This window comes from Pseudomonas sp. PDM19, assembly GCF_014852215.1.
Classification (GTDB): domain Bacteria; phylum Pseudomonadota; class Gammaproteobacteria; order Pseudomonadales; family Pseudomonadaceae; genus Pseudomonas.
This window is the reverse complement of sequence record NZ_JACVBG010000002.1, coordinates 1,121,741-1,578,503: the sequence shown is the minus strand read 5'-3', so window position 1 is coordinate 1,578,503 and position 456,763 is coordinate 1,121,741. Positions and strand designations below refer to the sequence as shown.

411 protein-coding genes, 5 tRNA genes, 1 other RNA gene and 7 pseudogenes (2 of these 424 cut by a window edge) are annotated in these 456,763 nt (G+C 65.3%); 201 read left to right on the top strand and 223 right to left on the bottom strand.

Annotated elements, in window-relative coordinates; all coding sequences use genetic code 11:
* Both mhpT and IB273_RS15700 read left to right on the top strand, forming a co-directional pair.
* Positions 1–719, top strand: the 3' portion of a protein-coding gene (gene mhpT / locus IB273_RS15705; protein ID WP_225610166.1) for a 3-(3-hydroxy-phenyl)propionate transporter MhpT. The gene continues 496 nt to the left of window position 1, outside the view; 719 of the gene's 1,215 nt are visible here — the last part of the coding sequence; the start codon falls outside the window, past its left edge; the stop codon is at positions 717–719.
* Positions 720–781: 62 nt separating this feature from the next.
* Positions 782–2,035 carry a thiolase family protein gene (locus IB273_RS15700; protein ID WP_192224466.1) on the top strand — a complete coding sequence of 418 codons (1,254 nt, stop codon included), beginning with the start codon at positions 782–784 and terminating at the stop codon, positions 2,033–2,035.
* A 103-nt stretch (positions 2,036–2,138) separates the two neighbouring features.
* On the opposite strand, the gene IB273_RS15695 is transcribed toward IB273_RS15700, so the two are convergent.
* The 5 genes from IB273_RS15695 to IB273_RS15675 all read right to left on the bottom strand — a co-directional run bounded on the left by IB273_RS15695 (position 2,139) and on the right by IB273_RS15675 (position 7,629).
* Positions 2,139–3,995: a feruloyl-CoA synthase gene (locus tag IB273_RS15695; RefSeq protein ID WP_192224465.1), complete on the bottom strand. Its 1,857-nt coding sequence runs from the start codon at positions 3,993–3,995 to the stop codon at positions 2,139–2,141.
* Between the two features lie 116 nt (positions 3,996–4,111).
* Positions 4,112–5,563, bottom strand: coding sequence for an aldehyde dehydrogenase (locus IB273_RS15690; protein WP_081518401.1), 1,452 nt, complete (start codon positions 5,561–5,563; stop codon positions 4,112–4,114).
* A 56-nt stretch (positions 5,564–5,619) separates the two neighbouring features.
* Complete coding sequence (locus IB273_RS15685) at positions 5,620–6,450, bottom strand: p-hydroxycinnamoyl CoA hydratase/lyase (protein WP_081518402.1); 831 nt, start codon at positions 6,448–6,450, stop codon at positions 5,620–5,622.
* A gap of 66 nt (positions 6,451–6,516) precedes the next feature.
* A complete protein-coding gene (locus tag IB273_RS15680) occupies positions 6,517–6,948 on the bottom strand; it encodes an acyl-CoA thioesterase (RefSeq protein ID WP_192224464.1) in 432 nt (143 codons plus the stop codon).
* Between the two features lie 78 nt (positions 6,949–7,026).
* Positions 7,027–7,629 (bottom strand): TetR/AcrR family transcriptional regulator, encoded by a 603-nt coding sequence (locus IB273_RS15675; protein WP_192224463.1) that lies wholly within the window; start codon positions 7,627–7,629, stop codon positions 7,027–7,029.
* 153 nt (positions 7,630–7,782) lie between these two features.
* On the opposite strand from IB273_RS15675, the gene IB273_RS15670 reads away from it, so the two are divergent.
* The 9 genes from IB273_RS15670 (at position 7,783) to IB273_RS15630 (ending at position 18,434) form a co-directional block, all read left to right on the top strand.
* Positions 7,783–9,015: a serine hydrolase domain-containing protein gene (locus IB273_RS15670; protein WP_081518405.1), complete on the top strand. Its 1,233-nt coding sequence runs from the start codon at positions 7,783–7,785 to the stop codon at positions 9,013–9,015.
* A gap of 11 nt (positions 9,016–9,026) precedes the next feature.
* Positions 9,027–10,175 carry an extracellular solute-binding protein gene (locus tag IB273_RS15665; RefSeq protein ID WP_192224462.1) on the top strand — a complete coding sequence of 383 codons (1,149 nt, stop codon included), beginning with the start codon at positions 9,027–9,029 and terminating at the stop codon, positions 10,173–10,175.
* Positions 10,168–10,644, top strand: coding sequence for a DUF3237 domain-containing protein (locus IB273_RS15660; protein WP_081518407.1), 477 nt, complete (start codon positions 10,168–10,170; stop codon positions 10,642–10,644). Before IB273_RS15665 ends, IB273_RS15660 begins: the two co-directional genes overlap by 8 nt.
* A 242-nt stretch (positions 10,645–10,886) precedes the next feature.
* Entirely contained in the window at positions 10,887–11,711 is an 825-nt protein-coding gene (locus IB273_RS15655; protein WP_081518408.1) for a TorF family putative porin, read from the top strand.
* Positions 11,712–11,772: 61 nt separating this feature from the next.
* Entirely contained in the window at positions 11,773–13,644 is a 1,872-nt protein-coding gene (locus IB273_RS15650; RefSeq protein WP_192224461.1) for a CocE/NonD family hydrolase, read from the top strand.
* Between the two features lie 58 nt (positions 13,645–13,702).
* Positions 13,703–14,284 carry a DUF3237 domain-containing protein gene (locus IB273_RS15645; protein WP_081518410.1) on the top strand — a complete coding sequence of 194 codons (582 nt, stop codon included), beginning with the start codon at positions 13,703–13,705 and terminating at the stop codon, positions 14,282–14,284.
* A gap of 257 nt (positions 14,285–14,541) precedes the next feature.
* Positions 14,542–15,054 carry an RNA polymerase sigma factor gene (locus IB273_RS15640; RefSeq protein ID WP_081518411.1) on the top strand — a complete coding sequence of 171 codons (513 nt, stop codon included), beginning with the start codon at positions 14,542–14,544 and terminating at the stop codon, positions 15,052–15,054.
* Positions 15,051–15,965 (top strand): FecR family protein, encoded by a 915-nt coding sequence (locus tag IB273_RS15635; RefSeq protein ID WP_081518412.1) that lies wholly within the window; start codon positions 15,051–15,053, stop codon positions 15,963–15,965. The genes IB273_RS15640 and IB273_RS15635 overlap by 4 nt, the downstream gene beginning before the upstream one ends.
* A gap of 75 nt (positions 15,966–16,040) precedes the next feature.
* Positions 16,041–18,434 carry a TonB-dependent siderophore receptor gene (locus IB273_RS15630; RefSeq protein WP_192224460.1) on the top strand — a complete coding sequence of 798 codons (2,394 nt, stop codon included), beginning with the start codon at positions 16,041–16,043 and terminating at the stop codon, positions 18,432–18,434.
* Here the strand turns inward: IB273_RS15630 and IB273_RS15625 are convergent.
* The 3 genes from IB273_RS15625 to IB273_RS15615 form a co-directional block, all read right to left on the bottom strand.
* Positions 18,428–19,561: a M14 family metallopeptidase gene (locus IB273_RS15625; RefSeq protein WP_192224459.1), complete on the bottom strand. Its 1,134-nt coding sequence runs from the start codon at positions 19,559–19,561 to the stop codon at positions 18,428–18,430. The genes IB273_RS15630 and IB273_RS15625 overlap by 7 nt on opposite strands.
* Positions 19,562–19,659: 98 nt before the next feature.
* Positions 19,660–20,553: a LysR family transcriptional regulator gene (locus IB273_RS15620; RefSeq protein ID WP_081518415.1), complete on the bottom strand. Its 894-nt coding sequence runs from the start codon at positions 20,551–20,553 to the stop codon at positions 19,660–19,662.
* Positions 20,554–20,651: 98 nt separating this feature from the next.
* Positions 20,652–22,031 (bottom strand): APC family permease, encoded by a 1,380-nt coding sequence (locus tag IB273_RS15615; RefSeq protein WP_192224458.1) that lies wholly within the window; start codon positions 22,029–22,031, stop codon positions 20,652–20,654.
* Positions 22,032–22,751: 720 nt separating this feature from the next.
* Between IB273_RS15615 and IB273_RS15610 the strand changes: the two genes are divergently transcribed.
* Positions 22,752–23,729: an alpha/beta fold hydrolase gene (locus tag IB273_RS15610; protein WP_192224457.1), complete on the top strand. Its 978-nt coding sequence runs from the start codon at positions 22,752–22,754 to the stop codon at positions 23,727–23,729.
* Between the two features lie 51 nt (positions 23,730–23,780).
* On the opposite strand, the gene IB273_RS15605 is transcribed toward IB273_RS15610, so the two are convergent.
* The 4 genes from IB273_RS15605 to IB273_RS15590 form a co-directional block, all read right to left on the bottom strand.
* The gene (locus tag IB273_RS15605; protein WP_192224456.1) at positions 23,781–24,530 is read right to left on the bottom strand and encodes an SDR family NAD(P)-dependent oxidoreductase; all 750 of its coding nucleotides are present in this window, start codon (positions 24,528–24,530) and stop codon (positions 23,781–23,783) included.
* Positions 24,530–24,952, bottom strand: a complete 423-nt coding sequence (locus tag IB273_RS15600; RefSeq protein ID WP_081518419.1) for a MerR family transcriptional regulator — start codon at positions 24,950–24,952, stop codon at positions 24,530–24,532. The genes IB273_RS15605 and IB273_RS15600 overlap by 1 nt, the downstream gene beginning before the upstream one ends.
* Positions 24,953–25,021: 69 nt before the next feature.
* Entirely contained in the window at positions 25,022–30,517 is a 5,496-nt protein-coding gene (locus tag IB273_RS15595) for an AAA family ATPase (RefSeq protein WP_192224455.1), read from the bottom strand.
* A gap of 69 nt (positions 30,518–30,586) precedes the next feature.
* Positions 30,587–31,249, bottom strand: a complete 663-nt coding sequence (locus tag IB273_RS15590; RefSeq protein WP_151187517.1) for a response regulator transcription factor — start codon at positions 31,247–31,249, stop codon at positions 30,587–30,589.
* A 272-nt stretch (positions 31,250–31,521) separates the two neighbouring features.
* Between IB273_RS15590 and IB273_RS15585 the strand changes: the two genes are divergently transcribed.
* Complete coding sequence (locus IB273_RS15585; protein ID WP_192224454.1) at positions 31,522–32,535, top strand: GlxA family transcriptional regulator; 1,014 nt, start codon at positions 31,522–31,524, stop codon at positions 32,533–32,535.
* Positions 32,536–32,542: 7 nt separating this feature from the next.
* Here IB273_RS15585 and IB273_RS15580 read toward each other — a convergent pair whose 3' ends face one another.
* On the bottom strand, positions 32,543–33,478 hold the full coding sequence (locus tag IB273_RS15580) for a LysR family transcriptional regulator (RefSeq protein WP_192224453.1): 936 nt from the start codon (positions 33,476–33,478) through the stop codon (positions 32,543–32,545).
* 326 nt (positions 33,479–33,804) lie between these two features.
* Between IB273_RS15580 and IB273_RS15575 the strand changes: the two genes are divergently transcribed.
* The 4 genes from IB273_RS15575 (at position 33,805) to IB273_RS15560 (ending at position 37,571) form a co-directional block, all read left to right on the top strand.
* Positions 33,805–34,194, top strand: coding sequence for a response regulator transcription factor (locus IB273_RS15575; RefSeq protein WP_167523207.1), 390 nt, complete (start codon positions 33,805–33,807; stop codon positions 34,192–34,194).
* A 287-nt stretch (positions 34,195–34,481) separates the two neighbouring features.
* Complete coding sequence (locus IB273_RS15570; protein ID WP_151187519.1) at positions 34,482–35,684, top strand: NAD(P)/FAD-dependent oxidoreductase; 1,203 nt, start codon at positions 34,482–34,484, stop codon at positions 35,682–35,684.
* 84 nt (positions 35,685–35,768) lie between these two features.
* Positions 35,769–36,692: an MBL fold metallo-hydrolase gene (locus tag IB273_RS15565; RefSeq protein ID WP_151187520.1), complete on the top strand. Its 924-nt coding sequence runs from the start codon at positions 35,769–35,771 to the stop codon at positions 36,690–36,692.
* 135 nt (positions 36,693–36,827) lie between these two features.
* Positions 36,828–37,571 carry a class I SAM-dependent DNA methyltransferase gene (locus tag IB273_RS15560; RefSeq protein WP_192224452.1) on the top strand — a complete coding sequence of 248 codons (744 nt, stop codon included), beginning with the start codon at positions 36,828–36,830 and terminating at the stop codon, positions 37,569–37,571.
* Here the strand turns inward: IB273_RS15560 and IB273_RS15555 are convergent.
* Positions 37,516–38,649 (bottom strand): DUF2235 domain-containing protein, encoded by a 1,134-nt coding sequence (locus tag IB273_RS15555; RefSeq protein WP_225610165.1) that lies wholly within the window; start codon positions 38,647–38,649, stop codon positions 37,516–37,518. The genes IB273_RS15560 and IB273_RS15555 overlap by 56 nt on opposite strands.
* Positions 38,650–38,949: 300 nt before the next feature.
* Here IB273_RS15555 and IB273_RS15550 point away from each other — a divergent pair, with 300 nt between their 5' ends.
* Positions 38,950–40,110: a GGDEF domain-containing protein gene (locus tag IB273_RS15550; protein ID WP_192224451.1), complete on the top strand. Its 1,161-nt coding sequence runs from the start codon at positions 38,950–38,952 to the stop codon at positions 40,108–40,110.
* 12 nt (positions 40,111–40,122) lie between these two features.
* On the opposite strand, the gene IB273_RS15545 is transcribed toward IB273_RS15550, so the two are convergent.
* The 7 genes from IB273_RS15545 to IB273_RS15515 all read right to left on the bottom strand — a co-directional run bounded on the left by IB273_RS15545 (position 40,123) and on the right by IB273_RS15515 (position 48,406).
* Positions 40,123–40,608 carry a DUF2165 family protein gene (locus tag IB273_RS15545; protein WP_192224450.1) on the bottom strand — a complete coding sequence of 162 codons (486 nt, stop codon included), beginning with the start codon at positions 40,606–40,608 and terminating at the stop codon, positions 40,123–40,125.
* Between the two features lie 139 nt (positions 40,609–40,747).
* The gene (locus IB273_RS15540) at positions 40,748–43,246 is read right to left on the bottom strand and encodes a TonB-dependent siderophore receptor (protein WP_192224449.1); all 2,499 of its coding nucleotides are present in this window, start codon (positions 43,244–43,246) and stop codon (positions 40,748–40,750) included.
* 134 nt (positions 43,247–43,380) lie between these two features.
* Positions 43,381–44,376, bottom strand: a complete 996-nt coding sequence (locus tag IB273_RS15535; protein WP_192211265.1) for a FecR domain-containing protein — start codon at positions 44,374–44,376, stop codon at positions 43,381–43,383.
* On the bottom strand, positions 44,373–44,882 hold the full coding sequence (locus IB273_RS15530) for a sigma-70 family RNA polymerase sigma factor (RefSeq protein ID WP_192224448.1): 510 nt from the start codon (positions 44,880–44,882) through the stop codon (positions 44,373–44,375). The genes IB273_RS15535 and IB273_RS15530 overlap by 4 nt, the downstream gene beginning before the upstream one ends.
* Before the next feature lie 126 nt (positions 44,883–45,008).
* Positions 45,009–46,103 (bottom strand): NAD(P)-dependent alcohol dehydrogenase, encoded by a 1,095-nt coding sequence (locus IB273_RS15525; protein ID WP_081518434.1) that lies wholly within the window; start codon positions 46,101–46,103, stop codon positions 45,009–45,011.
* Between the two features lie 243 nt (positions 46,104–46,346).
* Positions 46,347–47,015: a response regulator gene (locus IB273_RS15520; protein WP_081518435.1), complete on the bottom strand. Its 669-nt coding sequence runs from the start codon at positions 47,013–47,015 to the stop codon at positions 46,347–46,349.
* The gene (locus IB273_RS15515; protein ID WP_192224447.1) at positions 47,012–48,406 is read right to left on the bottom strand and encodes an ATP-binding protein; all 1,395 of its coding nucleotides are present in this window, start codon (positions 48,404–48,406) and stop codon (positions 47,012–47,014) included. The genes IB273_RS15520 and IB273_RS15515 overlap by 4 nt, the downstream gene beginning before the upstream one ends.
* A 154-nt stretch (positions 48,407–48,560) precedes the next feature.
* Here IB273_RS15515 and IB273_RS15510 point away from each other — a divergent pair, with 154 nt between their 5' ends.
* The 8 genes from IB273_RS15510 (at position 48,561) to IB273_RS15475 (ending at position 59,945) form a co-directional block, all read left to right on the top strand.
* On the top strand, positions 48,561–49,757 hold the full coding sequence (locus IB273_RS15510; protein ID WP_192224446.1) for an efflux RND transporter periplasmic adaptor subunit: 1,197 nt from the start codon (positions 48,561–48,563) through the stop codon (positions 49,755–49,757).
* 10 nt (positions 49,758–49,767) lie between these two features.
* Entirely contained in the window at positions 49,768–52,902 is a 3,135-nt protein-coding gene (locus tag IB273_RS15505) for an efflux RND transporter permease subunit (protein ID WP_192224445.1), read from the top strand.
* Positions 52,902–54,281 carry an efflux transporter outer membrane subunit gene (locus tag IB273_RS15500; protein ID WP_192224444.1) on the top strand — a complete coding sequence of 460 codons (1,380 nt, stop codon included), beginning with the start codon at positions 52,902–52,904 and terminating at the stop codon, positions 54,279–54,281. The genes IB273_RS15505 and IB273_RS15500 overlap by 1 nt, the downstream gene beginning before the upstream one ends.
* A 77-nt stretch (positions 54,282–54,358) precedes the next feature.
* Positions 54,359–55,048, top strand: coding sequence for a GNAT family N-acetyltransferase (locus IB273_RS15495; RefSeq protein WP_192224443.1), 690 nt, complete (start codon positions 54,359–54,361; stop codon positions 55,046–55,048).
* A gap of 105 nt (positions 55,049–55,153) precedes the next feature.
* Complete coding sequence (locus IB273_RS15490; RefSeq protein WP_192224442.1) at positions 55,154–55,534, top strand: GFA family protein; 381 nt, start codon at positions 55,154–55,156, stop codon at positions 55,532–55,534.
* A 322-nt stretch (positions 55,535–55,856) separates the two neighbouring features.
* A complete protein-coding gene (locus tag IB273_RS15485) occupies positions 55,857–57,194 on the top strand; it encodes an MFS transporter (RefSeq protein WP_151187531.1) in 1,338 nt (445 codons plus the stop codon).
* 22 nt (positions 57,195–57,216) lie between these two features.
* On the top strand, positions 57,217–58,479 hold the full coding sequence (locus IB273_RS15480; protein WP_151187532.1) for a gallate dioxygenase: 1,263 nt from the start codon (positions 57,217–57,219) through the stop codon (positions 58,477–58,479).
* A 218-nt stretch (positions 58,480–58,697) separates the two neighbouring features.
* A complete protein-coding gene (locus tag IB273_RS15475; protein WP_151187533.1) occupies positions 58,698–59,945 on the top strand; it encodes an OprD family porin in 1,248 nt (415 codons plus the stop codon).
* A gap of 68 nt (positions 59,946–60,013) precedes the next feature.
* Here IB273_RS15475 and IB273_RS15470 read toward each other — a convergent pair whose 3' ends face one another.
* Complete coding sequence (locus IB273_RS15470; protein ID WP_151187534.1) at positions 60,014–61,210, bottom strand: LysR family transcriptional regulator; 1,197 nt, start codon at positions 61,208–61,210, stop codon at positions 60,014–60,016.
* A gap of 166 nt (positions 61,211–61,376) precedes the next feature.
* On the opposite strand from IB273_RS15470, the gene galB reads away from it, so the two are divergent.
* The 3 genes from galB to IB273_RS15455 are packed head-to-tail and all read left to right on the top strand — an operon-like array spanning position 61,377 to position 63,909.
* Positions 61,377–62,111, top strand: coding sequence for a 4-oxalmesaconate hydratase (gene galB / locus IB273_RS15465; protein WP_192224441.1), 735 nt, complete (start codon positions 61,377–61,379; stop codon positions 62,109–62,111).
* A complete protein-coding gene (locus IB273_RS15460) occupies positions 62,108–62,824 on the top strand; it encodes a 4-carboxy-4-hydroxy-2-oxoadipate aldolase/oxaloacetate decarboxylase (protein WP_192224440.1) in 717 nt (238 codons plus the stop codon). Before galB ends, IB273_RS15460 begins: the two co-directional genes overlap by 4 nt.
* A gap of 2 nt (positions 62,825–62,826) precedes the next feature.
* Positions 62,827–63,909 (top strand): 4-oxalomesaconate tautomerase, encoded by a 1,083-nt coding sequence (locus IB273_RS15455; RefSeq protein WP_192224439.1) that lies wholly within the window; start codon positions 62,827–62,829, stop codon positions 63,907–63,909.
* 291 nt (positions 63,910–64,200) lie between these two features.
* Here IB273_RS15455 and IB273_RS15450 read toward each other — a convergent pair whose 3' ends face one another.
* The gene (locus tag IB273_RS15450) at positions 64,201–65,082 is read right to left on the bottom strand and encodes a LysR family transcriptional regulator (protein ID WP_192224438.1); all 882 of its coding nucleotides are present in this window, start codon (positions 65,080–65,082) and stop codon (positions 64,201–64,203) included.
* A 101-nt stretch (positions 65,083–65,183) separates the two neighbouring features.
* Between IB273_RS15450 and IB273_RS15445 the strand changes: the two genes are divergently transcribed.
* The 3 genes from IB273_RS15445 to IB273_RS15435 all read left to right on the top strand — a co-directional run bounded on the left by IB273_RS15445 (position 65,184) and on the right by IB273_RS15435 (position 67,765).
* Positions 65,184–66,248: an alkene reductase gene (locus IB273_RS15445; RefSeq protein ID WP_192224437.1), complete on the top strand. Its 1,065-nt coding sequence runs from the start codon at positions 65,184–65,186 to the stop codon at positions 66,246–66,248.
* 11 nt (positions 66,249–66,259) lie between these two features.
* The gene (locus IB273_RS15440; protein ID WP_192224436.1) at positions 66,260–67,096 is read left to right on the top strand and encodes a pirin family protein; all 837 of its coding nucleotides are present in this window, start codon (positions 66,260–66,262) and stop codon (positions 67,094–67,096) included.
* Between the two features lie 63 nt (positions 67,097–67,159).
* Positions 67,160–67,765, top strand: coding sequence for an isochorismatase family protein (locus IB273_RS15435; protein ID WP_192224435.1), 606 nt, complete (start codon positions 67,160–67,162; stop codon positions 67,763–67,765).
* A 133-nt stretch (positions 67,766–67,898) separates the two neighbouring features.
* On the opposite strand, the gene IB273_RS15430 is transcribed toward IB273_RS15435, so the two are convergent.
* The 10 genes from IB273_RS15430 to IB273_RS15385 form a co-directional block, all read right to left on the bottom strand.
* Positions 67,899–70,409, bottom strand: a complete 2,511-nt coding sequence (locus IB273_RS15430) for a fused MFS/spermidine synthase (RefSeq protein ID WP_192224434.1) — start codon at positions 70,407–70,409, stop codon at positions 67,899–67,901.
* A gap of 124 nt (positions 70,410–70,533) precedes the next feature.
* Positions 70,534–72,108, bottom strand: a complete 1,575-nt coding sequence (locus tag IB273_RS15425; RefSeq protein ID WP_081518446.1) for an arylsulfatase — start codon at positions 72,106–72,108, stop codon at positions 70,534–70,536.
* 108 nt (positions 72,109–72,216) lie between these two features.
* Entirely contained in the window at positions 72,217–73,215 is a 999-nt protein-coding gene (locus IB273_RS15420; protein ID WP_151187572.1) for an HAD family hydrolase, read from the bottom strand.
* Positions 73,216–73,229: 14 nt separating this feature from the next.
* The gene (locus tag IB273_RS15415) at positions 73,230–74,552 is read right to left on the bottom strand and encodes a BatD family protein (RefSeq protein ID WP_151187573.1); all 1,323 of its coding nucleotides are present in this window, start codon (positions 74,550–74,552) and stop codon (positions 73,230–73,232) included.
* Entirely contained in the window at positions 74,549–76,123 is a 1,575-nt protein-coding gene (locus IB273_RS15410; RefSeq protein ID WP_192224433.1) for a VWA domain-containing protein, read from the bottom strand. Before IB273_RS15410 ends, IB273_RS15415 begins: the two co-directional genes overlap by 4 nt.
* On the bottom strand, positions 76,123–77,130 hold the full coding sequence (locus tag IB273_RS15405) for a VWA domain-containing protein (RefSeq protein WP_081518450.1): 1,008 nt from the start codon (positions 77,128–77,130) through the stop codon (positions 76,123–76,125). Before IB273_RS15405 ends, IB273_RS15410 begins: the two co-directional genes overlap by 1 nt.
* Entirely contained in the window at positions 77,117–77,614 is a 498-nt protein-coding gene (locus IB273_RS15400; RefSeq protein WP_081518451.1) for a DUF4381 domain-containing protein, read from the bottom strand. The genes IB273_RS15405 and IB273_RS15400 overlap by 14 nt, the downstream gene beginning before the upstream one ends.
* Positions 77,611–78,552: a DUF58 domain-containing protein gene (locus IB273_RS15395; RefSeq protein ID WP_081518452.1), complete on the bottom strand. Its 942-nt coding sequence runs from the start codon at positions 78,550–78,552 to the stop codon at positions 77,611–77,613. Before IB273_RS15395 ends, IB273_RS15400 begins: the two co-directional genes overlap by 4 nt.
* Positions 78,553–78,563: 11 nt before the next feature.
* A complete protein-coding gene (locus IB273_RS15390) occupies positions 78,564–79,544 on the bottom strand; it encodes an AAA family ATPase (RefSeq protein WP_192224432.1) in 981 nt (326 codons plus the stop codon).
* Positions 79,545–79,769: 225 nt separating this feature from the next.
* Entirely contained in the window at positions 79,770–80,717 is a 948-nt protein-coding gene (locus IB273_RS15385; RefSeq protein WP_192224431.1) for an AraC family transcriptional regulator ligand-binding domain-containing protein, read from the bottom strand.
* 112 nt (positions 80,718–80,829) lie between these two features.
* Between IB273_RS15385 and IB273_RS15380 the strand changes: the two genes are divergently transcribed.
* Together IB273_RS15380 and IB273_RS15375 are read left to right on the top strand one after the other, a co-directional pair.
* On the top strand, positions 80,830–81,684 hold the full coding sequence (locus tag IB273_RS15380; RefSeq protein ID WP_151187579.1) for a sterol desaturase family protein: 855 nt from the start codon (positions 80,830–80,832) through the stop codon (positions 81,682–81,684).
* Complete coding sequence (locus IB273_RS15375; protein WP_081518456.1) at positions 81,681–82,277, top strand: NADPH-dependent FMN reductase; 597 nt, start codon at positions 81,681–81,683, stop codon at positions 82,275–82,277. Before IB273_RS15380 ends, IB273_RS15375 begins: the two co-directional genes overlap by 4 nt.
* 136 nt (positions 82,278–82,413) lie before the next feature.
* Here IB273_RS15375 and IB273_RS15370 read toward each other — a convergent pair.
* Positions 82,414–83,072, bottom strand: a pseudogene (locus IB273_RS15370) (acyl-CoA dehydrogenase); the annotation flags it as partial.
* A 110-nt stretch (positions 83,073–83,182) separates the two neighbouring features.
* Here IB273_RS15370 and IB273_RS15365 point away from each other — a divergent pair.
* The 10 genes from IB273_RS15365 (at position 83,183) to IB273_RS15320 (ending at position 94,764) form a co-directional block, all read left to right on the top strand.
* Positions 83,183–83,581, top strand: coding sequence for a DUF302 domain-containing protein (locus tag IB273_RS15365; RefSeq protein ID WP_192224430.1), 399 nt, complete (start codon positions 83,183–83,185; stop codon positions 83,579–83,581).
* A gap of 90 nt (positions 83,582–83,671) precedes the next feature.
* Positions 83,672–84,025 carry an SH3-like domain-containing protein gene (locus IB273_RS15360; protein WP_081518459.1) on the top strand — a complete coding sequence of 118 codons (354 nt, stop codon included), beginning with the start codon at positions 83,672–83,674 and terminating at the stop codon, positions 84,023–84,025.
* Positions 84,022–84,681, top strand: a complete 660-nt coding sequence (nthA, locus tag IB273_RS15355) for a nitrile hydratase subunit alpha (RefSeq protein ID WP_081518460.1) — start codon at positions 84,022–84,024, stop codon at positions 84,679–84,681. Before IB273_RS15360 ends, nthA begins: the two co-directional genes overlap by 4 nt.
* A complete protein-coding gene (locus IB273_RS15350; RefSeq protein WP_081518461.1) occupies positions 84,678–85,016 on the top strand; it encodes an SH3-like domain-containing protein in 339 nt (112 codons plus the stop codon). Before nthA ends, IB273_RS15350 begins: the two co-directional genes overlap by 4 nt.
* Before the next feature lie 122 nt (positions 85,017–85,138).
* Positions 85,139–85,393: a heavy-metal-associated domain-containing protein gene (locus IB273_RS15345; protein WP_192224429.1), complete on the top strand. Its 255-nt coding sequence runs from the start codon at positions 85,139–85,141 to the stop codon at positions 85,391–85,393.
* Between the two features lie 322 nt (positions 85,394–85,715).
* Entirely contained in the window at positions 85,716–86,750 is a 1,035-nt protein-coding gene (locus tag IB273_RS15340; protein ID WP_192224428.1) for a beta-propeller fold lactonase family protein, read from the top strand.
* 1,262 nt (positions 86,751–88,012) lie between these two features.
* On the top strand, positions 88,013–90,499 hold the full coding sequence (locus IB273_RS31760) for an autotransporter outer membrane beta-barrel domain-containing protein (protein WP_318652481.1): 2,487 nt from the start codon (positions 88,013–88,015) through the stop codon (positions 90,497–90,499).
* A gap of 209 nt (positions 90,500–90,708) precedes the next feature.
* Entirely contained in the window at positions 90,709–91,218 is a 510-nt protein-coding gene (locus tag IB273_RS15330; protein WP_151187586.1) for a sigma-70 family RNA polymerase sigma factor, read from the top strand.
* On the top strand, positions 91,215–92,171 hold the full coding sequence (locus IB273_RS15325) for a FecR domain-containing protein (RefSeq protein WP_318652480.1): 957 nt from the start codon (positions 91,215–91,217) through the stop codon (positions 92,169–92,171). Before IB273_RS15330 ends, IB273_RS15325 begins: the two co-directional genes overlap by 4 nt.
* Positions 92,172–92,283: 112 nt before the next feature.
* Positions 92,284–94,764: a TonB-dependent siderophore receptor gene (locus IB273_RS15320; RefSeq protein ID WP_192224427.1), complete on the top strand. Its 2,481-nt coding sequence runs from the start codon at positions 92,284–92,286 to the stop codon at positions 94,762–94,764.
* 58 nt (positions 94,765–94,822) lie between these two features.
* Here IB273_RS15320 and IB273_RS15315 read toward each other — a convergent pair whose 3' ends face one another.
* Positions 94,823–95,467 (bottom strand): DUF998 domain-containing protein, encoded by a 645-nt coding sequence (locus IB273_RS15315; protein ID WP_192224527.1) that lies wholly within the window; start codon positions 95,465–95,467, stop codon positions 94,823–94,825.
* Positions 95,468–95,546: 79 nt separating this feature from the next.
* On the bottom strand, positions 95,547–96,200 hold the full coding sequence (locus IB273_RS15310; RefSeq protein WP_192224426.1) for an NADPH-dependent F420 reductase: 654 nt from the start codon (positions 96,198–96,200) through the stop codon (positions 95,547–95,549).
* 139 nt (positions 96,201–96,339) lie between these two features.
* On the opposite strand from IB273_RS15310, the gene IB273_RS15305 reads away from it, so the two are divergent.
* Positions 96,340–97,239, top strand: coding sequence for a LysR family transcriptional regulator (locus IB273_RS15305; protein ID WP_081518469.1), 900 nt, complete (start codon positions 96,340–96,342; stop codon positions 97,237–97,239).
* 151 nt (positions 97,240–97,390) lie between these two features.
* Positions 97,391–98,041, top strand: coding sequence for an HAD family hydrolase (locus IB273_RS15300; protein ID WP_174824597.1), 651 nt, complete (start codon positions 97,391–97,393; stop codon positions 98,039–98,041).
* 80 nt (positions 98,042–98,121) lie between these two features.
* Here the strand turns inward: IB273_RS15300 and IB273_RS15295 are convergent, their stop codons facing one another.
* From IB273_RS15295 to IB273_RS15210, 18 genes are all read right to left on the bottom strand, one after another.
* A complete protein-coding gene (locus IB273_RS15295) occupies positions 98,122–98,784 on the bottom strand; it encodes a VIT1/CCC1 transporter family protein (RefSeq protein WP_081518470.1) in 663 nt (220 codons plus the stop codon).
* Between the two features lie 99 nt (positions 98,785–98,883).
* Positions 98,884–99,228 carry a cupin domain-containing protein gene (locus IB273_RS15290; RefSeq protein ID WP_192224425.1) on the bottom strand — a complete coding sequence of 115 codons (345 nt, stop codon included), beginning with the start codon at positions 99,226–99,228 and terminating at the stop codon, positions 98,884–98,886.
* An 85-nt stretch (positions 99,229–99,313) separates the two neighbouring features.
* Positions 99,314–100,114, bottom strand: coding sequence for a cyclase family protein (locus tag IB273_RS15285; RefSeq protein WP_081518472.1), 801 nt, complete (start codon positions 100,112–100,114; stop codon positions 99,314–99,316).
* Positions 100,111–101,094, bottom strand: coding sequence for an NAD-dependent epimerase/dehydratase family protein (locus tag IB273_RS15280; protein ID WP_192224424.1), 984 nt, complete (start codon positions 101,092–101,094; stop codon positions 100,111–100,113). Before IB273_RS15280 ends, IB273_RS15285 begins: the two co-directional genes overlap by 4 nt.
* On the bottom strand, positions 101,085–102,077 hold the full coding sequence (locus tag IB273_RS15275) for a fumarylacetoacetate hydrolase family protein (RefSeq protein WP_192224423.1): 993 nt from the start codon (positions 102,075–102,077) through the stop codon (positions 101,085–101,087). Before IB273_RS15275 ends, IB273_RS15280 begins: the two co-directional genes overlap by 10 nt.
* Positions 102,074–102,646, bottom strand: coding sequence for a cupin domain-containing protein (locus IB273_RS15270; RefSeq protein WP_192224422.1), 573 nt, complete (start codon positions 102,644–102,646; stop codon positions 102,074–102,076). The genes IB273_RS15275 and IB273_RS15270 overlap by 4 nt, the downstream gene beginning before the upstream one ends.
* Positions 102,647–102,657: 11 nt before the next feature.
* On the bottom strand, positions 102,658–103,431 hold the full coding sequence (locus tag IB273_RS15265) for an SDR family NAD(P)-dependent oxidoreductase (protein WP_192224421.1): 774 nt from the start codon (positions 103,429–103,431) through the stop codon (positions 102,658–102,660).
* Positions 103,428–104,492 carry an aromatic ring-hydroxylating dioxygenase subunit alpha gene (locus tag IB273_RS15260; protein ID WP_192224420.1) on the bottom strand — a complete coding sequence of 355 codons (1,065 nt, stop codon included), beginning with the start codon at positions 104,490–104,492 and terminating at the stop codon, positions 103,428–103,430. Before IB273_RS15260 ends, IB273_RS15265 begins: the two co-directional genes overlap by 4 nt.
* 10 nt (positions 104,493–104,502) lie before the next feature.
* Positions 104,503–105,456 (bottom strand): PDR/VanB family oxidoreductase, encoded by a 954-nt coding sequence (locus IB273_RS15255; RefSeq protein ID WP_192224419.1) that lies wholly within the window; start codon positions 105,454–105,456, stop codon positions 104,503–104,505.
* On the bottom strand, positions 105,449–106,513 hold the full coding sequence (locus IB273_RS15250; RefSeq protein ID WP_151187596.1) for an aromatic ring-hydroxylating dioxygenase subunit alpha: 1,065 nt from the start codon (positions 106,511–106,513) through the stop codon (positions 105,449–105,451). Before IB273_RS15250 ends, IB273_RS15255 begins: the two co-directional genes overlap by 8 nt.
* A gap of 28 nt (positions 106,514–106,541) precedes the next feature.
* Positions 106,542–107,726 (bottom strand): MFS transporter, encoded by a 1,185-nt coding sequence (locus IB273_RS15245; protein ID WP_151187597.1) that lies wholly within the window; start codon positions 107,724–107,726, stop codon positions 106,542–106,544.
* Between the two features lie 119 nt (positions 107,727–107,845).
* Entirely contained in the window at positions 107,846–110,332 is a 2,487-nt protein-coding gene (locus IB273_RS15240) for an efflux RND transporter permease subunit (protein WP_192224418.1), read from the bottom strand.
* A 3-nt stretch (positions 110,333–110,335) separates the two neighbouring features.
* A complete protein-coding gene (locus IB273_RS15235) occupies positions 110,336–111,397 on the bottom strand; it encodes a WD40/YVTN/BNR-like repeat-containing protein (RefSeq protein ID WP_192224417.1) in 1,062 nt (353 codons plus the stop codon).
* Between the two features lie 158 nt (positions 111,398–111,555).
* Entirely contained in the window at positions 111,556–112,923 is a 1,368-nt protein-coding gene (locus tag IB273_RS15230; protein WP_192224416.1) for a DUF1329 domain-containing protein, read from the bottom strand.
* A 14-nt stretch (positions 112,924–112,937) separates the two neighbouring features.
* Complete coding sequence (locus IB273_RS15225) at positions 112,938–114,608, bottom strand: DUF1302 domain-containing protein (protein ID WP_081518483.1); 1,671 nt, start codon at positions 114,606–114,608, stop codon at positions 112,938–112,940.
* A 99-nt stretch (positions 114,609–114,707) separates the two neighbouring features.
* Positions 114,708–115,832 carry an FAD-dependent oxidoreductase gene (locus IB273_RS15220; RefSeq protein ID WP_192224415.1) on the bottom strand — a complete coding sequence of 375 codons (1,125 nt, stop codon included), beginning with the start codon at positions 115,830–115,832 and terminating at the stop codon, positions 114,708–114,710.
* Between the two features lie 140 nt (positions 115,833–115,972).
* Positions 115,973–116,320 (bottom strand): Rieske (2Fe-2S) protein, encoded by a 348-nt coding sequence (locus tag IB273_RS15215; RefSeq protein ID WP_081518485.1) that lies wholly within the window; start codon positions 116,318–116,320, stop codon positions 115,973–115,975.
* Between the two features lie 3 nt (positions 116,321–116,323).
* Positions 116,324–117,265: a VOC family protein gene (locus IB273_RS15210; RefSeq protein WP_081518486.1), complete on the bottom strand. Its 942-nt coding sequence runs from the start codon at positions 117,263–117,265 to the stop codon at positions 116,324–116,326.
* Between the two features lie 267 nt (positions 117,266–117,532).
* On the opposite strand from IB273_RS15210, the gene IB273_RS15205 reads away from it, so the two are divergent.
* Both IB273_RS15205 and IB273_RS15200 read left to right on the top strand, forming a co-directional pair.
* A complete protein-coding gene (locus tag IB273_RS15205) occupies positions 117,533–118,471 on the top strand; it encodes a LysR family transcriptional regulator (protein ID WP_081518487.1) in 939 nt (312 codons plus the stop codon).
* 181 nt (positions 118,472–118,652) lie between these two features.
* Complete coding sequence (locus IB273_RS15200; RefSeq protein WP_138214670.1) at positions 118,653–119,810, top strand: alpha/beta hydrolase family protein; 1,158 nt, start codon at positions 118,653–118,655, stop codon at positions 119,808–119,810.
* A 156-nt stretch (positions 119,811–119,966) separates the two neighbouring features.
* Here IB273_RS15200 and IB273_RS15195 read toward each other — a convergent pair whose 3' ends face one another.
* Positions 119,967–120,347, bottom strand: a complete 381-nt coding sequence (locus IB273_RS15195) for a nuclear transport factor 2 family protein (RefSeq protein ID WP_192224414.1) — start codon at positions 120,345–120,347, stop codon at positions 119,967–119,969.
* Between the two features lie 262 nt (positions 120,348–120,609).
* Between IB273_RS15195 and IB273_RS15190 the strand changes: the two genes are divergently transcribed.
* The gene (locus tag IB273_RS15190; protein WP_192224413.1) at positions 120,610–121,953 is read left to right on the top strand and encodes a metal-dependent hydrolase family protein; all 1,344 of its coding nucleotides are present in this window, start codon (positions 120,610–120,612) and stop codon (positions 121,951–121,953) included.
* Positions 121,954–121,955: 2 nt separating this feature from the next.
* Positions 121,956–122,399 (top strand): GlcG/HbpS family heme-binding protein, encoded by a 444-nt coding sequence (locus IB273_RS15185; RefSeq protein ID WP_192224412.1) that lies wholly within the window; start codon positions 121,956–121,958, stop codon positions 122,397–122,399.
* On the opposite strand, the gene IB273_RS15180 is transcribed toward IB273_RS15185, so the two are convergent.
* The gene (locus IB273_RS15180) at positions 122,390–123,316 is read right to left on the bottom strand and encodes a LysR family transcriptional regulator (RefSeq protein ID WP_081518492.1); all 927 of its coding nucleotides are present in this window, start codon (positions 123,314–123,316) and stop codon (positions 122,390–122,392) included. The genes IB273_RS15185 and IB273_RS15180 overlap by 10 nt on opposite strands.
* Before the next feature lie 88 nt (positions 123,317–123,404).
* A complete protein-coding gene (locus IB273_RS15175; protein WP_151187606.1) occupies positions 123,405–125,333 on the bottom strand; it encodes an LTA synthase family protein in 1,929 nt (642 codons plus the stop codon).
* A gap of 276 nt (positions 125,334–125,609) precedes the next feature.
* On the opposite strand from IB273_RS15175, the gene IB273_RS15170 reads away from it, so the two are divergent.
* From IB273_RS15170 to IB273_RS15150, 5 genes are all read left to right on the top strand, one after another.
* Positions 125,610–126,269, top strand: coding sequence for a hypothetical protein (locus IB273_RS15170; protein ID WP_192224411.1), 660 nt, complete (start codon positions 125,610–125,612; stop codon positions 126,267–126,269).
* 93 nt (positions 126,270–126,362) lie between these two features.
* The gene (locus IB273_RS15165; RefSeq protein ID WP_081518495.1) at positions 126,363–126,773 is read left to right on the top strand and encodes a hypothetical protein; all 411 of its coding nucleotides are present in this window, start codon (positions 126,363–126,365) and stop codon (positions 126,771–126,773) included.
* Positions 126,774–126,818: 45 nt separating this feature from the next.
* Complete coding sequence (locus IB273_RS15160) at positions 126,819–127,163, top strand: VOC family protein (RefSeq protein WP_192224410.1); 345 nt, start codon at positions 126,819–126,821, stop codon at positions 127,161–127,163.
* A 114-nt stretch (positions 127,164–127,277) separates the two neighbouring features.
* Complete coding sequence (locus IB273_RS15155) at positions 127,278–128,252, top strand: quinone oxidoreductase family protein (protein ID WP_192224409.1); 975 nt, start codon at positions 127,278–127,280, stop codon at positions 128,250–128,252.
* Positions 128,253–128,300: 48 nt separating this feature from the next.
* Positions 128,301–129,230, top strand: coding sequence for a LysR family transcriptional regulator (locus IB273_RS15150; RefSeq protein WP_192224408.1), 930 nt, complete (start codon positions 128,301–128,303; stop codon positions 129,228–129,230).
* A gap of 66 nt (positions 129,231–129,296) precedes the next feature.
* On the opposite strand, the gene IB273_RS15145 is transcribed toward IB273_RS15150, so the two are convergent.
* Positions 129,297–130,286, bottom strand: coding sequence for a zinc-dependent alcohol dehydrogenase family protein (locus tag IB273_RS15145; RefSeq protein ID WP_192224407.1), 990 nt, complete (start codon positions 130,284–130,286; stop codon positions 129,297–129,299).
* A 169-nt stretch (positions 130,287–130,455) separates the two neighbouring features.
* On the opposite strand from IB273_RS15145, the gene IB273_RS15140 reads away from it, so the two are divergent.
* Together IB273_RS15140 and IB273_RS15135 are read left to right on the top strand one after the other, a co-directional pair.
* Positions 130,456–131,346, top strand: coding sequence for a LysR family transcriptional regulator (locus IB273_RS15140; RefSeq protein WP_192224406.1), 891 nt, complete (start codon positions 130,456–130,458; stop codon positions 131,344–131,346).
* Positions 131,343–132,026 (top strand): helix-turn-helix transcriptional regulator, encoded by a 684-nt coding sequence (locus IB273_RS15135; RefSeq protein WP_192224405.1) that lies wholly within the window; start codon positions 131,343–131,345, stop codon positions 132,024–132,026. Before IB273_RS15140 ends, IB273_RS15135 begins: the two co-directional genes overlap by 4 nt.
* On the opposite strand, the gene IB273_RS15130 is transcribed toward IB273_RS15135, so the two are convergent.
* The 4 genes from IB273_RS15130 to IB273_RS15115 form a co-directional block, all read right to left on the bottom strand.
* Entirely contained in the window at positions 132,015–132,902 is an 888-nt protein-coding gene (locus IB273_RS15130; RefSeq protein ID WP_192224404.1) for a sterol desaturase family protein, read from the bottom strand. The genes IB273_RS15135 and IB273_RS15130 overlap by 12 nt on opposite strands.
* A 119-nt stretch (positions 132,903–133,021) precedes the next feature.
* Entirely contained in the window at positions 133,022–133,399 is a 378-nt protein-coding gene (locus IB273_RS15125; protein ID WP_192224403.1) for a c-type cytochrome, read from the bottom strand.
* Between the two features lie 39 nt (positions 133,400–133,438).
* Positions 133,439–134,566: an MFS transporter gene (locus IB273_RS15120; RefSeq protein WP_192224402.1), complete on the bottom strand. Its 1,128-nt coding sequence runs from the start codon at positions 134,564–134,566 to the stop codon at positions 133,439–133,441.
* A gap of 86 nt (positions 134,567–134,652) precedes the next feature.
* Positions 134,653–135,510, bottom strand: a complete 858-nt coding sequence (locus tag IB273_RS15115; RefSeq protein WP_192224401.1) for a LysR substrate-binding domain-containing protein — start codon at positions 135,508–135,510, stop codon at positions 134,653–134,655.
* A 111-nt stretch (positions 135,511–135,621) separates the two neighbouring features.
* Between IB273_RS15115 and phnD the strand changes: the two genes are divergently transcribed.
* The 7 genes and pseudogenes from phnD to phnX all read left to right on the top strand — a co-directional run bounded on the left by phnD (position 135,622) and on the right by phnX (position 142,663).
* Positions 135,622–136,494 (top strand): phosphonate ABC transporter substrate-binding protein, encoded by an 873-nt coding sequence (phnD, locus tag IB273_RS15110; RefSeq protein ID WP_192224400.1) that lies wholly within the window; start codon positions 135,622–135,624, stop codon positions 136,492–136,494.
* The gene (gene phnC / locus IB273_RS15105) at positions 136,491–137,291 is read left to right on the top strand and encodes a phosphonate ABC transporter ATP-binding protein (RefSeq protein ID WP_192224399.1); all 801 of its coding nucleotides are present in this window, start codon (positions 136,491–136,493) and stop codon (positions 137,289–137,291) included. Before phnD ends, phnC begins: the two co-directional genes overlap by 4 nt.
* Positions 137,288–138,106, top strand: a complete 819-nt coding sequence (gene phnE, locus IB273_RS15100) for a phosphonate ABC transporter, permease protein PhnE (protein WP_151187624.1) — start codon at positions 137,288–137,290, stop codon at positions 138,104–138,106. The genes phnC and phnE overlap by 4 nt, the downstream gene beginning before the upstream one ends.
* A 225-nt stretch (positions 138,107–138,331) precedes the next feature.
* Positions 138,332–139,420, top strand: a complete 1,089-nt coding sequence (gene psrA / locus IB273_RS15095) for an iron-containing alcohol dehydrogenase PsrA (RefSeq protein ID WP_192224398.1) — start codon at positions 138,332–138,334, stop codon at positions 139,418–139,420.
* Positions 139,421–139,530: 110 nt separating this feature from the next.
* Positions 139,531–140,816: pseudogene (locus IB273_RS15090) on the top strand (MFS transporter).
* Between the two features lie 56 nt (positions 140,817–140,872).
* On the top strand, positions 140,873–141,733 hold the full coding sequence (locus tag IB273_RS15085) for a LysR substrate-binding domain-containing protein (RefSeq protein WP_151187626.1): 861 nt from the start codon (positions 140,873–140,875) through the stop codon (positions 141,731–141,733).
* Positions 141,734–141,835: 102 nt separating this feature from the next.
* Positions 141,836–142,663 (top strand): phosphonoacetaldehyde hydrolase, encoded by an 828-nt coding sequence (gene phnX, locus IB273_RS15080; RefSeq protein ID WP_192224397.1) that lies wholly within the window; start codon positions 141,836–141,838, stop codon positions 142,661–142,663.
* 480 nt (positions 142,664–143,143) lie between these two features.
* Here the strand turns inward: phnX and IB273_RS15075 are convergent, their stop codons facing one another.
* Complete coding sequence (locus IB273_RS15075) at positions 143,144–143,434, bottom strand: DUF6021 family protein (protein WP_192224396.1); 291 nt, start codon at positions 143,432–143,434, stop codon at positions 143,144–143,146.
* 194 nt (positions 143,435–143,628) lie between these two features.
* On the opposite strand from IB273_RS15075, the gene IB273_RS15070 reads away from it, so the two are divergent.
* Positions 143,629–144,915, top strand: coding sequence for an OprD family porin (locus IB273_RS15070; RefSeq protein ID WP_192224395.1), 1,287 nt, complete (start codon positions 143,629–143,631; stop codon positions 144,913–144,915).
* A gap of 38 nt (positions 144,916–144,953) precedes the next feature.
* Here the strand turns inward: IB273_RS15070 and IB273_RS15065 are convergent, their stop codons facing one another.
* Positions 144,954–145,535 carry a hypothetical protein gene (locus IB273_RS15065; RefSeq protein ID WP_081518513.1) on the bottom strand — a complete coding sequence of 194 codons (582 nt, stop codon included), beginning with the start codon at positions 145,533–145,535 and terminating at the stop codon, positions 144,954–144,956.
* 673 nt (positions 145,536–146,208) lie between these two features.
* On the opposite strand from IB273_RS15065, the gene IB273_RS15060 reads away from it, so the two are divergent.
* Positions 146,209–146,490, top strand: a complete 282-nt coding sequence (locus IB273_RS15060) for a hypothetical protein (protein WP_081518514.1) — start codon at positions 146,209–146,211, stop codon at positions 146,488–146,490.
* Between the two features lie 47 nt (positions 146,491–146,537).
* Here the strand turns inward: IB273_RS15060 and ycaC are convergent, their stop codons facing one another.
* From ycaC to IB273_RS15045, 3 genes are all read right to left on the bottom strand, one after another.
* Positions 146,538–147,164 carry an isochorismate family cysteine hydrolase YcaC gene (gene ycaC / locus IB273_RS15055; protein ID WP_081518515.1) on the bottom strand — a complete coding sequence of 209 codons (627 nt, stop codon included), beginning with the start codon at positions 147,162–147,164 and terminating at the stop codon, positions 146,538–146,540.
* Between the two features lie 51 nt (positions 147,165–147,215).
* Positions 147,216–147,902, bottom strand: coding sequence for a hydrolase (locus IB273_RS15050; RefSeq protein WP_081518516.1), 687 nt, complete (start codon positions 147,900–147,902; stop codon positions 147,216–147,218).
* A 97-nt stretch (positions 147,903–147,999) separates the two neighbouring features.
* Complete coding sequence (locus IB273_RS15045) at positions 148,000–148,866, bottom strand: pirin family protein (RefSeq protein ID WP_192224394.1); 867 nt, start codon at positions 148,864–148,866, stop codon at positions 148,000–148,002.
* A 100-nt stretch (positions 148,867–148,966) separates the two neighbouring features.
* Between IB273_RS15045 and IB273_RS15040 the strand changes: the two genes are divergently transcribed.
* From IB273_RS15040 to IB273_RS15030, 3 genes are all read left to right on the top strand, one after another.
* Positions 148,967–149,872 (top strand): LysR family transcriptional regulator, encoded by a 906-nt coding sequence (locus tag IB273_RS15040; RefSeq protein ID WP_081518518.1) that lies wholly within the window; start codon positions 148,967–148,969, stop codon positions 149,870–149,872.
* 239 nt (positions 149,873–150,111) lie between these two features.
* Entirely contained in the window at positions 150,112–150,486 is a 375-nt protein-coding gene (locus IB273_RS15035; RefSeq protein WP_081518519.1) for an NUDIX hydrolase, read from the top strand.
* 73 nt (positions 150,487–150,559) lie between these two features.
* Positions 150,560–151,132, top strand: a complete 573-nt coding sequence (locus IB273_RS15030) for a hypothetical protein (RefSeq protein WP_081518520.1) — start codon at positions 150,560–150,562, stop codon at positions 151,130–151,132.
* Here IB273_RS15030 and IB273_RS15025 read toward each other — a convergent pair.
* Positions 151,119–151,715 (bottom strand): histidine phosphatase family protein, encoded by a 597-nt coding sequence (locus tag IB273_RS15025; RefSeq protein WP_225605925.1) that lies wholly within the window; start codon positions 151,713–151,715, stop codon positions 151,119–151,121. The two genes, IB273_RS15030 and IB273_RS15025, sit on opposite strands and share 14 nt — an antisense overlap.
* 340 nt (positions 151,716–152,055) lie before the next feature.
* On the opposite strand from IB273_RS15025, the gene IB273_RS15020 reads away from it, so the two are divergent.
* The 4 genes from IB273_RS15020 (at position 152,056) to IB273_RS15005 (ending at position 161,664) form a co-directional block, all read left to right on the top strand.
* Positions 152,056–153,027, top strand: a complete 972-nt coding sequence (locus IB273_RS15020; RefSeq protein WP_081518521.1) for a sensor domain-containing diguanylate cyclase — start codon at positions 152,056–152,058, stop codon at positions 153,025–153,027.
* A 196-nt stretch (positions 153,028–153,223) separates the two neighbouring features.
* On the top strand, positions 153,224–155,872 hold the full coding sequence (gene aceE / locus IB273_RS15015) for a pyruvate dehydrogenase (acetyl-transferring), homodimeric type (RefSeq protein WP_192224393.1): 2,649 nt from the start codon (positions 153,224–153,226) through the stop codon (positions 155,870–155,872).
* A gap of 11 nt (positions 155,873–155,883) precedes the next feature.
* Positions 155,884–157,812 carry a dihydrolipoyllysine-residue acetyltransferase gene (gene aceF, locus IB273_RS15010; protein ID WP_192224392.1) on the top strand — a complete coding sequence of 643 codons (1,929 nt, stop codon included), beginning with the start codon at positions 155,884–155,886 and terminating at the stop codon, positions 157,810–157,812.
* 681 nt (positions 157,813–158,493) lie between these two features.
* The gene (locus tag IB273_RS15005; protein WP_225610200.1) at positions 158,494–161,664 is read left to right on the top strand and encodes an autotransporter domain-containing protein; all 3,171 of its coding nucleotides are present in this window, start codon (positions 158,494–158,496) and stop codon (positions 161,662–161,664) included.
* A 70-nt stretch (positions 161,665–161,734) separates the two neighbouring features.
* Here the strand turns inward: IB273_RS15005 and IB273_RS15000 are convergent, their stop codons facing one another.
* From IB273_RS15000 to IB273_RS14980, 5 genes are all read right to left on the bottom strand, one after another.
* On the bottom strand, positions 161,735–162,598 hold the full coding sequence (locus IB273_RS15000) for an MBL fold metallo-hydrolase (protein ID WP_192224390.1): 864 nt from the start codon (positions 162,596–162,598) through the stop codon (positions 161,735–161,737).
* A complete protein-coding gene (locus IB273_RS14995; RefSeq protein ID WP_081518526.1) occupies positions 162,595–163,020 on the bottom strand; it encodes a DUF6691 family protein in 426 nt (141 codons plus the stop codon). Before IB273_RS14995 ends, IB273_RS15000 begins: the two co-directional genes overlap by 4 nt.
* Positions 163,017–163,451: a YeeE/YedE family protein gene (locus IB273_RS14990; RefSeq protein WP_192211032.1), complete on the bottom strand. Its 435-nt coding sequence runs from the start codon at positions 163,449–163,451 to the stop codon at positions 163,017–163,019. Before IB273_RS14990 ends, IB273_RS14995 begins: the two co-directional genes overlap by 4 nt.
* Positions 163,448–163,777 (bottom strand): ArsR/SmtB family transcription factor, encoded by a 330-nt coding sequence (locus tag IB273_RS14985; protein ID WP_081518528.1) that lies wholly within the window; start codon positions 163,775–163,777, stop codon positions 163,448–163,450. The genes IB273_RS14990 and IB273_RS14985 overlap by 4 nt, the downstream gene beginning before the upstream one ends.
* 75 nt (positions 163,778–163,852) lie before the next feature.
* The gene (locus tag IB273_RS14980) at positions 163,853–164,302 is read right to left on the bottom strand and encodes a GNAT family N-acetyltransferase (protein ID WP_081518529.1); all 450 of its coding nucleotides are present in this window, start codon (positions 164,300–164,302) and stop codon (positions 163,853–163,855) included.
* A 180-nt stretch (positions 164,303–164,482) separates the two neighbouring features.
* On the opposite strand from IB273_RS14980, the pseudogene IB273_RS14975 reads away from it, so the two are divergent.
* Both IB273_RS14975 and IB273_RS14970 read left to right on the top strand, forming a co-directional pair.
* Positions 164,483–165,976 (top strand): annotated as a pseudogene (locus IB273_RS14975) (RimK family protein); the annotation flags it as partial.
* A gap of 20 nt (positions 165,977–165,996) precedes the next feature.
* Complete coding sequence (locus IB273_RS14970) at positions 165,997–166,140, top strand: hypothetical protein (RefSeq protein WP_167523213.1); 144 nt, start codon at positions 165,997–165,999, stop codon at positions 166,138–166,140.
* On the opposite strand, the gene IB273_RS14965 is transcribed toward IB273_RS14970, so the two are convergent.
* Together IB273_RS14965 and IB273_RS14960 are read right to left on the bottom strand one after the other, a co-directional pair.
* Positions 166,119–167,222, bottom strand: coding sequence for a WD40/YVTN/BNR-like repeat-containing protein (locus IB273_RS14965; protein WP_192224388.1), 1,104 nt, complete (start codon positions 167,220–167,222; stop codon positions 166,119–166,121). The two genes, IB273_RS14970 and IB273_RS14965, sit on opposite strands and share 22 nt — an antisense overlap.
* 28 nt (positions 167,223–167,250) lie before the next feature.
* Positions 167,251–167,520 (bottom strand): MoaD/ThiS family protein, encoded by a 270-nt coding sequence (locus tag IB273_RS14960; protein WP_081518532.1) that lies wholly within the window; start codon positions 167,518–167,520, stop codon positions 167,251–167,253.
* Positions 167,521–167,752: 232 nt separating this feature from the next.
* On the opposite strand from IB273_RS14960, the gene IB273_RS14955 reads away from it, so the two are divergent.
* From IB273_RS14955 to IB273_RS14920, 8 genes are all read left to right on the top strand, one after another.
* Positions 167,753–167,941: a hypothetical protein gene (locus IB273_RS14955; protein ID WP_192224387.1), complete on the top strand. Its 189-nt coding sequence runs from the start codon at positions 167,753–167,755 to the stop codon at positions 167,939–167,941.
* A gap of 190 nt (positions 167,942–168,131) precedes the next feature.
* A complete protein-coding gene (locus IB273_RS14950; RefSeq protein WP_192224386.1) occupies positions 168,132–169,496 on the top strand; it encodes a glutamine synthetase family protein in 1,365 nt (454 codons plus the stop codon).
* A gap of 76 nt (positions 169,497–169,572) precedes the next feature.
* Entirely contained in the window at positions 169,573–170,886 is a 1,314-nt protein-coding gene (locus tag IB273_RS14945) for an NAD(P)/FAD-dependent oxidoreductase (RefSeq protein ID WP_192224385.1), read from the top strand.
* Between the two features lie 371 nt (positions 170,887–171,257).
* Positions 171,258–172,181, top strand: a complete 924-nt coding sequence (locus tag IB273_RS14940) for a LysR substrate-binding domain-containing protein (RefSeq protein ID WP_081518536.1) — start codon at positions 171,258–171,260, stop codon at positions 172,179–172,181.
* Between the two features lie 140 nt (positions 172,182–172,321).
* On the top strand, positions 172,322–173,407 hold the full coding sequence (locus IB273_RS14935; protein WP_081518537.1) for an ABC transporter ATP-binding protein: 1,086 nt from the start codon (positions 172,322–172,324) through the stop codon (positions 173,405–173,407).
* Between the two features lie 56 nt (positions 173,408–173,463).
* Positions 173,464–174,579 (top strand): ABC transporter substrate-binding protein, encoded by a 1,116-nt coding sequence (locus IB273_RS14930; protein WP_081518538.1) that lies wholly within the window; start codon positions 173,464–173,466, stop codon positions 174,577–174,579.
* A 15-nt stretch (positions 174,580–174,594) separates the two neighbouring features.
* Positions 174,595–175,431, top strand: a complete 837-nt coding sequence (locus IB273_RS14925; protein ID WP_081518539.1) for an ABC transporter permease — start codon at positions 174,595–174,597, stop codon at positions 175,429–175,431.
* 10 nt (positions 175,432–175,441) lie between these two features.
* Positions 175,442–176,257, top strand: a complete 816-nt coding sequence (locus IB273_RS14920) for an ABC transporter permease (RefSeq protein WP_192224384.1) — start codon at positions 175,442–175,444, stop codon at positions 176,255–176,257.
* Positions 176,258–176,450: 193 nt separating this feature from the next.
* Here the strand turns inward: IB273_RS14920 and tusA are convergent, their stop codons facing one another.
* Positions 176,451–176,690, bottom strand: a complete 240-nt coding sequence (tusA, locus tag IB273_RS14915; RefSeq protein ID WP_015477744.1) for a sulfurtransferase TusA — start codon at positions 176,688–176,690, stop codon at positions 176,451–176,453.
* A 159-nt stretch (positions 176,691–176,849) separates the two neighbouring features.
* Between tusA and IB273_RS14910 the strand changes: the two genes are divergently transcribed.
* Positions 176,850–178,406 carry an alpha/beta hydrolase gene (locus IB273_RS14910; protein ID WP_192224383.1) on the top strand — a complete coding sequence of 519 codons (1,557 nt, stop codon included), beginning with the start codon at positions 176,850–176,852 and terminating at the stop codon, positions 178,404–178,406.
* A 56-nt stretch (positions 178,407–178,462) separates the two neighbouring features.
* On the opposite strand, the gene IB273_RS14905 is transcribed toward IB273_RS14910, so the two are convergent.
* On the bottom strand, positions 178,463–179,341 hold the full coding sequence (locus IB273_RS14905) for a MaoC family dehydratase (RefSeq protein WP_081518542.1): 879 nt from the start codon (positions 179,339–179,341) through the stop codon (positions 178,463–178,465).
* Positions 179,342–179,441: 100 nt separating this feature from the next.
* Positions 179,442–180,509, bottom strand: coding sequence for a 23S rRNA (cytidine(2498)-2'-O)-methyltransferase RlmM (gene rlmM, locus IB273_RS14900; protein WP_192224382.1), 1,068 nt, complete (start codon positions 180,507–180,509; stop codon positions 179,442–179,444).
* Between the two features lie 355 nt (positions 180,510–180,864).
* On the opposite strand from rlmM, the gene acnA reads away from it, so the two are divergent.
* The gene (acnA, locus tag IB273_RS14895) at positions 180,865–183,597 is read left to right on the top strand and encodes an aconitate hydratase AcnA (protein WP_151187647.1); all 2,733 of its coding nucleotides are present in this window, start codon (positions 180,865–180,867) and stop codon (positions 183,595–183,597) included.
* A gap of 195 nt (positions 183,598–183,792) precedes the next feature.
* Entirely contained in the window at positions 183,793–185,358 is a 1,566-nt protein-coding gene (locus IB273_RS14890) for a methyl-accepting chemotaxis protein (RefSeq protein ID WP_081518545.1), read from the top strand.
* An 85-nt stretch (positions 185,359–185,443) separates the two neighbouring features.
* On the opposite strand, the gene cprA is transcribed toward IB273_RS14890, so the two are convergent.
* Both cprA and IB273_RS14880 read right to left on the bottom strand, forming a co-directional pair.
* Positions 185,444–186,616 carry a cationic peptide resistance protein CprA gene (cprA, locus tag IB273_RS14885; RefSeq protein ID WP_225595023.1) on the bottom strand — a complete coding sequence of 391 codons (1,173 nt, stop codon included), beginning with the start codon at positions 186,614–186,616 and terminating at the stop codon, positions 185,444–185,446.
* An 89-nt stretch (positions 186,617–186,705) separates the two neighbouring features.
* Positions 186,706–187,404: an alpha/beta family hydrolase gene (locus IB273_RS14880; protein ID WP_225610163.1), complete on the bottom strand. Its 699-nt coding sequence runs from the start codon at positions 187,402–187,404 to the stop codon at positions 186,706–186,708.
* 121 nt (positions 187,405–187,525) lie between these two features.
* Between IB273_RS14880 and ccoN (IB273_RS14875) the strand changes: the two genes are divergently transcribed.
* The 17 genes from ccoN (IB273_RS14875) (at position 187,526) to IB273_RS14795 (ending at position 204,168) form a co-directional block, all read left to right on the top strand.
* Positions 187,526–188,950, top strand: a complete 1,425-nt coding sequence (ccoN, locus tag IB273_RS14875; RefSeq protein WP_138214734.1) for a cytochrome-c oxidase, cbb3-type subunit I — start codon at positions 187,526–187,528, stop codon at positions 188,948–188,950.
* Between the two features lie 10 nt (positions 188,951–188,960).
* Positions 188,961–189,569, top strand: a complete 609-nt coding sequence (gene ccoO / locus IB273_RS14870; protein WP_017516306.1) for a cytochrome-c oxidase, cbb3-type subunit II — start codon at positions 188,961–188,963, stop codon at positions 189,567–189,569.
* A 4-nt stretch (positions 189,570–189,573) separates the two neighbouring features.
* A complete protein-coding gene (locus IB273_RS14865) occupies positions 189,574–189,765 on the top strand; it encodes a CcoQ/FixQ family Cbb3-type cytochrome c oxidase assembly chaperone (protein ID WP_017516305.1) in 192 nt (63 codons plus the stop codon).
* Complete coding sequence (gene ccoP / locus IB273_RS14860; protein ID WP_138214736.1) at positions 189,762–190,685, top strand: cytochrome-c oxidase, cbb3-type subunit III; 924 nt, start codon at positions 189,762–189,764, stop codon at positions 190,683–190,685. Before IB273_RS14865 ends, ccoP (IB273_RS14860) begins: the two co-directional genes overlap by 4 nt.
* Before the next feature lie 341 nt (positions 190,686–191,026).
* Positions 191,027–192,469 (top strand): cytochrome-c oxidase, cbb3-type subunit I, encoded by a 1,443-nt coding sequence (ccoN, locus tag IB273_RS14855; protein ID WP_081518548.1) that lies wholly within the window; start codon positions 191,027–191,029, stop codon positions 192,467–192,469.
* The gene (gene ccoO / locus IB273_RS14850) at positions 192,469–193,077 is read left to right on the top strand and encodes a cytochrome-c oxidase, cbb3-type subunit II (RefSeq protein ID WP_017516817.1); all 609 of its coding nucleotides are present in this window, start codon (positions 192,469–192,471) and stop codon (positions 193,075–193,077) included. Before ccoN (IB273_RS14855) ends, ccoO (IB273_RS14850) begins: the two co-directional genes overlap by 1 nt.
* Positions 193,078–193,082: 5 nt before the next feature.
* Positions 193,083–193,274, top strand: coding sequence for a cbb3-type cytochrome oxidase subunit 3 (locus IB273_RS14845; protein ID WP_024763940.1), 192 nt, complete (start codon positions 193,083–193,085; stop codon positions 193,272–193,274).
* On the top strand, positions 193,271–194,236 hold the full coding sequence (gene ccoP, locus IB273_RS14840; RefSeq protein ID WP_081518549.1) for a cytochrome-c oxidase, cbb3-type subunit III: 966 nt from the start codon (positions 193,271–193,273) through the stop codon (positions 194,234–194,236). Before IB273_RS14845 ends, ccoP (IB273_RS14840) begins: the two co-directional genes overlap by 4 nt.
* Before the next feature lie 210 nt (positions 194,237–194,446).
* Entirely contained in the window at positions 194,447–195,862 is a 1,416-nt protein-coding gene (gene ccoG / locus IB273_RS14835) for a cytochrome c oxidase accessory protein CcoG (RefSeq protein WP_192224381.1), read from the top strand.
* A gap of 129 nt (positions 195,863–195,991) precedes the next feature.
* A complete protein-coding gene (locus IB273_RS14830) occupies positions 195,992–196,537 on the top strand; it encodes a FixH family protein (protein WP_192224380.1) in 546 nt (181 codons plus the stop codon).
* Entirely contained in the window at positions 196,534–199,011 is a 2,478-nt protein-coding gene (locus tag IB273_RS14825) for a heavy metal translocating P-type ATPase (RefSeq protein ID WP_192224379.1), read from the top strand. Before IB273_RS14830 ends, IB273_RS14825 begins: the two co-directional genes overlap by 4 nt.
* A gap of 1 nt (position 199,012) precedes the next feature.
* On the top strand, positions 199,013–199,234 hold the full coding sequence (gene ccoS, locus IB273_RS14820) for a cbb3-type cytochrome oxidase assembly protein CcoS (RefSeq protein WP_081518553.1): 222 nt from the start codon (positions 199,013–199,015) through the stop codon (positions 199,232–199,234).
* Entirely contained in the window at positions 199,227–199,952 is a 726-nt protein-coding gene (locus tag IB273_RS14815) for a sulfite exporter TauE/SafE family protein (protein ID WP_192224378.1), read from the top strand. The genes ccoS and IB273_RS14815 overlap by 8 nt, the downstream gene beginning before the upstream one ends.
* 72 nt (positions 199,953–200,024) lie before the next feature.
* Positions 200,025–201,407, top strand: a complete 1,383-nt coding sequence (hemN, locus tag IB273_RS14810) for an oxygen-independent coproporphyrinogen III oxidase (RefSeq protein ID WP_151187650.1) — start codon at positions 200,025–200,027, stop codon at positions 201,405–201,407.
* Between the two features lie 258 nt (positions 201,408–201,665).
* Positions 201,666–202,400, top strand: coding sequence for a transcriptional regulator Anr (gene anr, locus IB273_RS14805; RefSeq protein ID WP_024763934.1), 735 nt, complete (start codon positions 201,666–201,668; stop codon positions 202,398–202,400).
* 115 nt (positions 202,401–202,515) lie between these two features.
* Entirely contained in the window at positions 202,516–203,064 is a 549-nt protein-coding gene (locus tag IB273_RS14800; protein WP_045209111.1) for an adenine phosphoribosyltransferase, read from the top strand.
* 273 nt (positions 203,065–203,337) lie between these two features.
* Positions 203,338–204,168 carry a metal-dependent hydrolase gene (locus tag IB273_RS14795; protein WP_081518556.1) on the top strand — a complete coding sequence of 277 codons (831 nt, stop codon included), beginning with the start codon at positions 203,338–203,340 and terminating at the stop codon, positions 204,166–204,168.
* 69 nt (positions 204,169–204,237) lie between these two features.
* Here the strand turns inward: IB273_RS14795 and IB273_RS14790 are convergent, their stop codons facing one another.
* Entirely contained in the window at positions 204,238–204,633 is a 396-nt protein-coding gene (locus IB273_RS14790) for a GFA family protein (protein WP_081518557.1), read from the bottom strand.
* Between the two features lie 30 nt (positions 204,634–204,663).
* Complete coding sequence (locus tag IB273_RS14785) at positions 204,664–205,359, bottom strand: TetR family transcriptional regulator (RefSeq protein WP_192224377.1); 696 nt, start codon at positions 205,357–205,359, stop codon at positions 204,664–204,666.
* 76 nt (positions 205,360–205,435) lie between these two features.
* Here IB273_RS14785 and IB273_RS14780 point away from each other — a divergent pair.
* Positions 205,436–207,027 (top strand): annotated as a pseudogene (locus tag IB273_RS14780) (flavin-containing monooxygenase).
* Positions 207,024–207,914, top strand: coding sequence for an SDR family NAD(P)-dependent oxidoreductase (locus IB273_RS14775; RefSeq protein WP_192224376.1), 891 nt, complete (start codon positions 207,024–207,026; stop codon positions 207,912–207,914). Before IB273_RS14780 ends, IB273_RS14775 begins: the two are co-directional and overlap by 4 nt.
* Before the next feature lie 102 nt (positions 207,915–208,016).
* Here the strand turns inward: IB273_RS14775 and IB273_RS14770 are convergent, their stop codons facing one another.
* Together IB273_RS14770 and IB273_RS14765 are read right to left on the bottom strand one after the other, a co-directional pair.
* The gene (locus tag IB273_RS14770) at positions 208,017–208,829 is read right to left on the bottom strand and encodes a class I SAM-dependent methyltransferase (RefSeq protein ID WP_192224375.1); all 813 of its coding nucleotides are present in this window, start codon (positions 208,827–208,829) and stop codon (positions 208,017–208,019) included.
* Between the two features lie 29 nt (positions 208,830–208,858).
* The gene (locus tag IB273_RS14765; protein WP_081518561.1) at positions 208,859–209,131 is read right to left on the bottom strand and encodes a DUF4242 domain-containing protein; all 273 of its coding nucleotides are present in this window, start codon (positions 209,129–209,131) and stop codon (positions 208,859–208,861) included.
* A 183-nt stretch (positions 209,132–209,314) separates the two neighbouring features.
* On the opposite strand from IB273_RS14765, the gene IB273_RS14760 reads away from it, so the two are divergent.
* Together IB273_RS14760 and IB273_RS14755 are read left to right on the top strand one after the other, a co-directional pair.
* Complete coding sequence (locus IB273_RS14760; protein WP_192224374.1) at positions 209,315–209,857, top strand: OsmC family protein; 543 nt, start codon at positions 209,315–209,317, stop codon at positions 209,855–209,857.
* Positions 209,857–210,830 (top strand): annotated as a pseudogene (locus IB273_RS14755) (AraC family transcriptional regulator). The gene IB273_RS14760 and the pseudogene IB273_RS14755 overlap by 1 nt, the downstream one beginning before the upstream one ends.
* Positions 210,831–210,836: 6 nt before the next feature.
* Here the strand turns inward: IB273_RS14755 and IB273_RS14750 are convergent.
* The gene (locus IB273_RS14750; RefSeq protein WP_151187657.1) at positions 210,837–211,985 is read right to left on the bottom strand and encodes an acyl-CoA dehydrogenase family protein; all 1,149 of its coding nucleotides are present in this window, start codon (positions 211,983–211,985) and stop codon (positions 210,837–210,839) included.
* Positions 211,986–212,060: 75 nt separating this feature from the next.
* Entirely contained in the window at positions 212,061–213,029 is a 969-nt protein-coding gene (gene ftrA / locus IB273_RS14745) for a transcriptional regulator FtrA (protein ID WP_192224373.1), read from the bottom strand.
* Between the two features lie 93 nt (positions 213,030–213,122).
* On the opposite strand from ftrA, the gene IB273_RS14740 reads away from it, so the two are divergent.
* Positions 213,123–213,566, top strand: coding sequence for a rhodanese-like domain-containing protein (locus IB273_RS14740; RefSeq protein WP_192224372.1), 444 nt, complete (start codon positions 213,123–213,125; stop codon positions 213,564–213,566).
* A gap of 65 nt (positions 213,567–213,631) precedes the next feature.
* On the opposite strand, the gene recR is transcribed toward IB273_RS14740, so the two are convergent.
* The 3 genes from recR to dnaX form a co-directional block, all read right to left on the bottom strand.
* A complete protein-coding gene (gene recR / locus IB273_RS14735; RefSeq protein ID WP_081518567.1) occupies positions 213,632–214,231 on the bottom strand; it encodes a recombination mediator RecR in 600 nt (199 codons plus the stop codon).
* Between the two features lie 137 nt (positions 214,232–214,368).
* The gene (locus tag IB273_RS14730; protein ID WP_045209089.1) at positions 214,369–214,695 is read right to left on the bottom strand and encodes a YbaB/EbfC family nucleoid-associated protein; all 327 of its coding nucleotides are present in this window, start codon (positions 214,693–214,695) and stop codon (positions 214,369–214,371) included.
* 37 nt (positions 214,696–214,732) lie between these two features.
* Positions 214,733–216,916 (bottom strand): DNA polymerase III subunit gamma/tau, encoded by a 2,184-nt coding sequence (gene dnaX, locus IB273_RS14725; protein WP_192224371.1) that lies wholly within the window; start codon positions 216,914–216,916, stop codon positions 214,733–214,735.
* A 152-nt stretch (positions 216,917–217,068) separates the two neighbouring features.
* Between dnaX and IB273_RS14720 the strand changes: the two genes are divergently transcribed.
* The 4 genes from IB273_RS14720 (at position 217,069) to IB273_RS14705 (ending at position 221,524) form a co-directional block, all read left to right on the top strand.
* On the top strand, positions 217,069–217,791 hold the full coding sequence (locus tag IB273_RS14720) for a substrate-binding periplasmic protein (protein WP_192224370.1): 723 nt from the start codon (positions 217,069–217,071) through the stop codon (positions 217,789–217,791).
* Between the two features lie 261 nt (positions 217,792–218,052).
* Positions 218,053–219,393, top strand: a complete 1,341-nt coding sequence (locus IB273_RS14715) for a site-specific integrase (protein WP_192224369.1) — start codon at positions 218,053–218,055, stop codon at positions 219,391–219,393.
* A gap of 353 nt (positions 219,394–219,746) precedes the next feature.
* Positions 219,747–220,499, top strand: coding sequence for a KilA-N domain-containing protein (locus IB273_RS14710; protein WP_192224368.1), 753 nt, complete (start codon positions 219,747–219,749; stop codon positions 220,497–220,499).
* Between the two features lie 2 nt (positions 220,500–220,501).
* Positions 220,502–221,524, top strand: a complete 1,023-nt coding sequence (locus tag IB273_RS14705) for a hypothetical protein (protein ID WP_192224367.1) — start codon at positions 220,502–220,504, stop codon at positions 221,522–221,524.
* A gap of 547 nt (positions 221,525–222,071) precedes the next feature.
* On the opposite strand, the gene IB273_RS14700 is transcribed toward IB273_RS14705, so the two are convergent.
* The gene (locus tag IB273_RS14700; RefSeq protein WP_192224366.1) at positions 222,072–222,734 is read right to left on the bottom strand and encodes a hypothetical protein; all 663 of its coding nucleotides are present in this window, start codon (positions 222,732–222,734) and stop codon (positions 222,072–222,074) included.
* Positions 222,735–222,767: 33 nt separating this feature from the next.
* The gene (locus tag IB273_RS14695; RefSeq protein WP_192224365.1) at positions 222,768–223,172 is read right to left on the bottom strand and encodes a hypothetical protein; all 405 of its coding nucleotides are present in this window, start codon (positions 223,170–223,172) and stop codon (positions 222,768–222,770) included.
* Between the two features lie 176 nt (positions 223,173–223,348).
* Between IB273_RS14695 and IB273_RS14690 the strand changes: the two genes are divergently transcribed.
* Both IB273_RS14690 and IB273_RS14685 read left to right on the top strand, forming a co-directional pair.
* On the top strand, positions 223,349–223,570 hold the full coding sequence (locus IB273_RS14690; protein WP_192224364.1) for a helix-turn-helix domain-containing protein: 222 nt from the start codon (positions 223,349–223,351) through the stop codon (positions 223,568–223,570).
* Between the two features lie 381 nt (positions 223,571–223,951).
* The gene (locus IB273_RS14685) at positions 223,952–224,515 is read left to right on the top strand and encodes a recombinase family protein (protein ID WP_192224363.1); all 564 of its coding nucleotides are present in this window, start codon (positions 223,952–223,954) and stop codon (positions 224,513–224,515) included.
* Between the two features lie 253 nt (positions 224,516–224,768).
* On the opposite strand, the gene IB273_RS14680 is transcribed toward IB273_RS14685, so the two are convergent.
* From IB273_RS14680 to IB273_RS14670, 3 genes are all read right to left on the bottom strand, one after another.
* Positions 224,769–225,395: a hypothetical protein gene (locus IB273_RS14680; RefSeq protein WP_192224362.1), complete on the bottom strand. Its 627-nt coding sequence runs from the start codon at positions 225,393–225,395 to the stop codon at positions 224,769–224,771.
* A gap of 85 nt (positions 225,396–225,480) precedes the next feature.
* On the bottom strand, positions 225,481–226,314 hold the full coding sequence (locus tag IB273_RS14675) for a DUF2971 domain-containing protein (RefSeq protein WP_192224361.1): 834 nt from the start codon (positions 226,312–226,314) through the stop codon (positions 225,481–225,483).
* Between the two features lie 9 nt (positions 226,315–226,323).
* Positions 226,324–226,890: a hypothetical protein gene (locus IB273_RS14670; RefSeq protein WP_192224360.1), complete on the bottom strand. Its 567-nt coding sequence runs from the start codon at positions 226,888–226,890 to the stop codon at positions 226,324–226,326.
* A 488-nt stretch (positions 226,891–227,378) separates the two neighbouring features.
* Here IB273_RS14670 and IB273_RS14665 point away from each other — a divergent pair, with 488 nt between their 5' ends.
* Together IB273_RS14665 and mauJ are read left to right on the top strand one after the other, a co-directional pair.
* Positions 227,379–228,599 carry a hypothetical protein gene (locus IB273_RS14665; protein WP_192224359.1) on the top strand — a complete coding sequence of 407 codons (1,221 nt, stop codon included), beginning with the start codon at positions 227,379–227,381 and terminating at the stop codon, positions 228,597–228,599.
* 454 nt (positions 228,600–229,053) lie between these two features.
* Positions 229,054–230,376, top strand: coding sequence for a methylamine utilization protein MauJ (gene mauJ, locus IB273_RS14660; protein WP_192224358.1), 1,323 nt, complete (start codon positions 229,054–229,056; stop codon positions 230,374–230,376).
* Positions 230,377–230,677: 301 nt separating this feature from the next.
* On the opposite strand, the gene IB273_RS14655 is transcribed toward mauJ, so the two are convergent.
* Together IB273_RS14655 and ffs are read right to left on the bottom strand one after the other, a co-directional pair.
* Positions 230,678–231,760 (bottom strand): type I restriction endonuclease, encoded by a 1,083-nt coding sequence (locus IB273_RS14655; RefSeq protein ID WP_192224357.1) that lies wholly within the window; start codon positions 231,758–231,760, stop codon positions 230,678–230,680.
* A gap of 293 nt (positions 231,761–232,053) precedes the next feature.
* An RNA gene (gene ffs, locus IB273_RS14650) (signal recognition particle sRNA small type) lies at positions 232,054–232,150 on the bottom strand.
* A gap of 243 nt (positions 232,151–232,393) precedes the next feature.
* On the opposite strand from ffs, the gene IB273_RS14645 reads away from it, so the two are divergent.
* The gene (locus IB273_RS14645; RefSeq protein WP_192224356.1) at positions 232,394–232,762 is read left to right on the top strand and encodes a hypothetical protein; all 369 of its coding nucleotides are present in this window, start codon (positions 232,394–232,396) and stop codon (positions 232,760–232,762) included.
* Between the two features lie 6 nt (positions 232,763–232,768).
* Here IB273_RS14645 and IB273_RS14640 read toward each other — a convergent pair whose 3' ends face one another.
* From IB273_RS14640 to IB273_RS14615, 6 genes are all read right to left on the bottom strand, one after another.
* Entirely contained in the window at positions 232,769–233,146 is a 378-nt protein-coding gene (locus tag IB273_RS14640) for a hypothetical protein (RefSeq protein ID WP_192224355.1), read from the bottom strand.
* 70 nt (positions 233,147–233,216) lie between these two features.
* Positions 233,217–233,519: an HU family DNA-binding protein gene (locus IB273_RS14635; protein ID WP_226046604.1), complete on the bottom strand. Its 303-nt coding sequence runs from the start codon at positions 233,517–233,519 to the stop codon at positions 233,217–233,219.
* 15 nt (positions 233,520–233,534) lie between these two features.
* Entirely contained in the window at positions 233,535–235,928 is a 2,394-nt protein-coding gene (ligA, locus tag IB273_RS14630; RefSeq protein ID WP_192224354.1) for an NAD-dependent DNA ligase LigA, read from the bottom strand.
* A gap of 87 nt (positions 235,929–236,015) precedes the next feature.
* Positions 236,016–236,906 carry a cell division protein ZipA gene (zipA, locus tag IB273_RS14625; RefSeq protein WP_081518573.1) on the bottom strand — a complete coding sequence of 297 codons (891 nt, stop codon included), beginning with the start codon at positions 236,904–236,906 and terminating at the stop codon, positions 236,016–236,018.
* Positions 236,907–237,205: 299 nt separating this feature from the next.
* Complete coding sequence (gene smc / locus IB273_RS14620) at positions 237,206–240,694, bottom strand: chromosome segregation protein SMC (RefSeq protein ID WP_192224353.1); 3,489 nt, start codon at positions 240,692–240,694, stop codon at positions 237,206–237,208.
* Positions 240,695–240,719: 25 nt separating this feature from the next.
* Positions 240,720–241,379, bottom strand: coding sequence for a GntR family transcriptional regulator (locus tag IB273_RS14615; RefSeq protein WP_081518575.1), 660 nt, complete (start codon positions 241,377–241,379; stop codon positions 240,720–240,722).
* A 183-nt stretch (positions 241,380–241,562) separates the two neighbouring features.
* On the opposite strand from IB273_RS14615, the gene IB273_RS14610 reads away from it, so the two are divergent.
* The 5 genes from IB273_RS14610 to guaD all read left to right on the top strand — a co-directional run bounded on the left by IB273_RS14610 (position 241,563) and on the right by guaD (position 249,427).
* On the top strand, positions 241,563–242,699 hold the full coding sequence (locus IB273_RS14610) for an alkane 1-monooxygenase (RefSeq protein ID WP_192224352.1): 1,137 nt from the start codon (positions 241,563–241,565) through the stop codon (positions 242,697–242,699).
* A gap of 416 nt (positions 242,700–243,115) precedes the next feature.
* Positions 243,116–244,579, top strand: coding sequence for a xanthine dehydrogenase small subunit (gene xdhA, locus IB273_RS14605; protein WP_192224351.1), 1,464 nt, complete (start codon positions 243,116–243,118; stop codon positions 244,577–244,579).
* Positions 244,572–246,962 (top strand): xanthine dehydrogenase molybdopterin binding subunit, encoded by a 2,391-nt coding sequence (xdhB, locus tag IB273_RS14600; protein ID WP_192224350.1) that lies wholly within the window; start codon positions 244,572–244,574, stop codon positions 246,960–246,962. Before xdhA ends, xdhB begins: the two co-directional genes overlap by 8 nt.
* A gap of 225 nt (positions 246,963–247,187) precedes the next feature.
* Positions 247,188–248,039, top strand: coding sequence for a xanthine dehydrogenase accessory protein XdhC (xdhC, locus tag IB273_RS14595; protein WP_192224349.1), 852 nt, complete (start codon positions 247,188–247,190; stop codon positions 248,037–248,039).
* An 83-nt stretch (positions 248,040–248,122) separates the two neighbouring features.
* Entirely contained in the window at positions 248,123–249,427 is a 1,305-nt protein-coding gene (gene guaD, locus IB273_RS14590) for a guanine deaminase (protein WP_192224348.1), read from the top strand.
* A 209-nt stretch (positions 249,428–249,636) separates the two neighbouring features.
* Here the strand turns inward: guaD and IB273_RS14585 are convergent, their stop codons facing one another.
* Positions 249,637–250,059, bottom strand: coding sequence for a universal stress protein (locus tag IB273_RS14585; protein WP_192224347.1), 423 nt, complete (start codon positions 250,057–250,059; stop codon positions 249,637–249,639).
* A 164-nt stretch (positions 250,060–250,223) separates the two neighbouring features.
* On the opposite strand from IB273_RS14585, the gene IB273_RS14580 reads away from it, so the two are divergent.
* The 4 genes from IB273_RS14580 to IB273_RS14565 all read left to right on the top strand — a co-directional run bounded on the left by IB273_RS14580 (position 250,224) and on the right by IB273_RS14565 (position 255,424).
* A complete protein-coding gene (locus IB273_RS14580) occupies positions 250,224–251,147 on the top strand; it encodes a LysR family transcriptional regulator (protein WP_151187667.1) in 924 nt (307 codons plus the stop codon).
* Positions 251,148–251,310: 163 nt separating this feature from the next.
* Entirely contained in the window at positions 251,311–252,891 is a 1,581-nt protein-coding gene (locus IB273_RS14575; protein WP_192224346.1) for an MFS transporter, read from the top strand.
* 11 nt (positions 252,892–252,902) lie between these two features.
* A complete protein-coding gene (locus tag IB273_RS14570; RefSeq protein WP_192224345.1) occupies positions 252,903–253,970 on the top strand; it encodes an HlyD family secretion protein in 1,068 nt (355 codons plus the stop codon).
* 5 nt (positions 253,971–253,975) lie between these two features.
* Positions 253,976–255,424, top strand: a complete 1,449-nt coding sequence (locus IB273_RS14565) for an efflux transporter outer membrane subunit (protein WP_192224525.1) — start codon at positions 253,976–253,978, stop codon at positions 255,422–255,424.
* A 101-nt stretch (positions 255,425–255,525) separates the two neighbouring features.
* Here the strand turns inward: IB273_RS14565 and IB273_RS14560 are convergent, their stop codons facing one another.
* Positions 255,526–256,302, bottom strand: coding sequence for a GntR family transcriptional regulator (locus tag IB273_RS14560; protein ID WP_017517526.1), 777 nt, complete (start codon positions 256,300–256,302; stop codon positions 255,526–255,528).
* Between the two features lie 395 nt (positions 256,303–256,697).
* Here IB273_RS14560 and IB273_RS14555 point away from each other — a divergent pair, with 395 nt between their 5' ends.
* Positions 256,698–258,044 carry an NCS2 family permease gene (locus IB273_RS14555; protein WP_151187671.1) on the top strand — a complete coding sequence of 449 codons (1,347 nt, stop codon included), beginning with the start codon at positions 256,698–256,700 and terminating at the stop codon, positions 258,042–258,044.
* Between the two features lie 106 nt (positions 258,045–258,150).
* Here the strand turns inward: IB273_RS14555 and IB273_RS14550 are convergent, their stop codons facing one another.
* A complete protein-coding gene (locus IB273_RS14550) occupies positions 258,151–259,947 on the bottom strand; it encodes an ATP-binding protein (RefSeq protein ID WP_151187672.1) in 1,797 nt (598 codons plus the stop codon).
* Between the two features lie 167 nt (positions 259,948–260,114).
* Positions 260,115–260,468: a hydroxyisourate hydrolase gene (gene uraH / locus IB273_RS14545; protein ID WP_081518587.1), complete on the bottom strand. Its 354-nt coding sequence runs from the start codon at positions 260,466–260,468 to the stop codon at positions 260,115–260,117.
* A 409-nt stretch (positions 260,469–260,877) separates the two neighbouring features.
* Between uraH and puuE the strand changes: the two genes are divergently transcribed.
* The 5 genes from puuE to IB273_RS14520 all read left to right on the top strand — a co-directional run bounded on the left by puuE (position 260,878) and on the right by IB273_RS14520 (position 266,046).
* On the top strand, positions 260,878–261,813 hold the full coding sequence (puuE, locus tag IB273_RS14540; RefSeq protein WP_081518588.1) for an allantoinase PuuE: 936 nt from the start codon (positions 260,878–260,880) through the stop codon (positions 261,811–261,813).
* Complete coding sequence (gene uraD / locus IB273_RS14535) at positions 261,810–262,325, top strand: 2-oxo-4-hydroxy-4-carboxy-5-ureidoimidazoline decarboxylase (RefSeq protein ID WP_192224344.1); 516 nt, start codon at positions 261,810–261,812, stop codon at positions 262,323–262,325. The genes puuE and uraD overlap by 4 nt, the downstream gene beginning before the upstream one ends.
* Positions 262,326–262,406: 81 nt before the next feature.
* The gene (locus IB273_RS14530; RefSeq protein WP_017517520.1) at positions 262,407–262,913 is read left to right on the top strand and encodes an ureidoglycolate lyase; all 507 of its coding nucleotides are present in this window, start codon (positions 262,407–262,409) and stop codon (positions 262,911–262,913) included.
* Positions 262,914–262,966: 53 nt separating this feature from the next.
* The gene (locus tag IB273_RS14525) at positions 262,967–264,301 is read left to right on the top strand and encodes a urate hydroxylase PuuD (RefSeq protein ID WP_081518590.1); all 1,335 of its coding nucleotides are present in this window, start codon (positions 262,967–262,969) and stop codon (positions 264,299–264,301) included.
* 398 nt (positions 264,302–264,699) lie between these two features.
* Entirely contained in the window at positions 264,700–266,046 is a 1,347-nt protein-coding gene (locus tag IB273_RS14520; protein ID WP_081518591.1) for a nucleobase:cation symporter-2 family protein, read from the top strand.
* Between the two features lie 90 nt (positions 266,047–266,136).
* On the opposite strand, the gene IB273_RS14515 is transcribed toward IB273_RS14520, so the two are convergent.
* Both IB273_RS14515 and IB273_RS14510 read right to left on the bottom strand, forming a co-directional pair.
* Positions 266,137–267,354: a methyl-accepting chemotaxis protein gene (locus IB273_RS14515; RefSeq protein WP_412548082.1), complete on the bottom strand. Its 1,218-nt coding sequence runs from the start codon at positions 267,352–267,354 to the stop codon at positions 266,137–266,139.
* Between the two features lie 490 nt (positions 267,355–267,844).
* Positions 267,845–268,186, bottom strand: a complete 342-nt coding sequence (locus IB273_RS14510; RefSeq protein WP_151187677.1) for a hypothetical protein — start codon at positions 268,184–268,186, stop codon at positions 267,845–267,847.
* 191 nt (positions 268,187–268,377) lie between these two features.
* On the opposite strand from IB273_RS14510, the gene dusA reads away from it, so the two are divergent.
* Positions 268,378–269,382 carry a tRNA dihydrouridine(20/20a) synthase DusA gene (gene dusA / locus IB273_RS14505; RefSeq protein WP_192224342.1) on the top strand — a complete coding sequence of 335 codons (1,005 nt, stop codon included), beginning with the start codon at positions 268,378–268,380 and terminating at the stop codon, positions 269,380–269,382.
* A 62-nt stretch (positions 269,383–269,444) separates the two neighbouring features.
* On the top strand, positions 269,445–270,365 hold the full coding sequence (tal, locus tag IB273_RS14500; RefSeq protein ID WP_192224341.1) for a transaldolase: 921 nt from the start codon (positions 269,445–269,447) through the stop codon (positions 270,363–270,365).
* A 74-nt stretch (positions 270,366–270,439) separates the two neighbouring features.
* Here the strand turns inward: tal and rssC are convergent, their stop codons facing one another.
* The 4 genes from rssC to IB273_RS14480 form a co-directional block, all read right to left on the bottom strand.
* On the bottom strand, positions 270,440–270,922 hold the full coding sequence (gene rssC / locus IB273_RS14495; RefSeq protein ID WP_017517513.1) for an anti-sigma factor antagonist RssC: 483 nt from the start codon (positions 270,920–270,922) through the stop codon (positions 270,440–270,442).
* Entirely contained in the window at positions 270,919–272,103 is a 1,185-nt protein-coding gene (rssB, locus tag IB273_RS14490; protein ID WP_081518596.1) for a two-component system response regulator RssB, read from the bottom strand. Before rssB ends, rssC begins: the two co-directional genes overlap by 4 nt.
* 181 nt (positions 272,104–272,284) lie before the next feature.
* Entirely contained in the window at positions 272,285–272,989 is a 705-nt protein-coding gene (locus tag IB273_RS14485) for a VacJ family lipoprotein (RefSeq protein ID WP_081518597.1), read from the bottom strand.
* Positions 272,990–273,158: 169 nt separating this feature from the next.
* Positions 273,159–273,875, bottom strand: coding sequence for a UTRA domain-containing protein (locus IB273_RS14480; protein WP_192224340.1), 717 nt, complete (start codon positions 273,873–273,875; stop codon positions 273,159–273,161).
* A gap of 112 nt (positions 273,876–273,987) precedes the next feature.
* On the opposite strand from IB273_RS14480, the gene IB273_RS14475 reads away from it, so the two are divergent.
* The 3 genes from IB273_RS14475 (at position 273,988) to IB273_RS14465 (ending at position 275,651) form a co-directional block, all read left to right on the top strand.
* Positions 273,988–274,731: a phosphatase gene (locus IB273_RS14475; RefSeq protein ID WP_081518599.1), complete on the top strand. Its 744-nt coding sequence runs from the start codon at positions 273,988–273,990 to the stop codon at positions 274,729–274,731.
* On the top strand, positions 274,728–275,309 hold the full coding sequence (locus tag IB273_RS14470) for a phosphonate degradation HD-domain oxygenase (RefSeq protein WP_081518600.1): 582 nt from the start codon (positions 274,728–274,730) through the stop codon (positions 275,307–275,309). The genes IB273_RS14475 and IB273_RS14470 overlap by 4 nt, the downstream gene beginning before the upstream one ends.
* A 78-nt stretch (positions 275,310–275,387) precedes the next feature.
* Positions 275,388–275,651 carry a DUF4404 family protein gene (locus IB273_RS14465; protein WP_081518601.1) on the top strand — a complete coding sequence of 88 codons (264 nt, stop codon included), beginning with the start codon at positions 275,388–275,390 and terminating at the stop codon, positions 275,649–275,651.
* 83 nt (positions 275,652–275,734) lie between these two features.
* Here the strand turns inward: IB273_RS14465 and queF are convergent, their stop codons facing one another.
* The 5 genes from queF to IB273_RS31620 form a co-directional block, all read right to left on the bottom strand.
* Positions 275,735–276,565 carry an NADPH-dependent 7-cyano-7-deazaguanine reductase QueF gene (gene queF / locus IB273_RS14460; protein WP_081518602.1) on the bottom strand — a complete coding sequence of 277 codons (831 nt, stop codon included), beginning with the start codon at positions 276,563–276,565 and terminating at the stop codon, positions 275,735–275,737.
* 145 nt (positions 276,566–276,710) lie between these two features.
* Complete coding sequence (locus IB273_RS14455; RefSeq protein ID WP_081518603.1) at positions 276,711–277,418, bottom strand: copper resistance protein B; 708 nt, start codon at positions 277,416–277,418, stop codon at positions 276,711–276,713.
* Positions 277,419–277,427: 9 nt separating this feature from the next.
* On the bottom strand, positions 277,428–279,101 hold the full coding sequence (locus tag IB273_RS14450; RefSeq protein WP_192224339.1) for a copper resistance system multicopper oxidase: 1,674 nt from the start codon (positions 279,099–279,101) through the stop codon (positions 277,428–277,430).
* A 14-nt stretch (positions 279,102–279,115) separates the two neighbouring features.
* Positions 279,116–279,667, bottom strand: a complete 552-nt coding sequence (locus tag IB273_RS14445) for a plastocyanin/azurin family copper-binding protein (RefSeq protein WP_192224338.1) — start codon at positions 279,665–279,667, stop codon at positions 279,116–279,118.
* Between the two features lie 171 nt (positions 279,668–279,838).
* On the bottom strand, positions 279,839–279,970 hold the full coding sequence (locus IB273_RS31620) for a co-regulatory protein PtrA N-terminal domain-containing protein (protein WP_263866059.1): 132 nt from the start codon (positions 279,968–279,970) through the stop codon (positions 279,839–279,841).
* A gap of 126 nt (positions 279,971–280,096) precedes the next feature.
* On the opposite strand from IB273_RS31620, the gene IB273_RS14440 reads away from it, so the two are divergent.
* Complete coding sequence (locus IB273_RS14440) at positions 280,097–280,777, top strand: heavy metal response regulator transcription factor (RefSeq protein WP_081518606.1); 681 nt, start codon at positions 280,097–280,099, stop codon at positions 280,775–280,777.
* Complete coding sequence (locus IB273_RS14435; protein ID WP_192224337.1) at positions 280,774–282,102, top strand: heavy metal sensor histidine kinase; 1,329 nt, start codon at positions 280,774–280,776, stop codon at positions 282,100–282,102. The genes IB273_RS14440 and IB273_RS14435 overlap by 4 nt, the downstream gene beginning before the upstream one ends.
* A gap of 124 nt (positions 282,103–282,226) precedes the next feature.
* Here the strand turns inward: IB273_RS14435 and IB273_RS14430 are convergent, their stop codons facing one another.
* The 4 genes from IB273_RS14430 to IB273_RS14415 all read right to left on the bottom strand — a co-directional run bounded on the left by IB273_RS14430 (position 282,227) and on the right by IB273_RS14415 (position 285,479).
* A complete protein-coding gene (locus tag IB273_RS14430; protein WP_081518608.1) occupies positions 282,227–283,006 on the bottom strand; it encodes an ABC transporter permease in 780 nt (259 codons plus the stop codon).
* Positions 283,003–283,935 carry an ABC transporter ATP-binding protein gene (locus tag IB273_RS14425; protein ID WP_045208997.1) on the bottom strand — a complete coding sequence of 311 codons (933 nt, stop codon included), beginning with the start codon at positions 283,933–283,935 and terminating at the stop codon, positions 283,003–283,005. Before IB273_RS14425 ends, IB273_RS14430 begins: the two co-directional genes overlap by 4 nt.
* A 107-nt stretch (positions 283,936–284,042) precedes the next feature.
* Positions 284,043–284,660: a glutathione S-transferase gene (locus tag IB273_RS14420; protein WP_192224336.1), complete on the bottom strand. Its 618-nt coding sequence runs from the start codon at positions 284,658–284,660 to the stop codon at positions 284,043–284,045.
* Between the two features lie 159 nt (positions 284,661–284,819).
* Entirely contained in the window at positions 284,820–285,479 is a 660-nt protein-coding gene (locus tag IB273_RS14415) for a transglutaminase-like domain-containing protein (RefSeq protein ID WP_192224335.1), read from the bottom strand.
* Between the two features lie 246 nt (positions 285,480–285,725).
* Here IB273_RS14415 and IB273_RS14410 point away from each other — a divergent pair, with 246 nt between their 5' ends.
* The 4 genes from IB273_RS14410 (at position 285,726) to IB273_RS14395 (ending at position 295,830) form a co-directional block, all read left to right on the top strand.
* Positions 285,726–288,161, top strand: coding sequence for an acyl-CoA dehydrogenase (locus tag IB273_RS14410; RefSeq protein ID WP_192224334.1), 2,436 nt, complete (start codon positions 285,726–285,728; stop codon positions 288,159–288,161).
* Between the two features lie 116 nt (positions 288,162–288,277).
* Positions 288,278–288,691, top strand: a complete 414-nt coding sequence (locus tag IB273_RS14405; protein WP_081518612.1) for a PA2816 family glutamine-rich protein — start codon at positions 288,278–288,280, stop codon at positions 288,689–288,691.
* A 72-nt stretch (positions 288,692–288,763) separates the two neighbouring features.
* Entirely contained in the window at positions 288,764–289,174 is a 411-nt protein-coding gene (locus IB273_RS14400) for a PA2817 family protein (protein WP_045208986.1), read from the top strand.
* Between the two features lie 296 nt (positions 289,175–289,470).
* Positions 289,471–295,830: a DUF5801 repeats-in-toxin domain-containing protein gene (locus IB273_RS14395; protein ID WP_225610162.1), complete on the top strand. Its 6,360-nt coding sequence runs from the start codon at positions 289,471–289,473 to the stop codon at positions 295,828–295,830.
* 102 nt (positions 295,831–295,932) lie between these two features.
* Here the strand turns inward: IB273_RS14395 and IB273_RS14390 are convergent, their stop codons facing one another.
* The 10 genes from IB273_RS14390 to IB273_RS14345 form a co-directional block, all read right to left on the bottom strand.
* Positions 295,933–296,691: a LuxR C-terminal-related transcriptional regulator gene (locus tag IB273_RS14390; RefSeq protein ID WP_081518613.1), complete on the bottom strand. Its 759-nt coding sequence runs from the start codon at positions 296,689–296,691 to the stop codon at positions 295,933–295,935.
* A 634-nt stretch (positions 296,692–297,325) separates the two neighbouring features.
* Positions 297,326–298,705, bottom strand: coding sequence for a TolC family protein (locus IB273_RS14385; protein ID WP_192224333.1), 1,380 nt, complete (start codon positions 298,703–298,705; stop codon positions 297,326–297,328).
* Positions 298,706–298,707: 2 nt separating this feature from the next.
* Positions 298,708–300,021 carry an HlyD family type I secretion periplasmic adaptor subunit gene (locus tag IB273_RS14380; protein ID WP_192224332.1) on the bottom strand — a complete coding sequence of 438 codons (1,314 nt, stop codon included), beginning with the start codon at positions 300,019–300,021 and terminating at the stop codon, positions 298,708–298,710.
* A complete protein-coding gene (locus tag IB273_RS14375; protein ID WP_192224331.1) occupies positions 300,002–301,777 on the bottom strand; it encodes a type I secretion system permease/ATPase in 1,776 nt (591 codons plus the stop codon). Before IB273_RS14375 ends, IB273_RS14380 begins: the two co-directional genes overlap by 20 nt.
* 299 nt (positions 301,778–302,076) lie before the next feature.
* Complete coding sequence (locus IB273_RS14370; RefSeq protein ID WP_081518617.1) at positions 302,077–303,117, bottom strand: TerC/Alx family metal homeostasis membrane protein; 1,041 nt, start codon at positions 303,115–303,117, stop codon at positions 302,077–302,079.
* 34 nt (positions 303,118–303,151) lie between these two features.
* Complete coding sequence (locus IB273_RS14365) at positions 303,152–303,841, bottom strand: HAD-IB family phosphatase (protein ID WP_192224330.1); 690 nt, start codon at positions 303,839–303,841, stop codon at positions 303,152–303,154.
* 354 nt (positions 303,842–304,195) lie between these two features.
* Positions 304,196–304,271 (bottom strand) — tRNA-Gly (locus IB273_RS14360).
* Positions 304,272–304,345: 74 nt separating this feature from the next.
* Positions 304,346–304,421: transfer RNA gene (locus IB273_RS14355), tRNA-Gly, on the bottom strand.
* Between the two features lie 84 nt (positions 304,422–304,505).
* Positions 304,506–304,581, bottom strand: a tRNA-Gly gene (locus IB273_RS14350).
* A gap of 2 nt (positions 304,582–304,583) precedes the next feature.
* Positions 304,584–304,659, bottom strand: a tRNA-Glu gene (locus IB273_RS14345).
* A 215-nt stretch (positions 304,660–304,874) separates the two neighbouring features.
* Between IB273_RS14345 and IB273_RS14340 the strand changes: the two genes are divergently transcribed.
* Together IB273_RS14340 and IB273_RS14335 are read left to right on the top strand one after the other, a co-directional pair.
* Positions 304,875–305,645 (top strand): hypothetical protein, encoded by a 771-nt coding sequence (locus IB273_RS14340; RefSeq protein ID WP_081518619.1) that lies wholly within the window; start codon positions 304,875–304,877, stop codon positions 305,643–305,645.
* A gap of 48 nt (positions 305,646–305,693) precedes the next feature.
* A complete protein-coding gene (locus IB273_RS14335; protein WP_081518620.1) occupies positions 305,694–306,356 on the top strand; it encodes a glutathione S-transferase family protein in 663 nt (220 codons plus the stop codon).
* A 59-nt stretch (positions 306,357–306,415) separates the two neighbouring features.
* On the opposite strand, the gene IB273_RS14330 is transcribed toward IB273_RS14335, so the two are convergent.
* A complete protein-coding gene (locus tag IB273_RS14330; RefSeq protein WP_192224329.1) occupies positions 306,416–306,898 on the bottom strand; it encodes a GAF domain-containing protein in 483 nt (160 codons plus the stop codon).
* A complete protein-coding gene (locus tag IB273_RS14325) occupies positions 306,895–307,791 on the bottom strand; it encodes an ATP-binding protein (RefSeq protein ID WP_081518622.1) in 897 nt (298 codons plus the stop codon). Before IB273_RS14325 ends, IB273_RS14330 begins: the two co-directional genes overlap by 4 nt.
* Before the next feature lie 94 nt (positions 307,792–307,885).
* Here IB273_RS14325 and IB273_RS14320 point away from each other — a divergent pair, with 94 nt between their 5' ends.
* The gene (locus IB273_RS14320; protein WP_412548076.1) at positions 307,886–310,267 is read left to right on the top strand and encodes an ATP-binding protein; all 2,382 of its coding nucleotides are present in this window, start codon (positions 307,886–307,888) and stop codon (positions 310,265–310,267) included.
* A 1-nt stretch (position 310,268) separates the two neighbouring features.
* Here IB273_RS14320 and IB273_RS14315 read toward each other — a convergent pair whose 3' ends face one another.
* The 3 genes from IB273_RS14315 to msrB all read right to left on the bottom strand — a co-directional run bounded on the left by IB273_RS14315 (position 310,269) and on the right by msrB (position 311,778).
* A complete protein-coding gene (locus tag IB273_RS14315) occupies positions 310,269–310,739 on the bottom strand; it encodes a MarR family winged helix-turn-helix transcriptional regulator (protein ID WP_151187692.1) in 471 nt (156 codons plus the stop codon).
* The gene (locus IB273_RS14310) at positions 310,739–311,221 is read right to left on the bottom strand and encodes a glutathione peroxidase (protein ID WP_081518625.1); all 483 of its coding nucleotides are present in this window, start codon (positions 311,219–311,221) and stop codon (positions 310,739–310,741) included. Before IB273_RS14310 ends, IB273_RS14315 begins: the two co-directional genes overlap by 1 nt.
* A 161-nt stretch (positions 311,222–311,382) precedes the next feature.
* Positions 311,383–311,778 (bottom strand): peptide-methionine (R)-S-oxide reductase MsrB, encoded by a 396-nt coding sequence (msrB, locus tag IB273_RS14305; RefSeq protein WP_081518626.1) that lies wholly within the window; start codon positions 311,776–311,778, stop codon positions 311,383–311,385.
* A 291-nt stretch (positions 311,779–312,069) separates the two neighbouring features.
* Here msrB and IB273_RS14300 point away from each other — a divergent pair, with 291 nt between their 5' ends.
* From IB273_RS14300 to htpX, 3 genes are all read left to right on the top strand, one after another.
* Positions 312,070–313,281, top strand: a complete 1,212-nt coding sequence (locus tag IB273_RS14300) for a pyridoxal phosphate-dependent aminotransferase (protein WP_192224327.1) — start codon at positions 312,070–312,072, stop codon at positions 313,279–313,281.
* Positions 313,282–313,309: 28 nt separating this feature from the next.
* Positions 313,310–313,750, top strand: a complete 441-nt coding sequence (locus tag IB273_RS14295) for a hypothetical protein (RefSeq protein ID WP_081518628.1) — start codon at positions 313,310–313,312, stop codon at positions 313,748–313,750.
* A gap of 172 nt (positions 313,751–313,922) precedes the next feature.
* Positions 313,923–314,798 (top strand): protease HtpX, encoded by an 876-nt coding sequence (gene htpX / locus IB273_RS14290; RefSeq protein WP_081518629.1) that lies wholly within the window; start codon positions 313,923–313,925, stop codon positions 314,796–314,798.
* Between the two features lie 54 nt (positions 314,799–314,852).
* Here htpX and IB273_RS14285 read toward each other — a convergent pair whose 3' ends face one another.
* Together IB273_RS14285 and IB273_RS14280 are read right to left on the bottom strand one after the other, a co-directional pair.
* Positions 314,853–315,509, bottom strand: coding sequence for a thiopurine S-methyltransferase (locus tag IB273_RS14285; RefSeq protein ID WP_192224326.1), 657 nt, complete (start codon positions 315,507–315,509; stop codon positions 314,853–314,855).
* A gap of 11 nt (positions 315,510–315,520) precedes the next feature.
* Positions 315,521–315,715, bottom strand: a complete 195-nt coding sequence (locus IB273_RS14280) for a hypothetical protein (RefSeq protein WP_081518631.1) — start codon at positions 315,713–315,715, stop codon at positions 315,521–315,523.
* Between the two features lie 253 nt (positions 315,716–315,968).
* Between IB273_RS14280 and IB273_RS14275 the strand changes: the two genes are divergently transcribed.
* Positions 315,969–316,739, top strand: coding sequence for a DODA-type extradiol aromatic ring-opening family dioxygenase (locus IB273_RS14275; RefSeq protein ID WP_192224325.1), 771 nt, complete (start codon positions 315,969–315,971; stop codon positions 316,737–316,739).
* A 91-nt stretch (positions 316,740–316,830) separates the two neighbouring features.
* On the opposite strand, the pseudogene IB273_RS14270 reads toward IB273_RS14275, so the two are convergent.
* Positions 316,831–318,563 (bottom strand): annotated as a pseudogene (locus tag IB273_RS14270) (DEAD/DEAH box helicase).
* Between the two features lie 302 nt (positions 318,564–318,865).
* Between IB273_RS14270 and IB273_RS14265 the strand changes: the two are divergent.
* From IB273_RS14265 to IB273_RS14255, 3 genes are all read left to right on the top strand, one after another.
* Entirely contained in the window at positions 318,866–319,657 is a 792-nt protein-coding gene (locus tag IB273_RS14265; protein WP_081518634.1) for a crotonase/enoyl-CoA hydratase family protein, read from the top strand.
* Positions 319,658–319,917: 260 nt separating this feature from the next.
* Entirely contained in the window at positions 319,918–321,567 is a 1,650-nt protein-coding gene (locus IB273_RS14260; RefSeq protein ID WP_192224324.1) for a collagen-like triple helix repeat-containing protein, read from the top strand.
* 84 nt (positions 321,568–321,651) lie between these two features.
* A complete protein-coding gene (locus IB273_RS14255; RefSeq protein ID WP_192224323.1) occupies positions 321,652–323,319 on the top strand; it encodes a ShlB/FhaC/HecB family hemolysin secretion/activation protein in 1,668 nt (555 codons plus the stop codon).
* A gap of 13 nt (positions 323,320–323,332) precedes the next feature.
* Here IB273_RS14255 and IB273_RS14250 read toward each other — a convergent pair whose 3' ends face one another.
* Entirely contained in the window at positions 323,333–324,094 is a 762-nt protein-coding gene (locus IB273_RS14250) for a spermidine synthase (protein WP_192224322.1), read from the bottom strand.
* Between the two features lie 417 nt (positions 324,095–324,511).
* Here IB273_RS14250 and IB273_RS14245 point away from each other — a divergent pair, with 417 nt between their 5' ends.
* Positions 324,512–325,858 carry a class II 3-deoxy-7-phosphoheptulonate synthase gene (locus IB273_RS14245; protein WP_081518638.1) on the top strand — a complete coding sequence of 449 codons (1,347 nt, stop codon included), beginning with the start codon at positions 324,512–324,514 and terminating at the stop codon, positions 325,856–325,858.
* Positions 325,859–325,987: 129 nt separating this feature from the next.
* Positions 325,988–326,749 (top strand): M48 family metalloprotease, encoded by a 762-nt coding sequence (locus tag IB273_RS14240; protein WP_192224321.1) that lies wholly within the window; start codon positions 325,988–325,990, stop codon positions 326,747–326,749.
* Between the two features lie 34 nt (positions 326,750–326,783).
* Here the strand turns inward: IB273_RS14240 and IB273_RS14235 are convergent, their stop codons facing one another.
* The 3 genes from IB273_RS14235 to IB273_RS14225 all read right to left on the bottom strand — a co-directional run bounded on the left by IB273_RS14235 (position 326,784) and on the right by IB273_RS14225 (position 328,856).
* Positions 326,784–328,004, bottom strand: a complete 1,221-nt coding sequence (locus IB273_RS14235; protein ID WP_192224320.1) for a winged helix-turn-helix domain-containing protein — start codon at positions 328,002–328,004, stop codon at positions 326,784–326,786.
* Between the two features lie 60 nt (positions 328,005–328,064).
* A complete protein-coding gene (locus IB273_RS14230; RefSeq protein ID WP_081518716.1) occupies positions 328,065–328,535 on the bottom strand; it encodes a DUF3291 domain-containing protein in 471 nt (156 codons plus the stop codon).
* An 87-nt stretch (positions 328,536–328,622) separates the two neighbouring features.
* Positions 328,623–328,856 carry a DUF1127 domain-containing protein gene (locus IB273_RS14225; protein WP_412548075.1) on the bottom strand — a complete coding sequence of 78 codons (234 nt, stop codon included), beginning with the start codon at positions 328,854–328,856 and terminating at the stop codon, positions 328,623–328,625.
* A gap of 94 nt (positions 328,857–328,950) precedes the next feature.
* Between IB273_RS14225 and IB273_RS14220 the strand changes: the two genes are divergently transcribed.
* Positions 328,951–329,802 (top strand): LysR family transcriptional regulator, encoded by an 852-nt coding sequence (locus IB273_RS14220; RefSeq protein ID WP_081518641.1) that lies wholly within the window; start codon positions 328,951–328,953, stop codon positions 329,800–329,802.
* 6 nt (positions 329,803–329,808) lie between these two features.
* Here IB273_RS14220 and IB273_RS14215 read toward each other — a convergent pair whose 3' ends face one another.
* The gene (locus tag IB273_RS14215) at positions 329,809–330,555 is read right to left on the bottom strand and encodes a sulfite exporter TauE/SafE family protein (RefSeq protein ID WP_151187700.1); all 747 of its coding nucleotides are present in this window, start codon (positions 330,553–330,555) and stop codon (positions 329,809–329,811) included.
* A gap of 105 nt (positions 330,556–330,660) precedes the next feature.
* Here IB273_RS14215 and IB273_RS14210 point away from each other — a divergent pair, with 105 nt between their 5' ends.
* From IB273_RS14210 to IB273_RS14200, 3 genes are all read left to right on the top strand, one after another.
* Positions 330,661–331,617, top strand: coding sequence for a LysR family transcriptional regulator (locus IB273_RS14210; protein ID WP_192224319.1), 957 nt, complete (start codon positions 330,661–330,663; stop codon positions 331,615–331,617).
* 63 nt (positions 331,618–331,680) lie between these two features.
* On the top strand, positions 331,681–332,130 hold the full coding sequence (locus tag IB273_RS14205; RefSeq protein ID WP_138521870.1) for a MarR family winged helix-turn-helix transcriptional regulator: 450 nt from the start codon (positions 331,681–331,683) through the stop codon (positions 332,128–332,130).
* A 172-nt stretch (positions 332,131–332,302) separates the two neighbouring features.
* A complete protein-coding gene (locus IB273_RS14200; RefSeq protein WP_081518645.1) occupies positions 332,303–332,731 on the top strand; it encodes an organic hydroperoxide resistance protein in 429 nt (142 codons plus the stop codon).
* Between the two features lie 65 nt (positions 332,732–332,796).
* Here IB273_RS14200 and efp read toward each other — a convergent pair whose 3' ends face one another.
* Entirely contained in the window at positions 332,797–333,363 is a 567-nt protein-coding gene (efp, locus tag IB273_RS14195; protein ID WP_045211459.1) for an elongation factor P, read from the bottom strand.
* A gap of 42 nt (positions 333,364–333,405) precedes the next feature.
* Positions 333,406–334,533, bottom strand: coding sequence for an elongation factor P maturation arginine rhamnosyltransferase EarP (earP, locus tag IB273_RS14190; RefSeq protein ID WP_192224318.1), 1,128 nt, complete (start codon positions 334,531–334,533; stop codon positions 333,406–333,408).
* Positions 334,534–334,706: 173 nt separating this feature from the next.
* On the opposite strand from earP, the gene IB273_RS14185 reads away from it, so the two are divergent.
* A tRNA-Ser gene (locus IB273_RS14185) sits at positions 334,707–334,796 on the top strand.
* A 413-nt stretch (positions 334,797–335,209) separates the two neighbouring features.
* A complete protein-coding gene (gene oprI, locus IB273_RS14180) occupies positions 335,210–335,461 on the top strand; it encodes an outer membrane lipoprotei OprI (protein ID WP_017517003.1) in 252 nt (83 codons plus the stop codon).
* Between the two features lie 146 nt (positions 335,462–335,607).
* Here oprI and IB273_RS14175 read toward each other — a convergent pair whose 3' ends face one another.
* The 3 genes from IB273_RS14175 to IB273_RS14165 form a co-directional block, all read right to left on the bottom strand.
* Positions 335,608–336,591 carry a L,D-transpeptidase family protein gene (locus tag IB273_RS14175; protein ID WP_045211466.1) on the bottom strand — a complete coding sequence of 328 codons (984 nt, stop codon included), beginning with the start codon at positions 336,589–336,591 and terminating at the stop codon, positions 335,608–335,610.
* Positions 336,592–336,664: 73 nt separating this feature from the next.
* Positions 336,665–336,943: a hypothetical protein gene (locus IB273_RS14170; protein WP_081518646.1), complete on the bottom strand. Its 279-nt coding sequence runs from the start codon at positions 336,941–336,943 to the stop codon at positions 336,665–336,667.
* An 87-nt stretch (positions 336,944–337,030) separates the two neighbouring features.
* Positions 337,031–337,636: an arylesterase gene (locus tag IB273_RS14165; RefSeq protein ID WP_081518647.1), complete on the bottom strand. Its 606-nt coding sequence runs from the start codon at positions 337,634–337,636 to the stop codon at positions 337,031–337,033.
* A 10-nt stretch (positions 337,637–337,646) separates the two neighbouring features.
* On the opposite strand from IB273_RS14165, the gene IB273_RS14160 reads away from it, so the two are divergent.
* The 3 genes from IB273_RS14160 to greB are packed head-to-tail and all read left to right on the top strand — an operon-like array spanning position 337,647 to position 341,384.
* Positions 337,647–338,330: an ABC transporter ATP-binding protein gene (locus IB273_RS14160; RefSeq protein ID WP_151187702.1), complete on the top strand. Its 684-nt coding sequence runs from the start codon at positions 337,647–337,649 to the stop codon at positions 338,328–338,330.
* Positions 338,331–338,343: 13 nt separating this feature from the next.
* A complete protein-coding gene (locus IB273_RS14155) occupies positions 338,344–340,845 on the top strand; it encodes an ABC transporter permease (RefSeq protein WP_192224317.1) in 2,502 nt (833 codons plus the stop codon).
* Between the two features lie 41 nt (positions 340,846–340,886).
* Entirely contained in the window at positions 340,887–341,384 is a 498-nt protein-coding gene (gene greB / locus IB273_RS14150; protein WP_081518650.1) for a transcription elongation factor GreB, read from the top strand.
* A 108-nt stretch (positions 341,385–341,492) separates the two neighbouring features.
* Here the strand turns inward: greB and IB273_RS14145 are convergent, their stop codons facing one another.
* Positions 341,493–341,813, bottom strand: coding sequence for a hypothetical protein (locus IB273_RS14145; protein ID WP_081518651.1), 321 nt, complete (start codon positions 341,811–341,813; stop codon positions 341,493–341,495).
* Positions 341,814–341,995: 182 nt separating this feature from the next.
* Here IB273_RS14145 and thpR point away from each other — a divergent pair, with 182 nt between their 5' ends.
* Complete coding sequence (gene thpR, locus IB273_RS14140; protein WP_168190517.1) at positions 341,996–342,514, top strand: RNA 2',3'-cyclic phosphodiesterase; 519 nt, start codon at positions 341,996–341,998, stop codon at positions 342,512–342,514.
* On the opposite strand, the gene IB273_RS14135 is transcribed toward thpR, so the two are convergent.
* Positions 342,500–343,399, bottom strand: coding sequence for a LysR family transcriptional regulator (locus IB273_RS14135; RefSeq protein ID WP_192224316.1), 900 nt, complete (start codon positions 343,397–343,399; stop codon positions 342,500–342,502). The genes thpR and IB273_RS14135 overlap by 15 nt on opposite strands.
* Positions 343,400–343,492: 93 nt before the next feature.
* Between IB273_RS14135 and IB273_RS14130 the strand changes: the two genes are divergently transcribed.
* Positions 343,493–344,521, top strand: coding sequence for a YeiH family protein (locus IB273_RS14130; protein ID WP_192224315.1), 1,029 nt, complete (start codon positions 343,493–343,495; stop codon positions 344,519–344,521).
* Positions 344,522–344,614: 93 nt separating this feature from the next.
* Here the strand turns inward: IB273_RS14130 and IB273_RS14125 are convergent, their stop codons facing one another.
* Both IB273_RS14125 and IB273_RS14120 read right to left on the bottom strand, forming a co-directional pair.
* The gene (locus tag IB273_RS14125) at positions 344,615–345,049 is read right to left on the bottom strand and encodes a DoxX family protein (RefSeq protein WP_017517576.1); all 435 of its coding nucleotides are present in this window, start codon (positions 345,047–345,049) and stop codon (positions 344,615–344,617) included.
* 142 nt (positions 345,050–345,191) lie between these two features.
* Positions 345,192–346,616, bottom strand: a complete 1,425-nt coding sequence (locus tag IB273_RS14120) for a transglycosylase SLT domain-containing protein (protein ID WP_081518655.1) — start codon at positions 346,614–346,616, stop codon at positions 345,192–345,194.
* 224 nt (positions 346,617–346,840) lie between these two features.
* Between IB273_RS14120 and IB273_RS14115 the strand changes: the two genes are divergently transcribed.
* From IB273_RS14115 to IB273_RS14095, 5 genes are all read left to right on the top strand, one after another.
* Positions 346,841–347,641: a TatD family hydrolase gene (locus IB273_RS14115; protein WP_192224314.1), complete on the top strand. Its 801-nt coding sequence runs from the start codon at positions 346,841–346,843 to the stop codon at positions 347,639–347,641.
* Positions 347,642–347,778: 137 nt separating this feature from the next.
* Complete coding sequence (locus IB273_RS14110; protein ID WP_081518657.1) at positions 347,779–349,257, top strand: methyl-accepting chemotaxis protein; 1,479 nt, start codon at positions 347,779–347,781, stop codon at positions 349,255–349,257.
* 115 nt (positions 349,258–349,372) lie between these two features.
* Positions 349,373–349,732 carry an Mpo1-like protein gene (locus IB273_RS14105; protein ID WP_138214842.1) on the top strand — a complete coding sequence of 120 codons (360 nt, stop codon included), beginning with the start codon at positions 349,373–349,375 and terminating at the stop codon, positions 349,730–349,732.
* 145 nt (positions 349,733–349,877) lie between these two features.
* The gene (locus IB273_RS14100; protein ID WP_081518719.1) at positions 349,878–350,324 is read left to right on the top strand and encodes an oxidoreductase; all 447 of its coding nucleotides are present in this window, start codon (positions 349,878–349,880) and stop codon (positions 350,322–350,324) included.
* Entirely contained in the window at positions 350,324–351,901 is a 1,578-nt protein-coding gene (locus IB273_RS14095; protein ID WP_412548081.1) for a diguanylate cyclase, read from the top strand. The genes IB273_RS14100 and IB273_RS14095 overlap by 1 nt, the downstream gene beginning before the upstream one ends.
* Before the next feature lie 11 nt (positions 351,902–351,912).
* On the opposite strand, the gene IB273_RS14090 is transcribed toward IB273_RS14095, so the two are convergent.
* The 6 genes from IB273_RS14090 to IB273_RS14065 all read right to left on the bottom strand — a co-directional run bounded on the left by IB273_RS14090 (position 351,913) and on the right by IB273_RS14065 (position 358,531).
* Positions 351,913–352,713: an acyl-CoA thioesterase gene (locus IB273_RS14090; protein ID WP_192224312.1), complete on the bottom strand. Its 801-nt coding sequence runs from the start codon at positions 352,711–352,713 to the stop codon at positions 351,913–351,915.
* A 112-nt stretch (positions 352,714–352,825) separates the two neighbouring features.
* Positions 352,826–353,596 (bottom strand): CHAD domain-containing protein, encoded by a 771-nt coding sequence (locus IB273_RS14085; RefSeq protein ID WP_192224311.1) that lies wholly within the window; start codon positions 353,594–353,596, stop codon positions 352,826–352,828.
* Between the two features lie 68 nt (positions 353,597–353,664).
* Entirely contained in the window at positions 353,665–355,680 is a 2,016-nt protein-coding gene (locus IB273_RS14080; RefSeq protein ID WP_192224310.1) for a DUF3488 and DUF4129 domain-containing transglutaminase family protein, read from the bottom strand.
* Entirely contained in the window at positions 355,677–356,630 is a 954-nt protein-coding gene (locus IB273_RS14075) for a DUF58 domain-containing protein (protein WP_192224309.1), read from the bottom strand. The genes IB273_RS14080 and IB273_RS14075 overlap by 4 nt, the downstream gene beginning before the upstream one ends.
* Before the next feature lie 10 nt (positions 356,631–356,640).
* Positions 356,641–357,558 carry an AAA family ATPase gene (locus IB273_RS14070; RefSeq protein ID WP_081518664.1) on the bottom strand — a complete coding sequence of 306 codons (918 nt, stop codon included), beginning with the start codon at positions 357,556–357,558 and terminating at the stop codon, positions 356,641–356,643.
* A 112-nt stretch (positions 357,559–357,670) separates the two neighbouring features.
* The gene (locus IB273_RS14065; RefSeq protein ID WP_081518720.1) at positions 357,671–358,531 is read right to left on the bottom strand and encodes a LysR family transcriptional regulator; all 861 of its coding nucleotides are present in this window, start codon (positions 358,529–358,531) and stop codon (positions 357,671–357,673) included.
* A 132-nt stretch (positions 358,532–358,663) separates the two neighbouring features.
* On the opposite strand from IB273_RS14065, the gene IB273_RS14060 reads away from it, so the two are divergent.
* Positions 358,664–359,113, top strand: coding sequence for a multidrug/biocide efflux PACE transporter (locus IB273_RS14060; RefSeq protein WP_081518665.1), 450 nt, complete (start codon positions 358,664–358,666; stop codon positions 359,111–359,113).
* Positions 359,114–359,174: 61 nt separating this feature from the next.
* Here the strand turns inward: IB273_RS14060 and pyrF are convergent, their stop codons facing one another.
* The 3 genes from pyrF to IB273_RS14045 all read right to left on the bottom strand — a co-directional run bounded on the left by pyrF (position 359,175) and on the right by IB273_RS14045 (position 362,201).
* Positions 359,175–359,873: an orotidine-5'-phosphate decarboxylase gene (gene pyrF / locus IB273_RS14055; protein ID WP_024764511.1), complete on the bottom strand. Its 699-nt coding sequence runs from the start codon at positions 359,871–359,873 to the stop codon at positions 359,175–359,177.
* Between the two features lie 100 nt (positions 359,874–359,973).
* Positions 359,974–360,897, bottom strand: coding sequence for a response regulator (locus tag IB273_RS14050; RefSeq protein ID WP_151187710.1), 924 nt, complete (start codon positions 360,895–360,897; stop codon positions 359,974–359,976).
* A 2-nt stretch (positions 360,898–360,899) separates the two neighbouring features.
* Positions 360,900–362,201: a sensor histidine kinase gene (locus IB273_RS14045; RefSeq protein ID WP_192224308.1), complete on the bottom strand. Its 1,302-nt coding sequence runs from the start codon at positions 362,199–362,201 to the stop codon at positions 360,900–360,902.
* Positions 362,202–362,502: 301 nt separating this feature from the next.
* Between IB273_RS14045 and eat the strand changes: the two genes are divergently transcribed.
* The 5 genes from eat (at position 362,503) to IB273_RS14020 (ending at position 367,170) form a co-directional block, all read left to right on the top strand.
* Positions 362,503–363,867 carry an ethanolamine permease gene (gene eat / locus IB273_RS14040; RefSeq protein ID WP_138214853.1) on the top strand — a complete coding sequence of 455 codons (1,365 nt, stop codon included), beginning with the start codon at positions 362,503–362,505 and terminating at the stop codon, positions 363,865–363,867.
* 57 nt (positions 363,868–363,924) lie between these two features.
* Positions 363,925–365,298: an ethanolamine ammonia-lyase subunit EutB gene (locus IB273_RS14035; protein WP_192224307.1), complete on the top strand. Its 1,374-nt coding sequence runs from the start codon at positions 363,925–363,927 to the stop codon at positions 365,296–365,298.
* Positions 365,299–365,310: 12 nt separating this feature from the next.
* Positions 365,311–366,087: an ethanolamine ammonia-lyase subunit EutC gene (eutC, locus tag IB273_RS14030; protein ID WP_192224306.1), complete on the top strand. Its 777-nt coding sequence runs from the start codon at positions 365,311–365,313 to the stop codon at positions 366,085–366,087.
* 47 nt (positions 366,088–366,134) lie between these two features.
* Entirely contained in the window at positions 366,135–366,305 is a 171-nt protein-coding gene (locus IB273_RS14025; RefSeq protein WP_081518671.1) for a DUF2897 family protein, read from the top strand.
* Positions 366,306–366,405: 100 nt separating this feature from the next.
* Positions 366,406–367,170: a CPBP family intramembrane glutamic endopeptidase gene (locus IB273_RS14020; protein WP_081518672.1), complete on the top strand. Its 765-nt coding sequence runs from the start codon at positions 366,406–366,408 to the stop codon at positions 367,168–367,170.
* 84 nt (positions 367,171–367,254) lie between these two features.
* Here the strand turns inward: IB273_RS14020 and IB273_RS14015 are convergent, their stop codons facing one another.
* On the bottom strand, positions 367,255–367,875 hold the full coding sequence (locus IB273_RS14015) for a TetR/AcrR family transcriptional regulator (RefSeq protein WP_192224305.1): 621 nt from the start codon (positions 367,873–367,875) through the stop codon (positions 367,255–367,257).
* A 219-nt stretch (positions 367,876–368,094) separates the two neighbouring features.
* Here IB273_RS14015 and IB273_RS14010 point away from each other — a divergent pair, with 219 nt between their 5' ends.
* The 8 genes from IB273_RS14010 to IB273_RS13975 all read left to right on the top strand — a co-directional run bounded on the left by IB273_RS14010 (position 368,095) and on the right by IB273_RS13975 (position 379,835).
* Complete coding sequence (locus tag IB273_RS14010; protein WP_192224304.1) at positions 368,095–369,885, top strand: acyclic terpene utilization AtuA family protein; 1,791 nt, start codon at positions 368,095–368,097, stop codon at positions 369,883–369,885.
* A 185-nt stretch (positions 369,886–370,070) separates the two neighbouring features.
* The gene (locus tag IB273_RS14005; RefSeq protein WP_081518674.1) at positions 370,071–370,946 is read left to right on the top strand and encodes an SDR family oxidoreductase; all 876 of its coding nucleotides are present in this window, start codon (positions 370,071–370,073) and stop codon (positions 370,944–370,946) included.
* A 3-nt stretch (positions 370,947–370,949) separates the two neighbouring features.
* Positions 370,950–372,566 carry a geranyl-CoA carboxylase subunit beta gene (atuC, locus tag IB273_RS14000; protein WP_081518675.1) on the top strand — a complete coding sequence of 539 codons (1,617 nt, stop codon included), beginning with the start codon at positions 370,950–370,952 and terminating at the stop codon, positions 372,564–372,566.
* A 104-nt stretch (positions 372,567–372,670) separates the two neighbouring features.
* Entirely contained in the window at positions 372,671–373,831 is a 1,161-nt protein-coding gene (atuD, locus tag IB273_RS13995; RefSeq protein WP_192224303.1) for a citronellyl-CoA dehydrogenase, read from the top strand.
* A gap of 100 nt (positions 373,832–373,931) precedes the next feature.
* The gene (gene atuE, locus IB273_RS13990) at positions 373,932–374,729 is read left to right on the top strand and encodes an isohexenylglutaconyl-CoA hydratase (protein ID WP_192224302.1); all 798 of its coding nucleotides are present in this window, start codon (positions 373,932–373,934) and stop codon (positions 374,727–374,729) included.
* 16 nt (positions 374,730–374,745) lie between these two features.
* Complete coding sequence (atuF, locus tag IB273_RS13985; protein ID WP_192224301.1) at positions 374,746–376,734, top strand: geranyl-CoA carboxylase subunit apha; 1,989 nt, start codon at positions 374,746–374,748, stop codon at positions 376,732–376,734.
* 118 nt (positions 376,735–376,852) lie between these two features.
* On the top strand, positions 376,853–377,674 hold the full coding sequence (locus tag IB273_RS13980; RefSeq protein ID WP_192224300.1) for an SDR family oxidoreductase: 822 nt from the start codon (positions 376,853–376,855) through the stop codon (positions 377,672–377,674).
* 343 nt (positions 377,675–378,017) lie between these two features.
* On the top strand, positions 378,018–379,835 hold the full coding sequence (locus tag IB273_RS13975) for a long-chain-acyl-CoA synthetase (protein WP_192224299.1): 1,818 nt from the start codon (positions 378,018–378,020) through the stop codon (positions 379,833–379,835).
* Between the two features lie 60 nt (positions 379,836–379,895).
* Here the strand turns inward: IB273_RS13975 and IB273_RS13970 are convergent, their stop codons facing one another.
* The 8 genes from IB273_RS13970 to IB273_RS13935 all read right to left on the bottom strand — a co-directional run bounded on the left by IB273_RS13970 (position 379,896) and on the right by IB273_RS13935 (position 386,527).
* A complete protein-coding gene (locus IB273_RS13970) occupies positions 379,896–380,456 on the bottom strand; it encodes a hypothetical protein (RefSeq protein ID WP_192224298.1) in 561 nt (186 codons plus the stop codon).
* Positions 380,457–380,582: 126 nt separating this feature from the next.
* On the bottom strand, positions 380,583–381,302 hold the full coding sequence (locus IB273_RS13965; protein ID WP_192224297.1) for a hypothetical protein: 720 nt from the start codon (positions 381,300–381,302) through the stop codon (positions 380,583–380,585).
* Positions 381,299–381,892: an RNA polymerase sigma factor gene (locus IB273_RS13960; protein ID WP_151187723.1), complete on the bottom strand. Its 594-nt coding sequence runs from the start codon at positions 381,890–381,892 to the stop codon at positions 381,299–381,301. The genes IB273_RS13965 and IB273_RS13960 overlap by 4 nt, the downstream gene beginning before the upstream one ends.
* Positions 381,893–382,168: 276 nt before the next feature.
* On the bottom strand, positions 382,169–383,608 hold the full coding sequence (locus IB273_RS13955; protein WP_045212506.1) for a PLP-dependent aminotransferase family protein: 1,440 nt from the start codon (positions 383,606–383,608) through the stop codon (positions 382,169–382,171).
* A 106-nt stretch (positions 383,609–383,714) separates the two neighbouring features.
* Entirely contained in the window at positions 383,715–384,350 is a 636-nt protein-coding gene (locus IB273_RS13950) for a response regulator transcription factor (RefSeq protein WP_081518684.1), read from the bottom strand.
* 152 nt (positions 384,351–384,502) lie between these two features.
* Positions 384,503–385,330: an OmpA family protein gene (locus IB273_RS13945; RefSeq protein WP_081518685.1), complete on the bottom strand. Its 828-nt coding sequence runs from the start codon at positions 385,328–385,330 to the stop codon at positions 384,503–384,505.
* Positions 385,327–385,671, bottom strand: a complete 345-nt coding sequence (locus tag IB273_RS13940; RefSeq protein WP_192224522.1) for a DUF4398 domain-containing protein — start codon at positions 385,669–385,671, stop codon at positions 385,327–385,329. The genes IB273_RS13945 and IB273_RS13940 overlap by 4 nt, the downstream gene beginning before the upstream one ends.
* A gap of 28 nt (positions 385,672–385,699) precedes the next feature.
* Positions 385,700–386,527, bottom strand: coding sequence for a substrate-binding periplasmic protein (locus tag IB273_RS13935; RefSeq protein WP_151187724.1), 828 nt, complete (start codon positions 386,525–386,527; stop codon positions 385,700–385,702).
* A 97-nt stretch (positions 386,528–386,624) separates the two neighbouring features.
* Between IB273_RS13935 and IB273_RS13930 the strand changes: the two genes are divergently transcribed.
* Complete coding sequence (locus IB273_RS13930; RefSeq protein WP_192224296.1) at positions 386,625–387,572, top strand: alpha/beta fold hydrolase; 948 nt, start codon at positions 386,625–386,627, stop codon at positions 387,570–387,572.
* Between the two features lie 55 nt (positions 387,573–387,627).
* On the opposite strand, the gene fabV is transcribed toward IB273_RS13930, so the two are convergent.
* The 3 genes from fabV to IB273_RS13915 all read right to left on the bottom strand — a co-directional run bounded on the left by fabV (position 387,628) and on the right by IB273_RS13915 (position 390,718).
* Complete coding sequence (gene fabV, locus IB273_RS13925) at positions 387,628–388,824, bottom strand: enoyl-ACP reductase FabV (RefSeq protein ID WP_017517613.1); 1,197 nt, start codon at positions 388,822–388,824, stop codon at positions 387,628–387,630.
* Positions 388,825–389,039: 215 nt separating this feature from the next.
* Entirely contained in the window at positions 389,040–389,969 is a 930-nt protein-coding gene (locus tag IB273_RS13920; protein WP_045211570.1) for an electron transfer flavoprotein subunit alpha/FixB family protein, read from the bottom strand.
* Positions 389,969–390,718 (bottom strand): electron transfer flavoprotein subunit beta/FixA family protein, encoded by a 750-nt coding sequence (locus IB273_RS13915; protein WP_026078867.1) that lies wholly within the window; start codon positions 390,716–390,718, stop codon positions 389,969–389,971. Before IB273_RS13915 ends, IB273_RS13920 begins: the two co-directional genes overlap by 1 nt.
* Positions 390,719–390,977: 259 nt before the next feature.
* Between IB273_RS13915 and IB273_RS13910 the strand changes: the two genes are divergently transcribed.
* On the top strand, positions 390,978–392,717 hold the full coding sequence (locus IB273_RS13910; protein WP_225594632.1) for an electron transfer flavoprotein-ubiquinone oxidoreductase: 1,740 nt from the start codon (positions 390,978–390,980) through the stop codon (positions 392,715–392,717).
* A 107-nt stretch (positions 392,718–392,824) separates the two neighbouring features.
* Here the strand turns inward: IB273_RS13910 and IB273_RS13905 are convergent, their stop codons facing one another.
* The 5 genes from IB273_RS13905 to IB273_RS13885 form a co-directional block, all read right to left on the bottom strand.
* Positions 392,825–393,403: a DUF1285 domain-containing protein gene (locus tag IB273_RS13905; protein ID WP_192224295.1), complete on the bottom strand. Its 579-nt coding sequence runs from the start codon at positions 393,401–393,403 to the stop codon at positions 392,825–392,827.
* Positions 393,400–394,011, bottom strand: coding sequence for a DUF4823 domain-containing protein (locus IB273_RS13900; protein ID WP_138214907.1), 612 nt, complete (start codon positions 394,009–394,011; stop codon positions 393,400–393,402). The genes IB273_RS13905 and IB273_RS13900 overlap by 4 nt, the downstream gene beginning before the upstream one ends.
* A 64-nt stretch (positions 394,012–394,075) precedes the next feature.
* Positions 394,076–394,969 carry a radical SAM protein gene (locus IB273_RS13895; protein ID WP_192224294.1) on the bottom strand — a complete coding sequence of 298 codons (894 nt, stop codon included), beginning with the start codon at positions 394,967–394,969 and terminating at the stop codon, positions 394,076–394,078.
* A 25-nt stretch (positions 394,970–394,994) separates the two neighbouring features.
* Positions 394,995–395,963 carry a GTP 3',8-cyclase MoaA gene (locus IB273_RS13890; RefSeq protein ID WP_192224293.1) on the bottom strand — a complete coding sequence of 323 codons (969 nt, stop codon included), beginning with the start codon at positions 395,961–395,963 and terminating at the stop codon, positions 394,995–394,997.
* A 94-nt stretch (positions 395,964–396,057) separates the two neighbouring features.
* Positions 396,058–396,696 carry a TetR/AcrR family transcriptional regulator gene (locus tag IB273_RS13885; RefSeq protein WP_045211585.1) on the bottom strand — a complete coding sequence of 213 codons (639 nt, stop codon included), beginning with the start codon at positions 396,694–396,696 and terminating at the stop codon, positions 396,058–396,060.
* 84 nt (positions 396,697–396,780) lie between these two features.
* On the opposite strand from IB273_RS13885, the gene IB273_RS13880 reads away from it, so the two are divergent.
* A complete protein-coding gene (locus tag IB273_RS13880) occupies positions 396,781–397,914 on the top strand; it encodes an aminotransferase class V-fold PLP-dependent enzyme (RefSeq protein WP_192224292.1) in 1,134 nt (377 codons plus the stop codon).
* Positions 397,915–398,194: 280 nt separating this feature from the next.
* Here the strand turns inward: IB273_RS13880 and IB273_RS13875 are convergent, their stop codons facing one another.
* The 13 genes from IB273_RS13875 to IB273_RS13815 all read right to left on the bottom strand — a co-directional run bounded on the left by IB273_RS13875 (position 398,195) and on the right by IB273_RS13815 (position 408,322).
* Entirely contained in the window at positions 398,195–398,971 is a 777-nt protein-coding gene (locus tag IB273_RS13875; protein ID WP_151187730.1) for a TatD family hydrolase, read from the bottom strand.
* Between the two features lie 74 nt (positions 398,972–399,045).
* Positions 399,046–399,402, bottom strand: coding sequence for a PilZ domain-containing protein (locus tag IB273_RS13870; protein ID WP_009621447.1), 357 nt, complete (start codon positions 399,400–399,402; stop codon positions 399,046–399,048).
* A gap of 36 nt (positions 399,403–399,438) precedes the next feature.
* Positions 399,439–400,425, bottom strand: coding sequence for a DNA polymerase III subunit delta' (locus tag IB273_RS13865; protein WP_151187731.1), 987 nt, complete (start codon positions 400,423–400,425; stop codon positions 399,439–399,441).
* Complete coding sequence (tmk, locus tag IB273_RS13860; RefSeq protein WP_192224291.1) at positions 400,418–401,050, bottom strand: dTMP kinase; 633 nt, start codon at positions 401,048–401,050, stop codon at positions 400,418–400,420. The genes IB273_RS13865 and tmk overlap by 8 nt, the downstream gene beginning before the upstream one ends.
* A 25-nt stretch (positions 401,051–401,075) precedes the next feature.
* Positions 401,076–402,170, bottom strand: a complete 1,095-nt coding sequence (gene mltG, locus IB273_RS13855) for an endolytic transglycosylase MltG (RefSeq protein ID WP_192224521.1) — start codon at positions 402,168–402,170, stop codon at positions 401,076–401,078.
* Between the two features lie 6 nt (positions 402,171–402,176).
* Entirely contained in the window at positions 402,177–402,992 is an 816-nt protein-coding gene (gene pabC, locus IB273_RS13850) for an aminodeoxychorismate lyase (protein WP_192224290.1), read from the bottom strand.
* Positions 402,992–404,236, bottom strand: a complete 1,245-nt coding sequence (gene fabF, locus IB273_RS13845; protein WP_192224289.1) for a beta-ketoacyl-ACP synthase II — start codon at positions 404,234–404,236, stop codon at positions 402,992–402,994. The genes pabC and fabF overlap by 1 nt, the downstream gene beginning before the upstream one ends.
* A gap of 118 nt (positions 404,237–404,354) precedes the next feature.
* The gene (gene acpP / locus IB273_RS13840; protein ID WP_015477931.1) at positions 404,355–404,591 is read right to left on the bottom strand and encodes an acyl carrier protein; all 237 of its coding nucleotides are present in this window, start codon (positions 404,589–404,591) and stop codon (positions 404,355–404,357) included.
* 192 nt (positions 404,592–404,783) lie between these two features.
* Complete coding sequence (gene fabG, locus IB273_RS13835; RefSeq protein ID WP_037014455.1) at positions 404,784–405,527, bottom strand: 3-oxoacyl-ACP reductase FabG; 744 nt, start codon at positions 405,525–405,527, stop codon at positions 404,784–404,786.
* Between the two features lie 14 nt (positions 405,528–405,541).
* Entirely contained in the window at positions 405,542–406,480 is a 939-nt protein-coding gene (fabD, locus tag IB273_RS13830; protein WP_192224288.1) for an ACP S-malonyltransferase, read from the bottom strand.
* 104 nt (positions 406,481–406,584) lie between these two features.
* Positions 406,585–407,592, bottom strand: a complete 1,008-nt coding sequence (gene plsX / locus IB273_RS13825; protein ID WP_192224287.1) for a phosphate acyltransferase PlsX — start codon at positions 407,590–407,592, stop codon at positions 406,585–406,587.
* Between the two features lie 3 nt (positions 407,593–407,595).
* Complete coding sequence (rpmF, locus tag IB273_RS13820; RefSeq protein ID WP_009621425.1) at positions 407,596–407,778, bottom strand: 50S ribosomal protein L32; 183 nt, start codon at positions 407,776–407,778, stop codon at positions 407,596–407,598.
* A gap of 13 nt (positions 407,779–407,791) precedes the next feature.
* On the bottom strand, positions 407,792–408,322 hold the full coding sequence (locus IB273_RS13815) for a YceD family protein (protein ID WP_045211618.1): 531 nt from the start codon (positions 408,320–408,322) through the stop codon (positions 407,792–407,794).
* A gap of 112 nt (positions 408,323–408,434) precedes the next feature.
* Here IB273_RS13815 and IB273_RS13810 point away from each other — a divergent pair, with 112 nt between their 5' ends.
* Positions 408,435–409,013, top strand: coding sequence for a Maf family protein (locus IB273_RS13810; RefSeq protein ID WP_192224286.1), 579 nt, complete (start codon positions 408,435–408,437; stop codon positions 409,011–409,013).
* A gap of 70 nt (positions 409,014–409,083) precedes the next feature.
* Here the strand turns inward: IB273_RS13810 and sppA are convergent, their stop codons facing one another.
* From sppA to rluC, 3 genes are read right to left on the bottom strand one after another with little or no spacing between them, the layout of a single operon-like run.
* Complete coding sequence (gene sppA / locus IB273_RS13805; protein ID WP_192224285.1) at positions 409,084–410,079, bottom strand: signal peptide peptidase SppA; 996 nt, start codon at positions 410,077–410,079, stop codon at positions 409,084–409,086.
* Positions 410,079–410,765, bottom strand: coding sequence for an HAD-IA family hydrolase (locus tag IB273_RS13800; protein ID WP_192224284.1), 687 nt, complete (start codon positions 410,763–410,765; stop codon positions 410,079–410,081). The genes sppA and IB273_RS13800 overlap by 1 nt, the downstream gene beginning before the upstream one ends.
* Positions 410,758–411,714 (bottom strand): 23S rRNA pseudouridine(955/2504/2580) synthase RluC, encoded by a 957-nt coding sequence (gene rluC / locus IB273_RS13795; RefSeq protein WP_081519470.1) that lies wholly within the window; start codon positions 411,712–411,714, stop codon positions 410,758–410,760. Before rluC ends, IB273_RS13800 begins: the two co-directional genes overlap by 8 nt.
* Positions 411,715–412,304: 590 nt before the next feature.
* On the opposite strand from rluC, the gene rne reads away from it, so the two are divergent.
* Complete coding sequence (rne, locus tag IB273_RS13790; RefSeq protein ID WP_192224283.1) at positions 412,305–415,502, top strand: ribonuclease E; 3,198 nt, start codon at positions 412,305–412,307, stop codon at positions 415,500–415,502.
* Between the two features lie 155 nt (positions 415,503–415,657).
* On the opposite strand, the gene murB is transcribed toward rne, so the two are convergent.
* The 8 genes from murB to IB273_RS13750 form a co-directional block, all read right to left on the bottom strand.
* The gene (murB, locus tag IB273_RS13785; RefSeq protein WP_192224282.1) at positions 415,658–416,677 is read right to left on the bottom strand and encodes a UDP-N-acetylmuramate dehydrogenase; all 1,020 of its coding nucleotides are present in this window, start codon (positions 416,675–416,677) and stop codon (positions 415,658–415,660) included.
* Entirely contained in the window at positions 416,674–417,138 is a 465-nt protein-coding gene (locus IB273_RS13780) for a low molecular weight protein-tyrosine-phosphatase (protein ID WP_081519467.1), read from the bottom strand. Before IB273_RS13780 ends, murB begins: the two co-directional genes overlap by 4 nt.
* Entirely contained in the window at positions 417,138–417,902 is a 765-nt protein-coding gene (gene kdsB / locus IB273_RS13775) for a 3-deoxy-manno-octulosonate cytidylyltransferase (RefSeq protein WP_138214925.1), read from the bottom strand. Before kdsB ends, IB273_RS13780 begins: the two co-directional genes overlap by 1 nt.
* 4 nt (positions 417,903–417,906) lie before the next feature.
* Entirely contained in the window at positions 417,907–418,092 is a 186-nt protein-coding gene (locus tag IB273_RS13770; RefSeq protein WP_081519465.1) for a Trm112 family protein, read from the bottom strand.
* 66 nt (positions 418,093–418,158) lie between these two features.
* Positions 418,159–419,157 carry a tetraacyldisaccharide 4'-kinase gene (lpxK, locus tag IB273_RS13765; RefSeq protein ID WP_192224281.1) on the bottom strand — a complete coding sequence of 333 codons (999 nt, stop codon included), beginning with the start codon at positions 419,155–419,157 and terminating at the stop codon, positions 418,159–418,161.
* Entirely contained in the window at positions 419,157–419,606 is a 450-nt protein-coding gene (locus tag IB273_RS13760) for an ExbD/TolR family protein (RefSeq protein ID WP_045211644.1), read from the bottom strand. Before IB273_RS13760 ends, lpxK begins: the two co-directional genes overlap by 1 nt.
* Positions 419,603–420,238: a MotA/TolQ/ExbB proton channel family protein gene (locus IB273_RS13755; RefSeq protein ID WP_017519262.1), complete on the bottom strand. Its 636-nt coding sequence runs from the start codon at positions 420,236–420,238 to the stop codon at positions 419,603–419,605. Before IB273_RS13755 ends, IB273_RS13760 begins: the two co-directional genes overlap by 4 nt.
* A 71-nt stretch (positions 420,239–420,309) precedes the next feature.
* Complete coding sequence (locus tag IB273_RS13750; protein WP_192224520.1) at positions 420,310–422,520, bottom strand: DNA internalization-related competence protein ComEC/Rec2; 2,211 nt, start codon at positions 422,518–422,520, stop codon at positions 420,310–420,312.
* A gap of 152 nt (positions 422,521–422,672) precedes the next feature.
* On the opposite strand from IB273_RS13750, the gene IB273_RS13745 reads away from it, so the two are divergent.
* On the top strand, positions 422,673–423,203 hold the full coding sequence (locus IB273_RS13745) for a DUF2062 domain-containing protein (protein ID WP_192224280.1): 531 nt from the start codon (positions 422,673–422,675) through the stop codon (positions 423,201–423,203).
* A 103-nt stretch (positions 423,204–423,306) separates the two neighbouring features.
* On the opposite strand, the gene IB273_RS13740 is transcribed toward IB273_RS13745, so the two are convergent.
* The 3 genes from IB273_RS13740 to IB273_RS13730 are packed head-to-tail and all read right to left on the bottom strand — an operon-like array spanning position 423,307 to position 426,510.
* A complete protein-coding gene (locus IB273_RS13740) occupies positions 423,307–424,554 on the bottom strand; it encodes a lipoprotein-releasing ABC transporter permease subunit (protein WP_081519461.1) in 1,248 nt (415 codons plus the stop codon).
* An 11-nt stretch (positions 424,555–424,565) separates the two neighbouring features.
* Positions 424,566–425,264 (bottom strand): lipoprotein-releasing ABC transporter ATP-binding protein LolD, encoded by a 699-nt coding sequence (gene lolD / locus IB273_RS13735; protein WP_017519266.1) that lies wholly within the window; start codon positions 425,262–425,264, stop codon positions 424,566–424,568.
* Positions 425,257–426,510: a lipoprotein-releasing ABC transporter permease subunit gene (locus IB273_RS13730; RefSeq protein ID WP_151187741.1), complete on the bottom strand. Its 1,254-nt coding sequence runs from the start codon at positions 426,508–426,510 to the stop codon at positions 425,257–425,259. The genes lolD and IB273_RS13730 overlap by 8 nt, the downstream gene beginning before the upstream one ends.
* Positions 426,511–426,634: 124 nt before the next feature.
* Here IB273_RS13730 and IB273_RS13725 point away from each other — a divergent pair, with 124 nt between their 5' ends.
* From IB273_RS13725 to IB273_RS13715, 3 genes are read left to right on the top strand one after another with little or no spacing between them, the layout of a single operon-like run.
* Complete coding sequence (locus IB273_RS13725) at positions 426,635–427,210, top strand: PilZ domain-containing protein (protein WP_192224279.1); 576 nt, start codon at positions 426,635–426,637, stop codon at positions 427,208–427,210.
* A gap of 14 nt (positions 427,211–427,224) precedes the next feature.
* Positions 427,225–427,539, top strand: a complete 315-nt coding sequence (locus tag IB273_RS13720) for a phosphodiesterase (protein ID WP_192224278.1) — start codon at positions 427,225–427,227, stop codon at positions 427,537–427,539.
* On the top strand, positions 427,536–428,258 hold the full coding sequence (locus tag IB273_RS13715; protein ID WP_192224277.1) for a glycerophosphodiester phosphodiesterase: 723 nt from the start codon (positions 427,536–427,538) through the stop codon (positions 428,256–428,258). Before IB273_RS13720 ends, IB273_RS13715 begins: the two co-directional genes overlap by 4 nt.
* Before the next feature lie 42 nt (positions 428,259–428,300).
* On the opposite strand, the gene sthA is transcribed toward IB273_RS13715, so the two are convergent.
* The 4 genes and pseudogenes from sthA to IB273_RS13695 form a co-directional block, all read right to left on the bottom strand.
* Positions 428,301–429,695 carry a Si-specific NAD(P)(+) transhydrogenase gene (sthA, locus tag IB273_RS13710; RefSeq protein ID WP_045211662.1) on the bottom strand — a complete coding sequence of 465 codons (1,395 nt, stop codon included), beginning with the start codon at positions 429,693–429,695 and terminating at the stop codon, positions 428,301–428,303.
* 210 nt (positions 429,696–429,905) lie between these two features.
* The gene (locus IB273_RS13705; RefSeq protein ID WP_412548080.1) at positions 429,906–430,934 is read right to left on the bottom strand and encodes an FAD:protein FMN transferase; all 1,029 of its coding nucleotides are present in this window, start codon (positions 430,932–430,934) and stop codon (positions 429,906–429,908) included.
* Between the two features lie 144 nt (positions 430,935–431,078).
* Positions 431,079–432,446: pseudogene (locus IB273_RS13700) on the bottom strand (amino acid permease); the annotation flags it as partial.
* 108 nt (positions 432,447–432,554) lie between these two features.
* A complete protein-coding gene (locus IB273_RS13695) occupies positions 432,555–434,021 on the bottom strand; it encodes a glyceraldehyde-3-phosphate dehydrogenase (protein ID WP_081519453.1) in 1,467 nt (488 codons plus the stop codon).
* Positions 434,022–434,161: 140 nt separating this feature from the next.
* Between IB273_RS13695 and mfd the strand changes: the two genes are divergently transcribed.
* Complete coding sequence (gene mfd / locus IB273_RS13690) at positions 434,162–437,626, top strand: transcription-repair coupling factor (RefSeq protein ID WP_192224275.1); 3,465 nt, start codon at positions 434,162–434,164, stop codon at positions 437,624–437,626.
* An 11-nt stretch (positions 437,627–437,637) separates the two neighbouring features.
* Positions 437,638–438,300 carry a CsiV family protein gene (locus tag IB273_RS13685; RefSeq protein ID WP_081519451.1) on the top strand — a complete coding sequence of 221 codons (663 nt, stop codon included), beginning with the start codon at positions 437,638–437,640 and terminating at the stop codon, positions 438,298–438,300.
* Positions 438,301–438,419: 119 nt separating this feature from the next.
* On the opposite strand, the gene IB273_RS13680 is transcribed toward IB273_RS13685, so the two are convergent.
* The 4 genes from IB273_RS13680 to IB273_RS13665 are packed head-to-tail and all read right to left on the bottom strand — an operon-like array spanning position 438,420 to position 441,474.
* On the bottom strand, positions 438,420–439,157 hold the full coding sequence (locus IB273_RS13680; protein ID WP_151187744.1) for an S-methyl-5'-thioinosine phosphorylase: 738 nt from the start codon (positions 439,155–439,157) through the stop codon (positions 438,420–438,422).
* 9 nt (positions 439,158–439,166) lie between these two features.
* The gene (nagZ, locus tag IB273_RS13675; RefSeq protein WP_192224274.1) at positions 439,167–440,165 is read right to left on the bottom strand and encodes a beta-N-acetylhexosaminidase; all 999 of its coding nucleotides are present in this window, start codon (positions 440,163–440,165) and stop codon (positions 439,167–439,169) included.
* A gap of 11 nt (positions 440,166–440,176) precedes the next feature.
* Positions 440,177–440,701, bottom strand: a complete 525-nt coding sequence (locus tag IB273_RS13670) for a L,D-transpeptidase (RefSeq protein ID WP_192224273.1) — start codon at positions 440,699–440,701, stop codon at positions 440,177–440,179.
* A gap of 56 nt (positions 440,702–440,757) precedes the next feature.
* The gene (locus IB273_RS13665; protein WP_017519280.1) at positions 440,758–441,474 is read right to left on the bottom strand and encodes a TetR/AcrR family transcriptional regulator; all 717 of its coding nucleotides are present in this window, start codon (positions 441,472–441,474) and stop codon (positions 440,758–440,760) included.
* A gap of 262 nt (positions 441,475–441,736) precedes the next feature.
* On the opposite strand from IB273_RS13665, the gene lexA reads away from it, so the two are divergent.
* Both lexA and sulA read left to right on the top strand, forming a co-directional pair.
* Positions 441,737–442,351: a transcriptional repressor LexA gene (gene lexA / locus IB273_RS13660; RefSeq protein ID WP_026079098.1), complete on the top strand. Its 615-nt coding sequence runs from the start codon at positions 441,737–441,739 to the stop codon at positions 442,349–442,351.
* 13 nt (positions 442,352–442,364) lie between these two features.
* Entirely contained in the window at positions 442,365–442,838 is a 474-nt protein-coding gene (gene sulA / locus IB273_RS13655; RefSeq protein WP_192224272.1) for an SOS-induced cell division inhibitor SulA, read from the top strand.
* Positions 442,839–442,882: 44 nt separating this feature from the next.
* Here the strand turns inward: sulA and IB273_RS13650 are convergent, their stop codons facing one another.
* From IB273_RS13650 to fadB, 6 genes are all read right to left on the bottom strand, one after another.
* Positions 442,883–443,122: a hypothetical protein gene (locus IB273_RS13650; RefSeq protein WP_045211682.1), complete on the bottom strand. Its 240-nt coding sequence runs from the start codon at positions 443,120–443,122 to the stop codon at positions 442,883–442,885.
* 107 nt (positions 443,123–443,229) lie between these two features.
* Positions 443,230–443,751 (bottom strand): DUF6586 family protein, encoded by a 522-nt coding sequence (locus IB273_RS13645; protein ID WP_192224271.1) that lies wholly within the window; start codon positions 443,749–443,751, stop codon positions 443,230–443,232.
* Positions 443,752–443,818: 67 nt separating this feature from the next.
* Entirely contained in the window at positions 443,819–446,425 is a 2,607-nt protein-coding gene (gene topA / locus IB273_RS13640; RefSeq protein ID WP_081519445.1) for a type I DNA topoisomerase, read from the bottom strand.
* Between the two features lie 92 nt (positions 446,426–446,517).
* Positions 446,518–446,781, bottom strand: coding sequence for a DUF1653 domain-containing protein (locus tag IB273_RS13635; RefSeq protein WP_045211689.1), 264 nt, complete (start codon positions 446,779–446,781; stop codon positions 446,518–446,520).
* A 123-nt stretch (positions 446,782–446,904) separates the two neighbouring features.
* On the bottom strand, positions 446,905–448,080 hold the full coding sequence (gene fadA, locus IB273_RS13630) for an acetyl-CoA C-acyltransferase FadA (protein WP_081519444.1): 1,176 nt from the start codon (positions 448,078–448,080) through the stop codon (positions 446,905–446,907).
* 30 nt (positions 448,081–448,110) lie between these two features.
* Positions 448,111–450,258, bottom strand: coding sequence for a fatty acid oxidation complex subunit alpha FadB (gene fadB / locus IB273_RS13625; RefSeq protein WP_081519443.1), 2,148 nt, complete (start codon positions 450,256–450,258; stop codon positions 448,111–448,113).
* Positions 450,259–450,732: 474 nt separating this feature from the next.
* Between fadB and IB273_RS13620 the strand changes: the two genes are divergently transcribed.
* Entirely contained in the window at positions 450,733–451,539 is an 807-nt protein-coding gene (locus tag IB273_RS13620) for a hypothetical protein (RefSeq protein WP_081519442.1), read from the top strand.
* 5 nt (positions 451,540–451,544) lie between these two features.
* Here the strand turns inward: IB273_RS13620 and IB273_RS13615 are convergent, their stop codons facing one another.
* Positions 451,545–451,979, bottom strand: a complete 435-nt coding sequence (locus IB273_RS13615) for a hypothetical protein (RefSeq protein WP_081519441.1) — start codon at positions 451,977–451,979, stop codon at positions 451,545–451,547.
* A gap of 81 nt (positions 451,980–452,060) precedes the next feature.
* On the opposite strand from IB273_RS13615, the gene IB273_RS13610 reads away from it, so the two are divergent.
* The gene (locus tag IB273_RS13610) at positions 452,061–452,501 is read left to right on the top strand and encodes a universal stress protein (RefSeq protein WP_024766849.1); all 441 of its coding nucleotides are present in this window, start codon (positions 452,061–452,063) and stop codon (positions 452,499–452,501) included.
* A 43-nt stretch (positions 452,502–452,544) separates the two neighbouring features.
* Here IB273_RS13610 and IB273_RS13605 read toward each other — a convergent pair whose 3' ends face one another.
* Positions 452,545–453,231: a DUF6901 family protein gene (locus tag IB273_RS13605; RefSeq protein ID WP_081519440.1), complete on the bottom strand. Its 687-nt coding sequence runs from the start codon at positions 453,229–453,231 to the stop codon at positions 452,545–452,547.
* A gap of 62 nt (positions 453,232–453,293) precedes the next feature.
* Complete coding sequence (locus IB273_RS13600) at positions 453,294–455,207, bottom strand: ATP-binding cassette domain-containing protein (RefSeq protein WP_081519439.1); 1,914 nt, start codon at positions 455,205–455,207, stop codon at positions 453,294–453,296.
* 210 nt (positions 455,208–455,417) lie between these two features.
* Here IB273_RS13600 and IB273_RS13595 point away from each other — a divergent pair, with 210 nt between their 5' ends.
* Positions 455,418–456,763 carry the 5' portion of a transglycosylase SLT domain-containing protein gene (locus IB273_RS13595; RefSeq protein ID WP_151187752.1) on the top strand. 580 nt of this gene lie beyond the right edge of the window, so the window shows 1,346 of its 1,926 coding nt (coding positions 1–1,346); the start codon lies at positions 455,418–455,420; its stop codon lies beyond the right edge, outside the window.

Below are 456,763 nucleotides of genomic sequence, written 5' to 3'. Positions count from 1 at the left end.
CGCCGGAACGCTGGCAACTGGTGTTCCACCTCGGTGGCTGGGCGCCCCTGCTGGTAGCGCCGCTGCTCTACCTGCGCCTGCCGGAATCGGCGGCCTACCAGCGCCAGGCCGATGAGGGGAAGCGCACAGGCGTGGCGCAGGGCCTGTTCGGTCATGGGCAGGCAGTGCCGACACTGCTGCTGTGGCTGAGCTGCTTCTTCACCCTGATGGTGGTCTATCTGCTGCTCAACTGGCTGCCGTCGCTGCTGATCGGCCGGGGCTTCAGCCGCCCCCAGGCCGGCAGCGTGCAGCTGCTGCTGAACCTGGGCATGGCGCTGGGTTCGGTGCTGGCCGGCGTACTGCTGGACCGCTGGCGGCCCACCCTGCTGGTGGCGCTGATCTATGGCGGCATCCTGCTGACCCTGGCCGCGCTGGGCTCCTTCGAAGGCTTCGCCGGCATGCTGCTGGCAGGCTTCGCCGCCGGTTTCTTCGTGCTGGCCGCGCAGCTGGTGCTCTACGCCCTGGCGCCGCAGTTCTACCCTGCCGGGATCCGCGCCACCGGCGTCGGCTCGGCCGTTGCCGTCGGCCGCCTGGGCTCCATCGGCGGCCCGTTGCTGGCCGGGCAGATGCTCGCCAGCGGCAGCGGCACCGCCGGCCTGATGGGCTTCGCCGCACCCGGCGTCCTGATCGCCGCAGCGAGCATCATCCTGCTGCTGCGGCACCGGCCAACCACCGAATAACCCCCAAGCTCCTCCCCACGCCCGTGGGCTCACCCACGGGCCACTTCGCCCAAGGAAACCCCATGAGCCTGCCCGGACTTTTCAGCGCCTTCGACGATGCCCTGCTCGTCGAAGCCGTACGCACTCCCTGGATCGACTATCGCGGCGCCCTCGCCGCCGTTTCGCCCACCGACCTGGGCATCTTCGCCGGGCGCAGCCTGTTGCGCCGCAGCGGGGTGGACCCGGCCGGCATCGACAGCGTGCTGGCTGGCAACATGGCCCAGGCCAGCTTCGACGCCTACATGCTGCCGCGTCACATCGGCCTGTACTGCGGCGTGCCGCAGCAGGTGCCGGCGCTGGGTGTGCAGCGCATCTGCGGTACCGGGCTCGAACTGCTGCGCCAGGGCGCCGAGCAGATCCAGCGCGGCCAGGCCGCCAGTGTGCTCTGCGTGGCCAGCGAATCCATGTCGCGCAACCCCATCGCCAGTTACAGCCATCGCGGCGGTTTCACTCTCGGCCAGCCGGTGGAGTTCAAGGACTTCCTCTGGGAAGCCCTGTTCGACCCGGCCGTCAGCCTGAGCATGATGCAGACCGCCGAGAACCTCGCTCGCCGCCATGGCCTGCGCCGCGAGGAGGTGGACGCCTACGCCCTGCGCAGCTTCCAGCGCGCCCTGCAGGCGCAGGCGGACGGCTGGTTCGCCGGGGAGATCGAGGAGGTGCGCGAGCAGACCTTCGAGCAGGCGGGCCTGGCGCCGCGCTACTTGAAGCTGTCCGGACGCAACGCTGAAGCCGCCCAGGACAGTCATATCCGCGAAACCTCCGCCGAGGCCCTGGCGCGCCTGGGCGCGATCTATTCCGAAGGCGTGCAGACCGCCGGCAACAGCTGCGCAGTGGTCGATGGTGCGGCGGCCGCATTGCTGATGTCGACCTGCGCCGCAGCGGGCCGCCCCGTGCTGGCACACCTGCGCGCGGCAGCGGTGATCGGTGTCGACCCGGCGGTGATGGGCATCGGCCCGGCCCCGGCGATTCGCCTCCTGCTGCAGGGCAGCGGGCTGCGCCTGGATCAGATCGGCCACATCGAGATAAACGAGGCCCAGGCCGCCCAGGTGCTCGCCGTGCAGCGCGAACTGGAACTGGACGACGAGCGCCTGAACCGGCACGGCGGCGCCATTGCCCTGGGCCATCCGCTGGCCGCTACCGGCCTGCGCCTGGCACACACCGTGGCCCGCCAGATGGCCGCCAGCGGCCAGCGCTACGGCATCGCCTCGGCCTGCATCGGCGGTGGCCAGGGTATGGCCGTGCTGCTGGAAAACCCGCGCCCCGCCGCGTTCAACTGACCCGCAACCCCAACCGTCGGGCCCCATGGCGCGGCGGTTTTCTCCCCGAAACGACAACGGGCCACCCTGCTTGCACAGGGTGGCCCGTTCGATTGTCGCCGGCTCAGGAAGCGCTGATCGCCCTCGGGTCTTCGCCGCGGTACAGATGCTCGATCAGCTCCGCACGCGAAGCGAGGATCGCGCGCTGGTTGAGCGAGCCCTTGTCGGTGATTTCACCCTTGTCGATCGAGGGCGCCTCGTCCAGCAGCACCACCCAGCCGAAGTAGTTGGCGTTGCCGGTGGCCTGCAGGTTGAGCTGCGCCAGCCAGTCGGCGAACCAGGCACGCACCCGCGCGCTGCCCAGCACCTCGGCATCGCTGGCCTCCCGACCCAGACCGGACAGCGAACGACACTCGGCCAGACGCGGAAACACCAGCAGCGCCAGGCCCGGTCGGTCCGGCGCCAGCACCACCACGTCCTGAACATAGCGCGACCCGGCCAGCACAGCGCGGGTACGCAGCGGCCCGACATTGACGAACACCCCGGAAGACAGCTTGAAGTCCTCGGCCAGGCGGCCGTCGAACATCAGCCCCAGCTGCGGGTTGCTCTCATCCGCCAGACGCAGCGCATCGCCGGAGCAGTAGTAGCCCTCCTGGTCGAAGGCATCGGCATTCTGCTCGGGGTTGCGCCAGTAACCGCGCATCAGGTTCGGCCCGCGATAGCGCGCTTCCAGCTTGCCCTCCACCGGCACCAGCTTGACTTCGCAACCGGGCGCCGGCAGGCCGACATAACCGGCCACCGACAGCGGCCCCGTGGTGAAGGTGCAGGACGGCGCGGCCTCGGTCATGCCCAGGCCGGCCATCATGCGGATGCGCTCGCCACAGTGGGCTTCGGCCAGTCGATCGAGGCGATCCCAGATGTCCTGGGACAGTCCGGCAGCGGCGAAGAAGAACAGCCGGATATCAGCGAAGAAGCGCTGGCGCAGTTCCGCATCCCGCTCCAGCGCACTGGCCAGTTCCTCCCAGCCGCGCGGCACGGTGAGGTAAGCCGTCGGCGAGATGTCCTTGAGGTTGCGCAAGGTCTCGGCAAAGCCCTGCGGCGTTGGCCGGCCGCCATCGATGTAGAAGCTGCCACCGTTGTACAGCGCAATGCCCAGGTTGTGGCTGCCGCCGAAGGTGTGGTTCCACGGCAGCCAGTCCACCAGCACCGGCGGCTGATGGGCGAACTCGGGGAAGGTCTGCAGCAGCATCTGCTGGTTGGCGCAGAGCATGCGCTGGGTGGTCGGCACCGCCTTGGGCAGCTTGGTCGAACCGGAGGTGAAGAGGAACTTGGCAATCGTCTCGCCATCGGTGGCGGCGAAGGCGGCATCCGCTGAGCTGCAATCGGGCGCGTCCAGAAGCTCGGCGAAGAGACGGCAGCGTCTGCCCGAGATTTCGCCATGGCCGAACAGCAACGGCAGCTCCGCACCCAGCACCGATTCGATGGCGCGGGCGAAGGGTCCGGCATCGGCGGCGAACACCAGCCCCGGCTGCAGCAACTGGACGATGTGGTGCAGCTTGGCAAAATCCTGGGAGACCAGCGAGTAGGCCGGCGACACCGGGCAATAGGGAATCCCGGCGTACATCGCGGCGAAGGCCAATTGCAAGTGTTCCAGGTCGTTGCCCGAAAGGATCAGCAGCGGCCGCTCAGGGCTCAGCCCATAAGCCAGCAGGCTCTGGGCGATGCGCCGGGTGCTGTCGAGCATCTGCGCATAGCTGATTCGGCGCCACTGGCCCGAGTCGTCGCGGGCGGCGACAAATGTCTGTTGCGGGCGCTCGTCAGCCCAGTGCTGCAAACGCTCCAGCAGGCGTTCAGGCAGCGGCGCGAGGGCCTCTCGGGCGCGTAGATAGAGGGTGCCATCGGCCTCGCGGCGGACTTCAACCTGCGGATGGCCGATGGCGACCCGCCGATAGCCCGGAGGGGAATTGGATGCGACATTCATGGGAGCGTCTTCCGTAAAGGCACGCCACCGCGCCCAGCGGCGCGATGGCGGGAATATTGTTCTTGTTCTGCCCGGCGTCCTGCCGGGCATTGGTATCCGCAGCCCGAATCAGCCGGTCAGATGGGATAGTGGCGCGGCGCGGTCTGCAGGGTGATCCAGCGCAACTGGGTGAAGTGGTCGATGGCGGCACGGGAGCCGAAGCTGCCGTAGCCGCTGGCCTTGACCCCGCCGAACGGAATCTGCGCCTCGTCGTGCACGGTCGGCCCGTTGATGTGGCAGATGCCCGACTCGACGCGCCGCGCCAGGTTCAGCGCACGCGCCTGGTCACGGCTGAAGATCGCCGCCGACAGGCCATACTCGCTGTCGTTGGCCACCCGCAGGGCCTCTTCGTCGCCGTCCACACGAATTACCGAGAGCACCGGGCCGAAGGATTCCTCGGCATACAGGCGCATCTGCGCGGTCACGCCATCGAGCAGGGCCGGTTGCATCACCGCGCCTTCGAAGTCGCCACCGCAGAGCAGGCGTGCGCCCTTCTCCACGGCATCGTCGATCAGCCCGCGAATGCGCAACGCGGATGCGCCGTCCACCAGGCTGCCGAGCACCGAAGCCGGGTCGGCGGGATGGCCGGCGCGCAGGCTGGCGGCCTTCTTCGCCAGGCGCGCGACGAAGTCGTCGGCGACGCTCCGGTCGACGATCAGCCGCTCGGTGGACATGCAGATCTGCCCCTGGTTGAAGTAGCCGCCGAATGCCGCTGCCTCGACGGCTGCGTCCAGGTCGGCGTCGTCCAGCACCAGCAGCGGCGCCTTGCCGCCCAGCTCCAGCAGCGCCGGCTTGAGATGGCGCGCACACAGCTCGCCGATGACTCGGCCGACGCGGGTCGAGCCGGTGAAGTTGACGCGCTTCACCGCCGGGTTGGCGATCAGTCTTTCCACCAGCACGGCGGCGTCTGCCGGGGCGTTGCTCAGGACGTTGACCACGCCGTCGCCCAGTCCCGCGTCGTGCAGCACCTGGCCTATCAGCCGGTGAACCGCAGGGCACTGCTCTGAAGCCTTGAGCACCACGGTGTTGCCACAGGCCAGCGCCATTGCCAGGGCACGCGTGGCAAGGATCACCGGGGCGTTCCAGGGGGCGATGCCGAGCACCACGCCGGCCGGTTGGCGCATGGCCATGGACAGCGAGCCGGGCACATCGGAGGGGATCACCTCGCCGAGAATCTGCGTGGTCATGCCAGCGGCCTCGCGCAGGATGCCAGCCGCCAGGTGCACATTGAAGCCATACCAGTTGGCCATGGCGCCGGTCTCCCGTGCGCCCGCGGCGATGAACTCGGCGCTGCGCGACTCCATCAGCCGCGCGGCTTCCAGTAGGCGCGTGCGGCGCTCGCCGGGGCCGAGCGCCGACCAGGCGGGGAAGGCCGCAGCGGCGGCCGCCACGGCGGCATCGGCGTCTTCGACGGTGGCAGCGGCAGCGACGCTGGCGGGAGTGCCGCTAAGCGGGTCGAGCCGGGTGAAGGTGCGACCATCGCTGGCCGGCAAGGCGCGGCCGCCGATCAACAGCGAGACTTGGTTCATGCAGCGTTCCTCTTGTCGTTGTTCTGGCCGCGGGGCACGGGCCCCGCGGCGGCTGCTCAGCGGCGGTAGGCTTGCAGGCCCGGCTTGATGCTCTTGTCATCGAGGAACTGCTTGAGCCCCTGCTCGCGGCCATGCTCCGGATCACGCAGCTGGGCCTGGTCGAGCTTGGCGTAAAGGTAGTCCTCGCTCTGCTCCCAGGTCAGCTCACGGCAACGCTTGAAGCCGTTCTTCGCCGCGCGCAGCACCACCGGGTTCTTGTCCAGCAGGTCGGCGGCCAATTCCAGCACCGCGTCGCGCAATTCAGCCAGCGGCACGCTGCGGTTGACCAGGCCCATCTGCGCTGCCTTGCGGCCGTCGAAGGTCTTGCCGGTCATGATGTAGTACAGCGACTCGCGGTGGCCCACGGTGTCGGCCATGGCCTTGCTCACCAGGTTGCCCGGCGGGATGCCCCAGTTGATTTCCGACAGGCCGAACACCGCCTCGTCCGCGGCGATGGCCAGGTCGCACGCCACCAGCGGGCTGAAGCCACCGCCGAAGCACCAGCCGTTGACCATGGCGATGGTCGGCTTGGAATACAGGCGCAGCAGCTTCCACTGCCATTCGGAGGCGTCGCGACGAATGCGTTCCTGGAGGATTTCCGGGCCGGCGTCCACTTCGCGGAAGTACTCCTTGAGGTCCATCCCCGCAGTCCACGCGCTGCCGGCACCGGTCAGCACCAGCACACGGGCATCGGCGTCCTGCTCGACGGTCTCCAGTACGTCGCGCATCTCGCGGTTGAGCGTGGGGCTCATGGCGTTGCGCTTCTCCGGACGGTTCAGGGTGACCCAGGCGATGCCGGCATCCACTTCAACGGTGACGGTCTGCCAGCGGCCTTCGTACTTGTTCATGTCTCACCTTTTGCTCTTGTTGTGCTTGGTGGAAAACAAGCTATGCGGGAAATATAGTTATGTCAATTAACTATTTTCGCAAACCGTCAACACCGCCATGAGCCGTTCGCGGACGGCGGGAGCAATCGGTTCAGCGCGCAGAACGCCCGCGTCGTCCCGCGCCCAGACACGCTCGTCATGCCCTTCCACACGCAGTTCGCCATCGGCGCCGCGCAGCCGGTGGCGCAACGCGAAACTGCTGCGCCCGAGGCGCACCAGGTCGGTCTCGATGGACAGAATATCAGCGAATCTACTGGGCTTCAGGAACTTTGAGCGAATTTCCAGCATCGGCCAACCGAGAATACCGTGGCGCTTCATGGCTTCGCCCAGGGGCACGCCGAGGCCGCCGAAGAAGGCATCGGTGGCACGGTTGAAGTAGGCGAAATAGTTTGGATAGAAGACGATGCCCGCCGGGTCGCAATCGCCCCAGCTGACTTCGAGGTGGATGACGCTGGCCATATGTTCAGTCTCGTTCCGCGTGAAAGTTGATTAACATGATTAACGATATGGACGAGTCACGGCAGCGTCAACGTCGAATCAGGGTGCCAGGCCGTCGAACAGGGCCTGGGTCAGCTGGCGCACCCGTGCGCTGTGGGCGGCGAGGTCGGGCTTCTCGTCCTGCACCAGGCGCATGAACAGCATCGAGGAGTAGTCGTTGAGGAACCAGGCGACGAACTCCACGTCCACCTTCGCACTGAGCAGGCCGCGCGCCTGCAAGTCACGCAGCAGCACGGCGATCTCGCCGGCGAGATGGGCATTGAGCGTAGCCACCGCCTCCGGCCGCGTGGCCATCAGCCCCAGCGGCGGCAATTCGCGCCAGATGGAGATCGGCAGCACCTGCAGCTCGTGGCGGACGATCAGCGACTCCAGGTGGCACATGGCGTCCACTGCATTGTCGAAGGCCGGCATCTGCAGCCGGGCCTCGGTCACCGCCTGGCGGTCGGCGCGCTCGACAACGGCCAGGAGGATGTCCTGCTTGCTGCCGAAGTAGTTGAACACCGTAGGCGTCGACACCCCGGCCTGACCGGCGATCTGCTCCACGGTAGTGGCCGCGAATCCCTGTGCCTCGAACAGCGCCAGCGCCGCTGCGGTGATCGCATCGCGCCGCTGTTCCTTCTGCCTTTCCCGCAATCCGCTCAACTGCCCTCCTCCCTCTGTCGGTGACCGTCACGCTGCAAGTGGCTGATTCTAGGATATTTTCAATTCCGATCAAATATTTTATTTGACTATAAGTTTTTACATAGATAAAAACTTGTACCACCACACCGCACCACGACAACAAGAGATCAGTCCATGACCGCCGAACTCGACCAGGCACTGGCCAGCGCCTACGCCGCCGCCGATCCTGCGCAACCCACGCTGATGCAGGGCTTTCCGCCGGCGCCGGAGCAACTCGTCACCTGGCACAACTTCATGCGCCCGCCGTACAACCGCTGGGCCTTCCACAACCTGGGGCGCATCCGCCCGAGCGTCAGTGTGGAGCGCGGGGATCAGGCACCCTCTGCGTTGCAGCGCGGCGCGGTACGCCTCGATGACTTCCACTTCGAAGGCGCCAGCGGCCGCCGTGTGAGCCTGGAGGAACATCTGCAGGCCACCTGCACCGATGGCTGGCTGGTGATGAAGGACGGCGAGGTCGTGCAGGAGCGCTATTTCAACGGCCACGAAGCGCACAAACGACACATCATGTTCTCGGTCACCAAGTCGCTGGTCGGCCTGCTGGCCCAGGAGTTGGTGGAAGACGGCCGCCTCGACGATCGTCGCCTGGCGCTGGACTACGTGCCCGAACTGCGCGGCAGCGCCTTCGGCGACGCGACCGTGCGCCAACTGCTCGACATGGCCGTGGCCATCGATTACCAGGAGGTTTACGACGACCCCGCATCCGGCAGCTCGCAGTTCGGCTACGCCTGCGGCCTGACCCCGCCGCCGCTCGGCGTGCAGGCTTTCGGTTCGCTCTACGAATACCTCCCCGCCACCCGCAAGAGCGGCGAGCACGGCGGCTTCTTCCACTATGTGACCGCCACCACCGAGGCGCTGGCCTGGGTGATGGAGCGGGCCAGCGGGAGCAGTTGCGCCGAGCAGTTGCGCGATGTCTGGCAGGGCCTGGGCTGCGAACGCGACGGTTTCTTCGTCGCCGACCCCTGGGGCCGCAACGTTGCCGGCGCTGGCTTCAACGCGACCCTGCGCGACATGGCGCGCTACGGCGAGATGGTGCTGCGCGGCGGCCGCGCCAACGGCCGCCAGCTGCTCTCCGGGAAGGCCATCGAGGCCGTGCTGGCCGGTGGCGACCCGGCCATCTACGCCGCCAACGAGGTGTTCTCGCAGTGGAGCCCCGGCGCCACCTACAAGAGCCAGTGGTACGTGTATCCGGGCGAAGCGCTGCTGGCGGTAGGCATCCACGGCCAGTCCCTGTATATCGACTTCGAGCGCCAGGTGGTAATCGTCAAGCAGTCCTCGCTTCCCGAAGCAGAGAGCGTGCTGGACCTCGACAGCCTGCGCCTGATCCGCGCCCTCGCCGCTGCTCTCTGAGGCCCGACGCCATGCGCCCAACCCAGCTCACACAGAAGACCACCATGCACCGCCTGCTGAAGAACTGCGCCGCCGCCCTGCTGCTCGGCAGCCTCGCCGCCGGGACCCAGGCCCAGGAGACAGCCGAAAAACTGGGCGGCCAGCTACGCATCTACAACTGGATCGAATACCTGCCCAAGGACGTGCTTCAGCAGTTCAGGGACGAGACCGGCGTGGAGATCCTCTACGACGTCTTCGACAGCCCGCAGACCCTTGAGGCGCGCCTGCTCACCGGCACCGCCGGCTACGACCTGGCCTTCCCCAGCAGCAGCCAGGTGCCGCAGCTGATCGCCGCCGGCGCCCTGGAGCCGCTCAAGCGTCAGAGCCTGCCGCACTTTTCCGGCCTCGACGCCAGCTTCATGCAACAGCGCGAACCCCTGGACCCGGGCAGCCGCTATTCGGTGCCCTATCTCTGGGGCACAACCCTGATCGGCTTCAACAAGGCCAAGGTGGACGCCGCCCTGGGCACCGACAGCGACATGCGCGACTACGACCTGCTGTTCAAGCCGGAGAACATCGCCAGGCTGTCCAAATGCGGCGTGGCCTTCCTCGATAGCGCCAACGAGGTCATCCCCATCGTCCTGCACTACCTGGGCCTGGACCCGAACAGCAGCAACCCCGAGGACTACGCCAGGGCCGAGAAGGTGCTGCAGTCGATCCGCCCCTACGTGCGCTACTTCAACTCCGCCAAGTACCCGCAGGACCTCGCCAACGGCGACATCTGCGTGGCCCTGGGCTGGTCCGGCGGCATGCTCGCGGCGCGCAACATGGCCCACGCGGCGGACAACGGCAACGACATCCGCCTGGCCCTGCCGCGCCAGGGCACGCTGATGTGGTCCGACGACATGGTGATCCCCAAGGGGGCGAAGAACGTTGCCCAGGCCCACGCCTTCATCGACTTCCTGCTGCGCCCGGAGGTGATCGCCCGGGTCACCAACCAGATCGGCTACCCCAACCCGACGCCAGCCAGCCTGCCGCTGGTGGACCCGAAGCTGCTCGGTGACCACGACCTGTTCGTGCCCGATGACCAGCGCCACCTGCTGTTCCAGGCCGAGCCGCCGCACAAGCAGGCGCTGCGCCAGCTGACGCGGATCTGGAACCGGATTCGCTCCAGTGTCTGAACCAGGACTGCACCCGACGCTGCATCTGGACGTGGAGATCGGCGACGAGCTGCTGCGCGGTGCGACCGCGCAGGGCCGGCGCATCGACTATCCGATACTGGGCGGCCGCTTCACCGGCAGCAATCCGGATGGCAAAGGCTTCGCCGGATGCATCCCGCCCGGCGGCGCCGATTACTACCTGGAGCGCCACGACGGCTGCGGCGAACTGGACGCCCGCTACAGCCTGCTGTGCAACGACGGCACGCTCATCGAGGTGCACAACACCGGCCTGCTGGTGCTGAGCGAAGCCGGCGTGCAACTGGCCGCGCAACACTGGCCGATCGACCCGCAGCACTACCGCTGTCATTGCGCGCCGCGCTTTCACAGCAAGGATGCGCGCTACGCCTGGATGAGTCGCCACCTGTTTGTCGGGCAGGTCAGCTACCCGGCGGCCAACCGCGTACAGATCGAGTGTTTCCGTATCCACTGACCCATTCCACACAAGGCACCCGAACAGGAGAACCGAAAACCCGAGCGTGACCCCGTAAAAAAGCGACGCCGAGTCACCCCCTCCCCAACCACGACGCTCCCGGGCCGAACCGTATCGTTCGCGCCAGCGGCTTCGTGCGGCCCGGAGAAAGCGCCACCGCGCGGGTGCTCCCCACAAGAACAACAAAGCAGAGCACCGCTTACTTCTGCCATTTCAATCACAACAACGGAGCAGAACCAGCCATGAACCACCCCGTCGTATCGGGCCTGTCCGGCATCGCCTTGCTGGCCCTGGCCCTGCAGGCCCAGGCGATCGACCTGACCCCGGAAACCTTCCTCGACGTCAACGTCGGCCTGGCCAGCGACTACCGCGTCGGCGGCCTGTCCCTGGATCAGGACGAAGGCCCCGTCCTGCTGACCTCCGCGACCCTGGTGCACAAGATCAGCGGCCTGTATGCCGGCGTCTTCACCACCAACGTCGAGATGGGCACCCAGAGCAACCGCGAGTGGGACTACTACGTCGGCATCGCCCGGCCGATCACTGAGAACACGCGTTTCTCGCTTACCTGGGTGAATTACGAATACCCCGGCGACAGCTGGATCAACTTCAGCGAGTGGATCGGCACCCTGGGTTACCGCAACGCCACCATCGGCATCAAATACGCCGACGACCTGCAGAACCCACCCGCCCGCGCCGCCGCAGCGAAGCAGGTGGACCAGCTGATCGACTGGGGCGTGCTGCCCAGGACCGCAGCCATCACCACGCGGCCGAAGGAGCGCACCATCGGCTGGGCCGAGTACGACTTCTACCTGCCCTGGCAGACCAAGCTCAACGTACGCTACGGCCACACCTGGACGTCGGACGAACAGGCCTGGCGCTCGGGCAGCGGCGACTACCGCAGTGGCTACAGCGACTGGGGCGTGGCGCTGATCAAACGCGCCTACGGCCTGGAGTGGAAGGCCGCCTACATCGACACCGATCTCTCCGAAGCCGAGTGCAAGAACAACTTCGGCAAGGGCGGCGACTGCCAGGCCACCGTAGTCTTCTCCGCCAGCAAGCGCTTCTGAACCCGACTGAACCCGGCGTGCCACGGCACGCCCCGACGCGAACCACGATCCGAGGTTAGACATGTACAAGAAAGCCCTCGTACGCCCCCTGAGCCTGGGCGTCCTGAGCCTGGCCCTGCTGGTGGCCGGCTGCAGCACCCAGCCGCCCATGGGCGACGGCCCGCCACCGCCGGACCGCAGTTTCCAGCCCTTCTGGGGCAAACGCCTGACCGGCTACATCAAGACCGCCGACGGCACCGAACTGCGCTACTCCGTGCTGCTGCCCAAGGGCGACGGCAAGTTCCCGGTGCTGGTCCGCTACAGCGGCTACGACTCCGGCAGCATCGGCGGCTCGGCCTACCTGGCCGACAACGAGACCTTCTCGGTCGCCATGGACAAGGACCTGGTCGAGCGCGGCTACGCCGTGATGGGCGTACAGGCCCGCGGCACCGGATGCTCCCAGGGCACCTTCGATTTCCTCGGCCCGGAATACGGCACCGACGGCCGCAGCGCCGTGGAATTCGCCGCGCAGCAGAACTGGTCCAACGGCAGCGTCGGCATGTTCGGCTGGTCCTGGGCGGGCATGTCGCAACTGATGACCGCCTCGGAGCGCCCGCAGGGCCTCAAGGCCATTGCCCCCGGCATGATCCTGGGCGACGCCTACACCGACAGCTGGTCCCTCGGCGGCGTCCCCAACCAGGGCTTCACCACGTCGTGGCACTGGTTCGTCGACATGCGCTGGGACGCGGTAAAGGCCAGCGCGCAGAGCGAAGGCGACCAGCGCTGCCTGGCGCAGGTCGAGGAGAACAGGGCCAAGGTGGTCAAGTCCTCGCTGATGTACAACCTGATCCGCCACCCCCAGCATGACGAGTGGATGAAGCAGCGCGCACCGCGCGACCGTGCGCAGCTGGTGCAGGTCCCGGTGCTGTCCATGCAGGCCTGGCAGGACGAGGCCGTACTGGCGCGCGAAGGCTTCTACCAGGAACGCCTGGACCCGAAGCAGCTGTGGATGCTGCAGACCAGCGGCGGGCACAACCTGTATGAGTCCGAACGCTTCCGTAAGGAGAAGCTCTACCCCTTCCTCGACCATTTCGTGAAGGGCGAGCAGAACGGCTTCGAACAGAGCAAACACCTGGAAATCTGGCAGGAAACCGTCGCCGACGACCGCGAAGGTCGTCACCAGCCCAACGAGACCGCGCGTCCGGGCTGGAGCATCGCCCGCGACCACTACCCGCTGCCGGTGAAACCGGTGAGCTTTGCCCTGAGCGAAGACGGCAAGCTGATCGAGGGTGGCAAAGGAACCGGTGCGCCGGATGCCTACCTCTACCCGATCCCCGGCCCGGAGGTGAACACCTACCTCAAGGACCACGCGTGGGGCTGGCAGCACCCGCTGTGGAAGCAAGGCAGCGTTGCCTATACCAGCGACGAGTTCGAACGCGATTTCCTCAGCTACGGCAGCGCCAGCGCGGACATCTGGCTGTCCACCTTCCTCGCCCCGGATACCGACCTGCAGGTGACCATCACCGAGGTCCGCCCGGACGAACAGGAAGTCTTCGTCCAGCGCGGCTGGCTGCGCATGTCCAACCGCCAGCTGGACGAGAGCAAGTCCAGCGAACTGCGCCCGCAGCAACTCAACGACCCGGACGGCATCCAGCCGATGCTGCCCAACGTGCCGGCGTTGGGCCGGGTGGAGATCCCGCCATTCTCCCACCCGTTCCGCAAGGGCTCGAAGCTGCGCATCTGGATCGACGCCCCGTCCAACACCGGCGGCTACGGCTTCGTCTACTACTCGCTGGCCAGCCGCAACAGCGTCTACCACGACGCCCAGCATCCCTCGCGCCTGGTCCTGGGCGAGCTGAGCGGCGTGAAGATCCCGGAAGACCTGCCCCAGTGCGGCACGCTGCTCAAGCAGCCCTGCCGACATGACCCGCTGTCGTCCTTCCCGCCCTTCTGATTGACACGCCGCCCCTGCCCGGCGGGGGCGGCACCACTCACGTAAAGGATTCGATTCGATGACCATTCGACACGCCGCTTCACGTCTGCAGAAAGCCCTCTTCCTGGCGGTGCTGACCGTCGCCCTGCCCCTCGCCCAGGCCGCCGAGCTCAAGGAAAAGATCCCCAATCGACTGACCCACGAACTGGTCATGCAGATCGACGTCCAGCTCGGCCCGCGCGAGGACATGGGAAAGGGTCCGGACGGCCAGCGCATCAACTACCCGATCATCGGCGGCACCTTCAACGGCCAGGGTATGCAGGGCAGCGTGGTGCCCGGCGGCGCCGACATGTCGGTGACCCGCGAGGACGGCGTAACGCTGATCAACGCGCTGTACCGCCTGAAGACCGACGACGGCCAGATCATCATCATCGACAACGGCGGCATCTGGCGCCTCAACGAATCGGGACTGGCGAAAAAGGCCAAGGGCCTGGAGTTGCGCGATATGAAGGAAAGCGACTTCTACTGCCGCACCTCGCCCAGGTTCAGGACCCAGCCCGGCGCCCACGCCTGGCTCAACGACTACGTGTTCGTCGGCACCATCGACGGCGTCAGCGAACATGAAGTGCTGATCAGCGTTTACAAGGTCGGCGGCGCCTGATGCCGCCAGGGCGCAAGCGTTCCCCAGCTCCTTTGGCTTGCGCCCGATTTTCCATCCCGACCTGCGCCAGGGGCGGGGTCGCTGTCACTGCGGACGCAGCCAACTCAGCCCTGCGCCTGCCAGAAGTAACCGGGTGCGAGACACAGACCGCCCGCCGCGATCACATCAAATGCTAATCAATTGCATTTACAGCCTCAGGATGAATCAGTAGACTCCGCCGCCAGACACTGGAAGCCACGGTTGATGAGGCCTGCAGCATGGAATGGAACGGAATCAATCTGCGCTGGGCCTATACCGACCTCCTGCTGGGCCTGAGCCGCAAGACCCAATGCATGCAGCTCGCCTATGACGTGCTGCACGACGCCTTCATCCGTTTCGTCCTTGCCAGCCAACGCACCGCCATCGACCAGCCCAATGCCTACCTGCGGCGAGTCGCACATTCCGTCCTGATCGATCACTACCGTGACGCCTCGCGCTTCTACCCCCTGCCGGAGGGGGACCTCGAGCCCTGGATGGATACCCGTGAGGATGCCGAGTTCGCGCCTTCCGCCGAACACCTGGCCGATCTGCAGCAGCGTCTGGTAGCCATCCAGCGCATTCTCGAGTGCCTGCCGTCGCGCTGCCGGGAAGTCTTCTGGCTGGTGCGGATCGAAGGTCACCGCCAGGTGGAAGTCGCCCGCATGCTGGGCATCAATATTTCCATGGTGGAGCGCCACCTCGTTCGTGCCTTGCTGAATCTGCGCGATGCCCGCGAGCAACTGGCCTCATGACCAGCAGCCGACACCAGGCTGCGCGCTGGTTCACCCGTCTGCTGGACCTGCCCGGCGACCATCCCGAGCGCCAGGCCTTCACCCGCTGGCTTGCCGCCGACCCGCAGAACGCCCGTGAGTACCAGGCCTTCAGCGAGCTCTGGGGCAACTTCTCGAGCACCCCGCAAACCCAGGCGCTGGCCGGCGCCATGGAGAACCTGAGCCGCCGGCGCTTCGTGCGCAACGGTGCAATGGGCGGCCTGCTGCTGGCCGTCGCCGCCGGTTGGCTGGTGTCGATGCGCAGCCGCCAGGGTGAACAGATGCTGATGACCGGCATCGGCGAGCAACGCCACATCACGCTGGAGGATGGCAGCGACGTCTTCCTCGACGCCGACACCCGGCTACATGTCCTGTTCAGCGAATCGACCCGCCAGGTTTTCCTGCTGCGAGGCCGCGCGATATTCAGCGTGCAGCATGCCCCCTCGCGCCCCTTCGTGGTCGATGCCGGCGCCGCCCAGGTACGCGTACTCGGCACGCGATTCGTCGTCGAGCGGCTGGAGCCGCAGGTGCGCGTCAGCGTCGCCGAGGGACGGGTCGAGTTCTCCAGTGCCGGCCAGCGCATGGTGCTCGAGCGTGACCAGGTGGGTGAGCTCGATGCTGGGGGAAAACTGCATCCCCTGCAGCGTTCGGCCATCAGTGCCTTCAGCTTCGCCAAAGGCAATCTGCAGTTCGAGCGAGCCAGCCTGGGCGAGATCGCCATCACGCTGTCGCGCTACCGGGAAACACCGGTGAAGGCACTGCAGCCGGCCACGCAATCGATCACTGCGGTGGTCCAGTTGGCCGATGTGGAGAGCTTCCTCGCATTGCTGCCCGAGCTGGCCGATATCCGCATCGAGCAAAGCGGCGGCGCCACGCTGCTACTTCCTCGCTGATTTTCATCCGCACCAGGTAGGGGTTTCTTCGCGCAGCTCCGTCATTGGTTATCCCAGTCCCTGACGAGCTTTTCCATGAAGCCCATTTCCCTCAAGTCCCTGGCGGTCTCCAGCGCCCTGGCAATCTCCCTCAATGCGTTCGCCGCGCCGGTAGCGCTGGACCTTCCCCGGCAGTCCCTGGCGACGTCGCTCAAGCAACTGGCGAACCTCGCCGGCGTGACCCTGGCGATGGATGACCAGTTGGTGGCGGAGCGCACCGCCCCCGCCATCAAAGGCGACTACGAATTCAGCAGCGCACTGGACGAATTGCTCGCTGGCTCAGGCCTGGGCGTCCGTCAGCAGGGCGGTGCATGGCTGATCGTCCGCCGCGGTTCCTCCGACGTACTGGACCTCTCCTCCACTACCGTCAGCGGTCGCAGCCTGGGCTCAACCACCGAAGGCTCGCACTCCTATGCCACCCGGGCCATCACCATCGGAAAGGGCGAGCAGTCGCTGCTGGAAACCCCGCAGTCGGTCACCGTCATCACGCGCCAGCGCATGGATGACCAGAACATGAACAACCTGCAGGACGCGATGCGTCAGGTCACCGGCGCCACGGTGAAGACCTACAACACCGGCTCCAGCCTCAACGACGTGTACATGCGCGGCTTCCTGGTCGATCAGGTGCAGGTCGACGGGGTGTCGCAGATCACCGGCCAGGGCGACATGGCAACCAGCTTCGACCTGGCCATGTACGACCGCGTCGAAGTGCTGCGTGGTCCGGGTGGCCTGTACGCCGGGTCCGGCGAGCCGGCCGGCACCATCAACCTGGTGCGCAAGCGCGCGCTGGGAACGTTCGGCCTGAGCGGGGAAATGGCCGCCGGCTCCTGGGACCGCTACCGCAGCATGGTCGACGTCACCGGTCCGCTGAACGACGAAGGCACGATCCGTGGTCGCTCGGTCATGGCCTATGAGCACAACAAGTCCTTCGTCGACTACGTGCAGAACGAACGCCCGATGTTCTACGGGCGCCTGGAAATGGACCTGGACCCAAGCACCACCCTGTCGCTGGGCGGTGCCTACCAGAAGAACAATTCCACTCCGGCCTTCGGCCTGCCGGCCTATGCCGACGGCACCCTGCTCGACGTGCCGCGCTCCACCTACGTCGATGCGAAGTGGAACCGCATGAAGGAAGAGACCTGGGAGGCCTTCTCCGAGCTCGACCACACCCTTGACAACGGTGGCCAGTGGAAGACCTCACTGACCTATCGCGACGCACGCCTGCCCCAGCGCGAATTCAGCTGGACCACCTGGGTGGTCAATCCCGATACCCAGACCGCCGACGCGGCACGTTATTCGTACTACGAGCGGATCAAGACGCTGGGCCTGGACAGCTTCGTCACCACGCCCTTCAGCCTGGCCGGCCGCACCCACGAACTCACCCTCGGCGGCGAGTACCAGCACCTGGACAAGGCCTTCACCTATGGCTCGGTGGACCTGGACAACGATGGCTATGCCGACGAGGTACCGATCGGCATCGACGGCGCCAACGACCTACCGCGCCTGGACATGCCGCACACCAACTTCAACTACACCAAGAGCCGCCAATACGGCCTCTACGGCCGCACCAAGCTCAGCGTGACCGACGAGCTGGACGTGATCCTCGGCGCCCGCGTGACCTGGTACGACGCCGATGCGAAGAACGCCAACACCTTCTTCAACAACTTCGGTTCGCCCTCGACCCAGACCAACGCCAAGGTCATTCCCTACGGCGCGCTGATCTACAAGCTCACCCCGACCCTGGCCGCCTACGCCAGCTACACCAGCGTGTTCAAGCCACAGAGCGAGACGGACGCCAGCGGCGAGAAGATGATCGCGCCGCACAAGGGCAAGCAGTACGAAGTCGGCCTGAAACAGGAGCTGATGGACGGCCGCCTGAATGCCTCGGTCGCCCTGTTCCGCATCTACGACGAGAACCGCGCCCAGTGGTCCGGCAGCCCGGTGAACGCCTACGAGGCGCAGGGCAAGGTGCGCAGCCAGGGCTGGGAAGCCGAGCTGACCGGCAACCTGACCGACAACTGGAGCATCGTCACCGGCTATGCCTTCACCATGACCCGCCTGCTGGACGACGATCCGAACAACGGCCTGAGCTCCGGCGACACCTTCAGCACCATCACGCCGAAGCACAACTTCAACCTGTGGTCGAAGTACGAATTCCTCGACGGCACGCTGAAGGGCTTCCATGTGGCCGGCGGCACCCGCGTGGTCAGCGAGACGCTCTACACCCGCAACGACACCGACTTCGTGCAGCCCGGCTATGCGGTCTCCACCGCCCAGCTCGGTTACCGGTTCAACGAGCACCTGAGCTCTACGCTCACCGCCAACAACCTCTTCGACCGCAAGTACTACGAGCGAGTAGACAGTGCCTGGGGTTCGAACTTCTACGGCGAGCCGCGCAACCTGATGCTGACCCTGCGCGGCACCTATTGAGCGCTGGCGTTCCCACCTGCAGGGTGGGAACGCAACTCCGCCGGAATTTCACTGCGCAACCCTTCCACCGCGCGCCAGGCCGTGTCCCGAGCGCGCCTCAGCACCGCGCTCTTCCATTGGTCCGTGTCGATATAGAAGGCATCGCGCAGCTGCTGCTTGATCCGCCGCACCTTGGCCGCCGGCGCATCGGGCGTGCGGTGCAGCCACTGGTCCGCGCGCAGCGCTTCGAGGACCTGCGGGCCGGGCACGGTGCCGAACTCCAGGCTCATGGAAATCAGCAGCGCCTGCGGGCATTCCTCGAACGCCGCATGCACCAGCTTGCCGCTGAGCTTCACCGAGACGCTGTTGCCCTCCTCCGTCGAGCGTACTTCATCGCCCCACCAAGCGCGAGCGCGGACCAGCGCTTCCGGGCGCGGGTCGCCCGAGTAGATGTACTCGCCGTAGCCGCTCGGGCCGAGGCCGGTGTGCACATCGATCCAGGCCATTTCGCGGCATTGCCGGCCATGCTGGCGCAGCACTTCACGCACGGTGCGGTTGCTCCAGGTCGGCTGCGAGCCGGAGAAGAACAGCCCATCGGGATGGCTGGCCTGGCCCGACGAGATGGCCTTCTGCAACTCCCAGCGACCATGGCGCAGCGCGTAGCCGAGCAGACGCAGGCGCCCCAGCGGGCTGGGCCAGCGACGGGGCGCGAGCACCGGGTCCAGCTGCGCGTAGCCGGGGTTCTGCGGCGCGGCCTGGGTGAAGTCACGGAAGTTGCGGTTGAGGTCGACGTTCTCCTGGGTCCAGCGGCGCCACCAGGAAAACCCGTAGGGGTTGGCGGCATGCAGGTAGAGCACCGCGCAGTCGTTGCGGCGCGCGTGCTCGCGCCATGCCGGGTCAGCGAGCAGGGCGCTCTGCACGCCCGAGCCGCAGAAGCCTTCGACGCCGTGGCAACCGCTGCTGATGATCAGCAGGCGCTTGGCATCCAGCGGTCCTTCACGGGCGACGTCCACCGCCAGTGTCTCGCCGTCGCGCCCGGTGAGCGGGTGGACGTGGGACTCCACCAGCAGGCCGGCGGCCGCGCAGGCGTCGAGGAACCTGCTGCGCGCCTGGGCGTAGCTCTGGGAGAAATACGACGATGCATTCATGGGGACTCCGGCCGTTTCCTGGGGCAGATGGCGGCCGGCAGGATGCATCAGCGCGAAAGCGCGGAGTAATGATCTCTGCACATGAGCATTGAGGCTGGTTATGCCTGCTCCGCACGGAAAGCGGCGACCATTTCCTCGGCCAGCAACAGGGCTTCGCGGGTCATCAGCTCCTGCGGCCGGGTAACCAGAGAGATGCTCGCCACTGGCGTGGCCTCGGCGATCTGCAAGGGCTCCAGCACCTGGGCCACCATCGGCAGGCCGAGCATGCGCTGCGACCAGAAGCTCACCGCATCGGTGCTGGCCGCCAGCTCCAGGTAGAGCAGCGACGAGGAGCATTCGGTGATGCGCTTGGGTGGCGCTACCTCGCGCTCACGGAAGAACTGCCCGGCCAGGGCCACTTCCAGCGGGTCGGAAAGCAGCCATTCGAGGTCCAGCAGCTCGTGCAGCGATTGCGCCCCCGCCAGCGGATGCCCCTTGCGCACGGCCAGTGCCGAGGGCTGCGGTGCCAACTCGCGCCAGACCTGCCCGTCGCCAGCTTCCGCCTCCGGCTGGGTGGTCAGCACCAGGTCCAGCCGGCCTTCCTTCAGCCCTTCGAACAGCTGCACCGAACGCAGCTCGAAGATCTGCAGCTGCACGTTGGGGTACAGCTCGCGGTAGCGCCGGAAGCAGTTGGCGAAGGCGCGATTGGGCGTCACCGGTGACACGCCGATGGCCACGCGGCCGGCCATCTCGCCCTTCAGGGTATCGATCTCGTCCCGCGCGCGGCGCACTTCTTCGGTGACCAGCCGGGCCATGCTCACCAGCCGCTCGCCATAAGGCGTGACCGTCACCCCACGATTGGAGCGGACCAGCAGCGGCACGCCCAGCTCACCTTCCAGCTCTTTCACCGCCTTGGACAACGACGGCTGGGTGACGTCAAGCAGCCGCGAGGCTTCCTGGATGCTGCCGCTCTCGGCGATGGTGCGCAGGGCGCGCAATTGATGCAGTTTCATGGCGAGCTCCGGACGATTCCTCGAAGTCGCGCCACCTTAACCAGTATCGGGCTGGCTTGAAAGAAGCCGGGCAAACCCGGCTTCGCGCAGGCCAGCGGTCACTCCGCCATGTTCAGGTCCGGCAGCGGCTGCTGGAACATCCGCGTGGCGCTGGCCAGGCAGACGAGGCCCAGGCACATCCAGGCGAAGCCGATCATGAAGGACATGCCCGACAGGCTCGACCAGAGCCAGATGGTGCTGAGGAAGCCCACCGCCGGCAGCGCGCCGTAGCGCAGGTAGTTGCCCTTGCCGGTGAGGCGCTGGTCGACCAGATAGTGCTTGATCACGGCCAGGTTCACCGCGGAGAAGGCGAACAGCGCGCCGAAGCTGATCATGTTGGCGACCGTATCCAGGGTGACGAACAGGGCGATCAGCGACAGCAGGCTGATCAGCAGGATCGCCGTGGCCGGCACGCGCTTCTTCGTCACCAGCTTGCCGAACACGCGGGGCAGCGCACCGTCCCGGCCCATGGCGAACAGCACGCGGGAAACGCTGGCCTGGGACACCATCGCCGAGGCAAAGCAGCCGGCCACATAGGTAGCGGTGAAGAAGGTCACCAGCCATTCGCCGCCGATGCGGCGCAGCACGTCCAGCGAAGCCGAGTCGGCATCGGTGAGCGCTTGCCACTCGGGGAATACCAGCTGGCCGAAGTAGGCCATGACGATGAACAGCACGCCGCCGATCAGGGTCACCAGCATGATCGCCGCGGGAATCTGCCGGCGCGGTTCGGGGGTCTCCTCGGCCATGGTCGACACGGCGTCGAAGCCGAGGAACGACAGGCACAGCACCGCCGCGCCGGACATCACCAGCGGCAGGCTGAAGTGCTCGTCATAGAAGGGCTGGACCAGCGGCACGGGCTCTGCCTGAGCCCCCAGGTGGCTCAGCGACAACGCGATGAAGACCACCACGAAGACCATCTGCGCGACGATCAGCACCCAGTTGACGCGGGTGATGGATTCGATGCCGACGAGGTTGAGCAGGGTCACCAGGACGATGGACCCGAGAATCCATACCGACAGCGGCACCGAGGGGAAATAGTCGGTCATGTAGATGCCGATCAGCAGATAGCTCAAGAGCGGCAGGAAGATGTAGTCCAGCAGCAGCGTCCACCCGGCGAGAAAGCCGAATGCCGCGCCGAAGGTCTTGCGCGTGTAGCTGTAGACCGAGCCCGAATAAGGGTGCGCCTGCACCATGCGCCCGTAGCTGTAGGCGGTCAGCAGCATCGCGGCGAGCGTGAAGAGATAGGCCGTCGGCAGGTGGCCCTGGCTCATGCGGGTGACCAGGCCATAGGTGGTGAACACCGCCAGCGGCACCATGTAGGCCAGGCCGAAGAGCACCAGCGCCGGGATGCCCAGCGATTTGCGGAAGGACCGTGCAGACGGCTCGTGAGGTTGATGGGCAGGCAAGGAAGTAGCGGACGTGCTTGTTGTTTTTTTCATGGCTGACTCATGGACGGCGAGCGACGGGCGCTCGTTGGACTGGAACGGCGTGATGCCGGTCGAGGCTTCCTGGGCAGCGGACGGGCGCCCGGCGATTCAGCCGGAGCGAAGCTTCGGGCAGCCGCTGCGGGAGGAATTCAGCGGAGGTCGTTCGGGGCGACCCGGCAGGTTTGCGGGGCCGGGAAAACCGGGAGCCGTTGCGCCGAACGCGCACCCTCCCGCGCGGCATGCCCGGAGTCGCCGTTCACTGCGTCGTCGATGAAAGTCTGCGCTGCAAAACACTGCCGCCACTCGTTGAACGCTTGCACCTGGGCACTCCTGCTGGCCGCCTCGAAGGACGTTGTTGTTCGAATGGGGGCGCATGGTGCTTGAGCTCGTCGCCGAGGAAAATTAGTAAAAATATCTTCGAGCCCAATGAAAAAAATGGCCGTGCGGAACGCACCCGACGACCCGGTCGGCTGTCGCGCGCGATTGCCTCAACCCCTATCGCCACCTCTCGAAACAGGCGCTCGGATCGGCTCCGACACACTCCGGTGCAGTCCCGCGAAACCTAAGTATGGTGGTGCGATACCCATGGACGATGGTGAGAGTCCCCGGCCAGCGAATAGGGTTTGTCTACCGGCAATCCGGTCTTCGAAACGACCGCCAGGTCGCTTCGAGCGCCGCATCGGACCGGTCCCCATTCGCCGCGCTAGCGGTCCCCTGACGAGAGCTTTCACCATGACCGACGAGACCCAAGGAACCACCCGCCGCGCCCTGATGAGCGCCGGTGTAGCCGCCGCCACCCTGGCTGTGGCCGTCCCCCTGCTGGCGGGCCAGGCGAGCGCTGCCCAGGCCCCGGCCGCAACGGGTGCGCGCCGCAAGGAGCAAGGGTCGGGCTATCTCACCCTGCGCGACGGCACCGAGCTGTTCTACAAGGATTGGGGCAGCGGGCAGCCCATCGTGTTCCACCACGGCTGGCCGCTCTCGGGAGATGACTGGGACAACCAGATGCTGTTCTTCCTCGCCAAAGGCTACCGCGTGATTGCCCATGACCGCCGTGGCCACGGTCGCTCCACGCAGACGGCCGAAGGCAATGACATGGACACCTACGCCGCGGACCTGGCGGAGCTGGCGGCGCACCTGGACCTGAAGAACGCCGTGCACATCGGCCACTCCACCGGCGGTGGCGAGGTTGCCCGCTACGTCGCGCGCCATGGTGCCGGCCGTGTCGCCAAGGCGGTGCTGATCGGCGCGGTGCCGCCGCTCATGCTGCAAACCGCGAAGAACCCCGGCGGCCTGCCGCTGAAAGTCTTCGACGGCTTCCGCGAGGCACTCGCCGCCAGCCGTTCGAACTTCTACCGCGACGTCGCGGCGGGCCCCTTCTACGGTTTCAACCGGCCGGGCGCCAAGGTCTCCGAAGCGGTGATCGACAACTGGTGGCGCCAGGGCATGAATGGCGGCGCCAAGGCCCATTACGACTGCATCAAGGCCTTCTCGGAAACCGACTTCACCGAGGACCTCAAGCAGATCGCCGTGCCGACCCTGGTGCTGCATGGTGAAGACGACCAGATCGTCCCCATCGACGACTCCGCGCGCCTTTCGATCAAGCTGCTGCGCCACGGCACCCTGAAGACCTATCCCGGCCTGCCCCACGGCATGTGCACCACCCACGCCGACACCATCAACGCAGACCTGCTGGCCTTCATCAAGGGCTGACGCCGCTGCAAGGAAAAGCCCCGGGGCACAGAGCCCCGGGGCTTTTTCCATTCAGAGCTGCGACAGCCCGCCATCGACGCACAGGTCGACGCCGGTGATGAAGCTGCTGTCGTCCGAAGCGAGGAACAGCGCAGCGTTTGCCAGCTCTTCCGGGCGACCGAGCCGACCCAGCGGAATCAACCCCGCCAGCTGCTGTTCGAATGCACCGAATTGCGCCTCGCCGATACCCATCTTGCCGATGATCGGGGTCAGCACCGGGCCGGGGCTCAGGCAGTTGACGCGGATGTTGCGGCCCTTGAGTTCCGCCGCCCAGCTGCGGGCAAAGGAGCGCACCGCCGCCTTGGTCGCCGCGTAGACCACGTGGGCCTCCAGCGCCTTCAGGTGGGCGATGGACGACACCAGCACGATGGAGCCTCCGTCACGCAGCAGCGGCAGCGCTTTCTGGATGGTGTAGAAGACGCCCTTGACGTTGATATCGAACTGCTCGTCGAACTGTTCTTCATCGACCTGATCGCCCGGTGCCGGACGGATGACGCCGGCATTGGCGACCAGCACATCGAGGCGGCCGAAGCGTTCGCCGATCTGCCGGTACAGGGCGTCCAGGTCCTCCAGCCGGCTGGCGTCGGCGCAGATGCCCACGGCGTTTTCACCGATGAGCCCGACCGCCTCCTCCACCACTTGCCGACGGCGCCCGGTGATGACCACCTCGGCGCCTTCCAGGGCGAATCGTTGCGCGGTGGCCAGGCCGATACCGCTGTTGCCGCCCGTGACCAGGGCGACCTTGTTGCTTAGCTTTCCCATCATCTCTCCAACGTGGCTTGTGAATCGGCTCGTTCAGGAGGTCGCAGATCGGGAGCGCGCAGCAGGCCGTCCTGCAGCGGCAGATAGCGTTCGATCTTCTCTGCCAGACGTTCGCGGCGCTCGGCCAGCTGAGCCTGGAGTGCATCCAGGGCCACCAGCTTTTCCAGGTGCTGCTGCAGGCAGGCGAGGAAGCCTTCGCTGTCCTCTTCCTCCTCCAGGTACTGCAGCAGGCCGTGGATCTGCCGGGTGCTGAAGCCGCACTCGAGCAGCTCGCGAACCCAGAGCACGCGTTGCACCATGGACGCGGCGTAGTCGCGATAGCCATTGTCCAGCCGCGACGACTCGATCAGCTGCTTCGACTCGTAATGGCGAAGCGCGCGTGTACTGACGCCGGCGCGCAAGGCCAGCTCTCCGATTTGCATGTCGACCTCCGATGGGGAGCACTCTGGGGGCTTGACGCTAGTGTCAAGGTCAAGCCCCCTTTCGCTTTTTCAGGCGTCCGTTGCGGGATGCGCCGGCAAGGTGAACTGCACCACCGCGCCGCGAGGCTGGTTGGCGCTGGCCCAGAGACGGCCGCCATGGCTGTCGATGATCGAGCGGCAGATCGACAGGCCCATGCCCATGCCGGTGGCCTTGGTGGTGTAGAACGGCGCGAAGATCAGGTCCGCGTTGTTCTCGGCGAACCCCGGTCCGTTGTCGCAGACTCTGACCCGCACGCCACCCTCGTCGTACTCGGAGCTGACCAGCAGGTGGCGCTCGCCGGCGGGCACACTGCCCATGGCTTCCAGGGCATTGACGATCAGGTTGAGCATCACCTGCTGCAACTCGACCCGGTCGCCCTCCACTTCCGGCAGGCCGTCGGCGAGTCTGACGCGCACCACGGCGTCGCACTTGGCCGCCTCGCCACGGGTGAACTCGACCATCTCGCGCAGTGCCGCACTGACGTCCACCGGCTGCTTCTGCGGCGGGGTCTTGCGGATCAGCTGGCGGATGCGCCCCAGCACCTCGGCGGCGCGGTTGGCGTCCTTGATGATGCGTCCCAGCACCTGGCTGACCTCGCCCAGCTCCGGCGGCTGCGCACCCAGCCAGCGCAAGGCGGCATTGGCATTGGTCACCGTGGCGGCAATCGGCTGGTTCACCTCGTGGGCGATGGACGCCGCCAGTTGGCCCATGGTCGCCACACGGTTGGCGTGGGCCAGTTCCGTCTGCACCTCGCGATAGCGTCGTTCGCCCTCGCGCACGCGCTCCTCGGCCTGCTTGCGCTCGGTGAGGTCGAGCACGAAGGCCACGCCCTCCTGCAGGCTGGCCTCGAAGGCCGCCAGGCCGACGATCACCGGCACGCGGCTGCCGTCCTTGCGGATGTACTCCTTCTCGAAGGGCTGCGCATGCCCGGTCCGAATGGCCGTGGCAAGGTGCGCCTGGCTCAGTGCCAGGGATTCGGGCGGGGTCATGTCGTGCCAGCGCACGCGGCCGGAAAGCAGGTCGTCACGCTCGTAGCCGACCATGCGCAGGAAGGCGTCGTTGGCTTCGGCTATCTCGCCCCCGGCGCTCCAGACGATGATGCCGATGATGTTGGCGTCCACCAGCCGGCGAATCTTCGCCTCGCGCTCGGCGGCATCGCGATACAGGCGCGCATTCTCCAGTGAGATCGCCGCCTGCGAGGCCAGCAGTCGCAGCACGGCGATCCGCGCCGGGCTGAACACGCCGGCCGAGAGGTTGTTCTCCAGGTACAGCGCACCGGTGAGCTTGGCCTGGTTCATCAGCGGCATGCAGAGGATCGAACGCGCGCCGTGCTGGCGGACATAGGGATCGGTGGTGAATCCCGGATCGACCGCGGCGTCTTCCAGGCACAGGCTCTCGCCGGTGCGCAGCACCTGGTAGAGCACCGTTTCCGCCAGCGCGGCGGCGCTGATCGGTTCGTTGCACAACAGCATCGCGCCGTCACCGACAGTCGCCAGCGCCGCTATGCGCGGCTCGCCCGCTTCGGCGAGGACCAGCACACCGCGCTCGGCGCCGGCCTGCTCGATGGCCGTGCGCATCACCATGCCGATCAGCTTCTCGAGGACGATCTCCCCCGAGGCGGCCTGGGAAACCTTGAGCACCGTGGCCAGATCCAGGTGTTCCACCGGGGTGGCGATGGTCGCGGTCGGGCCGGGCGCGGGCTCCTCGTTGCGCAGGTAGCGATGGCGCCCCTCCAGTTGCCGCACCTTGCCGTCGGCGCCCCAGCGCAGGTAGCCGTAACGCGCGTCCTGCAGGTAGACGCGGGCGATCTTGGCCAGGCCGCGTGCACCGTAGAAGCGCCCCGCCAGCTCGTTGGCCAGCGCCTCGATCTGCACGAAGCCGTTGTCCTGCGCCTGGCGGATGGCCTCTTCGTAAAGCAGCTCGGCATCGACCAGCCGCCCTTCGACCCGTGCGATTTCCGCGCCCACCAGCGCCACCCGACAGGCGAAGGATTCGCCGCACTGCCGGGCCCACTCCTGCAACTGCGCGTGATGCACGACCAGTTCTCGCAGGCGCTCAGGTTGCTCATCGACAGCCAGGGAATCGAAAGTGGCAGCCAGCGTCAGCGCCGCGTGGAAGTGGTACTCGGACTCCTCGGTAAAGGTCTCCACCACCCACAGCAGCGCCTTCGCCCGCGCCACGCAGTGCATGGCCGCCGCGTGATCGCCGGCCATGCAGCGCGCCTGCAGCTTGCGTATCCAGTACTTGGCCGCTGCCAGAGCCAGGCCCGGCGTGCTGTCCAGGTGCGCTTCGAAACGCGCCTCGTCGAACAGCTCATCGTCGAAACTGCCGAAGGTCGGGGTCTGCCCGCGCAGTGTGCGGATCAGCGCCAGCTGCGTGCTGATGAAATCCACCACCAGGCCGAAGCGCACCTTCTGCGCATAGGCCAGGCCCTGCCCGGCCTCCTCATGCACCTGCGCCAGCGGCTCGCCGAGGAACAGCACATCAGCGATATGGCCGTTGCCGGCGTAGGCGGCGTAGGCCAGGTCGCCGACGCGATTGGCCGCGACGAACGCCCGGCGCAGCAGCTCCCGGCACTCGCGCACCGGGCGCATCCAGCGCGCCACGAACATCGAGAAGCACAGGTAGGTGCGCGCCTCATGGCGATTCAGCCCGCGCCGGTCAACCAGGTCGCAGCCCAGGCGGCCGAAGCGGTAGCCGGCTTCGTAGTCACCAAAGCGGCGGCCGGCGACGCGCCCGACATTCGCATAGAGCATGCAGGAGGCGTCGCAGTTGCCCCGTTCCAGGCTCAGGCTGACGGCCTTGCAGATGGTCAGGCTGGCCAGGTTGGCGTCGCTCTGCAGCGCCGGGGCGAACAGTTTGCCGAGGGCATCGAGGGTCGCCAGGGAGGCGGCGTCCTCCATCAGCGGCAGGTCGATCAGCTGCTCGATGCTGCGCTCGCCCAGCTGCGTCCAGATCTGCTGGTATTCCTCACGCACCTGCTCGTCGTCCGGGTGCGCCGACCAGTGGATGCCGACCGCCTCCAGGTAGGCCAGGCACACGGCGACCGCCCTGTCGCTGCGGTCCTGCAACAGGCACACGTCCATCTGCAGGCAGGCCACCGCCGCCTGCTCCACCGTGGTGGCTGCGCGTGGCGTCAGCGCGGTGAGGCGCTCGTCGGCCTGCACCAGCTGGCCGGTGAGGAATTCGCACTCGGCGCGGTTGAGTTCCAGGGCGAAGCACAGGTCGTGGCGGCGTTGCCAGCAATCGCCGTCGAGCAGTTCGATGCCGGCGCGCAGATAGGCCAGCGCCGAGCTGTAGGCGCTGGAAGCCTTGGCGCGCTGCCCGGCCAGCAGGTTGTACTCGGCCAGCTGTTCGCGCTCGGCGCGGGCTTCGATCAGCCGGGCGCCGCGGTTGAGCTGGCCGACGATCTCGAAGATCGCTTCTTCGCGCCGCTCCGCCGGTGTCTGCTCGGCCAGCAGTCGGCCGATGCGCAGGTGCGCCTCGGCACGGGCCGTTTCGGCAATCAGCGAGTACGCTGCCTCGTGGATGCGGTCGTGGGCGAACGCGCAGGCGTCTTCCAGGCGCTCCACCAGTTCCTGGCGCACTGCCGACCAGAGTATCGAATGGACCTTCGCCGGCGGCAGGTCGAGGACGGTCGCCAGGGTATCGATCTGCGCCACGTTGCCCAGACAGGCGAGCTGCTGCAGGGCCTGGCGGGTTTCCAGCGGCAGCCGCGCGAGCTTGCCGACCATCAGGTCTACGACGTTGTCGGTGAAGCCCTTGGCGTGGATGCGCTCCGGTTCCCAGCGCCAGCGCCGCGCCTCGTGGTCGTAGGTCAGCAGCTCTTCCTCGGCCAGCGCCTGGAGGAACTGGATGACGAAGAACGGGTTGCCGGCGGTCTTGTCCTGCACCAGCCGGGCCAGCGCGACGATGCTCGGCGGCGGGCAGCGCAGGGCCTCGGCGATCAGTTGTTCGATGTGCGCGCGGGCCAGCGGCGCCAGGCGAATCTCGTCGATGCGCACACCGGCCTGGCGGATGGCCTGCAGCTTGCGCGTCAGCGGATGGCTGGCATCCACCTCATTGTCGCGGTAGGCGCCCACCAGCATCAGGTGGCGCAGTTCCGAATGGGTGAGCAGGTCTTCCAGCAGGTCGAGGGTCGCTGCATCCAGCCATTGCAGGTCGTCGAGGAACAGCGCCAACGGGTGATCGGCGCGGGCGAACACGCCGATGAAGCGGCGGAACACCAGCAGGAAGCGGCGCTGCGCCTGTTGCGGCTCCAGCTCGGGCACCGGCGGCGGGTCGCCGATGATCAGCCGCAGCTCGGGAATCAGGTCAGTAATCAGCCGGGCATTGGGCTCCAGCGCTTCCAGCAGCGCGCCGCGCCAGCCCTCCAGCACGTCGCCGCTCTTGCCCAGCAGCGTGCGCACCAGCCCCTGGAAGGCCTGCACCAGCGTCGAGTAGGGAATGTCGCGCTTGTACTGGTCGAACTTGCCGGAAGCGAACAACCCGCGCGGCGGCACCAGCACCTTGTGCAGCTCGTTGACCACCGAGGACTTGCCGATCCCGGAATAGCCCGACACCAGCACCAGCTCCGGCGTGCTGCTGGCGACGATGCGCGCGAAGGCCTCGACCAGCACCTCCACCTCACGCTCGCGGCCATAGAGCTTCTCGGGCACCAGCAGGCGATCCGGCGTGCCCTGCTCGTCCAGGCTGAAGGCTTCGATGCGCCCGCTCCGCTGCCAGTCGTCCAGGCAGCGACGCAGGTCGTGCTCGACGCCGGCGGCGCTCTGGTAACGCTCCTCGGCGGTCTTGGCGAGCAGCTTGAGGACGATCTGCGAGAGCATCGGTGGCACGCCGGCAACCCGTTCGCCGGGCGGCAGCGGCTTGCGCGCGATGTGGCAGTGCACCCATTCCATCGGGTCGCTGGCGGTGAACGGCAGCGTGCCGGTGAGCATCTGGTAGAGCACCACGCCAAAGGCATAGAGGTCGCTGCGCGAGTCGATGGAGCGGTTCATCCGCCCGGTCTGTTCCGGCGCCATGTAGGCCAGGGTGCCGGCGATGGTCTCCGGCGGTTCGGGCGCCTGGCGCTCGCGCGGCAGCCGCGAGGCCAGGCCGAAGCCGGTCAGGCGCGCCTGGCCATCGGTGCAGTTGACCTGGATGTGATTGGGCTTGAGGTCCTTGTGCACCAGGCCGCGCTGGTGCAGGTGGCGCAGCGCCACGGCGATGTCGACGGCCAGGCGCAGACAGGTGCCGGTTTCCAGCGGTTGGCGCAGCAGGCGCGACAGCGGCTCGCCGCCGGGGTCATCGAGCAGCAGGCGGGTCTTGCCGCCTTCGCGGTGCAGCGCCTGCGGGCGCAGTGCCCAGGCGCTGTGCAGTTCATCGCGCAGGCTGTACTCGTGGGCCAGCCGCTCCAGCGTGGCGGGCAACGGATGTTCGGCGGCCGGGCGCACCAGCAGCACGCTGGCGCCTTCGTCGCCGGATGGGCGAGCGCGGCAGAACACCCGCTCACCGTCGTCCCACAGGATCTTCTGTTTGCTGGCCATCGGCTCGGCAACCTCTCAGGGATTCTGCTGCCCCCGAGTGGCGGTCAGCGACTGTATTGCAGACGGCCGTCAGGTCGTCCGCTGCAACGGCTCGACGCCCAACGCCTCGGCCATGCGCACCAGATCGGCGACCGAGCGCGCGGCCAGCTTCTTCATCACCTGGCCACGGTGAACCTTCACGGTCACTTCGCTGAGGTTGAGCTCGGCGGCGATCTGCTTGTTCATCAACCCCGCGACGACGAAACGCAGCACTTCGCGCTCGCGCAGGGTCAGCGCCTCGAACGCCTGGCGCAGCGCCGCGCCGGACTGCTCGGCCTGCAACCGCTCGCCATCGCGGGCCAGGGCGCTGGCCACTGCGTCGAGCATGTCCTGGTCGCGGAAGGGCTTGGCGAGGAAGTCCACGGCGCCGGCCTTCATGGCCTTGACCGTCATGGCGATATCGCCGTGGCCGGTCATGAACACGATGGGCATGCGCACCCCGCTCTTCTCCATCTGCTCCTGGAACGCCAGGCCGCTCTCGCCGCGCAGGCGCACGTCGAGAACCAGGCAGCTGGGAACGTCACGCCGGGCAAAGGACAGAAAGGCCTGGGTGGAATCGAAGGTCTGCACCTGCAGGCCGATGGAGCGCAGCAGGCCATCGAGGGCGAGGCGCATGGACTCGTCGTCATCGACCACATAGACCACCGGTTCCTTCGGGCCTTGCGGCGGATTGGAATGCGCCGACGAGCTCATCTTGCCTCCTTGGGGGACCGCGACACTCGCGGTGTGCAGGTCAAAAAATCTAGTCCATGATGGGGCCCGCGGCAAAATGCCAGCCCAATGGTCATGGGGCCGGAACAGTACCTTCGGGATATTGGCCATAACGCGCACCATGGCGCACGCCATGACGCTGCTGCGAGCAAGGCTAGCCTGGCCAAGCGAAGCGCCGCCAGGCCAGAAACCCCTGAATATCGGCCACACCTGCGCAACGCTGAAACCCGGCCACTCGAACAGGCAGAACCCCGATGGCAAGTGCCTCCACTCCTCCTTACCCGCTCCCCGCAACGACGCCGATCACCGTCGCCTTCGTCGCCTACCCGCAGATGGGCCTGCTCGACCTGAGCGGCGCCCAGACCGTGTTCTGGGCCGCCAGCAAGGCATTGGCCCAGCGCGGCCTGCCCGGCTATCACTTGCTGACGGCAAGCCTGCGCGGCGGGCTGGTGAGCACCGTCGAGGGACTGTCGGTGGACACCAGCGCGCTGGCTGAACTCGACCTCGCCGAGGTCGACACCCTGGTCGTCCCGGGCGCCCCGGAGATCGGCGAAACCCTCGACAGCCACGGTGAACTGGCCGCCTGGCTGAGCCACGCGGGGCCCAAAGTGCGGCGGGTGGCCTCCGTGTGCAGCGGCGCCTTCCTGCTGGCCAAGGCCGGGCTGCTCGACGGCTGCCGTGCGGCGACCCACTGGGCCCTGTGCGACACCCTGCAACAGCGCTTCCCGGCCCTGGAGGTGGACGCCGACGCAATCTTCATCCAGCAGGGCGCAGTCTGGACTTCCGCAGGGGTCACCGCCGGCATCGACCTCGCACTGGCGCTGGTGGAAGCCGACTGCGGCCGCGAGGTCAGCATGCAGGCGGCGCGCGAGCTGGTGGTCTACCTCAAGCGCCCCGGCGGGCAGGCGCAGTACAGCACCCTGCTGCAATTGCAGACCCAGGACAGCCCGGCCTTCGACGAGCTGCACCTGTGGCTGGCGGAGAATCTGGGGGATCCGGAGCTGACCGTGGAACGCCTCGCCGAGCAGGCGAAGATGAGCCTGCGCAACTTCTCCCGCGTGTACAAGGAACGCACCGGGCGCACACCGGCCAAGGCCATCGAACTGTTCCGCCTGGAAGCGGCGAAACGCCTGCTGGAAAACTCCTCGCGCAACATCGGGCAGATCGCCCGCGCCTGCGGTTTCGCCGACGAGGAACGGCTGCGCAGCACCTTCCAGCGCCACCTGTCGATCTCCCCGCGCGACTACCGCGGCCGCTTCAGCCGCTGAGCCTCGCTCAGGCCACGGCCAGCGCCAGCGAACGCTCCGGCTGCAGCTCCAGGTGGCGGGCGAAGCAGCCACGCAGCCAGCGTTCGCGCGGGTCGGCATGGCTGGTGCCGCGCCAGGCCATGGAAAGGTCCGGGCTCGACAGCGGCAGCGGCGCGTACTCGGCACGCAGGCCTTCCACCCGCGCCATCGCCTGGGCCACGTAGTCGGGCACAATCGCGAGCATGTCGCTACCGGCCAGCAGCGCCGGCAAGGCGCTGAACTGCGGCACTGCCAGCACCACCCGGCGCTGCCGGTCATGGCGCGCCAGCGCGCGGTCGACGTCGTCGGTCACCTTGCCCAGCGCGGACACCGCCACATGGGGCAGGCGGCAGAACTCGTCGAGACTCACCGGCCCGGCCGCCGAATCCGCGCGCAGCAGCATCGGCTGCACCGGGCGCAGGCTGCGGCAATGGGCGCTGGCCGGCAGCTCCTGGGCCTGGCCGATGCCCAGGGAGATGTCCCCGGCGACGAGCAGTTGCGGCAGCTGCCAGGAGTCCACCCGGCGCACCACCAGAGTGATGTTCGGCGCTTCGGCGCGCAGTTGCTGCATCAGCCGGGGCAACAACGCGTACTCGACTTCATCGCACAGCCCGACGTGGAAGGTTTCTTCGCTGGTGCGCGGGTCGAACTCCCGCGCGCAGCTCAGGGCCAGCGCGATACCTTCCAGGGCAGGCCCCAGGCGCACGTGGATTTCCTCGGCCCGCGCGGTGGGCTCCATCGCCCGCCCGCTGCGGATGAACAGCGGGTCGTCGAACATCGTCCGCAAGCGGTTCAGCGCACTGCTGACGGTGGTCTGGCAGAGGAACAGGCGTTCACCCGCCCGGGTCACGTTGCGCTCGCGCATCATGGTTTCGAAGACAACCAGCAAGTTGATATCGGCATGCCGCAGGTCATTTCTGTTCATGGGTTAGCCCGCCTGGTGAAGTTGCTCTCGAACAGCCTTTCGCTGGGCCCGTTCACTTCTCCAGGCTTGCGATGTGATTGCAGATTATTCAGGCGTAACCGCTGAGTCAGTTGTACATGGGTGCACTATCACCATCCGTTGGTTATCCGGACCGATACCTGGGTATTGCTCCGACAAACTTGTCGACGCAAATATCATCGAGATCAGACTGCCAGCCGGAATATCCATACCCAGGTGTTGCCCGACTATACCTAGGTATACTTCTCCACCTTGTCCGAGGGCGTATCTTGCAAGTACGGCAGGCGCCGCCACGAGCGCCCCAGAGGATGCAAAAGACGCAAATGCGCAACAAGGCTGTCATTGCAGTAGTCGACGACGATGAATCCCTTCGCACCGCGCTGGAAGGCCTGCTGCGCGCCACCGGCTACCTGGCGCGCACCTATGGCGGAGCCCGCGAGTTCCTGGGCTCCGACGGCCCGGAACTGGCCAGCTGCCTGATCTCCGATATCCAGATGCCGGGCATGTGCGGCGTGGAACTCTATGAAGCGCTGCGCAGCCGTGGCCTGGACCTTCCGGTGATCTTCATGACCGCCTACCCCGGCGAGCGGCCGCGCATCAGCACGGACATGCCCGGCGTGATCGCCTGCCTGCCCAAGCCGTTCGAAGCCGAACAATTGCTGGACTGCATCGAGACTGCCCTGCTGCTGAAATCCTGAACGCGCAACTCCCCCGCCAAGTTACTGCCCACCCCCTGTTTACTGCCCTGCAAAGTACTTCGCGCGGCTCCCCCTCGATACCTTCGTATAGTTCTCTTCCACACATGCGTAATTCCCGCACACCGATGTAGAAGTGCGCCCGGAAGTTCTCCTCCCTAGCATGGATTCACAGCGGACGACTGCAGACGGAACAACGCAAACCGAAGTTTGCAACTACCCGTCAGCGTCACGCCGAACTTGAAGCAGTGACTTCAAGGCAATTCATCCATTCGAGTCAGGAGCACATGATGAAACAGCAACTTCTGGTTATTGGCGCGGGCTTCGGTGGACTGTGGAGCGCTCTGAGCGCCGCCCGCCTGCTGGACATGCACGGCAACAACGATGTGGAGATCACCCTGCTCGCGCCGCAGGCCGAACTGCGCATCCGCCCGCGCTTCTACGAGCCCGATGTGCACAGCATGTTCGCTCCGCTGACCGAGCTGTTCGAGGCCGTGGGCGTGCGCTTCGTCAAGGGCACCGCCGAGAGCATCGACGAGCAGTCCCGCAAGGTCGGCTACCGCGACGAAACCGGCCGCACTGGCGAGCTGAGCTACGACCGCCTGGTACTGGCCAGCGGCAGCCAGCTGTCCCGCCCGCCGGTGCCGGGCCTGAAGGAACATGCCTTCGACGTCGACCAGATCGAATCGGCGGCGCACCTGGAAAGCCACCTGATGTCGCTGCGCAACCAGCCGGCCAGCCGCGCACGCAACACCGTGGTGATCGCCGGCGGCGGCTTCACCGGTATCGAGACCGGTACCGAAATGCCGGCCCGCCTGCGTGCGGTACTGGGTGAGGACCAGGACGTCCGCGTGGTCATCGTCGATCGCGGCGAGCGCATCGGCGCGGTGATGGGCGAAGGCATCCGCCCATCGATCATCGAGGCCTCCGACAGCCTGGGCATCGAATGGATCACCGGCGCCACGGTCGCCGCCGTGGACGCCAACGGCGTCACCCTCGCCGACGGCCGCCACATCGAGAGCCACACGGTGATCTGGACTGTGGGTTTCCGCGCCAGCCCGCTGACCGAACAGCTGACTGCCCAACGTGATGGTCAGGGCCGCCTGCACGTGGACGGCAACCTCAAGGTGCGCGGACTGCAGAACGTCTTCGCCGCCGGCGACGTCGCCTACGCCGCCACCGACGACATCGGCAACTTCGCCGCGATGTCCTGCCAGCACGCCATCAGCCTCGGGCGCCACGCCGGCAACAACGCCGCCGCCGACCTGCTGGGCGTCGCCCCGACCCAGTACCGCCAGCCCAAGTACGTCACCTGCCTCGACCTCGGCGCCTGGGGCGCCGTGTACACCGAAGGCTGGGACCGCCAGCTGAAGCTGGTGAAGGCCGAGGCCAAGGAACTCAAGACGCAGATCAACACCGTCTGGATCTACCCGCCGGCCGCCGACCGCCGCGCCGCCCTGGCCGCCGCCGACCCGCTGATCCCGGTGGCCTGATCGCTGCTCTGCCCGCACTCCCTCGCTCCGAGGGAGTGCCACTCGCCTGATGGACTCGACCTAACAAGCAACAGGAGAACCACCATGACCATGCACCTGAATACCTTCGCCCAGCCCGATGCCACCACCCCGGCCCAGGAACTGGTGCCTTCGCGTTACGCCCTGCGCGTGGGCGAGATCGACGTGCTGGTGGTCAGCGACGGCGTGCTGCCGCTGCCGACCGAAACCATGTCGACCAACGCCACCCCGGAAGAGCGCGCGGCGTGGTTCAAGGAAATGTACCTGGGCCCGGACATGTTCGACTGGGCACTGAACGTGCTGGTGGTGCGCAGCGGTGAGCAGACCATCCTGGTCGACGCCGGCCTGGGCAACCAGTTCCCCGGTTTCCCCCGCGCCGGGCAGTTCCCCAAGCGCCTGAAGGATGCCGGCATCGAGCTGTCGTCGATTACCGATATCGTGATCACCCACATGCACATGGACCACATCGGCGGGCTGCTCACCGACACCGTGAAGAACGGCCTGAGCCCCGAGGTGCGTATCCACGTCACGGCCACCGAAGTCGACTTCTGGAAGATCCCCGACTTCAGCCTGACCGAGATGCCGCAGCCGGTGCCGGACGTCCTGCGGCGCACCGCCAACGAGTTCATGGCCCACTACGAGAGCCGCCTGCACATCTTCGAGGACGAGCTCCAGGTAGCGCCGGGCGTGGTGGCGAAGCTCACCGGCGGCCACACCCCCGGCCACTGCATCGTCTACGTCGATTCTGCCGGCGAGCGCCTGACCTTTGCCGGTGATGCACTGTTCCCGGTGGCCTTCGACCATCCGGAATGGCACAACGGCTTCGAACACGACCCGGAAGAGTCTGTCCACGTGCGGGTGCGCCTGCTGCGCGAGGCGGCGGCCAGTGGCGAACTGTTCGTCGCCACCCACCTGCCCTTCCCCTCGGTGGGGCGCGTGGCCATCGACGGTGAAGCCTTCCGCTGGATCGCCGGCTTCTGGGATTACTGACAGCCAGCGCCGGACAGCCCCGCCCTGCTCACGCGGGACGGGGCTTTTGCGCCAGTCCGATTTCAGCGGAGAAAGCCTGCGGCTGATGTACCATGCCGCGCCGAAACCTCCGGCGAACCCTCTGCCTGGCTGCCTATGTCCTCCAACGCGCTGTACACCGACCTGTCCTCCTACTACGACCTGATGTGCGCCGACATCGACTACCAGGCGCAGAGCCACTGCGTGCGCCGCCTGCACCAGTTGTTCGGCAACCAGGGGCGCCGGCACCTGGACCTCGCCTGCGGGACCGGGCCGCACGTGCGCCACTTCCTCGACTTCGGCTACCAGAGCGCCGGACTGGACATCAACCAGCCGATGCTGGACATCGCCCAGCAGCGCTGCCCCGAGGCAAGCTTCAGCTGTCACGACATGGCGAGCTTCCGCGTCGACGAGCCGCTGGACCTGATCACCTGCTTCCTCTACTCGATCCACTACAACCCCGGCGTGGCAGAGCTGCAGGCATGCCTGGCGAGCGTGCACGAGGCGCTCGGGGACGGCGGCGTGTTCTGCTTCAACAGCGTGGACAAGGCGCTGATCGACAACAGCTCCTTCGTTCGCCACTCGGTCGAGCACGAGGGTAGCCAGTTCACCTTCGGCTCGGGCTGGTACTACGGCGGTGCGGGCGAGCGCCAGGCGCTGCGCCTGAGCATCGAGAGGACCAGCGCCGGCGAGACCCAGGCCTGGCAGGACGAACACGCCATGGTCGCCCTGACTTTCGCCGAGCTGCAGCGCCTGCTGCAGCCGCTCTTCGAGGTGCAGGTCTTCGAGCACGACTACGAGCGCATCACGCCCTGGGAGGGCACCTCGGGCAACGCATTGTTCGTCTGCGTAAAGCGCTGAGGCGACCTTCCCGGTACGCCCTCTCCCTCAGCGAATCTTGCCCACCGGCGTGAAATTGCCGGTGAGATGTCCACCCACGGTGTTCTTCGGCTTGTACTGGGCGTCGTGCTTGAGGCGTTCCTCCACGCTCGGGTCGATCGCCTCCTGGCCGAACGAGGTGTTGCCGATATCCCGGTAATGCGGCTGGGTGAACTGGCTGTAGGCGCCGCCGAGGAACTCCTTGTAGGAGTTGGTGATGGAGGGTCGTGGTGGGCAGGCTCGGGGTCTTGCCGGTGTCCACCGCCAGCCCGCACTCGATGGCCTTGTTGATCATCCACACCAGCGCGATATCCGACAGGCTGTTGTCCGCATAGCCGCCGCCGACGTTGGCATGGGCTCCGGAGAACCACACCTGTTCCACCCGCTGGTTGGGCTTGCTCTTGGGGTCCCACAGCGTGCACTGGTAATTCTTGCGCCACTCGTCGATGGCCAATGCGTGGAAGGCGTTGTGCACGATCGAGCTGAGCTCGGTGTCATGGAATTCGTAGTAGGCCTTGTTGAACCAGTCGAACGACTCCAGCGGCACGCCCAGCGCGCCCACGGTGTCCCAGATGCCGAGCATGTGGATGGTGATCTCCCGCGAGAAGCTGCCCCTGAACAGCCTGGCGCGCTCGGAGTCGGCGCCCTCGTCGCGGGTGCGGTAGAGCCCGTAGGCCTCGTTCGTCAGGTTGATGTGCTCGGGCTTGAGCAGCCCGGCGTTGCGGATCAGCCCCACCAGGCTGCGGGCGGTATAGGCCCCGCGACTGAAGCCGAACACATAGACCTGATCGCCCGCCTCGTAGGTACTGACCAGTTGCCGGTAGCCGTCGAGGATATTCTCTGAAAGCCCCACGCCGAATGCCCCGCCGGCCAGGCGGTCGTACCACGCGGTGCCGACGCCCTTGTCGTACCACTTGGCCTGCTGGGTGCCGTTGCTGTCCGCGGGAAGGATGGAAGCATGCAGCTTCCAGACGTTGGTACTTTTACTGCCCTTGATCTCGGACTTCGCGTCCGGGGTATTCCAGGTCCCGTCAAAGGAAATGATGATTTTCTTGGGCATGCCCTTTCTCCAGGGTCAGTGGCTCTGACTGCTCGGAACGTCCCGGTTCCTGGCCCATCCCCGGGTATCGCCCTCGACAGTGAACTGTAGCCCCCGGTCCGGACTGTCGACAGACTCGTGAGAACCACCTCAATTGGCATACCGTGCTGGCGGATTGCCTTCCCGCTACACATATGGTTAGGTGCCCTGGCCCCGAACGACTCCGCCGAGTACGCCAGAGGCGGCCTGGAGTGCCGGGTCCGCGCCCGCCACAGCTCCGCTGCCCGGCTCCCTTTGCTACGCCTTCACTGACGCGAACCCATGGTCACCACTGTCATCCTCAGCATGCTCTGCGTGCACCTGCTTTGTTTCAGCGTCATGTTCCTGCTGATCAGCACCCGGCTGAACGGCAAGAAAATGGGCATGGAAGTCTTCGCCCTGGGCAATTTCCTGCTGGGGCTCGCCTACATCCTGCAGCTGCTCGGCGGCCCGGCGCACTGGGGGGCGATGAGTGTCGTCAACCACACGATGACCCTCTGCGCCCCTGTCGCCTACGTCCTTGGCGCCCTGCGCTTCTTCGATCGACCGACCGCCGTGTGGCGGCCATTGCTCACGCTGGCTGTCCTCTACACGGCGCTGCAGCTCACGGTGCAATCCACCCTCGGAAGCGAAGCGCGGCACGCGCTGCTGGCGGGCTCGTGCGCCCTGCTGTTCCTGGGCATGGCCGTGGCAGTGCTCTATGCCCGGCAGAACGTCGCCCGGGACCTGCGCGTCGAGATGATCGTGTTCGCCGTACTGATTGGCGGCATCTGTGCGCTGAACGCCGCGAAGTTCGCGATGATCCTCCAGGGCGGGCTGGCAGCGCTGGACATGAACAGCGGCTTCCAGAAAGTCTTCTACCTCTACATGTCATTCCTCGGCACCGTGCTGCCGCCCTGCGCCGTCTGGCTGGTGCTGCGGCGCCTGACGGATGAGCTGCGCACCATGGCCGCCCATGACCCGCTGACGCAATTACTGAACCGCCGCGGGCTGGTCGAGGGGCTGGAAGCGCACTTCCGCTCCCGCAACGCCGGGCCTGCCTACCTGCTGATCGTGGACATCGATCACTTCAAGCAGATCAACGACAACCACGGCCACAAGGTCGGCGATCTCGTGCTGTCTCATGTGGCCCAGGTGCTCAAGGCCACCGCTCGCAAAGGCGACCTGACGTGCCGGCTGGGCGGCGAGGAGTTCGTCCTCGTCGGCCTGGACATGGACAGGACAGGCGCCCTGCAACTGGCCGAACGCGCCCGCGCGGCCATCGAAAAAAGCGAAGTACCGGGCGCGACGCCGGACCAGCCGATCCGCTGCACCGCCACCATCGGCGTCTCGGAAGCCTTCACCGGCACGCAGGCGCTCGACGAGTACCTGCAGCAGGCTGACCGCGCGCTCTACCGTGGCAAGACTGCCGGGCGCAATCGCGTCGAGGGGGCTTTCGCGTAGCAGCCGTCCCGGCTAGTTCCAGCGAAGGTTGAGGACGAGAAAGTTCAGCAGCACCCAGACGACCAGCACCAGGTGCGTCAGCTGCAGCCCCTCCTGGCGGATCCAGTAGCCGAACCAGAGCCCGCCCAGCAGCATGGCGAAGAGGAAGGCCAGCGCCGCACTGAGGCCGAGGTTCAGCCAGGGCCTGGCGGCGACGAGGCCGTCGCCCAGCAGCAGCTCGTAGCAGCCAGCCCAGGCGGGCAGCACCGCGACCGCCTGCAGCAGGACGACGACGATCAGCGCCAGGCGATGCAGCGCCGGCGAGGCCAGTGCGCGCGCGAGCAAGGGGAAGTCGATGGCGGGAGGCTGGCGCAGCGGCGCCATCGCCATGGTCGCGCCGACCGCTGCGACCGAGCTGGAGAAGGCGTGCAGGTTGTTGATCAGTGCGATGCTCAGCCAGAGACTGAAACCCAGGAAGCAGGTGGCCTGGAAAATCATCAGTGAAGTGTGGGTGTCCATACCGGGTCCTTGTGCGGTCATGTGCCGAATGCGCCAGCCCGCCGCCCGAAACAGCGGCGGCAGGCAGGCCCGGACGGACTCTAGGACCTCAACCTAGGTTGAGGTCAACACAGCGCATGACCCGGGTTCGGCCCCCGCGTCAGAAAGCCCCCTGCAGCGTGACCATGAAGTTGCGCGGCTCGCCGTAGAAGTTGCCCCAGGAAACGGCCCCCACGCTCTGGTAGTACTTCTTGTCGAACAGGTTGTTGCCGTTGAGCGCGACGGTCCAGTGGTCGTCGATGCGATAGCCCAGGCGGCCATTCCAGATGGCGTAGTCCGACTGCACCGACGTGACGTTCCCACTGCGCACGGAGACGTCGCTCTGGGCCGTCACACCCGCGCCCACGTTCCAGCGATCCAGTTCTCCGGCCAGTTGGTAGTCAGCCCAGGCGCGGAACAGGTGGCGCGGGAAATAGGTGGTGGTGAAGGTCGGTTCCTGCGGGTTCTCCTCAGCGCTGTTGAGGTACTTGGTCTGGGTATAGGTGTAGCCGGCCAGCAGTTGCAGCCGGTCGATGACCTCGCCACTGACTTCCGCCTCGAAGCCCTGGGCCCGGACCTTGCCTACGTCGGTGTAGCAGTAGCCGTCGGAGGAGCCGAGGCAGGTGGTGTCGTAGTTGGCTTCCGCGCGATGCTCCTCGACCGTGCGGAAGAGGTTGAATGCCGTGTTGACGCGGCCGTCCAGCAACTCCCCCTTGATGCCAAGTTCGTAGCTGGCCCCGGTCTTGGGTTGCAGCGGGCTGCCGGACTCGTCGGTGTAGGTGCTCTGCGGCTGGAAGATATCCGCGTAGCTGGTGTAGACGGACCACTGGTCGTTGAGGTCGTAGATCAGCGCCGCAAACGGCGTGACCTGGCCGTTTTCCTGGCTGCGGTCGTGCTGCCAGTAGTCCCAGGCCTGGGTGTAGGAATCGCGGCTGTTGCGATACCAGCTGACACGCGAGCCAAGGACGAAGGTCAGCGGCTCGGCGAGCTTCAGGCGCAGGGTGGCGTAGGTGCCGAACTGCCTCGTGTCCGACTCGGTGGGAATCGGGCCGCCACGGTAGGAGTTGGGGGCATAGAAATCATCCGCCGGCTCGGGAATGTGCGGGTTGGGGTGGAACGGGTCCTGGGTAGCGCCCAAGAGGCTCGACATGTTGATCAATGCCCAGCGGTCATGGGTCTTGGCGCGGCTGGCGTTGGCGCCGACTGTCAGTTCGTGCTGCAGGCCGAAGGCATCGAATTTGCCATCCAGGTAGGCATCGAAGCCATAGTCGGTCTGGTCGTAGTCGAACAGCCCGGAATACACCGAGGAAGGCGCCGAGGTCGCGCCCGGCGCAACGCCGCCTGAGGTCTCGGACAGCGCGTATTTCATGTTCTGGTCGTTGTGCGTCCAGACGCCAGCGAACTTGAAGGCCCAGTCCTCATTCAGCTGCTGGGACAGATCGGCGAACAGCGTGGTGCGCTCGCTCTCCCAGTTGTTCCAGGATGCGCCCAGGCAGGTCGAGCGACTGAGCTTCAGGTCCTTGCCATTGCTGTAGCGCGGCAGGCCGTGCCAGCAGGGCGTCGCGTCGAGCTTTTCGTAGGCGACGCCCAGGCCCAGCGTCGTGTCGGGGCTGACGTCGTAATCCAGCGCGCCATAGAGAATCTGGTCATTGCGCTTGCCAACATCGTAGAAATACTGGCGATCCTGCAACGCCACCACGGTGCGACCGCGCAGCGTACCGGACTCGTTGAGCGGCCCACCGACATCCACCTGGCCACGATAGTTGTCCCACGAGCCGGCCGAGAGCGACAGCCTGGTTTGCGGCACACCCTGGCCACGCTTGCGGACGAAGTTCACCCCGCCGGTGGAGCTTCCCGAACCCTTCATCATGCCCGCCGCGCCCTTGAGTACTTCAACGCGATCGTAGAAGGCCATGTCCCCGGAAAAGCTGTTGGCCTGCACGTACTCGCCACCGACATCCAGCGGCACGCCGTCGTACTGGTACTGCCCCTGCATCATGAAGCCACGGGAATAGAAATACTTGCCGCCCATGGGCGACTCGTACACGGCGATTCCCGGCGTCTTCTCCATCGCCTGATCGATGGTGGTGATGTTCTGGTCATCCATGTAGCGGCGGGTCAGGACGGTGACCGACTGCGGCGTCTCGCGCAGGCTGTGCGCGCCCTTGCCGATGCTCACCGCGCGGGCGCTGTAGGAGTTGGTGCCCTCGGTGGTCGGGTCCAGCAGTTGGCTGGAGACGGTGGTGGCATCCATCTCCAGCACCGCGTCCGACGGCGCCGGCACCAGGCCGTAGCCACCGTTGTCCAGGCGCCGCACCGTCAGCTTCGTCCCCGACAGGATGCGGGCGAAGCCGTCCTCGACGCCGTACTCTCCGTTCAACCCGCCACTGCGCTTGCCTTCGGTCAGGCCCGCGTTCACCGAGATCGGGATGCCGGCGCGGCGCCCGAACTCGCCGAGCACCTGGTCCAGCGGGCCGGCGGGGATGGCGTACTGCTGGGTGCGGGTAGCGGTGGATTCGGCCTGCACCGGCATGGCCGGCAGCAGGGTGAGCGTGGAGCAGGACAGCAGGGCCAGGCCAAGCGACTGGCGCAGGGCGCGGGTGATGGGGTGAAGCGTCATGGGCAGAGGGTCCGTTTCTCGTTGTTGGCCCGCAGGTGCGAGCAGGGATTTCTCCCTAGGCCAAGCGAGAAACAAAAACCTGCCGACTTTTCGAGAATTATTTTCATTGGCGCGATCTGGCGGTCTTCGCCGCTTTAACGCGGGCCCACCGTCACCCAGTAACGCGTGCGGCGCTGGATGCGCACCGGCAGGCTGTCCTGCAGCATCGCCAGCACCTGGTCGGTGTCGCCCAGCGGGTAGGAGCCGCTCAGGCGAATGCCCGCAACGGCGGGGTCGCAGCGCAGCAGGCCGGGGCGATAGCGATCCAGCTCGGCGAGAAAGTCCGCCAGGCGCATGCGCTCGGCCACCAGGTAGCCGTCGACCCAGGCGCCGTCGTTCACGTCCAGCGCCTGCGGAGCGCTGACGCCGGCCGCGCCAATGCGGGCCTGCGAGCCAGCCTCGATCACCCTCGCCTCGCCGCCGGCCAGGGAACTGGCGGCGACACGGCCCTGGGTCACCGCCAGCAGAGTGCCGCGCCCGTCGTTCTCGCGACGGACGCGAAAGCGCGTGCCCAGCGGTTGCAGCACGGCGTCGCCGCTGACGACCCGCAACGGCCGCCCGGCGCTGTCGCGGGCGGTGAGAATCTCGATCTCGCCGTAACGCAGGCGCAGCTCACGAACGCGGTCGGTGTAATGCAGATCGACCGCCGTGGCCGTGTTGAGCCACAGCTGCGTACCATCGGGCAGCGTGCGCTGCGTACGTTCGCCGGTTGCGGTGTGGTAATCCGCCATGGCGCCCTGCACCCAGGGCGTATCGCGCCCCTGCCAGGCCAGGCCACCGAGCAGGCCGAAGCCGACCAGCACCTTGAGCGCCTTGCGCCGGTCCATTTCGTCGTAGTGCCGGCGCCCGGCCAGTTGCCGCAGCAGCGGGTCGGCCAGCCGCCCGGCGTGGCGCTGCAGGCCCAGCGGGATGCTGCTCAGACGCTGCCAGGCACGCTCGTGCTCGCTGTCGGCCTCACGCCAGAGCAGCAACTGGCGCTGCTCAGCCTCGCTCATGCAGCCCGACTGGGCCAGGGTGAACCAGGCAATCGCCTGGTCGCGGATGACATCGGAAATCGGCCGGGAATCGCCGTCGCGGGACATGGCGCTCATTCGAACCAGCACGCGTAGCAGGCGGTGAAGGCCTTGCTCATCGCCTTCTGCACCTGGTTGACGCTCAGCTCCAGGCGCAGGGCGATCTGCGGGTAGGTCAGGCCGTCCAGCTGCGACATCAGGAAGATTTCCCGCACTTGCGGCGCGAGGCCGTGCAGGAGTTCGTCGATTTCCACCAGCGCTTCGATCAGCAGCAGGCGCTCTTCCTCCGAAGGGGCTACCGCCTCAGGCCGCGCAGCCAGCGCTTCCAGATAGGCACGCTCGACCGCCTGGCGGCGCCAGCGGTTGATCAGCAGGCTGTTGGCGATGGTGGCGAGGTAGGCCAGCGGCTGGCGCAGGTCGGCGATGGCGCTGCGCGAACGCATCACGCGCACAAAGGTGTCCTGGGCCAGGTCCTCGGCATCGGCTTGCTCGCCCAGGCGGCGACGCAGCCAGCCTTTCAGCCAGCCATGATGGGCAATGTAAAGCCGCTCAACATCCCTTTCGAATGCCCGCTCGCTGTCCATGAACGTCCAGTTTTGTTAAACATGATAATCGTTCTCAACAATACTGGATTTGCCCTGCCCTGCGCAATTCGGGCTGAACGCCGAGGGGATGACCTCTGCGTGCAGAAGTTCATCCCCCTGCCCCCTTCAGGGCTTGATGGCGATCTTCAGCACGCCGTCGCGCTGGTGGGCGAACAGGTCGTAGGCCTCGACGATGTTGTCGAGCGCGTAGTGGTGCGTCACCAGCGAGCCGAAGTCGGCGCGGTTCGACTCGATGATGCTCATCAGCCGGCGCATGCGCTCCTTGCCGCCGGGACACAGCGCGGTGTTGATGCGGTGGTCGCCCAGGCCGGCGGCGAAGGCGGACAGCGGAATCTGCACGTCCTTGGAATAAACGCCCAGGCTCGACAGGGTCCCGCCCGGCTTGAGCACTTTCATCGCCTGTTCGAAGGTACTCGGCAGGCCCAGGCACTCGATGGATGAATCCGCGCCGCGGCCGCCGGTGAGCTTCATCACCTCTTCCACTACGTCGCACTGCGTGAAGTCCAGAGTGACGTCGGCGCCCATGTTGCGGGAGATATCCAGCCGGTGTGCGTTGCCATCCACCGCGATGATGGTCGAGGCCCCCAGCAGGCGTGCGCCAGCCGTCGCGCACAGGCCGATCGGCCCCTGGGCGAAGATGACCACGGTGTCACCGATGCGGATGTTGGCGTTCTCGGCCCCCTTGAAGCCGGTCGACATGATGTCGGGGCACATCAGTACCTGTTCGTCGGTGAGGCTGTCCGGGATCGGCGCGAGGTTGCCTTCGGCATCCGGCACCAGCACGTACTCGGCCTGGGTACCATCGATCAGGTTGCCGAAGCGCCAGCCGGCGGTGGCCTTGTAGCCGTGGCAGGCGCAGCGGCCGCTCTCGATCAGGTAGCTGCCGTCCTGCGAGGGCACGCCGTCCTGTGCGGCATAGGAGTTGAAGTTCGGGCAGATCGCGCCGGCGATGACCCGCTGGCCTTCGCGGTAGCCTTTGACGGCGCTGCCGAGCTTCTCGATGATGCCGACCGGTTCGTGGCCGACGGTCAGCCCCTTCGCCACCGGGTATTCACCCTTGAGGATGTGCACGTCGGTGCCGCAGATGGTGGTCGTGGTGATGCGGATCAGCGCGTCGTTGGGGCCGATTTCCGGGATGGGCTTGTCCGCCAGTTCGATTCGCCCGGGTTCCACGAAGATCGCCGCTTTCATCATTGCCATCGCTCTTTCTCCTTGCTCGGAATGCGCCATGGGTGCACATGGCCGGAGACGGCGCGGACCGCTGGATCGCGGCAACCGGCCGACCCGACCAGTGTGCTCGGCCGGGGCGAAGTCCGGTTGATGCATATCAAGCGCGGGGAAGCTCGCCCTTCGGCCTGCCTGCCGCCAGGCGATTGGCCGCTGGCGACCCGATGGAGCATTGACCCGGATGGCCGGAAAACAAGTCGCGATCTGCCCGCCGGTCTACTCGCACTCCAGGCTGTAGCCGACGCCGTAAACCGAGCGGATCGGATCGACCGCCGGGGTGATGGCGGTCAGCTTGCGCCGCAGGTTCTTCACGTGGCTGTCCACGGTGCGGTCGGCGACCACCCGGTGGTCCTGGTAGATGTGGTTCATCAGCTGGTCGCGCGACAGCACCTGCCCCGGCCGCGCCGCCAGCGCGGCAAGCATGCGAAACTCCACCGGCGTGAGGTCCAGCGCGATGCCCTGGTAGCGCGCGTGGAAGGTGCGCGCATCCAGCTCCAGCCCGAAGCTCGACGCCTGGGTGCCGGTGCGCCGCAGCACGGCCTTGACCCGCGCTACCAGCTCGCGCGGCGAGAAGGGTTTGCAGATGTAGTCGTCGGCGCCCAGCTCCAGGCCGAGCAGACGGTCGATCTCGTCGACACGCGCGGTCATCATGATGATCGGCAGGCGGCTGAAGCCGCGCAGCTCGCGGCAGATGTCGAGGCCGTCGCGGCCCGGCAGCATCAGGTCGAGCAGCATCAGGTCGTAGTGCTTGCCACGGACCGCCGGGACCACCTCCTGACCGTCGGCGATATGTTCCACCTCGAAGCTCGCGGCACGCAGGTAGTCGCCCACCAGCGCGGCCAGCTTGGGTTCGTCTTCCACCAGCAGGATCTGTCCCTGGCTCACGCTTCACCTCCGGCGACCGGGAGTTCCAGTGTCAGCAGCAAACCGCCCAGCGCCGAGGCCCTGGCGCTCAGTTTGCCGCCATGCACCTCGGCGATGCCCCGGCAGATCGCCAGCCCGAGCCCGGTGCCACCGCTGGCGCGGTTGCGCGACCGTTCGGCACGGTAGAAGCGCTCGAACAGGCGCTCCAGCGAAGCCGCGTCCACACCCGGCGCGCTGTCCTCGCACTGCACCAGCACCCGCTCGCCGTCGCGCAGCGCGCGCAGCACCGTCTGGCCGCCGCTGTCAGTGTAGCGGCGGCTGTTTTCCAGCAGGTTGTGCAGCAGCTGACCAAGGCGAGATTCGTCGCCCAGCACCCACAACGGCTGCTCCGGCAGTTCCACGCGCAACGTCAGGCCGCGCTCGGCGAAGCTCGCCTGGAAGGCCTCGGCCACCACCGGCAGCAGCACGCGCAGGTCGATGCGCTCGCGGCGGTAGGTCGGCCCGCCGACCTCGGCCAGGGACAGGTCGAACAGGTCATCCACCAGCTTGGTCAGCGCGCCCACCTCGCCCTGCAGCGAGCGCAACGCGGTGGCGTCCAGCGGGCGGATGCCGTCCTCCATCGCCTCCAGTTCGGCGCGCATCACCGCCAGCGGCGTGCGCAGTTCGTGGGAGATGTCGGCCATGAAATCGCGGCGCATGCGCTCGTTGCCGGCCAGGGTCGTGGCCATGCGGTTGAAGTCGCCGGCCAGTTGCCCGGCTTCGTCCTGCGAACGCACCGGCACCTGGATCGCATAGTCGCCGGCCGCCAGCTCATGGGTAGCGCGCGCCACCTCGCGGATTGGCCGCAACAGCGCGCGGCTCAGCCACCAGGCGATCACTGCGGTGCCCAGCAGGCAGGCCAGGCCGACCAGCAGGCTGGAGCGCAGCTGGTTGAGCTGGAAGCGCCGGTCACCGACGCTGGTCACCGATTGCAGCGGTGCCAGGGCCATCCAGCCGACCACGCGCCCTTCAAAGTTGATCGGCCGCAGCAGCATGTCGCCGGCGGCGGCGCGGTAGCCGATGATCGGTTTGCGCTGCTCGTCCAGCAGGGCGAAGCGGACGAAGGCACCGGTGAGGTCGGAGACGGTGAGCAGGCTGGGGTCGAAGGTCTTGTCGTCCTTGATGTCGTCCGGGCGCAGCAGTTCGAACCACTGGTCCTGGTCGCGGCGGATGAAGTCCCAGCTGCCGTTCTGCGCGTAGGCCTGCTCGATGCGCGGGACGATACGCTCCATGCGTTCCTCGGCCTGCTGGTTGAGGTAGCCGAGGAAACCGTACTTCAGGCTCAGGTAGGCGGCGAACACCATGCCCAGCACGGCGAAGGCGCACACCGCGAGCATGGCCAGGAAGAACTTGCTGGAAAGACTGACTTTCATGGCACCGCCGGGGCAATCGAAACTGCCGTCATTGAAGCGCGGCCCCCCGCATGGGGCAAGGCAGCACGGGCAATCTCCCACTTTTCTGCACAATGGCTGCACATTTGCCGAGCAGCCTGGATCGTGAAAATCATTCCGGTCCGGAGTCCCACGGATGTCCTCCTTCTTCCCCTCGTTTTCCCCCTTGTCGCGTGCCCTGTTGCTGGGCACCGGCCTGTTCGTCCTCGGCGGTTGCCGCGATGAGAGCGCCGCCCCCACCCTGCCCGTGCAGGAAGTCGCGGTGTACCACGTCGCCAGCGCGCCCCAGGCCCTGAGCACCACCCTGCCCGGCCGCGCCAGCGCGCACCTGGTCGCCGAGATTCGCCCGCAGGTGGGCGGAATCCTGCTCAAGCGCCTGTTCGAGGAAGGCGCGACGGTGAAGGCCGGCCAGGCGCTCTACCAGATCGACCCGCAGACCTACGAGGCCGCCCTCGCCCAGGCCGAGGCCAGCGTCACTTCGGCACGCGCCACGCTCAAGGCGGCCGAGCTGAAAGCCAAGCGCGACGCGCAGCTGGTGAAGATCGACGCCATCAGCGCCGAGGACAACGAAAGCGCCCAGGCCTCGCTGCTCGAAGCCCGCGCCAGCCTGCAATCGGCGCAAGCCGCGCTGCGCACCGCGCGGATCAACCTCGGCTACACGAAGATCAATGCGCCCATCGCCGGTCGCACGTCCACCTCGTCGGTCACCGCCGGTGCGCTGGTCACCGCCGAGCAGACCACCGCGCTGACCACCGTGCAGCAGCTCGACCCGATCTACGTCGACTTCACCCAGCCCAGCACCACCCTGCTGCGCCTCAAGCGCGAGCTGGCCGAAGGCAAGCTTACGCGCGCCGAGGAGAAAGACGCCGCGCGCATCAGCCTGCAGCTGGAGGACGGCAGCACCTATGCCCACGACGGCACCCTCACCTTCAACGGCGTGAGCGTGGATGAGAGCACCGGCAGCGTGACCCTGCGCGCCCTGGTGCCCAACCCCGACGGCCTGCTGCTTCCGGGCATGTACATCAAGGCGACGTTGCAGGAGGGCGTGCAACCGGACGCTATCCTGGTGCCGCAGCAGGGCGTCAGTCGCGACGAGCGCGGCGGTGCCACCGCGCTGGTGGTGGTGGACGGCAAGGTCGAGCAGCGCGAGCTGACTCTGGACCGCGCCGTGGGCAATCGCTGGTGGGTGAGCAAGGGGCTGGAGGATGGCGATCAGTTGATCGTCCAGGGTCTGCAGAAGGTCCGCGTCGGCCAGCCGGTGCAGGCCATCGACTGGAAGAGCGGCAACGCCGGCGACACCAGCCTGACCGCCCGCAACGACAGCACCGACTGAGGCCCAAGCCATGGCACGCTTCTTCATCGACCGGCCGATCTTCGCCTGGGTCATCGCCATCCTGGTGATGCTCGGCGGTATCCTCGCCATCTACCAGCTGCCGCTGGCGCAGTACCCCAACATCGCGCCGCCGCAGATCAGCCTCAACGCCACCTACACCGGCGCCTCGGCTAAGACCATGGAAGACTCGGTGACCCAGGTCATCGAGCAGCAGATGACCGGGCTCAACGGCCTGACCTACATGTCATCCAGCAGCAGCTCGGCGGGCAGCGCCACCATCACCCTGACCTTCGAGGCCGGCACCGACGTCAACACCGCGCAGATGCTGGTGCAGACCAAGCTGGAGCAGGCCAAGGCGCGCCTGCCGGAAACCGTGCAGCAACAAGGCATCGAGATTCGCAACTCGGCCAGCGACTTCCTGATCATCGTCTCGCTGGTCTCGGACAACCCCGAGGTCAGCGCCACCGACATCAGCGACTTCATCTCCAGCACGCTGTACGACCAGATCAGCCGGGTCAACGGCGTGGGTGAAGTCACCACCCTGGGCTCCAGCTACGCCATGCGCATCTGGCTCGACCCGGACAAGCTCAAGCAGTACTCGCTGATGCCCTCGGACGTCAGCAGCGCGCTCACCGCGCAGAACGTCGACACCTCCGCCGGCCAGCTCGGCGCCCTGCCCGCCCGCCCCGGCCAGCAGCTCAACGCGACCATCAGCGCGCGCAGCAAACTGCAGACCGCCGCGCAGTTCCGCGACCTGGTGCTCAAGTACTCCAGCAATGGCGCGGTGGTGACCCTGGCGGACGTGGCGCGCGTGGAGCTGGGCAGCGAAAGCTACGACGTGGTCGCCGAACACAACGGCCGGCCCTCGGGCGGCCTGGCAGTGAGCCTGGCCACCGGCGCCAACGCGCTGGACGTCTCCGAAGCCGTGCAGGCCAAGCTCGAGGAGCTTGCGAAATTCTTCCCCAGCAAGCTGCAACTGCGCAGCGAAGTGGCTTACAACACCGCGCCCTTCGTGAAGATTTCCATCGAGGAAGTGGTCAAGACGCTGTTCGAGGCCATCGCCCTCGTCGTGCTCATCATGTACCTGTTCCTGCAGAACATCCGCGCCACCCTGATCCCGGCCATCGCCGTGCCGGTGGTGCTGCTGGGCACCTTCGGCGTGCTCGCGCTGATGGGCTACTCGATCAACACACTGACCATGTTCGGCATGGTCCTGGCCATCGGCTTGCTGGTGGACGACGCCATCGTGGTGGTGGAGAACGTGGAGCGGATCATCGCCGAGAAAGGTCTGTCGCCCCGCGAAGCGACTCGCCAGTCCATGGGCGAGATCAGCGGCGCGCTGATCGGCATCGCCGTGGTGCTCTCGGCGGTGTTCGTGCCGATGGCCTTTTTCGGCGGCTCCACCGGCGTGATCTACCGGCAGTTCTCGGTGACCATGGTCGCCGCCATGGCGCTCTCGGTGCTGGTCGCCATGACCCTCACCCCAGCGCTGTGCGCCACCCTGCTCAAGCCCGATGCGAAGCACGGCGAACCACGCCGTGGCTTCTTCGGCTGGTTCAACCGCACCTTCGAGCGCGGCTCGCGTGACTACCAGCGCGGCGTCGGCGCCGTGCTGGCGCGGCCGCTGCGCGCGCTGGTGATCTATGCGCTGGTGCTGGGCGGCGTGGGTGTGATGTTCCACAAGCTGCCCACCGCGTTCCTCCCCGACGAGGACCAGGGCATGCTCATGATGATGATGACCCTGCCGGTGGGCGGCACCGACGAGCGCCTGCAGGACGTCACCCGCGAGGTGCAGCAGTACATGCTGCAGCAGCCGGAAGTCGCCTCGGTGCTCACCGTGCGCGGCCTGGGCAACGGCGGCAACGCGCAGAACTCCGGGCGCGGCTTCATCAAGCTCAAGGACTGGAGCGAGCGCCAGGGCGACGAGCACAGCGCCGCTGCCGTGGCCCGCCGAGCCAACATGGCGCTGTCGAAGATCCTCGACGCCAACGTCTTCGTCATCTCGCCGCCGGCGATCCAGGGCCTGGGCGAAAGCTCCGGCTTCGACATCCAGCTGCAGGACCTCGCCGGCCTCGGCCACGCCGAGCTGCTCAAGGCCCGAGATACCTTCCTGCAACTGGCGGCCAAGGACCCGCGCCTGGCCAACGTGCGCGCCCAGGGCCTGGAGGACACCCCGCAGCTCAACGTCGACATCGACGACCGCAAGGCCGGCGCCATGGGCGTGGCCTCAGGTGACATCAACGACACCCTGAGCGCAGCCATGGGCGGCAGCTACGTCAACGACTTCCTCGATGCCGGCCGGGTGAAGAAGGTCTACCTCCAGGGCGATGCCGACAAGCGCATGCAGGCCGAGGACATCGGCGACTGGTACGTGCGCAACTCCAGCAGTGCCATGGTGCCGCTGTCGGCCTTCACCAGCACCCGCTGGAGCACCGCCTCGCCGCTGCTGGAGCGCTACAACGGCTTTGGCTCCTACGAGCTGGTGGGCGAACCGGCAGCCGGCGTCAGCTCCGGCGACGCCATGGCAGCGGTCGAGCAGATCATGGCCCAGCTGCCCGAGGGCATCGGCTACGCCTGGACCGGCCAGTCCTACCAGGAGCGCCTCGCCGGCAACCAGGCGCCGCTGCTCTACGCCATCTCCATCCTCTTCGTGTTCCTCTGCCTGGCCGCGCTGTACGAGAGCTGGTCGGTACCCTTCGCGGTGATGCTAGTGGTGCCGCTGGGCATCCTCGGTGCGCTGCTGCTGACCGGCTTGCGCGGGCTGTCCAACGATGTCTACTTCCAGGTCGGCCTGCTGACCACCGTGGGCCTGGCGGCGAAGAACGCCATCCTCATCGTCGAGTTCGCCAAGGAGAACCACGAGCGCGGCCAGGACCTGCTGGCGGCCACACTGGAGGCGGTGCGGGTGCGCCTGCGCCCGGTGCTGATGACCTCCCTGGCCTTCATCCTCGGCGTGTTGCCGCTGGCTCTCTCCAGCGGTGCCGGTGCCGGCGGACGCCAGGCCATCGGCACCGGCGTGCTCGGCGGGATGCTCGCCGCCACCCTGCTCGGCCTGTTCTTCATCCCCCTGTTCTATGTGCTGGTGCAGCGCGTGGCCTCGCGCCGCAATGCCACCCGCGACGTCACCGCTGCAGGAGAAGCCTGATGAGTCTTTCCCCGATTCCCCTGGTCCTGGCGATGTTGCTCGGCGGCTGCGTGAACCTCGCGCCCGACTATCAACGCCCGGACGCCCCGGTGGCCAGCCAGTGGTCCACCGCTACCCCGGCCGGCCAGGCCAGCGCCGATATCGCCTGGCGCGAGCTGTTCGTCGATGCCCGCCTGCGCGACACCGTCGCCCGCGCCCTGGCCAACAACCGCGACCTGCGCGTCGCAGCGCTGAACGTCGAGTACCAGCAGGCGCAGTACCGCATCCAGCGTTCGGCGCTGTTCCCGGCGGTCTCCGCCACCGCCGACGGCACCCGCCAGCGCTCGGTGTCCGATGGCAGCAACGCGGTCAGCAGCCAGTACAGCGTCGGCCTCGGCGTGAGCAGCTACGAGCTGGACCTGTTCGGTCGCCTGGGCAACCTGAAGGACGCCGCGCTGGAGGACTACCTGTCCCTGGAGCAGACCCGGCGCAGCACGCAGATCAGCCTGGTGGCCGAAGTCGCCAGCGCCTGGATGACCCTGGCCGCCGACCAGCAACTGCTGAGCCTGGCGAAAGAAACCTACGCCAGCCAGCAGAAGACCTACGAGCTGACACAGCAGAGCCACGGCCTGGGCGGCCAGTCCGGACTGAGCCTGGCGCAGTCGCTGAGCACAGTGGAGTCGGCGCGCGCCGACGTGGCCAACTACGCGAGCCAGGTCGAGCAGGACCGCAACGCACTGGAGCTGCTGGTGGGCGAGCGCCTCGACGACAGCCTGCTGCCGGGCGATGCGAAACTCGACGCCGCGCTGCTGGTCAATGTTCCCTCCGGCCTGCCCTCGACATTGCTGCAACGCCGCCCCGACGTACTGGCCGCCGAGCACACGCTCAAGGCCGCCAACGCCGACATCGGCGCCGCGCGTGCGGCGTTCTTCCCCAGCGTGACCCTGACCGCCAGCGGCGGCAGTGCCAGCAGCGAGCTGTCCGGGCTGTTCAAGTCCGGCAGCCGCGCCTGGAGCTTCGCCCCGTCGATCAACCTGCCGATCTTCAACGCCGGCAGCAACCGCGCCAGCCTCGACGCGGCAAAGATCACCCGCGACATCGACGTGGCCAAGTACGAGAAGACCCTGCAGACCGCCTTCAGCGAAGTCGCCGACGCCCTCTCGGTACGCGGCCACATCAGCGAACGCCTCGACGCCCAGCGCAGCCTGACCCAGGCCACCAGGAAGAGCTACGACCTGTCGCTGGCGCTGTACAAGCAGGGCTCGCAGAGCTTCCTCGAGGTGCTCGATGCACAACGCTCGCTGTACTCGGCGCAGCAGACGCAGATCACCCTGGAGCTGTCCGAGCAGGTCAACCGGGTGACCCTGTACAAGACCCTCGGTGGCGGCTGGCAGGGCTGAATGCCGGGCGGATGAATCGGTCGGCGCCTGCGGAGGTTACAATGGCGCCCACACCGATTTCCCGGAGCCCGCTGCAGATGTTCACCCTCGCCATCCTCGACACCTCTCCTCCCGAATCCCTGAAGAGCCAGGTGCTGCAGATGGTGGTGGACTATTTCAGCGACATCAGTCCGGTGCCGCTGACGCCGAGCAACCCGCTGTTCCAGCTGTACCAGTATGTGATCGGCTTCGAGGTACACCTGTACCTGCAGGCCATGGACGGTTCCCCGGAAAGTCCCGCACGCCTGATCCTCGCCCTCGACGACGAAGACCCGTCGCAGGTGCTCGGCTTCGCCCTCTACCTGCCGAGCCAGGACGACGCCGAGGCCTGCACCCTGGCCTACCTCGCTGTCCAGGCCAGCCACCGCCGTCGGGGCATGGCCCGCGCCATGCTGCAGAAGATGACCGCACACCGCCCCCACGCCGAACTGGCCTGCGCGGCGGGCAAGGTGCCGGTCTTCGAGGCGATGGGCTTCCAGGTCCTCGCCGCCCAGGGGCCGCATGTGCTGATGAACACCCGCGACCACCGCTCCGACGGCATGGTCGCCGTGCAGGACCTTGCGCCGATCTACCAGTCCAAGGAAGTGCGGCAGATCCACACCTACCTGGTAAAGCAGAACGGCAGCAAGGCCATGCGCGAGGCCGAGAAGAAACGCGACCGCCTGCTCGACCAGATGACCTGGCAGGCGCAGGAGCTGGTGAAGGTGCGCTTCCCCACCCTCCACTGAGTGCCCTCTGCTGCCCGTATGGCCGCCCCTCGACAGACCGGCATTCCATCTGTTGCACCCATGGCGCAGTCCAGCTGCCGCCTTCATCAAGGAACGACGAACAACATGGATGAAACTTTCCAGGGGAGCTGCCTGTGCGGCTCGGTCAGGTATGCAGCGACCACGGCACCCAAGGCTGTCAGCCATTGCAGCCAATGCCGAAAAAGCCACGGAGCGGCCTTTGCCAGCTACGGCAGCGTGCCGCGCGGGGATCTGCGAATTCTGGCTGGTGCGGAGGGCATCCGATCCTATTCGTCGTCGGTCGGTACGCTGCGTCAGTTCTGTTCCAACTGTGGTTCTTCGCTGTTCTGGTCAACGAGCCAAGGGGAATTTTCCGATTGGATTTCCATAGCCCTTGGCACGCTGGACAGCGCCTTCGAACCGGCCAGACAGAAGCATGTCCATGTCAGTAACCGAGCTTCATGGCTGCGCTTTCAAGAGTCCTGATCTGACAATACATAGCCGGTTCAGCGGGCAGATAACGGCCAGAAACGGACGTTCACCCGTCTCGTCCTCGCCCGCCTAAGATCAGCGCGTCGCGTCCTAGGGGCTCTCTCTAGCCTCAACCCAAGCACCTCAAAAGACCATCGCCAGCTTATCTACATAAGCAAAACAGATACCTTCTTAAAAAATACCCAGAGGCGACTAGCAGTGGGCAAGGCTTACAGTCGCCCCACGCCGAAAAACGGCGAGGTGATTCCTGCCGGTCATCATCGATTTCGAACCCTGCCGGAATTTTCACCATTACAAGAACAAAAGGTGAACACGAATGCTCAAGCAAACTGTCGACGTCAAAGACTGGATCGACAACCGACCGGTATCGCCCTACCAGTGGCTGATCCTCTGCCTGTGTTTCCTCATCGTCCTGTTCGACGGCTTCGATGTCGCCGTGATGGGATTCATCGCCCCCTCGCTTATGCAGGACTGGGGGCTGTCGCGCGCCGCCTTCGGCCCGGTGATGAGCGCCGGCATGGTCGGTCTGGCCATCGGCGCCCTGACCGCCGGCCCCTACGCCGACCGCCTCGGCCGCAAGAAGGTGCTGCTGTTTGCCGTAACCGGCTTCAGCGTACTCAGCCTGGCCTGCGCCTTTGCCCGCAACCCTTATGAGCTGGCGGTCCTGCGCCTGCTCACCGGCATCGCCCTGGGCGCCGCCATGCCCAACAGCACCACGCTGCTCGCCGAGTACCTGCCCGAGCGCCGCCGTTCGCTGCTGATCACCGTGATGTTCACCGGCTTCAACATGGGCTCGGGCCTGGGCGGTTTCGTCGCAGCCTGGCTAATCCCGCACTATGGCTGGCAGTCGGTGCTGCTGGCCGGCGGCGTGCTACCACTAGCACTGCTCCCGCTGCTCTGGCTGTTCCTGCCCGAATCTGCACGTTTCCTGGCGGCCCGCAAGGCGCCCGCCGAACAGGTTGCTGCCGCGCTGGCCAAACTGGGTGGGCGCTTTGCCGAAGGCACTGTCTTTACCGTCGCCGAGCCGCCGGTGCAGCACAAGGCTCCCGTTCGCCAGCTGTTCGTCGAACGCTATCGTCTGGGCACCCTCGCGCTGTGGGCTACCTATTTCATGGGCCTGCTGGTGATCTACCTGACCATGGGCTGGCTGCCGACCCTGCTGCGTGACGGTGGCCTGTCCATCGAACGCGCCGCGACCATCACCGGCCTGTTCCAGATCGGCGGCACCGTGGGCGCCATCGTGGTCGGCTGGATCATGGACCGCCGCAACCCCAACCGGGTGATCGCCGTGGCCTACGCCCTGGGCGGGCTGTGCATCGTCTCGCTCGGCGCACTGAGCCTGGAGTCCAGCTTGCTGGTGATCGGCGTGGCCGCCGCCGGGTTCTGCATGAGCGGCGCGCAGACCGGACTGAATGCCTTCGCACCGGGCTACTATCCCACCGACTTCCGGGCCACCGGGGTCAGCTGGATGCTGGGCATCGGCCGCTTCGGCGCGATCTTCGGCTCGCTGATCGGCGGCGCGGTGCTCAGCCTTGGCCTGGGCCTGCCGTTGCTCTTCACTTTCCTTGGCCTGCCGGCATTCGTCGCGGCCGTGGCGATCCTGGCCAACGGCCACGCCCGGCGCCGTGCGAACCAGCCCCTGGCCACGCCGTAATCCAACCTTCGAGGACCCCGTCATGGCACGCATCATTGGTGGCCTAGCCGTCTCCCACACTCCGACCATTGGTTTCGCCGTCGACCACGACAAGCGCGAAGAGGCCGCCTGGGCACCAATCTTCCAGAGCTTCGAGCCGATCCGCCGCTGGCTCGAGGAACAGCGCCCTGACGTGCTCTTCTACATCTTCAACGACCACATCACCTCGTTCTTCTTCGACCACTACAGCGCCTTCACCCTCGGCGTCGACGACCAGTACGGCGTCGCCGACGAGGGTGGCGAGCCCCGCGCGCTGCCGCCGGTGGGTGGCCACGCGGCGCTGTCGCGGCACATCGGCCAGAGCCTGATGGCCGACGAGTTCGACATGAGCTTCTTCCGCGACAAGCCGCTGGACCACGGCTTCTTCTCGCCGATGTCGGCGCTGCTACCCTGCGCCGACGGCTGGCCGCTGCAGATCGTGCCGCTGCAGGTCGGCGTGCTGCAGCTGCCGATCCCCAGCGCGCGGCGCTGCTACAAGCTGGGCCAGGCCCTGCGCCGGGCCATCGAGAGCTACCCGGAGGACCTCAAGGTCGCCATCGTCGCCACCGGCGGCGTGTCGCACCAGGTCCACGGCGAACGCTGCGGCTTCAACAATCCTGAGTGGGACGCACAGTTCCTCGACCTGCTGGTCAACGACCCCGAGCGCCTCACCGAGATGACCGTCGCCGAATACGCCACCCTGGGCGGCATGGAGGGTGCCGAGGTGATCACCTGGCTGATCATGCGCGGCGCGCTCTCGGCACGGGTCAACAAGCTGCACCAGGACTACTACCTGCCGTCCATGACCGGCATCGCCACGCTGTTGCTGGAGAACCTCGACCAGGGCCTCCCGGCCCCGCTCAACGAGCGCCATCGCCAGCACATCGGCCACCAGTTGGCCGGTGCGGAGAAACTCGAAGGCACCTACCCCTATACCCTGGAACGCAGCGCCAAGGGCTACCGCCTGAACAAGTTCCTCCACCGCATGATTGAGCCGCAGTGGCGCCGCAGATTCCTCGAAGAGCCCGAAGCGCTGTACGCCGAAGCCGGTCTCAGCGAGGAGGAGCGCGACCTGCTGCGCCGCCGCGACTGGCGCGGACTGATCCACTACGGAGTGATCTTCTTCGTGCTCGAGAAGCTCGGCGCGGTGCTCGGCGTGTCCAACCTGGACATCTATGCCGCCATGCGCGGACAGAGCCTGGAAGACTTCATGAAGACCCGCAACCAGCAGGTGCTCTACTCGGTCGCCGGCAAGGCCGCCAAGTGACACTCCCGGCGCTCCGGCCATGGGGCGCCACCACCCAGCCGAATTCCACCACAACGCCAGGAAACGGAATCCGCCTTATGCCTCGATACGCCCCACCGCCACGCTAGCGACGCCCTCCCCCGATCCCGATCCAAGCCGCCACACCAGCGCCTCGCGCCGCCGGACGGCAACGCTTTGCCCATGGTTTTGCCCGTTAAGAAGACTGGAGAACAACAACAATGATCAGCCATTCCAAGCACCGCATCGTCTGCACACTGGCCCTGGCCTCGGCCCTGCCACTGGAGGCGCTCGCCGACGGGTTCCTCGAGGACTCCAAGGCCAGCGTGCTGCTGCGCAACTTCTACATGAACCGCGACTACACTGGCACCGCCAGCCAGGGCAAGGCCGAGGAGTGGACGCAGAGCTTCATCCTCGACTATAAGTCCGGCTTCACCCAGGGCACCGTCGGCCTAGGCCTGGATGTTCTCGGCCTCTATAGCCTGAAGCTCGATGGCGGCAAGGGAACCGCCGGCACCCAGCTGCTGCCGACCCATGACGACGGCCGCCCGGCCGACGACTTCGGCCGCCTGGCGGTGGCCGGCAAGGCACGTATCTCGAAGACTGAACTGAAGGCCGGCGAGTGGTCGCCGGTGCTGCCGATCCTGCGCTCCGACGATGGCCGTTCGTTGCCGCAGACCTTCCAGGGCGCGCAGCTCACCTCGAAGGAAGTCGCGGGCCTGACCCTGTATGGCGGTCAGTTCCGTCAGAACAGCCCGCGCAACGACGCGAGCATGGAGGACATGAGCCTGTTCACGCGCACAGCGTACAAGTCCGACCGCTTCAACTTCGCCGGCGGCGAGTACCGCTTCAACGGCGACCACACCCTGGTCGGCCTGTGGAACGCCGAGCTGAAGGACATCTACCAGCAGCAGTACCTGCAACTGCAACACAGCCAGCCGCTGGGCGACTGGGTGCTGGGCGCCAACCTCGGCTACTTCTGGGGCCAGGATAACGGCAGCGCCAAGGCCGGCGAACTGGACAACCACACCGCCTCGGGGATGTTCTCGGCCAAGGTCGGCGGCAGCACCTTCTACCTCGGCCTGCAGAAGGTCATGGGCGATGACGAGTGGTTCCGCGTCAACGGCGCCAGCGGAGGCACCCTGGCCAACGACGCCTTCGGCTCCAGCTTCGAGAGCGCCAAGGAACGCTCCTGGCAGCTGCGCCACGACTACGACTTCGCAGCTTTCGGCGTGCCCGGCCTGACCCTGATGAACCGCTATATCCACGGCGACAACGTGCACAACGCCGCCACCGACGACGGCACCGAATGGGCCCGCGAGAGCGAGCTGGCCTATACCTTCCAGTCCGGCGCGCTGAAGACGCTGAACATCAAGTGGCGCAACTCCAACATGCGCCGCGACTGGGGTAGCACCAACAGCTTCGACGAGAACCGCCTGATCGTCAGCTATCCGCTCAACCTGTTGTAACGCCCCGCCCTTCCCGCACTCCGCGCAGCCAGCGTACTGCTCCCGCCGGCTGCCCGGAGCGCGGGCGTTTATCCCGCCTGCTCGCGGATCACCTCGCGGATGCTCTGCATCAGCGCCGCCGACACCGGCGAATGCAGGCAGCCATTGCGGAAGGTCAGGCCGATGGCGCGGGTAGTCTGCTCCAGCTGCACCGGCAGCGGGCACAGCTCGCCCGAGGCGATCTCGTGCTCCAGCTGGTGAGCCGACACCGCCGCCAGCATGTCCGAGTGCAGCAGCAGGCCACGGATGATCGCCAGGTCGCCGCTTTCCACCACGGCATGAGGCGCGACCATGCCGGCGGCGGCGAAGCGCGTCTCCAGCAAGTGTCGCGCTGGCGATCCGGCACGCGGCAGTACCCAGCGCGCCCGTTGCAGCTCGCCGAGGGTGCGCTGCCCCTGCAACAGAGGATGCCCCTGCCGGGCCAGCAGTACGACCTCCTCGGTGAGCAGTGCCTCTCCGGTCAGGTCGCTGGCGTACTGCGCCGATCGCAGGGCACCGAAAACAAAGTCCACATCGCCCGCGCGCAGCTCGGTAGCCAGCAAGTCGAACGGACTTTCATTGGTGATCACCTGCACCCCCGGATGCCTGGCTGTGAGCCGCACGATGGCCTCGGGCAGGATGCGCGTGCGTCCCAGCGGCAGTGCGCCGACGTGCACCACGCCGCTCAGGCTGCCGCGCATGGCACTCAGGTCGGTATCGATATGGCGCAACTCGTTAAGCGCGCGCCGAATCGCAAAGAGGATCTCGTGGCTTGCGCGGGTCGGTTGCAGACCGCGGGGCGTGCGTTCGAACAGCGGCTGGCCGCAACCGCCCTCGAGCACCTTGAGCGCCGAGCTGACCGCCGGCTGGCTGAGGCCGAAGTGACTGGCCACGGTCTGCATGTGGCGCGTCTCGCAGAGCTTCACGAAGACCTCCAGGCGCCGCCCCTGGTACAGGTACAGCGGCTCCACCGGCGGCATGCCGAGCAGCCGCGGCACGCTTTCCAGCTCTGCCAGCACACGTCGCGCACGAGGCAGGACGCAGTTGCCGGAGTTGGTCAGGCGCATGCCGTTGGCGTGGCGCTCGAACAGTGGCGCGGCTAGCCGCAGCTCCAGCTCGGAGATGGCACGGGTGACCACCGATTGTGCGCGGAACAGCGCTTCGGAAGCCCGCGAAACGCTGCCCAAGTCCGCCACCCGGACGAACGCACGAACCTGCATCAGATTCGCCAGTTCGAAGTCACTCATTTCCCCTCCCGGCACACAACCCTCGTGGTACGGGACTATGACGAGCCGATTGCGCGAGCGCAATAAGTAAAAAGCATACCTCCCACAACTGAACGCATTAGTCCGCCCTGGCCCCCGGTGACATCCTCGAAGCATCAGAACAAAGCCTCCACAGGAGCCACCGAACATGTCTGCCGTAGCAAGAACCGCCCTGGTCGTCAGCGCCCACTCCGCCGATTTCGTCTGGCGCGCCGGCGGCGCCATCGCCCTGCACGCCGAACAGGGCTGCCAGGTGCACATCGTCTGCCTGTCCTTCGGCGAGCGCGGCGAATCCGCCAAGCTCTGGCGCAAGGGTGAAATGACCGAGGCCAAGGTCAAGGCCGCGCGCCGCGAAGAAGCCCAGGCCGCCGCCGACATCCTCGGCGCCAGCGTCGAGTTCTTCGACATCGGCGACTACCCGATGCGCGCCGACACCGAAACGCTGCTGCGCCTGGCCGACGTGTTCCGCCGCGTGCAACCCGAATTCGTCCTCAGTCACTCACTGAAAGACCCCTACAACTACGACCACCCGCTGGCCATGAACCTTGCCCAGGAAGCACGCATCATCGCCCAGGCCGAGGGCTACAAGCCGGGCGAGAAAATCGTCGGCGCACCGCCGGTGTATGCCTTCGAACCGCACCAGCCGGAGCAATGCGAGTGGCGCCCGGACACCTTCCTCGACATTACCCCGGTGTGGGACAGGAAGTACGCCGCCATCCAGTGCATGGCTGGCCAGGAGCACCTGTGGGAGTACTACACCCGCGTCGCCCTGCAGCGCGGCGTGCAGGCCAAGCGCAACGTCGGCATCACCAGCGCGCGCAATATCGTCTACGCCGAAGGCTTCCAGAGCGTGTTTCCGCGCGTGACGGAGAGCCTGGCATGAGCGCATTGATCGGCAAGACAGGCATCGTTGTGCGCAACATCCCGCGCCTCCCTGCCGGCCTGGCAGAGGAGCTGGGCCGCCTGGGCGTCGCGACGGTACACGAGGCACAGGGTCGCAAGGGCCTGCTGAACAGCAGCATCCGCCCGATCCAGCAGGGTATTGCGGTGGCCGGTAGCGCAGTGACGGTGCTGGTCGCCCCCGGCGACAACTGGATGTTCCACGTCGCCGTCGAACAGTGTCACGCCGGCGATATGCTGGTGGTCGCGCCCAGCTCATCCTGCAGCGACGGCTACTTCGGCGATTTGCTCGCCACTTCGCTACAGGCCCGAGGCGTCGCTGCACTGGTGATCGACGCCGGTATCCGCGACAGCCAAACCCTGCGCCAGATGGGCTTCCCGGTGTGGTCGAAGGCGATCAGCGCCCAGGGCACCGTGAAGGAAGTGCTCGGCTCGGTGAACCTGCCACTGCTGTGTGCCGGCCAGCTGGTGAACCCCGGCGACATTCTCGTCGCCGACGACGACGGCGCCGTGGTGGTACGCCACGAAGAGGCAGTGCAGGTGCTCGAAGCCGCGCGCCAACGCGCCGACCTGGAAGAACAGAAGCGCCTGCGCCTGGCCGCCGGCGAACTGGGCCTGGACCTCTACAACATGCGTCCGCGCCTGGCCGAGAAAGGCCTGCGCTACGTCGACAGCCTGGACCAGGTGGAAGGCTGAGCATGAGCCAGACCCGCATTCCCTGCCTGCTGATGCGCGGCGGCACCTCCAAGGGCGCCTACTTCCTCGCTGCCGACCTGCCCGCCGACACGGCCCTGCGCGACCGGGTCCTGCTCGCGGTGATGGGCTCGCCGGACGCCAGGCAGATCGATGGCATCGGTGGCGCCGACTCGCTGACCAGCAAGGTCGCCGTCATCAGCTCCTCCTCCCGCGAGGACGCCGACGTCGACTACCTGTTCGCCCAGGTCGTGGTCGATGAGGCGCGCGTGGATTATGGGCAGAACTGCGGCAACATCCTCGCCGGTGTCGGCCCCTTCGCCATCGAGCGCAAGCTGGTGATGGCATCCGGTGACGTGACGCCGGTGCGCATCTACATGGTGAACACCGGGCAGGTCGCCGTGGCCCACGTCCCCACATCCGGCGGTGAGGTGGAGTATGCCGGCGACGCTCGCATCGACGGCGTGCCCGGCAGCGCCGCGGCACTGGTGGTGGAATTCGCCGACGTAGCCGGCTCCAGCTGCGGCGCCCTGCTCCCCACCGGCAACACCCGCGACCGTTTTGACGACATCGAGGTCACCTGCATCGACAACGGCATGCCAGTGGTGCTGCTGCGAGCCGAGGACCTGGGTTGCAGTGGCGACGAAAGCCCGGCGCAACTGGACGCCGACACCGCGCTCAAGGCGCGTCTGGAATCCATCCGCCTGCAGGCCGGGCCATTGATGAACCTGGGCGACGTGCGCCAGCGCAACGTGCCAAAGATGTGCCTGGTCTCGCCCCCGCGCCAGGGCGGCGCGCTCACTACCCGCTCGTTCATCCCGCACCGTTGCCATGCATCCATCGGCGTGTTCGGCGCGGTGAGCGCAGCGACCGCCTGTCTCGTCGAAGGCTCCGTGGCGCAGACCATCGCGCAGGCAGGCGCAGGCGAGCTACGCCAGCTTTCGGTGGAGCATCCCAGCGGGGAATTCAGCGTGGAGATTCGCCTGCGCGATGGACAGATCGTCAGTACCGGCCTGGTGCGCACCGCGCGCCTGCTGTTCGACGGGCAGGTGTGCATTCCTTCCGCGCTCTGGTCCCCGATCGGCTGACAGGAGCGTCGGCTTGCCACGAGATCGGCTTCGGAGAAGCCGGCTCCATTCTCGCCCAGGAACGCCGCCGGCTGTCCCGTGCGGCTTCTGGATACTCGGCCCCCTCGAGACGCTGCGTCAGAAAGCCCAACGCAGAGGCGTCGACTCGTTGATCGTTTACTCCATTAGACGAACTGTACTTTTCTCACGAACGTCCGCTATGGGTCGGTAGCTGCCCACGTCGCAGGCAGAAATCGGCCAGAAGCAGACGCTCGCATTTGCAGAGATCACGCCTGATCGAGTCGGCGAGCACTATGCACTGTCGAGGTGTTCGCGCAAGAACTCGATGAATCGCTGGGTTTTCGCGGGCAGCAGCCGTGTTTCGGTCAGCGCGTAGACCGAGATGGGCCGGCCTTCCCATGCAGGTAAGATTCGGCAAAGTTTGCCGCTGATGACGTCCTCCGCCGCGACCCCCTCAGGGAGCAAGGCGATTCCCAATCCCAGCGTCGTAAGTCGGCGCAGCATGCCCACGCTGTTCAACTGAAAACGCCCGTCTACTGTGACCTCGACTCTTTCTTCGTGATTGAAAAGCGTCCACTGATCAACCTTGGGTGCACTGAGTCGCAGGCAATCCCGGCCTACTAGTTCGAGCGGATGATTCGGCTCGCCAAAATTCCGGAGATACTCCGGCGACGCATACAGGCAACGTCGCAGGCTGCAAAGCTTGCGCGCAATCAAGCTTGAGTCCGGCGGCTCTCCCATGCGGATTACAACGTCCACGGGCTCGCTGATCAGATCAACTTGGCGGGGTGTGAGATCGAATTCAAAGCGGATTTCTGGGTAGCGCCTGGCGAACTCGGCGATCAGCGGCGCCAGGAAGATGTTGGCGAAATCAACAGGTAACGATGCCCGTAGCAATCCGTTGGGCTGCGCCACCATCTCTCCCAATTCTTCATGGGCAAGCCTCGCCTCCTCGACGATGCGCTTACAACGATCAAAGTAGAGTTGGCCTGCTTCAGTCAGCTCAATCTTGCGCGTCGTGCGGTGAAGTAAACGCAAGCCGATCGCCTTTTCCAATCCGCTGATTCGCCGTGACAAGGTTGAGTTCGGCATCCCCAGCGCCTCTGCCGCCCGGCGAAAGCTGCGCACTTTGACGACTTCGACGAATAGCGCCATGTCGTTGAGCAGTTCCAAGGTATTGCTCCATGAGTGGATCAGTCATTTCAATTTTAGCGGATTTATCCCGAATTCGGATTGATCAATGATGACCCCACCACTCACCCAGGAGCAATTCAATGAGTTCCCTCTTCAACCCGGCCCAGGTTGGCCCCTACACCCTATCCAATAGCCTCGTCATGGCCCCCATGACGCGTTCGCGCGCCGATGATGCCGGCGTCCCGAGCGACCTGGTGGCGACCTATTACAGCCAGCGTGCCAGTGCGGGGCTGATCATCACCGAAGGTGTGTTTCCGGTAGCGCTGGGCAAGGGCTATGTACGCACTCCTGGTATCGAAACGGCAGAGCAAGTCTCTGCCTGGCGTAAAGTCAGTGATGCGGTACACGCTCGTGGTGGCCGAATCTTCATGCAGTTGATGCACTGCGGGCGCATCTCGCACCCTTCGCTGCTGCCTGAAGGTGCCCAGCCCGTCGCCCCCTCCGCTATCAAGCCTGCCGGTCAAACCTGGACTGCCCAGGGGCTGCAGGACTTCGTAACTCCGCACGAACTGAGCGTTGTGGAGGTTGCTGAAACTATTGAGGGTTATCGGCAAGCCGCGAGACTGGCCATCGAGGCCGGCTTCGATGGCGTGGAACTGCATGCGGCGTCGGGTTATCTGCCAGAGCAGTTCCTCTCTTCGGGCAGCAACCAGCGCACGGACGAGTACGGCGGCTCGGTAGCCAATCGAGCTCGCTTCGTCCTTGAGGTGCTTGCAGCAATGGCAACCGAAATCGGCGGAGAACGTGTCGGGATCAAAATCTCGCCCGAAATGAACTTCAACGACATCGTCGATGACAACCCGCGGAAAACCTACACCTATCTGGTTGAGCAGCTTCGCGGCCTGAATCTCGCCTACCTGCATGTCGCGCTGTTCGGCGCAAAAGTGGACTACCACGCCATTCTCAAGCCGCTATTCAGCGGCAGCTACCTGATCGGTGGTGGACTCAACCAACAATCCGCAGAAGCACTGCTGGCAGAAGGGCGTGCTGATGCAGCGGTATTCGGTAGCGCCTTCCTCGCCAACCCTGATTTGCCGGAGCGCTTCCGCCAGCATGCCGTGCTCAATGCACCAGATAAGGACAGCTTCTACAGCCCAGGGCCGCAGGGTTACATCGACTACCCGACCCTGAGCGAGGGCGCCTGAGGTAACCCATCATGACCAGCACCGTACAGTTGCAGCGCATGAGCCATGGTGAGCAGTTCCGCGCCTTTACCTTGCGCGGAGGCACTTTCGCAGAGCCGATTGATCCGTTTCTCGCGGTCGACCATGCCTGGATCAGTGGCCCTACCTTCCCACCTCATCCACATGCCGGCTTCTCGGCCGTGTCCTACCTGTTCGATGACTCTGAAACCGCCATCGACAACGAAGACTCGCTGGGGAACCGCAATCTGATCCAGCCGGGTGGGCTGCACTGGACGGCTGCTGGCAGCGGTGTAGTGCATGAAGAAGTGCCAGCTGAGGTAGGCCGCACTGTTCACATGCTGCAAATCTTCATCAACCTGCCGCAAGCCAAGCAGGGCAATGCCCCTTTTGCACTCAGCCTGGCCCCTGAAGATGTCCCAGTGGTTCGCGTGCCCGGTGCGGTGGTGAGAGTGCCTCTGGGGAGCTTCGCTGACGCCAACTCACCACTGACCCCGCCGACCAACGTTCGCATGCTGGATATCAGTCTTGAAGCCGGCACCGAACTCAGCATTCCACTGAGTGACCGCGAAAGTGCTTTCGTCATGCCGATCAGTGGGGAAATCCGAGTGGACGGCCTGGTCTTCGACCTCGAGCAGGCAACAGTCCCTGTAATAGCGCCTGACCGAGCCCAGAGACACATTGCCCTGCAAGCCGGGCCTGATGGTGCTCGCGTGGTGGTTTTCAGCGGAGTTCCGCTTCACCAATCGGTGTACTGGAAGGGGCCGTTTGCCTTGGCTTCAATGGATGCTTTGGCCCATGCCGTAGCGTCCTACCAGAAAGGTCTGTTTGGGAAGCTGCAGCCCAGATAGCTGGCCCAGACAGGTCTCACTACAGGGTCACTGCACCCTGATTCCCACTGACAGGAGATAAACATGAACAACGTACGCTTCAATGCCGACAACTCTGCGCTGCTGCTGATCGACCATCAGGTCGGGACCATGCAACTGATCAAGAATATTGACACCCAACTGGCCGCTAAGCAGTCGATCGCCCTGGCAAAAATGGCAAAGATCCTGAACATGCCGACCGTGATTACCTCCAGCCAGGAAGATCACGCCCAAGGTCCGATCCTCCCGGAAATAGCTCAGATCCTGCCTGAAGCCCATGCGGCCCGTATTAAGCGTCCTGGTGTGGTCAACGCTTGGGCCTATGCCGAATTCCGTGATGCAGTGCTGGCCACCGGTCGCAAGAATCTGATCATGGCGGGCGTGACCACGGACGTGTGCCTGATCTTCCCGGCTATCGATGCTGCCCTCGAAGGCTTCGCTGTGCAGGCTGTAATGGATGCATCAGGGTCGCCCAGTGATCTGTCCGAGGAGTTCTCCCGCCAACGCATGCACGACGCAGGTGTCGTTCTCACAGCAACCAACACGCTGATGGCAGAGATTGCGCAAGACTGGTCTACGCCCCAGGGTCAGCAACTGATCGGCCTGTTGTTCAGCGATGTATTCCCGGCCTTAGGTGCCAGCATCTCCTGAACCCCCTCCCGCGACTGGCATGGCGAAGACCACGTGCCTTCGCATGCCAGCCTGCCTGATGCTCGGCTCTAGCGTCCGCTATGGGTCGAATGCTGCCAGTAGCAACGAACCGCAATCTGCCAGCCACGCCCCCTCAAGGGGCGCCGAGGAACCAGCGGTAATAGGGGTTGTCGCCATCATCCAGCGCCACCTGCCGGGCGTCCCGCGCCCAGCCCTGGCGGTCGCCGCGGTAGGCGCTCAGGCTCAGGTCGTAGAAGCGTCGCAGCCGCAACCAGTTGTCGTTGACCGAAGCCTGGACCGACGGCAGGGCGTTCTCCAGCGGGGGCGCCGTGCGCAGGGCGAGCAGGGTTGGCAGCACGCGGGCGATCTCCTTCGGGCGAACCCAGGGCGCGTACTCGATGCGCGGGTGATCGTCGGTCACCGGCAATGCATCGCCGGCGTAACGTTCCAGTCCGGCGCGGTCGGTGACCCAGGTGGCCAGCAGGGCTTCGACCGAGTCGACCCCGACCTCCCCCAGCGCGGCGGCGACTTCCGGCTGCTCGAAGCGCTGGCGGATGTTCGTCACGTCCAGGTGCAGCGGCTGCAGCGAGCCCACCAGCAACATCTCGTGGAACTCGGTGGTCCACAGCGTGGCGTAAGGGAATACGTCGATGAAGCTGCGCACCAGCGAGCGGCTTTCCTCGTCGTTCTGCGTCGGCAGCGGCAGCCACTGGGCGACCACGCCGCCCTCCTCCAGGCTCGAGGCGGCCAGCTGGTAGAAGTCGCGGGAGTACAGGTTGACCACACCAGCCGCAGACGGCGGCGGCGGCTCCAGGGTGATCATGTCGTAGCGCTCGGCGCTGCGCAGCAGCTCGCGGCGGCCGTCACGCAGGCGGATGTCCAGGCGCGGGTCGTGGATGGCGTCGAAATTGCCCTTGAAGCTCGGCGCGGCGGCCAGCACTTCCGGCAGCAGCTCGGCCACCACCGGATGTTGCAGGTCGCGGTAGCGCAGCATGGCGCCGGCGGTGATGCCGGTGCCGAAGCCGATCACCAGCGCCGAACGCGGCTCGCCGTTATGGATCAGCAGGGGCAGCAGCGCCTGCAGGCGCATGTAGCGCAGCGACGGCATGGCATCGCCGGTATTGGAGACGCCCTGGATGTAGAGGCGGTTGAAGCGGTTTTCGCCACGGCCCTGCTCCACCACCGCCACGGTGCCGCCACGGCCTTCGGCGTAGTAGCCGATGCGGCCGTTGCGCGCACCCGGCATCAGCTCGGCCAGCAGCTGCGGCGGTGTCGTGGCGCCGATGCCCACCGCCAGTACCGCCACGCCGGCAACGCCCAGGCGCAGCTTCCTGCTCACGCCCTCGCCGCGCCACACGGCCAGCAGGCCGATGACGGCGGCCAGCGCGCCCAGCACGGCCAGGGTGCGTACCAGCCCCAGGCCGGGAACAAGCACGAAGCCTGTCAGCATCACCCCGGCAATACCGCCCAGGGTATTGAGTGCCACCACCACGCCGACATCGCGGCCAACGTGGTCGCGGTCCACCGACAGGCGCAGGGCGATGGGGAACGCCGCACCCAGCAGGGTCGTCGGCAGGAACACCACGCACAGCGCCGCCACCGCGAAGCGCGCGCACATGCCCGCCAGCTCGCTGCCGCCAGCCTGCATCACCAGCCATTCGACGCGGGTCTGCAGGCCGATCAGCCAGGTGCCGAGACCGGCGATCTGCGCAATGGCCAGCAGCCCCGCCGCAGCGATTAGCAGGCCGAACAGGCCCCAGGGATCGCGGATGCGGTCGGCGCGCCGGGCATACAGGGCGCTGCCCAGCACCAGGCCGCAGAGGTAGGTGGCCAGGACCACGGCGAAAGCGAAGGTGCGAGTGCTCATGAACTGGACGATGGATTGCGTCCAGACCACCTCGTACCCCAACGCAACCCCACCGGCAACGCAGTAAAGCGCTATGGCCAGGCGTGCCGCGCTGCTGCGCGGGCCGGCTGCCGGTGCATCCTGCACCTGGGTCCGTGCCGCCTGCTGGCGAATCAGCAATGCCCCGCCAGCAGCGAACAGGTTGAACACAGCCGCCGCGCAGGCGCTGCCCAGCACACCCAGCCAGGGCAACAGCACGAAGGCAGCCAGCAGTGTGCCGGCGATCGCGCCTGCGGTGTTGGCCGCATACAGGCCACCGCCGGCGCGGCCCATCTGGCCTTCGGCGGGTTCCAGCGCGCGCACCAGCACCGGTAGCGTGCCGCCCATGAAGAACGCCGGCACGCCGACCAGCACGAACGGCAGGGCCCAGGCCAGGGCGCCGAAGGCGTCTTCCAGGAAGGCAAAGGCGCTGGCGGCATTGGCCAGCGCGACGGTGGCGGCTACCGCCAGCAGCGCCACCAGGAATTCCAGACCGGCGTACAGCCGCAATGGTCGCTCCAGGCGATCCGCGAGACGGCCGAAAGCCAACCCGCCCAGGGCCAGCCCGGCGAAAAAGGCACTGATTGCGGTGGTGACGGCATACACCTCCACCCCCACCACCAGGGACAGCTGCTTGACCCACAACACCTGGAACACCAGCGCCGCTCCGCCCGAGGCGAACAGCAGCAATGCCGGCACCCAGGCCGCGAGCCCAGGTTTCGATTGGAGCTGCGTCGGGGTGGCGCGACGGGTGTTCATCGGGGACGAGCTGACCGCTGGAGGCATCGAATCAACCTTGTCTGACAGAAAAGCCCCCGCGATAGCCAGGCTATCGCGGGGGATGGGTCGGGCGCCCCGATTCGGGCGCCCCGGTTGTCGCTCACTACTTGGCGCCCTGCTTCATCTTCGCTTCGATCTTCGCATCAACTTCCTTGCGCACCGATTCGATGCTGAAGCTGGCCGGTTTCTGGCTCGGCGGGTACTCGACGAAGGTCTGCAGGAAGGCGGCCGCCTTGCGTTCGCCCTGGAACAGCAGGTAGTCGTTCTTCGCCAGCCAGTCGTAGTACTGGTCGGAGACCGTGTCCGCGCGCTCGTACGGGTCCATCCGCAGGTTGAACAGCTTGGGCACCCGCAGGCAGGTGAAGGGCTCGCTCCAGACCTTGAAGCCGCCCGGCGCGCGCTGCTCGCAGAACACCAGCTTCCAGTTGCCAAAGCGCATACCCACCAGGTCGCCGTCATCGCTGAAGTAGTAGAACTCGTCACGGGCGCCCTTGTCGGTCTTGCCAGTCAGGTAATCCAGCTGGTTGAAGCCGTCCAGGTGCACCTTGAAGTTCTTGCCGCCGACATCGGCGCCCTTGAGCAGGCGCTCCTTGATGTCGGTGTCGCCCACCGCGGCCAGCAAGGTCGGGAACCAGTCCAGCCCCGAGAACATCTGGGTGGAGACGGTGCCCGGCTTCACATGGTTCGGCCAGCGGATCATCGCCGGCACCCGGTAGGCGCCCTCCCAGTTGGAGTTCTTCTCGTTGCGGAACGGCGTGGTCGCGGCATCCGGCCAGGACCACTGGTTCGGACCGTTGTCGGTGGTGTAGATGACGATGGTGTTGTCGGTAATCTTCAGGTCATCCACCGCCTTGAGCAGCTTGCCGACATCACCGTCGTGCTCGAGCATGCCGTCGGCGTACTCGTTGCCCGGCATACCGCTCTGCCCCTGCATGGCCTCGCGCACGTGGGTGAAGGCGTGCATGCGCGTGGTGTTCATCCAGACGAAGAAGGGCTTGTCCGCCTTCACCTGCTTGTCCATGAAGTTGATCGCGGCCTGGGTGGTGTCGTCGTCGATGGTCTCCATGCGCTTCTTGTTCAGCGGGCCGGTGTCCTCGATCTTGCCGTCGGCGGTCGCCTTCAGCACACCGCGGGGCGAGGCGGCCTTGGTGAAGGCCTCGTCGTCCTTGGGCCAGTACGGACGCTCTGGCTCCTCCTCGGCGTTGAGGTGGTACAGGTTGCCGAAGAACTCGTCGAAGCCGTGCTTGGTCGGCAGGTATTCGTCGCGGTCGCCCAGGTGGTTCTTGCCGAACTGGCCGGTGGCGTAGCCGTGGGCCTTGAGCGCCTGGGCGATGGTGACATCGCGGTCCTGCAGGCCCACCGGCACGCCGGGCATGCCGACCTTGGACAGGCCGGTACGCAGCGCCGCCTGGCCGGTGATGAAGGTGGAGCGGCCGGCAGTGCAGCTGTTCTCCGCGTAGTAGTCGGTGAACATCATGCCTTCCTTGGCGATGCGGTCGATGTTCGGCGTCTGGTAGCCGACCACGCCGAAGGCGTAGGCGCTGATGTTGGTCTGGCCGATATCGTCGCCGAATATCACCAGGATGTTCGGCTTGTCCGCCGCACTGGCGACCGAGCACCCCACTATCGCCGTCGCCGCGAGGGCGAACCGCGATATCCATCTTCCCGTGCGCTTCATTGGTGTTTCTCCCTTCCAGTTACTCATCGTTTGCCACGACTGCGTCACTGGAGATGCCGACTACCTGGCTGGAAATCCCCGTGTCCCTGCGGTTCGCCTGTTGGCTTGCTATTGATCGAACGGATAGATCCGCTTCCACTCCCTTGCCATGTCCACTACTACCCAGTCCTTGCTCTTGGCCATGTCGAGCGCCTTGTCCAGGCGCCCGACCTTGCTCTGCCGATCGTAGGCCCACTCGCGTTTTTCATCGGTGTGGTGCACCAGGCCGGCAAAGCGCAGCCCTTTGCCCGCGGTGGTCCATTGCAGCATCTGCAGGTCGCCGTCGGAGTTGCCGAAGGCCAGGATCGGCCGACGGCCAATGATGCTGTCGATGCTCTCCGGCTTGCCGGGGCCGTCGTCGTTGTGCACCAGCTTGGGCAGGCGCTGGATCGACAGTTGGCCGTTGCGGTCCTCGAAGCGGCTGCCCAGGGTGGTGCCGATCACCTGTTCGGGCGGGATGCCGTAGACCTCCTCGGCGAAGGCACGCATGAACGCCACTTCGCCGCCGGAAACGATGTAGGTCCTGAAGCCGTTGGCGCGCAGATAATCCAGCAACTCCAGCATCGGCTGGAACACCATCTCGGTGTAAGGCTTGTGGCTGCGCGGATGGCGGGCGCTGGCCAGCCAGCTGCGGGCGTTGGCGATGAACTCGTCGGTGCTCACGCCCGCATGGGTGGCGGCGACTATCTCCAGGATGCCCTGCATGCCGCTGTCGGCCAGGGCCTTGTGGTCGCCTTCGAGCACCGCCTTGAACGGCTGCTTCTCTTTCCATTCCGGGTGCTGCGGCGCCTGCCGTTTCACTTCGTCCAGGGCGAAGAGCACCTGGAAGTACATCGGCTGCTCGCTCCACAGGGTGCCATCGTTGTCGAACACGGCGATGCGCTCGGCCGGCGGCACGAAGTCCTTGCCGCCCTGCTGGGTCACCGCCTCGACGAAGGCGACGATGGCCTGCCGCGAGGGGCCGTCGTTCCATGAGGGCAATGCGTCTGCCGCGCGGACCAGGAACGGCATGCCCAGGAGCAGCAGGAGCAGCCAGCGGGCCATCGGTGGAGCGAGTTTCGAATGCATGTCACATCCCTGGATCACGGATTCAAGGGTTTGAGAGCGTGGGCCGGCAAGTCCGTCGGCTTGCCCTGGCCCAGTTCCCGGCGGATATCCGGCAAAGCCTGGATCAGTGGTTGCGGCCCCGCGCCGGGCTGCGCGCCCGGACGCCCGTAGCGGGCCCTTAGGAACGCTAGCAAAGGATTGACGGCTTTGATGGTGCGATTGGGAATTGCAGCACTCATTTCACGACAACCGTTCGTCCGACGAAGCCAGAGATAAAGCGCCCCCACTTGCGGCGGCTCGCCTTCGAGTTGCTGGCGGACCTGTCGCCAGGCATAGGCTGGCGAGTCCCGCCAGGCCTGACGGCGGTGCTCGATAGCAGCCCGGGCAGCCACGCGCAGCGGCCCGCCCCAGGCGCGTACGGCATAGGCAACAGCTGCCAGCAGCGCCAACCCGGCGGCCAGCGCCAGCCAGTGACTGGCGATACGCACCTGCGCCCGGCGGCCCAGTTCACGCAGATCGTCACTGATCGAGAATGGCGCCTGGTAGACAGCCGCACCGCTGGCCGACAGTTTCAATGCGGGAAGCGAGACCGATTGCTCCTCGCCAGTGTCCGCCGCCCACCAGTGCAACTCGATGGCCGGCAGCTGGAAGTCACCCGGCCGGCTGACCACATAGGTCGCCGCGTCCATGCGCTCGCCACCCAGCACATCGCCACGGCCGTCGCTGAGGGGCTGCACGGTTGGCGATTGCAGGTAGCGACGCAGCCCTTCCGGTTCGGCGAAATCCGCTGCGGGAATCAGCATGGCCTGGGCGCCCTCGGCGCGGACATGCACCTTGCGCGTCACGCTGTCGCCCACCCGCAGCGGCTCATGGGACTTCGTGAGTTCCTGGCTGATGGTCACCCGGCGCGCCACCAGGCGCTGCGCCGATTCGCTACCTGCGCCGGCGGGTTGGCGTGCCGTGAAGTGCAGCGCTTCGCTGTGCACCTGGATCGCACCACTGCCCTGCCCCGGCTGGACCTGAATGTCCAGCGGCGGGATGTCGAAGCCACGTGCCGTTTGCGGGGTGATCTGGTAGTGGAAGCGCAGGCCGAAGAAGGTCTTGCCATCGATCTTCTCGGTGAGGTGCGTGGCCTCGCTGGCCGGTTCGGAGACCAGTGCGCCGGCCAGTTTCAGCGGCGGCAGTTGCGGCGGCTGGCTGAACCAGGTGTCCACCAGCAGATCGACCTGCAGGCTGAGCGTGCCGCCGACCATCGCCGAATCCCCCGGCAACAACTGGGTGCGGACCCTCACCTCGGGCTCGGCGGCCAGCCCGAGCAGCGGCAGGCACAAGAGCAGAGCGGCGAGCACGTGCTTCATGATCCCGCCCCTTTTGCCGCGTCCTGCAGCATGAACTTGCGGCGCAGGAACTGCGCCGGCGACGTGCTCAGGTTGTTCAGCCATTGCTCGTCCGACTCGGCCGCGCCTTTCTTGAGCACCACGTTCTTGCCCTTGTCGGCCGTATTGTCGAAGACTTCCTGATCGGGCTTCTCGCCCGGCGGGCCGGCCTCCTGCTGGTCCTCGCGATCCTTCTCCAGCGCCTGGGCCAGCGCCAGGTTGGCCGTGGCCTGCGGGAAGTCGGCCTGGCGCTTCAGCGCCTGGCGATAGGCGCCGATGGCCTGGTCGAACTTCGACAGGCGCACGTAGGTGTTGCCCAGATAGAAGTAGGCCTGCGCCGTATCCAGCCGGGCGAAGCTGGCCAGGGCCAGCGGGTAGTCCGCCGCGTGATAGGCAGCCACCCCCTTCCAGAACGGATCGCGGAACTGCGCGGCCGCCTGCGGATAGTGCCCGTGCTCGAATGCCCAGCGCCCCTGCTGATCCGCGGTGAAGAAGGCATCGGCGAGCACTCCCGCGCGCGCCGGCTCAGGCAGGCCGCCCAGGCTGGCGGCGAGCAGCAGCGCGCTCAGCCAGTGCACCTTCCAGCCTTTGCGCACGCTCAGCAGCACGAGCAGCAGCAGGGGCCAGCAGAGCCAGTAGCCAGCATCCTTCCAGTGCAGTTGCTGATCATCGCCCTGGGCGGCCTGGAAGTGCTGCTGGGCGTGCAACTCGATCCAGTCCAGGTCATCGTCGTTGAGGGTCAGGCTGCCCAGGGGCGCATCGGCGGCGTCCGCCAGGCCCTTGAGGCCTTCCGCATCGAAGGTAGCGAGCAAGGGGCGCCCCTCGGAGTCCCGCTGCCCACCGGCGAGCAGGCCGCCGTCCTGGCTGCCGACCGCCAGCACCAGCACCTGCAGGTCGCTGCCACGCAGCGCCTTGTCGATGGCATCGAACTGCCCCTTGTCGGCGCCATCGGTGAGCAATACCAGTGTGCCCGGCGAATGCTCGGCGGCCAGCAGCTGCACGGCTTTCTCGATGGCACCCAGCGCATCCTTGCCTTCGCTCTGGATCAGGCCGGGCGAAAGCGCCTGCAGGAAGCTGTCGAGCAGCGCCGCGTCCTGGGTTGCGGGCAGCACCAGGTGCGCGCTGCCGGCGTAGGCGATCAGTGCCGTGGAACTGCCCGGCCGGCGAGCGATGAGGTCGTGCAACTTGTGCTTGGCCGCCTCGATGCGTGAAGGCGGGACATCATTGGCGGCCATCGAGGGCGACAGGTCCAGCGCCAGGATCAGCGGCGCGCGGTTCTCCATGAAGGCCGGGCGATCCTGCTCCCAGGTCGGACCGGAAGCGGCCACGCCGCCAACCACCAGCAGCGCACCCAGCAGCTGCACCGGTCGCACGCGGTGCTGGTCGACCGGCGTGATCACCAGGTGCTGCAGCAGGTGGGGCGCGATGATCCCGTCGAGGCGACGCGCCAGGTCGTGGCGGCGACTCCAGAGCAGCGGCAGCAGGATGCCCGGCAGCAGAAGCAACAGCCATACCGGGCGGAGGAAATGGAAGGCGCTGAGATCGATATCCATCAGCCCTCCGTTTCCTGGCCGACCTGCGCCGCACGCGGAACGGCCAGCCGCCCGGCAATGGCCGCCAGCACATGCGCCACCAGCAGCAACAGCAAGGCAGCGCCCAGCGGCAGCCAGAACAGGTCGCGCTTGGGTTGGTGGCTGAGGGTTTTCACCTGGTGCGGGGTGATCTGGTCCAGCGTCGCGTAGACCTCCTGCAACGCCTCGCGGTCGCCCGCGCGGAAGAACCGTCCGCCGGTGGTATGGGCGATATCGCGCAGGGTCTGCAGGTCCACCTTCGACTCGCCGCTGGCCTCGGGGTCGCCGATGCCGATGGTGTGCACCACCACACCGCGCTCATGGGCCATGGCCGCGGCGTGGCTCGGCGTGATGGCACTGCCGGTGTCATTGCCGTCGGTGAGCAGGATCAGCACCTTCTGCTGCTCCGGCGCCTTTTCCAGCAGCTTCAGGGTCAGCCCGATGGCATCGCCCAGGGCGGTGTTGGGCCCGGCCATGCCGATGCCCACTTCGTCCAGCAGCATCAGCAGGCTGGCGTGGTCCTGGGTCGGCGGCGATTGCGCGAAGGCACCGGTGCCGAAGACGATCAAGCCGATGCGGTCATCCTTGCGCTGGCCGATGAAGTCGCGCACCACGCCCTTGACGATGCTCAGACGATCCACGCGATTGCCTGCGGCATCCCGGTAGTCGCTGGTTTCCATGGATTGCGAGATGTCGATGGCCAGCATCAGGTCGCGGATCGGCTGCACGCGCTGGATGGGCTTCTCCACCAGCACCGGGCGCGCACAGGCGAGCAGCACCAGTGCCCAGACCAGCAGGTTGAGCGGCAACTGCCAGCGCCCGCCAGCGGTGCCGCCACGGCTTGGCTCCTGGCCCGCAGCGTGGCTCATGGCGGCGAAGAACGGCACCCGCAGGGCGCTGCGCGACTCGCGGTAGGCCGGCAGGTAGCGCCAGGCGAGCCAGGGCAAGGGCAGCAGGAGCAGCAACCAGGGGTACTCAAGCTGCCACATGGTGCACCTCGACCCATTGCCGGCAGGCCGACAGCAGCGCCTGTACCTCCTGCTCGTCCATATTCGCGACCCTGGAGTCAGGTGCGTACGCCAGCAGCGTCAGTTGCCGCTGCAGATCGGCCGGCAGCGCCGCCGGGGTGCGTGCCTGCAAAAAGGCCTGCCAGTCAGCACCGCCCAGGGGCGCCGAAGCAGCACCATCGGGCATCGACAGCGCGACACGCTTGACCAGAATCGGCAACTGGCGCAGCGCGGCCAATCGATGGGAAGGCTCTCTGATGGCCGCACCGAGTTCATCGAGCAAGGCCAGCGCCTCGCGCCGGTAGCGATCACGCTGCCATTTCCGGTAGCGCCAGAAGCCCCATGTCGCCAGGAGCAGCAGCAACACGATGGCGAGCCAGACCCAGGCCCAGGTCTGCGGCCAGTAGCTGACCAGCGGAGCCGGCGGCGCCAGTTCCTGGAGTTGATCGATGCTGGGAATGCTCATCGCGCCAGGCGCCCGAGTTCGCCGCGCAGCTGCTCCAGGGCGTCGCGGCCGCTGCTGAACATCATCAGCGGCACCTGGCTGCGGCGCAGCAGCGTCGCGACATCCTTGAGCCGCCCGGAAAGAAACTCACCCAGCGGCCGGTGGACCTGGCGCCGGCCCACTTCCAGCTCGACCTGCAGCTCGCCCTGGGTGACCGTCACCCGTCCCTTGTCGGGCAGCTGCAGGGCGATGGGGTCGAAGACCTGAAGGGCCAGCACGTCGTTGTGCGCACTCAGCTGTCGCAGCAGTTGCAACGTCTGCTCGGTGACGCCGGCAAAGTCGCTGATGATCACCACCAGGCTGTCGTGTCCGGCCACGCCCAGGCACTGGCGCAGCACACGGTCCAGCTGCCCCGGTGAGTCCTCGTCGCTGTGCGTGGCGTGCAGCGCGTGGTTGTAGCGGACGATGGCCGCGCACAGCGCCTCTACCCGCGCCCGGCTGCGCAGGGGGCGGATGTACTCGATGTGTCGGTCGCCGAACACCAGGCCGCCGACCCGGTCACCGGCCTGCAGCGCCATCCAGCCGCCGAGCGCTGCAAGCTCGGCGGCGAGCACCGACTTGAAGCTGCGTCGGGAGCCGAAGTACATGCTCATGCGCTGGTCCACCAGCAACAGGGTCGGCCGGTCGCGCTCCTCGGTGTAACTGCGCACGAAGGGCTTGCCGTAGCGCAGCGAGGCGCGCCAGTCGAGGTGGCGCAGGTCATCGCCGGGGTTGTACTGGCGCAGTTCGTCGAAGCTCAGGCCGCGCCCGCGCAGGCGCGCGGCGTGGCTGCCGGAGAGCACGCTGGAAAGCGGTTGCCGCGACACAAAGCTCAGCCCGCGCACGCGGTGCTCCAGCAGCATCAGCTGCGGCAGCGACGCATAGACAAAACCATCGGCAACCGGCTGCGATTCGGCCATGGAAACCCTCCTCAGGCCGGGATCGCCACTTTGTCCAGCAGACGGTCGATCACCTGATCGGCCGCCACGCCATCGGCAACGGCGTCATAGGACAGCAGCAGGCGATGGCGCAGCACGGGGTGCACCACGGCACGTACATCGTCGGGCGTCACGTAGTCGTTACCCGCCATCCAGGCGTGGGCGCGGGAAACCCGGTCCAGGCTGATGCCGCCGCGCGGGCTGGCGCCCACCTTCAGCCAACGGGCCAGGTCGGCGTCGTAGTCGGCCGGACGGCGCGTGGCGTTGATCAGGTCGATGAGGTAGCGGTCGATGGCCTCGGAAACATGCACGTCGCCGACTTCCTTGCGGGCCTCGAACACGGCCTCCTGCGCGAGCGGCGTGATCGCCTCGGGCGGCGTGCCGGACTGCTGGCTGCGCTCCTCGGCGCGCACCAGCTGCAGCACGCGGGATTCGTCCTCGACCCGTGGGTAGTCGATCAGCAGCTTCATCAGGAAGCGGTCCATCTGCGCCTCGGGCAGCGGATAGGTGCCTTCCTGCTCGATCGGGTTCTGCGTGGCGAGCACCATGAACAGCCCGGGCATGCGGTGGGTCTGCCCGGCCACGGTGATCTGCCGCTCTTCCATGGCTTCGAGCAGTGCCGCCTGGACCTTGGCCGGGGCGCGGTTGATCTCGTCGGCGAGGATTACGTTGCCGAACAGTGGCCCGGGCTGGAATTTCAGCTGGTTGCCCTGCTCGGTCTGCTGAAGGATTTCCGCACCGGTGATGTCCGAGGGCAACAGGTCGGGGGTGAACTGGACCCGGCTCATCCGCGCATCGAGGTGCTGCGACAGGGTCTTTACGGTACGGGTCTTGGCCAGGCCCGGGAGACTTTCCAGAAGGACATGACCATTGGCCAGAAGGCCCAGCAGGATGTGCCGGACGGTTTCTTCCTGGCCCAGCACCTGCGCCGAAACGGCGGCCTCCAGGGCTGCAATCTGTTCACGCATGGACACGGGTTTGTTCCTTGTTCCGTCGATTCGGATTCCCTGCCGATGGCGTGCTGGAGCTGCGCTCCAGACACACTGCCGTGCCACCGCCTGCCCGTTACTCTAGCAACTGCTTTCCGCCGCGCCATGCTGGCACCTGTCGTGAAATGAGCAAGCCAGCACAATGGCCGCCTGGGCTGCGCTCGTAGAAGCAGGGACTGTGCCCGCGCTGGCCAACGGGTCCGGCACCGATTATTCGGCCTCGCGCCACCGCCGGCGGGCGTGCTGGTAGGCGTCCTGGTCACCGTAGCCCAGGCGTGTAGCGATCTCGCCGGCAGTCAGCCCCTGCAACTCGAAGTGCTGCTCCAGCTCGCCACGAACCAGGTCCAGCAACTGGCGGAAGCTCAGCCCCTGCTCTTCCAGGCGTCGGCGCAAGGTCCGCGCGCTCTGGTGCAGGGCCACAGCCTGCTCCTCCAGGCCGGGCACCCGCCCTTCAGCGAGGGCCCGGCGCATGTTCCGCGCCAGCTTCCCGGCCCAGCCACTGAGCTGCCGCTGGCGGCCCAGGCGACGCTCCAGCTCCTGGCAGATGATCTCCAGCATGCCGGCGTGGCGGCTTGCCAGCGCTCTGGTCAGGTCCTCTTTCGCGTAGTACAGGCGATTGCCGCGACCGGAAAACGTCACCGGCACGCCGAACGCCTCAGCGTACCGGGCGTGATAGGCCGGGCGCGGGTGGCTGAACTCCACGCGCAAAGGTGTGATCGGGCAGCCGGTGGCCTCACGCATCACGGTGAGGCTCATGACGAAGTAGTGCTCGACGGTGAAACGCGCGAGATCGGCCGGGGCATCGATCATCACTTCCACCCCGGCGCCATTCTCGTCCTCGACGTAGTCAATGGTGTCCATGTCCGACGCCAGTCGCCCGTATCGCGCCCAGAGCTGCAGGGCCTCGCCGATGCTGGCGCAGTAGCCGGCGGAGATCGCCAGGATGTGGCGGTCCTGTGCCGTGAACTGGCCGAACAGGTGCAGACCGATGGCAGGGTCGTGCTGCTGGGCCTCGGCCAGCAGCTCCTCCAGGGCGACCATGCTGTAGTCGCCCTCGCGATGCCGGCGCATGCCCAGCAGGTAACGCTCCAGCACCAGCCCCAGTGAACCACGGTGGTAACGCTGCGGATTGGCCACTTCTCGGGGATTTCTGTCCATTTCACGCCTGACGTGGGCCGAGCCCTTGTTTTCTTATTGTGCTTGCCGCGCCCCGAAGGGCAACCAAGAAGCCAACAAGAAGCCAACAAGAAGCCAACAAGAAGAGAGTGCCATGAACTCTGAACTGCTCGCCAATAATCCGACCCCCGTGGTGGTCGCGATCTTCATTGCCTTCATACTGCTGGAAATGGCCTGCGCGTGTTTCCGCCAGCCCGCTTCCCGGCGCCGCGACGCCCTGGTGGAAATCTTCGGCTCGGGCATCCTGCTGCTGGTCACCTTCCCGCTGATCCTGTTCACCACCAACCACCTGCTGGGCCACTTCGCCCCGCAATTGCAGGGTCGCCTGGCCGACCTGCCGTGGTACGCCGCCCTCGGCCTGTTCCTGGTGCTCGACGACATGACGCAGTACTGGTGGCACCGCCTGACCCACCGCGTTCCCTTCCTCTATGCCCTGCACCGCGCCCACCATTCGGCGCCGTACATGAGCATCCGCATCGTCTATCGCAACAACAGCTTCTACTACCTGCTGATGCCGGGCATCTGGCTGACCAGCGCACTGGTCTACCTGGGGCTGGCCAACTTCTACTACGGCTACCTGATCGTGAAGATGCTGGTGATCTTCGGCGCACACAGCAGCGTCGCCTGGGACGACAAGCTCTACAACATCCGCGTACTGCGCCCGCTGATGTGGCTGCTGGAGCGGACCATCTCGACGCCTGCCACCCACTCCGCGCACCACGGCCTGAACGCCGAGGACGGCGTGACGAACTACAAGGGCAACTTCGGCAACCTGCTGTTCTTCTGGGACGTGCTGTTCGGCACCGCGAAGATCACCCGCCGCCGCCCTCCGGCCTATGGCATCGAGGACATGCATCCGGTGAGCTGGCAGCAGGAAGTGTTCTGGCCGCTGGTGCGTGATGCACAACCACAGACACAGTCCCAGGATGCAACGGAGATCGCCCGATGAACCTGAACGTCACCCTGATCGCCGGCTCCAGCCAGCAATCGAGCCAGTCCGCCAAGGTCGCCCGCTATCTGGCCGAGCGCCTGCAGGCGCTGGAAATCTGCAGCAGCGCCAGCGTCGTCGACCTCGGCCGCACCCCGCTGCCACTCTGGCCGGCGCCGATCGAGGACCACGCCTGGGTAGAGCAGACCGGGCAACTGCAGCGTGCCGACGCCCTGGTGGTGATCTCGCCCGAGTGGCACGGCATGGCCTGCCCGGCGCTGAAGAACCTGTTCCTCTACGCCGGCTATGCCGAGCTGGCGCACAAGCCGGCGCTGCTGGTGGGCGTGTCGGCGGGCCTGGGCGGCTCCTACCCGCTCTCCGAACTGCGCGCCTCCAGCTACAAGAACTCGCGCATCTGCTACCTGCCCGAGCAGTTGGTCATCCGCCAGGTCGACCAGGTGTTGAACACCGTCGAACCCGCCGGGGAAGACGACCTGCGCATCCGCCGCCGGTCCGACTGGGCCCTGCGCGTGCTCAGCGAATACGCCCACAGCATGAAGGGCCTGAAGGAGCGCATCCAGCTCGAGCACCGCGACTTCCACAACGGGATGTAGCGGCCACGGAGAGAGTCTCCGCGCTGGTGCGCTAGCTGACTGTCGCAAAGCTCTGCAAATCAGCCAGCAGCATCAGACGCTCGGAGAGGCCGCAGCACCGGGTGCTCGGCGGCCCGGTCGACGAGTTCCGCGCAGATCAGGCAGGCGACATCAGGTCATTGAAGACCTGCAGATGGTGGTCATCGTCACCCAGCTGGCGGGCCACCATCAGCAGGTGCTTGGCATGGTGCGAGAGCTGGTATTCCCAGGTCAGGCCGATGCCGCCGTGGAGCTGCACACTCTCGTCGGCGATCAGGCGGGCTGCCCAGCTGACGATGTACTTGGCCGCCGCCAGGGCACGGCTGCGCTCGATGCTATCGGGTTCATCGGCCAGGCACGCGGCGAGCAGCGCCATGGAGCTGGCCTGGTCCAGTTCGATACGCAGGTCGACCATGCGGTGCTGCAGCGCCTGGAACTTGCCGATGACGTTGCCGAACTGCTGGCGTGTTTTCAGGTAGTCGAGGGTCAGCGCACAGGCCGCTTGCTGCCGACCGCCTCGGCGCACTGCGCGGCGATGGCCCTTCCCTGCTGGCAGCGCAGCGCGGCCAGCGCGCCGCCTTCCGCGCCCAGCAGGGCGGCGGTGGGCATGCGCCCGTCCAGCGTCGGGTAGTCCCGGCGGCGCACGCCGGGGCTGTCGGGGTCGACCAGGAACAGGCTGATCTCCGCCTCGTCCAGCGGCTCGCCCTAGGTGCGTGCCAATACCAGGATCAGCCCGGCTCTCTGTCCGCCGAAGACCACTCGCTTGCGTCCGCCCAGCCCTCTCCAGGGTGGGCGGACATATACCGACAAAGGTTAATAGAGCAGTCTTTCAGATACGGTCTATCGTCTTCGTGGCTCCTTCCAACCGTGACCACAGAGACCTATAGATGGCGCATCCATCCCGTACACAGACACTCACCAGTCGCTTCGATTTTGCCACCACGCTGGCGCGCCTCCACGAGGCGCTGGACTCGCACGGGGTGACCGTGTTTGCGGATATCGATCAAAGAGCGGCTGCTCTGCAGGCCGGGACCTCGCTGCGCCCGACGCAACTGATTCTGTTCGGCAATCCCAAAGGCGGCACTCCGGCCATGCAGGCCAACGCCCATGCGGCGGTGGAGCTGCCACTGCGCGCGGTGGTCTGGGAAGACGAGCAGGGTGCGGCGCATATCGATTACCAGGATGCCGCCAGCGTCCTTGCTACGGAGTACGGTTTGCCGCCGGAAATCGCAGCACCGCTGGCTGTGGTGGGGCCGCTGTTGCGCGGCGTGGCTGGCTTGGACTGACACAGACCGGTCTGTTCCGACAGCGCAGTTCTTGTCCGGCCTGAGTACCTGCGACAGGTTCGCGATGACTGCAAACGAGGAGACAATTCCATGACTGTTCGCCCGTGGGACGTTTCTGCTCCCGCCCCCGATGTCGTCTTCGCTCTGGCAGAGCAGCCTGCTTTCCGTCCGGGCGAGCGGGTACGCGTCGCCACTCGCTCGCCGGTGGGGCATTACCGAGTACCGATCTATATCCGCGGCAAGGTGGGCACGGTCGAGGCCGTTGTCGAACCGTCTGCCGTAGACAACGAGCAGGAAGGCTTTGGCCGTAACGCGGGTGCAAAGCGTCACTACTACCGTATGGCATTCCCCATGACCGAGATCTGGCCGCAGTACGCGGGCTCGGCCCAGGATGGGCTGAGGATCGAGGTCTTCGAAACCTGGCTGGAGAGAGTCGATCAATGAGCGAAAAGGGACACGACCACGATCATGACCATGACCATACCCACGACGAAATTGCAGAGTCCGGCGGGCCGGGCTACTACGAGATCATGGAGACGGCCGTCCGCGAATTGCTGGTGGCCAAGGGGCTCATAGGCGCCGACGAGATTCGCCGGCAGATCGAAGTGCTGGATTCGCGGACGCCCGCACTGGGGTCCAGAGTCGTTGCGCGGGCATGGACCGACCCGGCATTCAAGGCGCGCCTGCTTGCCAACGGTCGTTCGGCCTGTGAAGAGCTGGGCATCAGCTTCTATGACGATACGCAGCTGATAGCCCTGGAGAACACCGAGAAGGTCCACAACCTTATCGTCTGCACGCTCTGTTCCTGCTACCCGAGACCGCTCCTGGGGCTTCCGCCGGACTGGTACAAGCTCAAGCCTTACCGGGCGCGTGCGGTCAGCGAGCCGCGTGCGGTGCTGGCCGAGTTCGGCACACAGATCCCCGATGATGTGGAGATCCGCGTCAGCGACTCCACGGCGATGGTGCGCTTCCTGGTGGTGCCGAAACGCCCCGAGGGAACCGACGGTTACAACGAGGAACAACTGGCCGCTCTGGTGACCCGTGACTCGATGATCGGTGTCATTCCCGCCACCGCCCCGGACGCAAGGAGCGCCCCATGACTCAGAGTGAACAACTGGTCCGCCGCCTTCCCAACGATATCGGCGGCGACGAGGCCGGCCCGATCGACCGGACCGAACATGTGCTGGAGCCCTGGGAAAAGCGCTGCCATGCCCTGGCGGATGTCCTCGACTTCCACAAGATCATCAATACCGAGGAAAAACGCCGCGGCGTCGAAGCACTGGGTGCGCAGATGATCTCGGCGCTGAGCTACTACGAGCGGTGGATCGTGGCGTTCGCCAACCTCTGCTTCGAGAAGCAGATTCTCACTCCCGAGGAATTGGCGAGAAAGATGGACGAAATACAGCGGCGCCATGCCGCCACGGAGGCGGGCTAAGGTCCCGCGGCTTTCACGACCGTTCGTCCGGCAGGTTGAAAAGGCATTTGATGCGCATTGACCTTGACATGATGTCAAGGTTGAAAGTGGCTCCATCCACCAAGCAACAGGAGTCGCGAGAGATGATCAGCATTGAAGTCAAAGACATGACCTGCGGCCACTGCGAAGCCACTCTGCGCAAGGTCATTGCGGCAGTGGACGCCAGTGCCGCTGTGAAGGTCGACCTGTCGGCGCGTCGGCTGCAGATCGAGTCCGACGAGGACCCGATGCAGTTTCTCGACGCCGTGCGCGCCGCCGGGTACAGCCCGGCAGCAGTGGGGACGGTGACCGCCAACGCCGGTGAAGCCAAGGAAAAGCGCGGCTGCTGCTGCCGGTAACTGCAACAAGGCGTCGACTCGCCGTCGGCGCCCGACTTCCCCGGAAGGTGGACATGGATAAGCCACACAGAAAGCGTTCGGATGAACGCGCACAGACCCCATGCACAGCCCCTGCCCCCGCACAGGGGTCGGATGCCTCGACCAACCATCACTTTCGCTCATCGCCGGCAGCTCCCTGCTGCGCGACGACTATCGCCGCGCCATGGCGCTGGGATGAGCAGACGGGCTGAGCCCGCCAGGTGATGCCCCATGACAGATGACCACGCTGGCTCGCTAGAGAGCCTGGCGCGGACGAGTACGCTTTTTCAACGAGGAGATCGACATGCAAAGCATCAAGAACAAGCTTCTGGCCGCCGTGCAGATCGGCCTGCTGGCCTTTGCAGGCAGCGCCTTTGCCGCCGACAAGGTCTATACCGCCAACGAGGGCGCGGCGGTGGTCGACGTGCTCGACGCCGCTTCCCTGAAACCCCTGTCCAGCATCCATGTCGGCATGAAGCCGCACAACGTGCAGGTATCGCCCGACGGCAAGTTCGTCTGGGTGACCAACATGGGAGAGCCCGGCAAGATGGCCGCTGACGGAGCGAAGCAGGAGAGCGAGGGTGGGCACCATGACAAGCCCGGTGCAGTCTGGGTCATCGATGCCGGCACCGAGGCGGTGGTCGCCAAAGTGCCAGTGGGCAAGCACCCCGCGCATGTGGTGGTGTCCCCCGACGGCAGCCTGGCTTACGTCAGCAACAGCGCCGACAACACCATCAGCGTGATCGATGCCGCGACCCGCAGCCCGCTGGCGACCATCCCGGTCGGCAAGTTCCCCCATGGCTTGCGCATCAGTCCGGATGGCAAGGAGATCTATATCGCAGACATGAAGGGCGGCACCGTATCGGTCGTCGACACCGCCAGCCGCAAAGAAGTGGCGCAGATCCCTGTCGGCAAGATGCCCGCACAGGTCGGCTTCACCCCGGACGGTCGCCTGGTTGCCGTTTCCCTGGCCGGTGAAAACGCAGTCGCCGTGATCGACACCGCCACACGCAAGGTGGCGCACAAGGTGAGCGTCGGCAACATGCCCATTCAGCTGTTCGTGACCCCGGACTCGCGCACCCTGGTGGTCGCCAACCAGGGCTCACATGAAAAGCCCGGCAACTCGGTCAGCGTGGTCGACCTGGAAAGCTTCAAGGTCGCCAGTACCGTGGAAACCGGAGCTGGTGCCCATGGTGTGGTGATCGACCGTGAAGGACGTTATGCCTACGTCACCAACTCCTTCGCCGACTCTGTGTCGAAGGTAGACATCAAGGAAGGCAAGGTGGTCAAGACTGTGGCGGTGTCGAAGAACCCCAATGGCATCAACATGACGCCGTAACGCAACGCCGATCTGCCTATGTCACTGGCCAGCGCCCGATGCACAACATCGGGCGCTTTGTTTCTTGCGGTGATGAGGGGCGGTTGGGGATTCAAGGCCCAAGTTGGTGTATCAATCGCCTGCAGGCCTTGCCATTACGGCATTTCAGCCTGACGACAAACAACAACCAACTCAGGAAGCACTCGAAAATTGTGGGAAACCGGGGCTCAGAATCACCCGGAGCGCGTTCAGATCTTCTAAGGGCCTTGCTTTCTGCTGGTGACAGCAACCGACTCAAACCGGACGGCCAATCGCTGTCAGTGAAGACAATCGGCCGCCTACCTAGACGGAATGTTCGTCATGCAGCCGATCCCGCCGAAAGAGATTTACGGTTGTGCAGTGTCCTGCCGGGTCACGTGGGTTGTTTGCCCAAAGGCCCTATACGTACTACGGTCAATCGCATTGACAGGGATGGTCGCGCTTTCATACCGAGCTGCTTGGATTCTGCGTTCCATTCCGCCGCCCTTTGGCCGTTGGACCCAGCATGGAGCGCTTATGAAACCCCCAGGCCTGGCAAGCGCAGTAAAGGAAGACCTACCCAGCCAGCACGTCCCGCTGTCCCTTCCGTGTCTGCGCCGAGGCGAGACAGCCCCCAGCAGGCACCGGCCCGGTATCTCCGAGCTGATCCGCCCGACCTCCGTAACGCTGGCCATATTGGCATGTCTCGATGCTTCACCGGCGAGCGCGGTGTTGATTCCCGAAGACACTTACACAACGCCATTCCAGGTTCTCGCCGGCGAAGAAAAGACTTTCGTCGGCGGCACAGTTATAAGCCCCCTCCCTCCTTTCCCACCCCAGCTGGGCGGGAGCGGTGTGCGGGTTCTCGGCGGTACCGCAATTTTTGACCCCCATCTCGGGGACGGCACGCCGATCCATATCAACGTCAGTGGGAATGCGATTGACGGGTTGTACCTCAATGGCGGCAGCATCGTTGTGAATCCCGGCGGAACCTATGTCTATGCAACCGGCGGCAGCGTGCGGGGAATTTATAACGTTATCAGCACGGCTGTGCCCTCGCAGTTCGACGGAGCCGAAGTCTACGTCACCACGGACTACGTCGGCTCCGATGCGCTGCGCACCTACGGAGCGATGGCCACGACGGTCTTGCGGGACTCCACCCTGACAACGCTGCGGGACACCTCTATAGGAGCCCAAGTTTGGCGAGGTGCCAAAGCCGACTTGCGTAATACCGCCATCTCGACCAGGGTTTCAGGGCATATGGCGTGCAGGTTTTCGAAAGTAGCAGTGAGGTCCAGGCCACGGACGGATCTATCACGACGCAAGGCTCCGAGGCTCACGCCGTTCTCATTCAATCAAGTGGAAAATTCTCCGGCTCGGGCACCTCCGTGCACGCGCAGGGCATGGGAGCCGTTGGCGTCTATGTAAACAGCAATGGCGTCTTTGACGCGGACGGTGTGCGTATTCGGTCTGATCACAGTCATGGCGTTTACGCCACTGGCGCGGGACGGGTGGATTTGAAGGATACCGAGATTACTGTCGTGGATCCTGGAACCTTCGGGATTTTTATCAACGGTTCGGCACCGGCGACCATGACGGGAGGTGTTATCCAGACTCAAGCTGATCGGTCAGTGGCTGTACGCAACCAATCGGGCGCGGTCATGGACATCAATGGAACTCAGGTACAGACCGTGGGCCAGGCTTCATACGGTGTTCATGTGGAGGGATGGGGGACGATCAACCTGGGGCCTGAAGGCTCGACTGACACAGTCGTCACTACACAAGGTGCAGCCGCCGACGCGGTACGTGTCTCGCCCAATGCCACGCGTTTCAGTACCACTGGCGCTGAGTTGCGGACAACCGGTGCCAACGCCCAGGGCCTGCATTTGACCGGCACTACAGGGGCAGCAGCGAAAGTCTTTGAGCTGACCGGCTCGACGATTTCTTCTGCGTTAGCTGATGGTATTCACCTGACTACCGGTCCCGCCACGATCGATCTGAGCAACTCGTTCGTATCGGGCGGCAATGCTGCCATCAATATCGGCGCGGACTCCGCTGCAACGGCGGACATCAACGCGAGCGGTACGCAGATAGAGGGGCGCATTCTCACGCAATCAGGCAGTACGTCCAATCTGTCCATGGCTGCCAACAGCGTGTGGCGCATGACCGGCGACTCCAACGTGACGAACCTGGTCAACGATCCCAGCCTGATTGACTTTTCCGCTCCGGTGGGAGGTGTGTTCAAGACTCTGACCGTCAATACCTACAGTGGCGATGGCACGATTGCACTCAACACGTTCCTGGGCGGCGATGATTCGCCTTCAGACAAACTGGTGATCGATGGCGGTAGTGCCACCGCCCTGCCGACTGGCAATACCGCCGTGCTGATCCGCAACGCACGGGATGCCGGCGGCGTAGTGGGACAAGGCGCGCTGACCACCGGCAACGGTATCCTGGTGGTGGATACCCTGAATGGCGCTACGACTTCCCTCGATGCCTTTCGCCTGGCTGGCCGCGTTGTCGCTGGCCCCTACGAGTACACGCTGCGCCGCTCGCGCATCGACGGCAGCAACGATGAGGCCTGGTACCTGCGCTCCACCGCCATCGCGCCTGATCCCGACCCGGATCCAGATCCAGATCCAGATCCAGATCCGAGCCCCGATCCAGACCCAGACCCAGACCCTGGTCCAGATCCGGATCCCGGCCCCGATCCTGCCCCGGATCCAACCCCAGAGCCATCGCCGCAACCGAATTTCCGTCCCGAGGTGCCGCTCTACGGCGCGCTCCCCGCACTGGCGCTGGTCTATAACCGAACCCTGGTCGACACCCTCCACGAGCGCGTGGGCGAGGAGCGACCGACAGGCTGGCAACAGCCACCGGCCCAGGATGAAAGCACCTGGGGCCCCTCCCTGGGCTGGGGGCGCGTCATCTATCGCAGCGGCAAGCAGGACGGTGACCGCAAGGACGCCGTCGGCAAGACCCCGGAGTACAACTACGACCTGACTGCCTTCCAGGTCGGCGCCGACCTGTACCGGAAAGAGCGGGCCGACGGCAGTCGCGATCAGGCCGGTTTCTCGCTGGGCATCGGCAGTATGGACGCCGGCGTCAGCCACTACACCGGAAGCAATGCCGGCGATGACACGCTGCGGGCGTACAGTCTGGGCGGCTACTGGACGCACTTCGGCCGCGAAGGCTGGTACCTGGACGGTGTTCTGCAGGTCAGCCGATACGACATCGAGGCGCGCCCCAACGAGCTGGCCAAGCTGAAGACCAAGGGCTGGGGCTATACCGGGTCGCTGGAAGGTGGCTACCCCTACGAGGCGAGCAAGAACCTGTGGGTCGAGCCCCAGGCGCAGGTGATCTACAGCTACGTCGACCTCGACGACAGCGACGACGTGGGGGCCGACGTGCGCTTCCGCGATGTGGAATCGTTGATCGGCCGACTGGGCGTGCGTCTAGCTAAAGACTGGGAGACAGAGGGCAGCGACAAGACTCGCCGTCGCACTCAAGGCTGGATTCGTCCCAGCGTCTGGCATGAATTCAAGGGCCAGCCGAAGACCGAATTCTCGTCGCAGTCAGGCTACATCCCGTTCGAGGCGGACATCGATGGCACCTGGGGCGAGATCAACCTGGGGGTCGACCATCAGGCCAGCGAGAAGGTGACCTTCACCGTCTCCGCCGGCTACCGCGAGGCCTTCGATGGTGACAGTCATGGCTACGATGCGGCGGTCGGATTCAAGTATCTGTTCTAGAGACGTTGAGCGGGCCGTCAGGCGCAGGTTTGACGGCTAAGGCTCTCCACTCAGCTTGTTCGGTGTCCGCTCCTGGCCGGAAGCTGCCCTCCGCACCGGCCAGCCATCGGGCAGAAACGGACCATCGCCAACCTGCAGTTTTCAAGCAACCCCACATCCCGTATATTTGATAACGATTGTCGTTTGCAAATTGTTCTTAGGGGATTGCAATGCAGGGGGATTCGTCGCTGCAGGCGGTAGGGATGCTTTACCGCGACCATCATGGCTGGCTGCGTGGCTGGCTGCGCAAGCGCCTCAACGATGCCGCCGATGCCGCTGACCTGGCGCAGGACACCTTCGTTCGCGTGCTGATGGCCCGGAGCGCCGAGGCGATCCGCGAGCCCCGGCACTACCTGCAGACCATCGCCCGGGGCCTGGTCATCGACCTGTACCGCCGCCGTTCGCTGGAGCGCGCCTATCTGGAGGCGCTGGCGCTGCTGCCCGAAGCGGTGCAGCCGTCCCTCGAGGAACAGGCGCTGCTGCTCGAGGCGCTGCAGGAAATCGACCGGATGCTCGATGGCCTGGGGCCGAAGGTCCGGCAGGCCTTCATCCTTTCCCAGCTCGAAGGGCTGACCTACAACCAGATCGCCGAGCGACTGGGTATCTCCCTGCGCACGGTGAACAAGTACATGGCCAAGGCCATGGAGCACTGCTGCCTGGCCATGGCGGGAGTCCTGTGAACGACTCCCTGCAACCCAATGAACGCGAAGCCATCAGCGAAGCGGCCCGCTGGTACGCACGCCTGGCCAACGCGACGCCGGGAGACGGCGATCAGCGGGCCTGGCAACGCTGGCTGGCGGCCGACCCGATCAACCAGCGCGCCTGGCAACGCATCGAATCGGTGAACCTGCAGATGGCCCGCGTGCCGGGTCGCCTGGCGGCTGCCACGCTGGCCTCGGCCGGGCAGTCCCGGCGCCAGGTGCTGCGCAGCTTCGTCGTGCTCGCCTCGCTGGGCGGGCTGGCCACCCTGGGTTGGCGCAGTGACGTACGCCAACGCTACACCGCCGGCTACCGGACCGCGGTCGGCGAACGTCGCCACTTCACCCTGGCGGACGGCAGCCGGATGCAACTGGGCACGGACAGCGCCGTGGATGTGCTGTTCGATGCGAACCAGCGTCTGATCGTCCTGCGCGCCGGCGAGGTGCTGATCAGCACCGCAACCGATGCACTCGACAGGCCCTTCCGCGTACGCAGCACCGACGCCACCGTGCGCGCGCTGGGTACTCGTTTCAGCGTGGGCAGCTGGGGCAACGGAACCGAGGTGGCGGTGCTGGAGAAAGCCGTCGAAGTCTCGGTGCCCGGCCAGGACAAGCCGTTGCGCCTGGAAGCCGGCCAGCACACGCGGATCGTCTCCGGCGTCATCCAGCCTGTGCAGGCCAACGACGCCTCGGTGGGTGCCTGGGCGCAAGGCAGCCTGATTGCCATCGACCGCCCGCTGGGCGAGTTGCTGGAGGAACTGGGACGCTACCGCCACGGCTGGTTGAGGTGCGACCCGCGCATCAGTGGTCTGCGCATTTCCGGCGCCTTCCCGGTGGATGACACCAACCTCGCGCTCAGGGCCCTGGAGCGCAGCTTCCCTGTCACGGCGGTGTATCGCACGGGGTATTGGGTGACCGTGGTTCCGCGCGGCTGAGCCGGCCTGGAGGCGCAAAAAGATTTTTCCAATCAGCGTGCACTTTCTTCGTCCCTGGTTCGGCTACTCCGGCATCAGTGACCCACTTGGTCACCACCACCGGGGAGAGACCATGCTGTATCCGTTCGTTCGCCACCGGCTTGCCATTCACGTGCAGGCTGCCCTCTTCAGCGTTGCCGTCGTCGGCGTACCCGTCGCTCAGGGCGCAGAGTCCTCAGAGTCCGCAGCGTCCAGCGCAGTGCAGAGCATCCGGCAGTACGACATCGCCGCCGGGTCGCTGACCGAGGTGCTCAGCCGCTTCGCCAGCGAAGCCGGGGTCGCGCTCTCGTTCGATGCCAGCAAGACCGCGCACCTGCAGTCGGCCGGCCTGCACGGCAGCTATTCGCGGGAGGCCGGGTTCGCCGCCCTCCTTTCCGGCACCGGGCTGCGGGCGGTGGACCAGGGCGGCAGCTATGTGCTGGAGGAAGTTCCGGCGGCGCTGGCGATGAGCGACACGATCATCACCGGCCAGGGCCTGGGGCCGACAACGGAAGACTCCGGTTCCTACACCTCCAACGAAGCCACCATCGGCAAATCCACCCAGCGCCTGAAGGACATTCCGCAGTCGGTCACCGTCATCACCCGCAAGGCGATGGACGACCAGCGCCTCGACACCCTGGACCAGGTGCTGGAGAAAACCACCGGCATCACCACCTACCAGAGCCCGTCCGGCGGCAAGTACATCTACTCGCGCGGCTTCGAGGTGGAAACCATCCAGTACGACGGCGTCCCCCTCGACCGCCGCTACTACGCCATCGGCAGCAGCTTCACCTCGGACACGCTGCTCTACGACCGCGTGGAAGTCCTGCGTGGCGCCAACGGCCTGCTGCAGGGCAGCGGCAACCCCGGCGCGGCGATCAACCTCGTGCGCAAGCGCCCGAAGGCCGAGCCGTCGCTCTCGCTCACCGCCAGCGCCGGCTCCTGGGACACCTACCGGCAGACAATCGATGGCAGCGCCCCGCTCACCGCCGACGGCAGGCTGCGCGGTCGGGTAGTAGCAGGCCATGAGGATCGCGACTACTTCTACGACACCGCGGACAGCCGCAAGAACGTGCTCTACGGCATTCTCGAGTACGACCTGACCGACGATACCCGAGTGGCCGCCGGGGCCAGCGTGGAAGACCTGCACTCGACACCGTCCTTCGGCGGCCTGCCGCGCAACAAGGACGGCAGCGCGGTGCACGCGGGGCGTTCCACCTTTACCGGTGCGGACTGGAACAAATGGAACAACAAGCAGACCACCTACTTCGCCGATGTCACCCATGACTTCAACAATGACTGGCGCCTGAATGCCTCGGGCAGCTACATCCGCGAAACCAACGACATCCTCTACAGCTTCGGCCGTGGCGCGGTCGACCCGGCCACCGGCGACGGCATGCAGTCGCGCGCCTATCTCTATGACTTCGAGAACATCAACAAGGGCGCCGACATCAACCTCGCCGGCAAGTGGCGTGCCTTCGACCTGGAGCACCAGGTGGTGGTCGGCGCCAACGCCAGCGACCTGAAGACCGACGACCTGCAGGGCGGTTTGCTCAACCTGGGGCCGATCAACATCTACGACCCGGTCTCCCCGCGCGAGCCGACCGAAGAAGAGATGCTCAGCACCACCTACGCCGGCACCTCCAAAGGTCACATCCGCCAGAACGGCCTCTACGGCGTGGTTCGCTACAAGCTGGCCGAGCCACTGACCCTGGTCCTGGGCGGGCGCACCAGCAACTACCAGTACGACTACGAACTCACCCGTTTCACCACCTCCTCCCCCGCCCCGGCGCATTCGAAGGAAACCGGCGAGTTCACTCCCTACGGCGGCCTGATCTACGAGCTGAACAACCAGTGGTCGGTCTACGCCAGCTACACCGACATCTTCAAGCCGCAGACCGAGCTGACCCAGGACAGCGCTCCGCTCAAGCCCATCGAAGGCTCCAACTACGAGCTGGGCCTGAAAGGCGAGCTGATGGATGGGCGGGTGAACACCAGCTTTGCGATCTTCCGCGTGGACCAGGAGAACCGTGCGCAGTACGACTACGCCTCGGAATGCGGGCAGAACGGCGAAGACAACTGCTACGTGGCCGGCGGCAAGGTTCGCGCCGAGGGCTTCGACGCGGAGATCAGCGGCGAAGTGCTGCGCGACCTGCAGCTGTTCGCCGGCTACACCTACACCTCGACCAAGTTCCTCAACGATCCGGGTGACGGCACCTCGTCCTCCGGCTCCACCTTCAACAGCTACACGCCGCGCCACCTGCTGCGCTTCTGGGCCGACTACAAGCTGCCGGGCGAACTGAACCAGTGGACCGCCGGCGCGGGCGCCAGCATCCAGAGCGAGAACTACAACACCAACTTCGGCGGCACCGGTGGCGTCGGCGATATCAAACAATCCGGCTACGCCATCTGGAACGCCCGCCTCGGCTACCAGATCAACAAGAACCTCAGCGTCGCCCTGAACGGCAACAACCTCTTCGACAAGAAGTACTACTCCTCCATCGGCTGGCTGAACGCGAGCAACCAGTACGGTGACCCGCGCAACTACACCGTCACCCTGAAGGCGGACTTCTGAGCGGATGTCGCAGCGGCAGCCCCCCCTGACGATGCACGTCAGGGGACTGCCCCTTCCCTCATGCCTCGCTCACCAGCGCTCGTGACTCATCGCAAAGAGCAACCCATGCCAGGCCGGCGACCCAGATCACGGAAACGGCGTAATTGAGCCGCTGATACAGCCCGAACCCATGCCCGTCGGCGAAGGCCCTCGCCATCATCACCACCGTCGCGACAGCCAGCACCACGCAGAGCCCCGAGAACCCACCGAACCCCGGTGACGACAACAGTCGCTTGCCCAGGAACGCCCACAACGCGCTGGCCAGCGTCAGCGAGAAGAACATCACCAGTCCCGCCAGGTTGTGGATCTGCTGGGACGTCGAAGGCTGCGCTGGCGCGCAGCCCTGGTCGCAGGAGAAATAGCCGGTCGCGAAACTGGCCAGGCCGTGCAGTGCTATCAATGCGGCACCGAGCAACGCCAGGCGGGAGCCGGCGAACCTGCGCCCGACACCCACGGCGAAAAGCACGAACAGCACCCCCAGCGGGAAGTTGTTCACCCACGCGGAGTAGCCCTGCGTCGGCGCACCTGCTGCACCCAGCTGACTCATCGCCTGGTCGAGGTGGCTGAAGCCGGGGTAGCCCAGCGAGGTCAGCGCCACCCCCACGAAAAGCCAGCATGGAATCAGCAGCCCCAGGCGCAAAAGGTTCCGGTCAATGTTTGTCACGCGATGGCACTCCCTTGTCATGTTGGCGATCGATCCCGCCTCTCGCGATGCAACCGCCTGCCGGCGGCGCATGCCTTGTTCAATCACGCCAGCTGCCTTCAACCTGGTCCGGGCCCTCATCGGCCAGTGCGGCGCGCAGGCCGGCGCTGTCCAGGCGTCTGCAGTAAGCCGGGCGGGCGCGCTCGAACCGCCGTCCTTCAACCAGGGCGCCGGCATCGACCACGTCGTAGCCCAGGCGCTCATGCAACTCGCTGACCGCCTGCTTGGCCTGCAGGTCGTCACCAGCCATGGGTAGAGCCCGACGATCGGCGGCGCCGGCCGGGCGGGCATCGGCGACCAGATCACGCTCGAGGATGGCGTTGAACGCCTTGACCACCGTGGCGCCAACCAGGTGCTGCGCCAGCATTTCGCTGGTGGTGGTTTGCCGAGCATCCAGCGCGGCGAGTTGGCCGTCGCGCTGCGGGTAGTAATTGCCGGCATCCAGCACGACCTTCCCGACGAAGGCTTCCACCGGCAATTCAGGGTAGCGGCAGAAGGGAATCGCCAGCAGCACCAGCTCGCCGAAGCTCGCCGCCTGCTCCACGGTGCCAACCTCGCAGCCCAGGGAAGCCGCGGTGCTGGCCAGCGTGTGCGGCCCGCGTGAATTGCTGAGCATGACCTCGCAACCGTTCTTCCCGGCAAGTGCCGCCATGGCGCGGCCAATGAACCCCGCCCCGATGATTCCGATACGCATCGCCTGACTCCTTTGCTTGCAGTGCAGTGGGAACCGGCCCGCGCTTGCCAGCCAGACCGGAAGCCAGGATGCTATTTGAAATCAGACAGCTGAAATATCGGCCTTCATTTGGAAGTGTCGAAACCACAGGTAGCGAATCATGGATCGACTGCAAAGCATGGCGGTGTTCGTCAGGGCCGCCGACAGCGGCTCGTTCTCCTCCGCCGGGGCGGCGCTGGGCATGTCCTCGCAGATGGCCGGCAAGCATGTCAGCGCGCTGGAGGAGCGCCTGGGCGTCAAGCTGCTCAACCGCACCACCCGCCGGCAGAGCCTGACCGAGATCGGCCAGCACTACTATGAAAGCTGCAAACGCGTACTGGCCGAAGCAGAGGCGGCGGATGCCCTGGCCCTGGATCATCTCGCGGTCCCCCGGGGACGATTGCGGATCAGCGCTCCGGTCACCTATGGCACCTACTGCCTGATGCCGCTGCTGGGCCGCTACCTGCGCCAGCACCCGGACGTGAAGATCGAGTTGTCGCTCAGTGACCGCCTGGTAGACCTGATCGACGAGAGCTTCGAAGCTGTGATTCGCATAGGACCGCTGGACGACTCCAGCCTGGTCGCGCGGCCATTGGCGGCCTATCGGCTGATTGCCTGCGCGGCGCCAGCCTACCTCGCCGAGCATGGCACTCCGCAGACGCCCGACGATCTCGAAGGGCACCACTGCCTGGGGCTTACCGCCTGGCCTGCATCGGTATCCGGGGGGTGGCAGATGCTGGGGGGTGAAAGCCTGCAACTGCTGGCCCAGAGCAGCCGCCTTCAGGTCAACGACGCCCGCGCGCAGCGCGCCGCCGCGTGCGATGGCCTGGGCATCATCCTCGGCGCCGAGATGATGCTCGCCGAAGACCTCCGGCAGGGCCGCCTGGTGCAGCTGTTCCCCGACCTTCAGGCACCGGCGCGGCAGGTCCATCTGCTCTACGCCAGCGACCGCCGCATGCCGCCGAAGCTGCGCCGTTTCGTCGACCAGGTAGTCGCCGAACTGGGAGCCAGGCCGGCCTGAAGCGGACGCTCGCGCCGTCGCAAGGATAACGGCGGAGCTGACGGTCAGGCTGTACCGCCGCGGGAGCGGTCAGGCAATGGTTGACGCGAGCACTGCGTTCGATAAGGTCAGGGACAGACCTACCATTCGCGAATGAGCAGCAGCTCGGGAGATGCAGCCAGTGCAGGACGACAGCACCAGCGTGGACACAGTGGTTTTCGATCTTGGCGGCGTGCTGGTCGATTGGAATCCGCGTTACCTCTACCGGAAAGTCTTCGACGGCGACGAAGTGGCGATGGAGGCTTTCCTCGCCCAGGTCTGCAACCAGGCCTGGAACGAACGCCAGGACCGCGGGCGGCCCTGGGCCGAAGCGATCGCCGAGGCCATCGCGCTGCACCCTGCGCACGAGCCGCATATCCGGGCGTACCGCGAGCGCTGGGACGAGATGCTCGGCGGTGCCCTGGAAGACACCGTGCAGGTCCTCGATGAACTCCACCAGAGCGGCGTACGCTTACTGGCGCTGACCAACTGGTCGGCGGAGACCTTTCCGGTGGCCGAAGAACGTTTCGAGTTCCTCGGCAAGTTCGAAGCGGTACTGGTCTCCGGCCAGGAAGGTTGGATGAAACCCGAACCGGAGATCTTCCAGCTGCTGATCCGGCGCTATGGTCTTGCGCCGTCCCGCACGTTATTCATCGATGACGTCCGCAAGAATGTGGAGGCGGCGCAGGCCCTGGGCCTGCAGGCCATCCAGTTCGCCAGCGCACGGCAATTGCGCAACGACCTGAAAGCCTTCGGCCTTCCGATCGCCCCCTCGGAGCAGTGAGCCACCAGCGCCCACGCAGGACGCAGGTACAAGCGGCTGCTGGGCGCTTCACCCCGACCGGGGTTCAACCTGGACCGGGCTCAACCACCCAGCGCAATGATGGCGAACAGCAGCGCCGTACCCACTACCGCCAATGCAATCCCGCCCGCCCAGGGCGAACCGCCGGAATAGCGGGCGAGCATCCAGCCGGAGATGAACAGCATCACCAGCGCCACCGCATTGGAAGCGCGGATGGCCGGGCCGGTCTGGTCGATCAGCAGGAAGGGGATGACCAGCGGGAAGGTCGCCAGCACCACCAGCAGGAAGGTTGCCAGCGCGCCCTTGATGTCTGCCCAGCCGATCCGCGCCTCGATGGGCGTGCCGGCGCTGCCCAGCATCCGCAGGCGCAGCACTTCCAGCCCTTCCGCACCCGCCGCCGCGGCGATGCGCGGTGGCAGTTCGGCGGCGATGAGGCTCTGCCCGGCGCGCGGTTCGGTGCCGCCCTGCAGGCGCTCCAGCAGAGTGCGGCTGCGAGTGCGCTCGGTCCAGGTGCGCATCAGGAAGATCACGGCATCGGCCAGGCCCCAGGCGAGGTTGCAGCCCAGCGCGGCGATCAGCATGGTGCGCACCTCCTCCCGCCCCGAGGTCGCCACGCTCAGCGAGCCGATGAAGGTCATGGCCATCAGCAGGCCGAAGATCACTTCGGTGATGCGGTCGATCGGTTCCAGCACCCGCTGCCAGGTGCCCTTCTCGGCTTTGTCCATCGCTGCCCTCCTGATCGGCGAGCACGGCTCGTCGTCCCTCGTTCATGCCATTGACTGAGCGCTTGCAAGTGGTGATCGAAACAACGCGCCCGGCCGGGACTAACCCAGCCGGACGATGTCGACCGAAATCTCCACGGCGGGGACGCTGCCGCGGTTCTCCAGCCAGTGCATGGTGTTGTGGTCCTCGGGCCAGCCGACGCCCGGTCCGTAGTCGGTGGCGATACCGTCGCGATGGTCGGTGATGGTGCCCTGCAGGATGAACACCGTGCCGGGGCGGTCCACGTGGTCATGCACCGGCCCGAAGACGCCGCCGGGCGCTATGGTCACCCGGCGCATCCGCAATTGCCGGCCGGCCATGCCCTCGATCTCCGGGCCGAGGTCGACCGAGGACAACAGCTCCACCGTCACGCCCCGGGTCTCGGGGGCCACCTCTTGGCTGTTCATCGCGCGCGCCTCGCTGAACGACAGGTTCTCTGTGCCAGTAAAGACGTTGCATGGCGCCGCTCTAAGCGAGGCGACAAAGGGTCGTTCAGCCCACGGCTGGCAGGGGCTCCAGGATCGCCACGGCGCGCACGAAACCGGCGGAGGCGTGGCGGATCTTGTAGGGGAAGCAACTGACCAGGAAGCCGTGGTCAGGCAGTTGCTCGAGGTTGGCGAGCTTCTCCATCTGCCCGTAGCCGATGTCGCGCCCGGCCTTGTGGCCTTCCCAGATGATCGACGCGTCACCCGAGGCGGCGAAGCGTTCGCGGGTGTACTTGAAGGGCGCGTCCCAGCTCCAGGCATCGGTGCCCACCACCCGCACGCCGCGCTCCAGCAGGTAAAGCGTTGCCTCGCGGCCCATGCCGACGCCGGCTTCGAGGTAGCCCGGCTGGCCGAACAGGCTGCCGGCGCGGGTGTTCACCAGCACGATGTCCAGCGGCTGCAGCGCATGGCCGATGCGCGCCAGTTCGGCCTCGACCTCGGCGGCAGTCACCACATGGCCGTCCGGGAAGTGACGGAAGTCCAGCTTCACCCCCGGCTGCAGGCACCACTCCAGCGGCAGCTCGTCGATGCCGAAGGCCGGTTTGCCACCGTCGGTGGTGGACGCGTAGTGCCACGGCGCATCCATGTGGGTGCCACTGTGGGTGGTGATCTGCAGGCGCTCCGCCGCCCAGGACTCGTCGCCGGGCAGGTCTTCCTTGCGCAGGCCGGGGAACATCGCGGCCATTTCCGGCCAGCCCTGCTGGTGGTCCATGTAGTCGATCTTCGGCAGCAGGGGCGGCGGGTCGGTATAGGGGTTGTTGTCCAGGGTCACGGACAGGTCCAGCAGACGGCGTTGATTCAGGCTCATGCGGAGATTCCTTTGCGGGCGGCGGCGCGGCTGCGACGCGGCGGGAGGTCGAGGGCGTTGCGCAGCAGGCCGGCCACCGTGCCGTCGTGGCAGAAGCCCAGCTCACGGGCCTGCGGCGTGCGCAGTGGCGGATAGGCGCCGAACAGCGCCTCCAGTTGCGGATCGGGTTCGAAGGCGATGCGCTCGCAGTTGGCCTCGCCAAAACAGGCGGCAAGCCCGGCAAGCACCTGGGCGATGGACAGCTGCAGCACTGGCAGTTGCCACACCCGCTGGCTGCCGGGCTCCCTGAGTTCGGCGGCGTGCAGCAAATTCTCCACGCAGCAGCGGGCCGACATCCACCAGGCGCTGGCCTGCGGCGACACCGGGCAGGTGTAGCTGTCCCCCGCCGCACAGGCGTGCAGCAGGTCGCTCATGAAGGCCGAGCGCAGCCCGTTGGGCTCGCGCGGCCGGGCGACTATGCCGGGCAGGCGCAGGGCGCGCCCGTCCACTTCGCCGCGCCGGGACAGGTCCTGCAGGGCAATTTCCACCATGCGCTTGTGCGCCGCGTAGGACAGCTGCGGCGACGCCGGCTGTTCCTCGTCCATCCGCGCCGGCAGCTCGCCGCCGTAGACCGCCACGCTGCTGGCATACACCAGCACCGGCGGCCGCACGGGATTGCGCAACTGGTGCAGCAGCTCCAGGCTGGCCTGCAGATTGACCTGGTAACCCAGTTCGTACTGCGCTTCGGCGGCACCGCCGGGCACGCTCACCAGGTGGAATACCACGTCGACACCATCGGCCAGCACACGGCGCAGCAGGGCCGGATCGGTGACGCTGCCGTAATGCCGGCGCAGGCGCGAATCGTCAGGCAGGCCGTCGAGTTTCTGGTCCAGCAACAGCAAGGCTCCGATCCGCCTGCCGCGCAGCTCGCCCACTTCCAGCAGGCGACGCACCAGCAGGCGGCCGACGAAGCCATTGGCCCCGCTGACCATCACGCGCATGGCCAGCCCCCTTGCACCACGCGCTGGTCGATGGCGCCGAAGAGCACCTCGCCTTCGCTGCCGCGAGCTTCCATGCGCACGCGGTCGCCGAAGTGCATGAAGGCCGTGCGCGGTGCGCCGTGGGCGATGGTTTCGATGGCGCGGCGCTCGGCGATGCAGGCCGAGCCCACCGAGCGATCGGCGTTGGACACGGTGCCCGAGCCGATCAGCGTGCCGGCGCTCAGGCGCCGCGTCAGGGTGGCATGGGCGATCAGCTCATGGAAGCCGAAGTGCATGGCGCCGCCATGGGGATGGCCGAACCATTCGCCGTTCCATTCCACCGTCAACGGCAGGTGCACGCGACCGTCGCGCCAGGCATGGCCCAGCTCGTCCGGGGTCACCGCCACCGGGGCGAAGCTGGATGCCGGCTTGGCCTGGAGGAAGCCGAAGCCGGTCTTCATCTCGCGAGGCGCCAGCGCGCGCAGGCTGACGTCGTTGAGCTGCAGCACCAGGCGCACATGGTTGAGTGCCTGCTCCGCCGGGCAGCCCATGGGCACCGCGTCGAGCAGCACGGCAAACTCGCCTTCGAAGTCGATGCCGTGGGCTTCGCTGGGCAGCGGGATATCCGCGCGGGGACCGAGGAAGTCGTCGCCAGCGCCCTGGTAGATCAGCGGAATGCGCTCGACGCCTTCGATGGGCTCCAGGTTGAAGGCCTTCTGCATCAGCTCGCCGTGGCTGAGGAAGCAGGAGCCGTCCAGCCATTGCCAGGCGCGTGGCAGCGGCGCGGCGAGTTGCGCCGGGTCGAGATCGAAGGCGCCGGCGACGGCATTGGCGTTGAGCCGCTGGTACAGCCTCTGCAAGTCGGACTCCAGCAGCTCCCAGTTGTCCAGAGCGGCCTGCAGGGTGGCGGCGATGCCGCTGGCATCCACCGCCCGCGTCAGGTCGCGGGAGACTACCAGCAGGCGGCCATCGCGGCTGCCGTCATCGAGGGTAGCAAGCTTCATGGCAGCTGCTCCTTCAACTCGGCCGCGTAACGACCATCGAGAAGAATGAAGACCATCCGCGCCATTGCTTCGGTGCGGTTGCTCCACGCGTGATTGGTGCCGCGCTGCACCACGATGTCACCGCGCTTGAGCTGCACCTCGCCGTCGTCCAGCACCAGCCAGACCTCGCCTTCGGTGACGATGCCGTAGTCCAGGGTCTGGGTGCGGTGCATCAGCTTGTGCTTCGAGTCGGCCTTGCCGGTGCCGGCATGGGATTCGCCGATTTCGGCGAAGACCGCGGCGGCGTCTTCGGCGCTGACCTGGTTCTGCACGCTGTCCGGCGGGATATCCACCACGCGGATGACGCTGCCCAGCGGGCCGGGGCTGAGCTGCAGCGGCTGCGCGGTGGGGTCGTCGCCGTTGTCCAGCGCCGCAGGGCTGCCGAGGCTGTTCCAGACCTCGTAGAACAGCGTGCCGGGCACCGCCTTGAGCGGGAAGTTGTTCGGCGTCGGGCCGCAGCTGGCGACCACCGCCTGGCCGTGGCCGTCGTGGCCGGTGACCACGCGTTTGAAGGTGGGAAGCTGTTGCATGCTGTCTCCTTTCAATTGCCGTCACCGATGGTCGTGCCACCGTCGACGATGAGATTCTGTCCGCTGATGAAGGCGCCACCGGGAGCGGCCAGCAGCAATGCCAGGGCCGCCACTTCCTCGGGCCGGCCGACCCGGCGCAGCGGCGTGAGCGCCAGGCGGCGCTGCAGGACGTCGGGATTGTCGGTGAGCGGGCGGGCGAATTCGGTGTGGATCACGCCAGGGCTGATGGCGTTGACACGGACGTTCGCCTGCCCCCACTCCACCGCCAGGTTGCGCGCCAGCTGCGCCAGCCCGGCCTTGGACAACCCGTACAGGCCCAGGCTCTTGTTGCCGCGCACGCCGGCGATGCTGGCCATCAGCACCACGCTGCCGCCGCCACCTTCGGCCATGGCCGGGAGCAAGGCGCTGGTCAGCCACAGCGCGCTGCGCAGGTTGACGCTGAAGGTCAGCTCCCAGTCGGCATCGCTGGCCGTGCCGAGCGGCCCCAGGTGCGGCGCGACGCCGGCATTGCAGACCAGCGCATCGAGCCGGCCGAGATATTCCAGAGCTTGCTGCGCCAGGGCCTGCACGGCGTGAGCGTCACGCAGGTCGGCGGGGACGGCGATCACGTCGATGCCCTCCTCCGCCAGCGACTGCAACGCTCGCGCACAGTCCTCGGCACTCTCACTGCTGATCACCAGACGAGCGCCGGCACGGCCGTATTCGCGGGCGATGGCCAGGCCGATGCCACGGGTGGCGCCGGTGATCAGCGCAGCCTTGCCGGCCAGGGAAAACAGCGCGCTCATGCCTGGGCCGCCAGCAGGCTGGCAATGATTCGCCGGGCGCGGTTGGCGCCGGCATCGACATGGATGTCGACCATCGGCCGCTCGCCGAAGCGGAGCAGGTTGGCGTACTGCGCCTCGATCACCTGCTTGTCCTCGTCGAAGGTCAGGCGGGTCTGCTCCAGCACCCGGCTCAGGTTCTCTTCCGGGTCGGCCTGGGGATTGGTCGCCTGGGTCCAGAAGTAGTGACAGGTCTCTTTCGTCTCCGGGGTCACGCCATGGAAGCCGCGCAGGTGGAAGCCACCCCGCTCGGGCGTATCGATGGGCTCGCTGCCGGCGTCCACCGCGCCGGTCCAGATACACAGGTGCGAGGGCTGGAATTCGATCTCCTGCCAGCGGTCGATGCGCCCCTTGAACGGATAGGCGTCGCGGTAGGTGGGCGGCGGCTCGGAGTCGAGCATGTGGCGCACCACCCGTACCGACTGCTCATCGCCGCTGACCTGCATCTGCGCGTTCATGTGGATGCGCGCATTGCCGCCGATGGTGCGCAGGTGCACGTAGCCCAGGTGGCTGAGGTCGAGCAGGTTGTCGTGGATGAGCTGCCACGGAGCCGCATAGTGGTAGACGTCACCGCCGAAGCGGTACTGGCCGCTGTCGTGGTGCGGGTAGGCCGGTGGCTCCCGGTCGGGGGCGCCGCTGCCATGCCAGAGCCAGAGGATCTGGTCCCGCTCGCGCAGGACGAAGGCCTTCACCAGCGCCTTGCCGGGCACCTTGGCCTGGCCGGGAATCTCCAGGCAGCGGCCATCGGCGCCGAACAGCAGGCCGTGGTAACCGCAGCGCAGACCGTCCTGCTCGAGGGTGCCGAGTGACAGCGGCAAGGCGCGGTGGCAGCAACGGTCTTCCAGTGCGGCGACGCTGCCTTCAGCGGTGCGGAACAGCACCAGCGGCTGCCCGAGCAGCGTGCGCGCCAGTGGCTTGTCGCCGAGCTCCCAGGCGAAGCCGGCGACGTACCAGCGGTCCTGCGGGAAATCGGGCTGGCCGGTGGGCGCAGCGGGGTCGAAGGTGGCGATGGGGCTGGGAATCATCAGTGGCTCCTCAGAGATCGAGTACCAGGCGCGGGCTCTTCGAGCGCGAGCAGCAGGGCGTGAACTGGTCGTTACGGGCGTGTTCGGCAGCGGTCATGAACAGGTCGCGGTGCTCCGGCTCGCCGGCCAGCACGCGGGTCACGCAGGTGCCGCAGATGCCCTGTTCGCAGGACAGCGGGATGTCCACGCCGGCCTCCAGCAGCACGTCGGCGACGCTGCGCTCAGGCGGAATCCGGAAGCACTGCCCACTGCTCGCCAGTTGCACCTCGAAGCTGCCGCTGGCGGCCTCGGGCTCGGGCGCGGCCGCGAAGTACTCGCGGTGCAGGCGCGACTCGTCCCAGCCGGCCTGGCGCGCACTGTCCAGCACATGGGCCATGAAGCCGCCGGGCCCGCAGACGTAGAGGTGCGTGTCGTTCGCCGGCGCTGCCAGCAGGCTCGCGGCATCCAGGCGCTGTTCGGCGGGGCCGTCGTCAAAATGCAGTTGTACCTGGTCGGCGAAGCTCGACCGGCTCAGGCGTTCGAGGAAGGCCGCGCGGTCGGCCGAGCGACAGCAGTAGTGCAGCTCGAAAGCGGCGCCGCTCTGCGCGAGTCGTTCGGCCATGCAGAGGATCGGCGTGATGCCGATGCCGCCGGCGAACAGCAGGCTGCGGCCGGCTGCGTGGGCCAGCGGGAAGAGGTTGCGCGGCTCGCTGATGCGCAGCCGCGTGCCCTCTTCCACCGCCTCGTGCAGGCAGCGCGAACCACCGCGCGAAGCTGGGTCGAGGAGCACGCCGATCTGGTAGCGGTCGTGCTCGCGTGGGTCGTTGCACAGCGAGTACTGGCGCACCAGCCCGTTGGGCAGGTGTACGTCGATATGCGAACCGGCGCTGAACGGCGGCAGGCTGGCGCCATCCAGCGAGCGCAGCTCGAAGCCGAGGATGTCCTGCGCCTCGTGCTGGCGGCGGCTGACGAGGACCTCAAGCATGGCCGGCCTCCTTCGCCACTTCGGCAGCCGTGCGCTCTTCGGCGATCAGCCGGTCGAGCACGCGTCGGGCACGGATCGCACCAGCATCGCCGACCAGCAGCACCGGCTTGAGCGACCAGAACTCGGCGTCGCCCATCATCTCCTGCTGCGCTTCGAGCATCGGCAGGTCCTCGGTGGCGAATGGCCGGCGAATCGCCTCGACCTGTTCGCGGGCCAGTTGCTCGCCCATCGGGCCCATGGCTTTGGGGAAGCACATGGCGAACCAGTAGTGGGTGGTCTTGCCGGTCTCGGGGGTGAACAGGTGCGGGATCGGGTTGTTCACCCCGTCGCTGCGCGGCCGCCCGGTGGGCACCGCGCCGGCGTACAGCAGCATGTTGGCGGGGGCGTCCCAGCGCACGTCGATCCAGCGGTCCACCGGGGTGCCGTGGGGGATGTTCATCGCCTGGTAGAGGAAGTCCGGCATGATCTCGGCCACGGTCTGGCGGTTCGACCAGACGCTGTCGCCCTCCTGCTCGACGCTGGTGATTGCGCTCTTCACGCCTTCGCCGCCGAGGGTCGCGGGGTGCAGGAACTCGACGTGGCTGAGGTCCATGATGTTGTCGGTTTCCAGCACGTAGTTGGCTTTGGCATGCAGGTAGCCCTTGCCGACGAACCAGTGCCCGGCGTCCATGCAGCTGAAGTCGGGGATGCGCTGCGGGTCGGCCAGCGCCGGCTCGCCCATCCAGATCCACAGCAGGCTGTGGCGCTCCACCAGGGGATAGGCCCTGACCTTCGCCGCCCGCGGGATGGCGCCATCGCCGTGGGGGTTGTGGGTGCAGGCGCCGCTGCTGTCGAAACGCAGGCCGTGGTAGGCGCACTGCACCTCGTCGCCCTTCAGGCAGCCCATGTGCAGCGGTGCGAAGCGATGCGGGCAGCGGTTGCCGATGGCCCGGGCGATGCCCTGGCTGTCGCGGTAGAGCAGCACGGGTTCGTCCAGCAGGGTGCGCGGGAACAGTTGCCCGGCCTCGACCTCGGTGTCCCAGGCAGCGGCGTACCAGGTGTTGCGCAAGTAGCTCACGGTCATGTCCTCGTTCTTGTTGTCGTGATCAGGCCAGCGCCTGAGCCTTGATCTGTCGCCCCAGCAGCACCAGGCACAGCGGAGCCAGTGCGAGCTGGGCCAGCGCCACCAGCAGCAGCGCATGCGGCAGCTGGGTGGCGATGCCGCCGGTGAGCGCCAGCACCAGCAACGGGCTGACGAATTCGCCGGCGAAGATCGATGCGGTGAAGCCACCGGTGGCGCGGCCGCGCTGGTCGAAGCCGACCTGCTGCATCACCTGGGTGATCAGCGTCGGCAGCAGCAGGCCCACGCCCAGCCCGTTCAACAGCACGGCGAGGACCACGGGCGCATGGCTGGACGACAGCGCCATCAGCCCGCCTCCCAGGCCCGCCGTGGCGAAGCCCAGCGCCAGCAGGCGACGCGCCGGTAACCCGGCGAGCAGGCGGAAGGTCAGCGCACCGGCCAGCACGCCGAGCTGGTTGGCGCCCATGGTCAGGCCGATCTGCTGCGGGCCGTCGACGTGCAGCAGTTGCAGCAGGTAGCCCGCCTGCACCGGCACGATGAACAGGCTGATGCCGGCCAGCCCGGTGAGCAGGTACAGCGGCGCCAGCGCCGCCCAGGGGAAGCGCGAGGCGCTGGCCGGCGCATGCTCGACGCGGCGTGCCTGCGGCTCCCAGAGCAAGGCGGCCATCAGCGGCAGGCACAGCACGCCCACGGCATAGAGCACGAACGGGGTGCGCCAGCTGCTCTCCCCCAGCGCGCCGCCCAGGCCCATGAACAGCGCGGCGGACAGCGAGGTGGCAACCATCTGCAGGGCGAACAGGCGCTCGCGGCGCTGGCCGTCGAAGTAGTCGCCCATCAGCGTGGTGCAGCAGGTCATGATCCCCGCTTCCGCCAGGCCGATGCCGGCGCGGCTGGCGACGATCAGGCCGAGCGAATCCAGCCACAGCGGCAGCACGCCGCAGATGCTGTACAGCAGCATGCTGGCGAGCAGCAGCGAGCGCCGTCCCACGCGGTCGGCCAGCACCCCGGCCAGCGGCGCGAGGAAGGCGATTACCAGCGCCGGCAGGGTCAGCGCCACCGGCACCAGCACGGCGGCGCCGGGAGTCTCGGCGAAGTGCGCCTGCATGCGTGGCAGCACCGGCGCGATGAGCACCGCGCCAAGCACCGGCAGGCAGCTGCCGAACAGCAGCAACAGGGCCTGGGCGCTGCCAGCACGGCGATCAGCGCTCATGGGGCACCTCCACCAGCAGGCAATGAGTGGCGCCGTACTGGATCAGGCCGGCGCGCAGCTCGCGCCACAGGGTCTTCAGGCAGGGCATGGGGTCGTCCTCTTGTTTTCGTTGTGTGGACTCAGCGCGCCTGGCTGCAAGCCAGGGGCGTAGCGGCGTGCTGCTGGCAGCAGTCGCGGTCGTGGTGGACTTCCTGCAGGTGGTGCGCCGCCACGGTGGGTTGCGCCTCCACCCGTGCCTGGCGCTGCGGCAGGAGGAAATACGCCAGCGCCGGCAGCAGGATCAGCGCGCCGACCATGTTCCAGACGAACATGAAGGCCAGCAGCACGCCCATGTCGGCCTGGAACTTGATGGGCGAGAAGATCCAGGTGCCGACGCCGATGGCCAGGGTCACGCCGGTGAGCATCACCACCTTGCCGGTGAACAGCAGCGCACGGTAATACGCCTCGGACAGGCTGGCGCCCTGGCGCAGCTGCGCCAGCACGATGCTCATGACGTAGAGCGCGTAGTCCACGCCGATGCCCACGCCCAGGGCGATCACCGGCAGGGTCGCGACCTTCACGCCGATGCCCAGGGCCACCATCAGCGCCTCGCAGAGGATCGAAGTCAGCACCAGCGGCAGCACCGCGCAGAGCACCGCGCGCCAGGAGCGGAAGGTCACCAGGCAGAGCAGGATCACCGCGCCGTAGACCCACCAGAGCATGTCGCGGTTGGCCTGTTTCACCACCTGGTTGGTGGCTGCTTCGATGCCGGCGCTGCCGGCAGCGAGGAGGAACTTCGCCTGCTCACTGTCGTTGTCGTGGGCAAAGGCCTGCACGCTATCGACCACCCGCGCCAGGGTGTCGGCCTTGTGGTCGGTGAGGTAGGCGTAGAGCGTCAGCAGGCTGCAGTCGTCGTTGTACAGCCCGCGCGGGGCGTTGGCGGTGACCATGTTCAGGGTCGCCTGGTTGTTCACCAGTTCGTACCACTTCGGGCTGCCCTCGGAGAGGCCGACCAGCACCCGGCGGTTGAGCAACGCCAGCGAGTTGGTCGAGTCCACGCCCGGCAGGCCGCGCAGTTGCCAGTCGAGGTCATCGACACGCTTGAGGGTGTCGTAGGCCGAGCAGGCGCCGGCCGGGGTCTGCACCATCACCGCGAAGACATCGCTGCTGGCGCCGTAGTGCCGGGTGACGAAGGCGTTGTCGCGGTTGTAGCGCGAGTCCGGGCGCAGCTCGGGGGCGCCGGCGTCGAGGTCGCCGACCTTCAGGTGCAGGCTCACGGCATAGCCTCCAGCGGCCATCAGGGCGGCCACGGCGATGCATGCGGCGGCCCAGCGGCGACGGGTGAACAGGTCGAGGAAGCGCCACATGGCGTGCTTGTCCGCCCCGCTCGCCTCGGCCTCCTCGGCACGCAGGCTGCGCCGCGCCGCGCGGGCGCTGACGCCCACGTAGGAGAGCAGCACCGGCAGCAGGATCAGGTTGGTGAAGATCAGCACCGCCACGCCCAGGCTGGCGATCACCGCCAGGTCCTGGATCACCTGGATACGGATGATCATCAGCACGGCGAAACCCACGGCGTCGCACAGCAGCGCGGTGAGCCCGGCGAGGAACAGCCGGCGGAAGGTGAAGCGCGCCGCCACCAGGCGATGCATGCCACGGCCGATGTCCTGCATGATGCCGTTCATCTTCTGCGCGCCGTGGCTCATGCCGATGGCGAACACCAGGAACGGCACCAGCACCGAGTACGGGTCCAGCTCGTAGCCCAGCAGCGGCAGCAGGCCGAGCTGCCAGACCACCGCCACCAGCGAGCAGATCACCACCAGCGCGGTGCTGCGCACGCAGCGGGTGTACCAATAGAGCACCGCGGCGGTGATGGCGATGGCGGCGGCGAAGAACAGCAGGATCTGCTTCAGCCCGTCGATCAGGTCGCCCACCACCTTGGCGAAACCGGTGATGTGGATGTCCACGCCCTGCCCCTGGAAGCGCGCGCGCAGGCTTTCCAGCTCATGGGCGAAGGCCGTGTAGTCCAGCGCCTGGCCGTCCGGAGTCTTCTCCAGCAGCGGCACGTAGACGATGCTCGAACGCTGGTCGAAGGCCACCAGCTGGCCGATCTCGTTGGAGCGCTCGACGTTGCGCTTGAGCTCTTCAAGTTTCGCGGCACCGCCATCGTAGCCATCAGGGATCACCGGGCCGCCTTCGAGGCCGTCCTCGGTCACACCGGTCCAGCGGGTCGAGGGTGTCCACAGCGACTTCATCGCCGCACGGTCGACGCCGGGCAGCAGATACACCGCATCGTTGAGCTGCTGCAGGCTGTGCAGGTAGTCCTTGTCGTAGATGCTACCGCGCGGATTGGCCACGGCGATGCGCACGGCGTTACCCAGCCCGGCCAGCTCCTGGCGGTGCTCCAGGTAGTTGTGGATGAAGGGGTGCTCGCGCGGAATCATCTTCTCGAAGCTGGCGTTGAGCGTCAGGCGGGCGGCCTGCCAGCCCAGCAGCAGGGTCGCCGCCAGGCACAGCAGCAGGACCAGTGCGCGGTGGTTGAACAGCGCGTGTTCCAGCAGCGAGCCGGAAGCACTGTCGAAGTCGTCGAGGCGGCCGCTGGACGGCGCAGGGGAAGTCGTGGCGTGCATGGCTCAGTCCGCGCGAAGGGGTTGGGAAGAAGGTGCCAGGCGGCGTGCACCGGCCATGCCGACAGCGACGATGGCGCCATCGGCGGCGGTGATCGCGGCAGTCAGCGGCAGGCCGTCGGTGACCGGCAGCGGCTGCACGGCGAAAGCGTCCAGGCCGCTGCGCAGCAGCATCCCAGCCTGGTTGGCGAGCAGCAGTTGCCCGCCCGCCACGCGGATTCCGTTGAGCGATGCGGGGATCGGATTGGCCAGCGGCTGGGAGCTTTCGCCGGCATCATCGGAAGCCAGCAGGGTGCCGCGCAGGCCGCCCACCAGCAGGCGCCCTCCGGGCAGCACGGCGGCGGCGAAGTAGCTGCCGTCGTAGGGGCTTTGCAGGGCATCGAAGTGGGCGCCGTCATCGCGCGAACGCAGCAACAGGCCTTGCTCGCCGGCGACGTACAGGTCACTGCCGGCGCGGGCCAGGGCGTACAGGTGAAGACCGCGCTGGTTCGGCAGCCGGCCCATCTCGGACTGCCAGCTGCGACCGCCATCGGCAGTGCTCAGGGCCACGCCGTATGCGCCGACCACCAGGCCGTGGCGGGTATCGGCGAAGCTCAGCGCCAGCAGCGGTTTGTCGGCGCCGTCGGCCACCAACCTTTGCGCAGCGGCGACGCGCGCAGCGTCTCCGGAAGCCTCGGCGGCCTGCTGCTCCAGGGCAGCGCCACGCTTGCCGTCGAGTTGCAGGGTCCAGTGCTCGCCGCCGTCCTCGCTGTGCAGCACCACGCCGGCGTGGCCGATGGCCCAGCCACTCTGCGCATCGATGAACTGTACGGCAGTCAGGCCGGCGCTCACCGGCACCGCCGTGGCCTGGCGCCAGGTAGTGCCGTTATCGTCGGAGAGCAGCACCACGCCACGCTCCCCCACTGCCACCAGACGCTCGCCAGCGCGGGCCACATCCTGCAGCACCGCGCGCAGGGCCTGCGGGCCATGCACGGCGGGCTGCGCCAGGACATCCACGCTGCCACCGGCAAACGCCGCGGGCACCGCGCAACAGGCTGCCAGCAGCCAGGCGGAGAGACTCTTCTTCATCGCACGCAACCTTTCTTTTTTCTTGTAATCGGTACAACGGTTTCGCTACGGAGCTCCCTGTAGGAGCGAGCCATGCTCGCGAATCGTGGGCATGGCCCGCTCCTACAGGGTTCCCGCAGCTGGGCGAAGCCCGAGACGTCGGGCCTGCCCGCGGACGATCAGCGCACGCCCTCACCCGCCATGGCGTCGGCGGTGAACACCGAGTCCTTGTAGGGCGGCACGATGCGGTACTGCTCGCTCTTGCCGGCGAACAGGTCGCCGGCGAACCAGGCCCCGGAGAGCAGGTCGTAGAAGCCGTTGGTGAGGGTCACCACGCCGGGCAGGTCGGGCATCACCACCGGCGAGGTCCAGACCACTTTGGCCAGCTGGTTGCGGGCGTCGTAGCGCTCGCCGAGCACGGCGGCCCAGGTGTCCTCGTCCAGGTAGTAGGTGCTCTTCGGCATCACATGGCGCTGGCCGTCCTTGAGCGTCGCTTCCACCACCCAGACGCGGTGCAGTTCCCAGCGGATGGCGTCGGACTTCAGGTGGTGCGCGTCGAGCATCGATTCGGCACTGGCGGCGGTGAAGACCTTGTTGGCGTTGTAGGGGATGTACATCTCCTTCTTGCCCACCAGCTTCCAGTCGAAGCGGTCGACGCGGCCGTTGAACACGTACAGCTCGTCGAAGCTCATGACCCCGGCGGTGGCCGGCGTCGGTGTATCGCAGCAGGCGTTGGGCAGGCGGCGCACGCGGCGCTGGCCGGGCAGGTAGGTCCACACGGCAGCCTTGTCGGCGTTGAGGTTCTCAAGGCCGGTGATGGCCTCGCCGGCGCGCAGCGGCGGGCCGTCGTTGATCATGCGGATGGACCAGAACACGCCCTTCTCGCCGCTGCCGCCGGGCAGGTACCAGGGCATCTGGAAATCACCGCGCGAGTCGTTGGTCAGCACGTGCTTGCCGTCGGCGGTGGTCAGGTACTGGTTGAAGTTCGAGTGCCAGGAGGCCCCGCGCCAGCGCAGCAGGTGGTTCCAGATGGCCTCCACGCCGTTGCCCGGGATCGGGAACGGAATCCCTCCGGCGGCGCCTTCGGGCATCGGCCCGGCGGGGCCCTCCACCAGCTTGCCGCTGGTGGCGTTGGCGAAGGTGGCGTCGTACACCGACTGCGGCGCGGCGGCGCTGCGGTGGGTCGGGTAGACCTCCAGGCGGTAGCTGTCCGGGTACTTCTTCAGCATCGCCTGGATGCCGGGGGTCAGCTTGTCGGCGTACTGCGCCATGTTCTGCGCGGTGATGGTCAGCTGCGGCTTTTCGCTGGCGAAGGGATCGCCGCGCTTGCCGCCGTCCTTGTAGGCCGGGTCGACCTGGGTGTAGCCGCCGGTCCAGGCCGGGATGCTGCCGTCGGCATTGCCGGCGCGTTCGCCGCCCAGCGGGGTCAGGGTGGTCTTCAGCCTGCCCGCCTCCTCGGCGGACACCGCGCCAAAGGCGCCATGGGCAAACAGCAGGGAGGCACTCAAAGCGGTGAGCAGGGAAACGACTTTCTTGTTGTGTTTCATCGGGCAGTCCTCGGTCAGAACGTGCGGCTGACGGTGAAGGCGATGAAGTCGCGGTCTTTCAGCGACTGTTCGAAGGTGTAGTGGTTGTCGGCGTCGAGGAAGGTGTTCTCCGGGCCGTAGTAGTGCGTGTAGGTCAGGCCCAGGCTCCAGGTGTTGAGGTAGTTGCCCTTCAGGCCGATGTTCAGGTCGCCGCCGTGGTCGGTGCCGAAGCCGGTGCCCAGCGCCTCGGAGGCGCCATTGGTGTAGCTCGCGCCGATGGGCACCGAGAGGTCGAGGCCGGGGTAGATCTGCCGGTACATCGGTTCGAACACCAGGCGCAGGCTGGTGGCGTCGCGGTCGGCGTTGGGGTCGACCGCATCGGCGTTCTGGCTCACGCTCATCACCCGGTTCCAGGCGATCTCGCCGAGGAAGCTCGACTCGGCAGCGACGAAGTTCGGCTCCAGGCTCGCCAGCCAGGAGAAGTTGGCGTGCAAGGTACGGCCGGTGGCGTAGACCGGGTCGTCGTCGTTGTCGATCGCCTCGCCCACCGCCAGCGCATGCTGGCTGGTGGAGGCCAGCGGCTGGTTCCAGCGGGTGGACAGCTCGCCGGCCACGTTGAAGTTGCCCAGGGTGGTGGAGAAGCTCGCACCCAGTGCCTCGATGCCTTCGGGGTAGACCCAGTAGAACTCGCCGGCCTTGCCGGTCACCGGATTGAGGCTGGCGAAGTCCGGGCGCACGTTGAGCTGCGGGCTCTTGTCGTGGAAGCGGATGGCGTAGACGCCCCAGTCCACCGTCTCGGTGCGCCAGCGCAACTGCACGCCGCCCTGCCCCGAGTCCTTGGCCTCTTTGTCGTTGCCACGGTAGAAGGCCAGCGGCTGGCCGCCGGGCATCACCGGCGCGCCGATGAACATGCGCTCGCCGCCGTCGCCGAAGAAGTCGTCGTTGGAGAAGTAGCTGCCGGCGGCGGGCAGGCGGTTGGCTTCCCACTCGAACTGGTAGTAGGCGCCCAGCGACACATCCGGGGTCAGCTGCAGCTGGCCGGAGACCTGCTGCACCGGGCGGATCAGTTCCTTGAACTGGGTATTGGGCACCGACAGGCCCTTGACCACGTCGATCGGCGCCATGCCGCCGGCGATGCCGTTCATGCCGTAGAACAGGCTCTCGCCCCACTGCATGGCGTAGCGGCCCAGGCGCCCGGACACCGGCATCTCGCCGATCTCGGTCTTGCCGAAGACGAAGGCATCCAGCAGTTCGCCCTTGCGCCCGTGGAGGGTGCGGGTGTCGTCGGTGAACTCGTCGTAGTCCACCGAGTAGCTGTTGGCGCGGCTCGGATCGTTGTTGTCGGTGCCGCGGTTGTAGACGTCGTCGTACCAGGCCGCGCCGCTGATCCGCGCACCGACATCGCCGTAGGTGATGTCCAGCTCGGAGAGCAGATCCAGGCGGTTGGAGATCAGGCCCTTGTCGAAGTTGCGGTCGCCGTCGTCCAGGTTCAGCGCGGTCTGGCCTTCGGTGAGCTTGCTGCTGGCATCCTGGGTGCGCCAGGCGGCGCTGTACTTCAGGGTGTTGTCCCAGCGCGCCCGCAGGTCGGGGTTGCCGGTGTCGAATTCGAAGGCCTGGGCGTGGCTGGCGGCCAGCGCAAGGAGCGCCAGGGTGATGGGCTTGAGCGGCGGCAGCGGCCGCGCGGTTGCACGCGTGCGAGTCAACATCGGGGTTTCCTCTTTCTTGTTCTTGTGCGTCGGTGTTGGCGGTTGTGGGTGACCCGGGCCATGGCGCGCCATCAAGGCAGGGCGCGCCGGGCGGAGAGATCAGATGGGGCGGGAGGTGACCTCCAGCATCTGCTTGACCAGGCCGATGCGGTCGAAGGACGGGTCGCGCTGGATTTCCTTCTCGCCGGCCAGCAGGGACATCTCGCTGATGAACCTGCAGCGCTCGAAGCGCCGGCCCATGAAGCGCTGCAGCTGGTCTTCCAGCTCGCCGCCGGCGGTGAGTTCCTCGGCCAGCACCACGGCATCCTCGATGGCCATGCCGGCGCCCTGGCCCAGGTGCGGCGTGGTGGCGTGGGCGGCGTCGCCGATCAGCAGCACGCGGCCGCGGTACCAGGGCTCATCGACGAACACGGCTTCCAGCGGCTTGTAGACGACCTCGATGCTGTCGCCGATCTGCTCGCGCAGCTCGCCGATCAGCCCGCCGAAACCGGCCAGGCGCTGGCGCAGGCCGTCGGCCAGGCTGGCCGGGTCCATCCAGGGGTTGCCCGGCTCGTGGGAGGTGGTGAAGAGGTACATCAGGTCGTCGGCCAGCGGCACCAGGCCGGCGTTGCCCGACGGGCCCTGGTAGTTCGCCAGGTGATCGATGCCGGCGGCGCGGGGGAAGTTGTGGCGCCAGACCGACTGGCCGGTGAAGCGCGGCTGGTACTTATCGCCGAAGAGCAGGCCGCGCACCCTGGAGAACAGGCCATCGGCGCCCACCACCAGCGCGTAGCGGCCCTGGCTGCCGTCGCTGAACAGCACGTCGACGCCGCTGGCGTCCTGTTCGAGGCTTTCCACCGACGTGCCCAGGCGCACCTGGGTGCCCAGTTCGATGGCGGTCTCGCTCAGCACCTTGTGCAGCGCACGACGGGAAATGCCGACGTTGGCCGGGTACTGCGGGCCGGCCAGGCGCTGGCCGGGAATGCGCGCCAGCTGCTGCCCGCCGGTGGTGTAGATGGCCACGTCCTCGAAGGCGTAGGCCGCATCCAGGTAGGCGTCGAGCAGGCCGAGGCGGTGCATCTCGCGCACCACGTTGCTCTGCTGGATGATACCGACGCCGTAGACCGTCCACTCGGTCTTCAGCTCGACCAGATCGACCGCGACTCCCTTGCGGCGCAGGGCGATGGCGGCGCACAGCCCGCCAATCCCGCCGCCCACGATCAGCACATTGCTCACAGTATTCATGGCATCTCTCACGTCTTGTTCTTGTTGTCCGCCACGTTCTGCGCGGCGGCCGTTCTGCGTGCCCGTGGCACAGCTTCCCGGCGGGGCCGGGATTTGACTAATCGAGTCCGCGGATGCGACCTATCGCGCGGCGCGATACCTCAGGCGTCCAGTTGCGCCAGCGGCAATAGCAGCCAGCCGTCGGCCTCGCGGTGTTGCAGCGCCGGCAGCACGTCCCCGCGACAGGGGCCGTGCACGCAGGCGCCGTCCTCCGGGCGGAAGCGCGCGCCGTGGGCGTAGCAGATGACCCACTGGCCATCGGCGCTGAGGAAGCGGTCCTTGCGGTACTCCAGCGGCACCGACAGGTGCGGGCAGAGGTTGCGGTACACACGCACCCGACCCTGGTGACGGAGAGCGAACAGGCTGTCCGCTCCCCTGCCCTGCGGGTCGAAGCCGCGCGACTGCCCCTCGCCCAGCTCGTCGAGCCGGCACAGCGCCACGCAATCCACGGCTCAGCCCTGCTTGGGCGGCGGGCCGCCGGGCGCCCATTTCTCCCGCGAGGTGAAGAGGAACAGCTGCGAGTTGTCCGCCGACATCGGCGCCTGGCGTGCGGCCCAGGCGTCGTCGTGCTTGTCCATGTCGGCGTCGTACTCGATGTGGCAACCCAGCGGGCTGTTGAAGTACCAGAACCAGTTGGAGCCCAGCAGGTGGCGGCCGGGGCCCCAGAAGCTGGTCCAACCCTTCTGCTGGAAGCGCGTGCCGGCCAGCAGCACTTCGGTGCCGCTGCCCATGTGGAAGGTGAAGTGCTCGCAGCCCTGCATGTGCGGCGGGGTCTGGATCATGAACAGGCAGTGGTGGTCGTCCATGCCGGCGGTGCGCATGAAGGGGCCGACGCCGACGAAGCTGTCGGTGGTGACGAAGCCCAGGCGGTCGCGGTAGAAGGCTTCGCCCTTGGCCGCGTCGGGCACGAAGTAGACAACGTGGGACAGGGTGCGCGGCTGCGCCGGCATGTCCGGGGTGATGCCCAGCTGGTTGAGCGGGCGCTGCGGCGCGCTGCCGGGGGCGTTGGTCAGGTCGGCCGGCGCTTCGAAGGTGCGGCGCCAGGAAACCTGGAAGGCGATGGCGAAGCCCAGGTCGTCGACGCTGTGCAGCGCGCCGTTCTCGTCGCGGCGCACCTCGCGGTCACGCCCCAGTTCGTCGGCGATGGCTTCCAGGTCCGCGGTGGACGCCACGCCGTAGAGGGTTTCGCGCAGCGACGGGGTTGGCCCGAGCGCCGGCGGCAGGCTCGGATCGTCACCCCGGCGGATGATGATCGCGGTGCCGTCCAGCGCCTCGAAACGGCCGCCGTCGGCATCCAGTTGGGCGGCCGTGAGGCCGTAGTCACGCAGGCAATCGGCACAGGCCTGGATATCGTCGACGCCGAATACCAGCGCGTCGAGTCCAAGAATGTTCATGGCTACCACTCCATTGAAATTATGTTCGGCGCCGGGCAGGGGGTCGCCGCGGCTCGTCGGCCGCTCGACTGGAGCGCAGGTTGATGGCTGGCCCGGCAACCTGACCAATCGCGTGTGGGGATGCGAGGCATCGGCAATCGCGATACCTGCAGCGCGGCCCATGACGCAGGGCGTTAGCCGCGCAGGGACGGCAGAGTGCTATTGACGTATCGGCAATGCGGCCCGAAGGTATCGCGAAAATAACTACAAGAACCGTGAGCCATCGCCATGCGTTTTCACCACCTGGACCTGAACCTCCTGGTGGCGCTGGATGTACTGCTCGAAGAGCAGAACATCACCCGTGCCGCCGAACGCCTGCACATGACCCAGTCGGCCACCAGCGGTGTGCTGGGGCGCCTGCGCACCTTCTTCGAGGACGAACTGCTGGTGCAGGTCGGGCGCAAGATGCAGCCCACTCCCTATGCCCTGGAGCTGGCCGTGCCGGTGCGCGAAGTGCTGCTGACCATCCGCTCCTCGATCACCTCCAAGCCGGTGTTCGACCCCGCCAGCAGCAAGCGCCACTTCCGCCTGGTGACCTCGGACTACCTGATCAGCGTGCTGTTCGCCCAGGTCATCCAGAAGATCCACCAGGAGGCGCCGCACATCACTTTCGAGATGCTCAGCCCCGGCGACAACACCGCCGAGATGCTGATGCGCGGCGAGCTCGACCTGATGATCGCGCCCGAGCGCTACGTCATCGACGGCCATCCGGCGCAGCTGCTGTTCGAGGAGGATCACGTCTGCGTGGTCTGGCGCGACAACCCCGAGGTCGGCGACGCCCTGACGCTGGAGCAGTACATGCAGATGGGCCACATCTCGGTGGGCTTCGGGCGCAACCGGCACCTGAGCATCGAGGACTGGTTCATGAGCCAGTACGGCTTCAATCGCCGCCTGGAAGTGATCACCAACGACTTCAACACCCTGCCGCAATTGCTGGTGGGCACCCAGCGCGTGGCGACCATGCACCGTCGCCTGGCCGAGCTGTACGCGCGCTACCTGCCGCTGCGCATCCTGCCGCCACCGGTGAAGATCCCGGTGATGCGCGAATTCATGCTCTGGCACCGCAGCATGGAGGGCGACCCCATGCACCGCTGGTTGCGCGAACGCATCCGCGACTTCATCCAGAGCGTCGACCAGCAACCGGACGCCCTGCGCGCCAGCGCCTGACGCCAGTTATCGCCCCGGCCGCCGCAACGGCGCCGGGGCATCGCGTTTCACGATACCTCGCATCCCCACTCGCGATTGGCCCCGCGCCACCCCGCCTGCGTACCTTGCCTTCGAACCGCGCCCTGCGTGCCTGCCGCTGTTTCCGGGCGCCGGACTCAACGACCGCAGAAGGACAAGAAGAATGTTCCGTTACTTCCCCACCAATTACGTCTGGAATCTCTCGGTGGACCTGGCCATCGAGATGGGCGCCCGCCTGGGCGAAATCGAGGAGATGTGTGCTCCGCTGCAGGAGGCCGCCAAGCAGCCCGACGCCGCCGGCACCCAGGCCTTCCGCGAGACCTGGGCGAAGATGGCCGACAAGCTCTGCGCCCTCGCCGAAGAAGACGAGGCCGCCGGCCGCCGCCTCTCCGCCGGGGAGAAATACAACCGCGCCGCCACCTACTACCTCACCTGCGAACGCCTGCAAGCCCACGGCGCTGCCGGCCGCGAGGCGCTGTACCAGCGCTTCCTGGAAACCTTCGCGCGCGGCATCGACCTGTCGAAGGAAAACTGCGAGCGGGTGGAAATCCCCTATGAGGGCAAGCACCTCTCCGGCCTGCTGGTGCGCGCCGAGGGCGTCGACGGCCCGGCGCCACTGCTGGTGCAGGTCAACGGTCTGGATTCGACCAAGGAAATGAAATACCGCGTCGGCCTGCCGGCCTGGCTGGCCAAGCGCGGCGTGTCCTCGCTGATCATCGACCAGCCCGGCACCGGCGAGGCGCTGCGCCTGCACGGCCTGACCGCGCGCTACGACAGCGAACACTGGGCGAGCCGCGTGGTGGACTGGCTGGAGGTCCACCCCGAAGTCGACCCCAAACGCATCGGCCTGGAGGGCGTCTCCCTGGGCGGCTACTACTGCCCGCGCGCGGTGGCCTTCGAGCCGCGCTTCGCCTGCGGCGTGGTCTGGGGCGCCAACCACGACTGGCGCGACGTGCAGAAGCGCCGCCTGGAGAAGGAAGGCAACTTCCCGGTACCGCACTACTGGGCGCACGTGCAGTGGGTCTGGGGCGCGAAGGATATGGACGAGTTCATGACGATCGCCGAGAACGTGCACCTGGATGGCGTGCTCGAGCGCATCCGCGTGCCCTTCCTGGTCACCCACGGCGAGAAGGACTCGCAGATTCCGCTGAAGTGGGCGCACCGTACCTACGAACAGCTGGTGAACAGCCCGAAACGCGAGCTGAAGATCTTCACCGAGCGCGAAGGCGGCGTGCAGCATTCGAGCTTCGACAACAGCATCAACGCCGGTCACTACATCGCCGACTGGATCGCCGAAACCCTCGGCGGCCACACCGCCTGACCTCCCTTGCGCCGGTCACCCGGCGCTGCTCCCGCGGGGTGTCGGCCCCGCCCTCCACGGCGCCCATCGGCGCCGTTTTCTTGCTGCTCGCTGCCCTGCAGGAGCGCCCCATGGGCGCGATCGCGGGCATGGCCCGCTCCTACAGGGAATGCCGGGTCAGGCCGGCGCGCGGGTGCCATGGAACGACGCGATACGCCAGCCCTCCTCGCCCTTCACCCAGAGCTGCGTGGCAAAACCCTCGGCACGCACCGGCTCGCCGCCGCCACGCTTCTGCAGCAGGTTGCACTGCGGGCCGCTCATCAGCGCCAGGCCATCGCCGAACAGACGAATCGCCAGTTCGCCACGCTCCACCGCCAGGTAGCGCACAGCATGGCGGGCGTAGTCCAGGTACTGCCCCTTGTCCTGCACCAACCCGGTGGTGTGCACGTACAGCAACTCATCGGCGAACAGTTCGTCCAGCCGCGTGTGGTCCTCCTCGACCAGGGCGCGCTGGCGTTCGGCTTCCAGGTTCAGCAACAGATCACGAATAGCCTTCATGGGATTTTCCCTTGGTGGTTGATGGGCGGGCGCATCCTCGCCCCCGCCGGCGCCCGAGGAAAAATCGCCGATCGCCATGCCAGGCATCGCCACTCCCGATACCCGCCCGACAGCACCGTTTCCTCCTCTGAAGCCCAAGAACCACGCAGCCTGCGCCAGGTATCGACCGCATCGATGGGTGCCCATCGACAGCATCTGATGGTGCCGGCCGGCACGCCCACCCTAGCCTGCCGGCAAACAACAAGACGAGGAGAGTCCGACCATGAGCGCCCTGCACCTGCACTGCTCCACCCTGTTCGATGGCACCGGCCTGGAAACGCGCCAGCGACAGACACTGATCATCGAGAACGGCGTGATCCGCCACGTCGGGCCGACGGCCGAGGCGCCGCGCCCGGCTCCGGGAGACCGCGAGGTCCACGGCGACTTCGTCATGCCGGGGCTGGTCGACGTGCACACCCACCTGGCCTTCGGCAACGCCCAGAGCGAGGAAGACATCGATATCTGGACCAGCGACGAATTCCGCGCCCTGCGCGGGTTGTTCTTCGCCCAGCACGTACTCGCCGCCGGCGTCACTTCCATGGTCTGTCCCGGCGACAGCGGCCAGCTCAGCATCGCCGTGCGCAACACGGTCAACGCCGGGCTCTTCGAAGGCCCGCGCATCGCCGCCAGCAGCCGCGTGATCACTAACCGGCAGAGCCTCAACGACTGGTTCCCCAGCCGCGTCGGCGCACCGGAATACTTCACCGCTGCGCTGGTCACCAGCCGCACCGAGGCCATCGCGGAAATCCGCAAGCAGGCCAAGGACGGCGTCGACCTGATCAAGATCGCCATGGACGGCACGCACCGCCGGCCCAATGGCGAGATCATCGCCGCCTTCACCGCCGACGAAACCCGCGAGATGGTCGAGGAAGCCCATCGCCTGGGCTGCCGCGTGGCGACCCACGCCTACGGTCGCGAAGCGGTGATGTACGCGGCGAAGGCCGGCGTCGACCTGGTCTTCCATGCCTTCTACATGGACGACGCCTGCATAGAGGCGCTGCTCGAAGCCGGCAGCGTGCTCGCGCCGACCATGACCTTCCCGCAGAACACCGTGGACTTCTGCCAGCCGCACGACCCGGCCATCGCCACCGGCTACGCCGGCTACTGCGCACGGACGCTGGAACTGGGCACCCCGGTACTCAAGCGCGCCAAGGCCGCCGGCATTCCCTTCGCCTGTGGCAGCGACAGCGGGTTCGCCGTGACGCCCTATGGCGAATGGCACGCCCGCGAACTGGAACTGCTGGTGCGCCGGCTGGACTTCACCCCCGCCGAAGCGCTCTACGCCGCTACAAACGTCGGCTCGCGCCTGATGCCCCGCGGCGAAACCCTCGGCACCCTGGAGCCGGGCAAGCAGGCCGACCTGTTGATCCTCGACGGCTCGCCACTGGAAGACATCCGCATCCTTCAGGACCGCAACCGCCTGCAGGCCGTGTACAAGGCCGGCAAGCCGGTGCGCCTGCAACGCACCGCTTACAACCCCAAGCAGGTATCGGACTTCAACTCGCTGAAGTGGACCGACCTCTATACCCGCGACCGCGTCGCCCAACTGGGCAAATGGAGCCAGTGAGCATGATCCTTCTCGACTTCGAACTGGCCACGCGCCTGGCTGCCGCCACCCTGCGTCACGCCCGCGCCGAGGGCGTGCGCCCGCTGGCCGCCGCCGTGCTGGATGCGGCCGGTCACCCGCTGGCCGTGCTGCGCGACGAGCAGGCCAGCTTCCTCCGCCCGCAGATCGCCACCGGCAAGGCGCGCGGCTGCCTGGGCATGGGCTTCGGCGGCCGCGAACTGGCGCGCCGCGCCCAGGCCATGCCGGCGTTCTTCGATGCGATCAACAGCCTCACTGGCGGCGAGGTGATCCCGGTGGCCGGCGGCATTCTCCTGCGCGATGACGAAGGCCGGCTGCTAGGCGCCATCGGCGTCAGCGGCGATACCTCGGACAACGACGAGCGCTGCGCCCTGCTGGCCATTGCGGAACTCGGGCTGCACGGCGAGACGGGCGATACTCAATCCTGATCGAGCAGCGCGGCCTGCTCCGCCAGCACCTGGCGGAGCCAGGCCAGCGCGGGGTCGAAAGCCTGCTGCGGGTGCCATTGCAGCACCTGCGCCGCCGCCGGGAACTCGATGGGCGCCGGCAACACGCGCAGCGGATAACGCCGCGCCAGCGACTCAGCCTGGCGGCGGAACAGCGTGGCGATTCGCGGCGTGCCGACGACGAATTCGGCCATCAGGGCAAAGCTCTGCACCGCCACCGCGACCCGCCGCTCGATACCGATCTCGCGCAGGTGCTGGGTATCCAGCGACAGGTTCTGGCCATCGGTGAACTCGCGCACCACGTGCTCGGCCGCGCAATAACCGCCAAGGCTCAGCAGCTCATCGTGCGCCGAATGAGAGCAGACGATGCAGCACAGCTCATCGCTGAGCAGCGCCTCGTGGGGGTAACGCGGGTTGATCCGCCGCTGCGGGACTATCACCAGGTCGCTGCGCCGGTACTCCAGCGCCTCGGCCACCACATCACCGTCGCGCGGCAGCGGCAGGTCACGCAGCACCAGCGAGGCATTGGGAGCCTGACGCGCCAGTTCACGGCTGACCGCCGGCAGCAGGGTGGCCGCCACATAGTCCGAAGCCACCAGGGTGAACCGCCGATCACAGCGGGCAGGGTCGAAAGCGGCGGAAGTCTCCACCACCTCCCCGGCCAGGCTCAGCACCTCGCGCACCTTCGGCGCCAGCTGGCGCGCCAGTGCGGTCAGCTCCAGACCCCGGCCCAGGGGCACCAGCAGCGGGTCCTGGAAATGCTCGCGCAGGCGGCCCAGCGCGGCGCTGGTCGCCGACTGGCCGAGGTTGAGACGCTGCGCCGCCCGGCTGACGCTGCCCTCTTCGAGCAGCACATCCAGGGCGACCAGCAGGTTGAGGTCCAGACGTCGGTAGCGCATGGGCGACTTATACCCAAGCGCCGCGCCGGCAAGTGGCGTATTTCGCGCTGGCAGGTATCGCATGGCGCGATACCTGCCAGCTCGGGGCTTACTGCCCCGCCGCCGGCTTCCAGTCCAGCAGGTGGTGGGTGAAGCCGTAGCTCGCCGACTGGTAGTAGCTGATCGCCCGATCCACCAGCGGGTCGTCGGTCTTCGCCGGCACTTCCGTGCTCGCGCCCAGCGCCTGGTTGTGCCGACGCAGTTCGCCGCGCGGGCTGAGGATCGCCAGGTCCTGGCCGTCGAACAGGCCCAGGTGCTGGTAGTTGCCGATCACCACGCGCGGCGGCAGGGCGTTCGGCACCATCAGGTCGCGCCCGTAGAAGGTCGAGGTGTAGCTCAGGTTGAGGATCGACAGCAGGCTCGGCGCCAGGTCCAGCTGGCTCGCCAGCTCGCCGCGCTCACCGGTCGGCAGCAGCTTGGGCGCATAGATGAACAGCGGGATCTGGTAGTTCGCCACCGGCAGGTCTTCCTTGCCGGCGCTGCCTGCGGTGTGGTCGGCGACGAACACGAACAGGGTGTTGTCGAACCAGGGCTTGCCCTTCGCCGCCTTGAGGAACTGGCCGATGGCGTAGTCGGTGTACTTCACCGCACCCTCGCGGCCCTCGCCGGAGGGAATGTCGATGCGGCCGTCCGGGTAGGTGTACGGGCGGTGGTTGGAGGTGGTCATCAGCTGCAGCAGGAACGGCTGCTGGCGCGCGTGGTCCTCGTCCGCCAGCTTGATGGCCTGGGCGTAGAGGTCTTCGTCGCTCATGCCCCAGGCGTTCTTGAAGTGGATGTCCGACTCCTGGACGCTGGACTGGTCGACGATGCGGTAGCCGTTGCCGCCAAAGAAGGCGTTCATGTTGTCGAAATAGCCACGGCCGCCGTAGAGGAACACGGCGTCGTAGCCGACGTTCTTCAGTTGCTGGCCGAGGCTGGCGAAGCCGCTCTCGCGGCCGACGCGCTTGACGATGGAGCGGCCCGGCGTTGGCGGGATCGACAGGGTAATGGCCTCCAGGCCGCGGTCGGTGCGGGTCCCAGTGGCGTAGAAGTTGTTGAAGTAGAGGCTGTTGCGGCGCAGTTCGTCGAGGTTGGGGGTGAGGTTGCGACCGTCGCCGTTGCTGCCCAGGTACTTGGCACTCAGGCTCTCGATGGTCACCAGGACGATGTTATAGCGTTTGGGCGTGCCTGCGCTGGCGATAGTGCGGCGGATATCCATCGGATCATTGCCGGTGAAGCGGGCGTTGGGCTCAGCCAGTTCGGCGCGTATCTCCTGGGTCACCTGCTGCGCCGGCAGGGTGGCGTAGAACTGCGGGTAGTCCAGCTCGTTGTTACGGAAGGCGGCGAAGAACTGATACGGCCCGTTGCTCGCGAGTTCGCGGGCGTAGGTATTGCCACCCTGGCCGCGCGGGGAATCCTGGTCCACCAGCAGGCCGGCCACCAGCGCCAGCAGCACCAGGCCAACGCAACCCAGCAGACGGCGTGGCAGGGACGCCACCTCGACGTGACGCAGGCGGCCGACGACCTTGAACAGCGCAAACGTCACGACCAGCGAAATGGCCGCGAGGATGCTCAGCAGCAGGCCGATCGGGTAGGACTCGAGGATGTTGTTGAGCACCTCGTCCGAGTACACCAGGTAGTCGACCGCGATGAAGTTGAACCGCACGCCGAACTCGTCCCAGAACAGCCATTCGGCCACCGCGGTGAAAAGCATCACGTAGACGCTGACGAACAGCGTGGCCGTCAGCAACCAGCGCCAGGTAGCGCTGCGCCAGACCCGCGCGGGCATCAGCAACAGGACCACGCCCATCGGCAACAGGGCATAGACCAGGAAGCTCAGGTCATAGAGCAGGCCGATGACGAAGACCCCGACATGGCCGGCGCCCACCTCGGGCAAGTGGCTCGCCAGGAGAACCAGGCGGGTCAGGAAGAAGACGATCAGCCAGAGCAAGGCAACCAGCGCCAGGAAGCGCGTCGAGGCCGAGCGGAAAAGTTGCATGGGGTGTCCCTTGTAAAGGTCCGTCGCACTGGACGAAAGGCAGCGCAGGAAGTGGCCGAAAGCGGCAGTCGGGGCGGGACTCTACAAGTCGAAAGGAAAAGAATTCGTCAAATGGAGCTGCCGGTTTCGTGAATTACCGGCGACCTGAAACCGGTCACGTTCAGCGACGGCGCTACAGGGTTCGAAATTCCCCGGCGACCACGTCTTTTTCACATGTCCTTGACGAGACCTTGATCGCGCGATTCGACAATGGAGGCAACTGACGAGTCCGCCTCCATGAACGAACCCCAACGCGTGTTTTCCTCCATCACTCCTAGTGAGAACGGCGTCGTTGCCGACGGCGCATTCGGCACAGGTGTCTGCCAACGCGTCCGTCAGTGGCGCCTCAAGCGCCTGCTGCGCCTGGCCCTGCGCATGGCCGAGGAGCCGATCCTGGTGCTGGAGGTCTCGCAATTGCCTGGCGCCGCCTGGCCGGTGCTGCTGGAGCACAGCAACCGCGTCATCGTGGCGACCTGCCCGTCCTGCGACACGCTGGCCGACGCCCACCGGCGACTGCCCGAGGCGATGAAGCGGCGGATCAGGGACCTGCCCGCCCCGCAGGAAAACGCCGAACTGCGCAAGGGTTCGGTCGATTGCCTGTTGCTCCCGGAAATCCCGCACAGCGCCTGCAACCGGCAGAACATCCGGCTGCTGAACCAGTGGATTCCCGTGACCCGCGACAGCGTGATCCTGTTCGCCCGCGTCGACCACTCCAGCCCTGCCCTCGCGACGGACCAGGCCTGCCCCTGCGGCCCGGATCCGCATCCCGGCGGCCCGGACTTCGCCAGCGCCCGCTCCCTGGAGCGCGAGTTCCAGCGCCTGGGTTTCTCGCAGATACGCCATTACAACGTCCTCCCCGGCGTGGACGGCGTGCGGGTCTACATCCTGCGCAAGTAAGCGCTTCACCATCCGTCGCTGAACCGGCGCACGCCGGGGCGCCCGCTATACTGCTCTTTTGCCATCATCGAAGATTTTCAGGGGGCCTCCCCGATGCAGAACAACACGGTAATGCGCTATTTCCCGTGGCTCGCCCTGGCGCTGCTGGTGGGCAGCCTCGCCGGCTGGCAGATCGGCAATATCATCGGGCTGAACGGTAACCGATGGTTTGCCGAACCCGAATTCACCTTCGAGATTCTGGTGGCGCTCAGCGGCGCGTTCTGTGGCGCCCTGCTGTCCTATGCCAGTGAACGAGGGCTGATGTGGCGAGCGCTTGGCGTGCTGGCAGGCACCTGCTTCATCGTCGCCGTCCTGGGTTACTGCCGGCACAGCCTCGGTGTCCCCTCTCCGAACATGGAACTGCTGACGTACGCCCGGCAGTTCGTCCTGCAGACCTTCGGCATCTGGATTTCGCCCGTGTTCGGCGCGGCGCTGGTTTCGCTGCTGCGGGTGATTCTGCGCTGACCCCTGTGCCATGATCGCGGCTTCGCGCCCACCGCCGGAGCTCCCATGCCGCTGACCCTGTTGCTGCGCTGCCGCGACCTCGAGCTTACCCGCGAGCATTACCGCGACACGCTCGGCTTCACCGTGACCGACTCCGCCGAGGGCACGCTCACCGTGCAACTGGAGGACTGTCGACTGCTGTTCACCGCCCAGGACCTGTGGGGCCGCGAGGCAGGTTGCTCGGGCACGATCTACCTGCGACTCGCCGACGTCGCACGCTACTTCGCCGCCGTGAAGGACCGGGCGCAGATCGCCTGGCCGCTGCAGGACATGCCCTACGGCTCGCAGGAGTTCGGCGTGCGCGACTGCAACGGCTACCACCTGGCCTTCGCCCAGCACGCCAAAGCCTGAGCAGGCCCGGCGGATTACTGCACAGCGTGCAGCTATGTCCTGCATCCGCCCTGTCTGGTGCATTACGGGCACATCCCTAGACTGGCGGGCACCATCACCAGTCAGGGGAACACCATGCCCACCCGCGTATCACTGCAAGCCTTCGGCGGCCCGGAAGTCCTCCGCTTCGAACAGTCCCCGGTGCAACAACCCGGCCCCGGCGAAGTGTGGCTGGAACAGGCCGCCATCGGCGTCAATCCACTGGACCTGAGCCAGCGCTCCGGCGCGGTGAAGGTGCCGCTGCCCTCCTCGCTCGGCCTGGAAGGCGCCGGTACCGTGGCCGCCCTCGGCGCAGGTGTGACCAACGTGCAGGTCGGCGACCGCGTCGCCTACGCCACTGGGCCGCTCGGCGCCTATGCCAGCGCCCGCCTGTACCCGGCGGAGCGCCTGGTGAAGCTACCGGACTGCGTCAGCTTCGAGGACGCTGCCGCCGTGCTGTTCAAGGGCATCACCGCGCAATACCTGCTCAAGTCCACCTGGCCGGTCGGCCCCGGCTCCCGCGTCCTGATCTATGGCGCCGCCGGCGCGCTGGGGCAACTGTTGGTGCCCTGGGCCAGGCACCTGGGCGCCTTCGTCATCGGTGTGGTGTCGAAGCCGCAGAGCGTCGAACGCGCCCGCGCCGCCGGGTGCAACGCAGTGCTGGTGTTCGATGCCGCGACGCTCGCCGATCAGGTCCGCGAGATCACCGACGGGCACAGGGTCGACGTGGTCTACGACCCCATCGGCCGCGCCACTTTCGAAGCCTCTCTGGACAGCCTGCGCCCGCGCGGCCTGCTGGTGAGCTTCGGCATGGCCTCCGGCGCGCCGCCGGCCGTGGAAGTCGCCACACTGAACGCCAAGGGCTCGCTGTTCCTCACCCGCCCCTCGCTCGCCGCGCACACCGCCTCTGCCGAGGAATACCAGCAGCGCGCAAAGGACGTCCTGCAGGCCGTCGCGGACGGTATCATCCAGCCTCGCGTGTGGCGTCGTTACCCGCTGGCGGAAGTCGCCCGGGCCCACGCCGACCTGCACGAAGGCCGCTCCGAAGGGGCCCTCGTACTCACGCCATGACCACCACCGCGAGAGCCGCCCTGGTGGATTCGCCGAATCAGGAGCCCTATGGATCTGTTCGATAGTCGCCAGGCCGACGAACTCGCCACACTCCTGGCGCTGGCCGAGCACGGCTCCTTCGCCGCCGCCAGCCGCGCCCTGCAACGCCACCCATCGGTGCTGTCGAAACGCCTCGGCGCGCTGGAACAGCGCCTGGGCGTGCGGCTGGTGGAGCGCACCACCCGCCAGCTGCGCTTCACCGACGAAGGCCTGCGCCTGGTCGAGCGCCTGCGCCAGGCCGCCAGCCTGATCGCCGAGGCCCAGGACCAGGCTACCCGCAGCGCGGCGCAGGTTCAGGGCCGCCTGAAACTCGCCGTGCCGGCCGCCATGGGCCGGCTCTGGCTGAGCCCGATCCTCTCGCGTTTCGTCCTCGCTCACCCGCAGGTGACGCTGGAAGTGGAGTACTCGGAGCGCTTCGTCGACCTCGTCGCCGAAGGCTTCGACGTCGCCATCCGCATCGGCGAACTGGCCGACAGCCGCCTGCTGGCCCGCCGGCTCTGCGACCTGCGGCGCATCCTCTGCGCCGCCCCCGACTACCTGGGGCGCCACGGCACCCCGCGAGCGCCGGCTGAGCTGGCCACCCACAATTGCCTGGGTTTCACCGGCCTGCACACCTGGCCGGACTGGAAGCTGGCCAACGGCAACTGGCAGCAGACCGTTCGCGTCAGCGGCAACCTGCACAGCAACGACAACGAGGCCCTGCTCTCGGCAGCGCGCCTGGGCGTGGGCATCCTCGCTGGCGGCGAATGGCTGATGAAGCACGACCTCGACGCCGGCCGCCTGGTGCGGGTGCTGCCGGGCTGGCAACTGGACGCCTCTGCCGGTATCTACTTCGTGCGCCCTTCGGCGCGCTACAGCTCGGCCACCAGTGAAGTGTTCAAGGCATGGATCGAGGCACAGTTCGCCGACGGTGCGCCGTGGGAGCGGCCACCGCTCTGATCGACCGGGCACAAAAAAGGGCGCCCGCCATCGCAATACCGGGCGCCCTGTTTCTCTCGACCGACCTCAGACCGTGACGACGATCTTGCCCACCTGCTGGTTGGCTTCGAGGAAGCGATGGGCGTCCTGGATCTGCTCCAGCGGGAAGGTCCGCGCGATCACCGGGCTCAGTGCGCCGGACTCCAGCCCCTTGACGATGAACGCCTTGGCGCGCTCCAGCGCCGCCGGGTCGGCAACGATCTCGGCGTAGAGGTAGCCCTTCAGCGTCAGGCTCTTGCCCAGCACCGTGAACAGCGGGAACGGCGTCGGCTCCGGGCTCAGCGCACCGTATTCGAGAAGGATGCCGCCCCGCGCCATGGCCTGGGTGAGCACCTCGAAACCGGGGCCGCCGATGGGGTCGAACACCACGCGGGCGCCCTGCCCGCCGGTCAGCGCCATCACCTGCTCGACGATGTCCTCGTCGTCACTGACGATCACATGATTGGCGCCAGCTTCCAGCAGTGCCTGCTTCTTGGCCTGGGTGCGGGTCACGGCAATCGAGGTGGCGCCGACCATGCGGGCGATCTGGAACGCTGCGAGACCGACGCTGCTGGATGCCGCCGTGACCAGCACGAACTCGCCCCGGGACAGCTTCGCCTGCTCCACCAGCGCGCCCCAGGCAGTGACGTACTGCATCCAGGACGCCGCAGCCTGTTCGAAACTGAGGTTCTGCGGATGCTTCACCACCAGGTGCGCCGGCACGTTGGCCACTTCTCCGTAGGTGCCCCAGCGAGCGATATCCAGCGGCGGGATCAGGCTCACCGCATCGCCCACCGCGACGTCCTTCACGGCGCTGCCCACCTCACTCACCACACCGGATGCCTCGTAGCCCAGGCGGCTGGGGAACTCGGCCTCCTGCAGGTAGGCATGGTTGCGGAACATCACTTCGGCGCGGTTCAGGCCGATGGCCTTGACCGCGATCTGCACCTCGTCCGCTGCCGGGGCGGGCACGTCCACCGCCTCCAGCTTCAGGACGCTGGCGTCACCGTATTGGTGGATTCTGACAATGCGGGCCATGGAAACCTCTCTTCAGAGCTGGGGCCAGCGTGAAAGCGCAGGCCGGAATGGGAGTGTAGAAAGTCACGGCAGCAGTGCTCGACCGTTCGCGACAGGGGGAAAATCTAGGCGTTGGCCGAGCTCGGATAAAGGCCTAGGATGGCCAGACACTTGAAACAAAGGGTTTGCAATGGACCGTCTCGAACAGATGGCCACCTTCGTCAGAGCGGTGGAGCTGGGCTCCTTCAGCGCGGTGGCCGAAGAACTGCAGATGTCGTCGCAACTGGTGGGCAAGCAGGTGAAGATGCTCGAGCAGCACCTGGGCCTGTCCCTGCTCAACCGAACCACGCGGCGGCAGAGCCTCACCGACTTCGGCCGGGCCTTCTACCAGCGTGCCAAACTGATCCTGGCGGACATGGAGGCGGCGGAAAGCCTCGCCGCCGTCACCCGTGGCACGCCCAGCGGGCGGCTGCGGATCAACGCGCCGGTGACCTTCGGCATGCGCGTCCTGTCGCCACGCCTGCTGGAGTACATGGTGCGCTACCCGCAAGTGGCGGTGGACCTGACGCTCTCCAACGACCTGGTGGACCTGGTCAACGACGGCTACGACGTGGTTTTCCGCATCGGCGAGCTGGCCGACAGCCGCCTCAAGGCCGTGCCGCTGGCGCCCTACCGGCTCGTGCTGTGCGCCGCACCAGCGTACCTCGCGCGGCGCCCGGCGATCCTCGCGCCCGAGGACCTGAGCCAGCACGAATGCCTGGGCTTCGCCTTTTCCGATGGCCGCTCCAGCTGGACCTTCGATGGGCCGGACGGGCGCATCGAGGTGCCGATTACAAGCCGTTTGACGATCAATCAGGGTGACCCGCTGCTGGCAGCGGCGGTGGCCGGGCTGGGCGTGGTGCTGCAACCCCAGGAGCTGGTCGGTGACGCGTTGCGCAGCGGCACACTGGTGCAGCTGCTGCCGCAATACAGCGTGCCGACCTCGCCGATGCACATCCTCTACGCCCCGGACCGGCGCCTCACACCCAAGCTGCGCAGCTTCCTCGACTTCGCCATCGCCGCTTTCGGTCGTAACGCATGAGCGCTCGTGAGCAGGCCTGGCAGGGCGAGCTCTGGCTGGGCGCGGACTTCTGCCTCGTGGCCGGCACCACCGGCCATGCGCGCCCGCACGCCCATTACGCGCACCAGTTGCTGATGGCCTGCGAAGGTGAAGTGAACGCGCTGATCGACGAGCAGCCGCAGCAGGCTGCGCTGCTGGTGATCGCCTCCAACCAGCGCCACGCGATCCTCGACAGCGACCAGCGCGCCGTCACCCTGTTCGCCGAGCCGCTGGCGTTCGAGCTGGCCGAGCTGGAGCGGCTTTGCCGGCAGGTCGGGCCGGACCTTCCAGGACTTGCATCAGGCCTGCGCGAACTGCCGCGCCGACAGCTCGACCCACGCCTGGAGAAAGCCCTGCAACGCATCCGCGCGCTGGACGAAGGCGCCCTGCCCGCCCAGGCGCTGGCCGAGGCAGCCTCGCTCTCGCTGAGCCAGCTGGAACGGCTGTTCAGCGGCACGCTGGGCCTGTCGGTGCGCCGGCTGGTGCTCTGGCAACGGCTGCGCCAGGCACTGCGGCTGGCCATGGCCGGCGACAGCCTGACCACTGCTGCCATCACGGCGGGCTTTGCCGATTCCGCGCACTTCTCCCGCAGCGTGCGCAGCCAGTTCGGCATCCGCGCCGACCTGACGCTGCGCCAGCTGAAGCTGCGCCTACTCGACTAGCAGGCGACGCAATTCCGTCGGCAACGGTGCCGGGGAGTGCGTTGTATCGATGCGACGAAACGGCTCGGCCAACTGATCGAAGTAAGCCACCGGGTAGTCAGGGCGGTCGCCGATCCCCAGGTCATCCTCCGCCAGCGCGTAGTCAGGCAGGTGCAACGCAGTGCCCAGCAGGCGATCCCAGAAGCTGAAGAACAGCGCGAAATTCACGTCCCCCGCCGTGCCGTATTTCAAGTGGTGCAGGCGATGCAGCGGCGCCCAGGCGAACAGGTGGCGCAGAGCACCGATGCGCATGTCCACGTTGCTGTGCTGCAGCAACAGCTGGATAGCGATGGCGAACGCCAGCAGCGCCGCGACCTCCACGGGAACACCCAGCAACAGCAGCGGCAGCGTGCCGCCGAGGGCTTCGAGCATCTGGTGCAGCGGATGCTTCATCAGCCCGTTGAAGCCATACATGCGCGTGACGCTGTGGTGTACCGCATGCAGGCGCCATAACAGCGGCGAACGGTGGCTGGCGTAGTGCACCAGGGTGATGCCGAGGTCGGCGATCAGCAGCGCCGCCAGCAATTGCAGCGCCAGTGGCCAATCCGTTGGCCACTGGCCGAAGTGCGGCAGCCACAGGGCCATCAACGGAATCGCCGCAATGCCCAGCGCATTCAGCGTCTCATTGACCAGCGCGTGGATGAGGTCGCGGGCGCCGTCGCCGTGGCTCTCATTCCAGCCTGCGCGATAGGGCCAGAATCGCTCGGCGAGGAAGGCCAGCAGGATCGCCAGCGGCAACAGCGCCGGCAGGCACAGCAGCGAGACGCCTTCACCGACCAGGTACAGGGCCAGGCCGATGAAGCCGAAGAAGAATGCGGGGGCATAGAGGTATCGCATGAGGCAGCTCCAGTACGGTGGGAGCCACCAGTGTTCCCGTCGAGCCACAAACCACGCTTGAACAATCCGCGCATTCGGCGCCGCCATCGCGCGCGGATTTCCGTACCCCACGGGCAGCCTCAGCGACTCTTGGAAATCACCCCGACCATGTACTGGTTCAGATCGCGCAGGTCATCGATGCTCCAGGCGTGCGGCGGCAGCTTCACGCCATTCTCGCGCAGGGTCCGGGGGATCAGGCTGCCGCTGGGGCGCAGCACCACCGAAGACACGATGACGCCCGGATAGTCACTCAGGCGCTTCCTGAAAGCGGGCGTCGTGAGATCGGGCGTGGGCGGGTTGCTCTTGCGGGCCAGCGGCCCGGTCGCCTTGATGTCCCCACCGTGGCAAACCGCGCAGCGCTGGGTGAAGAGGTTCTTGCCGTTGAGGTTATCCGCCAGGGCTGGCGCTAACTGCGCGAGCGAGAGAATCCCGGTCAGACCGATGAACAATGCTTTCACTTTCCTGCTTCCATGCCGTGCCGATCCATCCTGATTCAGTCAACGTCGCCAGGCACAGCCCAGCGCGCTGAGCGCCAGTATCGCAGCCGCACCCGCGTAGGCCCAGAGCACCGGCACCTGCGGCAACAGCACGCCGGCCAGGATCGGCCCGAGCCCCGCGCCGATGTCGCGCCACACTGCGTTGCCCGCCAGCGCCTGGATACGCGCCTGCGGGTTGCGTTGCGCCACCAGCGTGACCACCAGCGGCAGCTGTAACGCCCGCAGCACCAGCACGAAGAAGGCACCGACGAACAGCCAGTAGCTGCCGAACATCAGCAGCGCCAGCGAAGTCGCCAGCGACAGCACCACCAGCATGCGCAACGCGCCGAAGCGGTCGGCCAGGCGCCCGCCGAAGGGACTGAAGAGCATCTCGCTGAGATACCGCACCGCCATCAGCACGCCCGCCACCAGCACGCCGGTGCCGCCTAGGTGGGTCTGCGCGTAGAGCGACAGGCCGAAGATGAACAGGCCGTCGAGGGTCACGCCCTCGATGAAGGACCAGGTGGCGATGCTGTCCGGCAGGCGCAGGCGGCGGCCGCTGTTGGCAGGGATGTCGTGGGCCTTGTCGGGCAGCGCGCGGGCGCGCCAGAGGCCGCACAGGGCGCTAACGCAGAGGACGAAGAAGATACTGCGCGGGCCCAGCGACTGGGCCATTACCGCGCCCAGCGGGAGGAACAGCATCGGCCCGATGGAGAGGGTCGCCCGCGAGCGCCCGGCGCGCCGCGCGGCGCCCTGTGCTTCAGCGGTGGCGAGGGTCTGGGTACTGAGGTTGAACGTGGCGAAGCACAGGCCCCAGACCAGCCTAAGGACCAGCAGCGCGGCGAAGCCGGACAGGGTCGCGTTGCCCAGCGCGCAGGCCGCCGCCGCGAAGGCCGCGAGGCTGCACGCGGCGCGGTCGCCGTGGCGGCCGTAGAAGCGCACCACCCAGCCGTAGCCGACGATGCGCACCAGCCGGTTGGCCGCCAGCAGGATGCCCGCTTCCACCAGGGTCACACCGAAATCGGCGGCGTACATCGGCAGCAGCAGGTACAGCAGCACGTCGCTGGGCAGGCACAGGCTGAGCACCTGGGCGGAGTTGCGCGAATCTCGGTCGGCTCGCTGCAGGGCAGGCGCGGAAGCGGACGACATGACAGCCTCGTGACAACGACGGGGGCCGCAGGATAACCCGCGCCCCGCCCCGCAGGACAAGCCTTACGCCGGCGCCGGCCGCTGTGCTATTGCGCGAGCGAGCGCAGGAAGGAGTCGATCACCTGGCTGCTGCGGCGCTCGGCCAGGTAGTACAGGTAGGTCTCGGTACACACCGGGTCGCCACTGATGCGGATGGCCTTCAGGCGCGGGTCGGCGATGTACTCCGCCTCGGACACCACGCCAATGCCGATGCCACGGATCGCCGCCTCGCGCAGGGCTTCGCGGCTGCCGATCTCCATGGCGATGCGCGGCGTCACGTCGGCCTTGTCCAGCTCGCGCTCCAGCGCCACGCGGGTAGTCGAGCCCTGCTCGCGGCGCAGCAGCGGCTGGCCCTGCAGGGCTTGCAGCCGTACCTCGTGGTTACGCGCGAACGGGTGGTCGATGTGGGCGAAGAGGATCACCGGGTGCCTTGCATACAGCTGCGCGACGAACGCCGGATCGTCATGCAGCCCGGCGAGCACGCCGACGTCGGTGACGTAGTTTTCCAGGTCGGCCAGCACCGAGGCCGAGTTGCCGATGCGGATCGACACGTCGATCTGCGGGTAGTCGCGGCGGTACAGGTCGACCATCTCGATCACATGGAACGGCCCCACCGCGCCGACCTTCAGTTGCCCCCGATTGAGCTGGCCGGAATCGCGCAGCAGGTTGGTCGCTTCCGATTCGAGCATCGACATCTGCTGGGCGATGGGCAGCAGCGCGCGGCCCACGGCGGTCAGCTCGATGCGCCGGCCACGGCGGTGGAACAGCTCGACGTTGAACTCGCGCTCCAGGCCCTGGATCTGCGTGGTCGCGGTCGGCTGGCTGAGGCCGATGGCCCTGGCCCCGGCGCTGAAGCTGGCGTGGCGGGCCACGGCGAGGAAGGTGCGCAGGCGGGCGGTGGACATCCATAGCTCCTGTCAATGGATTAGTGCTTTAACCCATATTGATTTGATGGCGTGACTGTCACATGACAGCCCTAGCTTTGGCGCTACCGAACACAACCTCCGGGTAACGCCATGACTTCGCTGACCAGACTGTTCCGCTTCGCCGTGCTGCCGCTCGCCTTCGCCTCCGCCCTGCTGCCGACCGCCCAGGCGCAGGACGCCCTCACCGTCGGCCTGATTCCCTCCGAGGACTCCCAGGCCATGATCAAGAGCAGCCAGCTGGTGCTCGACCAGTTGCAGGAACGCCTGGGGATGCCGGTGAAGCCCTTCGTGGCCACCGACTACAACGGCGTGATCGAAGCGCTGCGCGCCGGCAAGCTCGACGTCGCCTATCTCGGCCCGTTCTCCTACGTGCTGGCGCATCAAGTCGCCGGTGCCGACGCCTTCGCCGTGGCGGTGACCAAGAAGACCGGCACCAGCGCTTACCACAGCCTGATCATCGCCCGTCAGGACAGCGGCATCCGCAGCCTGGACGACCTCAAGGGCCACACCTTCGCCTTCGTCGACCCCAGTTCCGCCTCCGGCCACCTGTTCCCCAAGGCCGGCCTCGAGCAGTCCGGCCATGACCCGAAGGCGCTGTTCTCGCGGGTGATCTTCTCCGGTTCCCACGACGCCAGCATCCTCGCCGTGGCGAACCGCAAGGTGGACGCCGCCGCCGTGGCCGACCGCATCCTCGCCGGCGCGATCAGCTCGGGGCAGGTCAAGCAGGACGACATACAGGTCGTCTGGAAGTCCGACGACATCCCCGAATCGCCCATGGTCTGGCGCAAGAACCTCGACCCGGAACTGCAGAAGAAACTGGTCGCCGCGTTCGCCTCGATCAAGGACGTGCCGTGGGGCGACCAGGGCCAGCTCAATGGCTTCCAGCCCACCAACGACGCCGCCTACAACGTCGTGCGCGACACCGCCAAGGTGCTCGACCTCGACCTGCGGAGCCTGAAATGATCCGCATCGCCCAACTGACCAAGGGCTACGGCGACAACCCGGTTTTGCGCGGGATCGACCTGCGCATCGAGGCCGGCGAGTTCGTGGTGATCCTCGGCCAGTCCGGCGCCGGCAAGTCCACCCTGCTGCGCTGCATGAACCGCCTGGCTCAGGCCGACGGCGGCGAATTGCAGGTGGCCGGCGTCAACGCCATGCAGGCGCGCGATACCCGCGAGCTGCGGCGGCGGGTGGCGATGATCTTCCAGCACCACAACGTGGTGCCGCGCCTGTCGGTGCTGAAGAACGTGCTCACCGGGCGCCTGGGCTGCGTCGGCACCCTCGCCTCGGTGCTGCAGCTGTTCAGCCGCGACGACGTCGCCCTGGCCCGCGAATGCCTGCGCCGGGTGGAGCTGGAGCACAAGGCGGAAGCGCGCACCGATTCCCTCTCCGGCGGACAGATGCAGCGCGTGGGCATCGCCCGTGCGCTGGCCCAGCAGCCGCAGGTGATCCTCGCCGACGAACCGGTGGCGAGCCTTGACCCGAAGACCGCACAGCTGGTCATGCACTACCTGCGCGAGGCCACCCGCAAGCTGGGCATCACCGTGGTGTGCAACCTGCACCAGGTAGACCTGGCGCGGGAGTTCGGCGACCGCATCGTCGGCCTCGCCAACGGCCGTCTGGTGTTCGACGGCAGCCGCGAACAACTGGACGACGCGGCCCTGCGGCGCATCTACCAGCAACGCCCGAGCAGCGAGGCAACCGCCTACCAGACGGCCGCCCGCGCGGTCTACGCCAGCGAAACAGGAGCCGGAGCATGAACCTGCGCAGCCACCAGTGGATGGTCGAGACGCCGCACACCAAGCGCGGCTGGCTGACCACCGGCATCGCCGTGCTGGCGGTGTTCTACCTATTGCACTGGAGCGCCGAGGGCGCACAGCTGAGCTGGAGCGAACTGGCCAGCGGCCTGCCGCAGATCGGCGACTTCCTCAGCCGCTCGCTGCCGCCGGACCTGAGCATCCTGCCGAGCCTCTGGGGCCCGGCGCTGGAGACCCTGCAGATCGCCCTCTGGGGCACCCTGCTGGGCATCGTGCTCGCCGTACCGCTGGGTTTTCTCGCCGCACGCAACCTGCACGGCAACCGCTGGCTGTACCTCGCCACGCGCCAGCTGCTCAACGTCATCCGCAGCATCAACGAACTGATCCTCGCCCTGGTGTTCGTCTCCGCCGTGGGCCTGGGGCCCTTCCCCGGCGTGCTGGCCCTGGCACTGCACGGCGTGGGCATGCTCGGCAAGTTCTTCGCCGAGAGCATCGAGGAGATCGACCAGGGCCCCATTGAGGCGCTGCAGGCCACCGGTGCGCGGCCGTTGCAGGTGATCGTGTTCGGCGTGCTGCCCCAGGTGATCACCGCGTGGATCGCGGTGGTGCTCTACCGCTTCGAGGTCAACCTGCGCTCGGCCACCGTGCTCGGCATGGTCGGTGCTGGCGGCCTGGGCTTCGAACTGGTCAGCAGCCTGAAGCTGTTCAAGTACCAGGAGACCGCCACCTGCATCGTCGTCATCACCGTCATGGTGGTGCTTGCCGACCTGCTGTCCAACCGCCTGCGCCACGCCATCCAGGGTAACGGGCGGCACTGACCGCCCGGCCCCTGCCTCTCCCTTCCGCCCCAACCTCCTGCCGCGTGCGCCTGCTATTTCAGCCTGGAGGGCGCGCGCCGGGCAGGCGCACGCCCGGAGTTTGCACAAATGCCCGCACCCGCCGTTATCGGTCTGGCCGATGCCCACCTGCGATCAATCGATTGGAACGAAACCGACGAGGCCCCGAGCATGGCCGCACGTTCAAACAACAACAAGGAACTGCCCATGCCTGCCCGATTCCATAATCCGGTCGCCACCGTTTTCGGCGGCGGCAGCCTGGACCACATCGCCGAGTTGTGCGAAGGCAAGGTCGCCCTGGTGACCTTCCCCGAAGCAGCGCAGCTGGGGCTGATCGACCGCGTCCGCAGCCTGCTCGGCGAGCGCCTCGCCTACGTCATCGACGATGTGCAGCCCAACCCCGACGTGGCTTGGCTGCGCGATGTGCACGAGCGCTTCTGGCGTGAGGCAGCGGACTGCAGCACCGTCTTCGCCCTCGGCGGCGGCAGCGCCATCGACACCGCCAAGGCGCTGATCGTCGGCACCGCATCCGGGCACTTCGACGAACTGCTCGATCTGCTGGCCGCCGGCAAGCCCTTCACTCCGGCGCGCAGCAAGACACTGATCGCCGCGCCGACCACCGCCGGCACCGGCAGCGAAGTCACGCCCTGGGCGACCATCTGGGACGCGCAGCAGCAGAAGAAGTATTCCCTGCACCTGGACTGCACCTGGCCCAAGGTCGCGCTGATCGACCCGGACCTGATGCTCAGCGTGCCCGCCGGGGTGACGGTTTCCACCGGGCTGGACGCGCTGTCCCACGCGCTGGAATCGATCTGGAACCACAACGCCAACCCCATCTCCGACACCTTCGCCCTCTCCGCCATCGAGGACATCCTCGACTGCCTGCCGCGCCTGCAGCAGGACCTTTCCAACCGCGAACTGCGCTCGCGCATGGCCCTGGCCGCGCTGAAGGCCGGCATGGCCTTCTCCAACACCAAGACCGCGCTGGCCCACTCCATCTCCTACGAGATGACCCTGCGCCACGGCCTGCCCCACGGCATCGCCTGCTCCTTCACCCTGCCGCTGGTGCTGGGCCTGGCCTGGGGGCGCGACGCCGACCGCGACCGCACCCTGCAGCGGGTGTTCGGCCACGACCTTGCCGGCGCGCAGAAGCGCCTGCGTGAATTCCTCCACCGCCTCGGGGTCAAGACCGAGTTCGGCGACTACGGCGTGACTGCCGCGGAAGCCGAAGCGATGATCGACTTCGCCATGCAGGGTGCCCGCGGCCGCAACTTCATCGGCTCCCAGGCCGCCTGACGCCGCTCCTCACCGGGCGGCCCTGGCGGCCGCCTTTTCCTGTTGCACCGAATAAGAGTGCCGACACGCCGAGCTTCCAGCCGGCGCGAGCGAACAAGAAGGAAAACACCATGAACCGTGCACAAACCCTGTCTGGGCCAGTCTCCGCCGTCACCCCGTTTCGCCTCGCCCAGTGGCGCATGCTGCTGGCCGCGATGTTCTGCTACCTGTTCTTCTACACCGGCCGCCAGACCTTCGGCTTCGCCATCCCCGGCATCCAGGCCGAGTTCGGGCTGAGCAAGGAAACCCTCGGCTGGGCCTCCAGCGCCATGCTGTGGATGTACGCCATCGGCCAGGCCATCAACGGAAATCTCGCCGACAAGTTCGGCGGCCGGCGCATCATGAGCCTCGGCGCAGCGCTGTCCTGCGGGGCCAACTGGGTCACCAGCTTCGCCGGCGGCTTCGTCAGCCTGGTGCTGCCTTGGGGCATCAACGGCTACTTCCAGGCCCGCCGGGCAGCCGCCTGCTGTCGAACTGGTGGAGCGCCGCCGAGCGCGGCAAGGTCTACGGCTTCTATGTGTTCGCCGCCGGCTGCGCGTCGGTGCTGTCCTACGTCACCTCGGTGATAGTGATCGACGTGATGCACCTGGAGTGGCGCTGGATCTTCCGCCTGCCGGTGCTGCTGATGCTCGCTGGTGGCATCGTGTTCTACCTGGTGGCCCGCGAACGCCCGCAGGACATGGGCTTCGAACCGCTGGCCGACACCGGCGTGGCCAACGCCGAGGACCGCGCAAGCGAAGCCGCCCACGGCGAGGAAGAGACCTCGACGCAACGCTACCTCGCCGTGCTGAAGAACCCGCGCCTGCTGGTGGCGGCGCTGTCGCTGGGCTTCCAGAACGCCGCGCGCTACGGGCTGATCGTCTGGGTGCCGGTGCACTTCCTCGGCGCCGACTGGCAGAAGGGCCAGAGCTTCATCGACCCGAAATGGATCACCATCGCCCTGCCCGTCGGCATGGCCGTGGGCGCGCTGAGCAACGGCTGGGTGTCCGACCGCCTGTTCGGCAGCAAGCGCTACCGCGCGATCATGCTCTACATGGTGCTGGGCGCGCTCACCAGCCTGTGGATGTGGAGCCTGCCGGCACACAGCGGCGTCGGCCTGCTCGCGCTGTTCCTCTGCGGCTTCTTCGTCTACGGCCCGGCGTCGAGCTTCTGGGCGCTCTGCCCGGACCTGGTCGGCGCGCGCCGCGCCGGCACCGCCACCGGGATCATGAACTTCTCCTCCTACCTCTTTGCGGGTCTGGCCGAACCCCTGATCGGTCGCATGCTGGACACGACCGGCAATACTTCACTGATCTTCATCGTGGTCACCACGGCCTGCGTGTGCAGTGCGGTGGTCGCCCTGTTCGTCCGGCGCTGAGGGCACGGCCATGTGGCAAGCCCCGATGCCAGACGCCCCCGATAAAAAGAGAAGCCATGTACCAGTACCACAAGTGGTTGCGCTCCTTTCATGCCGTGGCCCGCACCGGCAGCTTCACCCAGGCCGCGGCGCTGCTGAGCGTCGGCCAGCCGACCATCAGCGAGCAGGTCAGCGGGCTGGAGAAGCGCTTTTCCGTGGAGCTGTTCCACCGCCGCGGCCGCTTCATCGAGCTGAGCCCGGCCGGGCAGCAGCTCTACGCGATCACCCAGGGCCTGTTCGGCCAGGAGGACGAAGCCTTGCAACTGCTGCAGAGCTTCCAGCAGCGCAAGCAGGGCATGCTGCGCCTCGGCGCGGTGTCGCCGCCGATCGCCATGAGCCTGACCTACTCGCTGATGCAGCGTTACCCGGACATCGAACTGGAGACTTCCTTCACCAGCGAGGCCGGCACCCTGGAGCGGCTGTACAACTTCGACATCGACGTGGCGATCCTCGCCCTCTCCGAGTTCGACCAGCGCCTGAGCACCCAGCTGTACCGCACCTGCCCGATCCTCGCGGTGGTACGCGACGACCACCCCTGGGCACGGCAGGAATCGGTCAGCGTGCAGGAGATCGCCAAGGAGCGTGTGGTACTGCGCGAGCCGGCCTCGCGTACCCGTCAGCTGGTGGAGGAAGGCTGTCGCCAGCACGGCGTGGAGCTGGACTGCGCGATGCAGCTGAACAGCCGCGAGGCCATCGTGCATGCGGTGGTACACGGCATCGGCGTGGGCTTCGTCTCGGCGGTGGAGTACGCCGACCGGCCGGGCACGCGCTCCATCGCCTTCGCCGAGGACCCGTTCCACATCAGCTACTACCTGTGCTGCCTGGGCATCCGCCGCAAGCGGCCGATCATCGCCGAGCTGTTCGACTCCACGGCCTGACCTGCAACCCGGACCAACCCTGAAACCGCGAGCCTGCCACCACGCCGGGCGGGCTGCGCTCACCTTCGATTTCACAAGTAATCCCCTCACAGGAGCATCACCATGCACTACCAGCAACCCAAGCAACTGCAGGCCGCCATCCTCGACTGGGCCGGCACCGTGGTCGACTTCGGCTCCTTCGCGCCGACGCAGATATTCGTCGAAGCCTTCGCCGAGTTCGGCGTCCAGGTCAGCCTGGAAGAAGCCCGCGGCCCGATGGGCATGGGCAAGTGGGACCACATCCGCACCCTGTGCGACATCCCCGCCATCGGCGAACGCTACCGCGCCGCCTTCGGCCACCTGCCCACCGATGACGACGTCACCGCCATCTACGAGCGCTTCATGCCGCTGCAGATCGAGAAGATCGCCGAGCACTCGGCGCTGATTCCCGGCGCGCTGGATGCCATCGCTGCGCTGCGCAAGCAAGGGCTGAAGATCGGTTCCTGCTCCGGCTACCCCGCGGTGGTGATGGAGAAGGTCGTCGCCCTGGCAAAGACCAACGGCTACGTCGCCGACCACGTGGTGGCCACCGATGAAGTGCCCAACGGCCGTCCGCACCCGGCCCAGGCACTGGCCAACGTGATTGCCCTGGGCATCAACGACGTGGCGGCCTGCGTGAAGGTCGATGACACCTGGCCGGGCATCCTCGAAGGCCGCAGTGCCGGCATGTGGACCGTGGCGCTGACCTGCTCGGGCAACGCCCTGGGTCTGACCTATGAGCAGTACAAGGCGCTGCCGGCGGAGAAACTGGAGCAGGAACGCCGCCGCATCGGCCAGATGTTCGAAGGCTCGCGCCCGCACTACCTGATCGACACCATCGCCGAACTGCCGGCGGTGATCGCCGACATCAACGAGCGCCTGGCGCGGGGAGAGATGCCGCAGGCCTGCTGATCACTCACCAGCTGAACTCGACGTAGGATGGCGTGGAGCGCAGCGAAACCCATCACGTCCACGCGCCATCAGCATGGGTATCGCTGCGCTCCACCCATCCTACAAAGAGCGTCCAGCGGAAACCGGCCTGCTGATCACTCACCAGCTGAAGTCGACGTAGGATGGCGTGGAGCGCAGCGATACCCATCGCACCCACGCGCCATCAGCATGGGTATCGCTCCGCTCCACCCATCCTACAAAGAGCGTCCAGCGGAAACCGGCCTGCTGATCACTCACCAGCTGAACTCGACGTAGGATGGCGTGGAGCGCAGCGATACCCATCACGCCCACGCGCCATCAGCATGGGTATCGCTCCGCTCTACCCATCCTACAAAGAGCGTCCAGCGGAAACCGGCCTGCTGATCACTCACCAGTTGAACCCATCCGACAAGTGCTTTCAAGGGAGCTACGGCGTTGGGGTGAGGGGCCGTTGCCGTTGCTCTAGTGCCCCGAATACGGCGGATATTTGTCCCCCGGCACGCGTCGCTGGCGCTGTGGGTCCGGGCCGTCGTGGGGAGCGTGGGGCGGATGCGGCGGGTCGATCTGCGGGTCGGCGAGGTCCGGCGAATCCGGGTCGAAACCCAGCTCCGGATCAATATGCCGCGAACCACCCAGGGGCACCTGGCGCTGCGGGTAGCCGGGCAGCCCGCGCTTGTCGCCGGGGCTGGACCTGTCCGGCCAGCGTTCAGGGGCAACGCCCGGGCGCTCTGTGATTTCACCGTGGCCTTTCATGTTCACCTCCAGCGGTTCGGGTAATGGCATGACGGTGGACGCGGGGCTGCGCCGAAGGTTTCAGCCGATTGTCCGACGGTACCGCCGGTGGATTCGCCCAGGCGAAAACCCCCGATCTAGACCATGGTCGCAAAGACCCGACCGCCCATCTGTGACACCTTCGCGCGCTTTTTTAGCGCCCCCGGAGTCACTGCATGCCCTCGCCCCTCTCCTCCAGCCCGCTCGCCCGCCTGAGCGCCCTCGCCCTGCTCGGTGGCATCGCCGCCCCGGCCAGCGCCGACTTCCTGGAGGACAGCAGCGCGCGCCTGGAGTCGCGCACCTTCTACTTCAACCGCGACTTCCGCGACGGCAGCTCGTCCAACCCGCAGGGTGCCTCCAAGCGTGAGGAAACCGCGCAGGGCTTCATTCTCAATCTGCAGTCGGGCTACACCGAAGGCACCGTCGGCTTCGGTGTCGACGCCCTGGCCATGCTCGGCGTGAAACTCGACTCCAGCCCCGCCGACAGCAACAGCGGCCTGCTGCCCTCCAGCGGCCACGACCCGCGTCACTCCGAAGACCAGTACGCCAAGGCCGGCGTCACCGGCAAGCTGCGCGTCTCCCACACCCAGTTCAAGTACGGCGCGATGCTGCCGGACATGCCGCTGCTCAAGTACAACGACGGCCGCCTGCTGCCCAACATGTTCCACGGCGCGCAGCTGACCAGCGAGGAAATCGCCCACCTCAAGCTCACCGCCACACGCCTGGAGCGCTACACCGCGCGCGACTCCACCGATGCCCAGGACGTGCGCCTGAACTGCAAGAACAAGCGCTACGCCTGCGACACCACCGGCAACCGCTTCGACTCCTACCAGGCCGACTACCAGGTCAACGACCAGCTCCTGCTGCAGTACGCCCAGGGCGGGCTGGAGAACGTCTACCGCCAGCGCTACGTCGGCATCGTCGGCAAGCAGGCGTTGGGTGCAGGGAAGGTCACGGCCGACCTGCGCTGGTTCGACAGCGACGACGACGGCTCGGCCCGCGCCGGGGAGATCGACAACCGCGCGCTGAGCCTGCTGCTGGCCTATGCCCAGGGCGGCCATATCCTCAGCGCCGGCTGGCAGCGCATGAGCGGCGACAGCTCCATGCCCTACCTCGACGGCAGCAACCCCTACCTCGCCAACTACGTGCAGGTGAACGACTTCGCCAACGCCCAGGAACGCTCCTGGCAACTGCGCTACGACTTCGACCTGCGCAGCGTCGGTGTGCCCGGCCTGAGCTTCATGACCCGCTACGTCAACGGCGACCACATCGCCCTGGCCAACGGCGACGAGGGCAAGGAATGGGAGCGCGACGTGGAGTTCAAGTACGTGATCCAGACCGGCACCTTCAAGGACCTCAGCCTGCGCCTGCGCAACGCCACCTACCGCACCAACTACGAACAGTCGGCGCGCGATGTGGACGAGGTGCGGCTGATCGCCAGCTACAACTTCTCGATGCTCTGATCTGCAGGTCAGCGGGGCGGCCGCGGCCGCCTTTCGCCTTAGAAACGGACGTCCTGAAGCTCGCCAAAATCCACTGAGATTCCCAGTACCTGAATGACAAGGATGGCCGTGGCGATGACCAGATGGACTCGGCGAGAGCTGAAGAAGGCGATGATCGGCAACAGGATGATCACCACCATGAAGACGCCCCAACCGCTGAACCATTGGTTGTCCCAGTACCTCGCCGCTTCCCAGAAGTATTCGGCGTAATAGGCGCTGAACCCGAGGAGGGCCCAGTGCCCGTGGGATTCGAATACCTCCTGGTGAGTCTCGCCGGCCTTCAGCTCGTGAACCGGCAGAATGAGCGCCGCACTGAAGAACAGCAGCAGCGGCGATACCAGCAGTCGCAGAAACTCGTTGTATGTCCAGACATTGATCAGGGACTTCAGGGAGTAGGTGCTCCACCAATATTCGAGCAGCATCAGGAAGAGCGAGGCGCTCCAGATCAGCGGCAACCAATCGATCTTCGAGGTCGCCCGTGAACGCAGCGTCGCCACAACGCCAGACAGCAGCCGGGTGACACCAAGCCCCGTCAACATGCCGAAGACGACAGCCAGCCATTGGAACTCGGTACCGGGCATCCGCAGGCCCCCTCTTGCAACGTGTGGCGGTAGACCGCACGGATGCTAAGCCCCGTAGCTACGGGCGGAGCCTGGAAGCGGGAGGGACAGCCGGCGAGATTGCAGAATTGTGGTGCACATCCTTTAGCCCGAAGCCAGCTCCGCGAAATCCATTGCGGCGCTATGCGACTTCCAAGGGCGAACACCAGGGTGCCACTCCTGCAAGGCGAATGGTCCTACATGCTGGGGGAACGGATGAGACCCGTTTCACTCTGTCGGCAATGTCCTGGCTCGGGATCGCCGCCAGCAACCGAAAAGTCCCACGAGCCATTAGCCTTGCGGGCCTACGAGCGCCGTCCCTAGCCTCTGGTTCGCCGCAGTTCATCGCGGTCGGGCGTAGGAACCCGGGATATAAGGATCAAGGTACGGCAACTTTGTAGTCACGATTGCAGGCGAAATCCGCCTTGCACTTTCGTGCGTCTATGGCGGCCGTGCATGGAGGCTTCGGCCTACCGGTTCCTTGGTCCCGGCATTCCTACCCTTGCACGGTCCGCCTCTCTTTACCCGTAGGAAGGTTGATTGGTGGCTTCTTGATCCTTAGACCAAGTAGTGGCTGACATGAACTATCCCTTTTTTACCCCCGCGCCCCGCCTTCTCTCACCACGCAAGTCGACGCTCTCTCCGGAGGTGCCCCATGCGTGAATTCCTCCCAGTCCCCTTGACCGGCCAATTCGGCGAAGAAGTCCTCTTCATCAACGCCCTGGCCCCGGTCGAACACCTGCGCGAAGCCGCCCTGCGCCGCATCACTGCGGTCGAAGACCTGCTGCAACTGATGGAAGACGACAGCGACAGCGGCCTCATCCGCGCCACCGCCCGCCTCGCCTCCGCCTTGGCGCCACTGGTCAGCGAAGCCCGCCAACTCTACGAACTGGCCCTGGAGCGCCCCGGCTACAAGGCGGGGCCACTGGATCGATAAGCTCCGCCGCCGGGTCGGCCTCGCTGCGCCGACCCGACGGCGCTGCCTCACTTCTTGGCGGTGAGCGTGCTGTAGCTGGTGATCAGGTTGCGGTAGTCCGGGATGTGGTTGGAGAACAGCGCGGCCAACCCTTCGATGTCGTTGCGCCAGTCGCGATGCAGCTCACAGGCCACGCCGAACCAGGTCATCATCTGCGCGCCGGCCGCTTCCATCCGGCGCCAGGCAGCATCGCGGGTAACTTCGTTGAAGGTGCCGGAGGCATCGGCGACGACGAAGACCTCGAAGCCCTCTTCCAGCGCCGACAGCGCCGGGAAGGCCACACAGACCTCGGTGACCACGCCGGCAATGATCAACTGCTTCTTGCCGGTGGCCTTCACCGCCTTGACGAAGTCCTCGTTGTCCCAGGCGTTGATGTTGCCGGGACGGGCGATGTAGGGCGCGTCGGGGAACAGGTCTTTCAGCTCGGGAACCAGCGGGCCGTTGGGGCCGTTCTCGAAACTGGTGGTGAGGATGGTCGGCAGCTTGAAGTACTTGGCCAGGTCGGCCAGGGCCAGGACGTTGTTCTTGAACTTGTCCGGTTCGATGTCGCGCACCAGCGAGAGCAGACCGGCCTGGTGATCGACCAGCAGTACGGCGGCCTGGGTCTTGTCGAGACGGACGTAGGGCTTGCTCATGGCGTTTCCTCGTTGCAGTGAAAGCCCGGCCGGAGCCGGGCAAGGGTCGGTTCAGCGCTGGGAGTCCAGCACTTCGTGTTCGGTCACCACCTGCTGGGCCTTGGTGTAGCTTTCGATCAGCAGGCGGTAGTGCGGGAAGATCAGGCTGTAGGCCTCGGCCCACTGCGCGGCGTCGGGGCGGTTCCAGGTGCGCTGGATTTCCGAGGCGACGGCGGCGGTATCCATGGGCACCACGCCAGCCTGGACGACACGCGCCAGGGTGATTTCCTGCGCGGCCTTGGAGTAGGTGCCGGAGGCGTCGATCACGGCGAAGACCCGGTAGCCGGCGTTGACCGCGGCAATCGCCGGGAAGGCCATGCATACGCTGGTGATGGTGCCGGCGATGACCAGGGTCTTCTTGCCGGTGGCCTCGACGGCGGCGACGAATTCGGGGTTGTCCCAGGCGTTGATCTCGCCCTTGCGCGCCACGTACTGCGCATGCGGCGCGGCCTCGTGGATCTCGGGGATCAGCGGGCCGTTGGGCCCCTGCGGCACCGACGCGGTGGTGATCACCGGGATTTTCGCCAGGGTGGCGATCCTCGCCAGGGTGATGGCGTTATTGCGCAGTTCGGTCATGGGCATGTCCTTGACCGTCTGGAACAGCCCGCTCTGGTGGTCGATGAGCAGCATGGCGGTGTCGTCGGGATCGATAACCGGGCGCTGGCCGTTGAAGTTGGCAATCTGGTTGAAGTGGCTCATGTCGTGGTCTCCACAAGGGGCGTCCGGCCCAAGAAACCCGCGCCTCCTGCGCGGGCGTTCATCCAGACTAGGCGAGGCCTGAGTCGGGGGTATGACATCAGCGGGTCATCTGTCCGAAACGTCCGTTCTGGACGTCCGCAATGGCCTGCTGGATTTCGCTTTCGCTGTTCATCACGAAGGGGCCGTAACCGACGATGGGCTCGTCCAGCGGCTCGCCACTGAGCAGCAGCACCAGGGCATCGCTCTCGGCTTCCAGCTGCAGGCTGTCGCCGCGCCGGTCGAACAGCGCCAGCTGGCCTTCGCGCAGCGTTTCGCCGCCGCCCAGCCCGACGTTGCCGCGCAGCACCACCAGGGCGGTGTTGCGCCCCGCCTTGACGGCCAGTTCCAACGGGCGACCGGGCTGCAGGCGCAGGTCCCAGACATCCAGCGGGCTGAAGGTGTGGGCCGGACCGGCGTGGCCAGCGTAGTCACCGGCAATCACCCGCAGGCTGCCGGCGCCGTCGGCCAGTTCGATGCGCGGGATGTCACCGGCCAGCAGCGTCTGGTAGGCCGGTGCGGTGCGCTTGTGGCGGGCCGGCAGGTTCACCCAGAGCTGGGCCATGTGCAGGTTGCCGCCGCTGCGGGCGAAGTCCGGCGAGTGGTATTCCTCGTGGAGGATGCCGTCGCCGGCAGTCATCCACTGCACGTCGCCAGGGCCGATGCGGCCGCCACCGCCGCTGGAGTCGCGGTGCTCCAGCTCGCCGTGATAGACCAGGGTCACGGTCTCGAAGCCCCGGTGCGGGTGCTGGCCGACGCCACGGCGCACCGTGCTGGGGCCGAAAGCGTGGGGGCCGGCATGGTCGAGCAGCAGGAAGGGGCTGAGGTGCTCGCCCAGGCTGTCGTAGGAAAACAGCGTGCGAACCGGAAAACCGTCACCGACCCAGTGCGGCCGGGCGGCGCTGTAGATGCCAAGAATCTGTTTCATGGGTGCCTCCTGTAGTGCATGGAGGTCACGATACGGATGGAACAATTGCCTCGGTAGACGGCAAAAATTAGTATCAGTGTTCCACAAGAGGAACACTGGAATGGACGATCTCAACGACCTCTATTACTTCGCCCAGGTGGTCGAGCACGGCGGTTTCACCCCGGCCGGCCGTGCCCTGGACGAGCCCAAATCGAAGCTCAGCCGGCGCATCGCCGCGCTGGAGGAGCGTCTGGGCGTGAGGCTGATCCAGCGTTCGACGCGGCACTTCTCGGTGACCGAGATAGGCCAGGTGTTCTACCGGCACTGCGTGGCGATGCTGGTGGAAGCGGCGGCGGCCACCGAGGCCGTCGAGCAGCACCGTTCCGAACCGCGCGGGGTGGTGAACCTGAGCTGCCCCACGGCGCTGCTGAACTTCTGGGTCGGCCCGATGCTGGCGCGCTTCATGGTGCAGTACCCGCTGGTGGAGCTGCATGTACAGAGCACCAACCGCCAGGTGGACCTGATCCAGGAAGGCATCGACATCGCCCTGCGGGTGCGCTTCCCGCCACTGGAAAGCAGCGACCTGGTGATGAAGGTGCTGGGCGAAAGCCGCCAGCGTGTGGTGGGTGCCCCGGCCTTGCGCGAGCGCCTGCCAGCCAGGCCGACGCCCGCCGACGTGGCCGCCCTGCCGACGCTGCATTGGGGCGTGGTGCAGCGCGAATACCAGTGGCTGCTGGACGGCCCCAAGGGCGCCAGCGCGCAGGTGCGCTACCAGCCGCGAATGGTCACCGACGATCTGGTCGCCCTGCGTCAGGCCGCGCTGGCGGGCGCCGGCGCGGTGCACATGCCTGCCGTGGTGGTCTGCGATGACCTGAATGACGGCAAGCTGGTGAACCTGCTGCCCGACTGGGCGCCACGCACCGGCGTGGTCCATGCGGTGTTCCCTTCGCGGCGTGGCTTGCTGCCGTCGGTACGAACCTTGCTCGATTTTCTGGGCGAGGAGTTCGAGAAGAGCGACATGTCCTAAGTAGGCGTCTTCCAGGCCGGACAGAAAGTTCGCACTTCAACCCAGAACACGGGTCGACTCTGAAGGAAATACGAGTCAGGAATAGGACGAGCATTTCTTCAGAAAGCCCTGACATACCTTTCCAGCGACCAATCCTTACCATTTGTCGACATAAACGCCGTAACCAGTTCATCTGGTTGGGAATCTCTGATTAATGTCTACCCTGAATACTGTTGGAAGAATGTCGAGGAGCAGCCGGTATGGCTAAGAACCTGAAAGAGCGTGCAACGGTTATCTGCCGCCTCGACGACAAGATTCTCTTCGTGCGCAAATCCAAGTCGAAATGGAACCTCCCCGGCGGCCGCATCGAGGCCGACGAACGCCCCGGCCAAGCCGCCACCCGCGAGCTGATCGAGGAAACCGGGCTGGCAATCGAACAGCTGAACTACGTCGCGCCGCTGGAGCTGTACCAGACGCTGCACTACGTGTTCGAGACGCCGGTCGACCCGGCGCAGCAGCCCACGCCCCTGAACGAGATCGCCGACTGCCGCTGGTTCGCGCCCGAAGAACTGGAGCGCCGCCGGGTCAACAAGTCGGCACGCCGCCTGCTGCGCACCTGCCTGAAGGCCAGCTGACAGGCTGACGGACGCCGCGTATCAGGGTATCTTCAGCGCCTTCCTATAAGACGCCCGTACAGGATTTACCCCCATGCTTCGCGCTGCCCTGCTTTGCACCCTTGCGCTGTCCTCCGGCCTTGCCGTCGCCCAGGTCGAGGTGAAGCCCGTGCAGCATTCCAAGGTGGGCGAAGTGCTGGCGGTACGGATCAGCGAGGAAATCGCTCCGGGCGACTACGAGCGCCTGTTCAAGGGGCTGATGGCCAACCCGGGCAAGTTCGCCCGCAAGGTGGCCCTGCTGGACAGCATCGGGGGCAGCGCCGCCGAATCGATCAAGATGGGCCGCCTGCTGCGCGAATCCGGCTTCGAGACCCTGGTGCCGACCAACAGCGTCTGCCAGGGCTCCTGCGTCTACCTGCTGGCCGCCGGCAAGCACCGCACGGTGCGCGGCTATGTGGGGCTGCATCGCCCTTACTACCCCGCCGGCGATTCGTCCCAGGCGGCGGGCAGCTATAACGCCCGCACCTATTTCCGCGACATGGACATTCCGCTGGAACTGGCCGACACCATGCAGAGCATCGATCCGCAGCGCATGCGTGTGCTGACCCCGGAGGAGTTGCAACGTTACCGGCTGGGCGCCACGCCCAGCCAGATCAGCGCCCGCTGACGTTCAGCGGCCACTGGTCGGCGTCGAGGTAGCCGAGCAGGCGCGGGCTCTTGTCGGTTTCACTGAGCACGAAGAGCGTCGAGGCGTAGTCCGGGGTTGCCGGGTCGTCGACGCTCACCGAGTGTTCCAGGTCTTCGATGCATTCGCTGTGGGTCACCAGGATCAGGTTGCGGTGCGCCACCTTGTGCTGCAGCGCCTGGTCCAGCATCGAGCCTTCGCATTTGTACAGCCAGGGCTGCTCCTGCGGCGTGCGGCCGAACATCGAGGTGGCGGTCTGCACCGCCCGCAGCTGTTCACTGCTGAGGATGTCGGCATTGGCCAGGCCGAGGGTGGCGAAGTCCTGGCCGATGGCATGGGCACTCTGGCCGCCACGCACGGTGATGCCATCGACATTGCCCAGGCAGGGCGCACTGGAACGGTCACACCGTTCGGCGTGACGCACCAGCACGATCAGATCGCCGTTCTGCCAGTGCTCGCGCAATTCCGCCTGGCGCTGGGCATCGCCTACCAGCGGAGTCGGCCGCGAGAAGTCCAGGGGCAGGAAGCCGCTGAGCAGGGCGATCACCGGGAGGATTGCCAGCAAGGACAACCAACCGCGAGACAGTGATCTGAAGAACTTCGGGATGGGCATGGTTCAGGCCGTGCAGCTGGAAAAGGGTCCGCGTCCGTTCCCTCTTCGAAGGAGGGAGGCCCGACCCATCCCTGGGATGACCATCGCACTGCGGGGTTGTCAGATGGCGGGCAAGCAAACCCTATCGCCGGATTCGTGAAGAACCCGTTATGAATTGCTGAAGAATCCGTCTCTGTCAGAAACGACCGTCCGTCGCCCCGCCGCTTTCATACTGCCGGCTGACGCAATCAGCCGGCTTTCGGTCATCGCACTGTGGTAGAACAAGGCACAGTGCCATCAGAGAGCCGCCGCCATGCCGTACGACGCCTCCCCGGAAAATCCCGTCTACCAGACCCTGCTCGAATCCACCCGTGCCATTCCTTGGAAAATCGACTGGCGATCCATGACCTTCGCCTACATCGGCCCACAGATCGAAGACCTTCTGGGCTGGAGCCAGGCCAGTTGGGTCAGCGCCAACGACTGGGCCGAGCGCATGCACCCGGAGGATCGCGAGCGCGTGGTGAACTTCTGCGTGTCGCAGTCCCGCGAGGGCACCGACCACGAGGCGGACTACCGCGCCCTCACCTCCTCCGGTGACTACGTGTGGATCCGCGACGTGGTGCACGTGGTGCGCGATGACAATGGCGAGGTGGATTCGCTGGTCGGCTTCATGTTTGACATCAGCGAGCGCAAGCGCGCCGAAGAGCAACTGATCATGCTGCAGCGCCAGCTGGAGGAGTATTCGTACAAGGACGGCCTGACCGGCGTGGCCAACCGGCGCATGTTCGACTCGGTGCTGGACACCGAATGGGGCAGCGCCCAGCGCAGCGGCCAGCCGATCTCGCTGGTGCTGCTGGATATCGACTACTTCAAGCAGTTCAACGATCACTACGGGCACATCCAGGGCGACGACTGCCTGCGCAGCGTCGGCAAGGCGCTGGCCGGCGCGCTGCATCGGCCCAGGGACTTCATCGCACGCTTCGGTGGCGAGGAGTTCGTGCTGGTGCTGCCGGAGACCGACAGCGAGGCCGCGCGGCAGATCGCCGAACGTTGCCGTAGCGTGCTGCGCGAGCAGCGCATTGCCCACGAGAAGTCTGCCGTCTCCGACCTGCTGACCATCAGCCTGGGCGTCGGTACCGCCGTGCCCGCCTCCAGCGACCGTCCGCTGGACTTTGTCGCGGCGGTGGATCGCCTGCTCTACCAGGCCAAGCAGGCCGGACGCGACCGGCTGGTGGCCGCGCACTGGAGTCGGGGCGACGATCTGCGGCGTGACTCGCTTCGCTAACCCCGCTGCGACGTCCTGACTCGACCAACCGGACGGGCAGTGGCGCCAGAGCTGTCTAAGCTCTATAGCCACACGCGCGTGCCGGCGGCAGCGCGGCGGCCTCACGAGGGTTGCCGCCCACTGCGCCAAATCGATGGATCACCTGGCCCGGAGCCGGCATTGCGTAGAGCCGACCCCGTAACCAGGACCCCTGACCATGCACGATATCGACCCCGTCGAAACCCAGGAATGGCTGGACGCGCTGGAATCCGTACTGGAAAAAGAAGGCGAAGAGCGCGCCCACTACCTGATGACTCGCCTAGGCGAGCTGGCCAGCCGAACCGGCACGCAACTGCCCTACGCCATCACCACGCCTTACCGCAACACCATCCCGGTAGGCCACGAAGCCCGCATGCCGGGCGACCTGTTCATGGAGCGGCGCATCCGCTCGCTGGTGCGCTGGAACGCGCTGGCCATGGTGATGCGCGCCAACCACAAGGACCCGTCGCTGGGCGGACACATTTCCACCTTCGCTTCCTCGGCGACCCTCTACGACATCGGCTTCAACTACTTCTTCAACGGCCCCACCGAGGAACACGCCGGCGACCTGATCTACTTCCAGGGCCACGCCTCGCCGGGCTTCTACGCCCGCGCCTACATCGAGGGCCTGCTTACCGACGAGCAACTGGAGAACTTCCGCCAGGAGGTCGACGGCAAGGGCATTTCCTCCTATCCGCACCCGCGCCTGATGCCGAAGTTCTGGCAGTTCCCGACGGTGTCCATGGGCCTGGGGCCGATCCAGGCGATCTACCAGGCACGCTTCATGAAGTACCTGGAGAGTCGTGGCTTCATTCCCGCCGGCAAGCAGAAGGTCTGGTGCTTCCTGGGTGATGGCGAGACCGACGAGCCGGAATCCCTGGGCGCGATCTCCCTGGCCGGGCGCGAGAAGCTCGACAACCTGATCTTCGTGGTGAACTGCAACCTGCAGCGCCTGGACGGCCCGGTGCGCGGCAACGGCAAGATCATCCAGGAACTGGAAGGCGTGTTCCGTGGCGCCAACTGGAACGTGATCAAGGTGATCTGGGGCCGTTTCTGGGACCCGCTGTTCGCCAAGGATACCGCCGGCCTGATGCAGGCGCGCATGGACGAGGCGGTGGACGGCGACTACCAGAACTACAAGGCCAAGGACGGGGCCTTTGTCCGCGAGCACTTCTTCGGCGCGCGGCCGGAGCTGCTGGAGATGGTCAAGGACCTCTCCGACGAGGAAATCTGGAAGCTCAACCGCGGCGGCCACGATCCCTACAAGGTCTACGCCGCCTACCACGCCGCGGTGAACCACAAGGGCCAACCCAGCGTAGTGCTGGCCAAGACCATCAAGGGCTACGGCACCGGCACCGGCGAGGCGAAGAACATCGCCCACAACATCCACGAGATCGACGTGGACAGCCTGCGCGCCTTCCGCGACCGCTTCGACATCCCGATCAAGGACGCGGACCTGGCCAAGCTGCCCTTCTACCGCCCCGACGAAGGCAGCGCCGAGGCGCGCTACCTGAAGGAGCGTCGCGCTTCCCTGGGCGGCTTCATGCCCCACCGCCACGGCAACAGCCAGCGCATCCCGGCACCGCCGCTGGAGACGCTCAAGGCGCTGCTCGATGGCTCGGGCGACCGCGAGATTTCCACCACCATGGCCTTCGTGCGGATCATCTCGCAGCTGGTGAAGGACAAGGAACTGGGCCAGCGCATCGTGCCGATCATTCCCGACGAGGCACGCACCTTCGGCATGGAAGGCATGTTCCGCCAGCTCGGTATCTACTCCTCGGTGGGCCAGCTCTACGAGCCGGTCGACAAGGAACAGCTGATGTTCTATCGCGAGGACAAGAAGGGCCAGATCCTCGAAGAAGGCATTACCGAGGCCGGTGCCATGTCCTCGTTCATCGCCGCCGGCACCGCCTACAGCAACTACCGCCAGCCGATGCTGCCGTTCTACATCTTCTATTCGATGTTCGGCTTCCAGCGCATCGGCGACCTGGCCTGGGCGGCCGGTGACAGCCTGACGCGCGGCTTCCTGCTGGGCGGCACCGCCGGGCGCACCACCCTCAACGGCGAAGGCCTGCAGCACGAGGACGGCCACAGCCACGTGCTGGCTTCGGTCATCCCCAACTGCCGCACCTACGACCCGACCTACTCCTACGAGCTGGCGGTGATCATCCAGGAAGGCGTGCGGCAGATGATGGAGGAGCAGCAGGAGGTCTTCTACTACATCACCGTGATGAACGAGAACTACCCTCACCCACCGCTGCCCAAGGGCGCCGAGGAAGGCATCATCAAGGGCATGTACCTGCTCGACGAGGACAAGCGTGCCGCCGCTCACCATGTGCAGTTGCTCGGCTCGGGCACCATCCTGCGCGAGGTGGAAGCGGCGGCGAAAATCCTCCGTGACGACTTCGGCATCGGTGCGGACGTCTGGTCGGTGCCCAGCTTCAACGAGCTGCGCCGCGACGGCCTCGCGGTGGAGCGCTGGAACCGCCTGCATCCAGGACAGAAGCCACGGCCCAGCTATGTCGAGCAGTGCCTGGGCGGACGGCGCGGGCCGGTGGTGGCGTCCACCGACTATATGAAGGTCTACGCCGACCAGATTCGCCAGTGGGTGCCGAGCAAGGAATTCAAGGTCCTGGGCACCGACGGCTTCGGCCGCAGCGACACCCGCGCCAAGCTGCGCCACTTCTTCGAGGTCGACCGCCACTGGGTGGTGCTCGCCGCGCTGGAGGCCCTGGCCGATCGCGGCGACATCGAGCCGAAAGTGGTGGCCGAGGCCATCGCGAAGTTCGGCCTCGACCCGGAAAAAACCAACCCGCTGGACTGCTGAGGAGAGGCACGATGAGCGAGACCATTCGCGTACCCGACATCGGCAACGGCCAGGGTGAAGTCATCGAACTGCTGGTCAAGGTCGGCGACCGCATCGAAGCCGACCAGAGCCTGCTGACGCTGGAGTCCGACAAGGCCAGCATGGAGATTCCCGCGCCGAAAGCGGGCGTGGTGAAGGCGATCAAGGTGAAGGTCGGCGACACCCTCAAGGAAGGCGATGAAATCCTCGAACTGGAAGCCGAAGGCGGCGGCGCCGAAGCCAAGGCCGAGGAACCGGCCCAACCTGCCGCCGAGGCCCCCCAGCCCGCCGCAGCGCCGGCGCCTCAACCTGCGCCTTCCGGTGGCGGCGTGGAAACCATCAAGGTGCCGGACATCGGCAATGGCCAGGGCGAGATCATCGAACTGATGGTCAAAGTCGGTGACCGCATCGAGGCCGACCAGAGCCTGCTGACGCTGGAGTCCGACAAGGCCAGCATGGAGATTCCCGCGCCGAAAGCGGGCGTGGTGAAGGCGATCAAGGTGAAGATCGGCGACACCCTCAAGGAAGGCGACGACATCCTCGAACTGGAAACCGAGGGCGGCGCTGCTACGACCAGCACGCCGGCCGCGGCGGCGCCCGCCTCTGCTCCGGCTCCGGCGAAGGAAGAAAAGCCAACGCCCGCCCCGACTGCCAGTGGCGGCGTGGAGAGCATCCGCGTGCCCGATATCGGCAACGGCCAGGGCAACGTCATCGAACTGATGGTCAAGGTGGGTGACCGCATCGAGGCCGACCAGAGCCTGCTGACGCTGGAATCCGACAAGGCCAGCATGGAGATTCCGGCGCCGAAAGCGGGCGTGGTGAAGGCGATCAAGGTGAAGATCGGCGACACCCTCAAGGAAGGCGACGAGATACTCGACCTGGAAGTGGCGGGCGCAGCGGCGGCTCCCGCAGCCGCCGCAGAAAAACCAGTCGCTGCTCCAGCGGCGAAAGCCGAACCGCCCAAGGCGCCGGACGTCGCCCCGGTGGGTGCGCCCAGCCGCGACGGCACCAAGGTGCATGCGGGCCCCGCCGTGCGCATGGTCGCCCGCGAGTTCGGTGTCGAGCTGGCGCAAGTCACCGGCAGCGGGCCCAAGGGCCGCATCCTCAAGGAAGACGTGCAGGCGTTCGTGAAGGAGCAGCTGCAACGCAGCAAGTCCGGTGCGGCTGCAGGAGCAACCGGTGGCGCAGGCATCCCGCCGATCCCGGAGATCGACTTCAGCAAGTTCGGCGAAACCGAGGAAGTGGCGATGACCCGCCTGATGCAGGTCGGCGCCAGCAACCTGCACCGCAGCTGGCTGAACGTGCCCCATGTGACGCAATTCGAATCTGCCGACATCACCGAGGCGGAGGCCTTCCGCATCGCGCAGAAGGCGGCGGCGGAAAAGGCCGGTACCAAGCTGACCATCCTGCCGATCCTGCTCAAGGCCTGCGCCCACCTGCTGCGCGAGCTGCCGGACTTCAACAGTTCCCTCGCCCCCAGTGGCAAGGCGTTGATCCGCAAGAAGTACGTGCACATCGGCTTCGCCGTGGACACGCCGGACGGCCTGCTGGTGCCGGTTATCCGCGACGTCGACCGGAAGGGGCTGCTGCAGCTTGCGCTGGAGGCCGCCGAGCTGGCTGAGAAAGCGCGGACGAAGAAGCTATCCGCCGACGCCATGCAGGGTGCCTGCTTCACCATCTCCAGCCTCGGGCACATCGGCGGTACCGGCTTCACCCCCATAGTCAACGCGCCGGAAGTGGCGATCCTCGGTGTGAGCAAGGCAGCCATCCAGCCGGTGTGGGACGGCAAGGTCTTCCAGCCCCGGCTGATGCTGCCGCTGTCGCTGTCCTACGACCACCGGGTAATCAACGGGGCTGCGGCAGCGCGATTCACCCGGCGACTGGGGGAAGTGCTGGGGGATATTCGAAACTTGTTGCTGTAAGCGCATCCGGTGGGTATCACACCGGCCCTCAGATCGACCCGGCACGCTCTTGTGCCGGGTCTCCCGCCCAGGATTGGCTTACCACTCCTTATTGTGTGCAGCCCGCCAACTGGGTGAAACAACCGATTGGCTATTCAGCCCGAGCCATCAGGGCGCATATTTCTGCCTCCCTGCAACAACCCCCATTCACCCGTAAAAACACCCGCATCGAATTATCTCCCCCACAAGTAACCTTTCAATAGAAATCAAAGAAACTTCCCACGCACTTCAAATTCTCAGCCCCACCAATAGTTCCATAAGCACACATCATCAGAAAATACCCACGGAACTTACCCAATCTCTCCAGTTGCCACTCCACTGTGTGATTTCGAAACTCCCATCAACCCCCCACATTCGAGCACCCGCTCTATTCCGCAACTCTCGAAAGACGCGGGTACTTTTGAAGGGGCAATTGATCAGTCGAGAAAGTCGCCACGACTTTTTTCGACAGGGGTATTTCTAAAAACAGCGGAGATAAAAATGAAGAAGTCATTTGCGAGAAATAGAATTTCCCTGGCCATATCCCTGGCAGCCTTATTGCCCGGCTCATCTGTTCTCGCCCTGGAAACCAGGGACATTCAAACACCCCAAGGCGCGCCCATATTCAAGATCAACTTCTACGATGTGGGAGATGGCGTGTTCATGTTCGACCCGGAGAAAAAGGACAACCGCTCCTCGATCTGGAACCTGAATTCGGACCAGAAGGCGAAGATCGAAGCGGGAGTGAAATACTGGGCAACGGTAATCAAGCCGAACGCCGGGCAACTCCCCGCCACCATCAACGTTGGCACCTTCAATGAAGATAACGCAGCGGGCACCAGTTATCCCAACAGCGAGGATCAATCCCCCAGCATCACCCAGTTACAGGCCGCGCTGACCGGTAAAAGCCGCAGTCCCGATCAGTACGGGGCCGACGGCTTCTTCCTGATAGGCAAGTTGAAGTTCGATACCCAGTCTTACCAGCCATCTCAATTACCGCGCACCGGGGCTTTCGATCTGGCTGCCACCGCGTCTCACGAACTGGCTCACGCTCTAGGCGTAATGACCTCGGTCGCCGACAAGGACGGTGAAAACTCCGACACCCCCTACTTCGACAAGCAGCTCAGCCTCTGGGAAAGCCACCTGCGCGATGACAATGGCAACCCGGCCCGCCCGAACCAGGTCGTGCTCTGCACGGGCTGCGACAACGACTACGATCCGGACGGCTTCGATCTCCGCAAGGACCAGGGCTACTTCACCGGGAAGAACGTCTCCGACGTCCTGGCCGGTGCCATGCCGGGCCTTCCGGTCCGCGCACGCTCCGCCGATGGCAGCGTCGATGACGACTACATGAGCCACATCGAGCTGAAGAACAGCCTGATGAGCCACCAGAATTACCGCAACTACACCACCTTCACGGAGGCGGAACTGGCGGCGTTGCAGGACCTGGGCTACCAGATCGACCGTCGCGACCTGTTCGGTTATTCGGTCTACGGCGATAACCAGACGCTCTACAACCAGAATGGTTACTTCCAGCGCGACCCTTCCGGCACCCGCTATCTGGTGGGCAGTTACAGCCAGACCTTGCTCGGCCTGGGCCTGCACGTTTACGGCAGCTACAACCAGATCTTCCAGCAGGCCGATCTTCTGACCCGCGGCGCCGGTGCGGCGGGTGTTCGCATCGACGGCGAGGGCAACACGCTGGTGGTCGAGCCGGGCACGCGCATCCATGCTGACGGCGAGAACGGGGTGGGCGTCCTGTTCGCCTATGGCAAGAATCATGAGTTCGTCCAGCGCGGCGATATCGAGGCCCTGGGGGAAGGCGGTGTCGCCGCCAAGTTCAGCTTCGGCCAGAACCTGGTGGGCAGCCTCGGGGAAGGTTCGGAATATCGCGGCTCCTACTTCCAGTTCAAGGACAGCAGGGTGCTCCCCAATCCGTTGCCCGAGCTCATGGGCGCGCTGGTCAACAACGTCGACATCAGCGGCCGCCTGGCGGGCAGGAGCGCCGCGATCCTCATCGAGGACTCGGCGCTGGTCAACCGGATCAACATTCTCGCCGGCGCCCAGCTGGAGGGCGGCATTTACTCGAATTACAACACCTGGAACAACGTCGAGTGGCGCTACACAGAGCTGAACTTCGGTCTGCTGAACGACGGTCAGGGCCATGCTCTGGACCAGGCCGACCCGAACTTCCGCATGACCTACAACGGTGACATCCAGGGCAGCAACAACCTGGTGCTGAACTTGCGCGGCGGCGAGACCTCCCTCGGCGGCGAGCAGGAGCTCTACGCCGTCAACGTGAGCGAAGGCGCAACCCTCTCCGGCAACAGCACCTACACGATCAATGACAACGGTGCCTTCACCAACCGTGGCACCGTGGCGCCGGGCAACTCCTTCGGCACCCTGACGGTGGACGGCGATTACCAGCAGACCGACACCGGTCAATTGCTGGCGGAGGTCAACGACAAAGGCCTGCACGACACCCTGAAGGTCAACGGCAACGCCAGCCTCGCCGGTCGCCTGAGCGTCGCGCCGCAGCGCGGCTGGTACTCGCCGCAATGGTCGATGAGCTCCCGCCAGTTGCTGACCGCCACCTCCACCAGCGGCGCCTTCGACCAGGTGGAAAGCCTGTCCCCATCGCCCTCCCTGTCCCTGCTGGCGACCCCGCAGAGCAACGGCGCCTACCTGCTGCGCTTCGAGCGCGCCAGCGACGCCTACAGCCAGTACGCCACCAGCCAGAACGGCCGCGCCGTCGGCGAGGCCCTGAGCCGGGACGTCCCCGCCAACGCCAACAGCGACACCCGGAAGCTCTACACCACCCTGGACTTCTCCAACCCCGACGGCAGCACCATCGCCAGGGCGCTGGAGCAGCTCTCCCCGTCCGCCTACAGCGCCATGATGGCCAGTTCGCTGCAGCGCGAGCAGCAGGTGGCCGACGCCATCAGCGCCCGCGAACCGGGCACGCTGCGTGACGATGAGTGGCAGACCTTCATCCAGCCCTTCGGCGGCAATTCCCGGCAGAACAGCGATCACGATGTCGTGGGCTACACCACCGACAGCTACGGCGTGATCTTCGGTGCAGAAACCGCCGCCTCCAGCGACGGCGCGCTGATCGTCGGCCTGCACGGTGCCGCCAGCAAGCAGAACGTCAGCCTGAAAGACCCGCAGCGCGGCAGTGGCGACACCTCGGCGCTGGAGCTGGGTGTTCACGCCCGCTACGCCGCAGACCCGATGGCGGGTAGCTACCTGCTCGGCAGCGCCCGCGTCGGCTACGAGAGCGGTGAACTCAAGCGCAAGATCGACTTCGACGACTACTCCGCGCGCAACAAGGCCGACTGGACCGGCACCAGCGCGTCGCTGGTCGGCGGGGGCGGCTATCGCTTCCAGCTGAACGAGAACGTCAGCCTGGGTCCGATCGCCACCCTGACCTACACCAGCCTGTGGCGCGACGGCACCCACGAGAAAGGCGCCGATGGCTCGGCCCTGAAGTTGGAATCGCAGCAGTTCGATTCGCTGCGCTCCAGCATCGGCCTGAACAGCGCGATGAACTTCCCGCTCGAAGGCGGCCGCGCCATCAAGGCCGAGGGCCAGGTCACCTGGAACCACGAACTGCTGAACACCGACCTGATCCAGGACGCGACCTTCGCCACCTACCAGGGCTCCTCGTTCCGCAGCAAGAACACCGTCATGGACCGCGACTCCATGGGCGTGCGCGGCAACGTCCGCTACTCGCTCAGCGAGAACGTCGACATCGGCGCCGGGGTTGCCAGTGATCTGTTCCGCACCGGCTACAACTCGGTGTCGGGCAACCTGTCGCTGGACTGGCGTTTCTGACCCACCCTCCCCGCGCCCTGCGCGGGTAACCATCTTCCTCGGTGCTTGCCGCCCTTCGGGGCGGCTTTTTTCACAGGCGGTCCAGCGGAATTCGCAGGTACCGCACGCCGTTGGCTTCCGCCTCCGGCAGCTCGCCCGCACGCATGTTCACCTGGATCGACGGCCAGATCAGCGCCGGCGCATGCAGCCCTGCATCGCGCTGCTGGCGCATGCTGACGAAGGCGTCCTCGCTCACCCCCTCATGCACGTGCACGTTGTCCTGGCGTTGCCGCACCACGCTGGTTTCGAACTCATGGTGATCGCGATTGGCAGTCAGGTAGTCGTGGCACAGGAACAGCCGCGTCTGGTCCGGCAAGGCGAACAGTCGCTGGATCGAGCGGTACAACTGCCGTGCATCGCCGCCGGGAAAGTCGCACCGGGCAGTGCCGTAGTCGGGCATGAACAGGGTGTCACCCACGAACGCCGCATCACCGACCAGGTAGGTCATGCAGGCCGGCGTATGGCCGGGCGTGTGCAGTGCCTGGGCCTGCAGTTCGCCGATGCTGAAGCACTCGCCATCTTCGAACAGATGGTCGAACTGGCTGCCGTCGCAGGGGAAATCTTCATCCAGGTTGAACAGGCCGGCGAAGGTGCGCTGAACCTGGGCGATGCTCGATCCGATGGCCAGCTGGCCGCCCAGTTCGCCCTTGAGCCAGGCGGCGGCGGACAGGTGATCGGCATGCAGATGGGTTTCCAGCAGCCACTCCACCGTCAGCGCCTGCTCGCGAACGTACTCGAGTATCTGGCGGGCGCCGGCGTTGCCAACGCGGCCGGCGGCGGCATCGTAGTCCAGCACCGGGTCGATGATGGCGCAGCGCCCGGTGCTGTGATCCGCCACTACATAGCTGTAGGTGGATGTGGCGGGATCGAAGAAGTGCTGGATGGTGGCGCTCATGTGGGTCTTCTCCTGGTCTCGATTTTCCATTCGTAGCCCGCCATCCCCACCAGCATGGCGATGCAGAACAGCGCTCCCTGCCAGTAGCCGGCAGCGAAGGTCACCAGAGCCGGCCCCGGACAGATGCCGGCAATGCCCCAGCCAACGCCGAACAGCAGGCTGCCGCCGATCAGTCGGCCATCCAGTTCACGGCGCTGCGGCAGTTGCATCAGGCCGCCCAGCAGCGAACGATGCTGCCGCCGCGCCCAAGTGAAAAACGGTAGACCAACCGCGATGGCGGCGAACATCACCAGCGCCAGCGACGGGTCCCACGCCCCGGCGAGATCGAGGAACCCCAGCACCTTGGCCGGGTTGGCCATGCCGGCCAGCAGCAGGCCGAAACCGAACAGCAGGCCGGCCAGCAAAGCGACGATGCGGCTCATGCTCCACTCCCCAGCATATGACGCACGACAAACACGGTGGCAAAGCCGGTGCCCATGAAGCACAGCGTCGCCACCAGCGAGCGACCGGAGAGCCGCGACAAACCGCAGACGCCATGCCCACTGGTGCAGCCGGAGCCAAACCGGCTGCCGACACCGACCAGCAGGCCCGCCACCACCAGCGTCATCCAGCCGGCCTCGAAGCGAATCTCCGGCAGCGGGCGCAGCGCCAGCCACAACAGCGGCGCAGCCAGTATTCCGAGCAGGAAGAACAGCCCTTCGCCCTTCCAGCCGGCGCTCTTGAACAACCCGCCGAGCAGGCCGCTGATGCCGGCGACACGGCCATCGAGCGCGGCATACAGCCCGGCCGAAAGACCGATCAGTGCGCCACCGGCCAGGGCGCTCCACGGCGTGAAATGAGCCCAGTCGATCATCTCGCCTGCTCCGCGCAGAACAGCCGGTACAAGGTCTCGATCACCGCCAGTGCCTGCTGGCTGGCAATGCGGTAGTAGACCTGCTTGCCATCGCGGCGGGTCTCCACCAGCTCCTCGCGGCGCAGCACGGCCAGTTGCTGCGACAGGGTAGGCTGGGTGATGCCGGTACAGGCTTCCAGCTCGCCGACGTTCAGCTCGCCCTGGGCCAACTGGCAGAGCAGCATCAGGCGGTCGGTGTTGGCCAGCGCCTTGAGCAGCTGGCAGGCGGATTCAGCGGATTGGTGCAGGCGCAGGGCGTCGGCGGGTTCGAGCGTGGTGGCGGTCATGGGGACGATCTACCAATATACAATCTATATTTTTATAGATTGTTTTCCGCGCCCTGACCAGCCCCTCCCCCTTCATCAGATCAGCGGTTTCTCGTACCGCCAGGCATCGGCGCCGTCTTCGTAGAAATTGGCGATCCGGCCGAAGCGGCGATAGCCACGCCGCTCATAGAGGCCAATGGCGACGCAGTTATCGACGCGCACCTCGAGCCGCAACGCCCTGCAACCGTGCCGCGCGGCACTACGCTCCGCCTGTTCCAGCAATCCGCTGCCCAGTCCCCTGCCGCGAGCCTGCTGCGAGGTCGCCAGCGAATACAGGCGCGCCACCTTCGTGCCCCGGCGAAACAGCAGCAAGGCGTAACCGAGCAACTCGTTGCCCTCCTGCGCCACGATCAGCTCGGCACTCGGTGCGGCGATCATCTGGCGAAAGCTGCGCGCACTCAGACGGTCCTGGTGAAAAGTGCCCTCCTCCAGCGCCACAAGACCCGCTAAATCGGCACGGGTGGCAAGGCGATATAACAGCGGCATGGGTTATCCGTAAAACTTTCGTCATGAATCGGGACATTTCCAGAAGTTGCTGCTTAATAGACACACGGCAACTTCCAGACAGGTCCGTGAACAATGTCTTCGCTACACACTAACTTCCATGAAAAGTTGAATGCAAGCTCCCTCCAGACTGTCACCGAAGCCTCTGCGGAGCCGCCTTCAGCCCGCTCCAGCCAAGTCCTGATCATCGTCGAGCGCAAGGAAGACTGGGCTTCGTATATTCCCAGCGAAGATATGCTGAGCGCGCGGGAATACCTGGAAGACTCCCGCCAGTTCGAAGCGGGGAAACGCTTCCAGGTGATAAATCTGTGTCGCAACTACAAATACCTGGGCCACGGTTATTATTGTTCCCTGCTCGCCGAGGCGCGCGGGCACAAGGTGATCCCATCGGTACGCACGATCAGCGAACTGGCGAAGAAATCCCTCTACGGGCTGGCCCTGGACGGCCTGGAAAAAACCCTGGAGAAAGCCCTCGACCAACATCCCTGCGCCAGCACCGACGGCTTCACCCTGCGCCTGTACTTCGGCCGCACCGACCTGGAGCCGCTGCAACCCATCGCCCGCCAGCTGTTCGAGGCCTTCCCCTGCCCGATCCTGCTGGTGGACTTCCGCCGCACCGATGCCTGGCATATCGCCGGCGTTCGCCCCGGCGCCCTGCACAAGCTGCGGGAGAATCAGGAAGACCAGTTCGCCGACGCCCTCGACCGCTTCAGCCGCCGCGTCTGGCGCCAGCCCAACTCGCGGCGCCTGGCGCGCTATGACCTGGCCATCCTGCACAACCCGGCGGAGAACCTGCCGCCGTCCAATGCCGCAGCGCTGCAGAACTTCGTCCGCGTCGGCCGGCAGCTGGGCATCGACGTCGAACTGATCGAGAAGAAGGACTACGCGCGCCTGGCCGAGTACGACGCGCTGCTGATCCGCGAGACGACCCGCGTCGACGACCATACCTACCGCTTCGCCAAGAAGGCTGAACGCGAGGGACTGATCGTGATGGACGACCCGGCTTCGATCCTGCGCTGCACCAACAAGGTCTACCTGACCGACCTGCTGCGCGGCCAGGGCCTGGGCATGCCGGACACGGAAATCCTCTACAAGGACAACCCCCAGGAGCTGGAGCGCGTCGGTGCACGGCTGGGCTTCCCGCTGGTGCTGAAGATTCCCGACGGCTGCTTCTCCCGTGGCGTCTACAAGGTCGAGGACGCCCAGCAACTGCGCAGCGTCAGTGCCGAACTCTTCGAGCACTCGGTGCTGCTGCTCGCCCAGGAGTACCTCTACACCGAGTACGACTGGCGCATCGGCATTCTCAATCGCAAGCCGGTGTTCGCCTGCCAGTACTTCATGTCCCGCGGGCACTGGCAGATCGTCGAGCACAAGGCCGGCGGCGAGGTGATCGGCGAATGCCGCACCCTGCCGGTGGAAAGCGCACCGCCGGCCGTGGTGGAACTGGCGCTGAAGACCGCCAGCCTGATCGGCGACGGCCTGTACGGCGTGGACCTCAAGGAGGCGAACGGCGAGGTGGTGGTGATCGAGGTGAACGACAACCCCAACCTCGACGCCGGCATCGAAGACGCCTGCCTCAAGGACGACCTCTACCGCCAGGTGCTGGAGGAGTTCATCCGCCGCCTGGAACTCAAGCGGCGCGGCCAGGCGCTGTGATCCCCCTCAAGGAGAACCCCATGGAAGCCACGCACATCGGCCTGACCATCCTGATCGCCATCGTCGTGTTCGGCACCGCGATCAACTATTTCGATCGCCGCATGAAGCCGCGCGAGGTGCGCGAGCAGGCCAGGCGCAAGGCTCAGCCGAAGCGCACGCAGTAGATCGGCGGCAGGTTCATCGACAGGCATTGCCAGTGATCGCCGCCGTTCTCCGACAGCCACAGTCCGCCGGTGGTGGACCCCATGGCCAGGCACACGCCATCGTCGTCCACCGCCAGGCCGTGGCGGTACACCAGGTCGAAGGCCGCGCCCTGCGGCAGGCCGCTGTCGAGCACTTCGAAGCTGGCGCCGCCATCACGGGTGCGGGTCACGACGAAACGGGCATCCACCGGAATCCGGCAGACGTCCTTCACCGCGGGGACGAACCAGGCGGTGTCCGGCCGGGTCGGGTGGACGGCGACGGCGAAGCCGAAGCTCGACGGCTTGACCTGCACGTCGCTCCAGCGCGCGCCGCCATCGGTGGAGGTGAAGATGCCGTTGTGGTGCTGCACCCACAGGCGCTGCGGCTGCGCGGGACAGTGCACCAGGCGGTGCGGGTCCTGGATGGCGCCCTCCTCGCGCAGCTCCGGCGGCATGTAGTCGGCGTACATGCCGCTGGTGGTGAGGCGCCAATTGGAACCGCCATCGTCGCTCTGCCAGACACCACCGCAGGACACGGCAATGGTCAGGTGCTGGCTGTCGCGCGGGTCGACGCTGACCGAGTGGATGCCCGGCCAGTCGTAACCGCCGCCCATCCAGTGCGAGCGTTCGGGGCGGTCCCAGAGCGGGCGATTGAGCTCCCAGCTATCACCACCGTCGCTGCTACGGAACAGGCCGCCGGGTATGGTCCCGGCCCAGAGCACGCCGGGCTCGGCGGCGCCGCCAATCTCCAGGCACCAGATCTGCTGCAGGACCCAGGGCGCGGGCGGGGCTTCCCCCTCCTGGGGCGCGGGCAGCGGATCGGGTTGCGGCGGGTAGGTCGGCACGGCGATCTCCTGCCAGTCCTCGCTCGCCCGCTGACGCCAGAGCTTGCAGCCGAAGTGGCCGAGGTTGAGGGCGGCGTAGAGGGTTTCATCGCGCGGGTCGGCGAGCACCGTGCTCAGCGGCTCGCCAATGAAGTCCCGGCGGGTTTCCTGCCAGCCGTCCGCGCCACGCTGGAAGGTGAACAGCCCCTTGCGGGTCGCCACCAGCAATCGATCATCCATCTTGCCCTCCTGATATGCCGCCTTGCCCTCAACCGCCGCTCAGGGCCTGGACCACGTAGACCTCGCTGTCCGCTGCCAGCGCATCGCTGAGGCGGGCGCGGTCACGCAGGCGCAGGCCGTCGATGAAGATCGTCAGGTGCCGGCGCAACCCGCCCTGGTCGTCGAGCAGATAGCCGCGCAATTTCGGTGCTTCAACAAATACCGCTTCCAGCGCACCAGCGAGGTTCACCGCCGGCAACTCGCGCTCTTCGATGGGAACGTGACGCTGGATCGATGGGGCGAAGACGATGCGGCACATGGACGAGCCCGTGGCGGACGCTGATTGCCCCAGTCTAGGGCAGGCGCGGCGGGCGCTCCGGGCGCTTCGACGAGGTGCGCGAAGAGCCACGCAAAGGCTCTGGAACGGCCTTCGTGGTGATCAGGAGCGAGCATTCAGTTTCGATTTGGCAAAACCAAACGTCGTGAAAATCACATTTAACAAACCCATACGCCGTGCGAGTCTGCGGAAATCGTCAGCCAAATCCTTCGACATGCACCTGCTCGTTTCGCCCGCACCGCTGGAACCCGTCGCCGCCCGCAAGGCCGGCAGCGTCGTCCGCCTGCCGCGCAAACATGCCCGCTGGCTCGAACTGCAACCGCTGACCCTGCCTCTGGAACTGGCCTTCTGGGCGCTCTGGCATTGCCGCCACGCGCGCCCGCCCGACAACACCTCTCGCTGACCGGGCACCCCGCCCGACTTCGCCCGACGGAGCTACATTCATCGAAGAGCTCGGCTCATCACGGCCAACGCTTTTCATCGAACAAGACGTAGCCCGTTGCATCGCTTGCCTGCCTTCAATCCCGTGCCCGTCGGCGCGGCCCTGGCCTGCAGGTCGTCAGCGCATCCGCGTGGATGCTAACGAGAGCCCCATGAATTTCGCCTCCGTGCAAGAAGCCCAGTATTTCCTGGCCCAGAACCCCGATATCGAGATGGTCGAGCTGTTCATCCTCGACGCCAACGGCGTGCCGCGCGGCAAGCTGCTGCACCGCGAGGAACTGCTCGCCGTGTACCAGTCCGGCCGGCCGCTGCCCAGCACCATCCTCGGCCTCACCGTGCATGGCGAGGATGTGGAGGATTCCGGGCTGGTCTGGGACGTCGGCGATATCGACTGCCGCGCCTACCCGCTGCAAGGCAGCCTGGTGCGCCTGCCCTGGCGGCAGATTCCCACGGCGGCGGTGCAGGTCAGCATGCACCCCGAACAAGGCAAGCCGGCGGACATTGCCGACCCGCGCCATGTGCTGATCCACGTGATCGACGGCCTCAAGGCCGCCGGCTACCACCCGGTGATGGCCTGCGAGCTGGAGTTCTACCTGCTCGACGCCAAGCGCGACGCCCATGGCCGCCCGCAACCAGCGCTGGACGCCGACGGTGGCCGCCCGCGTGCCACTCAGGTCTACGGCCTGCGCGAGCTGGAGCAGATCGAACCCTTCCTCGCCGACCTTTATGCCGCGTGCAAGGCCCAGGGCATTCCGGCGCGCACGGCCATCTCCGAGTACGCACCGGGCCAGGTGGAAATCACCCTGGAGCACGGCGATGCGCTGGTCGCCATGGACCAGGCCGTGCGCTACAAGCGCCTGGTGAAGGGCGTGGCGCACAAGCACGGCATGCAGGCGTGCTTCATGGCCAAGCCGTTCGACGACCTGGCCGGCACCGGCATGCACATGCACGTTTCCCTGGCCGACGCCGAGGGCAACAACCTCTTCGCCAGTGAAGATCCGGCGGGCACCCCGCTGCTGCGCCAGTCCGTGGGCGGCATGCTGAAAAGCCTGCTCGACTCGCTGCTGCTGTTCTGCCCCAACGCCAACTCCTACCGCCGCTTCCAGGCCAACAGCTACGCACCGCTGGCGCCGACCTGGGGCTGTGACAACCGCACCGTGAGCCTGCGCGTACCCGGCGGCCCGGCCAATACCCGCCATGTGGAGCACCGCATCTGCGGCGCCGACGCCAACCCCTACCTGGCCGCCGCGGCCATCCTCGCCGGCATCCATCGCGGCATCCGCGAGGAGATCGACCCGGGCGCACCGGTGGAAGGCAACGGCTACGTCCAGGCCAAGGAACTGCTGCCCACCGACTGGCTGACCTCGCTGCGCGCGCTGGAGCGCTCCAGCTGGGCGCGCGATGCCCTGGGCCACGAATTCCTCGGCGTCTACCTGAAGGTCAAGCAGGCCGAGTACCGCCAGTTCATGGGCGAGGTCGGCGAGCAGGACTGGCGCTGGTATCTGACGCAGGCGTGAGGGCGCTCCCGCGCACCTCAGCCAAACCCTTGCCGTCATCGGGCAGGGGCAACCGAACAACAACAGGAACACCGAAATGAACGCTGCACTGAACCCCGCCACTCCCGCCCCCGAGCGCGCGAAGTCCTACTACTCCGCGAGCCTCAACGAAGAGACCAGCTACCCCACGCTGCAGGGCGAGGTGAACGTCGACATCGCCATCATCGGCGGCGGCTTCACCGGCGTCGCCACCGCCGTGGAGCTGGCCGAGCGCGGCTACAAGGTCGCCATCGTCGAGACCAACAAGGTCGGCTGGGGCGCCAGCGGACGCAACGGCGGGCAGGTCACCGGCAGCCTCTCGGGCGACTCCGCCATGGAGAAGCAGATGCGCCAATGGCTGGGCGACGACGTCGACGACTTCATCTGGCACCTGCGCTGGCGCGGCCACGAGATCATCAAGAGCCGCGTGGAGAAGTACGGCATCCAGTGCGACCTGAAGTTCGGCCACCTGCACGCGGCGATGAAGCAGTCGCACATGGACGAACTGAAGGCCACCTTCGACGACGCCAAGCGTCGCGGCATGGGCGACGAGATCAGCCTGCTGGACGGCGCCGGCGTGCGCGCGCATCTGGAAAGCGACCTGTACTGCGGTGCCATCAAGAACACCCGCAACATGCACCTGCACCCGCTCAACCTGTGCATCGGCGAAGCCAAGGCCGCCGCCAGCCTGGGCACACTGATCTTCGAGCACTCCGAAGTGCTGGACATCGTCCACGGCCCGCGCCCGGCGGTGGTCACCTCCGGCGGGCGGATCAACGCAGCCCAGGTGATGCTGGCCGGCGACGTCTACCACAAGCTGGAGCGCAAGCAGCTCAAGGGCATGATCTTCCCGGCCATGGGCGGCATCGTCACCACCAGGCCGCTGGGCGAGCTGGCCAAGCGCATCAACCCGCAGGACCTGGCGGTCTACGACTGCCGCTTCGTGCTCGACTACTACCGCATGACCGGCGACGGCCGCCTGCTGTTCGGCGGCGGAGCCAACTACTCCGGCCGCGACTCGCGCGACATCGCCGGCGAGCTGCGCCCGTGCATCGAGCGCACCTTCCCGGCACTCAAGGGCGTGGACATCGAGTTCCAGTGGAGCTGCGCCATGGGCATCGTGATGAACCGCATCCCGCAGCTGGGCAAGCTGTCGGAGAACGTCTGGTACTGCCAGGGCTACTCCGGCCACGGCGTGGCGACGACCCACATCATGGGCGAGATCATGGCCACGGCGATGACCGGCGACCTGGAGAAGTTCGACACCTTCGCCCAGTGCAAGCACATCCGCGTGCCCATGGGCGACGTGTTCGGCAACCCGATGCTGGCCGCGGGCATGTGGTACTACCAGATGATGGAGAAGCTGCGCTGACACCAGGCCTCGAGGTCAACCTGTAGGAGCGAGCCTGCTCGCGAACCGCATTCCAGTGTCTTCGCCGGCAAACGCCTAAGTAGGATGGGTGGAGCTTGCGATACCCATGCTGCCGGTGCCCGGTAATCGATGGGTATCGCTGCGCTCCACGCCATCCTACGTTCGTGCTTCGCCGTGCAGCAGGTGCGGGGGCCAATCTGGTCGCGGGCATGGCCCGCTCCTACAAGTGAGCATCTGTCGCAGCAGGGCACCCGCTGCAGGCGCCAAGCGAAACGCCCTGAAACACCCACCCTCTCCGCCCGTACCCGCAGCCACTCGACACCACCGCCCCGCTCAGGGATAAAGGCTCCACTTCGAAATTGGAGTGAGCCATGCGTTTCCCCTCGATGACCGCCCTGCGCGTGCTGGACGCCGTTGCCCGCCTGGGCAGCCTGTCCGGCGCGGCCAGCGAACTGAGCCTGACCCGCAGCGCCGTCAGCCACCAGTTGCACAGCCTGGAAGACTGCCTGGGCATCCCGCTCACCGAGCGGGTTGGCCGCGGCATCGCGCTGACCTACCACGGCGAATGCTTCGCCCGCGAAACCCAGCGCGCCCTGGCGATCCTCAACGAGGCGCGGCGCTTCGCCAATGCCGAGGAAGTCTCCGGCCGCCTGTGCGTGAGCTGCACGCCCGGATTCGCCACCTACTGGCTGTGCCACCAGATCGGCAAGTTCCAGCGAGCCCACCCGCAGGTGGAGCTGAACCTGGTCTCGCCGCGGGTGCCCGACGACGTCAGCGACCGCGACGTCGACCTGTTCATCGCCTACGGCGTCGGCGACTGGACCGATCTGCACGTCGACCTGATCGCCACCCTGGACACCTTTCCCGTGTGCAGCCCGTCGCTGATCAACTCCGTCGGCGGCCTCGACTCGCCGGAAGACCTCGCCAGCCTGCCCTTCCTGCACATGGTCGATCACTCCGACTGGCTGCTGTGGACCGCCGCCGCCGGGGTGAAGAACCTCAACGTGCGCAACGGCATCGTCTTCTCCGATGCGCACCTGGTGCAGTCGGCGGCCATCGCCGGGCAAGGCGTGGCCATGGGCGATGCGCTGGTCAGCGGCGACGCCATGGCCAAGGGGCAGCTGGTGCGGTTGTTCAACGTCGCCATCGAACCGCCCAACCGCTACTACTTCGTCACCGATCCTGCCAAGTCCGAACGCCCCGACGTGCGGGCCTTCAAGGCCTGGATGAAGGCCGAGCTGCGGATGTCCGAGCAGTTCCGCCACAGCGGCCGGAGCGCCGTGATAGGTGAATGATTTCGAACAATGAGGGCAAAAAAACGCGATTGATGCGGAGAGAGATTTAACAATACTGCATTAAAAAAAGGCCGCTGATTTTTACCCCGATCCTCACCCGGCGGCCGCTCGAACAAGAACAAGAAATCGAGGTAAGTGCAGTGGAGCGACAGCCCCAACTACGTGCCATCGGCATCGGCAAGAGCTACGGCAGTTTCAACGCGCTGGACAACGTGTCCATCGACATCCAGCAGGGCGAGTTCCTCACCCTCCTCGGGCCTTCGGGCTCCGGCAAGACCACCTTCCTGATGATCCTCGCCGGCTTCCAGGACCCGTCTCGCGGCAAGCTCGAAGAGGGCGGCGCCGACATCACCCGGCGCCCCGCCGAAAAGCGCAACTTCGGCATGGTGTTCCAGGGCTACGCCCTGTTCCCGCACATGAGCATCGAGGACAACGTCGCCTTCCCGCTGAAGATCCGTGGCGTGAAGGCCGAGGAGCGGAACCGCCGCGTACGCCACATGCTCGACGTGGTCGGCCTCGGCGAGCACCTGGGCAAGCGCCCCGGCGAGCTCTCCGGCGGCCAGCAGCAACGCGTGGCCATCGCCCGGGCGCTGGTGTTCGAGCCAGACATGCTGCTGCTCGACGAACCCCTTTCGGCACTGGACAAGAACCTGCGCGAGCAGCTGCAGGCCGAACTGCAGCGCATCCACCGCCAGGTCGGCACCACCTTCGTCTTCGTCACCCACGACCAGAACGAAGCCCTCGCCCTGTCCACCCGCATCGCCATCTTCAACCGCGGCCAACTGGCCCAGGTCGACGACCCGCAGACCATCTACAACCAGCCCAGCAACCGCTTCGTCGCCGAGTTCCTCGGCAAGATGAACCTGTTCCCGCTGAGCCAGGTGGGCCGCGCCGGCGAGCTGGCCTGCGGACGCTTCGGCGAGGCCGAGCTGCGCGCCGGCTACTCGCCGGCCGTGCAGGCCGAAGCACCGCTGCTGGCCGTGCGTCCGGAACACATGCAGCTGCATAGCGTGCCGCCGCAGGTGAACGGCCACAACGTGGTGCAGGCGGTGCTCACCGCCAAGACCTACCAGGGCGCCAGCACCGAGCTGTGCCTGGGTGCCGGCAGCGAGGGCAAGCAACCGATGAGCCTGGCCGTGCATGCCGACCACCAGGCCTCGCGCCTGGAACAGGGCGCCAAGGTCTGGCTGAGCTGGCCCATCGAGAAAAGCCTGCTGATCGCCTGAGTCGCCGAACGCGTTCGTCCCCTATTCGCCATCCCACCTGATCGGGAGCTGCACCCATGTTCAATCCTCACCAGCAAGACTGCATCGAAGTCCTCATCGAAAAGACCCGCCGCGGGCAGATCGACCGCCGCACCTTCCTCAAGGGCATGGGCCTGATGGCGGCCCTGCCGCTGGCCTTGCGCAGCGGCGTGAGCTTCGCCGCCGGCGACAAGCCGCTGGTGGTGGTGAACTGGGGCGGCGACGCCATCAAGGCGTTCGGCAAGGCCTGGACCGAGGGCTTCTCCAAGGCCACCGGCATCCCGGTGAAGATCGACGGCAGCGGCCCCACCGAAGGCGCCATCCGCACCCAGCTGTCCAGCGGCCGGGTGAGCTGGGACGTGGTCGACGCGGAAAGCTCGATCCTGCAGAACCTGGGCAAGGAAGGGCTGGTGCAGGCCATCGACTACAACGTCGTCTCGAAGGACAAGGTGCTGCCCGGCTTCGCCTACGAATACGGCATCGCCGACTACATGCTCAGCTACGTGATCGCCTACGACAGCGAGCGCTTCGGCGACAAGGTGCCCAAGACCTGGGCCGACTTCTGGGACGTGAAGACCTTCCCCGGCAAGCGCACCCTCTACAAGTGGATGAACGGCATGCTCGAGGCCGCGCTGCTGGCCGACGGCGTGGCGCCGGACAAGCTCTACCCGCTGGACGTGGCTCGCGCCATGAAGAAGATCGAGGAGCTCAAGCCCCACGTGCTGGCCTTCTGGGGCTCGGGCGCGGAGACCCAGCAGCTGCTGATCGAGGGCGAAGTGTCCATGGGCGCCATCTGGAACACCCGCGCCCAGGTGATCACCGAGGACAGCGAAGGCCGCATCAAGTGGACCTTCGACAACGCCCTGCTGGGCTGCAGCAACTGGGGCGTGCTCAAGGGCAACCCGGCCGGCACCGAGGCGGCCATGAAGTTCATCGCCTACGCCCAGGACCCGCAGTCCCAGGTCGAGCTGTTCAAGATGTTCGGCAACGGCCCGGCCAACCCCGCCGCCGCCGCGCTGATCCCGGACGACCGCAAGCACCTGAACTGCACCGATCCGTCCAACCTGCCCAAGCAGGTGATGCTCAGCCACGAGTGGTACACCGACCACTACGCGGCGACCCTGGAGCAGTACCTGACCCACATTTCCAAGTGACGCGGAGCGCAGGTCATGGCCGATAACGCCCCCTCGCGGCTCAAGCTGGGCGCCCTGCTGCTGCCGCTGCCGGTGGTTCTGATCGTGTTCTACGTACTGCCCTTCCTCGGCGTGCTCGGCTGGAGCGTGACCCTGCCGGAGCCGGGGATCGAGCAGTACCAGCGGATCATGACGGACCCGGCGATCCACGACGTGCTCTGGCGGACCTTCCGTCTGTGCACCACGGTCAGCGTGATCTCCCTGCTGATCGCCTACCTGATGGCCTACTGCTGGGTCTACAGCCCGCCGTTCTGGCAGCGCGTGGTGGAAATCTGCGTGTTCATCCCGTTCTGGCTGTCGGTGCTGGTGCGCGCCTTCGGCTGGCTGATCGCGCTGCGCAGCAACGGCCTGCTCAACGACTGGTTGCAGTACCTGGGCATCACCAGCGAGCCGTTGCAGCTCACCCGCAACGAGATGGGCGTGGTGATCGGCATGGTGCACTTCATGGTGCCCTTCGCGCTGTTCCCGCTGGTGTCGACCATGCGCCGCCTGGACCCGCGCGTGCTGCTGGCCGCGCGCGGCCTGGGCGCCGGGCAGATGCGCACCTTCTGGAGCATCTTCGTGCCGCAGACCATTCCCGGCATCCTCGGCGCCTTCATCATCGTCTTCGTGTTCTGCCTGGGCTTCTTCATCACCCCGGCGATCCTCGGCGGCGGGCAGACCGTGATGGTGGCCGAGTACGTCTACCTGCAGATGTTCCAGACCAGCAACTGGGGCCTGGGTGCCGCGCTATCGGTGGTGCTGCTGGCGCTGGTCAGCGGGATGATCTGGGCGCTGCTGCGCATGACCCGCGTCGACAAGCTGGTCGGCTGAGGACTCAACGATGAACGCACACGAAACCAAAGCCCCTAGCCGCCTGCTGGCGACCATGGCGATGATCTTCATGGTCTTCCCGCTGCTGGCGGTGATCCCGGTGTCCTTCACCAGCAAACGCTTCCTCTCGATGCCCAACGGCAACTGGTCGCTGCGCCACTACCAGGCGCTGCTGGACAGCCCGGAATGGCTCTCGGCGATCGGGCAGAGCCTGATGGTCGCCACCGCCACCTGCATCATCGCGACCGCGCTGGCGGTGAGCTTCAGCCTCGGCATCTGGTACCTGCGCTCGCGCCTGGCGACCCTGCTGATCGGCCTGGTGCTGCTGCCCATGGCGATCCCGCCGATGATCTCGGCGATGGTGCTGTACTTCATGGAAACCAAGGTCAGCCAGTTCGCTCCCGGCCTGGGCTACGACACCCTGTTCGGCCTCACCATCGCGCACATCGTGATGGTGGTGCCCTACGGTGTGGTGACCATGCTGGTGGCGCTGAGCCAACTGGACCGGCGCATCGAACTGGCCGCGCGCAACCTCGGCGCGAGCCTGGGCCAGACCACCTTCATGGTGGTGCTGCCGAACCTCAAGCTGGGCGTGGCGAGCACCGCACTACTGTGCTTCGCGCTGAGCTGGGAGGAGATCGCGGTGACCCTGTTCGTCACCAGCACCGAGGTGAACACCCTGCCGCGGCAGATCTGGTCCGGCCTGCGCGACAACATCGACCCGGCCGTGGCGGCCATTTCGGTGGTGCTGATCGCCCTGACCTTCGTCGCGCTGATCGGGCGGATGATCGCCCAGCGCATCGCCACCCGCCCGGTCGGCAGCTGAAGGCCAGGCGTATGACGTTCGACGTCATACGCCATCCAGCCTCGCGAAAATCACGCAGGGAAGCTCTACGCAGGATGGCGTGGAGCGCAGCGATACCCATCGATTTCCTGCGCACACAGCATGGGTATCGCTCCGCCCCACCCATCCTACGCAATTCTCATCCTGCGAATTGGGCACACAGCGGCCCGGCGGATCACTCCGCCTTCTTGCGAATCCAGTACAGGTAGGTCCCCGCCTCTTCCTGCTGTTCCACCAGCTCATGGCCGAGGAAGACGCAGAACTTGGGGATGTCGCGGCGGGTGGAAGGGTCGGTGGCGATCACCTTGAGCAGGCCGCCGGCCGGCAGGTCGCGCACCTTGTTGTGCAGCATCATGACCGGCTCGGGGCAGTTCAGGCCGGTGGCGTCGAGAATCGCATCGACAGGCTGGGACATCGCGTAACTCCAGAAAAACCAATGGCGCATTGTCGCGCAAAGCGCACCGTGCGGTCACCCCGCGTCCGTCCGGGTCACCGAACCTTGGTTGGGGGTGGGCGCTGCGGGCGCCGGGCATGCTGGCGCATTCGCCCAGCTCCCATATCGACAGGAATGACGATGCGCGCCCTCCTCTGCCTGTGCCTTGCGCTGCTCGCCGGCTGCGCCGCCCGCGACCAGGTCCCCGACTTCAACGCCAGCGAAGGCAAAGACCTGCCGGCCACCTGGTTCGAGGCAGTCATCACCGCCCGCGACGGCACCAGGCTCTCCGCCACCGTGTTCCAACCGGCGCTCAAGGCCGGCGAAAACGCCCCGCTGATCGTCCACACCCACGGCTGGGGCGGCTGGCGGGTGACCGGACCGGATGGTTACTACGGCAAGAACATGATGTCCGGCCGCGCCGCGCTGCGCGCCTGGAAGGCCGGTTTCTGGGTGGTCAGCTACGACCAGCGCGGCTGGGGCGGCAGCGACGGGCGCATCGAGATGATGAACCCGCAGTTCGAGGTGCAGGACGCCAGCGCGGTGATCGACTGGGCTGCCACGCACCTGGCGCGGCTGGCAATGGACGGCCCGAACGATCCGCGCGTCGGCATGCTCGGCGAAAGCTACGGCGGCGCCGTGCAACTGCTGGCCTCCGCAGAAGACTCGCGCATCGATGCCATCGTCCCCATCGCCACCTGGTACGACCTGGCCGATGCCCTGGCACCGGATGGCCAGCTGAAGATCGGCTGGGGCGGCGTGCTGGTGAGCCTGGGGCTGGCCACGGGCTACGACCTGGGCAAGTTCGTCCAGGCCGATTACCTGCATACCACCGGTGGGCGCATGGCTGCACCGGTGCAGGCGGAACTGCATGCCAACGGCCTTGCCAGCTATTGCGCGGCCGGGCGCCTGCCCCACGCTGACGCCCTGCTGATCCAGGGCCTGCGCGATACGCTGTTCCCGCTGGACCAGGGCCTGCAGATCCGCCAGTGCCTGAAACAGGGCCCGGCGGACGTGCGCCTGCTGGGCATGCAGGGCGGGCACATCCTGCCGCCGCCGTTGCAGGCCTGGAGCGGACTGCCACCGTTCAACAACGAGCCGGTGATCCACTGCGGCTCGCGGGCGATCAACCTCTACACCGGCATCGTCGCCTGGTACGAGGAAAAGCTGCGCAAGCGCCCCGGCGCCGCCGACGGCGTGCCGGACCTGTGCATCAGCCTCGATCTTGACCAGGGCGTGGCGCTGGATGATCTGCCGGCTCCCGGCCCCACCGTGGCATTGCCAGACACTGCCATCCGCCCGGCAGTGAGCGGCCTGCTGCAGCCTTCAAGGTTCATCCCCTTGCAGCGCGTCAGCGAACACAGCGCCCTGCTCGGCAGCGCCGAAGTACGCCTGAACCAGCCGCTGACGGAGCGCCCCGACGCGCAGTTGTTCGCCGCCCTGGCGATCCGCAGCGCCGATGGCAGTACCCGACGCCTGGACGAACAAGTGAAACCGCTGGCGAATCAGGGCAGCACGCGGCTGAACGCCGTCAGCGCCAGCCTCTCGCCGGGCGATGAAATCGGATTGCTGGTGAGCGGGTTCAGCGACCAGTACCTGTTCAACAGTTCCTGGCGAATTGCGCCGGTAGAGCTGCAGGGCGAAGTACAACTGCCCACCCTCATCCCGCTGCAACCACGAGTCGCGGGCTCCCTGTAGGAGCGTCCCATGGACGCGATCGCGGGCATGGCCCGCTCCTACAAAGGGGCGGACCCTCAGCGCAAAGGCCCGTCCGGCGCTTCGTCCAGCTGCGCCAGCAGCATCGGCTGACCATCGCCCTCGGCGGGCAGCAGCGCCCACTGCTCCTTCTTGCCCAGGCGGCGGTATACCTGTTTCACCTGGCTACCCAGCGGCAAAGGCGCCTTGAAGTGCGCGTCCAGGCGCACGTTCTCGGCCAGGCGGCGGCCAGTGAGGCTGCGCGCCAGGCCCCACATGCCGTGGGCGAAGGGCTTGCCGAAGCCATAGTGCGAGGCCATCAGCCGCGACAGGTGCAGCGGGTTGAAGTCGCCGCTGAGCCCGGCGTAGCGCCAGCCGACGATCTTCGGCACGCGCCACTGCACACCGGAATGCACCGGTGCTTCCAGGGTGTGCCACTGGGCACGCTCGGGCAGCGGATCGGGCTCGCTCCCGCCATCGAGGAAGTCGCCCCGGCGCAGATAGGTGGTGATCGACTGCCAGTAGAGCATGTCGTGGTGCCAGGCCTCGGTGACCACGTCCACCTCCAGGCCCAGTTCGCTGCGGCGGCTGGTGAGGATGCGGCAGTCGAACTGCAGCGGCTCGTTCTCGTCGAGCAGACGGTAGCGCTGGATATGGCTGCGCAGGTGGATCAGCCCGACCACCGACAGCGGCATGCGCGAGCGGCTGAGCAGGCGCAGGTGCAGCGGCAGGCTGATGACCTGCGGATAGAGCAGCGGCACGCCCAGCGTCGGGTCGAGGCCGAAATGCTGGCGGTACGCGCGCAGGTGGCGCAGGTCGAATTTCAGGGTGCGGCTGTCCATCGCCAGGTAGGGCACGCGCTCGCCCTGGCCGAGGCCACGGCGTGGCAGCAGCATGCGGCTGTAACTGCCCAGGAGGGAGGGCAACTTTCGCTTCACGAAGGTCTCCGGAAGATCTCGCGCCGCACAGCATGGGCAATGCCGGGCGACGCGGCAAGTCACCGAAGGTCGGGTGGCGTGACCGGGCAGTTGCGCGTCGCTAGCGCTCGCCCTTCTCAATGCGGCGCAGGTGGCAGGTCACTTCCTCACGGTCGTGGTAGAGCTGCTTGCAGCCGATCTGCACCTTGAGCCCGCGCTCGCGGAAGGACTCCTCCAGGCGGTCGAGGATGCGCCGCACCTCGGCGTAGCGCTGCTTCATCGGCAGCTTGAGGTTGACGATGGCCTCGCGGCACAGCCCCTCGCCGATCCAGGTTTCGATCATCGCGCCAGTGCGCGCGGGCTTCTCGACGATGTCGCAGACCATCCAGTCCATGCGCTGGCGCGGACGGAAGGCGTAACCGTCAACGCGCTGGTGCTCGACCAGCCCGGAGTACATCAGGTTCTCCGCCATCGGCCCGTTGTCCACGGCGACCACGCGCATCTCCCGGTTCACCAATTGCCAGGTCCAGCCGCCGGGCGATGCGCCCAGGTCCACGGCAAGCATGTCCGGCGCCAGGCGGCGGTCCCAGTCGGCGCGGGGAATGAAATGGTGCCAGGCCTCTTCCAGTTTCAGCGTCGAACGGCTGGGCGCCTCGCGGGGGAACTTCAGCCGCGGGATGCCCATGGGCCACATGGCGCAGTTGCGCGCCTCGGCCAGTCCGATGAAGGCCTCGCGGCCGGAACGGAAGGTCAGCAGCAGGCGCGGCAGGCTGGGGTCTTCCACCAGCTTGCCGGCTTTCACCAGGGCGGCGCGCAGGGGCTTCTCGAACTTGCGGCAGAAAGTCGAAAGTTCCTTGCCATCGTTGGTGTCGAACACCTCCAGCCAGAGGCTGCCGCATTGCGCAAAGCCGGCGAGGGCTTCGAGGATCGCGCCGATACGGTCGGTTTCCGGCAGCGCAGTGAAGCCGTTACCACGCGCCCACTGACGCGGGAAGATCAGCTCAGGGAAACGCAGCTGGCGCATCAGGCGGTCAGCGCCATCGGCGTCCATGCAGATGAACTCGGCGTAGGCGGAGGCCGGCTTGGCTCGGGCGTAGCCGGGGATGTCCAGGCGCGCGGCGTGCTCGGACAGCTCGGCACAGACCTCGTTCTCGAAGCCCGGACGGCAATGCAGTAAGAGGGTATTCATCGGGGTGTCTCCTTGGCCGCGCACTATAGAGGCTGCCCACGAAGGTTTCATGCAGATTCGCCGGAAATATCCCACGACCTGAGCCACTTGTTCTGAACCCCACTCAGGAACCTGGGGTCCAGAACAGATGGCAATACCCCTTCGGGCGGTCTAGCTTGAGTGGTCTGGCCCAGCCCGCCAGAAGACTGCCCGATGATTGCCCTGCCTGGCGAAGAGTGCCCCCGATTGCGGCCTGTCTGAAGTAGGCCTGCGATGGATCAGGACGTTAGCGCCCTGCTTCGCCAAGTATCGCCAGTGCGCCGTAGATCGGCCGCGCTGCCGATCACGAGCAGAATCCAAGCCTGAGGAGAATGTCATGCCCGCAGTGGATAGCCTGAACAGCCTGCGCACCCTTGAGGTCGCCGGCAAGACCTATCACTACTACAGCCTGCCTGAAGCGGCGAAGAGTCTGGGGGACCTGGGCAAGCTGCCCATGTCCCTGAAAGTCCTGCTGGAAAACCTGTTGCGCTGGGAGGACGACAACACCGTCACCGGCGACGACCTCAAAGCCCTGGCCGGCTGGCTGAAGACCCGCAGCTCCGAGCGAGAGATCCAGTACCGCCCCGCCCGCGTGCTGATGCAGGACTTCACCGGCGTACCGGCGGTGGTCGACCTCGCCGCCATGCGCGACGCCATGGCCAAGGCCGGCGGCGACCCGCAGAAGATCAACCCGCTGTCCCCCGTCGACCTGGTCATCGACCACTCGGTGATGGTGGACAAGTTCGCCAGCCAGTCCGCCTTCGCCCAGAACGTCGAGATCGAGATGGAGCGCAACGGCGAGCGCTACGCCTTCCTGCGCTGGGGGCAGAACGCCTTCGACAACTTCCGCGTGGTGCCGCCGGGCACCGGCATCTGCCATCAGGTCAACCTGGAGTACCTGGGGCGCACCGTCTGGACCAAGGACGAGGACGGCCGTACCTACGCCTTCCCCGACACCCTGGTCGGCACCGACTCGCACACCACCATGATCAACGGCCTCGGCGTACTCGGTTGGGGCGTGGGCGGCATCGAGGCGGAAGCGGCCATGCTCGGCCAGCCGGTGTCGATGCTGATTCCCGAGGTGATCGGCTTCAAGCTGACCGGCAAGCTGAAGGAAGGCATCACCGCCACCGACCTGGTGCTGACCGTCACCCAGATGCTGCGCAAGAAAGGTGTCGTCGGAAAATTCGTCGAGTTCTATGGCGACGGCCTCGCCGACCTGCCGCTGGCCGACCGCGCCACGATCGCCAACATGGCCCCGGAATACGGCGCCACCTGCGGCTTCTTCCCGGTGGACGAGATCACCCTGGGCTACCTGCGCCTGTCCGGCCGCCCGGATGATGCGGTCAAGCTGGTGGAGGCCTACAGCAAGGCCCAGGGCCTGTGGCGCGAGACAGGCCACGAACCGGTATTCACCGACTCCCTGCAACTGGACATGGGCGACGTCGAGGCCAGCCTCGCCGGGCCCAAGCGCCCGCAGGACCGCGTTGCCCTCGGCCATGTCAGCCAGGCCTTCGATGACTTCCTCGGCCTGCAGATCAAACCTGCCTCCACCGAGGAAGGCCGCCTGCTCAGCGAGGGTGGTGGAGGCGCCGCCGTGGGCGCGGCAGCCCAGACCGGCGAGGCCGACTACCAGCACGACGGCCACACCTATCGGCTGAAGAACGGCGCCGTGGTGATTGCCGCCATCACCTCCTGCACCAACACCTCCAACCCCAGCGTGATGATGGCCGCCGGCCTGCTGGCGAAGAAGGCGCTGGAGAAGGGCCTGCAGCGCAAGCCCTGGGTGAAGAGCTCGCTGGCTCCCGGCTCCAAGGTGGTCACCGAGTACTTCCACGCCGCCGGCCTGACCCGTTATCTCGACGAGCTGGGCTTCGATCTGGTCGGCTACGGCTGCACCACCTGCATCGGCAACTCCGGCCCGCTGCTCGACCCCATCGAGAAGGCCGTGCAGCAGGCGGACCTGACCGTCGCCTCGGTACTCTCCGGCAACCGCAACTTCGAGGGCCGCGTTCATCCGCTGGTGAAGACCAACTGGCTGGCCTCGCCGCCGCTGGTGGTCGCCTATGCACTGGCCGGCAGCGTACGCACCGACCTGACGAAAGACCCACTGGGCACCGGCAAGGATGGCCAACCGGTCTATCTGAAGGACATCTGGCCGACCCAGAAGGAAATTGCCGACGCCGTACAGAAGGTCGACACGGCGATGTTCCACAAGGAGTACGCCGAAGTCTTTCAGGGCGATGAGAAATGGCGTGCGATCCAGGTGCCGGACGCCCAGACATACACCTGGCAGGACGATTCCACCTACATCCAGCATCCGCCGTTCTTCGAGCACATCGCCGAGGCGCCACCGAAAGTCGCGGATATCCAGGGCGCCAACATCCTCGCGGTACTGGGCGACTCGGTGACCACTGACCACATCTCCCCCGCCGGTAACATCAAGAAGGACAGCCCCGCCGGCCGCTACCTCAGCGAGCACGGCGTGGCCTATGCCGACTTCAACTCCTACGGCTCGCGCCGTGGGAACCATGAGGTGATGATGCGCGGCACCTTCGCCAACATCCGCATCAAGAACGAGATGCTCGGCGGCGAGGAAGGCGGCAACACGCTCTACGTTCCCACCGGCGACAAGCTGGCGATCTACGACGCCGCCATGCGTTACCAGCAGGACGGCACGCCGCTGGTCATCGTCGCCGGCAAGGAATACGGCACCGGTTCGTCCCGCGACTGGGCGGCCAAGGGCACCAACCTGCTGGGCGTGAAAGCCGTGATCGCCGAAAGCTTCGAACGTATCCACCGCTCCAACCTGGTGGGCATGGGCGTGCTGCCGCTGCAGTTCCAGGACGGCCAGGACCGCAAGGCGCTGAAGCTGACCGGCAAGGAAGTGCTGAGCATCAGCGGCCTGTCGGGCGAGCTGAAGCCGCACATGAACCTCAAGGTCACGGTGAAGCGCGAGGACGGCAGCCAGGACAGTTTCGAGGTGCTCTGCCGCATCGATACCCAGAACGAAGTCGAGTACTTCAAGGCCGGCGGCATCCTCCACTACGTGCTGCGCAGCCTGATCTAAAGCGGTGCGGCGGCCTGCAACGGGCCGCCGCACTCCTTCTTTCGTTTCATTTCCGTGACCGATGGCGATACGCTATCGTCATTCTCTCGGCGTCACTCTTCTGACATTTTTCTGTGATCGCCATCAAATTTTCGATCCAGCGGCCGATAAGCTGGACAGACGTGCCAATTCGCCTTTCTCCGAGATCCCAGCCTGATGCGCAACAACCAGCCGATCACCCAGCGTGAACGCACCTTCCCCGCCGAACAGCGGCTGATCTCCACGACCAACGCCCGCGGTGTCATCAGCTACGTCAACGATGCCTTCAGCGCCATCAGCGGCTTCTCCCGCGAGGAGCTGGTGGGTGCCGCGCACAACCTGGTGCGACATCCGGACGTGCCACCGGCGGTGTTCGCACACATGTGGACGACCCTGAAGAAAGGCCGCCCCTGGATGGGCATCGTCAAGAACCGCTGCAAGAACGGCGACCATTACTGGGTCAGCGCCTACGTCACGCCGATGTACGAGCACAACGAGATCGTCGGCTACGAATCGGTGCGAGTGAAGCCCACCGCCGAACAGGTACGCCGCGCCGAAGCGCTGTACGCGCGGATCAATGCCGGCAAGTCGGCCATCCCCGCCCGCGACCGCTGGTTGCCGGTGCTGCTGGACTGGCTGCCGTTCATCCTGATCGGCCAGATCGGCTTCCTCATCGGCGTCTGGCTGAACTCCCACTGGGGCTTCCTGCTCGCCGCACTGCTCTCGATCCCGCTGGGCCTGGCAGGCCTGGGCTGGCAGCAACGCGGGCTCAAACGCCTGCTGCGCCTGGCCGAGCAGACCACATCCGACCCGCTGATCGCGCAGATGTACACCGACAGCCGTGGTGCCCAGGCACGCCTGGAAATGTCGATCCTCAGCCAGGAAGCGCGGCTGAAGACCTGCCTGACCCGTCTGCAGGACACCGCCGAAACGCTCACCGAGCAGGCCCGTGAAGCCGACTCCCTGGCCCACCACAGCTCCGCCGGGCTGGACCGCCAGCGCCAGGAAACCGAGCAGGTCGCCACCGCCGTCAACCAGATGGCCGCCACCACCCAGGAAGTGGCCGACAACGTGCAGCGCACCGCCGACGCCACGCGCCAGGCCAACAACCTGACCACCGAAGGCCGGCAGATCGCCGCCGAGACCCGCGAGGCCATGCAGCGTCTTTCCAGCTCCGTGGGCGAAACCGGTGAAGCAGTCAGCCAACTGGCCCGCGACAGCGAGCAGATCGGTGGCGTGGTGGACGTGATCAAGGGCATCGCCGACCAGACCAACCTGCTGGCGCTCAACGCCGCCATCGAAGCTGCCCGCGCCGGCGAGATGGGCCGCGGTTTCGCCGTGGTCGCCGATGAAGTCCGCTCCCTGGCCCAGCGCACTGCCGAGTCCACCGGGCAGATTCACCAGCTCATCGCCAACCTGCAGAACACCGCCACCGAGGCGGTGCGCGCCATGGACTCCGGCCGCCGCCAGGCCGATGAAGGCGTGGAGCGCGTGCTGCAGGCGGACAACGCGCTGGTGGGGATCAGCGACGCGGTGGCCAACATCACCGAGATGGCCACCCAGATCGCCGCCGCTGCCGAGGAACAGAGCGCCGTGGCGGAAGAGATCAACCGCAACATCAGCACCATCGCCAACCTGGCCGACCAGACCTCCGGCGAGGCCCAGCGCACCGCGCTGCTCAGCGAGGAGCTGACGCAGACTGCGCACCGCCAGTACTCGCTGGTGGAGCGGTTCAACCGCTGAGTACGGGCCTGCTGGACGACTTGTAGGAGCGCGCCATGCGCGCGATCGCGGGCATGGCGCGCTCCTGCAGCGGATGCCTATTTAGCTACTTGAAGTCCCACTGCATCTGAGCCGGGATGCTGACATCCCGCGAGGAGTGCACGCACACGTCGAGGTAGTCGGTAAAGCGCGGCGGCGCGGCGATGCCCTCATCCAGCAGACGCTGGTTGTCGAACAGGTAGTTGAGGTCCGCGAAGCCGCTGTACAGGCGTAACGCCCGCAGCACCAGGCGTGGGTTGGCCTTGCCGATGCGGCTCTCGAAGCTGCCGGCCAATTCGCGCAGGTTCTCGCTGCTGACCTTGCGATAACGCGCGCCCACAGGCTCCTCGCCACGAGCGTCGGCATAGGCGCGATCGATCTCGCCGAAGGTGCACGCCGAACCGTGGCCGGCAGAGATGTGGTAGAGGCTGTGGCTCAGTGTCGGCTTCAGCGCCAGGGCTACCAGCGCTTCGGCGCAGTAGTCCACCGGGATCACATCAATCTGCTCGTCCAGGCCGCAGGTGAAGCTCTCCAGGGCGAAGCCCATGCGGAACACCCAGAAAATGCTCCCCGACGCACGACAACCCAGTTCGCGGTGCCCAACCACGATGGACGGGCGCGCCACCACCAGCGGCAACGACGGCAGTTCCTCGCGCATGCGCCGCTCGATCTCGGCCTTGGAGGCGGTGTAGTCCACCAGTTGCTCTTCGCTGTCGGGGAAATCCCAGGACTCGCACACTGGCGACTCGCGCTGCGGGCCGCAGCACATGGCGGTCCCTACATGGAGGAAGCGCTTGAGGTTGCGCGACTGGCTGAGCAGGCGGGCAAACGCAAAGGTGCCCTCGACGTTTACCGGCCAGATGCTCGGGTTCTTCGAGAACGAGGCCACCGCCGCGCAGTTGATCACCTGCTCCACACGCATGAGGCGGGCGCGCTCGCCCTGCATCCAAGCGGTGTCCAGCAGGTCGCCGCAGAGAATCTGGTTCTCTTGAAGGCCCTCCAGCGCAGTCTCCGGCACGCAGTGCAGGCGCAGGTTGTCGCGCAGCCGCTCCAGGCCCTGCTCCGGGGTTTCTGCCCGGACGAGGAACAGCAACGCCAGGCTGTGACCGTCGGCGATCAGGTGAGCGGCGACGGCGCCGCCAAGAAAGCCGGTAGCGCCAGTCAGCAGCAGGCTGTGCGCGGCGCCGGGGGCGTATCGGAAGGGTTGGGTGGCAATGCGTTCAGCGTAATCGGGGTTCATGGCAGCGTTCGGCCTGTCCTCTGGAAGCGGGGCGTCGACTGCGGAGAGCCGACGCCGGCGAGGATAGGAACGCCTGCATTAAGGACCGATTAGCGCAATAGAAAAGCTTCGATCCTCGCGGCGGTGCTTTCCAGATGCTGCTCGTGGGTCAACCCGGAAGCCTTGAGCGGTTTGAGGTCGTGGTCGGCAGCCGCCAGCCACTGCAGCTGGATTGCCGGCGACAGCGAGTAGCCCTCGACCGTGGCCCGATCGCCCAGCGCATCACGTTCGCCCTGCACGATCAGGGTCGGCGTCTGCAGTTCGGCGAGATGGGCAACCCGAGGCTTCTCCGGCTTGCCGGCGGCGTAGAACGGGTAGCCGAGACAGACCAGCGCATCAGCGCCAAGCTCGTCCGCCAGCAGGCTGGCCATCCGCCCGCCCATGGACTTGCCGCCAATGGCCAGCCTGCCCTGCACCTCGGCGCGGACCTGCGCGTAAACCTGCCGCCAGCACTCGAGCAACTGCTTCTGGGGGTTTGGCGGACGACGCTTTCCATCCTCCCGGCGCATAGCCATATAGGGGAACTCGAAGCGCACCACGGAGATACCCCTTTCGGCCAGGCGCGCGGCAATGTCGTCCATGAACGGACTGTCCATCGGCGCACCCGCTCCGTGCGCCAGAACCAGCGTCGCTGACAGTTCGCGCCGTGCCGGGTTCCGCAGCAGCGACAAAGGACCGCAGGCGCCCGCGACAGGGGTCTCAGGTGCCAATTGATCCGAATCAATATTCCGGGAAGTGCCTTTATCCATCCTTCACTCCGCTAATTCCGAATTAGTACCTATCCCAAGGGGGAGGGGCGGCATACGCCGTAAGCCGTAAAAAACCTTGCCGGGATGGGCATAGCCCATAACCGTGGATGGAAGCCCATAAATGAGCACAACCAATCAGACCGCTTATAACTATAAGGTGGTCCGCCAGTTCGCCATTATGACAGTGGTGTGGGGGATCGTCGGCATGGCCGTCGGTGTCCTGATCGCCGCGCAACTGGTGTGGCCGGACCTTAACCTCGGCTTACCGTGGACGAGCTTCGGCCGCCTGCGTCCGCTGCATACCAACGCGGTGATCTTCGCCTTTGGCGGCTGCGCACTGTTCGCCACCAGCTACTACTCGGTGCAGCGTACCTGCCAGACCCGCCTGTTCTCCGACACCCTCGCTTCCTTCACCTTCTGGGGTTGGCAGCTGGTGATCCTGTGTGCCGCCATCACCCTGCCGCTGGGCATGACCTCCTCCAAGGAGTACGCCGAGCTGGAGTGGCCGATCGACATCCTGATCACCATTGTGTGGGTTTCCTACGCCATCGTCTTCTTCGGCACGCTGATGAAGCGCAAGACCAAGCACATCTATGTGGGCAACTGGTTCTTCGGCGGCTTCATCCTGACCGTGGCCATCCTGCACGTGGTCAACAACCTGGAAATCCCGGTCAGCCTGACCAAGTCCTACTCGCTGTACTCGGGCGCCACAGACGCCATGATCCAGTGGTGGTACGGGCACAACGCCGTGGGCTTCTTCCTGACTGCCGGCTTCCTGGGGATGATGTACTACTTCGTGCCCAAGCAGGCCGAGCGTCCGGTCTACTCCTACCGCCTGTCCATCGTGCACTTCTGGGCACTGATCGCCGTCTACATCTGGGCCGGCCCGCACCACCTGCACTACACCGCCCTGCCGGACTGGGCTCAGTCCCTGGGCATGGTGATGTCCCTGATCCTGCTGGCTCCGAGCTGGGGTGGCATGATCAACGGCATGATGACCCTCTCGGGCGCCTGGCATAAGCTGCGCACCGACCCGATCCTGCGCTTCCTGGTGGTTTCCCTGGCCTTCTACGGCATGTCCACCTTCGAAGGCCCGATGATGGCCATCAAGACCGTCAACGCCCTCTCCCACTACACCGACTGGACCATCGGCCACGTACACGCCGGCGCTCTGGGCTGGGTAGCCATGGTCTCCATCGGCTCGCTCTACCACATGATCCCGAAGGTCTTCGGTCGCGAGCAGATGCACAGCGTGGGCCTGATCAACACCCACTTCTGGCTGGCCACCATTGGCACCGTTCTGTACATCGCCTCGATGTGGGTCAACGGCATCACCCAGGGCCTGATGTGGCGCGCAGTGAACTCCGACGGCACCCTCACCTACTCCTTCGTCGAAGCCCTGGCCGCTGGCCACCCCGGCTTCATCGTGCGGATGATCGGTGGTGCCATCTTCCTGCTGGGCATGCTGGTCATGGCCTACAACGTCTGGCGCACCGTCGCTGCCGCCAAGCCGGCTGAAATGCAAGCCGCGGCGCAGATGGCCTGAGGAGACCGACATGAAACACGAAGTACTCGAGAAAAACGTCGGCCTGCTGGCCCTGTGCATGGCCGTCGCCGTCAGCATCGGCGGCCTGACCCAGATCGTCCCGCTGTTCTTCCAGGACGTCACCAACACCCCGGTGGAAGGCATGAAGCCCTACACCGCGCTGCAACTGGAAGGCCGTGACGTGTACATCCGCGAGGGCTGCGTAGGTTGCCACTCGCAGATGATCCGTCCGTTCCGCGCCGAGACCGAGCGCTACGGCCACTACTCCGTCGCCGGCGAAAGCGTCTGGGACCACCCGTTCCTCTGGGGCTCCAAGCGTACCGGTCCGGACCTGGCCCGCGTCGGCGGGCGCTACTCGGACGACTGGCACCGCGCGCACCTGTACAACCCGCGCAACGTGGTGCCGGAGTCGAAGATGCCCGCCTACCCCTGGCTGGTCGAGAACAAGCTCGACGGCAAGGACACGGCGAAGAAACTGGAAGTGATGCGTGTCATGGGCGTGCCCTACACGGACGACGACATCGCTGGCGCCAGCGATTCCGTCAAAGGCAAGACCGAAATGGACGCGGTGGTCGCGTACCTGCAGGTCCTCGGCACCTCCATCAAGAACAAGCGGTGACAGCATGGATATCGGGACCATTCGCGGCCTCGGCACCGTCATCGTGATGGTGGCCTTCGTCGGCGTACTGCTCTGGGCTTACGGCGGCAAACGCAAGGAGCGCTTCGACGAAGACGCGCTACTGCCCTTCGCGGATGACCCGGCAGCCAAGCGTCACGCTGAGCAAGAGCAAGCTTCTAGGAGCAACAACGCATGACTACCTTCTGGAGTCTGTACATCACCGTTCTAACAGTCGGCTCGCTGATCGCCCTGCTGTGGCTGGTATTCGCCACCCGCAGCGGGCAGTCCTCGAACACCACCGACCAGACCATGGGCCATGCCTTCGACGGCATCGAGGAATACGACAACCCGCTGCCCAAGTGGTGGTTCCTGCTGTTCGTCGGCACCATCGTGTTCGCCGCCGGCTATCTGGTCCTCTACCCGGGCCTGGGCACCTGGAAAGGCATCCTGCCGGGTTACGACGGCGGCTGGACCCAGGACAAGCAATGGGAGCGCGAAGAAGCCCTGGCCAAGGAAAAATATGGCCCGATCTTCGCCAAATACGCCGCCATGCCCGTGGAAGAAGTGGCAAAAGACCCGCAAGCCATGAAAATGGGCGAGCGTCTCTTCGCCACCTACTGCTCCATCTGCCACGGCTCGGACGCCAAGGGCGCCCAGGGCTTCCCGAACCTGACCGACAGCGACTGGCGCTGGGGCGGTACCGCCCAGGACATCGAGACCACCATCCTCGGTGGCCGTCACGCTGCCATGCCGGCCTGGGGCGAAGTACTGGGCGAGAAAGGCGTTCAGGACGTCGCCGCGTTCGTCACCGCCAACCTCGACGGCCGCAAGCTGCCCGAAGGTGTGACTGCGGACAACGTCGACAACGGCGGCAAGCTGTTCGCTACCACCTGTGTCGCCTGCCATGGTCCGGAAGGCAAGGGCAACCCGATCATGGGTGCGCCTGACCTGACCCACCCGGGCGCCTTCATCTACGGCTCCAGCTACGCACAACTGCAGCAGACCATCCGCCACGGCCGCCAGGGCCAGATGCCAGCGCAGGAGCAATACCTGGGCAAAGACAAAGTGCACATTCTCGCCGGTTACATCTACAACATTTCCGGCCAGGCGAAGTAAACTCCCCGCCCCCAACTCGCGCCCACTAAAACGGGCGCGAGTTTCTTACCCCCGCAATATCGCGACGAAGTGTCGCACCCTCTCTATCTCCTTTCTTCACACCCTTCCGGTTCACGTCTAAGCTGGATTCCATTCGCAAACCTGCAATACGACTAACCTGACCCACTTCCCAGGTTGGTACGGGCGACTCGAAACAGGCGCAAACAGCGGCGCAAAGCGCTTCGGAGCAGGCGTCGAACCGGCACCGTGCCAAGGCCCGGCGCGTTGCAATGGCCACCTGCTTTCTCCATACTTGCCGCCGTTTTTTTGTCCATAAAATCCAAAAACCGTGGAACCTTAGAATGAGCACAGCAATCAGTCCGACTGCTTATAACTATAAGGTCGTCCGCCAGTTCGCCATCATGACGGTGGTCTGGGGGATACTTGGAATGGGGGTGGGTGTTTACATCGCCTCACAGTTGGTTTGGCCCCAGTTGAACCTGGACCTTCCCTGGACCAGTTTCGGGCGCCTGCGTCCGCTGCACACCAACCTGGTGATCTTCGCCTTCGGCGGCTGTGCTCTCTTCGCAACTTCCTACTACGTCGTACAGCGCACCTGTCAGACCCGCCTGATTTCTGACAGCCTCGCGGCCTTCACCTTCTGGGGTTGGCAAGCGGTGATCGTGCTGGCCGGCATCACCCTGCCGCTGGGCTACACCTCCTCCAAGGAGTACGCCGAGCTGGAATGGCCGATCGACATCCTGCTGGCCATCGTCTGGGTCACCTACGCCGTGGTGTTCTTCGGCACCATCGTCAAGCGCCAGACCAAGCACATCTACGTGGGCAACTGGTTCTACGGCGGCTTCATCCTCGTCACCGCCATGCTGCACATCGTCAACAGCGCGGAACTGCCGGTGACCTGGTTCAAGTCCTACTCGGTCTACGCCGGCGCCACCGACGCCATGATCCAGTGGTGGTACGGCCACAACGCCGTGGGCTTCTTCCTGACCACCGGCTTCCTGGGGATGATGTACTACTTCGTTCCGAAGCAGGCCGAGCGTCCGATCTACTCCTATCGCCTGTCCATCGTGCACTTCTGGGCGCTGATCACCCTGTACATCTGGGCCGGTCCGCACCACCTGCACTACACCGCACTGCCGGACTGGGCCCAGTCCCTGGGCATGGTGATGTCCCTGATCCTGCTGGCTCCGAGCTGGGGCGGCATGATCAACGGCATGATGACCCTCTCGGGCGCCTGGCATAAGCTGCGCACCGACCCGATCCTGCGCTTCCTGGTGGTTTCCCTGGCCTTCTACGGCATGTCCACCTTCGAAGGCCCGATGATGGCCATCAAGACCGTCAACTCCCTGTCGCACTACACCGACTGGACCATCGGCCACGTACACGCCGGCGCTCTGGGCTGGGTTGCGATGATCTCCATCGGCTCCCTGTACCACCTGATCCCGAAGGTCTTCGGTCGCGAACAGATGCACAGCATCGGCCTGATCAACGCCCACTTCTGGCTGGCTACCATCGGCACCGTGCTGTACATCGCCTCGATGTGGGTCAACGGCATCACCCAGGGCCTGATGTGGCGCGCGATCAACGCCGACGGCACCCTCACCTACTCCTTCGTGGAAGCCCTGCAGGCCAGCCACCCGGGCTTCATCGTCCGTGCTCTGGGCGGCGCCTTCTTCGCCTCCGGCATGCTGCTGATGGCCTACAACACCTTCCGTACTGTGCGCGGTTTCAAACTGGCTGACGCCGATGCCGCTGCCCAGATCCCCGCTGTAGGAGCTCACTGATGAAGCACGAAGTAGTCGAGAAGAACATCGGCCTTCTGGCCTTCTTCATGGTCATTGCGGTGAGCATCGGCGGTCTGACCCAGATCGTCCCGCTGTTCTTCCAGGATGTGACCAACAAGCCGGTCGAGGGCATGAAGCCGCGCACCGCGCTGGAACTGGAAGGCCGTGACATCTACATCCGCGAAGGCTGCGTTGGCTGCCACTCGCAGATGGTCCGTCCGTTCCGCGCCGAGACCGAGCGCTATGGCCACTACTCCGTCGCCGGTGAAAGCGTCTGGGATCACCCGTTCCTGTGGGGTTCCAAGCGTACCGGTCCTGACCTGGCCCGCGTCGGCGGCCGCTACTCGGACGACTGGCACCGCGCTCACCTGTACAACCCGCGCAACGTAGTGCCGGAATCGAAGATGCCCTCCTACCCCTGGCTGGTGGAGAACAAGCTCGACGGCAAGGACACGGCGAAGAAAATGGAAGCCCTGCGTACGCTGGGCGTGCCTTACACCGATGAAGACATCGCCGGTGCCCGTGATGCCGTCAAAGGCAAGACCGAGATGGACGCTGTCGTCGCCTACCTGCAAGGCCTCGGCACCATCATCAAGAGCAAACGGTGACAGTGATGGATATCGGGACCATTCGCGGTATCGGCACCGTCGTAGTCATGGTCGCCTTCGTCGGCGTCCTGCTCTGGGCCTATGGCGGCAAACGCAAGGAGCGCTTCGACGAAGACGCCCTGCTGCCCTTCGCGGATGACCCGGTCGCCAAAAAGCACGTCGAGCAAGAGCAAGCTTCTAGGAGCAACAAAGAATGACAACCTTCTGGAGTCTGTACGTCACCGTACTTACCCTGGGCACCATCTTCGCCCTGGCGTGGCTGCTGTTCGCCACCCGTCGCGGTCAGCGCAACGAAGCCACCGATGAAACCGTCGGCCATGCCTTCGATGGCATCGAGGAGTACGACAACCCGCTGCCGAAGTGGTGGTTCATGCTGTTCGTGGCCACCTTCATCTTCGCCCTCGGTTACCTGGTCCTGTACCCGGGCCTGGGCAACTGGAAGGGCCTGCTGCCGGGCTACCAGGACAAGGCCGAATTCGCCAACGGCGAACAAGGCTGGACCGGTGTGCACCAGTGGGAAAAGGAAATGGCCAAGGCCGATGAGAAGTACGGCCCGCTGTACGCCAAGTTCGGCGCCATGCCGATCGAGGAAGTGGCCAAGGACGAGCAGGCCCTGAAAATGGGTAACCGCCTGTTCGCTTCCAACTGCTCCGTCTGCCACGGTTCCGACGCCAAGGGTGCCCACGGCTTCCCGAACCTCACCGACGCCGACTGGCGCTGGGGCGGCGAGCCGAAGGACATCATCGCCACCATCGAAGGCGGTCGCCACGCGGCCATGCCGGCCTGGGGCGAAGTCATCGGCGACCAGGGCGTTCATGACGTAGCTGCCTTCGTCACCACCAAGCTGGACGGCCGCAAGCTGCCCGAAGGCGTGACTGACGAGCAGGTCGCCAACGGCCAGAAGATCTTCTCCACCAACTGCGTGGCTTGCCACGGCGCTGAAGGCAAAGGCACCGCCGCCATGGGCGCGCCGAACCTGACCCACCCGGCTGCATTCATCTACGGCTCGAGCTTCGCTCAGCTGCAGCAGACCATCCGCTACGGCCGTCAGGGCCAGATGCCGGCTCAGCTGGAGCGTCTGGGCAAAGACCAGGTTCACCTGCTCGCTGCCTACGTGTACAGCCTGTCCCATGGCGAAGGTGAGAAGAGCGCCGAATAAGCCTCTCTTTCCTACACCCATAGCGACACCCAGCGGCGCCGGTTTCTACACCGGCGCCGCTCTATTTCTGGGTCCATAATTCCTTGCGCGACCAACTGTCGCACGGTTGCAACACCCACCACGCCGTATCATTGTTAGGCGTGCAAGCATATTTCTGACCCTCTCGGCATGTATCGACAGGGCGCCCTCCCGCTGCCGTGGAATGCACTGATGAGCAAACAAATTCCGGTCCAGGACGTCACTCCGCCCACCAAGGGCAAGGGTGAAAGCGTCGACCTTTATGCCTCCCGGGAAAAGATCTACACCCGAGCCTTTACCGGGTTCTTCCGCAACCTCCGCATGGCCGGGGGCGCCCTCCTCTTCCTGCTCTACTTCGGTACCGTATGGCTGACCTGGAACGGTCGCCAGGCGGTTCTCTGGGACCTGCCCGAGCGCAAGTTCTACATCTTTGGCGCGACCTTCTGGCCGCAGGACTTCATCCTCCTCTCCGGCCTGCTGATCATCAGCGCGTTCGGCCTGTTCTTCATCACCGTGTTCGCCGGCCGCGTCTGGTGCGGCTACACCTGCCCGCAGAGCGTATGGACCTGGATCTTCATGTGGTGCGAGAAAGTCACCGAGGGTGACCGCAACCAGCGCATGAAGCTCGACAAGGCCCCCATGAGCGGCAACAAGCTGCTGCGCAAGATCGCCAAGCACAGCCTCTGGCTGCTGATCGGCCTGGTGACCGGCCTGACCTTCGTCGGCTACTTCGCCCCCATGCGCGAACTGCTGAGCGATCTGGTCACCGGCCAGGCAGACGGCTGGGCCTACTTCTGGGTCGGCTTCTTCACCCTCGCCACCTACGGCAACGCCGGTTGGCTGCGCGAGCAGGTGTGCATCTACATGTGCCCCTATGCGCGCTTCCAGAGCGTGATGTTCGACAAGGACACCCTGATCGTCTCCTACGACCCGCGTCGTGGCGAGAAGCGCGGCCCGCGCAAGAAGACCGTCGACTACAAGGCCCAGGGTCTGGGCGACTGCATCGACTGCACCATGTGCGTGCAGGTCTGCCCGACCGGCATCGACATCCGCGACGGCCTGCAGATCGAGTGCATCGGCTGCGCCGCGTGCATCGACGCCTGCGACAGCATCATGGACAAGATGAACTACCCGCGCGGCCTGATCAGCTACACCACCGAGCACAACCTGTCGGGCCAGAAGACCCACCTGGTGCGCCCGCGCCTGATCGGCTACGCCATCGCCCTGTGCCTCATGATCGGCCTGCTGATCACCGCCGTCGTCATCCGCCCGCTGGTGGGCTTCGACGTCAGCAAGGACCGCGTGCTCTACCGCGAGAACGCCGAAGGCCGCATCGAGAACGTGTACAGCCTGAAGGTCATGAACAAGGACCAGAAAGACCACACCTACGTGCTCAGCGCCAAGGGCATGGATGGCCTGATCCTGGAAGGCAAGAAGGAAATCTCGGTTGCCGCCGGGGACATCTTCACCATGCCGGTGGAACTGTCCATCGATCCGGAGAAGCTGCCTTCCACCACCAACGAGATCAGCTTCACCATCCAGTCGGTGGACGACCCGTCCATCAGCAAGGAATCCACCAGCCGCTTCATCGGCCCGCGCGTTCGTTGAACCAACGCTGAACGAATTGGCACCCCATGTTGCGCATGGGGTGCCAGTACCGAACGAAGCACGTAGAATTTCGCCCGCCCCTTCACCGGGCAGCGCCCCTGCGGCACTGCCAGCGAGAGAAAAAAGACCATGCAATCGGCCATGAAAACGCCCGTGGAACCCTGGTACAAGCACCTCTGGCCGTGGATCATCATCGCCATGCTGGCCACCTCGATCGCCCTCAGCCTGACGATGGTCAACATCGCCGTGAACAACCAGGACTCCCTGGTCAGCGACAACTATTACGAAGCCGGCAAGGGCATCAACCGTTCCCTCGACCGCGAGCACCTGGCCCAGGAACTCAAGCTGCGCGCCAGGATCAGCTTCGACGAACTGACCGGCGAAGTAGACCTGCGCCTCACCGGCAACAGCCGCCCGGCCACGCTCACCCTGAACCTGCTCTCCCCCACCCTGGAGTCGCAGGACAAGCACCTGGAGCTGCGCGCCAGCCCTGCCGAGCCGGGCCGCTACACCGCCAGCCTGGATGCCGCCGTGAAGGGTCGCCGCTTCGTCGAGCTGCTCGGCGAGGAGAACGGCAAGACCTGGCGTCTGTTCGAGGAAGAGAAAGTCGCACCCGGCGGCTCCTTCGACCTCGGCGACGAGCCCCTCAGCGGAGATGAAGCCGAGCGCCCATGAGCGCCGCGCTGCTTTGTTACCACTGCGCGCTGCCGGTTCCCCCCGGCAGCCGCTTCGTTGCGCCCGTCCTGGGCGAGCCCCGCGAATTCTGCTGCCCCGGCTGCCAGGCCGTGGCAGAGGCCATTGTGGCCGGCGGCCTGGAAGGCTACTACCGCCACCGCACCGAAGCCGCGCCCAACCCCGATACCCTCCCCGAACAGCTCGCTGACGAGCTGAGGCTGTTCGACCGCCCGGACGTGCAGCAGCCCTTCGTCCAGCACCAGGGCGAACTGGCCGAGACCACGCTGATCATGGAAGGCATCAGCTGCGCCGCCTGCGGCTGGCTGATCGAGAAGCACCTCAAGGGCCTGCCCGCCGTCGCCGAGGCCGGCCTCAACCTGTCCAATCACCGCCTGCATGTGCGCTGGTCCGACAGCGAGCTGCCGCTGAGCGAACTGCTCGCCGAGCTGCGCAGGATCGGCTACGCCGCCCACCCGTTCCAACCGGACCGCGCCGCCGAGCAGTTGCACCAGGAAAACCGCAAGTCCCTGCGCCAGCTGGGCGTCGCCGGCCTGCTGTGGTTCCAGGCAATGATGGCGACCATGGCCACCTGGCCGGAATTCAACATTGACCTGAGCCCCGAGCTGCACGAGATCCTGCGCTGGGTGGCGATGTTCCTCACCACGCCCATCGTCTTCTACTCCTGCCAGCCGTTCTTCCGCGGCGCCGTGCGCGACCTGCGCACCCGCCACCTGACCATGGACGTCTCGGTGTCCCTGGCCATCGGCGGCGCCTACCTGGCCGGCATCTGGACCGCAGTCACCGGCCATGGCGACCTGTACTTCGACGCCGTGGGCATGTTCGCCCTGTTCCTGCTCGCCGGCCGCTACCTCGAACGCCGCGCCCGCGAACGCACCGCTGCCGCTACCGCGCAGCTGGTCAACCTGTTGCCCGCGTCCTGCCTGCGCCTGGATGAGAGTGGCCAGAGCAGCCGCGTGCTGCTCAGTGAACTGAACGTCGGCGACCGCGTGCTGGTGCAGCCCGGCGCGGTGATCCCGGCCGACGGCCTGATCCTCGCGGGCCAGTCCAGCGTCGATGAATCCCTGCTCACCGGCGAATACCTGCCGCAGGCGCGCCAGAGCGGCGACAGCGTCACCGGCGGCACCCTCAACGTCGAAGGCCCGCTGACCGTGCAGGTCAAGGCGCTGGGCGGCGACAGCCGGCTGTCCGCCATCGTCCGCCTGCTCGAACGCGCCCAGTCGGACAAGCCACGCCTGGCCGAACTGGCCGACAAGGCCGCGCAATGGTTCCTCGTCGCCCTGCTGGTGCTCGCCGCCGTGGTCGGCCTGTTCTGGTGGCAGCACGACGCTTCCCGCGCCTTCTGGGTGGTCCTGGCGATGCTGGTGGCGACCTGCCCCTGCGCGCTGTCCCTGGCCACGCCCACCGCGCTGACCGCCGCTACCGGCAGCCTGCACAAGCTCGGCCTGCTGGTGACCCGCGGCCACGTGCTGGAGGGCCTGAACCACATCGACACGGTCATCTTCGACAAGACCGGCACCCTTACCGAAGGCCGTCTGACGCTGCGTGCAGTAAGGCCGATGGGCGCGCTGGACAGCGATGCCTGTCTGGCCCTGGCCGCCGCGCTGGAGAACCGCTCCGAACACCCCATCGCCCGCGCCTTCGGCCGTGCGCCGCAGCCCGCCGAGAGTGTCGAGAGCCATCCCGGCCTGGGCCTGGAAGGCGTGGTCAGCGAGCGTCGCCTGCGCATTGGCGAACCGTCCTTCGTCTGTGCCCTCAGCGGCAGCGTCGCGCCCGAACACCCGCAGGAACCCGGCCAGTGGTTGCTGCTGGGCGATGAAAGCGGTGCCCTCGCGTGGCTGGTGCTGGACGACCGCATCCGCGATGACGCCGCCGACCTGCTCGACGCCTGTCGTGCCCGCGGCTGGCGCACCCTGCTGCTGTCCGGCGACAGTTCGCCCATGGTCGGCCGCGTTGCCGCCGAATTGGGCATCGACGACTGCCGCGGCGGCCTGCGCCCGGACGACAAGCTCGAAGTGCTGCGCCAGCTGCATCAGGAAGGCCGCCGCGTGCTGATGCTGGGCGACGGCGTGAACGACGTGCCGGTACTGGCCGCCGCCGACATCAGCGTCGCCATGGGCTCGGCCACGGATCTCGCCAAGACCAGCGCCGACGCGGTGCTGCTTTCCAATCGTCTGGACAGCGTGGTACAGGCCTTCGGCCTGGCCCGTCGCACTCGCCGGGTAATCATCGAGAACCTGATCTGGGCGGGGCTGTACAATGGGCTCATGCTGCCCTTCGCCGCCCTCGGCTGGATCACGCCCGTGTGGGCCGCGGTGGGCATGTCGATCAGTTCGCTGACCGTGGTGCTCAACGCCCTGCGCCTGACACGGCTGCCCAAGGGCGCCGGCGCCCCGCCAGCGACCACTGCCCTGCCCGTCGCCCCGCAAGCGGCGCAGGCGCTGCCACGGAGTTGAAATGCCCGCTCTCTACATCATGATCCCGGTCGCGGTGGTAATCGTCGGCATCTGCATCGCGATCTTCTTCTGGGCGGTGAACAGCGGCCAGTACGACGACCTGGACGGGCCGGCCCACAGCATCCTGTTCGACGACGAAGATCCCAGGCACCAGGCCGGCATCGACGAAGCCGAGGGTGACGACGCGCACGCCAGCCAGAAGCAGGACAAGCGCGATGCCTGACCTGGCGCCGCTGCTGGCGTCTGCGCTGATCCTCGGCCTGCTCGGCGGCGGTCACTGCCTGGGCATGTGCGGCGGCCTGATGGGTGCGCTGACCATGGCCATTCCGCCAGAGCAGCGTGGGCGCCGCCTGCGCCTGCTGCTGGCCTACAACCTCGGCCGCATCCTCAGCTACGCCTGTGCCGGCCTTCTGCTCGGCCTCGCCGGCTGGGCCGTCGCGCGTACGCCGTTCGCCTCGGCGCTGCGGGTGATCGCCGGCCTGCTGCTGATCGCCATGGGCCTGTACCTGGCCGGCTGGTGGAGCGGTCTGACCCGCATCGAAGCCCTGGGCCGCGGCCTGTGGAAGCACATACAGCCCTTTGCCAGCCGTCTGCTGCCGGTGGCTACGCTGCCGCGCGCACTGCTGCTTGGCGCGCTCTGGGGCTGGCTGCCCTGCGGCCTGGTCTACAGCACCCTGCTCTGGGCCACCAGCCAGGGCTCGGCGGTGGACAGCGCCCTGCTGATGCTCGCCTTCGGCCTGGGCACCTGGCCGGTACTGCTCGCCACCGGGCTCGCCGCCGAGCGCATCACCGCCCTGTTGCGCAAACGCAACGTACGCATGGCCGGCGGTATCCTGGTGATCCTCTTTGGCCTGTGGACCCTCCCCGGCCCGCACCAGGCCTGGATCATGGGCCACGACATGCACGCCAGCGCCGCCACTCCCCACCATAAAGCCGCTTGATACAGGTCAACAGGCCTCTGTCGGACTCTCCCTAGACTGCGCAGGAAAAGCTCGCCACCGGGGAACATCGGCATGCTCGACAATATTCGCTGGGACGCAGATCTGATACGCCGATACGATCTGGCCGGCCCGCGCTACACCTCCTATCCCACAGCCGTGCAGTTCCACGAAGGAGTCGGACCCTTCGACCTGCTGCACGCGCTGCGCGATAGCCAGAAGGCGCAGCGCCCGCTCTCGCTCTACGTGCACGTCCCGTTCTGCGCGAACATCTGCTACTACTGCGCCTGCAACAAGGTCATCACCAAGGATCGTGGCCGCAGCGCCCCCTACCTCGCCCGTCTCATCCATGAAATCGAGATCGTCAGCCGTCACCTGGGTCGCCAGCAGCAAGTCGAGCAGCTGCATTTCGGTGGAGGTACCCCGACCTTCCTGAGCCCCGGCCAGTTGCGCGAGCTGATGGCGCAATTGCGCACCCATTTCCACTTCGTCGAGGGCGACTTCGGCGATTACGGCATCGAGATCGACCCGCGCGAGGCCGACTGGTCGACCATGGGCCTGCTCCGCGAACTGGGCTTCAACCGCGCCAGCATTGGCGTGCAGGACTTCAACCTGGAAGTGCAGCAGGCGATCAACCGCCTGCAAAGCCTCGACGAGACCCGCGCCATCATCGACGCGGCGCGCACGCTGCAATTCCGCTCGATCAACATCGACCTGATCTACGGCCTGCCCCGGCAGACCCCGGACACCTTCGCCCGCACCGTCGAGCAGGTCATCGCCCTGCAGCCCAACAGATTGTCCGTGTTCAACTACGCACACCTCCCCGAACGCTTCCCGCCGCAGCGGCGGATCAAGGCCGAGGACCTGCCCTCCCCCGGACAGAAACTGGAGATGCTGCAACGCACCACCGAGCAACTGGAAGCCGCCGGGTACCGCTACATCGGCATGGACCACTTCGCCCTGCCGGACGACGAACTGGCCATGGCCCAGGAAGACGGCACCCTGCAACGCAACTTCCAGGGCTATACCACCCACGGTCACTGCGACCTGGTGGGCCTCGGGGTTTCCTCGATCAGCCAGATCGGCGACCTCTACTGCCAGAACAGCAATGACATCGCCGACTACCAGAACACCCTCGACCAGGGCCAGCTCGCCACTCGCCGGGGCCTGCACTGCAACAAGGACGACCTGATCCGCCGCGCGGTGATCCAGCAGCTGATCTGCCATTTCCAGCTGGACTTCGAGGACATCGAGGACCTCTACAACATCGATTTCCGTGGCTATTTCGCGGAAATCTGGGACGACCTCGAACGCTTCGCCCGCGACGGCCTGATCAGCCTCGGCCCACGCGGCATCGATGTCAGCGCCTCCGGCCGGCTGCTGGTGCGCTCGCTGTGCATGCTGTTCGACCGCTACCTGCCGATGCAGAACCTGCAACGCTTCTCGCGGGTCATCTGACCCGCGGGTTCCCCTTCGCACGACCGACGGTACGGGGCCAACTGTCGCACCCTTTGCTACAGGATATGTCCTTCATCCCAGGGTGTAGGAACAGCCCTGAACCGGCACTTTTCGAAAGGATTCGAGACCGCTCCAACCCCTACGAAACCCTCATCCCCGTCGCTGGAACCAGCGATTCAGACAGGTCGCCAACTGGCGCGCGACTTGCGGTCTGCGGTACCCTTGGTTTTTGTGTGCCATCCCATTCAAGGAACACTCATGGCCGAAACCATCAAAGTGCGCGCCCTGCCCCAGGCGCACTGCAAGGATTGCAGCCTGGCTCCCCTCTGCCTGCCCCTGTCGCTCAACCACAGCGACATGGACGCTCTCGATGAAATCGTCAAACGCGGCCGCCCACTGAAAAAGGGCGAGTTCCTGTTCCGCCAGGGCGATGCCTTCGGCTCCGTCTTCGCCGTACGCTCCGGCGCGCTGAAGACCTTCAGCATCACCGACGGCGGCGAGGAGCAGATCACCGGCTTCCACCTGCCCAGCGAACTGGTCGGCCTGTCCGGCATGGACACCGAGAGCTACCCGGTATCGGCCCAAGCCCTGGAAACCACGTCGGTCTGCGAGATTCCCTTCGAACGCCTGGACGAGCTGTCCGAGCAACTGCCGCAACTGCGCCGCCAGCTGCTGCGCGTGATGAGCCGTGAAATCCGCGACGACCAGCAGATGATGATGCTGCTGTCGAAGAAGACCGCCGACGAGCGCATCGCCACCTTCCTGGTGAACCTCTCCGCGCGCTTCCGCGCCCGTGGCTTCTCGGCCCAACAGTTCCGCCTGGCCATGTCGCGCAACGAGATCGGCAACTACCTGGGCCTGGCGGTGGAAACCGTCTCCCGCGTGTTCACCCGCTTCCAGCAGAACGGCCTGATCGCCGCCGAAGGCAAGGAAGTGCACATCCTCGACTCCATCGAGCTGTGCGCACTGGCCGGCGGCCAGCTGGAAAGCTGACAGACACGAAAGCTGACCCATTGGTTGACTTTCCGGTCATCGAAAACGGGCTCGCCGACTGGCGGGCCCGTTATACTTTGGCCTCTGCAAAAACCGCATCAGGTGCACATCCAGCATGATCCTCAACCAACTCGACCTGAAGTCCGTGATCCGTGCCGTTCCCGACTTTCCCAAGCCCGGCGTCATGTTCCGCGACATCACCCCGCTGTTCCAGTCGCCGCGAGCCCTGCGCTTCGTCGCCGACAGCTTCATCCAGCGTTATGTCGAGGCCGACTTCACCCACATCGGCGCCATGGATGCGCGCGGCTTCCTGATCGGTTCGATCATCGCCTACGAGCTGAACAAGCCCCTGGTGCTGTTCCGCAAGCGTGGCAAGCTGCCGGCTGACGTGCTGGCCCAGGCCTACGAGACCGAGTACGGCGAAGCCCTGCTGGAAGTCCACGCCGACAGCCTGTGCGAAGGCGACAGCGTGCTGATCTTCGATGACCTGATCGCCACCGGCGGCACCCTGCTGGCCGCAGCCCAACTGGTACGCCGGATGGGCGCCAGCGTGTTCGAGGCCGCCGCGATCATCGATCTGCCGGAGCTGGGCGGTTCGACCAAGCTCAATGACGCACAGATCCCCACCTACAGCCTGACTGCCTTCGCCCTCGACGAGCAGTGACAGACCGCTGTCGGTAAACACGGGCGCTTCGGCGCCCGTTTTCGTTTCCGCCCTCCCCACCGCTCAGACGCCCCATCCAATGGCTGGTCGTGACCCGCTTGGCCTGATTCGACCCCGCCACGGCCACATATGACCTTTCGATTGTCCGACAAGACTCCGAACATGACATCAGCTAATGACACATTACGAGGTGGCATAGCGAACTAACGACAGGGCTTGCCTGGGTCGCCGCCCCTGCCGCGCGCCCTCCCGCACAACAAGAAGGAGTTAGTCATGAACGCCAGCACCACGCCGATCCGCGCCAATTTCCCGGTCCGCCGCATGGATTTCAGCTTCAGCGAAACGCCGAAATACTGGTGGGACGGGCAACCCTTCATGACCCACTTCATGAACAACCTGTCCTCACTGTTCCCCTATGGCGAAAAGTTCTTCGTCGACAGCGTGCGCGCCGTGCGCGAGCGCATCCAGGACCCGCAACTGCAGAAGGACGTCAGCGCCTTCATCGGCCAGGAAGCCATGCACTCCAAGGAGCACGCGGCCTACAACGAGTACGCCGACGAGCACGGCATCGACCTGGAAACCCTGGAGCTGCGCATCAAGGTGCTGCTCGAATCCATCAGCAAGGTCACCACCAAGAAGCACCAGCTGGCGATCACCTGCGCCCTGGAACACTTCACCGCGACCATGGCCGAGCAGTTGCTCAAACGTGAAGACCTGAGCAGCCAGATGAAGTCGGACAAGATGTACAAGCTGTGGATGTGGCACGCCGTCGAGGAGAACGAGCACAAGGCGGTGGCCTACGACGTCTACCAGCAGGTCTATGGCGGCTACTTCACCCGCACCGCGGTGATGCTGCTGACCACCGGGATCTTCCTCGGCGTCATCGCCGGCTTCCAGATCAACCTGCTGCGCCGCGACGGCCAGCTGTTCAACTGGCGCAGCTGGAAACATGGCCTGGGCGTACTGCTGCACCCGCGCCGCGGCTACTTCGTCAACCTGATCCGCCCGTGGCTGGACTATTTCCGCCCCGGCTTCCACCCCTTCGACCATGACACCAAGGCGCTGGAAACCCGCTGGAAGGAAACGCTGGATTTCGCCGGCTGATCGTCATGCACGAACGAAAACGCCAGGCATTGCCTGGCGTTTTCATTTCACAAGCTTCAGGAGCTGGAATCAGCCCTCCTGCCGGCGCGGCAGATCATCCACCGTGTCGAACCACGACAGCTGCGACGAACACCAGACATGACACTGCGGCTCGATCAGCTCCGGCTCATCCAGGGTCACAGTGTTGAGCCCCACCGTCTCGCCGTCGCGCACGCGGAACTCCATCGGCGTGCCGCACTTCACGCAGAAGCGCCGCTCGCCGTCCGGGCTTGAGCGCCACATCCCCAGTTCGCCGGCGGTATACGCGAAGCCCGTCAGCGGAATCACCGCCCAGGGCACTGCCGGCGCAGCATTGGATTTCTGGCAGATGCGGCAGTGGCAGTAACCGGTCTCTTCCGGCTGGGCATCCACCCGGTAGCGCACCGCGCCGCAGGCGCAGCCGCCGAACAGGGGCAAAGGCAACATGCTGACGCTCCCGCTATGACCCAAGAAGACTTACAGCCTAGCGAGCATGCCGAAAGTCTGCAGCACCGCGACACCGGTGAAGAGCAACAGGATTTGTCGTTCGGCCAGGGCGCAGACTTCCCCGCGCTGCTCCGGCGGGCACTCGAGATAGTCCAGCGACTGCTGGAACAATTGCCGGCTGATCAGCCGCGACAGCTGGTTCAACTCGTTCTCGTCGATGTCCGGCAGCAGGTGGAACTGGCGGATGTCCTCGGCCATGTCCTCACCGAACTCGTCCATCACTCGCGCCAACGCCTCGCGCAGCACCGGCGACGGCCCATGCAGCTCACGCACACCAATGATGAAGGCCTGCGGGTTGCCTTCCACGAAGTCGAAGAACAACAGCACGGTCTCCCGCGTCACCCGCTGGCCACGCTCCAGGTCCAGGCCGAAAGGCACGCTGGCCGCGCCCTCCCCCGGTTGCGCGCGCTCGGCGGCCTCGCGGCGCAGGTCGCGCAATGGCTGGCGCAGTTGAGTGGCGATGTCGCGAATGATCGCCAGGCCCAGATCATCCACGTCACCGAAGTGCCGGTAGAAGGTATTCGGGTTCAGCCCCGCTTCACGCGCCAGCTCGCGCAGCCCGAGGCTGCTCAGGCTGCGCCGGCTGGCCGCCAGGCGCAGCGCCGCGTCGATCAGCGCGCGCTTGCCGGCGGCCTCCGCTGGCCGTTCTTCCTGTCCGATTTCCATGTGTCCGGCGCCCGACCCCACCTAAGGTTGGTTGTTCCTGCGGTATACAGATGTCTACATTTCATCACGTAGACAGTTGTATACGCCAGCAATAATCATAACAGGAGCGTGGCCATGAGTACGGTTGTGAGTACCCAACCAAAGACTGCCCCCAGACACTGCAAGGTCGCCATCATCGGCACCGGGTTCTCCGGGCTGGGCATGGCGATACGCCTGAAGCAGGAAGGCGAGAATGACTTCCTGCTGTTCGAAAAGGACGCCGGCGTCGGTGGCACCTGGCGGGTCAACAACTACCCGGGCTGCGCCTGCGACGTGCAATCCCACGTCTACTCCTTCTCCTTCGAGCCGAACCCGGACTGGACGCGCATGTTCGCCCGCCAGCCGGAAATCCGCGCGTACCTGGAGAAGTGCTGGGCGAAGTACCGCCTGGAAGACAAGACGCTGCTCAACACCGAGATGGCGCGCTTCGAGTGGAACGAGGAACAGCAGCTCTGGCACCTGTTCGACGCCGCCGGCAACCACTACACCGCCAAGGCGGTAGTCTCCGGCATGGGCGCACTGTCGATCCCCTCGATCCCCGCGCTCAAGGGCCTGGAGAACTTCCAGGGCAAGGCCTTCCATTCCCAGCAGTGGGACCATGACTACGACCTCAAGGGCAAGCGCGTCGCGGTGATCGGTACCGGCGCCTCGGCGATCCAGTTCGTCCCGGAAATCCAGCCGCTGGTGGCCAAGCTCGACCTCTACCAGCGCACCGCGCCGTGGATCCTGCCCAAGCCGGACCGTGCCATCAGCGACAAGGAGCGCGCGCGCTTCCGCCATTTCCCGGCCGTGCAGAAACTCTGGCGCGGCGCCCTCTACAGCATGCTCGAAGGCCGTGTACTGGGCTTCACCTTCGCACCCTGGGCAATGAAGCTGGTGGGCAAACTGGCCGAGCGCTTCATCCGCCAGCAGATCAAGGACCCGGACCTGCGCCGCAAGCTGACCCCGGACTACACCATCGGCTGCAAGCGCGTGCTCATGTCGCACAACTACTACCCGGCGCTGGCGGCCTCCAACTCCTCGGTGATCGTCGACGGCATCCGCGAGATCAAGGCCGGCAGCATCATCACCAGCGATGGCCGCGAGCGTCAGGTGGACGCGATCATCTTCGGCACCGGCTTCACCGCCAACGACCCGATCCCGCGCGGCGTGGTGTTCGGCCGGGACGGCGTGGACCTGCTCGACACCTGGAAGAACGGCCCGGAAGCCTACAAGGGCACCATGACCCGCGGCTTCCCCAACCTGTTCTTCCTCATGGGCCCGAACACCGGCCTGGGCCACAACTCGATGGTCTACATGATCGAATCGCAGATCGCCTACGTGCTGGGCGCCATCAAGCTGATGGATCGCCGCGAGCTGCAGAGCGTCGAAGTGAAGGAAGACGTGCAGGAACGCTGGAACGAGAAGCTGCAGCGCGGCCTCAACCACAGCGTATGGAACACCGGCGGCTGCAAGAGCTGGTACCTGCACCCGGTGAGCGGGCGCAACTGCACCCTGTGGCCGGGCTTCACCTGGCGCTTCCGCGCCCTGACCAGCCAGTTCGATCCCGGCGCCTATCATCTGAAGGCCAAACCCCTGAGCAGCCCTGTCGTCCAACCGCAACGCCACGCCGAGGAGGTGCCGGCATGAAGAACTTCGAGAACAAGGTCGCCGCCATCACCGGCGCAGGCTCCGGCATCGGCCGCGCCCTGGCCGTGGAACTGGCCTCCCGTGGTTGCCACCTGGCCCTGGCGGACGTGAATGCCGCAGGCCTGGAGGAAACCCGCCAACTGCTCTCCTCCTCCGGCGTGCGGGTATCCATCGACACGGTGAACGTCGCCGACCGCGAGCAGGTGCACGCCTGGGCCGACAAGGCCGCCCGCGAGCACGGCAAGGTCAACCTGGTGTTCAACAACGCCGGCGTCGCCCATGCCGGTACCGTGGAAGCCAGCGACTACGAAGAGTACGAGTGGATCACCAACATCAACTTCTGGGGCGTGGTCTACGGCACCAAGGCCTTCCTGCCGCACCTGAAGGCTTCCGGTGACGGCCACATCGTCAACGTCTCCAGCGTGTTCGGCCTGTTCTCCCAGCCTGGCATGAGCGCCTACAACGCCACCAAGTTCGCCGTGCGCGGCTTCACCGAATCGCTGCGCCAGGAGCTGGACATGGAACGTAGCGGTGTCTCCGCCAGCTGCGTGCATCCCGGCGGGATCAAGACCAACATCGCCAAGACCGCGCGCATGAACGACAGCATGGTCAAGGTCACCGGGCAGAACGCGGAAGCGGCGCGCACCCAGTTCAACGACCAGTTGCTGCGCACCACCCCGCAGAAAGCCGCACAGGTGATCATCCGCGGCGTGGAGCGCGATTCGCGGCGCATCCTGATCGGCTCGGACGCCCACGCCATCGACGTGATGCTGCGCCTGCTGCCGGTCTGGTACCAGAAAGTGGTCACCGGCAGCATGAAGCTGGCCAAGCGCTTCGCTCCCAAGCCCAAGCGCAAGTCCGCCGCCGAGGGCTACGAGGCCAAGTAACGCGTCATTCCCAAGAGTCCCTTTTTCCCTGTCGGGCCGGCGCCCATCCCCCTTACCCCCGGATGGGCGCCGTTTTTTTCAGGGATCATTGCCGGGCAGCGATCACCGACGGGTCAGCACCACCTCCAGATATTCGCTGGGCACCACCAGCGACGAGGGGCCCGCGCGATTGCTCGCATCGAGCAGCTGCGTCAGATCACGCTCCAGCAACTTCCCATCCGCTTCCGGCAGGTTGGCGAAAGCCTTGTGCAATGGACCGTACCAGTCGCGGAAGACCTCGATGAAATGCGCGGCGGAGCGATAGCGGAAGTTGAAGACCTGCCGCGTCGCACGCAACTCGCCGATCGATCCGTCGAACAGCTCGCGCAGATGCTCCTCCCGTCCCCACGCGGACGGCGGGCGAACACCCGCCGCCGGCGGGATGTAACCCGAAAGCACCTTGAACACCTGGCCGATGAAGCCCTCGGGCGTCCAGTTGGCCAGGCCGATGCGCCCGCCGGAACGGCAGACCCGCGCCAGTTCCGACGCGGCTTTCGCCTGGTCGGGGGTGAACATCACGCCGAAGGTCGAGACCACCGAATCGAAGCTGCCGGCTTCGAAGGGCAGCGCCTCGGCATCGGCCTCGCGGAACTCCACGGCCAGATGCTCCGCACGGGCGCGCTCGGCGCCCAGTTCCAGCAAGCGCGGCACGTAGTCAGTGGAGATCACCCGGCAACCACGCCGGGCGGCGGCCAGGGTGACGTTGCCGTTGCCGGCGGCGACGTCCAGCACCCGCTCGTCGCAGAGCAGGTCGCAGGCTTCGGCCAGGCGCTCGCCGACGATCTGCAGGGTGGTGCCGATCACGGCGTAGTCGCCACTGGCCCAGGTGGCCATCTGGCGTTGTTTCAGGGCATTGAGGTCTACAGCGGTAGTCATTTGTGGTTCTCCTGACGGGCAAGGCGCGCTCATTCGGCGGTGGTCGGATCGAGGGTGGTGACGACCTGCGATATCCGATTGGCCGGGAAGCCGCCCAGTCGCGCGTGCTCTCGCACGGCGGCTTCGTCGGGGGCTATGTACAGGCAGTAGATGCGGTCTGCGACCACGTAGCTGTGCAACCACTGCACCTGCGGCCCCAGCTGATTCAAGACCTTGCAGGACTTCTGCGCGATAGCCTGGAAATCGCGGTCGGTCAGGGCTCCGGCGCCGGGGATCTCGCGCTCTATGACGAACTTCGGCATGACACTCTCCATGGGTGGGCTGATGCGGGTACCGCGACATCCCGCACCTTCATGCTGCGCCGCGGCCTGGCCGCCGTCCTGCTCCAGCGTCGGTGTTGCCTGTCCGATCGTCCGGCGGCTCGCCACGGCTTCGCTTTCGCGCCCAGACTTCGACTGAGAACCCCGCTCCGGAGGCGCCCCTCGATGAGCACGCAAAGCATCCTCACCGCCCAGCAGCGCCTGGAGCGCCTGGTGCGCCTGGTGCGCCAGCGGCCTGGCGTCGCCCAGGTCCGCGACGTCCCCGCCACCGCGCTCTGGGAAGGCGGCGGCAAGACGCAGACGCGTCATCCGGACGGCAACCTGATCCATACCGACCTGCCGCAGGAACTGGGTGGCGATGGCGAGCGTGTCAGCCCCGGCTGGCTGCTGCGCGCCGCGTTGGCCTCCTGCGCCGTTACACGCATCGCCATGCTGGCCGCCGAGCGAGGAATGCAGCCACAGCGGCTGGAGGCGCAAGTCACCAGCGACACCGACCTGCACGGCCTGCTCGGGCTGCGCCGCGAAGATGGCCAGCACGTCCCCGCCGGCCCGTTGGCCGTCCACGTGCAGGTCAGCATCAGCGTGCCGGGTGCCCCGGATGCAGAAGTACGCGAGATGGTCGAGCAGGCCATGCGCGTCTCCCCGATGCTCAGCGCACTGGCCGAAGCCGTACCGGTGCGCCTGGACATCGACAGCGGCACCCCCTGATGGACGCACTGTCGGAGACCCTGCGCGTAGTCCGGTTGGTCGGCGCCATTTTCATCAATGCGCGCTTCACCGCGCCCTGGTGCTATCAGTCGCCAAGGGCAGATTCGGTGGTCGAGCTGCTGGAGCCGGGCGCCGAACAGGTGGTGATCTTCCACCTCATCACCGAGGGAGAATGCTTCGTCGAAATGGGCCGAGCCGAGCCAGTGCGGCTGGTGGCCGGCGATGCAGTGATCTTCCCCCAGGGCCACGCCCATCGCATGGCCTCGCAACCCGGCGTCCCACCGGCCACGGGAGCACGACTGGACGCGGTGCTGGCCCGTCGGCCGCGCCAGTTGGCCTATGGCGGCGGTGGTGCGACAACGCGCCTGGTCTGCGGCTACCTCGCCTGCGACGCACGGCTGGCGAGGCTGCTGCTCGCCGGGCTGCCGGCGCTGGTGAAGGTCAACGTGCGCGGCTCGGCCGCTGGCGCCTGGCTGGAGTCCTCGGTGCGCTACGCGCTGGCCGAGGCGCGCTCGCCCCGTCCCGGCGGTGCCGGCGTGCTGGCCAAGCTGGCGGAGGTGTTGTTCATCGAGGTGCTGCGCCTGTACATGGAGGAACAGGGCGAGGACCGCAGCGGCTGGCTGGCCGGGCTGCACGACCGCATCGTCGGCAGCGCCCTGGGCGCCCTGCACAAGTCACCGGCTCATCCCTGGAGCCTGGAGGAACTGGCGCGCTGCGCCGGTACTTCGCGCTCGGTGCTGGCCGAGCGCTTCCTCGGGCTGGTGGGCTGCCCGCCAATGCAGTACCTGACTCAGTGGCGAATGCTGCTGGCCGCCAACCTGCTGCGCGGCAGCAACGCCCCGCTGGCGCGGATCGCCGAGGACGTCGGCTATCAGACAGACACGGCCTTCAGCCGCGCCTTTCGCCGCGAATACGGCGCCCGCCGGCGGCCTGGCGGCGCAGCCAGGCCGCCGGCGCACGCCCGTCGATGTAAGGGCGCTCAGAGCCCCATCTGCTTGGCGATGATCTCGTTCATGATCTCCCGCGTGCCGCCGCCAATGGAGAGAATGCGGTTGTCGCGGTACAGCCGCTCCACCAGGCTCTCGCGCATGTAGCCCATGCCGCCCAGTACCTGCACCGCGTCGTAGGTCACCCGGTCGGCGACGTCGGTGGCGAAGTTCTTGGCCATGGAGATTTCCTTGATCACGCTCTTGCCGGCGGCCATCTTCGCCGCCTGGCGGTAGGTGAACTCGCGGGACACTTCGACCTGGGTAGCCATCTCCGCCAGCCGGTGCTTGAGCACCTGGAACTTGCCGACCGGCTTGCCGAACGCCTCGCGCTCGCGGCTCCAGGCCAGCGCCTCGTCCAGCGCCAGCTGCGCGGTCATGTTGGCCATGATCGCCAGGGCCAGACGCTCGCTCTGGAAGTTCGCCATGATGCAGGCAAAACCCATGTTCTCCGCACCGATGAGATGGTCCACCGGCACCTTGCAGTCGTCGAAGAACAGCTCGGCGGTGTCCGACGCCCACCAGCCCATCTTCTTCAGCTTGCGGCTGACGGTGAAGCCGGGCGTGCCCTTCTCCACCAGCAGCAGGCTGACGCCGCCGAAGCCATCGCCGCCGGTGCGTACGGCCACGGTGTAGTAGTCAGCGCGCACACCGCTGGTGATGAAGGTCTTGCTACCGCTGACCCGGTAGTGGTCACCGTCGCGCACGGCGCGGGTCTTCAGGCTGGCGACATCGGAGCCGCCGGACGGCTCGGTGACGGCCAGTGCCATGATCTTCTCGCCGGCCAGCACCTGCGGCGCGATGCGCTCGCGCAGCTCCGGGCGGCCCCACTTGATCAGCGGCGGCAGGCCGATATCCAGCGAACCCAACCCCGCTACCAACCCGCCGGAGCCGCAGCGCATCAGCTCTTCGCTGGCTGCCACCTTGGCGAACAGGTCGCCCTCGTGGCTGCCGCCGAACGCCTCGGGATAGCCGATGCCGAGGATGCCGGCCTCGCCCGCCTTGCGGTACAGCTCGCGGGGAAACTCCTCCGCCTCCTCCCAGTCGGCGACGTGGGGCAGGATTTCACGCTCGACGAAGCGCCGCACGCTGTCGCGGACCAGGCGGTGGTTGTCATCGAAGTATTCGGCGAACACGGACATGGCAAGGCTCCAGACGGTTTGACTGAAACTTACCGAGCGCTTGCTTGGTTTTCAAGGCGAGACACCCGCCATCGGCTAGGACAGATGCGCCGTCCCGAACCGCTCGCGGTAAGCCGAAGGCGCTACGCCAGCCGCACCACGGAAGGCATTGCGAAAGCTTTCCACGGTGCCGAAGCCACATTGCTCGGCGATCCGCTCGACGCTGTCGGCGCTGCATTCGAGCAATTCGCGGGCGCGCAGCATGCGCTCGTGCTGCAGCCAGGCCTTGGGCGTCATCCCCTTCGCTTCGCTGAAACGGCGCAGGAAGGTGCGCTCGCTCATGGCCACGCGGCTCGCCAATTCGCCGACGCTGATTGAGCGGTCCAGCCGCTGCCGGGCCCAGTCCAGCAGCCCTGCGAGGTCATGCCGGGGCGCCTGCGCCACCGGCGCGGGGATGAACTGCGCCTGACCACCGCCGCGCTGAGGTGACATCACCAGGCGCCGCGCGACGGTGTTGCCGACCTGCGCGCCGAAGTCCCGCGCCACCAGGTGCAGACAGGCATCGATGCCCGCTGCGCTGCCGGCAGAAGTGATCAGCTGCCCGGCATCCACATAGAGCACCTGGGCATCGACCTCGATGGCCGGGAAGCGCATCGCCAGTTCCTCGGCGTAGCGCCAGTGCGTGGTCGCCCGCTGGCCGTCCAGCAATCCGGTGGCGGCCAGGACGAAGACACCGGAGCAGATCGACACTAGCCGCGCGCCCTCAGCGTGGGCCTCGCGCAGCGCCTGTACCAGCTCGGCAGAAGGCGCCTCGGCACGATCCCGCCAGCCCGGCACAATGATCGTGCCCGCCGTGTCGAGGGCTTCCAGCCCGCCATCGGCGAGCACCTGGATGCCGCCCATGGCGCGCATCGGCCCCGCATCCACGGCAACGACCCGGTGGCGATACCAGGGGAAATCGAACTCGGGACGCGGCAGGCCGAAGATTTCCACGGCGATGCCGAATTCGAAGGTGCACAGGCCGTCGTAGGCAAGAATGGCGACTTCCAGGGGATTGCGCGGCATTTGGCGGAAAACTTCCGATCACTGTCCAGGCCGCCACTGTAGCCGACTCGCAAGGCCACATACAGTGCCCCCATCTTCCACAGGAGCCTTGCCATGCCCAGCCTCGTCAGCCAGTTCCCCGCCGCCCTGCCGGCCGATGCCCTCGCCCACTTCAGCCACCGCCTGGCCTTCGAAACCGACTGTTCCGACGTCAACCGCGCCCTGCAGAACGGCGAGCAGGATTTCGTCCTGCTCGATGTGCGCAACGCCGCCGCTTTTGCCCGTGGGCATGTACCCGGAGCACTGAACCTGCCGACTCGCGAGATCGATGCCCGGCGCATGGCGCAGTTCGCCCCGGGCACCCTGTTCGTCGTCTACTGCGCCGGACCGCACTGCAACGGCGTGCACCGCGCCGCCGCGAAGCTCGCCGCGCTGGGTTTGCCGGTGAAGGAGATGATCGGCGGGGTGACCGGCTGGCTGGACGAAGGCCTGGCTCTGGTCGGCGTGGCAGGTGACTCGTTGCTTGCAGGCGGTGAAGGCATCAGCTGCGCCTGCTGAGCCCGAATGCAACAAGGCCGGAATTGCTCCGGCCTTGTTCGTCGTACAGGAAGTGCTTGGATGGCTCAGCTACTGATCGGCCGGCGCCCAGCCAGGGCGTGGGCCAGGGTGCCGCCGTCGACCAGCTCCAGCTCGCCACCCAGCGGTACGCCGTGGGCGATGCGCGACAGCACCAGGTCGCCGCCGCCCAGCAGCTGGGCGATGTAGTGGGCGGTTGCCTCGCCTTCCACCGTGGGGTTGGTGGCGAGAATGATCTCGCTGAAGTTGCCAGCCTTGATTCGCGCTTCCAGCTCGGGAATGCCGATGGCTTCCGGGCCGAGGCCGTCCAGCGGCGACAGATGCCCCTTGAGCACGAAGTAGCGGCCACGGTAACCGGTCTGCTCGACGGCGAACACGTCCAGCGGACCTTCGACCACGCACAGCAGGCTATCGTCGCGGCGCGGGTCGGTGCACTGCGGGCAGAACTCGTCCTCGGACAGGGTGCGGCACTGCTTGCAGTGACCGACACCCTCCATCGCCTGGGTCAGTGCCTGGGCCAGGCGCAGGCCGCCACTGCGGTCACGCTCCAGCAGCTGCAGCGCCATGCGCTGGGCACTCTTCTGCCCCACTCCGGGCAGGGTGCGCAGGGCGTCGATCAGTTGGCGGATCAGCGGCGTGAAGCTCATGGGGCGGTCTCAGGATATTTTTCGGAGGGGTAGAACGACTGTAGGAGCGAGCTTGCTCGCGAACCCTGCCAGGCCGTGAAGGGCCGGTAGAGCGTTCGCGAGCAAGCTCGCTCCTACAGGTCAGCGGGATGCCTGGATCAGAAAGGCATCTTGAAGCCAGGCGGGAGCTGCATGCCGGCGGTCATGCCGGACATCTTGTCCTGGTTGTTCTGCTCGATCTTGCGCACGGCGTCGTTCACCGCGGCGGCGATCAGGTCTTCGAGGATTTCCTTGTCTTCCTGCATCAGGCTGTCATCCAGGGAGACGCGCTTGACGTCGTGGCGACCGGTCATCACCACGCTCACCAGGCCGGCGCCGGATTGACCGGTCACTTCGGCGTTGGCCAGCTCTTCCTGCATCTTCTGCATCTTTTCCTGCATCTGCTGGGCCTGCTTCATCAGGCCGGCCATGCCACCTTTCATCATGTCGAGTTCCTCGATTCGTTCAGTCGTCGGCCCAGGCTCAAGCCTTGGCCTCCAGGGGTTCGATAGTACCGTCGCGGACCACCGCGGCGAACTGTTGCTTCATCTGTAGCACATATGGGTCGGCGGCAATCGAAGCCTCGGCCTGGCGCTGACGCTCGGCGCGCTTGCGCGCGGCGGCCTGGGCCGGGGTTTCCTGCTCGGGCTTCTGCTGGGTGACCTGCAGGATCAGGGTACGCCCGTGGAACTGGTTCAGAGCATCGTTCAGGCGACGCTGCTGGGTCGCGTTGAACAGCGCGCTCTGGCCCGGGTCCAGGTGCAGGTGCCAGTTGTCGCCGTCCACCGCCACCAGGGTGCAGTTGGCGCCGATGCTGGCGGTGAGGCCGGCCAGGCCCAGACGCGGGAACAGGTCCAGCCATTCGGCGGCAAGGCCGGTGGCGGGCATGGCGGCGGGCTCGGGTTCCGGCTCGGCCTGCTCTTGCGGTGCCTCGCTCTCGAGGTAGCCGTAGGATTCCATGTCGACTTCGTAGTATTCCTCAGCGGGCGGCGGCTCTTCGTCGCGATCATCGTCCTCGGCCGGGGCTTCTGCCGCGACCGGCGCGGGAGCTTCCACCGGGACGGAGGCAGCCGCAGGCACAGGAGCCGGCGCTGCCGCTACAGGTGCAGGTGCAGGTGCAGGTGCAGGTGCAACAGGCTCTGGAGACGCGGGAGCAGTTGCAACCGGTGCCGAGGGTTCATCCCACGGCAAGTCGACTGGCGCTTCGGCCGCGGACGGCTGCGGCTCGACAGTCGGAGCAACAGGCTCTGCAGCGACGACCACTTGCGGCGGCACTTCGACCGGCGCGGGAGTCGCTTCGACAACCGGCGCGGGAGCAGCGACAGGCGCTGCCTCCACCACCGGAGCCGGAGCCGGAGCCGGAGCCGGAGCCGGAGCCACCTGAGGCTGCGGCGCGGCAACAGCCGGGGCAACCTCGGCGACCGGCGCTACAGGAGCGACCGGCGCTGGCGCAGCAGGCGGCGAAGCAATGGATGCAACCGGCGCTGCAACGGCGGCGCCGGCCACTGGGTTCGGGTTGGAATCAGCCGTGGCCTTGCTGATCCCCAGGTCCTTTAGTGGCGACCTGGGCGCGCCGTCGGCATCGGCCGGGCGGAACGCCAGCATGCGCAGCAGCACCATCTCGAAGCCGCCACGGGGATCGGGCGCCAGCGGCAGGTCGCGGCGGCCGATCAGGCCCATCTGGTAGTAGAACTGCACGTCCTCGGCCGGCAGTGCCTGGGCCAGTGCCAGCACGCGGTCACGGTCGCCCTGGCCGTTGTCCACGGCCTCCGGCAGCGCCTGGGCGATGGCCACGCGGTGCAGCACGTTGAGCATTTCGGCCAGCACGCCGCCCCAGTCCGGGCCTTGCTCGGCCAGGTGGCGAACGGCTTCCAGCAGCGCACGGGCGTCGCCTTCCAGCAGTGCGTGGAGCACGCCATAGACCTGCCCGTGATCCAGGGTGCCAAGCATGGCGCGCACGTCGGCGGCCAGCACCTTGCCTTCGCCGAAAGCGATGGCCTGGTCGGTGAGGCTCATGGCGTCACGCATGGAGCCATCGGCCGCGCGACCGAGCAGCCACAGCGCATCGTCCTCGAACGGCACGTTTTCGGCGCCCAGGACGTGGGTGAGATGCTCCACCACGCGCTCCGGCGGCATGTTCTTCAGCGAGAACTGCAGGCAGCGCGAGAGGATGGTCACCGGCAGTTTCTGCGGGTCCGTGGTCGCCAGCAGGAACTTCACGTGGGGCGGCGGCTCCTCCAGGGTCTTCAACAGGGCGTTGAAGCTGTGGCTGGAGAGCATGTGCACTTCGTCGATCAGGTAGACCTTGTAGCGCCCGCGGCTCGGCGAGTACTGCACGTTGTCGAGCAGCTCGCGGGTGTCCTCGACCTTGGTGCGGCTGGCGGCGTCCACTTCGATGAGGTCGACGAAGCGGCCTTCATCGATCTCGCGGCACACCGAGCACTGCCCGCAGGGGGTCGAGCTGACGCCGGTTTCGCAGTTCAGACACTTGGCCAGGATGCGCGCAATGGTGGTCTTGCCCACGCCACGGGTACCGGTGAACAGGTAGGCGTGGTGCAGGCGCTGGTTGTCCAGCGCGTTGATCAGGGCCTTGAGCACATGGGTCTGGCCGACCATTTCGCGGAACGAGCGCGGACGCCATTTGCGGGCAAGAACCTGATAACTCATTGAAATCCATCGCGACAGGTGAGCAGAAGTGCGCTAATCCTAGCGAAGCGGACCGTAAATTGCACCCGATGTCCGCACCGGTCGCTATCGCATCTTGGCAAGGGCCGGGCTACACGGCATTGTGTTGTCGTTCTGCCATCAACGGAGCCTTGATGCGCTTCCTCGCCACCACCCTGCTGCTGACCACCGCCCTCGCCCAGGCCGACGACCGTCCCCTGCGCTTTTCGGTGGTCGATAGCTGGGCGATGCCGCTGGCGCAGATCGAGAATGGCGAACTGACCGGCGGCATCATGTTCGAGCTGTTCAACGAGACGGCACGCGAACTGGGGCGCCCGGCAGACTTCCACATCGTGCCCCGCGCACGCATCGAGCAGGCCCTGCTGAGCCGCTCCGTCGACGTGCGCTGCTACGTGTCGCGCACCTGGACCGAGCATGAATTCAAGGACTACCGCTGGACCGCACCGCTGATGGTGCAACGCGACCTGCTGGTAGTCCGCGATGCCCCCGCCGACAAGCTGGAAACCCTGCCCAGCCAATCTGTCGGCACCGTGCTGGGCTATCACTACCCGCGCCTGCAGCCGCTGCTGGACAGCCACTGGCTGACCCGCGACGACGCGCGCAACCAGGAACTGGTGTTGAAGAAGCTGCGTATCGGTCGCTATCAGTACGCAATCAGCAGCGAGTTCGCGCTGAACTGGTTCAACCGTGAATTGCCCGAGGCGGAGCGTCTGCGAATCGCCAGCGTGATCGAGGAGACGCCGCTGTCGTGCATGGTGCTGGACACGCCCGAAGTCCGCGCCGACGAGGTGCTCTCGGTGCTGGCGAAGATCAAGGCGTCGGGGAAGATCGAGGAAATCCTGGGTCACTATCGCTGAGGCGACGCGTGCATCGACAGGATGGGGGGATTTTACCGACCCCGAAATGGAGGCGGCCCCGCCAGCTCTCGGCAGAGTATCTCCCGCTTTATTGGCTGAGTATTTCCGAAGCCATGTAGATGCGGAGAGGCATCGCTGAAAGCCTTGTGGGGCGTGACCTTCAAGGTTTCCCTCAACCGAATTCGCGCAGAAAATCGGTCCTAAAAATCCTGGGTGTGGCTGCATTGTCACACTTTGCTGTACCACTCAGGTGTCATACCCATGGCCTTCATCCTCCGTCGCGGTGCTGTCTATTACTTCAATCTGAGGCTACCGAAGCATCTGCATCACCAACGCGACACCATTCGAATTAGCCTCAACCTGAGAAGCAGGCGGGAAGCCTTGTTCATGGCAAGCGGAATAGCTCAACGGGTTTACGTGCACCTCGCCGCGAATCCCCTCAGCGCTCCCGACCAACTCCATCGGTTATGCATCCAATGGCGAAACGAGGCTTGGCAGTTCGCACCAACCGAGCAATCGCCCCACATTGCGCTTCCGATGCAGACCTCTACGCCCCTGCCGCTTTCAACACCCTCCCCTACGCCACCCACCCCGTCACTGAGCGCGCTGTCGCAACTGTATATAAAGGAGGGTGAAAGCAGTGGGGCCTGGAGGGAGGCCAATACGCTCGATGTGAAACGTGCCGTGCGGGTCTTCTTCGAGCTTATGGATGACATGCCCGTCTGTGCGTTCGACTCTGAACAGGCGAGGCTCCTTAAGCATCGACTCAGCAGGCTGCCACAGTACTTCTCTCAGCGCCCGGAGTTCACGGGTATGACCTTAAGGCAAGTTGTTGAGTCGAAGATGGCTTACCCGACCATCACCGCAGTAACGGTCAACAACCGCCTGAGGAAGCTCACGGCCTTCCTCAATTGGTGCAAATCCAACGGTTACGTCACTCAGAATCCGTTAGCTGGCGTGAAGGTGATGACCGGTGCTGCGAAGGAAGCTCGCCTGTCTTTCACTCCCGCCGATCTAGAAACGCTCCTGAACCTCGATACGCTTCGACATGAAGCACGTAAGCATCCCTGTAGATTCTGGCTGCCATTGCTGGCTCGTTTCACAGGAGCGCGGCTGGAGGAGCTATGCCAGCTTCATATCGACGACCTCTTCACAGTAGAGAACTCTCTTTGCATTCGAATAGATGATCGTCGCGAAGGACAGAAGCTGAAGAATCGCAGCAGTCGTAGGATCGTTCCCATCCATCCGATTCTGCTGGAACTGGGTATCCAAGCCTACGTCGACTCAGTGCGAGCCTCGGGAGCATCACAAGTGTTCCCTGAACTTGAAGCTGTGAGGGAGAAATACGGATACGGCCCATCGAAATGGTTTGGCCGATATCGTAATAAACTGGGAGTCAGCGATCCGAAGAAAACCTTCCATAGCTTCCGTCATACATTTGTAGATGACCTACGCGAGGCAGGAGTTCAGGACTCAATCATCAAGCAACTACTTGGTCATACTGATGATTCAGTGACATTCGGGATTTATGGCAGCAGAACTCCAATTAGAGAAATGACTCGTGCAATTAGAAAAATACCAACCACCCCTCTCAAAAAATAATCAAAACATCGTTCTAAATTTACCGAAAATTCCACTTTAGCAATCAAAGCAGAAGAAGAGGCACGAGCAGCAGCACTAGCTGATTTGAAAGCGGTATACAGTTGACTCCCCAGATCGCCCCCTCCGGTGACAGAGTGTTGACCTAGCTGCTGATTTCTCAGCCGCTGGTATTGACACTAGCCCGGAAGTCTGCGTAACATTTCCGACTGCTCGATAAGCGAGCAAGAACCAGCCAACTTTGGCAACCAGAAACTGGTGACGCAAATGAACCTAAAACTTAACTCGCACAGGGGGACAATCGCCCAGCCGTAGTGGCTGTCGTCTCCTGCGTGCAATGCTCAGGAGAACAAACCTTGAACCAACGTCCCACCCTGCTACAAATCCAACGTCAAACTTCCCTCCTTGAATATGCCTTCATCCGCCGAGATGCTGCCGGGCGTTACAACCTTGCCAACATTCACGAAATGGCCGGGGGCTACAGTCGTGACAAGCCCGGCAACTGGCGCCAAGGTGGCCGTCTAAACGATCTGATTGACCGCTTCCGCGATAGCTATCCTGGCATTGATCTAGTTGTGGTGGTGAACTCTGGCCCTACCGCCAATCGTGGTACATACCCAGTGGAAGAACTCGCCAAGCTTTACGCTAGCTGGGTCAGTGAGGAGCACAGTCAACGAATCCGCGAAGCTATTGCCGCTGGCAAGCCATTCGAATCCGATGAAGACCTGAAGATCAAGGCAATCAAGATTTTCTCCCATGCTATTGGCCTTGAGAATGCTGCTAACGATCCTATCGAACCGATGAGCAAGCCAGCTCTGATCCGGTTTGTGTTGGACTACATCAGTACGCGCCGAGTAGTTGCCGCTCGTGATATCCGCGATGTCCTATTCAGTGTCACTGGTGAGGAAATCACTTCCAACCGGATTGGCATCATCCTTGTCGACCTTGGGTGTGAGTGGAAGACCGTTGGCAGTACCAAGCTCCAAGTCACTCCACTGGGGGTCAATGCTGGACTCTCCCTGGACTCGACAGACAACGAACTGACCGATGCACGTCAAGATGACCTTGATGGTGTTCGCGAGCGGCTGAACCGAGCTGGCGATGCCTAACCATGGGTGATAGTGCTGTAGCGATTGATCCATGCACCACAGCAGCCAACGACGATACCAATCCTAACCTTGTATCAGTTGATGCATTCGCAGCCCGCAGGCTCATTAACTGGGCAATGGCAGAAGAGGATGCCGTAGGCGGTCGTCCACGCCTAAACCTTGTCAAGAGTGGTGGTCCTGCTAGCCCGGTCAATGAAAGGAAAGCTTTAGATCATCGATTACCGCTGGATCGGCCAGTAGTACAGACTGAGCGGTTGGAAGATGTGGTGATCGACTTCGCCACTGGTGATGTCCTTGCTGTGTATACGGTGCCTGAATTCGCCCCTGAGCCACGTTCCGTTTACGGCATTGATACGGAGTACCTGGAGCCGGTGAACGGCCTTGTACGCTACCGTAGGCGCTTCTACGTCGATGCAAGTCATCCGGGTGGTCCGAAGGCGGAGAAGGAAAGCAAGAAGAGAAACAAGGTCTTCACCATCTCGAACCCTCTGGTGCTGTTCTTCTCTGTCATTCAAGCGGAAGAGCACCACCTAAGCTGGCTGGACGATATCGTTCGTGGCGCCATCGGCACTGGACCGGGTATATGGAATGGAAAGGAGAGCGTGAGGGCGAGGGGTGTTTATCGCGTTCTTCGCCTACCAGAGATATCGACTAGGACCGCTGAGGAAGTACTGTTCAATCACCATTTCGAACAAATGTCTTCGCGTCAGGTTGAACGGTACGTGGAAGCAGCGCGGATCGCCCTCGGCGGGATTGTCCACTACCTGCAATGCCATCCTGAGCAACTGGAGTCGCTGGAGCTTGACATTGACCTATCCGGGTACGTGCTGTCGACCGTTGATGCTCGGAAAGATGAAGCCTTTGCGATGCTAGCTGATGGTAAAAAGAAGGTGGAAATCTACACGAAACTGGCGATTTCCAATCACACCCTTAACGCTTGGATCAAGGCTAAAAATGAGGCTGAGGGCGTGATCACTAAAAAGCACTGCAAGCCAAGCAGCACTAAGGCTAGAGCGAAAAAGTGAAAGTGCGACAGATATATATAAGGGGAACCCTTACGAGGATGCTATGCATGCTCGCGAGGGAACCCCCGCATTCGTAAGTTTATCATGGTGGTATTGTAGGAAATTTGTAGGAAAGAACTTAAATACTCTCAAGATTATCCTACAAGTTTTCTACAATACCTATCAGCATGGCAAAGGCACTCTGCGTCAGCACAAGACGGATCGGAGATCGATAAATCCGTCTATCTTTTTCTTGTCGTGCAAACGTTACTAGGTAACGTAGATAACCTCTAGAATAGTATTTACAGAGTTATGATGATGATTATCAGAGTCACTCTAGAAGTTTTCTACAATAGCTACGCTGTTCTTGCACTACAAATATATCGGGGGTTGATCCCCCTTGATCAGCCTTGCGGCGAATAACTACGATAGAGTAGAAGTCTCTCAGCTAGTCTTCAGTGAATTGTAGAGAATCACCTGAGCTACTTCTACAAGTAGCTCAAGCTATCCCAGGCCAGCAGCAATGATCTACAGTTTACGAAGAGTGCTGCTAGCTGCTGCGTAACCCTTATCTGCACACTCTGCCGGTCAGTGCGTCGTTTCCAGTTACAGCATCGGGAACCACCCAAAACTCTTCGATATTCCCGTGCAGGGAATTCTGCATCAGCTTTCTCAGGATTCGGGCTGCTTCATCCTTACTTGGATACGGCCCCACCTTGAGAGCGCTGCTGGTTTCAGAGTGAACCGGGATGCCCGTAAGCACCAACCCCTCCTTCACCTTTGCATGCTCCGTTTTGGTTCTGTACGGCAATGCCACAACCCAATGCTGAACAAGACCTTCTTTATTATACACCCTGTTCAGTGGGTGAACGTATTTACGTTCTTCAGCTTTAGCGGAATCAGGGTGGATAGGCTCAACCTCAGAACCGCAGTGCTTACATTTGATTGCTTGGGTCTTGATCGTTTCTGCGCAGAAGGGACACTGACGCTCGTTAGCGCTGACGGCATCAGAAATGACAACACTGCTCTGTGGCCTCCCCCCAAAGATCGCCATGAGGACGCCAGCGATGAGGAACAGTCCACCCAAGATGGTGTAGTTTTGGCGATCAGCCATAAGGCCAAGGTTGTTGACCCTTCCACCCATGCTGGTAGCAACGGATACGTCCATACCGAGAGCAGAGATGATCACCACGACCCCGACCACGATTGCGAAGATTCCAAACTTGCGCATCACAACTCCTTGTATGTTTTCTCAAAACTTAAACTAATGCATCACTGGATCGTAGCCCTGGGTCAATAGGTTGAAGAGGTTCTGCTTCCTATTCAGGTAGCGATTGCACCAGCTATACCCACTACAATCGAATTTCCCTCTGATCGCGTACTTCTGATCGCCAACCTTCTCCTTGTACACCTGCCCGTTCATGTAGCCAATCTTGGTAGTAGGGTAGGTTTGAAGGAAGCTATCTGTTGCAGTCATCACCTTCATGCCGGTGGTAACGGAAATAGCCTCGATAGCCCGCCCCCACATCTTTGAACACTGTTCTTCCCCGACACAAACCGGCGTGGGTTGCACTTCAGATGCAGGCATGTCCGGCTCCTTAGGGGTAACAGCGCATCCCCCGAGCATTACGATCATCCACAGTGCAGCTAGCTTCAATCGCTTTTCCATCGTTCCCTCCCATGTATGCATTTCGAACTCTCCGTCTAGGTCCTAACCCCAAGGGCTTCCCCGGCAGGGCAGATGATGCCATCACATGAAGAAAATGTAACGATTAGTGTGTCATCACTTGGTGCGTCACCACTTGGTGCGTTCACGGTTGGGCCACAGCCAACCATCATGTTTCGATGGAAACCAATCAGAAATTGCGAACGGCCTTTGGCCAACGAATCAGGGAACTACGCAGCAAGCAGGGCTTCAGCCAAGAAGCATTTGCTGACAAATGCGGCTTCGTCCGTACATACATGTCACGAATAGAGACCGGCACTGCCAATCCCAGCCTGGAAGCCGCAAAGGTGCTTGCAGATGGGTTGGGGATGAAGCTTTCGGAGCTGCTGGAAGGGCTGTAACGCAGCTGCTCATAACTTGATCAGATAACTATTCCGTATCAATGGACTTTCCTCGCCCCGGCCTCACACGCTGGGGCGTTTTTGTATGTGCATATCCTTACACCCGCCCCATTCATCAGGCTTTCCGCTGGGACGGCCTTAGCCGGCAGCCCTTCACACTGATCAAATCCTCATTTCTTGGAAGTAAACGTGAGGCTCCACAGTTGAGATGAGCTCTCACCTCCCCTGCTCAGAAGCTAACCAGACCAGAAGGCTCAAAAACGACCGATTCTGATACCAGCCTTAAATGCCGCCCGTTCAGGTATCAAAAATATGATTGACAACTTTTGACACCAGAATCATAATGACACCATGTTATTGATACTAAATGGAGTCCAAATTATGAGCCGCACCTTCCTGTATGCCCGAGTTAGCACCAGTGACCAGACCACTGCTAACCAAGTGCTTGAAGTGAAGGCAGCAGGCTTCGACGTACAGGCTCAACGAGTCATCAGTGAAACCGTCTCTGGTTCTGTTCAGGCAGATCAGCGTCAAGGCTTCCAGAAGCTCCTAGAACGCATGGAAGATGGTGACGTACTGCTCGTCACCAAACTGGACAGATTGGGCCGTAATGCAATGGATGTACGTTCTACAGTCGAATTGCTAGCTAGTCGTGGAGTCCGGGTGCATTGCCTTGCCCTTGGTGGCGTAGACCTCACTAGTGCTGCGGGCAAAATGACTATGCAGGTACTGTCGGCTGTCGCCGAGTTTGAGCGTGACCTGCTGATCGAACGCACACAGGCCGGATTGGAGCGCGCTAAGTCTGAAGGGAAGACTCTCGGTCGTCCTATGAAGGCATCAGCTAACGAAGTAAAGGAACTCAAGGCCCAGGGCATGAGCCAATCTCAGGTCGCAGAGAAGTTGAAGATCAGTCTGCCCACTGTAAAACGTCGCTGGAACGCCTGATACCTAGAAGCCATTCATGAGCCTCCTTGATTTGAGGCTTTCTGCATTCTGGTACCAGGGCCACACTCAAGAATCGACGCTAGGGCCTCGGCGGTGCGTTCTGATGCACGATCGGCTGAGAGTAGCGGCCACAACTACCCCTGCTCATATTTCCCGATTACAGCCTTATGGGGGCCCTGCTGAGCGGGCGCCGAGCTAAGGTAGGCGCCGCATATGGACTCATATTTCCGCATCTAAGAGAAGTCAAACATACTTAGTATGATCCTTGCCTCATTACTGCTGATACCCAATCGTAATACTCTTCATCCTTGATAGAAAAATCAACAATTGTCTCACCCGACCCTACAATTACTATCCGCCCCTCCTCCCTAATATCTATATTTATACTTCTTGGCAAACCCCACTCCGCTTTGTACTCACCATCAACCTCATCCATCAAATAAACGGTTATTTTTGACGGAAAGTAAACTGATGCAGTACGTGTAGCACCAAGATACAACTCAACAATCTCCAGGTACTCAAGTGTTTCGTCCTCTGTCGGCACATGATACTCGTGCTCAACTACGTTCCGCAGCTTATTAATCCTCTTAATTATAATAGGGCTAAGCACGCCGCACCGACCGAGAAAATCCAACTTTGTTGGAAAGTCTCTCCTCCCTTTCAATGCCGACCAACCCAGGGCATTAGCAAGGCCATCTACCTGATAGTGCAGTGCTCTTTTCGCATTGGAAACAGCATTAATAAGACATCGGTTTGACTTCTCCACTTCAAACGCTGCAAAGTCATCTTTCGCATAATCGAGATAAGTTTCCGGCCATACGCCATCTTGAGGGTAATTTATCTGCACACCTTCACTATCGACAAAGTACCATCCGACCATCTCAGGATCACTTCGACTTACCATTCTAGTACCCTATACACGCTATACTTACCGCAAACGGAACAACTTGCCCTTGACTACCACACTATCTTCTATGAAACAGCGGGTCTGCAAAGTCGTACCAGGGAGCGCAATTCTTCCATCTCACAGCTTGATAAGTCAAACCTCGTCCCTGGTTGATTCGTTTCACTTCAGCAATGCATTCCGCAGATGCATCGTTACCAAAGATCACCCCTACTAACGAATCTTTATAATCCAAGAACAACTCTTCGTCGGTCTTAGAGAAAAGCACGCAGCGCCATTCATTCTCCGCCCGCCAGTCAGTCATCTTCTCAAAGAAAAGTCGCTGATAGTGCGCATGAATGTGAGCTTCCGGATAGGAAGACCTCCCCAACACCTCAAGAGCATCAAGATTAATCAGATACTGTTGATCCTGCTGAAAATTGTCCGCAATTAGACGATCACGATACTCGACATCACCACCAATAATTAAGCAGCTTTCCTCATATTGAGATATTACGTTGCTCAGCAGTTTCTCCCTATCAAATACTAGACATACGCCAGCGTGATTTCCACCGTACTGCGCCCACATTCTGGGCTTGCAAAAACCTCTCTTGCAGATATCAAGAAGATGATTCCCCTCAAGCCCATCCTCATCACGAGAGAAACATAAAACACGAGTTTTAGACTTCAACTCTCCAGACAGCCACTTCGACAAGTCATCCCATTCTCGGACCGGCAGTTCAATACTTTTTCTACTCCAAAGATTGAATTTCCATTCCTTCACCTCTTTAGGATCATTAGTACAATTGTACTGCCCAAGCCTTAACTTCCCTGCCGGCAGGATATGCTTTATGGCAGTATCAGCACTGCGGTAGTGGTATACGTATTTCTCGGAGTCCTTTAGCCCTACAATCATACTTATTCCTCATGCAGTAAAAGGCTTAATAACCTCAAGCCATCCGAGCATTTTATATACATTCCAGCTTGCAACCCCATATAAGATGTAAGCGACTACCACAAGAGCGTTACTGCCGATATTAGCACCGTGCCCGATTCGTTCTTTCGCTTTATGCTCATCGTAGAACGAGGAGTGATAGAAGTATTGAGCGACGTAACTCATCCCGCTTGCAATTGCAGAGCATAGAACCCCGACAGCCAGCAGAAACACGCTCAGAGAAAGCGCATCTAATCCTTCAGGTTTTAATGATCTCCAGGCTGAACTAGCAAAAGCTAATAACGCCGCAGCCGAGCCTCCACCTACCAGAATGCTTGTCTTGAGCGCAGCCTGCCCATTACCAATAACAGAATCGAACAATCTTTGTGCAGATTGGTTGTTGAAATCATTCTCTTGTTTTTGGAAATCTATATTTATCTTATCAATGGATGTACTATTCTCTATAGCAACACCTAAATCCTTTAGATATGCATCCAAACCGTCAACATTGACCTGATGCGTTCCTTGCCCCTTGAGAAGTGCGAGTTGATTACGCACTTCATCTATCGTCTGTCTGGCATTCAAATTTGGTACGTCCGTGATCGAAGTTACAGCCAATGCTAGCAGTAGGCGCATACAAAGCAAGCGATAGACGGAATACGCGTGCTCTCAGATTAGCGCCACAGATCAACGGGAACCTACAAGAATCCGGCCAAGAAAAATATTCAGACTTCACTATAAGCCCCCTAATAAGCTAGGAACTCAAACGTTTTTACTAACAACCAATGAAAACTCAACGCAATCTCTAATGCACTCTTTGAATTTTACCCAGCGAAACACAAGAAGCATGTTAAGCCCGATATACATTATTTTGCCATTTCAAGCCCAAGCACTATTATAAGCTCCGTTATTACGACGAAACACATGAAGCTTTCTTATCCGACATCCACAACTAAAATCAGAGCACCCCTCATTTTCACCCTATTCAGCCGCATGATTCGATGGCATCATATAGCCACTACCCCGCCGCATTGCAAGGAACCACAATGCACGAAACCACCAAAGCTGAAAACCAAATTGAAGATTCATTTGGCGGAGAGCTTAAACCTAGTAACGCGATAAATTTTGAAATTGAACATCCTGAAGATGATTCTTATGAGCCCCCTGAATTTTCAGACGAGTACGACTTTACAGATGATGATAGCTCTGAAGAAATAGATGATGACGACATTAAAAACATCCGAGAAGGTACAATCTTACTCAATGGAAGTACAGTAACCAGGATTCACTCCAAATCTTCCGACTTTATTATTTACTCAGTCGACCATCAAACCAGTGCCTATTGGAGTTGGACTTGCCGTTCTCCAGAAGTAGATGATGGCCTACATAAATTAAATCTTCTCCTCAGCGCCATCGAGAAGAAATTTATGGGCATACCTACGAATGAGCTTGACGGACTGGTTGTATCTGCCCTCCGCGTCATTTTCAGGAGTCGAAATACAGAAAAGATAGAAGACGCACTGTCAGCCCTAGAAAAAGCCATAGAAAGCAAAACTGGGGTTCAAACCATAATATCAAAATCCTCTAATTTTATTGTTTGGATTTCCGCCAACGGAAACATTGGATATCACGTAAGAAACCTTGACGACATTACAGAAAGTATAAATCAATACACAAAAATAAAATCTCTTGCAGAAGCAATGCTACCCAAAGAGCACAAACAAGTTTTCAACTTACGCCTAGGAGCCATTTTAGCCACATCTTTCCGTGAAAGACCTGGAGCTAATGCGCCGATACTATTCAAACCACTTGAAGATCTCATCCACAGACTTGCCGAAAACAAGTTAAGAATCCACTACATATTTACCACAACGCTAACTGCGGCGACTTTCGTCTCAATTTCATTTTTTGCATATATTCTTACTATATTCCCAAATTTCTTACACGCATCATTAGCAGCTGTATGCGGTGGTTTTTTAGGGACCTTTGTTTCAGTACTAGAGCGTTCAAACGGAATAAGAATCAGCGAATATGAATCACCTAATCTTATAATCTTACAGGGCTCATTGAGAGTATTTTTAGGCGGAATATTTGGATTTATCGCATATGCAACCGCCGTCACTGGGTTTGCATTTACAATATTCTCAGATACGACTGCAAAACTATTGCTACTTGGCATAGTAGCAGGCTTTAGCGAGCGATTAATTCCTGACCTAATACAAGGAATATCAACAGAGAGAAAGAATCAAAATTCCTCTTCGGATTAACTACCCCAAGGCAAATAGAAAGCATTAAGCTTCTATTATATTGAAGGAAATTCGCCCCAAGACGACGTATTCGCCCTCCCCGTCGAAGCTGCTTTCGGCGGGCCTTTATTTTGTGAAATACCGTCATACACGCACCGAGCCTCAACGTAGTGCAACACGCCTTTCGATTCTCGATCGATACGCAGCCAGAACTCTTTTGCAGTGGCAAGACGCTAAGCCTTCCGAGCACCTCCCCCTGATAGCGAGTTCTACTTGGGGAAAAGGATGCCTGCCGACTAGAATAATCCGCACGGCACACCACACAGGTGTACCAAGGCGCTGTCACACTCAGAGATTTTCAGGAGAGAAAGTCCTTTATAATTAATGACTTACGAAATGGAGGCGGCCCCGCCAGCATTTGTAATGGCTTGGCGTAGTCTTGTCTGCACCGCCCCTTCAACCTCAAGGAAGACTTATGCTCGCCACACAAGACCCGTTCGAAGAAGCCGAGAAGCTTCAGGCCCAACGTGGACATTGGATAACTGCCGGTGTGGAGACCCGGGTGTTCTGGCCCAAGCGGGTGCAGATACTTGAATACGAAGGCATCCCGTTTCTGCTTCAACCGGTCGAGCGCGGCCAGAACGCAACGATGCTTCCCGCGATTGCGCTGCGCACCGACGGATTAGGCATGACTGATGAACAGGGCCAAGCGGCAATCATGCGATTGGCGTCTGCAATCGCATGGCGTGAGGGGCAGAAGGTGGAACTGGTCATGTGGGGGGGTGGAAGCTCGCCCTTTCCAATGGGCAAGATGCGAAACAATGCTGTCACCGATTATCTATCCGCTGAAAACCTCTGCACGCCGCCCAGCACTGAAGCCCGCCAGGCGCTTGCGTTCTTTCGGGAAGGGTTGTCCATCGACAATCCTTTCTATTCATTCCTGGGTTTCTACAAAGCGTTCAGCCGCTCATTGCCCGACGGCCGACAACGCGGTCCCTGGATCGCCACAGCGCTGCCCCGCCTGACGGACCAGCGCGCTATCGCCAGACGAGACGAGCTGACCCAGGAAGGCAACGATATATCCACTTACCTGTTCAGCCAGGGGCGAAACGCGATTGCCCACGCAGAGCGCGATGACATCGTTGATCCTGATGCTCCCGAGGATCATTTCCGCATCATCAAGGACACCCCCCTCATGCAACACCTGGCGGAACTGGCCATGGAGGACCGCTTGGGAGTGGCCAATCCTGACTCGTTTTACCGGGACCACCTATATGAGCTGCAGGGATTTCGAAATCTGTTCAGTGACGGTCAACTAGCCGACCTTCGCCATGGGCAACTGGACCCGGCAAAAACTTACGAGGTACCGGATCACTACTACGTACTGGCACGCAGTGGTAGCAACATCGCTCGCCTTGGCGCAATGCGCTTGGCTGGCGCTGGATACGAGGAAGGTAAGCTCCTCATTCGTCTGGAGCAGGAGGCGGGCCGCGCCGTGTTTCTCGTCTGGCTCGATTTTGTGAATGAGCGACTCTGCATTGACCCAGTGCAAGGAGTGGGCTTGCTCAACCAGGATCGCAATACCCGAGCCGACATTGAATCAGAACTCGCACTTCAGAACTTCCGCTGGTCCGTCTTCTGCAATGCCAGCGTCGAGGTTTGGAGTGCTGACGGTGCCATTCGCTACGGCAAGTCAGAAGACTACATGCTACCCGCCAACTACATGCCCAGCTTCGAAGATCATCAAACCTACTGTGCGGAGCTGAAAGCTCTTCTGGATCAACTCCTTGCGCCCTGAACACTCTTTAATACGCTTTAGAAGCCGCAGGGCAACCCGCCCGGCACACTATGCGCATGTACTACCACCCCAGCGCACAGCCCATAAAACTTACCCCGCTCTTCCGTGCCGGCCGCCACGTCCACAGCCACGGCCGCACCGTCGGGTTCACCGAAGCGGACCTTGCACCGCCATCGCCGGCTATGCCCCTGCCCAGCACCGCTGGTAATCGGCCCCCTCCAAGTACAACGGGCCGGTCTACGGCTGGGTGCAGTTCTTAATGAAAAGGCCCGCTATCAGCGGGCTTTTGCTCGCCTACAGCTCATTCGTAGTACGCGACGGAACCCTTGAGCTGATCTGCAAAGGTGTAGATGTCATCCAGGGAAGCAATGGGGTGACGAGTTTCGTTCTTATCCTGATCAAATAGCCCGATGTACTTCTGACTGCGATTGAAGTGAAGCCTGCAAATCGGCTTCCGGTTGTTATCGTCCAGCAACACACCGAAGTAGCTCTGAGTATCGCGATGCACGATACGCTTCGCGTCGACGACAGCCCGGACGATAGCCTTGACGATGTGGAATCCCTCCAACTCTTCCAGCGTGGTATGAACCCGGTCGTCGCCGGTATCACTTTCAGCTTCAGAAGCTGCGGCAGGTTCCGCTGGCGCCATCGTGATCGCTGGCTGAATCGCACCGCTCATGGCCGACTTCAAGCGATCATTGACCTGATCCCCCAGAAATTGAGCCGCAGCCTTTCGGGTCAGGACGCCAAACTGCTCTCGCACCTTCTGCGTGATGATTCCGTCGTAAACGCGTGCAGCGAAGAACCTCACGAAATCGTCGTCAGGCTGATTGAACTGATTGGCCATTTCCCGCTTGATCTGACTCACGTACTTCAGCTCGCCAGCCGCACTGATGATCGAATCAACATCGAATGCAGCCTTGGTTAGCTTCTGGAGCTCGGGCAAAACGTGCTCATCAACATCCAGCAGATCAAGCTCCAGGAACGGCTTCTCGTCCATCTTGTTGGGAGCGTCCAGGTCCGTGAAGAACTTGTAGATCTGCCCGTTAGTGAGGATGGAGATTCGGGCACTCGTGACGTGGAAGTAGCGGAAAAGCTGGCTGGCGTGATTGATGTGCAAAGGCTCACCGATCTTCTTGCACTCAATCAGAATCTGAATCTGGCCATCCTTCAGAATGGCGTAATCGATCTTCTCGCCCTTCTTGGTGCCGATGTCGCAGATGTATTCAGGCGTCACCTCGGACGGGTCGAACACATCGTAGCCGAGCACAGAGTTAATGAACGGCATCACCAAGGCAGTCTTGGTGCCTTCCTCCGTCTGGATTGCCCCGCCTTGCTGCCGAACCTTGGCTGAGAGTGCATTCAGTCGCTCTACGAATTCCATGTCACGCTCCTTGTTGAGAACGCATTCATCGTAGTAACAGGCGTCGATACTGGCAATTGGCAGGCACAGCCCACCCGTTGACCCAGCTCAAAGGCAACAGCGAAGACTTCGGAACGGACAGCAGAGCACCAGCTCTACAGCAGCTCAGCGGTATGACGACCTAGATCAGAGAAAAGCGGACGGCTAGAATCGCCCTCACGGTGCACCACACAGGTGTACCAAGGCGCTGTCACACTCAGAGATTTTCAGGAGAGAAAGTCCTTTAGAATTAAGGACTTAGGAAATGGAGGCGGCCCCGCCAGCCACACCCCGGCACACAATGTCCCCGCCTTGGCTGCTTCCTTCCGGACCTGACCAGGTAAGCGAGTAATCGTTGCGGGGGGACCGACAGGGCCACCATCACGAGAAGCTCGCCAGATCAGCGAGCCGCGCCATTGTAGCGGCTTGAGCGCAACTTACAAGCACTTCAAGCACTTAGCGACGTTCCACATGCAATTCCTGACCCTCATCACGAATTTGCCTTTTCATTAGGGGAATTACCCTACAGCCAGTTCAGAAAATTCCAACGGCGCCGACGCTTAAGGAAGAACCCGTCGCTCACAGGCGGGCCGTGACCGAGCGAGGAATGCCAGCATGTCCGTTGCACTGCGATCCACCACTCTCGTTGCCCTGCTCTTCTCGACCCCGCTGATGGCCTACGACGGGGTCATCCACTTCAGCGGTGCGGTGGTCGAACCGACCTGCCAGGTCGGGCTGACCGACGTAACCGCCCGCAGCGCCCGCGTGCAATTGAGCGAGTGCAACCGGGCCATGACGATGATGCTGAACCAGCCGCGCGGCGCGATGCCCAGCGTGAGCTACCGGCTGACCGATGCGCGCGGCAATGCACTGGGGAATGGCATCGCGACCACCGGCGACACCGACAGCGTGATCCGCGAGATCGCCAAGGGTGGCGTAGCCGCAGGCCAGCGCAATGTGGTGCTGGTGGCCGAGTACCTGTAAGGGGCATTACTGCCCCTGGAGCAGCCCTTCGGGCCGAGGCTGGGTGGCGACCTCCAGGTTCGGCCCGATGAACAGGTCCATCTTGCTGTAGCCCGGACGGGTGCTGAAAGTGGAGTAGCGCTCCGCCCCCTGGTGGAACTGGAAGGCGACGCGGTATTCACCCGAACGCAGCAGGCGCAGCGGGAAGGCGCGTGCTTCGCCCGGCTTGATCTCGCCCGCGAGGGTTTCCTCGCCATTTTCCTTGAAGCTGTAGCTCACCGCCGGCCCGCCCACGCCCTCGTAATGAAGGACGATCTGCGGGCGCTCGGTCCAGGCCACGTAGGCCCCGAACAGCACCACCAGCGCCCCGACGCCGAGCAGGCGCTGCTTTCTTGCCTTGTCCATCTCGCTCTCCGTCAATCGCTGGCCCACCCCGCCCTGCGTTGCAACGCAGGGATCGGAGCGGGCCCGCCGATCAGTTCAGGCTGTCGACCAGGGCCTTGGCAGGCACCAGGCGTACCGCCTTCTTCGCGGCGATCTCGATGGTCTTGCCGGTCTGCGGGTTGCGGCCGGTGCGGGCAGCGCGTTCGCTGACCTTGAGCTTGCCGATCCCCGGCAGGGTCAGTTCACCGTCGTTCTCCAGGGCGTCCTGGGCGATCTGCGCCAGTTGCTCGAACACGCCGCGCACGGCGGCCTGGGTCAGGTCGAGGGACTCGGCGATATCGCGAACCAGCTGGTCCTTGGTCATGGGCATGGAATGACTCCTTGATGCATTGATCTTGATGGATGCGTGTCAGGCGCCGAGGCCATGGTCGGCCAGCAGCTTGATCAGCTGCTCTTCGTCCATTACGGCGACGCCAAGTTCCTGGGCCTTGGCCAACTTTGAACCCGCTCCCGGTCCTGCAACGACGCAGTGGGTCTTGGCCGAGACGGAACCGGCCACCTTGGCGCCCAGGCTTTCGAGCTTTTCCTTGGCGACGTCGCGGCTCATGGCCTCCAGGGTGCCGGTCAGCACCCAGGTCTGGCCGGCCAGGGGCAGGCCTTCGACCACCTTGCGCTCGCTGCGCCAGTGCATGCCGAACTCCGCCAGCTGCGCTTCGACCGCCTTCGCGCGCTCGACGCGGGCGGCATCGGCGAAGTACTCGCGCACCGACTGCTTGGCCTTCTCGTTCACGCCCTTGAGGGTGCTGAGGTCGAGCCAGTCCTGGCTGAGGGTGATGAGCGCGTCGAGGCTGCCCGTGCGGTCGGCCAGCTTCTCGGCGCCGGTAGCGGCGATGAAGGGGATGTTCAGCTTGTCGATGAAGCCCGCCAGGGTGGCGACGGCGGCGAACTCGGCGGAAACCTCGCCTTCGTCCTGCAACTGGACGCCATGCTCTGGATTCTGCAGCTCAGCGATCACGCTGCGGTTGTGCTCGTCATCGAAGAAGTTGTGGATCTCGTAGGCCACTTCGCCGCCGACGTCCGGCAGGTAGGTGAGCACTTCCGGCAGCGCCTTCTGGATGCGCGCCAAGGAGCCCAGGGAGCGCGCCAGCAGCTTGGCGGTTTCCTCGCCGACGTCCGGGATACCCAGGGCGAAGACGAAGCGCGCCAGCGCGGGCTTGCGACTGTCGGCGATGGCCGCGAGCAGGTTGCGCGTGGAGACTTCGGCGAAGCCTTCCAGCTCGATGACCTGCTCGAAGGTCAGGGTGTAGAGGTCGGCCGGGGACTTCACCAGGCCCTTGTCCACCAGTTGCTCGACGATCTTGTCGCCGAGACCGTCGATGTCCATGGCGCGGCGCGAGACGAAATGGATGATCGCCTGCTTGAGCTGCGCCTGGCAGAACAGCCGGCCGACGCAGCGGTAGATGGCGCCTTCGCTGACCGACTCCCTGCCCTTGCTGCGCTTGACCAGCTGGGTGCGCTCGACCTGCGAGCCGCATACCGGGCACTGGGTGGGGATCGCCACCGGACGAGCATCCGCTGGACGGCGCTCGGTGACGACCTGCATGACCTGCGGAATCACATCGCCGGCACGGCGAATGATCACGGTGTCGCCGATCATCAGGCCCAGGCGGGCGACCTCGTCCATGTTGTGCAGCGTGGCATTGGATACGGTCACGCCAGCCACCTGCACCGGCTTCAGACGCGCCACGGGCGTTACCGCACCGGTACGGCCGACCTGGAATTCCACGTCGAGCAGTTCGGTCAGTTCTTCGCGGGCCGGGAATTTATGGGCGATGGCCCAGCGCGGCTCGCGGGCACGGAAGCCCAGTTCACGCTGGTAGTCGATGCGGTTGACCTTGAACACCACGCCGTCGATCTCGTAGGCGAGACTGTCGCGGCGGGCACCGATGTCTTCGTAGTAGGCGCGGCAGCCTTCGACACCCCTGGCCAGTTTCAGCTCGCGGCTGATCGGAATGCCCCAGCCCTTGAGGGCTTCGAGGATATCGACCTGGGTACCGGGCAGCGCGCCGCCCTCGACGCGACCGAAACCGTAGCAGCAGAACTCCAGCGGGCGGCTGGCGGTGATCTTCGAATCCAGCTGGCGCAGGCTGCCGGCCGCGGCGTTGCGCGGGTTGGCGAATGTCTTGCCGCCGGCTTCCATCTGCCGCTCGTTGAGCGCGTCGAAACCTGCCTTGGACATGAAGACCTCGCCACGCACTTCCAGCACCGCCGGCCAGCCCTCGCCCTTCAGGCGCAGCGGCACATTGCGGATGGTGCGCACGTTGACGCTGATGTCCTCGCCGGTGGTGCCGTCGCCACGGGTGGCGCCGCGGGTCAGCACGCCGTTCTCGTACAGCAGGCTGACCGCCAGGCCGTCGAGCTTGGGCTCGCAGCTGTACTCCACTTCGGCGCCGCCGCCGAACAGGTCGGAAGATGGCAACTGGTCCGCCAGGCCTTCACGCACACGGCGATCGAAGTCGTTGAGGTCCTGCTCCTCGAAGGCGTTGCCCAGGCTGAGCATCGGGACTTCATGGCGCACCTCACCGAAGGCCGAGGCGGCCGCACCGCCGACGCGCTGGGTCGGCGATTCGGGGGTGATCAGTTCGGGATGCTCGGCTTCCAGCGCCTTCAGTTCGCGGAACAGGCGGTCGTACTCGGCGTCCGGCACGCTCGGCTCGTCGAGCACGTAGTAGCGGTAGTTGTGGTCGTCGAGTTCGCTGCGCAGCTGGGCAATGCGTTCGGCAGCGGATTGGGAGTCGGTCATGCGGGAATCTCGGGCGGCAAGAGGTTGCGGCTAGAAATGCGAAGCCCCAAGGGTCGCTTGGGGCTTTTTGTGCAGCGTGCGGAAAGCTTAGCGCTTCTGGGTCAGGGCGCGTCGCTCGAAGTCGATGATGCGCTGACGGTAATGCTCGATGGTCTGCGCGGTCATCACGCTGCGCTGCTCGTCCTTCAGCTCGCCATTGAGTTCCTGGGCCAGCTTGCGGGCAGCGGCGATCATCACATCGAACGCCTGCTTGGGATGACGCGGGCCCGGCAGGCCAAGGAAGAAGCTCACCGCGCGGGTGCTGAACTGGTCGATGTTATCCAGATCGAAGGTGCCCGGCTTGACCGCATTGGCCATGGAGAACAGCACTTCACCGTTGCCGGCCATGCTCTCGTGACGATGGAAGATGTCCATCTCGCCGTAGCGCAGGCCGCTTTCGAGGATGTTCTGCAGCAGCGCCGGGCCCTTGAAGCCGTTCTCGTCGCGGCTGATCACGTTGATGATCAGCACTTCGTCGACCGGCGCCTGCGGCGCCGACGGAGCAGCAGGCGCGGGAGCTGCACGCTCCTTGTCCTTCTTGCGGTCCTTTTTCGGCTTGTCCTTCTCTGCCGGCACTTCGTCCAGCGGATTGGGGAAATCCTCTTCGTCCAGCGGGCCGAGCAGATTCGGCGCCGGGTCGTCCAGGTTCAGGTCACCCTGGCGCGGTTCCCCGCGACGCTTGCCGCGCGACTCCTTGGCGCTGAGCTTGGGCAGGTCCTCCTCGTCCAGCTCCGGCTCGCGGTGCTCGACTACACGGGAAGGCCCAAGCAGTTCCGGGTTGGTTTCGTCCCCGTCATCGGGCTGGTTAGCAAACTGGCGATCCAGCTTGAAACGCAACTTGCCCTTGCCACCCCGCATGCGACGCCAACCGTCGAACAGAATGCCGGCGATGACGATAAGCCCAATGACGATCAGCCATTCGCGCAGACCGATATCCATCTAATCCCGTAGCCCCTGAACAAAAAATGATGATGAAAAAAAGGACATCCTATCCCTTGAAAACGTGGAGCCAACTTCATGTTCTGACTGATGTTTTCCACGCGATACAAAAGTGGGGGTTAAGCTAACACGCTCTCACATAACTTTACACTGTCTGAGGCGACACTCCGCCGCACTCTTTGCAACTTTTCATAGCGGTCGCCAGCTGCGCGCCCGAAGTGAAGCCTACCCCAATCAAATCAATGCGTTAGGCTGGAAACAAAGCATCTTGCCAGCATAGCTCAAGTTCGCCCGGACGATCACGCTTCGGCGAGTGCAACAGCCTCTTCCACATCCACCGCCACCAGACGCGAACAACCCGGTTCGTGCATGGTCACGCCCATCAATTGATCGGCCATCTCCATGGCGATCTTGTTGTGGGTGATATAGATGAACTGCACTTTCTCCGACATCTCCTTCACCAGCCGCGCATAACGGCCGACGTTGGCATCGTCCAGCGGCGCGTCGACTTCGTCGAGCATGCAGAACGGTGCCGGGTTCAGCTGGAAGATCGCAAACACCAGCGCCAGAGCGGTCAGGGCCTTTTCGCCACCGGACAGAAGATGGATGGTGCTGTTCTTCTTGCCCGGGGGCCTCGCCATGATCGCCACCCCGGTATCGAGTAGATCCTCGCCGGTAAGTTCCAGATAGGCATGACCGCCGCCGAAAACCTTGGGGAACAATGCCTGAAGGCCAGCATTGATCTGGTCGAAGGTTTCCTTGAAGCGGTTGCGGGTTTCCTTGTCGATCTTGCGGATGACGTTTTCCAGGGTATCCAGCGCCTCCACCAGGTCGTCGTTCTGGTCGTCCAGGTAGCGCTTGCGCTCGGATTGCTGCTGGTATTCCTCGATCGCCGCGAGGTTGATCGGGCCCAGGCGACCAATGCGCGCGGCCAGTTCCTCCAGGCGGGTTTCCCAGACCTTCTCGGCAGCGTCATGGGGCAAGGTTCCCAGCACGCCGTGCAGGTCATAACCATCCTCGTGGAGTTGTTCTTGCAGCGACTTGCGCCGCACGTTCAGGGCCTGCCACTCCATGCGCTGCTGCTCCAGCTGGCCGCGCAGCAGCTGCGACTGCTGCTCGGCCTGGGTGCGGCGCTTCTCGGCGTCGCGCAGCTGGCGGTCTGCATCTTCCAGCGCCAGGCGCGCGTGCTTGAGTTCGTCTTCCACCGCCATGCGCCGGTCGAGCAGTTCCTCGAGACGCATGCGCAGTTCTTCCAGCGGCGCGGCGCCCTCCTCCAGGTTGAGGTTGAGCTGCTCGCAACGCTCGACCAGGCGCACGGCCTGGCTGTCCAGGCGCTCCAGCGCCTGGCGGGTGGATTCGTGCTGGGCGCGCAGGGAGCCGACGCGCACAGCCAGCTGATGGGCGTGATCCTTGTGCTGGCGAGACTCCTGGCGGATGCGGTCGAGCTTCTCGCGCATGCCGTCGCGCTCGGCGAGCAATGATTCGCGACGCTCGGTGTCCACGGCCATGGCATCCAGCGCTTCCTGCAGGCTCAGGCGGGCTTCACCCAGCTGCTCCTGCTCGATGGCGTGCTGTTCGGCCAGCTCGGCCAGCTCTTCGTCCAGACGGCGACGGCGCAGGGTCAGCTGCTCGACCTTGGCCTGCTGCGCGGACAGCTGCGCCTTCAGCTCGCCCTGGCGGCGGCCTTCGTCCTGCAGGCGGCGACGCACCTGGTCGCGGCCTTCCTCGGCCTGGCGCTGCTCGTCGCGCAGGCGCACCAGTTGTTCATCGATCTCGACGAGGCGCTGCTCCAGCGTCTCGCGCTCGGCGTACAGGCGCTCCAGATCCTGGCCACGGGCCAGTACACCACCATCGGCGGATTCGCCACGGCGCACGCGCAGGAAGTTGCGACCAACCCAGTAGCCGTCGCGGCTGATCAGGCTTTCGCCGTCGCCCAGCGACGCGCGCTGGGCCAGCGCCTGCTCCAGGGTTTCGACCGGGCGCACGCGGCCCAGCCAGTAGCTCAGGTCGACATTCGTCTCGACCTTGTCCAGCAGGCTGTCCGGTCGGGAAACGGCGCCAGCGGTCAGATCGAGCAGGCGCAGCTCGCCCTTCTCCAGCGCGTCGAAGGGCAGCCCCTTCACGTCATCCAGCAGCACGCCGTGCAGGTCGGCGCCGAGCACGGTTTCCACTGCCAGCTCCCAACCCGCCTGCACGCGCAGGCCCTCGGCAAGGCGCGGACGCTGCTCCAGCCCTTGCTGGCGCAACCATTGCGCGGTGCCGTCGCCCGGATCGAGCGCGGCCTGCTGCAGCGCCTCCAGCGAGGCAATGCGGCCATTCAGGCGTTGCAGCTCGCCCTGCGCCTGATGCTGCGCGGCGGTGCTTTCCTGCAGGGACTGGCGCACGCGCTCCAGGCGCTCGGCCAGTTCCTGTTCCTCGATCTGCGACTCTTCCAGCAGCAACTCGATGGCGGCGACCTGTTCGCCCAGCTCGAGGATCGCGGCATCCTCCGGATCGGCGGCCAGTTGCGTGCGCTCGTCGTTGAGGCGGCGCTGACGCTCGCCCTGGCGTTCCAGGCTCTGTTCCAGGTGCTGGATGCGCGACTGCTGCACCTCCGCTTCGCGGCGCGGTTCGGCGCTTTGCTGGTTGAAGGCGTCCCAGCGCTGCTGCCAGTCGTGCATGCGCTGCTCGGCGTCTTCCAGGCCGACGGTGGCTTCTTCGGCGGCGGCGGCGCTGATTTCCTGTTCCGGGGCCAGGCGCTCCAGCTCCTCGCCCAGGGTGGCGAGCAGAGTGCGGTCGTGGCCCAGGTGGGATTCGGTCTCCTGGCGGGTCTTTTCCGCCTCTCGCAGGTCGTCCTGCAGCTGACGCAGGCGCTGCTGGCCGTGCTGGATGCTCTGTTCGACGCGGGCGATGTCGCCGCCCACGGAATAGAAGCGGCCCTGCACCTGGTTGAAGGTTTCCGACAGTTCGTGGTGGCCGTCACGCAGGCGCTCGATACTGGCATCGGCGCTGCGCTGTTCGGCCACCAGCGCCTCGAAAGCCACTTCCTGGTCGCCGATGACCTTTTCCTTCTGCCCGACCTGCTCGTTCAGGTCGCGCCAGCGCAGGGCGCCGAGCTGGGCCTTGAGGGTGCGCTCCTCGGCCTTGAATTCCTGGTACTTCTCCGCCGACTGGGCCTGGCGGTGCAGGCGTTCCAGCTGGCGCTCCAGCTCTTCGCGAAGGTCGGTGAGGCGCGCGAGGTTTTCCTGGGTACGGCGGATGCGATTCTCGGTCTCGCGGCGGCGCTCCTTGTACTTGGAGATGCCGGCGGCTTCCTCGATGAAGTTGCGCAGATCCTCGGGCTTGGCCTCGATCAGCTTGGAGATCATGCCCTGTTCGATGATCGAGTAGCTGCGCGGCCCCAGGCCGGTGCCGAGGAAGATGTCGGTGATGTCACGGCGGCGGCACTTGGTGCCGTTGAGGAAGTAGGTGTTCTGGCCGTCGCGGGTCACGCGGCGGCGGATGGAAATCTCGGCGTAGCTGGCGTATTCGCCCAGCAGGGTCTGGTCGGAGTTGTCGAACACCAGTTCGATGGACGCCTGGGTCACCGGCTTGCGCGTGTTGGAGCCATTGAAGATGACATCGGTCATCGACTCGCCGCGGAGGTTCTTCGCCGAACTCTCGCCCATCACCCAGCGAACGGCGTCGATGATGTTGGACTTGCCGCAGCCGTTGGGGCCGACCACGGCCGCCATGTTGCTCGGGAAATTGACCGTCGTCGGGTCGACGAAGGACTTGAAGCCCGCCAGCTTGATGCACTTGAGCCGCATGCGCCCTCTTCCCCCTTTTCTCTTCTTATCGTTCAGCCAGTGCGGCCAGGACCAGTTGGCTGTTGTGCCGACCGTAGTCGAGCAGGACCTCGCGGATGCCCGCCTCGTCGCGGCCCACCACCGCGCGCAGCAGGTTTTCGAAGCTGCCGATGAACTGACTCATCTCGCCTTTGCGGCGTTCCAGGGCCAGATGATAGGTGCGACTGATGGCCGGCAGGAGATTTTCCACGGTTTCCTGCAGGTAGGGATTGGCAGCGAACGGGAAGGCAGCGCGCATGATGTCGAAGCTGGATTCGACGAAGGCGTTGATGTCGCCGCGTTCGAGTTCGTCCAGCAGGCGCTGCTGGATCGCCATGAAGGGCGCCAGGTCGGCTTCTTCGCGCCAGGTCCGCGCCACGCTGCTGGCGAGCATGATGTAGAGCTCCATCACCAGCGAATAGAGGCTTTCCACGTGGGCCGCGGACAGCTCGGACACCTGCGCCCCCCGGCGCGGCAGGATGACGACCAGGTGGCGGCGCTCGAGGATCAGCAGCGCTTCGCGGACCGAGCCGCGGCTGACGTTGAGGGTCTGGGTGACCTTCTGTTCCTGGATGCGTTCGCGTTCCTTGAGTTCGCCCCGGATGATGCGTTCGGCAAGGTGATGCGCGATCTGCTCAGCCAGGCTGTCCGGGGCCTTGAACGTCATGGTTGTCCTTAAGAATCGGGGCGCTTTCGAGGGGGTGCTGCGGACGCGAAGTGTAACACAGGGTGTTACCGCGCCATCCCCCGCCCAGGAGGGACGACAGAACAAAGGTTGGTGCATCCGCCGGAAGCAACAGGCGCAGGATTGTCTGACAATCCTACACAAGAGACGTATCGGGAGTCGTCCATGTTCGCTTTGTTCCTTTCCCCTGCCTGGATGTTGCGTCTTAAGAAAGCCGGCTACTGGATCTGGCTGGTTCCCGTCTTCGGCATTCCCGTCAGCTATTGGTGGTCCTACGGCAGCGACTATCCCAATGCCTGGGCGTGGCTGGTCATCACCGTGGTGTTCGGGGTGATCCCGCTGCTGGACTTCGTGGTCGGCCGCGATCCGGCCAATCCCGACGAGGTGGAGGATGTCCCGCCCATGGAGCGCGAGGGCTACTACCGCTTCCTCAGTTTGCTGACCGTGCCGCTGCTGCTGGGCATGCTGGTCTACGGCGGCTGGGTACTGGCCACTTATGACGTCTGGAACTGGGTCGGCCAGCTCGGCTGGATACTTTCCGTCGGCACCGTGATGGGCGCCATCGGCATCACCGTTTCCCACGAACTGATCCACAAGGACCCGGAGCTGGAGCAGAACGCCGGCGGCCTGCTGCTGGCAGCAGTGTGCTACGCGGGCTTCAAGGTGGAACACGTGCGCGGCCACCACGTGCATGTCTCCACGCCGGAAGACGCCTCGTCCTCGCGCTACGGCCAGAGCCTGTATGCCTTCCTGCCCCACGCCTACAAGCACAACTTCCTCAACGCCTGGCGGCTTGAGACCGAACGCCTCAAGCGCAAGGGCCTGCCGGCGCTGCACTGGCGCAACGAGCTGATCTGGTGGTACGTGATCAGCGCGCTGTTCCTGGTCGGCTTCAGCGTCGCCTTTGGCTGGATCGGCGCGGTGTACTTCATCGGCCAGTCGGTGATGGCCTTCACCCTGCTGGAGATCGTCAACTACGTCGAGCATTACGGCCTGCACCGCCGTCGCCTGGAAACCGGGCGCTACGAGCGGACCACCCACGAGCATTCCTGGAACAGCAACTTCCTGCTGACCAACCTGTTCCTCTTCCACCTGCAGCGCCACTCCGACCACCACGCCAACGCCAAGCGTCGCTACCAGGTGCTGCGCCACTTCGATGAAAGCCCGCAACTGCCCAACGGTTACGCCGGGATGATCGTCCTCGCGCTGTTCCCACCGCTCTGGCGCGCAGTGATGGACCGCCGCGTGCGCGCCTACTACGCCGGCGAGGAATACCAGCTGAGCGCCACCCAGCAGGCCTGATCTACGAGTTCCACGCCTTGGCGGCAAGCCCTACCCCGGCTTGCCGCCTTTTTTCTTTCTGGCTTTTCGCAGGAGCGCAGTTGCTGGACGTAGGGTGCATAACCCGGAACGGGTTATCCGCCGGAGGCCACACGGCGGATAACGCTGGCGCGTTATCCGCCCTACCCTTGTGCTCTTCGTAGGATGGCGTGGAGCGCAGCGATACCCATCACGCCTCGCGCGGTCAAAGCATGGGTATCGCCTAGGCTCCACCCATCATACGGCCAGCTCCTGCACAGAACCCAACCACGCCGCTCATCAGCTGCGGAAAAACTTTCTGACCATCCGGACAGAAATTTTATTGACTCAAAAGTCAGCTTTCCATAGATTCGCCTCCAGTGCCCTACCAAAAACAAGAACCAGCCTGGAGGCAAGCCTTGATCAGGTTCCTGCTCAATCGCGAGCTGCGCGTCGAAGACCGCCTCGATCCCAATCTCACCGTGCTCAATTACCTGCGCCAGAACCTGAGCAAGACAGGCACCAAGGAAGGCTGCGCCTCCGGTGACTGCGGCGCCTGCACGGTGGTCGTCGGTGAACTGGTCGGCGAAGAAGGCGCCGAGCGCATCCGCTACCGCACCCTCAACTCCTGCCTGACCTTCGTCTCGTCGCTGCACGGCAAGCAGCTGATCAGCGTCGATGACTTGAAGCACCGCGGCGAACTGCACGGCGTGCAGCAGGCCATGGTCGATTGCCACGGTTCGCAGTGCGGCTTCTGCACCCCCGGCTTCGTCATGTCGCTGTTCGCCCTGCAGAAGAACACCGCAGGCGAGACCGCCGAAGAGCGCAAGGCCGAGGCCCATGAAGCGCTGGCCGGCAACCTGTGCCGCTGCACCGGCTACCGCCCGATCCTCGACGCCGCCGAGCAATCCTGCTGCCAGAAGCAGCCGGACCAGTTCGATGTTGCCCAGCCCGAGATCATCGCCCAGCTGAAAGCCATCGCCCCGCACGAAACCGCCGAGCTCAACAGCGGCGACAAGCGCTGCCTGCTCCCGCTGACCATCGCCGACCTGGCCGACATCTACACCGCCAACCCGCAGGCTCGCCTGCTGGCCGGTGGCACCGACCTGGCCCTTGAAGTCACGCAGTTCCACCGCGAACTGCCGGTGATGATCTACGTCGGCCACGTCGAGGAAATGAAGCGCGTCGAAGTCTTCGACGACCGCATCGAGATCGGCGCCGCGACTCCGCTGACCGACTGCTACGAAACCCTGGCCCGCGACTACCCGGACTTCGGCGAGCTGCTGCACCGCTTCGCCTCGCTGCAGATCCGCAACCAGGGCACCCTGGGCGGCAACATCGGCAACGCCTCGCCCATCGGCGACTCGCCGCCGCTGCTGATCGCGCTGGGCGCGCGCCTGGTACTGCGCAAGGGCAACGAACGTCGCGAACTGCCGATCGACGAATACTTCATCGACTACAAGGTCACCGCGCGCCACGAAGGCGAGTTCATCGAGCAGGTGATCATCCCGCGCCCGCAGGCCAGCCAGGCGTTCCGCGCCTACAAGGTCTCCAAGCGCCTGGACGACGACATCTCCGCCGTTTGCGCTGCCTTCAACCTGACCGTGGAGAACTGCCGGATCACCGCCGTGCGCACCGGCTTCGGCGGCATGGCCGCCATCCCGAAACGCGCCGCCGCCTGCGAAGCCGCACTGCTCGGCCAGACCTTCAACAGCGCCACCTTCGAGCGTGCCGCGCAGGCACTGAGCGAGGACTTCGCCCCGCTCACCGACTTCCGTGCGAGCAAGGAGTACCGCCTGCTCACCGCGCAGAACCTGCTGCGCAAGTGCTTCCTGGAACTGGAAGCCCCTCAGGCCGTGACCCGGGTGACCCACTATGCATAAGCCCCAGAAGAGCCAGGAAGAACTCACTGCGCTGTTCCGCGCCGATCTCACCACCGGCGTGGGCCGCAGCGTCAAGCACGAGAGCGCGCCCAAGCACGTCAGCGGCGAGGCGATCTACATCGACGACCGCCTGGAGTTCCCCAACCAGTTGCACGTCTATGCCCGCATGAGCGACCGCGCCCATGCGCGCATCACCAAGCTGGACGTCAGCCCCTGCTACCAGTTCCCCGGCGTCGCCATCGCCATCACCAAGGATGACGTCCCCGGCCAGCTGGACATCGGCCCGGTCGTCGCCGGTGACCCGCTGCTGGCGGATGGCAAGGTCGAGTACGTCGGCCAGATGGTCATTGCCGTCGCCGCCGACAGCCTGGAAACCGCACGCAAGGCCGCCATGGCCGCGATCATCGAGTACGAAGACCTGGAGCCGGTGCTCGACGTGGTCGAAGCGCTGCGCAAGAAGCACTTCGTACTCGACAGCCACCAGCACAAGATCGGTGACTCGGAAGGCCAGCTCGCCACCGCGCCGAACCGCATCCAGGGCGCCCTGCACATCGGCGGCCAGGAACACTTCTACCTGGAGACGCAGATTTCCTCGGTGATGCCCACCGAAGACGGCGGCGTGATCGTCTACACCTCGACGCAGAACCCCACCGAAGTGCAGAAGCTGGTCGCCGAAGTGCTGGGTATCTCCTTCAACAAGGTGGTCATCGACATGCGCCGCATGGGCGGCGGCTTCGGCGGCAAGGAAACCCAGGCTGCCGCACCCGCGTGCCTGTGCGCGGTGATCGCGCGCCTCACCGGTCGCCCGGCGAAGATGCGCCTGCCGCGCGTCGAAGACATGCAGATGACCGGCAAGCGCCACCCCTTCTACGTCGAATACGACGTGGGCTTCGAGGACGACGGCCTGCTGCACGGCATCAACATCGAACTGGCGGGCAACTGCGGCTATTCGCCGGACCTCTCCGGCTCCATCGTCGACCGCGCGATGTTCCACTCCGACAACGCCTACTTCCTCGGCAACGCCACGGTGAACGGTCACCGCTGCAAGACCAACACCGCGTCGAACACCGCCTACCGCGGCTTCGGCGGCCCGCAGGGCATGGTCGCCATCGAGGAGATCATGGACGCGGTCGCGCGCCACCTCGGCAAGGACCCGCTGGAAGTGCGCAAGCGCAACTACTACGGCAAGGACGAGCGCAACGTCACCCACTACTACCAGCAGGTGGAACACAACCTGCTGCAGGAAATGACCGAGGAACTGGAGGCCAGCGCCGAGTACGCCAAGCGCCGCGCCGAAATCCGCGAATTCAACGCCAATAGCCCGGTGCTGAAGAAAGGTCTGTCGCTGACCCCGGTGAAATTCGGCATCAGCTTCACCGCCACCTTCCTCAACCAGGCTGGCGCGCTGATCCACATCTACACCGACGGCAGCATCCACCTGAACCACGGCGGCACCGAGATGGGCCAGGGCCTGAACACCAAGGTCGCCCAGGTGGTGGCCGAGGTCTTCCAGGTCGACATCGACCGCGTGCAGATCACCGCCACCAACACCGACAAGGTGCCCAACACCTCGCCAACCGCCGCCTCGTCGGGCGCCGACCTGAACGGCAAGGCCGCGCAGAACGCCGCCGAGACCCTCAAGCAGCGCCTGGTGGAGTTCGCCGCCAAGCACTGGAAGGTGACCGAGGAAGACGTCGAGTTCCGCAACAACCAGGTGCGTGTGCGCGACCAGATCCTGCCCTTCGAGGTGCTCGTGCAACAGGCCTACTTCGGCCAGGTCTCGCTCTCCTCCACCGGTTTCTACCGCACGCCGAAGATCTTCTACGACCGCAGCCAGGCGCGCGGCCGGCCGTTCTACTACTTCGCCTACGGCGTGTCCTGCTCGGAAGTGATCGTCGACACCCTCACCGGCGAGTACAAGATGCTGCGCAGCGACATCCTCCACGATGTCGGCGCCTCGCTGAACCCGGCCATCGACATCGGCCAGGTGGAAGGCGGCTTCGTCCAGGGCATGGGCTGGCTGACCATGGAAGAGCTGGTGTGGAACGCCAAGGGCAAGCTGATGACCAACGGCCCGGCGAGCTACAAGATCCCGGCCATCGCCGACATGCCCATCGACCTGCGGGTGAAGCTGGTGGAGAACCGCAAGAACCCGGAGCAGACGGTGTTCCACTCCAAGGCCGTCGGCGAGCCGCCGTTCATGCTGGGTATCTCGGTGTTCTGCGCGATCAAGGACGCCGTGGCCAGCCTCGCCGACTACCGCGCCCAGCCGCAGATCGACGCCCCGGCCACCCCCGAGCGCGTGCTCTGGGGCGTGGAGCAGATGCGCAAGCTGAAGCTGGCCCAGGTCGAGAAGGCTCCGGCTCAGGTCGAGCCGGCGTGACGTGACCATGGGGCACCGCTGGCAGGGAGAGACGTTCCCACTTCCGTCCTCCGCCCTGCCAGCGCCGCCCCACCCTTTTAAAGAATCGTGGAACGCCAACCGCGCCCCACGAACTGACATACCGTAGGGCGCATAACGCGGAACGCGTTATCCGCCGTCGCCATTTCGGCGGATAACGCCCGAGGCGTTATGCGCCCTACGACTCCACCCTTGAGGTTCGCAACGATGAACTGGATCAGTGCCCTCGCCGACCTGCAACAGCGCGCCGAAGCCAGCGTGCTGGTGACCATCATCGAAGAGCACGGCTCGACCCCGCGCAACGCCGGCTCGAAGATGGTCGTCAGCGCCGACCAGGCCTACGACACCATCGGCGGCGGCCACCTCGAATTCAAGGCCATGCAGATCGCCCGTGACATGCTGCTGGCCCGCGAGCGCGAGCCAAAGCTTGAGCGCTTCAGCCTCGGCGCCAGCCTCGGCCAGTGCTGCGGCGGCGCCACCGTGCTGCTGTTCGAACCCATGGGCCAGCCCCAGGCGCACATCGCCGTGTTCGGCGCCGGCCACGTCGGCCGCGCGCTGGTACCGCTGCTCGCCAGCCTGCCGTGCAAGGTGCGCTGGATCGACTCGCGGGAGGCCGAGTTCCCCGGCTACATCCCCGAGGGCGTGACCCGCGTGATCAACGAGGAAGTGATCGACGAGATCGACGAGATGCCCGCCGGCAGCTACTTCATCGTCATGACCCACAACCACGCGCTGGACCTGGAGCTGACCGCGAAGATCCTCGAGCGCAACGACTTCACCTACTTCGGCCTGATCGGCTCCGACACCAAGCGCGCCAAGTTCGAGCACCGCCTGCGCGACCGCGGTTTCGCCGCCGACACCGTGCAGCGCATGCGTTGCCCCATGGGCATCAGCGAGGTGAAGGGCAAGCTCCCGGTGGAGATCGCCGTGTCCATCGCCGGCGAGGTGATCGCCACCTACAACGCCACCTTCGGTCAGGAGACCGGCAAGGGCGAGAACACCGTGGCCAAACTGTTACCCACGAGCCGCCGCGCCCGCACCGCCGAAAGCGGCGCCTGAAATTTCCGTAGCATGGGCGCATGCCCATCCCGCCCTGGCGCCTGCGCGCGCCCCGGCCCCGAAACACGACTGAAGAGAGATCGATGAGCACTCAAGCCAAAGCCTACCGCGCCAGCATCCTGCACAGCGTCGCCGACCCGGCCGAAGTCGGCGTGGAGAAGTCCTACCAGTACTTCGAGGACGGCATCCTGCTGGTGGAAGACGGCAAGGTCGCCCGCCTCGGCCACGCTGCCGACCTGCTGCCGCAACTGGCTGGCGTCGAAGTGGTGGAATACCGCGACGCGCTGATCACCCCCGGCTTCATCGACACCCACATCCACTACCCGCAGACCGGCATGATCGCCTCCTACGGCGAGCAACTGCTGGACTGGCTGAACACCTACACCTTCCCCACGGAAAAGCAGTTCGCCGACCCGGCCCACGCCGCCGACGTCGCCGGCATCTTCCTCAAGGAACTGCTGCGCGCCGGCACCACCACCGCGCTGGTGTTCGGCACCGTGCACCCGCAGTCGGTGGACGCGCTGTTCGGCGCTGCGCAGAAGCTCGACCTGCGCCTGATCGCCGGCAAGGTGATGATGGACCGCAACGCGCCGGATTACCTGACCGACACCGCCGAAAGCAGCTACACCGACAGTAAGGCGCTGATCGAGCGCTGGCACGGCAAGGGCCGCCTGCTCTACGCAGTGACCCCGCGCTTCGCCCCTACCAGTACCCCGGAGCAACTGGACGCCGCTGGCCGCCTGCTCAAGGAGCACCCGGGCGTCTATATGCACACGCACCTGTCGGAAAACCTCAAGGAAATCGAGTGGGTCAAGGAACTGTTCCCGGAGCGCAAGGGCTACCTGGATGTCTATGACCACCACGGCCTGCTGGGCCCGCGCTCGGTGTTCGCCCACGGCGTGCACCTGTGCGACGGCGAGTGCCAGCGCCTGTCCGAATCCGGCTCGGCTGTGGCCTTCTGCCCGACCTCCAACCTGTTCCTGGGCAGCGGCCTGTTCGACCTGGCCAAGCTTGAGAAGCACAAGGTCAAGGTCGGCCTGGGCACCGACGTCGGTGCCGGCACCAGCTTCTCCCAGCTGCAGTCGCTGAACGAGGCCTACAAGGTGATGCAGCTGCAGGGCATCAAGCTCGACCCCTTCAAGTCGCTGTACCTGGCCACACTCGGCGGCGCCCGCGCGCTGGAGCTGGAGGACAAGGTCGGCAGCTTCGCCCAGGGCAACGAGGCCGACTTCGTGGTCCTCGACTACAAGGCCACCCCGCTGCTGGACTACCGCCTGCAGCAGGCGAAAACCCTGGAGGAGAAACTCTTCGCACTGGTCATCCTCGGCGACGACCGTACCGTGAAGGAAACCTTCGCGCACGGCCGCAACGTGCATCGCCGCGGCTGACCCCTTACGGCTTCGGCGCCGGGTCCTCGCTCAGGACCAACCCGGCGCCGGGGCCGCTTTTCTTTCCGGCACCTTTGCGCGGCGACCCCGCGTAATTCCACCCTGGTAGGAGCGCGCCATGCGCGCGATCGCGGGCATGGCCCGCTCCTACAAAGAGCCTCGGCGTTAGCCGGCAATATCGGAATCCGGTACGGAGCCAACAGGCGCTCCTACTCCCGCACTTCGACCAGCACCGGACATGGCGCCCGCTCGATCACCCGCTGCCCCACCGAGGGGTCCAGCAGCCGTTCGATACGCCCCAGGTGCCGGTGGCCGATCACGATCAGGTCGCACGCCAACCGTTCCGCCTCGCGCAGGATCGCCCGCGCCGGATCACCTGCCACCACAGCGCCCGAAGCATCGCCGGACTGCAACTGCGCCACCGCCTCGTCCACCAGCGTCTGCGCCTCGTGCTGTTCCTGTTCGGCCGGCGGGTACTCCAGGGCGTCCTCTCGCGGCATGGCAAAAGCGCGATCCACGGCGCAGACAACATGCACCTGGGCCCCGTTGCAGCGCGCCAGCTCGCCGGCGGTCGCGATGATGCGTGGCGACTGCGCCGCGCCGTCGATAGCCAGCAGAATCCGTTTGAACATGCCTTTCTCCTTCGTGAAACGAAATCCGCCGCCATTCTTCGGGCCACGGCGCGGAGCGTAAAGGCACGCAAAACGTAATGGACCATTGCATGAAACGCACGCTTGCCCATCGGGCCCGTCGCAATGGAACATGAATGGCACCGCGCCAACCCTCCGGAGTCGCCATGGCCTTGCCCGATCTCAACCTGCTGGTCGCCCTCAATATCCTGCTGGAAGAAGGCAGCGTGGTCGGCGCCGCGCGGCGCATGCACCTCAGCCCGCCAGCAATGAGCCGCACCCTGTCGCGCATCCGCGAGGCGGTGGGCGACCCGATCATGGTTCGCGCCGGGCGCAACCTGGTGCCGACGCCCCGTGCGCTGCAACTGCGCGAGGAAGTCAGCGACCTGGTGGAACACGCCATGCGCCTGTTCAACGCCAAGGAAAACCTGCGCATGGACCAGCTCGAACGCTGCTTCGTGCTGCGCTCCAACAACGTGCTGGTGGGCGGTTTCGCCTCGCGCATGCTGGCGGTGATGAAGGAAGAAGCGCCGCGCTGCAGCCTGCGCATCGCCCCGGAGGCCGACTTCGACGACGAAGCCCTGCGGCAGAACCGCATCGACCTGTACATCGGCGGCGCTTCCACGCTGGAACCGGAAATCCGCACGCAGACCCTGTTCACCACCAACTTCGTCGGCCTGGCGCGACGTGACCATCCGATCTTCGACGACGAGATCACTGCCGAGCGCTTCGCCTCGTTTCCTCAGATCAGTGTGTCGCGGCGCGGCAAATCCCGCGGGCCGATCGACGAGGAACTCGCCAACCTGGGCCTGCAGCGGGAAATCCGCCTCACCGCGCCGACCTTTCACTCTTCGATCTTCGCGCTGCTGGAGTCCGACCTGGTGCTGCCCATTCCGGAGCACTCGCTATGGCGCCTGGACCGCCTGGGCTTCGCCCTGCGCCAGTTCGACATTCCGCTGCCGCTCAAATCGGTGGTGATCATCCAGGCCTGGCACCCGCGCTTCGACAATGACCCGGCGCACAGTTGGTTGCGGCAAACGGTGAAGCGCGTCTGCATCGAATTGCGCGAGAGCTCCGGTCTGCTGAGCTGAATGCGCATAAAGTGCACTAAACGCACTAATTAGCTGCAATCATTTCAATTTCCACAGCTATCACCCTTCCCTAGACTCGGTCGCAAATACCCGAGTTGATTCCTATGCCTTGCACATCACCGCCCAAGGGCGGCGGCATCGGCCATCCCCATGGAGGCCGGCCATGACCGCGCTCGCCCCGATTTCCGCCGCCAGCCCACAACCAGCGAAGCCTGCCGCACCGGTTGCCCAGCCATTCGGCCTGCGCATCGTGGTCGGCATGATCGGCGTACTGATCGCCTCCCTCAGCGCCGGCCTCAACGAAAAAGTCACCGACCTGGCCATGACCGACGTGCGTGGCGCGCTGTCCATCGGCCACGACGAAGGCACTTGGCTGATCGCCCTGTACTCGGCGGCGCAGGTCGCCGCCATGGCCTTCGCGCCCTGGTTCTCGGTCACCGTGTCGCTGCGCCGCTTCACCCTAGGCGCCATCGCCTGCTTCGCCCTGCTCGCGTTGCTCTGCCCCTTCGCGCCGAATGTCGAGACGCTCTACCTGCTGCGCCTGCTGCAGGGCTTCGCCGGCGGTTGCATGCCGCCGATGCTGATGACCGTGGCACTGCGCTTCCTACCTCCTGGGATCAAGCTCTACGGCCTGGGCGCCTACGCGCTGACCGCGACCTTTGCGCCGAACCTCGGCATGCCGCTGGCGGCGCTGTGGACCGAGTTCGTCGGCTGGCAGTGGGTGTTCTGGCAGGTCATCCCGCTCTGCGCAGTGGCGCTGGTCGCGGTCGCCTGGGGCATCCCGCAGGATCCGTTGCGTCTGGAGCGCCTGCGCCAGTTCGATTACCTCGGCCTGGCCCTCGGCCTGCCGGGCATCCTGATGCTGGTGATGGGCCTGCTGCAGGGCGAGCGCCTGGACTGGTTCGAATCCGACCAGATCAGCCTGCTGGTGATCGGCGGCGCCGGGCTGCTGGTGGCCTTCTTCATCAACGAGTGGACACACCCGCTGCCCTTCTACCGCCTGGACATCCTCAAGCGGCGCAACTTCACCCACTCGCTGATCACCCTGGCCGGCGTGCTGGTGGTGCTCGGTGCGTGCGCTGGCGTACCGGCGTCCTACCTCGCCTCGGCCCACGGTTATCGCCCGCTGCAATCGGCACCCATGGCACTGCTGGTGGCGTTGCCGCAGCTGATCTCGCTGCCGCTGGTGGCCGCGCTGTGCAACATCCCACGAGTCGACTGCCGCTGGGTGCTGGCGATCGGCATCAGCCTGTGCGGGCTGTCGGCCTTCGGCATGAGCCAGCTGACCAGCGAGTGGACGCGGGAGAATTTCTACTGGCTGCTGGCGCTGCAGATCATCGGCCAGCCGATGGCCATCGTGCCGCTGCTGATGTCCGCCACCAGCGTCGTCGCGCCCATCGAAGGGCCCTTCGCCTCGGCCTGGTTCAACAGCGTGCGCGGCTTCTCGGCGGTGCTTGGCAGCGCCGTGGTGTCGATCCTGATGACCTGGCGCGAGCACTACCACTCCAACCGCCTGGTCGACCATCTGGGCAATGCCTCGCAAGCCCTCGGCCTGCGCCTGGAACAACTGGGCGGCGCTGAGAACATAGGCCGCCTGGCCGGCCAGGTGCGCGGCCAGGCCGGCGTGCTCGCCGCCTCCGACACGCTGCTGGCGATGTCCTGGCTGGCCGCCGCCCTGCTCGTCCTGATTCCCCTGATGCCGCTGCGGGTCTACCCGCCGCGCCCTGTCATTCCTAATCAATGAAAGGTCTGCCCATGTCGCAACTGAGCTCCCGTCGCGGCAGTCTGGCCCTGGTTGCCGTGCTGCTTCTCGCCCTCGTCGTCTACCTGCTGCTGCGCCTGCTGGGTCCCAGCCGCGAGCAGAGCACCGACGACGCTTACATCCATGCCGACTTCACCCTGGTCGCGCCGAAAGTCGCCGGCTTCATCGAGCAAGTGCTGGTGGAAGACAACCAGTCGGTGAAGGCCGGGCAGGTCCTGGCACGCATCGATGCACGCGACTACCGCGCCGCGCTGGAAGCCGCCGAGGCCGACGTGCTGGCCGCCGAGGCGCGTCATCACCACGTCGCCGCCGACCTCGAACGCCAGCAGGCGGTGATCGCCCAGAGCGCCGCCCAGGTGCAGGCTGATCAGGCCGCACTGACCTTTGCCGCGCAGGAACTGAACCGCTACCAGCACCTCGCGACCCAGGGCGCCGGCACGCTGCAGAATGCCCAGCAGGCACGCTCGCGCGTCGACTCGGCGAAGGCCGTGCTGGACAAGGACAAGGCTGCCGCCCTCGCCGCCCGCAAGCAGCTCGACGTGCTGCTCGCCCAGCAGGCCGAGGCCCTCGGCGCACTGAAGCGTGGCCAGGCGCAACTGCAGCAGGCGCAGCTCAACCTGTCGTACACCGAGATCCGCGCACCCTTCGACGGCATGGTCGGCCGCCGCGCCGTGCGCGTCGGCGCCTACACCACGCCGGGTAATGCGCTGCTCGCGGTGGTGCCACTGCAGAACGCCTATGTGGTCGGCAACTTCCAGGAAACCCAGCTGACCGAAGTGCAGCCCGGACAGCGTGTCGAGATCAGCATCGACACCTTCCCCGGCGAGAAGCTGCGCGGCCACGTCGACAGCATCGCACCGGCCACCGGCCTGAGCTTTGCGCCCATCGCCCCGGACAACGCCACCGGCAACTTCACCAAGATCGTCCAGCGCATCCCGGTGAAGATCGTCCTCGACGCCGACCAGCCACTGCGCGGCAAGCTGCGCGTGGGCATGTCGGTGATCGCGCGCATCGACACCGGCAAACACGCCAAGGCTGAGCAGAAGGTAGCCGTGCAATGACCGCCATGCGCACGTCCCCGCTCCTGGTGCTAGGGAGCATCGCCCTGCTAGCGCTCAGCGCCTGCAGCGTCGGCCCGGACTTCCAGCGCCCGGACGATGCCGACGCGGTGGACTGGTCCGCCCGGCGCGGCGACGCACCGAGCCAGACTCTCGATGCGCCGCTGGAAGCGCAGTGGTGGACGCTGCTGGGCGACCCGCAGCTCAACGACCTGCAACACCGCGTGGCGGATGCCAACCTCGACCTGCGCGAAGCCGACGCGCGCCTGCAGCAGAGCCGGGCGATCCGCCAGGCACTGGGCGGCGATGCCGTGCCCAACGTCGGCGCGGACCTGGGCTACCAGCGCAAGCGCAACAGCGAGGCCGGCCTGAGCGACCCGTCCGGCAAAGCCGGCAAGGACAACTTCAACCAACTCGACGGTGGCTTCGACCTGTCCTGGGAGCTGGACTTCTGGGGCCGTGTGCGCCGCGAGCTGGAAGCCGCCGACGCCAACGTCCAGGCCAGCGAGGAAAGCCGTCGCGACGTGCTGGTCTCGGTGCTTGCCGAGACAGCACGCAACTACCTGCAACTGCGCGCCGAACAGGACCTGGAAGCGATCATCCGCGGCAACCTGGAGATTGCCCAGCGCAGCCTGGAGCTGACCCGCCTGCGCCGCGCCGATGGCGTCGCCACCGAACTCGACGTGGCAGAAGCGTTGACCCAGGTCTCCAGCATCGAAGCGCGCCTGCCCGATAGCCAGAAGCGCCAGGCGCGACTGATCAACGCCCTGGGCTACCTACTCGGCGAAGCGCCCGGTGCGCTACAGGCGGAACTCGCCCAGGCCAAACCGGTGCCGCAACCGCCGCGTGGAGTACCGGTCGGCCTGCCGTCGGAACTGGCCCAACGACGCCCGGACATCCGCCGCGCCGAAGCCGCGCTGCATGCCGCCACCGCCAGCATCGGCGTGGCCAAGGCGGACTTCTACCCGCGCATCAGCCTCAACGGCAGCTTCGGCTTCCAGGCGCTGCAACTGTCGAATTTCGGCGACTGGAACAGCCGCATCTTCGGCATCGGCCCGAGCCTGTCGCTGCCGGTCTTCGAGGGCGGTCGCCTGAAGGGCATGCTCGCCCTGCGCGAGGCGCAGCAGCAGGAATCGGCCATCGCCTACCGCCGCACCGTGCTCAACGCCTGGCGGGAAGTGGACGACGCACTGACCGACTACGCCGCCGACCAGCGTCGCCTGGCGAGCCTGGATACGGCCGCCGAGCATGGCCGCACCGCACTGACCAATGCCCGTGAGCAATACAAGGCCGGCGCGGTGGACTTCCTCAATGTGCTCAGCGCCCAGCGCGAGCTGCTGGCCACCGAGGAACAACAGGTGCGCAGCCGCGAAGCGGTGGCGACCACCCTGGTGCTGCTCTACAAGTCCCTCGGCGGTGGCTGGCAGCAGTCGGAGGAAAGCGCGCGGAATCTGTAGGAGCGGGCATGCCCGCGATTGCGCCCATCGGGCGTTCCTGCGGGGAGCCCCCAGGAAACGAAAAAGCCCCGCATCTGCGGGGCTTTTTTCTGGCTCGGTGATCAGGCCGCCGAGTCGGCGTCGGCCTTGCTGCGGCGCGGCTTCTTCTTGCCGGCCAGCAGGTGCGAGAACACCGCGTGCAGGTCGCCGGAGGCGCCGTCCACGTCCAGGTTCAGCTTGTCGTCGATGTGCGCCATGTGGTGCATCATCAGGGTCACGGCCTTTTCCTTGTCGCCCTTCTCGATGGCGTCGAGGATCTCGTTGTGCTCGTCGAACGAGCAGTGCGAGCGGCCGCCGCTTTCGTACTGGGCGATGATCAGCGAGGTCTGCGACACCAGGCTGCGCTGGAAGACCACCAGCGGGGCATTCTTCGCCATCTCGGCGAGCTTCAGGTGGAATTCGCCGGAGAGGCGGATGCCGGCGCCGCGGTCGCCGCGGGCAAAGCTGGATTGCTCCTGCTTAACCATGTCGCGCAGCTCGGCGAGGGTGTCGCTGCTGGCGTTGTCCACGGCCAGCTCGGTGATCGCGCGCTCGACGGTGCGGCGGGCGAAGAGGATCTGCCGGGCTTCATCGATACTCGGGCTGGCCACCACCGCGCCACGGTTCGGACGCAGCAGCACGACCTGTTCGTGGGCCAGGCGCGACAGGGCGCGACGGATGATGGTGCGGCTGACGCCGAAGATTTCACCGAGGGCCTCTTCGCTCAGCTTGGTGCCGGGCGCCAGGCGCTGTTCGAGGATGGCGTCGAAGATGTGCGCGTAGACGATCTCGTCCTGAGTGCCGCTGCGCGCCTTGCCATTGCGCGGCTGCTTCCTGATCTGTTGCAACTGGTCGGTCATCGGAGTCGAACCCTGCTCAGCCGGGTTGAACCGGCGCGAAATCCGTGGGGGCATGAGTGGAGCTGGCCGCGGGCCAGGCATGGGGCACAGTGTACACAAAGTGGCCACTATCGTGCAGCCGTCACGAGCGACTCCCCATCAACCCCAAGGCCGCGCGGCACAGGAGCCTGGCGAAGGTCAGCGTGCGACCATTCCGACGCTTTGCTTGTAAAAATCTTTCAGCAAGACACTAAACATTATTTGAACTTTTTGTACACAACTGCATAATCGCGGCGTGACTTCCTGACCCAAAGGTCAACATTCACACCCTCACAACTCTTTCCGTTAGCGCAAGGGACGCAGGTGAACCAGCCGACGGCAAGGGACCAACAACAAGAGCGTTGAGGAGTACCGCTGTGGAAAGCACCAAACAAGAACAACAAGCCTTTGCAACCAGCCCGCCTGCTACCGGCCTGCTCGAACGCCTGTTCAAGCTCAGCCAGCACGGCACCACCGTGAAGACCGAACTCGCCGCAGGTCTCACGACCTTCATCACCATGGCGTACATCATCTTCGTCAACCCCAACATCATGGCCGACGCCGGCATCGACCACGGCGCCGCCTTCGTCGCGACTTGCCTTGCCGCGGCGCTCGGTTGCTTCCTGATGGGCCTGTACGCCAACTGGCCGGTGGGCCTGGCGCCGGGCATGGGCCTCAACGCCTTCTTCACCTACACCGTGGTCAAGACCATGAACTACAGCTGGGAGATCGCGCTGGGCGCGGTGTTCATCTCCGGCATCGCCTTCATGATCCTGACCTTCTCGCGCATCCGCGAATGGCTGCTCAACAGCATCCCGGTCAGCCTGCGCTTCGCCATGGGCGCCGGCGTCGGCCTGTTCCTCGGGCTGATCGGCCTGAAGACCGCCGGCATCGTGGTCGCCAGCCCCGCCACCCTGGTTCACCTGGGTGACCTGACCAGCCCCGGCCCGCTGCTCGCCGCGATCTGCTTCCTGATGATCGCCGTGCTGGAATACCGCCGTGTGTTCGGCGGCATCCTGATCAGCATCCTCACCGTCACCGTGGCCGGCATCGCGCTGGGCATCGTCCAGTTCGGCGGCGTGTTCTCCATGCCTCCGAGCCTGGCGCCGACCTTCATGGCGATGGACATTTCCGGCGCGTTCAACGTCACCATGATCAGCGTGATCCTGGCCTTCCTCTTCGTGCACATGTTCGATACCGCCGGCACCCTGATGGGCGTTGCCCAGCGTGCGCATCTGGTGCGTGAAGACGGTCGCATCGAGAACCTGTCGAAAGCCATGAAAGCCGACAGCACCTCCAGCGCCTTCGGCGCGGTGCTCGGCGTGCCGCCGGTGACCAGCTACGTGGAAAGCGCTGCGGGCGTCGCCGCCGGTGGCCGCACCGGCCTGACCGCTGTGGTGGTGGGTGTATTGTTCGTCGCCGCGATGTTCTTCGCCCCGCTGGCCGGCATGATCCCCGCCTACGCCACCGCCGGCGCGCTGATCTACGTCGCCATGCTGATGATGGGCGGCATGGCCCACATCGACTGGAACGAGCACACCGAGACCATCCCGGCCATCGTCACCGTGATCATGATGCCGCTGACCTTCTCGGTCGCCGACGGCATCGCGCTGGGCTTCGTGACCTACGTGGCGATGAAGGTCTTCACCGGCCGCCACAAGGACGTGACCATCAGCCTGTATGCGCTGTGCGCGATCTTCGTGGCCAAGTTCATCTTCCTCTGAGTCTCTGCTACGCACGATAAAAAAGGCCCCGGCGATTGCCGGGGCCTTTTTGTTTCGCCCTGCGGGGGACCGTGGGCCATCCCGATCGGAGCGAGGCGGTATTGGCTCAGCCTTCCACAGCAGGCAACAGCAGCCTGATGCTGAACTCGGTGCCGACTCCAGGGCGGCTGCTCATGGTCAGTTCACCTCCCATCAGCTCGACCAGGCTGCGCGACAGGGCCAGCCCCAAGCCAGTGCCACCACGGCGCACCCGCTCGCCCTTCAACGGCGTGGTAAAGGGCTCGAACAGGGTTTCCTGCTCTTCCAGCGGAATGCCCACGCCGGTGTCGATGACATCCAGCTGGACCTCCACCATGCCCTCCCCGCTACCGCGCGCGAGCAGCCGCAAAATGATGGCCCCATGATCGGTGAATTTCAGCGCATTGCTGAGCAGGTTGTTCAGCACCTGCCGCAGGCGCATCGGATCGCACCAGACCCGGGGCTGCAAGGCCAGACTGAAATCCGCATCCAGCGACAGTCCTTTCGCCATCGCCGGCTCAGCCAGCATATCCAACTGACGCTGCGCGAGTGCTTTCAGGTCCACCTCTTCCGGCGCCAGCTGGAGCCGCCCCAGGTCTGCGCGGCTGAGCAGGTTCAGGTCGTCCAGCATGTGCAGCATGTTCTCCGCCATGCTGCGCGCCACCTGTAACGGCTCGACGCGCCGCGCAGGATCATCCTGGTTCAGCGCCATGCCGATCATCGCCAGGATATTCTGCAGCGGCCCCTGCAACTCGCTGCCCATGCTCGCGAGGAACAACCCCTTGCCCCGACTGATGGTGCCAATCCGGGCGTTGGCATTGCGCAGTCCGCGAATCACATTGTCCTGGTGGGTGATATCGACGACACCGCTCAACACACCCAGCAGGGCGTCCTGCTCGTCCCGGTAGGGCCTCGCCCAGACGTGAATCACCTGACGACTCTGAGCGCCCTGGAATTCGACATCCCAGTCCAGGCTCTCACCCTTGCCGACCGCTGCGAGGAAGCGCTCCTGCAGCAGCCGTGCCTCGTCAGTGCTGGCGAATACGCCCAACTCCGACCAGGTGCTGCCGATAACCTCTTCGCGTGTTCTACCCAAGGCTTCCAGCGAAGCATCACTGCAGTACTGGATGCGACCGTCCAGCCCGCGCAGGCTGATCGGATACGGAATGGACTCCATGAACTTGCGCAACAGGCCCAGCTCGCGATGCTGCGCCTCGTCCAGCTCGGGCATTGCGCTAACAGGTTCTTCCCTGGCACCGCCCTCCACCAATCCATGTCGGCGACCGATATCGATCAGCTCGACCAGAGACTTGGCGTGCAGCTTCTGCATCAGCCGCACCTTGTAGGTGCTCACGGTCTTGTCGCTGATGGCCAGCTGGTCGGCGATGGCGATGTTGCTCAAGCCTCGCGCCAGTAGCTGCAGGACGCTGAGTTCGCGGACCGACAGTCCCTTGATCAGTTCGCCATGCCCGGCCTCTTCTGCCGCGCTGACACTGCCCAGCGCGTGGCTGGGGAAATAACTGTGCCCCTGGGCGATGGCCCGCACCGCTTCGCGCACTGCCTGGGGGTTCTCCTGCTTGCTGACGAAGCCGGCGGCGCCGGCAGTCAGGCAGCGCCCGGCGAAGTACTCGGAGTCCTGTGAAGTGAGCACCAGCACCTTGACGGGGGATTCCTGTGCCACCAGGCGCTGCAGGACCTCCAGCCCACCCAGGCGTGGAATCGACAGTTCTAGGATCATCAGGTCCGGCTTGCATACCCGCACCTGGTGCAGTGCATCGGGCCCGTTGTCCGCCTCGCCGACGACCTCGTGCCGATCCGCTTCCATCATCAGCCGCAGCGCGTGACGGGTCACCGGTTGTTCATCGACGATCAGAATCCTGCTCATACCACTCCTCGAAACGGATTTTTCCCTCCTTTCTTCTAGTCCAAATGTGCCCATCCCGCCCGTACGTTCTCAGCAATAGTGCGTACGACAGGCAAAAAAAAGCCCGCAGTGTGGGCGGGCTGAGGAAGACTCCACGAAGAGTCCGGGGGAAGACCTACGGGCGGGGACTAGCTGCCGCGATAGGTGGAATAGCTGTAGGGGGAAATCAGCAGCGGCACATGGTAGTGGTCGCTTTCCGAGGCGATGCCAAAGCGCAGCACGACCTGGTCGAGGAATGCCGGCTGGGGCAGCTCGACGCCACGGGCGCGGTAATAGTCGCCAGCGTTGAAGAGCAGCTGGTAAACGCCGGCGCGGAAGTCGTCGCCCTGCAGCAGCGGCTCGTCGCAGCGGCCATCGTCGTTGGTCACGCGGGTGGCGATCAGTTCCAGCTGCTGGCCTTCGACGCGGAACAGCTCGATCTTGATGCCATGGCCGGGGCAGCCGTGGGCGGAATCCAGTACGTGAGTGGTCAGGCGTCCCATGGGCTTAACGGTGTCCTGCGGCGGAGCCGGCCGACACCTTCCTCCTCTGTCTTGTTGATGCGAATGAGCGGGTCGCCATCGAAGCGGCCCGCGGGTGCGTTTGGTGAAGCGAATATACCCAGCGGCACAATTGATTGTATACAAAAAACTGATTCAATCCTGCAAAAAGCCCCTGCAGCGCCAACCGACACCCTGGTGCCAGACAGCTGGAAAACCCGCCTCAGGGCGCGCCAGAACAGGGCACACCCGGCATCTACGCCCTGTCGAACGCTGGCGAAAGGAATGAAACGACCGTTGCGCAGATTGTATTTACAGACCGCTCCACATTTTGTATACAATGCACCCATCAACGGCAGCGCACAGTCCACCGACCCGGCGCCGACCGCCAACCACAAGAAGGAACACTGCAGTGAGCGCTGACTACCCACGCGACCTGATCGGTTACGGCAACAACATCCCCCATCCGCACTGGCCGAACGATGCGCGCATCGCCCTGTCCTTCGTCCTCAACTATGAAGAAGGCGGCGAACGCAACATCCTCCATGGCGACGCCGAATCCGAAGCCTTCCTCTCCGAAATGGTTGCTGCCCAGCCGCTCAAGGGCGAGCGCAATATGTGCATGGAATCGCTGTACGAATACGGCAGCCGTGCTGGCGTGTGGCGCCTGCTCAAGCTGTTCCGCAAGTATGACCTGCCGCTGACCGTGTTCGCCGTGGCCATGGCCGCCCAGCGCCACCCCGAGGCGATCCGCCAGATGGTCGCCGACGGCCACGAGATCTGCAGCCACGGCTACCGCTGGATCGACTACCAGTACATGGACCCGGAGCAGGAGCGCGAGCACATGTTCGAGGCCGTGCGCATCCTCACCGAGCTGACCGGCCAGCGGCCGCAGGGCTGGTACACCGGCCGCCTGGGCCCGAATACCCGGCGCATCGTCCGCGAAGACGGCAACTTCCTCTACGACTCCGACACCTACGACGACGACCTGCCCTACTGGGACCCGGCGAGCACCGCCGAGAAGCCGCACCTGGTGATCCCCTACACCCTGGACACCAACGACATGCGCTTCACCCAGGTGCAGGGCTTCAACAAGGGCGACGACTTCTTCGAGTACCTCAAGGACGCCTTCGACGTGCTCTACGCCGAGGGTGCCGAGGGCGCGCCGAAGATGCTCTCCATCGGCATGCACTGCCGCCTGCTGGGCCGTCCGGCGCGTATGGCCTCGCTGGAGCGCTTCATCCAGTACGTTAAGGGTCACGAGAAGGTGTGGATCACACGTCGCGTCGACATCGCCAAGCACTGGCACGAGAACCACCCGTACAAAGCGCAGGAGAACCAGGCATGAGCCGCTTCCAGACCCTGACCCCGGCCAGCCTCGACCGCGCCGCGTTCGTCGCCACCTTCGCCGACATCTACGAGCACTCCCCGTGGGTCGCCGAGAAAGCCTATGACCTGGGCGTCGACGAAAGCCTGAACGACATCGAACTGCTGCAGCAGCGCATGGCCGACATCCTCCTGTCCGCGAGCCACGAAGCGCAGCTGGCGCTGATCAACGCGCACCCGGACCTCGCCGGCAAGGCCGCCGTGCGTGGCGAACTGACTGCCTCCAGCACCGCCGAACAGGCCGGCGCCGGCATCCAGGACTGCACCGCCGAGGAGTTCGCCCGCTTCACCGAACTCAACGACGCCTACAAGGCCAGGTTCGGCTTCCCCTTCATCAAGGCCGTGAAGGGCAGCAACCGTCACCAGATTCTCGCTGCGTTCGAAGAGCGCATCCACAACACGCCGGAGCAGGAGTTCCAGACTGCCCTGGCGGAGATCAACAAGATCGCGATGTTCCGCCTGCAGCAACTCTGAGCGAGCGGACCTTCACTCCCCTTCCCAGCGATGCATTCAAGGTGAAGGGGCCAATGCGAACAACGAAAAAGAAGACCAGCCATGCGTACCCTGAAGATCGAGCCGTTGACCAAGGAAGCCTTCGCACCGTTCGGTGATGTCATCGAAACTGAAGGCAGTGACTTCTTCATGATCAACAACGGTTCCACCCGCCGTTATCACAAGCTCGCCACCGTCGAAACGGCGCAGCCCGATGACAAGGCGATCATCAGCATCTTCAGCGCCGAATCCCTGGAGATGCCCTTGCGCATCCGCATGCTGGAACGTCACCCGCAGGGCAGCCAGGCGTTCATTCCGCTGCTCGGCAACCCATTTCTGATCGTGGTCGCGCCAGTTGGCGATGTACCTGTATCGGGTCTCGTCCGCGCTTTCCTGTCCAACGGCAAGCAGGGCGTCAATTACCACCGCGGCGTCTGGCACCACCCGGTGCTGACGATCGAAAAGCGGGATGACTTCCTGGTGGTCGATCGCAGCGGTTCTGGCAACAACTGCGACGAGCATTTCTTCACCGAGGACGAACAGCTCCTCCTCGACCCCCAAGCGAACTAATAAGAGAGGCCCGCGCAGCGCGACGGCGATGCCCGGGCAAGAGGTAAAAAACTGTGGAAGCACATCTCATCGAATGGCTGAACCTGCTGGTCCGCTGGATCCACATGATCGTGGGTATCGCGTGGATCGGCGCCTCGTTCTACTTCGTCTGGCTGGAAAACAACCTCAACCGCGCCAACCCGCGCGAGGGGCTTTCCGGTGACCTATGGGCGATCCATGGTGGCGGCATCTACCACCTGGAGAAGTACAAGCTCGCCCCGCCGAAAATGCCGGACAATCTGCACTGGTTCAAATGGGAGGCCTACTCCACCTGGATGTCGGGTGTCTGCCTGCTGACCATCGTGTTCTACCTGAACCCGACCCTGTACCTGATCGCTCCGGGCAGCGACCTCGCTCCGGCCGCCGCCGTGGCTATTGGCATCGGCTCGCTGATCGCCGGCTGGTTCGTCTACAGCACCCTGTGCGACTCCCCGCTGGGCAAGAAACCCGCCCTGCTCGGCGCCATCCTGTTCGGCCTGCTGGTCCTCGCCGCCTACCTGCTCAGCCAGGTGTTCAGCGGTCGCGGTGCGTACCTGCATGTGGGCGCCATCATCGGCACCATCATGGTGGGCAACGTGTTCCGCGTGATCATGCCGGCCCAGCGCGCGCTGGTTAAGGCCATCGAGGAAGGCCGCGAGCCCGACCCGGTACTGCCGGCCAAAGGCCTGCTGCGTTCGCGCCACAACAACTACTTCACCCTGCCGGTGCTGTTCATCATGATCAGCAACCACTTCCCGAGCACTTACGGCAGCCACTACAACTGGCTGATCCTGACCTGCATCGCGGCGCTGGCGGTGATCGTGCGTCACTACTTCAACACCCGCCACAATGGCAACGGCATGGCCTGGGCCCTGCCCGCCGGCGCCGTCGGCATGATCGCCCTGGCCTTCGTCACCGGCCCGAACCTCCCCAGCAGCGATAACACTGCCAGCGCCCAGCCGGCGAAAGTGGAGTACCAGCCGCTGCCGGAAACCGCCATCGGCGGCAAGACCCCGGCCGAGCGCGCCAAGGACGAGGAAGCCGCCAAGGCTGCCGCTGCCCAGCAGGCCCAGGCTGCTCCAGCCCAGGCGTCCACTGCCGGCTCGACCGAAGGCTTCGACAAGGTTCACCACGTCATCCAGGAACGCTGCGCCGTGTGCCACTCGGCCAAGCCGACCAGCAACCTGTTCAGCACCGCGCCGGCTGGCGTGATGTTCGACACCCCGCAGCAGATCCAGCAGCTCGCACCGCGCATCCAGGCGCAGGCCGTGGCCTCGCAGGTGATGCCGCTGGGCAACATCACCCAGATGACCCCGGAAGAGCGCAAGCTCGTCGGAGACTGGATCTCCAGGGGCGCCCAGGTTAATTGAGCCTGCGGCACGGCCAGAGAAACCGCACCTTCGGGTGCGGTTTTTTTATGCCCGCAGATCGGCATTTCCCTGCAGGAGCGGGCCATGCCCGCGATCGCCCGCATGGCGCTCCTACAGGTTGGGCCGACTGCTGAAACAAAAAATGTAGTCCACTCGACCAATGGCTACAGAATTACCGAAGCCAGGAAACATGCGGCCTAGAGCCATGCAGCACCATGGAGACAAAACGTGACCGACGAGTTGTATACAAAAATCGATTGAACGTAATACACATCGCGTTTATAAAGTCCCGCACCGCTTCACCCGCTCGGCCCCGGGGGTGAGATCGGCCAGTACTTCCCGGTTGTCGTGCCCGTCCGGCAACCAGCGACTGACAACAATAAAAACCGAGGTGTTGCATGTCCGTGGTAACTGAGCGCTCCCATACCGGCTCGCCCGTCGACCAGCGTTTGCCCTTGCTGCAACTGCTGCTGGTCGGCTTCCAGCACGTTCTCCTGATGTATGGCGGCGCCGTCGCCGTCCCGCTGATCGTCGGCCAGGCCGCCGGTCTCTCCCGCGAAGAAATCGCCTTCCTGATCAACGCCGACCTGCTGGTCGCCGGCATCGCCACGCTCGTGCAATCGCTCGGCATCGGCCCGGTGGGCATCCGCATGCCGGTGATGATGGGCGCCAGCTTCGCCGCCGTCGGCAGCATGGTGGCCATGGCCGGGATGCCCGGCGTGGGCATGACCGGCATCTTCGGCGCCACCATCGCCGCGGGGTTCTTCGGCATGGTCATCGCGCCGTTCATGAGCCGCATCGTGCGCTTCTTCCCGCCCCTGGTGACCGGCACCGTGATCACCTCCATCGGCATGTGCCTGTTCCCGGTGGCGATCAACTGGGCCGGTGGCGGCAAGGCAGCCGCCAATTTCGGCGCCATCGAATACCTCGCCCTGTCGTCCTTCGTGCTGGCGGTGATCCTGCTGATCAACCGCTTCATGAAGGGCTTCTGGGTCAACGTCTCTGTGCTGATCGGCATGCTGCTGGGCTACATCATCGGCGCCAGCATGGGCATGGTCAGCCTGGACGGCATCGAGCAGCGCCCGTGGTTCGACGTGGTCACTCCGCTGCATTTCGGCACGCCGGAGTTCCACCTCGCCCCGGTGCTGTCCATGTGCCTGGTGGTGGTGATCATCTTCGTCGAGTCCACCGGCATGTTCCTCGCGCTGGGCAAGATCACCGAGACCGAAATCTGCCCCAACCGCCTGCGCCGCGGCCTGCTGTGCGACGCCGGCGCATCGTTCATCGCCGGCTTCATGAACACCTTCACCCATTCCTCGTTCGCCCAGAACATCGGCCTGGTGCAGATGACCGGCGTGCGCAGCCGCTATGTCACCGCCGCCGCCGCGCTGTTCCTGATCGCCCTGTCGCTGCTGCCCAAGGCCGCCTTCCTGGTCGCCTCGATCCCGCCGGCGGTGCTGGGCGGTGCCGGTATCGCCATGTTCGGCATGGTAGCGGCGAGCGGCATCCGTATCCTCCACGAAGCGGACATCGTCGACCGCCGCAACCAGCTGCTGGTGGCGGTGAGCATTGGCATGGGAATGGTGCCGGTGGTGCGCCCGGACTTCTTCGCCGCCCTGCCCCAGTGGATGGAGCCGATCACCCACAGCGGCATCGCGATGACCGCGATCTGGGCCGTTGTGCTGAACATCCTCTTCAACATCCTCGGCGAACAAGGCCGCGACGCCCTCTGCGGGCATCACTGAGTCCCTTTCGCGGACGTCTCCCGGACGCCCGCACCAAGCCGCGTCCAACTCCTTCGCGGCTTTTTTTCGCCTGCGATTCGGCTTTGGGTCTCAGGCCTCCGGCCGGTAACCCAGACGCAACCCACCCCATTGGCGCCCGCGCACGTAAATCGGCACAGACAGGTCATGCATCAGCTCGCCGGTATCGCGGCAGTAGGTCTGTAGCAGCATCGGTTGGTTGTGGCTGCCGCAGCGCACGCCGGTACGGTCGTTGAACAGGCGCTTGCTGCGGCTCTTGAGCATGTCCATCTGCAGGTCGCCGCTCGGCGGATGGCTGAACGCCTGGTTGTGGGTCGGCACATAACCCTCGGCGGTACAGGCGATGGCGAACACCAGCCCTTCGTGGCGTTGCAGCAGGTCTTCCTGGATGCGCGGCAGCACCTCGTCGGTGTAGCGGTCGAAGCGCGTGCGGAACTTCTGCGGACGGGTGCCGGGCATCGGCTGATAGTCACGGTCGAACAGGTCATCGAAGCCGATCCGGCCGTTCTCCATATCCGTCTCGAACTTCGCGCCGATGGCCTGGGCGCCAGCACGGGCGAGGTCGTAGGCGCGCTGGTGATAGTCATCCAGTGCCACCTCGGCGAGACGCTCGCTGATGGTCTCCGCCTGGCTTTCCAGCTGCATCGCGGCATCGGCCAGACGGTGGGTCTGCTCGTCGCTGGCGCGCAGGTCGCCGCGCACCTGCTCGACGGCGGCGAACAGGCTGTCCAGCTGGTTGCGGTTGATCTCCGCACCCTCGGCGATCTCGGTGATCTGGGTTTCCACGGTGGCGGCCAACCCGGCGATATCCTGCAACTGGCGGCCGGTGCTCTCCACCTGACTGACGCCCAGGCCCAGGTCATCGGTAAGCTGGCGAATCTGCTCCACCACCTCGCCGGTCTGGCGCTGGATATCCTCGATCATCTGCCCCACCTCGTCGGTAGCCTCGGCGGTGCGCCCGGCGAGCCCACGAACTTCCTCGGCCACCACGGCGAAGCCACGGCCGTGCTCCCCTGCCCGCGCCGCCTCGATGGCCGCGTTGAGGGCCAGCAGGTTGGTCTGGCTGGCGATGGACTGGATCACCTGGGTGACGCGCTGGATATCCTCGCTGCGCGCATTCAGGGTCTCGATCAGCGCACGGCTGGCACTGGCGCGCTGGCTCAGTTGGCGCATGCAGTCGATGGCCGCCTGCAGTTCGCTGCGCCCGCTATCACTGCCAGCACGAGCGAGCGTGGCGGCCTCCTTCGCCTGGCGCGCGAGACTCGAGGTAGCCCGCTCGGTGTGGATCATCACTTCGGCGCTACCGACGATCTGCTCGGCGGCCACCACCTGGGATTCCAGCTTTTCCACCAGCCGCTGCACCGAGAAGGACACGCCGGCGGCGGACAAAGCATTGCGACTGGTGCCCTGGGACAGCTCGCGGGTCAACTCGGCGACGTCCGGCAGCACCGCCAGCGCGCCAGCAGGTGCCGCCCGCTCGGGGACGAACCACGGCCCCCAGAGCAGTATCGCGGCAAGCAGCAGGCACACAGACAACGGCCAGCCGCCCAGCGCCTGGGCGATGAACAGCAGCACCAGGCCGCAAGTCTGCAGGGTAAGGATGAGGACGATACGCGGACGCGCGATATCCATGGCAACAGCTCTCTTCTGGCGGGCCCTGCCGCTGCGCAGCGCGGGCACGCTGCCGGGGAACCCGATTATTCTTGTCAGAGCCATTAGGCCGCCTGCTGCACCCGGCGGCTATCGTTCCTTAGTGGTAGACGAGGCGCTGCTTGAGTCGCTACAGGCAGCTGCGCGCTGCCAGGGTGATCGCATCGTCCGGGCTCGGCACACTGCGTCGATAGAGCACGACATCACTGCCCTTGTCCGCCGCCGTCGTCTCCAGCAGCACTTCGGCGGTATCACCCGAGGCGGCCGGCGCCAGCAGCCGATAGCCGAAACGGATTTCCTTCACCGCCGCCGAAGGGCGTATAGCCTGCCATTTTGGCAGCAGGCAGGTCATGTAGACCGAGGGCGACTTGCCGCTCTCGAGCCGCAATGCCGGCGCCTCCTCCTTAAGCTTGCCCGGCGAGGAACAGGCGGCCAGCAGGATCAGCGGCAGCGTCAACAATAGGGGTTTCATCGAGTGAGATCCTTCTGTCAGGAACCCAGAGGGTAGCAGTTGTATCGATGCGGACCGCCCGACCAGGTCAAGCCGACGGCAGACCGCCTGCCGGTTTCCGTGCGCGGCGCCGGCAACCCCGGTAAAATCTTTGCCCTTTCCGTCGGCGCGAGCGATTTCGCGCCCCTTGCGAAGCCAGATTCGACGTAACCATGACCACTGCCGCACCGACCGCCACCTCCCGCCCCGAGCCTTCCCGCCGCTTCTCCGTGGCACCGATGATGGATTGGACTGACCGACACTGCCGGTACTTCCTGCGCCAGCTTTCCAGCCACGCGCTGCTCTACACGGAGATGGTCACCACCGGCGCCGTGCTGCACGGTGATGCCGCGCGCTTCCTGCGCCACGACGAATGCGAGCACCCGCTGGCGCTGCAACTGGGCGGCAGCAACCCGGCGGACCTGGCGGCCGCGGCGAAACTGGCCGAGGAAGCGGGCTACGACGAGGTGAACCTGAACGTCGGCTGCCCCAGCGACCGCGTGCAGAACAACATGATCGGGGCCTGCCTGATGGGCCATCCGGCCCTGGTAGCGGATTGCGTGAAGGCCATGCGTGACGCGGTATCGATCCCGGTGACGGTCAAGCACCGCATCGGCATCAACGGTCGTGACAGCTATGAAGAGCTCTGCGACTTCGTCGGCCAGGTGCGCGACGCCGGCTGCCGCAGCTTCACCGTGCATGCGCGCATCGCCATCCTCGAAGGCCTGTCGCCCAAGGAAAACCGCGAAATCCCGCCGCTGCGCTACGACATCGCCGCGCAGCTCAAGCGCGACTTCGCAGAGTTGGAGATCGTCCTCAACGGCGGCATCAAGACCCTGGAGGAATGCCGCGAGCACCTGCAGGTGTTCGACGGCGTGATGCTCGGCCGCGAGGCGTACCACAACCCCTACCTGCTGGCCCAGGTGGACGCCGCGCTGTACGGGTCCGAGGAACCGGCCATCACCCGCGCCGAGGCCCTGGCGCGGATGCGTCCGTACATCGAGCGGCACATCGCCGAGGGTGGCGCCATGCACCACATAACCCGCCACGTGCTCGGCCTGGCCCAGGGATTCCCAGGGGCGCGACGCTTCCGCCAGTTGCTCTCGGTGGACGTTCACAAGACCAAGGATTCCCTCGGACTGCTCGATCAGGCAGGAGAACTTCTCGCCGGTCACTGAGTCCCGTTGAGTGGCGCATCGGCCTCGGGTAAGGTCGATGCACTCTCTACGGAAGACGCGCCATGACCTCCAAGCTGGAACAACTCAAACAGTACACCACGGTTGTCGCCGATACCGGCGATTTCGACGCCATTGGCCGCCTGAAGCCGGTGGATGCCACCACTAACCCGTCGCTACTGCTGAAGGCCGCCGCCCTGCCCCGCTACACCGAGCACCTGGCTCGCGCCACCGAAGGCGCGCAGGGTGACGCTGGCCTGGCCTGCGACCGCTTCGCCGTCGCCGTGGGCAAGGACATCCTGGGCGTGATTCCGGGGCGCATCTCCACCGAAGTGGACGCCCGCCTGTCCTTCGATACCGAAGCCACGCTGCAGCGCGCCCATCGCCTGATCGAGCTGTACGACCAGCAGGGCATCGGCCGCGACCGCGTGCTGATCAAGATCGCCTCCACCTGGGAAGGCATCCGCGCCGCCGAGCAGCTGGAGCGCGAAGGCATCCAGACCAACCTGACCCTGCTGTTCTCCTTCGCCCAGGCTGCGGCCTGCGCCGACGCCGGCGTATTCCTGATCTCGCCCTTCGTCGGGCGCATCTATGACTGGTACAAGAAGGCCAACAACCGCGACTACGTGGGCGCGGAAGATCCAGGCGTGCAGTCGGTCTCGCGCATCTATCGCTACTACAAGGCCAACGGTTACGAGACCGTGGTGATGGGCGCCAGCTTCCGCAACCTCGGACAGATCGAGCAGCTCGCCGGCTGCGACCGCCTGACCATCAGCCCGGACCTGCTGCAACAGTTGGCCGACGCCGAAGGCGAACTGCCGCGCGCTCTGCAGCCGGGCGGAGGCGAAGCCCGCCAGGTGCTGGACGAGAGTGCCTTCCGCTGGCAGATGAACGAAGACGCCATGGGCACCGAGAAGCTCGCCGAAGGCATCCGCCTGTTCGCCCGCGACCAGGAGAAGCTCGAGGCACTGCTCGCCGGCCGCTGATCGCGGCAAATGCTGTAGACGAGCAAAAACAAACCGGCGCCCCAGGGCGCCGGTTTGCATTGGAGCTCATCGAATCAGTGGCGCTCGAGTGCGCTCACCAGATCATGGAAGGCCTCGCGGTTGGTCTCGTTCAGGCCCATCAGGATACGGTGGGCTTCGAGCACCTTGCCGCGCACCACCTCCTCGGACTGGTCCTGGGGAGGCAGATCGGTCAGGCAATCCGAGCACGGAATCGGGCGATCGACGATGTTGAACACCTGATCGAAGCCCATCGATTGCAGCAACCGGGTGATGTCCGCGTTGGTGGTGACCAGCGTGGGCAACAGACCGACCTTCTGCCGCGAGAGAATGGACAGCTTCGCCAGGAGGCCCAGCGTGGTGCTGTCGATGCTCTGGGTTTCCGTGAGATCGATGATGATCGCCGAGAAATTCAACGCGGCGAAGATTTTTTCAATGGTGGCATCCAGCGCCGAACACAGGGTCAGTCGGACTTCGCCCACAAACTTCAGGACAAATGAGCCATCCTGCTCGGCGAACTGGATTTTACCGGTACTCATGCAAGGTTCCTGCTCAACACCAGCAAGGCAATATCATCCGGCATCTCGGACAACTTGGCCAGTCCGAAGACTTGACGCAGGCCATCGAGGGTTCCGCCGGCGGCGACGACCTGCTCGGGCAGGGCCGTCTCCTTTTCCTTCAGCGTAGCTCCCGGAAGGACGTCGAGAATGCCGTCCGAGAACAGGGAAAGGCTGAAGGACTTGGGTAGATCGAGGACATGATCCTCGTAAGTCGCTTCGTCGAACAGCCCCACCGGCAGGCCACGGCCTTCCAGGTAGCGGGCTTCGCCGTCGACATAAAGCACAGGCAGCGGCAGGTGACCGCCGATGCTGTAGGTCAGACGGTCGGTATCCAGGTCGATCACGCCACCCAGCATGGTCACGTGCTTGCCCAGGTTGCAGTTGATCAACCCGCGGTTGATATGGCCGAGAACGTCCGACGGCTTGAACTCGGGCAACATGTCGTTGCGCTTGGACTCGTAGAGCAGCCGCGTGGTCATGAATTTCAGCAGCACGGTGACGAAGGCCGACGAAGCACCATGGCCGGAAACGTCGGCCAGGTAGAAGCCGATGCGACGGGCGTCCACGCGGAAGTAGTCGACGAAATCGCCCGACAGATACAGCGACGGGATGATCTGGTGGGAGAAGGCCAGGCCCTCGGATTCCCACGGCGTCTCCGGCAGCATGTTCATCTGCACCTGGCGACCGGCGTTCTGGTCTTCCTGGAGCAGGTTCAGGCTGGCCTGCAGCTCACGGTTGGCTGTTTCCAGCTTTTCGCGGTAGCGGCGGTTTTCCGAGCGCAGGTAGGCGCGATCCAGGGCACGGCGAACCGAGTGCTCCAGGACGGCGAGGTCTTCCAGCGGCTTGATCAGGTAGTCGGCGGCGCCCAGGCGCAGGGCCTCGACGGCGTCGCTCATGACGCCGGCACCGGACAGCACGATCACCGGGGTTTCCACCGCCATCTCGCTGACACGACGGATCAGCTCGAGGCCGTCCATCTGCGGCATGCGCAGATCGCAGATCACCAGATCGGGGAGTTCGTGTTCGAAGACTTTCAGGCCTTCCAGGCCGTTGGTGGCCTGTGTGACCTTGAACCCGCTGTCTTCCAGGTAGGCGGCGAGGCTTTCGCGGACGACGTCGTCGTCATCGATAATCAGCAGCGAGGCACTGGCTTTGTGCATGGGTCATCCAGGCAAACGGCGCCGGGGTTGTGGTTTGGCGCTCATTCTAGGGAACAGCGGCGCGGGTCGGTCGCGACAAGGCGCAGACACTACTCCCATCCGCTCAAGGGTTCAAGCAGGCGCCGCCCGCACCACGAATGGCGCGGGCTGGAGGACAGGAGGGACCTGCGCGCAAGGCCGATCAGAAGTCGTCTTCGACCTCGCCGTCCTTGACCTTGAACTCGCGGTTCTGCAGGTAGGCGTTGCGGATGAAGGTGTACTTGTCGCCGCTGATCAGCTTCTCGGACTTGAGCAGGTCGGCACGGGTATCGACCACGTCCACGGCACGCATGCTGTTACGAACCGGCACGTTGTCGATGTACGGATAAGGTCCGGTGTAGGAGTCCGGGATCAGCGAAGGCGCATCGCGCAGCGTGCTCGGGCCCAGCAACGGCAGCATCACGTAGGGGCCGCTGCCCACGCCGTAATGGCCGAGGGTCTGGCCGAAGTCTTCGTCGTTGCGGCGCAGGCCCATGTGGGTGGCCACGTCGATGAAGCCGGCCAGGCCGAAGGTGGTGTTGAACAGCAGGCGGCTGGTGTCGACGCCGGCATCGCGGAACTTCAACTGCAGCAGGTCGTTGACCAGGTTCTTCACGTCACCGATGTTGCCGAAGAAGTTGTGCACGCCATCCTGCACGACGTTCGGGGTGACGTACTGGTAACCCTGGGCCAGCGGCTTGAGGGCGTAGGTGTCCAGGGTGTCGTTGAAGGTGAAGATCGGACGGTTGATGCTTTCCCACGGGTCGTCTTCGCTGGCGGCCTGCGCCAGGAAGGGAATGGTGGCCAGGCCGGCGGCGGCGAGCAGGCTGAAGCAGCGTTTCGTCCATTGGACGCCTAGTGGGCGCATCGGGAATTCTCCAGTGAATGTGAATCGGGCCAGCCATGGCGGCCCCGCTATGCGGGCAGATTATATAGAGGCGCAACGGTTTTGCAGACCCGGACCGAACTCGCAGGATTTCGATTCAGGGGCGTGGGCTGCCGTTTCGCTTGCTTGCAGTTGAAAGCATAGTGCCACTTCAGTCGGGATACCGTGCGTCGATGACAATTTCCAGCGCATCGGAACGCCAGAACTCCTGGTCCCACTCCACCAGCCGGCCGCCCTCGACATAGCTGGCGCGCTCCACGTAGAGCCCCGGCGAGCCCGGCGTCAATTGCAGCGGCGTCGCCCGCGCCTCCACCAGCGCCGTGGAGTGCATGGCCAGCTCGGAGCGCGACAGGCTCAACCCCAGCTCCTCGCGCAGCACGCGGGTGAGCGAGGTATCCAGCCCGTGATCGAGCAGGCCGGGGCACCAGCTGGCGTCCAGGGTGATTTCCTCGAGCATCACCGGCCGCTCGTCAACCCAGCGGCGGCGCAGTATGTGGAATACCTCGGCCTCTTCGTCCAGCCCCATGCGGCGCGCCAGGGCCGGCCCGGCGGCGCGGCGCTCGGCGGCCAGGACCTCGGTGCGCGGTACGCGGCCCTGGGCCTCGACGTAGTCCATGAAGCCCGTGGTGCGAGTCGGGTTGTAGCGGATGCGCGGCGGCGAGACGAACCAGCCGCGGCGGTTCTCGCGGTACAGCACGCCCTCGGTCTCCAGTTGCTGCAGCGCCTCGCGCAGGGTCACGCGGGTGCAGCCGAAGCGCTCGGCCAACTCGCGCTCGGCGGGCAGGCGCTGGCTCAGGGTGGCATTGGCGATGTCCTGCGCCAGCTGGTCACGGATGCGCAGGTAATGAGGCGTGGGTTCGACCGGCATGGGCGTCTTCCGCAAAAAGGCGCGGCGATTATAGCGACATGGCGCCGGACTTCATCGGACCGTCACATTGGCCCGCTAGTCTGGCCTAGACCAATTATCAGAAAAGCCCACCATGCCTGCGACCGCCGACCTTCCGCGCTTCACCTCCCTGCTGTTCGGACTGTCGGGCGACCTGGTGGACTTCGGCGCAAGGACGCTGCCGGTTGCCCTGCAACGCACCTGCCCCGATTGTCCGCCGGAGCGCCTGACCAGTGCCCTCGCCCTGCCCCCGCAGGATGCGCTGGACCTTGCCCTGGGCCGCTGCGCCGAGCCGCAGGAGCGCAACCGCTTCCAGGCCGCCCTGGACGACGCCGCCCAGGCCCACGCCGAGGCCACTCCCGGCGCCCTGGACGCCCTGCAGACGTTGCACCAGCGCGGCGTGCCCTGCGCCTGGCTCGATGAGCTGCCCAACGCCACCACGCTGCACCTGGCCGCTGCCCTGGACGATCGCCTCGCCACCGGCCTGGACATCGCCGGGCGCCAATGGCCCGCACCGGACTCCTGCTGGCAGGCACTGATGCAGCTGGACAGCCCGCACCTGGACGGCTGCGTGCTGGTCAGCGGCCAGCCGCGCCTGCTCCAGGCGGGCCTCAACGCCGGCCTGTGGACCATAGGCCTGGCCGCCAGCGGGCCTCTTTGCGGCCACGCACCGGGGGACTGGGACGCCCTCGGCAACCTCGACCGCGACCGCCTGCGCGCGCAGGCAACGCTAGGCCTGTACCGCCTCGGTGTGCATTCGGTCATCGATCACCTGGGCGAGCTGGATTCCTGCCTGCAGGACATCGCCGGCCGCCGCCTGAAAGGAGAAAAGCCATGAAGCACGAACGCCACCGTTTCCTCGACGAGCTGGCCGAGCGCTTCGCCAGCCACGGCGCCGAGCCTTATGGCGAAGCTGTCAGCCAGGCCGAGCACGCACTCCAGTGCGCCACCCTGGCCGAGCGCGCCGGTTGCTCCGACAGCCTGGTGATCGCCGCCCTGCTCCACGACATCGGCCACCTCTATGAAGACCCGCAGTTGATCGACGAACAGGACCAGCGCCACGAGGAGTTCGGCGCCCAACTGCTGCGCGAACTGCTGCCCGAATCCGTCTGGCAGCCGATTCGCCTGCACGTGGCCGCCAAGCGCTACCTCTGCGCGGTCGACCCGGCCTACCACGCCGGCCTGTCCTGGGCTTCGCGGCAGAGCCTGGCGCTGCAGGGTGGACCGTTCGATGAGCGCGGCTCCAGCGCCTTCCTCAACGCGCCTTTCTCCCAGGACGCGCTGACCCTGCGCCGGCTGGATGACCTGGGCAAGGACCCGGCCATGCGCACACCGGAGCTGGAGCACTTCTTCCCACTGCTCGAACGACTCCTGCGAATTGATCGGCATCAGGCAAGGGTGCGCGCGGCGAGTTAAGCTCAAAGGCATGGCGATGGACCTTTTCCCCGCCGGGCGAGGTCCATCTTTGGGTACGTACCGCAGAAGGACACCACCATGCCGACACAACGCCTCCAGGAAGAACTCCAGGCCCTGCGCGACCAGCTGGAACGTCAGCCGCCGCTGAACGCGGAAGAGCGCGAATCACTGCAAGCCCTGATCAAGGACATCGAGATGCAGCTGGCCAACGAAGAGGCGCTGGCCGACGAGACCCTGATGGACAACGTCAACCTGGCCGTGGAGCGCTTCGAGGCGAGCCATCCGACGCTGGCCGGCACGCTGCGCTCCATCGTGCAGAGCCTGGCGAACATGGGGATCTGATTGCCCCTGACAGACGCTCCCGACGTGAAAAACCCGGCCAAGGCCGGGTTTTTCGTATCCGCGTTTTACAGGCGCGCCGAGCGTTACTGGCGCACCAGCCGGCGATTGTCCGGCTGCACCGCTTCGCTGCTGCGATAGGGGTTGATGTCCAGCCCGCCACGACGCACGTAGCGCGCATAGACGGTCAGGCGGGTCGGTTGCAGCAGGCGCTGCAGGTCGAGGTAGATGCGCTCGACGCACTGCTCGTGGAAGTCCTGGTGCTGGCGGAAGGACACGACATAGGCCAGCAGGCTCGCGGCATCCAGCACCGGACCGCTGTATTCCACGACCAACGTGCCCCAGTCCGGCTGACCGGTGACCGGGCAGTTGGATTTGAGCAGGTGGCTGTAGAGCACTTCGTCGACACGGCGGGTGTCATCGCAGCGCAGCAGCTCCGGGCGCGGGTGGTCATAGCTCGCCACCGCGATGTCCAGGTCGTCGACACAGGTGCCCTCGATGACGGCCACGCCCTCGCCCGCCACTTCGTCCAACCCACGCACACGCACGCCCACCGGTGCGCCAGCAGCAGCGGACAGGTCGCGCTCCATCACCGCCCGCACGGCCTCGGCGTTGTCGAAGGCGGTCTGGTTCAGCGAGTTGAGGTAAAGCTTGAAGGACTTGGACTCGATGATGTTCGGCGACTGCGCCGGAATCGCGAATTCGCCGATGGCCACCACCGGCTTGCCCGATGCGGTGAGCCAGGACAACTCGTAGCAATTCCACAGGTCCACGCCCTGGTACGGCAGGGTCTGAGCGGTCAGGCCCAGCTCCGCCCACTTGGTGGTGCGGGAGATCGGGAACAGCAGCTCCGGCGCGTAGGTGGAGACGTATTCGCTGGATTTGCCCAGGGGCGAGTGTTCGGCGGGATGCTGCATGGGGATGACCTGCTGGATCGGCGATGCGGGTGGTGGCGCGAGGCGGCGAGTGTATACAAATCCGCCGGCCCTTTCAGCAGGCGGCGGACAAACCGGGCACTTAGGCGTGTAAGGCGTATGCCTTTGTAGGATGGCGTAGAGCCAATCAGAACCACATGCGCACACCGGCGACCCAGTACCCCTCCTCGTCGTCCTCGCCCTCCGCGCGGGCGAGGTCGCCGCTGCGGCCGTAGGTCTTGCTCCAGACGTAGCCGAAGTACGGCGCGAACTCCCGGCGCACTTCGTAGCGCAGGCGCAGGCCAGCCTCCAGTTCGCTGCCACCGGCGCCCACGCCGATGTCGCGGTCATCGGCCAGCGCCAGGTTGTATTCCAGCGAGGGTTCGAGGATCAGCCGCTGGGTCAGCAGCAGTTCGTACTCGGTTTCCAGGCGCAGGGATGGATCCCCACGCTCGCTGAGGAACAGGTTGGCGTCCACCTCGAACCACTGCGGCGCCAGGCCCTGGATACCCAGTACCGCATAACTGCGCGACGGTCCCGGCTGGTCGTCGTGGCGCACGCCCACCTGCCAGTCCCAGAAGTCCGCGACCATGCGCTGGTAGAGCAGCTGCACTTCGTTGTCGGTGGTCGGGCCGCCGGCGTCGCGCTCGCCTTCCAGTTTCAGGCGCAGCTTCTGGTAATCGGTGCCGTACCAGCCCTGGGCTTCCCAGCCCAGCGCCTGGTCGTTGCCGTGGAAGCGGCTTTCCAGGCGCTGGATCAGCAGCGAGCCCATGGGCATGTCGTCCATCTCGGCACTTTCGGCGGGCAAGGCCAGGCCCAGGGTCGCCGCGCAGGCCACCGTTGCTATGCGTTTCATGGCGGTTCCTCAGAGGCTGGCGCTGGCGGGAGCCGGCTCGACTATGACCTTGCGCATCATGCCGGCGGCCATGTGGTAGATCAGGTGGCAGTGGAAGGCCCATTCGCCCAGCGCATCGGCGGGCACGTCGACGTCCAGGGTGCTGCCCGGCGCCACGCTGACCACGTGCTTGAGCGGGTTGAAGCGACCGTTGCCCTTGTCCAGTTGCATCCACATGCCGTGCAGGTGCATGGGGTGAGTCATCATGGTGTCGTTGACGAAGCGGATGCGCACCCGCTCGCCGTAGGTCAGGCGGATCGGCTCGGCCTCGGAGTACTTCTTGCCGTCGATGGACCAGAAGTAGCGCTCCATGTTGCCGGTCAGGCGGAACTCGATGGTGCGGTCCGGCGCCCGGTAGTCGGCATAGGGGCGCATGGCCTTGAGGTCCGCATAGACCAGCAGACGATTGCCCGGCTCGGCCGGCTGCGGCGTCAGCCCGCTGCCCGATGCGTAGTCGGACTTCGGCGCGGCCATGGCCGAGTGATCCATGCCCGTCATCTGCGAGTGGTCCATGCCGGCCATGCTGGAATGATCCATGCCGGACATATCCGCGGCCTCAGGGCCAGCCATCGCCATCCCGCCATGGTCCATGCCCTCGTGGCTCATGCCCATGTCGGCCATGGTCAGCAGTGGCCGCTCGCGCAGCGCCGGCACCTCGGCCTGCAACCCGGCGCGCGGGGTCAGGGTGGCGCGGGCGTAGCCGCTGCGGTCCATGGCCTCGGCGAAGAAGGTGTAGGCGCGATCCTCCTGCGGCTGGACTATCACATCGTAGGTCTCGGCCACGGCGATGCGCAGTTCGTCCACCGTCACCGGCTGCACGTCGTTGCCGTCGGCCTGCACCACGGTCATCTTCAGGCCGGGAATGCGCAGGTCGAAGTAGCTCATGCCCGAGCCGTTGATGATGCGCAGCCGCACCCGTTCGCCGGGCTTGAACAGGCCGGTCCAGTTCTGCTCGCTGTCCTGGCCATTGACCAGGAAGCGGAAGCCGGCAATGTCGGCGATGTCCGTCGGCGTCATGCGCATGCCACCCCAGTCCAGACGGTCGCGCAGGGTCGCCATGAAGCCCTTGGCGCTGGAGTCGGCGATGAAGTCGCCGAGGGTGCGCTGGTTACGGTTGTAGTAGTCGCTCTGTTTCTTCAGGTTGGCGAACACGGTTTCCGGGCGAGTGTCGTGCCAGTCGGCCAGCAGCAGGGTGTACTCGCGGTCGTAGCGGTATGGCTCGCGCGCCTTCGGCTCGATCACCAGCGGGCCGTAGAGTCCCTCGATCTCCTGGAAGTCGCTGTGGGCGTGGTACCAGTAGGTGCCGGACTGTTTCACCGTGAAGCGGTAGGTGAAGGTCTCGCCAGGCTTGATGCCGGGGAAGCTGATGCCCGGCACGCCATCCTGGGTGTAGGGCAGGATCAGCCCGTGCCAGTGCAGCGAGGTGTCGCGCTCGAGGGTGTTGGTGACGCGCAGCTCGACGTCCTCGCCCTCCTTGAAGCGCAGCTCCGGCGCAGGCGTGCGGCTATTCACCGTGAGCGCCTCGCGGGCGCCGTCGGACAGCTTCAGCTCGCCCTTGCCAATCGTCAGGTCATACACGCCCGCATGCACCGCCAACGGTGCCAGCAGCAGCGCCCCCAGAGCCCATTCCCGTGCGCGGATCATCACGGCGCTCCCGCTCAGGGCCTGACGGTCAGTTTGCCGACCATGCCGGCCTGGTAGTGCCCCGGAATGTTGCAGGCGAACTCCAGGCTGGTGGCCTTGCTGAAGGTCCAGGTCAGCTCGGCGGTCTTGCCCGGCTCCACCAGCACGCTGTTGGGGTCGTCGTGCTTCATCATCTGGCCCATCGGCTTATCGCCATGGCCCATCTTGCTGTGGTCCATCCGGCTCATGTCGTGCTGCATGCCGGTGGGGGTGAGCATCCCGGAATCCATCATCTGCTGCATTTCCTTCTGGTGGCCGGCGTGCATGGCCGCGCTGCCCAGGTTGAATTCGTGCATCAGGCTGCCGGTGTTGTGGATGACGAAGCGCACAGTCTCGCCCGGCTTCACGTCGATGCTTTCGGGCTCGAAGAACATCTCGCCCAGCTTGATCTGCACGGTGCGGGTGGCCTGGGTGGCCTTGGCCGGCTGGCCGAAGTCGTAGGCGTGCCCGGCATCGGCCAGGACCGGCAGGCTGATGGCGGCGGCGAGGCCGAGGATGGAAGCTTGGAGCAGATGACGCAGGGACATGGCGACTCTCCTTCAGGGTCTGTGGCCATGCTCGCTGTCTGCGGCTGAGGACTAGCTGTCGGGAAGATTACAACTCTGTCAGCTTGGCGCTCGCCTGCCTGGCGCGAGGTATAAAGAGGGCGAAAAAAAGCCCGCCAGAGGGCGGGCAAGGGGCAGCACGATGAATCGGATTCAGCAGGCCTGGCGCACCGTCGCGGCCTGCTCCTGCATACGCTGGAAGGTGATATCCCCTCCCCCGTCAGCCCAGGCTGGCGTGGCGGGGAAGAACAGCACGGCAAACAGCGTGGAGATGATCAGGTGCATGGCGGGCTCCTCGATGGCGCTGGAAAATGAACACAGCGCCAGTCTGCAACGCCGACACTGTCAGTTCGCTGACCGCCCCATTACCCTGATGACAGCTGCGCCCCGAGCGCCACAAGGGATACCCGGATGAAACTTCTCATCGTCGAAGACGAACCGCGCATCGGCCAGTACCTGCAGCAGGGCCTGAGCGAGGCCGGCTTCGCCGTCGACCTGACCGCCGACGGCGACGAAGGCCTGCAACTGGCCCTGGCTGGCGAGCATGACCTGCTGATCCTCGATGTGATGCTGCCCGGCCGCGACGGCTGGCAGATCCTCCAGGCGCTGCGCCAGACCGGCAGCGCCGTGCCCGTGCTGTTCCTCACCGCCCGCGATGCCGTGGAAGACCGCGTGCGCGGCCTGGAACTGGGCGCCGACGACTACCTGGTGAAGCCCTTCGCCTTCGTCGAGCTGCTGGCCCGCGTGCGCACGCTGCTGCGCCGTGGCGGCCAGCAGATCCAGGAAACCACCCTGCAACTGGCCGACCTCGAACTGGACCTGCTGCGCCGCCGCGTGCAGCGCGCCGGCAAGCGCATCGACCTGACCGCCAAGGAGTTTGCCCTGCTGGAGTTGCTGCTGCGCCGCAGCGGCGAGGTGCTGCCCAAGTCGCTGATCGCCTCCCAGGTGTGGGACATGAATTTCGATAGCGACACCAACGTCATCGAAGTCGCCATCCGCCGCCTGCGCGCCAAGGTCGACGACGACTTCCCGCAGCGCCTGATCCACACCGTGCGCGGCATGGGCTACGTGCTGGAAGAGCGCGAAGCATGAGTGCGCGCCTGTCCCTCGGTCTGCGCCTGAGCCTGCTGTTCGCCGCCTGTACCGCTGCCGTGTCGCTGCTGGCCGGGATCATCTTCAGCCGCGCCAGCGAAGCCCACTTCATCGAACTCGACCACCAGTTGATGGCCGGCAAGCTGGCGATCTTCCGCGACGTACTGGGCGATGTTGGCGGCCCGCAGCAGCTGGCACCGCACACCGCCGAACTGCGCCGCGAACTGCGTCGCCACCCCGACCTCGGCCTGCGCCTGCAGGGCGCGGACGGCGCCACCTGGTTCGAGCAACGCCCGGCGATGAACATGGCCACCGGCGAGGAGCAGTCCTTCCGCGAACTGCAGGCCCCGCTGGACGCCGAGCAGCGCGACGGCGCGCAGCTGACGCTGATCCTCGACATCACCCACCACCAGCACTTCCTGCAGCGCATGCAACGGCTGATCTGGATGACCATGGGCCTCTCCGCCCTGGCGACCGCCCTGCTCGGCGCCTGGGCCGCCCGTGCCAGCCTGCGCCCGTTGCGACGCATGAGCGAGGTGGCGGCGCAGGTCAGCGCGCACTCGCTGACCACCCGCCTGGACGCCGGGCAGATGCCGCAGGAACTGCGCGGCCTGGCGGGCGAGCTGAACGCCATGCTGGCGCGTCTGGAAGAGGCCTTCCAACGCCTGTCGGCGTTCTCCGCCGACATCGCCCACGAGCTGCGCACGCCGCTGACCGGGCTACTGACCCAGACCCAGGTGGTGCTGTCGCGCACGCGCAGCCTGGAGGACTATCGCGAGGCGCTGCATGGCAACCTGGAGGAGCTGGAACGGCTCACCGCGATGGTCAACGACATGCTGTTCCTGGCCAAGGCCGACCACGGCCTGCTCAGCCCCAGCAGCCAGCCGCTGGCGCTGGCCGGTGAGGTAGACGAGTTGCTGGAGTTCTACGGGCCGCTGGCCGAGGAGAAGTCCATCCGCCTGGAGCGCGACGGCGAGCTGTCGGTACAGGGCGACCGTGCGCTGCTGCGCCGGGTGCTGGCCAACCTGCTGGACAACGCCCTGCGCTTCACCCCGGACGGCGGGCAGATTCGCGTGCGCCTGGAGCCGGGCCGCCTGAGCGTGGAGAACCCGGGACGGGAGATTCCTGCCGAGCGCCTGCCACGCCTGTTCGACCGTTTCTACCGCGCCGACCCGGCACGCCGCGAAGGCCAGGGCGAACATGCCGGGTTGGGGCTGGCGATCTGCCGCTCCATCGTCCGCGCCCATGGCGGGGAGATTCGCTGCGAGTCGGCGCAGGGGTGGACACGCTTCGTCATCGAATTCCCACAAAAACGCTTTTCGTAGGAGCGAGGGGGACGCCCAGTTCTTGCTCGCGAACATAAATTCCGGCGTTGACAGGTCCACCCTACGAAAAACAGAAAATCAAAAGGCCCCAACCGGGGCCTTTTTCATCTGCGCAACACGCTGCTCACTGCCGCATGCCGCGCCCACTCACCAGCAGGCGCACGCAGAAGATGTAGAGCAGCACGGTCGCCACCAGCATGAAGACCACCGCCGTGCCGATGCGGATGTCGGACACGCCGAGGATGCCGTAGCGGAACGCGTTGACCATGTGCAGGATCGGGTTGGCCAGCGACACGGTCTGCCAGAACGGCGGCAGCAGCGTGATCGAGTAGAACACCCCGCCCAGGTAGGTCAGCGGTGTCAGCACGAAGGTCGGGACGATGGAGATGTCGTCGAAGTTGCGCGCGAACACGGCGTTGACGAAGCCGCCCATGGAGAAGATTCCGGCGGTCAGCACCACGACCAGCACGGTGATGCCCAGGTGGTGGATCTGCAGGTCGGTGAAGAACAGCGACAGGATGGTGACGATCACGCCCACCGCCAGCCCGCGCAGCACGCCGCCGCAGACGAAGCCCAGGAGGATGGTGTGCGGCGACACCGGCGAGACCAGCAGCTCCTCGATGTTGCGCTGGAACTTGCTGCCGAAGAAGCTCGACACCACATTGCCGTAGGAGTTGGTGATCACCGACATCATGATCAGCCCCGGCACGATGTACTGCATGTAGGTGAAGCCACCCATGTCGCCGATCTGCCGGCCAATCAGGTTGCCGAAGATGACGAAGTACAGAACCATGGTGATCGCCGGCGGCAGCAGGGTCTGCGGCCAGATGCGCAGGAAGCGGCGGACTTCGCGGTAGACGATGGTGTTGAGGGCGACCCAGTTGGCGCGCAGTTCGTGACTCATACCGCCACCTTCGACAGATTCTTCTCCACCAGCGACACGAACAGTTCCTCCAGGCGGTTGCTCTTGTTGCGCAGGCTCAGCACCTGCAGGCCCTGGGCATTGAGCTGGACGAACAGCCCGTTGATGCCCAGCGACTTGTCCACCTGCACCTCCAGCGTGTGGTCATCCACCAGCCGCACCGGGTAGCCATCCAGCTTCGGCGCCTCGCTCAGGGTGCCTTGCAGATCGAGGTAGAAGGTCTCCACATGCAGCTTGTTCAGCAGCTTGCGCATGCTGGTGTTCTCCACGATGGTGCCGTGGTCGATGATCGCGATGTTGCGGCACAGCTGCTCGGCCTCCTCCAGGTAGTGCGTGGTGAGGATGATGCTGATGCCTTCCTGGTTGAGCTCAGTGAGGAAGTTCCACATCGAGCGGCGCAGTTCGATGTCCACCCCGGCGGTGGGTTCGTCGAGGATCAGCAGACGCGGCTCGTGCACCAGCGCGCGGGCGATCATCAGGCGGCGCTTCATGCCGCCGGAGAGCTCGCGGGAAGCGGAATTACGCTTGTCCCACAGGCCCAGCTGGGTCAGGTACTTCTCGGCGCGGCCCTTGGCCACGCTCATCGGGATGCCGTAGTAGCCGGCCTGGGTGACGACGATGTCGAACACCTTCTCGAACTGGTTGAAGTTGAATTCCTGGGGCACCACGCCCAGGCAGCGCTTGAGGCCGTACGGGTCCTTGTCCAGGTCATGGCCGAACACGTTGACCGTGCCGCTGGTCTTGTTCACCAGGGTGGAGAGGATGCCGATGGTGGTCGATTTGCCGGCGCCGTTGGGGCCCAGCAAGGCAAAGAAATCGCCCTCGGCGACGTCCAGATCGATGCCCTTGAGGGCCTGGAAGCCGTTGCCGTAGGTCTTCGTCAGTTGACGGATGGACAGCGCGGAACTCATGGGTTTTCCCGTTGCAAGTCGGTGGAAAGACGCATGTCTTTGGAAAAAAGGCCTGCTTGATAAGGGTACGCCGCGAGGATTGCAACCTCCGGGGCACGCGCAGGCATTCAGGTCAGGTCGGTCATCACTGCAGCACGGTAGGCCGGGCGGGCCTTCAGGCGCGCGTACCAGGCTTCGAGATGCGGTTGTGCCGGGCGCTCGATGGGCATTTCGAACCAAGCATAGATGAAGCTGCCCAGCGGAATGTCACCCATGCCGAATTGTTCGCCGGTGAGGTACGGCTGTTTCGCCAGCGTCGCCTCGGGGACCGCCAGCAGGCCCACGCAGGTCTCGATGGCGGCCTGGATGGCAACGGCGTCGCGCTGCTCCGGCGGGGTGCGCAGGGTACCCCAGAACACGGTGCGGAACGGCGCAGCGAAGGACGAGGTGGTCCAGTCCATCCACTTTTCGGCGCTGGCGCGTTGCTGCAGGTCCTGCGGGTACAGGTCCGGGGCGTAGCGCGCGGCAAGGTAGCGGACGATGGTGTTGGACTCCCAGAGCACGAAGCCATCGTCGTCCAGAGTCGGTACCACGCCGTTGGGGTTCAGCGAGCGGTAGGGCTCGTCGTTGACCAGGCCGAAAGCGCCGCCGGCGTCGATCCGTTCATAGGCCAGCCCGGCCTCTTCCGCGCACCAGAGCGCCTTGCGCACGTTGGAGGAATTCTTCCGGCCCCAGATCTTGAGCATGCTGCGCCTCTCTTGTTGTCGTCATTCGATGGTCGCGCGCCCGACGGACGCGATTTCGGATGACGGCACCCTACCGGCTAAGGCGCGAGGAAAAAAGACACACGTACTGATGGTTACTATCGATTACGTTCATGGCGATTACGTTCATGGGCGATTGCTTTACTGCCTTGCCGCCTCGCTGCGCATGTCGCCGGCCAGCGGCGCATCCTCACCGGTGAACAGGTGCGGATAGCACTGCCTGAGGTAGCCGAAGAAGAACTCCTCGGGCACATCGGGGAACTGGCCGTGGTCGCGCAGGTACTCCATGTGCCGTTCACCTTCGCGGTTGAACGGGTGGAAGACGCTGTCGTTGCGCCCGTCGAACTCCAGCGGCAGCACGCCGAAGGCTTCGCACAGGCCGATGTCGAAGGCCGGCGTGGCCTTGACCCAGCGGCCCTCGAGGAACAGCTCGGTGTAGCCGTGCATGGCGAACACTTCGCTGCGCAGCAGTTCCAGCAGGCGCGGCGTGGCCAGGTGGTTCTTCACGTCAGCCAGGCCGATGCGCGCGGGGATGCCGCAATGCCGGGCACAGGCCGCCAGCAACGTAGCCTTGGGCACGCAGTAGGACTGCCCGGCCCCAAGCGCATGGCTGGCCTTGAGCGTCTGCGGGTCGCGGCTGAACACGTAGGGGTTGTAGCGAATCTGGTCGCGCACCGCGTAATACAGGGCCACCGCCTGCTCCAGCGGAGTACCGCCGTCGCCCCGGTGATTTAGAGCGAACTCGATTACCCCGGGGTGGTCACTATCAACGAAGCGGCTGGGCTTGAGGTATTGCTGCATGGCGCTGTCTCCGGGCTTTTCATCCTTGATGTCGGCCCCAGTCTAACCAGCGCAGGCTCCTGACCGACAAGGCGATCCGGCCAAGCTGTCCGGCCATGCGGCCATCGGTCCGATTCGCCCAGCTAAGCTTCCGGTGCATGGTGGAGGGGCTCCCACCGGGAATACCTGCCGCTGTGCTCGCGCACTCTCGTCACCAAGCCCACTACGGCCTGCGGTCGCCGGGTTGGCTGTCATGGAGGAATCCGCATGCTGCTCGTCTGGTTACTCGTCCTGATCCTCGGCGTCGCCTGGCTCGCGCACCGCCGCGCTGCGCCCCTGAAGGCACTCGGCATCGTCGCCGTGTACCTCGCACTGATGAGCCTGTTCAGCCACGCCCATGGCTGGATGGTGCTGTTGTGGCTGCTCTGGGCCGTGGTCGCGGTGACCATCCTGGCCACCGACCTGCGCCGCAGCCTGTTCACCTCGCGGCTGTTCGCCTGGTTCAAGAAGACCCTGCCGCCGATGTCCGAGACCGAACGCGAGGCCATCGAGGCCGGCACCGTCTGGTGGGATGGCCAGCTGTTCAGCGGCCGCCCGGACTGGCACACCCTGCTGGGCTATCCCAGGGCGCAATTGACCGAAGAGGAACAGGCCTTCGTCGATGGCCCCACCGAGCAGCTCTGCGCGATGATCGACGACTACGAGGTCGGCAAGGCCATGGACCTGCCGCCCGAAGCCTGGGCCTACATCAAGAGCCAGGGCTTCTTCGGCCTGATCATTCCCAAGGAATACGGCGGCAAGGGTTTCTCCGCCTTCGCCCATTCCCAGGTGGTGATGAAGCTCGCCACCCGCAGCGGCGACCTCGCCTCCACCGTGATGGTGCCCAACTCCCTCGGCCCGGCCGAACTGCTGCTGCACTATGGCACCGACGCCCAGCGCCAGCGCTACCTGCCGCGCCTGGCGACTGGCGACGAGATTCCCTGCTTCGCCCTGACCAGCCCGCAGGCCGGCTCCGATGCCGGCGGCATGACCGACGTCGGCGTGGTCTGCAAGGGCCAGTGGGAAGGCGAGGAAGTCATCGGCCTGCGCCTGACCTGGGAGAAGCGCTACATCACCCTCGGCCCGGTGGCCACCCTCCTCGGCCTGGCCTTCAAGTGCCATGACCCGGACCACCTGCTGGGCGAGGAAGAAGACCTGGGCATCACCCTGGCGCTGATCCCCACCGACACCGACGGCGTGCAGATCGGCCGTCGCCACGTACCGCTGGGCGCCGCTTTCATGAACGGCCCCAACTCCGGCAAGGACGTGTTCGTGCCGCTGGAGTACATCATCGGCGGCCAGGAAATGATCGGCAAAGGCTGGATGATGCTGATGAACTGCCTGTCGGTGGGCCGCTCGATCTCCCTGCCGGCGGTGGGCACCAGCGCCGCCAAGGCCGGCAGCTACGTCAGCGGCCGCTATGCCCAGGTGCGCGAGCAGTTCAACGTGCCGCTGTCGGCCTTCGAAGGCATCCAGGAAGCCCTCGCCCGCATCGGCGGCAACGCCTGGATGATGGACAGCGCGCGCATCCTCACCGCCAACGCGGTGGACCTGGGCGAGAAGCCCTCGGTGCTCTCCGCCATCCTCAAGTACCACCTCACCGAACGCGGCCGCGAGTGCATCGCCCACGCCATGGACATCCACGGCGGCAAGGGCATCATCATGGGCCCCAACAACTACCTGGGCCGCTCCTGGCAAGCCGCGCCGATCTTCATCACCGTCGAGGGCGCCAACATCCTCTCGCGCAACCTGATGATCTTCGGCCAGGGCGCCATCCGCTGCCATCCGTACGTGCTCAAGGAAATGGAACTGGCCCGCCGCGAGGACCAGGACCAGGCCGAGCGCGAGTTCGACGAGCTGCTGCTCAACCACATCGGCTTCGCCGTCAGCAACGCCGCCAGCAGCCTGCTGCTGGGCCTGGGCTTCGGCAGCTTCGACCAGGTACCGGGCGACCGTATCAGCCGCCCGTACTACCGTGCGCTGAACCGGCTGGCCGCGTCCTTCGCCCTGCTCGCAGACTTCAGCATGATGATGCTCGGCGGCGAGCTGAAGCGCCGCGAGCGCCTGTCCGCGCGGCTGGGCGATGCGCTGAGCCACCTCTACCTGGGCTCTGCCGCGCTCAAGCGCTACCACGACCTGGACAACCCGGACTACCTGCACCCGCTGCTGCACTGGGCCATGGAGGAAAACCTGGAGAAGGCCGAAGTCGCGCTGGCCGACCTGATCGACAACTTCCCCAACCGCGCCTTCGCCTGCCTGCTGCGCGTGCTGGTGCTGCCGCTGGGCCGTCGCCACCGTGGCCCGAGCGACGCGCTGGATGCGGAGATCGCCCACATCCTCGGCCGCCCGCTGAGCGACCCGGCGCTACAGGCGATCCTCGCCGGCGCGCACCTGCCCACTGGCGAAGATGATCCGGTAGCCAAGCTCACCTTCGCCTACGACCAGCTCGCTGCCGCGGCGCCCCTGCAGAAGAAGCTGCACAAGGCGCTCAAGGAGCACGGCGTCAGTCCCAAACCGGGGCAGTCGCCGATCGATGCCGCACGCGACGCCGGGGTGCTGGAAGCCGCGGAAGCGGAGACCCTGCACGCCGCCGAACGCGCCCGTCGCGCCGTGATCGACGTGGATGACTTCTCTAAAGAAGAACTGGCCGGCAAGGCCGACTGAGTTGCGACTTTCACGCACGGGGCGCCTTCGGGCGCCTCTTTTTTCTCCGACGCACAGCAATGCCGGCCCGTGCTATCGGGTGCACACTTAAGGCATCAACCCATGGAGAACCGCACATGCGTCGATCCATCTTCCTGCTGCTCATACTGCTGGCCGGCAGCGCTTACGCTGACCCTTGGCTCTACCCCAGCCGCCCGCGTCCGGCGCCCGCGCCCAGCCCGGTCATCGACCCGATCCAGCAACAGCAGGACAGCCTGCGCCGCCAGCAGCAACTGCGGCAGAACCAGCTCGACAGCCAGCGCCTGAACTACGAGGACCAGCGCCTGCAGCGCCAGCAGCAGGATTTGCAGCGCCAGCAGGACAACCAGCAGCGCTGGAACGAACAGCGCCGGCAGAGCGACCAGATGATCCAGCGGCAGAAGAACGAATTGCAGCAGGACCAGCTGCGCCAGCAACAGCGCATGCTCGACCAGCAGCGCCAGCAGATCGACAACCAGCGCCGGCAGATCCAGATGCGCCCGCTCCGCTGATCGCCCCGGCGGCAGCGGCGGCGAAACCCGATATACTCCCCGGCCGTTTGCACACAGCTCCAGAGGAATCCCATGGCCAGCGCCTATCTCGACCACCACATCGCCCTGCTCAACCACCTGCGCATGATCCTTGGCGCCCTGGGCGAAGCCGAGCAGGTTCCCGAGGACAACCACGGCCTGTTCCTCGAGCGCTTCGACGAGCTGCTGGTGGAACTGCCGCGCGATCCGGAAGGCGCCCAGTACCTGGGCCAGGACCTGATCAGCCAGATCTTCCACCGCTACCCGCAGATCGCCCACCTGATCCCGCGTGACCTGCTGTGGTTCTTCGGCGGCGACTGCCTGCACTACATGCCCGACGAGGAACTGCAGATGTACCAGCAGCTCGACGAGCGTCGCTTCGAAGCCGAAGAAAACGGCGAACCCTTCGACTGGAACCGCGAGAAGCAGCTGCTCGCGCTGCCGGAAGACACGCCCAAGCACTAAGCACCGAACAGAACCAGAGAAGCCCGCATGATGCGGGCTTTTTCATGGGCGATCACCAGCTGTTCGCCGCAGTCTCCCGCATCAATTCGACGCTTCTACCTCTCGTCGGCAAGCGCTGCCCTGCAACCCGCGCAGCACCTGTGCTGCCCTGCCCGCCTAGTCCGAAACTCCCAGTCCGCCTGGGAGTATCGGCCGATGCGCATTCCCCGGGGCGTCCCCATAGTCGTGGCATGTAGCAGTAAAAGGCCAGCAGTCGAGGTCTGGCCGCCACGCATGGAAATGCCCGGGAGAACATCATGACCCTCCATAAGAAGATTGCGTCGCCAACGCGCCCCACCGCAGATGACACCAACAGCCCTTCCGTTACCACCGACCAGAACGACTATGCCCCCGGCAGCACCGCCATCATCACCGCCAGCGGCTTCACCGCCGGCAGCACCGTGAAGATCGAGGTGGACCACGCCACCAGCCCCGGCGCCGACGGCGCTTGGGGTACCCCGGATGACGTACTCAACACCAGTGCCGGTGCCGGACACGATCCCTGGTACGTGACCGACGGCGGCGCCGGCGACCTGGACGGCCAGGTCAACGGCAGCATCACCACTTCCTGGTATGTCGACCCGGACGACTCGGCAGGGGCAAGATTCCTGCTCTCCGCTTCCAGTGACGGCGCCACGGCGACCGCCACCTTTACCGACGCCGGCCCCGTCGTGTCGGCAACCGGCGTGACCGTCTCGCTGGACGAAACCGCCGGCCTGCAGAACGCCACGGCCACCCCGAGCCCGGCGGGCGACGCCAATGACAACGATATCCTCCTCGCGTCCCTGCCTGCCGCGTTCACCGCCCGCCTGACGGCCCTGGGCGCCGGCACTGCCTCGGGCGCCGCCCTGAGCGGCTATACCGGCGCGGCCGGCAACACCGGCAGCAACGCCTTCACCATCAGCGCCGCCCCCGGCGGAGCCATCACCGACATTCTCTTCACCGGCAGCAACGGCGCGCCGCTCAACGGCCTGGACAGCGGCCTGGATACCCTCGCCGGGCAGGACATCCTTCTCTACACCGACGCCACCAACAACAACGTGCTGGTCGGGCGTGCCGGCGGTCCCGCAGGCGCCATCGTGTTCGCCGCCTACATCGAGGAAACCGGCTCGCCGGTCAGCGGTGGCAAGATCTGGACCGTGGAGTACCAGCCACTCAAACACCCGGTCACCAGCAATCCCGACGACGCTCTCGACCTGCTGAACAAGGTCTTCATCGGCACCAGCCAGGACCTGACCTTCAGCCTGGCCGACGCGCCGTCCGGGCAGAACCTGTTCCTGATGTTCACCACGGCAACGCCCACGACGGTCAATGACAACGGGGTGATCCGCATCACCGACCCGACCATCATCGCCACCGGCAGGGACCCGGCCAACCAGTCCACCGGCGCCAACATCACCACCGGTGACACCATCAACACCAGCCAGGCCGGCGGCCCGACCACCTTCGGCACCAACAACCAGATGATCACCGAGCAGGAAGGCATAAGGTTCACCTTCGTCACCGGCGCCCGGCAGAACGTGACCATCCCCAACCTGGACCAGAACGAAGCGGACGTTGAAGCCAACATCGACTTCACCCAGATGTTCAATGCCAAGACCGCCAGCTTCGACGTCGTGCAGCTACAGAGCGGCAAGAGCGCCATCGTCAAACTCAGCGCCTTCAGCACCGCGGTCGAAGCGGGTAACGCCTTCATCGACGGCTATGTCGGCGACGCGACGGTCGCCATCACCAACGTCCGCGTTCTCAACAGCACCACCGGTGCGGTGCTGGAGAACTCCAACGGCCTGGTGAACGATCCAAGCATCACCATCACCATCACGGGTGGCGTGGCGACCATTACCGGCGTGCTGGCCGGCTACAAGATCGAGTACACCACCACAGCCGACCACAACCGCGTGCTGGTCGAGAACGGCTCTGCGGTCGGCGCCAAGGGAAATGACCACGCCGCCTTCGACATCGGCGGCTTCAAGCTGCTGCAGGTGTCCACCGCCACGGCGGAAATCGGCTCGAAGATGATCTTCGAGGACGACGGCCCGAGCATCAGCACCACCGGCACTGAACCCACGCTGACGGTGGACGAGTCCGTCCTCACCACCGATGCCTCGCAGAGCTTCGCCGCGAACTTCACCTCGGCCTTCGGCGCCGACGGCGCGGGTACCCTGACCTATGCGCTGAGCGTGATCGCCGGCGCCTCCGGGCTGGTCGACACGGCCACCGGACAAACCGTGAACCTGGCCATGAACGGCGCCGTGGTGGAAGGCCGCACGGCCATCAGCAACGACCTGGTGTTCACCGTCAGCGTGGCCGCCAACGGCACCGTGACGCTGGACCAGCAGCGCGCCATTGTCCACGCCAACACCAGCAATCCGGATGACTCGAAGACCCTGACCTCCGACGACCTGGTGAAACTGACCGCGACCAAGACCGACGGTGACGGCGATAGCGCCCAGGCCACGCTGAACATCGGCCAGAACCTGGTGTTCAAGGACGACGGCCCGAACGTCAGCACCACTGGCGTCGAGCCGGTGATGACGGTGGACGAGTCGGTGCTGGCGACCGACTCCACGCAGAACTTCGCCGCCAACTTCACCTCGGCCTTCGGTGCCGACGGGGCCGGCACCCTCACCTACGCGCTGAGCGTGATCGCAGGGGCGTCGGGGCTGACCGACACGGCTACCGGCGAAGCGGTGAACCTGTCGATGAATGGCGCCGTGGTCGAAGGCCGCACCGCCACCACCAACCAGTTGGTGTTCACCGTCAGCGTCACCGCCAATGGTGACGTTACCCTCGACCAGCAGCGCGCCATCGTCCACGCCGACACCAGCAATCCGGACGACTCCAGAAGCCTCACCTCGGACGACCTGGTGAAACTCACCGCGACCAAGACCGACGGCGACGGCGACAGCGCCCAGGCCACGCTGAACATCGGGCAGAACCTGGTGTTCAAGGACGACGGACCGAACATCAGCACCACCGGCGTCGAGCCAGTGATGACGGTGGACGAAACCGTGCTGGCCACCAACGCCACGGCTAACTTCGCCGGCAACTTCACCTCGGGCTTCGGCGCCGACGGCGCGGGCACGCTGACTTATGCGCTGAGCGTGATTGCCGGTGCCTCCGGGCTGACCGATACGGCCACCGGACAAGCCGTGAACCTGGCCATGAATGGCGCCGTGGTGGAAGGCCGCACGGCCATCAGCAACGACCTGGTGTTTACCGTCAGCGTCGCCGCCAATGGCGACGTTACCCTCGACCAGCAGCGCGCCATCGTCCACGCCAACACCAGCGATCCGGATGATTCCAGGACCCTGACCTCCGACAACCTGGTGAAACTGACCGCGACCAAGACCGACGGCGACGGCGACAGCACCCAGGCCACGCTGAACATCGGGCAGAACCTGGTGTTCAAGGACGACGGACCGAACATCAGCACCACCAGCGTCGAGCCGGTGATGACGGTGGACGAATCGGTGCTGGCGACCAACTCCACGCAGAACTTCGCCGCCAACTTCACCTCAGGCTTCGGAGCCGACGGGGCCGGTACCCTGACCTATGCACTGAGCGTGATCGCCGGTGCTTCGGGGCTGACCGATACAGCCACTGGCGAAGCGGTGAATCTGTCGATGAACGGCGCCGTGGTCGAAGGCCGCACCGCTACCACCAGCCAGCTGGTGTTCACCGTCAGCGTGGCCGCCAATGGCGACGTCACCCTCGACCAGCAACGGGCCATCGTCCACGCCAACAGCAGCGACCCGGATGACTCCAGGACCCTGACCTCCGACGACCTGGTGAAACTCACCGCGACCAAGACCGACGGCGACGGTGACAGTGTCCAGGCCACGCTGAACATCGGGCAGAACCTGGTGTTCAAGGACGACGGCCCGAACATCAGCACCACCGGCACCGAGCCGACTCTGACGGTGGACGAGTCCGACCTGACCGTCGACGCGACCCAGAGCTTCGCCGGCAACTTCAGCTCGGGCTTCGGCGCCGATGGAGCCGGCACCCTGGCCTATGCGCTGAGCGTGATCGCTGGAGGCTCCGGGCTGACCGACACGGCCACCGGTGAGGCAGTGAACCTGTCCATGAACGGCGCCGTGGTGGAGGGCCGCACGGTCACCACCAACCTGCTGGTGTTCAAGGTGAGCGTTGCCGCCAATGGTGACGTCACCCTCGACCAGCAGCGCGCCATCGTCCACGCCGACACCAGCAATCCGGACGACTCCAGAACCCTCACCTCGGACGACCTGGTGAAACTCACCGCAACCAAGACCGACAAGGATGGCGACAGCGTCCAGGCCACCCTCAACATCGGCCAGAACCTGGTGTTCAAGGATGCCGGCCCAAGCATCAGCCCCGCCGGCACCGAACCGGTACTGACAGTGGATGACTCGGACCTGACCACCAACGCCCTGCAGGCCTTCTCCGCCAACTTCCTCTCGTCGTTCGGCGCCGACGGGGCCGGCACCCTGACCTACACCCTGGGTTGCGTCTCGGGAGCTTCCGGGCTCACCGATACCGCTACCGGGCAGTCGGTGGTGCTCTCGCTCAATGGCACCGTGGTGGAAGGCCGCTGCGCCATCAGCAATGACCTGGTGTTCACCGTCAGCGTCAATGCCAACGGTGATGTCACCCTCGACCAGCAACGCGCCATCGTCCACGCCAACACCAGCGACCCGGATGACTCGCGGACTCTCACCTCGGACAACCTGGTGACCCTGACCGCGACCAAGACTGACGGCGACGGCGACAGCGCCCAGACCACGATCAACATCGGCCAGAACCTGATCTTCAAGGACGACGGGCCGACCATCAGCACCACTGGCAGCGAGCCGACCCTGACGGTGGACGAAACCGTGCTGGCCACCAACGCCACGGCGAACTTTGCCGCCAACTTCAGTTCGGGCTTCGGCGCCGACGGAGCCGGCACCCTCACTTACGCCCTGAGCGTGGTCGCCGGAGCGTCAGGGCTGGTCGACACCGCCACCGGGCAGGCAGTCAACCTGTCGGTCAACAACGGCGTGGTGGAAGGCCGCACCGCCGTCAGCAATGTGCTGGTCTTCACCGTCAGCGCAGCCACCAACGGCGACGTCACCCTCGACCAGATGCGCGCCGTGGTCCACGCCAATGCCAGCGATCCGGATGACACCAGGACGCTCACCTCGGACAGCCTGGTGAAACTCACCGCGACCATCACCGACAAGGACGGCGACAGCGCCCAGGCCACCCTGAACATCGGGCAGAACCTGATCTTCCGCGACGACGGGCCAGCCCTGGCTTTCGGCAACATCGTCGGCACCGGCAGCACCATTGCCCAGACCGGCTACTGGGACCATGCCTTCGGTGCCGACGGCAGCAGCGCGGCAGGCCTGGATATCGTCCTGGCGAACGGGCAGTTCACCCTGGTTCGACCCAACGGCACCACCACCACCGGGACCGGCACACTCACCGAAACGTCACCGTCGCCGGATGCCAATGGCGCCTTCCACTTCGCCGGCACCCTCACCGGTGACTTCGACAACAACGCCAGCACCGCCAACACCAGCGTCGACTACACGCTGACGGCCCTGGCCGACGGTACCTACACCCTGGACCTGGTGCAGGGCTTCAGTTCGACACTGGTACTGAGCACCGCCAATGGCCAGCTCGGCGCCGGCGGCCCGGACCCGGTGCAGACCCTGACCATCGGCACCGACGCCGTGGTGTTCTTCGCGGCCAAGGCGCTGGCACCACAGACCGGCTCGAACAGCATCCTCACCGGTATCGGCCTGGGCTTGACCGACCCCACCGAGGCGCAGTTGCAGACCAATCCGCTGCCGTCCTACATCGACGACCAGAAGGCCCTCAACGTCAGTACCTCCGGCATCGGCGTGAAGAACAACGTCCTGCAGGGCAGTGGTGCCGGCATTACCGCCGGTGACGACAGCTTCGTCGCCAACCCGCAGACGCTGCTGACCTCGGTGAAGGTCTTCATCGACAACTCGGTGGGCGGCTACGACCCGACGTCGGAGTCGCTGTACTACGTCGCCTACTACGACGACGGCACGACCTCCGGCGCACCGATCAAGGTGCTGGCGGCGAACCTGCAGAACGAGTCCGGCGGGCAGAAATCCTTCACCGTGCAGACCGTCGCCGGCAAGCTGATCGACGCCATCCAGCTGACCATGGCCGAGGGCATGATCAAGGTCCCGACCATCCAGTTCATCAAGCAGGTCGAGAACCTGGCCAGTGACGTCAAGCTGTCGTTCAACGCCACGGTGACCGACAAGGACGGCGATGCGGCGACCAGCGCCTTCTCCGCCAACCTGTTCGCCAACAAGGCTGCCGGCGGGGCCTTCGACTACGTGCTGGCGGGCGTGACCGGAACGAAAGAGGCGTTCAACATCGACCTGGCGCGCACCGAGAACAAGTACCAGGTCACCGGCTTCGACACCACGGGCCAGCGTGACAAGCTGGTCCTCAATGGCGACGCCACGTCGACCGTGCAGAGCATCGACAACAGTGGCGCCAACAGTATCGTGACGATCCACGAGACCGGCGGGCAGCTGACGACCATCACCCTGGTCGGGGTCGATATCCTCAACACCGATATCGTGCACGGCAGCGCCACGTAGTTCGCACGCGGGAAAGGTGCGGGGGTGGTGTGGAAACCACCCCCGCATCGTTTTTTCAGGACGGGGAGAACAGAGCAGGCATTCGTGCAGGCAGGTGTCGCTTCAAGTGCCTCTGAGCGAAGAGCCATTGCCCGGCGGCTGCGTCCGGTCCAGCTCCACCCAGGCGGACTCCGGCGGCTCCTCGCTGCCCGCCAGTCCGTGCTTCAACGCGTACATCAGCAGGTCCATGCGGTTGATCAGATTGAGCTTCTGGTAGATGTTGCTCAGGTGGTTATGCACCGTGTGTTCGCTGATGCCCAGGCGCTCGGCGATGCTCATGTACTTGGCTGACGGGTCCTCGACGATGGCGCTGATCAGCTCGCGCTCGCGCAGCGTCAGCCGCGCCTGCTTGGCCTGCTCGTGGTTGCACTTGAGCGGTACATGCCCACTGGCGGCGTAGCCGGAAAGCCCACCCGCCCAGGCGCGGTCCAGGCCGATATCGCGATGGTGGACATTGACGATCGCCTGGATGATCGACTCGGTCGGGTCTTCCGCCAGCACGATGCCCCGCGCCCCCGCCTCTATCGCCTGGGCGACCGGGACTGCCTCGTACAGCCCCTTGAGCACCAGCACTTTCATCTGCGCGCTGCGGGTCAATTCGCCGACCACCTCCAGCGGGTTCAGGGCATCGGGAAAGAAGCTGAAGAAGATCACGTCGGGGCGTTGCTGGTCGGCCAGGTCCAGGGCATAGGTGTAGGTCGTGGCCTGACCGCTGACCTCCATGCGTGGCTTCCTGGCATTGATCAGGTCGTGAAGACCGATCAGAACAAGCGGGCGGCAATCGATCAGCATCACCCGTATCGGCTTTCTGTGGTCAGACATGGCTGGCTGACCCCCTCTGCATAAGGATTCGCGCGCTCCAGCCCATCGGTGTTGTTCTCACCGGGCCACAGCGATTAGAAGCAAGACGCAAGCGGCGAAAGGTTCTCGCGGTGCCAGCCCCGGAGCTGGCGGACAGGGACTTCTTTGGCGCGGGCATTACCTCCGCGCACCCGGCCAAAGGCGGCTTTCCCGGGCCGGGAAATGCCTTCGCGGCGGCATGAATACGAATATCTACCAACCAGTTGCACATGATGCTGTGCTCCCTCGTCCGGTCACCTGAGTCTAGGTCAGGCCGCTTCGCTACCCGTCTTGCCACCCGTCGACCAGCGGTTCGATTTCGCGGCGAACGGTCGTGCCGCTCGTCCCTGGCGACACGCTCCACACCCGGAAAATCAAAAGCTTGGAAACGCCCGCGACACTCGCTAAGCAGCTGCCGATCACAGCCCGGCTCGTCAATTAAACGACGAGTGGCTTGGGAGAAATCACGATAAGCACAATCTCGTCAAAATCTCGTCAATCCGGCACTTTGCGGGAGCCATACACACGCAAAGACGACCGGCAGCGGGGATTCTGCTGGCCGCGCACGGGCAGACGCCGGAGTTGCGAGGGCGCTCGCGCGCCCTCCAAGAGGAGATCAGGGACGCGGGAAATCCTGGCTGCCGCCGCCGGCACTGAGCCAGCTATTCACACTCTGCACACTCTCGATCGGCGGCTTGCCCGCCCAGCGGTTGAGGGTGAAGACATTGCTGAGGAACTCGTACTGGGTCTTGAGCAGGTCGCGCCGGGCGCGGAATTCGTTGCGCACCGCGGCCAGTACATCCACCGCATTGACCATGCCGTAGCCGAGCGCCTTCTCCGCCGACTCCCGCGACTTGTGCGCCGAGACCAGGGCCAGGCGATTGGCCTGGATCTTCTCGCCGTTGGAATTGGCCGTGAGGTAGGCGCTGGTGATCTCCTTGACCACCCGCCGGCGGATTTCCTCCAGTTGCTCCTCGGCCACCAGCTGATCCTGGTACAGCCCGCGCACCCGCGCCGAAGTGGAGCCGCCGCTGTAGATCGGTACCTGCAGGCCGACGCCGGCGACATAGCTGTCGGTGCGCGGCGCCAGGGAGTTGTTGTAGCCCTCGTTGGTCTGCTGCGCGCTGAGGTTCAGGCTCAGGGTCGGGTAGTGCCCGCCCTTGCCGCTGCGCAGTGCCGCCTCCGCTGCCGCGACGCCACTCTCCCGTGCCTTGAGCGCCGGGTTGAGGGCAATGCCGTCGCGCACCCAGTTCTCCAGACTCTGCTCCGAGGCCTGCAGGCGCACGTCATCACGGACCCGGCTGAGCCGCTCCTTCACCGGCCGGCCGACGATCTCGGTGAGTGCTTCGCGACTGATGATCGCCTGGTTGCGCGCCTCCAGTTCCTGCGCCGCGAGCAGGTCCACCCGCGCCTGCAGGTCGAGCTGGTCGGTCACCAGGGCCAGTTGCTTGGCGTACAGCGCATTGACCCGGTCGAGGCTTTCCTGGGTGGTGCGGCGCTCGGCAATCACCAGCTCCAGCTCGTCCTCGGCGGCCAGTGCAGTGAAGTAGCGCCGCGCCAGTTCCACCGTGGCCTCGGCCTGGGCATCCAGCGCCTCGGATTCGGACTGCAGGGCCATGCTCTTGAACTTCTGGTAGTTCTCCCAGGCCGCCTTGTTGTAGAGGTACTGGCGCAGCACCAGGCTGTAGTTCTCGCTGTCGTAGCTCTCGTCGATCAGGTCATTGCGCTGGTGGATCTGGTTGGTCCCGGCGTTGACCGACAGCTGCGGCAGCAGCACGCCCATGGCCTCGCGCTGGTACTCCTTGCCCGCCTGCGCATGGGCGTAGGAAGCCAGTATCTGCGGGTCCTCCAGCCGCGCCTCGTGGTACAGGTGCAGCAGGTCGGTGGCGTCATCGGCGACACTGACTCCAGCGGGCGCCACCGTAGAGGTCTGCGCCAGAGCGGCTCCCGCCGCCAGCATCAACGCCCCCGCCAGCACAAAGGAAGATGCAGCCATGGTCATTCCTCGATCATCGATTGGGAAAGGGCGTTGCGCGCCGGCTGCATCAGGTACTGCAACAGGGTGCGTTGCCCGGTGATGATCAGCACGTCCGCCGGCATGCCCGGCAGCAACTTGCGTTCGCCCAGCGCACGGGCACCTTTCTCGGTGACCCGCACCCGCGTCAGGTAGTAGGCGGCGTTGGTCTTCTCACTGACCAGACGATCCGCCGAGACGTTGATCACCTCGCCCTCGATGACCGGAGTGGTCGCGCTGTTGAAGGCGCTGAAGCGAATGTCCGCGCGCTTGCCGATGGCCACGCGGTCGATGTCCACCGGCGGCACCTGGGCCTCGATCACCAGCTCGGACACCGAGGGCACGATGTCCAGCAGCGGCGTAGCCGGTCGCACCACGCCGCCCACGGTGTGCACCGTCATGCCGATCACCATGCCCGCGTCAGGCGCGCGAATGACGATGCGGCCCAGGCGGTCCTGCAGGGACGAGCTCTTCTCCTGCAAGTCGTAGATGCGCGTCTGCACCTCGGCCAGTTGCTTGGCGACCTCGGCGCTGAAGTCCTTGTCGATCTGCAGGATCTGCAGCTGCGTTTCGTTGATCTGCAGGCGCGTGCGGTTGATGGTGGAGCGGTGATCGGCGACTTCCGCACGGATCATCTCCAGCTTGCGCTGCTGCTCGAGCAGGCGCTGCTTGTCGACGTAACCCTGCTTGAGCAGGTCGGACAGCTCGCCGATCTCGCCGCTGTAGGAATTCGCCAGCTGGGCCTTGGCGCCGATCATCGATTGCAGCCCGTCGATCTGCTGGTTCAGCTGGCCGATGCGCTCGCGCAGCACGGAAATCTGGCCCTGCCGCGAGCCCTGGCGGGCGTTGAATACCTGCGTCTCGCTCTGCCGCGCCTCTACACCGCGGGGGCTGGCCAGATCGCCAACACCGTCGAAATCGATCGCGGTCTGCGCATCGCGTTCGGCCTTCAGCCGCGCCTCCATGGCCTCGGCGGCGATCAGCTGGCTGCGCGTCATGTCGAACTCGAAACGCAGCTGCGCGTCGTCGAGCACGATCAGCGGGGCATCGCGTTTGACGATGTCACCGTCGTGCACCAGCACCTCCTTGACGATGCCGCCTTCAGGGTGCTGCACCGTCTTGCGGTAAGCCTGCACGGTCACCACCCCCGGCGCGTAGACCGCGCCGTCCAGCGGTGCGAATGCTGCCCAGGTGCCGAACAGCCCGAATGTCACCGCGACGATGGCCAGCCCCACGCGGCGGACCTTGAGGTCCGACACAGGCAGGTCGGCAAAGCTCTCAATGGGGTGACTGGGCATCGGCGTCATCCTTGTGGGTATCCACCGGAGCGATGCTCGCGCCCGCCGGCATGGGCCGTTGCTGCACCTGTGGCTGCTGCCTGGCGGTGAGTTCAGCCAGCACCTGATCGCGGGGGCCGTAGAGCGTGACGGTGCCGTCGTTCATCAGCATCAACCGGTCCAGCTGGGAAACGAGGTTGGTGCGATGGGTGATGACGAACACGGTCGCGCCGCTCAGTTTGAGCTGGTGGATGGCGGCCGCCAGGGCGCGATCACCGACGTCGTCGAGATTGGAGTTGGGTTCGTCGAGCACGATCAGCCGCGGGCTGCCATACAGCGCGCGGGCCAGACCGATGCGCTGGCGCTGTCCGCCCGAGAGCATCAGCCCTTCGCTGCCGATGACGGTGTCGTAGCCATCGGGCAGCAGCAGGATCATCTCGTGGACGCCGGCGATCTTCGCCGCCTGGATGACCTTCTCCGAATCCAGCTCGGTGAAGCGGGCGATGTTCTCGCCCACGGTACCCTCGAACAGCTCGATGTCCTGGGGCAGGTAGCCGATGTGCGGGCCGAGGTCGTGCTTGTTCCAGGTACTGATGTCCGCGCCGTCCAGGCGGACGACGCCATGCAGCGGCGGCCAGACGCCCATCAGCGCCCGCACCAGGGTCGACTTCCCCGCCGCACTCGGGCCGATGATGCCCACCACGCAACCGGCGGGCACGCTGAAGCTGATGTTCTTGATGATCGGCGTCATCGAGCCGGGCGCCGCGACGACCAGATTCTCCACCTGGATATGTCCTTGCGGTGCCGGCAGCGGCATGCGCTCGGGTTGCGCCTGCAGTTTTTCGAGGATGTCGTTGAGCCGGTTGTACTGCGAGCGGGCCGAGATGAAGCCCTTCCAGCTGCCGATGATCAGGTCCAGCGGCGCCAGCGCCCGGCCGAGCAGAACGGCACCGGCGAACACCATGCCCGGTCCCACCTGGTGATCCACGGCCAGGTAGGCGCCCAGCCCCAGCACCAGCGACTGCACCAGCAGGCGGAAGGTGCGGGAAATAGTGCTGATGATCGCGCCCTTGTCGCTGGCCAGGGACTGCAGCAACAGCACGCCGCGCTGCCGCGCGCCCCAGCGGTCCATCAGGGTTTCCAGCATGCCCATGGACTCGATGACTTCGGCATTGCGCAGGTTCTTGGTGGTGTGCAGCGTCGCCGCGATGTGCTCCTTGTTGGCCTGCGCCAGGGCTGACGCGGTGAGCTTCTCATTGATGATGGCGAGCACCAGCAGCAACACCACGCTGCCCACCGCCACCCAGCCCAGCCAGGGGTGGAAGAGAAACATCACGGCGATGTAGATGGGCAGCCAGGGGGCATCGAAGAAGGCGAACAGACCACTGCCGGCGAGGAACTGGCGCAGGCCGGTCAGGTCGTTGAGTGGCTGCGCTGAGGTGTCCATCCCGCCGCTATGCAGCGCACGTTTGAAGCTGGCCTTGTAGACCTGGCGGCTGAGCAGCACATCGAGCCTGGTGCTGACCCGCACCAGAATGCGCGAACGGACCCATTCCAGGGAGCCGAGGGTGATCACCAGCAAGGTCATGATCAGCGTCAGCATGGTCAGCGTGGTCAGGCTGCCACTGGTGATCACCCGTCCGTAGACCTGCAGCATGTAGAAGGTCGGGACGAGCATCAGCGCGTTGATGAACAGGCTGAAGAATCCCACGAACAGGAAACTCTCGCGGCAGGCCTGCAGCGCGCTTCGAAGGCTTTCTTCAGGAGTACTTCGCATGGAAACCTCTGCTCGAGAGGCCAACCTGAGTGGAGCTTAGATCAGGCCAATTGCCGCTGTGCGGCCAATGGCCATGCCACCTGCGGCACGGAGCGAAGTCCGTGAAAAACTCGTGAAAAATCTGCGCACTCAGCGCGTTCGAGCGATCCGTGGCAGCTCATTCGAACCGCTCTACGGCGGCCCCTGGCACCAAATGAGACTGGTTCCGCCGAAACCCTGAAAAATCCGATCACCGGCTTGAGCAAACAAAAAAAGCCCGCGGTGAGGCGGGCTTTCTGCGTAGCGGTAGTTTGTCCGGATCAGCGCTCGGAAGCCTCGGCCTGAGCGTCCTCCTTGCCCGGGAACAGCAGGCTGGCAAGTATGCCCAGCGCCAGGACCACCAGCACCACGATCAGGCTGGTATTGGCATCGATGCTGATACCGTGGTGGAACAGATGGTCAGTGGCATTCAGGCCCAGCTTGGCGGCGATGAAGAACAGCAGAACCACCACGGCCTTCTCCAGGTGCACCAGGTAGCGCTTGAGCGCTTCCAGCACGAAGTACAGCGTGCGCAGGCCGAGGATGGCGAACAGCATGGCCGAGTAGACGATCAGCGGCTCGCGGCTGACGGCGATCACCGCCGGTACCGAGTCGAAGGCGAACAGCACGTCCGACACCTCGACCACCACCAGGCAGAGGAACATCGGCGTGGCGAACAGCGCGCCCTTGGCGGCCAAGCTGATGCCCTTGTTCTCCGGCTTTAGCACTTCGCTTTCGAGCTGCTTGCGCCCCACGAAGAAGCGGCCACCCAGCAGCTTCGGCCAGACCGGGAACAACTTGCTGGCGAAGCGGTAGGCCAGGTGCTGGGAATAGTCCTCCTCCTCGTCCTCATCGTTGCCGCCCTTGAGCATCATCACGCCGGTCCAGGCGACGATGACGGCGAACAGGATTTCCACCCAGGGGCCGAAGGCCAGCAGACCGGTGCCGATGGCCACGAAGATGGCGCGGAACACGATGGCGCCGATGATGCCCCAGTACAGCACCCGGTGGCGCAGACCGTCCGGCATCTTGAACCAGGCGAAGATGGCGATGAACACGAACAGGTTGTCGACGCTCAGCACCTTCTCCAGCGCGTAACCGGTGAGGAACAGGCTGGCCACCTGGGCCCCGTGCTGGATATAGAGGAAGCCGGCGAAGCCCAGGGAAATCGCGACCCAGAAGATCGACCAGCCCACGGCTCCCGCCAGGGAGATGGGCTTGTTGTCCCGGTGGGTCGCCATGTCCAGCAGGAGGGCAACCAGGGCCAGCCCGATGAAAACCGCCATTGTCAGTGGGGGAAAACCTATATGTGTCTGTTCCACGATTGCAGCTCTCGAAAAAGGAATGTCGATCGGATCAGGCGGCCGGGCGCGTCGGGCCGGATGTGCGCCGCCAGCGGGGATGGAAGGCCCGCCAATGCGGGTCCTGGGCGGCTCGCAGCAGGGCGTGGTCACCCTGGGTATCGCCCCAGGCGCGTAGCCGGTAATCCGTGAGGGGGCCGTACTTCGCCTGCAGGCGCAGCACCTTGTTCTCGGCCCGGCAGTTGCCGCCAACGATGCGGCCGGTGAGGCGGCCATCGACGACTTCCAGCTCAGTGCCGATCAGCCGGACGCCCAGGCGCTCGGCGAAGGGCCGCAGCACCAGTGCCGGTGACGCCGAGCAAAGGGTCACTTGCGCCCCTGACTCAAGCTCGGTGGCCACACCGCGCAACCCTTCCGGACGCAGCAGATAGCCCCAGATGAAGCGGCAGTACGCTTGCGCGCGATCCGACAGCCATTTCGCCTCGATGCCCCGCAGGAACACCGCAATCAGGCGGGCCTTGAGTTCATCGCGACTGACTCGCCGAACAAGGAATGCCAGGCTTGGCAGCATCAGGGCGGGCAGGCGCCGCAGGCATCCGAGCGTGCCGAAAGCGAACCAGAGGAACGGCAGAAAGCTGTCGTGGCGGGTCAGCGTGCCGTCGAAATCGAAAACCGACAGGACACTGCCCGCGCTCGGCGGACACTCGCGGCGGCCTGATTCCAGGCGATTCAGCAACTCCACCATTCGCTCAGCAACCTCACCAGGGCGACCAGGAATTCCCGCTCATATCGCCGCCAGGCGGCACGAACGGGGCCCGCTCCATCGCGGGGCGATCGAGCGCAGGCATTCTCGGGCGCCCATCCGGGCCGACAAACGGGATTTCCCTCAGGGGTGCGTCGGAATCTTCTTTAATGCAGGCGCGCGATGGGTTTCGCGCGGATAAGGCGCAGCCGGTTCGGGGTTCAACGGCGTGTATCGCGACGGGAGCGTGGCGGACGGACGCCGGGGAGTACGGGCTGGAGCGTCCCGATCATGGCGGCGGGACGCTTTTTCAGCGCACAAACGAAAACGCCGCCCTGATGGGCGGCGTTTCGATTCTGGAGCGGGAAACGAGACTCGAACTCGCGACCCCGACCTTGGCAAGGTCGTGCTCTACCAACTGAGCTATTCCCGCATCAACCTGCTGTAACCTTCAGCTTTCGCCGGAGGTTAACGAAAACGCCGTCCTGATGGACGGCGTTTCGATTTTGGAGCGGGAAACGAGACTCGAACTCGCGACCCCGACCTTGGCAAGGTCGTGCTCTACCAACTGAGCTATTCCCGCAGCAACTTGTTGCAACCTTCAGCTTTCGCCGAAGGGTAACGCCATTTCATCTTTCGGTCACCGCCGTGGCGATGATCGAGAATCTGGAGCGGGAAACGAGACTCGAACTCGCGACCCCGACCTTGGCAAGGTCGTGCTCTACCAACTGAGCTATTCCCGCAATGGCGTCCCCTAGGGGACTCGAACCCCTGTTACCGCCGTGAAAGGGCGGTGTCCTAGGCCACTAGACGAAGGGGACGCGGCCCGGAACTTAACATCTTTCCGACTTCGCCGTTCTGGCAGTTCTGCGTTTCGCGTCGAAGTGGCGCGCATTCTAGGGACGCTTTGTTAGGTCGTCAACCCTCCAGAGAAATATTTTTTAAATCAAAGACTTCTGAGTAAAAACTGAGCTGCCGCTATCAGCAGTATCACTAAGACATTACACTCGCGGAAAAACATCCGGAGCACTCCACGGTGTCGCCAATCGTCATTACGGTCCTGGTTCTCGTCGGTATCGCCCTGCTGGTCGCCATCGGCTACATCAATCACCTGGTGGAAAACCGCAAGCTGGAGCAGGCGCGCCTGAAGGCTGATCTGTCCGACCGCTGCCGGCGCTGCGCCGATGTTTCCGAGTCCCTGCCCGGCCAGTTCATGTCGCCGGCATTGAAGCTGCTGCTCAGCGGCTTCGAGCTGAACCTCAGCGAACGCCTGCTGGCCGTCGATAAACAGAACGCCGCGCTGAAACAGCGCATGGACGAGCTGCGCGGCCTGGTCGCCAAGGGCGAAGCCATCCCGGTGAAGAACGCGCCGCAGCCGATCCTCACCGAGGCCAAGGCCAAGGACGTGCGCTTCCTCTTCGAAGCACTGCATGCCCAGCTCACCCGTTGCGCCCAGGACAACATGCTGCCGCGCGCCGAGGCACAGAAGTGGGTGAAGGAAATCCGCCACCTGCTCACCCTCCTCCATATAGAGTTCTTCGGTAACCTCGGCCAGCAGGCGCTGCAGCAGGGCCAACCGCGCCAGGCACGCCTGGCCTTCGAGCGCGGCGCGCAGTACCTGCAGAAGCAGCCGGAGATCGGCCGCTACCAGGCGCAGCTCAAGCAGATGGAAGCCCAGCTGGCCCACGCCAACGCCCTGGTGCTGGAAACCTCCCAGCCCGCCCCGGATGAACCGAGCGAGCTGGGCGACGGCCTCAAGGCGCTGGACGAAGACGATATCTGGAAGAAGAAGAACCTTTACGACTGATCCATCGTCGAATCAGAACCCCGGCAACCTTCGCCCCAGGAGCCTTGCATGAGCCTCGTCGTCTTCGGCGCCCCGCTGTCCCCCTTCGTCCGCAAAGTCCGCCTGTTCGCCGCCGAAAAAGGCTTCGACTACCAGCTGGAGAACGTCAACCCGTTCAACCAGCCGGACTGGTACCGCGAACTGAACCCGCTGCGCCGCGTGCCGGCGATCCGCGACGGAGACTTCACCCTCGCCGACTCCAGCGTCATCTGCCACTACCTGGAAGACCGCGACCCGCAGCGCACCCCGCTGTGCGGCACAAGCGCCGAATCCCGCGCGCGGATCAACTGGCTGGAAAAATACGCCGACTACGAGCTGGCACCGCTGACTACCTTCACCGTGTTCCGCAACCGTCTGCTCAAGCCACTGATGGGCAAGGTCTGCGATGAAGTGGCGGTAAAAGGCGCCATGCAGGAGAAGCTCCCGGAGCACTTCGATTACCTGGAGAAGTGCCTGGGCGAACAGCAGTGGTTCGTCGATGACCGCTTCAGCCTCGCCGACATCGCCATCGCCTGCCAGCTGGTGAACCTGCGTCACGGCGAGGAAGAACTGGACGCCCAGCGCTGGCCGAAGCTGGCCGCGCACTTCGAGCGCACCCTGGCCCGCCCTGCCCTGGCCGAGATCGTCCAGGGCGAGCTGCAGATCATCGCCAAGATCATGGCCAAGCGCTGAAGCGGCGCCGGCCATGAAAAAGCCCCGCCTAAGCGGGGCTTTTTGTTATCGGCGAACCATCAGCAGTCGGAAAGGCGCAGGAAAATCTCCACCAGGCGCTCGATACCGGCCTGATCCTCTGCACTGAAACGGCCGACCGACGGGCTGTCCAGGTCCAGCACGCCGATCAGGCGACCGTCCTTCACCAGCGGCACCACGAGCTCGCTGTTGGAGGCGCTGTCGCAGGCGATGTGGCCGGGGAAGGCATGCACGTCTTCCACACGCTGGGTTTCACGGGTACGTGCCGCAGCGCCGCACACGCCCTTGCTGAACGGAATGCGCACGCAGGCGACCTTGCCCTGGAACGGGCCAAGCACCAGCTCTTCTTTGCGGTTCAGGTAGAAGCCGGCCCAGTTCAGGTCCGGCAACTCATTGAACAGGAACGCGGAAAACTGCGAGGCGTTGGCAATGAAGTCGCGCTCATCGGCGAACAGCGACTCCGCCTGGGCGGCCAGCAGCGCGTAGCCGCCAAGGCCGGCGCCGGCCTGTTGCAGATCGATCATGGGGTGTCTCCTTCCAGCAATTGTCGGCCCACCCAGTAGCGGGCGAATTGATAGGCACAGCGGCCATTACGGTTGCCGCGTCCGAGCGCCCAGCGGATGGCTTCCTTCTCCAGTTCCTCGTCCCAGGCCCAGGCGGCGAGCCCGGACTTCTGCGCGAGCACCTCAATCCAGTGGCGCACCACACTGAGGAAGTGCTCCTGGGTGAAGGGATAGAAGGACAACCACAGGCCGAAGCGGTCGGACAGGGCGATCTTGTCTTCGACGGCTTCGTTGGGGTGCAACTCGCCGTCGACCATCTTCCAGTTCTCGTTGTCGCTCTGTTTTTCCGATACCAGATGGCGCCGGTTCGAAGTGGCGTAGAGCAGCACGTTGTCCGGGGCCTGCTCCAGCGAGCCGTCGAGTACGCTCTTGAGGACACGGAAATCGCCCTCGCCCGCATCGAACGACAGGTCGTCGCAGAACAGCACGAAGCGCTGCGGCAGCCCCTGGATCAGCTCGACCACGCGCGGCAGGTCGGCCAGGTGATCGCGCTCGATCTCGATCAGGCGCAGCCCCTCGCCGGCCAGTTCCGCCAGCAGCGCGCGCACCAGTGAGGATTTGCCGGTGCCGCGGGCGCCCCACAGCAACGCGTGGTTGGCCGGCTGGCCGGCCACGAATTGCCGCGTGTTGCGCGCCAGTTGCTCGCGCTGCCGGTCGACACCCAGCAGGTCGGCCAGGCGCAGGTCGAGGCTGACCTTCAGCGGCTGCAGGTAGCCGCTGCGGCCGTCACGGTGCCAGCGCGCCGCCAGGCTGTGCTGCCAATCCACTGTTTCGCGGACCGCGGGCAGCAACGGTTCCAGGCGCGCCATCAGCGTTTCGGCGCGGGCGAGAAAATCGTTCAGACGGGAATCCACGTGAGTCTCCAGGCTCTACAGGGGAAAATCTCCGGGCGCATGCTCGGGAATTTCTTCGCCTTCGGGCTATCCCGACAGACGGTTCCGATGGGCTATGCTACGCCGCAGGAAAGCTTCTGCGAGGCGACGCTCCGCAACCATGGATATTGCGCTCACACATCGCCTCTCGTTCAAGCAGGCCAGCCTGACGGTGCTGGTGGCGTTCATCCTGGGCACCTTGCTCAGCCTCATCCAGGTAGGCGTCGATTATGCCAGCCAGGACGCCTCCATCAACCGCGAAGTGCGCGCCCTGCTGGACGTCAGCCACAACCCCGCCGCGCGCATTGCCTACAACATCGACGCCGAGCTGGCCCAGGAACTGGTCGTGGGCCTGCTGCGTTCGCCCGCGGTGATCCGCGCCGAGATCATCGACAACGCCAACGTGCCCCTGGCCAGCGCCGACCGGCCGCCGGCCCAAAGCCACCTGCGCGGCCTCAGCGACTTCCTCTTCGGCGAGCAGCGCTCCTACGAGGAACCGCTGTTCGTCGAGCACGCACCGGCAGAATCCCTCGGCGTGCTGCGCCTGGAGATCGACACCTTCGTCTTCGGCAACGACTTCCTGCGCCGCGCCGGGATGACCTTCCTCTCCGGCTTCGTGCGCAGCCTGATGCTCTCGCTGATCCTGCTGGTGCTCTTCTATGCGTTGCTGACCAAGCCGCTGGTGAGCCTGATCGACGCCCTCTCCCGCCACGACCCGCGCTCACCCTCGCGCCTGCGTCTGCCTTGCCCGCGCGGGCACGAGCGCGACGAGATCGGCGTGCTGGTGGAGGTCACCAACCGCCAGCTCAATCGCATCTCGGTGGAGATGGAACAGCGCCGCGAAGCCGAAGACCGCCTGACCCAGTACCTGGAAGAACTGGAAAGCATCGTCGCCGCGCGTACCGCTGAACTGAAGGCGGCCAACGCACGCCTGACGCTGTCCAACCAGGAACTGGAACAGGCGCGGCAGACCGCCCTGGCCATGGCCCAGGCGCGCGGCAACTTCCTGGCCAACATGAGCCACGAGATCCGCACCCCGCTCAACGGCCTGCTGGGCATGCTCGGCCTGGCGCTGGATGGCCCGCTGACCGCCGAACAGCACCAGCAGCTGTCCATCGCCCATGACTCGGGCAAGGTACTGGTGGAACTGCTCAACGACGTGCTCGACCTCTCCAAGTTCGAGGCCGGCCAACTGCAGCTGGAGCAGATTCCCTTCGACCTCGGCACCCTGGTGGAAGACACCGCCAGCCTGCTGTCGCAGAACGCCGGCCCTGCCGTGGAGCTCACCTGCCTGATCAGCCCGCAACTGCCGGCGCAACTCTCCGGCGACCCGACGCGGGTGCGCCAGGTGGTCAGCAACCTGCTGTCCAACGCCCTCAAGTTCACCCGCTTCGGCCGCGTCGACGTGCGCGTCGAGCCGCTGGGAGCCGAATCCCTGCAGCAAGGCGTCCGCATCAGCGTGCGCGACACCGGCATCGGCGTGGCGCCCGAGGCCTTGCAGAAGATATTCCAGCCCTTCACCCAGGCTGACGCCGGCATCGCCCGCCAGTACGGCGGCACCGGGCTGGGCCTGGCACTGACGCGCAAGCTCTGCGAGGCAATGAAGGGCGAGCTTAGCGTCACTTCCGAGCCGGGCCTGGGCAGCGAATTCATCGTCACCCTGCCCCTGCAGACTTTGGAGCCGGCGCAACCGCTGGCGAAGCTTAGCGGCAAGCTCATCGTGCAATGTGCCGCCAGCAGCGGGCTCGCCGCGCTGCTGCAGAACTGGCTGGCAGAATGGGGTGTGGACTACCAGCGCCTGGACATCGACGAAAGCCTCGCCGGCGTGGAGCTGGACGCACTGCTCTCGGACTGCCCGGATTGCCTCGTCGTGCTGCGCCAGAACGTCGCCAAGCCGGTGCTGTTGGTCACGGCCTACGGCAACTTCCTCGAACCCGAACTGGCACAGCGCCTCGCCCCGCTGCGGCAGTTGGCGCGACCAATGTCCCGCGCGGTGCTCTACCAGGCGCTGAAACAGGCCTTCGAGCACCAGCCGCCACCCTCATCCAAGGCGACTGGCGCCACCTCACAGGAGCAGTTCTCCGCCCGCGTGCTGCTGGTGGAAGACAACCCCGTCAACCAGTTGGTCGCACGCGGCCTGCTGCAGAAGCTGGGCTGCCAGGTGGGCATCGCGATCAACGGCGAGGAGGCGCTGAAGCAGCTCGAGGGTGCCGAGTTCGACCTGGTGCTGATGGATTGCAACATGCCGGTGATGGACGGCTACCAGGCCACCCGCGAAATCCGCGAGAGTGGCCGCTGGCCGGACTTGCCGGTAGTTGCCCTGACCGCCAACGCCCTGCCGGAGGAGCGCGAACGCTGCCGCGCTGCCGGCATGGACGACTACCTGGCCAAGCCCTTCCACCGCGACGAGCTGGCGGCCATTCTCGAACGCTGGGCCGGGCCACAGCCGCGCGGCTGAGTCAGGCGTCCAGCTTCGACAACTGCAGCAGCAGGCTGTCCAGCTGCTCGCGCAGGCCGTCGGTGACGCTCAGGTCGATGCCGCTGCGGCAGAGCAACTCCTCTCGCAGCGGCAGCACCTTCTCGCGTAATGCCACCCCTTCCGCGGTCAGCCCCAGGTGCACTTCACGCTCGTCATGCTGCGCACGGCGGCGCAGCACCAGGCCCAGCTGCTCGAGGCGCTTCAGCAGCGGCGTGAGGGTGCCGGAGTCGAGCGTCAGGCGCTCGCCGAGCGCCTTTACCGACGGCTGCTGCGGGGGTTCGGCCTGCCACTCCCAGAGCACCAGCATGGCCAGGTACTGCGGATAGGTCAGGCCGAGCGCCTCGAGCATCGGCCGGTAGCCACGGATCACCGCGCGGGACACGGCGTACAGGCGGAAGCACAGCTGGTTGTCCAGCTGCAGTTCGGCCGGCAGGGATACAGCGTCTTTCATCACAGCAGCGCTTCGATCTCGGCGGACAGTTGCTCGGGCTTGGTGGTCGGGGCGAAACGCTTGACCAACTGGCCGTCCTGGCCGATCAGGAACTTGGTGAAGTTCCACTTGATGCCCTGGCTACCCAGCAGGCCGGGAGCGCGCTTCTTCAGTTGTACATAGAGCGGGTGGGCCTCGGCGCCGTTGACGTCGATCTTCTTGAACAGCGGGAAGCTCACGCCGAAGTTCAGCTCGCAGAACTGGGTGATCTCCCCTTCGTTGCCCGGCTCCTGCTTGCCGAACTGGTTGCAGGGGAAGCCGAGCACTACCAGGCCCTTGTCCTTGTACTGCTTCCAGAGCTTTTCCAGCCCCTTGTACTGCGGGGTGAAGCCGCACTGGCTGGCGGTGTTCACCACCAGCAGGGCCTTGCCGCCGAAGTCGGCGAGGGTCTTCTGTTCGCCCTTGATGGTGGTCACGGGAATGTTCAGCAATGCATCGCTCATCGGGCCTGGCTCCGGCGGAAAGTGGGAACCCCAAGAATAGTGATCAATTAAATTGCGCGCAATTCAATTGATCACGAATCACCCGATGAAATAGCGAGGAATCTAGCTTCCGACAGGTGAACGCCCAAAAGAAAAGGCCCGCTCGGTGGCGGGCCTTGGGGTCATTCCTTGGGCACCAGCTTCAAGGATGCCGAGTTGATGCAGTAGCGCAGCCCGGTCGGCCGCGGTCCATCAGGGAAGACATGGCCCAGGTGCGCATCGCACTTGCCGCAGCGCACTTCGATGCGGTGCATGCCGTGGCTGAAGTCTTCCAGTTCTTTGACCACCTCGCCGTTCACCGGCTGGAAGTAGCTCGGCCAGCCGCTGCCCGAATCATATTTGGCGTCGGAGTCGAACAGCGCGGTGCCGCAGCACACGCAGTGGTAGATACCGGGCGTCTTGGTGTCGTGGTACTCACCGGTGAAGGCGCGTTCGGTGCCGCCCAGGCGGCAGACATGGAACTGCTCGTCGGTGAGTTCGTCACGCCAGGAATCCAGGGGCTTTTCCAGCTTTTCCATCGATCTGCCTCCATTAATGGAAAAAATGCCCGATGCCTCCTTTTCCGGGAATCGGGCCGCACGTATGATGCGCGTGGTTAACGTCAGGTTCAGAATCTGCCGCACAGAGACATTCTCGCGATATAAAAGCCTTAAAAACTCTAATTTTTCGAGAATTCCACTGTTTTCCTGTCGATTTTCAGGGTCGACACCAGGGAAAAGCACTTCCGAACCGATCATTTGACGCCAGTCTGTCACCCGCGTTACAGCCTGCCAAGTCGCCGGCCGCGGACTATTTCGGAATCCCAGATCATGCAGGTCACCAAATCGAACAAGCTCGCCAACGTCTGCTACGACATTCGCGGGCCCGTGCTCAAGCACGCCAAACGCCTGGAAGAGGAAGGCCACCGCATCCTCAAGCTGAACATCGGCAACCCGGCGCCGTTCGGTTTCGAGGCGCCGGACGAAATCCTCCAGGACGTCATCCGCAACCTGCCCACCGCCCAGGGCTACAGCGACTCCAAGGGCCTGTTCAGCGCGCGCAAGGCGGTGATGCAGTACTACCAGCAGAAGCAGGTGGAAGGCGTCGGCATCGAGGACATCTACCTGGGCAACGGCGTGTCCGAGCTGATCGTCATGGCCCTGCAGGCGCTGCTCAACAACGGTGACGAGGTGCTGATCCCGGCGCCCGACTACCCGCTGTGGACCGCCTCCGTCGCGCTCTCCGGCGGCAAGCCGGTGCACTACCTGTGCGACGAGCAGGCCGGCTGGTTCCCCGACGTCACCGACATGAAGGCGAAGATCACCAGCAACACCAAGGCCCTGGTGCTGATCAACCCGAACAACCCCACCGGCGCGGTCTACTCCAGGGAAGTGCTGCTGGACATCGTCGAACTGGCGCGCCAGCACAACCTGGTGATCTTCTCCGACGAGATCTACGACAAGATCCTCTACGACGAGGCCCAGCACATCTCCACCGCCTCCCTAGCGCCGGACGTGCTCTGCCTGACCTTCAACGGCCTGTCCAAGTCCTACCGCGTGGCCGGATTCCGCTCCGGCTGGATCGCCATTTCCGGCCCGAAACACAAGGCGCAGAGCTACATCGAAGGCCTGGATATCCTGGCCAACATGCGCCTGTGCGCCAACGTGCCGAGCCAGCACGCCATCCAGACCGCCCTGGGCGGCTACCAGAGCATCAACGACCTGGTCCTTCCGGGTGGGCGCCTGCTGGAACAGCGCAACCGCGCCTGGGAACTGCTCAACGACATTCCCGGCGTCAGCTGCGTGAAGCCCATGGGCGCGCTCTATGCCTTCCCGCGCATCGATCCGAAAGTCTGCCCGATCCACAACGACGAGAAATTCGTTCTCGACCTGCTGCTTTCCGAGAAGTTGCTCATCGTTCAGGGCACCGCTTTCAACTGGCCCTGGCCGGATCACTTCAGGGTGGTTACCCTGCCGCGTGTCGATGACCTGGAACAGGCCATCGGACGCATCGGCAACTTCCTGAAAACCTATCGCCAATAACTCATCGCCAGTGAAGCCCAGCGCATAAATGGACCTGCAGATCGACGACTTCTACAAGGATGCCGCTTCCGGCCTGCTGACCCTCTACCAGGCCTTCCCGCGCAAAATCGCCCTCTATGTCGAGGACCTGATCGGCCGGGAAGAGCCCGACGAGTTCGGCCTGCCCAGCACCCGCCACCAGAGTTGCCTGGGTGCGCTGCTGTGGCTGGCCGATGAAGGCTATCTGCGCTTCGAAGCCACCATCCGTTACGAAGCTCTGGACCAGGCAGTGCTCAGCGAAAAGGCCTTCATGCGCCTGACCCGCATCGTCCCCCACGCCGTGCGCGACGGCGAGGAACTGCCGCCCAGCGTGCGCCGCGACCAGGCCACGCTGGCCAACCAGTTGCGCGAGGCACTGGCCGCCCGGCACGGAGAACGCATCGCGCGGCTGACCCGACTACTCTTCGAGAGCGACCCGGGGCGCCCGTAATACGGGCAGGCGACACAAGTTGAAATAGTCCCCGAGTTGAATCGCCTGGGGGCCAACCGTATATACCCCGCATACTATTCAGCGATCCCGTGCCTGCCTGTGCCCGGCGATCCGGAAAGCCGCGCCCCACTGCGGTTTTCGCCAATGTCACCGTGAGGAGAAGCTTTACGCCATGATGCGCATCCTGTTGTTCCTGGCCACCAACCTGGCTGTTCTGGTGATCGCCAGCATCACCCTGAAACTGCTCGGCGTGGACCGTTTCACCGGCCAGAATTACGGTAGCCTTCTGATTTTCTGCGCCGTCTTCGGCTTCGCCGGCTCCCTGGTTTCGCTGTTCATCTCCAAGTGGATGGCGAAGATGAGCACCGGCACCGAGATCATCAGCCAGCCGCGCACCCGCCACGAACAGTGGCTGCTGCAGACCGTGGAAGAACTGTCCCGCGAGGCCGGCATCAAGATGCCGGAAGTCGGCATCTTCCCTGCCTACGAGGCCAACGCCTTCGCCACCGGCTGGAACCGTAACGACGCACTGGTCGCAGTCAGCCAGGGCCTGCTCGAGCGCTTCTCCCCCGAAGAAGTGAAAGCCGTGCTGGCCCACGAGATCGGCCACGTGGCCAACGGCGACATGGTCACCCTGGCGTTGATCCAGGGCGTGGTGAACACCTTCGTGATGTTCTTCGCACGCATCTTCGGCAACTTCGTCGACAAGGCGATCCTGAAGAACGAAGACGGCCCGGGCATCGGCTACTTCGTCGCGACCATCTTCGCCGAACTGGTCCTGGGCATCCTCGCCAGCATCATCGTCATGTGGTTCTCGCGCAAACGCGAATACCGCGCGGACGAGGCCGGCGCCCGCCTGGCCAGCACCGGCGCGATGATCGCCGCCCTGCAACGCCTGCGCGCCGAACAGGGTGTGCCAGTGCAGATGCCCGACACGCTGCAGGCCTTCGGCATCAACGGCAACCTCAAGCACGGCCTCGCCGGCCTGTTCATGAGCCACCCGCCGCTGGAAGACCGCATCGAAGCCCTGCGCGCCGCTGGCCGCTGAGTTCCGGAGCGATAAAAAAGGCGACCCTAGGGTCGCCTTTTTCATGTCGTCGATTCAGCCACGACGCAGCGCGAACACCACTTCGCCCAGGTGGCTGACGCCGCGCTTGAGGAACTTCGGGTTTTCCGCCAGCACGTCCAGGCGTTCCACCTCCTCCACTTCCCAGCCCTCAACGAAGAGCCCGCGCACTTCATCTGCCAGCACGGCGAACGGCGGACCATCCATCTCGGTCTGGGGGTATTCCAGGCTGACCACCAGCCCGCGCGCCTGTTGCGGCAGGATGCGCTGCAGGTGCGCCGCATAATCGGCACGCAGATCCGGCGGCAGAGCGATCAGCGCCGCGCGGTCGTAAAGGGCGCTGCAGCCGGCCACCTGCTCGGCCGTGACGTCGAAGAAGTCCCCCTGGAGAATCTCCAGGCGCTCGTAGCTGTAACGGCGTAGCGCGCCTTCCCCGGTGATCTGCGGCGTGACGCCCAACTCGGCGAAGAAGTCGACGGCAGCCCGTTCAGCCAACTCGACACCCAGCACGCGGTAACCCCATTGCGCCAGCCAGAGCATGTCCAGGCTCTTGCCACACAGCGGCACCAGTACCTGCGACTCCTCGGGCAACTCCAGGTTCGGCCAGTGCCGTTGCAGACCGGGGTTCACCGATTGCTGGTGGAAGCCGATTTCATTGCGCGCCCAGCGCGACTGCCAGAATTCATGCTGCATAGGTCACCTGTTCAAACACTGCGCATCGAGCGCGGCAGCAGCCAGCGCCACCAGGCGCCGCGCCGCTCGCGCTGTCTCTCCCCGGCTTCGAGGATCTTCAGCCGCACCTGGCCACCACGGACCCGCTGCACACAGATCTCGGTGCCGTCCTCCAGGCGGAGGCAGTCGCCGATCTCGAGCTCCAGGACTTGCTCAACTTGCTGCATAGCCGAATTCGCCATTCGCTTCGGAAATTTCCGCAAACTCTAACGCATCGTCCGACTGACATCCTGCCAAAGCGCTCTGTGGCGATTCCCCCCCTGACTCTGCAACCGAGTTGGCACTTCCACAGCGATGCATTTCAAGGGAATGAGCACGAGCAGAACAATCGGACATACCGATCATTACTGTCAAAAACCTATACTGGATTTCGATCTTTACCCGCGTGAACATAGAGCCATTCAAGTAGCGAGGTTCGCCATGCTCCCTGCCCTGTTCATCTCCCACGGCTCCCCCATGCTGGCCCTGGACCCCGGCGCCAGCGATGCGCCCCTGAAGCGCCTGGCCCGCGAGCTGCCACGCCCGAAAGCCATCCTGGTGGTCTCCGCCCACTGGGAAACCCCCGACCTGCGCGTGACCGCATCCGCCAGGCCGGACACCTGGCACGACTTCTACGGCTTCCCGCCCGAGCTCTATGCCGTGCAGTACCCGGCCGCCGGCTCGCCGGAGTTGGCCCAGCGCGTCGTCGAGTTGCTGGCCGAGGACGGCCTGCCGGCCACCCTCGATGCCGAGCGCCCGCTGGACCACGGCACCTGGGTGCCGCTGAGCCTGATGTACCCGGCCGCCGATATCCCCGTCGTCCAGCTTTCCCTGCCCAGCCGTCTCGGCGCAACCATGCAGCACCGCATCGGCGCAGCCCTGCGTGCGCTGAGCGAGGAAGGCATCCTGCTGATCGGTTCGGGCAGCATCACCCACAATCTGGGCGAACTGGACTGGCACGCCGGACCGGAAGTCATCACGCCCTGGGCCAAGGTCTTCCGCGACTGGATGGTGCAGCATCTGGAAGCCGATGACGAAGCCGCCCTGTTCGACTACCGCCAGCAGGCGCCGCACGCAGCGCGCAACCACCCGCGCGACGAGCACCTGTTGCCGCTGTACTTCGCCCGTGGCGCCGGCGGCTCGGCGATGACGGTGGAGCACGCCGGCTTCACCCTCGGCGCGCTGGGAATGGATATCTATCGCTTCGGCTGAAGCTGCCACCCCTGCCGGGAAAGCCATCCAGGACCGGAAACGAAAAAGCCCCGCCAATGGCGGGGCTTTTTCATGCGCGGGGACTGACGAATCAGTCTTCGCGATAACGACGCAGACGCAGGGCCTTGCCAGCGACGCGGGTGTCCTTGAGCTTGGTCAGCAGACGGTCGAGGTTCTCTTCCGGCAGCTCGATCAGGCTGAAGGTCTCGCGGATCTGGATGCGGCCGATGGCCTCGCGGGACAGGCCGCCCTCGTTGAGGATGGCGCCCAGCAGGTTCTTCGCCTGCACGCCATCACGGGCGCCCAGGGCGGTACGGCAACGGGCCTTGCCTTCCGACGGCGGAGCCATGGTACGGGGTGCGCCACTGCGCTCCGGACGGTCGCCGCGCTCGGGGCGATCGCCACGCTCGCTGCGCTCGTAACGGTCGCTGCGCTCACGCGGGGCGGCCGGGGTCAGAGGCTGTTCGCGGCGGACCGATTCCAGGTCCAGCGCCTTGCCTTCGGTCAGCTTGGCCAGCAGTACGGCGGCCAGGGTGTCCATGTCGGTACCCAGGCGACGGCACAGCTCGTCACGCACGGCGCCACGGCTGGCAACGGCGTTGGCCAGCAACGGTTGCAGGCCGGTGGCCAGGCGGTTCAGACGGGCTTCGAGGACGGTTTCAGCGTCCGGCAGGCGAACTTCGCCAACCTTCTGCCCGGTCACGCGCTCGATCACCTGCAGCATGCGGCGCTCACGCGGAGTCACCAGCAGCAGGGCACGGCCTTCACGACCGGCACGGCCGGTACGGCCGATACGGTGTACGTAGGATTCCGGATCGTAGGGCATGTCCACGTTCAGTACGTGGGTGATGCGCGCCACGTCGAGGCCGCGGGCGGCGACGTCGGTGGCGATGACGATGTCCAGCGAGCCATCCTTCAGGGACTCGATCACGCGCTCACGCTGGGCCTGCGGCATGTCACCGTTCAGCGCGGCGGCACGGTAGCCCTGGCGCTCGAGCAGCTCGGCGATGTCCAGGGTGGCCTGCTTGGTGCGGACGAAACCGATCAGCGCGTCGAACTGCTCGACTTCCAGCAGACGCAGGATCGAGGCCGGCTTCTGGTCGGCGTGAACCATCAGGTGCGCCTGCTCGATGCGGGCGACAGTCTGGGTCTTGGCAGCGATGCGGACGTGCTTGGGTTCTTTCAGGTGGCGTTCGGCGATGCTGCGGATCGAGGCCGGCAGGGTCGCGGAGAACAGCACGCTCTGGCGGCTGGACGGCATGGCTTCGAAGATCACTTCGAGGTCGTCCATGAAGCCGAGCTTGAGCATCTCGTCCGCTTCGTCGAGCACCAGGCTCTTGACGGTGGACAGCAGGTTTTCGTCGCGACGCAGGTGGTCGCACAGACGGCCCGGAGTGGCGACCACAACCTGGGCGCCCTGGCGCAGGGCCTTCAGCTGCGGGCCCATGGGCGCGCCGCCGTAGACGGCAATCACGCCGACGCCCGGCATCTGCTTGGAATAGGTTTCGAAAGCGGTAGCAACCTGCAGGGCCAGCTCGCGGGTCGGTACCAGTACCAGCACCTGCGGAACGCGACGGCTCGGCTCGATCTGCGACAGCATCGGCAGCGCAAAGGCAGCGGTCTTGCCGGTACCGGTCTGGGCCTGGCCGATCATGTCGTGGCCTTCGAGGATCACCGGGATCGACTGGGCCTGGATCGGCGACGGCTCTTCATAACCGACAGCGGCAATGGCAGCGAGAACATTGGGGTGAAGACCGAGCGCGGCGAAGCCGGCGGTTTCCTGGGTCATGGGTTTTGCCTCTAAGTACATCCGCAAAGACCCAATAGCCGAGCTGCGCATGCCCTGTACGACAGTGAAGTCACCCAGGCAGCTGGAAGCGGGGATTTGCGAAATGAAGATTGGAAGAATGCGTCAAGGAAGTCCGCACTGCGGACACATAGCCCGAGTGTGAAACTGCGGGAGAATGCGGGATCCGAAACGAGGCCAGCGTTTGGCCGGCGCGTATCATACCGGAAAAACCTGACCAATGTGTTTCTTTTCGGAACATGCCCGGCGAACGGTCATTCCGTGGACAACCCCGTCCCTGCCGGCTATACCGTGCAAGCCACCCGACCGGAGCCCGCCAATGACCGCCAGCAGCGAACCGCGCATCACCGTCGAACGTCATGACCACGTCCTGCTGCTCGGCCTGAACCGGGTCGACAAGCGTAACGCCTTCGACCTGGAGATGCTCACCCAGCTGGTGCTGGCCTTCGGCGAATACGAGCGCGACGACGAGCTGCGCTGCGCCCTGGTGTTTGCCCACGGTGATCACTTCACCGCCGGCCTGGACCTGGCGAACATCGGCGAGACCTTCCGCACCGGCTGGACCATGCCCGAAGGCTCCGCCGATCCATGGGGCACCTTCGGCGGCCGGCGCCTGACCAAGCCGCTGCTGGTGGCCGCGCAGGGCTACTGCTTCACCCTGGGCATCGAACTGATGCTCGCCGCCGACATCAACCTGTGCGCCAGCAATGCGCGCTTCGCCCAGCTCGAAGTGCAGCGCGGCATCTTCCCCTTCGGCGGCGCCACCCTGCGCATGCACCAGGTGGCCGGCTGGGGCAATGCGATGCGCTGGCTGCTCACCGGTGATCCCTTCGATGCCCACGAGGCGTATCGGATCGGCCTGGTGCAGGAAGTCACCGCGCCGGAAGAACTGATGCCGCGTGCGCTCTGGCTCGCCCAGCGGGTTGCCGCCCAGGCGCCGCTGGGCATTCGCGCCACCCTGGCTTCCGCGCGCCGCAGCCTCGATGAAGGTGAGGAAGCGGCGGCGCGACTGTTGCCGGCGATGGCCAGCGAACTGCTGTCGACCGAGGATGCGCAGGAAGGTTTGAACGCCATGCTCGAGCGCCGCGAAGGCCGCTTCCAGGGCAAATGAACGCACAGGGGAAAACGCCAAACGGAACCATCGTGCGAAAAGCGCTATATCCAAGGTATTAAAAACGCCTGGCAAGTCGCCATAATCCTTTAGTTTTTCCTTTAAATTCAAAGACCTGCCAAACACAAAACGGCTATATACAAGTTCCAATTTCGCGCCTGAAAACAAACCTCTAGAACTGACTCCAGAGCAGCGCAGCGACTCGCCGGGATACCGAACCGGGCAGCCAGCTGACTGACGTTCTCATGGAGGAATTCGCTATGTCAGGTCCGATTCGTGTTTTCGCACTTTCCCTTCTCGTCGTTGCCCTCTCGCTGCAAGGTTGCAGCAGCCACGGCGGCAGCAGTCACCACCGCGCTTCCGATAGCAGCAGCACCGACGATGGCTCCGGCTCCGGCGGCGATGGCAGCGGCGGTACTGGCGGTACCGGTGGGACTGATGGAACCGGCGGGACCGATGGAACTGGCGGTACCGGCGGCACTGGCGGGACGGGCGGGACGGGCGGCACCGACGGAACCGGTGGCACCGGCGGAACAGGCGGAACCGGAGGCACTGGCGGTACCGGAGGAACGGGCGGCGGCGACGGCACAGGCGGCGGCACCACCACTCCGCCAGCCAGTACCACCGGCAATATCCTGACCAATACCGGCGAAGCGGTCTCCAATGTCGGCGACACCGTGAGCACCGTCGGCGCCGTGGTGAAGACAGTCGACCTGCCGGTGCTGGGCAATGGCGTCACGCAGAATGCCGGCACCCTGGTCCAGGAAGTCGGCGCCGGTGTAGACAGCGTCGGCACCGGCGTCACCAACGGTCTCGGCCAACTGGGCAACAACCCCAACGCCATTGGCACCACCGTCGCCGGCGCCACCGGCCTGGTCAGCCACACCGGTGGCGCAGTCAGCAGCCTGGGCGACACCGTGGCGGCCATCGGTGATGCCCCGGTGCTGGCCAACACCCCGCTCAATGGCCTGACCGGCCAGGTCGGCGGCCTGGTGGACGGCGTCGGCGGCAAGATCACCATGCTCGGCGACTCTCTCAGCGGCGCAGTCACCACCGGCCCGCTGAGCCAACTGACCACCCAGCTCAGCGGCACCACCGCCGGACTGGTCGGCAAGGTCGAAGGAACCACTCGCGGCGTCGGCGCCGCCACCGGACTGGGAACGCCGGTGAACAACCTGTTGACCACCGTCGGCGGTGTTGTGACCCAGACAGGCAACCAGGTAGCCAGTGCGAATCCGGCGCTGGCACCGGTCGGCGGAATCGTCAGCGATGCGGGTCAGGCAGTCAGCGCGGCCGGCGGCTTGGTCAATGGCAGCAATCCGGGCGGTGGTCTGCTCGGCAACGTCACCGGCGCACTGGCTGGCGCCACCGGCGGCAGTAATCCGGTGGGCGGCGTGGTCAGCGGCGTGACCGGTGCAGTGGGCGGTATCACCGGTTCTCTGGTTGGTGCCACCGGCGGCAGCAACCCGGTAGGCGGCCTGGTCAGCGGTGTGACCGGCGCAGTAGGCGGCCTCACCGGATCCCTGGGTGGCGCCACCGGCGGCAGTAATCCGGTGGGTGGCCTGGTCAGCGGTGTGACCGGCGCAGTAGGCGGCCTCACCGGTTCTCTGGGCGGCGCCACCGGCGGCAGCAACCCGGTAGGCGGCCTGGTCAACGGCGTGGCCGGCACCGTCGGCGGCGTGACCAGCAGTCTCACCGGCGGTGGCGGCCTGGTCGCCGGGGCAGGCGTGGGCATCGGCAGCAACACCCAGGGTTCGGGCGTGGCAGTCGGCGCAGGCGCCGGTACGACTGGCGGTACCAGCGGTCAGGGAGGCCTGCTGGGCAATACGCTGGGCGCCGTGGGTGGCGCGCTGGGTGGTGTGACCGGCGGACTGGGTGGTGGATTGGCGATCGGTACGCCCAAGCAATAATCCGAATTACACCCATACTGTGGTTACCAGGAGCCGCCCACGGCTCCTGGTCCTTTATCGAAGTCGGTCTCATGGAGGAGCCAGATGCGCAAACTTGCTGTCCTGCCCCTGTTGTTGGCTGCACCTTTCGCCTGGGCCGAGCGCCCCATCCAGCTTCCCGGCTCCGATATCGAACAGACCCTGCCCCGCCCCAACCTCCCTGGTGGCGACATCCGCCCCAAGGCCCCCAAGGTCACCGCGCCGGAACCTTCGGCCACCCAACCCGCGCAGATCCTCCAGCAGCGCATCCGCATCAAGCGCATCGAGCTGGCCGGCGGCAAGCACTATCCCGTCACCACCTGGAAACCCCTGCTGGAGCCCCTGACCCAGCGCACCATCCAGGTCAGCGAACTGGTGGCGGCGGCCAAGGCCATCACCCAGCGCTATCAGGACGATGGCTACTTCATCTCCTTCGCCTACGTGCCCAACCAGGACTTCCGCAGCGGCGTCGCGCGCATCGTGCTGGTCGAGGGCCATATCAGCCAGGTCCGCGCCGCAGGCGACCTGGGTGTCCACCAGCAGCGCGTGGACCGCTGGATCGAGAAGCTCAAGGCGGAAAAACCCCTGACCCGCGAGAGCTTCGAGCGCTTCAGCGTGCTGATGAGCCGGGTGCCCGGCATGCAGATGGCCATGGCGCTCAACCCACCCACCACCAGCGACGGTGGCGCGGTGCTGGAGCTGGCTGGCAAGCAAAAGCGCTTCGATACCGGGATGAACCTCGACTCGCGGCGCGGCGAGCAACGCGGGCTGTTCAACGCCGAAGTGATGTCGATGCTTGGCTGGGGCGAGCAGTTGCAGTTCAGCTACCTCTACCCGCCGGGCGACGACCACGAGTACTACCGCGCCTGGAACTACAGCCAACTGCTGGGCGACAACGGCGTGCAGTTGCTGGCCGGCTACAGCAAGTACAACTCGCGCCCCGGCGAGAACCTGCGCCTGGCCAGCGGCCTGGAGTTCGAACGCAAGCGTCAGAACGAGCGGGTCAGCGCCGGCCTGGGCATCCCGCTGATGCTGCGCCGCGACCTGACCTGGGACCTCAACCTGCGTGGCTACACAGTCAACGACACCAGCACCTACGACCTGGTCTACCCGGCCATCCCCTTCCGCATCGAACAGAAGAGCAAGCTGCGCGTGGTGGGTATCGAAACCGTCGTCCAGCAGTTCGCCGAGAAGCGCGTGCGCGCCGGCAGCGTGGCGGTTTACCAGGGGCTGAACGGCATGGGCGCGGAAGCGCCGGAGCCGATCAAGAAGAACTTCACCCGCCTGCTCGGCTTTGGCGCGCAGCAGGACCAGTTCGGCTCCAACTGGCAGGGCGTGGTGAGTGCTGCCTTCCAGTGGAGCGACGACGTGCTGCCCGACTCCGAGCAGGTCACCTACGGCGGCGGCAATTTCGGCCGCGGCTATCCGGACGACCAGGCCAGCGGCGACAAGGGCTGGGGCGCCTCCTACGAGGTGAACTATTCCTTCCTGCGGCAGAGCGTGGTGCTCAACCAGATCCAGCCCTACTTCGTCGTCGACACCGCACGCACCCGCTACAACCAGGACGGCCTGAACGAAGGCAAGCTCGGCTCGGCAGCACTGGGCGTGCGTTTCTCCAACCGCAAGCACTACCTGGTGTCGATGGAAGTCGCCAAGCCGTTCGGCGACCGCGCACTGGACAACAACGAGCGCAGCCCGCGGCTGAACTTCGCCTTCAGCTACCAGATCCCCTGAGGGATGCGGAGAGTCACTGCGCCGGGCGCAGTGACTCGATGTAGGTGCGCAGCGAATAGCCCAGTTTGGGTTCGAGCTGGCCGACGCGCTTCTTCAGGCCGCGCAGGTTCAGCTCCTGGTCGAGTTCGGCAGGAACGAAGACGATCACATTGCCCTCGGGCACCGGGCACTCCCAGTAATGCCGGTTGAAGCGTCCACGCAGCAGCGCGGCTCCCAGCGGCCGACCATCGTCGGTGCTCCACTGGTTGATCACCAGCCAGCCGCCCGGCTTCAGGCGCTCGCGGCAGGCACCGAGAAAGTCCCAGCCAATGTGCGCCGGCGCCGGCCCGGTATCTGTGTAGAGATCGAGGAAGATCAGGTCCGCCGGCTCGCACTCGGCCAGCTCCTGCACGGCGTCGCCGATGCGCAGGTTCAAGCGCTGGTCGTCCACCAGCCCGAGGTGCTCGCGAGCCAGGCGCGGGATGGACGGGCGCAGCTCGATGGCTTCCACTTCTTCCAGCGGCAGGTACTTCAGACAGGCCTGGGTCAGGCTGCCCGCGCCGAAGCCGAGGAACAGCGCGCGGCGCGGGCGCGGATGGCACAGCGCGCCGACCAGCATGGCGCGCGAGTAGTCGTACTCCAGCCAGCTCGGGTCGCCCATCAGCACGCAGCTCTGCTCAACCTCGTCGCCGAACTCCAGGTAGCGGAAGGCGCCGCTCTCCACGACGCGGATCACGCCGAAGTCATCGCGCTCCTCGACGATCAGCAATTCTTCGCTCAGCAGCTCCTCGCTCATGACCGGCTCCGGGCAGAAACGGTCGTGACAATGCGATCCGCCGGGAACGGCGAACGGCACGGATTGCCATTGAAATACAGGGGCTCGCGCACGCAATAATCCTTCGAATCAAGACGGCCAACCACGACCGACACGTCAGCAAGGCCGCAAGAATAACAGCCCAAGAGGCACAACCGGTCATGCGCCAGCGCAACACCATCAACGCTCCCTTCGCACACCACCCTTCCCCGCCCGGACTCCAGACACGGCACGCTCGCGCGCACCGCGCAGACGGCTGATCGCGCCAGCGAGTCCCGAAGACCCGTGTTCCCCTGGACAAGGATGTCCCCCCTCTTCACACGCCAGCGACCACGCGCGGGGCAAAAGCCGAGCTGATACCATGAGCGGATACTGTCCACAGCCGCGAAGACACCGCCGATGAGCCTGCCCTGGAGCCCCGATAGCTGGAGAAGCAAGCCGATCCAGCAACAGCCCGCCTACCCCGACGCCAACCGCGTGAGCGAAGTCGAGCGCACCCTGGCCAGCTTCCCGCCACTGGTGTTCGCCGGCGAGGCGCGCGAGCTGCGCCGGCAGTTCGCCGAGGTCACCGCCGGCCGCGCCTTCCTGCTGCAAGGCGGTGACTGTGCCGAAAGCTTCGCCGAGTTCTCCGCGGCGAAGATCCGCGACACCTTCAAGGTGCTGCTGCAGATGGCCGTGGTGATGACCTTCGCTGCCGGCTGCCCGGTGGTGAAGGTCGGGCGCATGGCCGGGCAGTTCGCCAAGCCGCGCTCCTCCGGCGATGAAACCATCGGCGGCGTGACCCTGCCCGCCTACCGCGGCGACATCGTCAACGGCATCGGCTTCGACGAGAAGAGCCGCGTACCGGATCCGGAGCGCCTGCTGCAGGCCTACCACCAGTCCACTGCCTCGCTGAACCTGTTGCGCGCCTTCGCCGGCGGCGGCTTCGCCGACCTGCACCAGGTGCACCAGTGGAACCTGGACTTCATCGCCAATTCGGCGCTGTCCGAGCGCTACCAGCAACTGGCCGACCGCATCGACGAGACCCTCGCCTTCATGCGCGCTTGCGGCCTCGATACCGCGCCGCAACTGCGCGAGACCAGTTTCTTCACCGCCCACGAAGCGCTGCTGCTGAACTACGAAGAAGCCTTCATCCGCCGCGACAGCCTCACCGGCGGCTGGTATGACTGCTCGGCGCACATGCTGTGGATCGGCGACCGTACCCGCCAGCTCGATGGCGCCCACGTGGAGATGCTGCGCGGCGTCGGCAACCCCATCGGCGTGAAGGTCGGCCCGAGCATGGACAGCGAGGAACTGATCCGCCTGATCGACATCCTCAACCCGGACAACGACCCCGGCCGCCTCAACCTCATCGTGCGCATGGGCGCGGACAAGGTCGGCGACGGCCTGCCGCGGCTGATCCAGACCGTGCAGCGCGAGGGCAAGCAGGTGCTGTGGAGTTCCGACCCCATGCACGGCAACACCATCAAGGCCTCCAGCGGCTACAAGACCCGCGACTTCGCGCGCATCCTCACCGAGGTCCGACAATTCTTCGAAGTGCACCAGGCCGAGGGCAGCTATGCCGGCGGCATCCACATCGAGATGACCGGGCAGAACGTCACCGAGTGCATCGGTGGCGCACGGCCGATCACCGAGGACGGCCTGAGCGACCGCTACCACACCCACTGCGACCCGCGCCTGAACGCGGACCAGTCGCTGGAGCTGGCCTTCCTCATTGCGGAAACCCTGAAGCAAGTCCGACGCTGAATCCGACGCTGTCCCCGGCATTTTCCGAAAGCCACTTCCTTCATTTGACGACAACGGGGTCGCTACCTAAAGTGGCGCCCCGCACGGCAACCGCCGCGCCATGGAAACCGTCAACCAAGGAAGATTCCGATGCAACTGCACCGCTCCCTGCTCGCCCTGCTGATCAGCGCCAGCGCCGCCCTCACCGGCTGCCAGAACATGAACACCGACAGCCTCGTGCAGTCCGGCATGATGGCCATGAAGGCCGCCACCCTGAGCGACGCCGAGATCAAGCAGGTCGCCGACGAAGCCTGCGCCAAGCAGGACGCTGAAGCGCAGATCGCGCCGGCCTCCAGCTCCTACACCAAGCGCCTGGACAAGATCGCCGCCGCCCTGGGCAACCCGCTCGACGGCACCGCGGTCAACTACAAGGTCTACCTCACCGACGACGTCAACGCCTTCGCCATGGCCAACGGCTGCGTGCGCGTTTACTCCGGCCTGATGGACCTGATGAACGACAACGAAGTAGAAGGCGTGCTCGGCCATGAGATCGGCCACGTCGCCCTGGGCCATATCAAGAAGGCCACCCAGACCGCCTACGCAGCCGCCGCCGCACGCAACGCCGCGGCCGCCTCGGGCAATGCCACCGTGGCCGCACTGTCGCAATCGCAGCTGGGCGAGATCGGCGAAGCGCTGGTCAACGCACAGTTCTCCCAGTCCCAGGAGTCGGCCGCCGACGACTACTCCTTCGACCTGCTGAAGAAGCGCGGCATCCAGCTGGAAGGCCTGGCCACCGCCTTCGACAAGCTGGCCAAGCTGAGCGGCGGCCAGGAGAGCAGCATGTTCGACTCGCACCCCGGCTCGCAGCAGCGCGCGGACCACATCCGCCAGCGCATCGCCAGCGGCAAGTGATCCCGGACGGGCCTCTGCGGAGGCCCGTTTGTTTTCAGGCCCTCGCCAGCAGCCCTTGCAGGCGCTCGCCGGAAGGCCGTCGGCAGTTCACCGCCACCCGCTCCAGCCCGAGCCAGTTCGCCATCTCGCCCAGTTGCTGCGCCAGCGCGGCGTGCCCCTCTTCGCCCAGCCCCTTTTCCTCTTCGTGGACGGCATGCACCACCAGCCTGCCGGCAGCGCGATCGGAGCGCAGATCGACCCGCGCGGCCAGGCGCTCGTCGAACAGGAACGGCAACACGTAGTAGCCGTAAACCCGCTTGTGCTGCGGCGTGTAGATCTCCAGGCGGTAGCGGAAGTCGAACAGCCGCTCGGTACGGGCGCGTTCCCAGACCAGTGAATCGAACGGCGAGAGCAAGGCACTGGCGCGCACCTTGCGCGGGATCACCGGGTCCGCCAGGCAGTAGGCCGGCGCCTGCCAACCCTGGACCTGCACCGGCAACAGCTCGCCGGCCTCCAGCAACTCGGCCAGCCGCGCCTTGCTGTCGGCAGGGTCGAGGCGGAAGTAATCGCGCAGGTCCTTCTCGGTAGCCACACCCAACGCCTGTGCCGAATGCAGCAGCAACTGGCGCTGCGCCTCGTCTTCGTCCACGTCGGGCCGCTGCAGCAGATCGGCGGGCAGGACGCGCTCCGGCAAGTCGTACAGCCGCTCGAAACCGCGACGCCCGGCGACCGTCACCTCGCCCGCGGCGAACAGCCACTCCAGCGCATGTTTCTCGTCACTCCAGTCCCACCAGGGGCCGGCGCGTTCTTCGCGGGTGGTCAGGCTGCCGGCACCCAGCGCCCCTTGCTCGCGCACAGAGCCGAGCACCCGCTGGATCACCGGTTGCTGCTCGCGCCCAAAGCGCGCCAGTTGCTGGTAGATGCCACGTCCCTCGGCCGCGCGACGCATGCGCCAGCGCATCAGCGGATAGAGTTCCAGCGGCAGCAACGAAGCTTCATGCCCCCAGTATTCGAACAGCCGACGATGCCGCCCGCCGCTCCAGGCGGCCTCTTCCAGCAGCGTCGGCGGGTAGTTGCCCAGCCGTGAAAACAGCGGCAGGTAGTGCGAGCGCACCAACGCGTTCACCGAGTCGATCTGCAGCACGCCCAGTCGTTCCAGCAGGCTGCGCACATGACGACGCTGCACCCCGCCGCCGGGCTTGCGCAGAGTGAAGCCCTGGGCGGCCAGGGCCAGGCGGCGGGCCTGCTTGTGGGACAGGGATTCGACGGTCGGCATCGTGGACTCCGGAGCTGGGCGAGCCCTAGAGCCTAACGCCAATCGCAGCGCCTGGCTGCATCAGGCGGGTTCCCCGAGCGACGTGGGTACCGGGAAGGGACGTGCGAAGGTGAAGACCTCCGCCGAGGGGCCCTCCAGCCGCAGACGCTCCAGGCGGTCGCGGGCCATCGCCACATCCGGCAGCTCGCCTTCGGGCAGCCACCACAGCGCGAGGCTCGGCGAAGGCAGGCGCTCCATCCAGTCGCGCTTGCTGCGCAGCACCTGCAGATGCTCGCCGGCGTAGACGTAATCCTTGAGCGCCTCGACCGACTCCCACAGCGACAGGTTGACAATGATCAGCGGGTCGTCGAAGACGCGAATCGAGGTGGCATCGCCCTCCTCCGTCTGCAGGCGCCAGACGAAACCGGGGCTGCGCTCGGCGAGGGCATTGATGTGATCGAGCTGGTCGACGAAGCCCTTCATCAGGGGGTGATCCAGCGGTGCGCGGGCCCTGGCGATGTTGACCTGGGCAAGGTGGTAACGGGTGGACATGGGCTTGCTTGTCATCCAGCGGGTCATGAGGCTGATCAGGCTTTTGGGAGCGGGCGGCACGACGAGGGTCCGTGCCGCCCGGCAATTTCAACGACGGACATAATCCATCCAGAACGGGCGCTCGACTTCCTGCTGGATGTCGGCACGGCTCAGGCCGATATCCTTGAGCGCCTCATCGCTCATGGTCGCCAGCTCACGACGCTGGCGGGCCAGTTCGTGCCAGTGCAGGACACGTTGCATGGTGCGTTTCCAAAGCGGAACGGGGGAGACTTTGTGGACATGGTAGGACGCTGCTACGAAACCGAGTTGACCTTTCATCATGCTTCCCTCCCTGTGGGGTTGGATGCAGTTTCAGGCTCGCGCTAAGATCAATCCAACGAATCATTCTTATGCAATCCATCTCGGAGATTGATGAATGAGCAGCTTCCCCAGCATCGACAGCGAACTACTGCGCACCTTCGTCGCCATCGCCGACCACGGCGGGTTCACCCGCGCGGCCGAGATGGTCAACCGCACCCAGTCGGCAGTGAGCATGCAGATGAAACGCCTGGAGGAGGACGTGCTGGAGCGCAGCCTGTTCGAGCGCGACGGCCGCCAGGTGCGCCTGACGCCCGAGGGGCAGATCCTGCTGGGCTACGCGCGGCGCATCCTGCGGTTGCAGGGTGAGGTGTTCAACACCTTCCGCCAGCCGCACATGGTCGGCTCGGTGAAGATCGGCACGCCGGATGACTATGTGATGCGCTTCCTGCCCAGCATCCTTTCGCGCTTCGCCGAGGCCTATCCGCTGGTGCAGGTGGAAGTGCACTGTGACTCGTCCGCGCAGTTGCTGATGCGCAACGACCTGGACCTTTCCATCGTCACCCGCGAACCGGGTACCGAGATCGGCCAGTTGCTGCGCCAGGAGTCCTTCGTCTGGATGGCGGCCGAGAGCTTCTGCCCGCAGGAGCAGCGCCCACTGCCGCTGGCGATGTTCAACACCGCCTGCTTCTGCCGCGCCTGGGCCTGCAATGCGCTGGAGGCGATGGAAGTGGACTACCGCATCGCCTACAGCAGCCCGAGCCTGTCGGCGCTGTTCGCCGTGGCCAGTGCGGGGCTGGCGGTCACAGCGCAACTGCAGAGCTTGCTCACTGGCAATCTGCGCATCATCGGCGAGGACGAGGGCCTGCCAATGCTCCCCAACGCCAGCATCGTGCTGCTACGCGGGCAGAAGATGACCCCGGTGACCGACAAGCTGGCCGAGTACATCGTCGAAGGCTTCCGTTCGTAACACGGCTCAACGAACTGCCAGCAGCACTGCGCAGACGATCAGGAAAGCGCTGAAGGCCAGACGCAGCTGACGCTCGGGCAGCGCATGGGCCAGGCGCACGCCCCAGGAAATGCTGACCAGCCCACCCAGCGCCAGCGCGCTGCCCATGCGCCAGTCCACGTGGCCATGCGCAGCATAGGTCGCCAGCGCCACGCCCGTGCTGGGCGCCGCCAGAGCCAGCGCAAGCCCCTGGGCGATCACCTGGGTCAGGCCGAAGACGGACGTCAGAACCGGCGTCGCCAGCACACCGCCGCCCACCCCGAACAGCCCACCAAGTGAACCGGCACCCAGTCCCAGCACGCCCATCCATGGCAGGCCGTAGCGCGGCGTACTGCTGCCCTGGGGCACGCGCTGGAACAGGCGCACCAGCAGATACAGGGCCAACAGCACCAGGAACACTACGAAGGCGGTGCGCATGCTGCGGGCATCCAGGTTCACCGCGATGCTGGAAGCGAAGAACGCGCAGACCAGCCCGGTCAGCGCCAGGACGCCGGCCTGGGCGAAATCGATACGGTTGCGCTGGTGGTAACGCCAGATCGCCAGCAGCACATTCGGCACCACCATCACCAGCGCGGTGCCCTGCGCCAATTGCTGATCCAGCCCGAACAGCACGCCCAGTGCCGGAATCGCCAGCAGCCCGCCGCCAATACCGAACAGCCCACCCAGGCTGCCCAGCACGACGCCGAGCAGAAAGTCCAAGACCAGGTCCCACATGACGCACCTCCACAACAAGGCGTCCATGCTAGAAAACCCCGGCTGGATGGGAAACGCAAAGCGCAGCACAATGGCTTTGCCCATCCTGCATAGCCGCCACACGCCATGAATCCTTCCAGCCTCGAAGACCAGCTCGACCTCTACCTGGACGTGCTCGACAACGGCAGCTTCTCCGCCGCCGCCCGCCTGCGCCAGCTCACCCCTTCCGCCGTGGCACGGCGCATGGACGCGCTGGAGCAGGGATTGGGATCGACCCTGATGGTGCGCAGCACGCACAACGTGCGCGCCACACCGGCAGGCCTGGCGTTCGCCGAGCGGGCGCGACGGATAGTCATCGAGCTGCGCCAGGCGCGAGCGGAAGCGGTGTCCCTGAGCACCGCGCCGGAAGGCCTGATCCGCATCGACGCCCCGGTGCCCTTCGGTCGCCGTCACCTGGCACCGGCGCTGGCGGACTTCCTCACCGCCAACCCCGGCCTGGACGTGCAGCTGCGGCTGATCGACAGCTTCACCGACACCCGCGGGGAAAACCTAGGCCAGGTCGACCTGGTGCTGCGCATCGGCACCCTGCCCGACAGCCGCCTGGTCGCCACCCGTCTCGCGCCCATGCGGCGGATCGTCTGCGCGAGCCCCGCCTACCTGCAGCAGCTCGGCACACCAGCCTCGCCACTGGAGCTGCCGGAGCACATCGGCCTCGACTGGGAAGGCCTGGCGCCGCCGCTGGCCTGGCGCTTCCTCATCGACGGCAAGCTGCAGCACCTGCGGCCGCGCCGGCTGCGCATGACCGCGAACAATGCCGAGACGCTGGTGGAAGGTGCACTGCAAGGCATCGGCATCGCTCACCTGCCCACCTGGCTGTGCAGCGAGTACCTGATCAGCGGCCAGTTGCTGCCGCTGTTCTGCGAGAACGGCCTTCCCGAACCAGAGCCCGGCGTTATCCACGCATTGCGCCTGGAGCGCGGCACCCACCCACGCAGTGAGCGCCTGCTGGGCTTCCTGCTGGAGCGTTTCGGTTTCCCGCCACCCTGGGATGCGGCACTTGCAGAAGCGCTGTTCAAGAATTAACCATCGCGCTAAATTAATGCGCAATCACCTCTTCGCTTCGAGCGCCCCGGCCAGGAGCACGCCATGACCCAGCAAGACCCGACCTGCGAAGCCCTCAAGCTGGATAACCAGCTGTGCTTCGCCCTCTACTCCACCTCCCTGCAGATGACCAAGGTCTACAAGCCTCTGCTGCAGGAGCTGGGCCTCACCTACCCGCAGTACATCGCCATGCTGGTGCTGTGGGAAGAAGACGGCATCACCGTGGGCGAGATCAGCTCGCGCATGCTCACCGACCCTGGCTCCCTCACGCCCCTGCTCAAGCGCCTCGAGGCCGAGGGCCTGATCACCCGTACCCGCAGTCAGGCGGACGAACGCGTGGTACAACTGCGCCTGACCGACAAGGGCCGTGAGCTGCGCCGACAGGCGGAGAGCATTCCGGCCTGCATCCTGGCCAGCAGCGGTCTAACGTTGGACAGTCTGAAGCGCCTCCAGGAGGAGCTCGTGGACTTGCGCGGACACTTGCAAGCCCCGTAGTCCGGGGCTTATGCCAAAGCTGCAGGTTCTTTAGTCAGAAATCTTCCAATAATTATCTTGCGCGCTAAATTAAATCGAACTAACTTTCATCTCACGAACTGCTTAGCGCACAAGATATCAAGCAGCAAGACATTCTCAACCCGACCTACCTGACAGCCAATCGGAGACCATCATGCAAACCATCAAAGCCCTCTACACCGCCACCGCTACCGCCACCGGAGGCCGTGATGGCCGCGCCATTTCCTCGGACGGCATCCTCGACGTGAAACTGTCCACTCCGCGTGAACTGGGCGGCGCGGGCGGCGAAGCCACCAACCCGGAACAGCTGTTCGCCGCTGGCTACTCGGCCTGCTTCATCGGCGCCATCAAGTTCGTCGCCAGCCAGAGCAAGAAGCAGATCCCGGCAGACGCCTCGATCACCGGCAAGGTCGGCATCGGCCAGATCCCCGGCGGTTTCGGCCTGGAAGTGGAACTGAACATCAACCTGCCGGGCCTGGACCAGGCCGAGGCCGAAGAGCTGGTCGCCAAGGCCCACCAGGTCTGCCCCTACTCCAACGCCACCCGCGGCAACATCGACGTGCGCCTGAACGTCAGCGTGTGATTCCACGAACGGCAGTAACGAAAAAGCCCGGCATCAGCCGGGCTTTTTTCTGTCTCGGATCAGGCTCAGGCCTTGACGCGGGACTTGTACTCGCCAGTGCGGGTATCGATTTCGATCGAGTCGCCGATTTCGCAGAAGGCGGAAACCTGGACTTCAGCACCGTTCTTCAGGCGAGCGGTCTTCATCACTTTACCGGAGGTGTCGCCACGGACAGCCGGCTCGGTGTAGACGATTTCGCGAACGATGGTGGTCGGCAGTTCAACGGAGATGACTTTCTCGTTGTAGAAGACGGCTTCGCAGACGTCGGTCATGCCGTCTTCGATGAAGGTCAGCACGCCCTCCAGGTCGCCTTTCTCGATCTCGTACTGGTTGAACTCGGTGTCCATGAAGACATACAGCGGGTCCGCGAAGTAGGAGTAGGTTACTTCCTTGCGATCGAGGATGATCGGCTCCAGCTTGTCGTCGGCCTTGAACACGGTCTCGGTGCCAGCACCGGTCAGCAGGTTCTTCAGCTTCATCTTGACGACCGCGGAGTTACGGCCGGACTTGTTGAACTCGGCCTTCTGGATGACCCAGGGGGCGCCATTGATGTTGGCAACCTGGCCAGCGCGGAACTCTTGTGCGGTTTTCATACGATTATCCGATTGGATTGGAGACAAAAATCAGGGGCCATATCATAGCCAATTTGTATAAAAACGCACCAGCCCCGCGGCAAGATCGGTTTGTTCGCTCAGGCGCCGCTGCCAATTGCCAATCCACGCAGCCCACTCCGGCAGCCGGATTTCCAGCTTTTGCCAGGCATCGCCGACGTCACCCAGGCCATTCCAGGCCATCCAGAACGACTGCAACTCCGCCCGCAGCGAGTCGTCCATTCCTTCGCAGAACAGCGCCAGGAAAGCTTCCAGCTTCTCCAGGTGGATGTCCTCATCCTGCTGGTAGATGTGCCAGACGAAGGGCCTTCCCGCCCATTGCGCCCGCACGAACGAATCCTCGCCGCGTACCGCGTTGAAATCGCAACTCCACAAGAGCGGGTCGTAGTCTTCCTGGCGCACGAAAGGCAGCACCTGCACACGCAGGGCCTGCTTCTGGTACTGCTCCCCGACTCCCAGTGCCCGCCCCGCCCAGCGCTCGACATCGGCAAGCACCCTGCCCTCTGGCACCAGCAGCAAGGTGGCAGTGCTGCTTCCAGCCAATGCATCCAGCCAGCCGCCCAGCGCGGCATTCTCATAAGCGAACAGGGAAATACGCCGCTCATGGGCCTGCGGGCGCACCCCAAGGCTTTCCAGAAAACCAAGGCTGGCCGCCGGATCGCTTTGGAAGGCATCGCGCCGGGCAATCAGATCGCCCTCGCGCAGCAGCCCGCCGGTAGCGGCAGTGAAGCCGGGGAAATAGAAGTACTTCTGCAGCCCGCTGGCCTGCATCGATGGTAAACCGTGGCAGGACTCCACCCAGGATTCGGCGCTGAGGTATTCCAGGTTCAGCCACAGCGAAGGCGTCTGCCGCTCGCGCATCGCCTCTATATAGGCAGCCGGCATTTCGCAGGCGAAGGCTTCGATCACCACGTCCGCCGCAGGAGTGTCCTGCCAGGGCTTGGGCCACAGTCGCACTTCCACGCCCGATTGGTGCTGCACCGCGACCGAGCCGTTGGCCGCCGGGCAGATGCGCGCGAAGGCCGCCAGGTCATCGACCCATAGCCGCACCTGTTGCCGATGCTCCCCGGCCAGCTGGCGGGCCAGCCGCCAGGTGACACCAATATCGCCATAGTTGTCGACTACGCTGCAGAAGATGTCCCAGCTGGCCATGCGCATTCCTACGTACCAGAGCGTGTCTCAGAAGGCTCCAGTGTACCCGCGATCCCGGCCATGCTCCTTAAGCCGATGAATCCCTTGGAAAAAATTTTCAAAAAAGATTTGCCAAGGAGGAAACCTTTGAGTAAAGTGCGCGCCTCGACAGACACAGCGCTGTCGAGAAATCTGGTGAGGTGTCCGAGCGGTTGAAGGAGCACGCCTGGAAAGTGTGTATACGAGAAATCGTATCGAGGGTTCGAATCCCTCCCTCACCGCCAGATTCAAGAAAAAGCCCGGCTAAGCAATTAGCCGGGCTTTTTCGTTTTCCCCTTCACACTTTCTTCACCTGTTGCGGCCTAGTTGCAAGTTGTCAGTTGGACAAATGCACAACGGCGATTAAACAGTTGTTCGACCATTGTCGACAGTCATCTGACAGCTTGGTTCCACAGGCCGGAAACCCGCCTCAGACCCCGCCTGACACCTGTTGGCAACACTCCTTTGCCAGATTGGACAGTTTTTGCCCAAATCGGCCTCGCACAACTGCTAACAGCACCCGTAACATGAAAAAAAAGTGCCGTACTTGCGCTTGGTCAGTTTACTTACTACAAGTAATGGGTACTATGTAGTCCGGCTAATTTCCCAGTCATGGGAGATTGCTTTTAATGGAAATGTCCACCTTAAGGGGAACACGATGAACAACGTTCTGAAATTCTCTGCTCTGGCTCTGGCTGCTGTTCTGGCCACCGGTTGCAGCAGCCACTCGAAAGAAACCGAAGCACGTCTGACCGCTACTGAAGACGCCGCTGCTCGCGCTCAAGCCCGTGCCGATGAAGCCTATCGCAAGGCTGACGAAGCTCTGGCCGCCGCTCAGAAAGCCCAGCAGACCGCTGACGAGGCTAACGAGCGCGCCCTGCGTATGCTGGACAAAGCCAGCCGCAAGTAATAGATCTTCGGATCTGTTCGAAAAAACCGACCCCTCGGGGTCGGTTTTTTTATGCCTGCCTGTTTTGTCCCCTCGACAAACAGGCAGGCAACAAAAAGCCCGCTCGACCGGTAACGGTCGGCGGGCTTCTTAGTGCGCGCTGCGAGTTACTGCAGCGGCACCGCGTCCTGGTCAACAGTAGCGGCAACCGAACCACCCTGCTGCACTTGCTGCGGCTGGGCAATGGCTACCGGCAGGCCGTCTTCGGCGGCAACCACTTCACGCACCACGTTCCAGTCCATCTGCATCTGGCTGGCGATGTCTTCGCGCTTGAGCAGGGCGTTGATCACCGCAGTGTGCTTGTCGACCACGGACGGGTCGCCGTTGTCATCGATGGGCGCGTGGGCTTCGAGGTAGATCTTGCCTTCGCTGCGACCGAACTTGTACGGCTCGTTGATGATGCGCACCTTGGTGCCCACCGGAATCATCGAGAAGAGCTGGGTCACGTCCCAGTTGTACATGCGGAAGCAACCGTGGCTGGTACGGGTGCCGATGCCGAACTTCTTGTTCGAACCGTGGATCAGGTAGCCATGGAAGCCCAGGCTCATCTTGTACGGACCCAGCGGGTTGTCCGGACCCGGCGGCACTACGGTCGGCAGCGGATCGCCGTCGGCGGCGTGCTCGGCGCGAATCGAGGCCGGCGGGTACCAGGCCGGATCCTTGGTCTTGGCGATCACGCTGGTGCTGCCCACCGGCGAACCCCAGCCCTCACGACCGATCCCCAGGGCGTAGGTGTAGACGACGTTCTTGTCCTTGGGGAAGTAGTACAGACGGTATTCGGCGAGGTTGATCACCACGCCTTCGCGCGGACCTGCCGGCAGGACGAAACGGGTCGGAATGATGACCTCGGTGCCCACGCCCGGCAGCCAGGCATCGACGCCCGGGTTGGCAGCGATCATCTCGGAGTAGCCGAGGCCGTACTTCTCGCCCAGGTCGGCGAAGGTGTCTTCGTACTTGGCCTTGATGACCTGGACCTGGCCGACGATATCGTCGCCCGGCGCCGGCAGCGGCAATTCAATGGCGGAAACGGGGCCGGCCGAGAGCAGCGCGGCGAGGGACAGCGAGCAGGCGGCAATGACGCGCGACAACATCCGAGGATCCTTGACGTGGGCAATGAGCAAAGGGTGATCAGTTTACCACCGCAAGCCCCGTCAACGGGAGATATCAGATGAGCCAGGAACTGCGCGCGCCGCGCTTTTCCTCTTCGAGTTGTTTCAGACAGGCCGCGCAGATGCGCCGATCGCGCAGCAGCGGTTTCTCGGCACCGCGCCACATCGGCTGTGCCGGCAGCAGGCTGCCACACAACGTGCGGTCAGCCGGGGTTCCCAGCTCCAGCTGGCGCGCGACCAGATGCACCCGGACCTCGCGGCAGGCGAACAGGTCCAGCTGTTCATCGGGTTCGATCAGCTGGTAGGCGAAGAGGGTCCAGGCGGGGCGCGACATAGGGGGTTCCAGAAGGGTGCGCAAACATAGCCGAAAGGCCGGGCGCGGGGAAGCCTCGATTCCGTGGTTTATCCGTGCTGCCATTCATTACAGCAGGGGCTTGAGCGTCGGCCACACGTTGTCGAGCAGTTTAGGCTGAGCCGCCACCGCCGGATGGATGCCGTCAGCCTGCATCATGTCCTGCACGCCCCCTACCCCTTCAAGGAAGAACGGCACCAGTGGAATCTTCTGTTCGCTGGCCACGCTGTCGAAGACCTTGGCGAACGCGTCGGTGTAGCGCTGTCCGTAATTGGGCGGCAGGCGCATGCCGAGCAGGATCACCTTGGCGCCCGACTTCTGCGACTGCTCAACCATGCCGCTAAGATTCTGTTGCAATTGCGCCGGCGCCATTCCGCGCAGGCCGTCGTTGCCACCCAGCTCGATCACCACCAGCTTCGGCTTCTGCTCCGAAAGCAGCGCCGGCAGCCGCGCGAGGCCTCCTGCAGTGGTGTCGCCGGAGATCGACGCGTTCACCACCTTGTAGTCAAAACCCTGCTCCTGAAGACGCTTGTCCAGCAGGTTGACCCACCCCAGGCTGGTATCCAGCCCCAAACCGGCGCTGATACTATCGCCGACGACCAACAGCGTCTGCGCCGCGGCCTGCTGCGTGATCAGAAGCAACGCCAGGCAGCCGCCCATTAGCCATGCACGCATCGGATTCTCCATGAGCGAAAGCATTCTCACCGCGCGGAACCTTAGCAAGGTTGTTTCCAGCGCGGAAGGCAAGCTGACCATCCTCCACGACCTCTCCCTCGACCTCGCCCGCGGTGACAGCCTCGCCATCGTCGGCAGCTCCGGCTCGGGCAAATCCACCCTCCTCGGCCTGCTCGCCGGCCTGGACTTGCCCAGCGGCGGCGAGATCGTCCTGCTCGGCCACACCCTGGGCAGCCTCGATGAAGACCAGCGCGCGCGAGTACGCGCCGCCCACGTCGGCTTCGTCTTCCAGTCCTTCCAGTTGCTCGACAGCCTCAATGCGCTGGAGAACGTCATGCTGCCGCTGGAACTGGACGGTCGGAAGGACGCCGAGCAGCGCGCCCGCGAATTGCTGGAACGCGTCGGCCTCGGCCAGCGCCTGACCCACTACCCGCGCCAGCTCTCCGGTGGCGAACAACAGCGGGTCGCCATCGCCCGCGCCTTCGCCGCCGAACCGGACGTACTGTTCGCCGACGAACCGACCGGCAACCTCGACACCCACACTGGCGAGCGCATCAGCGACCTGCTCTTCGAACTGAACCGCGAGCGCGGCACCACCCTTGTCCTGGTGACCCACGACGAACGCCTCGCCCACCGCTGCCAGCGCCATATCCGCCTGGAAAGCGGCCACCTGATCGACCACGTCGAACCCTGACGGACGAGAGCCGATGAAGCCACTGTCGCTGCCCAACCTGTTTCGCCTGTCCCTCCGCCAGCTGTGGCGCGAGGGGCGCAGCGGCGAACTGCGCGTGCTGTTCTTCGCCCTGCTGGTGGCGGTGGCGGCGAGCTCCGCCATCGGTTATTTCAGCGCGCGCCTGAACGGCGCCATGCTGGTGCGCGCCGCCGAATTCCTCGGCGCGGACCTGGTACTCACCGGCACCCAGCCGGCGCAGCCGGAACAGATCGACCGCGGCCTCAAGCTCGGCCTGCAGCACGCGCAGAGCGTGGAATTCTCCAGCGTGGTGGCCACCGACAACGGCATTCAACTGAGCAGCGTGAAGGCCGTCGGCGACAGTTATCCCCTGCGTGGCGAACTGAAGAGCGCGCCAGCCCCCTTGCAGCCGGAAGTCGAAGGCGGCCGCCCGGCGCCGGGCGACATCTGGGTCGAATCGCGCCTGCTCGCCAGCCTCGATCTGAAGATCGGCGACAGCGTCGACATCGGCCGCAAGTCCCTGCGCATCGCTCGTGTGCTGACCTACGAACCGGATCGCGCTGGCGACTTCTACAGCCTCACCCCGCGCGTAATGATGAGCCTGCACGACCTGGACGCCACCGGCGTGGTGCAGCCCGGCAGCCGGGTGCGCTATCGCGACCTCTGGGGCGGCGCGCACGATGCGCTGCAAACTTACCGGCAAGCTACCCAAGACAACCTGGCCGCCAACCAGGAACTGCAGGACGCGCACCACGGCAACCGTCAGATCGGCGACGCCCTGGGCCGCGCCGAACGCTACCTGAACCTCGCCAGCCTTGCCGCCGTGCTGCTCGCCGGCGTGGCCGTGGCGCTGTCGGCCAACCGCTTCGCCACCCGCCGCTTCGACGCCAGCGCACTGCTGCGCTGCTTGGGTCTGTCGCGCCGCGAAGCCCTTCTGCTGTATGGCAGCCAACTGTTCGCGCTGGGACTGGTTGCCAGCGTCTGCGGCGCCTTCCTCGGCTGGCTCGCGCAGCTGGGCCTGATGCACCTGCTGGGCAACCTGCTGCCGCCGGAAATTCCCGAAGCCGGCATAGTCCCCGCGCTCGCCGGCATGGCGACCGGGCTGGTCGCGCTGGCCGGCTTTGCCTTGCCACCGCTCGCCGCGCTGGGCCGCGTACCGCCGCTGCGCGTGCTGCGCAGCGACCTGCTGCCGGTGCCGATGCGCACCTGGGCCGCCTATGGCTGTGCGCTGCTCGCCCTCGGCCTGATCATGTGGCGCCTGAGCCTGGACCTGAAACTCACCCTCGCCCTGCTCGGCGGCGGCGCCATCGCCGCAGTGATCCTCGGTTTCATCCTGCTGCTGGCCCTGCGTGGCCTGCGCCGCGCCCTCCAGGGTGCCAGCCTGCCGTGGCGCCTGGGCCTGGGCCAACTGCTGCGCTACCCGCTGGCCGCCGCCGGACAGAGCCTCGCCTTCGGCCTGATCCTGCTGGCCATGGCGCTGATCGCCCTGCTGCGCGGCGAACTGCTGGACACCTGGCACTCCCAGTTGCCGCCCAATGCGCCGAACCACTTCGCTCTGAACATCCTGCCGGCCGAGAAAGACGGTTTCGAGCAACGGGTGAAGGCACTGTCGCCCAACGCCGAAGACCTCTATCCGATGGTGCCTGGCCGGCTGGTGGCGGTGAACGGCAAGCCCGTCCAGACATTGAAGGAAGACGTGCGCAGCGAGCGCGCCCTGCACCGGGACCTCGGCCTGACCTGGTCGGAGCGCCTGCCTGCGGGCAACCAGATAGTCGCCGGTGATTGGTGGCAGGCCGGCGAGAACAGCGAACTGCCGAGCGTCTCGGTGGAAGAGAAGCTCGCCGGCAACCTCGGCCTGAAAGTCGGCGATCACCTGAGCTTCACCGTCGCCGGGCAGACTCGCGAAGCGCAGATCCGCAGCCTGCGCTCGGTGAAATGGGACAACTTCCAGCCCAATTTCTTCATGGTCTTCGAGCCCGGCACCCTGACCGACCTGCCGGTGACCTACCTGACCAGCTTCTACCTGCCGGTGAGCCAGGAGCGCCAACTGATCGAACTCGCCCGCGCCTACCCCACCGTCACCCTGCTGCCAGTGGACGCGCTGCTGGCGCAGCTGCGCAGCATCCTCGACCAGGTGACGCTGGCGGTGGAGTACGTGCTGGTGTTCGTCCTCGCCGCCGGCTTCGTGGTGTTGTTCGCCGGCCTGCAGGCGACCCTCGACGAGCGCCTGCGCCAGGGCGCACTGCTGCGCGCGCTGGGCGCCGAGCGCGGCCTGCTGATGCGCACGCGGCGCAGCGAGTTCGCCCTGCTCGGCGCGGTCAGCGGCCTGCTGGCGGCGCTGGGCTGCGAGCTGATCAGCTACCTGCTCTACCGGCTGGTGTTCGACCTGCCGTGGAGCCCGCATCCCTGGCTGCTGGGGCTACCGGTGCTGGGTGCGCTGCTGGTGGGCGGCGCCGGCCTGCTCGGCACTCGACGCGCGCTCAACGTGAGCCCATTGCGCCTGCTGCGCGAGAGCTGATCGGGTAGACTGCCCCGATCACTCTCGCCGCACTGGATGCCATGAGCCGCTATCGTCCGCCCCGCCCTGCCGGTACCCCGCTGATCACTCCCGAAGGCGAAGCGCGCCTGCGCGCAGAACTGCATGAACTGTGGAACGTGCGTCGGCCACAGGTGACCCAGTCGGTCAGCGAGGCCGCCGCGCAAGGCGACCGCTCGGAGAACGCCGAGTACACCTACGGCAAGAAGATGCTGCGCGAGATCGACAGCCGCGTGCGCTTCCTGCGCAAGCGCCTGGAGAACTGCAAGGTGGTCAGCGAGCGCCCGGCGGATCCGAACAAGGTCTACTTCGGCGCCTGGGTCACCCTGGAAGACGAGGACGGCGAACAGGCCCGCTACCGTATCGTCGGCCCGGATGAGCTGGACCTGCGCAACAACCACATCAGCATCGACTCGCCACTGGCCCGCGCCCTGGTGGGCAAGGAGCTGGACGCCGAGGTGATGGTGCGCAGCCCGTCCGGCGAGAAGATGTGGTTCGTGGTGGAAATCGACTATCCCTGAGGCCGCGCCAAGGATCGCGGATCAAACTCCCTGTAGGAGCGGGCCGCTTGCTAGAAATGCAGGGCCGCGATCGCGCCCATGGGGCGCTCCTGCAGGGGGCTCAGGCGTTCAGAACGACGGCGGACGCCGGGTAATCAGCCCTTGCCGGGCGACACGGGTGAGTTCGTGAACGGCTGACTCCAACTGCTCGGCCACCGGCGACTGGACGACGGCGAAGTCGAAACTGTCGGACGGAAAGCGCGCGAGATCGGCAAAGGTTTCGGCGAACTGGATCAGGAAGGTGCGCGAGCCGTTCCAGCGCTTGGGCCAGCCATCGAGGTAACGGACAAGGGTGGGCTGGTGATTGCCGCCCAGGAGAATCTTCGGATTGCGCCGCACCAGGCCAGTGGTGATCGGGGCCAGGCGCACATGCGGGTTGGGACAGGTCATGGTGTCACGTCTCCGCCTCAGGGGTCCTGCTGGACGCGGCGAGAGGCACACCGAACCAGCGCTTTAGCGGTATTTCGATGTCAGCTGTCGCTTGCATCCGCGCCCCGCAAGTTGCTACTTAAATCGGCGCTGTGCGGCATCCTAGAGAAGCCCCGGCAAAGCTGTCAAGGAGACTTCAGTCGATGACCACACCCCCCATGCGGCTGTTCTTCGCCCTGCCCTGCCCGGCTGAACTGGCGGCGCGCATCTGCACCTGGCGCGACAGCCTGCACCACGACGGCCAGCCCGTATCCCAGGCCAACCTGCACCTGACCCTGGCCTTTCTCGGCTCCGTGCCGCGCGGGCGCAAGGCCGAATTGCGCGCCATCGGCGAACGCCTGCCACGCCAGGGCTTCAACCTTGAACTGGACCACATTGCGCGCTGGAACAACGGCATCCTGCACCTGGCGCCCAGCAACGCGCCGGCCGCCCTGCACGAACTGGTGCACGCCCTGCGCGAAGAGCTGCATGCCGGTGGATTCGAAGTCGAGCATCGCCCGTTCCATCCGCATATCACGCTCGCTCGCCATGCCCACCATACGCCGACGGCCCAAGCCGCCTTCCTGCTGCCAGCCCAGGCGGTGACGCTGTTCAGCTCGGAGAACAGCCCCACCGGGGTGCGCTACCGCGCCATCGGCGAGTGGCCGCTAGACAGCGTCTGAGCGCGCCGCCCAGTCCTGGGCGTAATCGAGGAAACGACGCAGGCCCGCCGTGGGGTACTTGTCGATATGCAGCGCAAGGAAGAAGGTCCGCCGCAGCGGCCCCAGCGGGTTATCCAGACGCACCAGTTCGCCGCGCGCAAGCTCCGCCTGCACGACGCGTTGCGACAGACAGCCGACGCCGAAACCGCTGCCCACCAGATGCTTGATCGCCTCGGCGTTACTCACCTCCAGAGGCGCGTTGACGCTGCCCAGGCGTGGCAATACCTGCTGCTCGAATGTCACGCGGGTACCGGAACCGGCTTCGCGCAGCACCCAGCGCGCCGCCGCCAGATCCTTCAGGCTGATGCGCTCGGCCAGCGCCAGGGGATGTTCCGGCGCCACTACCAGCAAGAGTTCATCGGCCATCCAGGGCGTGAGCTGGATCTGCGGATGCTGGATCGGCGCCTCGATGAAGGCCACGTCCAACCTGAACTCGGCCAGCGCCTCGATCACCCCGCCGCTGTTGGCGACCTGCAACTCCAGACGGCTTTCGGGCAGCTCGCCGAGAAAACCGGCCATTACCTGCGGCAGCAGGTAGCCACCAATGCTGCGGCTGGCACCGAGGCTCAGCTGTACCGGAGCCGATTCGAACAGGCTCTCCAGCTCCGCGCTCTGCGCCAGCAAAGCACTGGCCTTGGGGTAAAAGGCGCGGCCGTTGTCGTTCAGCGCCAGGCGCTTGCCGCTGCGGTCGAACAGGCGCGTACCGAGCGCGCGCTCCAGTTCCTGCAACGCCTGGCTGGCGGCGGACTGCGACAGCGCGATGCGCGCTGCCGCCTGGGTCACGTTGCCCAACTCGGCGATGGCGGTGAAGGTCGCCAGTTGGCGAAGAGTAATGCGCGGGCCCATATCGATAAAACCGGTCAACCTAATAAGAACAATCCGTTTTTACACTAAGCAACGCGGCGGCACCATGGCTTCACCTTACACAAGGAGCCTGTAATGAACGCCCTTCGCCGCCTGCCCTACTACGTCCCTGGCGCCCTGCTCTGCCTGGGCATCGCCTTCGGCTCCCGCCAGCTCATGGAAATCCCCGCGCTGCAGCACCTGGGACTCGGCAGCCTGACCCTGGCGATCCTCATCGGCCTGCTGGCCGGCAACCTCGGCCTCGCCCGCTTCGGCAGCATCCGTTCCGGCATCGACCTGTCGCGCCAGCAACTGCTGCGCCTGGGCGTGGTGCTCTACGGCCTGCGCCTGACCTTCCAGGACATCGCTGCCCTCGGCCCAGCCGCGCTGATCATCGACGTGCTGATGGTCGCCAGCACCCTGACCGTCGCCTGGTGGATCGGCGAGCGCTGGCTCAAGCTGCCGCGTGAAAGCGCCCTGCTGATCGGCGCCGGCAGCGCCATCTGCGGCGCCGCAGCGGTGATGGCGAGCAGCCCGGTGCTCAAGGCGCGCGCCGAACACACGGCCGTCGCGGTGGCTACCGTTGTCCTGTTCGGCACCCTGGCGATGCTGCTGCACCCATTGATCTACGCTGCGCTGCCCAACCTGTTCGGCAGTGAGCAGGCCTTCGGCGTGTTCACCGGCTCGACCATCCACGAAGTCGCCCAGGTGGTTGCTGCCGGCCGCGCCATGGACCCCGCCGCTGCCGACGCTGCGCTGATCAGCAAGATGCTGCGCGTCCTGCTGCTGGCCCCGGCCCTGCTGATCCTCGGCCGTGTGGGTTGCGCCGAAGCCGCCGAGCCGGGTGCGCGCCGCAAGCTGCACATCCCGGGCTTCGCCGTGTTCTTCCTGCTGGTGACTGGCCTGCGCTCGCTGGGCTGGGTCCCGGAAAGCTGGCTGGCGCCGCTGCAGCAGCTGGATGATGTGATGCTCGGCATGGCGATGGCCGCCCTGGGCCTGGCCACCCGCCTGGGCGACCTGCGCAAGGAAGGCCCGAAGCCGCTGCTACTGGGCGCCGGACTGTTCGTCTTCCTGCTGGTGGGCGGCGGCCTGATCAATGGCGGCGTGCAATATCTCTTCCACTGAATCGCGCTCCTCCGATTCAGAGACAAACAAAAAGGGCGGACACCTGAGGTGTCCGCCCTTTTTCGTTACCGCCTTCTGCTGATGCCTTGGCGATCAGCTGGACAGCTTGCGGTCCAGGGAGAACGGGCCGGCACCGCTGATCAGCAGCGCAACGCTGATCATGATCAGGGTAAAGGCGTATTCGAAGCCGTTGGCGGTGATGAAGAAGCCGTTGGCCAGGTGCACGCTGAACACGGCCACCAGCATGGCGACGATCAGTGGGATGCTCGCCAGGCGCACCAGCAGGCCAAGGACCAGGGCCAGGCCGCCGAAGAATTCGGCGCTGCCGGCCAGAGCGGCCATCAGGTAGCCGGGGGTCACGCCGAGGGATTCCAGCCAGCCCGCCATGCCTTGCAGACCCGGGCCACCGAAGGCGCCGAAGAGTTTCTGCGAGCCGTGTGCCATGAAGGTCAGGCCGGTGGTGATACGCAGTACAGCGATGCCGGCGCCAGCGTTGGTGGTCAGGATGGATTTGATCAGCGAGTTCATGGTGCGTCCTTATGGAAGCTCGAGTGGGAGCGAAGGGTTGCGTAGGAAGTGGGTGACAACCGTGGTTGCTTGGCGACCACTATATCCAGTTTTTCCGATATAAAAAGCGCAAAATCGCGCTAATAACTATCGAAAAAACCGATTACTTCTTGATTGCCGCCACGCTTTCACGTGGCTCGAGGCCATCACGTTCGCGCTGATATGCAAGATAGTACTTGTTGACGCTGCTGACGTAGTTCACCACGCCCATGCCCAGTTGCTCGGCCGCCACGCGCTCGACCTGGAAGAACCACTGGTTGGGGTTCAGGCCCTGGCGCTTGGCCTCCGCGCGCAGGCTTTGCACCCGCTCGGGACCGGCGTTGTAGGCAGCAAGAACGAAGGCCATGCGGTCACGCTCATTGATGCGCGGGCTGGAGAAGAAGCGCTTGCGCAGCATCGCCATGTAACGGCTGGCGGCCTGCACATTGCTGTCCTTCTGGTGCACGGTATCCACGCCCACGGCGCGGGCCGCCGCCGGGGTGATCTGCATCAGCCCGGTAGCGCCGCCAGCGCCGCGCGCGCTGGCATTGAGATTGGATTCCTTGAAGGCCACGGCGGCCAGCGCCAGCCAGTCGACCTTGTTCTGCTCGGCGTAGCGCTGCAGGGTCGGGCGCACGGCTTCCAGGCGCTTGCGGTCAGGCACGACCAGCGGATTGCGCACCTGGTAGGCGCGGCGATAAAGGCGCTGGAAGGCCACGTCCTGGTCCGCCGGCGCGCGGTAGTCCTTGAGGAAGCGGTTGACGCTGGCACGCAGCATCGGCGCGTCGCGGCGCACGTACCAGGCCATCGGCTCGCTGTTGTCCAGCACCAGATGACGGTCCACGCGCAGCTTGGTGAAGACCTTGCTCCAGCGCTCGGCGATGGGTTGCTCGACCACGGTGTAGTTGAAGATGCCGGCCTGGACCATCTCCAGCACGTCTTCCACGGCCAGGGAGGAATCGGTCCACTCCAGCACCAGGGGCGCCATGCGCTTCTGCGCCAGACGCTCGTTGACCTTGCGCACGGCCTCGCCAGCGGCGCTGCCGGCCGGCAGGGTGATGGTGCGCCCGGCGAGCTGCTCCAGGCGCACGAACTTGCGGTTGCCCTGCTTGGTCACCAGCACCAACGGCACGTCGGCCTTCCACGGCAGGCTGGGGCTGACGTTCTGGCCGTCGCGGGCCAGCAGGACTTCCCCGGGCGCGACCAGATCGCCTTCGCCACGCTGCAGCGCGCCGAGCAATTGATCCTTGGCCTTGGGAATGAACTTGATGGTGAGCGGCTTGCGCCCCGGGGCGCTGTCGTTGAGGTACTGCTCGAAGGCGCGCAGGCGACGGTATTCGACGCCGATGGGTTCGCCCTTGATTTCGCCGGAGCTGTTGCGGCTCTGGTTGACCAGAACCCGCAGGGTGCCGCCGGAACGAATGGTGGCCAGGTCGCGGGCGTCGCTGCTTTCCTGCTCCCAGTTTTCCGGCTGGGCCGTCAGGCGCGCGGCCGCCGGCAGTGGCGTCAGGGCCACGAGGCACAGCAGTAGCAGCAACAGTCGGGTCATCCAGCTCTCCGGGGGCTCGCACTCGGCGGTGGGCCGATTAGAGTGCGGTTTCGACCGGTAGTTCCCGGCCGCCAAGGGCGCGCAAGACTCTCACAGGAGGGGATAAACACCAACCCGAAACTTCCGATAGATCTTCGGAATATTCCTCAACCTGTTGTTTTTGAAGAATTTTCGTCAAAAAAGCGGCTTTTGCTATGCTCCGCTTCCGAACAAAGGGAACAAAAATGCAACTGATCGACATCGGCGTCAACCTCACCCACCCCAGCTTCGTCCCGGAACGTGAAGCGGTCCTCGCTCGCGCCATCGAGGCCGGCGTCGTGCAGATGGTGCTGACCGGGACCAGCCTGGACGACAGCGAACAGGCCCTGGAGCTGTGCCGGCAACTGGACGAAGAACAGCGTCTTTACTGCACTGCCGGCGTCCATCCGCACGAAGCCAGCCACTGGAACAGCGGCAGCGCCAAGGTTCTTCGCGGCCTGCTGGCCGAGGACCGGGTGAAGGCGGTCGGCGAATGCGGACTGGACTTCAACCGCGACTTTTCGCCGCGCCCGCAGCAGGAGAAGGCTTTCGAAGAACAGCTGGGCCTCGCCGTGGAGTTGCAGTTGCCGGTGTTCATCCACGAGCGCGATGCGGGCGAGCGCCTGCTGGCGATCCTCAAGGACTTCCGCGACAAGCTGCCGGCCGCCGTGGTGCATTGCTTCACCGGCGAGCGCCGCACGCTTTATTCGTACCTCGACCTCGACCTGCACATTGGCATCACCGGCTGGATCTGCGACGAGCGCCGGGGCACCCATCTGCAGGAACTGGTGCGGGAGATTCCCGAAGGCCGGCTGATGCTGGAGAGCGACGCACCTTATCTATTGCCGCGCACCCTGCGGCCGAAGCCCAGGAATGGCCGCAACCAGCCAGCTTATCTGCCGGAGGTTCTGGCCTGCATCGCCGAACATCGCGGCGAAAGCACCGAAGCAGTCGCGGCCCACACCACGGCCTGCGCGCGAGCGTTTTTCAACCTGCCGGAAATTTGAACCAACTCTCAAGATCGCGGCTCGTCGGCCGATAAGTCGGGGGCAGAAGGTGGCTTGATCGGTATCAATGGCCAACCTTCCCCCTTTTCACGACAACAATGGCGCCTTGCCATTATTTGACCGACAAGAAGAGATTTATGGCCGCCTGGATCCGCGATATTTCCCTCAAGTACAAATTCTGGGCCGTCAACGCGGTCGCCTTCGTCACCACCTTGCTGCTGGTCGTGTTCGCCATGCACCAGGAACTCGACGGGCGCAACCAGCAGGCACGCCAGGGTGCCGAAGCCCAGGCCCAGTTACTGAAGAACTGGCCGGCAGGCTCGGCACTGCCAACCTCGCCGAACCTCGTCACCTTTGCCAGCGGCAGCGCGCCGCAGATCAGCGGTGTCGACGGTTCCGCCCTCGCCCGCACCAGCGGCTGGGTTGACCTGAAGGGTGCACAGACCCGCAATGGCGCCCTGGCAGGCGCCTACGTGCAGGACATCGGCAACGGCCAGCGCGTCGCCGTGCTCGCCCCCGGCGCCGATTTCTGGAGCGTCTTCGAGGACCGCGCCCTGCCCTTCGCCGGCGCCGTGCTGGTGCTGATGCTGGCCCTGCTGGCCGCCTCGCAGTTGCTGATCCGCTTCATCCTCACCCACCTGCTGACCCTGCGCGACGTGATGCTCCACGTGGAGAAGAGCGGCGACCTGGCCGCCCGTGTGCCGCTGGAAAGCCGCGACGAAGTCGGCCAGATGGCAACCGCCTTCAACGCCATGCAGGCCGGCTACCAGCGCGTGGTCGGCACCGTCGCCCAGGCCGCCGGACGCCTCGACGAAGGCGCGCGCAGCCTCGCCAGCAGCATGGGCCAGGTGCGCCAGGGCATGCTCGGCCAGCAGAGTGAGACCGACCAGGCCGCCACCGCCATCAACGAGATGTCCACCACCGTCCACCACATCGCCCAGCACGCCGCCGACACCCGCGACCAGTCGCAGGAAGCCGACCGCCTCGCCGGCAACGGCCAGCAGGTTGTCGGCCGGGTCGGCCAGTCCATTGCCGGTTTGTCCCAGGGCGTGCAGCAGACCGCCGAGATGATCCAGCAACTGGCCCAGGACAGCCACAAGATCAGCAGCGTGGTCAGCGTCATCCACGGCATCGCCGAACAGACCAACCTGCTCGCCCTCAACGCCGCCATCGAGGCCGCCCGCGCCGGCGAGATGGGCCGTGGCTTTGCCGTGGTCGCCGATGAGGTGCGCAACCTCGCCAAGCGCGTACAGGACTCCACCGACGAGATCACCCAGATGATCAACGCGCTGCAGTCCGGCACCCGCGACGCCGTGGAGTTCATGCAGGAAAGCTCGATCAAGGCCGACGGCTGCGTCGAGGAGGCCCGTGAGGCCGGCGAAGCGCTGGCGGCCATCGCCTCCGCCGTGGCGCTGATGCGCGAGAGCAACACGCAGATCGCCGTGGCCGCCGAGCAACAGAGCCAGGTGGCCGAGGAAATGACCCGTTCGGTCGTGGGCATCCGCGACGTCACCGAACATACCGTGCAGCAGACCGTCGATTCGGCCGGCACCAGCCACCAGCTGGCGGACCTCGCCGGCGAGCTCAGCCGTGCCATCCGCCAGCTGCGCCTGTAATCCCTATCGCCCACATAGCCTGCGCCCATTGGCGCGGGCTCCGGGGCAACACCTAGACTGCTGACATTCCGCCCACCTGCACTCAGGCGGGCTTTTCAGTCTCGGGAGCAGCACCATGGGCAAACGTCACCCCAACCTCCTCGCCTGGCAATGGCAGGGCTACGCCGCCAACCACCGTAACCCGACCAACCTCGCGCTGCACATCATCGCCGTGCCGCTGTTCATCCTCGGCGCCCTGACGCTGCTCAGCGGGCTGTTCAGCCTGAGCCTGTCGGCGATCCTGCTGGGCGTGATCGGCATGGTCGCCTCGCTGGCCATCCAGGGCCGAGGTCACAAGCTCGAGGAGCAGGCGCCCGAGCCCTTCAGCGACCGCAAGGACGCCGTCGGTCGGCTGCTGGTCGAGCAATTCGTCACCTTCCCGCGCTTCGTCCTGAGCGGCAAATGGTGGCGCGCCTGGCGCAATCGCAACAGCTGAGCCGGCCATCACGGCAGGGCGCGGCATTTCGGCCATTCAAGTCCCTGGCAGGTTCGCCGATATAATCGTCGAGATTTCGTCACGAGCTGTTGAGATGTCGGCTTTTCGTCATTTTATTGGCATTCTGCTCTGCCTGTTTATTGTCATGCCCGCGCACTCAGCCCCCGATCCGGCGGCCGAGCGCACCGTGCTGACCATCGCAGTGAAGGACCAGCCGCAGCTCCTGCGCCATTACAGCCTGCGCGACCTCGAAGCGCTGCCGCAGACCGAGCGGCGCTCCATGCTCCCTGATGAATCCCACGTCTATGGCTGGCAGGGCGTGCGCCTGAGCACCCTGCTCGCCGGTTTCGACCGTACCGATTCCCAGCGCCTGCGGGTCGAGGCGCTGAACGACTATTCCGCGCTGATTCCGCTAAGCGACCTCGACGCCTTCGACCCCATCCTCGCCTACCGCCGCGATGGCCAGGCCATCGGCATCGCCGAGCGCGGCCCGCTGTTCGTCATCTACCCGATGCTCGATCACCCGGAGTTGCGGACCCAGGTCTACTTCAACCGCACCGTCTGGCAGGTAAGCCGCATTACCCTGGAGTGATCGCCGTGCCCCCGCAGCCTCCCAGGCGGCGCTATCGCCGCCTGACCGTCATCATTCTCAGCGGCCTGATCGCCGCGCTGACCGCCGGCGCCGGTGCGGCGCTGCTGATGGTGCACCAGCACGTCCGCCAGCTGGCCCATCCCGACGCCCACAGCGAGCTGTGGCAGGCCTACCAGTTGCGCGCCGAGCTGGAACGCTCGCTGAACACTGCCCGCCAGGTGCTCGCTGGCAAGAGCGACAGCGATGCCCTGGCAACCCGCATCGAGGTGCTCGCCAGCCTCCTGCCGCCCCTGCGCACCACGCCTGTCTACCGCTACCTGGTGGAGCCGCGTCCGGAAGTGCAGGCGACGCTGGAGACGATCCAGCAGCTGAGCGACGCCTGGCTCCAGCGTGCCCCCTGGGGCCAGCCGGCGGCGGCGAAGGTGCTGGCCGGCGAGATGCTGCGCGAACTGCCCCCGCTGCTCGAACCCACCCATGAACTGGTGGTGGTCACCAACATCGCCCTGACCAACTACATGGACGCCGAACGCCTTGATCTGCAGCGCGCCTTCAACCTGCTGGCCTGGGTGCTCTTCGGCCTCGGCCTGTGCAGCGTGCTGCTGGCTCTGCGAGTGATCGCCAACTCGCGGCGCAAGCTGCAGCTCACGCAGCGCCTGCACGACCTCAACCAGTCGCTCGAGCAACGCGTCGAACAGCGCACCCAGGAGCTGAGCGAACGCAAGGCACTGCTGCGCTACATCCTCGACACCAGCCCCAGCGACGTGGCGCTGCTCAGTGACGAAGACTCCCGTGCCCATTACGTCAGCCCGCGCCTGTTGCAGCGCACCGGCATCCGTCCGCACGAGCCCTTCACCCTGCACCGCCTGTTCGATGACCCGGACGAGGAAGCCCGCTTCCGTCAGTCGCTGGCCGACAATGGCCAGTTGGACAGCTGGGAAACCCGGCTGGCGGGCAACCCCGCTTACTGGGCGATCGTCTGGGCGCGCAGGATGGAAGTAGAGGGCCGCCCCGCCTCGCTGGTGTGGAGCTTCGACATCAACCAGCGCAAGGCCATGGAACAGGAGCTGCGCCTGCTGGCCACCACCGACCCGCTGACCGGCCTGCAGAACCGCCACGCCTTCGTCAAACGCGGCGTCGCCCTGCTCAAGAGCGCGCAGCGCTATGACCGCCAGTGCGCGGCGCTGATGCTGGACATCGACTTCTTCAAGCCGATCAACGACAGCCACGGCCACGCCTTCGGTGATGCGGTGCTGCAGGCCGTAGCCAAGGAGCTGACGCAAGGGTTGCGCGAAGTCGACCTGCTCGGCCGCCTGGGTGGCGAGGAGTTCGCCGCGATCCTCCCGGAAACCGACCTGCAGCAGGCGCTGCAAGTCGCCGAACGGGTACGCAACAGCGTGCAGGCGCTGTCCTTCACCAGCGCGGACGGCAACCGCGTGCGCCTGACCCTGAGCATCGGCGTGGCCGAGCGACGCGAAGGTGAACTGCGCCTGGAAGACCTGCTGGCCCGCGCCGACCGCGCCCTGTACCGAGCCAAGGCCGGCGGGCGCAATCGTACGGAGACCGCGGCCGGTCTCTAGCTGGAAGGCTTCTAGCCGAAGATGGTCACCGTCTGCCGGCCGATTGCCAGGAGCTGGCCGTCCGCCGACCAGGTCTGCGCGGCGATGTGGCCGTAGCCATCGCGGGCATGTTCGATGGTTGCCAGGTACTGGCACCAGCCATTGGCCGGCATCGACGGCAGCGGCTGGACGAACTCCACCGTCCAGGTCAGCGAACTGGAGGGCGCCGGCGATTTCAGGTGCGGCAGGTTGGCCGGCGGCCAGGCGTCGATCAGCGCCAGCAGGTGGCTGGTCTCCATCGGTTCGTCGCCCACGTCATCACCACGGAAACGCATCCAGCCCCCCATCTCGCGCTCGCGACTGGCCGAGAACGGCATGTGTCCGACGGCCCAGCGCATGGCGATATTCTGGGTGAAGGCCGGCATGATCTTGCGGATGTAGGGCAGCTCCTGGCAGTCCTCGATAGCCTTGAACGCCGGCGGCGGCAGGCCCTCCATCTGCACGCTGGATTCGCGCGCCACGCCGAAGCTGCCCTGGGCCAGCAGGACCACCTGGCCGTTCTGCACGGCGCGGCAGAACACCTGACTGACCGACTTGCCCTCGCGCAGGACTTCGGCCTCGAAGCTCACCGGCACTTCCACCTCGATGGGGCCGACGAAGGTGATCGCCAGCGAGCGCACCGGCCGCCCCGCCTCGGCCACCGACGCCATGGCCTCGTAGGCCAGCGCCGCCACCAGGCCGCCAAAACTCGCGCGGCCCTGGGCCCAGGCGGCGGGAATGACGATGGACAGCGGCGCAGTACGCACCGCCCGGAGCATTTCGCTGAAGGACATGATCGGACTTCCCTGAGGCTTCTGGAGAATGGCAACTGGCTGCGATCTTAGGACCAGCGGCAGCCCCGGCAAACCATCCAAAGCCTTGTCACTTGCAGGAAATGCCCGGTCATCAATGGCCTCTATGCAGAGCCTTTTCCAGGGCCTCCAGGCTCTCGTCGGCGAGGCGCTCGGCGAGGTCGTGGCGGGCATTCCAGTGCGGTTGCAGCTGCATCAGGTCCAGCTCGCGCTCGCTGCGGATCAGCCACTGCTCATAGTCATGCCAGTCGCCCAGGGCCGATTGCGCGTCCTTCAACGGCGCCAGCAGGCGTTGCGGCACGGCGGACTCCTCGGGATAGGCCTCCAGCGAATAGCGCACCCGCTTGATCAGCAGGCGCAGGCGATGACGGTCGTGGGCCGGGTCCTTCAGGGCGTCACGCAGCTTCTGCCACTCCCGGGCCAGGCGCTTTTCCACCTTGCGGTGCAGGCCCTTGAGCACACCGTGGCGCTCGGACGTGCGCCACAGCTGCGGCCAGCCGTCCAGGCGCATCATCAGGCGCTCCCACTGCGGGCTGGCAAGCAGCGTGGCGTAGCCGGAGATCAACGCCGGCCGGCGCAGCGCGGCGGCACGTTCGTAGCCTTCGGCCTCCAGCACCGGCAGCAGCACTTCGAGGTCGCGCAGCGGGCCGCTGAGCCGGCCCATGTCGCCCAGCGCCTGTTCCAGTTCGTCGATACCGGGCATGCCGCGCACCGGGTGCAGCAGGCTGCGCAACCGGCGCACGGCGATGCGCAGGTCATGCAGCGCTTCCGGGTCGGACGCGGCCTTCAGGCGGGAAGACGCGGAGAACAGCGCAACCTCCTGCTCGATCAGATGGCTTACCAGGTAATCGCAGAAGGAGGTCACGGCAGGCTCCACTCAGAGAATGAAATATCAGGTTAGCCCCTGCCGACGCAGCAACAAGGGGCGCAATGTCACGTTCCTTTTCCGCGCGATAGCCGCAGGCGCCAGGGCAGCTCGCGGCGCAGGCGTGCAAGGTGCCCGCGCAGCTCGGCTGGCGACGCAGCCGCGCCGCCGTAACGCTGCTTTTCGAAGGCATCCAGGTAGCTGCGGATCGCCTGTGCATGGGCCGGCAACACTTTAATGGCACGCCGGCAGAAGTCCCTGCCGCCCTCCCCCGGCTCCCGGCGTACGCCCAGCGGCGCGAGCATCCGCTCGAAGCGCTGGAAGCTGCGCAACTGGACATCGGCGCTGCGTCGCCAGGGCTTGAACAACACCAGTGCCAGCAAGCCCAGCAACAGAGCGCCGCCGCCAACCAGCAGGGCGCCGCCCCATTGCCGGTCGAGCCCGCCGAACCAGTTTTTCAGCATGTCGCCCTGCTGCTCGGCCTGGTAGCCCAGCACCCAGCGCTGCCAGCCGTAGTTGGCGTCGTCCCACGCCATGCGCAGCTGGTTGAGCAGCGCGAAATGGCGGTAGCGCAGGGGCGAAAACGGATCGGACTCCAGGAAGCTGCCTTCCTGGCTCAGCGCCGCCTCCAGCCCCTGCTCGATGCGTTCGGGCGCCACGGCGCCCGTCGGGTCGACCCGCGTCCAGCCCCGCCCCGCCTCCCAGTACTCGACCCAGGCATGGGCGTCGAACTGGCGGATCGCCAGGTAGTTGCCCGAGGTACTCGCCTCGCCGCCCTGGTAGCCGGTGACCACGCGAGCCGGAATACCGGCAGCGCGCAGGACGAAGGTCATGGCGCCGGCGTAGTGCTCGCAGAAGCCGGCGCGGGTGTCGAAGAGAAAGCCGTCGATGCGTTCCGGGCCGGCATCCGGCGGCCGGAGTGTGTAGCGGAACGGCTGCTCGCGCAGATGCTGGAGCATCGCCTGCACCAGCGCTGCCGGCTGCGGGTAGCGTTCGCGCAGTTGCTGCGCCCAGGCGCGGGCTCGTGGGTTGCCGCCCTGTGGCAAGGCAAGGTTGATCCGTTGCGCGCGGGCGGCGTCATCCGGCTCCAACTGTGCGTCCGGCCAGGAGGTGGCACGGTACATCAGCCCCTGGCGCACCGGCAGACGTCGCTCCAGGTGGAAGTCGCTCATCATTCGCGCATCGCCCAGGCTGATCTGCGCCACGTCGAGGGCGAACAGCCAGGGCCGGCCGTTGGGCTCCATGATCACCTGGTACTGCAACGGCTGGCCCCGCTGCTGCCATTGCGGCGGACGATCGCCACGCTGGAACGCGGTGCTCCAGCGCACACCGTCGAAGCGCTCCAGGGTCAGCGCCCGCCAGTACAGCTGCGAACGCGGCGGCGGCTGACCGTCAAAACTCACCCGGAAAGCCAACGCGGGTGACTGGCTCAACTCGACCATGTCCCCTGGCGCCATGCTGTCGCTCAGCCCGGTCATGGCCTTGTCGCCCGGCATCGGCAGCGACCACAGCGGCCCCATCCGCGGGAACAGCAGGAACATCAGCAGCATCAGCGGCAGCGCCTGCAACAGCAGGCCGCCGGCCAGGCGCAGGGTCGGCATCGGGCGCGCGGCGAAGCTGCTCTGCTGCAGGCCGATGGCCGCCGCCAACAGGGCCAGCACCGGCAGCAGGCTGAATGCGGCAGCGATGATGTCGTCCTGGAACAGGTAGCTGGTGGTCACGGCGAAGAATCCCAGCAGGATCAGCACCCAGGCGTCGCGGCGGGTCTTGAGCTCCACCAGCTTGACCACGAAGGCGGCGATCAGCAGCACCACGCCAGCATCCAGCCCGATCACCGAGCCACGGGAGAACCACACTCCTACCCCGGCCGCCGCCACCAGCGCCAGCTTGGCGACGCCGCTGGGGTAGTTGGTGCGCATGCGGAACACCTGGATGCGCCAGGCCGCACAGCCCAGCCAAAGCGCGACGATCCACAGTGGCAGGTGCTCCAGGTGCGGGATGATCACCACCGCCTGGGCTACCAGCAGCCAGGTGAGCGCGACCCGTGGAATCGGTTGGGTGGAAGCGGCGGCAGCGCTGCTCATCGCTTCGTCCCGTGCAGCGCCAGGGCGCGAAGGCAGGCATCGCGATGGGTATCGTCCAGGCCGACCGCCAGTTGCGCATCCGGCAAGCGCAGACCGAAGGGTTGCTGGCGCAGCGACAGCTGCAGAACCCAGAAACACAGGCGTGAAAGGCGTCCCTCGGTATCGCCGCCCAGGCTGTTGAACTCCAGCCAGACGTTGCGTCCCGCCAGCGCAGAGAAGTCCTTCACCAGCAGGCCCTGGCCGCGCGAATAGGCCTTCCAGTGCAGACGCCGGCGCGAGTCGCCCGGCTGGTAGGGCCGCAGCCCCTGGAAATCATCGACGCCACGGCCGCTGGGACGCACACCCTCTTCGTCATTCTCAGCTGGCCCGCCTTCGAGCGGCAGATCGCCGGGCTGCGGATGCGGGTAGACCAGCACCGACTGGTCCAGGTCCACCCAGCTCCAGGCCACCAGCAGCCCCAGCGGGAAACGGCTTTCCACGCGCAGGCGACCGGGGCGCAGCCAGCCGCGTCGCTGTGCCGTCATCGTCAGCAGCACTTCTTCGGCATGCTCTGCCGTGACATCGGCAAACTGCATGCGCTCGGTTTCCCAGCCCAGGCCGATGGCCTGTCGGGCGCGCCCTTCGCCTTCCAGGCGCACGCGAAAAGCTGCCTGTTCGCCGACGAATACCGGCTGCGCGCCGAGCGCCGTCAGGCGCAGGCCGCCCAGGTTCCGATAGGTGTGCAGGATGGCGACGATGAACAGCGACAGCAGCAGGAAGGTCAGGCCGTAGGCCAGGCTGTTCTGGTAGTTGATGGCGGTGAGCAGCATCAGCAGCAGCGCGACGCCGAACGCCATCCCCTGCCGGGTCGGGATAATGAAGATACGCCGCTGGTTGAGCTGCAGCGATGGCGATGGCGGTATGCGCCGGGCTATCCAGCTCTGCCACAGCGGCCTGACCCTGACGAGCATGGCATGCCCCTCAGAGAGCCGGAACTTCGCGCAGCAACCACTGCACCAGCGCGCCGCCGCCATGGCCGGCCGGGTCGGCCTGGTCACGCAGGCGGTGCCCGGCCACCGAAGGCAGCACGGCCTGCACATCCTCGGGAATCACATAGTCGCGCCCGGCCAGCAGTGCCCAGGCACGAGCGGCCGCCAGCAACGCGAGGCTGCCGCGCGGCGACAGGCCGAGGGCGAAGGCCGGCTGGGTACGCGTGGCTTCCACCAGGCGCAGCACGTAATCCACCAGGGCATCGCTGGCACGCACCTCCAGCACTTCACCCTGCAGCGCCTGCAGTTCCTGCGGGTCGAGCATCGGCTCCAGGCGCGGCAGCAGGTCCCGGCGCGCCTCGCCCAGCAGCAGCGCCTTCTCGGCGGCGCGGCCGGGGTAGCCCAGGGACAGGCGCATGAGGAAGCGGTCAAGCTGGGACTCGGGCAGCGCGAAGGTACCGCCCTGGGTCACCGGGTTCTGCGTGGCGATGACGAAGAAGGGTTCGGGCAGCGGACGGGTCGCGCCCTCGATGGTCACCTGGCCCTCCTCCATGGCCTCGAGCAGCGCGCTCTGGCTCTTGGGCGTGGCGCGGTTGATCTCGTCGGCCAGCACCAGCTCGGAGAAGATCGGCCCGGCGTGGAAGACGAACTGCCCGGTGTCCTTGTCGAACACCGAGGTGCCCAGCACGTCGCCGGGCAACAGGTCGGAGGTGAACTGGATGCGCTGGAAGCTCAGCCCCAGCACCCGCGCCAGCGCATGGCTCAGGGTGGTCTTGCCCATGCCGGGCAGGTCTTCGATGAGCAGGTGACCGCGGGCCAGCAGGCAGGTCAGTGCCAACCTCACTTGCACTTCCTTGCCGAGCAGTACCTGATCGACTGCCTTCAGACAATTCTCCAGCTTGGCGTGCATCCTGACCCTCTCTTCCCCGGAAAACTCCGATCCTACTGGTCCGGAACGGAGCATCAAAGGTTTCGACACATTTAGTCCGCAATCTGTGATGCAGAGCTGTGATCCAGAGCGCCTAGCGCCCCAGCAGGCGCTCCGCCAGCCAACTCGCGGCGGGGCCCAGCCGACGCTGCCGCGACCAGATCACGTCCACCGCCACCCGGCGCGGCCAGCCGGCGACCTTCAACTCCTTCATACGCCCGCTGGCGAAGCGTCCTACCATCCAGCTGGGCAATTCGATCCAGCCAAAGCCCAATACAGCCATGTCCAGCAACAGCAGGTAGTTTGGCGCGCTCCAGCAGCGGCCGCCGAGCATCGGTGCGGCGTCATCCAGGTAGGTGTTCAGGCGCAGCGCCCGGTACGCCAGCAGGTCCTCGCGCTCTACCTGGGCGCGGCCGGCCAGCGGATGGTCGCGGCTGACGAAGAGGCCGAACTCAGCCTGTTCGCTCAGCGTCGCCGAGCTGACGTCCGGTGGGTAATCCTTCTGTGCCGCCAGCAAACCAAGGCTGGCGCGGCCCTGGACGACCAGGTCGAGTACGTCGCTGTCCTCGGCGATCAGCCATTCGAACTCCAGGTCCGGATAACGCGCATCGATCTCCGCCAGCCGGGCTTCGAATTCGGCCGACTGGTAGGTGTCCGACATCGCCAGGGTCACCCGCGACTCCAGTCCGCCGACGAGCTGATGGGCGAGCTGCCCGAGGCGGTCGTTGGCCATCAGCACCTCCTCCACCCGCCCGAGCAGCGCGTGGCCGGCCTCGGTCAGCTGCGGCTGGCGACTGCTGCGGTCGAACAGGGTCAGGCCGAGGTCGATCTCCAGGCGGGCGATGGCCTCGCTGACGGTGGACTGGCTCTTGCCCAGCTTGCGCGCGGCGGCGCTGAACGAGCCCAGGCAGGCGGCCTCGGCGAAGGCCTGCAGGGATTCGGGGGAATATTGCATGGTGGCAGCCTCTTCCATCGGTTAAGCCGATGGTATCCAACTTAGATCCAGCCGGTCGACCGATGATAATGGCGCCGGACCGACGGAGTCGGCCTTCTCGTGAATTGAGAGCTTGATGCCTGGAGATACCCCATGACTCCCACTAAAACCCTGAAAGAGCGGATGTTCCACGCCGGCCTTTTCGAATTGCTGGCGGTCGTCATCTGCGCGCCGACCCTGGCCTGGCTGATGGACAAACCGCTGGGCCACATGGGCGCCATGACCCTGATGTTCTCGGCCATCGCCACCGTGTGGAACATGCTGTTCAACGCCGCCTTCGACCGCGCGCAGAACCGCATGGGCTTCAGCCGTACCCTGTCGGTGCGCATTCTGCATGCCTCGCTGTTCGAACTGGGCCTGATCATCCTGCTGGTGCCGCTGGCCGCCTGGTGGCTGTCGGTGAGCCTGCTGCAGGCGTTCATCCTCGACATCGGCCTGGTGCTGTTCTTCCTGCCCTACGCGCTGGTGTTCAACTGGGTGTACGACGTACTGCGCGAGCGCTGGGTCGGACGGGCGCAGTCAACCGCCCAGGCCCACGGCTGAACGAAAAGCCGAAACAGAAAAGCCCGCATCACTGCGGGCTTTTTCATGTCCGAAGAAAGCTTCAGGCCAGGCTGGCAGCGATCTCGGCCAGGGCCTTGGCCGGGTCGGCGGCCTGGCTGATGGGGCGACCGATCACCAGGTAGTCGGAGCCGTTGTCCAGCGCCTGGCGCGGGGTGAGGATGCGACGCTGGTCGTCCTGGGCGCTGCCGGCCGGGCGGATGCCGGGGGTGACCAGTTGCAGCGCCGGGTGCGCGGCCTTCAGCGCGGGTGCTTCCTGAGCGGAGCACACCAGGCCGTCCATGCCGGCCTTCTGCGCCAACGCAGCCAGGCGCAGCACCTGCTCCTGGGGCTCGACGTCCAGGCCGATGCCGGCCAGGTCCTCGCGCTCCATGCTGGTCAGCACGGTCACACCGATCAGCAGCGGCGACGGGCCATTGAAGGCGTCCAGGGTCTCGCGGCAGGCGCTCATCATGCGCAGGCCGCCGGAGCAGTGCACGTTGACCATCCATACGCCCATCTCGGCGGCGGCGCGCACGGCCATCGCGGTGGTGTTGGGGATATCGTGGAATTTCAGGTCGAGGAAGACTTCGAAACCGCGGCTGTTCAGGGTCTCGACGATACCGGCGGCGCAGCTGGTGAACAGCTCCTTGCCCACCTTCACCCGGCACAGCTTCGGGTCCAGCTGGTCGGCCAGCGCCAGCGCGGCTTCGCGGGTGGGGAAATCCAGGGCGACGATGATCGGGGTCTGGCAGGCGGACATGGGCTCTCTCGCGGGTATCGAAAAAATCGGCGCGCATTGTCGCAGAAACGCGCCGACTTCCGTAGCCCGCCCGGCAGGAATGCTGCGTCGCCGACGGCGATCAGGCACTCAGCCGCTCGCGCAGGCGGCCGAGCATGCCCAGCAGGCTGCCGACCTTCTCCCGCTCGCGCTCCTCGCGCGGCACCTCGGCGATGCGCGCGACCTTTTGCTCGGGCTGCGCGCGCCACAGCAGCGCCTGCTCGGCGGCGGCCTTCAGGCCCTTCTCGAACAGCCCGCGGCGGATAGGCTTGGGCAGGTAGCGGAAGATCTGCGCCTGGTTGATCAGCGCCAGCAGGTCCTGGGTGTCGCGGAACGGCGTGACGACGATGCTCAGCAGGCGCGGATGGGCCTGGGCCAGGGACTTGAGCAGCGGCGCGGTGTCTTCGCCGGCGAGCTTCAGGTCGCTGACGAGGATATCGATCGGCTCGCTATTCAGCCGCACGATGGCCTCGGCCAGGTTGCGCGCGCGGTGCAGCCGGTGGGTGCCGGCGCTGCAGAACTCACCGACGCAGGCCAGGGTTTCGGGGTCCTCGTCCAGCAGCAGCACGTTGAGCGGCGCGACCACGCGGCTGATGGCCTTGGTGTCGATGGGCTCGGCCGGCGCCTGGCGCAAGGCGATCTCGGCCGCCTGGCGCAGGGTGAAGGCCATTTCCTGCGGGTCCCAGGGCTTGGTCAGGTAGCGGAAGATGCCGCCGCTGTTGAGTGCATCCACCGCCGCGTCGAGGTCGGAGTAACCGGTCAGCAGGATGCGCAGGGTATCCGGAGCGATCTCCTGGGCCTGGGCCAGCAGCTCGGCGCCGGTCATCTGCGGCATCCGCTGGTCGCTGACGAGGATGTCGATGCGCTCCTCGCGCAGGCGCTGCAGGGCTTTGTGCGGGTCAGTCTCCACCTGCACGTCGTAGTGCCGGCGGAACTGCATCGCGAGGCTGCGCAGGATGCGCTCCTCGTCGTCGACGAAGAGGATGCGGACAGGCTGCTGGCTCATGTTCAGGCGCTCCGTTTCAGTTCGCTGGCCTGCTGGATCGGCAGGCTGATGAGGAATCGCGTGCCGCGTCCGGGTTCGGACGCCACGCGGATGCGGCCGCCATGGTCCTGGACGATCTTGTAGCTGATCGACAGGCCCAGGCCCGTGCCCTGCCCCACCGGCTTGGTGGTGAAGAAGGGATCGAAGATGCGCGCGCGCACCTCCTCGTTCATGCCCTTGCCGTTGTCCTGCACCGAGAGGTGCACATGGGTTTCGTCCGCCCAGGACTTCACCTGGATCAGGCCGAACTTCTCCATGGCCTGGGCGGCGTTGGTCAGCAGGTTGAGCAACACCTGGTTGATCTGGCTGGCGGCGCAGGCGACCTTGGGCAGCGCGCCCAGCTGGGTGGCGACCTCGGCCTTTTCCTTGATGCTGTTGCGCGCGATCAGCAGCGCGCTGCGCACGCAGTCGTTGAGGTCGACTTCCTCGCTGCGGGCGCGGTCCAGGCGAGCGAAATCCTTCAGGCCGCCGACCAGCTCGCCGATCTGCGCAAGGCCGAAATCGGTGTCGCCGAACAGCTGGTCGAGATCACCCACCAACTGTTCCAGCGCCGCGTCGTCACGGGCCTGCTCGAAGGCGGCACGGGCGCGGGCCAGTTGCTCGGGAGCGCAGGCCGTATCGTCCAGGCACTCGTTGAGCAGGGTTTGCGCCTCGGTCAGGCCGAGCAGCGGGATCAGCAGCTCGCGCAGCAGCGCGACGTTGTTCTTCACGTAGCCCAGCGGGGTGTTCAGCTCATGGGCGACGCCAGCGACCATCTGCCCGAGGGAGGCCATCTTCTCCGACTGCACCAGTTGCGCCTGGGATTCGCGCAGGTCCTGCAGGGTCTTGTTGAGCACGCGATTGCGCTGGGCGACGCGCTGCTCCATGGCCTTGAGCAGGTCAAGCACCGTGCCGAGGCCGAGGTAGCGGCCCTGCTCGTCGATCAGCACGAAGTCCTCGGTGATCGGGTAGCTCAGTTGCGCGGTGACCTGCTGCGAGGCCTCTTCGAGGCTCAGGTCGGCGCGCACCTTCAGCGGCTGTGCGTTCATCACGTCGCTGGCCGGACGGCGCCCCCAGAGGTCGCGGCCGAAGCGCTGCATGAAGATGTCCTGCAAGCCGTTACGGCTGACCAGCCCCAGCGGCATTCCGGCGACATCCACCACCGGCAGCGAAAGGAAGGAACGGTGCTCGGCGTCGAGGAAGCGCTCAGCCACGTCGCTGATGCTCAGTTCCGGGGCCAAGGGCGCTACCTGGCGCAACAGCTCGTGCAGGGCGCGGGTGGTCATCGGCGAATCTCCGGTCGCTGGGATGGGCGCCAGTAGACCAGCGGCAGATTGCCATCCTGTGACAGCCGTCGCGTGCTCGGGAAGCTTCACGGCGCGGTCATCGCACTGCAACAAGCGCCGCTGCGGCGCACCCGAACGGGACGCGCGAAACACCCTCGCACCGCTTCGAAGCAGGCGAACAGGTGGCGAATGTTCACGAAACGACGCGATCAGGCCGTTTGCGACCGGGCTCCGTGGAATGGCACGGCCACTGCACGACGACAGGGGTCGTGTCTTTCATCCTCTGTCCTGGAGACCTCGCATGAGCACGCAACTCAAACCCACCCTGGGCACCCTGCACCTGTGGGGCATCGCCGTGGGCCTGGTGATTTCCGGTGAATATTTCGGCTGGAGCTATGGCTGGGGCGTGGCCGGCACCCTCGGCTTCCTGGTCACCACCCTGCTGGTGGCGACCATGTACACCTGCTTCATCTTCAGCTTCACCGAGCTGACCACCGCCATTCCCCATGCCGGCGGCCCCTTCGCCTACAGCCGCCGCGCCTTCGGCGAGAAAGGCGGCCTGGTGGCCGGACTGGCCACGCTGATCGAGTTCGTCTTCGCCCCGCCGGCCATCGCCATGGCCATCGGCGCCTACCTCAACGTGCAGTTCCCGTCCCTCGATCCGAAGCACGCGGCGGTCGGCGCGTACCTGATCTTCATGACCCTGAACATCCTCGGCGTCAGCATCGCCGCCACCTTCGAGCTGATCGTCACGATCCTCGCAGTGGCCGAGTTGCTGGTGTTCATGGGCGTGGTGGCGCCGGGCTTCAGCTTCAGCAACTTCGTGCTCAATGGCTGGGCCGGTTCCGACAGCTTCGGCGGCGCGGCCATCGGCGGGATCTTCGCGGCGATCCCCTTCGCCATCTGGTTCTTCCTCGCCATCGAGGGCGCGGCGATGGCCGCCGAGGAAGCCAAGGACCCGAAACGCACCATTCCCAAGGCCTACGTCAGCGGCATCCTGACCCTGGTGGTGCTGGCCCTCGGGGTGATGCTGTTCGCCGGCGGCGCAGGCGACTGGAAGGCCCTCTCGGGGATCAACGACCCTCTGCCGCAAGCCATGAAGATGGTGGTCGGCGAGAATTCCGGCTGGCTGCACATGCTGGTGTGGATCGGCCTGTTCGGCCTGGTCGCCAGCTTCCACGGCATCATCCTGGGCTACTCGCGGCAGTTCTTCGCGCTGGCCCGCGCCGGCTACCTGCCGCGCGGCCTGGCCAGGCTGTCGCGCTTCCAGACGCCGCACCGGGCGATCATCGCCGGCGGCCTGGTGGGCATCGCGGCGATCTACAGCGACGGCCTGATTGCCCTGCAGGGTATGAGCCTGACCGCGGCGATGATCACCATGAGCGTGTTCGGCGCCATCGTCATGTACATCATGAGCATGCTCAGCCTGTTCAAGCTGCGCCGCAGCGAACCGGACCTCGAACGCAGCTTCCGCGCGCCGGGCTTCCCCGTGGTGCCGGGCATCGCCCTGGCGCTGGCCGTGCTGTGCCTGGTGGCGATGGTCTGGTTCAACCTGCAGATCGCCGGGATATTCCTGGCCTTCATGGCTGCCGGCTTCGTCTACTTCCAGCTCACCGCCGCCCATCGCGCCAGCGCCCCGGCGGACGCTATGCTGACGGGAGCCTGACAGCCACCCACTGTGCGCCGGCTTTCGCGGCCGGCGCGCAGCCACCGGGACGTTCGCATGCCGTACCAGACCACCGTCGGTAGCCTGACCTACCGCTTTGCCGACTTGAAGACCCTGCTCGCCAAGGCCAGCCCGGCGCGCTCCGGCGATTCCCTCGCGGGCCTGGCCGCCGACAGCTACGAAGAACGCATGGCGGCGAAGATCGCCCTCGCCGATGTGCCGCTCCAGCGCTTCCTCGACGAGGCGCTGATCCCCTACGAAGCCGATGAAGTCACCCGGCTGATCATCGATAGCCACGACACCGCCGCTTTCGCACCGATCCGCCATCTCAGCGTCGGCGACTTCCGCGACTGGCTGCTGCTGGACAGCACCGACAGCGCCACGCTGACTGCCGCCGCCAGAGGCATCACCCCGGAGATGGCCGCCGCGGTGAGCAAGCTGATGCGTAACCAGGACCTGATCCTGGTGGCTAAGAAGTGCCGCGTGGTCACGCGCTTTCGCAACACCATCGGCCTGCCCGGCCACCTCTCGGTACGCCTGCAGCCCAACCACCCCACGGACGACCTGCGCGGCATTGCCGCGAGCCTGCTCGATGGCCTGCTGTACGGCGCTGGCGATGCAGTGGTGGGCATCAACCCGGCAAGCGATTCGCCAGCCACGCTGATGCAGCTGTGGCGGATGATGGATGAACTGCGCCAGCGCTTCGAGATTCCCCTGCAAAGCTGCGTGCTCACCCACGTCACCTCGCAGATCCAGGCCATCGAGGCCGGCGCGCCGATCGACCTGGTGTTCCAGTCCATCGCTGGCACGCAGAAGACCAACGAGAGCTTCGGCATCGACCTCGCCCTGCTGCGCGAGGCCCACGCGGCCGCGCTATCGCTGGGGCGCGGCACGCTGGGCGACAACGTCATGTACTTCGAGACGGGCCAGGGCAGCGCACTCTCCGCAGGCGGCCACCACGGTGTCGACCAGCAGACCTGTGAAGCCCGCGCCTACGCCGTGGCCCGCGAGTTCCGCCCGTTGCTGACCAACACCGTGGTCGGCTTCATCGGCCCGGAATACCTCTACGACGGCAAGCAGATCATCCGCGCCGGGCTGGAGGATCACTTCTGCGCCAAGCTGCTGGGCGTGCCCATGGGCTGCGACGTCTGCTACACCAACCACGCCGAAGCCGACCAGGATGACATGGACAACCTGCTGACCCTGCTGGGCGCGGCGGGCATCACCTTCATCATGGGCATCCCCGGCGCCGACGACATCATGCTCAACTACCAGAGCACCTCCTTCCACGACGCCCTCTACCTGCGCAGCACCCTGGGCCTGAAGCGCGCACCGGAATTCGACGCCTGGCTGGCGAAGATGGCGATCACCGAAGCCTCGGGACAGTTGCGCCCGATCAGCCGCGGCCACGCTCTGCTGCGGGCCTTCTGAGGAGCTGGAAACATGGACCTGATCCAGAACGACCCCTGGGACGAGCTGCGTGCGCACACTTGCGCGCGCATCGCGCTGGGCCGCGTCGGCTCCAGCCTGCCGACCCGCGAGGTGCTGAAGTTCGGCCTGGCCCACGCCCAGGCCCGCGATGCGGTGCACCACCCGCTGGACTTCGAGGCACTGCAGCAGGCGCTGGCCCACGAGGGCTTCCGCGTCCTGCGCGCGCGCAGCGAGGCGCCGGACCGCCAGACCTACCTGCTGCGCCCGGACCTGGGCCGCGCGCTGCACCCGGACAGCCAGTGGCAGCTCAAGGGCGAGAAGATCGCTGCGGAGCTGGTCATCGTGATTGCCGACGGCCTCTCCTCGTTCGCTGTCCAGCAGCACGCACTGCCGCTGCTGAGCGCGCTGCGCGAGCGCTTCGCCACCGATTGGCAGCACACCCCGGTGGTGCTCGCCGAACAGGGTCGCGTGGCCATCGGCGACGGCATCGGCGAGGCGCTGGGAGCGAGGCTCGCGCTGGTGCTGATCGGCGAACGCCCCGGTCTCAGCTCGCCGGACAGCCTCGGCCTCTACCTCACCTGGCAGCCGCGCATGGGACGCATGGACAGCGAGCGCAACTGCGTCTCCAACGTGCGCCCACAGGGCCTGCCCTACGAGCTGGCGGCACACAAGCTCGCCCATCTGCTGCAACAGGCCCTGCGCCTGCGGGTGAGTGGCGTGCGGCTCAAGGACGACAGCGACCTGCCCGAAGCAATCGATCGGAACCGGCCCGCGCCTGACAAGGTCTGAATCACAGCGTATCGTGACGCTCTACTGCCACTGTCGGAGACGGGACCATGCCCTGGTATGCCTGGTTGATCATCGCCCTAGCCCTGGGCTCCATCGTCGGCGCACTGATGATGCTGCGCGACACCGCGAAGAAGCTCCCGCTCACCGAGGAACAGCTCAAGCGCATCCACGAGCGCAACGCCGAGATGGATGCCAAGGAAGCCGACGACAAGCGATGAAAATCGCCTAACTGACTGACGCTTCAGTCAAAAACTGGCCATAGCCATGGCCAGCGGCAGTCGAAATTGCCTAGACTGCGCCTCCTTGTTGGAGGAAAGAATGCTCAGGAAACTCCTGCCGCTGCTGCCAATCGTGTTGTTGCTCTGCGGATTCGCGCTGGGTTTCGTCCAGCCGGTGGGGTTGCTGATCGGCGCCGTTTACGTCGCCTGGACCCTCTACGGCGAGCATCGCCTGCCGCGCCTGCTCTGGTGGCTGGTGTGCCTCGTGCTCAGTATCGCCCTGGCCGCGCACCTGCTGCCGGGCACTACCTCCTGGACCCTCTGGCCGGTGCGCCAGCTCAGCCCGGACGCTCCCGTCTACGCCCTGCACCTGTCCTGGGACAAGGCGCTGGTGGGCGCAACCCTGCTCGCCTGGTGGCTGCGCCGCGACCCGGTGCCGACGGAGAAACGCTCGCCGGACTTCGCCGCCATCGTCATCGTCACCACGCTATTCGCCGTGCCGCTGGTGGCCGTCGCCGGTGGCCTGGTGGTGTGGAATCCGAAATGGCCGCCCGGCTTCTGGCTGTGGATGCTGGTCAACGTCTGCGTGATCTCGCTGACCGAGGAAGCCTTCTTCCGCGGCCTGCTGCAGACTGAGCTGGTGCGCCGCTTCGGCGCTTTCGCCGGGGTGGCAGTCGCCAGCGTGCTGTTCGGCATGGTGCACTGGCCGATCAACCCGCTGTTCGCGGTGGTCGCCGGCGTCGCCGGCCTGGGCTACGGCCTGGCCTTCCACTTCAGCGGCCGCCTGGCGGTGCCGGTGCTGCTGCATGCGGCGGTGAACTGCCTGCATCTGCTGCTGTTCAGCTATCCGTTGCGGATTATCTGAGAGGGGCAGCGGCAGGCTTCAGGCTTTAGGCCACAGGCGGCGTCAATGCGCTCTTGCCTGCAGCCTGTAGCCTGCCGCTTGTAGCTAATCCCGAATCACCAGCAACAACGCCTGCTCGGCCAGCTCGTCGAGGGTCAGGCTGCCTTCGGGGCGGAACCAGGTGATGGACCAGGACAGCGCCCCGGTCAGGAAGCGCCGCAGGATGAACGGGTCGCCCTGGCTGAAGCCGGCCGCGCGGGCCTCTTCCAGCACATCCAGCCACATCTGCTCGTAGATGTCGCGCAGGCTGAGGATGTAGGCCTGGCCCTCTTCCGATAGCGAGCGCCATTCATAGACCAGCACCGCCATCGCCTCGCCGGTGCCGCCGGTGATCGACTGCAGCTCGCAGCGGATCAGCGCCAGCAAGCGCTCGCGCAAGGTCGTCGCATCGGCCAGCGCGGCACGCATCAGGGCGGTGTTGTAGAGGATGGTTTCCTCCATCACCGAGCGGAGGATTTCGTCCTTGCTCTTGAAGTGATGGAAGATGCTGCCGGACTGGATGCCCACGGCGCCGGCCAGGTCGCGCACCGTGGTGCGTTCGTAGCCCTTGCTGCGGAACAGGTGCGCGGCGGTGTGCAACAGCTTGCCGCGGGCGCTCTCCGGGTCGGTGATCTGCCCGGTCTTGACCAGCTCCAGCATGACTTCGCGGGCTTTGCGGTCATCCACGCTGTTCTCTCCCCATGAGGCCCATCGGCCGATCTGCTCAGGGCGATTCATCGAAACGCCCTGCAAGTGCTTGTGTTGTCTGACGAAATGTAAGCCCCCGAAGCCCAACCAAGCAAGCGCTTGGCCATCCATTGGTTGGGGTTGTCGTACTTTCGGGGCTTTTCAACCAAGCGCTTGCTTGGTAATGTCGATCCATCACTCAGCGTCACGGGCAGAACAATGACTAGAACCGTACGTATCGGCTGCGCCTCCGCCTTCTGGGGCGACACCTCCACCGCCGCCGCCCAACTGGTGCGCGGTGCGGAAATGGACTATCTGGTATTCGACTACCTCGCCGAAATCACCATGTCGATCATGGCCGGCGCCCGCCTGAAGAATCCCGAGGCAGGCTACGCCACCGACTTCGTCGAAGTGATGACACCCCTGCTGGGTGACATCGCGGCGAAGCAGGTGCGCGTGATCAGCAACGCTGGCGGGGTGAATCCCTCGGCCTGCGCCAGCGCCCTCGCCACCGCCTGCGAGAAGGCTGGCGTGGCGCTGAAGATCGCCGTGGTGCACGGCGACAACCTGCAGCCGCGCCTGGGCGAGCTGGCCAAGGCCGGCATCCGCGAGATGTTCTCGGGCGCACCGATGCCGCCGATGTGCGTCTCGGTCAACGCCTACCTTGGCGCCCCCGGCATCGTCGAAGCGCTGAAGGCTGGCGCCGATGTCGTCATCACCGGCCGCGTGGTGGACAGCGCGGTGGTCAGCGCCGCTCTGGTGCACGAATTCGGCTGGGCCTGGAGCGACTACGACAAACTGGCCCAGGCCGCGCTGGCCGGGCACATCATCGAGTGCGGCGCGCAGTGCACCGGTGGCAACTTCACCGACTGGGAAAGCGTGCCAGACTACGAGCACATCGGCTTCCCGCTCGTCGAAGTGCAGGCCAGCGGCGACTTCGTGGTGACCAAGCCGCAGGGCACCGGCGGGCTGGTGACGCCGCTGTCGGTGGGCGAGCAGATGCTCTACGAGATCGGCGACCCGCGCGCCTACCTGCTGCCTGATGTGGTCTGCGATTTCACCCAGGTCGAACTCGCCCAGGTGGGCGACAACCGCGTGGCCGTCATCGGCGCACGCGGCCTGCCGCCGACCGGGCAATACAAGGTCAGCGCCACCTATCCGGACGGTTTCCGCTGCACCGCCAGTTGCCTGATCGCTGGCATCGACGCGGTGAAGAAGGCCGAACGGGTCAGCCAGGCGATCATCGCCAAGACCGAGGAAATCCTCATGGAACGCGGCTGGGGTCCGTACCGTGAGGTCAGCGTGGAGTTGCTCGGCAGCGAGGCCACCTACGGCCCGCACGGGCGCCGCAGCGACAACCGCGAGATCGTGGTGAAGCTCGCCGTGCGCCACAGCCGCAAGGAAGCCCTGGTGCTGTTCTCCCGCGAGATCGCCCAGGCCGCCACCGGCATGGCGCCGGGCCTGACCGGCATCGTCGGCGGCCGCCCGACCGTGTACCCGGTGATCCGCCTGTTCTCCTTCCTGATCGACAAGGACAGCTGCGAGCTGGCCGTGGACATCGACGGTGAGCGCCACGGTGCCGCCCTGCCCGCCCTCGACACCTTCGACCCGACCGCGCTGGCCGACGACATTCCGGTACCGGCCGCCAAGGGCCCGGCCCAGGCCAGCGTGCCGCTGGTGAAGCTGGCCGTGGCGCGCTCCGGCGACAAGGGCAACCACAGCAACATCGGCGTCATGGCCCGCAAGGCCGAATACCTGCCGTGGATCGCCGAGGCGCTGAGCGAAGGCGCCGTGGCCGAATGGATGCAGCACGTGCTCGACCCGCAGCTGGGTCGCGTCAGCCGCTGGCACCTGCCGGGCAGCCATAGCCTGAACTTCCTGCTGGAAAACGCCCTGGGCGGCGGCGGCGTTGCCAGCCTGCGCATCGACCCGCAGGGCAAGGCCTTCGCCCAGCAGTTGCTGGAATTCCCGGTGGCGGTGCCGCAACACATCGCCGATGAAGTGATGTAAGAGCAAACCCTCACCCTAACCCTCTCCCGAAGAGAGAGGGGACTGATCGGTGCAGGATGAAACCGTGGCGCTAGCCGGCACGGACAGCCCCCTCTCCTAGGGGAGAGGGCTGGGGTGAGGGGAAATCGCTGGCACCGGAATTCCTCAAAACGCACGACGAACGATTGAGCAGGACGAAAACAACAATGAGCTACGACTCGATCTTCAAAGCCGGCCTGTTCGACGGCCAGACCATCATCGTCACCGGCGGCGGCAGCGGCATCGGCCGCTGCACCGCCCACGAGCTGGCGGCCCTCGGCGCCCACGTGGTGCTGGTCGGGCGCAAGGCGGAAAAGCTGGAGAAAACCGCTGGCGAAATCATCGAGGACGGCGGCAGCGCCAGCTGGCACAGCTGCGACATCCGCGACGAAGAAGCGGTGAAGGCACTGGTGGCGCAGGTCATCGCCGAGCGCGGGCCGATCCACCACCTGGTCAACAACGCCGGCGGCCAGTACCCCGCGCCGCTGGCCTCGATCAACCTGAAAGGCTTCGAGGCGGTGGTGCGCACCAACCTGGTGGGCGGCTTCCTGATGGCCCGCGAAGTGTTCAACCAGAGCCTGAGCAAGACCGGCGGCAGCATCGTCAACATGCTCGCCGACATGTGGGGCGGCATGCCCGGCATGGGCCATTCCGGCGCCGCCCGCGCCGGCATGGAGAACTTCACCAAGACTGCCGCCATCGAGTGGGGCCACGCCGGGGTGCGGGTCAACGCCGTGGCGCCCGGCTGGGTCGCTTCCAGCGGCATGGACACCTACGAAGGCGCGTTCAAGGCCGTGATCCCGACCCTGCGCGAGCACGTACCGCTCAAGCGCATCGGCACCGAGTCGGAAGTCTCCGCCGCCATCGTCTTCCTGCTCTCCCCCGGCGCCGCCTTCATCAGCGGCAACACCATCCGTATCGACGGCGCCGCCAGCCAGGGCAGCCGCGCCTTCCCGCTGGTGAAGGGCAAGCCGGGGCAGAGCCGTTCCTACAACGGCTTCCACCGTGCCTACCTGCCGGACGTCCTCAAGGATCAGGAGTAAGCGATGCCCGTCATCCAATCCGAAGTCGATCCCCAGGGCGAAGAATTCGCCCGCAACCGCGAGGCCATGCTGGCCGCCGTGGCGAGCTTCCGCGAGGTCGAGCAGAAGGTGCTGGACAAGGCCGCCGAGGCCAAGCCCAAGTTCGACAAGCGTGGCCAGCTGCTGCCGCGCGAACGCCTGAACCTGCTGCTGGACGCCGGCGCACCGTTCCTCGAGATTTCCTCGCTGGCCGGCTACAAGCTGCATGACGACAAGGACGGCACCCAGGCCGGCGGCGGCATCATCTCCGGCATCGGCTACATCGCCGGGGTTCGCTGCCTGGTGACCGCCAGCAACAGCGCGATCAAGGGCGGCACCATCTCCCCCACCGGGCTGAAGAAGACCCTGCGCCTGCAGCAGATCGCCTTCGAGAACAAGCTGCCGGTGGTGGCACTGACCGAGAGCGGCGGCGCCAACCTGAACTACGCGGCAGACATCTTCGTCGAGGGCGCGCGCGGCTTCGCCAACCAGGCACGCATGTCGGCTGCGGGTATTCCGCAGGTCACCGTGGTGCACGGCTCGTCCACCGCCGGCGGCGCCTACCAGCCGGGGCTGTCGGACTACGTGGTGGTGGTGCGCGGCAAGGCCAAGATGTTCCTCGCCGGCCCGCCGCTGCTCAAGGCGGCCACCGGTGAAATCGCCACCGACGAAGACCTCGGCGGCGCCGAACTGCACGCCCAGGTCGCCGGCACCGCCGAGTACCTGGCAGAGAACGACGCCGACGGCGTGCGCCTGGCCCGCGAAATCCTCGCTGCGCTGCCGTGGAATGCGCAGCTGCCGGCGCGCCCGCAGCAGGAATGGGATGCCCCGCTGCACCCCGCCGAGGAACTGCTCGGCGTGGTGCCGGCGGACGCCAAGAAGCCCTATGACGTGCGCGAGATCATTGCGCGCATCGCCGACGGCTCGCGCTTCCTCGACTTCAAGAACGAGTTCGACAGCCAGACCGTCTGCGGCCACCTGCACATCGAAGGCCACGCCTGCGGACTGATCGGCAACAACGGCCCGATCACCCCGCAGGGCGCGGCCAAGGCGGCGCAGTTCATCCAGCTGTGCGAGCAGAGCAACACGCCGATCCTGTTCCTGCACAACACCACCGGCTTCATGGTCGGCACCGAGTCCGAACGCCTGGGCGTGATCAAGCACGGCTCGAAGATGATCCAGGCGGTGGCCAACGCCACGGTGCCCAAGCTCACCCTGGTCGTCGGCGGCTCGTACGGGGCAGGCAACTACGCCATGTGCGGCCGCGGGCTGGACCCGCGCTTCATCTTCGCCTGGCCCAACAGCCGCACCGCCGTGATGGGCGGCGCCCAGGCCGGCAAGGTGTTGCGCATCGTCACCGAGGAGAAGCACGCCAAGGAGGGCAAGGAGCCCGACCCGAAGATGCTCGACATGCTCGAACAGATGACCGCACAGAAGCTCGACGCCCAGTCCACCGCGCTCTACGGCACGGCGAGCCTGTGGGACGACGGGCTGATCGACCCGCGCGACACCCGCGCGCTGCTCGGCTACCTGCTGGACATCTGCGCGGAGGCGGCAGTACGGCCGCTGAAGAACAACCGTTTCGGCGTCGCACGATTTTGACCGTAGGGCGCATGACGCCGCCGGCGTCATCCGCCAAGCCGGCGGATAAAGCGTTCCGCTTTATTCGCCCTACCTGACTTGAAAGATCCCACGGAGAACAAGAAATGATCTTCACCCAGGAACACGAAGAACTCCGCCGCACCGTCCGCAACTTCGTCGAGCGCGAGATCAACCCCTACGTCGACGAGTGGGAAAAGGCCGGACGCTTCCCGATCCATGAAGTCTTCAAGAAGGCCGGCGACCTGGGCCTGCTGGGTATCTCCAAGCCGGAGAAATTCGGCGGCATGGGCCTGGACTACAGCTACTCGGTGGTCGCTGCCGAAGAGTTCGGCACCATCCATTGCGGCGGCGTGCCGATGGCCCTGGGCGTGCAGACCGACATGTGCACCCCGGCCCTGGCGCGCTTCGGCTCCGACGAGCTGCGCGAGGAGTTCCTGCGCCCGGCGATCGCCGGCGAGATGGTCGGCTGCATCGGCGTCTCGGAAGTCGGCGCCGGTTCCGATGTGGCAGGCCTGAAGACCACCGCGCGCAAGGATGGCGACGACTACGTCATCAACGGCAGCAAGATGTGGATCACCAACTCGCCGTCGGCCGACTTCATCTGCCTGCTGGCCAACACCTCCGACGACAAGCCCCACGTCAACAAGTCGCTGATCATGGTGCCGATGAAGTCCAAGGGCATCAGCGTCAGCCCGCACCTGGACAAGCTCGGCATGCGCAGCTCGGAGACCGCCCAGGTGTTCTTCGACGACGTGCGCGTCCCCCAGCGCAACCGCATCGGCGCCGAGGGCGCGGGCTTCATGATGCAGATGCTGCAGTTCCAGGAGGAACGCCTGTTCGGCGCCGCCAGCGGGATCAAGGGGCTGGAATACTGCGTCAACACCACCATCGAGTACTGCAAGGAGCGCAAGACCTTTGGCCAGTCGCTGATCGACAACCAGGTCATCCACTTCCGCATGGCCGAGCTGATGACCGAGATCGAGTGCCTGCGCGCCCTCACCTACCAGGCCACCGAGCAGTACATCCGCGGCAAGGACGTGACCCGCCTGGCCTCCATGGCCAAGCTCAAGGTCGGCCGCCTGGCCCGCGAAGTCACCGACGCCTGCCTGCAGTACTGGGGTGGCCAGGGCTTCATGTGGGAAAACCCGGTCTCGCGCGCCTACCGCGACACCCGCCTGGTTTCCATCGGCGGCGGCGCCGACGAAATCATGCTGGGCATCATCTGCAAGATGATGGGCACCCTGCCGGGCAAGAAGAAGGGCTGAGAGGGGCTGCAGGCGACAGGCTGAAGGCGGCAGGAAGAGAGCCGCTTTCACCTGCAGCCTGAAGCCTGCTGCCTGAAGCGTCTTTTATGAGGATCCCGGCATGAATGAATTGCCGAACTGCGAAACCCTGCTGTTGGAAGCTGACGGCGGCGTGCTGCACGTCACCCTGAACCGCCCGGACAGCCGCAACGCCATGAGCCTGGCGATGGTCGGTGAACTGCGCGCGGTGCTCGCCGCCGTGCGCGACGACCGCGGCGTGCGCGCCATCGTCCTGCGCGGCGCCGGCGGGCACTTCTGCGCCGGTGGCGACATCAAGGACATGGCCGGCGCCCGCGCCGCCGGTCCCGATGCCTATGCCGCGCTGAACCGTGCTTTCGGTGGCCTGCTGGAAGAAGCACAGGCGCAACCCCAGGTGCTGGTCGCCGTGCTGGAAGGCGCGGTGCTCGGCGGCGGCTTCGGCCTTGCCTGCGTCTCGGACATCGCCCTGGCGGCGGTGGACGCGCAGTTCGGCCTGCCGGAAACCAGCCTCGGCATCCTGCCAGCGCAGATCGCGCCCTTTGTGGTGAAGCGCATCGGCCTGACCCAGGCGCGCCGCCTGGCGCTCACCGCCGCCCGTTTCGACGGCCGCGAGGCGCTGCGACTGGGCCTGGTGCATGCCTGCGCGGACAGCGCCGAAAACCTCGGCGAACAGCTTGCCCAGACACTCGAGCAGATCCGCCGCTGCGCCCCCGGTGCCAACGCCGCCACCAAAGCGCTGCTGCTGGCCACCGAGAGCGAAGCCCTCGGCCCGCTGCTGGACGACGCTGCCCGTCAATTCGCCGCCGCAGTGACCGGCGCGGAAGGCGCCGAAGGCACCCTGGCCTTCGTGCAGAAACGCAAACCGAACTGGGCGCAGTAGCCCCGAGGAAACCGTCATGCCCAGTTTCGACAAGATCCTCATCGCCAACCGTGGCGAGATCGCCTGCCGGGTGATCCGCACCGCCCACGACCTGGGCTACCGCACCGTGGCCGTGTACAGCGAGGCCGACGCCAATGCCCGCCATGTACAACTGGCCGACGAGGCGGTGTGCATCGGCCCGGCACCGGTGGGCCAGTCCTACCTGAAACCCGAGGCCATCCTCGATGCGGCGAAACGCACGGGAGCAGGCGCCGTCCACCCCGGCTACGGCTTCCTCTCGGAGAACGCCGACTTCGCCCGCGCCTGCGAGGCCGCCGGCATCGTCTTCATCGGCCCTGGCGTGGAAGCCATCCACCTGATGGGCAGCAAGCGCCTGTCGAAGATCGCCATGCTCGAAGCCGGCGTGCCCTGCATCCCCGGTTACGAAGGCGCGGAGCAGGATGACGCCACCCTCACCCGCGAAGCGCAGCGCATCGGCTACCCGCTGATGATCAAGGCCAGCGCCGGCGGTGGCGGGCGCGGCATGCGCCTGGTGACCCGCAGCGAAGACCTCGCCGAACAGTTGCGCACCGCACGCTCGGAAGCGCAGAACGCCTTCGGCAGTGGCGAGCTGATCCTGGAAAAAGCCGTGGTGCAGCCACGCCACGTGGAAATCCAGGTGTTCGGCGACAGCCACGGCCATATCGTTTATCTGGGCGAGCGCGACTGCTCGGTGCAGCGCCGCCACCAGAAAGTCATCGAGGAAGCGCCCTGCCCCGTGCTCAGCGAGGAACTGCGCGCGGCCATGGGCGAGGCCGCGGTAAAGGCCGCCGCTTCGGTGAACTATGTGGGCGCCGGCACCGTGGAGTTCCTACTGGACGCCAGCGGCGCCTTCTACTTCCTGGAAATGAACACCCGCCTGCAGGTGGAGCACCCGGTCACCGAGCTGGTGACCGGCCAGGACCTGGTGGCCTGGCAGATCCGCGTCGCCGAAGGCCACCCGCTGCCGCTCACCCAGGAACAGATCCAGCTCAAGGGCCACGCCATCGAAGTGCGCCTGTACGCCGAGGACGCAGGTGGCGGCTTCCTCCCGCAGACCGGCCAGGTGTTGCGCTGGACACCGCCGCAGCTGGACGGCATCCGCATCGACCACGGCCTGCGCGAGGGCCAGCCGGTGACGCCGTTCTACGACCCGATGCTGGCCAAGGTCATCGCCTATGGCGCCACCCGCGACGAGGCGCGGCGCAAGCTGATACGAGCCGTCGAGGACTGCGTGCTGCTGGGCGTGACCGGCAACCAGCGCTTCCTCGCCAACCTGCTCAAGCACCCGGAATTCGCCGCCGGCAAGGCCACCACCGCGTTCATCGGTGAGCAGTTCGCCGGCGACCCGAGCCTGGCCCCGCGCCAGCCGCCGGCGCTGGAACTGGCCTGTGCCGCCGCCCTGCTCTACCAGGCCTCGGCCAGCGACCGCGCGCACCAGCCCGGCCTTTCCGGCTGGCGCAGCGCCGGCAGCGCACCGTGGCGCTTCTCGCTCAAGCATGGCGAGGAGAAATTCGTCGTCGAACTGCAAGTCCGCGAGCACGGCCCCCGGCCGACGCTGCTGGCGCGCATCGGTGACAGCGAGATCAACCTGCGCCTGCTCGGCGAAGAGAACGGCGACGCCGTCCTCGAAGCCGACGGCATCCGCCGCAGACTGCCCTTCCATCGCGAAGGCGCGCGCCTGTGGCTGTATGGCGCGGACGGCAACCTGGAACTGCAGGACGTCACCCATGAACCGGCCGGTGCTGCAGCAGGCGCAGGCTCCGGCACGGTAAAGGCGCCGATGGATGGCGCCATCGTCGACGTGCTGGTGGCCGAGGGCACGCGGGTCAGCAAGGGCCAGCTGCTGCTGGTGCTGGAAGCGATGAAGATGGAGCACCCGCTCAAGGCCGGCGTCGACGGCGTGATCCGCCGCGTGCAGGTGAGCAAGGGCGAGCAGGTGAAATCCCGGCAGTTGCTGGTGGAGGTCGAGGCCGAGGAAGCCTGATCCCGCACTCCCTGTAGGAGCACGCCATGCGCGCGATCGCGGACATGGCCCGCTCCTACAGAAATGACACCGAAACCATTCCGTCAGAACAAGACCACAAGAACACGGAGCCCCAACCATGTCCCTGAAAGGCAAGACTCTCTTCATCACCGGTGCCAGCCGCGGCATCGGCCGCGAGATCGCCCTGCGCGCCGCCCGCGACGGCGCCAACATCGTCATCGCCGCCAAGAGCGCCGAGCCCCACCCGAAACTGGAAGGCACCATCTTCAGCGTCGCCGAGGAAGTCGAGGCCGCCGGTGGCAAGGCGCTGGCCCTGCAACTGGACGTGCGCGACGAAAACGCCGTGCGCGATGCCATGGCCAAGGCTGCCGAACACTTCGGCGGGATCGACGCGGTGGTCAACAACGCCGGCGCCATCAAGCTGGTCGGCGTGGAGCGCCTGGAGCCCAAGCGCTTCGACCTGATGTACCAGATCAACACCCGCGCCGTGATGGTCTGCAGCCAGGCCGCACTGCCCTACCTGAAGCAGAGCAAGGGCCACATCCTCAGTCTGTCGCCGCCGATCAACCTGGCCGGCAAGTGGTTCGCCCAGCACGGCCCCTACACCGTCACCAAATACGGCATGAGCATGCTCACCCTGGGGATGCACGAGGAGTTCAAGAAGTACGGCATCAGCGTCAACGCCCTGTGGCCGAAGACCATGATCGCCACTGCCGCCATCGAGTTCGAACTGGGCAGCCGCGACGCCTTCAAGCGCGCCCGCACGCCGGCAATCATGGCCGACGCCGCCTACGCGATTCTCTCCAGCAGCGAGCGCGCCATCAGCGGACGCCTGCTGATCGACGAGGACATCCTCCGCGAACAGGGCCAGAGCGACTTCGAGCAGTACCGCTTCGACCCGAACGGCGGCAGCCTGGTACCCGACCTGTTCCTCGACTGACCGCTGCCACCCATCGCACCACGGCCAACGGCGGATAACCGCGATCGGTTATTCGCCCTGCGTCCCTTCCAGGCACCAGCTCCCCGTAGGGCGCATAACGCGGCACGCGTTATCCGCCGAAAGGGCGCCAATGCCCCGCCCCGCGGCATTTACCAATCGACACAATCCCGCCCTGGCCGCCCGGCCATCCGCTCCTAGACTGCGATGAATGCTCATCGGCCGGTTTGCCGATCTGACTTGCGCCAGGCGCATCAGGGCCATAGCCGAGCGTCAGGGAGCGACCTAGAGTCGCGCAGACCTGTCTGCACGCCACGGACAACAATGACAATAAGGGCACGCGTCAATGAGCCACGCCGATATCATCACCCCGACCCGCTTCCTCGCCCACCTGCCGGCCACCCTCGGTCGCGTGCCACGCATGCTGCGCGGGCTGTACTACACCGGCATCCGCAACCGCGAGAAGAATCTCTCCCTGGGCTGGGCGCTGGAGCGCGCCGCGCGCCTCTACCCGGACAGCCCGGCGTTGATCGACGAACGGCGGCGCCTGTCCTACGCGCTCTTCAACGGCTGGGCCAACCGCCTGGCGCGGGCCTTCCAGGCCGAAGGCGTAGGCCACGCCAGCGTGGTTGCGGTGATGCTGGAGAACCGCGCCGAACTCATGGTTGTACTTGCCGCCCTGGCCAAGCTCGGCGCCATCGGCGCGCTGGTCAACACCACCCAGCGCGGCCAGGTGCTCAGCCACAGCCTCAACCTGGTAAAGCCCAGCCACTTCGTGGTCGGCGAGGAACTGCGCGAGGCTTTCGAGGACGTCCGCCCGGCCCTGGAGAACAGCGGCGGGCGCTGCTACTGGATCGCCGACGGTGAAGACTCGGCACAGGCCCCGGCCGGCTGGCAGAGCCTGATGCGCCTGGCGCAGGAACAGGATTCGAACAACCTCGCCGAGACAGCGCGGGTACGTCTGAAGGACGCCTGCTTCTACATCTACACCTCCGGCACCACCGGCCTGCCGAAGGCCTCGATCATGAGCCACGGCAAGTGGATCAAGGCCTACGGCGGCTTCGGCCACTCAGGGCTCGGGCTGACCAACAGCGACGTGCTCTACCTGACCCTGCCCTGCTACCACAACAACGCCGTGACCGTCTGCTGGAGCGCCGTGCTCGCCGGTGGCGCGGCCATCGCCCTGCGCCGCAAGTTCTCCGCCAGCGCGTTCTGGAAAGATGTGCAGGCCTACCAGGCGACCTGCTTCGGCTACATCGGCGAGCTCTGCCGGTACCTGCTCAACCAGCCGCAATGCGAAGAAGAGCGCGGCAACACCCTGACCTGCATGATCGGCAACGGCCTGCGCCCGTCGATCTGGAACGAGTTCAAGGAACGCTTCGGCATCGAGCGCATAACGGAGTTCTATGCCTCAAGCGAGGGCAACATCGGCTTCACCAACGTATTCAACTTCGACAATACCGTGGGCTTCTCGCCGGCAACCTACGCGATCGTGCGCTATGACCTGGAAAACGACCAGCCAGTGCGCGGCACCAGGGGCTTCATGGAAAAGGTCGACAAGGGTGAGGCGGGGCTGCTGATCAGCGAGATCAGCGACAAGTGGCCGTTCGACGGCTACACCGACCCGGCCAAGAGCGAAGCGGTGATCTACCGCAACGTGTTCAAGGAAGGCGATACCTGGTTCAACACCGGCGACCTGATGCGCGACATCGGCTTCAAGCACACGCAGTTCGTCGACCGCCTGGGCGACACCTTCCGCTGGAAAGGCGAGAACGTCTCCACCACCGAAGTGGAAAACGCCCTGGGCGCCTTCCCCGGCGTGGAGGATGCGGTGGTCTATGGCGTGGAGATTCCCGGCACCAACGGCCGCTGCGGCATGGCCGCGCTGCGCCTGGCCGACGGCGCCAGCCTGGACGCCGCGCTGCTGGCGGCGCACCTGGACCGCGAGCTGCCGGCCTACGCGGTGCCGCTGTTCCTGCGCCTGCTGGTCCAGGTGGAGACCACCGGGACCTTCAAGTACAAGAAGACCGACCTCAAGCGCAACGCCTACGACCCCTCAGCCGTGACCGAGGCGCTGTTCGTGCGACTGCCCGGCGAGGCGGACTACCGGGCGCTGGACGGGGAACTGTTCGAGGCGATTCGCGGCGGTGTGCACCGCTTCTGAACTACCCCATGGCGCGCACAACTTTCGCGGTTGTGCGCGGCCCTCACCTGCACTGAGAAATCAGTTGCGGAACTGAAACTGCAATTCGGCGCCGCGGATATCCGAGTGCCAGCTGTCGTCGTTGGTTTCGCGCTCATTCGGCTCGCGCGAGATCAACCGGCCACCCACCTGGAACGGGCTTTGCCCGGTCTTTTCACCGAACATCTGCGGCAGCAGCGGCTTGTCTTCCAGCTCGGCCAGCGGCTTTTCAGGGTCGAGCTGGTGGAGCATGTCCTTGGGCAGACGCAGGTCGAGCTTCACCGGCGGCAGCGGCTGCTTGACCACGGGATCGACCGCCTTCTTCACCTGTGCCGGGGTCTTCGACGGCGCCTTGGCCTCGGGCTTGATGGCCGCTTCGACCGCCGGCGCCTTGGGCGAGGCCACGGCCTTGGCCGCAGCGGGCTTGGCTTCCGATTCGCGCGGTTGCTCGGCGGCCGGCTCGGGCGCGGGCGCGCTGGCCGCTGGCGCCGGCACTGCAGCGGGCGCTGGAGCCGGAGCGGCAGCCTTGTCCTTGTGCTCATCACCACAGGCGGCGAGCAGCAGGGACAAACTGGCGACAATGAGAATTCGGGACTTCGTCATGGAGCGAACCGTCAGAAAAACCGCGCAATGCTGGCGCGAGATGCGAGGCAGAGCAAGAGCCTTGCCATGACAAACCATTACGGCGATCAGTCTGACAGGCGCGCACTGAACCCGGCCTGTCATTGATCAAGGGTTGTCAGGCAAATCCCTCAGGGCCTGATCGATATCCAGGTCCAGGAAGCGCTGCCGCAAGCTCTCGCGCACCCGTTCAGCGTCCTCCTTCTGCCCCTTGTTCTGCAAGTCGCGCAGATGCAACAGGCTGGTGCGCGGCTCGTCGGCCTCCGCCGCCAACGCCTGCACCTTTCCCTGTGCCTGCCTGTCTGGCTGCTCCTGGGCATCAGAAAGCTCGCGAGTCTCTGCCTGAGCCTTGGCCTTCGCACTCTCCATGGCCATTTTCTTGCTCATCGGCGCAGGCTTGGCGAGCTCTTCCATAGAGACGCCGGCAGCCGCGCTATCCCTCTGCGGTGTGGCCATGCTTGGCTCCGCCGCATAGGGCGCGGCAGCCGGAGCCGCTGGCGGCGCCATGGCCGGAGCCGGAGCCGGCGCGCGCATCATCGCCGGAGCCACTGGTGCATCGAAGCGATCCGGCGCCTCTTCGTAGGTGCGCAGGGTCAGGCTCAGGCCGACGCCCAGCGTCGCCAGGCCCGCCACGGCGACACCCCAACGCTGCCGGCTGCCAGAACCCAGCAGCCAGTGGTGCAGGCGCTGGGCGAGGCCGGGCTTCTTCTCCTGCACGGCAGCACGGGCGGCGGCCAGGATGCGCGCGTCCAGCTGCGCCGACGGCTGCTCATCGCTGTGCCGGCGGTAGTGCTCGAGCATGTCCTGCTCGTGCGGATCGCGATTCATGGATTCACCTCCTCGGTCACCGACGGGTCGGACAACAACCGACGCAGTTTTTGCATGGCATAGCGAAGCCGGCTCTTTACCGTTTCGGCCGGAGTCTTCGTCAGTTCGGCAATTTCGTTCAGCTCCAGGTCGCCGTGGGTGCGCAGCAGGAACACTTCGCGCTGCTCTTCCGGCAGTGACTCCAGCGCGCCCTGCAGGCGCTGCTGGTCGCGACTCAGGCTCAGCTCGCGCTCTGGGTCGACGCTTTCGCCAACCAGGGCCTCGCCATGCAACTGCTCGTCGAAGCTCTCCTGACGGCTCTGGTGTCGGCCCAGTTTGCGCCAGTGGTCGATCAGGCGGTTGCGGCCGATCTGGTACAGCCAGGTCTTGAAGCTGGCCGCCCCCATCGGCTGGCTGTCGCTGCGGATCAGGCTCATCCAGGTTTCCTGGAACACTTCCTCGGCCTGGGCGTGGTCGCCACACAGGCCACAGAGGAAGCGGAACAGGCCGAGGCGATGGCGAGCATAGAGCTCAGCGAAGGCCTCGGCATCGCCTTGTCGGTAGCGTCGCAGCAATGCCGCGTCGCTTTCGTCCTTGGGGGATATCTTCAACTCTCTCGATCCGTAACGGGGCAGGTTTCGACTGGCTTCTCGCCAGCGGCCGAGCAGCGCCGATGGCGCGGGCGCCGGGATAGCGCCGTGGCTATCAGACAGAAGGATTGGCGTGGCAAGCGGCACGGTGGCGGCCTCGTCGAAGGATCATCTTCCTTGGACGAGACGGCGCCGGTAGTCGGGTTAACCGTCGACAAGCATTGACCCCGACCGCGATGGTATCCGGCGCGCTGCGGACCTGTCGCGGACAGACCCGCCACTGCGCAAGCCGGACACTTACGCGGCGATCAGCTCCTCCTGGCAGAGCTGGCAGGCCAGCATGCCAAGGGTCATGATCGCCCGCTCCGCCTCGCGGTCCCAGGGGATGCCGCAGGTCAGGCGCAGGCAGTTGTTGAACTGCTCGGTATTACTGAAGATCAGCCCCGGCGCGATGCTGATGCCCTGCTCCAGCGCGCGCACGTGCAGCTCCTTGGTATTCACCTTGGCCGGCAGGCTGACCCAGAGGATGAAGCCGCCCTTGGGCCGGGTCATCTGCGTGCCTTCGGGGAAGTACTGCTGCACTGCCAGCTGGTAGGCGGTCATGTTCTTGCGGTACTCCTGGCGGATGTAGCGCAGGTGCCGGTCGTAGCCGCCATTCTCCAGGTACGCCGCCACGCCCATCTGGGTGACGGTGCACGCCGAATGCGTGGTGAAGGTCTGCAGGCGGCGGATTTCCTCCTGGTAGCGCTCGGTGATGATCCAGCCAATGCGCACGCCGGGGGAAATGGTCTTGGAGAAACTCGAGCAATACACCACGCGGCCATCACGGTCGTGGGCCTTGAGCGCCTTGGTCTGGCCCTGGTCGAACATCAGTTCGCCGTAGATATCGTCCTCGATCACCCCGATGTTGTGCTCGGCGGTGAGCTTGAGCAGCGCTTTCTGGCGGTCCTCAGGAATGGTGCCGCCCAGCGGGTTGCTCAGGCGCGCGGTCAGCACCAGCGCCTTGATAGGCCACTGGTTGGCGGCCAGTTGCAGGGCCTCCAGGCTGATGCCGGTCAGCGGGTCGCTGGGGATCTCGATAACCTTGAGGCCGAGGATGTCGGCCAACTGCAGCAAGCCGTAGTAACTCGGCGACTCGGTGGCGATCAGGTCGCCCGGACGGGTCATCACGCGCAAGGCCATGTGGATGGCGTCCACGCAGCCATGGGTGATGGTCACCTGGGTCGGGTCGACCACCACGCCGGCATCACGCATGCGGATCGCCACCTGGCGACGCAGCGGCTCGTAGCCGGGGCTGAACATGTAGCTGAAGGCGCGCGGACTGGAGAATCGCGTGACCTTGGCCAGTTGCTGGTGCAGCGCGCGAACCGGGAGGTAATCCACGTGCGGCACGGCAGCCCCCAGCGGAAACACGCCTTCGCGGCGCGCTTCGGCGAGCACCTGGTTGATGATGCTGCTGCGCGTGACCAGGCCGGGCCGCTCGACTCGGGCGATGTCCGGGGTCGAAGCTGTCAGCGCCGGCGTGCGGTGTACGTAGAAACCGGACTGCGGGCGCGCGCGGATCAGCCCCTGGTCTTCGAGGGTGGCGTAGGCCTGGAGCACCGTGGCATGGCTGACGTTGAGCTGGGTGCTCAGCTTGCGCACAGACGGCACGCGCTCGCCCGGCTGGTAGACACCACGACGGATGTCTTCCGCCAGTTGCTGGGCGATGCGCTGGTACAGCAGCAGATTGGACATGACGGCCATCCCTCGGTCATTGAACCGAAACAGTAGCCAAAAAGTGCAAACTGTTCCAGAACAGTCGGAGGCATTCCGTCCGATACAGTTACGCCGCCCTGCCCGCTCAGATCTCCCCGAGCCAGTCCAGCAGCCCCGCCACCACCAGTTGCGCGTCGGTGGTCAGGCCGAGCTTCTGCATGGCGTTGCGCTTGTGGGTGCTGATGGTGGAGACACTGCGGTTGGTCCGCTCGGCGATTTCCCCCACCGTGGCGCCATGGGCCAGGCGGCGGATGATATCGATCTCGGTCGGGCTCAGCGGCTTGCCGGTATGGCGCGGCGGTCGCAGCATCGGATCGATGTAGGTCTCGCCCTTGCGGATGCGGGCGATGGCGTCGTCCAGCAGGCTCAGCGGGTTGCGCTTGCAGACATAGCCCACGGCGCCGCACTTGACCGCTGCGGTCGCCAACAGTGGCGCGCCCATGACCGAGTAGACCAGTACAGGTACTTCCGGATGGTGGCGCTGCAGCCATTCGATCAGGTGCACGCCGTCACGCCCGCGGGCGCCGGGCAGCGCCAGCTCGACAATGGCCAGGTCGACCTCGGGATGGGCAGTGAGCACATCCAGCAGGCTGTCGGTGTCGCTGACGAAGGCTTTCACCTGCGCCAGTTCGCGCTCCAGCAGATAGCGTTCCAGACCCCAACCGATCATCGGTTGCGGGTCCGCCACGATTACATTGAAAAGCTTCTTTTCCGATGACATCTCGTTCTCTCGTCTACAGCTCCCCTGAGGGGATTAGTCGCACTTGGCTATTTTCGCCAAGCTGCCACTCGAAAGATTTCGAGATCCCCCTGACAAAAAACCCCGGAGCCGAGGCTTCCGGGGTTTTCCTGTGACGGGATATTGCGAAGGGATCAGCGTTCGGCGCCGAGCTGGCCCTTCTCATCGGAGAAGACGATCTCCACCCGGCGATTCTGCGCGCGCCCCAGCGACGAGGCGTTGTCCGAGATCGGATAGGCCTCGCCATAGCCCTGCACCTGCACGCGTTTCTCGTCCACACCCAGGTCGGTCAGCGCGTCAGCCACGGCCTGCGCGCGGTCCTTGGACAGCTGCAGATTCTGCTCGCGGTCGCCTTCGCCGTCGGTGTAGCCCTCGATGCGGATCACCCGGCGCGGGTTGAGCTGGAGGAACTGCACCAGCTTGAGCACGGTGCGATTGGCGGCGGGCTTGAGGTCCGCTTCGCCGCTGTCGAACAGCACGTCGCCGAGGGTCAGCACCAGGCCTCGCTCGGTTTCGTTGGTGGCGAGGCTGACCATCTGCTGCTCCAGCCACTTGCTCTGTTCCTGCACGTTGAGCAGGCGTGCTTCGCGCATCGCCAGCTGCAGGCGCTCGCGCTCCATCTGCTGCTTGCCCAGGCGCTCCTGGTTCAGCGCCAGGTTGCTATGCTCGCGAGCGATCTCGCTGTAGCGCTGGCTGAGGTAGGAGTACTGCAGTACGTCGTCACTGCTACCCCAGTAGTTGGACAGACGCTCGGCACGGGCCAGCGACTCGCCGGCGCGGATCACATCCTTGGGCGCACTGCGCAACACCGAGGAGTCTTCCTTCACGGCCTGGAACTGCAGGCGGGCCTGCTCCAGGGACTTCTCGCTGAGCTGGCTGTTGGCGCAGCCGGCCAGCAGCGCGACGGCGGAAAGAGCCCCCAGCCACGAGGAGCTACGGCGCAACAGTTGTGCGGAAGTCATTGCACTTCTCCCAACTGTTTGCGCAGGCGGTTGATGCTCTTGCTCTGCTCGGCCAGTTGCTCGGCGCTCTTACGCGTCAGCTCCTTGGCCTCGGCCAGGCGGGCGTCGAGCTCGGCCTGTTCGGCGAGCTGCCGGGCCTTCTTGTTCGAGCCGACTGCCAGGGCGCCCCTGGCGGCCTGGTACTTGTCCTCGGCGAGCTTGAGCTCGGCCACGTCATCGGTCGCACCCACGGCCTTGGCCTGTTCCAGCGCCTGCTCGGTGAGGCGCATCTGTTCGTTGGGTGCCGGGTCGTTCGTCGCACAGCCGGCCAATGCAAACAAAGCCAGGCCGGCGACCATCATCCGTCGATTGATCACGAAATCTATTGTCCTACTCGGTGGGAGTGCTGGCAGGCTGAAGCTGCTGGGCCTTCCAGCGGGCCAGGTTGTCCTGCAGCAGGCGCTGCGGGACTCCGGCGGCCGTCAATTCTGTCATTTTTTTTGCCAGTTGTCCGCGCAGCCACGGGTCATTGCAGGCCGAGTTGTGCGCTACGGTCAGGTACAGACCTTCGCTGGAGATTGGCGGTTCCAGCGGCTGCAGGTCGTCGGCCATGCCGAGGGTATCGGCGACTGCCAGGCCGGGGTAGTGCTCGTAGATCACATAATCCGAGCGCTTGAGCAGCAGTTTCTGGAAGGCCTGGGTCAGGCTGGGCACCTCTTCCAGGGTTAGCTCCTGCTTGGCGAAGCTGTCGAAGTCCGGGCCGAAGCTGTTGTTCACCAGGGTGCCGCCCTTCAGGCCGCGCAGGTCGTCACGACCGGTATAGGGCGTGGTGGCGTCCTTGCGCATCCACACCACGTTGTCGGTGGTGAGGAAGGCCGGATGGATGTAGTCCATGGTCTCCAGGCGCGGCGGCGTGAGGAAGGCACCGGCAATCAGGTCGACCCGACCCAGCCGCGCCTCTTCCTGAGCGCGCGCCCAGGAACCGGTGTAGATCACCCGGATATTCACCCCGACCGCCTTGCCGATCTGCTCCAGCAGGTCGGCGTTGGCGCCGATCAGGCGCTCCGGCTGCGCCGGGTCGCGCCACAGGTAAGGCGGGTATTCCGGATTGCCGGTGGCCACCAGGCGTTCGCACTTGCCAGCCGCGGAACCGGCCAGGGGAATGGAGAAAGTCACCAGCAACAGCGCCGCACGGATCAGCGTGGAGCAATCAGGCATCGGTAGTCTCGCTCGCCAGAAGAAAGAACGGCCATGCTTAGAGCCGCAAAATGCTAGCGTAAAGCACACCGACCCGATTTGGTAATAAGGACTTCTCATGAAGAAAGCCCTTCTGGCCCTTCTCCTGGCGATAGCCGTCACCGCTGGCGTGCTCTACGCCTTCCCCTCCACCCTGCTGGCGACCGCGCAGTACGTCGAAAGCGCCCGCGCCCGGCTGTCCACCAACAGCCTGCAGGTCGACGACCTCGACATCACCTACTACGAAGGCGGTCCGGATAAGGCCCAGACCATCCTGCTGATCCACGGCTTCGGCGCTGACAAGAGCAACTGGCCACGCTTCGCCCGCTTCCTGACGAAGGACTATCACGTCATCGCGGTCGACCTGCCGGGCTTCGGCGACAGCAGCAAACCTGCAAACATCAGCTACGACGTCGGCACCCAGGCCGAGCGCCTGGCGGATTTCATGCGCGAACAGGGCATCGGCCGCTTCCACGTGGTCGGCAACTCCATGGGCGGGCATATCGCCGCACTGCTGGCCGCGCGGCATCCGCAGGAAGTGCTGTCGGTCGGCCTGTTCGACAATGCCGGCGTCATCGCACCGCACCCGAGCGAGCTGTTCGAGCGCCTCAAGAACGGCGAAAACCCGCTGGTACTGCGCTCGGTGGACGACTTCCCCGCCCTGCTCGACTTCGTCTTCGTGCAGAAGCCGCCGCTGCCGTCGCGGCTGCAGGACTATCTGGCAGAACGCTCGCTGGAGCGCAGCGCGTTCAACGGCATGGTCTTCCAGCAGCTACGTGAGCGCTATATCCCGCTGGAACCCGAGTTGCCGAAGATCACTGCGCCGACCCTGCTGCTGTGGGGCGACCGCGACCGCGTGCTGGACGTTTCCAGCATCGATGTGATGAAGCCGCTGCTGAAGAAACCCAGCGTGGCCATCCTGCGCGATTGCGGCCACGTGCCGATGATCGAGCGCTCGGAGGAAACCGCCCGCCTCTACCTGGACTTCCTCCAGCGCAATCACACGCCCGTGACCGCATCGAACTGAAGCAGGCTGGAAAACAGAAACGGCGCCCGAAGGCGCCGTTTCTACTGGGGCAAACTCAGAGCTGGATCAGATTCGGAATCTGCACGTCCGGATTGACGTCCTGCTCGTAGTCCACGCCAGCGATCTCGAAGCCGAAGAGTCGCAGGAACTCGGACTTGTAGCCGGTGAAGTCGGTCAGCTGGTACAGGTTCTCGTTGGTCACCTTGTTCCACAGGTCCTTCACGGTGTCCTGCACATCCGGCTGCAGTTCCTTGTAGTCGGCGCGCAGACGACCATCGGCGTCCAGGTGCGGCTCGGCTCCGTACAGGCTTTCACGGAACAGGCCGTCGACCTGCTCGATGCAACCTTCGTGGGTGCCCTTCTCCTTCATCACCTTGAACAGCAGCGACAGGTACAGCGGCATCATCGGGATGGCCGAGCTGGCCTGGGTGACCACGGCCTTCAGCACGGAAACACGAGCGTCACCACCGGTGGCGGCGAGTTTCTCGCGAATCCCCAGGACCTTCTGGTCCAGGTCCTTCTTGGCGGCGCCGATGGAGCCGTTCCAGTACAGGTCGTGGGTGATCTCTTCGCCCAGATAGGTGAAGGCGGTGGTCTTGGCGCCATCGGCCAGCACACCGGCTTCCTGCAGGGCGTCGATCCACATCTGCCAGTCTTCACCGCCCATGACCGCGACGGTGTTGGCGATTTCCTCAGGCGTCGCCGGCTCCATCACGCTTTCCTTGATCACTTCCTTGTCGGTGTCCAGACCACGGAAGTTGACCGCCTTGCCCACCGGCTTGAGCACGGAGTTGAAGACCTCGCCGGTCTTCGGGTGGGTACGGCGCGGAGCGGCCAGGCTGTAGACGACCAGGTCGACCTTGCCCAGGTCCTGCTTGATGGTGTCGATGGTGACTTTCTTCACTTCATCGGAGAAGGCGTCGCCGTTGATGCTGCGCGCATACAGGCCCTTGGCCTTGGCGAACTTCTCGAAGGCAGCGGAGTTGTACCAGCCGGCAGTGCCCGCCTTGGTCTCGCTGCCGGGACGCTCGAAGAACACGCCCAGGGTGTCAGCGCCGGCGCCAAAGGCGGCGCTGATGCGCGCGGCCAGGCCGTAGCCGGTGGAGGAACCGATGACCAGGACCTTCTTCGGACCGTTGGCGATGGGGCCGTGCGCCTCGACGTACTCGATCTGTTCCTTGACGTTGGCTTCACAGCCGGTCGGGTGGGTAGTGACGCAGATGAAGCCACGCACGCGCGGTTTGATGATCATGAAAACCTCGGTAGCCAGGTGTCGATTGAACACATTCAGGAACTGGAGACGTCGCGCATTGTAGATGAGACACCTTCGCCGGTGGACTTCTCGGCAAAGATTCGTGACCAATGGGTCATCGGCGCAGCAGAACGCTCATTTCCCGAGAAAAATCAGGGACCTGAAATGAAAGAACCCGCCACGGAGGGCGGGTTCCTTCAACAAGCGGATCGGGCTCAGATGGCCTTTTCCAGCTCCGGTACGGCTTCGAACAGGTCGGCGACCAGGCCGTAGTCGGCAACCTGGAAGATCGGCGCCTCTTCGTCCTTGTTGATCGCAACGATCACTTTCGAGTCCTTCATGCCCGCCAGGTGCTGGATGGCGCCGGAGATACCGACGGCCACGTACAGCTGCGGAGCGACGATCTTGCCGGTCTGGCCGACCTGCATGTCGTTCGGCACGAAGCCGGCATCCACTGCAGCGCGGGAAGCGCCGACGGCAGCGCCCAGCTTGTCAGCCAGGGAGTAGAGGATGCTGAAGTTGTCGCCATTGCCCATGCCACGGCCGCCGGAAACGACGATCTTGGCAGCGGTCAGTTCCGGACGGTCGGACTTGGCCAGTTCCTCGCCCACGAAGGCGGACTTGCCAGCATCGGCCGGGCCGGAAACGGCTTCAACAGCGGCGGAGCCACCTTCGGCAGCAACGGCGTCGAAGCCGGTGCCACGCACGGTGATGACCTTGACGGCAGCCGAGGACTGCACGGTAGCGATGGCGTTACCGGCATAGATCGGGCGCTTGAAGGTGTCGGCGCTGACCACTTCGATGATCTCGGAGATCTGGTCGACGTCCAGCAGGGCGGCGACGCGCGGCAGGAAGTTCTTGCCGTTGGTGGTGGCGGCGGCCAGCACGTGGCTGTAACCCTTGCCGAGCTCAGCGATCAGCGGAGCGACGTTCTCCGGCAGTTGGTGAGCGTAGGCGGCGTTGTCGGCGACCAGCACCTTGGAAACACCGGCGATCTTGGCAGCGGCTTCAGCCACGCCACCGACGTTCTGGCCAGCGACCAGGACAGCGATGTCACCACCGATCTTCTGCGCGGCAGCGACAGTGTTCAGAGTGGCAGCGCCCAGTGCGCCGTTGTTGTGCTCAGCGATTACCAGGATAGCCATCAGATTACTTTCGCCTCGTTCTTCAGTTTCTCGACCAGTTCGGCAACGGACTTGACCTTGATGCCAGCGCTACGGGCAGCCGGAGCTTCGACTTTCACGGTCTTCACGGTGGAAGCGGTGGAAACGCCCAGGGCGTCCGGGGTCACCACGTCCAGCGGCTTCTTCTTCGCCTTCATGATGTTCGGCAGCGACGCGTAGCGCGGCTCGTTCAGGCGCAGGTCGGTGGTGACGATTGCCGGCAGGTTCAGGGCAACGGTCTGCAGGCCGCCGTCGATTTCACGGGTGACGTTGACCTTGTCGCCAGCGACTTCGACCTTGGAGGCGAAGGTGCCCTGGGCGTAGCCGGTCAGCGCAGCCAGCATCTGGCCGGTCTGGTTGTTGTCGCTGTCGATGGCCTGCTTGCCGAGGATGACCAGCTGCGGCTGCTCTTTGTCGACGAGGGCTTTCAGCGACTTGGCGATGGCCAGGGAGCTCAGTTCTTCGTTGGTTTCAACGAGGATGGCGCGATCAGCACCCAGAGCCAGCGCGGTACGCAGTTGCTCCTGGGCAGCGGTCGGGCCGACGGAGACCGCAACGATCTCGGTGACGACGCCTTTCTCTTTCAGGCGTACGGCCTCTTCCACGGCGATTTCGCAGAAGGGGTTCATGGACATCTTGACGTTGGCGAGATCGACGCCGGAGTTGTCCGCCTTGACGCGGACCTTGACGTTATAGTCAACCACTCGTTTGACAGCTACAAGAACCTTCATGGATTCCTCGTTTTTCTCCGGTGAATAGGAATGTCGCCAGACAGGCCTGGCCGGTAGTGCACGCCATCTGCGACTACATCCAGCGCAACGCGACCGCAAAACCGCAGGTATCTTGACTGCATCGACCGGGCGGGTCAATACACGAAAATACCCCTTCATAAGCCGCGGACCCCGATTCTATCAGGGTTACACGCGATTCAAACAAACGTTTGTATTGCGTTCGATAAAGGGTTTAGATATAGCAACAGGTCTAGCTATAATGCGCCCCGCTCTTACTGGGTGGGGGCACGCCCATCCCAATACCTACAAAATACCCAGAGCCTTGATTCAGGAGAGATCGATAGTGGAACGCGAATTTATGGAATTCGACGTCGTCATCGTCGGCGCCGGCCCTGCCGGTCTGTCCGCCGCATGCCGACTGAAACAGAAGGCCGCCGACGCGGGTCAGGAAATCAGCGTCTGTGTGGTCGAGAAGGGTTCCGAAGTGGGCGCCCACATCCTCTCGGGCGCCGTGTTCGAGCCCCGCGCGCTGAACGAGCTGTTCCCCAACTGGAAGGAGCTCGAAGCGCCGCTCAACACCCCCGTCAAGCGCGACGACATCTATGTGCTCAAGAGCCCGGAAGCAGCGGCCAAGGTGCCGAACTTCTTCGTGCCCAAGACCATGCACAACGAAGGCAACTACATCATTTCCCTGGGCAACCTGTGCCGCTGGCTGGCCCAGCAGGCCGAAGGCCTGGGCGTCGAGATCTACCCGGGCTTCGCCGCCCAGGAAGCGCTGATCGACGAGAATGGCGTGGTGCGCGGCATTGTCACCGGTGACCTGGGCGTCGACCGCGAAGGCAATCCGAAAGAGGGTTACTACACCCCGGGCATGGAACTGCGCGCCAAGTACACCCTGTTTGCCGAAGGCTGCCGTGGCCACATCGGTAAACAGCTGATCAAGAAGTACAAGCTCGACAGCGAAGCCGACGCGCAGCACTACGGCATCGGCATCAAGGAAATCTGGGACATCGACCCGTCCAAGCACGAGCAGGGCCTGGTGGTGCACACCGCCGGCTGGCCGCTGAACGACGACAACCCGGGCGGCTCCTTCCTTTACCACCTGGAGAACAACCAGGTGGTGGTCGGCCTGATCATCGACCTGTCCTACACCAACCCGCACCTGTCGCCGTTCGACGAATTCCAGCGCTACAAGCACCATCCGGTGATCAAGCAGTACCTGGAAGGCGGCAAGCGCGTGGCCTACGGCGCTCGGGCCATCTGCAAGGGCGGCCTGAACTCGCTGCCGAAGATGGTCTTCCCCGGCGGCGCGCTGATCGGTTGCGACCTCGGCACCCTGAACTTCGCCAAGATCAAGGGCAGCCACACCGCCATGAAGTCCGGCATGCTGGCCGCCGATTCCGTGGCCGAAGCCCTGTTCGCCGGCCGCGAAGGCGGCGACGTGCTGAACAACTACGTCGATGCCTTCAAGGGCAGCTGGCTGTATGACGAGCTGTTCCGCAGCCGTAACTTCGGCGCGGCGATGCACAAGTTCGGCGCCATCGGTGGTGGTGCGTTCAACTTCATCGACCAGAACATCTTTGGCGGCAAGCTTCCGTTCACCCTGCACGATACGACGCCGGACTACGCGACCCTGAAGAAGGCCAGCGAAGCGCCGAAGATCGACTATCCGAAGCCGGACGGCAAACTCAGCTTCGACAAGCTGTCCTCGGTGTTCCTGTCCAACACCAACCACGAGGAAGACCAGCCGATCCACCTGAAGCTGACCGACCCGAACACCCCGATCGCGAAGAACCTGCCGCTCTACGACGAGCCTGCGCAGCGTTACTGCCCGGCCGGCGTATACGAAGTGGTGAGCAACGACGACGGCAGCAAGCGCTTCCAGATCAACGCCCAGAACTGCGTGCACTGCAAGACCTGCGACATCAAGGACCCGGCCCAGAACATCACCTGGGTTGCCCCCGAGGGCACCGGCGGTCCGAACTACCCCAACATGTAATTGAGTTGGCGGTAACGAAAAAGGCTCCCTCGGGAGCCTTTTTTGCAAGTTCGAAAAAGTTGTAGCGAAGCCGGAATCGAACTACCGGCCGCGTTCGGACCAGCAGGTCACGGTTGCGGCGCAATGGGGAAGAACTCCCCCGAACTCCAGACACCCAACCAGTCAACGCCGTCGATCTCGCGGGGAACCGCCAGCTCCACCAGCTGGTAGAACACGTTGCGGTGAATCAGCGCTTCCAGGTTCACCCGCACCAGCACGTAGGGCGACGGCTCCTGGGTCTGCGGGTCCAGCTCGACGCGGATCGGGTGCGTGGCGTCGGCTACCACCTCGTCCTCGACGTTGGTGGTGAAGCGCAGCACCTGCTGCTCGCCCTCCCCTTCGACCGCCAGGGTGACCGCGACGAAAGGCGCGTCATCGACTGTGATCCCGCACTTCTCCACCGGAGTAACCAGGAAATAGTCGTCGCCATCGCGGCGGATGATGGTGGAGAACAGCCGCACCATCGGCTTGCGGCCGATCGGCGTGCCCAGGTAGTACCAGGTGCCGTCGCGGGCGATGCGCATGTCGATATCGCCGCAGCAATCGGGGTTCCACAGATGCACCGGCGGCAGCCCCTTGTCCTTGCTGGCGGGAATCTGCGCCAGCAGGTTGCCGGCCCGGTCCGATTGAGTCTGTGGATCAGTCATTGGTACTCCTCTCGCGTCTTCACCCCCAGCAGGCTGCGGGCATAGTCTTCCAGCGGTCGCCCGATCAGATCCTCGGGGCTGGCGTCATAGAATGTCAGAAAACCGCCGCGGCTGCGGATAGTCGCACTGTCCACCAGGTAGCGGTTGTCGGTCTCGATCAGCATCACCTGGATCACGCTGCGGTCGCGGCCCACGGCGTTATCGGTGTCTTCGTACTGCTCGTAGGTTCCGGCATTGTCCTCCCCACGGGCGAAGCGCGTATACAGCAGATAATTGGCGCCTGCCGCGCGCGCCTCCTGCATGGCGCCCTCGAGCCCCAGCGGGCTCTTGGCCCGGCGTACCAGCGGGAAGTACTGGACGAAGCCCTTGAACGCCTCCTCCGCCACCACGTTGGGCCGCGCGTAGGGATGGCCGGGCGGCACGAACGGGCCCTGGGCGATATAGATGAAGGAGTCCTGCTGCAGGCGCCAGTTCGAGGTGCGGCGGGTCTGGCTGTGATCGAGGAAGCCCGCGTCGCGCAGGTAGTAATCGGTGCCGTCGGCCAGGTCGTTGGGGCTCATGCAGCCGCCCAGGGCGGCGAAGGCAAGGATCAGTATCAGTTGGCGCATGCAAGGTCTCCGAGGCCGGCGACGAAAAACCGGCATTCGAACAGGCAATGCAGCTTCCGCGCCATCACAGGCCGCGCTGCCATTCCTGGCGCAGACGCGCACGCTGGGGCTGCTCGATGGCCTCCCGAACCTGGGCAAGCAATCTTGCCTTGTCCGCCCCCAGCGTGCCCTTGAGCACCAGGTAGTTGGACGCGTGGTCGCTGCGGAACACCGTGTCGCGCAGCTCCAGCGCGCTCAGCAGGCGCTCGATCTCGACGAACAGCTCGGCCTGCGACAATGGCTGGAAGTCCGGGAAGCCGGCGCGGTAGCGCTCTTCGCCAGTGGGAAAGCTGACAACCAAAGTTGAGAGGAACTCCGGTTGCGCTTCGTTCATCAGGCGCGCCGAGTTGTCGGCGTGCTGGGCGCTCAGCGTGCTGCCACCCAGGCCGTTGAGGATCATCACCGAGCGGGTGATTCCCGCCTCGCCCAGCTTCCGCAGGGCATCGAGCGTGGAGGCATAGGTCTCGCCCTTGTTCACCCGCGCCAGCACTTCGTCGTCGCCGGACTCGGCGCCCACGTAGGCCATGCGCAGGCCGGCGTCGGCCAGTTCCTTCAGCTCCTCCACCGACTTCTTGCGCAGGTTGCGCGGCAGGCAGTAGCTGGAGACGCGGTCCACCTCGGGCATGTGCTCACGGATCGCGCGGAGGATGTTGAGCAGGCGCCGCGTCGGCAGCACCAGCGCATCGCCATCGGCGAGGAACACCCGCTGGACGATCAGGCGCTCGCCACAGCGGCGAATCTCCTCCAGCACTTCGGCCTCGTCACGGGCGCGGAATTTCTTTTGCGGTTGCGTATACATCTCGCAGAAGCCGCACTGGTTCCACGAACAACCGTTGGTGACCGGAAGAATGAGCGAGTTCGCCTCGCTCGGCGGCCGGAAGACCGGCTCGATATAGGAAATGGGGAATTCGTTGGGCATGGGCTAATCAGGTCTGGGGGCGGTCTCAGCCGCCGATGATCTTCATGATGGTGACGCCGCCGGAGAAGGCGACTTCCTGCTTGTCCGCCAGGGCGCGCACCAGCAGCCGTTGCAGGGCCGGCAGCGCCTGGTGGCGCGGCTTGTCCAGCAGGTCGCCGACGTAATGACGGTTGCTCGACGACAGGCAGCCATGCAGCCAGCCGGTGGAGGACAGGCGCAGGCGCGAACAGGTCCGGCAGAACGGCACGCTCTCGTTGGCGATCACGCCGAAGAAGCCCTGCCCCGGCACCTCATAGCGCAGCGCAGTGGCATCCACCGGCGCATCTGCCTGGATGTAGGGGTGACGCTCGCCAATCAGCTCGAGCAGCTCGGCCATGCCGATGAACTGCTGGCTGAAGCCGTTCGGATCGCGAGCCAGGTGCCCCATGCGCATCAGCTCGATGAAGCGCAGCTCGAAGCCATGCTCCAGGCAGTAGTCCAGCAGCAGCACCACCTGGTCGAGGTTCTGCCCGCGCAGGGGCACCATGTTGAGCTTGATCTTCAGGCCCGCAGCGCGAGCCTCGTCGAGCCCCTTGAGCACGGTGGCAAGATCACCGCCACGGGCGATGCGCCGGAAGGCGTCGGCATCCAGGGTATCGAGGGACACATTAAGGCGGCGGATGCCGCAATCGAGCAACAGCGGCAGCTTCTTCGACAGCAGCTGGCCGTTGGTGGTGAGGGCGATATCCCGCAGGCCGAGGCGGCTGACGCCGTGCAGGAAGGCGTCCAGTTTCGGGCTGACCAGCGGTTCGCCGCCGGTGACCCGCAGCCGCTCGATGCCGGCGGCCTCGATCAGGTAGGCGACGCCGCGCACCAGCAAGTCAGCGGAGAGTTCGTCCTGCGCGGCAACCAGACGCTTGCCGTCCGGCACACAGTAGGTGCAGGCGTAGTTGCATGCGGCGGTCAGGCTGACCCGCAAGTTGCGGAAGCGCCTGCCCTGGCGGTCGACGATCATGCTCGGCTCCGGTGGGAATCACTCATGCAAGTATATCCCCACCCTCACCACAAGCCCTGTCGCAACTGCGACGATGGGCCATCTGAATGGCGACTCAGGCGGCCGGCGTATCGCCGTCGCGCTTGCGCTTGTTGCCCATGCGCACGCCGATGTCCATGAGGAACTGGAAGAAGCCCTCCTGGTCCTCCAGCACTTCGCGCCAGAACGGCGAGTGGTACAGCGCTACGGCGCCATGCACCAGCGCCCAGGCCGCGCAGTAGTGGAAGTAGGCCGGCACGTCTTCCAGCTTGCCCGCCGCGATGCGTTCCTTAATCAGCTGGCTCAGGCGCTCGAAGTTGGATTCGCGGATCTTGTGCAGCTCCTCGACCATCTCCGGGACCTGGCTGGTCTTCACCACCTTTTCTTCGAGGCGGTCGAACAGGCGGTAGCGCTGCGGGTCACGCATGCGGAACTCGAAGTAGGCGCGCGACAGGCGCTCCTTGTCGCGGGCGACGTCTTCGGAGTGGAACAGGTCGGCCAGATCGCGCTCGTAGTCCAGCATCAGGCGCAGGTAGATCTCCGCCTTGGACTTGAAGTGCTTGTAGATGGTGCCTTTGCCGATACCCACGGCATCGGCGATCATTTCGACCGTGACACTGTCTTCGCCCTGCTCAAGGAACAGCTTGAGGGCGGTGTCGAGGATTTCCTGTTCGCGACGACGGAATTCGCGAACCTTGCGCGGCTCTTTCTGCATAAAAAGACTGTTCGGTCAAAAATAGTCAAAATTCGAAGCCGCGTATTATGCCTATTCAGCGCCAAATTGCACGGATCATCCGACATGATTAGCTTTTCTTCCGAGTTTCCCCATCAAACCGGCCTGCGCTACCTGAACCACGCGGCGGTCGCCCCCTGGCCCAAACGGGCCGCAGACGCCGTTGCCGCCTTCGCCCAGGAGAACATCCTGCAGGGCGCCCGCGACTACCCGCAGTGGCTGACCATCGAGAAGCGCCTGCGCGAGCGCCTGATGCGCCTGGTGAACGCCCAGACCACCGGCGACATCGCACTGGTGAAGAACACCTCAGAGGCGCTGTCGTTCGTCGCCTTCGGCCTGGACTGGCGCGCCGGCGACCAGGTGGTGATCAGCGACCAGGAATTCCCATCCAACCGTATCGTCTGGGAAGCGCTGAAGCCGCGCGGCGTGGAAGTCATCCAGGTAAGCCTGGACGGCGATGACCCGGAAGGCGACTTGCTCGCCGCCTGCACCCCACGCATACGCCTGCTCTCGATCAGCGCGGTGCAATACGCCAGTGGCCTGCGCATGGACCTGGAGCGCCTCGGCGCCGGCTGCCGCCAGCGCGGCGTGCTGTATTGCATCGATGCCATCCAGCAGCTTGGCGCCCTGCCCTTCGACGTCCAGGCCTATGACTGCGCCTTCGCCATGGCCGACGGCCACAAGTGGATGCTCGGCCCGGAAGGCCTGGGTGTGTTCTATTGCCGCGCCGCCGAGCGCGAGCAACTGGCGCTGCAGGAATACGGCTGGCACATGCTGGAAAACGCCGGCAACTACGACCTCGCCGACTGGCAGCCGGCCCGCAGCGCGCGGCGCTTCGAGTGCGGCAGCCCGAACATGCTCGGCGCGGTGGCGCTGGAGGCCAGCCTGAGCCTGCTGGAGGAAGTCGGCATGCCAACGGTGGGTGAGTTGGTGCAGGCGCGCGTCCAGCAACTGCACGACGGCCTGGGCCGCATCGACGGAGCCTCGCTGCACAGCCCGCTGGACCCGGTTCGTCGCGCCGGCATCCTGACCTTCAGCCTCGCTGGCTGGGACAACACCCGCCTGCTGGAGCGCCTGCGCGCCGAACAGGTGGTGTGCATCCAGCGTGGCGCGGGTATCCGCTTCTCGCCACACTTCTACACCAGCGAGGCGGTCATCGAGGAAACCCTGGGGCTGATCGGGGCTCTGGCGGCACAATGACGCAGGCGCGACCGAGAAAACTGCTCAGCCCGGTGTGATGTATTCCAAATCCGTTTAAAAAACACCGGGCACCCTGTGGCAGTCGCCGCATCTTGGCCAATACTTGTAGATACCGGTGCGCGGCATCTCCCCCCAAGTGCCCCGCCGGTGAAGGTACCGAGGATCGCGTACCTTATTGTTACACTCCTAATGGTCTTGACCCGGATTCATCCCCCAGAACCCGGGTTTTTTTTGTGCGCAGGAAATGTATCCGCGCCAGGACAATTCGACGTGAAGACGATCAGGTAGCGAGCGGGAACAACCGGCGGAAGTTGGCGGTGGTCTGCTCGGCCAGGGTCTCGAAGCTCACCCCACGCAGTACGGCCAGGTACTCGGCGACCTCGCGCACATACTCGGGCAGGTTCGGCTTGCCGCGGTGAGGCACCGGCGCGAGATAGGGCGAATCGGTTTCCACCAGCAGGCGATCCACCGGCACCTGGCGGGCCACTTCGCGCAACTGCTCGGCATTGCGGAAGGTGACGATGCCCGACAGCGAGATGTAGAAGCCGATATCCAGCGCCGCCTTGGCCATCTCCCAGTCTTCGGTGAAGCAGTGCAGCACGCCGGCCTGCGGCAGCGCTGCCTCGCGCAGCAGCGCCAGGGTGTCGGCGCGGGCTTCGCGGGTATGCACGATGACCGGCTTGCCGGTGACCTTGGCGGCCTCCAGGTGCAGGCGGAAGGCTTCCTGCTGCAGCTCGGCGGCTTCGGGCTCGTAGTGATAATCCAGGCCGGTCTCGCCGATGGCCACCACGCGCGGGTGGTTCAGCTCGCCCAGCAGCCAGTCCAGCGCCGGCGCGGCGCCGGGCTCCAGGTCCAGCGGGTGAACACCTACCGAGCAGTGCACGTCGGCATAGCGATCGGCCAGGTCCTTCACTGCCCGGGCATTGTCCGCGCTCACGCCGATGCACAGGAACTGGCTGACGCCACGCGCGCGGGCGGCGTCCAGCGCGGCATCCAGCGACCCATCGTGGGCGGCGAGATCGAGGCGATCGAGGTGGCAGTGGGAATCGACCAGCATGAAAACACTCTCCGGAAAATGACGAAGCGCCCATGCGGGCGCTTCGTGGTTGCAGCCTGTAAAGCTTGCAAATTCTACATGGTATGGGTTGGGCGGTCCGACTTCAGCGCACCGGCGAGGTAGGTCTCGATCTTGTTGCGCGCAGTATTGTCGCCATCGTTGAACTGCACGCCAATACCGGCGGCGCGGTTGCCCTGGGCGCCCTTCGGAGTGATCCAGACCACCTTGCCGGCTACCGGGATCTTCTCCGGCTCGTCCATCAGGTTGAGCAGCATGAAGACCTCATCGCCCAGCTTGTAGGTCTTGTTGGTCGGAATGAACAGCCCACCATTGCGGATGAACGGCATGTAGGCGGCATACAGCACGGATTTGTCCTTGATGGTCAGGGACAGGATTCCGTTACGCGGACCCAGATTTGGTGGCAAGCTCATTCAGCTGTCCTGGCAGATTTTTCCGATGGCCGGATTCTAGCCCGGCCCGGGCAGACTTGCCCACTGTACGAGCAAGGCTTCGAGAAGCAAGGCACGGTTGAGGTTGGCTTTATTGAGGACTTTCTGCCGTTGCAGCAGCAGCCAGTCCTGCATCGCCAGCACCTTGGGCTGTGTCGATTTCTCGGCGAGATACTGCACGACCTTGCGCATGTCCGCGAGCCCGAGACCCTCTTCGTCGCGGGCCAGCTGGTAGCGCAGCATCAGCAGCGCCCAGTCGCAGAACCAGTCGAACAGCAGCGGCAAGGGTACGCCATTCAGGCTTTCCGCCAGTTGACTGGGCGCAACCTGTTGCTTGAGCAGCTTCTTCACGCCCTCCACCACCTGAGCGCGCTGCTCGCGCACACCCTGGCCCTGCAGGCGCTGAGCGGTCAGCGGCGAGCCACCGGCCAGCACCAGGAGCTCGTCCAGCGCCTCCGGCGACTCATCCGGCAGCGCACTGGCCAGCCAGGCACGCGCCTGCACGGCCGTCGGCTGCGGGCAGGCCTGCTGCACGCAGCGGCTCTTGATGGTCGGCAGCAGACGGCTGGGCTGGTGACTGATCAGCAGCAGCACGGTATTGCCCGAGGGCTCTTCCAGGCTCTTGAGCAGCGCGTTGGCGGCGTTGAGGTTCATCGCCTCGGCCGGCTCCAGCAGTACCACCTTGCGACCGCCGAGCTGCGCGGTCTGCACCACGAAGTTCACCAGTTCGCGGACCTGGTCGACGCGGATCGGCTTCTCCGCCTCTTCCGGCTCCAGCAGGAAATAATCCGGATGGGTGCCGGCAGCCAGCAACTGGCAGGCCTTGCATTGACCACAGGCCTTGCCGCCTTCAGGGCGCTGGCAGAGCAGGAAATGCACGAAGTTTTCCGCCAGCACACGCTTGCCGATTCCGGCCGGGCCATGCAGCAGATAGGCATGGGCATGTTGCGGGCGGCTGCTGAGCTGCTGCCAGAGGCCCTGCTGCCAGGGGTAGATGTCAGCCATTGAGGCGCTCCAGCAAGGCCGGCAGCAGCTTGTCCAGGTCGCGCTGTACCTCGGCCAGCGACTGCGCGGCATCGAGGATGTGATAGCGCCCCGGTTCGGCGTGGGCGCGCCCCAGATAGGTGTTGCGCACCGCCTCGAAGAAGGCGCGGCCTTCCTGCTCGAAGCGATCCAGGCGCCCCCGGGCGGCGGCGCGGGACAGGCCGATTTCCACCGGCAGGTCGAAGACCAGGGTCAGGTCCGGGCGCAGGCTGCCCTGGACGAAGCTTTCCAGTTGCGCGATGCGTTCTACTGGCAGGCCGCGACCGCCACCCTGGTAGGCATAGGTGGCGTCGGTGAAGCGGTCGCAGAGCACCACGGCGCCGCGCTCGAGTGCCGGGCGGATCACCTGGGCTATGTGCTGCGCACGGGCAGCGAAGACCAGCAACAGCTCGGTATCCACCGCCATCTGTTCATCGCTGGGGTCCAGCAGCAGCTCGCGGATGCGCTCGGCCAGCGGCGTGCCGCCGGGCTCGCGGGTCAGCTGGACCTCGATGCCTCGCTCGCGCAGGCGCTCGGCCAGGTACTCGCGGTTGGTGCTCTTGCCCGCGCCTTCGGGGCCTTCCAGGGTGATGAACAGGCCGGTCACTCGGCTCACTCCTTGTGTTATCGGGCTACTGCGCTGCAGGAGAATCTGCAGCGGGAGCGTCTGCATCCGACGTCTGCGCCGGCAGCGGGACGGGCGCCGGACTGGAACGGTAGTCGGCGCGACGCTTGATCTGGAACTCCTGGACGGCCTTGTTGTGGTCGTCCAGGTTGTCGGAGAAGGTATGGCTGCCGTCGCCGCGGGCGACGAAGTACAGGCTCTGCCCTGCTACCGGGTTGAGTGCGGCATGGATGGCTTCGCGGCCGGGCAGCGCGATGGGCGTCGGCGGCAGGCCGGCGACCACGTAGGTGTTGTACGGCGTCGGCGTGCGCAGGTCGGCGCGGGTGATCCTGCCGGCGTAGCGCTCGCCCATGCCATAGATGACAGTCGGGTCGGTCTGCAGCAGCATGTTCTTCTGCAGGCGGCGCACGAAGACGCCGGCAATCTGGCCGCGTTCCTGGGGCACGCCGGTTTCCTTCTCCACCAGCGAAGCCATGATCAGCGCCTGGTAGGAATCCTTGTAGGGCAGCTCCTGCGCGCGCTTGTCCCACTCTTCCGCCAGGATGCTGTCCATGCGCTGGTAGGCGTGCTTGAGGATGTCGACGTCCTTGGTGCCGCGGACGAAGCGGTAGGTATCGGGGAAGAAGCGGCCTTCCGGGAAGACACCGGGCTTGCCCAGCTTCGCCATGACCTCGGCATCGCTGAGGCCATTCAGGGTCTGCTCCAGCTTGGGCTGACGGGCAAGTAGCTCTCGCACCTGGCGGAAGTTCCAGCCCTCGACCAGGGTCAGGCCGTACTGCACCACATCACCTTCGCGCCACAGATCGAGCAGTTGGGCGGCGGTCATGCCGGGCGTCAGGCGGTATTCGCCACTGTGCAGCGCCTCACCGGCCAGGTTGAAGCGCCAGTACAGACGCAGCCAGAAGCCGCCGTGCAGGACGTCTTCGTCCTCCAGGCGGGTCAGCAGGCGGCCAGGGGTGGCGCCGCTGGGAGCATCAAGCAGACGCTCTTCGGTGAGCTGGAGCGGCTGCTGCAGCGCACGGTGCTGCTCCCAGGCCGCCAGGCCCAGCACGAGCCCGGCCAGCAGCAGGCCGCCTTCCAGCAGCACCAGCAATTTGCGCATCACGTATCAGGAATCCAGAAGTTCGCGGAGTTGGCCCTGCAGTTTACGGGTCAGCGGCCCGACCGGCCAAGCGTGCTCGGCGATGCCGCGCACCGGCCAGATACCGTAGAGACTGTTGCAGAGAAAGACCTCATCGGCTTGCGCCAGTTCGCCGTGCTCTACATCACGGACGATGACCGGCAACCCCAGATCGCTGGCGCGCTCGATGATTTCGGCACGCATCACACCAGCGACGCCGCAGCGGCAGAGCTCGGCGGTGATCAGTGCGCCCTGCTTCACCAGGAACAGGTTGCTGAACACGCCCTCGACGATCCGCCCGGAAACATCGCGCATCAATCCTTCTGCGAAGGCCGGGTCGCGCCACTCGGCGCGAGCCAGGACCTGCTCCAGGCGATTGAGGTGCTTGAGGCCGGCGAGCAGTGGTTGCTCAGCCAGTCGAGTGGCGCAGGGGAAGAGCGTGACGCCCTGCTCACGGTTCTTCGCCGGGTAGGTCGGCGCAGGCGAGGCCAGCAGCAAACGGCGCACCTGGGCATCGGCCTGCGGCGCATAGCCGCGCGCGCCTTCGCCACGGGTCAGCATCAGCTTGGCAACGCCATCGCCGAGCAAGGCGGAAAAACGCAGGAGTTCGTCTTCGACGAGGTCGAGAGAGACTGGAAGCGACAGGCGTCGAACGCCTTCCTCCAGCCTCGCCCGATGGCGTGCCAGCAGGCGCGGACGGCCTGCGGACACGCGAATGGTCTCGAACAGCCCATCACCGTAGGCCAGCCCGCGATCACGCGCGGACAGGGCCTCGGCGCTCTGGCCGTCGATCCAGCTCAGCATCAGCCGTGGAACCGGCGGAATACCAGGGAGCCATTGGTGCCACCGAAGCCGAAGGAGTTGGACAGGGCGACGTCGATCGGACGCTCCTTGGCCTGATGGGCGACCAGGTCGAGGTCGCAGCCTTCGCTGGGGTTGTCCAGGTTGATAGTTGGCGGAGCCACCTGATCACGCAGCGCGAGCACGCAGAAGATCGCCTCGACCGCGCCGGCAGCACCCAGCAGGTGACCGGTCATGGACTTGGTGGAGCTCATCGACAACTGGTAGGCGTGGTCGCCGAAGATCGACTTCACTGCGGCAATTTCCGCGATGTCGCCGGCCGGCGTCGAGGTGCCATGGGCGTTGATGTAGTCGACCTGCTCGGGGTTCAGCCCGGCATCACGCAGCGCGGCATTCATGCACCGGGCAGCGCCGGCGCCGTCTTCCGGCGGAGCGGTCATGTGGAAGGCGTCGCCGCTCATGCCGAAGCCAACGACTTCAGCGTAAATGCGCGCACCACGAGCCTTGGCGTGCTCCAGCTCTTCCAGCACCAGCGCACCGGCGCCGTCGGAGAGCACGAAGCCGTCACGGTCCTGGTCCCACGGACGGCTGGCCCTGGTCGGCTCGTCGTTGCGGGTGGACAGCGCGCGAGCGGCGCCGAAGCCACCCAGACCAAGACCACAGGCCGCCATCTCGGACCCGCCGGCCACCATCACGTCAGCGTCACCGTAGGCGATGTTGCGCGCGGCCATGCCGATATTGTGGGTGCCGGTGGTGCAGGCGGTGGTAATGGCGTAATTGGGGCCCTGCAGACCGAGGTTGATCGACAGGAACCCGGAAACCATGTTGATGACCGAGCCGGGCACGAAGAACGGCGAGATGCGCCGCGGGCCCTGCTCGAACAGAGAACGACAGGTGTTTTCGATGTTGGTCAGACCGCCGATGCCCGAACCGATGGCAACGCCGATGCGCTCCCGGTTGGCGTCGGTGACTTCCAGGCCGGAATCACGCACCGCCTGATAGCTGGCGGCCAGACCGTACTGGATGAACAGGTCGAGTTTGCGAGCTTCCTTGGCGGACATGTATTGCTCGACGTCGAACCCTTTCACCGAGCCGCCGAAACGGGTGGCAAAGGCGGACAGGTCCATGTGTTCGATCGGGGCGATACCGCTGCGCCCGGCGAGAATGCCTTCCCAACTGCTCGGCACATCCACACCCAGGGGCGACAACATACCCATGCCAGTGATGACTACGCGTCTACGCGACACTGTGACTTCCTCTCATGTGTTTCACGGCAATAACGCCGGCTGATGCCGGCGTTAAAGAAAAGCCGCACGCCTTTGCAGGCCGTGCGGCTTCTTTCGTCGGGGAACCGACGACTACGTCTTATGCCTGGTGGGCAACGATGTAGTCGATGGCTTCCTGAACGGTGGTGATCTTTTCGGCTTGCTCGTCGGGGATTTCGGTCTCGAATTCCTCTTCCAGAGCCATCACCAGCTCAACGGTGTCAAGGGAGTCGGCGCCCAGGTCTTCGACGAAGGAAGCGCTGTTGGTGACTTCTTCTTCCTTAACGCCGAGTTGCTCAGCAACGATCTTCTTGACGCGTTCTTCGATGGTGCTCATACCTTGTTTTCACTCCTATGGACAATCCGTACAGCTGGGCTGCGGGTAAGTGTATAGAAAGGGTTTTCTGCATTTCAAGCTGAACGCTGACGCCCCTTCGCGGCAACCCAGATGCTCTGTCTATTCCAGCGTTACGACGCTTGGAAGATTTTAGACAGCGCATATGACATCGCCACGAAGCAACTCGTCACATCAGCTCATGTACATTCCGCCATTCACCGGTACCGTGGCACCCGTAACATAAGCTGCGCCCTCGGAAGCGAGGAATGCTACCACTTTGGCGATCTCTTCGGCTTGTCCCAGTCGACCCAGCGGAATCTGGCCGAGCAGCGCTTCACGCTGGGCCTCCGGCAGTTCGCGAGTCATGTCGGTGTCGATGAAGCCCGGAGCAACCGCGTTGACAGTGATAGCACGGGAACCGACTTCGCGCGCCAGGGCGCGGGTGAAGCCTTCCAGGCCGGCCTTGGCGGCGGCGTAGTTGGTCTGCCCGGCGTTGCCCATGGCACCGACGACGGAGCCGATATTGATGATGCGACCCCAGCGTGCCTTGGTCATGCCGCGCAGGACGGCTTTCGACAGACGGTACAGGCTGTTGAGGTTGGTGTTGACCACATCGAACCACTCATCGTCTTTCATGCGCATCAGCAGGTTATCGCGGGTGATGCCTGCGTTATTGACGACGATAGCCGGCGCGCCGGATTCTTTCTGGATGGCTTCGACAACGGCGGTCACGGACTCGTCGTTGGAGACGTCCAGGACCATGCCCGAACCCTGGATGCCGTTTTCCTTGAGGTACTCGGAAATTTTCTGCGCGCCGGACTCGCTGGTGGCAGTGCCCACCACGGTAGCGCCCATACGACCCAGTTCCAGTGCGATGGCCTGGCCAATACCACGGCTCGCGCCAGTAACCAGGGCAACCTTACCTTGCAGACTCATGCCTTATCTCCTGTTCAAGCCAGAGCCGCGCGGGCTGCGCCGAAGGCGTCCGCGGAATCCAGGTTGTGGGTGGTCACGCCCTTGGCGCAACGCTTGTTCAAACCAGCCAGCACCTTGCCCGGGCCGCACTCGACCAGGTCGGTGACGCCTTTCTCGGCCAGCAGCTGCACGCTTTCGACCCAGCGGACCGGGCTGTAGAGCTGTGCCAGCAGGTCGCGCTTGAGCGCGGCAAGATCGACCGGGACCTGGGCGGTAACGTTCTGCACCAGGGCGATTTGCGGCATCTGCCACTGGACGGCTTCGACAGCCTCGGCAAAACGCTCGGCAGCCGGGCGCATCAGCTCGCAGTGCGACGGCACGCTGACCGGCAGCGCGACAGCACGCTTGGCGCCACGAGCCTTGCACGCCTCGATGGCGCGCTCTACGGCCTTGGCCGCACCAGCGATCACCACCTGGCCGGGCGCGTTGAAGTTCACGGCACTGACCACTTCGCCCTGAGCCGCTTCAGCGCAGGCGGCGAGTACGTCAGCGTCTTCGAGACCGAGAATGGCGGCCATGCCACCAGTGCCGGCAGGAACAGCTTCCTGCATCAGCTGGCCACGGCGCTCGACCAGCTTCACCGCATCGGCGAAGGCCAGGCTGCCAGCAGCAACGAGAGCGGAGTATTCGCCCAGGCTGTGGCCGGCGACGTAAGCCGGCTGCACGCCACCTTCGGACTGCCACAGGCGCCACAGGGCGATGGAGACAGTGAGGATGGCAGGCTGGGTCTTGTCGGTCTGGTTCAGGCGCTCTTCCGGGCCGTCCTGCACGAGAGCCCAGAGGTCATAACCCAGCGCGGAGGAGGCTTCGGCGAAGGTATCGCGCACGATGGCGTGTTGAGCGCCCAGCTCGGCAAGCATGCCGAGCGACTGCGAGCCTTGACCGGGGAATACGAAGGCGAGGGATGCGGACATTGCAACAGGTCCCTTTTGTATGTGTCGTCAAATGGATAACGCCGGCGAGAGCCTGGCGCATTGAACTGACAGTTGGATGACGGTCTGACGACCGCGGTCACACATTAGAGCAGATGTTCCAGACGGCCATGCAGCCGCTGGGGCAGATTCTCGCGAACTTCCAGCAGCGCGCGTCGCAATGCGCTCTGGATGCCCTCCTCCTTCGCACTGCCGTGACTCTTCACCACGATGCCCTGCAAACCGAGGAAACTCGCGCCATTGTGCTGTGACGGCGTGAGGTCGCCACGCAGCCGGCGCAGGAAAGGCATCGCCATCAGGCCGACCGCCTTGGCCGGCAGGCTGGAGCTGAACAATTCTTCCAGGCGCGCCGCGACCATAGCCGCCAAGCCCTCGCTGGATTTGAGCAGGATATTGCCGACGAAACCGTCGCACACCACTACATCGGCCAGCCCGCGATACAGGCCGTCGCCTTCGATATAGCCGATGTAGTTCAAACCCTGCGCCTGCCGCAGCAGACTGGCCGCCAGCTTCACCTGCTGGTTACCCTTGATGTCTTCGGTGCCGACATTCAACAACGCTACACGCGGATTGCTCTTGCCCAGCGCTTCCGCAGCCACAGCCCCCATGACGGCGAACTGATAAAGGTGCTCGGCACTGCAATCGACATTGGCGCCCAGGTCGAGCAGATGGCAGTGGCCGGTCTGCGTCGGCACGGCTGTCACCATCGCCGGGCGGTCGATGCCGGGCAACGTCTTGAGCAGGTAACGGGATAGCGCCATCAACGCACCGGTATTACCGGCACTGACGCAGGCATGAGCCTTGCCATCACGAACCAGTTCGAGGGCAACACGCATGGAGGAATCGGGCTTGCCACGCAACGCCTGGGACGGACGCTCGTCCATCGTGACGATTTCGCTGGCGTGATGGATATGAAGACGCTGGCGCTCGACCGGAGAAAGGCCGCGCAGGTGTTCTTCTATCAGAGGAGCTTGGCCGACGAGGACCAGCTGGAGGGAGGCATATTCGGCCAGAAAGGAAATGCAGGCCGGAACAATGCAGTGGGGACCGTAGTCCCCACCCATTGCATCAATCGCGATGATTGGTGCGGACAAAGATTACTCGTCAGAGCCTTTGTCTACGACCTTGCGGCCGCGATAGAAACCGTCCGGGGAGACGTGGTGGCGCAGGTGAACTTCACCGGTGCTCTTTTCCACGGACAGAGCGTTCGCGTCCAGGGCATCGTGCGAACGACGCATGTCACGAGCGGAACGGGATTTTTTGTTCTGCTGAACAGCCATGATTGATTAACTCCTAAACGTTTGGGTCACGCTTCAACTGCGCCAGTACGCTGAACGGATTGGGCCGTTCTTCGACGTTCTCGCTCGGTTCGGGCGCTGTAGCGTATCCCACCGGCTGCTGGCAATCCTCAGGGTCATGGACCGGCACGATGGGCAAGGCGAGCAGCAACTCGTCCTCAGCCAGCGAGGTCAGGTCGATGGGGTCATCCCCCACTTCCAACGCATCGTAGCCACTGGGCAGATCATCGATCGACTTGCCTTCCGGGATGATGACGTAATCGTACTCACCACCCACATGGAATTTGGCCGGCTCGAGACAGCGCTGGCATACCATGCTCACCTCGCCATTGAGCTCGACGTGCATGACCGCCAGCTTCTGCTGATCACGGAAGAAGGAAAACTTCGCGTGAACATCGCCATCACTGCTGGTCAGTTGCTCGCTGAGACGTGCCATCTTGGCGATCGGCAGCACACCCTCGAGGGTGGCGGCGCGCTCTACCAATTTGCGCGGATCAACGTGAGGTGGTATCGGTCCATTCAACATAAGCGCGCCATTATAGGGATGCACCCGAAGCTGTCAAAGGAAATTAGCCATAAACCGCTGTATGGACAGCCCTTTTCGTTAGAATCGCAGTGACGCTCCGAAGGAATTCCCCATGCTACCCCTGATCCTCGCTTCCAGCTCGCCCTACCGCCGCGAATTGCTGCAGCGCCTGCGCCTGCCGTTCGAATGCGCCAGCCCCGACATCGATGAAACCCCACTGCCCGGCGAGAGCGCCGAACAACTGGTGCGCCGACTGGCGGAATGCAAGGCTCGCGCCCTGGCCCAGCGCTACCCCGCCCACCTGATCATCGGCTCGGACCAGGCCGCAGTTAACGGCAGCCGGATTCTCGGTAAACCGCACGACATCGCGCGCGCGACGGAGCAACTGAAGGACGCCAGCGGCAAAAGCGTCAGCTTCCTCACCGGACTCTGCCTGCTCAACAGCCAGAGCGGTGAAGCCCGAATCGACTGCATTCCCTTCACCGTGCACTTCCGCGACCTCGACGAAGCACGCATTCGCCGCTACCTGGAAGCCGAACAACCCTTCGATTGCGCCGGCAGCTTCAAGGCCGAAGGCCTGGGCGTCAGCCTGTTCCGCTCCACCGAAGGCGAAGACGCCACCAGCCTGATCGGCCTGCCACTGATTCGCCTGGTGGATATGCTGCTTGCCGAACAGATACAAATCCCCTGACCTGGAAGGCCTGAAACGAAAAGGCCCGGCAATCGCCGAGCCTTTTCCTTCCTTATATAAGGAAGCGCACTCAGCGCAGGACCGGACCCTGCCAGCCCATCCACATCGCCATGCGCTCGGCGACGCTCGCGCCCAGCTTTTTGGTGAAGCGGTCGAAGGCCGTTTCCTGGACGGTGTAGTCCACGATTTCCTTCTCCTTGATGATCTCGCGCGCCACATAGCTGGAGCTACCCAGACCATCGATCAACCCGAGCTGCAGCGCCTGCTCACCGGACCAGATCAGACCGGAGAACAACTCGGGATGATCCTTGTCCTTCAGGCGATCGCCGCGCCCCTTCTTCACCACATCGATGAACTGCTTGTGGGTGGTATCCAGCACCTGCTGCCAGAAAGCGGTTTCATCCGCCTTCTGCGGCTGGAACGGATCAAGGAAGGCCTTGTGCTCACCCGAGGTATAGATACGACGATCCACGCCCAGCTTCTCCATGGTGCCGACGAAGCCGAAAGTCGCCGCCGTCACACCGATGGAACCGACCAGACTGGCCTTGTCGGCGTAGATCTCGTCGGCCGCACTGGCGATGTAATAGGCACCGGAAGCCCCCAGATCGCTGATGACCGCGTAGACCTTGATATCCGGATGCTCACCGCGCAGGCGCTTGATTTCATCGTAGATATAGCCGGACTGCACCGGACTGCCGCCCGGACTATTGATACGCAGAACGATACCCTTGGTGCCGGCATCCTCGAACGCGGAACGCAGCGCGCCAACGATATTGTCGGCACTGGCAGGCTCGTTGTCGGCGATCATGCCCTTCACCTCGATCAGCGCCGTATGACTGGCACTGCGCGACGCAGACTTGGACAAGCCACTGAAGGGACTGAACAGCGCCAATGCACCGAACAGATACACAAAAGTCAGCAACTTGAAAAAGATGCCCCAGCGACGCGACCGACGCTGCTCCTGGACACCAGCCAGCACAGCCTTCTCCAGCAACTTCCAGCTCTTGTCGTCGCCTGCCGCGGCTTGCGTAGCCTTGCTATCGTCCGCCTTCCATTCATCCGACATCAGTTGCCTACCTCGAGCAGCGGTTTGACCGAGCGCCCGGCGAGCCAGGCGCGCAATTCATTGAAATGATTCACTTCCAGCGCCGGAGCATACTCCCGAAGGATCTCCAGCGACTGAGCACCATAGCCCACCGCCACCGAATCCATGCCGGCGCGGCGCGCCATTTCCAGATCGAAAGGCGAATCACCCACCATCAGCGCATCACGCGCGTCGGCCCGGCAATGCTCAAGAATCTCGTGCAGCATGCGCGGGTCCGGCTTGCTCGCCGATTCATCGGCGGCGCGGGTGATATCGAAGAAATCCGTCCAGCCCTGCCCCGCCAGCACGCGATCCAGCCCGCGGCGATTCTTGCCGGTAGCGACCGCCAACTGGTAACCGGCGCTGCGAAATTCCGCCATCGCCTCAGCCACGCCCGGGAACAGCGGCGAAGGCTGCACTTCCAGGCTCAGGTAGTGGTTACCGTAATCAAGCCGGAAGCGATCCAGCGGCTCGCCATCCTCTACCTCCGGGTACAGCGTCTGGATAGCTTCCGGCAGGCCCAGGCCGATGATGCCCTTGATAGCCTCATCGTTGCGTTCCGGAAGGCCGGAACCAACTGCCGCCACCCGCATCGCCTCGACGATACGACCAATGGAATCCACCAGCGTGCCATCCCAATCGAAGATCAGCAGGGAATACTCACGCATCCAGGCGCTCCACGGTGCGCAGCCAGACTTCGTCCACCGGCGCTTCCAGCTCCAGCACACCACCATCAGGCAGCGGTACGCGCAGATAGGCCGAGTGCAGGAACAGGCGCTTGCCGCCCAGCTCGCGGATTTCACGGGAGAAATCTTCGTCGCCGTACTTGGGATCACCGGCAATGGAGTGGCCGGCGTGCTTGGCATGCACACGGATCTGGTGGGTACGCCCGGTGATCGGACGCGCCTCGACCAGAGTGGCGAAGTCACCGAAGCGGCGCAGCACCTTGAACTCGGTCAGCGCTTCCTTGCCTTCGGGATTCACCTCGACCACACGCTCACCCGAGCGCAGGTTGTTCTTCAGCAGCGGCACGGCGATCTGCTTCTTCGCCGCCGGCCAGTTACCGCGCACCAGGGCGTGGTAGCGCTTGTCCACGATGCGCTCGCCACGCAGGGCGTCGTGCAGATGGCGCAGCATGCTGCGCTTCTTGGCGATCATCAGCAGACCGGAAGTATCGCGATCCAGGCGGTGCACCAGCTCCAGGTCCTTGCACTCCGGACGCAACTGGCGGAAGGCCTCGATGACCCCGTAGTTCAGGCCGCTGCCGCCATGCACGGCAATACCGGTGGGCTTGTTCACCACGATCAGCGCCTTGTCTTCGTAGACGATGGCGGCTTCCAGACGCTCCAGCAGGCCCTGGGCCAGCGGCACCGGCTCGTCGCGCTCGGCCAGACGCAGCGGCGGAACACGTATCACGTCGCCGGCCTGCAGCTTGTACTCGGGCTTGATCCGGCCCTTGTTGACCCGCACCTCACCCTTGCGAAGGATGCGGTAGATCAGGGTCTTGGGCACGCCCTTGAGCTGGGTGCGGAGGAAATTGTCGATTCGTTGGCCGGCATACTCCGGCGCGACTTCAAGCAGCTGAACGCCGGAAGTCGGAGGGGCGGGATTCGTCATCCGGATATAATAACAATTTTTCATTCAATTGAAGCACTTAATCATTGCTGCTATATTCGGGAGGCCGCCAAAAGTGGCCAGGCCTGCGGATGATCGCGTAATCGCCATCCCCAACCGCCTGCAAACACATTGAACGGACACGAGGCAGTCCCCGGAAGCGTTGCAACGGCCCGAGCGATTCTCGCGCCGACAGCGCCTCGAAACCCAGGCCTTGAGACATGACCACGGCCACCAAGGTAGCCGTGATAAAAGCCAACCCCGCTCCCGGATTCAGCGAGTGGCACCCGGCTCTTAGGGAAATGTGCAGGGCGGAGATGCACAACTGTCGGATTGCGTTGCGTTCATGCCTTGAACGCATGCCTTGAACGTAGACGCACTTATCGTCCGCATCTGACAGCCAATTCCTCCTCCTGATGAGTGCTTGTTCTTACTCGACAAGCAGGAAACGTAGTCGCGGCACAGCAGATTTATCCTGCTGCCGCTGGACACTGGAATGGTCCGCCGTTCCTGAGTACGTGCCTTAGCACCGACCGTGAGAGTCGTGTGTGCCGATCGCCGTTTCCGGTGGCCCCGGAAACCATTGGTACTACATGAAAAGAATGCTGATCAACGCAACTCAACCCGAAGAGTTGCGTGTAGCGCTGGTAGACGGCCAACGCCTGTTCGACCTGGACATCGAGTCCGGCGCGCGCGAACAGAAGAAGGCCAACATCTACAAAGGCCGTATCACCCGCATCGAGCCGAGCCTCGAGGCCGCATTCGTCGACTTCGGCGCCGAACGCCACGGCTTCCTCCCCCTCAAGGAAATCTCTCGCGAGTACTTCAAGAAGAATCCTGAAGGCCGCATCAACATCAAGGACGTCCTGAGCGAAGGCCAGGAAGTCATCGTCCAGGTCGAGAAAGAAGAACGTGGCAACAAGGGCGCCGCCCTGACCACCTTCATCAGCCTCGCCGGCCGCTACCTGGTGCTCATGCCCAACAACCCGCGCGCCGGTGGCATCTCCCGCCGCATCGAGGGTGAAGAGCGCAACGAACTGCGCGAAGCCCTGAACGGCCTGACCGTTCCCGGCGACATGGGCCTGATTGTCCGCACCGCGGGCCTGGGCCGCAGCTCCGAAGAGCTGCAATGGGACCTGGACTACCTGCTGCAACTGTGGGGCGCCATCAAGGAAGCCTCCGGCGAGCGCAGCGGCCCGTTCTTGATCTATCAGGAAAGCAACGTCATCATCCGCGCCATCCGCGACTACCTGCGCCAGGACATCGGCGAAGTGCTGATCGACAGCATCGACGCCCAGGAAGAAGCCCTGAACTTCATCCAGCAGGTCATGCCGCAGTACGCGAGTAAGGTAAAGCTGTACCAGGACAGCGTTCCGCTGTTCAACCGCTTCCAGATCGAGAGCCAGATCGAAACCGCCTTCCAGCGCGAAGTGAAGCTGCCGTCGGGCGGCTCCATCGTCATCGATCCGACCGAAGCCCTGGTGTCCATCGACATCAACTCGGCGCGCGCCACCAAAGGCGGCGACATCGAAGAAACCGCCCTGCAGACCAACCTGGAAGCGGCCGAGGAAATCGCCCGCCAGTTGCGCCTGCGTGATATCGGCGGCCTGATCGTCATCGACTTCATCGACATGACCCCGGCGAAGAACCAGCGCGCCGTGGAAGAACGCGTCCGCGAAGCCCTGGAAGCCGACCGCGCCCGCGTGCAGGTTGGCCGCATCTCGCGCTTCGGCCTGCTGGAAATGTCCCGTCAGCGCCTGCGTCCGTCCCTGGGCGAGACCAGCGGCATCGTCTGCCCGCGCTGCAACGGCCAAGGCATCATCCGCGACGTCGAATCCCTGTCGCTGGCCATCCTGCGCCTGATCGAGGAAGAAGCCCTGAAGGACCGCACCGCCGAAGTTCGTGCGCGCGTGCCGTTCCAGGTTGCTGCCTTCCTGCTCAATGAGAAGCGCAACGCCATCACCAAGATCGAACTGCGCACCCGCGCGCGCATCTTCATCCTGCCGGACGACCACCTGGAAACTCCGCACTTCGAAGTTCAGCGCCTGCGTGACGACAACCCCGAACTCCTGTCCGGCCACGCCAGCTACGAGATGGCCCCGGAAGAGCACGAGGAAGTCCAGCCGGTCAGCGCCACCCGCACCCTGGTTCGCCAGGAAGCCGCCGTGAAGACCGTTTCCCCGCAGAGCCCTGCCCCGCAGCAGGCTGCCGCCGAAGCACCGGTCGCTGTCGAAGCCACCAAGCCCATGCCTGAGCCGAGCCTGTTCCAGGGCCTGGTGAAGTCGCTGGTAGGCCTGTTCGCCGGCAGCAAGCCGGAGCCGACCCCGGTTGCCGCCGAGAAGCCCGCAACCGAGCGCAGCGAAGGCCAGGGCGAGCGTCGCAATGGCCGTCAGCAGAACCGTCGCCGCGACGGCCGCGATGGCGGTCGTCGTGATGACGAGCGTAAAGAGCGTGGTCGCCGCGACGAGCGCGGTGAGCGCACTGAGCGCCCGGCTCGCGAAGAGCGTCAGCCGCGCGAAGAACGCGCCGAGCGTCAGCCCCGCGAGGAGCGCCAGCCGCGCGAAGAACGCGCCGAGCGTCAACCGCGCGAGGAACGCCAGCCGCGTGAAGAGCGCGCCGAACGTCAACCGCGTGAAGAGCGTCAGCCGCGTGAAGAACGCGCCGAGCGCCAGCCGCGTGAGGAGCGTCAGCCCCGCGAAGAGCGTGGTGAGCGCGCCGAACGCCAACCGCGTGAAGAACGCCAGCCACGCGAAGAGCGTCAGCCCCGCGGTGAGCGTGGCGAACGCGCCGAGCGTCAGCCCCGTGAAGAGCGTCAGCCGCGCGAAGACCGTCCGGCTCGCGATGCCGCCGCCCTGGAAGCCGAAGAGCTGCCGAACGAGGAGCTGCTGGATCAACAGGACGACGAAGGTTCGGACGACGAGCGTCCGCGTCGCCGCTCCCGTGGCCAGCGTCGCCGCAGCAACCGCCGCGAGCGCCAGCGCGAAGCCGGTGTGGATGGTGTTGAAGGCGCCGAAGGCGAAGTAAATGCCGAAGGCACTGCTGAACAGGCTGCTTCGGACACCCCGTCGCCTGCCGCCATGGTCGCTGCCGCCGCTACCGCTGTAGCCGTTGCTGAAGCCGCCGCCGAGCAGGAGCAGCCCGCTGCCCAGGCTCAAGCCGAGGCCCAGCCGCTGGAGTCCGGCGTGGTTGAAGCCGTACGCACCGAAAGCGCCCTGGAACAGACCATCGAGTTCCTGGCCAAGCCCGCCGAACAGGCTGCCGAGCCGGTAGAAGCTGCCAGCGAGACCGTTGAAGTGGCTGCCGCCGAGCCGGTGGCTGCGGAAGAAGCGTCGGCTCCGGCTGCTGAAACCGTGATCGAAGCCGTCGCCCAGCTGGTCGAAGAGCCTCAGGTGGAAGCTCCGGTGGTTACCGAGGAAGCTCCGGCTGCCACTGCAACTGCTGTCGAAGAAGCTCCGGCCGTTCCGGCCAACGCGACCGGCCGCGCCTCCAACGACCCGCGCGAGCGTCGTCGCCAGGAACGTGCCGCCCGCGAAGCCGCTGCTGCCGCAGCCGCCGCTCCGCAGGCAGAGCAGGCGCCGGTCGTCGAAGCCGTGGTTGAAGAAGCCGCTGCCGTGGAAGCCGAAGTCGTGGTCGAGCCGGCTGCTGAAGTCACTGTCGAGGCCGTCGAAGCCGAAGTCGTGAACGAAGCCGCTGAAGCCACCGAGCAACCGGCTGCCGAACCGGCTGAAGGCGACAAAGTCGAGAAGACCGAGAAAGAACAAGGCACCGTGGTGGAAAAACACCACAGCTGATAGCTTCCTGATCCGAAAAAGGGGATGCAGCTGCATCCCCTTTTTTATTGCCTGCAATTCGTGGCTTCGGAACGATCCTACAAAAGCCCCGCTCCGAGGAAGCAGACACAAAAAAGGGGATGCCTTGGCATCCCCTTTTCGCATCCGAAGCGAATTCAGTAGAGATTCGGCTCCATCTCCAGCTCCACACCGAAGCGCTGCTGGACATCGTCACGGATACGCTGAGCCAGTGCATGCAGCTGCGCCCCTGTGGCGCCGCCGTAGTTCACCAACACCAGCGCCTGCTGGGCGTGCACACCCACCGAACCGTCGCGGAAGCCTTTCCAGCCGGCCTTGTCGATCAGCCAGCCGGCGGCCAGCTTCATCTGCCCATCACCCTGCGGATAGGCCACCAGGTCGCTGTAGCGCTGGCGCAGCACGTCGGTCTGGTCCACCGAAACCACCGGATTCTTGAAGAAACTGCCGGCATTGCCCAGCACCGCCGGGTCGGGAAGCTTCTCGCGGCGGATTGCGCAGATCACTCGCGAGACATCGGCCGGCGTCGGCGCAGTCACGCCCTCCTCCGCCAGACGCTGGCGCACCGGACCGTAGTCCAGATGCAGTTTCGCGACGCGGCTCAGGGCGAAGCGCACCCGCAGGATCAGCCAACGGCCCGGCTCACGCTTGAAGCGACTTTCGCGGTAGGCAAAGGCGCAGTCCTCAAGGCAGAACTCGCGCAGCTCGCCGCTCTCACGGTCCAGCGCGGTCAGGCCGGCGAATACGTCCTTGATCTCGACGCCGTAGGCGCCGATGTTCTGCATCGGCGCAGCGCCGACAGTGCCTGGGATCAGGCTGAGGTTTTCCAACCCGCCAAAGCCCTGAGAGAGGGTCCAGCGCACGAAGTCGTCCCATACCTCACCAGCTTCCGCCTCGACCACCACGCGCTCGCCGTCGCCACTGACGACACGCACACCATGGGAAGCCATGCGCAGCACCAGCGCCTCGACGTCACGGGTCAGCAACAGGTTGCTGCCGCCACCGATCACCATCAGCGGCAGGCCCTTCTCGACAGCGGCGGCGATAACGGCGTGCACCTCGGCATCATCATGGGCCTGGGCGAACCAGCGCGCCGCGACTTCGACACCGAAGGTGTTGTAGGGCTTGAGGGAAACGCGTTCTTGCAGTTGCAGCGTCACAGGCGCCCCTTCACTTCCGTCAGCAGGCCGTCGCAGGCCCTTTCCACCAGGTCCAGCACCTGCTCGAAACCGTCTTCGCCGCCGTAATACGGGTCGGGGACTTCATCGACTTCCAGCTCGTAGCGGCGCAGGAACAGGTCCAGCTCCGCCTTGCCGCTGCTGCCGCGAAGATGCTTGAGGTCGCGCAAGTTGGCGTTGTCCATCGCCAGGACCAGGTCATAGCGGGAGAAGTCGGCGACGTTGACCTGTCGCGCCCGCAAGCCCGACAGGTCATAGCCACGGCGCAGCGCAGCTGCGCGGGTACGCGCATCCGGCGCCTTGCCGACGTGCCAGTCGCCGGTGCCAGCCGAATCGATCTCGATGCGATCCTCGAGGCCTGCTCCGCGGACCTTCTGGCGGAACACGCCTTCGGCGGTCGGCGAGCGGCAGATGTTGCCCAGGCAGACGAACAGGACCTTCATCAGGCCCCCAGGATGCGCCGGACGCGCTCCAGGTCTTCCGGGGTATCGACGCCGGCCTGCGGCGCCTCCAGGGCGTCAGCCACGTGGATACGCACGCCATGCCAGAGCGCGCGCAGCTGCTCCAGGCACTCGGTATCTTCCAGCCAGCACGGGCCCCAGGCCACGAAGTCGCGCAGGAAGCGCGCGCGGTAGGCGTAGATGCCGATGTGGCGGCGGTACGGCACGTTGGCCGGCAGGCTTTCGCGGTCCACCGCGAAGGCGTCGCGCGCCCAGGGCAGCGTGGCGCGGCTGAAGGTCAGGGCCAGGCCGTTCTTGTCGCTGACCACCTTGACGATGTTCGGGTTGAACAGCGCGGCCGGGTCATGGATTTCTTCGCACAGGGTGGCAATGCCCGCTTCCGGGTGAGCCGCGAGGTTGGCGGCCACCTGGTCGATGATCGACGGCGGCACCAGAGGCTCGTCGCCCTGCACGTTGACCACGATGGCGTCGTCGGCCAGACCCAGCGCGTCGGCGACTTCCGCCAGGCGGTCGGTGCCGGAGTTGTGGTCGGCACGGGTCAGTACTACCTGGGCACCGAAGCCCTGGCAAGCGTCGAAGATACGTTGATCGTCGGTGGCGACCACCACCTGGGTGGCGGAGCTTTTGCCGGCCTGCGCCCAGACGTGCTGGATCATCGGCTTGCCGGCGATGTCCTGCAGCGGTTTGCCGGGCAGGCGGGTGGAGGCGAAGCGGGCGGGAATGACGACGGTATAGGCCTGGGTCATGGCGTTACTTGTCCAGACGCTCGTCGACGTTCAGGGTGCGCGCCTCGCCTTCGAGCATCACCGGAATGCCGTCGCGCACCGGGTAGGCCAGGCCGTCGGTCTTGCAGATCAGCTCGGACTTGTCGTCGGTGAGCTTGAGCGGGCCCTTGCACAGCGGACAGGCGAGGATATCGAGGAGTTTCGGGTCCATGGTGCGTTCCTTGAGCTTGAACAGCGAACAATTTGAATGCGAGCGACGCCGGATTACGACGGCGGATCAGCGGGCGAGCAGGCGCTCGAGCTGAACGTCGAACCAGGCGACGAAGGCCGGCGAGGGCTGCGCTTCGACGGCGAGGTACCACCAGTCGGGCGCGGCGAAGGACCGGCATTTCACCGCGTCCTTCTCGGTCATGACCAGCGGCAGTTCCGGCGTAAAGCGCAGCTGCTCGGCGGTATAAGCCGCATGGTCGGGGAAGGGATGCGGAATCGGCCGCCAGTTTAGCGCCTCGAGCGTTGCGAAGAAACGCTGCGGGTTGCCGATTCCGGCCAGTGCATGCAGCGATTGCCCGTCGGGAAAATGCTCGACGCCACGCCGCTCACCACTGGCCAGGTTGACCAGGGCAGAAGGTCGCAGGACGAAGGAGAATGCGCCAGGCGGGTCGGACGGTGCGCCGTTGTGCAGCACGGCATCGACTTCGGCCAGTCGCTCGGCCGGTTCGCGCAGCGGCCCGGCAGGCAGGCAGCGGCCGTTGCCCAGGCCACGGGCGGCGTCGATCAGCACCAGCTCCAGGTCGCGGGCCAGGCGGTAATGCTGCAGCCCGTCGTCGCAGAGGATCAGGTCCAGCGGCTCTTCGGCCAGCAGCGCACGCACGGCGCTGGAGCGGTCCGGGTCGATCATCAGCGGCACGCCACTGCGGCGCACGATCATCAGCGGTTCATCACCCGCCTCCGCCGCCGACTGCTCGGCGCGCACGCGCCAGGGTGTCCGTGGCGGCTTGGCGCCATAGCCACGACTGACCACACCGACCTTCAGCCCACGGGCGCGGCAGTGTTCGATCAGCCAGAGGATCATCGGCGTCTTGCCGGTGCCGCCCACCGTGACATTGCCGACCACGATGATCGGTACGGGAGCGCGGTAGGCCGGCTTGGCGCCGGAGAGGAAATCCTGCCGGCGGCCCTGGGCGACGCGCCGGTAGAGCAGCTCGAGCGGCCTGAGCAGGGCAAGGGCCGGGTGGCCCTTGTACCAGGCGTCGAGCAGGCGGTCGGAGAGCGCCATCAGGGGGTCTTCTTGTCCGCCCGGGACTCGATGGTGGTGATGCGCAGGTGGGTGAAGCCCAGCTTGCCGGCGGCATCCATCGCGGTGACCACGGACTGGTAATCCACCTTGCCGTCGGCGGTGATCACCACTGGCAGGCTGTTGTCACCGGCGGACTCACGCTGCATGGCGTTCATCAGGTTTTCCAGGTCATCGCGCGCCAGGCTCTGGCCGTTGAGCGCGTAGTGACCTTCGAGGCTGATGGAGATTTCCAGCTGCTTGATCTCGGTGGCTTCGGGCGGCGTACCGCTGACCGCTTCGGGCAGTTCGACCTTGAGCTGCGACGGCTTGGTGAACGAGGTGGCGACCACGAAGAACAGCAGCAGCACGAAGATCACGTCGATCAGCGACGCCAGGTTGATGAAGACGTCCTCGCGAGCCGCTCCGCCCGCTCTGCGGCGGAATTTCACGCTTTGCCTTCCTCGACGAAATCGACTTCGCGATCGCCCTGGGTCACTTCCACCAGCTTGATGGCTTCCTGCTCCATGGCGATGACCAGTTCATCGACGCGGCGCAGCAGGTAACGGTGGAAGAACACTGCCGGGATCGCCACGATCAGGCCGGCCGCGGTGGTGATCAGGGCCTTGGAGATACCGCCGGCGAGCATCGGCGCATTGGCCATGCCGTCGCCCATGAAGGCGCTGAAGATCTGGATCATGCCGAACACGGTACCCAGCAGGCCGAGCAGCGGCGCCATGGCGGCGATGGTGCCCAGGGCGTTGAGGTAGCGCTCCAGTTCGTGGATGACGCGGGACGCGGCCTCCTCGATGCACTCCTTCATGATCTCGCGACCGTGCTTGGAGTTGGCCAGGCCAGCGGCAAGGATTTCACCCAGCGGGGAAGACGCGCGCAGGTCCTTCAGGGCCTGGCTGTTCATCTTCTTGTCCTTGATCTGCTTCCACACCTGGCCGAGCAGCTGCGGCGGGGCCACACGACTCAAGCGCAGGGTCCAGAGACGTTCGGCGACGATCGCCATGGCAGCGACGGAGCTCAGCAAGATCGGCAGCATCATCCAGCCGCCAGCTTTGACCAGTTCCCACACAGTGGTGAATCCCCTGAAAAAAAGTGGCGCCACTCTAGCACAGGGGCCGTGGCGAACCGACCGCCCGAGGCTCAATTTTCCTGCCAGAAATGTGCGCCTTCCCGCACTCCCCGGACCTCGCCATGGGCACCGAGCGTCAGGGTCAGCGCGCCCTGCTCCGCCGTATCCTGAATCCGGATGCCCAGCGTGCGGAAGCGCTCGACGACCGACGGGTGCGGATGGCCATAGGGGTTGTTGGCGCCACGGGAGATGATCGCGGTGGAGGGCCGGATCGCTCGCAGGAAGGCAAGCCCGGAAGAGCTGCGGCTGCCGTGGTGGCCGGCCAGCAGCCAGTCCACGCGCTCACCCGGGTGCGCCGACAGCCAGGCGAGCTCGGCCGGTTGCGGCAGGTCGCCGGTGAGCAGGATGCGCTCGCCGTTGGCCTCGACTTCCAGCGCGCAGGAGCGGTCGTTGCTCTCGCTGGCGCCTGCCCAGGCCCAGCTGGAGAGGCGAACGCCATCGATTATCCAACCCTCGATGCCACAAGGCCGGCCCTGCAACTGCTCCGGCAAGCGCTCGGGCTCGCCACTGATGACCTGGTCCGGCCGCAGCGAACGCTTCACCGCCATGGCGCCGCCGGCGTGATCGTTGTCCGCGTGACTGAGCATCAGCACGTCCAGGCGCCCGATACCCAGGCTGCGCAGCGTCGGCACCACGACGCGCTCGCCGATATCAAAATCGCCATTGCGCGCCCCGGTGTCGTAGAGCCAGACCTGGCTACGCGTACGGATCAGCACCGACAGCCCCTGCCCCACATCCAGCACGCGGATCTCGGCCATGCCCGGTGCGGGCAACGGGACTGTCGGCCAGAACACCGGCAGGAACATCGCCAACCCCAGCGCACGCAATGGGACACCAGCGGGCGCAAGCAGCAGGAGTGCGCCCAGCATCGCCAGCACCAGCGCCCAGATCGGCGCAGCTACCGGCTGCCAGGCGGGCGCCAGCTCGGCCATCCAGCCCAACAGCCGGAACAGCAGTTCCAGCAGGCCGCCCGACACCCAAAGCAGCGTCTCGCCCAGCCAGGGAACGCCAAGCGCCAGGCTCCCCAGCAACGCCAACGGCACGACGACCAATTCGACCCAGGGCACGGCGATCAGGTTGGCAACCACGCCGGAAACACTCAGCGGCAATCCCAGGGCGATGGACGCCGGCAGCAGACCGACCGCCATCAGCCATTGCGCGCGCAGCCAGGTACGCCAGGCGGTCCAGCGCCCAAGGCGCCCCGAGAAGCCGAAGATCAGCAACGCCACCGCTGCATAGGACAGCCAGAAGCCCGGCAACAGCACCACCAGCGGCTCGACCAGCAGCACCGCGAGCAAGGCACCGAGCAAGGGCGTCCATAGCCCACGATGGCGGTAGCGCAGGCGCCACAACAGGACAATGGAGACCATCACGCAGGCGCGCTGCAATGGCACCTCGAATCCCGCCATCAGGCTGTAGGCCCAGGCACCGCTTGCGGCCAGCAGGCAGGCGGAGGGCAACCACGGGACTCGCGCCGGCCAGCAACCGAAGCGCGCCAGCGCGGCCACCAACGCATAAAGCAGGCCGGCCAGCAGCGAGATGTGCGAGCCGGAGATCACCATCAGGTGCAGGGTTCCGGTGTCCTGCAGGACTTGCCAGTCCGCCGTGGTCAGCCCGGACGCATCGCCCAGCACCAGCGCGGCGAGCGCCCCGGAGCGCCCATGGGCATCCACCGCCAGCAGTCGTTGCCGCCAGGCTTCGCGCCAAGCGCGCTGGCCGCTGGAAGCCTCCAGGCGCTGCCCGTCCTTCACGCTGCCGGTAGCGCCGATGCGCTGGGCGGTGAGCCAGGCTTCGTAATCGAACCCCGCGCCATTGGTCATGCCGTGGGGACGCTTGAGCTTCACCGCCAGCCGCCAGCGCTCGCCGCCCTCCACCGGGGGACCGCCGAACCAGGACAGGCGCAGTGTGGCCGGGACCTTCGCGCGAGGGCTGGAGACCTCGGCGAGCTGGAAGCGCACCGATGGCCCGGAGCGATCCGGCAGGCCCTCTACCCTGCCCTCCAGCCACAGCGTGCGGCCATTCAGCTCCGGCGCCAGACGATCATCCAGCGCCCACTGCGCCGACTGGCAGGCCCAGGCGAAAGCGAGCAGGAACAGCCCGACGACATAGCCGCGAGTGAACAACAACGGCAGCGCGACCAGCGCGAGAAGCAGCAGAACCCAGCCGGATGGCAGCGCCGGCATCCAGCGCAGCGCCAGCAACCCCAGGGCCAGCGCGAACATCCCTGTACGAGGCAACGGAGCGACTCCCTGACCCCGGCGCAACCGCCGATCCGATTGGCCTGCGGCGGTTACACACGGACATAGTTGGCAACGAATGACTGTCACCTAGCTAGGCATAATGAGCCGTCGTCCGTCTGCCAGAGATTTCCTCCATGCCGCGCCGAATCTTCAAGCGCTACATGCCCGATCCGGAGAGCATCAGGAACCACAAGGGCCTGCGCTTTCTCGGACCGCTGATCCAGTCGCCCAACCTCTGGCACCTGAATCGCCGCTCCGTGTCCCGCGCCATGGGCATGGGGCTGTTCGCCGCGTTCATCCCGATCCCACTGCAGATGCTGCTGGCCGCCTCGCTGGCGGTATGGGTGAGGGCCAACCTGCCGATCTCGGTGGGGCTGGTCTGGCTGACCAACCCGATCACCATGCCGCCGGTGTTCTACTGCACCTACAAGATGGGCGCCTGGATCATGGGCATTCCCGCGCGCGCCCTGCCCGACCACCTGACCTGGGAATGGATCAGCGGCGAGCTGGCGATGCTCTGGCAGCCGTTCCTGCTGGGTTCAGTGATCTGCGGCATCCTGGTGGGCATCCTCGGCTACCTGCTCACCGAGAGCTACTGGCGCTGGTGGATTGGCCGCAGCTGGCGGCGGCGTCGGGCGCTGCGCAACCTGCAGAACGGCCTGTAGACGCAATCGCCGCCTCGGCAATTACGTTTTTTCGTAGAAACGAGCTTGCTCCTACAGGTACAAAAAAGCCGCCCCGAAGGGCGGCTTTTTCATGGGCCGGTGATCACTCGTACCGCAGCGATTCCGCCGGCTGGGTCGAGGCCGCGCGCCAGGCCGGATACAGCGTGGCGAGGAAGCTCATCGACAGCGCCGCGACGCAGATCAGCACGATGTCGCTGATCTGCGGGTCGGACGGCAGGTAGTTGATGAAATAGATGTCCGAGTTGAACACGTGGGTGCCGGCGACGCGCTCCAGGGTCGAGACGATCGCGGTGACGTTGTACGCCGCCAGCACGCCCAGCACGCAGCCGATGACGGTGCCGATCAGGCCGATCACCGTGCCCTGCACCATGAAGATCGCCATGATCTGCTTCGGTGTGGCGCCCAGGGTTCGCAGGATAGCGATGTCCGCACGCTTGTCGGCCACCACCATGATCAGGGTGGCGATGATGTTGAAGGCGGCGACCGCGACGATCAGCAACAGCAGCAGGCCGATCATGGTCTTTTCCATCTTCATCGCGCTGAACAGGCTGCCCTGGGTGTGGGTCCAGTCCACCGAGCGATAGCCGTCGCCCAATTGCCTGGCGATGGCCGCACCGACTTCCGGCGCCTGGAACAGGTCCTTCAGGGCAATGCGCACGCTCTGCACCTGGCCGGGCTGCCAGCGCATCAGGCTGGCAGCGTCGTCCACATGGATCAGCGCCAGGGTGCTGTCCAGCTCGGCGCCGACCTTGAAGATGCCGACCACGTTCAGGCGCTGCATGCGCGGGGTGATGCCGCCAGGCGCGGTGCTCGGCTCGGGGACGATCAGCAGCAGGCTGTCACCGACGTTGACGTGGAAGCGCCGCGCGGTGATCTCACCGATGACCACGCCGAACTCGGTGGCCTTGAGGTCGTCGAGGCTGCCGCGAACCATGTGCTGGCCGATGATCGACACCTGGGTTTCCAGCGCCGGATCGACGCCATCGACCTCGATGGGTTGCATCATGCCCTTGTAGGAAAGCATGCCGTCGACTTCGGTGTAGGGCACCGCGCCGACGATCTTCGGGTTCTGCTTGGCCACTTCGGCAACGTGCTGCCAGTTGTCCAGCGGGCCGCTGGCCTGCTGCAGCACGGCATGCGGGACCATGCCGAGGATGCGCGAGCGCATTTCCTTCTGGAAGCCGTTCATCACCGAAAGCACCACGATCATGGCCAGCACGCCCAGGGCGAGGCCGATCATCGAGGTCAGGGAGATGAACGAGATGTAGTGGTTGCGGCGCTTGGCACGGGTGTAGCGGGTGCCGATGAAGACGGACAGGGGTCTGAACATTCCGTTATCCCTCAGGCGGCGACCAGCCGGCCCTCCTCCAGGCGCAGCACACGATCCATCTGCTGGGCGAGGTGAGTGTCGTGGGTCACCACCAGGAAGGCAGTGCGAAGGGACTGCGACAGTTCCAGCATCAGCTCCTGGATACCGTGGGCGGTGTGCTGGTCGAGGTTGCCGGTGGGCTCGTCGAGCAGTACCAGCTTCGGCGTGTTGACCAGGGCACGGGCGATGGCCACGCGCTGGCGCTCACCGCCGGACAGCTCCGACGGCTTGTGGCTCAGGCGATGGCCCAGACCCACGCGCTCCAGCAGCGCAGTGGCACGCTGGCGCGCCTCCGGGATCGGCGTCTTGCCGATCAGCAGCGGCATGCAGACGTTCTCCAGGGCGGTGAACTCCGGCAGCAGGTGGTGGAACTGGTAGACGAAGCCCAGCGCACGGTTGCGCAGCAGGCCTCGCTGCTTCTCGTTCAGCGCCGACAGCTGTTCGCCGGCCAGCCAGACGCTGCCGGTGCTGGGCGTGTCGAGGCCGCCGAGCATGTTCAGCAGGGTGCTCTTGCCCGAGCCGGAGCTGCCGACGATGGCCACGCGCTCGCCGGGCAGCAGCTCCAGCTGTACGCCGGAGAGCACTTCGACCGACTGCGGACCTTCCTCGTAGCGCTTGCCGAGGTCGCGGCAGCTCAGAACGGCCTGGTCGTTGGGGGTCGGCTTACTCATAACGCAGGGCCTCCGCGGGCTGGGTGCGTGCCGCACGCCAGGCCGGATACAGGGTGGCGAAGAAACTCAGGATCAGCGCGGCGCTGCACACCAGGATCACGTCCTCGCTCATCAGTTGCGAAGGCAGGTAATCGATGAAGTAGACGTCCGCGTTGAGGAACTTGTGGCCCAGCAGGCGCTCCAGCAGGGCGATGGCGGAGCTGACGTTGAGCGCTGCAAGGATGCCCAGCACGCCGCCGATGAAGGTGCCGATCACGCCGATCACCGTGCCCTGGACCATGAAGGTCGCCATGATCTGCCCCGGCGTGGCGCCCAGGGTGCGCAGGATGGCGATGTCGGCCTTCTTGTCGGTGACGACCATGACCAGGGTGGAAATGATGTTGAACGCGGCGACCGCGACGATCAGCAGCAGCAACAGGCCGATCATGGATTTCTCCATGCGGATCGCCTGGTACAGGTTGCCATGGCTGCGAGTCCAGTCGCGAGCGAAGTAGTCGTTGCCCTTCAGGGTGCGGGCGATTTCCCAGGCGGTGCGCGGCGCCTGGAACAGGTCGTCGAGCTTCAGGCGCAGGCCTTCGACCTGGCCTTGCTTGAGGCGGCGCATGCGCGCGGCGTCGTCGATGTGGACCATGGCGACGTAGCCGTCCAGCTCGCCGGCGCCGACATGGAAGGTGCCGACCACGGTGAAGCGCTTCATGCGCGGGAACATGCCGGCGGGGGTGACCGAGACCTCCGGGGCGATGAAGGTGACCTTGTCGCCCAGCTTCACGCCGAGGTTCTTCGCCGCCTTGTCGCCGATGATGATGCCGAACTCGCCAGGCTTGAGGCTGCTGAGCGAACCCTGCTGGAAGAACTGGTCGATGATCGAGACCTTGCTCTCCTCGTTCGGGTCCACGGCATTGATCAGCACCTTCTGCACCGTGCCGCCTGCGCTGAGCAGGCCCTGCATCTGGATGAAGGGCGCGACTTCCAGCACGTTGGGGTGCTGGGTCTTGATCTGCCCGGCGATGCCCTGCCAGTCGGAGATCGGCTGGTAGGACTCCACCGTGGCGTGGGGCACCATGCCCAGCACGCGGGTGCGCATCTCGTGGTCGAAGCCGTTCATCACCGAGAGCACCACGATCATCACCACCACGCCCAGCGCAAGGCCGATCATGGAAGTGAGCGAGATGAAGGAAACGAAGTGGCTGCGGCGTTTGGCGCGTGTGTAGCGCGTTCCGATGTAGACGGAAAGGGGTCTGAACATGTGGGGCCGAATGAGAAGGTGAAGAGTGCGTCGGGCGTCAGTTCCATCTGGCGTGCGACTTCCGTGTGGCGAGGCCAGGCAGGCGGCTTTACACTCAGACCATCACTGCTGCCGTGGGTTCGCCATGTCCACTCCAGACGCGGATGACCGCCGCGAATACTATCGTATTGAAGACACGCTCGCATTGGAATTTCGCCCGCTGCGCGAGGACGAAATCCAGTCGCAAGAAGTGCTTCAGGATGATTCCGCGCTGTTCAACCTGCTCAGCGACCTGCACCTGACCGACTTCGAGTCGCAGCACCTGCTGCGCCATATCAACGAGCGCGACCGCCCGCTGGCCAGCTACCTGAAGGTGATGAACAAGCGCATCGACCTGATCGCCCAGGCCCTGACCCAGAGCCTGCTCAGCGAGATCGGCCCGGCGCGCAAGGTCACGCTGTCCGAAGGCGGCATCAATTTCCGCGATACCCAGCCACTGGCGGTCGACCAGGACCTGGCGCTGAAGATCGTCCTGCTCCCCCACGGCCTGGGCCTGCTGCTGCGCGCCAAGGTCACCCATTGCCAGCAGCAGCCCGAGGGCGACTACGAGATCGGCACCGAATTCGAGATGCTCGGCGACGCCCAGCGCCAGTTGCTGGCCCGCCACATCCTCCAGCGCCAGGCATTGGAACGCCGACAGGCCAAGGCCCGCGAAGAATGAACCCAGGGATATCCATGCGCCATCTGCTGCTCCTGTTGAGCCTTGTCATCCCGCTGCCACTGCTGGCGGATACCATCGAGATACCGGTGGGCACCCAGGGCGACCCGCACATCGTGCTGCCGGCCCGTGGCGAGAGCCAGAAGGCCGTGCTGGAACACTTCGGCCTGCCGGACGAAGAACACCCGGCGGTGGGCAAGCCGCCCATCTCGCGCTGGGACTACCGCGAATTCAGTGTCTATTTCGAGAGCGGGGTGGTGGTCGATGCCGTCCGCCAGCACCGTTCGCCCTATCTCAAGGACCTTTCACCGACTCCCAAGGAGCCCCAGTGACTCTGATCTATGGCCATCGCGGCGCCAAAGGCGAAGCACCGGAAAACACCCTGAACAGCTTCCAGCGCTGCCTGGAACATGGCGTGAAGCGCTGCGAACTGGACCTGCACCTGTCCCGCGACGGCGAGCTGATGGTGATCCACGACCCGACGCTCAAACGCACCACCGGCCGACGCGGCAAGGTCTCCGAGCAACTGGCAGAGGATCTGGTGACCCTGGACGCCCGCGACGGCGGTCCGGGCTGGGTGCGCCCCTGCCCCATCCCGCGCCTGGCGGAGCTGTTCGAGCGCTGCGAGTTCGAGCACTGGCAGCTGGAAGTGAAAAGCGCATCGAAGGATCGTGCTGGCCGCACGGTGCAGGCGATCCACCAGTTGGTAGGCCGTTTCGGCCTGCGCGACCGGATCACCGTGACCTCAAGTTCGCGCACGGTGCTGCGCGCGCTGGAGGAACTGGCGCCGGAGCTGTCACGCGGGCTGGTGGCCGAATACGCCTGGCTCGACCCGCTGAAGGTCGCCGCGCACTACGGCTGTGATCTGCTGGCGCTGAACTGGATGCTGTGCACCCCGGAGCGCTTGCTGAAAGCGCAGAAGCAGGGGTTGCATGTGTCGGTGTGGACGGTCAACGAGCCGGCGCTGATGCGCCGGCTCGCTGATTTTGGCGTGGATAGCCTGATCACAGACTTTCCCGGTTTGGCCACTGCCACGATCGGGAATCGCTGAGCAGGTTCCCCCCGACCGGCTCAGGCCGCCGGTCGGGGTACTTCAAAAAATCCGGTTCAGGCCGTCGAACGCCGCTACGCGGTAGGCTTCGGCCATGGTCGGATAGTTGAACGTGGTGTTGACGAAGTACTTCAGGGTGTTCAGTTCGCCCGGCTGGTTCATGATCGCCTGGCCGATGTGGACGATCTCCGAGGCCTGGTCGCCGAAGCAGTGCACACCGAGGATTTCCAGGGTGTCGCGGTGGAACAGGATCTTCAGCATGCCCACCGGCTCGTTGGAAATCTGCGCGCGGGCCATACCCTTGAAGAAGGCCTTGCCCACCTCATAGGGAATCTTCGCCACGGTCAGCTCCTGCTCGTTCTTGCCGATCGAGCTGATCTCCGGAATGGTGTAGATGCCGGTCGGCACGTCGTTCACGAAGCGCCAGCCATCGTGCTCGACGATGTTGCCGGCAGCCGAACGACCCTGGTCGTAGGCGGCGCTGGCCAGGCTCGGCCAGCCGATCACGTCACCGGCGGCATAGATGTTCGATACCGAGGTGCGGTAGTTCTCGTCGGTCTCGATCTGGCCGCGGCTGTTGACCTTGATGCCGATGTTCTCGAGGCCCAGACGGTCGGTGTTGCCGGTACGGCCGTTACACCACAGCAGGGCGTCGGCCTTGATCTTCTTGCCCGACTTCAGGTGCAGGATCACCCCGTTGTCCAGGCCTTCCACACGCTCGTATTCCTCGTTGTGACGGATCAGCACGTTGTTGTTGCGCAGGTGGTAGCTCAGCGCATCGGAGATTTCGTCGTCGAGGAAGCTCAGCAACTGGTCGCGGGTGTCGATCAGGTCCACCAGCACGCCCAGGCCACTGAAGATCGAGGCGTACTCGCAGCCGATCACCCCGGCTCCGTAGATGATCAGGCGACGCGGGGTGTGGCTCAGGGACAGGATGGTGTCGCTGTCGTAGACGCGCGGGTGGTTGAAGTTGATGTCCGACGGACGATACGGACGCGAACCGGTGGCAATGACGAACTGGTCGGCCACCAGGCGCTCCACGGCGCCGCTGGGGGTGACGACTTCGACGGTGCGTTCATCGACGAAACTGGCGGTGCCGTTGAACATGTCGATGCGGTTGCGGGCGTAGTAGCCGGTGCGCGAGGAGACCTGCTTGGAGATCACCCGCTCGGCGCTTTTCAGCACGTCCGGGAAGGAGAACCAGCGCGGCTCGCCGATCTGGCGGAACATCGGGTTGGTGTTGAACTCGATGATCTGCTTCACCGAGTGACGCAGTGCCTTGGACGGGATGGTGCCCAGGTGCGTGCAGTTGCCGCCGACCACGCGACGGCTGTCCACCACCGCCAGCTTGCGCCCGTACTTGGAGGCGTTCATCGCCGCCCCCTCGCCTGCCGGGCCCGTGCCGAGAATCACCACGTCGTAGTTGTAGACAGCCATGCGTACTCCTTCAGAACAGGCCGGGGCGCTCGCTTGGCGCTCCCGGCAAAACCTCGGCACCACATGCGCCGAGGCGGATCGAAATCATTGGCGCAGCTTAGCCCTGCGGCAAAAGGCTGCACATTAGCGGTTGGTCGGCAGGTAGGCGAATTTTGCCGCTACTACATGCCGTTGCCAGCCTGCGGGCCGCCATCATGCCCGCCGAAGCTTTCATTCAGGCGACGGAAACAGCGCTTCGAAGCGCGTCGTCGCGCGGGCCACGAAGCCCTCGCCCTGGCGCACGATGAAGAAGGCTGCCAGCCCATTGCGCTCGGCAAAGGTATAGCCCTCCTCCGGCCCCAGCACCATCAGCAGGGTCGACAGGCCGTCGGCGCGCAGGGCCTGGGCTTCCGCCACGGTGACCGCCGCCAGCGCGTGGCGGACCGGCGTACCGGTGCGCGGGTCGAAGGTGTGCGAGTAACGCTGCCCACCCTCCTCGAAATAGTTGCGGTAGTCGCCGGAGGTGGACAGGCCGATGCCATCCAGCGCAACCGAGCGCTCCACCTGCCGCTCGCGCTCGCCGCTGGGCACTTCAAGGGCGATGCGCCACGGCGCGCCATCGGGCTTGTGGCCCACGGCCTTGAGCTCGCCGGTGATCTCCACCAGGTAATCGGTCAGGCCCAGCTCGGCCAGTCGAGCACTGACCTGATCCACCGCGTAGCCGGCGACGAGGCTGTCGAAGTCCAGTTGCGCATCGACGTCCTTGCACAGCTGATCGCCTTTCAGTCGCAGATGCTGGTGGCCGACACGGGCGCGCTCACGCTGCAGGGCAACGGCATCCGGAACCTTCTCGCCGCGCGACTGCGGGCCGAAGCCCCAGAGGTTCATCAGCGGCTCGACGGTGAGGTCGAAGGCGCCGCCGCTCTGCTGGGAAAGCTGTTCGCCGTAGCGCCAGAGTGTCAGCATGTCCGCCGGCAAGGTCATGCAACTGCCGGCTGGGCGAGCGTTGAAGCGCGAAAGTACCGAGTCGTCGCGGTAGGTGGAGAACTGCTCGTCCAGGCTCGCCAGGATTGCCTCTACTTCAGCCTTGAGCTTTGCAGTGTCAGGCGCCTTGCCCGTGGTCACGTATTGCACCGTGTAGCTGCTGCCCATGGTCGGGCCGCCAAAGCGTTCGACCGACTCCCCGCATCCCGCCAGGGCAGTCACCAGCACCATCAACAGCCAGCCTCCACGCAACACTCGGCACCTCCTGCCGTCCATCACCCGCCCAGCGCCGGGCATTCTACCGCAAGCACCCCGAGCCACTGTTTCCGCTCTGGCAAAGGTGCATTACCAAAAGAAAACGGGAGCCGAAGCTCCCGTTTCTCAACCGGATCAGGCGTTGGCCTTGGCCGGGGACTTGCGCTTGAACAGGTAGCACACACCCATCAGCACGATCCACACCGGAATCGCGTACACCGACACGTCGATGCCCGGGATCTGCAGCATGATGGCGAGGATGAACACCACGAAGGCCAGGCACAGCCAGTTGCCGTAGGGGTACCACAGGGCGCGGAAGAACGGTTGCACGCCCTTGGCCACCATGGCCTTGCGGAACTTCATGTGGGCCAGGCTGATCATCGCCCAGTTGATCACCAGCGCGGCGACCACCAGCGACATCAGCAACTCCAGCGCCTGGTGCGGGATCACGTAGTTGACCACAACACAGGCCAGGGTGATGAACGCCGAGACGCCGATGGCCAGCAGCGGTACGCCGCGATCATCGACCTTGGCGAAGGCGCGCGGGGCATCGCCCTGCTCGGCCAGGCCGAAGAGCATGCGGCTGTTGCAGTACACGCAGCTGTTGTAGACCGACAGCGCGGCGGTAAGCACCACGAAGTTCAGGATGTGCGCCGCGTACTCGCTGCCCAGCAGCGAGAAGACCTTGACGAACGGGCTGCCGCTGTAGGGATCGCCGGCGCTGTTGATGCTCTGCAGCAGGGCATCCCAGGGGTACAGCGAGAGCAGCACGGCCAGGGCGCCGATGTAGAAGATCAGGATCCGGTAGATGACCTGATTGATCGCCTTGGGGATGACCTTCTTCGGCTCGGAGGCTTCGGCGGCGGTGATACCGACCAGCTCCAGTCCACCAAAGGAGAACATGATGATCGCCAGGACCATCACCAGGCCCTTCCAGCCATTGGGGAAGAAGCCTCCGTGGGCCCACAGGTTGCTCACCGAGGCCTGCGGACCACCGTTGCCGCTGGCCAGCAGCCAGACGCCGAGCAGGATCATGCCGATGATGGCGACGACCTTGATGATCGCGAACCAGAACTCGGTCTCGCCGAAGGCCTTCACGTTGAACAGGTTGATGGCGTTGATCAGGACGAAGAACACCGCGGCCGTCGCCCAGGTCGGGAAGTCCGGCCACCAGAACTGGATGTACTTGCCGACCGCGGTCAGCTCCGACATGCCCACCAGGATATACAGCACCCAGTAGTTCCAGCCGGACATGAAGCCGGCGAAACCGCCCCAGTACTTGTGCGCGAAGTGGCTGAAGGAGCCGGCAACGGGCTCCTCGACGATCATCTCGCCGAGTTGGCGCATGATCAGGAAGGCGATGAAGCCGCCGATGGCGTAGCCGAGGATCATCGACGGGCCGGCGGATTGCAGCACGCCGGCAGAGCCCAGGAACAGGCCGGTACCGATGGCGCCGCCGAGGGCGATCAGCTGGATGTGGCGGTTCTTCAGACCGCGCTTCAGCTCGCCTTCATGCAGATGTTGTCCATCCATTTGAAGTCTTTCCAGGTTCGGGAATTGGCAGATTTTATTGATGGTTATGGGGGTGCCACTAACGAAAAACGGGAGCCCGAGAGCTCCCGTTTATCTAGACCGCCTGAATCAGCGCGGGAAAGCCGGCGGGTTCACACCAGCCATGTCTTCCATCACGCGGACGACCTGGCAGCTGTAGCCGAACTCGTTGTCGTACCACACGTACAGGACGACGCGGTTGTCGTTGGCAATGGTCGCCTCGGCATCGACGACGCCCGCATGGCGGGAACCGACGAAGTCGGTGGAAACCACTTCCTGAGACGACACGAAGTCGATCTGCTTCTGCAGGTCCGAGTGCATGGCCATCTGGCGCAGGTACTCGTTGATCTCTTCGCGGTTGGTGGCCTTTTCCAGGTTCAGGTTGAGGATGGCCATGGAGACGTTCGGCGTCGGAACGCGGATGGCGTTGCCGGTCAGCTTGCCCTTCAGAACCGGCAGAGCCTTGGCGGCAGCGGTAGCGGCGCCAGTCTCGGTGATCACCATGTTCAGCGGCGCGGCGCGGCCACGACGGCTGCCCTTGTGGAAGTTGTCGATCAGGTTCTGGTCGTTGGTGAACGAGTGAACGGTTTCGACGTGGCCGTTGACGATGCCGTACTGGTCGTTCACAGCCTTGAGCACCGGCACGATGGCGTTGGTGGTGCAGGAAGCGGCGGAAACGATCTTGTCGTCAGCGGTGATGTCGCCATGGTTGATGCCGTGAACGACGTTCTTCAGCGCACCCTTGCCCGGAGCGGTCAGGATCACGCGGTCGATACCCGGGCACTTCAGGTGCTGGCCCAGGCCTTCGGCATCGCGCCACTTGCCGGTGTTGTCGACCAGCAGGGCTTTCTTGATGCCGTACTGGGTGTAGTCGATCGACGCCGGGTCGTTGGAGTAGATCACCTGGATCAGGTTGCCGTTGGCGGTGATGGTGTTGTTTTCTTCATCGATGGTGATGGTGCCGTCGAACGGACCATGCACGGAGTCACGACGCAGCAGGCTGGCGCGCTTGACCAGGTCGTTCTCGGCGCCCTTGCGGACGACGATGGCGCGCAGGCGCAGGCCGTCGCCACCACCGGTCTTCTCGATGAGGATACGGGCCAGCAGGCGGCCGATACGACCGAAGCCGTACAGGACCACGTCGGTGCCTTCGCGGGCGCCGCCGTTCTGCTTGCCGACCACGTCGGCCAGCTCGTCCTTGGTGAACTGCTCGATGCTGCGGCCGTTACCTTCGGTCTTGAACTTGGCAACCATCTTGCCCAGGTCTACCGAAGCTGCGCCCAGCTTGAGCTCGCTCATCGCCTTGAGGATCGGGAAAGTGTCGTGAACCGACAGCCCGCCTTCTTCGGCCAGGCGGTGACGGGCGAAACGGTGCGCTTTGAGGATCGCGATCACCGAACGGTTGATCAGGCCACGGCCGTAGATCGAGGTCACCACGTTGTTGTTACGGTACAGCTGACCGATCAGCGGAATCATGGCTTCCGCGAGGGCTTCACGATCGATCCACTCACCGAGACACTGGTCGGGCTTCTGGGTCACGGGCAATACCTTCCACATGTAGGAGAAGAAAAAAGGGGCTACATTATGACGGCGCGAACAATCGCCGGCAATCCGCAGCGGTCGTATGACTGACATCCGTCAATCGGGATAGTTACAATCCGACCGGTCAAATTCCTCGACCGGAGCCAAGACTGCCCGTGTCCGTATTGCGTATCCCTACATTGCCGACCGCAGCCGGCAAACAATCCTGGGGCAACCTCCCCGGGGCCGCCCTGAGCCTGGCCATCGCTGAAGCGGCCGGGCCGGCGAAACGTTTCACCCTGTTGCTGACCGCCGACAGCCAGAGCGCCGAGCGCCTGGAGCAGGAGCTGCGCTTCTTCGCGCCGGATTTGCCAGTGCTGCAGCTGCCGGACTGGGAAACCCTGCCCTACGACGTGTTCTCGCCGCACCAGGACATCATTTCCCAGCGCGTCGCCACGCTCTATCAGTTGCCCGAACTGCGCCGCGGCGTGCTCGTGGTGCCGATCACCACCGCCCTGCACCGCCTGGCGCCGGCCAAGTTCCTGCTCGGCAGCAGCCTGGTGCTGGATGTCGGCCAGAAACTCGACGTCGAGCAGATGCGCAGCCGCTTCGAGGCTGCCGGCTACCGCTGCGTGGACACTGTCTACGAACACGGTGAGTTCGCCGTGCGCGGCGCGCTGATCGACCTGTTCCCGATGGGCAGCGAACTGCCCTACCGCATCGACCTGTTCGATGACGAAATCGAGACGCTGCGCACCTTCGACCCGGAAACCCAGCGCTCCATCGACAAGGTGGAGAGCATCCGCCTGCTGCCGGCGCGCGAGTTCCCGCTGCGCAAGGAAGCGGTGACCGGCTTCCGTGGCCGCTTCCGCGAGCGTTTCGACGTCGACTACCGCCGCTGCCCGATCTATCAGGACCTCGCCAGCGGCCTGACACCCGCCGGCATCGAGTACTACATCCCGCTGTTCTTCGAAGATGGCGAGACTTCGACGCTGTTCGACTACCTGCCACAGGACACCCAGGTGTTCTCCCTGCCGGGCATCGAGAGCGCCGCGGAACAGTTCTGGACCGACGTGCGCAACCGCTACGAAGACCGCCGCTACGACCCGGAACGCCCGCTGCTGCCGCCGGCCGAAGTCTTCCTGCCGGTGGAAGACTGCTTCGCCCGCCTGAAGAACTGGCCGCGCGTGGTGGTCAGCCCCGAGCCGATCGAGAGCGGCGTCGGCCGCGAGCGCTTCCCCGCGCAAGCGCTGCCCGAACTGGCCATCGAGGCCAAGGCCAGCGAGCCGCTGGCGCGCCTGCGCCAGTTCATCGAGCAGTTCGACGGCCGCATCCTCTTTACCGCCGAGTCCGCCGGCCGCCGCGAGGTGCTGCTGGAGCTGCTGGCGCGACTGAAGCTGCGCCCGCTCGAAGTCGAGGGCTGGCCGGGCTTCCTGGCGCACAAGGACCGCCTGGCGATCACCATCGCGCCGATGGACGAAGGCCTGCTGCTGGACGCCGACAAGGGCCAGCCGGGCATTGCCCTGGTCGCCGAAAGCCCGCTCTTCGGCCAGCGCGTCATGCAGCGCCGGCGCCGCGAGAAAACCCGCGACGGCGGCGAGAACGTCATCAAGAACCTCACCGAGCTGCGCGAAGGCGCGCCGGTGGTACACATCGACCACGGTGTCGGCCGCTACATGGGCCTGATCACCCTGGAGATCGACGGCCAGAACGCCGAATTCCTCGCCCTGCAGTACGCCGACGAAGCCAAGCTCTACGTGCCGGTGGCCAACCTGCACCTGATAGCCCGCTACACCGGCAGCGACGACGCCCTGGCGCCGCTGCACAAGCTGGGCTCGGAAACCTGGCAGAAGGCCAAGCGCAAGGCCGCCGAGCAAGTCCGTGACGTCGCCGCCGAACTGCTGGACATCTACGCCCGCCGCGCCGCGCGCAAGGGCTATGCGTTCAAGGACCCGCAGGTCGACTACGCCACCTTCTCCGCCGGCTTCCCCTTCGAGGAAACCCCGGACCAGCAGACCGCCATCGAAGCCGTGGTGGCCGACATGCTCGCCGACAAGCCGATGGACCGCCTGGTCTGCGGCGACGTGGGCTTCGGCAAGACCGAGGTGGCCATGCGCGCCGCCTTCGTCGCGGTGCACAGCGGCAAGCAGGTCGCCGTGCTGGTGCCGACCACCCTCCTCGCCCAGCAGCACTACAACAGCTTCCGCGACCGCTTCGCCGACTGGCCGGTGAGCGTGGAGGTCATGAGCCGCTTCAAGTCCGCCAAGGAAGTCGAAGGCGCCGTGGCGCAGCTGGCCGAGGGCAAGGTCGACATCGTCATCGGCACCCACAAGCTGCTGCAGGACGATGTGAAGTTCAAGAACCTCGGCCTGGTCATCATCGACGAGGAGCACCGTTTCGGCGTACGTCAGAAGGAGCAGCTCAAGGCCCTGCGCAGCGAGGTGGACATCCTTACCCTCACCGCCACGCCGATCCCGCGCACGCTCAACATGGCGGTAGCCGGCATGCGCGACCTGTCGATCATCGCCACGCCGCCGGCGCGCCGCCTGTCCGTGCGTACCTTCGTCATGGAGGAGCAGAAGTCGGTGATCAAGGAAGCCCTGCTGCGCGAACTGCTGCGCGGGGGTCAGGTGTACTTCCTGCACAACGAAGTGAAGACCATCGAGAAGTGCGCCCGCGACCTGGCGGAGCTGGTTCCCGAGGCGCGCATCGGTATCGGTCACGGGCAGATGAACGAGCGCGACCTGGAACGGGTGATGAGCGACTTCTACCACAAGCGCTTCAACGTGCTGGTGGCCTCGACCATCATCGAGACCGGCATCGATGTGCCGAGCGCCAACACCATCCTCATCGAGCGCGCCGACAAGTTCGGCCTGGCCCAGCTGCACCAGCTGCGCGGGCGCGTCGGCCGCAGCCACCACCAGGCCTACGCCTACCTGCTCACCCCGCCGCGCAAGCAGATGACGCCGGACGCCGAGAAGCGCCTGGAAGCCATCGCCAACGCCCAGGACCTGGGTGCCGGTTTCGTGCTGGCGACCCACGACCTGGAAATCCGCGGCGCCGGCGAGTTGCTCGGCGACGGCCAGAGCGGACAGATCCAGGCGGTGGGTTTCACCCTCTACATGGAAATGCTCGAACGCGCGGTGAAGGCCATCCGCAAGGGCGAACAGCCAAACCTCGAACAACCGCTGGGCGGCGGCCCGGACATCAATCTGCGCGTACCGGCGCTGATCCCCGAGGACTACCTGCCGGACGTTCACGCCCGCCTGATCCTCTACAAGCGCATCGCCAACGCCGCCGACGAGGACGGCCTGCGCGAGCTGCAGGTGGAAATGATCGACCGCTTCGGCCTGCTGCCTGACCCGGCGAAGAACCTGATCCGTCTGACTTTGCTGAAACTGCAGGCAGAAAAGCTCGGGATCGTGAAGGTAGATGCCGGCCCACAGGGCGGACGGGTAGAATTCGCCGCCGATACCTGCGTCGACCCGCTGGTGCTGATCAAGATGATCCAGAGCCAGCCCAATCGGTACAAATTCGAAGGGGCCACCCTCTTCAAGTTCCAGGTGCCCATGGAGCGCCCGGAAGAACGGTTCAACACGCTGGAAGCGCTGCTCGAGCGCCTCACGCCACAGACTCATTAAGGACCCTGTGCATGCGCCTGTTCCAACCCTTGCTGCTGTCGCTGGCGCTTCTGTCGCCAGCCGCCTTCGCCGAGCCCTACCAGGTGGAGCTGATCCTCTTCCAGCAATCTGGCGACGCCGTGTTCGCCAGCCGCCCCGCACCCGACGACTGGGCCAAGGGCGCGCAACCGCCGGGCCCGGACAGCTCGCGCCCCACCGCAATGGACGCCCAGGTGGCCAAGCTCAAGCAGAACGAAGGCTTCCAGGTGCTGATGCACAAGGCCTGGCGCCAGGAAATCGATGCCAACCCGGTGAAGATTTCCCTGAGCGAAGGCGCCCAGCGTGACGGCCACTTCCCGGTGGAAGGCACCGTCACCCTCAGCCAGCAGCGCTTCGTGAACACCCAGACCGACTTCTGGATCAATCAGTTCGGCCAGGACGGCCTGCTCGCCGCCAGCCAGCACATGGTCCAGGAAGCCAGCCTGAAGAACAGCGTGCTGACCTACCTCGACCACCCGAGCCTGGGCATGCTGATCAAGGTGACCCCACTCAACGCCAAGCCCGCCTCCGCTCCGCCGCCCGGCATGGAAGACGAAGCGCCGACCGGCCCGGATGCGCCGCAACAGCAACAGGCTCCGGCCGCACCGGCAGACGGCGGCTTCGAAGCCCCACCGCCGGCACAGCCCGCGCAATAAACAAAAAGCCCGGCATTCGCCGGGCTTTTTCTTGCTCTTCAAAGAAGCGGGCTTGCTCGCGAACCTGCAAGGCACGGCGCCAAGCGATTCGCGGGCATGGCCCGTTCTTGCAGAGAGCGTCAGCTTATGAGTACACGCCCCAGCACCTCGCGCACCTTGCCGATGCCTTCGTGCAGCGCCTGCTCGATCTCGGCCATGGTGATGATGCCGCTGGACTTGCCGGCTGCCGGGTTCACCACCAGCGACAGGCAGGCGTAGGGCAGGTCCAGTTCGCGGGCCAGTGCGGCCTCGGGCATGCCGGTCATGCCGATGATGTCGCAACCGTCACGCTCCAGCTTGGCGACTTCCGCCACAGTCTCCAGGCGCGGGCCCTGGGTCGCGGCATACACGCCATGGCTGCTGTAGGCATAGCCTAGCGCCTGCAGGGCGGCGATCAGCTTGAGCCGCAGCGGCTCGTCATAGGGGTGGCTGAAGTCGATGTGGGTAACGTGCTCGATATCACCGGCGAAATAGGTGTGCTCGCGGCCCCAGGTGTAGTCGACGATCTGATGCGGCACGCAGAGATGGCCGCTGCCCATGGCGGCGTGGATGCCGCCCACAGCGTTCACCGCAAGGATGGCTTCGGCGCCAGCCTGCTTCAGCGCCCAGAGGTTGGCGCGGTAGTTCACCTGGTGCGGCGGGAAGCGATGCGGGTGGCCATGGCGGGCGAGGAAGAGCACCTCGCGACCGGCGAACTCGCCGCGCTGGATGGCCGCCGAAGGCGCGCCGTAGGGCGTATCCAGCTCGATGGCGTCCTTCAGGGTCAACCCTTCCAGCTGGGTCAGGCCGGTGCCGCCGATGATGGCGTAGACAGTCATGGCAAATCCTTAATCAATCAGTTGTGCGGCGCGCAGTTCGCCGACGGCTTGTTGCCAGCGCGGTTGCTGCTTGTATTCGACACCCGGCCAGGCCTTGGCGCGCATGCGTTGCAGACGCTGCGGCACGCTGACCTTGAGGCGCTGCAGGGCGCTCAGGGCCAGTTCGGCGGAGGCGCGGTCATTGCACACCAGGCCCATGTCGCAGCCAGCGCTCAGCGCAGCCTCGATGCGATTGGCAGCATCGCCGACCACATGGGCGCCGGCCATGGACAGGTCATCACTGAAGATCACCCCGTCGAAGCCCAGCTCGCCACGCAGGATGTCCTGCAGCCAGCGGCGGGAGAAGCCGGCGGGGTTAGGGTCGACCTGCGGGTAGATCACGTGGGCCGGCATCAGCGCATCCAGCTCGCCGGACAGGCGCTGGAACGGCACCAGGTCCACGGCGCGGATCTGTTCCAGTGTGCGCTCGTCCTCGGGAATCCCCACATGGGAATCCACTTCCGCCCAGCCGTGGCCAGGGAAGTGCTTGCCGGTGGAAGCCATGCCGGCGGCGCGCATGCCACGGATAAAGGCGCCAGCCAGCGCCACGGCGCGCTCCGGATTGCCTTCGAAGGCCCGGCTGCCGACCACGGCGCTGCGCTGGTGATCCAGGTCCAGTACCGGGGCGAAGCTCAGGTCCAGCCCTACCGCCAGCACCTCGGTCGCCATCAGCCAGCCGCACTGCTCGGCCAGTCGTTCGGCATTGGCGTTATCGGCGATGGCGCGCATCGCCGGCAGGCGCAGGAAGCCCTGGCGCAGGCGCTGCACGCGACCGCCCTCCTGGTCCACTGCCAGCAGCAGGTCGGGGCGTACGGCGCGGATGGCAGCCATCAGCTCACGCACCTGGCGCGGCGATTCGATGTTGCGGGCAAAGATGATCAGGCCACCGACTTCCGGGTGGCGCAGGATCTGGCGGTCCTCGGCGGTAAGCCAGGTGCCGCCGATGTCGAGCATCAGGGAGCCTTGCATGTGCATTCCTTTCAATTCAGTTGCGCCACCTGCCACTCGGGACAGGCGGGTTCTTCGATTCGGACCCGGCAATGGAGCGGCACCTGCGGGAAGAGTTCCAGCAGGTCATCATTGCGCAGGCGGACACAGCCGTGGGACAGCGGCGTGCCCATGGGCTCGCAGTCCGGCGTGCCGTGCAGATAGATGTAGCGGCGGAAGGTATCGACCTCGCCCATCCGATTGCGCCCCGGCTCGCAGCCGCTGAGCCAGAGGATGCGCGAGAGGATCCAGTCGCGGCCGGGAAATGCCTCGTGAAGCACGGCCGTCCAGGTCTCGCCAGTCCAGCGTCGGCCCTTCAGTACCGCGCCTTTGGGCAAGCCATCGCCGATGCGTGCACGGACCTGGTGCAAGCCGCGTGGCGTGCAGCCGGAGCCGTTGCGCTCCCCCGCGCCGTTGGCAGCGCTGGATACCGGAACGCGCACGACAAGACGCCCTGCGGCGAAGCCGTAGAGCATCTGGTCAGCAAGGGAGATATGGAGAAGATCGAGATCAGCCATGGCCGGCTACTGTAGCCGATCGGGCCGACGCAGCCCAGCGTGAAGCCGGGCCCGGATCAGACCTTGGCGGGCGCCTGGGCGGCACTCGACTTGGTGCGCGGCTTGAGCTGCGCACCCGCCAGCGAGGGATCACTGACGCCGCTGTCGGCACGCATGCCGGCAGCAAGGAACGGCACCATCAGGCGCATCACCTGCTCGATGGAAGTGTTCACGCCGAAATCGTTCTCGGCCATGGCGCGCAGCGCCTTGATGCCGGACATGCTGAACACCGCGGTACCCAGCATGAAGTGCACGCGCCAGAACAGTTCCAGCGGCGGCAGGCGCGGCGCGGACTCATGCACCAGCAGCATGTAGCGGCGGAATACCTTGCCGTAGACCTCTTCGAGGTACTTGCGCAGGTGGCCCTGGCTCTGACTGAACGCCAGGCCCAGCAGGCGCATGAAGATCGACAGGTCGTTGCCGCTACGCGGCTTCACCGCCATGGCCTGGACCACGAGCAGTTCGAGCAGCTCCTCCAGGGTGGCGCGCGGCGCATCGGGCTTGGCCTGACGGCGATCCAGCTCCTTCTCGAGGCTGGCGCAGAACGGGCCGAGGAAGCGCGAGAAGACCGCCTGGATCAGCGCCTTCTTCGAGCCGAAGTGATAGTTCACCGCCGCGAGATTCACCCCCGCCTTGCTGGTGATCAGACGCAGGGAGGTTTCGGCGAAGCCTTTCTCCGCGAACAGCTGTTCCGCAGCATCCAGGATGCGTTCGACGGTTTCCGACTGGGCCATGGCTACTCCGCCTGACAAACACTTGTTTGAAACATACGTTTCAGCGTCTTGTATTGTCAAGCAAAGTGCGATGGATTGTTACCAATATCATGGCAATGCGACGAGACGCCTGAATCGATGAGGATCTACAGCAAGACGCCTGCCAACGCCCAAAGGTTACATGCACGAACGTTCCACCGACAGCCGCACCCAATAAAAGCATTGCCAGCCCGCCATCACTGTATATAATTCCAGGCACTGTATAAAAAGCCAGAGTATGGACATGCTGAAGCTCACGCCGCGCCAAGCCGAGATCCTCGCCTTCATCAAACGCTGCCTGGAAGCCAACGGCTACCCGCCCACCCGCGCGGAAATCGCCCAGGAGCTCGGCTTCAAGTCGCCCAACGCCGCCGAGGAGCACCTGAAGGCCCTCGCCCGCAAAGGTGCCATCGAGATGACCCCGGGCGCCTCCCGTGGCATCCGCATCCCCGGCTTCGAGCCCAAGGCCGCCGCCAATGACGACGAATTGCCGATCATCGGCCGCGTCGCCGCCGGCGCACCGATCCTCGCCGAGCAGAATGTCGATGACACCTGCCGGATCAACCCCACCTTCTTCAACCCGCCGGCCGACTACCTGCTGCGCGTGCGCGGCCAGAGCATGAAGGACGTTGGCATCATGGATGGCGACCTGCTCGCCGTGCATGTCACCCGCGAGGCGCGCAACGGCCAGATCGTCGTCGCCCGCCTGGGTGAAGAGGTCACGGTGAAGCGCTTCAAGCGCGAAGGCAGCAAGGTCTGGCTGCTCGCCGAGAACCCGGAGTTCGCCCCCATCGAGGTCGATCTCAAGGAACAGGAACTGGTCATCGAAGGCTTGAGCGTCGGCGTGATCCGTCGCTGAACAGGAGACACCCATGCAGTACCCGCAGCCGCAGAACCTGCCGCAACTCCCGCTGTTCCAGGAAGCACTCTGGGCAAGCGGTACTGCTCCCCTGCTTCCGGAGCTGATGGAAGAAGAGCCCGTCGCCGACGAAAGCGCCTTCAGCGAGATCGCCCTGCGCGGCCTCCCCGGCCAGTGCCTGATGTTGCTGGCGCCGATGCTCCGCGAGCTGAGCGAGGAAAGCGATTCGCGCTGGCTGACCCTGATCGCTCCGCCGTCCAGCCTGACTCCGGACTGGCTGCGCAAGGCCGGCCTGAACCGCCAGGGCATCCTGCTGCTTCCGGCCCGCGATCAGGCCGCCGCCCAGGCCCTGGCCTGCGAAGCGCTGCGCCTGGGCAACAGCCACACCGTGGTGAGCTGGCTGAATCTCAGCGCGAAAGCGCGCGCGCAACTGTCCCGCGCCGCCGTTGCCGGCCAGGCGCAGAGCCTGAATATTCGTATGGGTTGATCTGATCGGGAAGCTTCGCCGCGAACGCGGCGAAGCGGAAGAACTCAATGCAGGACGCGCGGACCTTCGTCGTCCATGCTCATGTCACCGCCTTCGGCGAGACGGCCGGCCATCTGTACACCCACATTGAACATCGCCTTGGCGATCTCGATGTGCTGGCCCTGCAGGAAGCCCTTGGCATCGGCGGAGAACTCCAGGGTCACCAGCGCCTCCTCCTCGTCCGCACGACGCAGCACGATACGCCCGTCAGGCAGCTCGACAATTTCCAGAAATGAGGTTGGCATAGCGACGTTCTCCACAGCAGAACGCGTAGTGTAACAGCCACACCCGCCGCACCCTAGCCAAAGCTTGCGCGGACCGACCGGAAGGCCGGCGGGTTGTGATGCAGGGATCAGAGCTCGGTAAGCGATGCGCGGAAGCGCAGCACCAGGTCTTTCAGGGATTTGCGCCAGGTTTCCAGCTCGTCATTGCCCAACTCGACCGGCGCCTCGTCGTCGACATTCACCGCCTGGATCAGCGGCTGGGTCGGATCGACCTTGGCTTTCCTCGGCTCGCTCGGCGGCTGGAACAACGCGGCATAGGCGGCCAGCAGGCGACCCAGCCAGGCTTCCGGCGATTGCGCCAGCTCGACCATCTCCGCCAGCTCCGGGCTTGGCGCGGCAGCCAGTACCTCGGCATTCAGCAGCATATCGACGCGCGGCGCGCCGGCCTGGGGCAGGCGGTAGTAGCCAGCGATCTCATGGGCTACGCCCAGCACCGCTCCGTAGAGATGGAACAGCGCCGCTTCGCGTTCAGCCTGGATGCGCGCCTGGGCATTCATCGCACGCGCCGCTTCGGCGCTGCGCCAGGCTTCCAGGGCAAGGCCGGCGAAGAACAGCTTCTGGTTGGTACGGGTATAGAGTTCGTTCGCCATGACCGGGCCCTCTGCAGTCGACTGCGGCAGTATAAGCACGCCCCGCCTCAGCGGGGCGCGCCTTCCATCAGCGCTTGTCTTCGACCTTCCACTTGCCACCGTCGAAGAACGCGCGCCAGCCGGTGGGCTTGCCATCAACCTCGGACTGTACGTACTGCTCCTTGGTCTTGCGGCTGAAACGGATTACCGCCGGGCGGCCATCCGGGTCTTTCGCGGGAGCTGCGAGCAGGAAGTGGTACTTAGGATCCAGCTCTTCCTTGTGCGGCACCAGCTCGGCAACCAGCGGAGCACGGGTCTCGCGGTTCTTCGGGAACTGGCTGGCGGCCAGGAACAGGCCGGAAGCGCCGTCACGCAATACGTAGATGTCGTCCACCTTCTCGCACTTGAGTTCCGGCATGCGGATGGCGTCCATCTTCGGCGGCGCGGGCTCGCCGCTCTTCAGCAACTTGCGGGTGTTCTTGCAGGTCGGGTTGGTGCAGCCGAAGAACTTGCCGAAGCGGCCGGTCTTGAGTTGCATCTCGCTGCCGCACTTGTCGCATTCCAGGCTCGGGCCTTCGTAGCCCTTGATGCGGTACTGGCCTTCCTCGATCTCGTAGCCGGCGCAATCCGGGTTGTTGCCGCAGATATGCAGCTTGCGCTTCTCGTCGACCAGGTAGGCGTCCATCGCGGTGCTGCAGATCGGGCAGCGGTGCTTGCCGCGCAGTACGCGGGACTCGGATTCGCCCTCGTCATCCGCGGCGATTTCGTCGCCCGGAATCAGGTTGACGGTCGCCTTGCAGCGCTCTTTCGGCGGCAGGCTGTAGCCCGAGCAGCCGAGGAACACGCCGGTGGAGGCGGTACGGATCATCATCGGCCGGCCGCACTCGCGGCAGGGGATGTCGGTCAGGGTCGGCTGGTTGGCGCGCATGCCGTCGTTGGAGGCTTCGGCCAGGTCGAGCTTCTTGCGGAAGTCGCCGTAGAACTCGTCCAGCACGTTTTTCCAGTCGCGCTCGCCCTGGGCCACGTCATCGAGGTTCTCTTCCATGCCGGCGGTGAAGCCGTAGTCCATCAGGTTGGAGAAGCTCTCGTTGAGGCGGTCGGTGACGATGTCGCCCATCTTTTCCGCGTAGAAGCGGCGATTGTGGGTGGTGACGTAGCCGCGCTCCTGGATGGTGGAGATGATCGCCGCGTAGGTGGACGGACGGCCGATGCCGCGCTTTTCCAGTTCCTTGACCAGACTGGCTTCGGAGAAGCGCGCCGGCGGCTTGGTGAAGTGCTGGCTCGGATCGAGCTTGAGCAGCTTCATCGCGTCGCCCTGGTTCATTTCCGGCAGGACGTCATCCTCGCCCGGCTTGCTCTGCTGCGGCAGCACCTTGGTGTAGCCGTCGAACTTGAGAATGCGGCCCTTGGCGCGCAGCTCGAAGTCACCGGCAGCCGCGCTGACGGTGGTGGACAGGTACTCGGCCGGCGGCATCTGGCAGGCCACGAACTGGCGCCAGATCAGGTCATACAGGCGCTCGGCGTCGCGCTCCATGCCCGACAGCTGGGTCGGACGCAGGTTGACGTCAGAAGGACGAATCGCTTCGTGAGCCTCCTGGGCGCCTTCCTTGCTGGAGTAGAAGTTCGGCTTGGCCGGCAGGTATTTCTTGCCGAACTCGCTGTCGATGAAGCCGCGCACCATGTCGATGGCGTCGGCCGACAGGTTGGTCGAGTCGGTACGCATATAGGTGATGTAGCCGGCTTCGTAGAGACGCTGGGCCATCATCATGGTCTTCTTCACCCCGAAGCCCAGGCGATTGCTCGCGGCCTGCTGCAGGGTGGAGGTGATGAACGGTGCCGAGGGCTTGCTGGAAGTCGGCTTGTCTTCGCGCTTGGCGATGCTGTAGCTGGAGGCCTTGAGCTTCTCCAGGGCAGCGGTGGCCTGGGCTTCGTTCAGCGGCTTGAAGGCTTCGCCCTTCTCGCGCACCACTTCGAAGCGGACCTTGTCGTTCTTCGGCGTGCCGAGGTCGGCGTGCACTTCCCAGTACTCTTCGGGAACGAAGGCGCGGATCTCGCGCTCACGCTCGACCACCAGCTTCACCGCCACCGACTGCACGCGGCCGGCGGACAGGCCACGGGCGATCTTGGCCCACAGCAGCGGCGAGACCATGTAGCCCACCACGCGATCGAGGAAGCGGCGTGCCTGCTGGGCATTCACGCGGTTGATATCCAGCTCGCCGGGCTGGGAGAAGGCCTCCTGGATGGCCTTCTTGGTGATTTCGTTGAAGACCACGCGCTTGTAGCGCGAGTCGTCGCCGCCGATGGCCTCGCGCAGGTGCCAGGCAATGGCCTCCCCTTCGCGGTCCAAGTCGGTTGCGAGATAGATGGTGTCGGCATCCTTGGCCAGGCGGCGCAGCTCCTCGATCACCTTTTCCTTGCCGGGCAGGATCTCGTACTTGGCCTTCCAGCCGTGCTCCGGATCGACGCCCATGCGGGTGACGAGCTGGCGCTTGGCCTTCTCCTTCGGCGACAGGGCCGGCGCCTCGGCAGCGGTCTTGCGCGTTTTTGCCGCAGGCTCCTTCGACGCGGACGAGCCGCTGGTGGGCAGGTCGCGGATGTGGCCGATGCTCGACTTCACCACGTACTGGTTGCCCAGGTACTTGTTGATGGTCTTGGCCTTGGCCGGTGATTCCACGATGACCAGCGATTTACCCATGGATCGGAATATTCCTGCGTCGAAAAGATGAATTTATAAGGAGGGAGGAGCTAGGAGCGGCACCGCTATATATAGTGGCGGTCGCGCCAAGGTCAAGCTTGGGTTTCGCCGGACGGGCCGGTCTGAAGACCCAGCGGATCGTTTTCGGCGCTCACCAGAGCAAAGCGCGGAACGTTCTCGCCATTCACTTCCACCGCCTCGGTAAACATGCTCAGCGGGCGTACCCAGAGGCCGAATTCGCCGTACAGCGCCTGGTAGATCACCAGCTCTTCCTCGGTCTCCGAGTGCCGGGCGACGCCGAGAACGCGGTACTGCTGTCCCTTGTAATGTCGATACAGTCCGGGCTGCAAGTGCATGTCGGTTCTCCCTCGGCCGGCCAAAAGGCGGCGATTGTGCTCATTGCGCGGCCGTCGGGCAATCCCCGCCCGACAAAAACGAAAGCCGGGGCACAAGGCCCCGGCTCTCCCATCGACGAAAGCTTAGACGCGTTCGAAGACGGTGGTGATGCCCTGACCGAGGCCCACGCACATGGTGGACACGCCCAGGGTGCCACTGTTCTGCTTCATCACGTTCAGCAGGGTGCCGGAGATACGCGCACCGGAGCAGCCGAACGGGTGACCCAGGGCGATGGCGCCGCCGTGCAGGTTGACCTTCTCTTCCATCTTGTCGAGGATCTTGAGGTCCTTCAGCACCGGCAGGGCCTGTGCGGCGAAGGCTTCGTTGAGCTCGAAGAAGTCGATGTCGTTGATGGTCAGGCCGGCACGCTTGAGCGCCTTGTTGGTCGACGGAACCGGGCCGTAGCCCATGATCGCCGGATCAACGCCCGCCACAGCCATGGCGCGAACCACGGCCATCGGCTGCACACCGAGGTCCTGGGCGCGCTGGGCGCTCATGACGATCATGCAGGAAGCGCCGTCAGTGATCTGCGAGGAAGTACCCGCCGTCACGGTGCCGCCCTTCGGGTTGAAGGCCGGCTTCAGGGCCGCCAGGCTTTCCAGGGTGGTTTCCGGACGGATGGTTTCGTCGAAGTCGAAGACCTTCAGGAAGCCGTTCTCGTCGTAACCTTCCATCGGGATGATTTCGTCTTTGAACTTGCCTTCCTGAGTCGCTTTCCAGGCCAGCTGGTGCGAACGCACGCCGAACTTGTCCTGCGCCTCGCGGGTGATGCCGTGCATCTTGCCCAGCATTTCGGCGGTCAGGCCCATCATGCCCGACGCCTTGGCGGCGTACAGGGACATGTGCGGGTTCGGGTCGACGCCGTGCATCATGCCGACGTGGCCCATGTGCTCCACGCCGCCGATGACGAAGACGTCACCGTTGCCGGTCTGGATCGCCTGCACGGCAGTGTGCAGGGCGCTCATGGACGAGCCGCACAGGCGGCTGACGGTCTGGCCGGCGCTGGTGTGCGGGATCTGGGTCATCAGCGACGCCATGCGTGCGATGTTCCAGCCCTGCTCCAGGGTCTGGTTCACGCAGCCCCAGATAACGTCCTCGACTTCCGCCGGGTCGATCTTCGGGTTGCGCTCCAGGAGCTTGCTGATCAGGTGCGCGGACATGTTCTCCGCGCGGGTGTTGCGGTGCATGCCACCCTTCGAACGGCCCATCGGGGTGCGGCCGAAGTCGACAATGACGGCGTCTCTCGGATTCAGGCTCATAAATTCACTCTCGCTCTATTCGTTGCGCACTCAACCGAAGAACTTCTGGCCGTTCTTGGCCATTTCACGCAGCTTCGCGGTCGGGTGGTACAGCGCACCCAGGTCGGCGTACTGGTCGGCCAGTGCGACGAATTCGGCCACACCGATGGAGTCGATGTAACGCAGGGCACCGCCACGGAAGGGAGGGAAGCCGATGCCGTAGATCAGGCCCATGTCGGCCTCGGCAGCGGTTTCGACGATGCCGTCTTCCAGGCAGCGCACGGTTTCCAGGCACAGCGGGATCATCATGAAGTTGATGATGTCCTCGTCGGTCAGCTCGCGCTGCTCGGTGACGATGGACTTCAGCAGCTCATAAGCCTGCGGATCGGTGACTTTCTTCGGCTTGCCGCGCTTGTCGGTCTCGTAGGCGTAGAAGCCCTTGCCGTTCTTCTGACCCAGGCGGTTGGCGTCGTACATCACGTCGACGGCAGTCTTGCCTTCCACGGCCATGCGGTCCGGGAAGCCTTCAGCCATCACGTCACGGCCGTGGTGGCCGGTGTCGATGCCGACCACGTCGGACAGATAGGCCGGGCCCATGGGCCAGCCGAACTTCTCCATGATCTTGTCGATGCGCACGAAGTCCACACCGAAGCCCAGCAGCTTGGAGAAGCCGCCGAAGTACGGGAACAGCACGCGGTTGACCAGGAAGCCGGGGCAGTCATTCACCACGATGGGGTTCTTGCCCATCTTCTTGGCGTAGGCCACGGTGGTGGCGACGGCGACGTCACTGGACTTCTCGCCGCGGATGACTTCGACCAGGGGCATCATGTGCACCGGGTTGAAGAAGTGCATGCCGACGAAGTTTTCCGGACGCTTGAGCGCCTTGGCCAGCAGGTTGATGGAGATGGTGGAGGTGTTCGACGCGAGGACCGCGTCTTCCTTCACTACGCCTTCAACTTCGGCCAGAACGATCTGCTTGACCTTCGGATTCTCGACCACGGCTTCGACGACGATGTCGACGTTGCCGAAGTCGCCGTAGGACATGGTCGGGCGAATGGCGTTCAGGGCCTCGGCCATCTTGGCCGGGGTCATGCGGCCTTTTTCGACGCGCTTGCCCAGCAGCTTCGAGGCCTCGTTCAGACCCATCTGGATACCCTCTTCGCGGATATCCTTCATCAGGATCGGAGTGCCCTTGGAAGCGGACTGGTAGGCGATGCCGCCACCCATGATGCCGGCGCCCAGTACGGCGGCCAGTTTCACGTCCTTGGCGATCTCGTCGTACTGCTTGGCCTTCTTCTTCAGGTCCTGGTCGTTCAGGAACAGGCCGATCAGGCTCTGCGCAACCGAGGTCTTGGCCAGTTTCACGAAGCCTTGGGCTTCGATTTCCAGCGCTTTGTCGCGACCGAAGTTGGCGGCTTTCTGGATCGACTTGATCGCTTCGACCGGAGCCGGGTAGTTCGGGCCGGCCTGGCCTGCGACGAAGCCCTTGGCGGTTTCGAAGGCCATCATCTGCTCGATGGCGTTCAGCTTGAGCTTTTCCAGCTTCGGCTGACGGCGGGCCTTGTGGTCCAGCTCGCCGGCGATGGCGCGCTTGACCAGGTCCAGGGCGGCGGCTTGCAGCTGCTCCGGAGCCACAACGGCGTCGACGGCGCCGACTTTCAGCGCGTCTTCAGCACGGTTTTCCTTGCCCGAGGCGATCCACTCGACTGCGTTGTCGCAACCGATGATGCGCGGCAGGCGAACAGTGCCGCCGAAGCCCGGGTAGATGCCCAGCTTCACTTCCGGCAGGCCGACCTTGGCGGTGGCGCTCATGACACGGAAGTCGGCAGCCAGGCACATTTCCAGACCGCCGCCCAGGGCGATGCCGTTGATCGCGGCTACGGTCGGAACGTTCAGGTCTTCGAAGTCGCTGAAGATCTTGTTGGCTTCGAGGTTGCCGGCCAGCAGCTCTTCGTCAGGCAGCTTGAAGTTGTCGACGAACTCGGTGATGTCGGCGCCGACGATGAACACGCCCTTGCCGCTGGTCACGATCACGCCCTTGACGGACGCATCGGCCTTGATGGTATCGACTGCTTGACGCAGTTCATTCAGGGTGAGTCGGTTGAACTTGTTGACGGACTCGCCCTTGAGGTCGAAATTCAGTTCGACGATGCCGCTCTCAAGAGCCTTAACCGTGATGGCTTTACCTTGGTAAATCATCAACTGATCTCCACGCTAGGGAAGCTTGAAATCACACGTCGGACACCGTGTATCGGGACAGCTCGGCAGTGCCGAGGTTAGTCCCAAAGCTTGCGGCACACCCGCCGACGCGATAGCCGGGGCGTTATGTTGGATCCTTCGCACGTGGCAAACGATCGATTCATACGCCCGTTTGATTTGGGTGCGCCCACCTTCTAGCAAAAGCCAATGCTTGTCAATCGGCGAGACGTAACAGTCGCAAAGCGGCCGGGGCGTCTGGGCCGGAGCATTCAGCGCAACCCTGATGAGCTATTCACCACGCCTATCGTGACAATTGTTACCTGGCACCGACGTCCCGACAGCCACTGTTCAAACCCCATGGCCCGCGCTAGAGTCGGGCGCAATGGCGATCTGCCTTCTGCCAACGCCGGCAGACGCCTGGAACCTGTGGAATACAAAACAACAAGAAGCCCATGGCTCCAAGGAGTTGGAACGATGCCCAGCCGTCCGCTAGTGCGTCTGCTGTCTGCGCTCGCGCTCACCGCCCTGCCCCTCATCGCTGCCGCCGACGCCGCCAGCGACCTGCTCAATGTCCACCAGACGCGCCTCGCCGCCCAACGCAGCCTCGGCGACTTCTTCATGTTCAATGCGATGGAGGGCGACCAGAAGTACGCCAGGATGGTCGAGACCTCGTCGCAGAGCGCCACCGACGCCCTGGGCAAGCTCGGGGAAATGCCCGGCACCGAATCGAAGAAGCTCAAGACCGAACTGCAGGACGAATGGAAGGCCTACGCGGCTCAGTTGCACGTCCTCACCGGCGCGCTGGACAAGAGCGGCTACACCGACCTGCAACCGGTGGCTGACCTCGCGGCGCAGAACCGCAAGCTGCTGGACACCGCAGAGCAGCTCTACGCGAAAATCCAGGAGGAAAGCGGCAGCAAGGTCCCGCCGCTGACCCAGCAGACCCGCGAGCAGAGCCTGCTGATGCAGGACATCGCGGTGGACTACGCCTCGCGCAACGCCTCGGTGGGCGCCAGCTTCTTCGGCGGCGGCGAGGAGCGCCCGCTGGACGACCTGGCCAACCGCTTCGCGATCAACCTGGTGAAGCTGCAGCAGGCGCCGCAGACCACGCCGGAGATCGGCCAGGAGCTACGCGGCGTGGCGATCAAGTGGCGCTACATCGAGAAATCGCTGCAGAACTACAACCAGAACAGCGTGCCCTTCCTGATCAACAAGTACTCCGACCGCATCATCGAAGACCTGGAGAAAGTCTCCGGTCTCTATGCCGCGCAGCAGAGCTGATCGCCTCAGGCATGCTGTTTAAGGAAGCTGGCGACCCGCTCGAGGTCGCTGCTGTCGCCCCGCTCGCCCCAGTACAGCGCGAGGAACTGGGGTGTCGCCTCGACCTTGTAGACGTCCTTCGGCAGACTGGCCAGCGCCTGGGCCAGCTCGGCAGGGGCGCTCGCCTCGCGCCAGCGATCCAGCCAGACGCCCGGCTCGCTCTGCCAGTAGCACCAGACATCGCGGTTCTTCCCGCGGGCGCGGTGGTACTGCGCGCACTGGCGCGGCGGCTGCCGTTCCAGCCAGTGGGGCCATTCCTGCTGCGCCATCTGCATGGCCAGGCCCAGGCGTCGCGCCTGCAGGCGCAGGTCCATCTGCCCGCGCTGGCCGCGCGAAGGGATCAGCCAGGTCAGCGGGCTGAGCACCAATGCAATGAGCAGGATTACCATCCACGTGGTCATATCGGTTATACCGGTCAAACAGGTCAAGCACGGCCATTGGGGCCATACTGATTAATAACGAGTCCCCCGGAGGAGACGCTCATGCCCTACCAACACATTCTGGTCGCCGTCGACCTTACCGAAGAATGCGATCCGGTGATGAAGCGGGCGGTCGCACTGGCCAAGGCCAACGATGCCCGGCTCTCGGCGGTGCATGTGGTCGAGCCCATGGCCATGGCCTTCGGCGGCGACGTGCCGATGGACCTGTCGATGCTGCAACAGCAGCAATTCGACCAGGCCAAGGAACGCCTGCACCAGTTCACCCTCACCTACGCCGAAATCACCAGCTCCCAGTGCCACCTGGTCTACGGCCAGCCGCGCCAGGAAATCCACCGCCTTGCCGATGAGCAGGACTGCGACCTGATCGTCGTCGGTAGCCACGGCCGCCACGGCCTCGCCCTGCTGCTGGGCTCCACCGCCAACGACGTGCTGCACGGTGCGCCCTGCGATGTCCTCGCCGTGCGCCTGCAGAAAACCAGCTGAGCCAACCTGGGTAGACGGCGGGCCCTGCGGGGCCCGCTTCGTTTCAGGCCCCTAGCATGTCCCCGCTCATCAGCAGCGGCCGCACCTTCTGCAGTTGCGCCTCCAGCGAATAGCTCATGCTCGACGCCATGGAGAAGAAGCTGAGGAAAGCCTTCAGGTTCGAGTCGCCGTCGCAGGTCTCGTGAATCCGCTGCCAGAACGCCTGGTTCACCAGCTGCAACTGCTGGAACTGCTTCACCAGCCCCTTCAGCTCCCAATCCGCATGCCGCCCTTCACGGAAGTTGAAGTACTGGCGCATCAGGTACAGCGACACCGCGCGCAGGATGAACTCCTGGTTGCTGGCGAACGGCAGGTGCTGTTGCGCCATCGGCTTGAGCTTGCCCAGCAGCGGGCAGGCACTGGTGGCCATGATCACCCCGAGCAGCGCGCGCAGGCCCTCTTCCAGCCCCGCGTGCTTGATGTACTCGCGCTCCGGCGTGCGTACCTGCACCGAGACCTTCTTGAAGGCCGGCAAACCACGAAAATCCTCGATCACCCGGTGCAGGTCCACCGCCGCCGGGCAGTGGCTGTACTGCGCCGGGTTCAGCGGGCAGTTGCTGCAACGGTTGTTCTCCAGGCGCGTCCAGCGCGGGGTCTGGGCGGCTATCTGGGCGTCGTACTGGCGCTCCAGCTCGATGCGGTAACTGAACTCGTGCTCATCATCCAGGGTGATGCGGTACTCGATTGCCATTCGGCCATCCCTAACAGTCTTTGATCAGCGATACGCACGGGCACATCACCGGACCGAACGGATCACTCTTCCAGTTCGGCCCAGCGTTCGATCAGTTGGTCCAGCTCCCCTTGCAGCGACCCCAGGCGATCCAGAACAGCCTGCGCCTCGGTGGGCGGACGCTGGTAGAAATTCGGCGCTGCGGTTTCTGCTTGCAGCGCAGCCATTTCTGCCTCCAGAGCGTCAATCTGCCCGGGAATGGCCTCCAGCTCGCGCTGCAGCTTGTAGCTCAGCTTCTTCTTCGGCGCCGCCGCTTCCACCGCAGCAGGTGCCGCCACAGGCACTTCGGCGACTGGTGCGGCAGCGGGCTTGTCGCCCTTCTCCTCACCCACGCCGAGCAACTTGGGCGAGCCGCCCTGGCGCAGCCAGTCCTGGTAGCCACCGACGAATTCGCGCACGCGCCCTTCGCCTTCGAACACCAGGGTGCTGGTCACCACGTTGTCGAGGAAGGCCCGGTCGTGGCTGACCATCAGTACGGTGCCGTCGAAGGTCAGCAGCACTTCTTCCAGCAGTTCCAGGGTTTCCACGTCCAGGTCGTTGGTCGGTTCGTCCAGCACCAGCAGGTTGGCCGGCTTGCTGAACAACTTCGCCAGCAACAGGCGTGCCCGCTCGCCGCCGGAGAGCGCTTTCACCGGGGTCCGGGCGCGCTGCGGGGAGAACAGGAAGTCGCCAAGGTAGCTGAGGACGTGGCGATTCTGCCCATTGATCGTGATGAATTCGCGACCTTCGGAAATGTTGTCGATGACGGTCTTTTCCGGCTCCAGCTGGTGACGCAGCTGGTCGAAATAAGCCACTTCCAGTCGGGTGCCTTCCTTGACGCTGCCCGAAGTCGGCTGCAGGTCGCCCAGCAGCAGCTTGAGCAGCGTGGTCTTGCCGGTGCCGTTGGCGCCCAGCAGGCCGATACGGTCGCCGCGCTGCAGCACCAGGGAGAAATCACGGATCAGCGCCGGGCCGCCCGGATGGGCGAAGCCGGCCTTCTCGACGACGATCACCTGCTTGCCGGACTTCTCGGCCGTCTCCATCTGGAAGCTGGCCTTGCCCTGGCGCTCGCGGCGTTCGGCGCGTTCGTTGCGCATCGCCTTCAGCGCGCGCACGCGGCCTTCGTTACGGGTGCGGCGGGCCTTGATGCCCTGGCGAATCCACACTTCCTCCTGGGCCAGGCGCTTGTCGAACAGCGCGTTGGCCGCCTCTTCCGCCGCCAGTTCCTGCTCTTTATGGACGAGGAAGCTCGCGTAGTCGCCGTTCCAGTCGATCAGGTGGCCGCGGTCCAGCTCGAGGATGCGGGTCGCCACGGCCTGCAGGAAGGAGCGGTCGTGGGTGATGAACAGCACGGCGCCGGGGAAGTCCGCCAGGGCGTTTTCCAGCCAGGCGATGGCGCCGATGTCCAGGTGGTTGGTCGGCTCGTCCAGCAGCAGCAGGTCGGGCTCGGCCACCAGCGCCTGGGCCAGCAGCACGCGGCGGCGCCAGCCACCGGAGAGCTCGGCGAGGGTCTTGTCGGCCGGCAGCTGCAGGCGGCTCAGGGTGGTGTCCACCAGTTGCCCCAGGCGCCAGCCATCGCGGGCTTCGAGGTCCTGCTGGACGCGCGCCAGCTTGTTCAGGTCCTCTTCGCTTTCGATGTGCATGCTCAGGTGGTGGTACTGCGCCAGCAGCTCACCGACTTCGGCCAAGCCTTCGGCGACCACGTCGTAGACGGTGCGATCGTCGGCCCGCGGCAGCTCCTGCGGCAGCTCGCCGATCTTCAGCGAGGGGGCGCGCCAGATGTCGCCGTCATCGGGCTTCTGCTCGCCCTTGACCAGCTTGAGCATGCTCGACTTGCCGGTGCCGTTGCGGCCGATGATGCAGACCCGCTCACCGCGAGCGATCTGCCAGGACACCTTATCCAGCAGCGGAGTGGTGCCGAAGGCGAGGGACACGTCGGTTAACTTGAGCAGGGTCATGAGGGCATCTTCCGTAAAACAGGGCGCGCAGTTTAAGGGAAAGCGCGGAAAAGTCAGAGGGGTGCGGACAAAGTGCCGGGGCGAGACATTCGTCCGCCTTTGAGCCAGGCAGCCCTGGTGGCGCTTTCACCCCCCGCGCGCAACAGGCTAAGCTACCCGGCAGCGGGCGCGCGCCATCCAGCGCCCACCGATCATCTTCCCGGAAGAGCCATGCGCGGTCGCCTTTTCTCACTGTTTTCCTGCCTGATCCTCAGCCTGTCCGCTTCGACAGCCAACGCAGCGTCCCTGCCCCAGCAGCGCCAGATGTACGACGAGGCGCAGAAGGCCCTGGCGCGCGGCGACAGCGGCCCGTACTTCAGCTACCAATCGGCACTGGCCGATTATCCGCTGCAGCCGTACCTGGCCTACGACGAGCTGACCAACCGCCTGAAAAGCGCCAGCAACGCCGAGATCGAGCGCTTCATCGAACAGCACGGCGACCTGCCGCAGATCAACTGGCTGAAGCTGCGCTGGATGCGCCAGCTGGCCGATCGCGGCGACTGGAACACCTTCGTCCGTTATTACGACCCGAAGATGAACTTCACCGAGCTGGACTGCCTCTACGGCCAGTACCAGTTGGGCCACGGCAACAAGGCCGACGGCTACGCCACCGCCGAGAAGCTCTGGCTGGTCGGCAAGCCGCAGCCCGATGCCTGCGACACGACCTTCGCCCTGTGGCAGGCCGACGGCCAGCTCACCGAGGAAAAGGTCTGGAAGCGCCTGAAGCTGGCCGCCGAGAAAGGCAACTACAGCCTCGCCACGGTGCTCTCCAAGCGCCTGCCGACCCTCGGCAGCCAGGGCGCGCTGATGGTCAATGTGGCGCAGAATCCTGCGCAGTTGAGCCAGACCACCCGCTTCGGCGCCCGTGACCACGCCACCGCCGACGTCGTCGGCCTGGGCCTGCGCCGCCTGGCCAAGCAGGACCCGGAAAAGGCCATCAGCCTGCTCGACTACTACAGCTCGGTGCTGCCCTTCTCCAGCGACGAGAAAGTCTCCATCGCCCGCGAGATCGGCCTGAGCCTGGCGCGCCGCTATGATCCGCGCGCGCTGCCGATGATGGTCAAGTACGACCCGCAACTGCGCGACGACACCGTCACCGAATGGCGCCTGCGTCTGCTGCTGCGCCTGGGCCGCTGGGAAGAAGCCTACGAACTGACCCGCGCCCTGCCGCCGTCGCTGGCCGAGACCAACCGCTGGAAATACTGGCAGGCTCGCTCGCTGCAACTGGCGCAGCCGCAGAACAAGCAGGCCATCAGCCTGTACCAGCCGGTGGCCGGCGAGCGTGACTTCTACGGCTTCCTCGCCGCCGACCGGATCAACGCCCCCTACCAGCTGAACAATCGACCTGTTTCGCCCGATGCCGGGACGATGCAGCGCGTGCGCAACGCACCGAGCACCCGCCGCGCCCTGGAGTTCTATGCCCGCGGCGAGATCATCAACGCCCGCCGCGAGTGGTACCACGCTGCCCGCCACCTGAGCCACGACGAACTGCTGGCCCAGGCGAAGATCGCCTACGA

Bases quoted from the DNA above. Each gene is read 5' to 3' on its own strand.
- IB273_RS14910 (WP_192224383.1), top strand. From the start codon at position 176,850: ATGCGCGCCCTCCTCTGCCTGTGCCTTGCGCTGCTCGCCGGCTGCGCC.
- pyrF (WP_024764511.1), bottom strand. From the start codon at position 359,873: ATGTCCGCCTGCCAGACCCCGATCATCGTCGCCCTGGATTTCCCCACC.
- msrB (WP_081518626.1), bottom strand. From the start codon at position 311,778: ATGGAAAAGCTGGAAAAGCCCCTGGATTCCTGGCGTGACGAACTCACC.
- IB273_RS15075 (WP_192224396.1), bottom strand. From the start codon at position 143,434: ATGAAAGGCCACGGTGAAATCACAGAGCGCCCGGGCGTTGCCCCTGAA.
- nthA (WP_081518460.1), top strand. From the start codon at position 84,022: ATGAGCGAAAAGGGACACGACCACGATCATGACCATGACCATACCCAC.
- IB273_RS15625 (WP_192224459.1), bottom strand. From the start codon at position 19,561: ATGAATGCATCGTCGTATTTCTCCCAGAGCTACGCCCAGGCGCGCAGC.
- fabG (WP_037014455.1), bottom strand. From the start codon at position 405,527: ATGAGTCTGCAAGGTAAGGTTGCCCTGGTTACTGGCGCGAGCCGTGGT.
- dusA (WP_192224342.1), top strand. From the start codon at position 268,378: ATGACCACTGCCGCACCGACCGCCACCTCCCGCCCCGAGCCTTCCCGC.
- IB273_RS14010 (WP_192224304.1), top strand. From the start codon at position 368,095: ATGACTAGAACCGTACGTATCGGCTGCGCCTCCGCCTTCTGGGGCGAC.
- IB273_RS14925 (WP_081518539.1), top strand. From the start codon at position 174,595: ATGGCCGATAACGCCCCCTCGCGGCTCAAGCTGGGCGCCCTGCTGCTG.
- IB273_RS14035 (WP_192224307.1), top strand. From the start codon at position 363,925: ATGCCGTACCAGACCACCGTCGGTAGCCTGACCTACCGCTTTGCCGAC.
- IB273_RS14785 (WP_192224377.1), bottom strand. From the start codon at position 205,359: ATGGAAATCGGACAGGAAGAACGGCCAGCGGAGGCCGCCGGCAAGCGC.
- IB273_RS13810 (WP_192224286.1), top strand. From the start codon at position 408,435: ATGCTACCCCTGATCCTCGCTTCCAGCTCGCCCTACCGCCGCGAATTG.
- IB273_RS14265 (WP_081518634.1), top strand. From the start codon at position 318,866: ATGACCGCCAGCAGCGAACCGCGCATCACCGTCGAACGTCATGACCAC.
- greB (WP_081518650.1), top strand. From the start codon at position 340,887: ATGAGCCGCTATCGTCCGCCCCGCCCTGCCGGTACCCCGCTGATCACT.
- IB273_RS13930 (WP_192224296.1), top strand. From the start codon at position 386,625: ATGAAGAAAGCCCTTCTGGCCCTTCTCCTGGCGATAGCCGTCACCGCT.
- IB273_RS13605 (WP_081519440.1), bottom strand. From the start codon at position 453,231: ATGGCAATCGAGTACCGCATCACCCTGGATGATGAGCACGAGTTCAGT.
- IB273_RS14750 (WP_151187657.1), bottom strand. From the start codon at position 211,985: ATGTCCGTGTTCGCCGAATACTTCGATGACAACCACCGCCTGGTCCGC.
- IB273_RS13975 (WP_192224299.1), top strand. From the start codon at position 378,018: ATGAGCCACGCCGATATCATCACCCCGACCCGCTTCCTCGCCCACCTG.
- IB273_RS14335 (WP_081518620.1), top strand. From the start codon at position 305,694: ATGAGCCTCGTCGTCTTCGGCGCCCCGCTGTCCCCCTTCGTCCGCAAA.
- IB273_RS14705 (WP_192224367.1), top strand. From the start codon at position 220,502: ATGGGTGATAGTGCTGTAGCGATTGATCCATGCACCACAGCAGCCAAC.
- IB273_RS15515 (WP_192224447.1), bottom strand. From the start codon at position 48,406: ATGAAAGTCAGTCTTTCCAGCAAGTTCTTCCTGGCCATGCTCGCGGTG.
- IB273_RS14520 (WP_081518591.1), top strand. From the start codon at position 264,700: ATGTCCGTGGTAACTGAGCGCTCCCATACCGGCTCGCCCGTCGACCAG.
- IB273_RS15560 (WP_192224452.1), top strand. From the start codon at position 36,828: ATGTCCTCCAACGCGCTGTACACCGACCTGTCCTCCTACTACGACCTG.
- IB273_RS15065 (WP_081518513.1), bottom strand. From the start codon at position 145,535: ATGCCCGGTACCGAGTTCCAATGGCTGGCTGTCGTCTTCGGCATGTTG.
- IB273_RS14420 (WP_192224336.1), bottom strand. From the start codon at position 284,660: ATGCTCAAGATCTGGGGCCGGAAGAATTCCTCCAACGTGCGCAAGGCG.
- kdsB (WP_138214925.1), bottom strand. From the start codon at position 417,902: ATGACCCAGGCCTATACCGTCGTCATTCCCGCCCGCTTCGCCTCCACC.
- IB273_RS14480 (WP_192224340.1), bottom strand. From the start codon at position 273,875: ATGCCGGTCGAACCCACGCCTCATTACCTGCGCATCCGTGACCAGCTG.
- smc (WP_192224353.1), bottom strand. From the start codon at position 240,694: ATGCGGCTCAAGTGCATCAAGCTGGCGGGCTTCAAGTCCTTCGTCGAC.
- IB273_RS14950 (WP_192224386.1), top strand. From the start codon at position 168,132: ATGAATTTCGCCTCCGTGCAAGAAGCCCAGTATTTCCTGGCCCAGAAC.
- IB273_RS13670 (WP_192224273.1), bottom strand. From the start codon at position 440,701: ATGGCTGATCTCGATCTTCTCCATATCTCCCTTGCTGACCAGATGCTC.
- IB273_RS15165 (WP_081518495.1), top strand. From the start codon at position 126,363: ATGCAGAACAACACGGTAATGCGCTATTTCCCGTGGCTCGCCCTGGCG.
- IB273_RS13745 (WP_192224280.1), top strand. From the start codon at position 422,673: ATGCCGCGCCGAATCTTCAAGCGCTACATGCCCGATCCGGAGAGCATC.
- IB273_RS14530 (WP_017517520.1), top strand. From the start codon at position 262,407: ATGCGTACCCTGAAGATCGAGCCGTTGACCAAGGAAGCCTTCGCACCG.
- IB273_RS13875 (WP_151187730.1), bottom strand. From the start codon at position 398,971: ATGCTGGTCGATTCCCACTGCCACCTCGATCGCCTCGATCTCGCCGCC.
- IB273_RS14945 (WP_192224385.1), top strand. From the start codon at position 169,573: ATGAACGCTGCACTGAACCCCGCCACTCCCGCCCCCGAGCGCGCGAAG.
- IB273_RS14045 (WP_192224308.1), bottom strand. From the start codon at position 362,201: ATGACCACCCGCGCCCTGCACGAGCTGTTGCGCCAGGTAGCGCCCTTG.
- IB273_RS15150 (WP_192224408.1), top strand. From the start codon at position 128,301: ATGGATCTGTTCGATAGTCGCCAGGCCGACGAACTCGCCACACTCCTG.
- IB273_RS15220 (WP_192224415.1), bottom strand. From the start codon at position 115,832: ATGAATACTGTGAGCAATGTGCTGATCGTGGGCGGCGGGATTGGCGGG.
- IB273_RS14125 (WP_017517576.1), bottom strand. From the start codon at position 345,049: ATGAACTCGCTGATCAAATCCATCCTGACCACCAACGCTGGCGCCGGC.
- IB273_RS15175 (WP_151187606.1), bottom strand. From the start codon at position 125,333: ATGCAACTTTTCCGCTCGGCCTCGACGCGCTTCCTGGCGCTGGTTGCC.
- IB273_RS14985 (WP_081518528.1), bottom strand. From the start codon at position 163,777: ATGACCGCCACCACGCTCGAACCCGCCGACGCCCTGCGCCTGCACCAA.
- IB273_RS14510 (WP_151187677.1), bottom strand. From the start codon at position 268,186: ATGAAACCCCTATTGTTGACGCTGCCGCTGATCCTGCTGGCCGCCTGT.
- phnE (WP_151187624.1), top strand. From the start codon at position 137,288: ATGAACCTGCGCAGCCACCAGTGGATGGTCGAGACGCCGCACACCAAG.
- IB273_RS14920 (WP_192224384.1), top strand. From the start codon at position 175,442: ATGAACGCACACGAAACCAAAGCCCCTAGCCGCCTGCTGGCGACCATG.
- IB273_RS15375 (WP_081518456.1), top strand. From the start codon at position 81,681: ATGAACCTGAACGTCACCCTGATCGCCGGCTCCAGCCAGCAATCGAGC.
- IB273_RS14940 (WP_081518536.1), top strand. From the start codon at position 171,258: ATGCGTTTCCCCTCGATGACCGCCCTGCGCGTGCTGGACGCCGTTGCC.
- IB273_RS15160 (WP_192224410.1), top strand. From the start codon at position 126,819: ATGCCGCTGACCCTGTTGCTGCGCTGCCGCGACCTCGAGCTTACCCGC.
- IB273_RS15380 (WP_151187579.1), top strand. From the start codon at position 80,830: ATGAACTCTGAACTGCTCGCCAATAATCCGACCCCCGTGGTGGTCGCG.
- IB273_RS15225 (WP_081518483.1), bottom strand. From the start codon at position 114,608: ATGTTGACTCGCACGCGTGCAACCGCGCGGCCGCTGCCGCCGCTCAAG.
- IB273_RS14960 (WP_081518532.1), bottom strand. From the start codon at position 167,520: ATGTGCCGCATCGTCTTCGCCCCATCGATCCAGCGTCACGTTCCCATC.
- IB273_RS15395 (WP_081518452.1), bottom strand. From the start codon at position 78,552: ATGGCCGAATCGCAGCCGGTTGCCGATGGTTTTGTCTATGCGTCGCTG.
- IB273_RS15480 (WP_151187532.1), top strand. From the start codon at position 57,217: ATGGCACGCATCATTGGTGGCCTAGCCGTCTCCCACACTCCGACCATT.
- IB273_RS13890 (WP_192224293.1), bottom strand. From the start codon at position 395,963: ATGATCGTCGACCGCCAGGGCAGGCGCTTCCGCAACTTGCGGGTCAGC.
- IB273_RS15135 (WP_192224405.1), top strand. From the start codon at position 131,343: ATGAGCGCTCGTGAGCAGGCCTGGCAGGGCGAGCTCTGGCTGGGCGCG.
- IB273_RS15275 (WP_192224423.1), bottom strand. From the start codon at position 102,077: ATGAAGCTTGCTACCCTCGATGACGGCAGCCGCGATGGCCGCCTGCTG.
- IB273_RS15425 (WP_081518446.1), bottom strand. From the start codon at position 72,108: ATGAAGCGCACGGGAAGATGGATATCGCGGTTCGCCCTCGCGGCGACG.
- rssC (WP_017517513.1), bottom strand. From the start codon at position 270,922: ATGAGTACCGGTAAAATCCAGTTCGCCGAGCAGGATGGCTCATTTGTC.
- IB273_RS15265 (WP_192224421.1), bottom strand. From the start codon at position 103,431: ATGAGCGCGCTGTTTTCCCTGGCCGGCAAGGCTGCGCTGATCACCGGC.
- IB273_RS14200 (WP_081518645.1), top strand. From the start codon at position 332,303: ATGCAAACCATCAAAGCCCTCTACACCGCCACCGCTACCGCCACCGGA.
- IB273_RS15305 (WP_081518469.1), top strand. From the start codon at position 96,340: ATGGATCGACTGCAAAGCATGGCGGTGTTCGTCAGGGCCGCCGACAGC.
- IB273_RS14770 (WP_192224375.1), bottom strand. From the start codon at position 208,829: ATGACTACCGCTGTAGACCTCAATGCCCTGAAACAACGCCAGATGGCC.
- mauJ (WP_192224358.1), top strand. From the start codon at position 229,054: ATGCTCGCCACACAAGACCCGTTCGAAGAAGCCGAGAAGCTTCAGGCC.
- IB273_RS15290 (WP_192224425.1), bottom strand. From the start codon at position 99,228: ATGAACAGCCAAGAGGTGGCCCCCGAGACCCGGGGCGTGACGGTGGAG.
- IB273_RS15400 (WP_081518451.1), bottom strand. From the start codon at position 77,614: ATGAGCATTCCCAGCATCGATCAACTCCAGGAACTGGCGCCGCCGGCT.
- rpmF (WP_009621425.1), bottom strand. From the start codon at position 407,778: ATGGCTGTTCAGCAGAACAAAAAATCCCGTTCCGCTCGTGACATGCGT.
- IB273_RS15365 (WP_192224430.1), top strand. From the start codon at position 83,183: ATGGCGCATCCATCCCGTACACAGACACTCACCAGTCGCTTCGATTTT.
- IB273_RS14075 (WP_192224309.1), bottom strand. From the start codon at position 356,630: ATGCTCGTCAGGGTCAGGCCGCTGTGGCAGAGCTGGATAGCCCGGCGC.
- IB273_RS14690 (WP_192224364.1), top strand. From the start codon at position 223,349: ATGGAAACCAATCAGAAATTGCGAACGGCCTTTGGCCAACGAATCAGG.
- IB273_RS15635 (WP_081518412.1), top strand. From the start codon at position 15,051: ATGACCAGCAGCCGACACCAGGCTGCGCGCTGGTTCACCCGTCTGCTG.
- IB273_RS14225 (WP_412548075.1), bottom strand. From the start codon at position 328,856: ATGATGAAAGGTCAACTCGGTTTCGTAGCAGCGTCCTACCATGTCCAC.
- IB273_RS15205 (WP_081518487.1), top strand. From the start codon at position 117,533: ATGCGTTTTCACCACCTGGACCTGAACCTCCTGGTGGCGCTGGATGTA.
- IB273_RS13695 (WP_081519453.1), bottom strand. From the start codon at position 434,021: ATGTGGAAGGTATTGCCCGTGACCCAGAAGCCCGACCAGTGTCTCGGT.
- IB273_RS14675 (WP_192224361.1), bottom strand. From the start codon at position 226,314: ATGATTGTAGGGCTAAAGGACTCCGAGAAATACGTATACCACTACCGC.
- IB273_RS13870 (WP_009621447.1), bottom strand. From the start codon at position 399,402: ATGAGCTTGCCACCAAATCTGGGTCCGCGTAACGGAATCCTGTCCCTG.
- IB273_RS13620 (WP_081519442.1), top strand. From the start codon at position 450,733: ATGCCCAGCCGTCCGCTAGTGCGTCTGCTGTCTGCGCTCGCGCTCACC.
- IB273_RS14120 (WP_081518655.1), bottom strand. From the start codon at position 346,616: ATGACCCGACTGTTGCTGCTACTGCTGTGCCTCGTGGCCCTGACGCCA.
- IB273_RS14005 (WP_081518674.1), top strand. From the start codon at position 370,071: ATGAGCTACGACTCGATCTTCAAAGCCGGCCTGTTCGACGGCCAGACC.
- sppA (WP_192224285.1), bottom strand. From the start codon at position 410,079: ATGTCGGATGAATGGAAGGCGGACGATAGCAAGGCTACGCAAGCCGCG.
- IB273_RS14430 (WP_081518608.1), bottom strand. From the start codon at position 283,006: ATGAGTCACGAACTGCGCGCCAACTGGGTCGCCCTCAACACCATCGTC.
- IB273_RS13955 (WP_045212506.1), bottom strand. From the start codon at position 383,608: ATGTCCAATCTGCTGCTGTACCAGCGCATCGCCCAGCAACTGGCGGAA.
- IB273_RS13965 (WP_192224297.1), bottom strand. From the start codon at position 381,302: ATGAATCGCGATCCGCACGAGCAGGACATGCTCGAGCACTACCGCCGG.
- IB273_RS13910 (WP_225594632.1), top strand. From the start codon at position 390,978: ATGCGCCCCGCTCTTACTGGGTGGGGGCACGCCCATCCCAATACCTAC.
- IB273_RS15540 (WP_192224449.1), bottom strand. From the start codon at position 43,246: ATGACGCTTCACCCCATCACCCGCGCCCTGCGCCAGTCGCTTGGCCTG.
- IB273_RS14665 (WP_192224359.1), top strand. From the start codon at position 227,379: ATGCACGAAACCACCAAAGCTGAAAACCAAATTGAAGATTCATTTGGC.
- IB273_RS14175 (WP_045211466.1), bottom strand. From the start codon at position 336,591: ATGTTGTCGCGCGTCATTGCCGCCTGCTCGCTGTCCCTCGCCGCGCTG.
- fabD (WP_192224288.1), bottom strand. From the start codon at position 406,480: ATGTCCGCATCCCTCGCCTTCGTATTCCCCGGTCAAGGCTCGCAGTCG.
- acnA (WP_151187647.1), top strand. From the start codon at position 180,865: ATGCCCGCAGTGGATAGCCTGAACAGCCTGCGCACCCTTGAGGTCGCC.
- IB273_RS14160 (WP_151187702.1), top strand. From the start codon at position 337,647: ATGAGCGAAAGCATTCTCACCGCGCGGAACCTTAGCAAGGTTGTTTCC.
- IB273_RS15525 (WP_081518434.1), bottom strand. From the start codon at position 46,103: ATGGCAATGATGAAAGCGGCGATCTTCGTGGAACCCGGGCGAATCGAA.
- lolD (WP_017519266.1), bottom strand. From the start codon at position 425,264: ATGAGTAAGCCGACCCCCAACGACCAGGCCGTTCTGAGCTGCCGCGAC.
- IB273_RS15310 (WP_192224426.1), bottom strand. From the start codon at position 96,200: ATGCGTATCGGAATCATCGGGGCGGGGTTCATTGGCCGCGCCATGGCG.
- IB273_RS14285 (WP_192224326.1), bottom strand. From the start codon at position 315,509: ATGCAGCATGAATTCTGGCAGTCGCGCTGGGCGCGCAATGAAATCGGC.
- uraH (WP_081518587.1), bottom strand. From the start codon at position 260,468: ATGGGACGCCTGACCACTCACGTACTGGATTCCGCCCACGGCTGCCCC.
- IB273_RS15210 (WP_081518486.1), bottom strand. From the start codon at position 117,265: ATGAACATTCTTGGACTCGACGCGCTGGTATTCGGCGTCGACGATATC.
- IB273_RS14410 (WP_192224334.1), top strand. From the start codon at position 285,726: ATGCTGCTCGTCTGGTTACTCGTCCTGATCCTCGGCGTCGCCTGGCTC.
- IB273_RS15670 (WP_081518405.1), top strand. From the start codon at position 7,783: ATGACCGCCGAACTCGACCAGGCACTGGCCAGCGCCTACGCCGCCGCC.
- IB273_RS14465 (WP_081518601.1), top strand. From the start codon at position 275,388: ATGCCGACACAACGCCTCCAGGAAGAACTCCAGGCCCTGCGCGACCAG.
- ccoN (WP_138214734.1), top strand. From the start codon at position 187,526: ATGAGCACAACCAATCAGACCGCTTATAACTATAAGGTGGTCCGCCAG.
- IB273_RS14390 (WP_081518613.1), bottom strand. From the start codon at position 296,691: ATGTCTGACCACAGAAAGCCGATACGGGTGATGCTGATCGATTGCCGC.
- IB273_RS15285 (WP_081518472.1), bottom strand. From the start codon at position 100,114: ATGAGCCTGAATCAACGCCGTCTGCTGGACCTGTCCGTGACCCTGGAC.
- IB273_RS14025 (WP_081518671.1), top strand. From the start codon at position 366,135: ATGCCCTGGTATGCCTGGTTGATCATCGCCCTAGCCCTGGGCTCCATC.
- IB273_RS13865 (WP_151187731.1), bottom strand. From the start codon at position 400,425: ATGGCTGACATCTACCCCTGGCAGCAGGGCCTCTGGCAGCAGCTCAGC.
- IB273_RS14155 (WP_192224317.1), top strand. From the start codon at position 338,344: ATGAAGCCACTGTCGCTGCCCAACCTGTTTCGCCTGTCCCTCCGCCAG.
- IB273_RS15570 (WP_151187519.1), top strand. From the start codon at position 34,482: ATGAAACAGCAACTTCTGGTTATTGGCGCGGGCTTCGGTGGACTGTGG.
- ycaC (WP_081518515.1), bottom strand. From the start codon at position 147,164: ATGAGCAAGCCCTACGTCCGTCTCGACAAGACCCAGGCCGCCGTACTG.
- IB273_RS15690 (WP_081518401.1), bottom strand. From the start codon at position 5,563: ATGAACCAAGTCTCGCTGTTGATCGGCGGCCGCGCCTTGCCGGCCAGC.
- IB273_RS15155 (WP_192224409.1), top strand. From the start codon at position 127,278: ATGCCCACCCGCGTATCACTGCAAGCCTTCGGCGGCCCGGAAGTCCTC.
- galB (WP_192224441.1), top strand. From the start codon at position 61,377: ATGTCTGCCGTAGCAAGAACCGCCCTGGTCGTCAGCGCCCACTCCGCC.
- IB273_RS14610 (WP_192224352.1), top strand. From the start codon at position 241,563: ATGTTCGCTTTGTTCCTTTCCCCTGCCTGGATGTTGCGTCTTAAGAAA.
- IB273_RS15190 (WP_192224413.1), top strand. From the start codon at position 120,610: ATGAGCGCCCTGCACCTGCACTGCTCCACCCTGTTCGATGGCACCGGC.
- IB273_RS15200 (WP_138214670.1), top strand. From the start codon at position 118,653: ATGTTCCGTTACTTCCCCACCAATTACGTCTGGAATCTCTCGGTGGAC.
- xdhB (WP_192224350.1), top strand. From the start codon at position 244,572: ATGCATAAGCCCCAGAAGAGCCAGGAAGAACTCACTGCGCTGTTCCGC.
- IB273_RS15685 (WP_081518402.1), bottom strand. From the start codon at position 6,450: ATGAACAAGTACGAAGGCCGCTGGCAGACCGTCACCGTTGAAGTGGAT.
- htpX (WP_081518629.1), top strand. From the start codon at position 313,923: ATGATGCGCATCCTGTTGTTCCTGGCCACCAACCTGGCTGTTCTGGTG.
- xdhC (WP_192224349.1), top strand. From the start codon at position 247,188: ATGAACTGGATCAGTGCCCTCGCCGACCTGCAACAGCGCGCCGAAGCC.
- IB273_RS15260 (WP_192224420.1), bottom strand. From the start codon at position 104,492: ATGATTCCCAGCCCCATCGCCACCTTCGACCCCGCTGCGCCCACCGGC.
- IB273_RS14165 (WP_081518647.1), bottom strand. From the start codon at position 337,636: ATGCGTGCATGGCTAATGGGCGGCTGCCTGGCGTTGCTTCTGATCACG.
- IB273_RS13750 (WP_192224520.1), bottom strand. From the start codon at position 422,520: ATGTTCGCGCTGGCCCTGGGGTTGCTGGCGCTGCGCTGGATGCCGGCG.
- IB273_RS14830 (WP_192224380.1), top strand. From the start codon at position 195,992: ATGCAATCGGCCATGAAAACGCCCGTGGAACCCTGGTACAAGCACCTC.
- IB273_RS15500 (WP_192224444.1), top strand. From the start codon at position 52,902: ATGAGTCTTTCCCCGATTCCCCTGGTCCTGGCGATGTTGCTCGGCGGC.
- IB273_RS15300 (WP_174824597.1), top strand. From the start codon at position 97,391: ATGCAGCCAGTGCAGGACGACAGCACCAGCGTGGACACAGTGGTTTTC.
- ftrA (WP_192224373.1), bottom strand. From the start codon at position 213,029: ATGCCGCGCAATCCCCTGGAAGTCGCCATTCTTGCCTACGACGGCCTG.
- IB273_RS14615 (WP_081518575.1), bottom strand. From the start codon at position 241,379: ATGACGTTCAAGGCCCCGGACAGCCTGGCTGAGCAGATCGCGCATCAC.
- aceF (WP_192224392.1), top strand. From the start codon at position 155,884: ATGAGCGAGACCATTCGCGTACCCGACATCGGCAACGGCCAGGGTGAA.
- IB273_RS15050 (WP_081518516.1), bottom strand. From the start codon at position 147,902: ATGAGCCACTTCAACCAGATTGCCAACTTCAACGGCCAGCGCCCGGTT.
- IB273_RS15445 (WP_192224437.1), top strand. From the start codon at position 65,184: ATGAGTTCCCTCTTCAACCCGGCCCAGGTTGGCCCCTACACCCTATCC.
- IB273_RS13800 (WP_192224284.1), bottom strand. From the start codon at position 410,765: ATGCGTGAGTATTCCCTGCTGATCTTCGATTGGGATGGCACGCTGGTG.
- IB273_RS14315 (WP_151187692.1), bottom strand. From the start codon at position 310,739: ATGAAAGACGCTGTATCCCTGCCGGCCGAACTGCAGCTGGACAACCAG.
- IB273_RS13650 (WP_045211682.1), bottom strand. From the start codon at position 443,122: ATGCCAACCTCATTTCTGGAAATTGTCGAGCTGCCTGACGGGCGTATC.
- queF (WP_081518602.1), bottom strand. From the start codon at position 276,565: ATGCAGCATCCCGCCGAACACTCGCCCCTGGGCAAATCCAGCGAATAC.
- IB273_RS14110 (WP_081518657.1), top strand. From the start codon at position 347,779: ATGGCCGCCTGGATCCGCGATATTTCCCTCAAGTACAAATTCTGGGCC.
- lpxK (WP_192224281.1), bottom strand. From the start codon at position 419,157: ATGGCGCTCTCCGACCGCCTGCTCGACGCCTGGTACAAGGGCCACCCG.
- IB273_RS13665 (WP_017519280.1), bottom strand. From the start codon at position 441,474: ATGGCCCAGTCGGAAACCGTCGAACGCATCCTGGATGCTGCGGAACAG.
- psrA (WP_192224398.1), top strand. From the start codon at position 138,332: ATGCCTGCCCGATTCCATAATCCGGTCGCCACCGTTTTCGGCGGCGGC.
- IB273_RS14560 (WP_017517526.1), bottom strand. From the start codon at position 256,302: ATGACCGACCAGTTGCAACAGATCAGGAAGCAGCCGCGCAATGGCAAG.
- IB273_RS15455 (WP_192224439.1), top strand. From the start codon at position 62,827: ATGAGCCAGACCCGCATTCCCTGCCTGCTGATGCGCGGCGGCACCTCC.
- atuF (WP_192224301.1), top strand. From the start codon at position 374,746: ATGCCCAGTTTCGACAAGATCCTCATCGCCAACCGTGGCGAGATCGCC.
- phnC (WP_192224399.1), top strand. From the start codon at position 136,491: ATGATCCGCATCGCCCAACTGACCAAGGGCTACGGCGACAACCCGGTT.
- IB273_RS13600 (WP_081519439.1), bottom strand. From the start codon at position 455,207: ATGACCCTGCTCAAGTTAACCGACGTGTCCCTCGCCTTCGGCACCACT.
- dnaX (WP_192224371.1), bottom strand. From the start codon at position 216,916: ATGAGTTATCAGGTTCTTGCCCGCAAATGGCGTCCGCGCTCGTTCCGC.
- IB273_RS15475 (WP_151187533.1), top strand. From the start codon at position 58,698: ATGATCAGCCATTCCAAGCACCGCATCGTCTGCACACTGGCCCTGGCC.
- IB273_RS15000 (WP_192224390.1), bottom strand. From the start codon at position 162,598: ATGAGCGCCACCATCCAGCACTTCTTCGATCCCGCCACATCCACCTAC.
- IB273_RS14280 (WP_081518631.1), bottom strand. From the start codon at position 315,715: ATGCAGCAAGTTGAGCAAGTCCTGGAGCTCGAGATCGGCGACTGCCTC.
- IB273_RS14385 (WP_192224333.1), bottom strand. From the start codon at position 298,705: ATGGCTGCATCTTCCTTTGTGCTGGCGGGGGCGTTGATGCTGGCGGCG.
- IB273_RS14260 (WP_192224324.1), top strand. From the start codon at position 319,918: ATGTCAGGTCCGATTCGTGTTTTCGCACTTTCCCTTCTCGTCGTTGCC.
- IB273_RS15185 (WP_192224412.1), top strand. From the start codon at position 121,956: ATGATCCTTCTCGACTTCGAACTGGCCACGCGCCTGGCTGCCGCCACC.
- IB273_RS13730 (WP_151187741.1), bottom strand. From the start codon at position 426,510: ATGTTCAGACCCCTTTCCGTCTACATCGGAACGCGCTACACACGCGCC.
- IB273_RS14130 (WP_192224315.1), top strand. From the start codon at position 343,493: ATGAACGCCCTTCGCCGCCTGCCCTACTACGTCCCTGGCGCCCTGCTC.
- IB273_RS15640 (WP_081518411.1), top strand. From the start codon at position 14,542: ATGGAATGGAACGGAATCAATCTGCGCTGGGCCTATACCGACCTCCTG.
- anr (WP_024763934.1), top strand. From the start codon at position 201,666: ATGGCCGAAACCATCAAAGTGCGCGCCCTGCCCCAGGCGCACTGCAAG.
- IB273_RS15430 (WP_192224434.1), bottom strand. From the start codon at position 70,409: ATGAACACCCGTCGCGCCACCCCGACGCAGCTCCAATCGAAACCTGGG.
- IB273_RS15045 (WP_192224394.1), bottom strand. From the start codon at position 148,866: ATGAAACAGATTCTTGGCATCTACAGCGCCGCCCGGCCGCACTGGGTC.
- sulA (WP_192224272.1), top strand. From the start codon at position 442,365: ATGCAGTACCCGCAGCCGCAGAACCTGCCGCAACTCCCGCTGTTCCAG.
- IB273_RS14965 (WP_192224388.1), bottom strand. From the start codon at position 167,222: ATGGATGATCGATTGCTGGTGGCGACCCGCAAGGGGCTGTTCACCTTC.
- IB273_RS14695 (WP_192224365.1), bottom strand. From the start codon at position 223,172: ATGGAAAAGCGATTGAAGCTAGCTGCACTGTGGATGATCGTAATGCTC.
- IB273_RS14070 (WP_081518664.1), bottom strand. From the start codon at position 357,558: ATGCACGCCAAGCTGGAGAATTGTCTGAAGGCAGTCGATCAGGTACTG.
- ccoO (WP_017516817.1), top strand. From the start codon at position 192,469: ATGAAGCACGAAGTAGTCGAGAAGAACATCGGCCTTCTGGCCTTCTTC.
- rssB (WP_081518596.1), bottom strand. From the start codon at position 272,103: ATGCACAAAGCCAGTGCCTCGCTGCTGATTATCGATGACGACGACGTC.
- IB273_RS14060 (WP_081518665.1), top strand. From the start codon at position 358,664: ATGACTCCCACTAAAACCCTGAAAGAGCGGATGTTCCACGCCGGCCTT.
- IB273_RS15140 (WP_192224406.1), top strand. From the start codon at position 130,456: ATGGACCGTCTCGAACAGATGGCCACCTTCGTCAGAGCGGTGGAGCTG.
- eat (WP_138214853.1), top strand. From the start codon at position 362,503: ATGAGCACGCAACTCAAACCCACCCTGGGCACCCTGCACCTGTGGGGC.
- IB273_RS14715 (WP_192224369.1), top strand. From the start codon at position 218,053: ATGGCCTTCATCCTCCGTCGCGGTGCTGTCTATTACTTCAATCTGAGG.
- IB273_RS14815 (WP_192224378.1), top strand. From the start codon at position 199,227: ATGCCTGACCTGGCGCCGCTGCTGGCGTCTGCGCTGATCCTCGGCCTG.
- atuC (WP_081518675.1), top strand. From the start codon at position 370,950: ATGCCCGTCATCCAATCCGAAGTCGATCCCCAGGGCGAAGAATTCGCC.
- IB273_RS14440 (WP_081518606.1), top strand. From the start codon at position 280,097: ATGAAACTTCTCATCGTCGAAGACGAACCGCGCATCGGCCAGTACCTG.
- IB273_RS15650 (WP_192224461.1), top strand. From the start codon at position 11,773: ATGTACAAGAAAGCCCTCGTACGCCCCCTGAGCCTGGGCGTCCTGAGC.
- IB273_RS14090 (WP_192224312.1), bottom strand. From the start codon at position 352,713: ATGTCCTTCAGCGAAATGCTCCGGGCGGTGCGTACTGCGCCGCTGTCC.
- IB273_RS14980 (WP_081518529.1), bottom strand. From the start codon at position 164,302: ATGCCGCTGTTATATCGCCTTGCCACCCGTGCCGATTTAGCGGGTCTT.
- IB273_RS14565 (WP_192224525.1), top strand. From the start codon at position 253,976: ATGCGCACGTCCCCGCTCCTGGTGCTAGGGAGCATCGCCCTGCTAGCG.
- IB273_RS15460 (WP_192224440.1), top strand. From the start codon at position 62,108: ATGAGCGCATTGATCGGCAAGACAGGCATCGTTGTGCGCAACATCCCG.
- acpP (WP_015477931.1), bottom strand. From the start codon at position 404,591: ATGAGCACCATCGAAGAACGCGTCAAGAAGATCGTTGCTGAGCAACTC.
- IB273_RS15385 (WP_192224431.1), bottom strand. From the start codon at position 80,717: ATGGACAGAAATCCCCGAGAAGTGGCCAATCCGCAGCGTTACCACCGT.
- IB273_RS15545 (WP_192224450.1), bottom strand. From the start codon at position 40,608: ATGGACACCCACACTTCACTGATGATTTTCCAGGCCACCTGCTTCCTG.
- IB273_RS15340 (WP_192224428.1), top strand. From the start codon at position 85,716: ATGCAAAGCATCAAGAACAAGCTTCTGGCCGCCGTGCAGATCGGCCTG.
- IB273_RS15040 (WP_081518518.1), top strand. From the start codon at position 148,967: ATGGACGATCTCAACGACCTCTATTACTTCGCCCAGGTGGTCGAGCAC.
- IB273_RS14645 (WP_192224356.1), top strand. From the start codon at position 232,394: ATGTCCGTTGCACTGCGATCCACCACTCTCGTTGCCCTGCTCTTCTCG.
- IB273_RS14405 (WP_081518612.1), top strand. From the start codon at position 288,278: ATGCGTCGATCCATCTTCCTGCTGCTCATACTGCTGGCCGGCAGCGCT.
- IB273_RS14825 (WP_192224379.1), top strand. From the start codon at position 196,534: ATGAGCGCCGCGCTGCTTTGTTACCACTGCGCGCTGCCGGTTCCCCCC.
- IB273_RS14320 (WP_412548076.1), top strand. From the start codon at position 307,886: ATGCTACGCCGCAGGAAAGCTTCTGCGAGGCGACGCTCCGCAACCATG.
- IB273_RS31620 (WP_263866059.1), bottom strand. From the start codon at position 279,970: ATGCACCTGATCATCTCCACGCTGTTTGCCGTGCTGTTCTTCCCCGCC.
- IB273_RS14570 (WP_192224345.1), top strand. From the start codon at position 252,903: ATGTCGCAACTGAGCTCCCGTCGCGGCAGTCTGGCCCTGGTTGCCGTG.
- IB273_RS14135 (WP_192224316.1), bottom strand. From the start codon at position 343,399: ATGGGCCCGCGCATTACTCTTCGCCAACTGGCGACCTTCACCGCCATC.
- IB273_RS14080 (WP_192224310.1), bottom strand. From the start codon at position 355,680: ATGAGCAGCGCTGCCGCCGCTTCCACCCAACCGATTCCACGGGTCGCG.
- thpR (WP_168190517.1), top strand. From the start codon at position 341,996: ATGACCACACCCCCCATGCGGCTGTTCTTCGCCCTGCCCTGCCCGGCT.
- IB273_RS15130 (WP_192224404.1), bottom strand. From the start codon at position 132,902: ATGCGATACCTCTATGCCCCCGCATTCTTCTTCGGCTTCATCGGCCTG.
- IB273_RS15180 (WP_081518492.1), bottom strand. From the start codon at position 123,316: ATGCGCTACCGACGTCTGGACCTCAACCTGCTGGTCGCCCTGGATGTG.
- IB273_RS15115 (WP_192224401.1), bottom strand. From the start codon at position 135,510: ATGTCCACCGCCCGCCTGCGCACCTTCCTCGCCGTGGCCCGCCACGCC.
- IB273_RS14655 (WP_192224357.1), bottom strand. From the start codon at position 231,760: ATGGAATTCGTAGAGCGACTGAATGCACTCTCAGCCAAGGTTCGGCAG.
- efp (WP_045211459.1), bottom strand. From the start codon at position 333,363: ATGAAAACCGCACAAGAGTTCCGCGCTGGCCAGGTTGCCAACATCAAT.
- IB273_RS14970 (WP_167523213.1), top strand. From the start codon at position 165,997: ATGGAAGCCACGCACATCGGCCTGACCATCCTGATCGCCATCGTCGTG.
- IB273_RS13915 (WP_026078867.1), bottom strand. From the start codon at position 390,718: ATGAAGGTTCTTGTAGCTGTCAAACGAGTGGTTGACTATAACGTCAAG.
- IB273_RS13635 (WP_045211689.1), bottom strand. From the start codon at position 446,781: ATGCACTTGCAGCCCGGACTGTATCGACATTACAAGGGACAGCAGTAC.
- IB273_RS14930 (WP_081518538.1), top strand. From the start codon at position 173,464: ATGTTCAATCCTCACCAGCAAGACTGCATCGAAGTCCTCATCGAAAAG.
- phnX (WP_192224397.1), top strand. From the start codon at position 141,836: ATGCACTACCAGCAACCCAAGCAACTGCAGGCCGCCATCCTCGACTGG.
- tusA (WP_015477744.1), bottom strand. From the start codon at position 176,690: ATGTCCCAGCCTGTCGATGCGATTCTCGACGCCACCGGCCTGAACTGC.
- IB273_RS14740 (WP_192224372.1), top strand. From the start codon at position 213,123: ATGCCCAGCCTCGTCAGCCAGTTCCCCGCCGCCCTGCCGGCCGATGCC.
- IB273_RS14395 (WP_225610162.1), top strand. From the start codon at position 289,471: ATGACCCTCCATAAGAAGATTGCGTCGCCAACGCGCCCCACCGCAGAT.
- IB273_RS14680 (WP_192224362.1), bottom strand. From the start codon at position 225,395: ATGGTCGGATGGTACTTTGTCGATAGTGAAGGTGTGCAGATAAATTAC.
- IB273_RS14365 (WP_192224330.1), bottom strand. From the start codon at position 303,841: ATGGTGGAGTTGCTGAATCGCCTGGAATCAGGCCGCCGCGAGTGTCCG.
- phnD (WP_192224400.1), top strand. From the start codon at position 135,622: ATGACTTCGCTGACCAGACTGTTCCGCTTCGCCGTGCTGCCGCTCGCC.
- rluC (WP_081519470.1), bottom strand. From the start codon at position 411,714: ATGACGAATCCCGCCCCTCCGACTTCCGGCGTTCAGCTGCTTGAAGTC.
- IB273_RS15020 (WP_081518521.1), top strand. From the start codon at position 152,056: ATGCCGTACGACGCCTCCCCGGAAAATCCCGTCTACCAGACCCTGCTC.
- IB273_RS15495 (WP_192224443.1), top strand. From the start codon at position 54,359: ATGTTCACCCTCGCCATCCTCGACACCTCTCCTCCCGAATCCCTGAAG.
- IB273_RS13885 (WP_045211585.1), bottom strand. From the start codon at position 396,696: ATGCAGAAAGAGCCGCGCAAGGTTCGCGAATTCCGTCGTCGCGAACAG.
- IB273_RS13895 (WP_192224294.1), bottom strand. From the start codon at position 394,969: ATGCCCAACGAATTCCCCATTTCCTATATCGAGCCGGTCTTCCGGCCG.
- IB273_RS14235 (WP_192224320.1), bottom strand. From the start codon at position 328,004: ATGCCGACCGTCGAATCCCTGTCCCACAAGCAGGCCCGCCGCCTGGCC.
- IB273_RS15600 (WP_081518419.1), bottom strand. From the start codon at position 24,952: ATGCAAATCGGAGAGCTGGCCTTGCGCGCCGGCGTCAGTACACGCGCG.
- IB273_RS14250 (WP_192224322.1), bottom strand. From the start codon at position 324,094: ATGAGCGAGGAGCTGCTGAGCGAAGAATTGCTGATCGTCGAGGAGCGC.
- IB273_RS13685 (WP_081519451.1), top strand. From the start codon at position 437,638: ATGCGCCTGTTCCAACCCTTGCTGCTGTCGCTGGCGCTTCTGTCGCCA.
- lexA (WP_026079098.1), top strand. From the start codon at position 441,737: ATGCTGAAGCTCACGCCGCGCCAAGCCGAGATCCTCGCCTTCATCAAA.
- IB273_RS14450 (WP_192224339.1), bottom strand. From the start codon at position 279,101: ATGATCCGCGCACGGGAATGGGCTCTGGGGGCGCTGCTGCTGGCACCG.
- sthA (WP_045211662.1), bottom strand. From the start codon at position 429,695: ATGGCTGTCTACAACTACGACGTGGTGATTCTCGGCACGGGCCCGGCA.
- IB273_RS14890 (WP_081518545.1), top strand. From the start codon at position 183,793: ATGCGCAACAACCAGCCGATCACCCAGCGTGAACGCACCTTCCCCGCC.
- IB273_RS15230 (WP_192224416.1), bottom strand. From the start codon at position 112,923: ATGAAACACAACAAGAAAGTCGTTTCCCTGCTCACCGCTTTGAGTGCC.
- IB273_RS14115 (WP_192224314.1), top strand. From the start codon at position 346,841: ATGCAACTGATCGACATCGGCGTCAACCTCACCCACCCCAGCTTCGTC.
- ligA (WP_192224354.1), bottom strand. From the start codon at position 235,928: ATGACCGACTCCCAATCCGCTGCCGAACGCATTGCCCAGCTGCGCAGC.
- ccoP (WP_138214736.1), top strand. From the start codon at position 189,762: ATGACTACCTTCTGGAGTCTGTACATCACCGTTCTAACAGTCGGCTCG.
- mltG (WP_192224521.1), bottom strand. From the start codon at position 402,170: ATGCGCAAATTGCTGGTGCTGCTGGAAGGCGGCCTGCTGCTGGCCGGG.
- IB273_RS15645 (WP_081518410.1), top strand. From the start codon at position 13,703: ATGACCATTCGACACGCCGCTTCACGTCTGCAGAAAGCCCTCTTCCTG.
- fabV (WP_017517613.1), bottom strand. From the start codon at position 388,824: ATGATCATCAAACCGCGCGTGCGTGGCTTCATCTGCGTCACTACCCAC.
- IB273_RS15235 (WP_192224417.1), bottom strand. From the start codon at position 111,397: ATGAAGAAGAGTCTCTCCGCCTGGCTGCTGGCAGCCTGTTGCGCGGTG.
- IB273_RS13615 (WP_081519441.1), bottom strand. From the start codon at position 451,979: ATGACCACGTGGATGGTAATCCTGCTCATTGCATTGGTGCTCAGCCCG.
- zipA (WP_081518573.1), bottom strand. From the start codon at position 236,906: ATGGATATCGGTCTGCGCGAATGGCTGATCGTCATTGGGCTTATCGTC.
- rne (WP_192224283.1), top strand. From the start codon at position 412,305: ATGAAAAGAATGCTGATCAACGCAACTCAACCCGAAGAGTTGCGTGTA.
- IB273_RS14380 (WP_192224332.1), bottom strand. From the start codon at position 300,021: ATGCCCAGTCACCCCATTGAGAGCTTTGCCGACCTGCCTGTGTCGGAC.
- IB273_RS15405 (WP_081518450.1), bottom strand. From the start codon at position 77,130: ATGTGGCAGCTTGAGTACCCCTGGTTGCTGCTCCTGCTGCCCTTGCCC.
- IB273_RS14050 (WP_151187710.1), bottom strand. From the start codon at position 360,897: ATGAGCCAGCAGCCTGTCCGCATCCTCTTCGTCGACGACGAGGAGCGC.
- nagZ (WP_192224274.1), bottom strand. From the start codon at position 440,165: ATGCAAGGCTCCCTGATGCTCGACATCGGCGGCACCTGGCTTACCGCC.
- IB273_RS15680 (WP_192224464.1), bottom strand. From the start codon at position 6,948: ATGGCCAGCGTCATCCACCTCGAAGTCAGCTGGGGCGATTGCGACCCG.
- IB273_RS15195 (WP_192224414.1), bottom strand. From the start codon at position 120,347: ATGAAGGCTATTCGTGATCTGTTGCTGAACCTGGAAGCCGAACGCCAG.
- IB273_RS15665 (WP_192224462.1), top strand. From the start codon at position 9,027: ATGCGCCCAACCCAGCTCACACAGAAGACCACCATGCACCGCCTGCTG.
- IB273_RS13950 (WP_081518684.1), bottom strand. From the start codon at position 384,350: ATGTCATCGGAAAAGAAGCTTTTCAATGTAATCGTGGCGGACCCGCAA.
- IB273_RS13610 (WP_024766849.1), top strand. From the start codon at position 452,061: ATGCCCTACCAACACATTCTGGTCGCCGTCGACCTTACCGAAGAATGC.
- IB273_RS15590 (WP_151187517.1), bottom strand. From the start codon at position 31,249: ATGAGCTCGTCGGCGCATTCCAATCCGCCGCAAGGCCCGAAGGAACCG.
- IB273_RS13935 (WP_151187724.1), bottom strand. From the start codon at position 386,527: ATGCCTGATTGCTCCACGCTGATCCGTGCGGCGCTGTTGCTGGTGACT.
- ccoG (WP_192224381.1), top strand. From the start codon at position 194,447: ATGAGCAAACAAATTCCGGTCCAGGACGTCACTCCGCCCACCAAGGGC.
- cprA (WP_225595023.1), bottom strand. From the start codon at position 186,616: ATGAACCCCGATTACGCTGAACGCATTGCCACCCAACCCTTCCGATAC.
- IB273_RS15035 (WP_081518519.1), top strand. From the start codon at position 150,112: ATGGCTAAGAACCTGAAAGAGCGTGCAACGGTTATCTGCCGCCTCGAC.
- IB273_RS14245 (WP_081518638.1), top strand. From the start codon at position 324,512: ATGAGCCTGCCCTGGAGCCCCGATAGCTGGAGAAGCAAGCCGATCCAG.
- IB273_RS14955 (WP_192224387.1), top strand. From the start codon at position 167,753: ATGCACCTGCTCGTTTCGCCCGCACCGCTGGAACCCGTCGCCGCCCGC.
- eutC (WP_192224306.1), top strand. From the start codon at position 365,311: ATGGACCTGATCCAGAACGACCCCTGGGACGAGCTGCGTGCGCACACT.
- IB273_RS15240 (WP_192224418.1), bottom strand. From the start codon at position 110,332: ATGCACGCCACGACTTCCCCTGCGCCGTCCAGCGGCCGCCTCGACGAC.
- IB273_RS14215 (WP_151187700.1), bottom strand. From the start codon at position 330,555: ATGTGGGACCTGGTCTTGGACTTTCTGCTCGGCGTCGTGCTGGGCAGC.
- IB273_RS14760 (WP_192224374.1), top strand. From the start codon at position 209,315: ATGAGCACGCAAAGCATCCTCACCGCCCAGCAGCGCCTGGAGCGCCTG.
- IB273_RS14700 (WP_192224366.1), bottom strand. From the start codon at position 222,734: ATGCGCAAGTTTGGAATCTTCGCAATCGTGGTCGGGGTCGTGGTGATC.
- IB273_RS15280 (WP_192224424.1), bottom strand. From the start codon at position 101,094: ATGCGCGTGATGGTCAGCGGGGCCAATGGCTTCGTCGGCCGCCTGCTG.
- IB273_RS14295 (WP_081518628.1), top strand. From the start codon at position 313,310: ATGGACCTGCAGATCGACGACTTCTACAAGGATGCCGCTTCCGGCCTG.
- IB273_RS13680 (WP_151187744.1), bottom strand. From the start codon at position 439,157: ATGACTGTCTACGCCATCATCGGCGGCACCGGCCTGACCCAGCTGGAA.
- IB273_RS14445 (WP_192224338.1), bottom strand. From the start codon at position 279,667: ATGTCCCTGCGTCATCTGCTCCAAGCTTCCATCCTCGGCCTCGCCGCC.
- IB273_RS13880 (WP_192224292.1), top strand. From the start codon at position 396,781: ATGATTAGCTTTTCTTCCGAGTTTCCCCATCAAACCGGCCTGCGCTAC.
- IB273_RS13980 (WP_192224300.1), top strand. From the start codon at position 376,853: ATGTCCCTGAAAGGCAAGACTCTCTTCATCACCGGTGCCAGCCGCGGC.
- IB273_RS13740 (WP_081519461.1), bottom strand. From the start codon at position 424,554: ATGTTCAGACCCCTGTCCGTCTTCATCGGCACCCGCTACACCCGTGCC.
- atuD (WP_192224303.1), top strand. From the start codon at position 372,671: ATGATCTTCACCCAGGAACACGAAGAACTCCGCCGCACCGTCCGCAAC.
- IB273_RS13720 (WP_192224278.1), top strand. From the start codon at position 427,225: ATGCGCCATCTGCTGCTCCTGTTGAGCCTTGTCATCCCGCTGCCACTG.
- IB273_RS15595 (WP_192224455.1), bottom strand. From the start codon at position 30,517: ATGGCCAGCAAACAGAAGATCCTGTGGGACGACGGTGAGCGGGTGTTC.
- IB273_RS15655 (WP_081518408.1), top strand. From the start codon at position 10,887: ATGAACCACCCCGTCGTATCGGGCCTGTCCGGCATCGCCTTGCTGGCC.
- IB273_RS14775 (WP_192224376.1), top strand. From the start codon at position 207,024: ATGAAGAACTTCGAGAACAAGGTCGCCGCCATCACCGGCGCAGGCTCC.
- IB273_RS14240 (WP_192224321.1), top strand. From the start codon at position 325,988: ATGCAACTGCACCGCTCCCTGCTCGCCCTGCTGATCAGCGCCAGCGCC.
- IB273_RS13645 (WP_192224271.1), bottom strand. From the start codon at position 443,751: ATGGCGAACGAACTCTATACCCGTACCAACCAGAAGCTGTTCTTCGCC.
- IB273_RS15410 (WP_192224433.1), bottom strand. From the start codon at position 76,123: ATGGATATCGATCTCAGCGCCTTCCATTTCCTCCGCCCGGTATGGCTG.
- IB273_RS14415 (WP_192224335.1), bottom strand. From the start codon at position 285,479: ATGCAGCAATACCTCAAGCCCAGCCGCTTCGTTGATAGTGACCACCCC.
- IB273_RS14485 (WP_081518597.1), bottom strand. From the start codon at position 272,989: ATGCGCCCACTAGGCGTCCAATGGACGAAACGCTGCTTCAGCCTGCTC.
- IB273_RS14880 (WP_225610163.1), bottom strand. From the start codon at position 187,404: ATGGATAAAGGCACTTCCCGGAATATTGATTCGGATCAATTGGCACCT.
- IB273_RS14065 (WP_081518720.1), bottom strand. From the start codon at position 358,531: ATGCAATATTCCCCCGAATCCCTGCAGGCCTTCGCCGAGGCCGCCTGC.
- IB273_RS15295 (WP_081518470.1), bottom strand. From the start codon at position 98,784: ATGGACAAAGCCGAGAAGGGCACCTGGCAGCGGGTGCTGGAACCGATC.
- IB273_RS14375 (WP_192224331.1), bottom strand. From the start codon at position 301,777: ATGCGAAGTACTCCTGAAGAAAGCCTTCGAAGCGCGCTGCAGGCCTGC.
- IB273_RS14990 (WP_192211032.1), bottom strand. From the start codon at position 163,451: ATGATCGACTGGGCTCATTTCACGCCGTGGAGCGCCCTGGCCGGTGGC.
- recR (WP_081518567.1), bottom strand. From the start codon at position 214,231: ATGAGCTTCACGCCGCTGATCCGCCAACTGATCGACGCCCTGCGCACC.
- IB273_RS14995 (WP_081518526.1), bottom strand. From the start codon at position 163,020: ATGAGCCGCATCGTCGCTTTGCTGGCCGGCCTGCTGTTCGGTTTCGGC.
- IB273_RS15490 (WP_192224442.1), top strand. From the start codon at position 55,154: ATGGATGAAACTTTCCAGGGGAGCTGCCTGTGCGGCTCGGTCAGGTAT.
- IB273_RS14220 (WP_081518641.1), top strand. From the start codon at position 328,951: ATGAGCAGCTTCCCCAGCATCGACAGCGAACTACTGCGCACCTTCGTC.
- IB273_RS15530 (WP_192224448.1), bottom strand. From the start codon at position 44,882: ATGGACAGCGAGCGGGCATTCGAAAGGGATGTTGAGCGGCTTTACATT.
- IB273_RS15580 (WP_192224453.1), bottom strand. From the start codon at position 33,478: ATGAACAGAAATGACCTGCGGCATGCCGATATCAACTTGCTGGTTGTC.
- IB273_RS13815 (WP_045211618.1), bottom strand. From the start codon at position 408,322: ATGTTGAATGGACCGATACCACCTCACGTTGATCCGCGCAAATTGGTA.
- ccoN (WP_081518548.1), top strand. From the start codon at position 191,027: ATGAGCACAGCAATCAGTCCGACTGCTTATAACTATAAGGTCGTCCGC.
- IB273_RS15420 (WP_151187572.1), bottom strand. From the start codon at position 73,215: ATGCATTCGAAACTCGCTCCACCGATGGCCCGCTGGCTGCTCCTGCTG.
- rlmM (WP_192224382.1), bottom strand. From the start codon at position 180,509: ATGAATACCCTCTTACTGCATTGCCGTCCGGGCTTCGAGAACGAGGTC.
- IB273_RS15555 (WP_225610165.1), bottom strand. From the start codon at position 38,649: ATGCCCAAGAAAATCATCATTTCCTTTGACGGGACCTGGAATACCCCG.
- IB273_RS14145 (WP_081518651.1), bottom strand. From the start codon at position 341,813: ATGACCTGTCCCAACCCGCATGTGCGCCTGGCCCCGATCACCACTGGC.
- IB273_RS14475 (WP_081518599.1), top strand. From the start codon at position 273,988: ATGCCTGCGACCGCCGACCTTCCGCGCTTCACCTCCCTGCTGTTCGGA.
- IB273_RS14425 (WP_045208997.1), bottom strand. From the start codon at position 283,935: ATGAGTTCCGCGCTGTCCATCCGTCAACTGACGAAGACCTACGGCAAC.
- IB273_RS15610 (WP_192224457.1), top strand. From the start codon at position 22,752: ATGACCGACGAGACCCAAGGAACCACCCGCCGCGCCCTGATGAGCGCC.
- IB273_RS15345 (WP_192224429.1), top strand. From the start codon at position 85,139: ATGATCAGCATTGAAGTCAAAGACATGACCTGCGGCCACTGCGAAGCC.
- IB273_RS15005 (WP_225610200.1), top strand. From the start codon at position 158,494: ATGTTCGACCCGGAGAAAAAGGACAACCGCTCCTCGATCTGGAACCTG.
- IB273_RS15620 (WP_081518415.1), bottom strand. From the start codon at position 20,553: ATGAAACTGCATCAATTGCGCGCCCTGCGCACCATCGCCGAGAGCGGC.
- IB273_RS15605 (WP_192224456.1), bottom strand. From the start codon at position 24,530: ATGGGAAAGCTAAGCAACAAGGTCGCCCTGGTCACGGGCGGCAACAGC.
- oprI (WP_017517003.1), top strand. From the start codon at position 335,210: ATGAACAACGTTCTGAAATTCTCTGCTCTGGCTCTGGCTGCTGTTCTG.
- IB273_RS14205 (WP_138521870.1), top strand. From the start codon at position 331,681: ATGACCCAGCAAGACCCGACCTGCGAAGCCCTCAAGCTGGATAACCAG.
- IB273_RS15070 (WP_192224395.1), top strand. From the start codon at position 143,629: ATGCCCTCGCCCCTCTCCTCCAGCCCGCTCGCCCGCCTGAGCGCCCTC.
- IB273_RS13900 (WP_138214907.1), bottom strand. From the start codon at position 394,011: ATGCGCCAACTGATACTGATCCTTGCCTTCGCCGCCCTGGGCGGCTGC.
- IB273_RS14020 (WP_081518672.1), top strand. From the start codon at position 366,406: ATGCTCAGGAAACTCCTGCCGCTGCTGCCAATCGTGTTGTTGCTCTGC.
- IB273_RS15695 (WP_192224465.1), bottom strand. From the start codon at position 3,995: ATGAATGTCGCATCCAATTCCCCTCCGGGCTATCGGCGGGTCGCCATC.
- IB273_RS15085 (WP_151187626.1), top strand. From the start codon at position 140,873: ATGTACCAGTACCACAAGTGGTTGCGCTCCTTTCATGCCGTGGCCCGC.
- atuE (WP_192224302.1), top strand. From the start codon at position 373,932: ATGAATGAATTGCCGAACTGCGAAACCCTGCTGTTGGAAGCTGACGGC.
- IB273_RS14640 (WP_192224355.1), bottom strand. From the start codon at position 233,146: ATGGACAAGGCAAGAAAGCAGCGCCTGCTCGGCGTCGGGGCGCTGGTG.
- IB273_RS14865 (WP_017516305.1), top strand. From the start codon at position 189,574: ATGGATATCGGGACCATTCGCGGCCTCGGCACCGTCATCGTGATGGTG.
- IB273_RS14300 (WP_192224327.1), top strand. From the start codon at position 312,070: ATGCAGGTCACCAAATCGAACAAGCTCGCCAACGTCTGCTACGACATT.
- IB273_RS15350 (WP_081518461.1), top strand. From the start codon at position 84,678: ATGACTCAGAGTGAACAACTGGTCCGCCGCCTTCCCAACGATATCGGC.
- IB273_RS15435 (WP_192224435.1), top strand. From the start codon at position 67,160: ATGAACAACGTACGCTTCAATGCCGACAACTCTGCGCTGCTGCTGATC.
- IB273_RS13725 (WP_192224279.1), top strand. From the start codon at position 426,635: ATGTCCACTCCAGACGCGGATGACCGCCGCGAATACTATCGTATTGAA.
- IB273_RS15415 (WP_151187573.1), bottom strand. From the start codon at position 74,552: ATGAAGCACGTGCTCGCCGCTCTGCTCTTGTGCCTGCCGCTGCTCGGG.
- IB273_RS15575 (WP_167523207.1), top strand. From the start codon at position 33,805: ATGCAAAAGACGCAAATGCGCAACAAGGCTGTCATTGCAGTAGTCGAC.
- IB273_RS15245 (WP_151187597.1), bottom strand. From the start codon at position 107,726: ATGAGCGCTGATCGCCGTGCTGGCAGCGCCCAGGCCCTGTTGCTGCTG.
- IB273_RS15030 (WP_081518520.1), top strand. From the start codon at position 150,560: ATGCTTCGCGCTGCCCTGCTTTGCACCCTTGCGCTGTCCTCCGGCCTT.
- IB273_RS15550 (WP_192224451.1), top strand. From the start codon at position 38,950: ATGGTCACCACTGTCATCCTCAGCATGCTCTGCGTGCACCTGCTTTGT.
- IB273_RS14275 (WP_192224325.1), top strand. From the start codon at position 315,969: ATGCTCCCTGCCCTGTTCATCTCCCACGGCTCCCCCATGCTGGCCCTG.
- IB273_RS15510 (WP_192224446.1), top strand. From the start codon at position 48,561: ATGTCCTCCTTCTTCCCCTCGTTTTCCCCCTTGTCGCGTGCCCTGTTG.
- IB273_RS13705 (WP_412548080.1), bottom strand. From the start codon at position 430,934: ATGGACGGCAGGAGGTGCCGAGTGTTGCGTGGAGGCTGGCTGTTGATG.
- IB273_RS14685 (WP_192224363.1), top strand. From the start codon at position 223,952: ATGAGCCGCACCTTCCTGTATGCCCGAGTTAGCACCAGTGACCAGACC.
- ccoP (WP_081518549.1), top strand. From the start codon at position 193,271: ATGACAACCTTCTGGAGTCTGTACGTCACCGTACTTACCCTGGGCACC.
- IB273_RS15470 (WP_151187534.1), bottom strand. From the start codon at position 61,210: ATGAGTGACTTCGAACTGGCGAATCTGATGCAGGTTCGTGCGTTCGTC.
- IB273_RS14790 (WP_081518557.1), bottom strand. From the start codon at position 204,633: ATGTTGCCTTTGCCCCTGTTCGGCGGCTGCGCCTGCGGCGCGGTGCGC.
- IB273_RS15485 (WP_151187531.1), top strand. From the start codon at position 55,857: ATGCTCAAGCAAACTGTCGACGTCAAAGACTGGATCGACAACCGACCG.
- IB273_RS14100 (WP_081518719.1), top strand. From the start codon at position 349,878: ATGCCCGCGCACTCAGCCCCCGATCCGGCGGCCGAGCGCACCGTGCTG.
- IB273_RS15330 (WP_151187586.1), top strand. From the start codon at position 90,709: ATGCAGGGGGATTCGTCGCTGCAGGCGGTAGGGATGCTTTACCGCGAC.
- IB273_RS14330 (WP_192224329.1), bottom strand. From the start codon at position 306,898: ATGATCGATCTGCAACAGGCCGGCGCCGGCCTTGGCGGCTACGCGCTG.
- IB273_RS14400 (WP_045208986.1), top strand. From the start codon at position 288,764: ATGGCCAGCGCCTATCTCGACCACCACATCGCCCTGCTCAACCACCTG.
- IB273_RS15170 (WP_192224411.1), top strand. From the start codon at position 125,610: ATGAACGAACCCCAACGCGTGTTTTCCTCCATCACTCCTAGTGAGAAC.
- IB273_RS15585 (WP_192224454.1), top strand. From the start codon at position 31,522: ATGGCAAGTGCCTCCACTCCTCCTTACCCGCTCCCCGCAACGACGCCG.
- IB273_RS15630 (WP_192224460.1), top strand. From the start codon at position 16,041: ATGAAGCCCATTTCCCTCAAGTCCCTGGCGGTCTCCAGCGCCCTGGCA.
- IB273_RS14255 (WP_192224323.1), top strand. From the start codon at position 321,652: ATGCGCAAACTTGCTGTCCTGCCCCTGTTGTTGGCTGCACCTTTCGCC.
- uraD (WP_192224344.1), top strand. From the start codon at position 261,810: ATGAGCCGCTTCCAGACCCTGACCCCGGCCAGCCTCGACCGCGCCGCG.
- IB273_RS14580 (WP_151187667.1), top strand. From the start codon at position 250,224: ATGGCCTTGCCCGATCTCAACCTGCTGGTCGCCCTCAATATCCTGCTG.
- aceE (WP_192224393.1), top strand. From the start codon at position 153,224: ATGCACGATATCGACCCCGTCGAAACCCAGGAATGGCTGGACGCGCTG.
- IB273_RS13970 (WP_192224298.1), bottom strand. From the start codon at position 380,456: ATGACGAAGTCCCGAATTCTCATTGTCGCCAGTTTGTCCCTGCTGCTC.
- IB273_RS15360 (WP_081518459.1), top strand. From the start codon at position 83,672: ATGACTGTTCGCCCGTGGGACGTTTCTGCTCCCGCCCCCGATGTCGTC.
- IB273_RS15145 (WP_192224407.1), bottom strand. From the start codon at position 130,286: ATGGCCCGCATTGTCAGAATCCACCAATACGGTGACGCCAGCGTCCTG.
- IB273_RS13940 (WP_192224522.1), bottom strand. From the start codon at position 385,671: ATGATGGTCGCCGGCCTGGCTTTGTTTGCATTGGCCGGCTGTGCGACG.
- IB273_RS14795 (WP_081518556.1), top strand. From the start codon at position 203,338: ATGAACGCCAGCACCACGCCGATCCGCGCCAATTTCCCGGTCCGCCGC.
- IB273_RS15120 (WP_192224402.1), bottom strand. From the start codon at position 134,566: ATGTCGTCCGCTTCCGCGCCTGCCCTGCAGCGAGCCGACCGAGATTCG.
- IB273_RS13945 (WP_081518685.1), bottom strand. From the start codon at position 385,330: ATGACTTCCGCACAACTGTTGCGCCGTAGCTCCTCGTGGCTGGGGGCT.
- IB273_RS14515 (WP_412548082.1), bottom strand. From the start codon at position 267,354: ATGATCCACACCGAGCGGGCTACCTCGAGTCTCGCGCGCCAGGCGAAG.
- ccoS (WP_081518553.1), top strand. From the start codon at position 199,013: ATGCCCGCTCTCTACATCATGATCCCGGTCGCGGTGGTAATCGTCGGC.
- IB273_RS14105 (WP_138214842.1), top strand. From the start codon at position 349,373: ATGGGCAAACGTCACCCCAACCTCCTCGCCTGGCAATGGCAGGGCTAC.
- IB273_RS15440 (WP_192224436.1), top strand. From the start codon at position 66,260: ATGACCAGCACCGTACAGTTGCAGCGCATGAGCCATGGTGAGCAGTTC.
- hemN (WP_151187650.1), top strand. From the start codon at position 200,025: ATGCTCGACAATATTCGCTGGGACGCAGATCTGATACGCCGATACGAT.
- tal (WP_192224341.1), top strand. From the start codon at position 269,445: ATGACCTCCAAGCTGGAACAACTCAAACAGTACACCACGGTTGTCGCC.
- IB273_RS13780 (WP_081519467.1), bottom strand. From the start codon at position 417,138: ATGAAGGTCCTGTTCGTCTGCCTGGGCAACATCTGCCGCTCGCCGACC.
- IB273_RS15700 (WP_192224466.1), top strand. From the start codon at position 782: ATGAGCCTGCCCGGACTTTTCAGCGCCTTCGACGATGCCCTGCTCGTC.
- IB273_RS14720 (WP_192224370.1), top strand. From the start codon at position 217,069: ATGCGCTTCCTCGCCACCACCCTGCTGCTGACCACCGCCCTCGCCCAG.
- earP (WP_192224318.1), bottom strand. From the start codon at position 334,533: ATGGCCAGCTGGGACATCTTCTGCAGCGTAGTCGACAACTATGGCGAT.
- IB273_RS15060 (WP_081518514.1), top strand. From the start codon at position 146,209: ATGCGTGAATTCCTCCCAGTCCCCTTGACCGGCCAATTCGGCGAAGAA.
- topA (WP_081519445.1), bottom strand. From the start codon at position 446,425: ATGGGTAAATCGCTGGTCATCGTGGAATCACCGGCCAAGGCCAAGACC.
- IB273_RS15615 (WP_192224458.1), bottom strand. From the start codon at position 22,031: ATGAAAAAAACAACAAGCACGTCCGCTACTTCCTTGCCTGCCCATCAA.
- guaD (WP_192224348.1), top strand. From the start codon at position 248,123: ATGAGCACTCAAGCCAAAGCCTACCGCGCCAGCATCCTGCACAGCGTC.
- IB273_RS14310 (WP_081518625.1), bottom strand. From the start codon at position 311,221: ATGAGCGATGCATTGCTGAACATTCCCGTGACCACCATCAAGGGCGAA.
- fadA (WP_081519444.1), bottom strand. From the start codon at position 448,080: ATGAGCCTGAATCCGAGAGACGCCGTCATTGTCGACTTCGGCCGCACC.
- IB273_RS14575 (WP_192224346.1), top strand. From the start codon at position 251,311: ATGACCGCGCTCGCCCCGATTTCCGCCGCCAGCCCACAACCAGCGAAG.
- IB273_RS13920 (WP_045211570.1), bottom strand. From the start codon at position 389,969: ATGGCTATCCTGGTAATCGCTGAGCACAACAACGGCGCACTGGGCGCT.
- IB273_RS15270 (WP_192224422.1), bottom strand. From the start codon at position 102,646: ATGCAACAGCTTCCCACCTTCAAACGCGTGGTCACCGGCCACGACGGC.
- IB273_RS15255 (WP_192224419.1), bottom strand. From the start codon at position 105,456: ATGCTTGAGGTCCTCGTCAGCCGCCGCCAGCACGAGGCGCAGGACATC.
- pabC (WP_192224290.1), bottom strand. From the start codon at position 402,992: ATGCTGAGCTGGATCGACGGCCAGAGCGCCGAGGCCCTGTCCGCGCGT.
- IB273_RS14170 (WP_081518646.1), bottom strand. From the start codon at position 336,943: ATGTCGCGCCCCGCCTGGACCCTCTTCGCCTACCAGCTGATCGAACCC.
- ccoO (WP_017516306.1), top strand. From the start codon at position 188,961: ATGAAACACGAAGTACTCGAGAAAAACGTCGGCCTGCTGGCCCTGTGC.
- IB273_RS14455 (WP_081518603.1), bottom strand. From the start codon at position 277,418: ATGAAACGCATAGCAACGGTGGCCTGCGCGGCGACCCTGGGCCTGGCC.
- IB273_RS14470 (WP_081518600.1), top strand. From the start codon at position 274,728: ATGAAGCACGAACGCCACCGTTTCCTCGACGAGCTGGCCGAGCGCTTC.
- IB273_RS14845 (WP_024763940.1), top strand. From the start codon at position 193,083: ATGGATATCGGGACCATTCGCGGTATCGGCACCGTCGTAGTCATGGTC.
- fadB (WP_081519443.1), bottom strand. From the start codon at position 450,258: ATGATTTACCAAGGTAAAGCCATCACGGTTAAGGCTCTTGAGAGCGGC.
- IB273_RS14765 (WP_081518561.1), bottom strand. From the start codon at position 209,131: ATGCCGAAGTTCGTCATAGAGCGCGAGATCCCCGGCGCCGGAGCCCTG.
- IB273_RS13770 (WP_081519465.1), bottom strand. From the start codon at position 418,092: ATGGACCCGAAACTCCTCGATATCCTCGCCTGTCCGCTGTGCAAGGGC.
- IB273_RS15565 (WP_151187520.1), top strand. From the start codon at position 35,769: ATGACCATGCACCTGAATACCTTCGCCCAGCCCGATGCCACCACCCCG.
- IB273_RS14585 (WP_192224347.1), bottom strand. From the start codon at position 250,059: ATGTTCAAACGGATTCTGCTGGCTATCGACGGCGCGGCGCAGTCGCCA.
- IB273_RS14230 (WP_081518716.1), bottom strand. From the start codon at position 328,535: ATGTCCACCCGTTACCACCTTGCCCAGGTCAACATCGCCAGGGCCCGC.
- IB273_RS15320 (WP_192224427.1), top strand. From the start codon at position 92,284: ATGCTGTATCCGTTCGTTCGCCACCGGCTTGCCATTCACGTGCAGGCT.
- IB273_RS14550 (WP_151187672.1), bottom strand. From the start codon at position 259,947: ATGAGCAGGATTCTGATCGTCGATGAACAACCGGTGACCCGTCACGCG.
- IB273_RS14210 (WP_192224319.1), top strand. From the start codon at position 330,661: ATGAATCCTTCCAGCCTCGAAGACCAGCTCGACCTCTACCTGGACGTG.
- IB273_RS14435 (WP_192224337.1), top strand. From the start codon at position 280,774: ATGAGTGCGCGCCTGTCCCTCGGTCTGCGCCTGAGCCTGCTGTTCGCC.
- IB273_RS15505 (WP_192224445.1), top strand. From the start codon at position 49,768: ATGGCACGCTTCTTCATCGACCGGCCGATCTTCGCCTGGGTCATCGCC.
- IB273_RS15535 (WP_192211265.1), bottom strand. From the start codon at position 44,376: ATGAGCGCCATGTCCCGCGACGGCGATTCCCGGCCGATTTCCGATGTC.
- IB273_RS14730 (WP_045209089.1), bottom strand. From the start codon at position 214,695: ATGATGAAAGGTGGCATGGCCGGCCTGATGAAGCAGGCCCAGCAGATG.
- IB273_RS13905 (WP_192224295.1), bottom strand. From the start codon at position 393,403: ATGACTGATCCACAGACTCAATCGGACCGGGCCGGCAACCTGCTGGCG.
- IB273_RS14800 (WP_045209111.1), top strand. From the start codon at position 202,516: ATGATCCTCAACCAACTCGACCTGAAGTCCGTGATCCGTGCCGTTCCC.